Raw genomic sequence first — 447,186 nt, forward strand, 5'->3', positions numbered from 1 at the left:
CAACGCCGACCAGGGGATGCGGCTGGACACCCCGCCGGTGGGCGGGCGCTGGCGCGACAACCACGACGACAGCGACTGGGGATGAGCGGCGGCGGCGGCCGGAGTGCACCGGCCGCCGCCACCGTCGTCAGGACCTGTCAGCCGGCCAGACCGGCCACCGGGTCGGGATCCAGCACGACAGTCGCCGTGCCGGTCTGCGGCGGTACGCCCGGCTCGGTCGGCGCGTCGGTGTACTCCGCGACGAAGACCGCTGTGAGGTTGTCCGCCCCGCCGTGCCCACCGTCGACGAAGGTGGTGATGGTGCCGGCGCACCCGGTCGCCGAGGAGAGCGGATGCCCGTGCTCGTCATGGCCGAGCACGTAGGTGACCTTCACGCGGGAGCAGTCCACCGGCAGGTCGTCGGTGACCTTGACCTGGTACGCGACCGTCTGCCCGAACTGGAAGGGCTGCCCCGCCACCGGGGTGACGAACTCGACGATCGGCGCGCGCGGCCCGACCAGCAGCGGCAGGGTCGCCGCGGCGGAGCGTCCGGTGCGGTCGGTGACCTTCAGCGTGGGGGTGTACGAGCCGTTCTCCTGGAAGGTCCAGGTCGGGTACCGCTCGGTGCTGTCCACCGAGCCGTCCGCGTTGAAGTCCCACGCGTACCGCAGCGCGTCACCGTCCGGGTCGGTGGTGCCGGCGCTGGAGAAGGTCACGGTCAGCGGTGCCTGGCCGGCCGTCGGGTCGGCGCTGATCTTCGGGATCGGCGTCCGGTTGCCCCGGACGAAGTCGATCCGGGACAGCTGGGCGTCCGGGTTCTCGGCGAAGTAGCCGTCGCCGTACTCCAGCACGTAGAGCGCGCCGTCCGGGCCGAACTCCATGTCCATCGGATTGTCCACCACCAGCGACGGCACCACCGGCCGGATGTCCTTCACGTCGCCGTCGGAGTCGAGGCGGAACTCCTTGATGTAGTCCCGGGTCCACTCGTAGAACAGCGGCACCCCGTCGTAGTAGGCCGGCCACCGGGTGCGCGAGGTGCTGGTTCCGTCGTAGTCGTACGCCGGGCCGCCCATCGGCCCGATGCCGCCGGTGCCCAACTGGGGGAACTCCCCGGAGGCGGCGGACGGGTACCAGACCTGCGGCTGCTCGACCGGCGGCAGCCGCCGCTTGCCGGTGTTGTGGGGTGAGTCGTTGACCGGGCGCTTGCAGTTGAACTTCGCGCCGGACTCGCCGGTGGCGAAGTCGTAGTCGCGGTACGCGATGCCCGGTGTCACGCAGTACGGCCAGCCGTAGTTCGCCGGCTTGTCGATGAGCATCCACCGGCCGTGCCCGGCGGGCCCGCGCTCGGGATTGGACGAGGACGCGTCCGGGGAGTAGTCGCCCAGGTAGACGTCATCGGTGCGCCTGTCGACGGCGAACCGGAACGCGTTGCGCAGGCCCATCGCGTAGATCTCCGGGCGGGTCTGCGGCGTACCCGGCTTGAACAGGTTGCCGGCCGGCACCGTGTAGCCGCCGCCCGGTTTCACCTTGATGCGTAGCAGCTTGCCGCGCAGGTCGTTGGTGTTGGCCGAGGTGCGCTGGGCGTCGAACGCCGGGTTCCGGTCGGCCCGCTCGTCGATCGGGATGTAACCGTCGGAGAAGAACGGGTTCGTGTCGTCGCCGGTCGACAGGTACAGGTTGCCCTTGCTGTCGAAGTCGATCTGACCGCCGACGTGACAGCAGATGCCCCGGTCGGTGGCCACGTCGATGATCTGCTGCTCGGTGCCGAGGTTCAGCTTCATCCCGTCCAGCTTGAACCGGGACAGCCGCAGCGCCCCCCGGAACCGCTGCCAGTCCGCCTCGGTGCCGACCAGCGGCGCGTCCCCCTCGTTGACGTCGGGGGTGGCCGGGTCGTCCACCGGCGTGTTCAGCGGCGGCGAGTAGTAGAGGTAGACCCACTTGTTCTGGGCGAAGTTGGGGTCGATGGCGACCCCCTGCAGCCCCTCCTCGTCGTGCTCGTACACCGGGATGTCGGCGGCGAGGGTGTTCAGCCCGGTGCGCGGGTCGTGGATGCGGACCTCGCCGGTGCGGGAGGTGTGCAGCACCCGCAGGTCGGGCAGGACGGCGAGGCTCATCGGCTCGCCCGGGAAGTCGTTCAGTGTCACCTTCTGGAAGCTGCTGTCCGGTGGTGCGGCAGCCGGCGCGGGCGCGGCGGCGGCCGCCGGTGGCGCGGCCAGGCCGGCCGTCACCAGCAGCAGGGCGGACACGAATGCGGTCCTGTTCATCAGGTCGTCCCCCGAGGTGGTCGTCAGTACCGGAGTGAGGCGAGAAAGTCGAAGCCGACCCGGGCGGTGTCCAGGGCGTCGGCGGGAGCACGCGGCGGGGTGCCCGCGTCGTCGCGCTCCACGATGTACTCCTCGATGCCCGCCTCCCGCTCGTGGGCGAAGATCCGCCCGAAGTCGATGACGCCGTCGCCGAGGTCGGCGAAGCCACCCTCGACGTCGAGGTCCTTGACGTGCACCTGGCGGATCCGGCCGCGGTTGGCCCGGATCACGTCGACCGGGTCGTGGGCGCCCCGCCAGGCCCAGTAGAGGTCGAGTTCGAAGTGGACCAGTCGCGGGTCGGTCTGCCTGGTGAGGATGTCGAAGCCGGTCGAGGAGTCGGTCAGCGGCACGAACTCCAGTTGGTGGTTGTGGTAGCCGAAGTCCAGCCCGGCGCGCTCGGCGAGCCGACCGGCCTGGTTCAGGTCCCGGGCGAGGGCGCGGTAGACGGCGGGGTCCCGGATCGGGCGCCCCTGCGCGTCGCGACCGAAGTACGGGTGGACGATCTTCTTGCAGCCCAGCGTGTTCGCGTCGGCCAGGACGCGTTCCCAGGTGGCGGCGTCGAACGGCTGCGGGATGCCGGTGTGCCCGGAGGTGGACCGCAGCCCTGCCTCGTCCAGCGCGGCCCGGAACTGTGCCGCGGTACGCCCGACGAAGCCGGCGTGCTCCACCCGCCGGTAGCCGATCCGCCGCAGTGCGGCCAGGGTGCCGGGCAGGTCGGCGGCGAGCTGGTCGCGCACCGTGTAGAGCTGGATGCTGATCCGGTCCACCGGCACCCGGCGCCGACCGTGGGAATGTCCGGCCGGCGTGGCGGCGGCCGGGCCGGCGAGCAGGCCGGCGGTGCCGAGGGCGGCGGCGGAGACGGTCGCGGCGCGGAGCAGGCCGCGTCGGCTGACCGGCTCGGACGCCGGTGCCAACTCCGGTCCGTTGGTCTGTTGATCCATGGTGGTGGTCCCTTCCTGACGGCTGGCACGCCGTCGGCGGAGGTCGACCGGCTGCCGCCCTGCGGGCGCGCCGAACCGGCCGGATCGGGGATCCGGCGGGACGATGGCGGACGGCGCGCGGGTGCGGCCCGGACCTGTCGGGAGCGGAACACGGCGACCCGGCAGGGTGGCGGCGGCGATCGACGAATGGGCAACCTTCTATCTGAATCGCGACCTTACCCTTGCCTCCGGACGAAGGCAAAGCTTCGTCTCGATCAGCAGAAGTTTCGCTCCAGTCGACAAAAGTCCGTCCTGGTGATGCGCGACCTGCCCGGACCTCCTTTCGCGTGCGCCGACGCCACCCGGGCGCGGTCGAGCGACGTACGGCCCGCTCGTGGGATTCCTCCCCGTCCTACCCGGGACGAAAGCCGCAACGGTGGCAGAAAGTGCAAGCTCGCTGTGGTCGGGCTCGGACGGGACGCCCCGGGTCGGGTGGGGTCGGGCCGGGCGGAGTCGGTCGGTGTCGCTCAGGCTGGGCCGGTCATGCCTTTGTTTCGCCAATTGACTCAGCGCCGGAAAACGCGCCGATAAATGCGCCGCCGATTATTTCCGAATGGGATGGGCACGCCGACCGAGGCGGCGAGAATGTGGCAGAGGGAAGCCGAAAACGGGGGGACTGAAACATGACGTTGAGGCGGCGATTGACGCTGTTGGCGGTAACCATCGCAGCCGCACCACTGGTTGTGGGAGGGTGCACCGCGGACCGGGACGCTGCGTCGGACAAGCGGCACGCCGCTCCGCCGGAACTCACAGTGACGCCGGGGGACAAGGCCCGGGAGGTGCCGGTCAGCGCCGAGGTGGGCACCGTGGTCAAGGGCGGGCGGGTCACCGGTGTGCGGCTCACGGACGACAAGGGCAAGCAGATCGCGGCGGAGCCCCGCGAGGACGGCTCCGGCTGGGTGCCGAGCACGCCGTTGCAACCGAAGCGGACCTACACCGCCGAGGTGACCGCGACCGGCGACTCCGGCGCCACGACGACCCGCACCACCACGTTCACCACGATGGCCAAATCCACCAAACCGCAGATCACCAGCACGCTGTATTTCGTCGGCAACCGGACGTACGGCACGGCGATGCCGGTAACCGTGGCGTTCGACCCGGGAATTCCGAAAGAGGCCAGAGCGGACGTGCAGCGCCGGTTGTTCGTAAAGACCAATCCGCCGCAGCCCGGTGCCTGGTCATGGCTTGAGGACGGCACTCAGGTCTATTACCGGGCGCCCGATTTCTGGCGTCCGGGAACGACGATCAGCGTCCGGGCCGGTTTGGAGGGACTGCCCATCGGCAAGGACCGGGTCGGCGACGCCGAGCGGACCGCGACCTCGAAGATCGGAAAGCAGGTCGCGCTGGAGATCGACAACGACACCAAGCAGATGACCGTGCTGCGCGACGGCAAGCAGGTACGCCGAATCCCGGTCAGCCTGGGCAAGCCGAGCACACCCACCTCGAGCGGCAAGATGGTGATCATGGAGAAGCACGAGCGGACCACCTTCGACACCCGGGGTGAGCCGGACGGCGGCTACGTGGTCGACGTCGACGACGCCCAGCGACTCACCTGGGGTGGCGAGTTCATCCACTCGGCCCCCTGGTCCGAGGGCGACCAGGGCAGCACCAACGTCTCGCACGGGTGCACGAACGTCGCCGCCACCGCCGCGGACTGGTTGATGGGTGTGACCCAGGTCGGTGACCTGGTCACCGTGAAGGGCACCGAGGTGCAGTTGCAGGCCGGCAACGGCTGGACGGCCTGGAACGTGAGCTGGGACGAGTTCGTCCGGGGCAGCGCCCTGCCGGTGCCGTCCGGGCTGCGGCCGGCGCCGGTCGCCCCGGCGCACCCGGGGGCGGTGGCCGGAGGGTCACCCGCACCGGCGCCCTCGGTCAGCGGCCGCTGACACATCGCCTGACGGTCTCCGGGCCGGCCCGCCATTCCGGCGGGCCGGCCCGGACCCGGTGTGCACCCCCGGGGGATGCCCCGCAGGGGGACGATTGCGGCCCGGGCGCTCAGTCCAGCGGTACCCGTGCCACCCCGGACCCGATCAGGCTGCCCAGCCAGAGCTGGTCGCCGTGCTGGCGTACCCCGGTGATCATCCAGTAGTGCCCGGCCGGGCCGTGCAGCGTCCGGCGGACCGTGCCCTCGCCGTCGACCAGCGCGACCAGCCCGTAGCGGCGCGGCTGCGGCTGCATCGCGTCGGGCAGCAGGGCGGCGAGCTGGCGCAACCGCGGGTGCGGCAGCAGCCGCTCGGCGATCGGCACCCGCGGGCTGGGCAGCGCGATCCAGTACGTTCCGTCGCCCACCGCGGAGAGATTGTCCGGATAGGCGGGCAGGTCGGCGAGCACCCGCACACCGCCGCCCAGCTCGACGCGGAGCAACCGGTGGGTGGTGGTCTCGACAAGCATCAGCGCCGACTCGTCGGGGGTCAGCGCGATCCCGTTGGGGAAGTACAGCCCGTCGGCCACCACCTCGGTGCGCCCGCTGGCCGGGTGGTGCGCGAGCACCCGGCCGTTGGGGCGGTGCTCCAGCAGGTCCCGTTTCCAGTGCGAGACCGGGAACCGGTCGGAGGAGTCGGTGAAGAAGATGGTGCCGTCGCGGGCCACCGTCGCGTTGTTGGCCAGGTGCACCGGGGGGGCCGTGCCGGTCAGCTCGCGTACCGCTCCGTCGGGCGTGACCCGCAGCAAGCCCCGGTACGCGTCGCACACGATCAGCGCCGCACCGGACGGATCCAGCTCGATGCCGAGCGGCCGGCCGCCGGTCTCGGCCAGCAGGCGGGGTCGGGTGCCGGCCGGCGCGTCGGCCGGCCACCACCAGAGTCGACCGTCCTCGTCTCCACTGATCACCCGGCCGGTCGGGTCGACAAGCACGTCCTCCGGACCGACTGCGTCGTTGGGCAGTGGCAGCAGGTCGACCTGGTCGAGCCGGCGGTCGGTGGCTGCCCACGCCCCGGTGAGCGGGGGAGGGACGGTGGCCTGCTCGCGGACGGGCCGGATGAGCCGGGGCGGCCGGGGCCGGGGGATCAGCATCGGTCCATTCTCCACCGCCGATGCCGTCCGGGTCGGATCACCGCCGCGGCGCGGCGCGCGGGCGGGCGGACGGCGCCCGGCGGCCGGCGCGTGCCTCGAGCGGGCGGCGTCGGTGCTCTCCGTCGTGCCGGGCGCGGGCCCGGGGGCACCCTGGCCTCCACCGTAAGGGGGATCGGGGTGGCCTCGGGGTCTGACCCTGGACGTACCCGGAATCACTCCGTGGAGGGGCGAAACTGTCGGTGGTGGGGGCTAGATTTCTGGGCATGGGTGAGGGCAGCGACCGGTTCGACGTGCAGGTCAGCGTGGGTGATCAGGTGGTCCTGGTGCGGGTGACCGGCGAGGTCGACATCGCCACGGTGGCCGCGTTCCGCTCCGCGCTGTGGGCCGCACCGGCCCGCCCGGTGCTCCAGCTGGACCTGTCCGAGCTGCGACTGCTCTCCGCCGCCGGGGTGCGCGCGCTGCTCGCCGCGCATCTGCGGGTCCGGGCCCGTGGCGGCCAGCTGGTCCTGGTCGATCCGACCCCGGTGGTGGCCCGGGTGCTGCGCGCCACAGCCCTGCACCGGGTGATGCCGATCCTGGAGCCGGCCCGAGTGGTCGAGGCCGCGCGTCGCCCGGTGGTCGACGCCGCACACCTGATGCTGGCCGCCTGACCATCGCCCCGCGCCCAGCGGCGGGGCCGCCGGCCGAACCGGCGACCCCCGAAGGATCGATCAGCGCACGCCGAGCAGGTCCACGACGAAGACCAGGGTCTCGCCCGGCTTGATGACGCCGGCCGCGCCGCGGTCGCCGTACCCCAGGTGCGGCGGGATGGTGAGGCGGCGCCGGCCGCCGACGCGCATGCCGACAACGCCCTGGTCCCAGCCGGCGATGACCTGGCCGCCGCCGAGCGGGAATTCGAACGCCTCGCCCCGGTTCCAGGACGAGTCGAACTCGCCGCCGGTGGAGTGCGACACGCCGACGTAGTGCACGCTGGCCAGTTGGCCCGGCTGGGCCTGGGGGCCCTCGCCCACGGTGATGTCCTCGATCACGAGGTCGGCCGGCGGCGCACCCTCGATCGGACCCACCTCGGGCTTGCCCGATCGGGCGCCTGCTGCCTGGTTCATGCGGGGAACTCCTGCCATTTGGGTGATGTGTCCGGTCACCGTCGATCCTGCCGGATCGCACCCCACCGATGTGCGGCGGTCCCGCTACCGGCGTGGCGACACCTTGCCGGGTCCACGAGCCACCGGGGTGTTCATGGCGGGGACAGGCCGGACGCACGCCTCGGCGGACGTCACCGGTGGTGACGCCCGCCCGAGGGGTGGTGCGGTGTGGATCAGCGGAGCCAGCGCGTCCGCTGGACGATCGGCAGCCGTGCCCAGGCCCGGCCGAGGCCCCAGGTGTCGCCGGCGTTGACCAGCGCCAGCACCGCCAGCACCGCGGCGTAGATCAGGTGGTCGTCCATGAAGGGGTTGTTCTCCGGAGGCAGGACGGCGGTCCACATCAGCACCAGGAGCAGCCCCCCGGCAACAGCGGCGACCCGCATGCCGATGCCGAGCAGCAGGGCGACGCCGATCCCGGCGAGGCCGGCCATGAACAGCCAGTCCGCCCAGGCGGCCCCGGCGATCCCGGCGTAGACGTCCTTGAAGGGACCGGCGACCCCGAAGGTGAGGAACCCCTTGGTGGGGCTGCCACCGTTGATCCAGGCGTTCTTCGACTCGGTGGCCATCCCGAGGCCGAACAGCTTGTCGATGAACGCCCAGAGGAAGATCCAGCCGAGCGCCAGCCGGATGCCGGCCAGGATGTTCCGGACGGCCCTCTCGCGGGGGGTGCCCGCCGTCGGAGCGGTGGTCTCGGCGCTGATCCGCTCGATCGTCGCGGCCATGGTCTCCACGTCCCTTCTCTGCTTCGCACCGCGCTTCCCCGGTGGCATCTCCATTGGACGTCTGAGACGCCGTCGACGGCAGGGCCGACGGACCCGCAACCGCCCGGGACCTTGGACCCCCAAGGCCCGGCCCGGAGGCCCTGACCCCGACCGGTGTCCGGCCGGAACGTCCGAGATGGACGACGAGAGGGAGGCCATGATGAGGACCTGGCAGGTGGGTGAGGCGCTGGTGGCCGGCGATCTGACCGTGCCGGCGGTCACCACGTGTCCGCAGCCATCGTCGTCGAGGTCCGCAGCGGCGAGGTCACCCTGGCCGGCCGGCTGGACCGCCGCTCCGCCGTCGACCTCGCCGGTCGGCTCGCCGCCCGGGTGAGCGGCGTGGTTCAGGTGACCAACATGATCGGCTACGAGGCGGACGACACCGCCTTCGATCCGGCGCAGGTGACGCCGGTCGCCTGAGCACCACCGCAGGTCCGGCCGGCGCGCGACGACTTCGCCGGAGCGCCGCCGTCGGATCGGCCGCTCGCCTAGGCTCGGGGGCGGCCGTCCGGCGGGGTGGACGGGCGGTGCGCAGTGGTCGATGCGGGGGGCGCCGGGTGGCTGAGGCGACGGTCTCGGTGCCGCTGTGGGCCTGGGCGGCGGTCGGCGCGGTCATCGCCGTGATGCTCGTGGTCGACGTGCTCATGCACCGGGACAGCCACGTCATCGAGCTGCGGGAGGCGCTGGTCTGGAGCGGCGTCTGGATCGCCGCCGGTCTGCTGTTCGGGCTGGTCGTCTGGTTCGGCCTCGGTGGGGATTCGGCGATCGCGTACTACTCCGGCTACCTGCTGGAGAAGGCGCTCTCGGTGGACAACGTCTTCGTCTTCGCCCTGCTCTTCGGCTATTTCCGGGTGCCGCCGGGTTACCAGCACAAGGTGCTGTTCTGGGGTGTCGTGGGCGCGCTCGCGTTCCGGCTGCTGTTCATCTTCGCCGGCGCCGAACTGCTGGACCGGCTCGCCTGGGCCGGGTTCGTGCTGGGTGCCTTCCTGGTCTGGACCGGCTGGCGGCTGGCGGTGCGGGGGGAGCCGGATGTCGACCCGGAGCGAAACGCCGTGGTCCGGCTGTTCCGGCGGGTGGTCCCGACCGACGCCCGGTACCACGGCGACCGGTTCACCGCCCGCGTCGACGGCCGTCGCACGGCGACCGTGCTGCTGGTGACGCTCGTCGCCATCGAGGCCACCGACGTGGTCTTCGCCATCGACTCGGTGGCGGCGATCCTCGCGATCACCACCAACACCTTCCTGGTCTGGACGGCCACCGCGTTCGCCATGCTCGGGCTGCGCAGCCTCTACTTCTGCCTCGCCGGCCTGCTGCGCCATTTCGGTTACCTGCGCTACGGGCTGGCGCTCCTGCTCGCCTTCGCGGGGCTGAAGCTGATCCTGGCCGAGACACCGGTGGGCAAGCTGCCGGTCTGGTTGACCCTCACCGTGGTGGTCCTGACCCTTGCGGTCTCCATCGCGGCCAGCCTCATGGCCGCCCGGCGTGCCCGCGCCAACGGCTGAATCGTCAGCGGCCGACGCCGGCCGGGACAGCCGGTCGGCCAGCGCGGATCACGGTCGTCCGGGCTCGACGCGGGCGGTCACGTCGAGGTGCGCCGGCTGGCAGCCGGCGGTGGTCGCGAACCGGCGGACCGCGGCGTGGACGTGCTCGCGTACACCGGCGGTCGGGCTGTCGGCCGTCAGGTCCACCCGGATCCACACGTCGGGCCGTGGCGGCGCGCCGGTGAGCACCACCCGGGCGCGGCGTACTCCCGGGGCGCCGGTCAGGTCACGTTCCAGCGCGTGGACGAGGACGTCGGCGGCCAGTCGGGTGCGACCCGGGCGACGCCCGGGGTGACTGAGCGTGCCCCGCACCGCTGAGCCGGGTCGGCGCAGCTCCCAGGCCAGCAGCTGGTGACCCGTCAGGGCGAGCAGCGCCCCAGCGACGGCCGCGGCCAGGGTGGTCCACGGCGTGGCCAGCCGCCACCGGCTCAGCAGGCCGGCGCTGAGCAGTGCCGCACCTGGGTCGATGCCGGGCAGCACACCGAAGCTGGCCGCCAGCACCGCCGAGCCGCACACCACCAGCAGCAGCGCGACGATGGTCCACAGCAGTCGGTGTGCGGCGTCGGTCATACCGGCCGTCCGCGGGGGAGCAGCCGGACCTCGATCCGGCCGGCGCGTGGCGCGGCGAGGCGGTGCAGCTCCTGGTGCACCGCGAACTCCACCTCGGCACGGGCCGCCGGATCGCCGGTGGCGCGCACCCGGGGCCGCCACTCGGCGCCGCGCCGGCGGACCCGGACCCGGGCCCGGCGTACACCCGGCACGGTGCCCGCCGCGTCGGCCAGCCGGCGTTCCACACAGCGGCGGTGCAGATGCCAGCCGTCCCGCTCGTCGACGCGCAGCCGGACCGGGGCCCAGCGCCGCAGCTGGGCGGCCAGGACGGCGAGGCCGAGCAGCGCGGCCGCGCCAGCCACGACGCGGACCCCCGGGTCGCGCCAGCGGGTGCTGGTCAGCGTGTCGTACCAGCCGGTCCCCGCGAGCAGCGGCGCCGGGCGATCCACGGCCACCAGTAGTGCCTGCAGGGCCAGCAGCGCGCCGCCGGCCAGCAGCGCGGCGGCCAGCAGCATCGAGGCGACCCGGTTGGCGGTCCGCATGTCAGCCTCCGGCCGCCCGCCCGGTCCAGGGGACATCGACGCCGGGGACGAGCAGGTCGTCCACCGTGACGGTCACCGCCGCCACGGTGAGCCCGGTGTCGACCGCCACCCGGTCGGCGACCGCCACCCGGACCGCCTCGGCGACGGCGGGGACGCTGTGCCCGTACCAGGTGACCAGATGCAGGTCGAGGCTCACGGATCGCTCGTCCACGCGGACCGTGGCGGGGTGGGCGTCGGACACGCCCGGGACCCGGCCGGCGGCGTCGGCGGCGATCCGGGTGACGTCCGCCGGTTCGACGGCTCCCCGTTCGCGCCGGTCCGCGCCGCCACCGGCGAGGACGCCGAACTGCTGTCGCGACATGCTGACCTCCCGGCCGGTCCGCTACCGGCGACTCCGCTGGATACACCCTGCGGTGACCCTGGAACCCGGTTGTGTTGTGATACAGGTCACAGCAGCGGTCCGGGCGCTGGCGCCCTCCGGCGGCCCTTGGGACGCTTCTACAACGTTGTAACGCTCACTTCCGCTCCGAGGAGACCTCATGCGTGTTCCCCCGGCGCCGCCGGCGGCACCCGCCGCCCACCCTGCGCCCAACGGCGACGACGAGGTGCCGATCGAGGCACTCGGCGACCTCTACCGCGACGGCATCACCGCCTGCCGGGGCGCCTTCGACCCGGCCTGGGTCGAGCAGGTCGGCAACGATGTGGCCGTCGCGTTCGAAGAGGCGCGCTCCTGCCCGGACGGGGCGGTCGGTCGCGGCCCACAGCGCTGGTACGTGGAGATCCACCCGGAGCAGCTGCGCGGCTTCGTCGAGTTGGTGACCCACCCGTGGGTGGTGTCGGTCTGCCGGGCGGTGCTCGGCCCGGAGTACGAGATCGTCGAGCTGGGTTTCGACATCCCCTTCCCCGGGGCGGCGATGCAGCCCTGGCACCGGGATTTCCCCATGCCCGAGGACACCCGGCGGCAGCGGCGACTCACCTCGCTGGCGTTCAACCTGACCACCGTGGACACGGTGGAGGAGATGGGCCCGTTCGAGATCGCCCCCGGCACGCAGTGGGACGACGGCGTCGACTTCGACCACGGGATGTTCCCGCACCGTGAGCGCTACCCCCGCTACCAGCGGCGTGCCGTGCGCAAGTACCCGCAGCGCGGGGACATCTCGGCCCGGTCGGCGCTGACCATCCACCGCGGCACCCCGAACGTCTCCGGGTCGGCCCGCCCGGTGCTGGTGCTCGGCGTGGACGCCCCCGGCGCGGGCAACGCCGCACACCACGACATGGCCGTCACCCAGGGCTACTGGGAGCGCCTGCCCGCGTTGGTCCGGGAGCACCTGCCCTGCCCGGTGGTCGACCGGCTGGAGCCGATCCGGCAGAAGCACACCATCGAGGGTCTGGTGATGGGCGCCGCCGAGTAGCCGCCGGTCCGGCCGGCCGAGCGGACCCGGCCGCACCGCCGAGGCGCGCACCATGATCGACCGCCTAGACTCGGCCCGGCTCGACCGACCGGCGGATGGATCAGGCAGATGACGAGCACCGTCAGCGACGACCGTGGTTGGCTGCGGGCGTTGCCCGCCGACGGCGAGCGGGACACGCTGTTCACCCGCGCGGGTCACCGGGTGTACCCGGCGCGTCGGCTCAGCGAGCTGGTCCAGGGGCGTCCGCCCGGTGTCACCGGCAGCCAGTGGAGTTCGGCCAGCCGGGCCGGGTTCGACTTCGTGGTCTGCGCCGCCGACACCGGCCGGCCGGTCGTCGCCGTGGAGATCGGCCCGGTCGCGGCCGCCGGCTCCGCGGAGCAGCGGGCCGAGCGACTCAAGGACGCGGTGAGCGCGGCGGTCGGGCTTCCTGTGCTGCGGATCGGCTCGCCGACCCTGCGAGCGGCGGAGCACGGCCGGCGCCTGGTGGAGTACGTGATCGACGCCCGGAACTACGCGGCGGGTGGCGCCGGGGACGAGCCGCTCCCGGTGGGCTTCCGGGACATTCTCGGCCGGCTGCCGGACGGTCGGACCGGGCCGGTCAACGACCTTGGCGCGCTGGCCCGTGCGGCCGCGGTCGAGGCGTACGTCGCCCGGCGGCTGGCCGACCCGATCGTGCGGGGCCTGCACGTGCGCTGGGCGGACGGCCCGGCGCAGGGGTGGAGTTGGGTGCAGGTGCGCCCCGACGCGTGCCTGGTCGAGCGGGTTTCGGTGACCGAGCAGCGCTTCTCCTGCGGTATCAACGCGGCCCGGTTCGCCGAGGACCTCGCCACGGTCGCCGTGGGGGAACGACTGCGCGTCACCGGATCCGTCGCCCCGGACCTGCTGCCGCGCGCCGAGCTCACCGCGGAGATCGTCGCGCTGAGCCGGCGCCGGCACGAACTGGTGGGCGGTTTCGCGTTCGACCACCTCTGCGTCGACTGATCCGTTACCCGCTGCACCCGATCGACCCTCCCGGCGCGGCTCGCGCCAGATCCCGGCAATTTCCTGTGCGTCGGTTGAACCTTCCCGCTCGCCGTCCCGTACTCCTGCGCGAATGAAGAGGATCTCCCCATCCGCGTCGACGGGGCGCGGGAGACGGTGCGGAAAGGGCATCGTCGGCCATCGACACGTTACCGGGTAGGTCGCGGTGGTCGCCGCCGTGGCGTGCCATCTCACATCCGTCGGTCCGCCGAGGGCAGGAATCCACTACCGGATCGAGAAGGAGAGCAATTCGATGCGCAGGTCCACACGGGCGCGCCGGTCATCCGGCAACGCGCGGAGCAAGCGTCTGCTGGCCGTTGTCGGCACGCTCGTGGTCTTCGGCGGAGTAGTCGCCGTGACCCAGATTTCGTCGGCCCAGGACCGGCGGCCGAACAATCCCCGGCCGGCCTCTGGACAGTGTGTGCAGCCGAGCCCGGGCGCGACCGCGCCGAATGGCGGCGGCTCAACCACCCGGACGTGGCAGAACGGTCGCTGGGTGCGTAACCACTGGGGTGACGGGCAGCAGTCGGTGCCCGAGTGTGAGGACGGCAAGGACGGTACGGTCGGCAGCGGCTCGGCCGTCGCCTGCCCGGATGTGACGGCCAAGCTGCCGCAGGTGCCGGCCCGGGCCCGGGCCGAGGTGGACCGCAACCTCGCCCAGTTGCAGACCCAGATCGCCGAGGCCGACCGCCGCCTTGCCGCCGAGGGCAGCAAGGGCGAAGCCTTCATCCGCGACTCGATCCTGCAGCCGCTGGCCGCCAAGCGGCGCGCCGTGCTGAACCGGATCACGACAGCCATCGACCGGGTCGGGCCACGTCCGCAGGGTCTGGCGCAGCTCGCCGAGTGCCAGGTGCAGCCGACCGGGAACAGCGGTGGCGGCAACAGCGGTGGCGGTGACAACGGCGGTGGCAACACCGGCGGCGGTGACAACGGCGGTGGCAACACCGGTGGCGGCGACAACGGTGGCGGCAACGCTCCCGGCGCCGGTCTCGGCGTGCTGGCCAACAACTGCGACGAGAGTCAGCTCCAGCCGCACGACGGCTTCCAGAACGGCAACCGTTGCGTGAGCACCGAGTTCGGTGAGGTCGGCGCGGCCGCCAACAACCCCTCGCTGCTGATCACCCAGTTCCCCGAGCAGGTCGGTCAGAACCAGGCCTTCACCCTGCGGGTCAGCACCCGCAACCTGATCCGGGACCGCTTCCTGGCCGCAGGCCAGGGTGGGTACTACGTGGAGAGCTCGCTGCTCAACGACCAGGGCATCGTCCGCGGACACTTCCACACCGCCTGCCGGATGCTGGACAGCCTCACCACTCCGCCGGAGCCGCAGGAGGTGCCCGCGTTCTTCGTCGCCACCGAGGACGGGCGCGGTAGTGCCCAGCCGGACGAGGTGACCATCCAGATTCCGGGTCTGCCCGAGTCGGGCACCGCGCAGTGCGCGGTATGGGCCGGTGACGGCTCACACCGTCTGCCGATGATGGAGCGGGCCAACCAGACCCCGGCGTTCGACGCGGTGCGTATCGAGGTCAACTGAGTAGGAACAGATCGAGTGACCAACGGCGGCCGGTCACCGGGGCGGACAGCCCGGGTGACCGGCCGCCGCGTGTCGTCCCGGCGCACTGCCGGGGGCGGTGCCCCTCGAAGTGCGCCCTGGGCGGAGGACGGCCGGCGAAAATCCGACGGGGCCACGCCGTTTCCGGCGAGACCCCGTCCCCGTGTCGTGCGGTCAGCGGTTCTTGTACGCCTCGACGACCTCGACCGGGATCCGGCCCCGCTCGGAAATCTTGTAGCCGTTCTTGACGGCCCATTCCCGGATGGCCCGGTTCTGCTCCCGATCCATTCCGGCGCCGCTGGGTCGCCCCGGCCGCCGAACTGTGCGGGTGTTCTCCACCGGGCCCCGGCCGATCCGGCGGCCCGCATTGATGTACGGATCCAGCGCCTTGCGCAGGACGCCCGCATTCTCGTCCGAGACATCGATCGTGTAGGCCACGCCGTCAAGACTGAACTCGACGGTCCGGTCGGCCTTCCCACCGTCGAGGTCGTCGGTCAGCACCGTGATTACTTTTCTCGCCATTGCCGATTACTCCCTGTGTGTGGCGGGATGTGTCCAAAGTCTGACCTATCACCCCGGGAAACCGCAACAATATGCGTCCCATTCATTTCGGCGCGTCGCGATTTCCCGGTCACAAAACCGCGAACGGAAGCTGAATCGCGGAAGGGTCCGCCTCAATCGCCGAGCAGGCCGGCGTGCCCGGCGACCGCGGCGGCCTCCGCCCGGTTGGATACCCGCAGCTTGCGCAGCAGCGCGGCGGTCATCCGTTTCACCGTCCGCTCGGAGACGTGCAGCTCCTCGGCGATGTCGACGGTGTTGCGCCCGGCGGCGATCGCCCGCAGCAGCCGACGCTCCTCGTCGTCGAGGTCGACAGGTGCGGCGCGTGACGGGCGCAGAACGGCGCGCAGCAGTTCGGCCGGCAGCACCGCCCAGCCGTCGAGGATGGCGACCAGCGGCGGGAGCAGCTCCTCCGGCTCGCTGGTCTTCGGCAGGAATCCTTCGGCGCCGGCCCGCAGCGCCTCCAGCGCGGGCGCCGGGTCGGCGGAACCGGACATGGCGACCACTCGTACGCGTGGGGTCGTCCGCCGGATCGCGGCCACCGCCCGGATGCCGCCGGGTGGCGGCATGTGCAGATCGACCAGGGCCAGGTCGGGGTGGCAGCGGCTGACCAGGGCGGCTGCGGAGGCGGCGTCGCCGGTCGAGCCGACCACCTCGGCGCGGCCGTTGGTGGTCGCCGGGAGCAGCAACTCGAGGCCACGGACGAAGAGGGGGTGGTCGTCCACGACAGCGAGTTTGATGGTGGCGGCGTCCGGCATGTCTGCGCCGTTCCCCAGCGGGTACTGATCATGCCAGTACGCACCAGACGAGGGGAGTCGGGTGGATGCGCGCACGGAGCGGTTTGCACGGCCTGCTGCGAGGATTGCGCCGGACCGAGCCGGTACCCGGTGCGCCACGGCCCCCGGAGGCCGACTCCGAGTTGCTGCTGCGCGTGCTGTGCCACGAGTTCCGTACCCCGGTCAGCACCCTGACCTCGTTGACCCGCGCGCTCGCCGACGAGCGCCGGGAGCTGACCGGCGCCGACCGGCGGGCCATCACCGAGCTGGCCCGCGACCAGGCCGTCCACCTGCAGAGCCTGCTGCGCGGCGCGGCCGCCGGGACCGGGGCGCTGGCGTTGGCTCCCCAGCCGGAGCCGCTCGTGCCGCTGGCCGGGATCCTGCGCGAGGCCGCCGCGCTGGTGCCGGCGGACCGGCGGCGAGCCCGGGCCACCCGGCGCGCCGGCTCCTGTCCGGTGCCGTCCGGCCGGACCCGGCAGGTGCTGGTGAACCTGGTGGAGAACGCCTTGCGGCACGGGCCGGCGGAGGGCCAGGTCGGCATCCACGCCGAGCTGGGCCGCCGCGGGCTGAGCATCCTCGTCACCGACGAGGGTCGGGTGGACGACGCGCTGCTGGACGCGATGCGCCGCCCGGCGCCGGTGGCCGGGATGTCCGGCCTCGGTCTCTGGATCGTGCGGCAGTTGTTGGCGGCCGACGGGGGAGCGCTGCGGGTGCACCGGTTGCGGCCGCGTGGTGTGGCGCTGGAGGTGCTGCTGCCGGTGGTCCGCCCGGTGCGCTGACCCCGCCGGGACACGGGTTGGCCCGGCCGGGTCACCGGGGTGGGAATCTCCTCGCATCAGCTCCCGGCACCGAGGAGGACCCGATGTTCGGCCATGTCAAGGACCTGCAGTTCGAGGCCAAGCCGGACGGCCCGGACGCCGCGTTCGCCCGCCGGTTGCAGGAGATCCTGGGCGGCAAGTGGGGCGAGATGACCGTCGCCAACCAGTACCTCTACCAGGGCTGGAACTGCCGGCTGCCGGGCAAGTACAAGGACCTGCTGCTCGACGTCGGCACCGAGGAGATGGGCCACGTCGAGATGATCGCCACCATGATCACCCGCCTGTTGGAGAACGCGCCACTGTCACTGCAGGAAGCCGCCGACGACAACCCGATGGTCGCCGCGGTCTACGGCGGGTCGAACCCGGCGCACTTCATCCACGGCGGTGGCGGCGCCCTGCCCACCGACAGCAACGGCGTGCCCTGGAACGGCGCGTTCATCACCGCCAGCGGCAACCTGATGGCCGACTTCCAGCTCAACGTCACCGCCGAGGCGCAGGGCCGCCTGCAGGTGGCCCGGCTGTTCAACATGACCGACGACCCCGGGGTCAAACAGATGCTGCGCTTCCTGCTGGCCCGCGACACCATGCACCAGAACATGTGGATGGCCGCCATCGAGCAGCTCAAACAGGACGGCCTGGAGGAGATGCCGGTGCCGGACGCCTTCACCGACTCCAAGCAGTTCACCGACGAGTTCAGCTACACCTACCTGGACTTCTCTCCCGGCCAGGACGCCGCGCAGGGCCGCTGGGCCTCCGGGCCCAGCCCGGACGGCAAGGGCGAGTTCAGATACGACGGCAACCCCCGCGCACACGCCCCCGAGCCGGTGCTCGCACCCGGCGATCCCCGCCTGTACGGCACCAACCCGGATCCGGCGGGCGACCCGCACGAGGTCGCCCGCTGACGCCGACGAGCCCGCCGCCCGCCCGTACGCCGAAGGAGGAACGATGTCGTCAGTCGCCACACCCGACCGCGACGCCGGTGTGGTCCCCGTGGCCCGCACCCGGCTGAAGCTGGTGGTCTCGGCCGGGTCGACCGTGCTCGCCGCTGTCGCCGGGCTGCCCGGCCGGATCGTGGTCGCCCTGGCCGTGATCAGCCTGGCGATTCCGCTCGCGGTCGCGGTGGCCGGTGGCGGGCGGGTGGCGCGTGAGCTGCTGTTTCCGGTCCGTCGTCCGACGCGGGACAGTGGTCTGGGTCACAGCCCGGAACAAGGGGAACGCTTTGTTACTTGAGTGAGACACGCTCAAGTCAACGCGATAGCAGGTGTTCGATGGCAACTCTTCCGGTACTTCCCCTGACCGACACCGTGCTGCTGCCCGGCATGGTCATCCCGGTGACCCTCGACCCGACCACCCAGGCCGCGGTGGACGCGGCCCGCGCGACCGGTGACCGCAAGCTGCTGGCCGTGCCCCGGATCGACGGCGAGTACGGCCCGGTGGGCACCGTCGCCACCATCGAGAAGGTCGGCCGGCTGCCCGACGGCGAACCGGCCGCGGTCGTCCGCGGCCTGTCCCGGGCCCGGATCGGCTCCGGCGTGCCCGGCCCGGGCGCCGCGCTCTGGGTCGAGGCGACCGAACTACCCGAACCCGCCCCCGCCGGTCGGGCGCGTGAGCTCGCCCGCGAGTACCGCGCCCTGATGACGTCGGTGCTCCAGCAGCGTGGCGCGTGGCAGGTCATCGACGCGATCGAGCGGATGACCGACCTGTCCGAGCTGGCCGACTCGGCCGGCTACGTCTCCTGGCTGAGCCTCGAGCAGAAGACCGAGCTGCTCGCCGCGCCGGACGTCACCGCCCGGCTGGAGCTGCTGGTCGGCTGGGTGAAGGAACACCTGGCCGAGCAGGAGGTCACCGAGCAGATCAACACCGACGTCCGCGAGGGGCTGGAGAAGTCCCAGCGGGAGTTCCTGCTCCGCCAGCAGCTCGCCGCGATCCGCAAGGAGCTGGGTGAGGACGAGCCGGACGGCTCGGCCGACTACCGGTCCCGGGTCGAGGGCGCCGACCTGCCGGAGAAGGTCCGCGAGGCGGCCCTGCGCGAGGTCGGCAAGCTGGAGCGGGCCAGTGACGCCTCCCCGGAGGCCGGCTGGATCCGTACCTGGCTGGACACCGTGCTCGAGATGCCGTGGGGGACGCGTACGCAGGACAACACCGACCTGGCCGCGGCGCGGGCGGTGCTCGACGCCGACCACGCCGGCCTGGCCGACGTGAAGGACCGCATCCTGGAGTACCTCGCGGTGCGCAACCGCCGGGCCGAGCGCAACCTCGGCGTGGTCGGCGGTCGCGGCTCCGGTGCGGTGCTGGCCCTCGCCGGCCCTCCCGGGGTCGGCAAGACCAGCCTCGGCGAGTCGGTGGCCCGGGCGCTCGGCCGCAACTTCGTGCGGGTGTCGCTCGGCGGCGTCCGCGACGAGGCGGAGATCCGCGGTCACCGGCGCACCTACGTGGGCGCGCTGCCCGGCCGGATCGTCCGCGCGCTGCGTGAGGCCGGCTCGATGAACCCGGTCGTGCTCCTCGACGAGGTGGACAAGCTGGCCGCCGGCTACGCCGGCGACCCGGCCGCCGCCCTGCTGGAGGTCCTCGACCCGGCACAGAACCACACCTTCCGGGACCACTACCTGGAGGTCGACCTGGACCTGTCCGACGTGCTCTTCCTGGCCACCGCCAACGTGGTGGAGACCATTCCCGGCCCGCTGCTGGACCGGATGGAGCTGGTCACCCTGGACGGGTACACCGAGGACGAGAAGGTCGCCATCGCCCGGGACCACCTGCTGCCCCGGCAGCGGGAGCGGGCCGGGCTGACCGCGGACGAGGTGAGCATCGCCGACGAGGCTCTCGCGTTGATCGCGGGGGAGTACACCCGGGAGGCCGGAGTCCGGCAGCTCGAACGTGCCCTCGCCAAGATCCTGCGCAAGGTGGCCGTGGCGTTGGCGACCGACCCGGCGCCGGTACGCGTGGACACCGGCAACCTCGCCGGCTACCTGGGCCGGCCGAAGTTCACCCCGGAGTCGGCCGAGCGCACCGCGGTGCCGGGCGTGGCCACCGGCCTCGCCGTCACCGGCGCCGGCGGGGACGTGCTCTTCATCGAGGCGACCAGCATGGAAGGCGAGCCCGGTCTGACCCTGACCGGTCAGCTCGGTGACGTGATGAAGGAGTCGGCGCACATCGCCCTCTCCTACCTGCGCTCCAACGGGCGCCGGCTGGGCATCGACCCGAACGCCCTGGCGGGCCGCCGGATCCACCTGCACGTCCCGGCGGGTGCCGTGCCCAAGGACGGCCCCAGCGCCGGCATCACCATGGTGACCGCGTTGGCGTCGCTGGTCACCGGTCGACCGGTCCGCCCGGAGTTCGGGATGACCGGCGAGGTGACGCTCTCCGGTCGGGTGCTGCCGATCGGCGGGGTGAAGCAGAAGCTGCTCGCCGCGCACCGGGCCGGCCTCACCGAAGTGATCATCCCGGCGCGCAACGAGCCGGACCTGGACGACCTGCCGGCCGAGGTGCGTACGGCGCTGACCGTGCACACCCTCGCCGACGTGGCCGACGTGCTCGCCCTGGCGCTGCGCCCGGCCGACGTCAAGGCGCTGGACGGTCCGGCGCTCTTCGCGGCCTGAGGCACCACCACGATGACCCCCGCCGTCTCTCCGACGGCGGGGGTCATTGGTGTACGGGCAGAGGGCTACTGTCTCGCTTGAACCCTCAACTACCTCTCCGCCGTGCGGCGGTACCCCCGGAGGAACCCCCCGTGAACCTGGTGCTCTGGATCATCCAGATCCTGCTCGCCGTCGTCTTCGCCGGCGCCGGCACGGCCAAGCTGACCCAGCCGAAGAACAAGCTGCGCGATCTGATGCGCTGGGTGGACCCCGTCCCGCCGCACCAGGTCAAGGCGCTCGGCGCCGCCGAGTTGCTGGCCGCCATCGGGCTGGTGCTTCCGCCTCTCACCGGCATCGCCACCGTGCTCACCCCGCTCGCCGCGGTCGGCCTGGTCATCGTCATGATCGGCGGCATCCTGGTGCACCTGCGCGACATGAAGAGGCAGGACACCGACGACCAGCGCCGGACGGAGTTGCAGGGCGTCGTGACCTGCACGGTGCTGCTCGTCCTCGCCGCGGTCGTGGCGTGGGGCCGATTCGGCCCGTACTCCTTCTGATCCTCGCGCCGGCGACCGTCGTACCCGACGGTCGCCGGCGGTCCGTTCAGCGGTCGCCGCCGCGGTCCCGACGCACTGTGGCCTTGCGGCCCTTGATGGTGCTGGAGCGCAACCCGGAGATCACCTCGTCGGCCACGCCCTGCGGCACCTCCACCAGCGAGAACCGGTCGGCGATCTCGATGGAGCCGATGTCCCGGCCGCTGATCCCGGTCTCCCCGGTGATCGCGCCGACCAGGTCCTGCGGGCGCACCCCGGCGCGCCGGCCCAGGCCGACGAAGACCTGGACGGTGTTGCCACCCATTCGCGGCCGACCGCCACCGCGCCGATCGCCGCCCCGCCCACCGGCCTCCGGCCGGCCCTCGCGCGGGCCGCGTACCGGCACCTGCGGGATCTCCTCCTCGTCGTCCGAGCCCGGGGAGGTCACCTCATGTGCCAACTTCACCGCGGCTAGGGCCACCTCCATCAGGTCGAACTCGTCCGTCAGCGTCTCCACGATCACCCGGAACGGGTCGAGGTCGTCCTCCAGCAGGCTCTCCCGCAGCGCCGCCTGGGTCAGCTCCAACCGGCGGGTGCGCATGTCCGCCACCGTCGGGATCTTGTCGATGGTGATCCGCTGGCCGGTCACCCGCTCGATGGTCTTCAGCATCCGGTGCTCGCGCGGCTCGGCGAGGGTGATCGCCACGCCCTCCCGCCCGGCCCGGCCAACCCGGCCGATCCGGTGCACGTACGACTCCGGCGCCGACGGCACGTCGTAGTTGACCACGTGGGTCAGCTGCTCGACGTCCAGCCCGCGGGCCGCCACGTCGGTGGCGACCAGCAGGTCGGCGGTGCCGGCCCGCAACCGACCCATCACCCGGTCCCGCTGCTCCTGGCTCATCCCGCCGTGCAGCGCCTCGGAGCGGTAGCCCCGGCCGTTCATCGTCTCGGTCAGCCGGTCCACCTCCTCCCGGCTCCGGCAGAACACGATCGCCGCGGTGGGCGACTCCACGTCCAGCACCCGGCCCAGGGCGGCGGGCTTGTGCGCCCGGGTCACGATGTACGCGCTCTGCCGCACCCGGGGCGCCTCGCCGGCCACCTGCTGCTCCCGGCCGATCTCGATGCGTACCGGCTCACGCAGGTGCTGCCGGGCCATCCCGTCGATCCGGGACGGCATCGTGGCCGAGAAGAGCACGGTCTGGCGCTGCGCCGGCGCGTGCTCCAGGATCGCCTCGATGTCCTCGGCGAAGCCCATGTCGAGCATCTCGTCGGCCTCGTCGAGCACCACCGTGGCCAGCCCGCCCAGCCGCAGCGTGCCCCGGGCGATGTGATCGAGGGCCCGGCCCGGGGTGGCCACCACCACGTCCACCCCGCTGTCCAGGGCCCGCAGCTGCCGCCCGATCGGCTGCCCACCGTAGATCGGCAGCACCCGGGCGCCCAGGTCCTTGCCGTAGCGGTGGAACGCCTCGGACACCTGCACCGCCAGCTCCCGGGTCGGCACCAGCACCAACGCCACCGGGTCCCCGCCGTCGCGGTGAGCCGACATCCGGTGCAGCAGCGGCAGTGCGAACGCCGCCGTCTTGCCGGTGCCGGTGGCCGCCTGGCCCAGCAGGTCCCGACCGTCCAGCAGCGGTGGGATCGCCTCCCGCTGGATCGGGGTGGGCTCCTCGTAGCCGAGGGCGGCCAGCGCGCCCAGCAGTTCGGCGCGCAGCCCCAGCTCCGTGAAGGCGTTCGCCTCGTCGGTGCCGTCGGGGGTGGTGTCGGTCGGTGCGTCGTGCTGTGCAGGTGCGGAACTCATGCGCCAAGCCTTTCATCACGCCGCCGGACCCGCTGCGGCGACCGGCACAACGCGCCGCGGAAGCCGCCCGCCGTCCCGTGCCGGCGGGCGGTCCGCTCAGCCGTTGGTCAGGATCGCCAGGATCACGGCGACTCCCACAACCGCGTCGAGTACGCCGCACCACTCGGCGTAGCCGCGCGGCACCACCCGGCCGCTGCGGTGGTGGACCAGGTCCCAGCCGGCGTGCGCGAGCCAACCGAACGCCACCAGCCACGCGGCGGTCCGTCCGCCGGCCGTGACCGCGATCAGAGTCAGGGCGACCCAGCCGACCAGGCCGAGCAGTTGGGTGGTGAGCACGCCCGGTCCGCGTAGTGTGCCGCGGGCCAGGCCGATCACCAGGTACCCGCCGGGCAGCACCAGCATCGTCCACGGGCTGAGCACCTTCGGGTCGAACACCAGGTCCAGGCCCATCAGCAGCGCCAGCCCGGTCGGCCAGCGGTGGGCGAGCGCCACCACGGCCGGATGCCGGCGTACCGCCACCGGCGTCTCGTGCCGGTGCCGCACCGCGACCAGCACCATCGCCGGCACCATCAGCAGATGGCCGCCGAGCAGCATCGCGTCGGCGTCCAGCAGGCCGGCCCACATCGGCGCGAACAGCAGCAGGAACGGGACGTACATCGCGGCGGCCATCTCGCCGACCGCGAGCCAGCGATGCGCCCGGTAGCGCATCCAGACCGTCATGCCGATGGTCATGTCGGTGGCCATCACCAGGGCGGCCACCTCCGGCCGGCCCAGTGGGCCGGCGAGCCCCAGCGTGACGCCGGCCGCGTCCCACAACGGGCCGAGCAGCAGCATGCCGGCGACCATGGCGAGCGCCATCTCGGCGAGGTGCCGCAGCAGGTGCCGCGTGCCGCCGGCCGGCACGGTGGCGGGTGTCGTGCCCGGCGGCGCCGGCCGGTCGGTCGGCAGCGGACCGGTCGGCGGTACGGCGAGTGTGTCGGTGTGCGTCCATGTCTTCCCCATGCCGTCCAGCCTGGCGAAGTCACCGGCGCGTGGGCAGGCCCGGCCGTCACCGGAAATCCGTGCGGATCGCACGGCTCGACCGTGACATCCCGCAGGGGTGGGCCGGGCGCGCAGCGGTCCTAGTATTCGGTGCGTGGCGAGCGAGGCGGTGACTCCGCGGGCGGACCGCCGGCTGCGCCGGGCCCGCCAGGCGACCCTGCTGTCGCTGGCCACCGGCGTCTGGGCGAGCGTTCTGCTGCCCGCCGTCGGTCTGGCCCGGGACAGCGCCCCGGGCCGCGTCGCGCTCGGCGCGGTCGGCATCCTCGCCTTCGCGGCCGCCCAGACCGCCGTGCTGTACGCGGCGGTGACCCCGTGGCTCGACCAGCGCTGGCGGCGCCGCGCCCAGCTGGGCCTGGCGGGGGTGGCGGTGCTGACCGTTCCGCTGGTGGGGCCGGTGGCGGCGGGTGTCTGGCCGACCTGGGCCTGGTTGGGCGCCTCGCTGATCGGCATGGCGCCGTTGCTGGTGCGCCTGCCGGCCGTACTGGCGGTGATCGCCGGCACGCTCCTGGTGTCGGCGGGCGTGGCGTGGTGGACCGGCGGATCCGTCGGGCGGTACCTGATCGTGACCGGCGGAGTCGGAGTGACCATCGCGGCGGTCAACTGGTTCCAGGTGTGGTTCTGGGATCTGCTCGTGGAGGCCCGCCAGGGCCAGGCCGCCCAGGCCCGCCTGGCGGCTGCCGAGGAGCGGCTGCGCTTCGCCCGGGACGTGCACGACGTGCTGGGGCACAGCCTCACCGTTATCGCGTTGAAGGCCGAGCTCGCCGCCCGGCTCGCCCCGGTCGATCCGGAGCGGGCCGGCCGGGAGGCAACCGAGGTGCAGCGGCTCGCCGCGTCCGCGCTGACCGAGGTCCGCGAGACCGTGCACGGCTACCGCGCGGTCGACCTCGACGAACAATTGGCGGCCGTGGCGGGCGTACTGCGCTCCTGCGGGGTGCGCTGCACTGTGCTTCCGCCAGAGGTCGACCTGCCGCAGCCCGCCGCCACCGAGCTGGCGGCGGTGCTGCGCGAGGCGGGCACCAACGTGCTGCGGCACAGCCGGGCCGCCTGGTGCCGGATCCACATTCATCGGGAGGACGACGTGGTCAGGATGACGGTGGCCAACGACGGCGCCGACGACCGTGGACCGGACGCGCACAGCCACGGCCTGCGCGGGCTGGCCGACCGGCTCGCCGCTGCCGGGGGCGAGTTGCGGGTGCGCCGCGAGGACGCGGTGTTCACCCTGGAAGCCACCGTGCCGGTGACCCCGTGATCCGCGTCCTGCTCGCCGACGACGAGGACCTCATCCGGGTCGCGGTCGCCGCGCTCCTCGGCCTGGAGCCGGACATCGAGGTGGTGGCACAGGCAGCCGACGGGCCGACGGCGGTCACCGCGACACTGGCGCACCGCCCGGACGTGGCCGTCGTGGACCTGGAGATGCCCGGCCTGGACGGCATCGGAGTGGCCGCCGAGCTGGCCCGGGCCCGACCCGAGTGCGCGGTGGTCGTGCTGACCGGGCACGGGCGTCCGGGGCATCTGCGCCAGGCGCTGACCGCTGGCGCCCGAGGGTTCCTGCCCAAGGGCGCGCCGGGCGGCGCGCTGGCCGACGTGATCCGCCGGGTGCACGGCGGCGGCCGGTACGTCGACCCGTCGCTGGCCGCCGACGCGCTGACCCTGCCGCCGTGCCCGCTGACCCCTCGGGAGCTGGAGACGCTGCGGCTGGCCGAGTTCGGGGCCCCGGTCGCGGTGATCGCCCGCCGGGTGCACCTGTCCACCGGCACAGTGCGCAACCACCTCTCCGCCGCCGTGCAGAAGCTCGGCGCGGCCGACCGGGCCGATGCGGTGCGTACCGCCCGGGACAACGGCTGGCTCTGACCGGCCTACCCGCCGATGGTCTGCCGAGAGTGCGGCGTCGCCAGGTGGACCGTTTTGTCGCGAGCCGCCCGGGCCGGTGAGCGGGAGAGCTGCTCGACCGCGGGCGACCCTACTGTGCGTCCCGCTAGCGTGGACGGATGCGTACGGTCGAACTGGTCTGCTCGGCCGGATTGGACGCCGAGGTGCGGGCCGCCTGGGACCGGCTGGCTGCGGCCGGCCTGCCCAGCCTGGCCCGCAACACCCACCCGACCAACCGGCCGCATCTGACCCTCGCCGCCGTCGACGAGTTTCCGCCCGGGGTCGAGCACCGTCTGGCCGAGTTGTTCGACGGCGCACTGCCGGTGCCGGTCACGCTCGACCGCATCGTCGTCCTCGACGGCAGCGCGCCGCTGGTCTGGCTCGTCCGACCAACGCCGGCGCTGACCGCGCTGCACGCCGCCGCCTGGGACGTGCTCACCGACGCCGCCGGGCACCGGCCCTGGCACGCGCCGGGTGTGTGGGTGCCGCACCTGAGCGTGGCACTGCGGTTCCGCAACGCGGACCTGCGGCTGGCTCGGGCGGTCGCCGGCGGTCAGCGGCCGACGGGCGCGTTTGTCGCGGCCCGTAGCTACGACGCCGCGGACCGGTCGGTGACGCCGCTGACCCGTCAGCACATCTGATCGCCCGCGACCGTCCGATTCGCCAGGGGCATCGGGCCGTCATCAACGCAGGTGAGGCCTCAGTTGCTGCTCCCACCACCATCGCCGCCCCCGCCATCGCCGGCGCCATACAACTCGCCGTCGCCGCCACCACCGCCGCCCGCACCACCGCCGTAGCCGTGGCGGCCGTCGTTGAAGGGCAGATCGCCGCGGATGCCGGGTGGCTTGGGCCGTCTGCCCGGCCCTCCGAGGTGTTGCAGGCAGACCCGGTTGGCGACCGGGAAGCACTCGCCACGCCCTCCGCAGTCGGCCAGGTAGCGGTTGCCATCTTGGATGCGGAGCTCCTGGTCCACCCGGAACAGCAGGGGAAGACCGGTTGGGCCGCATTCCTCGTCGCGGCGGCCACAGCTCAGAGTGGCCAGCAGCCGAGGGTTGCGATTGACGGTGCCGGCGCTCGTCGCAGACCTCGGCTGGTGGTGCAGAAGGCGCCCGAACGCGGCGTCGCAGAAGGTGGCGTAGTCCCGCTTATGCAGGGTCAGCTCCTGCCACAGATCGTCCACGATCACCGACGGCATCGAAAGCTTCGCGTCGGAGTGGCGGACGACGAGCCGGAACCATTGGCGGGTCGCGGCTTCGACCAGGCGGATGTCGTCGCCGCTGAGATGGGGATGCTGATTCAGGAGACGCTGACGTCCGCTGGCAGGAAACTGCAGGTCGTCAACGGCGCGAAGCCGGGGAGGGGTGCTGTCGCTTCTGAGCCTCGTCCAGATCATGCGGCTACTTCTATCCGCCCGCGATGCGAGCGCTAGGGGCCGGACTTGCCACAGTGGCGTCGCGGCCCCTTCAGAGTACGTCCGCAGGCAAGCACGGCACTCGACGCCGACATCGCGCCGAGCCCCGGGGCCTCCGTCCACGCGACGGAGGCCCCGGGTATCTGTCCGTCGACCGCCTCAGCGGTAGAAGCGCAGGTAGTCGAACTCGGCGGTGACCGGCGGCTCGGCGCCGCCGTGCGCGACCAGGCCGATCCTCGGAGTGGTGTCGGCCGGGAAGGTCCAGACCGCACCCCACGTCCACCTCCGCCCGTCCCGGCTGGAGCCGGCCCGGAACTCGTGCTCTCCGGTGGTCGGGTCGACGTGGTGCGCCAGCCGCAGCCAGGTGGTGGTGGCCGGGGTGCCGACGATGCTGCCGCCGTACACCGGTTGGCCGGCGAAGGGCAGCTCGTAGCCGTACTCGACCTGCCGGGTGTTCCAGATCGCCACCTGGGCCAGTCGGGCGAACCGGTCGTCGTCCACGTACGCGACCAGCCCGGCCTGCTGGTAGTTGCGAACCGTCTCCTCGCCCAGGTCCAGCGTCACCTTGGTCTCCGCCACGTAGTCGGCGGGCGGCGCGTCACGCAGCAGCACCCCTGCGGTGTTGCCGGTGCCGGTCAGGTCGGCGGCCTGCACCGGCCAGCGCAGCGCGCCGCCGATGACGGTGGCCGCCGGGTCCTCGCGTACCCACCGCCAGTCGCCGTCGAGCCCGTCGCCGAACTCGTCGGAGTACGCCCGCAACGGCGCGCCGATCCGGGGCTCGGGGACGGCCCGCCGTGCCGGCTGGTAGAGCCGGGCCACGCCGACGTTGTCGAACACCGCCGGGCCGCCGCTGGCGGCCAGTCCGGGCCGACCGGCGACCGGACGGTTCAGCCGCAGCGACACCACGGCGAGCTGGTCACCGAGCCGGGCCGGGCTCAGCTCGGCGGTGAGGTGCCGGCCGCGTACCTCGACGGCCAGGTTGTGCCGGTCGGCCAGGTCGAGCCCGGCGGGCAGCGGCGTGGTGGCACGCCGGTCGCCGTCGCGGGCCACCAGCCGGCCGCCGGCCGCGTCCACCCGGACCTCGACCCGGTCGCCGAGGGTGATCCCGGCGGTGGTCGCGCCGGTCAGACGCAGGTCGGCCTCCGCCCGCACGTCGCCGCCGACTGTGGTACGGCTGATCAGCCCGCCACTGCCGGTGAGCTGGCCGTCGGCGACCCGCCACTCGCCGGCGCCACGTCGCCAGCCGGACAGCCCGGCGGCGTCGAACCGGTCGTCGACGCGGCCAGTGGTCACCGGCGCGGGCCGGTTGCCCTCGGACGGGCCGGCGCCGGCGTTCACCGTCGGCCAGCCGTCGATCCAGTCGAGCCGGTCCAGCAGCATCGGACGTTCGTTGATGCCGAACGGCTCGTCCAGGTACGGATCGTCGCGGCCGATGGCGTGGTAGACGATCCAGTCCTGACCGGACAGGTCAGTGAGGAATCCGTTGTGCCCGGTGCCGATCCACCGGTTGCCGTTCTGGGTGAGCACCGGCGTGCCGCCGGCCCGGGACGCGGTCAGCGAGACCCCGTCGCGGTCGGTGAACGGGCCGCGTGGGCTGCGCGCGCGTCCGACCTGGACGGAGTAGCCGGTGGCCGGGCCGGCGCAGCAGTTCGCGGTGGAGGCGAACAGGTAGTACCACCCGTCGTGGCGCAGCACGTAGCTGCCCTCGAACTTGTTGTCGATCGCCACCAGCGTCGGCGAGCCGACCGCGGTCAGCCCGTCCGGGCTCAGCTCGGTGACCGAGATGCCGCCGTAGTAACTGCCGTGGTAGAGGTAGCTGTGGCCGTCGACGTCGGTGAACTGGCTGGGGTCGATGGTCCACAGGTAGCCGCCACCACCGCCGGGACGCGGGGCGACAACCGGCTGGGCCGCGAAGGTCCACGGCCCGGTCGGGGTGGGGGCGGTCGCCGCGCCGATGGCGTAGTCGCTGCCCTCGGTGGAGACGGTGGTGTCGGTGACCGTCACGTACATGACCCACCGGTCGCCGAGGCGGCGCACGTCCGGCGCCCAGAATGCCGCGCCGGGCGCCGCGTACGGCGGGCGCTGGTCGGGGCCGAACGCGTCGCCGACGTACGTCCAGTCGACCAGGTCGGCCGAGCGGGCGGTGGGCACCCGGTGGAACTCGTGCTCGCCCTCGCGGAGCGGGTCGGTGGTGCCGTACGCGTACCAGAAGCCGTCGTCGCCGCGGACGATGACCGGGTCGGCGAAGGTGTCGCCGACGGCGGTCGAGACCGGGTTGCGGTAGCGGGACGGGCCGTCGGAGCCGGCTGCGGGAGTGGGTGCGGTCGCGGTCAGGATCAGACCGAGCGCGGCGGCGAGCGCGCCGCCACGGCGGAGATGTCGCATGTGGACCTGCCTCGGGGGAGGTTGGCGGTGCATCGACAGGGCGGTGTGTGCACCCGTTTCTACAACGATGGATACAACGTTGTAAAGGCCGCTGGCGCCGGACCCTGCCGGCCGGGACGCCCCTGGGCAGGGCGATGATGGGGCGATGAGCACTGTCACCGAGGGCCGGGGGATGACCGAGCTGGCCGCCCTGCTGGCCGACGGCACCCGGGCCGGCATCTGCCTCGCGCTGCTCGACGGCCGGGCCTGGACCGCCGGGGAGCTGGCCCGCCGGGCGGGAGTCGCGCCGTCGACGGCCAGCGACCACCTCACCCGGCTGGTCCGGGGTGGGTTGCTGGTCGAGGAGCGACAGGGCCGGCACCGCTACCTGCGGCTGGCCGGGCCGTCGGTGGCCCAGCTGATCGAGAGCCTGGCCGGGCACGCCCCGAGCCCACCCGCGCCGACGGGGTCGCTGCGGGCGTCCAACGCGAGTGCCGCGATGGCGTACGCCCGCACCTGCTACGACCACCTCGCCGGGCGGCTGGGCGTGCAGATGTACGACGCGCTGCTGGCCGACGGGCGACTGGACCGGGCCAGCGGGCTGACGCTGACGCCCGACGGGTGGGCGTGGGCGGCCGGGCTGGGCGTACCCGTGGACGTGCTGCGCGCCGCTCGGCGCCCGGTGGTGCGCGACTGCCTGGACTGGACCGAGCGCCGGCCGCACCTGGCCGGGGCGCTCGGCGCGGCGCTCTGCCGTCACTTCGCCGAGCTGGGCTGGACGACCCGGGGCGCCGGCCGCGCCGTCCGACTCACCCCGACCGGTCGATCCGCCCTGGCCGCGACCCTGAACATCCCCGAAGACGCCCTCGGCGCCACGCCGCCTGCGCCAACCACCGGCGGCCGCGCCTGACCCCTCACGGCTGAGTCAGCCGCACCATCCCGGCTCTGACGGCCCCCGCGAGCGTCCAGGCGGGCCCGGGAGTCAGGATCGAGCACGATCATGCCCGCGCGGCACGGCGAGGCGCGATTGTTCGGTGGGGGCCGAAGGGTTCGGGTTCTACGGTCGGGCGGTGACTGATGACTGGCCGGTTGTTCCGTCCGCTGCCGGAGTCCCGGCGTGCGGGCCTCCCAGGTTCGAGACCGACAGCGGATGGTGGGTGACCCGGCACGCCGACGTTCTGGCCGCGCTGACCGGGCCCGCCTTCCAGGTACCGCCCGTGGACGGCGGTCCGCCCGGCACCCTCGCCTGGCTGCGCGGCGCGGTCAGCCGGTTCAGCCCGGCCGAGCGGCACGCCGAGCGTCGCGCGATCGGGGTGTCCGCGCTGTCCGCGCTGGACCCGGACGAGCTACGGCAGGAGGCGGCCCGCCGGACCGCCGCCGCCCTGGACGATGCCGGTGACCACCTCGACGTGATGCGCGAACTGGCCAGGTCGGTGCCGCCGCGGGTGCTGGCCGGCCGGCTCGGCCTGACCGATCCGGTCGCCGCCGGTACGGCGGTCGCGGCCGTCGCCGCCGCGTACCACCCGGGGGTTGACCCGGCGCTGGTCCGGCGGGCCGACCGGGCGGTGGCCACACTGCTGGAGCTCTGCCCGCCCGCCCGGCCGGAGGTACGGGCGAACCTGATCGGCCTGCTGGTCCAGGCCTGCGACGCGACCGCCGGCCTGATCGGCGCCGCGGCTCATCACCTGCTCCCCACGCCCGCCCGCCGCGCGTCCGCCGTACCGTCCGGGAGGGCTGACCCGCTGGCCCGCGACGCGACGGCGGACCTGCTCGCGGAGGTCTTGCGGCTCGACCCGCCGGTGCGGGCCACCCGGCGGGTCACCGTCGCCGCGGTACGACTCGGCGGCCAGGACCTACCGCCGAACAGCCCCGTGCTGCTCCGGTTCGACGCCGCCAACCGTGACCCGGAGGCGTTCGCCGAGCCGTCCGCGTTCCGACCCGGCCGGCCCGAAGCCGGGCTGCTCACCTTCGGCGCGGGGGAGCGCGGCTGCCCCGGCGACCGGCACGCGCTGGCGCTCGCCACCGGGGTGCTCGACGTGCTGGGCGAGCGCTGCCTGCGCACCGACGCCGTGCTGTGCCACGAGCCGCACCCGACCCTGCGCGTTCCGACGATCCTGGAGGTGACCGTCCGATGACCGACCGCCGCGCGGCGTTCCACGCCCTGCACCACACCGACCGCCCCCTGCTGCTGCCGAACGCCTGGGACCACGCCTCGGCGGCGGCGCTCGCAGCCCGCGGCCATCCCGCCATGGGCACCACCAGCCTCGGGGTCGCCGCGACCGCCGGCCGCCCCGACGGCGTGGCCGCCACCGGCGGCGAGACCCTGGCCCTGACCCACCGGCTCGCCCGGCTGCCGGTGCTGCTCACCGTCGACGTGGAGGCCGGGTTCAGCGACGATCCGGCGGCGGTTGCCGGGTACGTGGCCGAACTGGCCGGGCTCGGCGCGGTCGGGATCAACCTGGAGGACGGACGCGCCGACGGCACCCTGGCCGACCCGGAGTGCATCGCCGACAAGATCGCGGCGGTGAAGGCTGCGGTGCCGGACCTGTTCGTCAACGCCCGCACCGACACCTGGTGGCTCGGGGTGGCCGACCCGCTGCCGCAGACCCTGGCCCGCGCCCGGGCCTACCGGGCCGCCGGCGCCGACGGGATCTTCGTCCCCGGCACCGTCGACCTGGCGACGCTGCGGATGCTGGCCGAACGGATCGACGCGCCGCTGAACGCGCTCTACCAGCCGGGCGGGCCCGGGCTGGACGAGCTGGGCCGGGCGGGGGTCGCCCGGGTCAGCACCGGCTCCCTGCTGTTCCGGGCCGCGCTGGCCGCCGCCGTCGCCACCGCCGACGCGGTCCGTTCCGGCGGGTTCACGGCGCCGCCGGGGCTGCCGTCGTACGCCGAGGTGCAGGGCCTGGTGCCCGCGGACGGCGACTGATGGTCGCCGCCGGCTTCGGCGGTGGTTCGTCACCCCGCGACACGCCTGCCGCGCCTCGGCCCCGCCGCTCCCTTCAGGGGTAGATAGGAGGATTGTTCGTCCTATTCCGGTCCGGCTGATTACGGTGTGTTCAGGGCGATCCACCCAGAGTCGTGACCGGAGAAGGGACCCCGTCATGCGCGTGCCCAGCCGTAGCCCGGGACAGCAGCCCCGTCCGCCCGTGTCGCCCACCGCCCCGGCTCGCCGCCGGCCCTCCGGCACCACCCCCGCCGCCTCCCCACCACCGCGCCGGACCTCAGCGCCTACCGGGCGGCCGTCGCCGACCTGCTGGTCGAGGTGGGTGCCCTGGCCGACGCGACCAGCACACGTGCCCGTCAGGTGCTCATCGACGAACGGCTGCGCGAGCCGGCGCTCGCCGCGGTGCTCGACGCAACCCCGCAGGGGCTGATCGGCGCGCGCGAGACGTTGTTGCTGGAGATGGCGCGCTACCAGCCGAACGAGCGCACCTCGGCGCGGGACCTCACAGCGCTGGTCCGGATCTACCTGCTCTCCCGCATCGACGTGCTGTGGTGGCAGGACGCCCCCACCTTCGTCACGGACGATCAGGTCAACGGCAGTGCCGACCTGGTCGACCTGGAGTGGCTGCGCCGCCGGGACCTGCTGCGCTTCCGCTACCAGGAGCAGCCCACCACCATGCTGGGCCGGGCCGCGCGGGGGCTGCGTCGCCGGCTGCGGCCGGACGCCACCCCGCGCACCGCCGGGCTCCTCTTCCGGCGCGCCCGGCGGGAGGTGGTCGCGCTGCTCAACGACATCGGGCGGGAGTTCGCGGCGACGGCGCCGCCGGCCACCCCGCCACTCTGGGTGACCAGCCTGGTCCGCAGTGCCGAGCACCAGTACCGGCTGCGCCGACTGGGCTACGCCGCGATGCTGCCCAGCGGGCACTGCCTCGGCTACTCGGTGGACGTCGAGGTGGCCTGGTACGAACGCTTCGGCGCGCGGGACGCGCTCGCGGAGCTGCTGCTGGCCCGCCAGGAGGCCGGCGAGCTCAACGTGATCGACGAGGGACAGGCCTGGCATCTCTGCCTCGCGCCCACCGCCCGGCGTCGCCTGCGCCGGGCGTACGAGACCGAGATGGGAGTCTGAGCCGGTGTGCGGCATCGCGTTGAGCATCGGCCCCGAGGCCGACCCGGCGACCTTCCGGAGGATGCTCGCCGTCCTGGCCTCCCGCGGCGAGGTCACCGAGACCCGCTCCGAGAGCGGGCTGCTCGCCGGCACGCGCCGACTGCGGGTGGTGGACCGGGACCGGGCCGTGCAGCCGTGGACCTCGACCGACGAGCGCTGGCTGCTCTGCTTCAACGGCGAGATCTTCAACCACCGGGAACTGCGCGCGCAGCTGACCCGGCTCGGGCGGGTGTTCCGCACCGAGAGCGACACCGAGGTGCTGCTCGCCGCGTTCGAGCAGTGGGGCGAGGCGGCGGTGACCCGGTTGCGCGGCGAGTACGCCTTCGTGGTCGTCGAACGCGGCACCGGCCGGGCGTACCTGGCCCGCGACCCGCTCGGCGTGAAGCCGCTGTACTGGTCCCGGCAGCCCGGGTGCCTGCACCTCGCCTCCGAGGTCAAGGCGCTGGTCGGGCACGGCGCGCCGATCGCCGAGGTGCCGCCGGGCCACCACGGCTGGGCGGACCCGGACGGCCACGTGCGGCTGCGACCGTACGTCGACCTGCTCACCCTCGGCGACGGGCTGCCGGTCGTCGACGACCCGGACGAGGCCGCCCTGCTCGTCCGTGCCGCGCTTACCGACGCGATCCGGATGCGGGTCGAGACCGACCTCACCGTCGGGGTGGTGCTCTCCGGCGGGTTGGACAGCTCGTTGACCCTGCGGCAGGTGCGGGACGTGCACCCGGACTGCGTGGCGGTGACGGTCGGCGTGCCGGACAGCCCGGACGTGGCGTACGCGCGGCGGTTCGCCGCCGACCTCGGCGTGCCGCACGAGGTGATCGAGCTGCGCCCGCGGGACATCCGGCTGACCGACGTACGCGAGGCCATCCGGATCTCCGAGCTGACCGAGTACGGCGACATCATCAACGCGGTGGTCTCGGTGCCGATCTTCCGGCGTCTGCGCGCCCTGGGCGTCAAGGTGGTGCTGACCGGCGACGGCTCCGACGAGCTGTTCGGTGGGTACCCCATGTACCACCAGGTCGAGGCTGCCGCGTCCCGTCGGCTGTTCCTGCACCGGATCCGCAACCTGTGCCGTACGGAGTTGCAGCGGGTCGACCGGGCGGCAATGGGGCACGGTGTCGAGGCGCGGGTGCCGTTCCTCGACCTGAGCGTCGTGGAGCTGGCGATGCGCCTGCCGCTGGGGCTGAAGCTGCGCGACGGGCAGGAGAAGTGGATCGTCCGGCGGGCGTTCGCCGACGTGCTGCCCGACTACATCCGGCAGCGGCCGAAGAACCCGATGTCCTACTCCACCGGGCTGCACGAACGGGTCCGGCTGTACAAGCCGCTCTTCGCCCGGCTGCACCGCTCGTTCGGCTACGACCTGCTCGAGCCGGTGCGCCGCGACTTCGACAGCGTGCTGAGCCGGTGCGGCAACGACCTGGACCGGGCCATCGCCGACGGGCTGACCCGCCCCGACTACACGGTGCTGGAGCACGCCCGCGACCTCGTCGGCGCGGCGAAGTGGAACGCCGCGCCGATGGTCCGCCGGCTGGTCGGCCCCCGGCCGCCCCGCCGGTCCCCGGTCGGCTGACCGTGTGCCCGGCACGCACACCGCACCGGGCCTGACGGGCCGGCGGGGAGCGCCAGGTCCGATCGCCGCCAGCACCCGCGCCGTCGCCGGGCCAGGCTGGACGCATGACGACCAGCACCGACTTCCGCGTCCGCGCAATGCCGGCCGGAACGCTCGACGTTGTCCGCCGTACCGGCCGGGATGCCGCTGACCGACCCGTCGAGGCGCTCCCGGCGGGCGGCGGGGAACCGCTGCGCTGCTGCCTGCGCGATGCCGAGGCGGGGGAGGAGCTGCTGCTCTTCGGCTATGCGCCGCCGGTCGCCGCGGGCCCGTACCGGGAGGTCGGCCCGGTCTTCGCGCACGCCGTCGCCTGCCCGGCCCCCGAGCCGACGGGCGGCCACCCGCCGGACTGGCGGGGGCGACCCCAGGTCCTGCGGGCGTACGACCGCCAGGGCCGGATCCACGGCGGTCGCCTGCACGACGGCACGGACCCGGAGGCGGTGATCGCCGAGCTGTTCGCCGACCCGGCCGTGCACCAGCTGCACAGCCGCAACGTGGTGTACGGCTGCTTCATGTTCGCGGTGGAGCGGGCGTGACGCGGCCCGCTGGACGAGGGCGGCGTGATCGGGCGCTCAGCTCGCCAACAGCAGCGCGCCGACCGCGGCGAGCGTGCCGGTGACCGCGAGCAGGGCGCTGGTCGGTCCGCGGGCGGCCGGGCAGTCGTCGCGGGATCAGGCGGCGGGCGAACCCGACAGACCGTACCGGCGCGGTGGACAACCGTCGATCGGTCCCATAGCGTCCAACGGATATGCGCAGGACCCTGCCGGCCGTCACGACGGCCCTGCTGCTCGCCCTCACCTCCTGCACGACGCCGAGGTCCGGAGGCCCACTGCTCACCGGGGCGCCGCCGGCGCCCGCGGCCACGCCGACCGCCTCCCGGCAGGACGCGGCCCAGGCCGCGCAGACCCTGGGCAGCCTGCGCCGGGTGGACGACCTGCCGCTGTACGAGATGACCTACGTCGGGGCGTACGACCCGACGGTGGGCACCGACGTCACCCCGCCCAGCCCGTTCGGCTGCTCGCTGTTCGTCGCCGCGGGCGACCCGGCCCGGCCCGTGTTCGCCCGCAACTTCGACTGGGACGCCAACCCGGCGCTCGTGCTGCGGACCGATCCGCCGGACGGCTACGCGGCCGTCTCGCTTGTCGACATCTCCTACCTCGGGGTCGGCCCGGACCCGGCCGGTGACCGGCGGCTGCTCAACGCCCCGCTGCTGCCCTTCGACGGGATGAACGAGCGGGGTCTCGCGGTGGGACTGGCCGCCGACGACGCCGCCACGGCCCGCCGCGACCCGGGCAAGCCCACCGTCGGCTCGGTACGGATCCTGCGGCTGGTGCTGGACCGGGCCGCCACGGTCGACGAGGCGATCGCCGTGTTCACCCGGCACAACCTCGACTTCGACGGCGGGCCGGCACTGCACTACCTGCTGGCCGACGCGACCGGAGCATCGGCGGTGATCGAGTTCGTCGATGGTGAGCTGCGGGTGGAGCGGGGCACGGGCGGCTGGCAGGCGCTGACCAACGTGCCGGTGGCCGGGGTTCCCGAACAGCGCCGCCGCGAGGACCGCCGGTACGGGCAGATCGCCGCCGCCCTGACCGAGGCCGGCGGGGCCCTGGACGCGGCCGCGGCGCACCGGGTGCTCGCCGCCGTCCGCCAGGGGCACACCCGCTGGTCGGTGACGTACGGCCTGCGCAGCGGCGAGATCCGGCTGGTCACCGCGACCGGCGGCGGTGAGCGGCGCTACCGGCTGCCGATGAGCTGAATCCCGTGCCGCGGGAACGTGGCAGGGCCCGGCCCCCGGGAAATCGGGGACCGGGCCCGGGGTCGTGCTCGGTGCCTACCAGCTCCGGTAGCTGGGCTGGGTCTGCACGTTGAGCTCCTTGTACTTGACCAGCTTGGCCGTCCAGGTGCGCCAGTCGTTCAACTCCAGGACGTCCAGGCCCTTAACCATGTCGTTGGAGTAGATGTGTCCGTTGTAGTAGTACGCGGACCAGGTGCCACCGCCGACGAACGTGTCGGCCGAGAGCGGACCGCGCTCCCAGAAGGCGATCTCCTTCGGGTTGGCCGAGTCGGTGAAGTCCCAGACCGAGATGCCACCCTGGTACCACGCCTGGACCATGATGTCCCGCCCGAGCACCGGGATCAGCGAGCCGTTGTGCGCCACGCAGTTCTCGGTGTCCGCGTTGTTGCGGGGGATCTTGTAGTAGCTGCGGAAGTGCATCGTCCGGGCGTCGCCGCGACCGGTGATGTCGTAGATGGCGTCCGCGCCCCGGTTCGGCCCGATGGCCTCGTTGCACGTCGCCGCGCCGCCGCCACCGAGCTCGTCGGTGAAGATCACCTTGGTGCCGGCGTTGTTGAACGTGGCCGAGTGCCAGAACGCGAAGTTGACAGTGTCCCGCACGCGGTTGATGACCCGGGGTACCTCCCGGTTGCGGATGTCGAGCAGGATGCCGTCACCCATGCACGCGCCGGCGGCCAGGTCCCTGGCCGGGTAGACGGTGATGTCGTGGCAGCCGGTCGTCGCCGACCCGGTGCCACTGCCCGGGAAACCACCGTCCGGGAAGAGGTTCGGAGCGGCGATCACCGAGGCGTCGGTCGGCTTCTTCACCGGCACCTTGATGATGGAGATCGAGTCGTGCGGCGGCTGGCAGTCCGGGAACTCGGCCCGCGGGCTGTACGACGAGACGTACAGGTAGACCGTCTTGCTGCTCTTGCCCGGCACCAGGGTGTGGGTGTGCGAGCCGCAGGCGGTCTCCACGGACTTGACGTACCGCGGGTTGGCCTTGTTCTTGATGTCGAAGATCTTGATGCCCTCCCAGGACTCCTTCACGTCCGCCCCCTGCGCTGTGCTGTTGCAGGAGTCGTCGCTGCGGGACGAGTCGGTGGAGAGGAAGAGCAGGTCACCGTGGACGGAGATGTCATTCTGCGACCCCGGGCAGAGCACCCGGGACACGACCTTCGGCGCGCTGGGCCGCGAGATGTCGTAGATGACGAAGCCGTTGTAGTTGCCGGCGAACGCGTACTTGCCCTGGAAGGCGATGTCGCTGTTGGTCGCGTCCAGGGGCGCGACCTTGGGCAGGTTGGCGATCTGGCGCAGGTTGGGGCTGCTCACGATCTCGTCGACGCCGGGAATGTCGTTCGCGGCGGCGGTCGTCGGAGCCGACTGCGACGCGACCTGAGCGTTGCTTGCCGGGGCGACGAGGACGCTGGCGACGAGCAGCCCGGTCGCGGCGAGGCCGACGATCCGGAGTTGTCGTAACCGTGGCATGTGGAGTCTGATCATCGGCGAGGCCCTTCGCAAGGGGGAGACGATGGTCGACACCTTACCGTCGGATGACGAGCATCGATGTGAGCTAGGTCACATCGAATGGTTCTCCTCAATGGATAACATCGCGATGACCTCGACCGCAGGGAGTGGCCCATGACCAGTCGGCGCGTACGGACCCTGGCGGTCGTCACACTGGCGCTCGTGCTGCCGCTGGTGGTTCTCGTTCTGGTCCGCGCGGGCGGAGACCCCGGGACGGGCGACGCGCAGCCGGTCTCCGCGCCCGCCACGTCGACACCGGCGGCCAGTCCCGTTCCGACGGACCTGACCGTCATCGTGCCCGGCCGTCCGGGCGAGTCGGCGAGCACCCGTCCCGCCCACGAGGTCCGCGACGCGGGCCCGGCCCCGCACAACTCGCTGGACGTCATGTTCGTGCGGATGATGATCCCGCACCACGCGCAGGCTCTGGAGATGGCGGAGCTCGCCCCCGACCGGGCAGCCGACCCGGACATCCGCGCCCTCGCCGAGCGGATCCGGGCCAGCCAGGGGCCGGAGATGGGCATGATGCGCGGCTGGCTGCAGACCCGTGGCCTCTCGCCCGAGGCGCCGGGGCACGACCACGGCACCATGCGGGGTATGCAGTCGCCCGAGGCGATGCGGCAGTTGGCCGCAGCTCGCGGCGCCGACTTCGACCGGCTCTTCGTCCGGATGATGACCGAACACCACCAGGGCGCCATCGCGATGGCGACCGATCTGCTCACGGTCGGCTCCGACCTGACGCTCAGCGAGTTCGCCAACTCGGTCGCCACCGAGCAGACCGTCGAGATCGACCGCATGCGCGAGGTCCTCGGCCACTGAGCCGGCCCGCCCGGCAGCTCCAGCCCGGCTCGCACGGCGCCCCGAGACGCGGCAGCTCGACAGGGACGGCGGAGGGCATCGGACACCCGGCACGTACGCTGGGTGACCGTGAGACGCACGATGTTCGGTCGCCCGCTGCGCGGCGTCGCCTTCGACGTGGCCGTCTCCGGCCTGGTGGTGCTCTTCGGCCTGGCCGGGGCGGCGAACCAGCCGGGCGGCTGGGCCGCCACCCTGGTCGGCGTGGGGATGGCGGTGGCCCTGCTGTTCCGCCGCTCGCATCCGGGCGCGGTGACCGTGGCGGTCGCGGTGCTCGCCCTGGTCCAGGTGATCGCCCAGTGGGGTCCGCTCGCCTACGACGTCGCCGTCCTGATCGCGCTCTACAGCGTGGTGAAGTACGGCGAGCGGCTGCGCGGCGGGGTGCTCGCGGGCGCCGTCGCCGCCGTGGGCGTGCTGCTCGCCGCCGCGCAGACCGAGAGCGTCAACTGGTGGGTGACCGCGCTGTGGTACGCGCTGGTCACCGGCGCCGTCTGGCTGGTGGCGCTGAACGTGCGGACCCGCCGCCTCTACGTGCTCAGCCTGGAGGAGCGGGCCACCACCCTGGAACGCGAGCGGGAAGCCGAGTCCCGGGCGGCCGTCGCCGAGGAGCGCACGCGGATCGCCCGCGAGTTGCACGACGTGGTGGCGCACAGCATGGCGGTGATGATCGTCCAGGCCGACGGCGCGCGGTTCATGCTGGACCGCGACCCCGAGCAGGCGCGTACCGCCGTCAAGGTCGTCGCCGACACCGGCCGGCAGGCGCTGGAGGAGATGCGCCGGCTGGTCGGCGTCCTGCGGGACGCCGGCCCGACCGGCGCGGGCGGCCCGGACGCGCCCGTGGCGGCCGTCGACCCGGAACACCGCCGCCTCGCCCTGGCCGAGCTGCCCGACCTGCTGGCCCGGTTCCGCGACGCCGGGCTGCTCATCCGGCACACCGTCGACGGCGAGCCGCCGCCGCTCCCACCCGGGTTGGAGTTGACCATCTACCGCGTGGTGCAGGAGGCGCTGACCAACGCGCTCAAGCACGCCGGGGTCGGCGCCGGTGTCGAGCTGACCCTCGCGTACGGCGCCGATGCCGTCGTGGTCCGGGTGGTCGACGACGGCCGGGGCCGGCCGGTGGTAAGCCCGGCGCCGTCCGGCGGTCACGGTCTGCTCGGCATGCGTGAGCGGTTGACGGTGTACGACGGCAGCCTCACCGCCGGCGCCCGGCTGGCCGGGGGCTGGCAGCTCGAAGTACGGCTGCCGCTACCGTCGGAGCCCGCAACGGAGGTGATCGCGGCATGACGGTCCGGGTGGTGATCGTGGACGACCAGGCGCTGGTGCGCGCCGGGTTCCGGATGGTGCTGGACTCCCAGCCCGACCTGGAGGTGGTGGGGGAGGCGATCGACGGCGCGGACGCCCTGCGGGTGCTCGCCCGCACCGAGGCCGACGTGGTGGTGATGGACATCCGGATGCCGACCATGGACGGGGTGGAGGCGACCCGGCGGCTCTGCGCGGACCGGCCCGCCGGCCCTCCCCGGGTGCTCGTGCTGACCACCTTCGACACCGAGGCGGACGCGTTCGCCGCGTTGCAGGCCGGGGCGAGCGGCTTCCTGCTCAAGAACGTCCCGCCGGAGGAGCTGCTGGCCGCGATCCGGGTGGTCGCCGAGGGCGACTCGGTGGTCGCGCCGTCGATCACGCGGCGGCTGCTGGACCGGTTCGCCGGCCAGCTCGGCGCCGGCCCGACGGGCGACCCTCGGCTGGCGCAGCTCACCGAGCGGGAGCGGGAGGTGCTGCTGCTGGTCGCGCAGGGCCTGTCCAACGCGGAGATCGCCGCCCGGGTGCACGTGGCCGAAGCGACGGTGAAGACCCACGTCGGGCGGATCCTGGCCAAGCTCCAGTTGCGCGACCGGGTCCAGGCGGTGGTGCTGGCGTACGAGAGCGGGCTGGTCACGCCCGGCGGATGACCGGGCGTACGACCCAGGTCGTACGCCGGTGGTGGGCGCACCGCGACCCGGGACGCACACAGGTCGAGCGCTCAGGTGGAGATCGACTGACCCGCTTCGGCCATAGCGTCGGAGGGGTCCGATCCGCACCCTGACCGGGAGCCCAGATGTCCCTCGCACCTCCCACCCACGCCGGCAACGGCGTCGCGGTCACCGCTCGTGGCCTGGAAAAACGGTACGGCAGTGGTCCCGCCGCGGTCGTCGCGCTCGATGGCGTGGACCTCGATGTCGCCGCCGGCCGGTTCACCGCCATCATGGGTCCGTCCGGCTCCGGAAAGTCGACGCTGATGCACTGCCTGGCAGGGCTGGACCGGCCGAGCGCCGGCTCGGTCGGCATCGGTGCGGCCGACCTCGGCCGGCTCGACGACCGGCGACTCACCCTGCTGCGCCGTGACCGGGTCGGCTTCGTCTTCCAGAAGTTCAACCTGCTGCCGGCCCTGACCGCCGAGGAGAACATCGTGCTGCCGCTGGCCATCGCCGGCCGGCGGCCCGACCCGGCCTGGCTGCGCCAGGTGGTGGCGGCCGTGGGGCTGGCCGACCGTCTGCGGCACCGACCCGCGGAACTCTCCGGTGGCCAGCAGCAGCGGGTCGCGGTGGCCCGCGCCCTGATCACCAAGCCGTGGGTGATCTTCGCCGACGAGCCGACCGGGAACCTGGACTCCCGCTCCGGGGCGGAGGTGCTGCGGCTGCTGCGGGAGGCCGTCGACACCCTGGGCCAGACCGTGATCATGGTGACCCACGACCCGGTGGCCGCCGGGCACGCCGACCGGGCGGTCTTCCTGGCCGACGGGCGGCTGGTCGGCGACCTCGCCACGCCCACCGCCGAGCAGGTGCTGGACACCCTCGCCGGTCTCGACCCGGCACGCCCCCGCGCCGGCACGGGGGCGGTGCCGCGATGATCCGTCTGACCCTGCGTTCACTTCGCGCCGAAGCCCTGCGCATGCTGCTCTCCGCGCTGGCCGTCGTGCTCGGTGTCGCGTTCATCGCCGGCACCCTGATTTTGGTCGACGGGATGCGTGCCGGGGCGTACGACCGGGCCGGCGCCTTCGACCGGCACACCGACCTGGGCGTCTACCCGACCGGCGACCGGCCGCTGCCCGCCGGCCTGGTCGACCGGGTCCGGACGGTGGACGGGGTGGCCGCCGCCGCCGGCGAGCTGACCGGCACCGGCGGGGTCATCGGCACCGACGGTCGGCCGGTACTCGGCTACGCCGTGCTCGCCGCCATCCCCACCGAGGACGCCCTGCGCTCGTACGACGTGGTCGCCGGCCGGCTGCCCGACCGTGCCGGTGAGGTGGTGCTCGACGCGCCAACGGTCGCCGAGGAGGGCTTCACCCTCGGCGCCCCGGTCCGGATCGGCGGCACCGGGGGCGCGGCCCGCCCGTACACCCTGGTCGGCACCGTCGACGTGGCCGGCACCGTACGCGACATCGGTGGTCCGTTCATCGGCCTGGTCGGGCCGGACGCGCTCGCGGTCACCGGCGAGCGCGGGTACGGCCGGATCATGGTGGCGGCCCGGCCGGGAGCCTCCGCCACGGCGGTGGCCGATCGGGTACGCACCGTCGTGGGCGACGACACCAGCGTGAAGAGCCGACCACAGATCCTCGACGAGGCCGTCGACGACGCGGTCCGCAGCCTGAACGCGTTCACCATGTTGCTGATGATCTTCGTGGGCGTCGCCGTGGTGGTGGCCGGCTTCGTCATCGCCAACACCTTCGCGATCGTGCTGGCGCAACGCACCCGGCGGACCGCGCTGCTCCGGCTGATCGGCGCCACCCGGGGCCAGGTCTTCAGGTCCACCCTGCTGGAGTCGGCAGTGGTCGGGATGGTGGCCTCCGCGCTCGGGGTACTGCTCGGGTTGGGCCTCGCCGGCGGGATGCGGCTGCTGATGTCCCGGCTGGACGTGCCGGCCACCGGCGGGATCACAGTGACCGGTTCGACCGTGCTGACCAGCCTGCTGCTCGGCACCGTGCTCACCGTCGGCGCCGCGCTGCTGCCCGCCTGGCGGGGCACCCGGGTCGCCCCGGTGGCCGCGCTCACCGACGCCGCGGTGCAGCCCAGCCGGGGCGCCGGTCCGCTCCGGCTGACTCTCGGCGCGGTGGTGCTGGCCACCGGTGTCGCCGCGCTCGCCGGCGCCGCCAGCGCCGGTCAGCTGCTGCTGGTGGCCGTCGGCGGCGTGCTGGCCTTCTTCGGGATCGTGCTCTTCGGGCCGGTGCTCGTTCCGGCGCTGGTCCGAACCTTCGGTTGGCCGGCGCACCGCCTGGCCGGGGCGACCGCCGGGCTGGCGGTGGCCAACGCGGTCCGCAACCCACGCAGGGTCGCCGCGACCGCCACCGCCCTGGTGATCGGGATCGGACTGGTGTCGGCGTTCGTGGTCGGCGCGCACAGCACCAAGGACGGCATCGAGCGCAGCGTCGACGCGCAGATCGGAACCGACTTCGTGGTCACCGGCATCGGCCAGGACCTGCCCGCCCCGCTCGCCGGTGAGCTGGCGGCCCGTCCCGAGTTGGGCGTCGTGCACGAGCAACGCAGCACGGTCACCGCCGGCGTCGAGGTCCGCGCCGCCCACCCGGCGCTGGTCGGCCGCACGTTGACCGGGGTGCTCGCCGGCGACGTCGGTCGGCTCGGACCCGGGCAGGTGCTGGTGCACCGCGAGCTGGCGCAGGCGCGCGGCTGGCAGGTCGGCTCCCCGGTCACCGTGCGCGGGCGACCGTTCCGGGTGGCCGCGGTGGTCACCGACGACACCTCCGCCAGCGGCGCGCCCGCCGGTCACATAATCGACATGGCCGACGCGGACTTCGCCGCGATCTTCCCCGACCAGCGGGCCTTCCTCGCCGAGATCGATCCCGCCGCCGGGGTGGACGTCGAGCGGGCCCGGGACGCGATCGAGGCGGTGCTGGGCCGCTACCCGACGGTGAACCTGTTGGACCAGGGCGCCTACAAGAAGATGCTCACCGGCACGGTGGACATGGTGCTGGCCCTCGTCACCGCGCTGCTCGGCCTGGCCGTGGTGATCGCCCTGGTCGGTGTGGCGAACACGCTGAGTCTCTCGGTGGTGGAGCGCACCCGGGAGAACGCGGTGCTGCGGGCGGTCGGGCTCACCCGGGGCCGGATGCGGGCCATGCTCGCCGTGGAGGCGGTGCTGATGGCGCTGGTCGGCGCGGTGCTCGGAATCGGGTTGGGCACCGGGGTCAGCGCCTCCGCGATGGCCCTGCTGGCCCGCCTGGGCGGGGAGTTCCACGTGGTGCTGCCGATCGGGCAGCTCGGGCTCATCCTCGGCGTCGCGGTGCTGGCCGCCCTGCTCGCCTCGGTGCTGCCGGCCCGCCGGGCGCTGTCCCGGCCGGTCGTCGAGGCGCTCGACGACCAGTGACCGGCGGCGACGCGGACGGACATCCGCCGGCCGGCCCCGCCGTCTTCCCCGGCGGCGGGACCGGCCAGCGGTGCCGGGTCTACAGGCGCTCGACCATCGGGCCGGCGCACCGGTTGCGGGAGTCGAAGACGTAACGGGCGTGCCGGACCACCAGGTCGTAGTCGAAGCAGTCGTGGTCGGTGACCACGACCACGCCGTCCGACGCGCGCACCTCGTGCTCGGTCAGCCCGACCACTGTCACCCCGGCGGGGATATGGTGCGCCTCGGCATACGGCTCGACCGCGTGGACCTCGGCGCCGAGGGCCTGCAGCCGCCGGGCCACGTCGACCGCGGGGGAGTCCCGCATGTCGCCGGTGTTCTTCTTGTACGCCAGCCCGAGCAGCAGCAGCCGGGCGCCGCTGACCGCCCGGCCGCCCCGGTTCAGCCCTGCCATGATCCGCTGGGCGACGTGCTCGGGCATCTCGTGGTTGACGTCGTTGGCCAGCTCGATGAACCGGAACTGCCGACCGAGGCGACGCTTGACCTGCCACGACAGGTAGCACGGGTCGATTGGCAGGCAGTGCCCGCCGACGCCGGGGCCGGGCCGGAACGGCATGAAGCCGAACGGCTTGGTCTCCGCCGCGTCGATCGCCTGCCAGACGTCGATGTCCAGATGGTGCGAGAGCATCGTCAGCTCGTTGATCAGCGCGATGTTGACCTGGCGGAAGGTGTTCTCGATCAGCTTGGTCAGCTCGGCGACCCGGGTGGAGTCCACAGGCACTGTGCGCTCCACGAGGCGTCGGTAGAAGCCGTCCACCCGGTCCAGCGACGTCTGGTCCACCCCGGAGACCACCTTGGGAGTGTTCTCCAGTCGCCACGTCGGGTTGCCCGGGTCGATCCGCTCAGGGCTGTAGCCGAGGTGGAAGTCGCCCGGGCTGTGCAGCCCGCTGGCCGACTCCAGCAGGGGTCGCAGCAGCTCCTCGGTGGTGCCCGGATAGGTGGTGGACTCCAGGATCACGGTGCTGCCCGGCCGCACGTACGGGCCGATGCCGATGCCGGCCTGCTCGACGAAGCTCAGGTCGGGCGTGCCGTCCCGCAGCGGGGTGGGCACGGTGATGACGCAGATGTCGAAGCCTTCGGCGTCGGTGTACTCGGTGCTCGGGTGGTACCGGCCGCTGCCCAGCGCCCGGCCCAGACGGTCGGTCGGGATGTCCTCGACGAACGACTCGCCGGAGGCGAGCCGCTTCACCCGGTCGGCGTCGACGTCGAGGCCGACCACGTCCAGACCCGCCTCGACGGCGCGCATGGCCAACGGCAGTCCGACGTACCCCTGGCCGATCACGACCAACTTCTCAGCGCTCACCCGGGCTCCTGCGGCAGATGGTGGAAATGACCTGCTGAGAGCCTAGAGACGTCTTCGGCGACGTAAGTCCGTTTTGGGGAAATCGGTGCTGGTGGGACAGATGGCGCTGCCCAGCTCAGCCGGCCGGTGGCCCCTCTGGTTCGGTCGGCGGGCTCGTGGTGGTGGACGGCTCGGCCGTGGGTGACGGGTCGTTGGGCGGCGGGGTCGTCGGATCGGTGGGCGGCGCGGTGGTTGCGCTCGGCGTCGGCGTCGGCGTGCTGGCCGTCTCGCTGGGCTGTGCGCTCGGCGTCGCGCTGACCGTCGCCGACGGGGTGGTGTCGGGAACGTTCTGCCGGTTCGGCCGGGTCGGTTTCTCGGTGATCTCCTCATTCACCGCCGGCAGGTCCATCTGGCGAGTCGGCTCCGACGTCGGAGTGGTGATCGGCAGGTTGACCGCCGGGTCCTCGCCGGCGTGCCGCGCCGCGCCCAGGGCGGCGCCCAGGCCGACCAGCGCGACCAGGGCGGCCGCCGCCGCGCCGACCAGCGGACCACGGCGTCGCCGACGGCCGGCCACCGCCGCGCCGAGCTGCACGTCGGTGCGGGTGCCCGGTCCGGCGCCGCGCAGCGGGGTAGCCGCCGTCACCATCGCGGTGGGGGGCTCGCCGCCGGTCACCGCCAACCGGGCCGCCTCGGCCATCGCCGCGCCGCTGCTGAACCGGTCGAGCGGATCCTTGGCCAGTGCCTGGGACACCAGCGCGCGGACCGACTCCGGGATGTCGTGCGGCAGCTCCGGCGGCTCGTCGTCAAGGTGCCGGACGGCGACCTGGAGCGGGTTGTCGCCGGTGAACGGCGGACCGCCGGTCAGGCAGCAGTACGCGACCGCGCCCAGGGCGTAGATGTCGGTGGCCCCGCTGACCGGCCGGCCGGCGGCCTGCTCGGGTGCCATGTAGAGAGCCGTGCCCGGCACCGCGTTGGTGCTGGTGATGCTTGTGACGTTGGTGGAACGGGCCACGCCGAAGTCGACCAGGACGACAGTGCCGTCCTCGTGCACCAGCAGGTTGCTGGGCTTGACGTCGCGGTGCACGATGCCGCCGCGGTGCGCCGCGTTCAGCGCCTGGGCCGCCTGAGCCACGATCGACATCGTCTCGGCCACGTCGAGCCGGCCGGCCGCCTCGATCCGCTTGGACAACGGCTCGCCGTCGACGAACTCCATGACCAGGTAGTCGGCCCGACCGCCGTCGGGCAGGTCGTCCTCGCCGCAGTCGTAGACCTGCACGATGCCCGGGTGCCGCAGCGCCGCCATGATCCGCGCCTCGGCCCGGAACCGGGCGATGAAGTCGGGATCGGAGACCAGCGCCGGCAGCAGGACCTTGACCGCGACCTGCCGACCGAGGACCAGGTCAGAGGCACGCCAAACCTCGCCCATGCCGCCGGTGGCGACACGTTCGTCCAGGCGGTAGCGACCGCTGAGCACGACCTCCGATGACAACACGGCATTACCGTACCCAGAGAGCCGCGGAACGTCGCGCCGCGGCTGGTCGGCCGGGTGGCCGTACCCGCCGGTCCATCCGGTCTGACCTGTGTGGACCTGGACCGGTCTGTGACGCTTCGGCAACACCCTGTGACGAAATCTGACACACGGCGGCGTGCGCTTGCCCGGCGGTGGCGCGGAAGCGCCTACTGGCGCGCGGAGCGTCCGCCGGTCACTGGGCGTTACGACGACTCGCCGTACGGCGGGCTTGATAATTGTCACTCTTCCGTGACGTGGTGCCGACTTGTCACCCTCTTCGGTTCCCTCCTAGCGTTAGCCCGGCTCGGGCCGGCCGGGGGGCAACGCGTCGAGAAGAGACCGCCGTGGCGCTGGTCCAGACCCCCCGCCCCGACCAACGAGGGCGCGGGCGCGATCACGTTCGGCGGAGGGGCGGTGCGGTGCGGGAGCTGGTCGGGCCGACGGCTCACGCCGCCTGGAATGCTCCGGCGTGGTGGATCAGGGCGGGGCGTCCCGGACGATCCGTGGCCCGCGGATGACCGGCGAGCTGTCGGAGGCGGTCACCGCGGCGCAGGACGGGGACGAGGACGCCTTCCGCTTTCTCTACCGCAGCCTCCAACCCGGCCTGCTGCGCTACCTGACCGCCCTGGTCGGCGCGGACGCCGAGGACGTCGCGTCGGAGACCTGGCTGCAGATATCCCGCGACCTGCCCAGCTTCACCGGCGGCGAGTTCCGCGCCTGGACCGTCACCATCGCCCGCAACCGGGCGATGGACCACCTGCGCCGCGTGCGGCGCCGACCGTCGCTGCCGGTCCCGGTGCAGGCGCTCGCCGACCTGGCCGGCGACGCGGACACCGCCGAGCGGGCGGGCGAGACGATCGGGACCGAGGCGGCGCTGGCCCTGATCGCCACCCTGCCGCCGCGCGAGGCCGAGGCGGTCCTGTTGCGCGCCGTGATCGGCTTGGACGCGGAGTCCGCCGGCCGTGTGCTGGGCCGCCGGGCCGGCGCCGTGCGGACCGCCGCCCACCGAGGCCTGCGGCGACTCGCCGCCCTGATGGAACGGCAGGAGCAGGCCACACCACCGGCCGCCGCCGAGGGCGTCGCGCCGTCCCTGGCCGCCGACGGCGTCGCGCCGTCGATGGGCACCGACGGCGCCGCGCCGTCCGTGGGCGCCGAGGTCGTGCCGCCGCCCCGTCCGCGCACCGGCCGGTCCCCGCGGACGTCAAACGCTGAACCGGCGGACGGCTGACGTGAGGGGATTCCGGATGAACCCGAACCGGCCGGACCGGCGGGCCGAGCGGGCTGAGACCGAGCGGCTGCTCGACGCGGCCCGTGCCGGCGCTTCCGCCACTCCCGACGCCGCGCCGGAAGAGGGTCGAGCCTCCAGCCCCGCCGTCCCGGATGCCGCAGCCGCCCAGGTCCGCGCGTCCACCCCCGCCGACCCCGACGTGCACGTGGTGGACCCGTTGGCCCGGCTGCTCGCCGCGGCCGCCGGTCCGGCCCGACCTGGCGAGCTGGCCGGTGAGGAGGCCGCACTGGCCGCGTTCCGGGCCGATCGGGCCAACCAGGCCCCGACCGTCGCCGGCCGGCCGCACCGCCGACGGCTGACCACCAGCGCGGTGGCCTGGATGGGCGCGCTGGCCGCCACCGCCACCGCGGGCGCCGCGTTCGCGGCGGTCACCCTGGACCGGGCGCCGGACCCGGTGCCGGTGACACCCAGCAGCAACCCATCCCCGACCCCCAGCGACGTCGAGACGGCCCCGTCCGGTGACCGCACCGCCTCGCCCGGCCGGTCGACACCCCCCACGCCGTCCGCCACCAGCACGCCGTCCGCGATCGGTACACCCTCGCCCGCCGACCAGCTGCGCGGACTGTGCCGCGCCTGGCAGGCCAAGAAGCCCGAGCAGCGGGACAGGGCGCTGCGGACGCAGGCCTTCCAGGAGCTGGTGACCGCCGCCGGCGGTGCCGGCGAGGTCGAGGCGTACTGCCAGCGGCTGGTGCCCGAGGCGAAGCCGTCCACGTCGGCGAAGGCGAAGTCGTCCACGTCGGCGAAGGCGAAGTCGTCCACGTCGGCGAAGGCGAAGTCGTCCACGTCGGCGAAGGTGAGGTCGTTCACGTCGGCGAAGGCCAAGCCGTCACACCCGGCGATCGGCCGGCCAGCCCCGGAGTGAGCGTCCGACGGCCGTGGGCGTTCGTTCCGCCCTACACCGGGAAATTCGTCTGTTAGACAGAGGTTGGTGGCGCCGTGGACGGCCCCGGACGGTGTCGGTGGGTGGGTTTACGGTGGCACGATGTCCCGGCGCCGACGCAGGGAGAGGGGGCCCGACCGGTGGTGACGTCGCCCGAGCTGGACCGCGGCGCGATCCTGCGCGAGTCCGGTGCCGCAGGCCGGCACCTCGCCCGGATCTGTTTCAAGACCGGTCCACCCACCCGCACCGGCGTCGAACTGGAATGGACCGTGCACGACGCCGCCGACCCCGCCCGTCCCGTCGATCCGGTGCGGCTGCGGGCGGCGCTGGGGCCACACAGCCCCGTCTCACTGGACGCCACCAGCCCGGCCGAGCCGCTGCGACACGGCGGCACGGTGACCGTGGAGCCGGGCGGCCAGCTGGAGATCTCCACCCCGCCGCGCTCCTCGATCGCCGCGTTGATCCAGGCAACTGAGGCCGACATCGCCCAGGTCACCGACCTGCTGGCCACCGCCGGGCTGATCCTCGGCCGCAGCGGCATCGACCCGCACCGCCGGCCTCGCCCGGTGCTCGACACTCCCCGCTACCGCGCCATGCGCGGCGCCTTCGACCGGCGCGGTCCGGCCGGCCGGACGATGATGTACAGCACCGCCGGCCTGCAGGTCTGCCTCGACGCCGGCGAACCGGACCAGGTCGCCGCGCGGTGGTCCACGGCCCACGCGGTCGGCCCGCCGCTGCTCGCGGCGTTCGCCTCAGCGAGCCGGCACGCCGGGCGGCGCACCGGCTGGGCCTCCGCCCGGATGGCCGCGTGGCTGGCCATCGACCCGGCCCGCACCCGGCCGGTCTGGGCAGCGGGCCGCGCCGACGAGGACCCGACCGCCACCTGGATCCGGTACGTGCTCGGCGCGCCGTTGCTCTGCCTGCGCCGGCACGGCCCGGACTGGACCCCGCCACCCGGCGTGACCTTCGCCGACTGGCTCGACGGGGCGCTGCCCCGCCCACCCACCACCGACGACCTCGACTACCACGTCAGCACCCTCTTTCCGCCGGTGCGTCCCCGCGGCTACCTGGAGCTGCGTTACCTGGACGCCCAGCCCGGCCGGGACTGGCGGCTTCCGACGGCGGTGCTGACCGCCCTGTTCGCCGACCCCGGCACCGTGCGCGCGGCGTACGCGATCGGCGCGCCGGTGGCGCACCGCTGGTCGGCCGCCGCCCGGCACGCTCTGGCGGACCGGGCCCTGGCCACCGCCGCGGCGGCGCTTCTCGACCTGGCCCTGACCACGCTGCCCCGGCTCGACCTGCCGGCCGGCACCCACGACGAGATCCAGCGTGACGTACGGCGGCGGCTGGCCGCCGCGGAGAGGGGAGACCGGTGAGCGCGAGGAGTGAGCCGGGGTTGCGAGCCCCGCAGTCGGGAACGGAAGGCGATGCGGTAACCGGGGAGCGGTTGCGTGTCCGGATCGCGGCGGAGCTGGCGCGGGCCCGGTCCCGCACCACGCTGCTGACCGAGGTGGTCGACGACGCCGACCTGATGCGCCAGCACTCGCCGCTGATGTCGCCGCTGGTGTGGGACCTGGCGCACGTCGGCAACCAGGAGGAGCTGTGGCTGGTCCGCGACGTCGGGGGCCGCGAGCCGGTCCGGTGCGACATCGACGAGTTGTACGACGCGTTCAAGCAGCCCCGCCGGGACCGCCCCGCGCTGCCCCTGCTGCCACCCGCCGAGGCGCGCGCCTACCTGGGCACGGTCCGGGACAAGGTGCACGACCTGCTCGACGCGGTGACCTTCACCGAGCGGCCGCTGGTCGCCGACGGGTTCGCCTTCGGCATGATCGTCCAACACGAGCAACAGCACGACGAGACGATGCTCGCCACCCACCAGCTGCGCTCGGGTCCGGCCGTGCTGCACGCTCCGCCTCCGCCGGAGCCGCCCGCCGGGGTCGCCGGGGAGGTGCTGGTCCCGGCCGGCCCGTTCACCATGGGCACCGACACCGACCCGTGGGCCCTGGACAACGAACGCCCCGCCCACCGCGTCGACCTGCCCGCGTACGTCATCGACGCCGCCCCGGTCACCAACGGCCAGTACCAGGCCTTCATCGCCGACGGTGGCTACACCGATCCACGCTGGTGGAGCCCGGCGGGTTGGGCCCACCGGCTCCGGGAGGAGCTCAGCGCGCCGATGCACTGGCGCCCCGACGGCGACAACTGGTCCTACCAGCGGTTCGGCCGGTGGGACCGGGTCCGCGCCGACGAGCCGGTGGTGCACGTCTGCTGGTACGAGGCGCAGGCGTACGCGGCGTGGGCCGGCAAACGGCTGCCGACCGAGGCGGAGTGGGAGAAGGCGGCCCGTTGGGACCCGGTGACCGGGCGGTCCCGCCGCTACCCGTGGGGCGACGACGACCCGACAGACGTCCACGCGAACCTCGGTCAACGCCACCTGCGGCCGGCCCAGGTGGGCGCCTACCCGGCCGGCGCCTCACCACTGGGTGTGCACCAGCTCATCGGTGACGTCTGGGAGTGGACCTCGACCACCTTCCGGGGGCATCCCGGCTTCACCGCGTTCCCGTACCGCGAATATTCGGAGGTCTTCTTCGGCGACGCCTACCGGGTGCTGCGCGGCGGCTCGTTCGGCACCGACCGGTCCGCCTGCCGGGGGACCTTCCGCAACTGGGACTATCCGATCCGGCGGCAGATCTTCAGCGGCTTCCGCTGCGCCCGTGACGCCCGCCCGGACGAGTCGCACCGATGACCCTCCGCGCGACCGGTACGCCGGCCGGCCGGGTGCGCTGATGTGTCGTCACCTGGCCTACCTGGGGTCACCGGTCACCCTGGCCGAGCTGCTGTTCGATCCTCCGTACTCGCTGGTGCGGCAGTCCTGGGCGCCCCGCGACATGCGCGGCGGCGGCACGATCAACGCCGACGGGTTCGGCATCGGCTGGTACCCGGGTGACGGCGACCCGGTGCGCTACCGGCGGGCCCAGCCGATCTGGAGCGACCCGACCATCGCCCAGCTCGCGGCGGTGACCCGCGCCGGTGCGGTGCTCGCCGCCGTCCGCTCGGCCACCGTCGGGATGGCGGTGCTCGACGGCGCCGTCGCGCCGTTCGCCGAGGGGCGGTGGTTGTTCAGCCACAACGGGGTGGTGCGCGGCTGGCCCGACACAGTGGTGCCGCTCGCCGCAGGCCTGCCGGTGCGCGACCTGCTCACTCTGGACGCCGCGACCGACTCGGCGCTGCTCTGGGCGCTGGTCCGGCAGCGGCTGCGCGCCGGTGCCGATCCGGCGGAGGCGGTCGGGCAGACGGTGGCCGAGGTCGCCGCGGCGGCGCCGGGTTCACGGCTCAACCTGCTGCTCACCGACGGCCGCCGTGCGGTGGCCAGCGTGGCCGGGCACGCGCTGTCGGTACGCGCGGGGGCCGGTTCGGTGCTGCTCGCCTCCGAGCCGCACGACGACGACCCCGGCTGGCGCCCGGTGCCGGAGGGGCACCTGGTGACCGTCACCGCGAGCGAGGTGCGGGTGAGCCCACTGCCGACCCGGTGAGACGCGCCGGCGGGGTACGCAACGGTTGACCGAGCAGAGAGAGGCGATGTGATGACGGCGGAACCGCTGGAGATCTACCTCGAGCAGCAGGACCTGGAGCGTGGGCTGCGCCAGGACGTCCGGGCCGGGCTGAGCGCCGAGCAGAAGTGGCTGCCGCCGAAGTGGTTCTACGACGCCCGGGGCAGCGAGCTGTTCGAGGAGATCACCCGCTTGCCCGAGTACTACCCGACGCGGGCCGAGCGGACGGTGCTGGCCGAGCGCGCCCCGGACATCGTGGCGCTGACCGGGGCCAAGACGTTGATCGAGCTCGGCTCCGGCTCGTCCGAGAAGACCCGGCTGCTGTTGGACGCCTTCACCCGTGAGGGCAATCTGGGCACGTTCGTCCCGCTCGACGTGTCGGTCAGCGCGCTGCGCGGGTCCACCGCCGAGATCGCCGCCGACTATCCGGGGCTGCGGGTCCGCGGCATCGTCGGGGACTTCACCCGGCAGTTGGACCGGCTGCCCACCGGCGGCCGGCGGTTGGTGGTGTTCCTCGGCGGCACCATCGGCAACCTCCTGCCGGCCGAGCGGGCGGAGTTCCTGGCCGCGATGCGCGCCGCGTTGGAGGTCGGCGACTGGCTGCTGCTCGGCACCGATCTGGTGAAGGATCCCTCGGTGACCGTGCCCGCGTACGACGACGCGGCCGGGGTGACGGCCGAGTTCAACCGGAACGTGCTGCACGTGATCAATCGGGAACTGGGCGCCGACTTCGATCCGGAGGCGTTCGAGCACGTGGCCCGCTGGGATCCGGACCACGAGTGGATCGAGATGCGGCTGCGCGCGAACCGGCCGATGCGGGTCCGGGTGCTGGACCTGACAGTGGAGTTCGCCGCGGGGGAGGAGCTGCGCACTGAGGTCTCGGCGAAGTTCCGCCCGGAGGGGGTCGCCGCCGAGCTGGCCGCGGCGGGTTTCGTCGCGGCGGAGTTCTGGACCGACCCGGATGGGCTTTTCGGGGTCACCCTGGCCCGGGCGCGGTGAGCTGGTTCACCCGCCCCTGCCGGCCGAACGGTGATCGGTTAGGCTGGTCGCGCGAAGGGGAGTAGCCCCCAATGTCGTGGTCGACATACTGGTGCGTTCCGCATCCGGCCACGCGGCCCCGGTCTCCGGGGCGGGCGAGACCTTCGACTCAGGCTCTTGGAGCCGGGTCGAGGGCGCCCCTGCACCTCCTCCCGGCGTGAACGGGAAGGGTGTCATGGAAGGATTCTTCGCCGCGCTGGTCGTCAGCTTCGGCGTCATCTTCGTCGCCGAGCTGGGGGACAAGTCCCAGTTGATGGCGCTGACCTTCGCCACGCGGTTCCGGCCGGTTCCGGTGCTGATCGGCATCACCGTCGCCACGGCGGTGGTGCACCTGGCGTCGGTCGCCATCGGCTCGGGCCTCGGCGCCGTGCTGCCCACCGAGTGGATCACCCTGGTGGCCGGGCTGGCGTTTCTCGCGTTCGGCGCGTGGACCCTGCGCGGGGACAGCCTGACCGACGAGGAGAAGCGCAAGGCCGAGAAGACCAGCAAGTCCGCGATCATCGCGGTCTCGGTGGCGTTCTTCCTGGCCGAACTGGGCGACAAGACCATGCTCGCGACGATCACGCTGGCCACCAAGTACGGCTGGTTCGGCACCTGGCTCGGCTCCACCATCGGCATGGTGGCCGCGGACGCGCTGGCCATCCTGGTCGGCCGCATGCTCGGCCGCCGCCTGCCGGAGAAGGCCATCAAGTACGGCGCCGCTGTGCTCTTCGCCATCTGCGGCCTCTGGCTGATCCTGGAGGCGGTGAGCCAGCTGACCTGAGTGCCGACTACCCGCCTCGGCGGCGGGTAACGGCCCGGGGTGGAGGCGGGAGAGCTACTGCGCCAGGGCGACGAGGTGCTGGTCGCCGTGGTGGAGGTCGCGGGCGCTCTGGTGATCTTCGTCGGCGCGGTCTGGGCGGCGGTGCGGTTCGTGGTCGAGGGGCTGCGGCACCGCACCGCCGCTGTCTTCACCCCGATCCGGCTCACCCTGGGACGGTTTCTGACTCTCGGCCTGGAGTTCCAGCTGGCGGCCGACGTGCTGCGCACCGCGGTGTCCCCGTCGTTCACCCAGATCGGCCAGCTGGCCGCGATCGCCACGATCCGGACGGCGCTGAACTACTTCCTGGGCCGGGAGATCCGTCAGGAGCAGCGGCAGGTGGCCGAGGGGGAACGCTCCCCGTGATGGGCGCGCTGGTCACCACGGTGACCACGCTGGCTCTGGTCGCCGGTGTGGTCACCTTCCTCACCACCGGGGCCGGCCGGACCGCCGTCCGGGTGCTGCTGGAACTGCTGACCGCTGCCGGTCTGCTCCGGCTGGTCGGCGATCCGAGCTGGGCTTCCCTGGCCGGCTCGGCGGCGATCGTCGCGCTGCGCCTGCTGCTCGGTGCGGCGCTGGGCGCCGCACAGCCGTGGTCGTGCCGACAATCCCGGCCGCCCTGCGCCGCGGACGATCACCACCTACCGTTGGCGGTACGAGGCGACACCGGCGTGAGTGGGAGGACGACCACATGAGCAGGCACGACGAACCGAACGAGTACGGCTTCGCCGGCGGTGCCACCGCTCCCGAGCCACAGCCCGGCGGGAAGCCCGACGAACAGGACCTCGCCGACGAGGTGGCGGTGCCCGGCGACGACCTCACCGAGCCGACGGCCGAGGCGCTGTCCGAGGAGACCGAGGAGCGCCGGCCCGTCGAACGCGGCCGCTGACCGGACGGCGGGACCGGACCGGGGTCGACGGCGACCGGTCGAGCGCAGCGGTCGACCGCCGGGCTGGCGCCCCGGTCAGCCGTCGCCGTCGCGCTGATAGACGTCAGGCACGCCGTCGCCGTCGGCGTCCAGCTGCTCCCGCTGCGCCACCCGGCGGTACGCGGCGTTGCGGCGGACCAGGACGATGGCGGCCAACCCGGCGGAGATCACCGACCCGGTCAGCACGGCCACCTTTACCCGGTCGTCGGCCGTGCTGCCGGCGCCGAACGCCAGGTCGCCGATGAGCAGCGACACGGTGAACCCGACGCCGGCCAGCATCGCGATCCCGAGCAGGTCGGACCAGGTGATGTCCTCATCCAGTTCGGCGCGGGTGAAACGGGCCAGCAGGAAGGTCGACCCGAAGATGCCGATGCTCTTGCCGAACACCAGTCCGGCGACGATGGCGATCACCACCGGATCGGTCAGCAGGGCGCCCAGGTCGGTGCCGCGCAGCGTCACGCCGGCGGCGAACAGGGCGAAGACCGGCACCGCGAAGCCGGCCGAAACCGGTCGCCAGCGGTGTTCCAGGTGCGCGGCGAGCCCGCCGGCGTCCCCGCTCGCGTCGACCGCCGGCCGGTCGGCGGCCGGCGTGCCGCGCGCCCTGCTTCGGCCGGCCAGCACCGGCACGGTGAAGCCGAGCAGGACGCCGGCCACCGTGGCGTGCACCCCGGAGGCGTGCACCAGGGCCCAGGTGGCCACCGCGAGCGGGATCAGTGCCCACCACCAGGTGCGCCCGCGCCGCACCAGCAGGGCGAAGAGCCCGATCGGCGCCAGCGCGGCGAGCAGCGGCACGGGATGGAAGCCGGCGGTGTAGAAGATCGCGATGATGGTGATCGCGAACAGGTCGTCGACCACGGCGAGGGTGAGCAGGAAGGCGCGTAGGCCCTGGGGCAGGTGTGAGCTGACCACGGCGAGCACGGCCAGCGCGAAGGCGATGTCGGTGGCGGTCGGGATCGCCCATCCGCGCAACCCCGCCCCGCCCGCGGTCAGGACGACCGCCACGTAGATCAGCGCGGGCAGCAGCATTCCGCCGAGCGCCGCCACCACCGGCAGCGCGGCGCGCCGCGGGTCGCGCAGTTCGCCGGCGACGAACTCCCGCTTGAGTTCCAGGCCCACCACGAAGAAGAAGATGGCCAGCAGGCCGTCCGCGGCCCAGGTGGCCAGGTCCAGGTCGAGGTGCCAGCGTGTGCCGCCGGGCCAGGGCACCCAGTGGCCGAGCCGCGCGTACGAGTCCGCCCAGGGGGAGTTCGCCCAGAGCAGCGCGACCACGGCACCGAGCAGCAGCAGCGCGCCACCGACGGTCTCGGTGCGCAGCACGTCGGCCAGGTGTCGGGCCTCCGGCCAGGACGATCGCGAGAACAGCCGTGCCGGCCGGGACCGGTCGGACGGTGGGGTGCGGTCGGTCATCGGCGGCGCTCACCTCGGGGATGTCGGGACGGCAGGAATCACTCGCCGACCAGACTTCCCGGCACACCGCTGTCGACCCTATCCGGGCTCGCCCGCGCCGGCGACCGCGGGGTGATCCGGTTGCCGGCCGATCGGCTGTCGACTTTTCCCCGATGTCACCGCTGCCGAATGGACGTTTCTCGGGTTGGTCATGCGGGCGCACTTGTCACCGCTGAAAATGGATAACTCCGGACATAAGCCGTATGAGCGGCTTTAATGGTTTCACGAGTTTACAAACGACCTTGGGGGTTTTCGTGAAGTTCTTTGGCGTAACCGGACCGGCACGGAGGCGCGCCTGATGGACCTGCTCCGCCAACTGCGCCACGTGCGTCGGCACTGGTGGGTCGTGCTGGTCACCGTCATGGTGGCCCTGGGCGTCTCGGCGTTTCTGACCGTACGGGCCCAACCCCGGTACGTCGCCTCGGTGACGTTCTTCGTCACCACCCCCAACCAGGGCGTCACCGACGCCTATCAGGGTGGGCTCTTCCTCCAGCAGCGCGTCAAGTCGTACGCCGACCTGCTCAGCAGCGACCGGCTCGCGCAGAGCGTGGTGGCGGAGAACCCGGTCGGCCTCACCGCGGACGAGGTGCAGCGCCGGGTGAGCACCTCAACCGAGGCCGGCACCGTCCTGCTGCGCGCGTCGATCACCGACACCGACCAGAGCCGGGCACTGCGGGTGACAGAGACCCTCGCCGCGAAGTTCGTCGAGCTCGTGCAGAAGGTCGAGACGCCACCCGAGGGCAAGGCGCCGATCAAGATCGAGGTGGTCAGCGGTCCACGGGTCAGCGCCAGCCCGGTCTCGCCGCAGCCGGTACGGAACATGACCCTCGGCGGGCTGGCCGGTCTGCTGCTCGGCGTCGGACTGGCGATCCTGCGCGGCGTGGCCGACGTGCGGCTGCGCGACGCCGCCGGACTGCAACGTGCCACCGGCAGCCCGCTGCTCGGTGAGATCCCGTTCGAGAGCGGCGCCCGCTCCGCACCGCTGATCGTCGGCGACGCGGCGACCTCGGCGCGCGCCGAGGCGGTCCGCAAGCTGCGCACCAACCTGCGCTTCGTCGACGTGCACGAGCCGGCCCGGGTCATCGCCGTGACCAGTGCTCTGCAGGGCGAGGGCAAGACCACGCTCTCCTGCAACCTGGCCATCGCGTTGGCCGAGGCGGGCTGGCGGGTGCTGCTGGTCGACGCGGACCTGCGCCGTCCCAAGGTCGACGAGTACCTGGGCCTGGACGCCGGGGTCGGGCTCACCGACGTGCTGGTCGGTGACGTCCAGGTCGGTGACGTGGTGCAGCGCTGGGGTGACAAGTCCCTGCTCGTGCTGCCCAGTGGTTCCGCTCCGCCGAACCCGAGCGAACTGCTCGGCTCCAAGGCGATGGCGGACCTGCTGCTGGCACTGCGTGAGTCGGCGGACATCGTGATCATCGACACCGCGCCGCTGCTCGCGGTGACCGACGGTGTGGTGGTGGCCGTGCAGGCCGACGGCGCGCTGCTGGTGACCCAGCAGGGCCGGACCTCCCGGACCCAGGTGGCCGCGGCGGCCCGGTCCCTGCACTCGGTCTCGGTCCGGCTGCTCGGCTGCGTGCTGAACATGGCCAAGGTGGCCAAGGCCGAGGCGTACCAGTACGAGGCCTACCGGGTGGTCGCCTCCACGGCCACGCCGTCGGTGCCGACCGACCGGGCGACGTCCGCCCGGCACAGCGAGAGCACCGGGGTCAACGGCGTCAGCGACCGCACCCAGGAACTCACCCGGCTGCCCCGATGAGCGCGGCGAGGGGTCGTAGCGATCGTTCGATCTCCTCGGCGCAGCGTCGGAAGTCGGCGGCGGTGCCGCCGATCGGGTCCCGTAGGTCGTCCGCGTCCGGGGCGGCGGGTTGCAGCCGCCCCCGGGCGTGGGCGGCGGCGGCGATCGCGGCCCGCAGCGAGTCGTCGGCCGACTCGGCCTGCGGCTCGGCCGCCGCGGCCAACCGGCCGAACTGGCGCAGGGTGAAGGTCCGGTGCAGCGCGGCCGGCGCCAGCGAGGTGCAGATCGACCGCTGGCGCCGGGTCGCGGTCAGCACCAGCGTCGCGTCAGCCAGATGCTCGGGGCGCAGCGTCCGGCTGCGGAACGCCGCCGGGTCCGCGCCGGCCTCGGTCGCGATCTCCATGGCGTACGGGTGCATGGTGAGCCCGTCCATCGCGTCGGTCCCGGCGCTGGCCACGGTGACCGGCCGGTCGGCGAGCAGTCGGCGAGCCAGGTACTCGGCCATCGGCGACCGGCACAGGTTGGCGTGGCAGACGAACAGCACGCGGTCGACCATTGGTGCCCCTTTCATCGGTACGGACGCGGGCGGCCGCACCGCTGGCGCGGTGCGTCGACGCCGGTGGCCGCGCGGGGAGGGGTTGTCGGCATCGTACGCGGACCGGACACCCGCCGGTCGCGGTGCCGCGCCGGCCGAGGCGGATCCATCGTGGACGGCGGTGGTCCGGTGAAGATCGGCATCCTGTCGTACCACTTTCCGCCGGAGCCGGCGTTCATCCCCGGCAGCCTCGCCGAGGAGTTGGCCGCACGGGGGCACGAGGTCCGGGTGCTCACCGGGTTCCCGGACTACCCGGGTGGGCACGTCTACCCGGGCTGGCGCCAGCGCTGGCACCACGAGACGCACAGCGAACGGCTCTCCGTGCGGCGGGTGCCCCGGTACTCCGGTGGCGCCGCGTCCACCGGCGGCAGGATGGCCAGCTATCTCTCCTTCGCCGGCAGCGCGACGCTGGCCGCGCGCCGGTTCCTCGGCGACGTGGACGCGCTCTACGTCTTTCAGCTGCCGGCCACCACATTCGCCGCGGCCGGAGTGCTCCGGCTGCTCGGCCGGGTGCCGGCGGTGCTGCACGTGCAGGACGTCTGGGCGCGCGACGGCGGCGACGAGGCCGGCGACGGGCGCTGGGCGGCACGGATGGGCACCGCGATGGCCCGTGTCTACCGGGCCGCCGCGCGGATCGCCGTGGCCGCGCCGTCGATGCGGGACCTGGTGGTCGCCGCCGGCGCCGACCCGGCCCGGGTCCGGCTGGTGCTGAACTGGACCGACGAGCGGATCTTCCACCCGGCGACGCCCGGGCCGGCGGCCCGCCAGCTGGTCGGTCGCGACGGTCGGTGCGTGGTGATGCACGCCGGCACCATCGGCGCCCGGCAGGGGCTGGAGACCGCGGTACGGGCCGCCGCGGCGCTGGACCGCACGATGGAGCTGGTCCTGGTCGGCTCGGGCACCGACGAGCGGCGGGTGCGGGGGCTCGCCGCTGACCTGGGCGCGGAGAACGTCCGTTTCGTGGAGCGACGCTCCCCGGTGGACATGCCCGAGCTGTACGCCGCTGCCGACTACCAGCTCGTCATGCTGCGTGACCTGCCGGAGCTGCGGGGCATGGTGCCCGGCAAGCTGCAGGCTGCGCTCTCCTGCGCCGCGCCGGTGGTCGCCTCGGCCGGCGGGGACACCGCCGAGCTGGTGGAACGCGCCCGGGCCGGGTTGTCCTGCCCGCCGGAGGATTGGGCGGCGCTGGCCGACCGGTTCTGGCTGGCCGCCACCATCCCCCCGTCGGCGCGCACGGAGATGGGCCGCCGGGGCCGGGAGGCGTACCTGCGGGAGATGTCGTTGCCGGCCGGAGTGGACCGCATCGAGCGGCTGCTGCACGAGGCCGCCGGCCGGGTCACCGAGCGCATCGATCCGCGAGGGAACCTCGCGTAAAGGACAAGAAACGCCAAAACGGTACGAGATCCCTCGACGGATGCTAAGAACGTCAGGGATATCGAACCTTCTGTCCGATTCCACTTAAATGGGAGTGTGGTGTGACGGAGGAGAGCGAACGACCGCGCCGGCGGCGAAGCCGGTCCAGGCGCCGCAGGCGGGCCCGACTGCGACGGGCCCTGCTGGGTGCCCTGGTGGTCGGCTCGTTGCTGCTCGCGACCGGCGGGTGGATCGGCTTCCGCGGCTGGCAGGCGCGGGCCCACCTGCTCAACGCCGCTGGCCTGGCCCGCGAGCTGAGCGCCCAGGTGGTCGGCGGGGACACCGATCGTGCTCTGCGGACCCTCGCAGCCCTCCAGGAGCAGTCCGGAGCGGCCCGGGCCGCGACCGACGACCCTGGCTGGGAGCTCGGCCGGCATACCCCGATCGCCGGCGACGACCTCGACGCGGTCCGGCAGATCGCCGTCGCCATCGACGACCTGGCCCGCCAGGCGTTCCCGACCCTGCTCCGGATGGACCTGACCAGCCTGGTGCCGACCGAGGGTCGGCTGGATCTGGCGCGGCTCAGCGGGGCCTCCGCCGAGTTGTCCCGGGTGGACGGCGCGGTGCAGCAAACCCGCCGGGACCTGGCCGCGGTGCCCGGCGACCGGCTGGTCAGTCAGATCCGGCAGGCGTTGACCGACCTGCGCGGCGAGATCGACCGGCTGGCCGGCCTCACCACGGCCGCCGATCAGGGCGCACGGCTGCTGCCGCCGCTGCTCGGCGCGAACGGCCCACGTCGGTACCTGCTGGTCTCGCAGAACCTGGCCGAGTTGCGCGCCACCGGCGGCATGTTCGGCGCGTACGCGATGATCGAGGCCGAGAACGGCCAGGTCCGGATGGGCCGGCAGGGCAGCAGCGCCTCCCTCGGCCGGTTCAGCCCCGCACTGAAGCTGCCCGCCGAGATCAAGGCGGTCTGGACCGATCTGCCCGGCATCTATCCCGCCGACGTCAATCTGACCCCGCACTTCCCGACAGCCGCAGCGCTGTACCGGGAGATGATCCGCCGCAAGACCGGCACCACGGTCGACGGCGTGCTCGCCGTCGACCCGGTGGTGCTGTCCTACCTGCTCAAGGCGACCGGCCCGGTCCTGGTGCCCGGCGGCGTCCCGCTGGCCAGCGAGAAGGTCGTGCAGACCCTGCTCAGCGACACCTACCAGCGGTTGGACATCAAGGAGCAGGACGCCTTCTTCACGGCATCCGCCGCAGCGGTGTTCGACGCCTTCTTTAAGAAGAATGTCAACCCACGGGTGTTGTTGTCCGCATTCGACCGTGCTATCACCGAACGCCGGATATTGTTCTGGAGTGCCCGACCGGAGGAACAGCGGACGTTCGGCGACAGCCGGATGGCCGGGACGCTTCCGGAACAGGACACCGTGCCGACGGTCGGCGTGTTCCTCAACGACGGCAGCGGCGCGAAGCTCGGCTACTACCTGCGGCCGACGGCGAACCTCACGGTCGGCGAATGCCGGCCCGACGGCCGCCGTGAGCTCCGGCTGCGGGTGACCCTGCGCTCGACGGCGCCGAAGTCCGGACTCAGTGAGTCGGTCCTCGGCCTCGGCATGGCAGGGGACCCGTACACCATCCGCACGCTGGTGTCGATCTTCAGCCCGGCGGGCGGAAGTGTGCTCGACGCGCGCCTTGACGGCACGGAGATCGCAATGGGCAGCGGTACCGAACGACGCCGGCAGGTCGCCACGGCCAACGTCGAGGCGAGCCCCGGCGCCGAACGGGTCTTGGAGGTCACCGTGTTGACCGCGAAGACCGGCGTCGGACAGGCCGAGCTGTGGCTGACCCCCACCGCCAGCCCTTGGACCACCCAAGTTCATTCCGCACCAAGCTGTGACCAGTAGGAGGGAACCAATCATGCGGCTATCCCGCATCATCATGGCGCTCACGGTCGGCCTGGCCGTGGTGGCCGTGCCGACCGCGGCGGGGGCGGCACAGCCGCAGCCGCAGCCGTCGCCGTCGATCACGGACACGCCACAGCCACCGCCGTACGTGCCCGCACCCCCGTTGCTGACCGTCAACCGGCCGACGATCTTCCTCGGCGAGACGGTCGTGCTGACCGGCACCGGCTTCGGTCCGAACGAGATCGTCGACATCGCCGTGTCGGTCACGCCGCTGGCCGCTCCGGCCGCCGGTCAGGCGCCAGCCCGACGCAGCGACGGCAGCACCGTGGCGATGGCCCCGGTGGCGTACCAGGCGAGCGCACCGCTGCACTTCACGGCGCGTACCAACGGCGCCGGCAAGTTCACCCGAAGCTACAAGCCGTCGGTGACGGGTCTGCTGACCTTCACCGCCACCGGTCGGGTGTCCGACCGGAGCGCCAGCACCGAGCTTCGGGTGCTGCACAAGAAGCAGCCGCTGCCCGTCACGGGTAGCAGCCTCGGCACGCCCATGAAGCTCGGCGGCGGCCTGGTCGGCGCCGGCGCGGTCATGCTGCTGCTGACTCTCGCCTGGCGTCGTCGCCAGCGCCTCGGTGGGGCCGCGCACTGATCCGTAGCACCAACCGGGCAGGGCCCGGGAGCACCGCAGGCTGGCGCCCGTCGGAGTGTCCGACGGGCGCCAGCCTGTCTGTGCCATGACGCCGGTTGCGGCTCGGCGGCGTGGCCTGCGGTCGTGGTCGGGGTCCCCATGGTGTGCTGGGTTGGTGCGGTGTGGGGCCCGCCGTGCCCGGCTTCGGGCGGTCAGGCTTGATCCCTACGCCGGGCACGGCGGGCCCCACACCGTCGGGTGGTCGCCGTCCGTTCCGACCTCTGCGCGGTCGGCGCTTCCCTGCACTGGGCCGCATCCCGCTGGCGCTCGCCGCCCCCGCTCGGTCCCAGCCGCCCCCTCGCGGGTGGTCGCTGTGGTGAGCGGTATACCTCTGAGGCATAAATATGCCTGTGAGGTATACCGCTCGGTGACCACCTCGCCGGGCGCGCGCCTCGTTCAGCGTGATCGACTCGATGTCGGCGATGTCGGGGTATCCCGGGCGACCTGATACCCCGATATCGGCGATACCGAGTCGATCTCTCCCCAGCCGGGCGAACCGGCGGCGCGACCGCCGGCGATCTGCGCGTCGAATGTCCGGTATCGGGGTTTCTGGGCTGTGACCGGGCGCATCCGTGGGCCGGAATCGTGGCGGGCCGGGGGTCGTTACACACCCTGACGATCGCAGCACCACCGGCCCGCCCCCCACCCCGCAGGATGGGGATGGCAGCCAGACCAGGGTGCTGAGCCAACCCCGGAATGAGCCCGGCCCGCCGGTCGTTACACACAGACCCGGCGCCACGAACCCCCCGCCCGTAGGCCGCCGAAAGACTTTCCTCCGTGTAGTTGAAAGCGCCCGACGAGGTGCTCGCACCCTGCGCCGTTTCCCCCCGGATCGCCAGCGCGGGTGTCTACCCCCGTGAAGGAGCTGACCCCTCATGAACACGATCATTCGTAAGAGCATGCTGTCCGTTGCTGGTCTCGCGTTCGCCGGTGGTGTGTTCGCCGGTCCGATCGCCGCACACGCCGCCCCCGCCGTGGACGGCAAGCCCGCCGCCGTGGCGGTGGCCAAGGTGCAGGGCGCGCAGTCGCACATCGACCTGAACGACGAGCAGACCGCGAACGTCAAGGCGATCATCGCCGCGACGAAGAAGGCCGGCCTGCCCGAGCGGGCCGCGGTCATCTCCATCGCCACCAGCCTGCAGGAGTCGAAGCTGGAGAACCTGGGCCACCTCGGCGACATGAACGACCATGACTCGCTGGGCCTGTTCCAGCAGCGCCCCTCCAGTGGTTGGGGCACACCGGAGCAGATCACCAACCCCGAGTACTCGACCACCGCGTTCCTCAAGGGTCTCAAGCAGGTCGACGGGTGGCAGGACATGGCGCTGACCGACGCCGCGCAGACCGTGCAGGTCTCCGCCTACCCGGACGCCTACGCCCAGTGGGAGCAGCAGGCCACCGACCTGGTCGCCCAGCACTGGAACAGCTGACCCAACCACACATTGACCGCTGGCCGGCACCCCAACCCGGGGTGCCGGCCAGCGGCGTACCCCTCGGGTTGTCAGTCCTTGGTGTGGTTGCGCGTGCGCAGGATGTCGATCAGCGCGGCGATCAGCGCGAGCGCGATGATCCCGGTGGCCAGCGTGAGTGAGTGTTCGAAGGCCTTGGTCCAGTTGCCGTGGTTGTCGGCCAGCGACGAGAAGAACATCGAGCCGACGGCGGCGATGCCGGCCGCGGCCCCGATCCGCTGACCGGTCTGGAGCATGCCGGCGCCGCTGCCCGCCTGGGGTACCGGCACCTGGGCGAGGGTGAGGGTCTGGTTGGGTGCGATCACCAGGCCGCTGCCGATACCCGCGACCAGCAGCGGAGCGGCGGTGACCCAGGGTGCTGGGGCGTCCGGCGCGAGACGCAGCGCGACCACCGTCGCGGCCAGCCCGATCACCACGCCGAGCAGGCCGATGGCGACGAGCGGTCGGCCGAAGCGGTTGACGATGCGTCCGCCCAGCGCGGAGGCCGCGGCCGAACCGAGGGCGAACGGCGTGATGGCGAGGCCGGCGACGAGCGCGCTGTAGCCCAGGCCGTTCTGCAGGAAGAGGGTGAAGATGAAGAAGATCGCGGTGAAACCACCGAAGTAGACCAGAGCGATGAGCGACCCCAGGGTGTACGACTGGAAGCTGAACAACCGCAGGTCGAACAACGGTTCGCGGTGCCGCGCGTACCACCGCTCCCAGAGCCCGAAGGCGACCAGCACCGCCATGCCGGCCGGGATGAGCGCCCACTTCCACGGGGTCCGCCACTGTTGCTCCTGCACCAGCGGCAGCAGGATCAGCACCACGCCCACGCCGAGCAGCAGGACGCCCACCGGGTCGAGTCGGCGCCGGTCCGGCTGGCCCTCGGGGCGGCCGGGAAGCAGGCGCCAGCCGAGGATCGCCGCGACGATGCCGACCGGCACGTTGACGAAGAAGACCCACCGCCACCCGTGTTCCTCACCGCCGATCGCGATGAGCAGACCGCCGAGCAGCGGCCCGACGGCTGTGGAGATACCGATTGTGGCGCCGAGCACCCCGAACGGGCGGGCCCGTTCCGGCCCCCGGAACAGTTGCTGGATCAGCCCGATCACCTGGGGGTTGACCACGCCGGCGGCGGCGCCTTGGAGCAGGCGGGCGATGACCAGCCACGTCGGGGAGGTGGCCAGACCGGCGAGGGCGCTGGTCACGGTGAACAGCGCGATGCCGAAGACGAACGCGTTGCGCCGGCCACGGGCGTCACCGAAGCGGCCGGCGGGCACGAGCACCAGGCCGAAGGTGAGCGCGTACCCCGAGAGGACCCACTGCAGGTCGCTGGGGGAGGCGTGCAGCGCACGGTCGATGGACGGCACGGCGACGTTGACGATGCTCACGTCGAGCAGCGTCATGAACGCGGCGACCAGCCCGACGCCGACGGCCTGCCAGCGTCGTCGGTTCTCCGCCGGGTCGACCGGCTGCGGCGAGAGCGCCGCTGTCATCGTGCCCCCCGTTGACCGTCGATCATCATCCCTGATCGCTACCCCGGTCAGCGGGGGGCGAATCGTCGAGGGCCGTACCGCGGGTCACGCCATCTGGCGGGCGCAGAACCGGGGCCCGAAGTCGAGGCCCGCCATCGGTGAGTCCTCGCGGTGCAGCAGGCCCTTCTCGGTGAGCAGGTGCAGCGGCGCGTCCAACTGCTCCGGTACCAGCCCGGACTCTTCGGCGATCATGTCCGGGTACGGCACCTCGCCGCGCGCTTCGAGTGCGGTGACCGCCTGGTACACCCGTTGCTCAATCTCCGACAGTTGCACCTGCTGCATGACATCCTCCTTCGGCTCGTCTGCCCCTGCGCAGACGGTTGCGCTGCGGCGCTTACCCCCTGGGTGACCGAAGATGCCCACCCGATCGGGCGGTCGGCGCGGGCCGCGGGATGCGCGGCGGCCGGGCCGGGCGGCCAGTGGTGCCCTAGGCTGCACCCGTGATCGTCTGGGATCTCGTCGTCGTCGGCGCCGGCCCCGCAGGCCTCTCCGCGGCCCATGCCGCCGCCCGCGCCGGCGTCCGTACCCTGGTTGTCGAGCGGGCCGAGCACCCGCGTTACAAGACCTGCGGCGGTGGCCTGATCGGCACCTCACTGGCCGCCGTGCGGGACCGGATCGAGGTGCCCGCGCACGACCGGGTGACCCGGGTGACCTTCACCCGCGACGGCCGCCGTGAGTTCACCCGCCGGCACGGCAGTCCGGTGGTGACCATGGTGCGCCGCGAGGAGTTCGACGACCGGCTGCGCGCGGCGGCGGTCGCCGCCGGCGCGCAGATGCGGGAGCGGGTGGCGGTCCGCGCGATCGAGCAGGACCCCGAGGTGGTACGCCTGCGGCTGGCCGACGGTACGTCGATCACGGCCCGCGCGGTGATCGGCGCGGACGGCTCCTCGGGGGTGACCGCCCGGCACGTGGGGGTCCGTTACCGGCAGGTGGACCTGGGGTTGGAGTTGGAGGTGCCGGTGCCGCCCGCGGAGCAGGAGCGGTGGCGGGGACGGCTGCTGCTGGACTGGGGCGAGATGCCGGGCTCGTACGCGTGGGTCTTTCCCAAGGGCGATCGGCTGACCGTCGGTGTGATCGCGGGCCGGGGTGCGGGGGAGGGGACGCGTGACTACCTGCGGCGGTTCGTCGACCGGTTGGGGCTGAGCGGGCTGCCGGCGGAGCACGACTCAGGTCACCTGACGCGCTGCCGTACCGAGGATTCGCCGTTGCGGCACGGCCGGGTGCTGGTCGTGGGGGACGCGGCCGGGCTGCTGGAGCCGTGGAGCCGGGAGGGCATCAGCTTCGCGCTGCGCTCCGGTGAACTGGCCGGGGCGGCGGTCGCCGACGGCGAGTTGGCCGGGTACGAGCGGGCGGTGGCCGAGCGCCTGGTGCCGTCGATGCGGGCGGGGTACCGCCTGCTGGAGCTTTTCACCCGCCGCCCGGAGGCGTTCCACGCCCTGTTGGCGACCCCGCCGGGGTGGAGGATGTTCGTCCAGTTCTGTCAGGGCCGGGCGAGCTTCGACGAGATGCTGGCACGCCGGTCGATACGTGCGGCGCTCGCGGTGCTCGACCGGCTACCTGTTCCTCGCCGCCGGCCTGCTCCGGCGCCAGTCCATCACCCAGGATCCTAGGATGCCTTACGGATGGTGACGGCCGTACCCGAACGTCAGGGAAATCGCGCCGACCGGACTGCTGGTGCGGGTCGCTCCGACCGTCACACAATGACGGGAGAGCAGGGGGTGCGCCGATGGCCGAGCAGCCGTTCACCGATGATGAGTACGCGTTCCTGCGCCACGTCCGGTTCGGGGAGCTGCCGCCCTCCGTCCGCCCCGAGGAGCGGGTGGAGCTGACCGAGACCGATCCGGGACGTGACCGCCCGGACAAGGCCGAGGACCCCATCCGCTGGAACGTGCAGGGCTGAGAACGCGGAACGGGCCGCAGGTGTCGCCACCCACGGCCCGTTCGCGGTGCGTACCGGTCCGCGACCGGCACCCCCCGGTCAGAAGACCGGCACGCCCTCGCGCACCAGCTGCCAGTTGGGCTGGAAGAAGTCGGCCGGGTCGATGGTCGCCTTGGCCTGCGCCCAGTCGATGAGCAGCTGGCGGATCTCCTGCTGCGCGTTGTAGACCTGGGTCTTCACGATGCCGGGGAAGTTGCCGCCGCCGCTGCGCCGGTAGTTGTTCACCGCCACCACGAACTGCGCGTTGTCCGCCACCGGGGTGTCGGTGCCGGGCAGCACCAGCCGGGTGATCCGCTGGCCGACCGGCTTGGAGATGTCGATGTCGTAGTCGACGCCGGAGAGCGCGTCGTAGTTGTAGTCCGGCACCGCCGGGTCGCTGATCTGCTCGGGGTCGACCGGGGCGCCCGGGGCGAGGGTGCGGAAGTACTTCGCCGAGTACTCCAGGTACGCCCGTACCTCCGCGCCGCTGAGCACGACGGCCTCGAGGGTGTTGTCGAAGACGTACAGCCCCGCCACGTCGCGGATCTTCACGTCCCCGGCCGGGAAGACCGCCGTGCGGCTGAACGGTGAGGCCTGCGACAGCACCGGCAGGTTCGCGTACTGCGTGCCAGCCAGTGCCGTGGTCACCGTCTCGGCCTGGACGTGGTTGATGAAGTCCACGATCGGGGTGTCCTTGTACCGCGACTCGACGGTGGACATCTCGACGGTGGCCTGGGCCACCACCTGGTTGACGTAGGCGATGGTCTTCTGGTGCTGGGCCCGTACGGCGGCGAGGACCTTCGGGTCCTCCACCACCGTGTTGGTGTTCAGCATGCTGGCCCGCTTGGTGGTGATCTTCCAGCGGCCGTGCTGGCGGGCGAGCGTGAAGTCCATCCGGGTGAGCCGCTGGCCCCACTTCGACGGCTCGGAGAGCAGCACCTGCTCGCCGGTCTTCTCGTTCGTGACGAACTTCTCCACGACCTCGTTGTGGGCGTGGCCGAAGAGGATCGCGTCGATCCCCGGCACCTGCTGGGCGATCAGCGCGACCGGGTTCTCGTTCGGCAGCTCCGGGCCGTAGCTGGAGGTGCCGCTGTCGCCGCCGTGCGCGGAGATCAGCACGAGATCGGCGCCACGGGCCCGCATGATCGGCACCCACTTCGCCGCTGTCGCGACCATGTCGTCGAAGCGCAGCTTGCCCTCGACGTTGCCCTTGTCCCAGATCGCCACACCGGGGTTGGTCAGGCCGAGGATGCCGACCCGCAGGGTCGGCGCGGCGAAGCCGAGGGAGACCTTCTTGATGACGTACGGCAGGAAGGCCGGCTTGCCGGTCTTCGCGTTGATCGCGTTCGCGGCGAGCGCCGGGAAGCCGAGCTGGCGGATCCACAGGTCCAGCAGCGGCAGGCCGTAGTTGAACTCGTGGTTGCCCAGCGTCACCGCGTCGTAGTCGATGATGTTCATCGCGCGGGCCATCGGGTGCTTCTCCCCGGTGGCGGTGATCGGCTCCTGCTTGGCGTAGTACGTGGCCAGTGGCGTGCCCTGGATGGTGTCGCCGGCGTCGAGCACCAGCGTCGCCTTGCCGCGCCGCTCGGCCCGGATCTGGTTGATCAGGGTGGCCAACTTCGCGACGCCGATGTCGTTCTGCTTGCTGTCGTCGTACTCGGCGTCCCGGTAGTAGTCCCAGTTGTAGACGTTGCCGTGGGTGTCCGACGTGCCCAGGAGGGTGAGGTCCCAGGTGCGTGACCGGGCCGCGCCGGCCGCCTGCGCGGGGGCGGCGGCGATCAGCGGGGCGGTCGCCGCCGCGGCCGCGGCGGCGAGCACCTGGCGACGCGACGGGCCGGAGGGAGAGGTCATGACGTGCCTTTCCATGGGGTGGACGCGCCTCGTGGGCGCCTCGCGCACCATAACCAGCAAGTGTCACTCATGCCACGCCAGCCCCACCGTTCCCGCCGATTCCCCCGCAACGGCCGGCCCGCTCAACGACCAGGGTCAGCGCGGCCAGGTGGCCAGGCGCTGCCGGACCCGGGCGACGTCCGCGGGGCCCAGGCCGTAGCGGCTGAAGCGTTGGTCGGGCAGCCGGTCCAGGTACCGTCCGGCGGCGCGTACGTCCGCCGGATCCAGCGCGGGGTCGACCTGCCGGGCCAGCTTCAGCAGCTCGGTCACGTCGTAGTGCTCCAAAGCCGCCGCCACGTCGATGAAGTCACGAACCTCCCGCCGGTTGACCAACGCCGCGATCTTGTTGGCGACCAGGTCACGGACGTCCATCACCGGACCGAGGTCCATCACCACCGGGCTCTGCTGCCGGTCGAGGCGGGCCAGGCTGAGCCGGATCTGCCGCCCGTCGCGACTCACCACGAAGTCCTTCATGTCCCGCCCGTACCCGTCGAACAGGTAGGCGAGGTCGCTGTCCGGGTCGGCGTCGGTGACCGTGAACCCTGCCCGCTCCAGCGCGACGCGTACCCCGGCGGAGGCTGCCGCGGCGGCGCCCTCCACGTCGGCGAAGAGGTCCACGTCCTCGGTGGGGCGGGCGACCAGCCCGTGCGCGGCCCAGGCCACCCCGCCGCCCAACACGAACCGGTGCGGGCCGGCCGCGGCGAGCGCCACCCGCGCCACCTCGCGGTAGAACTCGTGCAGGTGTGGTGCGATCACGCCGCGCGCAGGCCCCGGTGCCGGCTCTCCCACGCCTGACGTACGCCCCGGGGCAGGTTCAGCAGCCGCCACACCCGGCGCAACGTCCGCCCGTTGATCAGGACGCGCAGGTCTTCGGCGCGGGTGGTCTCCCGCAGCACGTTCTCGTACATCCAGAGCAGCTGGTCGGGGTCGCCGAGGTCGAAGGTGCGCTCGGCGTTCCACATCAGCCGTACCGGTAGCTCCACCACGCCCCGGGTGGGACCGGCCAGCTCGACGAGCGTCCGCGCCACCACGGCAGGGCGACCCGGGCGGGCCAGGAAGGCCACGCCGGTCGTGGTGGGGGAGACGGCCTGCATGGTGTCAGGGTAACGCTCGCGGGTGCTGGTGTCGCTCACGGCGTTCTCTCCGCTGTTGTCGGCGTGGCTGTTGCGGGTGCGTGGGCTGTCGGGATCGTCGGCAGTTCTCCACCTTTGGGCCGGTGGTGGTCGGGGTCGCCGTGGTGTGCCGGGTTGGTGCGGGGTGGGGCCCGCCGTGCCCGGCTTCGGGCGGTCAGGCTTGATCCCTACGCCGGGCACGGCGGGCCCCACACCGTCGGTGGTCGCCGTGCGTCGTGACCCCTGCGCTGTGTGACGGACCAACCCGTCGGCGAGGTGGCGGGGTCCGATCGGTCCCCGGTGGGTGCCTTCGTTCGCGCTGATCGACTCTGTGTCGGCGATGTCGGGGTGTCCCGGGCGACCTGATAGCCCGATATCGGCGATACCGAGTCGATCACCCCCAGCCAGCCGAACTGGCGGCGCGACCGCCGGCGAACTGCGCGTCGAATGTCCGGTATCGGGGTTTCTGGGCTGTGACCGGGCGCATCCGTGGGCCGGAATCATGGCGAGCCGGGGGTCGTTACACACCCTGACGATCGCAGCACCACCGGCCCGCCCCCCGCAGGATGGGGATGGCAGCCAGACCAGGGTGCTGAGCCAACCCCGGAATGAGCCCGGCCCGGCGGTCGTTACACACAGACCCGGCGCCACGAGCCCCCGCCCGTAGGCCGCCGACCTTGAAGACTTTCCCCCTGTAGTTGTTGAAAGCGCCCGACGAGGTGCTCGCACCCTGCGCCGTTTCCCCCGGATCGCCAGCGCGGGTGTCTACCCCCGTGAAGGAGCTGACCCCCTCATGAACACGATCATTCGTAAGAGCATGCTGTCTGTTGCTGGTCTCGCGTTCGCCGGTGGTGTGTTCGCCGGTCCGATCGCCGCGCACGCCGCCCCCGCAGTGGACGGCAAGCCCGCCGCCGTGGCGGTGGCCAAGGTGCAGGGCGCGCAGTCGCACATCGACCTGAACGACGAGCAGACCGCGAACGTCAAGGCGATCATCGCCGCGACGAAGAAGGCCGGTCTGCCCGAGCGGGCCGCGGTCATCTCGATCGCGACGAGCCTGCAGGAGTCGAAGCTGGAGAACCTGGGCCACCTCGGCGACATGAACGATCATGACTCGCTGGGCCTGTTCCAGCAGCGCCCGTCCAGTGGTTGGGGCACGCCGGAGCAGATCACCGACCCGGAGTACTCGACCACCGCGTTCCTCAAGGGTCTCAAGCAGGTTGACGGGTGGCAGGACATGGCGTTGACCGACGCCGCGCAGACCGTGCAGGTCTCGGCCTACCCGGATGCCTATGCCCAGTGGGAGCAGCAGGCCACCGACCTGGTCGCCCAGCACTGGAACAGCTGACCCCAGCACACACGCTGACCGCTGGCCGGCACCCCACCCCGGGGTGCCGGCCAGCGGCATGTCTGGACCGGCGCGAGCGCCGGCGACGGGCGGGGAATGACACCGGCCGGCGGCGGGTTGTGGACAGTGTCGGTGTGATCCAGTGTCCCCGGGCCTCACCTAATATTGCCGTCGCGGAACACCGTTCGGCTGGAGCCGCGACGCGCCACTCGCCGAGAGGCGACCTGCACACCGACACCAGCGCCGCCCCCGGCCCACCAGCCGGGGGCGGCGCTGTCTGCGTCATCTGCCGGTTCCTCGGTTCGCGAACATGCCTCGGTTGACCTATGTTCATGGGGTCGCTCGCGTGCGAGGGGGTGTCGGGGATGGGTCTGCGGACCTTTATCGAGGGTTGGCCGGTCTACCGGCAGCTCACCGGCACGGACCCGCTGGGTCGGGGTGCCGCGGCGCAGTCTGCCCGTTCAGCGGAGTTGACCGCCCGCACCGAGGACGCCGACAGTGTCGCTCGCTCGGTCTGCCCGTACTGCGCGGTGGGGTGCGGTCAGCGGGTGTTCGTCAAGGACGGTCAGGTCAGCCAGATCGAGGGCGACCCGGACAGCCCGATCTCGCGGGGCCGGCTCTGCCCGAAGGGCGCGGCCAGCAAGAGCCTGGTGACCAGCCCCTTGCGGCAGACGAAGGTTCGCTACCGTCGGCCGTACTCGACGCAGTGGGAGGATCTGGAACTCGACACCGCGGTCGACATGATCGCCGACCGGATGCTCGCCGCCCGCGAGCAGACCTGGGAGGACGTCGACGGCGAGGGCCGGCCGCTCAACCGGACGCTGGGCATCTCCAGTCTGGGTGGGGCGACGCTGGACAACGAGGAGAACTACCTCATCAAGAAGTTGTTCACCGCGATGGGGGCTCTCCAGATCGAGAACCAGGCCCGTATTTGACACTCCGCCACCGTCCCCGGTCTGGGGGCCAGCTTCGGTCGTGGCGGTGCGACGGATTTTCAGCAGGACATCGCCAACGCTGACGTCATCGTCATTCAGGGTTCGAACATGGCCGAGGCGCATCCGGTGGGCTTCCAGTGGGTGATGGAGGCGAAGCGTCGGGGCGCGAAGGTCTTCCACGTCGACCCGCGGTTCACCCGGACCAGCGCGGTGGCCGACAGCTACCTGCCGATCCGGGCGGGCACCGACATCGCCCTGCTGGGCGGGGTGGTGCGCTACATCCTGGACAACGAGTTGGACTTCCGGGAGTACGTGCTGTCGTACACCAACGCGGCGACGATCGTCAGCGAGGAGTTCACCGACACCGAGGACGGCGACGGGTTCTTCTCCGGCTTCGACCCGGCGACCGGCAGCTACGTGCAGGACAGCTGGCAGTACGAGGGGCACGAGGGCTCTTCGGGCAGCGGGCACACCGCCAAGGAGCGGGACAGCGCCGCCGGCCTGGAGCACGAGTCGCACGGCGCGGAGGTGGGCGGGCAGACCCGCCGCGACGAGACGTTGCAACATCCGCGCTGCGTCTACCAGATCCTCAAGCGGCACTTTTCCCGCTACACGCCGGAGATGGTGGAGCGGGTCTGTGGCATCTCGCAGGAGAAGTTCCTGGAGCTGGCCCAGGCGTGGACGCAGAACTCCGGCCGGGAACGCACAGGCATGCTGATCTACTCGGTCGGTTGGACGCAGCACAGCGTCGGGGTGCAGTACATCCGCACGGGCGCGATCATCCAACTGCTGCTGGGCAACATGGGTCGGCCGGGTGGTGGAGTCATGGCGTTGCGCGGGCACGCCAGCATCCAGGGTTCGACGGACATCCCGACGCTGTTCAACCTGCTGCCCGGTTACCTGCCGATGCCACATCACTCCGACCACCCGACGTTCGACGAGTGGGTGGACAGCATCCGGCACCCGGGGCAGAAGGGCTTCTGGGGCAACGCCCGGTCGTTCGCCGCCAGCCTGCTCAAGGCGTACTGGGGGGACGCGGCGACGCCGGAGAACGACTTCTGCTACGGCTACCTGCCCCGGATGACCGGCGATCACGGCACGTACCGGCAGGTGCTGAACATGATCGACGGGAAGATTAAGGGGTACTTCCTGCTCGGGCAGAATCCGGCGGTGGGTTCGGCGCACGGCCGCGCCCAGCGCCTCGGCATGGCGAACCTGGACTGGTTGGTGGTCCGGGACCTGTTCATGATCGAGAGCGCCACGTTCTGGCAGAACGGGCCCGAGGTGGCCACCGGCGAGATCGTGCCGGAAGAGTGCCGTACCGAGGTGTTCTTCCTGCCGGCTGCCTCGCATGTGGAGAAGGAGGGCAGCTTCACCCAGACGCAGCGGTTGCTGCAGTGGCGGGAGAAGGCCGTCGAACCACCGGGCGACGCCCGTTCCGAGCTGTGGTTCTTCTACCACCTCGGCCGCAAGTTGCGGGAGAAGCTGGCCGGGTCGGACCTGCCACGCGACCGGGCGCTGCTCGACCTCACCTGGGACTACCCGACGCACGGCCCGCACGCCGAGCCGAGCGGCGAATCGGTGCTGCGCGAAATCAACGGGTACGACGTGTCGACCGGCCACCCACTGTCCTCGTTCGGCGAGGCCCGCGCCGACGGCTCCACCGCGATCGGCTGCTGGATCTACACCGGTGTGTACGCGGACGGCGTGAACCAGGCGGCCCGGCGCAAGTCGCGGCATGAGCAGGACTGGGTGGCCGCGGAGTGGGGTTGGGCGTGGCCGGCGAACCGGCGCATCCTCTACAACCGGGCGTCGGCCGACCCGGACGGCAATCCGTGGAGCGAGCGCAAGAAGTACGTCTGGTGGGACCCGGACAAGGCCGAATGGACCGGCTACGACGTGCCGGACTTCGAGAAGACCAAACCACCGTCGTACCGGCCGCCACCGGGTGCGTCCGGCACCGAGGGCATCGCGGGCGACGATCCGTTCGTCATGCAGGGCGACGGCAAGGGCTGGCTGTACGCGCCAAGCGGAGTCCTGGACGGGCCGATGCCGACGCACTACGAGCCGGTCGAGTCGCCGGTGCGTAATCCGCTCTACCGGCAGCAGGCCAACCCGACCCGCAAGATGTACGCCCATCCGGTCAACTCGGTGAACCCGAGCCCGCCGCAGGAGCACAGTCAGGTCTTTCCGTACGTGTTCACGGTCAGCCGGCTCACCGAGCACCACACCGCCGGCGGGATGAGCCGGACGGTCCGTCCGCTGGCCGAGCTGCAGCCGGAGATGTTCGTCGAGGTGTCGCCGGAGTTGGCCGTCGAGGTCGGACTGGCGCATCTGGGCTGGGCCCACCTGGTCAGCGGCCGTGCGGTGATCGAGGCCAAGGTGCTGGTGACGGACCGGCTCACGCCGTTGCGGGTGGACGGGCGGATCATCCATCAGGTGTGGTTGCCGTACCACTTCGGCTTCGAGGGCCTGGTGACCGGCGACTCGGCGAACGACCTGTTCGGGATCAGCCTCGATCCGAACGTCCTGATCCAGGAGAGCAAGGTCGGCACCTGCGACGTCCGGCCCGGCCGCCGGCCCACCGGCCCGGACCTGCTCGACCTGGTGGCCGAGTATCAGCGGCGCTCGGGAATCACGCCGGGCCGGAACGCCCCGGCCATCACCACCGACAGCGATGGGGAGGGGCGCGGTGATTCCTGATCCGAACAGCCTGTACGGCCCGCTGGATCCGGCACCGGACGCCGGTTGGTCGACCGCGCCGCCCCGGATGGGGTTCTTCACCGACACGAGCGTCTGCATCGGCTGCAAGGCGTGCGAGGTGGCCTGCAAGGAGTGGAACGGGGTGCCCGGCTCCGGCCTGGACCTGCTGGGCATGTCGTACGACAACACCGGCGCGCTGACCGCGAACTCGTGGCGGCACGTCGCGTTCGTCGAGCAGCCTCGCCCGGCCGGCCACCGGGGCACGACGGCCGCGGATGGGCCGGCCGACGTGCTCGGCACCCCGAGCGCCGCCGGAGGCGGTGGCTCGGGGCCGGAGTTCCTCGGGATGCCGGGTGCGCAGCCGCCGGGTCGGGGTACGGGCGTGGAGGAGCGTACGGATTTTCGTTGGTTGATGATGTCGGACGTGTGTAAGCACTGCACGCATGCGGCGTGTCTGGATGTGTGTCCGACGGGTTCGTTGTTCCGTACGGAGTTCGGCACGGTGGTGGTGCAGGAGGACATCTGTAACGGGTGTGGGTACTGCATTTCGGCGTGCCCGTATGGGGTGATCGATCAGCGTAAGGATGATGGTCGGGCGTGGAAGTGCACGTTGTGTTATGACCGGCTCGGGGTGGGGATGACGCCGGCGTGTGCGCAGGCGTGTCCGACGGAGTCGATCCAGTACGGGGAGTTGGACGAGTTGCGGGAGCGGGCCGCGGCGCGGGTGGCGAAGTTGCACGAGCGGGGGGTGCCCGAGGCGCGGTTGTACGGACACGACCCGAACGACGGGGTCGGTGGTGACGGAGCGTTCTTCCTGCTGCTGGATGAGCCGGAGGTGTACGGCCTGCCGCCGGACCCGATCGTGACCACCCGCGACCTGCCCGCCATGTGGAAACGCGCCGGCCTCGCGGCCCTGGCCATGGCGGCGGCCACCGTCGCCGCGTTCGTCGGAGGTTCCTCGTGAGTGCGCACCACCCGGAGGTGGGCGACGTGTTCCGCCGCTTCCGTGACCGGCTGGCTGCCGAGGGCGGCGAGCGGCTGGACAGCCCGGCACGGTCCGAGGCGAACATCCATGGCGGACCGGCAGGCGCCGACGTCACCCCGCAGCCGCGGCGGAATGCCGAGCACAAGGGCCGGCGCGGTGGTCGCCGCGGTGGTGGCGAGGAGCTGCGGGTGCCGGAGGCCGAGTTCACCTCGTACTACGGCCGGCCGGTCCTGAAGGCGCCGGTCTGGAAGTGGGACATCGCCGCGTACCTGTTCACCGGCGGGCTGGCAGCCGGTTCGTCGCTGCTCGCCGCGGGTGGGCAGCTCACCGGCCGACCGGTGCTGCGCCGGGCCGGCCGGGTCACCGCGCTGGCCGCCGTCAGCGCCAGCGCCGTCTTCCTGGTCCGGGACCTGGGCCGGCCGGCCCGGTTCCACCACATGCTGCGGATCGCCAAGCCGACCTCGCCGATGTCGATGGGCACCTGGATCCTGACGGCCTTCGGGCCGGCGGCCGGGGTCGCCGCGATCGCCGAGGCCGCCGGCTGGCTGCCCCGGCGTGGGCTGCTCGGACTGGCCCGCCGGGCGTTGCCGCCAGTCGGGCACGCCGCCGGGCTGCTCGCCGCCGGCACCGCGCCCGCGCTGGCCACGTACACCGGGGTGCTGCTCGCCGACACGGCCGTGCCGTCGTGGCATGAGGCGTACCCGGAGCTGCCTGTCATCTTCGCGGGCAGCGCCCTGGCCAGCGGCGCCGGCGTGGGTCTGCTCGCCGCGCCGCCGGCCGAGGCCGGGCCGGCCCGCCGGATGGCGGTGGCCGGAGCGGCCCTGGAACTGTACGGCGCGCACCGGGTGGAGACCCGCCTCGGCCTGCTCAGCGAGCCCTACCGGCGGGGCCGGCCGGGTCGTCTGCTGCGCGCCGGTCGGCTGCTGACGGCGGCCGGGGTGGCCGGCGCGCTGCTCGGGCGGCGCAGCCGGGTGGCCGGTGCGTTCTCCGGCGCCGCGCTGCTGGCCGCCTCCGTGGCGACCCGGTTCGGCATCTTCTACGGCGGCGTCGCGTCCGCCCGCGACCCCCGCTACACCGTGGTGCCGCAGCGCGAGCGGCTCGAAGCCCGCCGGACCGAGGGCGGATCTGTCACCTGACCGGGCGGCACGGCCCGTGCTGTGATCGAATGTCCGATGGAGGCGTTCAGGCGGCTGGTGCCCCTCCCGGTCTTCAAAACCGGTGTGGTCCGGGACCCGGGCCAGGCGGGTTCGATTCCCGTCCGCTTCCGCCAAACAGGCGGCAGGAGATGACGCGATGGGTGACGGCCCGGTGGACCCGCGGCGCCGGGTGCCCCGCACCGACACGTTGCTCGCCGACCCGCGGCTGGCCGCGGCCACCGCGACGCTCGGGCGGGACCGGGTGAAGGCGGTCGTCAGCCGGGCGCAGGAGCAGGCGCGCCGCGGCGAGATCGGCCCCGACGAGGTCCGTGATGCGGCCGTCGCCGCGCTACCCGCGCCAGGCCCCCGCGCGGTGCTCAACGCCACAGGTGTCGTGCTGCACACCAACCTGGGTCGGGCGCCGTTGTCGCCCACCGCTGTCGCCGCGGTCGTGGCCGCCGCCGGGCACACCGATGTGGAGCTGGACCTGAGCACCGGGCGGCGGGCCCGCCGCGGCCGCGACGCGCTCGACGCGCTGGCCGCTGCCGTACCGGACGCGGGCGCGGTGCACGTGGTCAACAACGGCGCGGCCGCCCTGGTGCTGGCCGCCACCGCGCTGGCCGCCGGCCGGGAGATCGTGGTCAGCCGGGGCGAGCTGGTCGAGATCGGCGACGGTTTCCGCCTGCCGGACCTGCTGGAGAGCACCGGCGCCCGGCTGCGGGAGGTGGGCACCACCAACCGCACCTCCCTCGCCGACTACGCCGCCGCGCTCGGCCCGCGGACCGGCTTCGTGCTCAAGGTGCACCCGTCGAACTTCCAGGTCACCGGCTTCACCTCGGCCACCCCGGTACGGCAGCTGGCCACCCTGGGCGTGCCGGTGGTCGCCGACATCGGCTCGGGGCTGCTCGCTCCGGATCCACTGCTGCCCGACGAGCCCGACGCGGCCGGCACCCTGCGCGCCGGCGCGACGCTTGTCACCGCCAGCGGTGACAAGCTGCTCGGCGGTCCGCAGGCGGGGCTGCTGCTCGGCGACGCCGAGCTGGTCGACCGGCTGCGCCGCCATCCGCTGGCCCGGGCGCTGCGCGTGGACAAACTCACCCTGGCCGCGCTGGCCGCCACCCTGCAGAGCCCCGACACGCCCACCCGGACCGCGCTGCACGCCGATCCGGGCGTCCTGCGTGAGCGGGTGGAGCGGCTGCGCGACCGTCTCGGCGCGGACGGCCGCAAGGCGGAGGTGGTGCCGGCCGTCGCCGTGGTCGGCGGCGGCGGCGCCCCCGGGGTGGAGCTGGACTCCTGGGCGCTGAGCCTGCCCGAGCGGTACGCCGCGCCGCTGCGCACCGGCGAGCAGCCGGTGCTCGGCCGGGTGGTGCGGGGCCGGCTCCTGCTCGACCTGCGCTGCGTACCCGCCGCGGATGACGAGGCGGTCCGGGCAGCCGTGCTGCGCGTACCCGGAGACGATTGACCGTGTTCGTCGTCGCCACCGCCGGGCACGTCGACCACGGCAAGTCGACCCTGGTCCGCGCGTTGACCGGAATGGAGCCCGACCGGTGGGCCGAGGAACGCCGCCGGGGAATGACCATCGACCTGGGCTTCGCCTGGACGACCCTGCCGTCCGGCGGCACTGTCGCGTTCGTCGACGTACCCGGGCACGAACGGTTCGTGCCGAACATGCTCGCCGGGGTCGGCCCGGTGCCGGCGGCGCTGATCGTGGTCGCCGCCGACGAGGGGTGGATGCCGCAGTCCGCCGAGCACCTGGCGGCGCTGGACGCGCTCGGTGTCGCGTACGGCCTGCTGGCGGTGACCCGCGCGGACCTGGCCGATCCGGGTCCCGCGGCGGCCCGGGCCCGGGCCGAGATCGCGGCGACGAGTCTCGGCACGGTGGAGACGGTGGCGGTCAGCGGGCTGACCGGCGCCGGCCTGCCGGAGCTGCGCGCCGCCCTGGACCGGCTCGCCGCCGGCCTGCCGGCCCCCATCGTGGACGATCCGGTCCGGCTGTGGGTCGATCGCAGCTTCACCGTGCGGGGCAGCGGCACAGTGGTCACCGGCACCCTCGGCGCCGGCCGGTTGCGGGTCGGCGACGAGTTGGAGTTGGCCGGCAGCGACGAACGGGTCCGGGTACGCGGCCTGCACTCGCTCGGTCAGGCCCGGTCCGAGGTGGCGGCGGTGGGCCGGGTGGCTGTCAACCTGCGCGGTACGCCCCGTGACCGGCTCGGCCGCGGCGACGCGTTGCTCGCCCCGGGCCGGTTCCACCGCAGCGACCTCATTGACGTCCGGCTCACCGGCGACCCGGCAGGTGATCTGCCGGCCACCCTCACCCTGCATGTGGGGTCGGCGGCGGTGCCGGTACGGGTCCGCCCGCTCGGCGCGGACACCGTGCGGCTCCGGCTGGCCCGCCCGCTGCCGCTGCTGGTCGGCGACCGGGCGCTGCTGCGCGATCCGGGCCGGCACCACGTGGCCGGTGGGGTGCGGGTGCTGGACGTGGCCCCGCCGCCGTTGGCCCGCCGGGGCGCCGCCGCCGCCCGCGCCAAGGTCCTCGCCGACCTGGACGGCCGACCCGACCTGGCCGGCGAACTGCGCCGCCGCCGTCTGGTCCGGGCCGGCACGCTGGTCCGGATGGGCGTACCGGTGCACGCCGCCCCGGTGGCGGGTGACTGGCTGGCCGATCCCGGGCACTGGCGGCGGCTCGGCGACCAGTTGACCGAGGAGGTCGCCCGGTACGCCCGGGAGCATCCGCTGGAGCCGGGAATGCCGGTGGACGCCCTGCGCCAGCGTCTCGCCCTGCCTGACCGGGTGCTCGTCGAGGCGCTGGTCCGGCCGCCGCTGCGGATCCACGCCGGCCGGGTCGGCGCGGCGAGCGCCGGCGTACTGCCCGAGCCGGTGGCCCGGGCCGTGCAGCGGGTCCGCGCCGAGTACGCCGACCGACCGTTCCGCGCCCCGGAAGCCGATCGCCTCGTGGATCTGGGCCTGGGCGCCCGGGAGATCGGGGCCGCGGTGCGCGCCGGTGCGCTGCTGCGGTTGGCCGACAGCGTGGTGCTGCTCCCCGACGCGCTCGACGACGCGGTGCGGGTGCTGGCCGGGCTGCCTCAGCCGTTCACCCTGTCGGCGGCCCGGCAGGCGTTGGACACCACCCGCCGGGTGGCGGTGCCGCTGCTGGAGCTGCTCGACCGGCGAGGTGCGACGCGCCGGCTGCCCGACGACGCCCGGATCGTCGTCCTCAACGGTGACGGGATGATCGAAGTGTCCGGGCCAATGGGCCTCCCGGGCGGCGGTGCTCACCTACGGTGACGCCATGGACCCTTCGGCGGTCTGGCGGGATCGGCAGCACCGGTGGCGGATCGAGGCGTACCGCGCCCCGGACCTGCGGTTCGCCATCTACGCCACCAACGGCCCCACCGAGTCCGCCCCGCTCTGGCTGTTCGGCATGTCGGCGCTGGCACGGTGGCTGATGACCCACGCCATCTCCCTGGACGACCTGGAGACCGACTGAGCGGAGGGCCGGCCAACCGGAACCGGACCCACGGTCGGCCCGGCTGCGGTTGAGTGGCCTGAGGCGGCGGACGGGGGTACGCGATGGGCGCTCAGCTCGGGCAGTTGGTGCTGGTGGCCGTGCTGGTGCTGGTCAACGCCGCGCTCTCCGGCAGTGAGATGGCGTTGGTGACGCTGCGCGAGGGGCAGCTGCGGCGGCTGGGCCGGCGGACCCGCGCGGGCGACCGGTTGGTGCGGCTCTCCCGCGACCCGAACCGTTATCTGGCCACCATCCAGCTCGGCATCACCCTGGCCGGGTTCCTCGCGTCCGCGGCGGCCGCGGTGTCGCTGGCCGAGCCGCTGGTCGCCCCGCTCGGTTTTCTCGGCGCGGCGGCCCGCCCCACCGCGGTGGTGCTGGTGACGGTGGCGCTGACCTTCGTCACGCTGGTGATCGGCGAGCTGGCCCCCAAGCGGTTGGCCATGCAGCGGGCGGAACGCTGGGCGCTGCTCAGCGCCGGTCCGCTGGACCTGCTCGCCCGACTGTCCCGGCCGGCGGTGTGGCTGCTCAGCCGAACCACCGACGCCGTGGTCCGGCTCGCCGGCGGCAATCCGAAGGCCAGTCGGGAGGAGACCACCGAGGAGGAGCTGCGGGAGATGCTGGTCAGTCAGCGTGGCCTGTCGGCCCAGCAGCGGGAGATCCTCACCGGCGCGTTCGACATCGCCGGGCGGACGCTGCGGGAGATCCTGGTGGCCCGGCGGGAGGTGACCACACTGCCGGCCGGCCTGGCCGCCGGCGAGGGGGTCCGACGGCTCGCCGTCGCCGGACGGTCCCGCGCGCCGGTCACCGGTCCCGGTGGCCTGGACGAGGTGATCGGTGTGGTGCACATCCGTGACCTGGTGCGGGCCGGCGACGGCACGGTGGGGGAGCGGGCCCGCCCGCCGTTGCTGCTGCCGGTCACGCTGCCGGTCGCCGACGCGCTGCGCCAGCTTCGTCTGGAGCACCAGCAGCTGGCTCTGGTGGTCGACGAACACGGCGGCATCGACGGCATGGTCACCCTGGAGGACCTGCTGGCGGAGGTCGTCGGCGAGTTGTACGACGAGACCGACCGGGACGTGCGCGAAGTCGTGCGCGAGCCGGACGGGTCGCTGCTGGTGCCCGGTGACTTCCCGTTGCACGACCTGCCCGACCTGGGGGTGCGGTTGAATTTCCCGCTGTCGCGGGAGTACACGACGGTCGCCGGGTTGGTGCTGGCCCGGCTGCGTCACCTGCCAGGCGAGCCGGGGGAGTGCATTCGGCTGCCCGGGCTGACCCTGGAGGTGGTGGAGGTCGCCGACCGGGCGGTCCGTCGCGTGCGGCTGCGCGGGTTCACCGCCGACACCTGACCGGCCGGCGTTCCGGAATGCCACCCGGACGGGGGACAGGCCCGCCAAATCCGCCCAGGGCGGATGTTTCCCGCATATGGTGCGATACGTGAAGGACCGAGGGTTTCGTACGTTCGTCACGGTGCTGGCCGGCCTCGCGGTGATCTACTTCGGCACCGCCGGCCGCAGCCCCGAGGAGGGCCGGGGTATCTCCGGCGGGCTGGTGGTTCTGGCGCTGCTCGCCGCGCTGCTGGTGTGGCACCTGACCCGGCCGGGCGACAAGACGGTGAAGTGATCGGTTCAACGGGCGGCGCGGGTGACCTCACCGGCGGACTCCTCGCCGAGCGCCACCCGTACCAGCGCCGAGGCGAGCCGCCCGAAGTCCGGCTCGTCGACCAGCCCGGCCAGCCCGTCCGGTGAGCCCGGCAGGCCCAGGCGTTTCGCCCCGGCCAACGCCCGGCGGTCGGCGTACGGGCGCAGGTCGGACCAGACCGTCTGCGCCTCCCGCAGGTAGATGTCCGCACCGGTGGGTCCGATGCCGGGAAACTCGGTGAGCCGGCGGCGCAGTCCGGCCGGGTCACTCCGGGCCTCCCTGTGCAGCCGACGCAGGTCGCCGTGCCAGCGGTCCAGGCACAGCCGGGCGCCGGTGCCGAGCATGGTGGCCGTCCGCTCGTCGTAACGGCGGTAGTGGCCCCGGCCCAGCGCGTCGACCCGCTGTTGCCAGCTGGCGGCCTCCATCGCCTGCGGCGTGCGGTAGCCGGCGGCGAACAGCTCCCGCGCGGCGTCCACCGCCACGCAGGCCCGGATCCGGGTGCTCAACAGCGTGGCGAGCACCAGCAGCTGGTACAGCGGCCCGGGTCGGTCGGAGAGCCGGATGCCGGCCTCCTCCGCGTAGGTGCGGCTGCTCCGTTCCAGCAGCACCTGTGCCACGGTTCGGTCGTTGCCCACGTCCGGTGCGTACCCGCCACCGCGCCGCCTAGCCCTCCCGCCGGTGAGCGGGTCCGGAATGCCGCCGGGTCGGGCGGGTATGCCTGCGGTGGAGGCGGTCACATGCCGCCTGCCGTACCCGGAGGGAGACACCCGTGGTCAACCCGCAGCAGGAGGAGTTCCGCCGTAACGCCAAGGGAGCCACCAGTCAGGACAGCAAGGGGCCCACGCCGACGGGGCACCCGCTCAACCGTGGTTCGTCTCGCGGAGACGAGGGTCGGCCGGTGCCCAAGGGCCAGGTGTCGCCGTACGGGCCGACCGGTGAGCCGGTCGCCGAGGACGACAGCGACAACCGGGTCTAACGATCACGGCGTCGTGGCCGTCGCAACCTGTTCCAGGTGGCGGCGGCCACCAGTCCGTACGCCAGGTGGGGCACGATGTCGGAGATCCAGTCGGCGCGCCGCCAGGTGCGCGGGTCGCTGATCCCCAGCGCGGTGATGGACCCGTCGGTCATCGTCATCACGCCGGCGCCGAGCACGCCGGTGGCCATCGGCAGCGGTTGCCGCCGGCCCCGGGCGTAGAGCGCGAACCCGACCCCGGCGGCGATGCCGAGGCCGTAGCCGACCAGGGCCCCGAGGCCCGAGCGGCGGTTCGCCGCCGGGGCCCCGGACCCCAGGTCCACGTGGGCGATCCGGGCGAGCCGGTCGACGGTCTCCTCCGGGGTGCTGCTCGCCGGCCGGGCCCGCAGGACAATGTCCAGGTAGCTGACCACGTTGAGTGCGGTGCTGCCGACGGCGCCCGCGATGGCGCCGTCGGCCAGGTCGGCCCTCCTCACTTCGGGTCGCCTGGTTCGCGCTCACTCTTGGGGCCGTACGTGCGCTCGCCGCGCACCACACCCCGTTGACCGCGATCCTCCTGCAGGATCCGGTTGGCGACCTGATTGGCCTTGCCGTCGGGGACCCGTCGTCCGGAATCGTCGATCGCGTTGCGCATCCGCGCCCGCTGCTTGTCGTAGGCGTTACTGCCCGGCCGTGGTCCTGGCATCTGCTGCCTCCTTCGTCGCCGTTGGCGTACCGCGGCCGTCTACCCGTCTGGCGGCGGACCAACCCCGGGTTTCAGCGGGGGCCGCGCACCACCGCGACGGGGCACCGGGCGTGGTGCAGCACCGACTGGCTCACCGACCCCAGCAGCAACCCGGTCACCTCGCCGCGCCCCTGCCCGCCGACGACCACCAACTGGGCGGAGCCGGACGCCTCGGCGAGCACAGCGCCGGCCCTGCCGTGCACCGCCCGCCAGGTCAGCCGCAGCCCGGGACAGCGGTCGGTCAGGCCGGCCAGCGACTCGGCGAGCATCTGTTCCTCGGCGCCCTGCAGCCGCGCCTCGTCGTACACCAGGGGTTGCATGTCTCCCGGGCCGGTGCTGGGCGGATGCCGGTAGGCGTACACCGCCAACAGCGGCACGCCGCGCGCCACGGCGGCCTCGGCGGCGAACTCGGCGGCGAGCCGCGACGCCGCCGAACCGTCCATGCCCACCAGCACCGGCTCGCCCGGACGTTCCGCGCCGCGGGCCACCAGCACCGGGCAGTCGGCGTACGCGGCGACCTGCACCGCCACCGAGCCGACCACCAGCGAGGCGAAGCCGCCCAGCCCTCGGTCGCCGAGCACGATGAGCGCGGCGGTGGGGGATTCGCCGACCAGTACCGCGGCGGCCTCGCCGTCGATGATCTCGCCGGAGACCGACAGTCCGGGTGCGGTGGCCTGGGCCTCGGCCACCGCGGCGGCGACGAGTTCCTCGGCCTGGTGGCGCAGCCCACCGCCGGGCGGGGCGTCCGGTGCGGGGGAGACCGGCACGTGCAGCAGTGGCCAGATGAACCCGTGCACCACGCGCAGCGGCCGGTGCCGACGGGCGGCCTCGGTGGCGGCGAGACGGACGGCGCGCAGGGACGGCTCCGAGCCGTCCACGCCGACCACCACCGCCGCGCTGTGCGCCGAGTTCACCGGGTCACCTCCCGCCGGGGCCAGTATCGCGGCCGGCGACGGCCTGGCGGAGCGATACCGCCCAGAGCGTCCGGGTCGGTACGCTGGCGACGACCAGCCGGAGGGAGCGTCGTCGATGGGTGAACCGGACCAGCCGAGCACGGCCCGCATGATCGACTTCTGGCTCGGCGGGGACCACCACTTCCCCGTCGACGTGGCCGCCGCGACCGCGTTCGAGCAGGCCTACGGGCCGTGCGCGCCGGTGTTCCGGGAGCTGCGGGCCTTCCTCGGTCGGGCGGTGCGGGCCATCGCCGGGCAGGGCGTCGACGGGTTCCTGGTCTTCGGCGCGGGAGTGCCCACGATGGACAACGTGCACGAGGTCGCCGCCGAGGCCACCGTGCTCTACACCGACGTCGACCCGGTCACCATCCGGCTGGGTCAGCGCATCCTCGCCGGCAGCGACCGGGCCGGCTACGGCTACGGTGACGCCACCGACATCGGCACCGTCGATCCGGCGCAGCTGCACCGCTTCGTCCCGGGCTGGGGCCGCCGGCCGGTCGGGGTGATCTTCCTCGGGCTGGCCGCGTTCCTCGACGACGACACCCTCGCCCGCACCCTCGACGAGCTGTACGCCGCCGCGGCGCCGGGCAGCATGCTCGCCGTGGACTTCGACACCGAGGAGCTGGCCGATCACCCGGAGGCGCTGGCGATGATGGGGCCGGCCTTCCATATGCGCGCGCCGGCCGCGTTCGCGCCACTGCTGGGTCGGTGGGCGCCGACCGCGGACGGCATCGTCCCGGTCAGCCGGTGGCGGCCGGACGGCACGCCGGCGCCGGTGCCCGACGCGTTCCACGGCGTGCTGGCCACTCGCGGCACCGACTGACCTCCGGCGACCGCGCCGACGGGCGGTCAGTGGGCGTCCGTATGATGCTTGCCCTGCAGCAAGCTTCTGGAGAGGACGACAATGGTGGACGCCCCGGACGTGGTGTCGCGCGCGCTGCGCGAGGCCCCGCCCGACCAGTTGGCCGAGGCCGCGGACCGGGCGATCCGCTCGACGCTGGGGGCGGTGCGCACCGACGTGTTCGTCGCCGACTACCGGATCAGCGGGCTCTGGCCGGTGCTGGATCCGGACCTGCCGGCGGCCGGGTTCCTGGCCTGTCACACAGTGGCGCAGCGCTGTTTCAGCAGCCAGCAACCGGTACGCGACGCCGTCGAGGAGGGCCCGTGCCGGCTCTACCTGCCGCTGACCGTGTGGGGCGAGCGGCTGGGTGTGCTGCTGATCGAGCTGCCGGCCGTACCGGGCCCGGCCGTCACCGGCGTCGCCACCGACATCGCCGGTGCCCTGGCGATGGCGATCCGGGCCGCGGACCGGGAGACCGACAGGTACCGCCGGGCCCGACGCCGCGAGCGGCTGACCATGGCCGCCGAGATGCAGTGGGACCTGTTGCCGGGGCGCAGCGTGGCGCACCCCGCGTTCCATCTGGCCGGCCAGCTCGAACCGGCGTACACCGTCGGTGGGGACCACTTCGACTGGTCGCTGGACAGTGACCGGCTCACCGTGACGGTGCTCAACGGCGAGGGCAGCGGCCTGGCCGCGTCGCTGCTGACAGCGGTCACAGTGAACGCGATGCGCAACGCGCGCCGCTCCGGCGGTGGCCTCGTGGAGCAGGCGGAACTGGCTTCGGACACGGTCTTCTACCAGCACCGGGGGCGCCGACACGTGGCCACCCTGCTGTTGGAGCTGGACACCGGCACCGGGCGGGTACGGGCGGTCGACGCCGGGTCGCCGCAGATGTTCCGGGTGCGGGGCGCGGCGGTCGAGCCGCTGAAACTGGAGCAGCAGCTGCCGCTGGGCATGTTCGCCGAGACTCGCTATGAGCTGCAGGAGTTCCAGCTCGCACCGGGTGACCGTGTCTTCGTGGTCAGCGACGGCGTGTGGGCCGCCGAGCCGGCGGGCCGGGAGCCGTACGGGCAGCGGGTGATGACCCGTTCCCTGCGCGCCACGCGGTTGCAGCCCGCGACCGAGGCGGTTGGTACGGTGATGCGCGAACTGCATGCCTACCACGTGGACTCCGATCTGCGCGACGATGCCGTCGTGGTCTGCCTGGACTGGCACGGTCCGCGCGATCGGGACGGCGGGTGAGAGTCGCCGCCGCAGCACCGGGCGGGCACCAGCGCGACGACGGCAGGGGACATCGGGTGGAGCGACCTGCGGATCTCGCCTCGGCGATCGACACTGCGGCCGAGACGCTGATCGCCGTGCTCGAGTCGGCCGCGTCGCGACACCAGGTGCCGCCCACCCAGTTGCGGGTCCTGACGCTGATCAGCAGCCGGACCGAGACCAACGTCAACCGGCTGGCGGAGCTGCTCGACGTCGTGCCCTCGTCCGCCAGCCGACTCTGTGACCGGCTGGAGGCGACCGGGCTGCTGCGCCGGGTGGCCGATCCACGGGACCGGCGCGAGGTGCGGTTGGTGCCGACCGCCGCCGCGCAGGCCCTGTTGCGGGAGTTGGCCGAACGGCGGCAGCACGCCGTACAGGCCGTTCTGGACCGGATGCCGCCGCGGGTGCAGCACGACCTGCTGCTGGCGTTGCTCGCGTTCGGGCGGGCGGCGACCCAGACGGTGCCGGACCAGCAGACCGACCCCGCGGTGCGCACCGCCTGACGCCGTACCCAACCCGTTCACTAGTATCCTAGGACGCCCTACGCGTGGTGACCCACGCCACAGTGCGGCACAGCCGCACCAAACACCGGGCGGCGGCACCCGGGGCGGGAGCGGGAGCCCGATATAGTGGCAGCGCACTCACCCGGCCCGCGATCGTCGAGATCGCGGGCCGCGTCAGGGAAGAGGTCCCGTCCGGGGCCGCAGGGGAGCCGGCGGTGGCCGGCCCGACAGCGCGTACGACCTCCGCCGCGCCCGACGTCGGCCGGGTGCCGGGGCGTGCCGCGGAGGAGGTTCGGTGTCGCGTCGGCCGGCTCGGGCAGAGCATCCGCGAGACACCGGTGACCAGACTCCCGGTGACCAGGTGCTCACCCTGCCCAACCTGATCAGCTTCGGGCGGTTGCTGGGCGTGCCGCTCTTCCTCTACCTGTTCCTGGTCGCCCGTGCGGACGTGGCGGCGATCGTCGTGCTGGCCATCGGTGGCACCACCGACTGGGTGGACGGCTGGATCGCCCGCCGGCTGCGCCAGGTGAGCCGGCTCGGGGAGCTGCTCGACCCGCTCGCCGACCGGCTCTACATCCTCGCCACGCTGCTCGCCTTCACCGCCCGGGAGGTGGTGCCGTGGCAGTTCACCGCGGCGCTGCTGGCGCGGGAGTTGCTGCTGCTCGGCTCGCTGGCGGTGCTGCGCCGCCACGGATACGGGCCGCCGCCCGTGCACTACGTGGGCAAGAGCGCCACGTTCCTGCTGCTCGCCGCGTTCCCGGTGCTGCTGCTGGCCACCGCGTCGACAGGTGTGGCGACGGCGGCCGCCGCGATCGGCTGGGGGCTCGCCTGGTGGGGGCTGGTGCTCTACTGGGTGGCCGGCGGAATGTACGTCGTGCAGGCGGCCCGGCTGGTGCGGGCGGCACGCGACCCGGGAGCGGCGGCGTGAGCGAGCGCGGCGAGCGGACCATCGAGCCCAGCAGCGCGGCGAAGCGGAGTGCTGGCGTGAGCGCCCCGCGGCCCGGGGGTAACCGGCCGGAGCGGGTGTACGCGCCGGACTTCCTCACCGAGCTGTTCCGCAACCCGCTCGACCCGGGGTACGCCGACGCGGCGGCCGCCAGGCGGTCGCGGTCGCCCGAGGCGCCGCAGGGGTGGCGGGCCTGGCCGGCTCGTTCGGTCAGCCTGGTCGTGGTGGTGGTGCTGGGTTTCCTCTTCGCGGTGGCGTACCGGCAGACGATGGCGGACGAGCCGGGGCGCAGCAAGGCACGCTCCGGGCTGGTGGCGCAGATCAAGGATCGGGTGAGCGAGACCGACCGGCTCTCGGTGCGCGCCGACGAGCTGCGCGAGGAGGTCAGTCGGCAGCGGGACGCGGCGTTGAGCGGTTCGGCCGCGGCGCAGTTGCGCAACCTGGAGGCGAGCACCGGGCTGGGACGGGTGCGCGGGGACGGCGTGGTGGTGCGGCTGGCCGACGCGCCGGGCAACCAGGACGCGGTGACCGGCGCGGGCGCCGGGCCGCCGCGGGTGCTCTACACCGACCTGCAGGGGGTGGCGAACGCGTTGTGGAGCGCGGGCGCGGAGGCGATCGCCATCAATGGGCAGCGGTTGACCTCGACGTCGACGATCCGGTTGGCGGGTGAGACGATCCTGGTGGACTTCCGGCCGGTGACCGGTCCGTACGAGGTGTCGGCGATCGGCCCGGGCTCGTTGGAGCGACGGTTCGAGGCCAGCCGGAGCGCGGCGCTGATGCGGGAGGTTTCGCAGAAGACCGGCATGTCGTTCGGGGTGCGGGAGGCGGAGGACCTCACCCTGCCGGCGGCTCCGGAGCCGCAGCTACGCTACGCCAAGCCGTCGGTCAGTCCGAGCCCTTCCGCGTCGGGTGTCCGTTCCGGCAGTCCCGGGCCGTCCGGCTCGGGGCCGACCTCTAGCCCCTCCGGAGGTGGCCGATGATCGCGGTGCTGGCGTTGCTCGCCGGTGTGGTGCTCGGCGTGTGGCTCGATCCGACCGTGCCGACGGCGTTGCAGCCGTACCTGCCGATCGCGGTGGTGGCCGCGTTGGACGCGGTGTTCGGTGGGGTGCGGGCGAAGCTGGATCGGATCTTCGACGACAAGCAGTTCGTGGTGTCGTTCATCTCGAACGTGCTGGTCGCTGGTCTGATCGTGTATCTCGGTGACCAGTTGGGGGTGGGCGGTCAGTTGTCCACCGGTGTGGTGGTCGTGCTGGGGGTGCGCATCTTCGGCAACGTGGCGGCGATCCGTCGGCACCTGTTCCGGGCGTAGGTTTGTCAGCGATGAGCGACGAGCAGACCGAGACGGGTACGGGGTGGCCGCAGCCGGCGGGTCCGGTGCGCCCGGGTGGGCCGGCCGGTGAGCCGGATCCGCGACCGGACGCGCCGGATCCGGACGAGTTGAGCCCGTTGGCGCCGCAGGGGCCGGCGGAGGGTGCGCCGGAGCCGCCGGATGAGGATTCGGCGGTGGCGTCGGTCGACGAGGGCGCTACGGCGGACCTGAGCGAGATGTCGGGGTCGGCTGAGGAGCCGGTGGCGTCGGCGAGGTCGCTGGCGTCGGGTCGGTTCCGGTGGAGCACGGCCGGGGTGATGATCGTGGCGCTGTTGGCGTTGCTGGGCTTCACGCTGGTGGTGCAGCTCAAGACCACGTCGACGGATCCGACGTTGGGGGCGACGCGGCAGGAGGACCTGGTGCGGATCCTGTCGGACCTGGATGCCCGGGAGAACCGGTTGCAGCAGGACATCCGGGCGTTGGAGGACAGCCAGCGGCAGTTGCGTTCGGGTGAGCAGGGGCGGCAGGCGGCGCTGGACGAGGCGACGCGGCGTGCGGACGAGTTGGGCATCTTGGCGGGGACGTTGCCGGCGACGGGGCCGGGCTTGACCGTGCGGTTCGACGCTGGCGGCGGTGAGCCGATCTCGGCGGACCAGGTGTTGGACGCGGTGCAGGAGCTACGGGGCGCGGGCGCGGAGGCGATGCAGATTTCCGGGAGTGATCGGGCGACGGCGCGGATCATCGCGTCGACCTACTTCCTGGATGGGGAGAACGGGTCGTTGGTGGTGGAGGGGCGTCGGTTGGCGGCGCCGTACACGATCACGGTGATCGGTGATCCGGCGACGATGCGTACGGCGTTGAACATTCCCGGTGGGGTGGTCGCGTCGGTCCAGCGTGACGGCGGTAACGTGACGGTTGAGGAGCGTGGGGTTGTCGAGATTTCGGCGCTGCACGCGCCGATCAAGCTGGAACACGCCCGTCCGGTCTCCTGACCGGCGCGGCCGCGCCGGGCCCGGGTGGTCCGGGGCACCGATGGATGAAGGACGCATCTGGTGATTCCCGAGGATCTGCGATACACCGCCGAGCACGAGTGGGTGGCGGGTGACGGCACCGGTTCGGTTCGGGTCGGCATCACGCACTTCGCGCAGGACGCGTTGGGTGACATCGTGTACGTGCAGCTGCCCGAGGCTGGTGCGGTGGTGGCGGCCGGTGACTCGTTGGGTGAGATCGAGTCGACCAAGAGCGTGTCGGAGATCTACGCCCCGGTGGCCGGTACGGTGGCGGCGCGCAACGAGGCGCTGGGGGACACGCCTGAGCTGATCAACACGGAGCCGTATGGTGCGGGTTGGTTGGTGGAGATCACCCCGAATGATCCGACCGCGGTGGACGGGTTGCTGACGGCGGGCGCGTACCGCAAGATCACCGAAGGCTGAGTGTGCTTGATCCGGTGCGTGGGATGTCTGCGCGCGTCCGGTTGCCCTGCATTTCGGCGCTGGCTAGGCTCGCCCAGTCGACCGAGAACCCAATAGTTGAGCGTTGCGGAATTGCCTTCCCGGGCACGGGGAGCCAGCCGCCGGGTGTTCAAGTGCCCGGCGGCCAGACCCGCCATTACCCGACGCCGACCGAACAGATCCGTGAGGTGGTCCCATGACGCGCCCAGACGACGAGTTCCCCCCGCTCGACGTCACTTCGACGCTCAATCTCGGTTCGCTCGACGAAGTGCTGGAGGGGCCGGACACCGATGTGGTGCCGAGCCGGATGTCCGGTTCGTTGCCGCCGGGTATGGCGCTGCTGGTGGTTCGTCGCGGCCCGAATGCGGGTGCCCGGTTCCTGTTGGACCACGATGTGACGACGAGTGGCCGGCACCCGGACAGTGACATCTTCCTCGACGACGTGACGGTGTCGCGGCGGCACGCGGAGTTCCACCGTGACGGTGGCACGTTCACGGTGCGGGACGTTGGCAGCCTCAACGGCACGTACGTGAATCGTGAGCGGGTCGAGGCGGCCACGTTGAGCAATGGTGACGAGGTTCAGATCGGTAAGTTCCGGGTGGTGTTCATCGCCGGTCCGCGCCCGGAGGAGGAGGCCGGCCGGGGGTGAACGAGCCTGCGGCCTCCACGCCACCCGGGGCGGCCCGGTCCCAGCCGCTGATGAGCATCGGTGAGGTGCTGGGGCAGTTGCGGGTGGATTTCCCGGACACGACGATTTCGAAGCTGCGGTTCCTCGAGGCCGAGGGGCTGGTCGAGCCGCAGCGGACGGCGGCGGGTTACCGGAAGTACAGCTGGGACGATGTGGCGCGGTTGCGGTTCGTGTTGACCGCGCAGCGGGACAAGTACCTGCCGTTGCGGGTGATCCGTGAGCAGTTGGCGGAGTGGGACTCGTCCGGTGAGCAGCCGGGGCGGTCGCGGCCGGCGTTGGTCGCGGTGGGCCCTGATGGTGCGGTGCCGGGTCGGGAGTCGGCGGAGCCGGCCGAGTCGTCGCAGGTGCGGCTCGGCCGGGCTGATCTGGTTGCGCGCAGTGGGATCGACGAGTCGACGTTGGCCGAGCTGGAGCGCCTGGGTGTGCTGGTGTCGGATCCGCCGGGGTGGTATGACGGCGATGCCTTGATCATCGCGTCGGCGGTGGCGGGTTTGGCGGCGTACGGGTTGGAGCCGCGGCATCTGCGGGGTTACCGGACGGCGGCGGACCGTGAGGTCGGGTTGTTCGCGCAGTTGGTGGCGCCGTTGGCGCGGCAGAGTGATCCGGCGGCGCGGGCGCGGGCGGCGGAGACGGCGCGGGAGTTGGTGGCGTTGTCGGAGCAGTTGCACGCCGCGTTGGTGCGGGTGGGATTGCGCTCGACGTTGGGTCGGTGAGGGGCCCGGCGGGTGGCGGCTGAGCGGAAAGATCTCTTCCGGGAAGCGTGCCGTAGGCTTGCCGGGGTAACCCCTTTCTGGCGCGGGCGTGGTGCTGTAGCGCATGGGACGGCCGTGTCGCGGTCCGTGTACCGTGCAGGGAAGGGCGCGGTGCGGCGTAGGTGACAACGACACGGAGGCGGCGGTGCGCGAGCTGAGCGTGGTCGGAGTTCGGGTGGAGCTGCCCAGCAACCAGCCGATCGTCCTGCTCAGGGAGGTCGAGGGCGACCGCTATCTGCCGATCTGGATCGGCGCGGTCGAGGCCACGGCTATCGCTTATGAGCAGCAGGGGGTCAAGCCGGCCCGACCGTTGACGCATGATCTTCTGCGGGACGTGTTGGCGGCGTTGCAGGCGCCTTTGCAGGCGGTGGAGATCACCGAGCTCAAGGAGAACGTCTTCTACGCGGATCTGTTGATCGGCGACGGGGTGCGGGTGTCGGCGCGGCCGAGCGATTCGATCGCGTTGGCGTTGCGGGTCGGTGCGCCGATTCGTTGTGCCGAGCAGGTCCTCAGCGAAGCGGGGATCGTCATCCCCGATGAGCAGGAGGACGAGGTGGAGAAGTTCCGCGAGTTCCTGGAGCAGGTGCGTCCGGAGGACTTCGCGGGCTGAGCCGGTCTGCCCGGTCTTTCGTGCGGCGTCACGGTGGGTGATCCTTGGCGCTCTGGTGATCTTTCTCGGTGGCTGCGCGGCGTGTCGCGTCGGTTCCTCCGTGGTAACCCCTGAGGGTGGCGATAGGGTTGCCGTGTCGAGGGGTGCGCGTCCCGGAAACGACGCGTCGCCACACTGACGGGGAGGTTGTCCGGATGCACGAGCCACGGGATCCTGATCCGGGTACGGAGTTGGACGAGCCGGGTGTGGCGTCGCCGGGTGTGGCGACTGAGGGTGACGGTTCGGTGGGCTACCGGGGTGTGACGGCGTGTCACGCGGTGGGCATCAGTTACCGGCAGTTGGATTACTGGGCGCGGACGGCGCTGGTGGTGCCGAGCGTGCGGGACGCCTCGGGTTCGGGGACGCAGCGGTTGTACTCGTTCCGTGACCTGGTGGTGTTGAAGGTCGTGAAGCGGTTGTTGGACGCGGGGGTGTCCCTGCAGAACATCCGCAAGGCGATCGAGGCGCTGCGGTCGCGTGGGGTGGAGGACCTGGCTGGCATCACGCTGATCTCCGATGGGACGACGGTGTACGAGTGCCGGTCCCCGGAGGAGGTGGTCGACCTGTTGCAGGGCGGCCAGGGCGTGTTCGGGATCGCGATCGGTGGGGCGTTCAAGGAGATCCAGGGTTCGTTGTCGCATCTGCCGGCTGAGCCGGCGACGAGCGGCCCGGTGGAGCCGGTGGTGGCGTCGGGGTCGGATCCGGTGGGCGACGAGTTGGCGGCGCGGCGGGCGCGGCGCCGGGCCGGCTGAGGGCTGGTTGGGCCGCCCGGGCTGTCGACTCGCCCGGTTTTCATGTTTATTTTTTTCGCTGCCGGTCGGTGACTGCGCGTCAGGTCGGTGGTTCCTCGCTGCCCGGTGGGCACCGTAGTGATCCACAGTGAGTGTCGGGGCGGTTGCCGACTGTGGACGGCGCTGTCGGCTGTGATGACGCTCTGTGGCGGATTGTTGTCGGGAATCCGATAGGGGGGCGCTCGCCGGACCGCGTCGACACGCTATGGTCGCCCACGGTCCCCGGTGTGGCGCCGTGGCATGACGATGTCGCTCCGGTGGTCCACTGCCCCTCCGCGCTGACCCCGCGCGACTGTCCATCCCGGAAGGAACGACCGTGACGGTTACCGAAGAAACCGCTCCCGCCTCGCACTACGACCGCATCGGCGGTGCCAGTTCGGTCAAGGCGGCCGTGGAGCTGTTCTACGACAAGGTGCTCGTCGACCCGGCGCTGGCGGGTTACTTCGCCGATGTGAACATGCCGGGTCAGCGGCGGCACCTGACGTTGATGTTGACCGCGGTGCTGGGCGGTCCGAACGAGTACGCCGGCCGCGGGTTGGCCGAGGCGCACCAGCCGCTGAACATTCCGGTGGAGCACTACGTCAAGGTGGGTGAGCACCTGATCGTGACGCTGACCGAGCTGGGTGTGCCGGCGGACATCCTGGCCGACGTGCAGACGGTGCTGGGGCAGGTGCAGGACCAGGTGGTGGCCGCCGGGAACCGTCCGGGCGTCTGACCGTGGACGCGGCTCGACTCAAGCAGAGTTGGTCCCTGGTCGCCGGGCACGGCGACCAGGTGCCGCTCTATTTCTATTCGACGTTGTTCCTGTCTCATCCCGAGACGCGGCAGATGTTCCCGACGAACATGGCCGGGCAGCGGGACCGGCTGGTGACCGCGCTCGGGCACATCGTGTCCAACGTGGACCAGGTGGATCATCTGATGGGTTTCCTGCGGGACCTCGGCGCGGACCACCGCAAGTTCGCGGTCCGCGCGGAGCACTACCCGGCGGTCGGTGAGGCGCTGCTGGCGACGTTGCAGCACTTCCTGGCCGAGCAGTGGACCGAGGAGTTGGCGCAGGACTGGGCGGCCGCGTACGGGCTGGTCGCGCAGGTGATGATGGAGGCCGCGCAGGCCGCGGAGACGGTGAATCCGCCGTGGTGGGTGGCGGAGATCGTCGCGCACGAGCGGCGGGCGTTCGACGTGGCGGTGCTGACGGTGCGCCCGCAGTACCTGCTGCCGTTCACTCCGGGTCAGTCGATCGGGGTGTCGCATCCGTCGGTGCGCTCGTGGCGGTACTACTCGCCGGCGAACGCGCCGCGCACGGACGGCACCCTGGAGTTGCACGTGCGGGCCGCGCCGGGTGGCGCGGTGTCCTCGCGGCTGGTGTACGGCTCGGCGGTGGGTGACGGCATCCACCTGGCGGCGCCGGTGGGGGATCGGCTGTCGTTGTGGGCGGCGGGTTCCAGTGACCTGCTGCTGCTGGCGGCGGGCACCGGCTGGGCGCCGGTGAAGGCGTTGGTGGAGCAGGTCGCCGCGGAGGGTTCCCGCCGGCGGGTGGACCTGTATGTGGGGGCCCGCTCCCGCAGCGAGTTCTACGACAGCGACGCGATCGACAAGTTGGCGTCGTCGTACCCGTGGTTGACGGTGACCTACGTGGTGGGTGCCGACCTGAACCGGTCGGGGGAGTTCGTGCACGCCGTGGACCGGGCGTTGGCCGACGGTGACTGGCGCTCCCGGCACGTGTACGTGTGCGGGTCGGACGAGATGGTTTCGCATGCGGTGCAGACGTTGGTCCGGGCGGGTTACCACTCGGATCAGGTGCACCACGAGGGCCTGGGCAAGCACTGGTACGGCCCGGCCTGGCGTACGGCGGTGGAGCAGTCGACCGCCGGTGACAATTCCGGAGGTGTTCGGTGAGCGCGACCCCGATCAGCCGGTACGACGGTGTGCAGATCGCCGGCGGTGTGCAGGTGCGGATGACCGCGGACCGGGTCCGGCGGTGGGAGTTCGGCACGGCGTCGTTCGGCCGGCGTGGTTATGACAACGCCGACGTGGACCGGTTCCGGGTGCAGGTCGCCGATGAGCTGGACCTGTTGGCGACGCAGGTCGCGCACCTGCGCGCGGAGAACGAGCGGCTCAACGACCGGGTGGAGCTGCACCGGCACGGTGTGATTCCGAGTACCGGCGCGGCGGCGAAAATGCCGGCGGCCAAGGAGGTGAATCTGCTCTCCGCGGCGCAACGGGAGGCGGAGCAGATCATCGCGCAGGCGCACGACTACGCGCGGCGGGTCGCCGAGTACGCCCGGGTGCAGTACGAGAGCTACATGCAGGCGGCCGCGGAGGAGGCGAAGCAGGAGGCCGAGCGGGCGGTGGCGGATTACCGCAGCTCGGCCGGGTCGAGCTTCGACGACACGGTGGCCACCCGGGAGGCGTTGCGGATCTTCGGCGAGATGATGGTGTCGCACATGCAGGCGGCGGCGCGGCATCTCGACGACGGCAGCGAGCAGTTGGCCCGCACCATGGACCGGATCGCGAAGGAGACGCCGGGGGCGCCGTTCGCGGTCGGCGCGGCGGGGCAGACGGCGCTGCCACGGCACCAGCAGCAGAGGTGACGCCCGGGTGGGGTCCGCCGCGCGGCGGACCCCACCCGGGCGGGCGTCGGTCGTGCCGCGGTCAGCTGAGGCGTTCGTCGAGGTGGAACGTTACCTGCGCGCCGGCCTCGTGAAGGCGCCGTCCTTCTCGATCGGCGCGGTGAAACGGTGGTCCAGTGCCTGCGCGGGCAGTGCTCTCCTCGCGTCGGTGCGGCGGTGGGCCCGCCGTCAGGGTGTGCCGGGTCGCGCTCCGGCGGTGATGGCGCGGACGGCGTCGGTGATCGGTGTCGGCCCGTTGACCAGTTCCAGGGTTTCACCGGCGGTGCGTGGTGCGTCGAGCAGCGCGACGAGCACCAGGGCGACGTCGGCGCGGGTGACCGCGCCCCGCCCGGCGTGTGCGGCGAGGGTGACGCGTCCGGTGGGTTCGTCGTCGGTGAGCCGGCCGGGTCGCAGCACCGTCCAGTCCAGGTCGCGGGCGCGCAGGTCGTCTTCGGCGGCCCGCTTGGCGCGCAGGTACGCCGCCCACACGTCGTCGGTGCCGGCGGCCGGTGGGTCGTCCACGCCCATGGAGGAGACCAGCAGGTAGCGGCGGACACCGGCGTGGGTGGCGGCGTCGGCGAGCAGCGCGGCGGCGGCCCGGTCGACGGTGTCCTTGCGGGCGGCGCCGCTGCCGGGGCCGGCGCCCGCGGCGAAGATCACCGCGTCGGCGCCGTCGAGGTGGGCGGCGAGGTCGGTGACGTCGGTGCGTTCCAGGTCGCAGACAATCGGGGTGGCGCCGGCGGCGCGCAGCGCGGCGGCCTGGTCGGGGTTGCGGATCAGGCCGACGGCGGTGTCGCCGCGCGCGGCGAGGGAACGCTCCAGCAGCAGGGCGATCTTGCCGTGACCTCCGGCGATGACAACACGCATGCGCCCAACCTACCGGCGGCGCGCGGCGGCTCGGGTCCCCTTGACCTTGACCTTCGGGCAACCCCCAGCCTGGTCTGTGCCGGTCGCCGTGACCGGCACGAGGAGGATGTCGACGTGGGGCTGCTGACCATCGGGGCGTTCGCCCAGGCGGCGAGACTGACGCCGAAGGCGTTGCGCCTGTATGACCAGGTGGGTGTCCTGCTGCCGGCCGCTGTCGATCCCGAGTCCGGATACCGGCTGTACGACCCGGCTCAGCTGCCGTTGGCCCGGCTGGTCGCGCAGCTCCGTCGCATCGGCATGCCACTGGCGCGGATCCGCGTCGTTTGTGCCCTGGAGCCCGCGGCGGCGGCTGAGGCGATCGCCGCGTACTGGCAGCAGGTGTCCGTGGACACCGCGGCTCGCGCCCGGCTCGCCACCATCCTCGTGGACCACCTGTCCGAAGGGGGTGCCACCATGTTCCAACCCGATCCCACCGTTGCCGTGCGCTACGCCACCGGTTGTGACACCGGGCTCGTGCGGGACAGCAACGAGGACGCCGCGTACGCCAGCGAGCGGTTGCTCGCCGTCGCTGACGGCATGCGAGGACCCGGCGGCGCTGCCGCCAGCGCTGCCGCCATCGACGCCCTCAAACCGTTGGAGCTCACCGACGCGCCGACCGCTGACCTGCTGACGATGCTCGCCGGTGCGGTCACCGACGCCGACCGCACCGTGCGCGCGCTGGCGAGCGGTGACCACCAGCCGGTCACCACGCTGACCGCGCTGCTGCGCAGCGGCTCCCAGCTGGCCCTGGTGCACGTCGGTGACACCCGGGCGTACCTCCTGCGCGACGGTGAGCTGTCCCTGCTGACCCAGGACCACACCTGGGTGCAGGCCCAGGTCGATCAGGGCAGGCTCGACCGCGACCAGGCCGCCGCGCATCCTCAGCGCGCTGTGCTGGTGCGTGCCCTCGGTGCCGGGCCGCAGGTCGAGGCGGATCTCGCGCTCCGCGCCGCCCTGACCGGTGATCGGTACCTGTTGTGCTCCGACGGGTTGTCCGCCGTCGTCGATCGTGCCGACCTGCGGTCGACGTTGAGTGCGGCGACCGATCCCGAGCACACGGTGCGGAGACTGATCGATCTGGCTCAGGCGCACGGGGCGCCGGACAACATCGCCTGCGTCATCGCCGACGTCGTCGCGGTGTAGTCGCCACCACAGGCGTGCGGGGGTTCGGCGGCGGCGGGTGCGTTGAGGCAGCATGGAGGGGTGACGGAGAGCCTGGACGTGTTGACCTCGCTGGTGGCCGGTGGTCAGGTGGTGGTGCTCAGCGGGGCCGGCCTGTCCACCGAGTCAGGTATTCCGGACTACCGGGGGCCCAGCGGGGTGGCCCGCCGCCACACGCCGATGACCTTCCAGGCGTTCACCCGCGATCCTGTCGCGCGGCGGCGCTACTGGGCGCGCAGCCACCTGGGGTGGCGGTTGATCGCCCGGGCGGCGCCGAACGCCGGGCACCGGGCGGTGGCGCGGCTGCAGCACGCCGGCCTGGTCGACGCGGTGATCACTCAGAACGTCGACGGGTTGCACGGCGCGGCGGGCAGCGATCCGGTGGTCGAGTTGCACGGCCGCCTGGACGAGGTGACCTGCCTGGACTGCGGCAACCTGACCTCCCGGGAGGAGGTGGACCGGCGGCTGCGCGAGGCCAACCCGGATTTCGTGGCCCGGGTCGCCGCGGTGAACCCGGACGGTGACGTGGATCTCCCGGATGAGCAGGTGGCCGCGTTCCGGCCGGTGGACTGCGGGATCTGCGGCACCGGGATGTTGAAACCGGACGTGGTGTTCTTCGGTGAGACGGTGCCGCCGCAGCGGGTGGCGCGCTGCTTCGCGCTGGTGGAGCAGGCTCGGGCGGTGCTGGTGCTCGGGTCGTCGTTGACGGTGATGTCGGGCCGCCGGTTCGTGATTCGGGCCGCGAAACGGGGCATTGCGGTGGCGATCGTCAACCAGGGGCCGACCCGGGGTGACGGGTACGCCACGGTGTGCGTCGACGCGCCGTTGGGGGCGCTGCTGCCGGCGCTGGCCGACCGGGTCACCGGCGGCGCGGCGGTGGCCACCGCGGCCGGGGTGTGACGGCCGCCCGGGGGTAGGACATCTGCCGGAAACACCGGCGCTGGTAGCGTTGACCATGCCGGTACCACCCACGTGGGAGAGACCGCCCGACAGCACCCGGGGCGGCGCCGAAGGGGCAAATCCTCCCCGGAACCTCTCAGGCAAAAGGACCTCGTGGGCAGGCACTGTGGAGCGCTGCGCGGCGCGACAGAGGGGGAGGCCGATCCGTCGACCTCGTCCCGGGAGTGCCCGCCATGACCGCAGAGCAGTTCGCCACCCGTCACATCGGTCCCGGCCCGGACGATGAGCGCCGGATGTTGGAGGTCGTCGGGCACGGCTCGATCGACGAGCTGATGGACGCCGCGATCCCCGAGGTGATCCGCTGGCACGGCACCCTGGACCTGCCGGACCCGGCCACGGAGGCCGAGACGATCGCCGAGCTGCGGGCCCTGGCGGCGCGCAACACCGTCGCCGTGTCGATGATCGGGCTGGGCTACCACGGCACGCACACCCCGGCGGTGATCCGCCGCAACGTACTGGAGGACCCGGCCTGGTACACGGCGTACACGCCGTACCAGCCGGAGATCAGCCAGGGCCGCCTCGAGGCGCTGCTGAACTTCCAGACCATGGTGACCGACCTGACCGGCCTGGCGACCGCGAACGCGTCGATGCTCGACGAGGGCACCGCCGCGGCGGAGGCGATGACCCTGGCGCGGCGCGCGTCGAAGAGCAGGAGCGCGGTGTACGTGGTCGACGCCGACGCGCTGCCGCAGACCATCGCGGTGATCACCAGCCGGGCCGAGCCGCTCGGCATCGACGTGCGGGTCCTCGACGTCGAGCGTGACGAGCTGCCGACGGAGTTCTTCGGCCTGCACCTGCAGTACCCGGGGGCGTCCGGCGCGGTCCGTGATCACGGGGCGCTGGTCGAGGCCGCGCACGCCGTCGGCGCCCTGGTCACCGTCGCGGCCGACCTGCTGGCGTTGACGCTGCTGCGCGCTCCGGGGGAGATCGGCGCGGACATCGCCGCCGGCACCACCCAGCGCTTCGGCGTACCCATGGCCTTCGGTGGGCCGCACGCCGGTTACCTGGCGGTGCGCTCGGGCCTGGAGCGGATGCTGCCGGGCCGGCTGGTCGGAGTGTCCCGCGACGCGGACGGCAACCCCGCCTACCGGCTGGCGTTGCAGACCCGCGAGCAGCACATCCGGCGGGAGAAGGCGACCAGCAACATCTGCACCGCGCAGGTGCTGCTCGCGGTGATGGCCGGCATGTACGCGGTCTACCACGGCCCGGACGGGCTGCGGAACATCGCGGAGCGTACCCACGCCATGGCGGCGCGGCTCGCGGCCGGGCTGCGCGCCGGTGGCGTGGACGTCGACGACGTCGCGTTCTTCGACACCGTCACCGCGACAGTGCCCGGGCGGGCCGGCGAGGTGGTGGCGGCCGCCGCCGCCGAGCGGGGCGTGAACCTGCGGCTGGTCGACGCCGACCGGGTGGGTGTGTCCTGCGACGAGACGACCACCGTCGCGCACCTGGCGGCGGTGTGGGCGGCGTTCGGTGTGCCCGCGTTCGACGGCGCCGTGGACGCGGCCCTGCCGGCCGATCTGGCCCGGACGACCGACTTCCTGACCCACCCGGTGTTCCGCAGCCACCACTCGGAGACGGCGATGCTGCGGTACCTGCGGCGGCTGTCGGACTTCGACTACGCCCTGGACCGGGGCATGATCCCGCTCGGGTCGTGCACGATGAAGCTCAACGCGACCACCGAGATGGAGCCGGTCAGCTGGGCGGAGTTCGCGCACATCCACCCGTTCGCCCCGGACGCGCAGACCGCCGGGTACCGGGAGATGATCGGTCAGCTGGAGTCGTGGCTGGCCGAGGTGACCGGCTACGACGCGGTCAGCGTGCAGCCCAACGCCGGCTCCCAGGGTGAGCTGGCCGGGCTGCTGGCCATCCGGGCCTGGCACCGCAGCCGCGGCGAGGCGCACCGCGACGTGTGCCTGATCCCGTCCTCGGCGCACGGCACCAACGCGGCGTCGGCGGTGATGGCCGGCATGCGGGTGGTCGTGGTGGCCTGCGACGACGACGGCAACGTCGACCTGGTCGACCTCGACGCGAAGATCGACAAGCACCGGGACGCGCTCGCCGCGATCATGGTGACGTACCCGTCGACGCACGGCGTGTACGAGACGGGCATCGCGTCGCTGTGCGCGAAGGTCCACGACGCCGGCGGGCAGGTGTACGTCGACGGGGCGAACCTCAACGCCCTGGTCGGGTTCGCCAAGCCGGGCAAGTTCGGCGCGGACGTGTCGCACCTGAACCTGCACAAGACGTTCTGCATCCCGCACGGCGGCGGCGGGCCCGGTGTGGGTCCGGTGGCGGTCCGGGCGCACCTGGCGCCGTTCCTGCCCGGTGACCCGCTGGGCGCGCACGTCGACGCGACGCCGGCGATCTCGGCGGCGAAGTACGGGTCGGCGGGCATCCTGCCGATCCCGTGGGCGTACCTGCGGATGATGGGCGCCGAGGGGCTGACCCGGGCGACCGGGGTCGCCGTGCTGGCGGCGAACTACGTGGCGGCGCGGCTGCGCGGGCACTTCCCGGTGCTGTACGCCGGCAACAAGGGCCTGGTGGCGCACGAGTGCATCCTGGACCTGCGGCCGCTGACGAAGGCGACAGGGGTGAGCGTGGACGACGTGGCGAAGCGGCTGATCGACTACGGGTTCCACGCGCCGACGATGTCGTTCCCGGTGGCCGGGACGCTGATGGTGGAGCCGACCGAGAGCGAGGACCTGGCCGAGCTGGACCGGTTCTGCGACGCGATGATCGCGATCCGCGCGGAGATCGACCAGGTCGGGTCGGGGCAGTGGCCGGCCGGGGACAACCCCCTGGCGAACGCGCCGCACACCGCGGCGATGGTCAGCGGTGACGAGTGGGCGCACCCGTACCCGCGGTCGGTTGGCGCGTACCCGGCCGGGGTGGACCGGGCCGGGAAGTACTGGCCGCCGGTGCGGCGCATCGACGGCGCGTACGGCGACCGGAACCTGGTCTGCTCGTGCCCGTCGCCGGAGGCCTTCGAGGACTGACGGCGGTATGCCGGGGCGGGCGGTGTGGCCGCCCCGGCAGCCGCGCCGACCTGGGCGGGGACGTCCCGTACCGGGGGACTAGCCTGGGTCGACGGCGGCGATTCGGTGACGCTGAGTGGTCGATCAGGCGACGAGGGCGTGTCGGGCGGGGCCGCGGTGCGGGGCGATGCTGCTGCCGTCGGGGAGCAGCTCGCCGGTGTCCTCGAACACGATGACACCGTTGCAGAGCAGGCTCCAGCCCTGCTCAGGGAAGCAGGCGAGGACGCGGGCGGCTTCCCGGTCGATGGCTTCGGCAGAGGGGCAGGTCGGTTGGTGCTGGCACATCGGGTTCTCCGGACTGTGGGGGCACTGTGTCATGGTTCACATGACCAGTGACGCACAGTACCAAGCGAAAGTGTCCAGCATCGAGCAGGTGCCGGTCTGGTTCGCGGGAAATCCACTGAACGGATGAGGAAGGTTGGGCCGTACGGCGTGGAAACGCTCCCACACGTGTACGCCGCAGACCGCGCCCCGGCTGCATCGGTCGATGCACCCGCGACGCCCCCCGGTTGCCGGGGCGCGCTCGTCGAGCGGGCCCGCCTGCAGTGGCGCCGCGCCGACGGCGGCGATCCCGCCGCGCTCGCCGAGGAGTTCCTCGCCGCGCACGGCCTGCCGCTGCACGACCTGACCCGGCCCGCCCCCGCGCACCCCGCCACCGGCGCCTGCGGCGCCGCGCTCTACCTGTCCGCCGCCGCCGGGGCCCAGCTGGCCGGCGCCCCCACCGGAGCGCCCGACCCCGCACCCGCCCTGCCCGACCTCGCCGTGGTCGTCTACGACCACGGCGCCGCCCGGGTCACGCCGCCCGGCCCGCCGGCGCCCTGGTGGCTCGGTGAGTGGACCGAGAGCTGGACCCCACGCCAGCACGCCGACGCCGTCGACGCGGTCCGCGCCGCCATCGGCCGCGGCGACGTCTACCAGACCAACCTCGTCGGCCACGCCGCCGCCCGCTACACCGGCGACCCGCTGCCCGCCCTGAGCCGCCTCGGCGCACTGCCCGGCGCCCGCTACGGCGGCGTGCTCACCGGCGACGGCTGGGCCATCGGCTGCGCCTCACCGGAGACCCTCGTCGAGGTCACCGCCGGGCAGCTGACCACCAGACCCATCAAAGGCACCCGCCCGGCCACCCCCGCCGGCCGCGGCGAACTGCTCGCCAGCGCCAAGGAACGCGCCGAACACATCATGATCGTCGACCTGGAACGCAACGACCTGGCCCGCATCGCCCGCACCGGCAGCGTCCGCGTCGACGACCTGTTCGCCGTACGCCGCTGGTGCGACCTGTGGCAGGCCGAGTCCACCGTCAGCGCCACCGTCGCCGACGGCCTCGGCCTGGCCGACCTGCTGCGCGCCACCTGCCCCGGCGGCTCGGTCACCGGCGCGCCGAAACTCGCCGCCCTGACCCGGATCGACGCCCTCGAACCCGTCGGCCGGGGCGCCAGCATGGGCGCGTTGGGCTGGGTCGCCCCCGGCCGGATCGACCTCGGCCTGACCATCCGCACCGCCGCCGCCGACGGCGAGCGGCTGCACACCTGGGCCGGCGGCGGCATCACCTGGGACAGCGACCCCGGCGCCGAGGTCGCCGAGGCCGCCGCGAAGACCGCCCCGATCCGCGCCACCCTGGCCGGACGCTGAACCCGCCGCGACCGGCGATACGCTGACCGGCATGACCATGCGGCCCATCCGGATCATCGGCGACCCCGTCCTGCGCACCCCGTGCGAACCGGTCACCACCTTCGACGCCGAACTACGCGCCCTGGTCACCGACCTGATGGACACCCTGCTCGGCGCGCCCGGCCGGGCCGGCGTCGCCGCCCCGCAGATCGGGGTCAGCGCCCAGGTGTTCGTCTACGACGCCGACGGGCACCGCGGCCACCTGATCAACCCCACCCTCGAGCTGTCCGAGGAACGCCAGGACGACGAGGAGGGCTGCCTGTCCATCCCCGGCCTGTACTTCCCGACCCAGCGGGCCATGCACGCCACCGCCCACGGCGTCGACCAGCACGGCGAACCGCTGACCATCGCCGGCAGCGGCTTCCTCGCCCGCGCCCTGCAACACGAGGCCGACCACCTGCGCGGCACGCTCTACGTCGACACCCTGCGCGGAGACATCCGCCGCCGCGCCCTGCGCGAGATCCGCGCCGGCCGGTTCGACTCACCGAGTCGCCGCCGCTAACGGGCGGTCAACGTCCACTCGTCGTAGTCGGCGACCCGGCTGAAACCCACCCGCTCGTACAGCCGCACCGCGGCCGCGTTGTCCGCCTTCACGTTCAGCGTCACGTGCGCGACGCTCTCGCGCAGCCGGGCACACAGCGCCGCCACCACCGCCGCACCCAGACCCCGCCCCCGCCACCGCGGATCGGTCGTCACGTTGCCCAACGCCGCCACCCGGTAGGCCGGCGACCACACGTGCACCCCCGCCACCGCCCGCAGCTCACCGCCGTCGCGCACCCCCACGTACTGCCCGGTGTCCAGCATCCGCGGATCGAACCAGTTCTCCGGGTACGCCCGCGCGTACAGCCGGCGCAGCGGCGGCAGGTCCGCCGCGCCGAGCACCACGCCCGCCGGGCGCACCTGCGCGAGACGGGCCGGGTCGGTCAACGCCATCCGGTGGTGCCGGCCACCGGAATCCAGCCGGAACGACCCGGCCAGGGCGTCGGCCAGCCCGGGGGACAGGTGCGCGTACAACCGGGCCGGCAGCACCGGCGCCACCTCGGCCAGCAACGCCGCCAGCGCCGCGGTGTCCGCCGGCGTCGCGAACGCCAGCAGCGTCGGCGGATCCACCCCGTGATACAGCAACACGACCCGCTCACCCCGGCGGAACCACGAGGTGTACGGCCAGAAGAAGTCGTCCAGGTCGCCCAACTGGTAGGCGTGCAGCACCGGATCACGCCCCAGCAGCTCCGCCAGGACGGCCCGGTCGTGCTCCGCGCGTACCGGCATCAGCGCCGGCTCACCGGGCCAGCCACTGGTCGTAGCCGAGCTTGGCGACCAACGCCACGACCACCACCAGCAGCACCACCCGCACGAACCCCGACCCGCGGCGCAACGCCATCCGCGCCCCCAGCACGGCGCCGGCGATGTTGCACACCGCCATCCCCGCGCCCAGCAGCCACCACACGTGCCCGGTCACCCCGAACACCACAAGCGCACCCAGGTTCGTGCCCGCGTTGACGACCTTCGCCATCGCCGAGCCGTGCACGAAATCCGCACCCACCAGCGCGGTGAACGCCAGCACCAGGAACGTGCCGGTGCCCGGACCGATCAACCCGTCGTACAGCGCGATGCCCACCCCGGCCACCGCGATCACCGCCGCCACCCGCACCGGCGTCCGCCGCCGCGGCACCGCCACCACCCCCAGCCGGGGCCGCAGCAGCACGAACACCGCCACCGCCACCAGCACCACCAGCACCACCGGCCGGTACGCCGACGCCGGCACCGCGCCGGCCAGCGCGGCACCCACCCCGGCGCTGAGCACCGCCACGCCCGCCGCCGGCCCCGCCACCCGCCAGTCGACCTTCGTGCGCCGGGCGTACGTCGCCGCCGCCGTGGCCGTGCCGAAGATCGCGGCCAGCTTGTTGGTGCCCAGCGCGGTGGCCACCGGCAGCCCGGGCGCGGCCACCAGCAACGCCGGCAACAGCAGCAGACCACCACCGCCGACCACGGCGTCGACCCAGCCCGCCAGGGCCGCGGCGGCCAGAAGGGTGCTCAGCGATACGGCGTCCACGGGCGGCAATTCTGCCCACCCCGCCCCGCCCCGCCCGTACCGAAGTGGCCAGCCTCACTCGCGCCCCCGCACGTCACCGACCCCGCGCCCGCCGCAACCACACCCCCAACGCGCCCACCGCGACGAACACCAGCACCGAACACAGCAGCAGTTTCACCACCCGGCAACCCTGCCACGGGGACGTAGGGTGCAGGGGTGCGCCTGGCCACCTTCAACGTGCTGCACGGACGATCCCTGACCGACGGGCTCGTCGACCCGGACCGACTCACCGCCGCCGTGCGCGCCCTCGACGCCGACGTGCTGGCCCTGCAGGAGGTCGACCGCGACCAGAGCCGCAGCGGCAACCTCGACCTCACCGCCATCGCCGCCCGCGCCCTGGACGCACCCCACCACCGCTTCGCCGCCGCCGTCGTCGGCACCCCCGGCGAACAGTTCCGCCCCCTGCGCCACGACGACGACGGCCACGGCGAACCCTGCTACGGCATCGGCCTGATCAGCCGCCACCCCGTACGCAGCTGGCAGGTCACCCGACTCAAGCCCGCACCCGTACGCTCCCCGGTGTACGTGCCCGGCCCCGGCGGCGGCCTCGTCCTGCTGCACGACGAACCCCGCGTCGTGCTCGCCGCCGTCCTGGACACCCCGCACGGGCCGCTCACCGTCGCCGCGACCCACCTGTCGTTCGTCCCCGGCTGGAACGCCCGCCAACTCCGCCAGACCATCCGCGCCCTGCGCGCGCTGCCCTCTCCCCGTGTCCTGCTCGGCGATCTCAACCTGCCCGCCGGCGCGGCCCGCCTCATCTCCGGCTGGCGCCCCCTGGGCCGCCGCCCCACCTACCCCGCCGGGCAGCCCCGCGTCCAACTCGACCACATCCTCGCCGACCGGCACGCCCTGGAGCAGCTCCCACCGGTACGCGCGGTCACCACCCCGCTGTCCGCCATCTCCGACCACCGGCCCCTGCTGGTCGACCTCGGCTGAGAGTCGACGCCACCGCCGCGAACGGGACGGCCGGCACCGCTCACGCCTTTCGTGTCGTCGCCCCGCCGCCGGTGACGTAACCGGCGATGACGCGCCCGAGGTGGTCGATCGCGGTGCGGGTGCCGACGGTGACCAGGGTGTCGCCGTACCGCAGGGTCCGCCGCATGTCGGGGTTGAGGATCCGGTGGCCGTCGCGCAGGATCGCGACGACGGCGGCGTCGGTGCCGAGGCTGTCCAGGGGCCGGCCGTCGTAGTCGCTGCCAGCGGGAATCGGCGAACCGGTACCCGAACGAGCCATCACCGGACGCGAGGAGGAGATCCTCAAACTCGTCGCCGAAGGACACTCCTCGAAGGAGATCGCCGAACTGCTGTTCATCAGCGTCAAGACCGTCGAGCGACACCGAAGCAACCTGCTGCAGAAACTGGGCCTACGAGACCGGCTCGACCTCACCCGATACGCCATCCGCGCAGGCCTCATCGAACCCTGACCAGGCCTCCACCACCGAAGCCACGCCCGGCACACACCGCTGTCCCAGCCGGTGAGCGCGGAGCTGGGCTGGCCGAACGGCCAGGGGAGAGGCGACGCCCAGCCGCAAGATTCCCTCAAGATCATTGCATCGACGAACTCCGACAATCATGCTGGTCGAGTCGCGCCACGATCAACTAGTCGGAGGCCACATGAGACGCCAGCGACCCACCGTCATCGCCATATCCACACTCCTCGCCATCACCCTCACCGTCGCACCCACCCCCGCCAACGCCCAGAGCGCGGCAGAACCCAACCAGGTCGCCAACCTCACCATCCGCCAGGCCGACGGGTACGCCACCCTCGCCTGGCAACCCGTCGACGGCGCCACCGACTACCAGATCGAACGCACCGCCGTCGACGCCAACGGCACCCCCACCGGCGCACCCACCATCGTCGGCATCTGGCGCCCCAACCGCCAGATCAACCAACAGGCACCCACCTTCGCCGACGCCGGGTTCAACCCCGGCGACACGTTCCAATGGCGGGTACGCGCCCGCGCCGGCACCACCGAACAGCCCTACTCGGACCCGATCGTCGCCACCACCACCGCACCATGGGGCAACCCCGGCACCCCCGGCGAGCAACTGCGGACCCAGTGGGAAACCGCCCACGCCGCGCAGTACACCAGCGACACCGACGAGTACGCCTACACCGCCGCCATCGACGCCCTCAGCGACCGCGTCCGCGTCGTCGAACTCGGCCGCACCGTCCAGAACCGACCGATCAACATGATGGTCATCGGTTACCCCACCCCGGCGGCCACCCCGGAGACCGTCGCCGCCACCGCACCCGTGGCCATCAACTGCAACGTGCACGGCAACGAACCGGGCGACCGCGAAGCCTGCCTCATCATGGCCCGGCAACTCGCCTTCAGCACCGACCCCCGGATCACGGACCTGCTCAGCCACACCACCGTCCTGATCGTCCCCACCATCAACGGCGACGGCCGGGCCGCCAACACCCGCGGCAACTCCACCGGCCAGGACCTCAACCGTGACTACTCGCTGATCCGCCAGCCGGAGACCGCCGCGTACATCAAGATGGTCCGCGACTACCGACCCGTCGCCGGCTACGACGGCCACGAGTACGGCAACTCCCGCGCCGGCGACCTGCCGATGCTGCCGCCTCGACACCAGAACGTCGCCCAACCCATCTTCGACCAGTCCCAGGACATGATCGAAGGACACATGTACGCCAAGGGCGCCGAAGCCGGCTGGTGGGCCTGCCCCTACGGCTGCGAAGGCGGCGGCAACGTCGGCCTCAGCGAGGAAACCATCCTGCGCAACACCCTCGGCCTCAAGAACGTCGCCAACTCCCTGCTGGAACTGCGCAGCTCCGGCGGGCAGACCCGACCCGACGAGGGCAACACCGCCAACAACCGGCGCCGCAAGACCTACTCGGCCCTGTGGACCTTCCACCAGTTCCTGGACTACCACCGCGCCGACCGCGGCGACATCCTCACCTCCCGCGCCGAGTCCATCGAAATCCAGGCCGCCAACACCGGCCGCCTGGTCTTCCGCGGCTCCCGACCGATCCCCGCCCACCCCGCCCCGCACCCCGGCGACAGCCCGCCGTCGCTGGACGCACCCCGCGCCGACCTCATCCTCGACAACGCACCCTGCGCCTACAAGCTCACCGACGAGCAGTACAACGGCGCACGCACCGACGGACCGGGCGGCGTGGGCACCACCGTGGCGCAGCGCATCGCCGCACACGGCTGGAAGGTCATCAAGACCGACGACGGCTGGTACGTCCCGCTCAACCAGCCCGAACGCGGCCTGATCCCGCTGCTCCTCGACACGAAGGGCGTCGAGAAGCTGACCGACGGCGAACGCGTCTACCCGACCCTCACCGGCCGACGCAACGGACCACTGGTCGTCTCCGGCTTCACCTGCGCCGCCGACGCCACCATCAACGGCCCGATCACCGTCCGGGCCGGCGCGGCACTCGTCGCGACCGGAACCACCATCAGCGGACCGGTCAGCGCCACCCGCGCCGCCGGCGTCCTCCTCGCCGACAGCACGGTCAACGGCCCGCTCCAGATCACCAACACCACCGACGCGATCTCCATCATCGACGTCACGGTCGCCGGCCCGGTCAGCCTGACCGGCAACACCACCGGCACCGACGCACCCCTGCTGGCCGGCAACACCATCCGCGGCCCGCTCAGCTGCACCGCGAACAGCCCCACCCCGATCAACCTCGGCGTCGCCAACACCGTGCACGGTCCGCGCACCACCCAGTGCGCGGCACTGTGACCGTCAGCTAGTCGAGCCGGCGTGCCGGCGGCGCGGGCACCACGCCCGCGCCGCCGGCACACCCCACCCACCGACCCCGACCCGTGGAGCCCGCCGTGTCGAACCCGTCTCGCGCTCTCCGCCTCCTCGTGCCGGCCCTGCTGCTGGCCACCGCCGCCTGCACCGCCACCGCCACAACGGACGCGAGACCACCGAGCAGCACCAGCGCACCCCACGTCACCGGACCACTCTGCGCCGCCCTGCCCACCGGCGCCGACCCCGGAAACCCGACCTTCCTCGCCGGCCAACCCGTCGACCAGGCACTGCGGTGGATCCCCACCCTCACCACGTTCGAGGCGGCCCTGCGCACCAGCGGCGTCCTCGCCGACCTGCCCACCGGCACAGCCGTCACCGTCCTGGCACCCTCCGACGACGCCTTCGCCGCCAAGTTCTCCGAGGACAACTGGGACGACCTGATGGCCCGCCACACCGACCAGCTGCGCACCCTGCTCAAGGCGCACCTGATCGTCGGAACCCACCCCATCGACGAACTGGTCACCGCAGGCACCGCCACCACCCTCGACGGCGCCACCGTCACCCTCGCGCGCACCGGACCCACCGCCCGCCTCAACGACCGGGCCGACGCGGTCTGCGCCGACTACCAGGCCACCAACGCGCGCATCCACATCATCAACGCGGTCCTCGGCCCACTGCCCACCACCGCCGACGACACCGACCAGCGGGCCCACTGACCGCGCTCACCGCGCCCGGTCCACCGCCCCCAGAGCGGCCAACGCCCGGTTGGTGCGGTTGGCCCGCACCGCGTCGCGCTGCTGATCAGCCGTCACCTCGATGTACGTCTGCGACGACGCCAACGACGCATGCCCCAACAACCGCATGATCTCCGCCGCGCTCGCCCCGTCCTCGGCCAACCGGGTCGCGAACGTGTGCCGCAGAGCGTGCAACCGCGCACCCCGCGGCACCCGGTCACCGATGCCCGCCCGCCGGTAGCACGACTCCACCAGATACTGGAGCCCGCCGCGACGCAGCGGCTCACCCCGCCGGTCCACCAGCAACGCCGAGTCCGGGCGTACCGACCGCGACCCGAAGCGCCGCACCCGACTGTCCAGGTAGTCCACCAGCACCCGGTCCAGATCCGCCTCGATCGGCACGACCCGGGGCCGTCCACCCTTGCCGACCACCTCGACCCGCCGTTCACCAGGCCGACCCGCCAGCGATCCGACCCGCAGCGCCAACAGCTCCGACAGCCGCAGCCCGGCGCAGAGCGCCACCGCCAGCACCGCCACGTCCCGCTCCGGCCACGGGTCACGCTGCCGGCCGTCGTCGCGCGCGGCCGAGGCGAGCAGCAGCTCGGGGGTGTCCGCCCCGCGCAGCGGCTTCGGCTGGGGGAGCAGCGCGCGCGGGCGGCCCACCGCCGGCATCGGATTGCCTGCCACCACCCCGTCCGCGACGAGGAACGTGAAAAAGCTGTTCCAGGTGGACCAGGCCCGATGCACCGACGCGGGGGCCCGGGGTGCGGCGAACCGGGCGAACGCGGCCCGCATCACCCGGGGGGAGAGATCGTTGATCGACAGCGAATCACGGGGGAGGGGAGTGGTGACCTCCTCGGCGATCAGGGTGGCCACCGCGTGCAGGTCCCGCCGGTACGCCGCGAGGGTGTGCGGGGAGGGCTTGCGGGTGGCCCGGGCGGTCAGGAACTCCTCGATCAACACTTCGAGCGATTCGTCCCGTTTGTCATGCATAAGGGATATTATGCATGTTTTTCGCGTTGGGCGGCAAGGGGGAGAGGGGAGCATGTCCGAACCCCGGCGGGGTGCGTACCGACCGGGAGCATCGGGATCCAGCCCGTGCGAGAAGCCAGCAGCGTGATCGCCGAGCGGCAGGGCGCCATCAGACCTCCAGCGCCACCGCCAGGGAGCCCGGATATGGAGATCTTGAACAGTTCCCGTTCACCGGTAACGGCAACTGTCCCAAGATTCGCGAGTGCGGGGGGTGAACGCCGGCCGCACGGGGGGAACAAGAGTCCTCGCGGATCGTCTACTTTACATAATGTACATTATCGAATCGGAACTGTTGGGCTGGCACGAACGAGACCCAGCCGGTTGATGTGTACAGGTCCACATGTCGTTTCTCACTTGACCTGGGCCATTCTCAACAACTTGGGCCATCTCTCGAGTCTTCTCATTGAGTTGGGCCACCGAGGCTGCGTCCGGCCCTGCCCCCTGCACCTTCCGTGCCGGCGTGATGATTCGGCTGCACGCGCAGTGCGGGGTGTGCTCCGCACTGTCGTCGACCGGAATCGTGTCTAGCGTGCCGATGCGCGCGGCTCACGCGCGGGATGTGGGTCACCCGTGCCGACGCCTCGGGGTTGTTGATGGTCCCCCACCGCCGGTCGGCCTTGTACATCGTCTCCTGCACGGCATCCTTGGCGTCAGCCTCCGACGCGTAGCCGTTGAGTTCCTTGCGCGCCCAGTCGCAGCGCCCTCGGAACCGGTCTCGACGCCGACGAGAAGGCACTTACGCAGCAGCCCGGCAAGCGGCTCGGATTCGTCGAGCATGCGCTCGCGGAGCGAGCGTCATTGGACGCGGCTCAGACGTCTGCCGCTTCGTCCGCGGTCGGGCCTTGTTCGCCTCTGCTGAGGCGCTCGTAGCAGACCAGGGCGACGAGGAAGGCGGTGAGCAGGCCGAGCGCGGCCAGGGCGGGCAGGATCCGGGCGACGGGTAACAGCAGCACCGGCACGCCGAGGGCGACGAGCTGTGCTGGCGGGGTGGACCTGATGGTGAATCGGAGGAAGAGCACCCGGCCGGTGTGGTAGAGGATCACCCCGCCGTACAGCGCGAGGGTGGAGGTCCAGTCCAGGGGCGTTCCGGCGACGTGCCGGGGCTGGTCGTGGGCCAGGTGCTCGAGGACCTGCTCGATGCCCAGCGCAAGGTAGATAACCCCGGCGATCAGCGCGAAGTGCGCCAGGCTGTACGCGTTGACGGCTACTTGGTTGCGCCGTTCGGTGGGTGCCCTGCCCAATGCTTCGGCGGCAGCCGGCGCGGAACTCTTGAAGTAGCACCACCACAGGCACACCGTCGCGGTGAACGCGAGCAGCGCCGCCACCCGGACCGGCCAATGGGTCACCACCGCCCCGGCACCGGCTCCCACCGAGAACAGGGACTCGCCGAGCGCGATGATCAATACCAGGCCGTGCCGTTCGGTGAAGTGGCTGGGGCTGCGCAGTTGCCACCCGCTGACGGCGGAGGTCAAGAGGCCGCCGCCGAAGTTGATGACGACCGCCGCCGACCACAGCAGGGCCTGCGCGGTGCCGCCGAGCACCGCGCCGAGGATCAGCGGTATCCAGGCCAGAGCCGTCACGCTCCCGTAAAGCCTCAGTGTGGTGCGCAGCCGCCGGTCCCCCATCGCCGCGAAGAAGTAGAGGGTGAGGTGCAGTGCCGTGAGGACGATGTAGGCCAGAGCCAGGGTCAGCGGCGCGTCCACCGTTGCGGCGCCGCGTCGCCAGGCGTCGGGTATGACCAGGGCGGCCACGAAGATCGCGCCCATCGCCACGGTCGTGCCGGCACTGATCAGGCCGAGGTCGGCGCGGGCCTGGTTACCCAGCCAGGTGTAGGACGTCCAGGAGTTCCAGAGCAGCAGCAGCATGATGAGCCCCTGCGCCACGGTGAGTGGTGTCGGCGGATGCCCCATGAAGGCGATGACCCGGGTCAGGGCGAAGATGAACACCAGGTCGAAGAAGATCTCGAACGAGGTCGCCCGGTGCGTCTCTTCGGTCAGCACCGGCCGGGATCGTAAGATAAGCCTCATAGGCACATCTTCTTCGCCCACCACACACAAGGTGCAGGATCGGCGATCCGTTCCGATGGGCTCAACACGAACGATCGCCGCTATCTGCCCTCGCTATCTGATCTCGTTGCCTGGTCTCGCATGACGTCCCGGGTGCCGGCCGACTGCCGATCTGCATGCCTGCATCCGTGCCTACGAACCGTGCCTACGAACCGTGCCTACGAGCGTGCCTAGTGCCGGCGCCGGGTCTGCCTGGCCGCCGGCATGCCTGGTCCTGCAGGCACGCCTTGTCGCGCAGGCGACGAAGCCCACGTGCCTGCTGCCGGCCGGCCGCCGGCCTGTCTAGTCCCACCGGCCGTGTCGGGCTCCACTTGCGTTACGGATCGGTGTCAGTTGTTGGGTTACATGCCTGGCTAGACCCGCCGCGCTCCGTGACCGGTCGGGCGCTAGCCTCAGCCCCCGTAGACGGGGCGCGGATGGGCAGGGTCGGATGACGGACAGGTTCGATGTCGGGGAAGTCATGCTGTCCGGGATCGGCGGCCGGGCGGAGGCCTGGCGCTTCATCCGGGCCTTTGCGGCTGAGTGGACTAGGCCCTTGCGTGAGGGTGACGGGGTTGACCACGAAGAGCTGCGTGATGCGGAACAGGCGCTGGGATTCGAGCTTCCGGCGGCGTTGCGCGAGGCGTACCTGCTGTTCGGCCGGCGCGATGACCTGACAAGGAACCAGGACCGGTTGTTGCCGCCACGCGTCCTTGAGGTCGACGAGAGCGGTGAGGTGCTGGTTTTCCGGGACGAGAACCAAGGCGTGGCCTCGTGGGGCATACCAGTGGCCGACATCGCTGAGCTGGATCCCCCAGTGGTCATGGAGCACGGGGAGGGCTGGCAGCCATTCTTGGACCGTGTTTCGCTGGCCTGCGTGGAGATGGTGCTCACCGAGGTGTTGTTCGGTTCTGAGTACCTGGAGAACGCAGCCGAACTACCGGCCGAGTTGATCAGCGTGGTTGAGGCGAACTACCAGCGGGTGAACTTTCCTGAGTACCCGATGTGGTCTGAACCAGCGGAGCCGGTTCGTTGGTTCTCCGCGCCCGGGCAGTTGCTGCGCCTGGACGGGGCAGGCGAGTGGGCGTGGCTGTTCGTCCGGGGCCGGACGGCCGACGATCTGCGGCGGATCTACGGTCTCATCCCTGGAGATTGGACTCTGGGAAATGCGCTGCTCTAGTGACGGCCTGGGACGGCGACCGCGCCGTCTTGTCGCACAACACTGATACCAGCCGCCAGGCCCTGAGAGACACGGCAGGCGCGGCCCTCAATCCGGCCAGCATCGGCATCGACCGTGCGTTATCGAGACGTCGAGGCACGTGTCGCCCATCAAGTGAAGCCAAGATGTCACGCATCATCCGGAGTATGACATAGTCCCACCGGCCGGTTGGCGCAAACTTTCTGTACCGGATCAAGGCGGGCCCTAACGGGCCGCACGCGCCGCCGCCAGGGCGCGCGCCCGCTCACCCCGCCCCTAAAAACTTGCACCTGGCCCGAGATAATGAGAGCCATGACTCTTCAAGGAATCTCGCTAACTTGGGCCACTGCAGCTCAAGAGCCATCCGCGTGGCCCAGGTCAACTGAGAAATGACAGCACGGGTCCAGATGTAGATCATCATGTGGCGAGGACAGTGAAGGAGAGGGCCATGAGTGACGATGTCACCCAGTACATCAACAAGGCACAGCCGTGGCAGATCGATGTCTGTGAGAAGCTACGCGCGATGGTCGGCCAGACCATTCCAGATGTCGAAGAGCGGCTCCAGTACGGCAAGCCGCACTACCTCAAGAACGGGCACTACGCGGCCGTCATAGCGGTGGCCAAGGACAAGGTCTCGTTCATGGTGTTCAACGCGACGGACATCCCGGAGGTCAAGGGGTTCCTTCGGGCACTGGGCAACGGTGAACGCAAAGCCGTTGACATCAAGGACGGGCAGACCGTCGACTACGGCGCACTTGCCAGCATCCTGGAAAAGACCGCGACCGCCCTGTAGCTGCCAGGGCGTATGCCGTTCGGGTGACATCTCCGCAGTCCACCCGCTCCCCCACGTGCCCTCGTTCGCGGGCACCAGGTTCGGTGTCGCCGGGCCCGCCCGGCGGATGGCCGGAAACGCCAACGGGGCGGCGTACTCCGACGTGGTGTGTCGGGGTACGCCGCCCACGGGCGGGACGAGCTGCGGGACGGGACCCGCGTTGTCCTGGCGGTTACTTCGGGTCGCGGTTGAACGTGGAGGTTGACCAGAAGTAGCCGAGCACCGTCAGGGCCAGGCACCAGATGATGGCGAGCCACCAGTTGTGGCCGATCTCGCTGCTGAGCAGCAGTCCGCGCAGGGTTTCGATGGCGGGTGTGAACGGCTGGTACTCGGCGACCGGCTGGAGCCAGCCGGGCATGGCGTCGACCGGTACGAAGGCGCTGGACAGCAGCGGCAGCAGGATCAGCGGCATGGCGTTGTTGCTGGCGGCCTCTGCGTTCGGGCTGACCAGGCCCATGCCGACGGCGATCCAGGTGAGTGCCGTGGCGAAGAGTACGAGCAGCCCGAAGGCCGCGAGCCATTCCAGGACGCTGGCGTCCGTGGATCGGAAGCCGATGGCCACGGCGACGGCGCCCACGAGCACGACGCTCATGACCGACTGCAGCACGCTGCCGACGACGTGCCCGACGAGCACCGAACCACGGTGGATCGCCATGGTGCGGAAGCGGGCGATGATGCCCTCGGTCATGTCGTTGGAGACGGACACCGCGGTGCCGATCACGGTGCTGCCGATGGTCATCAGCAGGAGGCCCGGGACGATGTACGCGATGTACTCGGAGCGGTCGGCGCCGCCGCCGTTGATGCCTGAGCCCATCGTGTCGCCGAACACGTAGACGAAGAGCAACAGCAGCATGATCGGGGTGAGCAGCAGGTTCAGGGTGAGCGACGGGTAGCGCCGGGCGTGCAGGATGTTGCGGCGCAGCATGGTGGACGAGTCGCGTACGGCGAGGGTGAGGGTGCTCATCGGACGGTCTCCTTGGGCTGGTGAGGGATGGTGGCGCCGCCGGTCAGAGCGAAGAACACGTCGTCGAGGTCGGGGGTGTGCACGGTCAGCTCGTCGGCCTCGATGGTGGCGGAGTCCAGCCGGTCGAGGATGGAGCGGAGTTCACGCTGGCTGCCGTCGCTGGGGATCTGCAGCGCGAGGGAGTCGTCGTCGCGGGTGGCGTCGTGCAGCGCGAAGGCGGCGGACTGGTAGGAGGCCGGGTCGGTGAAGCGGAGCCGGACGTGTCCGCCGGGGATGAGCTGCTTCAGTTCCTTGGCGGTGCCCTCGGCGGCGATCTTTCCGTCGTTGAGCACGGCGATGCGGTCGGCGAGTTCGTCGGCCTCCTCCAGGTACTGGGTGGTGAGGAAGACGGTGACGCCGTCGGAGACGAGTTCGCGGATGATCTGCCACATGTTGTGGCGGCTGCGGGGGTCGAGGCCGGTGGTGGGTTCGTCGAGGAAGATGATCCGTGGGTTGCCGACCAGGGTCATGGCGAGGTCGAGGCGGCGTTTCATGCCGCCGGAGTAGGTGGAGGCGGGCTTCTTCGCGGCGTCGGTGAGGTCGAAGCGCTCCAGCAGGTCCGTGGCGGTGCGGTGGCCTTGGTGTTTGGGCAGGTGGTGCAGGTCGGCCATGAGGAGCATGTTCTCCTCGCCGGTGATGAGGTTGTCGACGGCGGAGAACTGGCCGGTGACGCCGATCGCGGCGCGGACCGCCTGGGGGTTGGTGGTGAGGTCGTGGCCGCCGACACCGATGGCGCCGGAGGCGGGGTCGGGAGAAATGAGGGTGGAGAGGATCTTGACGGCGGTGGTCTTGCCGGCGCCGTTCGGGCCGAGCAGGGAGAAGATCGTTCCTTCGGGGACGGCCAGGTCGACGCCGTCGAGGACGACCTTGTCGCCGTAGGACTTGCGCAGGCCGTTCGCCGCGATGGCCAGGTTGGTCATGATGGGTGCTCCTCAGAGGCTGCGGGCGACGATGTCGCCGTGCGCGGTGGTCGCGTGGATGGTCAGGTCGGGGGTGCCGTCGGTGTTCCTGAGGGTGTTGTTGATGCGGCCGAGGGTGGTGCCGGCGTCGAGGGAGGCGGAAACGCCGTGGGCGGCGCCGACCGACAGGTCGCCGGCCTGGGTGCGCAGCACGATGGCGCCGCGTGCGGCCTCGGTGATCCGGATGTCGCCCTTCATGGTGCTGATCTCCCCCGGCCCGGTGAGGCGGCCGACCGAGACGTCACCGGCGGCGGTGGTGAGGTGGACGCTCTCGGCTTCGTCGATCTTGATTGCGCCGTGTGCGCCGTCGAAGGTGATGTCGCCGAACCGTCCGACGGCCCGGAAGTCCGCGCTGGCCGCCTTCGCCGTGACCCGGGAGCCGGCGGGCAGTTGGACCGTCACCTCGATGGATCCGGAGTTGCCGAGGATCTGGTTCTTCGCCGAGGCCGTGATCCGCAGGACGCCGTCGCGGTATTCGACCTTGGTCTGCTCCGCCACCTTCACGTCGCGGCTCTTGGAGCCGTCGGCGGGCAGGACCTCGACGGTGGTGTCGGCCCGGTCGGCGGCGATGAACTGGACGCGTCCGGCGGGGATGTCGAGGACGGTGGAGATCGGGGTGGGGGTGTCGAACGTCTGCATCGTGCTCTCCTCCTGCGTTTGTTTCTGACACCGGAAACGCTACGTTGCGTTCAAGAATCAAGCAACATGATCGTTGCGCAGAACCAGAATATTCGCAGGTGAAAGCCGCATTTTCATTGCAACCGTTTTGAATCTAACGCAACGTCCGCCGTTCATCGCGTTGCATTGGAGTGAGAGTGAACGCTATGCTGGGGCCTCAGGGAAGCGTGAAGGGAGATCACGATGCCGGGAGGCAGGCTCAGCCAGCACGAACGTCAGCAGATCGCGCTGGGGCTCGCCGACGGGCTCGCGTACGCTGAGATCGCTCGGCGTCTGGACCGCCCCACCTCGACGATCACACGCGAGGTGATGCGCAACGGAGGCCCCACCGCCTACCGCGCCGACCTGGCCCACCGCGCCACCGAACGCCGCGCCCACCGGCGCCGGCAGGCCCCTGCCCGAGGGCCGCAGACAACCACGCAGGCGCACGGACGCGACGCCGAGGCCGTGCGCGAATACGAGGAGACGTTCACGACCCTGCTCATGCAGCAGGGCCTGCCCAAGATGATGTCCCGGGTGCTGACCTGCCTCTACACCGCGGACGCGGGCAGCCTCGGCGCGTCCGAACTCGTCCAGCGCCTCCAGGTCAGCCCGGCGTCGATCTCCAAGGCGATCACGTTCCTGGAGAGCCAGGGCCTCATCCGCCGGGAACGCGATGACCGCCGCCGGGAGCGTTACGTCGTGGACGACGACGTCTTCTACCAGAGCACGATCGCCGGCGCCCGATCCAACGCCCAGCTCGCCGAGGTCGCACGGCAGGGCGTCAGCGTCCTCGGTCCGGACACCCCGGCCGCCGTGCGACTGGAGAGCATCGCCCGTTTCGTCGACTTCATCGCCGAGAGCATCGCGCGCGCCGCGGAGCAGGCCCGGGAGATCCTCTACACGAAACCCCCGGCGGCCTCGGACGACACCGCCGCGCCGCGGTCAGATCGCGGGTAGACAGTCGCGCCGGCCCGGGGTGCTCCCCCGGGCCGGCGCGGATGAGGCAGCTCGGTCAGGCGCCGACGTAGGCCGCGAGGTGCTGGCCGGTGAGGGTGGAGCGGGCGGCGACGAGGTCGGCGGGGGTGCCCTCGAAGACGATCCGGCCGCCGTCGTGGCCGGCGCCGGGGCCGAGGTCGATGATCCAGTCGGCGTGCGCCATGACCGCCTGGTGGTGCTCGACGACGATCACCGACTTGCCGGAGTCGACGAGCCGGTCGAGCAGGCCGAGCAGGTGTTCGACGTCGGCGAGGTGCAGGCCGGTGGTCGGCTCGTCGAGGACGTAGACGCCGCCCTTCTCGGCCATGTGGGTGGCCAGCTTGAGCCGCTGCCGCTCGCCGCCGGACAGCGTGGTGAGCGGCTGGCCGAGGCTGAGGTAGCCGAGGCCCACGTCGGCGAGCCGTTCGAGGATGGCGTGCGCGGCGGGGGTGCGCGCCTCGCCGGAGCCGAAGAACTTCTCGGCTTCGGTCACCGACATGGCGAGCACCTCGCTGATGTCGCGGCCGCCGAGGTGGTATTCCAGCACCGAGGCCTGGAACCGCTTGCCTTCGCACTCTTCGCAGGTGGTGGCGGCGCCCGCCATCATGCCCAGGTCGGTGTAGATGACACCGGCGCCGTTGCAGGTGGGGCAGGCTCCCTCGGAGTTGGCGCTGAACAGCGCGGGCTTGACTCCGTTGGCCTTCGCGAAGGCCTTGCGGATCGGGTCGAGCAGCCCGGTGTACGTTGCCGGGTTGCTCCGCCGCGAGCCGCGGATCGCGCCCTGGTCGACCGAGACGACGCCCTCACCGGCGGGGATCGAGCCGTGCACGAGGGAGCTCTTGCCGGAGCCCGCCACGCCGGTGACGACGCAGAGCACCCCGAGCGGGATGTCGACGTCGACGTTCTGCAGGTTGTGGGCGGTCGCGCCGCGGATCTCCAGCGTGCCGGTGGGCTTTCGTACGGTGTCCTTGAGGGCGACCCGGTCGTCGAGGTGGCGGCCGGTGACGGTGTCGCTGGCGCGCAGCCCGTCGACGGTGCCCTCGAAGCAGACGGTGCCGCCGGCCGTGCCGGCGCCGGGGCCGAGGTCGACGACGTGGTCGGCGATCGCGATCGCCTCCGGCTTGTGTTCCACGACCAGGACGGTGTTGCCCTTGTCGCGCAGCCGCAGCAGCAGGTCGTTCATCCGCTGGATGTCGTGGGGGTGCAGGCCGATGGTGGGCTCGTCGAAGACGTAGGTGACGTCGGTCAGTGACGAGCCGAGGTGGCGGATCATCTTCGTGCGCTGCGCCTCGCCACCGGACAGGGTGCCCGACGGCCGGTCGAGCGAGAGGTAGCCCAACCCGATCTCGACGAACGAGTCGAGGGTGTGGCGCAGCGCGGCGAGCAGCGGCGCGACCGACGGCTCGTTGAGGCTGCTGACCCAGTCGGCGAGGTCGCTGATCTGCATCGCGCAGGCGTCGGCGATGTTGATCCCGTCGATCGTCGAGGAGCGCGCCGCCTCGCTGAGGCGGGTGCCGTCGCACTCGGGGCAGGTGGTGAAGGTGACGGCCCGGTCGACGAACGCCCGGATGTGTGGCTGGAGCGCTTCCTTGTCCTTGGACAGGAACGACTTCTGGATTTTCGGGATCAGTCCTTCGTAGGTGAGGTTGACGCCGTCGACCTTCACCTTGACCGGGTCCTTGTAGAGGAAGTCGTGGAGTTCCTTCTTGGTGTAGTCGCGGATCGGCTTGTTCGGGTCGACGAAGCCCGACTCGGCGTAGACCCGGACGGTCCAGAAGCTGTCCGACTTCCAGCCGGGGATGGTGAAGGCGCCCTCGGAGAGGGACTTGGAGTCGTCGTAGAGCTGGGTGAGGTCGATGTCGGAGACCGAGCCGCGTCCTTCGCAGCGCGGGCACATGCCGCCGGTGATGGTGAAGCTGCGGCGCTCCTTCACTGTCTTTCCGCCGCGTTCGATGCTGACCGCGCCCGCGCCGCTGATCGAGGCGACGTTGAAGGAGAAGGCCTGCGGTGAGCCGATGTGGGGCTTGCCGAGCCGGCTGAACAGGATGCGTAGCATCGCGTTGGCGTCGGTGGCGGTGCCGACGGTGGAGCGGACGTCGCCGCCCATCCGCTGCTGGTCGACGATGATGGCGGTGGTCAGGCCGTCGAGCACGTCGACCTCGGGCCGCGCCAGCGTCGGCATGAAGCCCTGCAGGAAGGCGCTGTAGGTCTCGTTGATCATCCGCTGCGACTCGGCGGCGATCGTGCTGAACACCAGGGAGCTCTTGCCGGAGCCGGAGACGCCGGTGAAGACGGTCAGCCTGCGCTTCGGGATCTCGATGCTGACGTCCTTGAGGTTGTTCACGCGCGCGCCGTGCACCCGGATCAGGTCGTGGCTGTCGGCAATGTGCGGCGCAGGCGGCTGCGTGTCCGTCCTCGTGGCCTTGCTCATCGTGTCTCCATCTGTCGGGCGGCGGCCGCTGTCGCGGTCTTCGTCGGCGTCGCCTGGCGCGATCCTGGTCAGCTTCGCGAGGTGCGGCAACCACGGTATCCAATGGGTCAGACGATCCAGCGGCCGTCGCGCATCAGCTCGCGGCCGGGCATCTCGTTCACCTCGCGCCACGCCTGGATGCGGCGTGGGGAGACACGGAACCAGCGGTACGCGGTGGTCAGCGCACCCGGGTCGAAGCCGGTGTGCGCGGCGAAGAGGTCAGCCCGCTCCCGCGGCAGCGCGTCGATCTCGAGGACCTCGACGTCGCCCTCGATCATCGACACGTCGCGGGTGTCGCCCAGGGCCAGCCGGGCGGTCCGGGTGGCCGCCAGGTTCCGGCCGGTCGGGGTGTCGGCCGCCGTGGCCAGGAGCAGGGTCTCGCCGTCCCAGTGGAAGGACAGCGGCACCAGGTGGGGCGCACCGTCGGTCGAGGCGCTGCCCACCCAGACGTCGACGTCGTGGGTGAGCCGGTGCTCCGTGTCGCGACGACGTTGAGCGGGCGGACGGGGGTCGGCAGCCTGGTCGTGCGGCAGCTCGACGGCGGTGGTGTCGGTGTGGGTCATGGCTGGGGTCACCACGGGTCAGCGCAGCTCCTGGATGCGGATCATGTTGCCCGCGGGGTCGCGGAAGGCGCAGTCGCGGACGCCGTACGGCTGCTCGGTCGGCTCCTGGACGACCTCGGCGCCGCTGCCCGCCAGCTTGGTGAAGGTGCCGTCGAGGTCGGCGGTGGCCAGGTTGACGCCGAAGTAGCTGCCCTTGGCCATCAGTTCGAGGATGGTGCGGCGCTCGTCGTCGGTCAGGCCCGGGGTGGCGGTCGGCGGGTGCAGGACGATGGCCGTGTCGGGCTGCCCGGCGGGGCCGACGGTGATCCAGCGCATGCCCCCCTGTCCGACGTCCAGGCGGATCTCGAAGCCGAGGGCGTCGCGGTAGAAGGCCAGGGAGGCGTCCGGGTCGGTGTGCGGAAGGAAGCTCGAGTGAATGGTGATGTCCATGCCGGTCACGCTAGTTGCGGCTCGATGGCCCGCGCTTCTCGATTCCTGATCGGTCGGGTGACCTGCTTGGCGACACACGCCGGCAGCCCCGCGGTGGCGTGCGTCGCCCGGGCCCGGTAGACGCTGGGCGGTACGCCGACCAGTTCGGTGAAGCGGGTGCTGAACGTGCCCAGCGACGAGCAGCCGACGGTGAAACAGACGTCGGTGACGCTGAGGTCGCCGCGGCGCAGAAGCGCCATGGCGCGTTCGATGCGCCGGGTCATCAGATAGGCGTACGGCGACTCGCCGTACGCGGCCCGGAACTGGCGGCTGAGGTGCCCGGAGGACATGTGCACGCCGCGGGCGAGCGCCTCGACGTCCAGCGGCTGGGCGTACTCCCGGTCGATCCGGTCGCGGACCCGGCGCAGGCGTGCGAGGTCGCGCAGGTGCTGCGCCTCGTCAGGTCTGCTGGTCACGTACGAGATGGTGCCATGTCGTGGCGGCGTCGCCCAGCAGGACGCACGGACGGGGTCCGGGCCACCGCGGCCCGGACCCCGCGTCCTCGGGTCAGAGCCAGGGCACCTGCGGCGACGGGTAGAAGTCGACCCCCTGCAGACGCCACCGGGGTGCCTGCTCCCCCAGCCGCGCCCGGAACGACTCCCAGTCGTGGCTGGCCGCCGTCGACCAGCCCAGTTCGGCGATCGCGGGCAGGCGCGGGAAGGCCATGTACTCGATGTCGTCCAGGCTGCGCAGCGTCTCGGACCACAGCGGCGCCTCGACGCCGAGGACCGCGTCCTCGCCGACGCCGGTCACCCGGGTGGCCGGGTCCCAGCCGTACGCGTCGGACACCTCGATGAGGCCGGCCCACCGCAGCCCCAGGCGGGTGTTCGCGTCGTACTTCATGTCCAGGTAGCACCTGTTCGCCGGTGACATGATCACCTTGTTGCCCCGGGCGGCGGCCTCGGCCAGGTCGGCGTTGGTGGTGCCGGTGCCCCAGAACTGCGCCACGACGTCGGTGGGCGGGTCGACCTGCATGATCTCGTTCCACCCCGAGGCGCGCTTGCCGTACTTCGCTACCAGGGGCAGGACCCGTTGCATGAAGGTGCGGTAGTCCTCGTCCGTGGTCGCGTGCGCCTCGTCACCGCCGATGTGCAGGTACGGACCGGGGGTGATCGCGGCGAGTTCGCGGATGACGTCCTCGACGAACCGGTAGGTCAGGTCGTCGCCGATGCACAGCGAGCTGTAGCCGACGGCCGTGTCGGTGCGCGGGGCCGGTGCGACGCCGTCGCAGTTGAGCTCGGGGTAGGTCGACTGGGCGGCGTTGGTGTGCCCGGGCATGTCGATCTCGGGGATGACGGTGATGTGTCGCGCGGCGGCGTAGGCGACCACGGCCCTGTAGTCGGCCTTGGTGAGGAACCCGGGCCCGACGCCGTCGACTCCGGTGCCCGGGCCGCCGCCGACGGTGGTGAGCCGGGGCCAGGAGTCGATCTGGATCCGCCAGCCCTGGTCGTCGGTCAGGTGCAGGTGCAGGTAGTTGATTTTGTACTGGCTGAGCAGATCCACGTACGCGGTGATCTCGTCGACGGTGTGGAAGTGCCGTGCCAGGTCGAGCATCGCCCCCCGGTACGCGAAGCGTGGGTAGTCCACGATCCGTCCGCCGGGCACGGTCCAGGTGACCCGTTGCCGGTTGGACGCCTCGATCTGGGCGGGTAGCAGTTGGCGCAGGGTCTGCGTGCCGGCGAACAGCCCGGCCGGGGTGTTCGCCCGGATGGTCACGCCGTGGCGGGTGACGTCGAGCTGGTAGCCCTCCTGGCCGACGCGCCCGGGCGCTGCGCCGATGACCAGGGCGATCTCGGGCAGCGGCGTCGAGCGCACCGGCAACACCGGCAGGGGGTAGCCGGTCGCGGGGCGCAGCGTGTCGGCGAGTTGCCGCCCCACCTGCCAGGCGGCGGCCGAGCCGGGCGAGGTGCGGATGACCGTCAGGGGGCTCAGGCGGAATGCGCCCCGGGCGTCGGGGTGGGTCTCGACGGGCGCGGGGACCACGTCGGCCAGGTGGCGGGCCGGGGCGGTCGGCGCGGCGACGGCCGGGGCTCCGGGCAGGATGAACGGCAGTCCGAGTGCGGCTATGACCAGCAGCCGCGTCATGGTGTGTCGGCGACGCACGGGTACCTCCAGGCCTTCGTCGTGATCGGTGGTCATCGATCCGACCCGCACGCTACCCGCGCCGCGCCTGGACTGTAAACCTTCCTTATGGTTCGGGCCGGTCATGCCGTACCCCGAGCAGCCCTGTCGCTGTCCTCACCTGGAGCGGCCGGCGGGGAATTCCGAGGTGGGCCGGTAGGTTCACCGGTTGGAAGATCAGGTTCATTCGATCGGATGGAAGTGCCATGCACGTGCGCTCAGACGCGGTAGTGCTGTTCGGCGTCACGGGAGATCTCGTCTCGAAGAAGCTCTTCCCGGCGCTGTACGAGCTGACCCGCCGCGACCGCCTCGACGTCCCGGTGATCGGCGTGGCCCGATCCCCCTGGGATGATCAGCAGCTCGTCACCACCGCCCGCAAGTCGGTCGCCGAGGCGAACGACGAGATCGACGACGAGACCTTCGACGCGCTGGCGCGCAACCTCTCGATGATCTCCGGCGACTACGCGGACCCGATGACGTACCAGCGGCTGGCCGAGCGACTGCGGGGAGCCGAGCGTCCGATCTTCTACCTGGCGATCCCCCCGGCGGTGTTCGGCTCCGTGGTCGAGGGCCTGGCGGCGGCCGGTCTGGCCGAGCGGGGCCGGGTGATCGTGGAGAAGCCGTTCGGGCGTGACCTGGCGTCCTCCCACGAGTTGGACCGCACGCTGCGCGCGGCGTTCGACCCCGAGCGGGTGTTCCGCATCGACCACTACCTCGGCAAGGAAGCCGTCGAGGGCCTCTACGCCTTCCGGTTCGCCAACCGGCTGTTCGAGCCGCTGTGGAACAGCGAGCACATCGACAACATCCAGGTGACGCTCGCCGAGGGCTTCGGCACCGAGGGCCGTGCCGGCTTCTACGACACGGTCGGCGCCACCCGCGACGTCCTTCAGAACCACATCCTGCAGGTCGTCGCGCTGATCGGCATGGAACCGCCGGTCGCCGACACCACCGACGCGTTCCGCGAGGCGGAGGTCGCCGTGCTGCGGCAGATCGAGCCGCTGTCGCCGGAGTCCACCGTGCGGGGGCAGTACGCCGGCTACCGGGACGAGCCGGGCGTGCGGCCGGACTCGAACACCGAGACGTTCGTGGCGACCCGGTTGACGGTCAACTCCCGCCGCTGGGCGGGAGTGCCCTTCTACCTGCGCACCGGCAAGTCGCTGCCGGGAACGGCGACCGAGGTCGTGGTCGAGTTCAAGCAGCCCCAGCGCTCCCTCGTCCGGGCCGAGGGCGGAGCCGAGGCGGCCGCGAACCTGCTGCGGTTCCGGCTCGGTCGCGGCGACGGCATCACCATGTCGATCCAGGCGAAGAGCCCCGGCGCCGAGGTGGCCAGCCGCCCGGTGGACCTGTCGGTCGACTTCGGCGCGGCCCTCGGGCACCGTCAGGAGGCGTACGAGCGCCTGCTCGACGATGCGATGGACGGGCAGCACCTGCGCTTCGCCCGCGAGGAGACGATCCAGCAGGAGTGGCGCATCGTCGAGCCGATCCTGGATCTGGCGGCGCCGGTGCAGCCGTACGACAGGGGCACCTGGGGCCCGGCGGACGCCGACGCCCTCGCCGGCGGCTGGCACGCCCCGCGGCTGCGCTAGCCGCTCCCCGGTGGCGCCGGGCCCGGTCCGGCCCCGGCCCCGGCGGACGTCGGCAGTGCCCGAACGAGCGCAGCCCGGGACACGCGGGCGTGGGCGTCCGCGCGGGGCTGACTGACCGCTCAGCTCACCAGATCGACCGTCCGGCGCTGGTGAGGTTTGCTCCTGCCCTGCGGTGTGGGGAAGTGATGAGCACGTTTCTCGCCCGCTTCGGAGAGGAAGCAGCTCATGCTTTCCGCGCTCGATCGTCGGCACACCGTCGCGCCACCCGGCTACAGCCGCTGGCTCATACCCCCCGCGGCGCTGGCCATCCACCTGTGCATCGGCCAGGTCTACGCGACAAGCGTCTACAAGAACTCGTTGATCGCCCACTTCGACACCAGCCAGACCGCGATCGGGGTGATCTTCAGCATCGCGATCGTGATGCTGGGCTTGTCCGCCGCGGTCGCGGGGACGTGGGTGGAGGCGAACGGGCCGCGTAAGGCGATGTTCGTCTCCGCCTCTTTCTGGGCCGCGGGCTTCCTGGTGGGCTCACTGGGCATCGCCACGAAGCAGCTGTGGCTGCTGTATCTGGGCTACGGCCTGCTCGGCGGCATCGGTCTGGGGATCGGGTACATCTCCCCCGTCTCCACGCTGATCAAATGGTTCCCGGACCGCCCCGGGTTGGCGACCGGCCTGGCGATCATGGGGTTCGGTGGTGGGGCGATGGTGGCCTCTCCCCTGTCCCGGCAGTTGCTGTCGTTCTACGACCCGGGCTACGACCCGGCCAACGCGGGATCGACGGCGTCGGGCAGCGCCCTGGTATGGCTGTTCGTGACGCTCGGCCTGGGCTACTTCGTGATCATGATGTTCGGGGTGGCGAACGTGCGGGTGCCGGCAGCGGACTGGCGCCCGGCCGGCTTCGACCCGGCGACGGTGGCGTCCAAGCCGCTGGTCACCACGGCGAACGTGTCGGCGGCCAACGCCGTCAAGACCCGGTCGTTCTGGCTGCTGTGGGTGGTGCTGTTCTGCAACGTGACGGCGGGCATCGGCATCCTGGAACAGGCCAGCCCGATGATCCAGGACTTCTTCCGCGACAACGGCACGTCGGCGGTGTCGGTGGCGGCGGCCGGCGGGTTCGTGGGCCTGCTGTCGCTGTTCAACATGGCCGGCCGATTCGCCTGGTCGTCCACCTCGGACGTGATCGGCCGCAAGCCGATCTACATGGTGTACCTCGGTGTCGGGATGGTGCTGTACGCGCTGCTGGCCCTGATCGGGCAGACGGCCACCGCGCTGTTCGTGCTGCTGGCGTGCGTGATCCTGTCGTTCTACGGCGGCGGGTTCTCCACGGTGCCGGCGTACCTGCGGGACCTGTTCGGCACGTTCCAGGTGGGCGCGATCCACGGTCGGCTGCTGACCGCCTGGTCGGCGGCAGGGATCGCGGGCCCGCTGATCGTCAACGGGTTCCTCGACGCGCAGGGCGAGCCGGGCACCCTCACGGCGTCGGCGTACCGGCCGGCGCTGTTCACGATGGTCGGCGTGCTGGCGGTCGGCTTCGTGGCGAATCTGCTGATCCGGCCGGTGCCGCAACGGTTCCACGAGCCGCCCACCGACCAGGACGGCAACCAGGACACGGCGCCGGTGGCGGCGGAGAGGAGTGGCACCCGATGAGCGAGAACGGACGGCCTGGGCAGCAGGCCCGGTTGTGGATCTCCTGGCTGGTGGTGGCGGCGCTGCTCGGCTACGGGGTGGCGCAGACGGTGATCACGGCGGCGAAGCTCTTCACCCACTGATCCGGGTGGGTGCCGCTTCCGAGCGGCACCCACACCCGGTCGGTCACAGACCGCCGGAGACGCGCAGCACCGTTCCGGTCGCGTACGAGGCGTCCGGGCCGAGCAGCCAGGCGATGGCGGCCGCTACCTCGTCGGGCTCGCCGGCGCGGCCCAGCGGGATGCGACCGACGGCGGTGTCGGCGCGGTCGGGTACGCCGGAGTCGGCGTGGATGTCGGTGCGCACGATGCCGGGGGCGACAGCGTTGACCCGGATCCCGCGCGGGGCGAGCTCCTTGGCCAGGCCGATGGTGAGGGTGTCGGTGGCGGCCTTGACGGCGGCGTAGTGCACGTACTCCCCGGGGCTGCCGAGGGTGGCCGCGGCGGACGAGACGTTGACGATGGCGCCGCCGTCGGTCAACCGGCGGGCGGCCTGCTGGGCGCAGAGGACGTAGCCGACGAGGTTGACGTCGACGACCCGGCGCAGGTCGTCGACGCGCAGCTCGGTGAAGGGCCCGATGGGGCTGGTGACGCCGGCGTTGTTGACCAGGCCGGTGAGCGGGCCGAGCTGCGCGGCGGCGTCGAACAGGGCACCGACCTGGTCCGGGTCGGTGGTGTCGGCGCGTACCGCGACGGCCCGCACGCCGGTGGCCCGCAGGTCGGCCAGGACGGCGCCGGCGGCGGCGTCGTCGCGGCGGTAGCACAGGGCGATGTGGTGGCCTGCCGCGGCGAGACGGCGGGCGGTGGCCGCGCCGATGCCGCGACCACCACCGGTGATGACGGTGACAGGTGCCACGGTGCCCCCCGGGTTTCTGACGGCTGCGTGCCGGCCCCGCCGACGCTACCGTGACCGCGCGGACCGGTCGTCGAGAGGAGAGTCACATGGAGCGGGCGTTGGTGCTCGGCGGTGGTGGGGTCACGGGCGTGGCCTGGGAGCTGGGGCTGCTGGCGGGGCTCGCCGAGCGGGGCGTCCCGGTCACCGAGGCGGACCTGGTGGTGGGCACGTCGGCGGGTTCGGTCGTCGGGGCGCAGGTGTGTTCGGGGGTGCCGCTGGAGCAGCTGTACGAGGCGCAGTTGGCGCCGGCGTCGGGCGAGCTGGCGGCGCGGCTGGGCGTGGCGGTGCTGGCGCGGATGGTGTGGGCCGGTGCCCGGACCCGCGACCCCGTGCGGGCACGGGCGCGCATCGGTGCGATGGCGGTGGCGGCGCGTACCCCGTCGGAGGCGTCCCGACGCGCCGTCATCGAGGCCCGACTGCCGACGGCGAAGTGGCCGGCGCGGCGGCTGCTGGTGACCGCGGTGGACGCGTCCTCGGGCGAGTTCGTGGTGTTCGACGGGAGCGACAGCGCGGTGTCCCTGGTGGACGCGGTGGGTGCCAGTTGCGCGGTGCCCGGGGTGTGGCCGCCGGTGACGATCGGCGCGCGTCGCTACGTCGACGGCGGGATGCGCTCGGCGGTGAACGCCGACCTGGCCGCGGACGCCCGACGGGTGCTGGTGATCGCGCCGACGTCGGGGGCGTTCGGGCCGATGCCGCGGCTGTCGGCGCAGCTGGCCGGGTTGCGGGCGGCCGGGTCACGGGTGGCGGTGGTGACGCCGGACGCGGCGGCGCGCAAGGCGATCGGCCGCAACGTGCTGGACCCGGCGCGACGGGCGGGATCGGCGCGGGCCGGCCGGGCGCAGGCCGCGGTGGTGGCGGACGAGGTGGCGGCCCTCTGGGCGTGATCGCTTACGCTCACCGCCTGTCTGGTCCGACAACGGAGGTGCGCGGTGGCGGGTGTGGGTGTCGGCGACGTGGTGGACGACTTCGAGCTGCCCGATGAGACGGGCACGCCCCGGCGGCTGTCGGAGTTCCTGACGGCGGGGCCGGTGGTGCTGTTCTTCTACCCGGCGGCGATGACCCGGGGCTGCACGGCGGAGAGCTGCCACTTCCGGGACCTGGCGGCGGAGTTCGCGGCGGTCGGCGCCACGCGGGTGGGCATCAGCCGCGACAGCGTGGCCAGGCAGGCCGAGTTCTCCACGCTGCACGGCTTCGACTATCCCCTGCTGTCGGATGAGGACGGGACGGTGGCGCACCGGTTCGGGGTGCGCCGGCGGCTGCCGTTGGGGCCGCTGAGCACGAAGCGGATGACGTTCGTGATCGGCGCGGACCGGCGGGTGATCGACGTGATCCACAGCGAGGTCAGCATGAACGACCACGCCGACCGGGCGCTGCGGGCCCTGGGCGGCTGAGCGGGCGCGAGCCCCGTGCGACGGGTGTCGCAGCCGGCTGGTATCAAGACAGCAATCAAACAGGTGTACGGAAGAGGGTTGTGATGGATGCCGGCCAGGGTTTGTCCACTGACGAGGTGCAGAGCCTGCGGGATGCGTTGGCGGCGGGCCGCCGGCCCCGGGTGGTGTTCACCGCATCGGCGGGGCAGATCGTCGGTCAGATCGGCCAGGTGGTCGAGCTGACCGATCCCGAGGTGTCCGACGAGTTCGTGGTCGTGCGCTTCGGCCGCGACGAGTTGCCGTTCTCCCCCGCGGATCTCGCGGTGGCGCCGAAGGGCGCCGGTCGTCGGGTCGCCGAGCCGAAGCCGGAGCCGCCGGCGCAGGAGCAGCCACCCGCGGTGGCGGAGCCGGAGTTCGTGTTGGACACGCCGCGGGTGCCGACGCCGCGGCGGGAGGAGCCAAAGGTGGAGCAGCAGGTGGAGAAGGCGCCGGCGCGGCGGGCGGTCAAGGCCGTGAAGCCGAAGGGCCCCGCGGGCCTGACGGTGACGTTGGCGTACGCCGAGGGTGAGTGGACGGTCGCCGCGCAGCAGGGCAGCAAGGCCCTGGCCAAGCCGTACGTGGTGAAGCCGGCCGAGGCGTTGAAGATGGTGGCGCTTGTCGACGTGCCGGGGGTGCAGGAGGCGGTGGAGCAGATCCTCGGCACCGAGCGGGCCGAGGCGGAGCAGCAGGCGGAGAAGCTGCGCGCCGAGCTGGCCGAGATCGAGGCGCGGCTGGCGGAGTTGCGCGAGGCCCGCTGACGGGTCGGGTCAGTCCCGGCTGCTGTGGTGCTCGAGCAGCCGGGTGAGCAGCCGGGTGAGCTGGTCGCGTTCGGCGGCGGACAGCGGGGCGAGCAGGTCCTGCTGGACCCGCTCGACGGTCTGGGTCATCCGGCGTGCCTCGTCGGCGCCGCTGTCGGTGAGGCTGATGACGTTGCGGCGGCGATCGGCCGGGTCGGGGGCTCGTACGACGAGCCCTCGACCGGCCAGGTCGTTGATGGCCGCCACCACGTCGCTGCGGTCGATGCCGCAGCGTCGACCGAGGTCGGCCTGGCTGGCGGGGCCGCCCTCGGCGAGCGCGGCGAGCAGCCGGTAGTGGTAGCCGCGCAGGTCGTGAGCGGTGAAGCCCTCGCTGATCAGGCGGGCGGCGTGGCTGGCGGTCTGGTTGAGCAGCCAGCTGGGGGTGGTGCGTAGCCCGGCGGGTGACTGCGGGGCGGTGGAATCCATGGGCCGCAGCCTAACAGCAATCGTTGGCGCGACCCACGATCCGTGTTACGTTGGCTGCACCAACGTTGGTCCCGCCAACGTTAAGAAGGAGGCGTCATGTCCACCGCTCCCACCCTCAACGGCCAGGTCATCGGCCAGGCCCACTACGCCACCCGGGCCCTGCTGGAGCGGGCCGTCGCTCCGCTCGGGCTCAGCTTCGGCCAGGTGCTCACCCTCAACGTCCTCGCCGCCGGCACCACCGAACGGACCCGGCTCGTGCACCGGATCACCAGCACCCTCAAGGTGGACGAGCCGACCGTGCACACGCTGATCACCCAACTCGTCGACGCCGGTCTCGCCCAGGCCGGCGACCACACCTCGACGGGCGGCGGGGAGCCGCAGGTGCGGCTCACCGACACCGGCCACACCGTGCGGGGCCGCGTCGCCGACGCCGTCGCGGGCATCACCGCCCGGCTGTACGGGGACATCCCGGCCGACGAGACGAGCGTTGCCGCCCGGGTTCTCGCCCTGGTCACCCAGCGCGCGAACGCCGAACTGGCAGCGATCCCGGGCGGCGCCACGACTGTCGGTCAGAAGTAGTCGAGCAGCTGCGCCGGGCCTCCCGCGCCCAGCAGGTCCAGGGCGTCCGGGACGGCGCCGGCGGCGTGCAGCAGACCAGCCTCGGCGACCGACCGGGCGCGGGCGGCACCGGCGTAGAGCAGCGCGAAGCCGCGCACGTCCAGCCGCAGGTCGGCCTCGCCGCCGATCCGGGTCAACTCGCCGGCGCCGTCGGCGACGCTCAACCGCCAGGCGCCGGCGTTCCAGTCGGCGACCTCGTCGGCGAGGGTGAACTCGACGGCACCCCGGACGTGGGCGGGCCAACCGCGCATGCCGACCGCCCGGGCCACGTCCACCGGCCGGTGCATCCACAGGTCCCGTGCGTGCTCGCGGGCCGACTCCAGTGGCAGGTGGACGCTCACGGCGTCGCCGTCGAGCGGGCACAGTCGCAGGGTCGGTGCGACGCTCGCCCAACTGCCGAGCACGCCGACGAGTTCCCGGGCGGCCTCAGCGCTGGTCGCCAGGGCCTCGTCGACGGTCAGCACCGAGTCGGCGCCGTAGCCGCGGCCCCGTTCCCAGTTGGCGTAACCCACCAGGTCGCCGCCGTCCTCGACGAGGGTGAGCGCGTCTGCGGGCAGGCCGCGCTCGGCGGCGAAGAAGTCGAAGAGCTCACCCCGGCGGGTGAGCGGGCCGTTGCGGTGCCGGGTGACCCGCTCGTACAGGGCCGCGACGGCGGGCAGGTCGGCGGGCGTGCCGGCGCGGACGGTCAACCGGGGATCCGGCCGGTGCCGGTGCAGCACTGCGGTGGCCAGGTCGACGGTGCGCAGCACCCCGGCGGCCTCCCAGCCGCAGGCACGGTAGGGGGCGGCGACGGTCGGGTACAGCGCGCTGATCGCCGCGCCGCGCTCGCGGGCGCCACGCAGCAGGGCGGTGAGCAGGCCGCGGGCCACGCCCCGGCCGCGGGCCTCGGGGGCGACCGCCACGCCACCGATGTCGGCCGCGGGCACGGCCCGTCCGGACCACCACTGGTCGTGGTGCAGGTCGACGGCCTTGCCGACGAGCCGGCCGGTGTCGTCGAACGCGCCGTAGCGGGTCATGCCGGGCACCGTGGCGGTGGCGTGCGGGGGGCGCTGCGGGTCGGACCCGAAGGCGAACCGGCCCAGCTCCCAGGCGTCGGCCAGGTCGTCGGCGGTGAGTTCGCGTACGTGCACGGTGGCGGGCATCGGCACACCCTAACCGCTGTTAGGAAGGGCCCCTTCACCTGCACGAGGCGTTAACAAGGTGCCCTTCCTTCGCGGCGGTCAGTGCTGTGGGATGTTGGCCACGCCGATCCGCTTGCGGAACACCCAGTAGGTCCAGCCCTGGTAGGCCAGCACGACCGGGGTGAAGATCACCGCCACCCAGGTCATGATCTTCAGGGTGTACGGGGTGGACGCGGCGTTGGTGGCGGTCAACGTGCCCGCCGCGTCCAGGGTGGAGGGCAGCACGTTCGGGAACAGCGCCGCGAACAGGGTCGCCACCGCCAGGCCGATCGCCACGGCGGTGCCGGTGAACGCCCAGCCCTCCCGGCGTACCCGGGCGGCGGCGAGGCCACCGAGCAAGGCTAGGGCCGCACCGACGGCGAGCACCACGGCGGCCGCGCTGGAGCGGATGCTCAGCGTCCAGGTCAAGAAGGTCACCGCGAGCACGGCGGCACCCACGCCGAGGCGCACCGCGAGGGCGCTGGCGCGCTCGCGGATGTCGCCGGCGGTCTTCAGCGCGATGAACACCGCGCCGTGGGTGACGAACAGCGCCAGGGTGGTCGCGCCACCGAGCAGGGCGTACGGATGCAGCAGGTCGAACAGGCCACCCACGTACTCGTGGTCGGCGTCCAGCGGCACACCGCGCAGGATGTTGGCGAAGGCGACACCCCACAGGAACGCCGGCAGCAGCGAGCCGATCACGATCGCCGCGTCCCAGCGGCGCTTCCAGGACACCTCGGGGCGCTTGTGCCGGTACTCGAAGGCCACCCCACGGCCGATCAGGGCCAGCAGGATCAGCAGCAGCGGCAGGTAGAAGCCGGAGAAGAGGGTGGCGTACCACTCGGGGAAGGCGGCGAACATCGCGCCGCCAGCGGTGATCAACCACACCTCGTTGCCGTCCCAGACCGGGCCGATCGTGTTGATCAGAACCCGCCGTTCCCGGTCGTCGCGGCCCAGCACGGGCAGCAGCATGCCCACGCCGAAGTCGAAGCCCTCCAGGATGAAGTAGCCGGTGAAGAGCACGGCGATGAGCAGAAACCAGATGGTGGTGAGGTCCACGGCAGGCTCCGGTGATCAGTAGGCGAAGGCGAGCGGACGCTCGGCATCGTCGGTGTCGTCGGACGGGGGCGTCTCGCTGACGTCGGGTACGCCGGCCTTGGCGTAACGCAGCAGCAGCTTGACCTCGATCACCGCGAGGGTGGCGTAGATCAGCGTGAAGGCGGTGAACGAGGTGAGCACCTCGGCCAGCGAGACGCTGCGGGACACGCCGTTGCGGGTGAGCATCTCGCCGAAGACGATCCACGGCTGGCGACCCATCTCGGTGAAGATCCAGCCGAACGAGTTGGCCAGCAGTGGCAGCACCGGCATGGCCAGCCCGGCGCGCAGCAGCCACTTACTGGTGGGTGTGCGGCCCTTGCGCTGGCTCCAGAGCACCAGCAGGGCGATCGCGGCGGCTGCCATCCCGAAGGCGATCATGAAGCGGAAGCTCCAGTAGGTGACCGGGATGATCGGGGTGTAGCTGCCGGCGCCGTACTGGGTGGCGTACTGGGCCTGGAGGTCGTTGATGCCGTGCACTGTGCCGTTGGGGTCGCCGGTGCCGAGGTACGACAGCAGGTACGGGATCTTGATGGCGAACACCTCGCGGCTGCCGTCGAGGCTGCCGACGGTGAGCACGGAGAACGAGGCGGGGCTCTCGGTGGTGTAGAGGCCCTCGGCGGCGGCCATCTTCATCGGCTGCACGTCGGTCATGATCTTGCCTTGGAGGTCGCCGGTGAACAGCACGGCGGCGGAGGCGACCAGGACCACCCAGGAACCGAACTTCGCGGCGAAGCGGTAGGCGCCGGTGTCGGCGGAGTCGCGGTTACGGATCAGGTGCCACAGGCCCACGGCGGCGACCAGCGACCCGGCGACCAGGAACGAGCCGGCCAGGGTGTGCGGGAAGGTGATCAGGGCGACCTTGTTGGTCAGCACGGCCGGGAAGTCGGTCAGCTCCGCGCGGCCGGTGTCCGGGTTGACCTTGTAGCCGACCGGGTTCTGCATGAACGAGTTCGCGGCGAGGATGAAGTACGCGCTGAGGTTCGTGCCGATCGCGGCGGCCCAGATGCTGGCCAGGTGCGCCCGCTTGGGCAGCCGGTCCCAGCCGAAGATCCACAGGCCGATGAAGGTGGATTCGAGGAAGAACGCGACAAGCGCCTCGATGGCCAGGGGTGCGCCGAAGACGTCGCCGACGAAGCGCGAGTAGTCGCTCCAGTTCATGCCGAACTGGAACTCCTGCACGATGCCGGTGACCACACCCATCGCGAAGTTGATCAGGAAGAGCTTGCCGTAGAACTTGGTGAGCTTGAGGTAGCGCTCGTTGCCGGTGCGGTGCCACAGCGTCTGCAGGATCGCCACCAGCACGGACAGGCCGATGGTCAGCGGCACGAAGAGAAAGTGGTAGACGGTGGTGACACCGAACTGCCATCGGGCGACGTCCAACGCGTCCACCTGGAACCCCCAGCCATTTCGTACTACGAGACGTAGTAAATACTACTGCTCGTCGTAGAGGAGCGGACAGGGTTGGGCGGCCCGAACCGGCCCCGGACCAATGACCTTGATCACCCGGGCCGTCGGGTCCGGCGGCAACCGGCCGACCCGCCCTCGCGGCACCCCTCGCGCGTGCGACGATGGCGCGCTGATGGACACCGCGCACTCCCCCTGGCAACCGCCGCTGATCTGGCGTGCCGCCCAACTGCTGGCCCGAGCCCTGGTCGGCCTGCTGGCCCGCCTCGAGGTCACCGGCGACGTCCCCGCGTACCTGCGTCGCGGACCGCTGGTGCTGGCCGCCAACCACATCAGCCCGTTCGACCCCGTGGTGATGGCCGCCGCCTGTCAGACCCGCGGGATCGCCCCCCGGATCATGGCGACCGCCGGGTTGTTCCGCGCACCGGTGTTCGGCGCCGCCATGCGCCGCGCCGGGCACATCCGCGTCGACCGGGGCACCAACGCGGTGCACCGGGCGCTGGACGCCGCTGCCACCGCCGTCGCCGGAGGCTCGGTGATCCTCATCTACCCGGAGGGCCGCATCGGCCTGGACCCCGGCATGTGGCCCGAACGCGGCAAGACCGGCGCCGCCCGGCTCGCCCTGGCCTGCGCCGCCCCGGTCATCCCGGTCGCCCAGTGGGGCGCCCACGAGGTGCTGCCGTACCGGGCGCCCCGCGGGATGCTGCGCGGCGTCGCCCGCGCGCTGTGGCGCCGCCCGGTGATCCGGGTGCACTTCGGCACACCCGTCGACCTGGGCGAGGTGAGCGCCGCGAGCCCCGGCGTCGCCCGCCGGGCCACCGACCGGATCATCGACGCGCTCACCGACACCCTCGTTCCGCTGCGCCCCGCCGAGCCCGACCGACCCCGGCACGTCGACCCGGGCCGCCCGAGCGACCCCAGCCGGGCCCACCGTCGCAGGCGCGAGTGACCTAACGCATTAGACAACTTTCGGAAACCTGTCTAAGCTGTCTATCGTGAGCAGCGTGGAGATGGAGTACGACGACCCGAAGCGCGCCGCTGTCCTCGCGGCGGCGGTCGGCGTGTTCGGGCGCTATGGATTCCAGAAGACGTCGATGGAGGCGGTCGCCAAGGCGGCCGGCATCTCCCGGCCGGGCCTGTACCTGATGTTCCCCAACAAGGAGCAGCTGTACCGGGCCACCATGCAGGGCGTCATGGAGCGCGCCCAGGCAGCGATGAAGGCGCGCTTCGCCGACGCGGCGCTCAGCTTCGACGAGCGGATCGTGGCGGGGCTGGACGCGCTGATGGGCCCGTACATCGACACCCAGGTGGCCCGCGACCTCAACGAGCTGCTCGAGAACAGCGGGCCCCAGCTGGGCTCGATGTTCCACGACTACCAGGAGCGGGCTCGGGCGACGCTGCGCGCCCACATCGACGATCTCGCTCCGCCCGGCCTGCTCGACACGGAGCTGACCGCGAACGACGTGATGGACCTGCTCTTCTCCGCCGCGTTGACCTGGAAGTCGACCTCGGCCACCAGGGACGAGTTCCGCGAACGGATCCGCCGGGCCCTGCGGCTGATCCACCGCACCGCGCGCTGACCCGCCGCCACCGACCGCACCCCTCCCGTAGATTTCCCGCGTCCAAGGAGTTCCGAAATGTCACGAATCATCACCCCTTACTCGGCTGCGTCGACCGCCGCCGAGGTGATTGCCGGCGTCGATATCACCGGCCGCCGGGCCGTGGTCACCGGCGGCGCGTCCGGGATCGGCCTGGAGACCGCCCGGGCGCTGGCCCATGCCGGCGCCGAGGTGACGCTGGCCGTCCGCGACACCGCCGCCGGCGACCGCGCCGCCGCCGACATCACGGCAGGCGGGGCACTCGGCGCGGTCCGGGTCGCCCGGCTCGACCTGGCCGACCGCGCCTCCATCGACACCTTCGTCACTGGCTGGTCCGGCGCGCTGCACATCCTGGTCAACAACGCCGGCGTCATGGCCCTGCCGGAGCTGACCAGGACCGCCGAGCGCTGGGAGAAGCAGTTCGCGGTCAACCACCTCGGTCACGCCGAGCTGACCCTGGGTCTGCACGACGCGCTCGCGGCCGCGCGGGACGCCCGGATCGTCGTCGTGAGCTCCTCGGCCCACCAGCAGTCCCCGGTCGTCTTCGACGACATCCACTTCACCGCCCGGCCCTACGAGGCCTGGTCGGCCTACGGCCAGTCGAAGACCGCGACGATCCTGTTCACCGTCGCCCTGGCCAGAAGGTGGGACACCGACGGCATCACGGCCAACGCCCTGCACCCCGGCGGCATCATGACCAACCTCCAACGACACCTCGACGACGCGCAACTGCGCTACGTCGGCGCGGTGGACGAGCAGGGCAACCGCCTGGAGGTGCCGCCGGGCTGGAAGACCCCGCAGCAGGGCGCGGCCACCACGGTCCTGCTGGCCGCCTCCCCCGAGGTCGACGGCGTGACGGGCCGCTACTTCGAGGACGGTCACGAGGCCCCGGTCATCGCCGAGCCCTCCGACGGAATGAGCGGCGTGCTCCCGTACGCCCTCGACGACAAGGACGCCGACCTCCTCTTCGACGAGACGGTCCGGCTCCTGCTGCGGTGACTCGGCAGCCGGCCGACGAATGTCGCCGGCAGGCCACCCACGCTCCACCGGCGGCAGGCATACTGCGTCGCGTGCTGACCCGATTCGGCTACCTGGACGCGCCCGGGCCGCTGGCGTTCGCCCACCGCGGCGGCGCCGCCGAGGGCGACGAGAACACCAGCGAGGCGTTCGCCCGCGCCATCGGGCTGGGCTACCGGTACGTGGAGACCGACGTGCACGCCACCGCCGACGGGGTGGCGGTGATCTTCCACGACCCGACCCTGCGCCGGATCACCGGCGAACCGGGGCGCATCGCCGACCTGCGCTGGGCCGACCTCGCCTCGGTACGCGTCGGCGGGGCCGCTGTCGTACCCCGGCTCGACGAGGTGCTGGGCGCGTGGCCGCAGGTGCGGTTCAACATCGACGTGAAGGCCGACGGCGGCGTCGAGCCGACGGTGGCCACTGTGACCCGGGCCGGCGCCGCCGACCGGGTGCTGCTCGCCTCGTTCAGTGACGCCCGGCTGACCCGGCTGCGCGGGCTCACCGACGGGCGGGTCGCCACCAGCCTGGGCATGCGCGGGGTGGCCCGGCTGCGGCTGGCCTCGCTGCACGGCCGCCCGCTGCGGCTGCCCCCGTCGGTGGTCGCCGCGCAGGTGCCGCCGAGCTACGGGCGGGTGCCGGTGGTGGACCGCCGGTTCCTCGACTACTGCCACCGACTCGGCCTGCAGGTGCATGTCTGGACGATCGACGAACCCGCCCAGATGCACGACTTACTGGATCGTGGCGTGGATGGCATCATGACCGATCACGTCGGCGTGCTGCGCGACGTCTACCGCAGCCGCGGCCACTGGGCCGCCTGACCATCCAAGGACCCCCGATGGCCGAGACCGTGACCCCCACGGTGGACGACACCCCGCCCCCGGCGAGCACCCGCCGCGAGCGGAGCGGCTGGTACATCTACGACTGGGCCAACTCCGCCTTCCAGACCACAGTCATCACGGTCTTCCTCGGCCCGTTCCTCACCACCGTCGCCGAGTTGGCCGCCGGCTGCGAGCTGGGCGCGGACACTTGCGACGGCTACGTGCACCCGCTCGGCATCCGGGTGGCCGCCGGCTCCTACTACCCGTACCTGATCTCGCTGTCGGTGTTTCTGACCGTGTTCGTGCTGCCGGTGATCGGGGCGATCGCCGACCGGTCGGCGCACAAGAAGCGGCTGCTCGGCGGCGCGGCGTTCACCGGCGCCGGCGCGACCATGGCGATGGCCTTCGTCACCGGCGACCGGTACCTGCTCGGCGGGGCGCTGTTCCTGGTCGCCAACATCTCCTTCGGCGCGGCCATCGTGGTGTACAACTCGTTCCTGCCACAGCTCGGCGGTCCCGACGAGCGCGACGGCATCTCCAGCCGCGGCTGGGCGCTCGGCTATCTCGGCGGTGGCCTGCTGCTGGCGTTCAACCTGGTCGCGGTCACCCTGCTCAGCCAGGACGACAACCCGCAGCGCACCCTGGACCTGGCCCGCTGGTCGATCGTGTCCGCCGGGGTGTGGTGGGCGGCGTTCACCCTGGTGCCGCTGCGCTGGCTACGTGAACGCCCCACCGCGGCGGCGCTGGCCGCCGGCGGCAACGTGCTCACCGACGGGTTCCGGCAGCTCGGCCGCACCCTGCGTGAGGTCAAGGCGTACCCGCTGACGCTGTTCTTTCTGCTCGCGTTCCTGGTCTACAACGACGGCATCCAGACCGTCATCACCCTCGCCAGCCAGTACGGCACCGAGGAGCTGCGGCTCGAACAGAGCACCCTGATCGTCACCATCCTGCTTGTGCAGTTCCTCGCCTTCGGTGGCGCGTTGAGCCTCGGCGCGCTGGCCCGGCGCATCGGCGCCTGGAAGACGGTGCTGCTCAGCCTGGTGCTCTGGACCGGTGTGATCATCGGCGCGTTCCGGCTGCCCGCCGAGGCGCCGGTGCCGTTCATGGTCCTCGGCGCGGCCATCGGCCTGGTCCTGGGCGGCAGCCAGGCGCTGAGCCGGTCGCTGTTCAGCCAGCTCATCCCGGCCGGCAAGGAGGGCGAGTACTACGGCTTCTACGAGATCAGCGACAAGGGCACCAGCTGGCTCGGACCCCTCGCCTTCGGTCTGGTGTTCCAGCTCACCGCCTCCTACCGGGTGGGCCTGGTCTCCCTGCTGATCTTCTTCGTCGTCGGTTTCCTGCTTCTTCTGGCCGTGCCGATCCGCCGGGCCATCGTCGCCGCCGGGAACACCCCACCCCGGGTGCTCTGACGCCGGCCGCACCCGGCTGATCGGCCCTGGTCGATCAGATAGGCTGCCCGACCGTGACCGACGACGCCGCTGCCACCCCGACCTGCCTGGCCCACCCGTTCCCCGGCCAGCCGCACGCTCCGGCCGGGTGCGCCGCGGCACGCGGACTCGACGGGCGTCCGGTGCACGCCGCGGCGTTGAAGTTCTTCTGGGGGCCGATGGACTGCGGCAAGTCCACCATGGCGCTGCAGATGAACTACAACCACGCCCGACAGGGCCGGCGCGGGCTGGTCACCACCCGCATCGACCGGTCGCTGGGCCCACAGGTCACCACCCGCATCGGTCTGGCACACGAGGCGATCGAGGTCACCGACGACCTGGACCTGCGAGCCCTGGTCCGGGGCCGGTGGGCCGAGGGGGAACGCGTCGACTACCTGATCTGCGACGAGGCGTGCTTCTACACCGTCGAGCACGTCGAGCAGATGGCCGAGCTGGTCGACAGTTACGACGTGGACGTGTTCGCGTTCGGCCTGGCCACCGACTTCCGCTCCTGCCTGTTCCCCGCCACCCAGCGGCTGTTCGAGCTGGCCGACGAGGTGGCCCGGATCCAGGTCGAGGTGCTCTGCTGGTGCGGCCGGGAAGGACTGCTCAACGCCCGGGTGGTCGACGGCCGGGTGGTGCGCGAGGGCGCGCAGGTCGTCATCGGCGACACCGTCGACACCGCCGAGGTGCGCTACCAGGTGCTCTGCCGCCGGCACTACCGCAGCGGCGACCTCGGCCCCCGCGACTGACCGGCGGCGAGCCGCCGATCCGCCAAGATCACCGCGACCGTCACCACCACCGCGGCGGCGGCGCACACCGCAAGCGACACCTCCAGCTCCACGCACACCGGCACGAGTGCCACCAGCAGCGCCACCGCCACGATCCGGCTGATCGGCACGCTCCGCCACAGCACCGACCTGTAGCCGGCGTGCCCGGCGAGGAACAGCGCCGGACCGCCAAGGACGAAAAGCGCGGTGACCGTGCTGGCCGCCTCCCCCGGCTCGCGCAGCAGCCGCTCGTCGCCGGCAGCGGTGACGATGATGCCGGCGACCATCACCGGGTGCAGGAAGTTGAACGCCACCCGGCTCAACGCTCCGGTGCGCTCACCCGCGCGGGCGACGACCTCCGCCGCCGCCGGAGCTGACCGGGCGAAGTACACCCACCACAGCGCCACCGAACCGGCGAACGCCAGCACGAACGCGCCGGACATCCTCAGGTCCAGGTGCCGCGCGAGTGTGCTCCCGGTGACCAGGATCGACTCGCCCAGGGCGATGAGGATGAACGCCTGACACCGCTCAGCCAGGTGCCCGCCCTCCACCATCCACCGCTCGGCGGGGCTACGGCCCCGACCGGGCACCGGGAACCCGGTCGACAGACCGATCACCTCGATCACGATCGCCGCCGTCCACAGCGCCTCCTGGAAGGCGCCTCCGAACACACTGCCGAGCAGCACGAGCAACGACGTCCCGGCGAACCACGGCAGCGTCTTCTGGAACCCGTCGACCAGCCACGGCTGGCCCTGCACCGCCCACAACGCGAACACTGTGCGCCCCACCTGCAGGGTCAGGTAGACCAGCGCGAAGAGCAGGCCGCCACCGGCGAACGCATCGGGGATCGCCGCCGAGAGCAGCAGGCTGCCCAGCATCAGCGCGATCAGCAGGGCCCGCACCGGCGCCTGGTCCGGGTGCAGCCAGTTCGTCCCCCAGGCGGTGTAGATCCACACGAACCAGACCAGCGCCAGCAGCAGCGCGGTGCGGGCGGCGCCACGCCAGTCCGGGTGTTCGATCAGGTAGTGCGCCAACTGGGTGATGGTGAAGATGAAGACCAGGTCGAAGAAGAGCTCCGTCGAGGTGGTCGGCTCCACCCCCCCGTCGTTCGCGTAGCAACCAGGGCCGCTTCGGCCGGACCGCCGGCTCAGAACGGGTCACCGCAGACCCGCCAGTCCCCGTCCTCGCGGACCACCGGCAGGCGGCGCTCCTCGCTGCGCCCGCCGTCGCGGGTCAATTTGACTGTCACAGTGCCATGCGGTCGCCCACCACTGGTCGCCACCGACACGTCGGTGATCTCGTAGTCGGTCACCATCGGCGGCGTACGCACCCAACTGGTGAAGCCGATCGCGCTCCACCGGCTGCGCGCGTCCGCGCAGAGCCGCTCGTACGCCCTGTCGCTGTCGCCGAGGGTCACCTCGTTCAGGAAACCGTCGGCGGTCTCCCGGATCGGGCCGGTGGCCTGGCGTACGGTCTGCAGGTTCCAGGCGGCCAGCCCGGCCACCCCGACGCAGCACAGCGCCATGCCGAACCCGGCGAAGGCCAGCCCGGTGCGCATCGGGCGGTGCCGCCGGGCCGGTCTGCTGTACGGCTGGCCGGCACCCACGACTACCGACCGTAGAGAACGCCGTCGCAGTCGAGCACGACAAGTCCGAAACTGGGTGCGACCGATGGGCTGCTGTGCCCTGTTCCCGACGGCCGCCGAGAAACACCGGCGTACCTGACACAGGTTGGCAGGTACGCCGGTGCAGACTGCCCAGCATGACGACAACCGCCGACCTCGCCATGGTCAACCTGGACAGCTCCGACCCGGCCGCGCACGCCGCGTTCTACCACCGGGCCCTGGGCTGGGAGATCACCCACAGCCAAGCCGAGTACGCCATGATCAAGGGCGGTGGCGTTTCCCTCGGCTTCGGGCTGGTCGAGGGTTACCGGCCGCCGTCCTGGCCGGACCCGGCCGGCGGTAAGCGCTACCACCTCGACCTCTACGTCGACGACCTGGCCGCGGCGGAGAAGGAGTTCGTCGGGGCCGGCGCCTCGAAGCCGGAGTTCCAGCCCGGCGGCGACCGGTGGGTGGTGCTCATCGACCCGATCGGTCAGCCGTTCTGCATCTGCCCCCGCCCGCAGAGCTGAACACCTGCGCTGACCGGCCGCGCGGCCGGTCAGCGCAGCGGACCACGGGCGACGGCGGCCCGCATCGTCTCCGCGTCGCCGACCGGAACGTACTCCAACCACCAGGTCGCGCCGGCCGCGGCGAGTTCGCCCAGGTAGGCCCGCTCGGCTCGCTCGTCCGGTCGGCGCCGCCGGCCGCCGATCGCCACGTCGAACGGCTGGCCGTCGGCGCGGGTGGCCGGCAGGGCGCTCACCAGCTCGCGTACCTCATCCGGGGTGAAGTCGGACCAACCGGCGGTGTCGGTGAGCTTGTAGGGCACGATGCCGTCGGCGCGGGCCGCCCGCCGCCGCACCGACCCGGCCTGGGTGCTGCCGCCGACCCAGACCGGCACCCGGGGCGACTGCACCGGCGGCGGCCGCAGCGCCACCCCGTCCGCGCGGTAGTGGGTGCCCTGGTGGCTGACCGGCGCTCCGCTGAGCAGCCCGGTCAGCAGGTCGAGACCCTCGTCGAGCATGGCGGCCCGGACGGCCACCCCGGTCGGCTCGCCGAACGCGGCCAGGCCCCGGTCGCCCGGGTCGCCCAGGCCGACCGCCACCGTGGCGCGCCCCGCGCTGAGGTGGTCGAGGGTGAGCACCTCACGGGCCAGCTTCACCGGGCGGCGCCGGGGCAGCGCGGTGACCGTGGTGCCCAGCCGCACCCGGCTGGTGCTCACGGCGATCGCCGTGAGCACCAGCCACGGGTCGTAGGTGGGCGGGTCGTCGCCGGAGTAGTGGACGAGATAGTCCTCCAGGAACACCCCGTCCCACCCGGCGCGCTCGGCGAGCTCACCCAGCTCGACCAGGGTGGACACCGAAACCGAGCCGCCGCCGCAGGGAAGCTCCAGACCGTGTCTCATCCATCGACAGTAGGGCGGGGGTACGACGCTCAGCCGCGGCGGCGGGACCGGGCCGCCCACACCACGTACGCCGGGTCGCGGTCGAGGTTGTGCCGATCGCGGTCGTAGCGGCGAGTGGTACGGGGGTCGGCATGACCCATCGCGTCCTGCACGTCCTCCAACGGGACGCCCTCGGAGCGGGCGGTGGTGGCGAACGCGTGCCGCAACGAGTGGGGTGAGAGCTTCGCCCAGGCCGGGATGCCGGCGGCCCGGGCCAGCCGGCGGACCATCCGGAACACCGAGTGCCGGTCCAGCCGGCCGCCGCTGGCGGTGACCAGCAGCGGCCCGGTCAGCTGCGGCACCGGCACGCCGGTGGCGGCGGCCCGCTGGGCCAGGTAGGCGTCCACCGCGTACGCGGTGCCCGGGGTGAGGGCCCGCCGGCGCTGCTTGCCGCCCTTGCCGACGAAACGCACGCTGCGGTGCCCGCGCTCGGTGCCCAGGTCGGTGAGGTCCAGCGAGATCAGTTCGCCGACGCGCAGGCCCAGGTCGGCCAGGAGCGCGATCGCGGCCCGGTTGCGGGCGGCTGTCGGGCCGGTGTCCGCGTCGGCGGCGCTGAGCAGCGCGTCCACCTCCTCCGGGGTGAGCCCGACAGTGGCGGAGTGGTCCCGGTCGACGCGCGGTCGGTCCGCGCCGGCGACCGGGTTGGCCGGCACCGCGCCGAGCTTGACGAGGAAGTCGTACCAGCTGGACAGCGCGGAGAGCCGACGCGCCACGGTCGCCGGGGTCAGTGGCCGGTTACTGCGCGCGCCGAGGGTGGACTCCAGGGCACGGGCGTACTCGTTGACGTGCAGGAAGTTGGCCTGCAGCGGATCCAGGTCACGGCCGGCGCACCAGCTGAGCCAGCCGGTGACGTCGCGCCGGTAGGCGTCGCGGGTGTGCTCGGACAACCGGCGGTTGCGCAACCAGGCCTCGGTGACGTCGACCGGCCCGCCGGGCAGGGCCGGTCGGGCCGTCGGGCGGGCGAGCACCGGAGCGTCGGAGGACACCATGTGAAAAACACTCTCAGCTCGGGCTGTGTTCGGCGGGAAGGCGCGCCGGGACCACCGGCCGGTGTCGGGGCGCGGCGGGCCGGTTACCGTCGGACGGTGCGTGCCAGTCGGCTGGTCTCCCTGCTGCTGCTCCTGCAGACCCGGGGGCGGATGACCGCTGCCGAGCTGTCCGAGGCGCTGGAGGTGTCGATCCGGACGGTGTACCGGGACGTGGAGTCCCTGGGCGCCGCCGGGGTGCCGGTGTACGCCGAGCGCGGCCCGGCCGGCGGGTACCGGCTGCTCGACGGCTACCGCACCCGGCTGACCGGGCTGACCGCCGGAGAGGCCGAGGCGCTGTTCCTGGCCGGGGTGCCCGGCCCGGCCTCCGAGTTGGGCCTGGGGTCGGTGCTGACCACCGCCGAGCTGAAGTTGCGGGCCGCGCTGCCGAGCGACCTCGCCGACCGGGGCGGGCGGATCCGGCAACGGTTCCACCTGGACGCGCCGAGCTGGTTCCGCGAACCCGAGCCCACCCCGCACCTCGCCGCCCTGGCCGGCGCGGTGTGGGAGGACCGCCGGATCCGGGTGCGCTATCAGCGGTGGCAGCAACCCCGGGAGGTGACCCGCACGCTCGACCCGCTCGGCGTGGTGCTCAAGGCCGGCCGGTGGTATCTGGTCGCCGCGGCGGACGGACAGGTACGCACCTACCGGGTGGGCGCGATCCTGGACCTGACCGTGCTGGATGAACCCGCCGACCGGCCGCCCGGGTTCGACCTGGCGGACTGCTGGCAGGAGCACACCGAGCGCTACGAGCGCAGCGTCTATCGCGCCGAGGCCCGGGTACGGATGACCGTGGCGGCGCTGGCGCGCACGGTGCACCTCTTCCCGCCGGCGATGAGTCGGGCGGCACGCGAGGCCGCCGGCGCTCCGGACGCGGACGGCTGGTTGGTCACCACCGTGCCGATCGAGTCGGTCCGGCACGGCCACGTCGAGATGCTCAAGCTCGGCGCGCAGGTGGAGGTGCTCGCACCGGCCGAGTTGCGCGAACTCGTCGCGGGCACCGCCCACGCGCTCGCGGCGCTCTATCCGCCGATCCCGGTCGCGGGGGAGCCGGTCGCGGACGCGGGCCCCGCGGCGGACGGTGAGCGGCCGGCGGGTACGGCTGCGCGGACCTCCGATGCCCGGGGCGGACCGGGCGCGGCGGCTGGTCCGCCCCGGGCACCGGTCAGGCGTTGATCTGCCGGCGTCCGTCGCCGTTGGCCTTGATGGTCACCCGGCGTGGCTTGGCGCGCTCGGCGACCGGGATGCGCAGCGTCAGCACCCCGTTGTCGTAGCCCGCCTCGAGCTTGTCGGTGTCCAGGGTGTCGCCCAGGAACAGCCGCCGGGTGAAGGTGCCCATCGGGCGTTCGGCGGCGACCAGTTCGACACCGTCGCCGGTCGGCCGGCGCCGCTCGGCCCGGACGGTGAGCACGTTGCGCTCGACTGTGCAGTCGATGGTGTCCCGGTCGACGCCGGGCAGGTCGAACGCGGCGTAGAAGTAGTCCCCGTCGCGGTAGGCGTCCAGGTGCATCGTCGCGGGACGGGCTGCCGTACCGAAGAACTGCTCGGCGAGCCGGTCCATCTCGCGGAACGGGTCGGTACGCATCAACATTGTCGTGCCTCCTCGGTTCTCCTGGCCGAAGGTGATGAGTTGAGTCGGAGTGACTCAACTTCCTCTTCTTTATTTAGCGCGACCGGACGCGTCCGTCAACCGCTCAGCGGAGCCGCTTCTCGAACCAGTGCTCGGCGTACGGGCCGAGCGAGAACGCCGGAATCTCGACGTAGCCGTGCCGGGCGTACAGGGCGCGGGCCTCGACCAGATCGTTGCGGGTGTCCAGCCGGATCCGGTCCATTCCGGCCTCCCGCGCCCGCTGCTCGACGGCGGCCAGCAGCGCGCCGCCCCCACCGGTGCCGCGATGTGCGGGGCGGATGAAGACCCGGGTCAGCTCGGCCCAGTCCGGCTGCCACCGCAGCCCGGCGCAGCCGGCCAGGTCCCCGCCGCGGTGGGCGAGCAGGAGCAGGCCGGTCGGATCCGTCAGGTCGTCGCTGGGCAGGTCGGCCAGCGCCAGGTCGACCTCGCCGGGCAGCGCGGGACGGCGGTGGTAGCGGACCACCATCTCCGTCATGTACTCGCGAAGCAGCAGTGCCGCGTCGGGCTGATCGGGACGGACGGCGGTGGTCACCCAGGTGGGTCGGAGCGTGCTGGTCACCTGTCGATCATCAGTGCCCGGTCAACGGATTATCCGCCGTCCGGCCCGGACGCTACCGGCGGCGGGCCGGCAGCAGGGCGATCAGGGCGACCGCCACGGCCACGTGCATCGCGCCGAGGGCCACCTTGGCGCCGGCGGTCGCCTCGGTGCCGAACAGTGGGCCGAAGGACAGCAGGGTCACCAGGACGGCCAGTGAGATCCAGATGAGGCGGGCGGTACGCGGGACGAACCGCTCCAGCAGGGCCAACGCCGCCCAGCCCAGCAGGGCCGCGCCGAGGGCGATCCCGAAGATCTCGCCGGGTCCGATGACCAGGGCGGGTTGCCCCGGGCTCTCGATGGTGTAGTCGACCCCGCCAGCCTCGCCGATCCCCCAGATGGCCAGGCAGGCCAGGACGGAGGCGGCAACGCCGAGGGCTCGGCGACGCGGTGACGACGTGGTGGTGGCGGTGGTGACGGATGGTTCGGCGGTCGCACTCATGACGGGCTCCTCGGTCGGGGATACGAACGAGTGCGACCGTATCAGATAGTCTCGTACGAGACTATCTGCGTCGGGACTAGCATCCGGAGCGACCGCCGGGCGCGTACGGGGAGGAGCTGGCCAACGGACCGCTCACCAGCGCGGTGAGCGCGCGCAGGAACGCCTCCCGGTCCTGCTCGGGCAGGGTGGCGAGGAGCGCGTCCTGGATGCGCCGGACAACGTCCTGCGCCCGCTCCAGGACCTGCTCGCCCGCTGGCGTCACCGCGACCAGCCGGGCCCGCCGATCAGCCGGCGCGGGGCGACGCTCGGCGAGGCCGGCCCGCTCCAGCTGGTCGAGCGTGACGACCATTGTGGTCTTGTCCACCCCGCACCGTTCGCCGATCTGCCGCTGGGTCAGGTCCCCGGTGCGGGCCTGTGCCAACACGTAGTGCGCCCGCGGTGAGATGCCCAGCTCGGCCAGGCCGGCGGCATGCTCGGACTGGAGCGCGTGACTTGCCCAGGAGAGGAGGAACAGCAGGTCGGGCGGGCCGTCGGCGGGCGAGCAGGAGGTCATGCAGGGAGGCTAACAAGATGTTCCCCGACGGGACGGTTCGCGGGGCGGACGATCAGGGCCGCTGGTAGATGCCGTGCTCGCGGGTGAGCAGTTGCTCGTCGATGAGGTAGCGGCGCAACGTGGCGTGGTCCGACCCGCCAGCGGCGCACCACGGCTTGAGTGCCTCGTCCACGGCCCGCTCGGGATAGTGCGTCGCCGGCTCGAACGACAGTTCCGCGATGTGCGCCAGCAGCACCCGCCGCCGGCCGCGCTGCGCCGGCAGGCCCACCAGCACACCGGAGCGCAGGAACGTCCGCAGCACCGGGTCGTCGGCCGGCTCGGCGTCGTCGGCCGGCTCGGCGTCGTCGGCCGGACGGCGCTCGCGCGCCGCCGCCCGCAGCGACACCTCGTCGGCCGCGAGAGCGCCGTCGGAGCCCGTCACCAGGCCCGCCTCGGTGAGCCGACGGACACCGGTGAGCACCGTCCGCGCCGGCAGGTCGGTCCGCTCGGCGACCTGGGCCGCGCTGGCCGCACCCAGCACGATGGCCGCGAAGATCCGCCGGCGTCCGTCGTCGGCCAGGGCTCCGGCCAGAGCGTCCGCTGTCATCAGCGTAAGTCGTTTTGGTCAAGCTTCTGGTCGGTGCCTCGGCCGTCGTCTGTCCCTGCATAGCGGTGATGGGGTTGGTCCCCAGCAGCGTGTAATCGGGTTGATGAGACGACGGGCCGGGGCTGCCCATGATGACAGGCGAGATCACAGTGCGTGTCTCAATGCCGCGTAGGGCTCGCCCCGGCCGTCAGCTTGAACGCCGCGACGAAGAATCAGGCGGCTAGAGCCACCTGCCTGCGGTGGTGGCTGCCGTAGGTGGCGATGTCGGCGTTCCACGCTCGTCCGGTGGTGATGACGGCGTGCAACTGGCGCAGGATCGCCGCGGCGATGACGGTCTGGGCTTGGGTCGCCGTGAGCTTGTTGGTCTCCCGGGTGGTCAAATGCTGGTAGCGGGCGGCATAGACGGCATTGCTGCGCTGGGCGCCCCAGACTGCCCGCCAGGCGGCCAGACGCAGCGCGGGTCGGCCCTGGCCGGTGAGTTTGGTGCGGCCGACGAACGTGCCGGACAGTTTCTCCCGCGGTGCGAGGCCGGCGTGCTTGACCAGGGCGCGGGCGGTGGCGAACCGGTTCGGGTCACCGGTCTCGGCGAGGATCGCCGCGGCGCCAACCGCGGATAGGCCGGGGATGGAGGTGGCCAGATCGGTCAGCTTGAGCTCGTCGAGGACGCGGGTCATCCGGGTCTCGGTGTCGGTGAGTTTGTCGGTGGCGGTGTGCCAGTCCTGCAGCAGGAACGCGACCCGCTCCAGTGCACCGGGCCGGTGGGCGATCACCCCGGTGGGGTCGGCCAAGGCGGTGAACAGGTGCCGCAGGATGCGCAGCGAGGGTTTGCACCCGCCTCGGCGGGTGATCTCACGGCGTACGGCCTGCTCGAATCGGGTCGCGCCGAGGCGTCGGGTGCGGGCGAGGTTGCCGCCGTCACGCTGGCAGATCACCGTCATCGCTGCAGCCCAGGTGCGGGACCGAAACGGCTGCTTGGCGGTATCGAGCGCGGCGGGCCAGACACACTCGAGCAGCGCGCGAATCTGCTGGACCTGGCTGACCATCTCGATGATGAGCTGTTCGCGGCGGGCGCCCAGATGCCGCAGCCGGCCCCAGGTCTCATCGATCGGCTCCGGCACGTAGCAGCGCAGCTGCGCGGTCAGCCGAGCGATGAGCACCGCGTCCTTCTCATCGGTTTTGTCCGAGGTCAGGTCCTCGCTGCGCCGCGCCCACGAGGTCAGCATCGGCTGCACGCACACGAACGGCATCGCCCGGTCCGCAGCGAGCTGACCGAGGACCCGCCAGCGGTGCCCGGTCGGCTCGCACGCCACCGTCACCCCCGCCCAGCCTTTCGCCGCGGCCCGCTCGGCGGCCCAGTCCAACGCTGCCCCGAGATTCCAGGCGCGGCAGCGGAATGTCTTACGGGCCAACACTTTCGAGTCGTGATCGGTGACTACGACCATCTGCTTCGCGTCGGCCAAGTCGATCCCCACGATCGCGTTGGTCACCGGCACCAGCGCCCGCAGCCGAGCAAGCCGCGCGTTGCGGTTGCGATCACCCCGGGACACACCGCTACCGTTACCCATGAACGTCCTCCTCCTGCGATGGGACACCAAGCCCGACAAGCGCATCAGGGGGACGTTCCTACGTCCTGCATCGACACGCAGAACGTCTTTCTATGCCGGTCACCCTTTCATCGGCGGTACGCCGACCGCCAGGCGATTTTCCGGTGCGGTCCGGGTCAGTCGGTCGGTTGCTCGGCGACGAGCAGCACCCGGCGCAGCAGGTCGGAGAGCAGCCGCCGTTCCGCCGGGGTGAGCGCGTCGAGCAGCCGGTGCTCCTCAGCGCCCCGGACGTCCATCGCCCCGTGCCACGCGGCCCGGCCGGCGTCGGTGAGCTCCACATCGACCCTGCGCCGGTCGACCGTGGACGGGGTGCGCCGTGCGAAGCCGCGCTCGACGAGGCTGTCGACCCGCGCGGTGATCGAGGCGGGTGCCATCGCCAGATCCGCGGCGAGTTCGGAGGGCGCTGCACGTCCCTGCCGGCCGGCGAGCGCGTGCAGCGTGTCGTACTCGTGTGCCGGCAGGTCGAAATCCACAAGGACCCGCTCCTTCACGGTGCGCAGGTGCCGGGTGAGGACACCCATCCTGGTCACCGCCCCTTCGACGTCGGGGTCGAGGTCGGGCAGGACGGGCAGCCAGCGCTCGACGTGCCGGTCGACGGAGTCGTGGGTGCTCATCGTCAGATCCTACCGCGCAGAAATATTCATTGCCGAAATATTCGACGTCGAAGTATTGTGCGTGGGTGACCAGCCCTCTGCGCACCCGCTCCTTCCGGCTGCTGTTCCTGGGCCGGACCGTCTCCGCGGTCGGCGACGCCGTGGTGCCCGCCGCCCTGGCGCTGGCCGTGCTGCGGGCCACCGGTTCGACCGGCGCGCTCGCCGTCGTCCTCGCCGCGGCGATGGTCCCCCGGCTGCTCCTGCTGCCACTCGGCGGCGTCGTCGCCGACCGGTTCGACGCCCGCCGGGTCGCCCTGGTGGCCGATCTGGTCCGCTGCGCGACCCAGCTCGCGGTCGGCGTGGAGCTGCTCGGTGGCGAGCCGTCGCTGAGCATCGTCGTGGTGGCCTCGGCGCTCGGTGGCACCGCCTCGGCGTTCGCCATGCCGACCGCCTCCCCGCTGGTCGCCGGCACCGTCGCACCGGCCGACCGGCAGCGGGCCAACGCCCTGATGGGGATCACCGCCAACACCAGCCGGCTCGCCGGCCCGGCGCTGGCCGGCGCACTCATCTGGGCCGCCGGACCCGGCTGGGCGTTCGTCATCGACAGCGTGTCGTTCGCGCTCAGCGCCACGCTGCTCGCGCTGGTCCGGGTCCGGCACGTGCCGGTGCCCCGCCGCTCCGTCCTCGCCGACCTGCGGCACGGCTTCGGCGAGGTACGCGCCCGCGACTGGTTCTGGACCAGCCTGATCGGGCACGGTGTCTGGAACGGCGCCGCCGCCGTGCTGATGACCCTCGGGCCGGCCATCGCCATCGACCGCCTCGGCGGTGAGGCCACCTGGGTGCTGCTGTTGCAGGCCGGCGCGATCGGCATGCTCACCGGATCGCTGCTGGCCGGGCGGGTCCGGTTGCACCGGCCGGTCCTGCTGGCCAACCTCGGGCTGGCCAGCTACGCCGCGCCACTGCTGCTGCTCGCCGTCGCCGCGCCCGCCCCGGCGGTGATCGTCGCCTACGGGGTCGCGCTGACCGCCCTCGGCTACCTCAACCCGGTCTGGGAGACCGTCGTGCAGCACCAGTTCCCGCCCGAGGTGCTGGCCCGGGTCACCTCGTACGACTGGCTGGTGTCGCTGGGCGCCGTGCCGCTGGGGTACGCCCTGGCACCCCTGGCCGCGGACGCCTTCGGGGCGCCCGTACCGCTGGCCGTCGCCGGCCTGCTGGTCCTGGCCGCCTGCGCCGGCACCGCGCTGGTGCCCGGCGTACGCCGGCTCACCTGGCCGGCGGCGGAGCTGCCGCGACCGGTCGAACCCGCCGCCGCCGACGCGCCGTGAGCGGTTCGACCGGTCGGCGGGTCACTCCCCGGTCGGTCCACCCGCGAGCTCGGCCACGACGTCGAGGTGGCCGAGGTGGCGGGCGTACTCCTGAAGCAGGTGGAACAGCACCCGCTCCAGCGAGGCGGGGTCGGCGCCGTCCCAGCGCGGGCCCGGTGCGCCGACCTCCGCCAGGTCGTGCGCCGTCACCACCGCGCTGGTGTGCGCACCCTGCGCCCGCAGCGCCGCCACCAACTCCGAGCGGGTCTCCTCCGGCGCGACGTACCAGCGATCCGCGCGGCGGTCACCCCACGGCTCGGGGACATCCCGGCCCTGGAAACCCCACTCGATCCAGCGCAGCTCCACGTACCGCAGGTGCTTGAGCAACTCCAGCGGTGTCCATCCCGACGGCAGGCCGCTGCGCCGCAGCTCCGACTCGGGCAGCGCCGACACCTTGGCCGACACGGACTCCCGGAAGTAGTCCAGGTAGCGCAGGAAGACCTCGGCGCGGTTGCCGGCGGGGCCCGTGGGCTCGGGGAAGGGCGTGGTCATCGGCCCATTGTGCGGCGTGGGTCAGCCGGCGGGCAGATCACGGCCACGCTGCTGGACACCGGCGGCGCCATACGGGTAGTCACCCACCGGTGGGGCGCTCGCCTCGTCCAACAGCCGGGTCTGTGCCGCGTCGAGGACGAGGTCGGCGGCGGTCAAATTGTCGTCGAGCTGCGCCGTCGTCCGCGCCCCGAGGATCACCGAGGTGACCGCCGGGCGGGCCGCCAACCAGGCGAGTGCCACCGCCGACATGGACACGTCCTGTTCGTTGGCCACCTGGCCGACCGCGTCGATCACCCGCCAGGTGCGCTCCTCGGCGTTGCGACCCGCGTACGCCTCGACGCCGCGCTGCGGGTTCTCGCCCAGTCGGGTGGCGCCGGTGGGCGTGCTGTCCCGCTGGTACTTGCCGGTCAGCCAGCCGCCGCCCAGCGGCGACCACGGCAGGATGCCGATGCCCTCGTTCTCGCAGACCGGCACCAGCTCGAACTCGATCTCCCGGGCCAGCAGGTTGTACTGCGGCTGCAGGGTCACGATCGGGGTGAGGTTGAGGTGCTGGGTGAGCAGGGCGGCCTTCTGCAACTGCCAACCGGTGAAGTTGCTGACCCCCGCGTAGCGGATCTTGCCGGCGCGGATCGCGTCGTCGAAGAACCGCAGCGTCTCCGGCAGCGGGGTCAGCGGATCCCAGGCGTGCGCCTGGTAGAGGTCGACGGCCTCGACGCCGAGCCGACGGAGGCTGGCGTCCAGGGCGCGGGTCAGATGCACCCGGGACAGGCCGGCGTCGTTCGCCCCCGGGCCCATCGGGAACCGCCCCTTGGTGGCGATGACCAACCGGTCACGCATACCGGGCCGCGCGGCCAGCCAGCGGCCGACGATCTCCTCGGACACGCCGGCGGAGTAGACGTCGGCGGTGTCGATGAACGTGCCGCCGGCCTCCACGAACCGGTCGAGCTGGGCGAAGCTGCCCACCTCGTCGGTCTCCGCGCCGAAGGTCATCGTGCCCAGGCAGAGGGTCGACACCACAGTGCCGGTGGCGCCCAGAGTGCGATAGCGCATGTCGTCCTTCCGGTCGAGCGACCTGGCCGATCTTGCCACCGCCGCCCTGGGCCCCGACGGCGAGGGCGGCCGCTTGCGGGACCCGGACCCCACGTGGCCGAGGAACATCGGCGTCGTTCATCCTGTTTCGCCACTCAGTAGGCGAATGGGGCGTCTGATGCCTCATGTGCTCGAAATCCTGTTTCGCCACTCAGCGAACGATCGTGCCGTTCGACCGTTCACAGCACGACTTTCGGGATGTGCGAATGGCGAAAAATGCGCCGAAGGCTGAGTCGTGAATCAGGACATACACCGACAAGTTCCCCCATAGCCTCGACCGGTGGCTGTTCACATGTCTTTCGATGGGTTGCCGGATCGCCCTCAGCAGATTCCGCCCACCGTCCTGTCCCGACCCGTCGAACCGGTGTTCGTGGACGCCACTGGCATCCGCCACCGCCGGCTACGACGCGCGGGCGTGCTGGTCGCGGTCGCCTCGCTGAGCTACCTGCCGATGGCCGCGACCGGGTTGCTCGCCGGTCCGCCGGCACCGGCGCAGCCCGGTCCACTGTCCGTCGGCGGCCCGGGCGGCGGGACCGGTGAACACCCTCGGACGGCGCCACCGCCGCTCGGCGATCCGACTCCGGACCTCACCCCGGAGCCCGAGGACACGGTGGATGGTCCGCAACTCGCGGCCGAACCGACACCGGACGATGCGGTGCCGACCACCGTGCCGTCGATCGACCCGCCGGAGCCCGAGCCCAGCCAACCGACCCACGTGCGCCCGACCAGTCGCCCGCCCGCTACGCCTATGCCCCCGACCTCGCCGCCGGCCCCGCCGCCCGAGGGCCCGACACCGCCCGTGGGCCCGACACCGCCCCCCACCCCCTCGCCGACCAGGTCCACTCCGGCCGAGCCCAGCCCCGGACCCGTCACGACCCGGCCGATCACGCCTGACCTCGCGCGATGGGTGACGGGATGACCCTGGTGAACCGTCGCCGCCTCGCCCGCGGCCGCCACGGTGACCGTCGGCCCGGCGGTATCGGCCGGGGGGCCGGGCGGTTCGTCTGCGCCTCCCTGGTGACTGTGGTGATGTGTGTGCTGCTGGTGGAGGCGTACGCCAACTCCAGCTTCAAACCCGATCACGTGCGGGAGTCCGAGGACCAGGGCAGCGTCCCGACCGACGTCCTCAATGGCGGACCCGTGATCGATGCCCGGTACGACCAGCCCCGCTCCTACCGCCTTCCCGCGCGGACCATCGCCCTCACCTTCGACGACGGGCCGGACCCCGTCTGGACCCCCCGGGTGCTCGACGTCCTGCACCGGCATCGAGCCCCGGCCACCTTCTTCGTGATCGGCTCGCAGGTCGCCAGGCACGGGGACCTGGTCCGGCGGGTCAACCAGGAGGGTCACGAGCTCGGCGTGCACACCTTCACCCACCCCGACGTGAGTCTGCTGCCGGGGTGGCGACAACGGATGGAGTACGCGCAGACCCAGATGGCGATCGTGGACGCGGCCGGCGTCCGGACCAGCCTGCTGCGCTTCCCCTATTCCTCCGTGCCCAGCGCCGTCGACGACGCGAACTGGCCGGTGATCCGCGAGGCCGGCCGGCTCGGCTACCTGACTGTGGTGAACGACGTCGACGGGGAGGACTGGTCCCGACCCGGCGTGGACGCGATCGTGCGGCAGATGACGCCAGCCGACGGAGCGGGGGCCGTGGTGCTGCTGCACGACGCCGGCGGAGACCGGTCGCAGACCATCGCGGCGCTGGAGCGCTTCATCCCGATGATGCAGGCGCGCGGCTACACCTTCACGACGATCAGCGACGGGATGAACCGGGCCCGACAGGACGCGGCGCCATTCGTCGGCAACGCCCCCACGTCGACCGTGGACCGCTGGCGGGCCGCCCCCGTGGTGTGGGCGATCCGGCTGGCGGACTCGATCCTGCGCGCGCTCGCCCTGCTCTTCGTGGTCGTCGGGGTCCTCATCCTGGCCCGGACGCTGCTGCTGCTCCTGATCGCCGGACGGCTCGCCCGGCGCCGACGGAAGCACCGCTGGCCCTGGGGATCGTTCGACGCAGCGGTGTCGGTGATCGTGCCCGCGTACAACGAACGGGCCGGAATCGTCGCCACGGTCCGTTCGCTGGTGGCCAACGACCACCGGGACGTCGAGGTGATCGTGGTCGACGACGGCTCGACCGACGGCACGGCAGACCTCGTCGACTCGCTGGGACTGGACGGCGTCCGGGTGATCCGCAAGCCCAACGGCGGCAAGGCCAGCGCCCTCAACACCGGGCTCCTGTACGCCTCGCACGACATCATCGTGACCGTCGACGCGGACACCGTCTTCGAACCGAACGCGATCCGACGGTTGATCGAGCCGTTCAACGACCCGCGGATCGGAGCGGTGGCCGGCAACGTCAAGGTCGCCAACCGGCGGCGGCTGCTCGGCCAGTGGCAGCACATCGAGTACGTCATCGGCTTCAATCTGGACCGCCGGTTCTACGAGAGGCTGGGCTGCATCCCCACCGTCCCGGGAGCGATCGGCGCCTTCCGCCGCCGTGCCCTGCTCGGCGTCGGCGGGATGAGCGGTGACACGCTGGCCGAGGACACCGACATCACCATGGCGATCCTGCGGGCCGGGTGGCGCGTGGTGTACCAGGACCGCGCCCGCGCCTGGACGGAGGCTCCCGCCACGGTTCGCGAGTTGTGGCGGCAGCGCTACCGGTGGAGTTACGGGACCATACAGGCGATGTGGAAGCACCGGCGCGCGGTGTTCGACCGAGGCGCCTCGGGCCGATTCGGCCGGTTCGGCCTGCCGATGCTCGCCCTCTTCGGCGTGGTGCTGCCACTGCTCGGCCCAGTGCTGGACCTGCTCGCCCTCTATGGCCTCTTCTTCCTGGACACGACGAAGACCGCGCTGGCCTGGGTGGCGATGCTGGTCGTCCAGACCGCGACCGCCGCGGTGGCCTTCCGGCTCGACCGGGAACGGATGCGCCCGCTGCTGACCCTGCCGATCCAGCAGTTCGTCTACCGCCAGCTGATGTACGTGGTCCTGGCCCGCTCCGTGGTGACCGCGCTGACCGGCGCCCGGCTGGGCTGGCGCAAGCTCAAGCGGGCCGGTGACGTCGCGGACGACAAACGCCGCGCCGATTCCCCCGCGACGCCTGGCCGCGAGGGGCGCGACCGCTGGTTCGACACGCTGCGGGCGCTGGCGCTGGCTCGAGTCATCACGTACCACATGTTCGGGGCCGCCTGGCTGAGCTTCGCCTTCCCCGCCATGGGCGTGATGTTCGCGCTGGGCGGCTCGCTGATGGCCAGCTCGCTCGATCGCTCGCCGCAGCGGGCCGTCAGCGGTCGACTCCGGCGCCTGCTACCGGCGCTGTGGGCCCTGGGCGTCGTGCTGCTGCCCCTGATGGCCTGGCACGGCTGGTCCGACCGTCCGGCCTGGCCGGCGCTGCTGAACTGGCTGGTCCCGGTGCTGCAGCCGCCGGGCAGCGCGTGGGCGGCGGACGTCACGGGTGTGCTGTGGTACCTCGTCGCGTACCTGTGGTTCGTGCTGCTCTCCCCCGCGGTGTTGACGCTGTACCGACGCTGGCCGGTGTGGTCCGTGCTGACGCCGCTGGCCGGCGTGGTCCTGCTGCAGACCGCGGGGTCGGCACTGGGCGGACGGGTGGATTCGGTTCTGACCGACGTGTCCACGTTCGGCGCCTGCTGGCTCGTGGGCTTCGCACACCGCGACGGTCAGCTGCGACGGCTCCCCCTTCGGTTCCTGCTGACCCTGGCGGCGCTGTGCCTGGGACTCGCCGTCGGTTGGCTCCTCATCCACCCGGGTGCCGGGCTCGACCTCAACGACATCCCGGTGGCGCAGGCGTTCTGGTCGCTCGGAATCGTGCTGCTGCTGATGCGGGTGTCCCCACCGATGACCTGGATCGCCCGGATCCGGCCACTGGATCGGCTGGTCACCGCGTTGAACAGTCGTGCCCTGACCATCTACCTCTGGCACAACGCGGCCATCGCGGTCTGCTTCGCCGTCGGTGACCTGCTCGGGGTCTGGCGACTCGGCAAGCTGGGTTACCTGGTGGTCGCCCTGGTGCTGCTCACCGGACTGGTTCTGGCCCTCGGTTGGATCGAGGACCTCAGCGCCCGGCGGTCGCCTCGCTTGTCGCCCTGGCCCCGGGCGCCGCGAACGGCAGAGCGGGATCGGGCAGGACAACCGGCTTCGGGGGCCGCAGCGTCCGATGGGAAGGACGTTCCAGATGGGCTACACGAACACGCGCGATCAGTACTGACGTGAGCGTTGTTCGGCGCGAAACCACGCCGCGACGGCACGGCCGGAAAACGACACGGCCCGGCTGAGCCGCCGTCGGCGGAGACGGTGATGGGGGTGATCACCGTCGGCCGGCACGGGCCTCGCCTCCTACGGGCCCGTGCCGGCCACCCCAACGAGAAGGCACAGTGCAGCGTCCCCGACGGCGAGGTGCCGCCGAGGCCCGGGCCAGCAGGCTTCTGCCAGCCCGGCAACGAGAGGAGTTGGTGATGTGGCAGCCGCCTACACCGGCAGAGCAGGAACTGTGGAACGCCGTGGTGGCCGGCGTACGAGCGGTCAACCAGATGGATCACGGGCGATTCCGTGCTTCCGTCGTCCGCCTCCTACGGCTGCCGAACGCGTGGACGCACGAGGTCCTCAGGGACACCGCGGAGCTGCTCGTCGACGAGCTCGACCCGGACGGGAAGGTGGACAGGAGGTTGCTGGCCGCACTGCTCCCCGACGGTCACCGACCGCCGGTCGCCGACGTACCCGGCGAACCGGCGCTGACGCGGCACGGACTACTGCTCATCGCCCAGCTGGCGGACGCCGCGCAGGTCAACGTCGGAGCATTCGTCGACGTGGCCCTGGCCATGAACAGGCGGGCTGAGGGAACCGTCGCCGCATCGGTCCCCCACTGCCGCATCGGGCGCTGACGCCCGAAGCCGCCACGTCGCGGGGGTCGACGTCAGGTGGCGGGCCACCATTGTGGCCGGAGATCGGTGATGATGTGCGCGTGAGCGAATCCGCCACCACCGACCGCCCGCACCAGCCAGCCCCAACGTCCCCGCCGCCGGCGCCACCGGCGCCCGGTCCGCGCGCGCTCGGGCCGTGGCTGCTGGCCGGGGCGGTCAGCGTGACGCTGCTGCTGCTCGCCGGCCGCTACGGCTACCACCGGGACGAGCTGTACTTCCTGCTCTGCGGCCGGCACCTCGACTGGGGCTACGTCGACCAGGGCCCGCTGGTCCCGGCGCTGGCCCGGCTGCTCGACACGATCGCCCCGGGCAACCTGGTCGTGCTGCGTACCCCGTCGGCACTGCTGGCCGGTGCCGCGGTCCTGCTGGTCGCCGCCATCGCCCGGGAGTTCGGCGCCGGCCGGGGCGGGCAGAGCTTCGCGGCGCTGCTCGCCGCGCTGTCCGGCATCGTGCTCGCCGGCGGGCACCTGCTCAGCACCACCACCATCGACCTGCTGGCCTGGCTGGCCGCGGCGTGGTGTGCGGTGCGGCTGCTGCGCACCGGCGACAGCCGGTGGGCGCTCGGCATCGGGGTGGCGCTCGGCGTGGGCATGCTCAACAAGTTGCTGCCCGCGCTGCTGGCCGTGGGCCTGATCGCCGGGGTGGGCATCGCCGGGCCGCGTCGGCTGCTGCGCGACCGGTGGGTGCTCGCCGCCGCCGGGATCGCCGCGCTGCTGGCCGCGCCGAACCTGATCTGGCAGGCCACGCACGGCTTTCCGCAGCTGTCGGTGGCCGCCTCGATCTCCGGTGGTGACAGCTCCTACAGCGGCCGCCTCGACGCGCTCACCCTCCAGTTCGTCATCATCAGCCCGTACGCGGTGCCGATCTGGATCGCCGGGCTCGTCGCGTTGCTGCGCCGACCGGCGTGGCGGGCGTACCGCCCGGTGGGCTGGGCGTGGCTGGTCGTGGTCGGCATCGTGCTGATCGCCGGCGGCAAGGGCTACTACGACGCGCCGCTGTTGCTGGTGCTCACCGCCGCCGGTGCGGTGGTGACCGCCGCATGGGCGTCCCGTGGCGCGCCGAGGCTGCGTCGGAGCCTGCTCGCGCTGGGCGCGGTGCCGTTCCTCCTGCCCACCGTCGTGCTGCTGCTGCCGGTGCTGCCGGCCGAACGGTTGCCCGGCTTCGTGGTGGACGTCAACTACGACGCCGGTGAGACCATCGGTTGGCCGGCGTTCACCGACTCGGTGGCCACCGTCCACCGTGGCCTGCCGCCCGCGGAGCGCCCGCGGACGGTCATCCTGACCGGCAACTACGGCGAGGCGGGCGCGTTGGCCCGCTACGGCCCGGCCCGTGGTCTCCCCCACGCGTACTCCGGGCACAACAGCATGGTCGACTTCGGCCGGCCACCAGCCGACGCCGACGTGGTGATCGTCGTCGGCTGGGAACGCTCCGCCCCGCTGAACGCCTGGTTCGACGAGTGCGCGCCCGCCGGGCGGGTGGACCAGCGGGTCGAGGTGGACAACGACGAGAACGGCGGCCCGATCTTCGTGTGCCGAGGGCTGCGGCGCCCGTGGGCGCAGATCTGGGACACCGAGGTACGCCACGCCGGCTGACGGCGGGGTCAGTGGTCGCTGGCGCCGGTCAGCCAGGTGCGTACCGCGGGAAGGGCCTCCGGGCCGGAGTCGGTGCCGACGTCGCGGGCGAGATCGGCGATCGTGACCGCGGCCAGCGCCTCGCGCCACGCTTCCTCGGCGGTCCACATGGCGCGGGCAACCGGGCACGCCCGGGTGCAGGCGTTCGCCGGGGTCGCCAGCGGGCCGCGTTGCCGGATCTCGGTGCAGACGAAGGCGGGTCCGGGGCCGTCGACGGCCCGTACCACGTCGAGCAACGTGATGCTCTCCGGTGCGCGGGTCAGGGCGTAGCCACCGGACTTGCCCTGGACGGAGTGGATGAGGCCGGCGCGGGCGAGCGACTGGAGTTGCTTGGCGAGGTAGCTGCTGGAGACGTCGTGCAGCTCCGCGAGCCTGGCCGCCGGGACGGGCCTGCTGCTGACCGTGAGGACGACGCAGCAGTGCAGCGCCCATTCGACCCCGCCGGACATCTTCATCGCCTCACCCTAGCCACCCCGATACTCGGACCCATGCTGTCCGAGTATAGTTCTCGGACATAGGAAGTCCGAGTATCCGGCCCGGCGAACAGACGGGCTGGAATCACCACAGGGAAGGTGGAACGAACATGAAGATCGCCGTGATGGGTGGGACCGGCCTGATCGGGTCCCAGGTCGTCAAGATCCTGCGGGCGGCCGGGCACGACGCGCTGCCGCACTCGCAGTCGACCGGGGTCGACCTGCTCACCGGGCAGGGTCTGGCCGAGGCGCTCAAGGACGCCGACGTCGTCGTCAACCTGACGAATTCGCCGACCTTCGACGACGCCTCCCCCGCCTTCTTCCAGACGACCATGGACAACCTCCTGACCGCCGCCGAGCGGGCCGGCGTCGGGCACGCCGTGATCCTCTCGATCGTGGGCGTCGACCTGGTCCCCGACCTGGCGTACTACCGCGCCAAGGTCCTCCAGGAGGACATCCTCAAGGCCGGTCCCGTCCCCTACTCGATCGTCCGCGCCACCCAGTTCTTCGAGTTCATCGGCGCGGTCATGTCCTGGACCGCCGACGAGAACACCGTCCGCCTGCCCAGCAGTGCGCTACAGCCGATGGCGGCGGCCGACGTCGCCCAGGCCGTCGCCGACGTCAGCGCGGGCGTTCCCCTGCAGGGCATCCGCAACGTCGCCGGCCCCGACGTCTTCCCGCTCGACGAGCTGGGCCGGATCACCCTCGCCGCCCAGGGCGACCAGCGCACCGTCACCACCGACGACAGCGCCGGGATGTTCGCGGCGACGCCCAGCGGTGTGCTGATCGCCCCCCAGGACGCCGTGATCGCGCCCACCTCCTACCGCGACTGGCTCGCCCGCTGACCCTGGCGAGCAGGGGTGGTGTCCGGCGTCGGGACGATCGGTCGCCCGACGCCGGTCGGCCGTGTGCCTGCTCAGCGCTTCGGGCGGACCGCCCCGGGATGCAGGACGCTCAGGTGTGACCGGGTTGAGTGGCGCGGGCCGGTCCGGCGCCGCGACAGCGTACGGATCAGGTCGGCGTGCACCCGCTGCTCGTCACGGGGGCTGAGCCCGAGCTGGTTGTGCAGCAGGTGGACCAGGTCGAACGTCATCGCGCCGTCGTACCCCGGGGTGCCGCGGCACGCGTCCAACAGACGCGACCAGCACGTCAGCGGATGGCGTTCGGTGGCCAGCGCGGCGGAGATCCGCTGCCAGCGAGCGCCCGGCAGTACGGTCAGGCCCACGGACGTGGTGGGCTCGGCCCCGTTCCGCACTGCGGGACAGCTGCGCACGGCCGCCACCATGGCGAGGTCGACGGCTGCGGCGAGCCGGGCCTGGCGGCCAGGGGTCATTCCGATCAGATCGACCGCCACGCCGACCAGTCGTGGATCGCGGGCCGGCGGAGCGCTCAGGTGCGGGGCGTGCACCGGCCCCTCCGCGCCGACCGCCGCACACAGCCCGGCCAGTCGGGCGGCCAGCAGTCGCGGCGCGCGTCCCAGCAGGTGAAGGTTGACCACGCGGGACGACTGTCGGGTGAATGACCAGCCGGACAGTTCGCCGGTGGCCTGGAGATCACGCAACAGTGGACTGACACCGCGGGTGAGGAACGCGTCGGCCACCGCGGCGCGGGGCGGCAAAAGGCACTGGAATGCGTGCCATTGCTCCGACTCGTTCAGCGCTCCCTCCACATTTACCGGATTGTCCAGATAGGATCGGTATTGAACGGTCATCCGAAGTCCCCCCAAGGCGTCGCACCGCCGGGGTCGACATTAAGCGACGGCGAACGATGCGACAGTAGGGGAAACCCCACATTGTCGTGAACCCAACGCAACGGCCGGTACGCGCTGCGTCAAGAACAAAGCCGACTATTTCGGTTTTTGGGTGTCAACATTTGCTCTCTTCGGCGATAGGACCAACCGGTCGCGTGATCGCCGTTCTTGGCTTGCCACCCTAGAGTTGCATCTGCCGCTCGCCCGAGCGCCGGCAATTGGCACCGCTGGTGTCGGGCACGCCGAGAGGCCCGAACGGGACACATCCTGGGGGTGGCAGTTGAAGCTGGACCGAAGCTCGCCGCATCGTCGCGGACGACCAGGCCGCCCGGCCGTCGTCGCACCGCACGACGCGCGTCCGACCGCGTCCACGCGACGGCTCACCTCGGCGGTCGGCGCCGTGCGAGCGATCGTCGTGGGCCACCGATGAACACCAGTGAGGAGGACCTCGCCCCGGCAGCGTCGGGCGACCCTCTCGAGCCCCTGGTCGGCCGCAACTGCGCGCTCGACCTGTTCGACCGGGCTCTGACGGGTGTCCGCGACGGCCAGCCAACGATGATCGAGTTCGTGGGCGACCCCGGCACCGGCAAGACGCGACTGCTGCGCGAGGTCGCCGCGCGGGCCCGACGGGCCGGCGTACCGGTGCTGGCCGCCGCCGGGCGCGACGGTGGCCAGGTCCAGGGTGCCCTCGCCAGCCTGCTGGACGCGTCGGCGACCCCGCTGCTGTTACTCGTGGACGACCTGCACACCGTCTCGCCCGCGACGGCGGCTCTGCTGGGCCGGCTCGCGCAGGTGCCGCCCCCCGGTCTGCTGTGGGTCACCGCCTACCGGCCGCGACAGATGCCCTCCTGCGCGACGGCCGCGCTCGCCGCCGGGATCTATCTGAGCCGCCGGGCGGTCACCCTGAGCCCGCTCGATCCGGCCAGCGTCGCCGCGCTTCTCGGGCTGCCGGAAGGGCGCGCCGCCCGGCGGGTGCACCTGCTCTCCGGCGGTGTGCCCCGCTACGTGCTGGCCTACCGGCCGGGTGCCCTGGACGGTCCGGTCGCCGCCCTGCGTGGCCTACCCACCGAGCTGCCCGTCGACGTCACCGGCGCGGTCCAGCTCGACCTGGACGGGCTGACCGACGAGCAACGGCAGATGCTGGAGGTCGTCTCGGTGTGCCCGGGCGGGTTCGAGCCGGCACTGGCCGGGGCGCTGGCCGGTCGCGGCCCGGAGGTCACCAGCGATCTGCTCGACGCGCTGGTGGCCGCCGACCTGTTGCGTACCGACCCGGCCGAGGCGTCGACCCTGTCGTTCCGGCACGAGGTGGACCGCACAGTGGTGTACCGCTCGCTCTCCCCCGGCCGGCGACGACGGCTGCACGCCACGGCGGCCAGCGTCCTGCGCGATGCCGGACATCCGGTGGGTCGGTACGCCGAGCACCTGTCGGCCAGCGGACAGTGCGCCGAACCAGCGACCGCCGACGCGCTGATCGAGGCCGCGGAGAGCGCGCTGGCGCCCCGACTCGACGCGATCCGCTGGTTGACCAACGTGCAACGGCTGCTGCCGGCCGCCGAGTTCACCGAGCCGCGCCGCACCCGGCTGGAGTTCGCCATGGCCGATGCGCTTGTCGGTGCCGGCCACCTGCGCCAGGCCCGCACCCTGTTGCAGGAGCTCACCCGCCGCCCGCTCGGCGACTGCGACCAGCGGCTGCGGGCGCTGGCCGCTCGGGCGCGCGTGGAGCGGCTGCTGGGCCGGCCGTTCGACGCGTACGCGCTGGTGCTGCCGCACCGCGACGAGCGGGTCGCGCCGCGCAGCCGCTTCCTGCTGAGCACCGAAGCGGCGATCGCTGGCGTCCTCAGTGGATCGGTGGACGCGGCGGAGCACGCCCGGGGTTTGGATCTGCTGGCCGCGCAGACCGGTGAGCCGGTCTGCGCCACGACGGCGGCGGTGGTGCAGTCGTTCGTGGCGGCGTACAGCGACTGCGGAATTCCGGTGCCGGAAACCCTGGACCGGGCATCGTCCGAGGTGGACGCGCTCGCCGACACCGATCTCGCCCAGCACCCGGACCTGCTGGCCCTGCTCGGCTGGGCCGAGTACTTCCACGAACGGGAACGCTCGGCCCTGCACCACTTCGACCGGGCGCTGGACATCTGTTGCCGCTCCGGTCTGGTGGCGCTGACCCCGTGGCTGCTGGTCGGCCGGTGCGCCGTGACCGCCCGGTTGGGCAACCTGGAGCGCGCCCGGGTCGAGGGCGAGGACGCCGAGGAGGTGGCCGTCGCCATGGGCGTCGACCCTCTGGTGGCGCTGGCGCGCGCGTACCGGGCGATCGCCGTGGCCTGGCGCGGCGGCCCGGCGGCGGCCCGCCAGTTGGCCGACGCCGCCGTGTTGGACGCCGGCACCCGGCGGGGGAACTGGTACGACGGGGCGAGCCAGCGGGTGGCGGCGCGCCTGCGGTTCCTGGCCGGCGACCGGGCCGGTTCGACGTCGGCGTTGCTGCGGGCCTGCGGCGGGGACGGGCTCGACCAGGTCGAGCTGACCAATCGGGCGTGCTGGGCCTCGGCGCTGGCCGAGATGGCCCACAAGGCCGGCCGTCGGGACACGGCGGCGCGCTGGTTGACAGTGGCGGAGCGGTACGCCGAACGGCTGGGGCTACGGGGGCAGAGCGCGCTGACCGGGACCGCCCGGGCCCGGCTGACCCTGGAGGCCGATCCCCGGCGCGCGGCGGAGCTGGCCGCCGCCGCGGCGGACACCTTCGCGACCCTCGGGTGGCGACTGGAGGAGGCGTCGGCGCGGCTGGTGCGGGCACGGGCTCTGTGCGAGGCGCGGGAGTGGGCCGCGGCCGAGGTCGAGCTCGCCGAGACGCGCCGCATCGCGGAGCTGGTCGACTCCCCGCCATTGCGCAGGGCCGTGGCCGGCGAGCAGAGTCGCGCCGCGGGGGCGGCCGGGCGCCTGCCGGATGCGGTCCACGGTGGAGAGCTGACCTTGACGCGCCGGGAGTGGGACATCGCCCGGCTGGTGGCGGCGGGTGCGAGCAACGCCGAAGCCGCGGACCAGGTGTACGTGACGGTCAAGACGGTGGAGGCGCACCTGACACGCATCTTCCGCAAGACGGGGGTGTCGTCGCGTGCCGGGCTGGCGGCGCTGCTGGTCTCCGGCGGGGTCAACCATCGAGGGTCTGGCGAGGATCGCGGGTCCGCACGGAGAACCCCATTTGATCAGTGATGCCCAGTATCAAACGGAGATGAGGGATAGGCGTCCGGTGGTGAGTGTCGGATATCTCGCCTTCTGCCTGCCAGAATCTGATATCTTGTCTCCCACCAACGGCCAAACCCGACAGGGCTGACCGGCGGGCCGGAAGCCGCACTGGCTCTCCCGGAGATGCGCAGGAAAGGCATCGTCGTGAGTCAATACATCATCACCATCGTGCCCGTCGAGGACGACGGTGAGGAGATCACCGGCCCCGTGGCGCAGACCGTCGTCCGTCTGGAGACCGGGAACGGCCACCCGGTCGTGCGGGAGCTCACCGTCCGCGCGCCACAGAGCGCAGGCCTGACCGGCGAGCTGCCGTACGTCGACTTCGACGCCCTGCTGCGCGCCTTCATCCCGCCGCAGGACCGGGACCGGAGCCGCCCGGTCGGCGACATCCCGCCAGCCGCCTCCCGCCCGGCCGTGACGGTCGGGCCGGTCCCCGCGACCACCGCCGCCGCGCCCCGCCCGCAGGCGCCCCGACCCGCCCGCCGGGCCGGTGAAGCCGACCGGCTCAGCCGGCTCAAGGCCGGGCGCGCCTACCGCCGGGCACCCGACCCCGCGGACCTGGAAGCGGTCTACGAGCAGGTCGGCACGATCAGCCGGGTGGCCGAACACTTCGACGTCCCGGTGCACACGGCGCAGGGCTGGATCAGCCGGATGCGCCGCAAGCACGACACCGAGGTCAACGCCGGCTGACCCCGGGCTCGGCCGCCCGGTCGGGCACGTCGGCCAGCGCGTTCGCCACCGCCGGCGCCGCCCGGTCCAGCCAGAGCTTGATGCCGACCTCCGCCGTGTCGAATTCCCGCTCGAGCACGCACAGACCCGAGGTGGGTACGCACGCACCCACCTCGGCCAACAGGGCGCCCAGGTAGGTGTCGACGACGTGCCGGTGACCCGATCGGGCCGCGGTCATCAACGGCACCGCCACCACCCCGGCGAGCGCGCCCCGGGGCAGCACGTCGACGAAGAGCTTCAACAGACCGCTGTACGCCGCCTTGAACGTGGGACTGGCCACCAGCAGCAGCCCCGGTCGACGTACCGCCTCCAGTACCTCGTCGAGGGCTTCCGGTCGGCTGCCCTGACCGACCAGCTCGGCCGTCAACTCGGACAGGTCGATCACGGTCGGCGCTCCGACCGGGGTCGGGCAGGGAGTCAGCCGGGCCCGCAGCGCCGCCGCGGTGGCCAGCGCGACGGTCCGCGTCCGGGAGTGCGGCTTCGGGTTGCCGATCAGCGTGGTCATCGGCAGTTCCGTGACGGATGACGTCATCGGCCCACCGCCAGCTCCGGGGTCCGCGCGGCGCCGGCGTCGAGGAGACCGTCGTGCCGCAGCAGCGGCAGCACCCCCTCACCGAACCAGTACGCCTCCTCCAGGTGCGGCTGCCCGGACAGGATCAGATGCTCGACCCCCGCGGCGTGGTATTCGGCGATCCGCTCCGCGACCTCCTCGTGGCTGCCGACCAGCGCCGCGCCGGCACCGGGTCGGATCAGCGAGTAGCCCGCCCAGACGTTCGGGTACACCTCCATCCGGGCGTTGCCGCCCGCGTGCAGCGCCGCCGCCCGCCGCTGCCCCTCGGAGTCGGTACGGGCGAACCGCCGGCGAGCGGCGGTGATGCGCGCCGAGTCGACGCCGGCGAGCAGCCGGTCCGCCTCGGCCCACGCCTCCCGGGCGGTGTCCCTGGTGATCACGTGCAGTCGACTTCCGGTGTGCAGCGTCCGCCCGGCCTCCGCCGCCAGGTCGCGTGCCCGGCCCAGCAGCTCCCCGAGCTGGGTCGGTGTCTCACCCCAGGCCAGGTAGACGTCCGCGTGCCGGGCCGCCGCCCGCTGTGCCGCCGGTGAGGACCCGCCCAGGAACACGGCCGGCGCGGTGACCGGCGGCCGGGCCAGCAACGCGGCCTTCATCCGGTAGTGCTCGCCGGTGTGGTCGACCGGCTGGCCGCCCCAGAGGCCGCCCAGCACGGTGAGGAACTCCTCCGTTCGGGCGTAGCGGGCGTCGTGGTCGAGCCAGTCGCCGTACCGGCGCTGCTCGTCCGGGTCGCTGCCGGCCACGATGTTGAGCAGCACCCGGCCGGCGGAGACGCGTTGCAGGGTCGCGGCCATCTGGGCGACAAGCGTGGGTGAGGCGAGCCCCGGCCGCAGCGCGATCATGAACTTCAGCCGCTCGGTCTGCGCGGCCAGCGCGGACGCCACCACCCACGGGTCCTCACAGAACAGTCCGGCCGGGGTGAGCACGCTTGTGAACCCCAGCCGGTCGGCGGCGCGGGCCACCTGGGCCAGATAGCCGATGTCCGGTGCCCGGCGGTTCACCCGGGTCGGCCTCGCGCCGCCGCGGGCCGGCTCCGCCAGGTCCCGGCCGTCTCCGTGCGACGGCAGGAACCAGTGCAGGTCCAGTGGCATGGGGTCACTCCCCTTCCGGCGCGGCGTCGAAGCGCGCGGGCATCGCGGTGATGGCGTTCATGAAGTTGGTCCGCATCCGGCGCACCGGCCCGGTCAGTCGAAGCCGGCCCAGATGCGGGCGGATCGCGGTGAGCAGGGCCGCCATCTCCAGCCGGGCCAGGTGCGCGCCCAGGCAGAAGTGCGGTCCGATGCCGAACGCCAGGTGCGGGTTGGGATCGCGGCCGAGGTCCAGCCGGTCCGGGTCCGGGAAGGCGGCGGGGTCCCGGTTGGCCGAGGCGTAGTAGATGACCACCTTGTCCCCGGCGGCGATCCGGGTGCCGTCGAGGACCGTGTCGCGGGTGGCGGTGCGCCGGAACTGCATGATCGGCGTGACCCAGCGCAGCAGCTCCTCCACCGCGGTCCCGGTCAGGTCGGGATCGGCGATCAGCCGGTCCCGCTGCTCGGGGTGCTCCAGCAGCGACTGCACCCCGTTCGAGATCAGGTGCCGGGTGGTCTCGTTGCCGGCGATGACCAGCAGCAGCCAGAGCTGGCACAGTTGCGCGTCGGTCAGCCCCCGGCCGTCGGCCTCGGCGTGCACCAGCAGACTGAGCAGATCGTCGGTCGGCCGGGCGCGCCGCTCGGCGGCCACCTGCCGGACGTACGCGAAGGCCGCTGCGAAGGTTTCCCGGTACCGGTCCACGCTGCCACCGCCGTAGCGCGGATCGTCGAACCCGACCAGGTTGTTGCTCCACTCGAACAGCAGCGTGCGGTCCGCCTGCGGCATGCCGAGCAGGTCGGTGAGGACGAGCAGCGGCAACTCCGCCGCAAGGTCCGCCACCACGTCGATCTCCCGGGCGGCCACCGCCCGCGAGACCACCTCCTCGGCGTGCCGGGTGACCAGCTCACCCAGGCGACCCACCGCGCGCGGGGTGAACGCGCCGGCCACCAGCCGGCGCACCCAGGCGTGCTCCGGAGCGTCCATGTTGATCAGAAGCTGCCGGTTGCGGTGCAGGTCCTGCAGCGTCCTCGGGTCGGCGAGGAACGCGCCGCCGGTGGCGGACGAGAACGCCGCCGGGTCGCGGGACACCTCGGACACGGCGGCGTACCGGGTGACCGCCCAGAAGCCCCGGCCTCGGGAACGCACCGACCGGTCCTGGTCGGTGCGGGTCAGCTCGACCTCGTCGACCCACGCCACCGGCGCCTCCCGCCGGCGGCGGGCGAACTCGTCGTGCGGCACGCCGGTCAGGTAGGTGGCCGGGTCCGCGAGCAGACTCGGTGACACCTGCGCCTGCCGGTAACGGTCCCGCAGCGCCCGCCGGGGCAGCTTGCCGGTGGGCTCACGGGGGATCCGTTCGATCACCTCGTACGAGCGTGGCACCTTGAAACCGGCCAGGCTGGCCCGGCAGTGGGCGTCCAGGACCCGGTCGATGTCCTCGGCCGGCCACGCCGGGTCGAGCTGCACCACCGCCCGGACCTGCTCGCCGAACTCCTGGTCCGGTACGCCGATGACCACCCCGTCCTGCACGGCGGGATGGGTCAGCAGCACCGCCTCCACCTCCGCCGGGTAGACGTTAACCCCGCCGGTGACGATCAGCTCCGCCGAGCGGCCGGTGAGGAACAGGTAGCCGTCCTCGTCCAGGCGGCCGAGGTCGCCGACGGTGAAGGTGTGCGGGGCGACGTGCGCCCGCTCGGTCTGCTCCGGGGCGTTGTGGTAGTGGAATCCCCGGCCCGGCGGCCGCCGGACGGCCACCCGGCCCTCCTGCCCGGCGGGCACCGGCCGGCCCTCGTCGTCGATGACCACCACCTCGGTGGGCGGCGCCGGCCGGCCCACAGTGCCCGGCCGGGCCAGCCAGGTGTGCGAGTCGGCGAGGGTGACGATGCCGGCCTCGGTCGCGGCGTAGTACTCCACGAACACCGGCCCCCACCAGTCGATCATCGCCCGCTTGGTCTCCGGTGGACACGGGCCGCCGCCGTGCCAGATCCGGGTCAGGCTGGCGCCGGAGAACGCCGCCCGGGTGGCGGCGTCGACCCGGAGCAGGCGGATGAACTGGGTCGGCACCAGATGACTGATCGTGATCTTCTCCTCATCGATCAGTCGCAGCACCTCGACCGGGTCGAACCCGCGGCGCATCACGAGCCCGCACCCGCGCAGCAGCGGAAACTGGGCGAAGAACAGCTGCGCCGAGTGGTACCAGGGACCGACCAGCAGGGCCTGGCCCTCGGTCGGGATGCCCAGCCCGCCGCCCAGCATCTCGGTGGTGGCGGCCACCCGGTCGATCGGAGCACCCACCTTGAGCAGCGGATTGACCACCCCCTTGGGGCGTCCGCTGGTGCCCGAGGTGTAGAGCAGCACACCACCGGAGACCGCCGGGACCGCCGGACCCTCCGGCAGGCCGTCCACCTGCGTGAAACCCTCCCCACCGTCGACCGTCACCAACAGCTCGGGCGCCGCCGGGGTGCGGGCCACCGCCTCGCGCACTGTCGCCGCGTACGTCGCCTCGGTCAGCACCGCCCGGGCGCCGCAGTCGGTCAGGATGTGGGCGATCTCCGGTGCGGTGAGGTGCCAGTTGACCGGCACCGCCACCAGTCCCGTGTGCACGCAGGCCAGCAGCGCCTCGAAGGTCTCGTGCCGGTTGCCGAGCACGAACGCCACCCGGTCCCCCACGTCCAGGCCGGCTCCGCGCAGCACGCCGATCCACCGGTCCACCGACAGGTCCAGCTCCGCCCACGTCCGCGTGGTCCGCTCGTCGGTCAGCGCTATGTCGCCGGCCCGGTCCCGGACCATGTTCTTCAGCAGCTCGGCCACTTGTCACTCCTGTCTGCGCGTGGTTCAGTCCGTGAGGTCGGGGCTGAGGGCCAGGACGTGCTCGGCGACCGGCCGGAAGTTCAGTCGGGCGATCTGCGGGGTGCCGATGTCCGCCCGGGCGGCCCGGGCCGCGTCGGCGGGAATCACCACCAGCTCACCGGCCGCCTGGGCGAGCAGCTGCACCTGGCAGCAGCGGTCCATCGCCAGGAACCACCAGGCGGCCTCGGCCACCGAACCGCCGACCGTGAGCAGGCCGTGGTTGCGCAGGACGACCGCCTTGCCGGTGCCAAGCGTCGCCGCGATCCGGTCGCCCTCCGCGCCGTCGAGGACCACCCCGCCGTACTCGTCGTGGACCTCGTGGTCCTCGAAGAAGGCGCAGGCGTCCTGGGTGATCGGGGCGAGCGGGCGGCCCAGCGCGGAGAACGCCCGACCGTGGATCGAGTGGGTGTGTGCGGCGGCCACCACGTCCGGGCGTGCCTTGTGGATGGCCGAGTGGATGGCGTACCCGGCGGGGTTGATCCGGCCCGAGCCGTCGACCACGTCCCCCGTGTGGTCGACCCGCAGCAGGTCGTCGTCCCGGACGTGGCCGAAGTGCCGGCCGAACGGGTTGATCCAGAAGGTGTCCGGCTCGATCGGGTCCCGGGCGGTGACGTGGCCACCGGCGCCCTCGTCGAACCCGGCCAGGGCGAAGGCACGCAACGTCAGAATCAACTGCCGGCGGCGGTGGGCCCGCTCCTGCTCGGGATCTCGTCGCTCAGCCACAGCCGCCTCCGGTGTCGGTGTCGTATCCGCCCACGCCCGCCGGCACCGCCGGTGGCGCGACCGGTGTGCCGGTCCGCTCGGCGTACGCGGTGAGGAAGTCGTCCACCCGGTCCACCCCCCAGAACCGGTGCGGGCCCAGCCGGAGGTAGGGAATGCCGAAGATGTCCTCCTCGTACGCCCGCAGCAGGCAGTCCACCCCGGCGGAGCGGACCGTGGAGTCCTCGACCGCGCCGAGCACCAGCCCCGGGTCCACCCCGGCCCGCTCGGCGACCCGGGAGATCACATGCGGTGTGCACACGTCCTCGCCCCGCTGCCACCGGGCGGCGATGACCTCCCGGTAGAACGCCTCCCCCACTCCCCGCTCCCGCGCGGCCAGCCAGCCCAGGTGCGGCACCTCCCACCAGGGGTCGATGTCGATCGGCCAGCGCATCGGCAGGTCCAGCCGTTGGGCCTGCCGCTTGGCGTCCTGGAGCAGGTACAGGTGCTTCGGCTTGCTCATCTGCACGTAGTGGAAGGCGCCGCCGCGGGCTCTGAGCGCCGCCTCGGTGCGCTCGTCCGGGTCCCAGTAGGGAATGAACTCCAGCACCTCCTGCGGTCGGCCCAGTGTCCGGGTCAGCCGTTCCACCGCCAGCCAGCTGTACGGGCTGCGGAAGGAGAAGTACAGGCGGGGTCGTTTGGCGGCCATCACCGACCTCCGCCGGTGAGGGCCGTGACGGTGTCCGGGTCGAGGGTGGCCAGCCGGCCCGCCTCGGGGCCCCGGCTGACGGCGTATCCGTGCAGGATGCTGGCGGTCGCCACCCGGACCAGGCGTCCCGCGCGCCGGACGTGACAGTCCATGCGCGCGTCGTACGTGACGTCCTTGAGCACGTCGGTGACGGTGAAGGTGATCCACATGGGCTCGTCGAGGTGGGCGTCGCCGAGCACCTCGATCCGTGCCCGGGAGACCACCGGGATCCAGCCCCGCTCGCGCAGCATCCGGCCCACCGACACGCCCCGGTCGGCGAGGTAGCGGTCGACCACCTCCTCGAGCAGCCGGACGTACCCGGAGTGCTGCATGCGCTGCGAGTACTGGCAGTAGAAGTAGGGCACCCGCCACGGCCACACGAATCCCGCACCGGCGGCGCGCAGGGTCGCGGCCGGGTCCGCCCCGGCGGGGGCACCCGGCTCGCCGGCGGTCGGCTCCCCGACCAGGCCGGCCAGTTCCGCCGGCAGGGACGCCGCCCGCGGCACGTCCACCTCCCGGACCAGGGCGACCCGCACCCGGGCCCGGCACACGGTGACGTCGGCGTCGCGGCGGACGTTCATCCGCACCGCGAACCGGCCGCTGGCGCCGGGGGTCGTCAGCACCCTCGCCTCGTCGTCGACGTCGAGTACGGCGGGCAGCAGCAGCGAGCAGTCCCGGATCGACAACCCCACCCCGTGTTCGTGGTAGAGCCGGCCCGGGCCGTGCCCGTGCTCCCGGAACCACTGCAGGACGCCCCGCTCCACCAGGTACGCGAAGTGTTTGAAGCCGATCCAGGTGCGGATGTTCGCGCCCTCGAAACCGGGTCGGGCGGACAGTGTCACGGATGCGTTCTCAACCGCCGTGGTCACGGCGTACCTCCTCGGATCGTGGGGTCGGGGCAGACCTTCTCAACGAAGCCCGCGACGTGTCGGGCCACCTCGGCCGCCCGGTCGAGATGACAGAAGTGGTGGAACTCGGACTCGACGACGACGTGCGCGTCGGGCAGTTGGGCCCGCAGCGCGCCGACGCGCGGGCCGTCGAGGCCGGGGTCCCGGCCGCCGGTGAGCACCATGGTCGGCACGGTCACCGCGTGCAGCGGCAGGTGGGCGGTCGCGGTGAAGTGGTCGAACAGCGTCGTGAAGCCGACCGGCCCGATCCGTTCCACCATGATGTCCCGCATGGCGGCCAGGGTGTCCGCGTCCAGGTCGGCGAGCCGGGCGCCGAGGCGGTGGCGCAGCCCCTCGTCGATGATCTGCACGAAGTTGGCCTGCGCCCGTTCGTGCACCGCCCAGGTGATCGGCAGGTCGGGCGGGCAGTAGAACGGCGCGATGAGCATCGCCCCGCGGGGTGCGACGTCCGGTTCGGTGGCCAGCATCTCCAGCACCGCGTTCGCGCCGAGCGAGTGCCCGATCACGACGTCGGGTGGCGTGGCCATGGCGCGTACGGCGGCGGCCAGCCAGGACCCCGGGGTGCCCCGGCGCCGCCAGCGGTGGTCGGTGCCGGCCTTCCACGGCAGTTCGGCCCCGTGCAGCCGCCAGCCGACCGGCAGCCGCGCCGCCAGGGGCCGCCAGCTGCGCCAGGTGTCGGACATGCCGTGCGCGAGGAGCACGGTCGGCGCCCCGGATTCGGGTCCGGCGAGCCGGTGCACGGCGACCGGGGGCGGCGTGCCGCTCATCGCGGTCCCACCAGGACAGTCAGCTCGCGGACACCGTCGACGGGGTCGCCGCAGCGGACCGTGACGCTCGTCGCCGCGCCGCCGCCGAGCCGCACGGCCAGCGCGGTGTGCACGACGCCCGCGGCACCGTAGTGGTCGCCGGCGAGGAGGGTCGAGTCGACAAGCGGTGCGCCGTCGGCGGGTGCACCGCCCGCCCGGACCGGCCCCAGCAGGGCCAGCGGTCGCTGCGGCGCGTCGACCGGGCCGAGCAGCAGGCAGGCCGCCCCGGCCCGCAGGGGCCGCCCGGCGACGGCACCCTCCCGGGCGGCGTGCAGGGCCTGGGCCTGCGGGTCGTCTGGTTCCGTGCCGACCACCACCACCCGGTCGGCGCGTCCGGTACGCAGCAGCAGCCCGGCCAGCCAGATCGCGTCCAGACCCGCCGTGGCTCCGGAGCAGACGGTGAGGTTGGGCCCACCGAACCGGAACCAGATGGCGACCGCCCCGGCGATGACGTTGCTGGAGGCGTTCGGGGCTTCCAGCGGCCCGACCTCGCGGGGACCGCCCTCGCGCAGCCGGCGGGCGATGTCGCCGACGGTCGCGACGTTGCCCAGGTTGGAACTGACCACCACGGCCGTACCCGGATCCGCCGGCCCGGTCCGGCGGGGCGCCTTCGGCGGCAGGCCCAACGCCCGGTGCACGGCGCAGAGGGCGAGTCGGGTGGCCGGCTCCTTGGCCAGCAGGCCTTTACGGCCGAGCAGGTCGGCGGCCCGCTCGGCGGGACAGGCCGGGTCGTCGTCGGCGACACCGTCGGGCAGGTCGACTCCGGGCAGGTGCAGCGAGGCGGCGAGGACTGCGGCGACCGGCCGATCCGGATCGTGCCCGGCGTACCGGCCGGCGTCGGTGGCGGGCGACCCCTCCGAACGCGTCGGTACGGGGATCGGCGCGAGGTGCGCGGCGTCGGTGCGGCCGGTCATCGCAACGCCTCCAGGAGGGTGACGGCGTTGAGGCCGCCGAAGCCGAACGCGTCCACCTGCGCCACTCGCGGGTCGGCCCGGACGGCCGCGTCGCGGACCAGCCGCAGCCCGGCCGCCTCGGACGCCGGGCGGGTCAGCCCGACCACCGGCGGAACCCGGCCGGTACGCAGGATCTCGATGGCGACGGCGACGCTGAGCAGCGCCGATCCGCCGGACGTGTGGCCGACTGCGCCCTTCACTGCGGTGACCAGGGGGCCGGGTTCACAGTCGGTGAACACCTCGGCGACGACACGTGCCTCGGTCTCGTCGTTCAGCGCGGTGCCTGTGCCGTGTGCCAGCACGAGGTCGACCTGGTCGGGCCGGCGGTCGGCACGGCGGTGAGCGTCGTGGACGGCCCGCAGGATGCCGGCCGGGTCGGGTGCCGTCTCGTGCCCGGCGTCGCAGGACAGCCCGGTGCCGAGCAACCGGGCCAGGCCGGCGCCGGGCCGTTCCGGTTCGACCACCAGGACCGCCGCGCCGTCGCCGAGCAGCACGCCGGCCCGGTCGGCGTCGAAGGGCCGTACCCGGTGCGCCGGCCGGCTGGCCACCCGACCGATCATCGCGAGCATGGAGGCGGTGCTGCCGTCGGTGCCGCCGACCAGCACGGCGTCCGCCTCACCGGTCTCCACCAGGTCCTGCGCCAGGGCGAGGGCGTGCCCACCGGCGCTGCACGCGTTGGCCAGGGTCACCACCCGCCGCACGCCGGGCGCCGCCGTGGTGACCGCGCCGGCGAAGTGCAGCCGCTCGGCGGGAAAGTCGACAGTCCCGCTCAGGGCCGCCCGCTCCACCTCCGCCGACTCGCGCAGCCCGCTGCCGACGAGGCTGACCACCCGCCGCCGACGCGGGTCGAGGCCGGCGGCGGCGAGGGCCTCCGCCACGCAGTCGGTCAGCCAGCGGCTCGGCCCGAACGGCCGGTCGTCGTTGATCGGGTAGCCGTGGCCGACGCCCACCCGAGCGGGGTCCACCCGCCGCAGCGGGGCGGCAAGGCAGTCACCCCGCAGCAGCGCCGCGAAGGTGGCCGGGCCGTCGCCGAAGCAGGTACGGACCGCGCTGGCGGTGATGGTCGCCGGCATGTGCTACCCCCGCACCACGGCCGCGGCGACCGCGCCGTCGCGGGACCGGCCGGTGATCAGCGCGGGTCGTCCGCGGGTGGCGGGGTCCTCGGCGTACCGGGCCAGCAGCACGCCCAGCGCCAGCGCGCCGGTGGCGGCCTGGCAGTCTCCGAACGCCGGGCGCACCGACAGCCGCTGCGCGGTGGCCGGCACCACATCGGACAGGCTGTCCCCGTCGAGGTCACCGCTGGCGACCGCACAGACGTCGCCCGGGCGCACCTTCGCGGCGGCCAGCGCACGGCGGACGCAGCCGGCGAGCCCGTCGCCGGTTCCGTCCGGTTGGAAGCCGGTGGCCACCGCGAGCACCTCCGCGCGCGGTGGCACTGTGACGCCGGGCGTCGGGCGGCGCAGCAGGTAGACCGCCGCGGCCTCGCCGGCCGGGCCGGTGCCGGTGAGCTCCGCCGCCCACGCCGTGTTCGGCGTGTACTCCTCCACCCCGCCGACCAGCAGGGCGTCGGCGTACCCCCGCCGCATGGCGTTGAGCGCGTAACGCAGCGCGTACAGGAAGGCGAGCGGGCCGCCGGCCACTGTGGCGTTGACGCCGCGCAGCCCGTAGCGGATCGCCGCCTGGCCGCTCGCGCAGTTCATCACCGTGTTCGGAAACAGCACCGGGTTGACCAGGTACGGCTTGTCCTGCACGAGCGTTTCCCGGGAGAAGTCCATGGTGGACTTCAGGCTGCCGGTGGTGGTGCCCAGCACCACACCGACGCGGTGCCGGTTGTCGTCGTCCGGGGTGAGCTCCCCGTCGGCCAGCGCCCGCCCGCAGGCCACCATGGCCAGCGCGGTCGCCCGGTCCAGGAAGCTGGTGCCCTTGCGGCCGAGCAGGCGACGTACGTCGAAGTCGGCGATCGCCGGCGCCTCGGTAGTGGGCAGCGGTTCCTCGAAGCGGTCGCGGACGTCGGCGCGGACGACGGCCTCGGCCCGTACGGCGGCGAGCAGCTCGGTGACGGAGTCCCCTGCGGCGGAGAGCACGCCCCAGCCGGTCACCAGGCCGCTCACCGGATCGCCCCGAAGATCGTGATGGCGTTGTTGCCGCCGAAGGCGAACCCGTTGTTCTGCGCCACCCGTACGGTGGCCGACCGGGCCGTGTTCGGCACCGGGTCGATCCAGGACAGCTCCGGGTCGGGGTTGGCCCAGTTGATGGTCGGGGGCAGGAACCCGTGCCGGATGCCAAGCGTGGTGGCGATCGCGCCGAACCCGCTCGCCGCGCCCATGGTGTGACCGAGCATCGACTTGATCGAGCTGACCGGGGGCACCCGGTCGCCGAACACCGCCCGGATCGCCCGCGCCTCGCACAGGTCGTTGGCCGGTGTGCCGGTGCCGTGCGTGCTGATGTAGTCGACGTCCTCCGGTTTGACCCCGGCATTGTCCTGGGCCAGCCGCATGCACGCCGCGACGCTCTCCTCGTTGGGCGCGACCATGTGGTGGGCGTCGCAGTTGACGCCGTAACCGAGCACCTCGGCGTAGATCCGGGCGCCCCGGGCCTGCGCGTGCTCCAGGGTCTCCAGCACCAGGGCCGCGCCGCCCTCACCGGTGAGGATGCCGGAACGGTCCCGGTCGAACGGTCGGCACGCCCGCTCGGTCAACGCCCCGAGCCGGAAGAAGCCGGCGTGCGCCCAGCGGCACACCGAGTCGGCGCCGCCGGCCACCATCACGTCCGCCTCACCGCAGCAGAGCAGGTCGTACGCGTACCCGATGGCGTAGTTGCTGGCCGAGCAGGCGGTGGTGAGGGTGACCGACTCACCGGCCAGCCCCAGCTCCGCGCTCACCGCGTAGGACAACCGCTCGGCCGGCGCCTGCCGCAGCGCCTCGACGGACATCGCCGGGTAGCCGCCCTCGACGAGCTCCGCGGTGAGCTGCTCCACCACAGTGGACTCGCCGCTGGTGGTGCCGACGACCGCGCCGACGCGCCCCGGATCGATGGTGGCCAGCGGCAGACCGGCGTCCGTCACGGCCAGCCGGGCGGCCGCCGCGGCGAACAGCGCCGAGCGGCCCCAGTCGGCGATCCGCAGCCGTCGCAGCAGCGCCTCCGGCCGGAACGCGGGCACCTCGCCGGCCCAGTGGTGCGGAAACCCGGTCGCGTCGAAGCTGGTGATGGGTGCGGCGGCCGACCGGCCGGAGCGCAGCCCGGCGGTGAACTCGTCGACGCCGATGCCGATGCCGGACACCGGGCCGAGCCCGGTGACGACCACGCGGTGCACGGGGTCAGTCCTGCCAGCCGGCGTGTCGCGCCACGACCTCGTGGACGGCCTTGAGGCTACGCATCTCGTTCAGCTCGGCCTGCGGGATCTCCACCCGGTACCTCTTCTCGATCCGGGCCAGGATCTCGATCGCCCGCAACGAGTCCGCCTCGTACTCCTCGACGAAGTCGGCGGTGTCGGCGACCTCCTCCGGTTCCAACTCGAGCACCTCGGCCACGATCTCCCGCAGCTCGGCCATGTGCTGTTCGCGTTCACTCATCGGGGTTCCCTCTTTCTCTCATCGTCGGGCTCCGGTGATGGCGTCGGCCGGTCGGACGACCGCCATCATCGAGCCGAACTCCGCCACCTGGTCGGTCCCGACCCAGCTGGATCCGGAGGCGAACGCGGCCCCGTGCACGACCTGTTCCAGCCGGACCCGGTGCCGGATCACGTCGCCCGGGTACACCGGGCGCAGCAGTACGCAGTCGCGGGCCGCGGTGAACATCGGCAGCCCGGCCGTGCCCGGTCCCGGGGACAGCGGTCCCGTTCCCGGTCCCCGGGACAGCAGCCAGAGCACGGCCGCGCCCTGACCGAACGACTCGATCAGCAACGAGGCGGGGTACGCGTACCGGTCGGGGGTCTGCCCCTCGGCGATGCCCCGGTAGCAGGGCTCGCAGCCGGTGACCGCCTTGACCGCCTCCAGGCTCGCGCCCGGCTCGACGCTGTCGACCCGGTCGAGCAGCAGCATCGGGTACCGGTGCGGCAGCAGGGCACGCAGCTCGCCGTGGTCCAGTCTCATCAGGTGCCCTCCCCGCCCGGGGCCGGCCAGCGGTACACGGCCCGCACCGTCGCCGCGCGGACCCCGTCGCCGCGTACGCACCGGGCGGCGACCTCGAAGGACTGGTCCTCGGCGACCGGGCCGACCGACGCCTCGACGGTGAGCGTGTCCCCGGCGAGCAGCGGGGCGAGGAACCGGGCGGAGCGCATCCGGTGCAGCTGGGGCAGCCGGCCCGCGCAGTAGCCGACGGCGGCGGTCACCGCCTGCCCGATCGTCTCCAGGGTGAACACGCCCGGGTAGACGGTCAGCTCGGGAAAGTGCCCGCCCAGGTAGACGTCGGCCGGGTCGACTGTGGTGCCGGCGCGCAGGCTGATGCCGCCCCGCGGCCCGGCGGACACCTCGACCCAGCCGATCGCCGGCAGCGGCGCCGCCGCGGCCTGGTACGTCTCGGCGGGGCGGGTCCCGACGCGGAACGTGGGTACGGCGGTCACAGCACGATCCCCCCGTCCACCCGGATCACCTGGCCGGTGACGTAGCCGGCCCGCTCGGAGAGCAGGAACTCGACCAGCTCGGCGACGTCGGCGGGTGCGCCGAAACGGCCCAGCGGGATCCGCCCCAGGGCCTGGTCGCGCAGCTTTTCCGGCAGCGCGGCGGTCATGTCGGTCTCGATGAAGCCGGGCGCCACCACGTTGACCCGTACGCCGTACCCGGCGACCTCCCGGGCCAGGGACAGGCTGAGCCCGATGATGCCGGCCTTGCTGGCGGCGTAGTTGGCCTGCCCGGTGTTGCCGCTGACCCCGGCCACCGAGGAGAGGTTGACGATTGCCCCGCGGCGTCGCTTGAGAAATCGGAACGCGACGGTCCGGCAGGTGTTCCAGGTGCCGGTCAGGTTGGTGCCGATCACGTCGTGCCACTCGTCGGGCGCCATCAGCACCAGCGGCCGGTCCCGGGTGATGCCGGCGTTGTTGACCAGCGCGGTGAGCGGGCCGAGGTGCCGCTCGGCGGCCGAGACGAACTCGTCGACCGCGGCCGGGTCGGTCACGTCGCACGGCCCGAACCAGGTCCCGACCCCGTACGCCTCGACCTCCGCCCGGGTCTTCTCCGCGGCCTCGCTCGGCGCGCTGTAGCAGCCCGCCACGGCGTACCCCTCGGCGGCCAGCCGCAGCGCGACCGCCCGGCCGATCCCTCGGGACACCCCGGTCACCAGCGCGCAGCGCGGCGCGTCGCCTGCCGATGTCATGTCACCTCCTGCTCATCCGATCGCCCGTTGCGCGCGCAGCCGTTCCCGGGTGGCCGCGTCGACGCCGAGGTCGTCGAGGACCCGTTCGGTGTCGGCGCCGGGTTCCGGTGCGCCGGAGCGGACCGCGGTCGGCGTCCGGGAGAACTTGACGGCCGGCCCGGTCAGCGGCGCGGTGCTGCCGTTGGACAGCACCGTCTCCTGCACCATCGCCCGGGCGTGGACCTGCGGGTCGGTCGCGGCCTCGGCGAACGTGCGGACCCGTTCGGCGGTGATCCCGTTCGCGTCGAGGGTGGCGACCACCTCGGCGCAGCCCCGCCCGGCGCACCAGTCGGCGAGGACCGCGTTGACGGTGGCGCGGTTGTCGCGGCGTTCCTCGTTTGTCGCGTACCCGGGTGCCCGGGCCAGTTCGGGGCGGCCGACCACCTCGGCCAGTCGACGCCAGGAGCGGTCCAGTGCGACCGCCACGTAGACGTGGCCGTCGGCGCAGCGGAAACAGCCGGCCGGCACCACGAAGTCGGCCTGGTCGCCCCAGCGGCGCAGCGGCACGCCGGTGGCGCCGAGGGTGAGGTAGCCGTTGCTGGAGAAGAGCAGCGAGTCGAGCATGCTCACGTCGACGTGCTGGCCCTCGCCGGTGCGGTCGCGGTGGCGCAGCGCGGCCAGCGCGCCGATCACCGCGTGCAGGCCGGCGAGGTCGTCGGCGAGGAAGGTGGGCGCCTTCAGCGGTGCGCCGTCGGGTTCGCCGTTGAGCGCCATCCAGCCGGCGGCGGCCTGGGTGGTCGGGTCGTAGCCGGGCCGCCCCGCGTCCGGGCCGAACTGTCCGTAGCCGGAGACGGAGACCAGCACGACGTCCGGTCGGACCGCCCGGCAGGCCTGGTAGCCGACGCCCCAGGCGTCCAGCGTCCCGGGCTTGTAGTTCTCCACCACCAGGTCGGCGGTCGCGACGAGCCGCAGGAACACCTCGGCCGCGCCGGGGCGGCGCAGGTCCAGACCGATGCTGCGCTTGTTGCGGTGCACGCTCTGCCGGAACCAGGACAGCCCGGTGCCGGGGATGTCCGGGGGCATCAGGCCCTCCCGGTTGCCGGGCATCTCCACCCGCAGCACGTCGGCGCCGAGGTCGGCCAGGACGCAGCTCGCCACCGGGCCGGACCACACCTTGGTGACGTCCAGGACCCGTACGCCCTGCAACGGCCCGGTCAGGTCGTGCCGGGCGTCGGCGTAGAAGGCCGCGGCGTCGCGGGTCTCAGCGGCGGGCGGCGCGGGCGCGGCGCGCATCTCGGTGTCCATGCCCGCCTACTCCCGCACCAGCAGCGACGCAGTGCCGAGCGAGCCGCCGCAGCACATCGTGACCAGGGCGACCTCGCCGCCGTCGCGTTCCAGCTCGTGCAGGGCGGTCACCAGCAGCCGGCTGCCGCTGCTGCCCAGCGGATGCCCGAGAGAGATGGCCCCGCCGTTGACGTTGACCCGGTCCAGGTCGGCGTCGTGGTGCGCGGCCCAGGAGAGCACGACGGACGCGAACGCCTCGTTGACCTCGACGACGTCGACGTCGTCGAGGGTCATCCCGGCCCGCTTGAGCAGCTTGCGGGTGGCCACGGTGGGGCCGTCGAGCAGGTAGTAGGGGTCGGCGCCGGTGACCACCTGGTGGGCCAGCCGGGCTCGCGGACGCAGGCCGAGGGCGGCGGCGCGTTCCCGCGACATCCACAGCAGGGCGGCCGCGCCGTCGGAGATCTGGGAGGTGGTGCCAGCGGTGTGGATGCCGTCGGGGATCACCGGCCGCAGGGCGGCCAGCCCTTCGGCGGTGGTCTCCCGGATGCCCTCGTCGGCGTCGACCACCGTGCCGTCGGGCAGCGGCACCGGGGTGATCTCCCGATCGAAGCGGCCCTCGGCGCGGGCGTGGGCCGCCCGCCGCTGCGAGCGCAGCCCGTAGGCGTCGGCGTCCGCGCGGGTCAGCCCCTGTCGGGCCGCGATCCGCTCGGCGCCGCCGAACTGCGCCTTCGGCGGGTCGTCGTACGGGTAGTCGGGGGTCTTGTAGTGCCCGGGCCCCTGGTAGAGGTTGCTGCCGACGGGCACCCGACTCATCGACTCCACGCCGCAGGCGATGCCCACGTCGATGGCGCCGGCGGCGATGAGCGCCGCGATGAGGTGGTTGGCCTGCTGGGCGGAGCCGCAGGAGGCGTCCACCGTGCTCGCCGCGACCTCGTGGTCGAGGCCGCTGTTGAGCCAGGCGTTGCGGGTGACGTTCAGGCTCTGCTCGCCGACCTGCGTGACGCAGCCGCCGATGATCTGCTCGACCGCGCCCGGCTCGATCCCGGCCCGGCGGATCACCTCGACCTGGACGTGCCGCAGCAGCTCGACGGCCTTCAGGTGTTTACCAGGTCGGCTCCGATGATCCGGTCCAGACCCGCGCCGGCGCCCCGGGAGGTGCTCATACCGGTGAACAGGCTCAGGTAGAACGCCTGGTCGGCCTCGTGCCCCGGGATGCCGGCGAGCCGTGCGATGAGCTGTGTACGCGGCCAGTCCCCGCCCACCGTCTCCGGCTCGGGCACCACCAGGATGATCGCGCCGGGCTGGTCGATCACGTCGGCGCCCACGCCCGGCACGTCGACCAGCGGTGTGATCCCCGCGGCGCGCAGCTCGTCGGCGGGGCCGATCCCGGAGCGCAGCAGCAGGGCCGGGCTGTACGGCGAGCCGGCGCAGAGGATCACCTCTCCGGCACCGATGGTTTCCCCCGCGACCTGCACGCCCACCGCCCGCCCGTCGGCCAGCAGCACGCGCTCGACCTCGGCGTCACCCCGGACGACCAGATTGGACCGGGACCGGGCCGGGTCCAGGTGGGTGAGGGCGGTCGACATCCGCAGCCGGTCGCGCCGGTTCTGCGGATACATCCCGATGCCGACGGCGTCGGGGGCGTTCATGTCGTCCTGGTAGTCGTGCCCGAGGCTGAGCGTGGCCTGCAGGAAGCCGTCCATCGCCGGTGTCAGCTCGCCGCGCGACCAGCGGGTGATCGGGACGGGACCGTCGGCGCCGTGGTGGTCGCGCTCGCCGAACTGCTGGTCGCTCTCCAGCCGGCGAAACGCCGGCAGGACCGCCGGCCAGTCCCACTCGGGTAGGCCGCGGGCGCCCCACGCCACGAAGTCGGCGGCCGGGGCCCGCATCGCGCCCCTGTCGTTGATCTGCGTGGAACCGCCGACCACCCGGCCACGGCGCAGCGGCGCTTCCCGGCCGGCGACGACGGTGGCCCGCAGGTCCCAGTCGAAGCCGTCCTCGGCCTCCACCGAGCCGGTCCGCAACGCCTCGGGCACGGCCGCTCCGACGAGGTCGGGGCCGGCCTCCAACAGCAGCACGGAACGGGCCGCGTCCTCGCTCAGGCGGGCCGCCAGCACCGCGCCCGCCGCACCCGCGCCGACGATCACGTAGTCGTAGCGAAGCATGGGGTCAGCCTAGCCGAATACACGACATGCCAGGACGCATCACATGTGCTATCCGCGATTCTTCATTAGACTCTCGTGTATGAGTAGAGGCCCGGAAGTCATCCCCACCCTGCGCTACCGCGACGCTCCGGCCGCCATCCGGTGGCTTGTCGACGTCGTCGGTTTCCGCGAGGAACTGGTCGTCCCCGGTCCGGACGGCTCCATCAGTCACGCGCAGCTGACCTGGGGCAGCGGCATGATCATGCTCGGTTCACAGACCGACGGCAGCGACGGCCGGATGGTTCTGGACACCGGGCCCGCCGCGACCTATGTGGTCATCGACGACGTGGCGGCGCACTACGAGCGGGTCGTCGCCGCCGGCGCCGAGGTCGTGCAGAAGCTCCGCGACGAGGACTACGGAGGTCAGGGATACTCCGTCCGCGACGCCGAGGGCAACCTGTGGAGCTTCGGCTCCTACCGACCCGGCTCGTCCTGATCACCGCCGGCTGATCCCGCACGGCCGGCGGGCTCAGCCGTCCAGCAGCAGCCCGGCCAGCTCGCCCCGAAGGTCCGCGACCGTCCCGTCGTAGGTGGCCAGCCACCACGCCCGGCGGTACCAGTGGTGCAGTGGCTGCTCCCAGGTGAAGCCGCTGCCGCCGTAGGTCTGGATGGCCGCCTCGCAGGCGGCCATCGCGGCCTCGCGGGCCGCCACGTTGGCCGTGAGCACCGCCCGGTCGGCGATCGGGCCCGGCTCCGCCTCGACCGACCACGCGGCCCGGTAGGCCAGCGACCGGGCCGTCTCGACCTGCCCGTAGCTCTCGGCCAGCGGATGCGCGACCGCCTGGTTCGCACCGATCGGCTGGCCGAACTGGGTGCGGGTGGCGGCGTACCCGCTGGCCCACGACAGGGCTCTCGCCGCCACGCCGACGGCCTCGGCGGCGAGGAGCGCCAGGCTCCGCCGTCGGGTCACCGCGAGCACGTCGGCGGCGGCGTCCGCGGCAACGAGCGGCACCGAGGGTACGCCGGTCAGCTCCACCGTCGCGACGGGCCGGGTCGGGTCGAGCGCCTGTCCACCGGCGCCGGCCGGCGCCGGCCGCAACGCGGACGCGTCGACCAGTCGCAGCTCGACGCCGCGCGGGCCGCGAGCCGTCACCACCAGGTCCACGGCATCGTCCACGTTCGGCACTCGGATCTTGCGTCCGGTCAGTGTCCCGTCGGCGGCGACGACGCAGCCCACCGCCGGGTCGGCCACCGACCGGCCGATGGCTGCCACGGCGCCGGCGAGGGTTCCGGGGCCGTTCTCCTCGGCCCAGGCCAGCGTCGCGGGGGCCCCGGGAGGGCGACCCGCCGCCCGCAACGCCGGGCCGGCCAGTCCGATCGTGGCCCACCAGGGCGACGGGCTGCGCGCCCAGCCGAGCTGCTCGGCGAGCAGCGCCAGCTCGACCATGCCCAGCTCCGCGTCGAGCCAGCCGAGGTCGGTCATCTCGGTCCAGGCCTGGCCGTCGCTCAAGGACCGGTCGTCGGCGAGGTACTTGGCCGCGGTGTCCCGCAGCGTCTCCTGTTCGCCGGTCAGTGCGAAGTCCATGGGTCTCTCCTCGTCGTGGGCGTCGCCTCGGAGCGCGGGTCAGTACGACCGGGGCAGGCCCAGTACGCGCTCGGCTACCAGGTTGCGCAGCACCTCGGAGGTGCCGCCCTCGATGGTGTTGGCGCGGCTGCGCAGCATCTGGTGCCGCCAGTACCGGTCCCAGCCGTCCGGTTCGGCGCCGGCGCCGAGCAGTTGCACGGCCAGGGTGGTCAGTCGCTGATGCGCCTGCGACCAGCGCAGTTTGATCACCGAGGTCTCCGGGCCCGGCACCCCGGTACGCGCGAGCGCCGCCAGCCCGCGCCGGTTGGTCCAGCGCAGGCCCTCCAGCTCGACGTAGCGGGCGGCGATCTGGTCGCGTACGAGAGGGTCGGTGTCCCGGCCCCGGGCGCGCGCGGTCGCGACCAGGCGCCGGAACGCCACCTCCAGGCGGGCGGTCAGGGTGAACCCGAACGTGCCCCGCTCGTGGGCGAGGGTGGTCATGGCGACTCGCCAGCCGTCACCGATCCCTCCCACCACCGCGTCGAGCGGCACCCGGACCTCGTCGAACTCGATCTCGGCGAACTCCGCCGCACCGGTCATCTGCCGGATCGGGCGGACCGTGACCCCGGGCGAGCGCAGGTCCACCAGCAGGCAGGACAGGCCTCGGTGGCGCCGCTGCTGCGGATCGGTGCGCGCCAGCAGCAGGCAGTGGTCGGCGAGGTGCGCGTACGACGACCACACCTTGCGCCCGGTCACCACCAGCTCGTCGCCCTCGCGTCGCGCGACGGTCCGCACGGCGGACAGGTCGCTGCCGGCCTCCGGCTCGGAGAAGCCCTGGCAGAAGATGATCTCCCCGGTGAGGATCCGCGGCAGGTACCGGGCACGCTGCTCCGTCGACCCGCAGGCGATGATCGTCGGCCCGACCATGCCGAGGCCGATCACTCCGATGTGCTCGGCGGCCTCGGCCCGGGCCGTCTCCTCCAGGTAGATCGCCTGGTACGCCGGGGACAACCCGCGCCCGCCGTACTCGGCCGGCCAGGTCAGGCCGGCGTACCCGGCGGCGTGCAGGGCGGCTGTGAACGACCGCACCGCGGCGGTGTCGTCCCACCGTCCCAGCGGTGGGGCCACGTCCGGCCCGGTGTTCGCCGGCACCGCGCCCGCCAGCCACTCGCGCAGTCCCGCCCGGAACTGCGCCTCCTCGACGCTGTCACGCAGATCCATGCGCCGCATCGTACTCGTATCTGCTTTTGATTTGCAGTATCTTGTTTTCACGCGTACCGACACCGGAAGGGGTCCTCGATGGCCAGTCTCGCGGACGACGCCGCGGTGCGGCAGAGCGCGCCGGGCCGGTACCGCGCCCATCTGGCCGAGGACTGGTCGGTGTGGGGGCCCAACGGCGGCTACCTGGCGGCGATCGCGCTGCGCGCGGCGGGCGAGGAGGCCGGCGCCATGCTGCCGGTGAGCCTGAACTGCCAGTTCCTCGCTCCGCCGCGCTACGGCGAGGTCGACATCGAGGTCAACCGGGTGCACGGCACCCGCCGCGCCGCCGCCCTGCACGTCATCCTGCGGCAACGCGGCCGGACCCTGCTCACCGCACACGTCTGGACCATCGCCGCCGGGCTGCTCGGCCCGGAGCGACGCTGGATGCCGCCACCGGACCTGCCGAAGCCCGACGAACTGCCCACCCTGGTCGAGCTCATGCGCCGCGACGGCCTGCCCGTGCTGCCGATCTGGGAGCGGTGCTACGAGGTACGCCTGGCCGGCTGGCCCGCCGGCGGCTGGACCCCGCAACGCGACGGCGTACCGACGATCCGGGGCTGGCTGCGGTTGCACGAGGAGCTACCCGCCGACGCCGGCCCCTGGCTGGCGGCGGCCCGACTGGTCTTCGCCGTCGACGTGGTGCAGTTCCCGGCAGTCGTGCAGGCGTTCGAGCGGACCACCTTCATGGCCCCGAGCATGGACCTGTACGTGGGTTTCCAGGGCGGCGACGACGGCACCGGTTGGCTGCTGGTGGAGGGCGAAGCCGCCGCCGCCACCGGCGGGGTGCTCGGCGCCCGCGCCCGCGTCTGGTCGGACACCGGGCTGCTGCTCGCCACCGGCGGTCAACAGATGCTCTACCGGATGGCCAGCCCGGTCTGACCGGCCCGACTGGTTTCAGCGGGCCGCGCGCCGGCCGAACCGGCGCAGGGCCACCAGCAGGCAGACCGTGCCCAACCCGAGCACCCAGGCGAGCGTCTGCAGCACCGGCACGAGCACCGGGCCGCCGCTGGACAGGCCGACCAACGCCTCGGTGGCGACCGAGAACGGGTTGGCGCGCACCACCGGCTGCACCACCGAGGGGAACGCCGACACCGGCACGAACCCCGAGGAGAAGATGAACAACAGGGTCGCCGGACCGGTCAGCGACGGCGGCAGCGACTCCTCGTCCCCGGGCCCCGATCCCCGCCACAGCGCGATCGCCGCCCACATCAGGCCGAACAGCGCGATCACCGCGAAGAAGCCGACGACCGCCAGCGGCCCCTCCCGGAACCGGAAACCCAGCAGCACGGCCACGCCCGTGGTCAGCGCTCCGATCAGGACGATGCGCAGCACGTCGCCGGCGAGGCGGCCGGCCAGCAGCGACCCCGGCGCCACCGGCATCGTGCGCAGCCGGTCGACCAGCCCGCCCCGCAGGTCACGCAGGAACCCGACGGCGCTCGACGGCGACCCGAACGCGGCGGTGGACAGCACCACCAGCGGCGCCAGCCGCTCCAGGTAGTGCTGCCGGTCGCCGTCACCGACGATCCGGCCGAAGACCGCGTACTGGGTGAGCAGGAGCAGCACCGGAAACGCGAACGAGTAGGCCAGGGCGGGCGGGGCCCGGAAGAACCGGCGAAGGTTGCGCCCGGCGAACAGCGAGGCCTGCGTGAGCGTACTCATCGGCTCCTCCGAAACGAACGTGCCGCGGCCGCTCCGAACAGCAGCCCCAGGACCAGCAGCCAGACGAGGGCCGGCCACACCCTCTGCTCGGCGCCCTCGGTGGACAGCGCGCGCAACGCGTCGACCTGGGCGGAGAACGGCGACACCTCCACCACCGGTTGCAGCCAGCCCGGGAAGGCGTCGACCGGGACGAAGGCGGTGGAGACCGTGGTGAGCACCAGGTACGGCAGGGTCAGCGCCGAGTACACCTGCTCGGGGTCACGGGCGCCCAGCCCCAGGGCCGCGCAGCCGGCCGCGAGTACCACCGCGAAGCCGACCGCCAGCAGGACGAAAGCCATCGCGCCCGCCGCGCCGGCGGTGAACCGGAATCCGACAAGCACCGCGGCGACGAGGATCACCGCCACCGCGACGGCGGCCCGGGCGGCGTCCACCACGAGCCGAGCCGCCGGCACCACGACCGCGCTCATCGGCAGCGTCCGGTAGCGGGCGATCAGGCCGCTGCGAGCGTCGCCGGCGATCATGTAGCAGGCCGACATGGCGACCAGGGCGGTGGTCTGCACCACGATCGCCGGCGGGAGGAACTGCTCGTAGGCGATCCCGTAGTCGGCCATCAGCCGTCGGAAGACCACAATGAAGCCGGCGAAGAACGCCAGCGGAAAGACGACGGTCAGGCCGACCGACCGGCCGGCGCGGGCCTGCCGCAGGTTACGGGCGGCCAGGACGGCGAACTGCCGCAGCGGGCTGGCCCCGGCGGCGGCCGTGGTGCTCACCGGCCAGCCCCCGCCACGCCCGGCGCCACGGTCGACCGGACCGCGTCCGCGTCCGCGTCCACGGTCCGGGAGAGGAACACCTCGTCCAGCGTCGGCCGCCGCACGGTGACGTCGTCGGCCTCCACGCCGGCCGATTCGAGCCGCCGGACCACCTCGGTCAGCGTGCCGGAACCGGCGGCGAGCCGCAGCACGTCCTCGTCCTCGGTCAGCCCCGGGAAGGCCGCGCGCAGCTGCTCGACCGCGACCGCCCGCGCCCGCGGGTCCTCCACCCGCACCTCGCAGACCGCGCCGCCGAGCTGACGCTTGAGCTCGTCCGGGGTGCCCTCGGCGACGACCCTGCCGTGGTCGATGAGCAGGACCCGCCCGGCCAACTGGTCGGCCTCCTCCAGGTACTGGGTGGTGAGCAGGACCGCGGTGCCGCCGTCGCGCAACTCCCGGACGATCTCCCACAGCGCCCGCCGACTGCGCGGGTCCAGCCCGGTGGTCGGCTCGTCGAGGATCAGCACGGGCCGGTCGACCACCAGGCTCGCCGCCAGGTCGAGACGGCGGCGCAGGCCACCGGAGTAGGTGCGTACCGCCTTGCCCGCCACCTCGCCCAGGTCGAAGCGCCCGACCAGCTCGTCGGCCCGGCTGGTGGCGGCGCGTCGACCCAGCCCGAGCAGCCGGCCGAACAGGACCAGGTTCTCCCGGCCGGTCAGCAGCTCGTCGAGCGCCGCGAACTGCCCGGTGACGGCGATGCTGCGGCGCACCTCGGCGCCCTGGCCGACCACGTCGAAGCCGGCGACGCGGGCGGTGCCGGCATCGGGCCTCAGCAGCGTGGTGAGACAGTGGATCGTGGTGGTCTTTCCCGCGCCGTTGGGTCCGAGCAGACCGACCACCTCACCCGCGGCGACCTCGAAGCTCACCCCGTCGACCGCCGCCGTCGTGCCGAACGACCGACGCAGGTCGCTGACCTGGATCATCTGTTGTGACATCGCACCACCCTCATGCCAGGAATCCCGGAACCATATCAACGCTTGTCTGCGCGAAGCCAGATACAAGAATGGATAGTTCACCCGTCGACGGGGCTGCGTCGACCCCTGAGTCGCTGCCGGGACGACGCCGCGAAGGCCCGGGCGATCCGCCCCACCACACCCGAGCGAAAACACTCCCCGGCGATTCCCACGCTCGCCTCGACGTCGGCCGCCGTGGCCGTCCCGTGGCAGATCACGCACACACCGCGTACCCCGAGCAGCGCCCCGCCCGGCTCGGCCGCGAGTCCGTCACGCACCGCCCGGGTCACCCGTCGTTGCCGGTCCCGGGCCAGCACGCCGATCGGCGAGAACGCCCGCACCGCGTCCAACGCCAGACCGACGGTGGCGTCCAACGTGCGCTCGTACGTCTTCAGCGCCACATCACCTGTGAAACCGTCGGTCACCGCCACGTCGACACGGCCTCCGAGCACGTCGTACGCCTCGATCTGGCCGGTGTAGCCGGGCATCGTGGCCAGCAGGAGGTGCGCGTCCCGGCGTACCGGCCCGCCCTTGACCGCCTCGTGGCCGTTGGACAGCAGGCCGATCCGCGGTCGGGCCAGGCCCAGCCGAGCGCGTGCGTACTCCGCACCCAGCACCGCGAACTCGACAAGCCAATCCGGCACGGCCGCGGCGGTCGCGCCGATGTCCAGCAGCACGGTCGGGCCGGCGCCGGGCACCGGCAGCACCATCGCCAGGGCCGGGTTGCTCACCCCCGGCACCCGACCCATCCGCACGGCCGCCGCGAGCACCGCCGCGCCGGTGTTGCCCGGGGTCACCATGGCATCGGCCCGACCCGCCGCCACCTCCCCCGCGGCGACCAGCAGGGAGGAGCGCCGCTTGGCGTACGTCGCGGCCACCGGATCCTCGGCCATCGCGACCACGTCGGGGGCGTCCACCAGTCGTACGCCGGGCGGCGGAACGCCACCGGGCAGCAGGGGACGCACGAGCGCCCGCGGTCCGACCAGCAGCACGTCCACCGTCTCGGCCGCGGCCAGCGCACCGGCGACGACGGGCTCCGCGCCGAGGTCCGCCCCGGCGGCGTCGACCGCCACCCGTAGCCGCCGGCCCGGCCGGTCGTCGTGACCTGCCACTATCGCATCCCAGCCATCCGGCACCTCACACAAACACGTGACAGCAGATACGAGATGCATGCTAACTCTCCGGGCCGGCCGGATCACCCCCGAAAGCTCTTCTCGGCCCGGTTCCGGCGATCGACAGGCCGGCTCCGAGAAGCAAGAACCGGGGCTACACTCCGCGCATGGCTACGGCGGGACTGCTCCTCGCGGCGGGCGCCGGCCGCCGGTTCGGCATGCCGAAGGCCCTCGTGTCGTACCGGGGGCGGCTCCTGGTGGAGCACGCCGCGGCGATCCTCACGGCCGCCGGCTGCCGGCCGGTCGTCGTGGTGCTCGGAGCGCAGGCCGACCGGGTCCGCGCCCGGACGCGGCTGCCCGCGGTGGTGCTCAACGACGACTGGGAGACGGGCATGGGCTCGTCTCTGCGGGCCGGGCTCTCCGCCCTGACGTCCGGCACGGCCGTGGCAACCGTGGTCACGCTGGTCGACATGCCCGGCCTGACCCCCCAGGCGGTACGCCGAGTGGCCCGCGCCGCCACCGCCGACTCCCTCGCGGTGGCCACCTACCAGGACGGTCGCCGCGGACATCCGGTGCTGCTCGGCCGGCACCACTGGGCCGGCGCCGCGGCCGCGGCGATCGGGGACCGGGGCGCCCGGGACTACCTGCGGGCGCAGGGTGCCGCCGTGCGGCTGGTGCCCTGCGCCGACGTCGCCGACGACACCGACGTCGACCTGCCCGAACAGGCCGCCGCCTACCGGCTGGCGCCTGACCTGCCCGCCCCCCGGATAGAGTGACGTGTGCTCAGCAGGGTAAACGGCTTGTCCCGCCACTTCACTGAGGACAGCCTCCGCCGATACCTCCTGGAGCGTTCGGTCCGGCAGGCCGACGGCTGCCTGATCGTCCGGGGGTACGGCACCCGGCGCGGCGTCTACCAGAAGGTCGCGGGCCGGGCCTGGGCGCACATCGCGGCCTACGCCGCCTTCGTCGGAGGCTACGACCCCGCGCTGGACGTCGACCACCTGTGCGACGCCCGGGACTGTGTGGAGCCCACCCATCTGCGACAGGTCAGTCGCGCGGAGATCTGCCGTACCCGGGAGCAGCCGTCGACCTGCCGCAACGGGCACGACCGCGAGGCCGACGAATCGACGGGGCGATACCGGCGCACGTGCCGCGCCTGCAACCGGGACGGTCAGCGTCGTTGGCGAGAGCGCCAGGCCGTCGAGGTGGCGCTGGCCCGCGCGGCGTACGTCCCGAACCCAGGAGAGTCAGCGCGCACGTAGTGTCCGTGCCCCGACCCTCACCCGGCGGCGGTCATCGCGAAGACGGCCAGCTCGTGAGCCTCGCGCCCGTCCTGCTCGGCCATCCGCAGTGTGGTCTCCCGCTGGTACCCGGCCTTCTCGGCCACCCGTAGGGACGCCATGTTGTCGACCCGACAGTGCAACTGAACCCGCCGCATCCCACCGTCGGCGAGCGCCCACCGTCCCACCGCCCCGGCCGCCTCGGTCGCAAAACCGCGGCCTCGCTGACTGCTGTGTATTCCGTAACCGATCTCGGTACGACCGGCCTCCCAGTCGGTGTCCCGCAACCCGGTGCTACCGACGATCTCGCCGGTGGCCCGCTCCAGGATCACCAGGTGTACGCCCTCACCGCTCAAGCGCCGCTGATGCACCGTGTCCGCCAGCCACCCTTCCACGTCAGCGACCGCCTCAGGGAAGCCGGGCGGCAGTGCCGTGCGATCCCCCGCCGCCACGAATGCCGCCACAGACGCCACGTCCTGCGGCCCGAACTCACGAATCTCCAACCCACCGGAGATGATCTTCACTGGAGGGAACATGGCGTGCAGGGTAAGCCCTCACCCGTGGGCGGTGCAGTGGAATTACGCCCGTCCGACGCCTCCCACATCCCACGGGTCATCTCGTACTCGACCTCACCCAGGTCCGCTCCCGGCAGCGGTTCGTCCCAGGTCGGGAAGTACGTGCGCACGTACCGCATGCCGATCGCCTCCATCACGCCCCGAGAGCCGGCGTTCACAGCCATGGTCTGCGCGATCACCCGGCTCTGCCCGACGGTGTCGAAGGCGTGCCGCAGCAGGGCGCGGGATGCCTCGCTGGCCAGGCCCTTCCGCCAGTGCCGGCGAACAAGTCGGTAACCCAGCTCCGCGACGGTGGGGTCGTCGGGTTGGTCGGGGCCGTGCGCCGGCGGAAGCATCAGAAGGCCGATGAACTCGCCCTCGTCCTCACGTGCCGGCGACGTCGAGTCACGGGCACCGCCACCAGACCCGAACGCCATCCAGTAGCCCAGGCCGACCACGTTGCGCGCCAGGGCCATCCTCTGTGCGTGAGACGCCAGCACCTCGTCCCTGGATCGCGCCCGGCCGAAGAGGTAGCGAAGCACCTCCGGATCGGAGTCGAGCTGGATCTCCAGCTCGAGGTGCCGGTCGGCGAGCGGAACCAGCAGCAGACGGTCGGTGCGCAAGATCGGTTGCGGCATGCGGCAACGATCGCATGATCATGCCAGCGGTGCGATCCGATTTGCCGCAGGTCAAACGCACTCCGTGATGGTGCGCACGGCCCCGGACGGCAGCATGGTCCACCAAGGACACCATTCTGATTCCTTACGCACAAGAACTGTCATTATGATGCATGCACGGTATGCCCCTTATGTGGTGATGGTTTATCGGATTATCGTTACCGACAAACCGATAATGAGCTGCGGGGCTGGTGTGACTCTCGACCGGGTTGAGGGCCGAGCGCCTTCCACCGCTGCACCCTCGCGCCAGCTATATGCCGAACGACCACTGCTCGGGCAACATCAGTTGGCAGGCTTGCCGAACCAGCGGGAGAGGTGATCGTCCAGATCCTGCTGATCGTCGCCGATCCAGGCGACGTGGCCGTCGGGGCGTAGCAGGACGCACGGAAAGTCCAGGACTGCAGTGGGATCCGCGAGGTAGTCGACCCGGTCTGACCAGCCGCCGACGGTCAGGCGTTCGGTGCGGTCCAGCAGCAGGCCGCGGCCGCGATGCAGCAGGCCGTAGAGGTGGCCCTGTTTCACGTCGATGTCGCGCAGGCGGCGGCCGAGCAGGTCGGGGCCTTCGCCGAAGTCGTAGCGGATGCCGATCGCGGTGATCTTCTCGATCAGATGGCGGTTCACCTCGTCGAGGTCCATCAGTTCGGTGAGCAGCCTGCGCACGGCCTGCGGGCCCGGTTCGGTGGACAACAGTTCCATCTGGGCGCGGGTGTTGTCCAGCACGTCCTCGGCGACCGGATGACGTTCGGCGTGGTAGGTGTCCAGCAGCGTTTCCGGCGCCCAGCCGCGGATCTCTGCGGCCAGTTTCCAGCCGAGGTTGAACGCGTCCTGAACGCCCAGGTTGAGGCCCTGCCCGCCGGTGGGCGGGTGGATGTGTGCCGCATCGCCGGCCAGCAGCACCCGCCCGACCCGATACCGTTCGGCCAGCCGGGTGGCATCCCCGAAGCGGGACAACCAACGCGGGGAGTGCACGCCGAAATCGGTTCCGGCGATGGTGCGCAACTGTTGTTTGAAATCCTCAAGGGTGGGCGGTTCCGCGCGGTCGCTGACTCCCGAGGCCGGGACCACCACCTGATAGGCCCCTCGGCCGAAGGGCCGGAGCCAGAATCGCTGATGGGTCGCGCGGATTGCGGTCACCGCTGCGGTGATCTCCTCCTGCGGCACACCCACCTGCATCTCGCCCATCAGCGTCTCGGTCCGCGAGGGCTCGCCGGGGAAGCCGACGCCGAGTAGTTTTCGCACCGTACTGCGCCCGCCGTCACAGCCGACGAGATAGCGCGAACGCAGCTGCTCCCCGCCGGCCAGCTCCACGGTCACACCGTCGTCGTCCTGCTCGAAATCGGCCACCGCACAACCGCGCCGGACCTGCGCGCCCAGCTCGATCGCATGTTCTTCGAGCAGGCGAACGATGACCGGCTGCGGGATGCCCAGCAGATAGGCGTGCGCGGAATCCAGGCCCTCGGGCGCGGGTTTGTCGATGGCAGCGAAGAAACCGCCGGCCGGGCGCCGCCTTCCATGTTCGAGAATCCGCTCCAGCAGTCCGCGCATCGCCATCAGCTCGATACTGCGGATGTGCAGACCGACTATGCGGACGAACGACACGGGCTCGGTTTCCTTCTCCAGGACGAGTACCCGCACATCGTGTAGCCGCAGTTCGGCGGCCAGCATCGCACCGGTCGGCCCGCACCCGGCGATGATCACGTCGAACATGAGGGGCACGCGATCGGTGCCGGAGGCCGGCGATGGGAGTCCGGGGACGTCGCCCAACCTGGAGTCGCGCTGGACCGTATCGGTCGCCGACGGCTCGGCGGTGAACTGCAGAGAGCGCATAGGTGTTGCCTTTCGGGAGTGCCTCGTTGGCGAGGCGCTCCCGGCGACACCTACGTCAATCGCCCGACCGTGACGGGAAGGGGGAGCACCCACATCGATACAGCGTTCATGGGTCTCACCTCCTCGGGCGGTGCACGGTCAGCTGCAAGCTACAAGCCCGAGCATCATCCCGTCCAATCATTTACCAGCCGCGCGCGGTGCGCAGCGTGCAGGCGCGGGTGGCGTATCTGCACGCTGCGCACCGGGGCTGGGATCAACGCTCCAACAGGCGCATGGCGGCTTCGTCGTGGGTCTCGCCGACTGCGGGAGGAAGGTTGTCGAGCTTCTCGATCTGCTCGGCGGTCAGTTCCACGGCGTCGGAGGCACTGTTCTCCTCGACGCGTGCCACGCGCTTGGTGCCGGGGATGGGGGCGATGTCGTCGCCCCGGGTCAGCAGCCAGGCCAGTGCGATCTGCGCGGGGGTGGTACCCGCTTCGGCGGCGATGGCTTGGACCTCGTCCGCGAGACGCAGGTTGCGCTGGAAGTTCTCGCCGGTGAAGCGCGGGTTGTTCTTACGCAGGTCGGTCTCGTCGAAGCCGCTGGTCGAGCGGATCTGTCCGGTGAGGAATCCGCGTCCAAGGGGCGAGTAGGGCACGAAGCCGATGTTCAGCTCGCGCAGCAGGGGCAGCACCTGCGCCTCCGGGTGCCGGGTCCACAGGGAGTACTCCGACTGGATGGCGGCGACGGGATGCACGGCGTGGGCGCGGCGGATCGTCTCCGGTCCGGCCTCGGACAGGCCGATGTGGCGGATCTTGCCCTCGGTGATCAGTTCGGCCAGCGTCCCGATGGTGTCCTCAATGGGCGTGTTCGGGTCGACCCGGTGTTGGTAGTACAGGTCGATGTAGTCGGTGCCCAGCCGCTTGAGCGAGCCTTCGACGGCGGTGCGAATGTTGGCCGGGCTGCTGTCGAGTTGCCCTGCCCCGCCGCGCGCATGCGAGATCATGCCGAACTTCGTCGCCACCACGGCCTGGTCCCGGCGGCCCTTGAGCGCTTTGCCGAGGAGTTCCTCGTTGATGTACGGACCGTAGACCTCGGCGGTGTCCAGGAACGTGACACCCAGTTCCAGGGCCCGGTGGATGGTACGGATCGATTCGGCGTCGTCCGTGCCGGCTCCCGTGTAGGCGTAGGACATCGATACCAAGCCCAGACCGATACGGGAGACGTCCAGGTCCCCCAGCTTGATGTGCTTCATTGCGGTTCTCCGTTTCTCTGGCAATCTGTACGACTTGGTGGGCACTGCGAACGGCTTCGCCGCTCATCGCCGGTGCGCGGCCCGTTCCAGGGGTCGCACCACGGGTGGGACGGGTCAGGCGACGGGGATCCAGGTGAACCGGCCGTCAGGGCGGCGCTCGGCGCGTCCGAACACCACGTCGGCGAAGTGGTTGCCGTAGCCGATGGTGTCGGGACGGCTCAGTTCTTCGACCAGGCGGCGGCGGTACTCGGCGGCTTCGGCGGGGTCGTGGTCGATCCCGCAGCCCCATTCGGGGTGGGTGACCTGGACCGGCGCGTGCATTGCGTCGCCGAACGCGATGAGCCGCCGGTCCCCGCCGGTGATGGTGTACGTGGTGTGGCCGACGGTGTGTCCGAGCGAGAACGACACCCGTACGCCGGGGAAGATCTCTTCGCCGTCCTCGACCGTACGGACGCGGGGCGCGAAGGCGGCCAGACGTTCCTCGGTCGCGCCACCCTCGGCGGCCAGGTCGCGCCGCTCCCACTCGGGTGCCGCGACGAAGTGGGTGGCGTGCGCGAACGGCGGCACATCGGCGCCGGGCTCGGTGCCCCAGGCCCAGCCCAGGTGGTCGAGGTGCAGGTGGGTGATGGCGACGGCCTCGATCTGGCGCGGCTCGCGGCCCAGCCGCCGCAGGCCGTTGAGCAGCTCGCCGCCGTGGATACCGCCCAGCATCGGGTTGGCCGGGTCGTCGGGGTGGGACTCGGGTCCGAACCCGGTGTCGATGAGCAGGGCCCGGTCACCCCGCTCGACCAGCAGCCCGCCGACGGCCGCGGGTAGGAAGCCGTCGTCGTCGAGATGATCGCGGTTGGCCGCCCAGTCCGCAGCGCTGGCGGCGGGCAGCCAGCCGTGCGGCTTGCACAGGGCCAGCCCGTCCGGAACGTAGGTGATCTTCAGTTCACCCAGGCGGAGCGAACGAACACGCGGTGCGCTCGTCAGCCGTTTGCGATCGAAATGGGCCGTTGTGGCCATATGGTCCTACCTCGCGCTCGAAGAGATGCCGCCAGGCGACGGCACCCGGGGAAGGTTACAGCTTGAATAGCTTCAGCTGCAACTATTCGAGTCGCAGTAGACTTCGGGCTGTGGCCACCGAGCGCGAGACCCAAGCCGACCGTCGGGTGTGCGGGCTGGTCAAAGACCTGGCCAGTCAGATCGAAGCTCACCTTCGGGCACGGGCGGCCACCCTCGGTCTCACCGCCACACAGGCCACCGCGCTGCGCGAGCTGACGCACCCCATGACCCTGCGCGAACTCGCCGAACGGATGAGCTGCGAACCCTCCAACATCACCTTCGTCGCCGATCGCCTCGAAGGGCAGGGCTACCTCGAACGCCATCCACACCCCGACGACCGCCGCGCCAAGCAGCTCATACTGACCCCCAAGGGCGCCGAACTTCGCGACCGCCTCGTCGAGTTGCTCTCCGAAGACTCGCCCCTGGCCCCTCTGGCCCCCGAAGAGCAGGACGTCCTGCAGCACCTCCTCACCCGCGCCCTCATTCGCTGACCGCTCTGCCGGGGCTGCACGGAGGCGTTCACACCGGGCGAGTCAGGTGAGCACCCGGATCGGGCTGCCGTCGAGGAAGGCGCCGATGTCGTCCACGGCGTCACCGAAGAACGTCGCGTAGTTCAGCTCGCTGACATAGCCGAGGTGCGGCGTGGCCAGCACGTTCGGCAACGTACGGAACTCATGGCCGGCGGGCAGCGGCTCCTCGTCGAACACGTCCAGCCCGGCCCCCGCGATCCGCCCCTCGCGCAGCGCGGACGCCAGGGCGGACTGGTCGACGATCGCCGCCCGCGAGGTGTTGACCAGGTAGGCGGTGGGCTTCATCTGCGCGAGTTCCCGCCCGCCGACGAGTCCGCGCGTCCGGTCGCCGAGCACGAGGTGAATGGAGACGATGTCGGAGCCGCCGAGCAGGGCGTCCAGGCCGGGGGCCAGGCGCGCGCCGCGCTCCTCGGCGCGCTCGGGCGTCAGGTTCTGGCTCCAGGCCAGCACGTCCATGCCGAACGCCCGCCCGACCGCCGCCACCTGCGACCCGATCCTGCCCAGGCCGAGCAGCCCGAGGGTGCGTCCATGCAGGTCGGTGCCGAGGGTGTGCTGCCAGGGACCGCCGGTGCGCAGCGCGGTCGCCTCGGGAACCAGGTGGCGGGCCAGGCCGAGGATCAGCGCCCACGTCAGCTCGACCGTCGAGGTCCAACCGCCGCCCGTGCCGCACACCGTGACGCCGTGCGCCCGCGCCGCCTCCAGGTCGATGGCGACGTTGCTCATGCCGGTGGTGACGAGCAGCCGCAGGTGGGGCAGCCGCTCGAACACCTCGGCAGAGAACGGCGTGCGCTCCCGCATGGCGACCACGATCTCGCACTCGTGGATCGCCGCCACGAGCTCGTCAATGCCCGTGAAGTGCTCGCGGAAGCTGGTGGCCCGGACCCGGGACCAGTCCGCCAGCCCGAGCGCCACCCCCTGGTAGTCATCCAGCAGGGCGCAGCGGAAATCAGGTGACATGACGAACGACCGTACGCCTCCCGCTCCAGCTCATCGCCACTTTGGCGCCGCGGTCACGCTTGAGAGCAGGACGCAAATCTGTTATTTCTCGTCCGTGTGGGGGTTCGCGCTGATGGACTCCTGATAGACGTCCGCGTAGGTGCGCGAATCCTTGATCAGGTCATCGCAGAAGGCGGCGACGTCGTTGCCGACGAGTTCCAAAACGCCCTTGCCGGCCGCCGCGCCCTCCTCGAAGAAGTCGACGATCCCGGGGAGCAGAGGGCCGTCAGGCAGGTCGACCGGTCCGACCTTGAACAGGTACTTCTGCATCTCCTTGTAGACGATCTGGTAGTCCGGCGGGAGCGCCTTGACCCGAGCCACGTGCGCCCGCCACTGCTTCTTGCCCTCGATGATGTCCTGAATGCCCACGTCAGCCTCCTACCCGGCCCAGTTTTCTCGCGACGTTCCTGTTCAACTGCTCGCGCCACCGGTCGCGGTAGGTGCGGGCTCCCTCGCCGCCGGCCAGCGCCGCGCAGAAGCCGGGGATGTCGTCGCCGAGCACCTCGTGGGCACCCTGCCCGTCCGCCGCCGCCTCTTCGAGCAGCCCCAGGGCCGCGTCGAGAACTGGCGTCAGGTTGCGACCCGTGAAGCCCGCGTAGGGGTGAAGGCAACTCTTGATCTGTTGCCACGCCGCCTTGTGGTCGGCCGGCAGTGCCTCCGCCCGGGCTTCGAACGCCTGCCATTCCCGGGTGAGATCGCTGCCGGTGATGGTGTCCCAGAAGCTCATCGCGCTCCCTCCTTGAGCCTGTCAATGCGTGATGAGACGTACTGCCACTTCGCCCAGAACGTCGCGAGTTCCCGACGCCCTGCGTCGTTGAGCGCGTAGAACTTGCGCGGAGGGCCCACCTCGGACGGCCGTTTCGTCACCTCGACGAGGCCGTTCCGCTCCAGTCGCAACAGGATGGTGTACACCGTCCCCTCGACCACGTCGGCGAAGCCCAGCTCGTTCAGCCGACGCGTGATGGCGTACCCGTAGGTTTCCTCGCCGCGGATGATTTCGAGCACGCAGCCTTCGAGCGTGCCTTTCAGCATCTCCGTCAGGTCGTCCATCGCGCTCCTCGTCGGCCACCTGGTACTTCGTAGTACCGAGTACCGCTATACGGTATCACCGACTAGCGGTTACTTGGTAGTACCGAGTACGAGCCCTTGCGCATGCCTATTGGGAGCCGCCGAGAGCAAAAGCCCTGCGCCGTCAGAGGTCTTGCAGGCGAGTCAGCGATCGGTGGAGCCACTCGGCCATCAGCGCGCGTTCGGCGTCGGTAAGCCCTGGGAGGTCGGGCAGCACCGTCGCGAATGTCACAGCGACCGCGTTCGTGGCCGTGTCGGGTGTCGCCGGAGTTGTCGCCAGGATGCTGTTGAGCGCAGCATCGAGCATGGCCTCGCTCAGACCGGGGTCACGCTGCTCCGGGGGTACTCCCAACAGGGTGAGGATGGTTCCGTTACCCGCAGAGTGGATCATCAAAAGTGCCCGCTGCTCGTCGACCCGCAGGAGGCCGGCTGCGGCGAGTCGCCGAACGCGGCGACGCAGCACGTCGAGGCCCGCGACCGTCGCCGGCGAGGGTGCGCCGCTCCCCCGCGTCGCGATCAGCGCGTACAGCTCGGGGTTCGCCAGTCCGAACTCCACGTGCGTACGCCATCCGGCGCGCAGGTCCGCGATCGGGTCACCCGCCGCGACCGATTTCCCGCTGACGTAGGTGGCCATGACGTGTTCGGCGACGGCGTCGATAAGGCCGTCCTTGTCGCCGAACAAGCGGTAGATGGTCGGGGCCTGCACGCCTGCGGCCTGGGCGACGGCGCGCGTCGTCACCGCGCTCGCGCCCTTCGCGCGTAGCAGTCGGGTGGCTGCCGCGACGATGCCGGAACGGACGTCGTCGCGGGATGCCGTGTCCTGAGTCGTCACCATGAACCGATGCTAACAGCGCCTTGTTATCCTCGAAATATCAGTGTTAACGTTTCCGGCATACCGCCGATAACAAGGGAGCGTTCATCATGTTCGTCGTCACCGGTGCCACTGGTCAGCTCGGGTCCCAGATCGTCGACCAGCTCCTCCACCGCCTGCCACCCCACGCCGTGGGCGTGAGCGTGCGCGACGTCGACAAGGCCGCGGACCTCGCCGAGCGCGGTGTCCGGGTCCGTGCCGGAGACTTCACCGACCCAGCCACGCTGGAGCACGCCTTCGAGGGTGCCGAGAAGGTCCTCATCGTGTCCGCCGCCATCCGCGGTAGCGGCGCGGTCGTCGCGAACCGCGCCGCCATCGACGCCGCCCGGGCCGCGGGAGCCAAACGAATCGTGTACACCAGCCACCAGGCCGCCTCCAGGGACTCGCTGTTTGCTCCCCAGCCCACGCACGCCGCGACCGAGGAGCACCTGGCCGGACTGGGGGTTCCCTTCACCGCACTGCGCAACGGGTTCTACGCGAGCACGCTCAGCTACTCCATCGGTGCGGCGCTGGAGACCGGGCAGATCGTGGCGCCGGCGGACGGGCCGGTGTCCTGGACCGCGCATTCAGACCTGGCCGAGGCCGCAGCCATCGCAGTGGCCGAGGAGGGCCTGCTCGATGGCGTCACGCCTGCGCTGACCGCGGCGGAAGCGCTCGACCTCGAAGCGGTGGCCGGCATCCTCGCCGGGATCACGGGCCGCGCCATCACCCGAGTGGTTGTCGGCGACGCGGAGTGGAAGGCCAATGCCGTCGCGCATGGCATGCCCGCGGCAGCCGCCGACTTCACCCTCGGCATGTACCGCGCAGCGCGACGGGGAGAGTTCGCCGTCACCGATCCGACGCTTGAAACCCTCATCGGTCGTCGTCCGACGTCCGCCCGGTCGGTGCTCGAGGCCATGGTCTCCCAACTGTGATGCGTGATGACCAGACCCTCCACGGTGAGTTGACCCTCGACCGGGTCGAGGCCCGAACATCGGCGACATGGACAACCAGCCGACACCCGACCCGACCATGACCCGCATCGGCGAGGCGGTGCAGGTCGGCCGATCAGGGCAGAAGGCTCTCGCCCGTGACGCCCTCACCGCGCTGTGGGACGAGGTCGGCCCCACCGGCGACGCCTTCCACCGCTGCACCCTCGCCCACTACCTTGCCGATCTCCAGGACACCACCGAAGCGGAGCTGAGCTGGGATGAGCGCGCCCTGGCCGCCGTGTCCGACCTGACCGACGAGCGCGCCCAGCGTTACCTGTCCTCGCTCCAGGTCCAGGCGTTCCTGCCGTCGCTGTACCTGAACCTGGCCGACTGCCACAGGCGTCTGGGCAACCCCGCCCAGGCCCGGGAGCACCTGGCCCGGGCCAGCGAACACCTGGTGCACCTGTCCGACGACCCGTACGGCGAGGCCATCCGCGCCGCCATCCGCGAGTTCGCCGCGGACGACCCGACCGACGCTCGGCGGTAGCGGTCGGCGGGGCCGAAACGCCGGGTTTGGCCGAGCCGGCGCGAGCCCGGCGTCCCGCTGGTCAGCGCAGCATCGCCCGGGTCATTCGACGAGTGGCGACGTACATCGCGACCGAGCCGAACGCGACGAGGTAGACCACCGGGATCAGCAGGTCCCGGACGACGGCCCGCGGCAGGCTGAAGTATCGCCGGTAGATGTGGCGATTTCGGAGCCAGCGTCGGGCGCCCCTCTCTCGCCAGTCCACGTGCCAGCCCGAGACCTTCCGATGTCAGTCGACGGCAATCTGTAGGTTGTCTTCTTGACGGACGGCTGACGTGTAGCTAAGTTTCAGCCACCCGGACTGAGAGGCGTCTATGCAGACCCGACTCGTTACCGCGACCGCCTGGGTGACCACATTGGCGGCCACCCTCGCCCCCGTCCCCGCTCACGCCACCACCCCGGCACACCCGCCCACCGGCGAGCACGGCTGGGTCACGTCGACGCTGCGGCACATGAGCCTGGAGCAGAAGGTCGGCCAACTCTTCTCCACCTACGTCTACGGCGGCGACGCCACCGAACCCACGGCCGCCGACCGGGCCGCGAACCTCGCCGCGTTCGGTGTGGAGACGCCGGCCGAGGTGATCCAGCGGTACCACCTCGGCGGCGTCTGCTACTTCTCCTGGTCGCACAACCTGGACAGTCCCCGGCAGATCGCGACGCTCTCCAATGGACTCCAGCGGGCCGCCCTCGGCGACGGCGCGAAGGGCCGGGTGCCCCTGCTCATCTCCACCGACCAGGAGCAGGGCACCGTACTGCGGATGCCCTCCCCCGCCGCCCAGTTCCCGGGGGCGATGGCGCTGGGGGCCGCGCGGTCGACCCGGGACGCCCGGACGGCGGCGGACATCACCGGGCGAGAGCTGCGCGCCGTCGGCATCCGGCAGCCGTACGCGCCGATCGCCGACGTCAACGTCAACGCGGGCAACCCGGTGATCGGCGTCCGGTCCTTCGGCGCCGACCCCCGCCTGGTGGCCGACCTCACCGCCGCCCAGGTCACCGGCTTCCAGGACGACGCCCGGCTGACCGCTGTGGCGAAGCACTTCCCCGGGCACGGCGACACGGCCACCGACAGTCACACCGGCCTCCCGGTGATCAACCACAGCCGCGCCGAGTGGGACCGCATCGACGCGCCACCGTTCCGGCGGGCGATCAGCGCCGGCGTTGAATCGATCATGACCGCGCACATCGTGGTTCCCGCGCTCGACCCCTCCGGAGACCCCGCGACGTTGTCGCCGACGATCCTCACCGGCGTGCTGCGCGGTGAGCTGGGCTTCCGGGGCGTCATCGTCACCGACGCGCTCAACATGGCCGGCGTGCGGGCGAAGTACGGCGACGAGCGGGTGCCCGTACTGGCGCTCAAGGCCGGCGCCGACCAGCTCCTGATGCCACCGGACCTCGCGCTGGCCCGGGACGCGGTGCTGCGCGCCGTCGCCACCGGCGAGCTCACCGAGCGGCGGATCGACGAGTCGGTCCGGCGCATCCTCGGCATGAAGTACCGCCAGGGACTGGCCCACTCGCCGCTGGTCGACGTCGAGCGGGCGGTACGGACGGTCGGCGCGCCGGAGCACCTCGCCGCCGTCGCCCGGGTCACCGACCCGACGCTCACCGCCGTCCGCAACGACGCCGGCGTGCTGCCGCTGCCCCGCGCCGACCGGTCGGTCCTGGTCACCGGCTGGGACAGCGCCGCCTTCACCCCGGTCGCGACGGTCGCGGCCGGGTTCACCACCCGCGGCGCCCGGGCCACCGCCCGGCCGGCGACGCTGCCCTCCGACGCGGTGATCGCCGCGACGGCCACCCAGGCCGCCGAGCACGACCTCACCGTCGTGCTGGTGAACAAGGCGTGGGACACGACCGTGACCGACCCGCGCGCCACCCAGCAGCGCCTCGTCGCGGCGCTGCTCGCGACCGGGAAGCCCGTGGTCGTCGTGGCGGTCCGCGATCCCTACGACATCGCGTACCTGCCGGGCGTGACCACCTACCTGGCGACCTACTCGTACACCCGGGCGGCGATGGACGCCCTCGTCCGCGCGCTGCACGGCGAGCTGTCCCCGAGCGGACGGCTGCCCGTCACGATCCCCACGGCCGAGGGAACGGGCTCCGTGCTCTACCCCTACGGCCACGGCCTGAGCTGGTAGGAGACAACCAATGCAGCGGAGGAATTTCCTGGTCGGTACGGGCGCACTGGGCGCGGGAGCGCTCGGCGTCGGCGCGGCCGTGACGCCCGCAGTCGCCAGCCCCCGTGGCCGGCGGGTCCGCACCGGTCTGGACGAGCTGGTGTCCTCCGGGTTCGCCGAGCTCGCCGGCCAGCGGGTGGGGGTCGTCTCCAACCCGACCGGCGTCGACGCCGCCTACCGGCACCTCGTCGACCTGATGCACGGCTCCGGTCGGGTGCAGTTGGTCGCGGCGTTCGGCCCCGAGCACGGCTTCCGCGGCTCCGCGCAGGCCGGCGGCAGCGAGGGCACCGGCGTCGACGCGCGTACCGGCATCCCGGTGTACGACGCGTACGGCGCCTCGCTGGCCCGGTGGGAAGCGATGTTCACCGAGGCGGGGGTGGACACGGTGGTCTTCGACATCCAGGACGTCGGGGTCCGCTTCTACACGTACATCTGGACGATGTACACCTCGATGGTCGCCGCGGCCCGGGTCGGCAGACGCTACGTCGTGCTGGACCGACCCAACCCGATCGGCGGGCGGGCCTACGGGCCGCTGATGACCACGCCGTACACCTCGGGGGTGGGTCTGAAGGAGATCATCCAGCAGCACGGGATGACCGTCGGCGAGCTGGCCCGGTTCTTCAACGCCACCTTCCTGCCCGCCGAGGCGGGGCGACCGGTCGACCTGCACGTGGTGCGGTGCCGGCACTGGAAACGCGACGACCTCGCCGCCGACACCGGCGTGCCGTGGGTGATGCCCAGCCCGAACATGCCCACTCCGGACACCGCGCTCGTCTACCCGGGCACCGGCCTGTTCGAGGGCGTCGCGTCGATCACCGAGGGGCGCGGCACGTGTCGCCCGTTCGAGCTGATCGGCGGCCTGGCGACCGACTTCGACCACCACTGGGGCGACCGGCTCAACGCCCGGAACCTGCCCGGAGTCGAGTTCCGCGAGGCGTACTTCTCGCCGACCTCCGCCGGGCAGAAGCCGGCGCTGCTCAACAAGCTCTGCGCCGGCGTGGAGGTCAAGGTCGTCGACCCGGCGGCGTACGACCCGATCCGCACCGGGGTGGCGATGCTGGTGGAGGCGCGCAAGTACCCGGCCTTCGCCTGGCGGCAGGACACGTGGGACACGGTGCGCCCGTACTGGATCGACAAGCTCACCGGCTCGCCCCGGCTGCGGACCCAGATCGACGCCGGCGCCGACGTGGACGACGTGGTCGGCGCCTGGGCCGACGAGCTGGCCACCTTCAACCGGCAGCGCCGGCCCTACCTGCTCTACTGAAGGAGTGCGGTCATGACCAGGTCGACCCGTCGTCCGCTCCGCTCACTCGCGTTCGGCCTGGCCCTGGCGGTCGTGGGTACGGCGCTGCCAGCCAGCCCGGTGGCAGCGTCGCCCCCGGCCGGTCCGCCGACCGTCACCCCCGACGACATCCAGTTCCGGCACGACACGCTGCGCCGCGGCGACGCCCGCCAGGTCGGCCTGCTCCCGGAGCACGTGGACCGCCTCCCCGCCGACCTGGCCGGGTATCTCCAGCCGACGGCGGACCATCCCGGCTACCCGACGTACGCCGGCGCGGTGGTCCTGGCCGCCAAGGACGGCGTGATCGTCCAGCACGCCGCCGTGGGCAAGGCCGTGCGCTACGCCTCGGTCGGGCCACCGCCCGGCCTGGTCGGTGTGGAACTCCCCGCCGACCAGCAGATCGCGACCCGGCCGGACACCATCTACGACCTGGCCTCGGTGTCGAAGCTGTTCACCACGATCGTCGCCATGCAGCAGGTGGAGCGGGGTCGGGTGCAGCTCGACGTGCCGGTCGCCCGGTACGTCCCGGAGTTCGCCGCTGGCGGCAAGGCGACGGTCACGGTTCGGATGCTGCTCACCCACACGTCGGGTCTGCCCGCGTTCGTGCCACTGTGGAGCAGGTATCCGACGCCGGCCGAGCGGTTCGCCGCCGCGCTCGCCACGCCACTGGCGGCCGGCGCCACGCCCGGTTCCCGGTACGTCTACTCCGACCTCGGGCTGATCGCGCTGGGCGTACTGCTGGAACGGGTCACCGGCCGCCCGCTGGCCGACCTGGTCCGCGACGGCGTGACCGGGCCGCTGGGCATGACCGACACCGGCTACAACCCCGGTCCGGAGCGACGGTCACGGATCGCCGCGACCGAATACCAGGCGTACGCCGGGCGCGGCATGGTGTGGGGCGAGGTGCACGACGAGAACGCCTGGTCGCTCGGCGGGGTGGCCGGGCACGCGGGAGTCTTCTCCACCGCTGCCGACCTGGCCGTGCTCTGCCAGTCACTGCTCAACGGCGGCGAGTACCGTGGCCGCCGGATCCTGCTGTCGGACACGGTGCGCGCGATGCTGGTCAACTACAACGCGCCGCTGGAGTCGGCCTACCCGGAGAGCGACCGCGGCCTCGGCTTCGAACTGAACAAGCACTGGTACATGATGGGGCTGTCCTCGCCGGTGGGCTTCGGGCACACCGGCTTCACCGGAACGTCGATCGTCATCGACCCGCTGTCGCACTCGTTCGTCGTCATGCTCAGCAACCGGGTGCACCCCGACCGGGGCTGGGGCAGCAACAACGTGGCCCGGCGGGCGGTGGCACGGGACCTCGCGGAGGCGATGCCGGTGCGGCCGCGCTCGGCCAGCGCCTGGCGGGCCGATCCACGGGACTCCGCGACAAGCACACTCACGGCGCCGCTGCGCCGTCCCGCGCGGGGCGCCACGGCGAGCTTCCTGCTCTGGTACGACACCGAGCCCCGCTACGACAGCGCCCGATTCGAGGTCTCCACCGACGGGGGCCAGACCTGGGCGCCGACGACGATGCGGCTACGCGACGCCGGCCGACGGTGGAGCGCCGACGGCACCGTCACCGGCTACGGAGGCCGGGTCTGGTGGCAGGTCTCCGTGACGTTGCCCGACCAGGCCACCCACCTGCGATGGAGCAGCAGCACCGACGGCTCCGGTCAGGGGCGCGGCGTCTACGTCGACCGGGTCGTCGCGGCCGACCGGTACGGCCTGCTCTTCTCCGGCGAGGGCGCCGACGCCTCCCGGCTCGTCGCCGACGGGTGGTCACCCGCACGAAGCTGAGCCGAATCACGTTGCGGCGGCCGGCGGGCGCTGCGAGGGTCGACGGGTGACAGGGACGAACGGTGCCGACGTGCGGGATGCGGCCGCGGAGATGACCCTCGTGCTCGACCCGCACCGGGAGCGGGACTGGTCGGTGTCGGCCGGCACGCTGACCTGGAGCTGCTGGACCACGGCGGCCCACGTGGCGCACGACCTGCTCGGGTACGCCGGGCAGGTCACCGGCCGGCCCGACGACGGCTACCTGCCGTACGACCTGCGGGTCTCCCCCGACGCGACGCCGGCGCAGGTGCTGACCGTGGTGCGTGCCTGCGCCGGACTGCTCGCCGCCGCGGTCGACACGGCGCCGCCGGAGACCCGGGCCTGGCACTTCGGCCCGTGCGACCCGGCCGGTTTCGCCGCGATGGGAGTGGCCGAGACCCTGCTGCACACCCACGACATCACCCTCGGTCTCGGTGTGCCGTGGCTGCCGCCGCAACGGCTGAGCACCCTGGTGCTGCGGCGGCTCTTCCCGGACGCCCCGGCCGGCGCCGCACCCGAGGTGCTGCTGTGGCTGACCGGCCGTGGTGAACTGCCCGGACGGGCGCGGCGTACCTCATGGACCTGGCGCGCCGCGCTGGACTGACCGAAGCTCAGCGCACCGAGGAAGCGGCCAGCGAGTGCCGGTGGCCGTCGCGGGGGAACGGCGGATACGCCGGCAGCACCTCCTGGAAGACGTAGCCGCTCTTCTCCGCCACCCGGCAGGAGGCCGGGTTGTCCACCTGGTGCAGCAGGTCGAGGCGCTCCAGCTCGGTGAACTGCTCGAACGCCCACCTGCTCAGCGCGGTGACCGCGCGCGGGGCGACGCCCCGACCGCGCGCCCACGCCGCCGTCCAGTAGCCGACCTCGGCCGCCGGCCCTGCCGGCGTGACCCGCTTGAGCACCGCTTGCGCCACAAGCCGTCGACAGTCCACGCCGTCCTCCAGCACGGCGAAGCTGAACCGCCGGCCGTCGTCCCAGTCCCGCCGCGTCCGCTTCAGCCACTGGCCCTTGTCGGCGTCGGTCACCGGGTAGCGGGTCCACCGTTGCAGCACCGGATCCCGGTACGCCTCCACCAGCGCATCCAGGTCGTCGTCACGCCAGGGGCGCAGGACGAGGCCCGGCGCCGAAGGGGTGGTCAACGCGCGCAGCTCGATCGACATCCGCACAGTCTGCCGTCACCGGCCCGGTCGCGACGACCCGCCCGGCGGCTACGACGCCCGCCGCCACGGCAGCCACGCCCACCGGGACCGGCGCGTCGGTGCGACGGCGGGCGCAGGCGGGGCCTCGACGGTGGGTGTCCGGGGGCCGTTCGGGGCGTGCTCGGTACGCCAGCGGCGGACCACCTCGTCGGCGTTCACCGGCCGCACCGCCACCCGGGGGCCCTCGGGGTTACGCAGCCAGGCCACGATCTGGGCGTTCAACTGCCCCACGAAGTCCCGGACGGACTGCTCGGTGGGCAGGTCACGGACCTCGGCGGGGAGCTGCTCGATGCGCCGGCGCAGTTGCAGCGGTGTGGGCAGCAGCAGGTCGCTGGGGAGTGCCTCGCGCTCCAGGAAACTCTTGATCCACCACGACTCGTCGTACGGCATTCCGCGGCCGGGGATCGGCTTGCCCATGCCGGGCAGGTCGTCGAACTCGCCGCGTTGCACGGCCCCCTGGATCTGCGCCTCCACAGCCGCTTCCCACGCTTCGGTCACCCTGCGGCACCTCCCTGGCCACCGTAACGCGCCGCCTCCGACCGGCGGTGCGCACCGAAACGGGTCAGCGCGCCCGGGCCGGCGACCATTCCCGTCGCCGCCCGCGCGGCGTGGTTTCCGCCAGAGCGTCCGGTTCCGGGCGGACGGGCCACCGTCTGCCAGGTGGCCCTGGGCCGGGCTGGCCGCCCGGTCTACGGTCGATGCGGGTGTCATTGCAACGGGGGGTCGTCGTGGTGGGTGCGGGTGCAGTGCTGGGTATCGCGCTGGTGGCGTTGGGGCTGGTGCTCACGCCCGGCCCGAACATGGTCTATCTGGTCTCCCGCTCGGTGGCGCAGGGCCGCCGCGCCGGGATGGTCTCGCTGCTCGGGGTGGCCGCCGGATTCGGCGTCTACCTGGCCGCGGCGGTCGCCGGGCTGGCCGCCGTCTTCGTCCTGGTGCCGGCGCTGTACGCGGTGGTGAAGCTGGCCGGGGCCGGCTACCTGCTCTGGCTGGCCTGGCGGACGCTGCGCCCGGGTGGGCACTCCCCGTTCACGCCCGCGCCGCTGCCGCCGGACCGGGCCCGACGGCTGTTCACCATGGGCCTGGTCACCAACCTGCTCAACCCGAAGATCGCCATCCTCTACGTCTCGCTGCTGCCGCAGTTCGTCGATCCCGCGCGGGGGCACGTGGCGGCGCAGAGCCTGCTGCTGGGCCTGACCCAGATCGCCGTCGCGCTGAGCGTGAACGCGCTGATCGTGCTCAGCGCCGGCGCGTTGGCCGGATTCTTCGCCCGCCGGCCAGCCTGGCTGCGGGTGCAGCAGTGGGTGACCGGCACGGCCCTCGCGGCGCTGGCCGTCCGGATCGCCACCGACCGCTCCCGCGCGGCGATCGCCACGCCCTGAGCCGGGCGCTCAGTCGCCCAGGTCGCGGTGCCGGCGGACCATCCCGGCGGCCAGCGGCGCGGCGTCCAGGTCGCCGGCGGCGAGCCGGGCGGTGAGGGTACGACGCACCAGCCGGTCGGCCAGCGCGGGCGCGTGCCGGCCGACGGCCATCTCCAGGCGCCCGCGCGTGGTGGTCGCCACGTCCCGGGGTGCCCGTCGGGCGGTGGCGGCGCGCAGGATCGCCGCGACGACTCCCTCGACGGGCTCCGGCCGGGACACCCCCCGCAGGGACAGGCCGGCCTCGGCGGTGCTGTCGTGGATCGGTGAGGCCACCATGCTCGGGTAGACGACGCTCACCCCGACGTGGGTGCCCACCTCGTGGCGCAGCGCGTCGGCGTACGCGACCAGGGCCCGTTTGCTGACCCCGTACGCGGCGGCGAGCGGCAGCGGCAGCACCGCCATCCTGCTTGACACGAAGATCACCCGCCCGCGCGCGGCGAGCAGTGCGGGCAGCGTAGCGGCGGTGGTCCGCCAGGCGGCGAGCAGGTTGACCTCGATCTGTCGGCGGACCACCTCGTCGGGCGGCAACTCGGCCGGGGCGGGGCCACCGACTCCGGCGTTGTTGATCAGCAGGTCGAGGCCGCCGAGCCGGTCGACGGCGGCCCGCACCGCCGGCGGCACGGCGGCCGGGTCGGTCAGATCGCAGCCGAGCACGGGCAGGTCGTCGTCGGTGCGCGCGTGCAGGTCGAGCCCGACCACCCGGGCGCCGGCGGCGGTCAGGGCGGCGCCGAGGTGACGGCCGAACGTGCCGCTCGCCCCGGTCACCAGCACCCGGCGGCCGGTCAGCCCGCTCACCGCCCGGCCCCTCACTGCCCCGCTCCGACGGGCGTGGTGGCGCGGGCGCGGCGGGCGCCGGCGGTCAGCTCCCGGGTCAGCTCGGCCAGGTAGGCGTCGAAGTCGACCCGCATCGCCGGGCGGCGCTGGCCCCAGCGGGCGGTCGCGGCCCGCAGCTCGGCCCGGCAGACGGCCCGCTGCCGGTCGGGGCCCGGCAGCAGGTACCGGCCGGCGAGCTGCGCCGCGATCAGCCTGGCCTGCGCCTCCACCAGCGGGAACGCCGAGCCGGTGGACTGCATCAGCCCGACGAAGGTCAGGCCGGGCGCGTCGGGGTGGAACACGTGCCGGTACAGCGCCAGGGTGTCGGCGCCCCCGCTGAGCAGCGCCGGGTCGAGGAACGGGATCTCCACCCGGTACCCGGTGCACCAAATGATCAGATCGACGCTGTCGGCGCGACCGTCGGTGAACTCGACCCGGTCGCCGGCGAGGGCGGCGACGCCGGGCCGGGCCTCGATGTCGCCGTGGGTCAGCCGGGACAGCAACCCGTCGGAGAGCGTCGGGTGGTCCTGTAGGAAGCCGTGCGTCGGCGCGGGCAGCCCGTAGCGGGCGGGACCGCCGACGGTGGTGCTGAGCATCGCCTGGCTGATGCGCTGGCGCAGCCGCCACGGGAGCCGGCGGGCCAGCGCCCCGTTGAGGGTGTCCGAGGGGCGGCCCAGCAGGTACTTCGGCACCACCCAGACGCCTCGGCGCAGCGACAGCAGGGTGCGGGTGGCCGCATACGAGGCGTCCACCGCGATGTCCATCGCGGAGTTGCCGCCCCCGACGACCAGGACCCGCTTGTCCGCCAGTTGTTCCGGGCCCCGGTAGTCGTGGCTGTGCAGCTGCTCAGCGGCGCAGGTGCCGGGGTACGGCGGGTCGGGCAGCCGGGGCGCCCTGTTGTGCCCGTTGGCGACGACCACGGCCTCGACGGTGACCTCGACCGGCCCGTCCGGTCCGCTCGCCCGCACCGTCCAGGTGCCGGCGGAATCCCGGGTGACCTGCTCGACGGTGTGCCGCAGGCGGATGACATCCCGCAGGCCGAAGCGGTCGGCGTAACCGCCGAGGTAGCCGGCGATCCGTCGGTGATCGGGGTAGTCGGGCCAGTCGGCGGGCATCGGGTGGTCGGCGAACTGGGTGCGGCCGCGGCTGGTGTTCAGGTGCAGCGTGCGGTACGCGGGCGAGTCGGGCGCCCCGTACACCCAGAGGCCGCCGACCTCGTCGGTGGCCTCGAAGCAGACCGTCGGCACGCCGGCGTCGAGCAGTGCCTTGACCGCGGCGAGCCCGGCCGCGCCGGCGCCGATCACCGCCGCCCTGGGTCGTACGACCATCGCTGCCCCCACTTAATCCAACGTCTGATGGATAATCGTCGTGAGCGGCCGGCCCGTCAAGGGCCCGACGGTCCGTACAGCCCGTCCAGGAAGCGGTGCACGAAGACGCGGAACTCGCGCCGCTCCCGGGCGCCGGGCGCACCCGCGGCCAGCGCCACCACGTGCCCGTGCGCGGCCCAGACCAGGCTCCGCACGGTGATGTGCGGGGTCGGTTCGACCAGCGCGCCGGCCGCCGCCGCGGCGGTGAGCAGCTCCGCCACCAACCGGTACAGCGGCTCGGCGTAGCGCTGGTCGAGCTCGGCGTGCCGCTGCGGTTCCAGCCAGCGACGCAGCCACAGCGCTGTGGTCTCCGGTCGGTCCTCGAGGAAGTCGACGAAGACGTCGACCAGGTCGTGCAGGGCTCGCCGCGCCGCGTCCGGCCCCGCGTCGAGAGCCGAGCGGGCCTGCGCGGCGGCCTCGGTCAGCACGTCCCGCTCGGCGGCGAAGACCCGGGCGAAGCAGGCGTCGTAGAGCGCGGTCTTCGTACCCGTGTGGTGGGCGACCGTGGCGACGTCGACCCCGGCGGCGGCGGCGACCTCCCGCAGCCCGACGGCGTCGAAGCCGCGCTCGGCGAAGAGCGCGGTGGCCGCGGTGAGCACCACCTCGCGGGTCGGCCGGCTCTCGTCGCGGCGGGGCCGACCCGGACGGCGTCGGGGCATGGTCATGACCGCCATTCTGCCCCTAGAATCCAGCAACCGTTGGATTGCGGAGAGGATGCGGCGATGACCGGGCTCGACCGGCGGCCCGCTGCCGCCACGGAAACCATGCTGCCCCGGGGCCCGCTGGCCGGCTTCGCCGCCGGCTCGCTCGGCATGGGCGTCTGGGTGACAGTGCCCGGCCTGCTGCTGCTCTACTTCCTCACCGACGTGCTGGCCGTCGGGCCGTGGCTGGCCGGCCTCGCGCTGCTGCTGCCGAAGGTCGCCGACGTGCTGCTGCACCCGTGGGTCGGGCACCGCGCCGACGTCGAGCAGACCCGCCGGGGCGATCGTCGGCGGCTGCTGCTGCTCGGCTGCGCCCTGCCGCTCGCGTTCGCCGCGCTCTTCGCGGTGCCCGGCGGGTTGACGGGCACACCGGCCGCCGCGTGGGTGGCGGTGTTCTTCGTCGCCGGCAACCTGCTCTTCGCCGCCTACCAGGTCCCCTACCTGGCCACCCCGGCCGACCTGCGGATCGGCTACCACGAACGCACCCGCCTGATGGCGTTCCGGATGGTCGTGCTGACCCTGGGCATCCTCGTCTCCGGGCTGCTGGCCCCGCTGCTCACCGGCGGCGACGCCGCGACCCGCGCCGGCTACCAGCGGATGGGCGTGGTCCTGGCCGTGGGGATGCTGGTCGCCATGCTCGTCGGTGTCGCCGGCATCGCCCGGCTGCGCGGCTCGGCGGCGACGGCCGGTGCCACGGGGCACGGCGGGTGGCGGGCGTTACGCACCGCGCTGCGCGATGCGCAGTTCCGCTGGCTGGTCGCCGCCTACCTGGCCATGTCCACCACCACCCACCTGGTGCTGGCCGGGGCGCCCTACTACGCCGAGTACGAGCTGCGCGCGCCCGGCCTGACCACGGTGCTGGTGGCCGCGTTCGTCGCGCCGGCGCTGCTGGTCACCCCGGCCTGGCTGGCGCTGGCCCGACGCATCGGCAAGCAGCGGGCGCTGCTCGGCGCGCAGGGCGCGTTCGCGGTCGGCTCGCTCGTGCTGGCGGTCGGCCGACCGGCCGGCCTGCCGGTGCTGATCGGCGCGGTGGCGGTGCTCGGGGTGGCGTTCGCCGGCATGCAGCTGCTGCCGTTCTCGATGCTGCCCGACGTGATCCGCGCGGCCGGCACGACCGGCGCGGGCACCTACACCGGGGTGTGGACGGCCACCGAGGCCACCGGAGCGGCCCTCGGCCCGTACGCGTACGCCCTGTGCCTGACCGTCGGCGGGTTCGTGGCCTCGACGGCCGGTCACACGCCGGTCCAGCCGGACGCGGCGCTCGCGGCGGTCCGCTACGGCTTCGGGCTGCTGCCCGCCGTGGCGATGCTCGCGGCGCTGCTGCTGCAACGCCGCTACACCCTGGACGCGACCGCCCGCGCGGCCAGCTGACGGCGCGGCGACGGCGCCCGGCGTCCGGCACTAGACTTCGCGCTCGATGGACGCCCAGCCCACCTCCGCCGAGATCCGTCCGTGTGCCCACTGTGGACGGCCGGTGCCGCAACGTGTCGGCGTGGGTCGGCCGTTCCGCTACTGCCGGGACAACGACGGCGCCTGCCAGCGCGCCTCGCGCAACAGCCGGATGCGCCACCGCAACGCCCCCGGCCTGCCGGGCCAGGTGGCCCGCACGTGGGAGGCGGTGGACCGGCTCGACCAGATCGTCGAGACGTTGACCGAGGCGCTGCACGCCGAGCTGTCCCCGGTGGGTGTGCAGCGGCAGCTCGCCCAGGCCCGCGCCGAGGCCGCCACCGAGATCGCTGCCGCGCAGACCGAACGCGACGAGGCCCGCGGTGACGCCGAGGACGCTGCGGCCGACGCGGCGCGCGCCCGCGAGCGGGCCCGCGAGGCGACGGCCGACGCCGAGGAGGCCCGCCAGCGCGCCGAGCGGGCCGCGCAGCAGGCCGCCGCGGCCGACGAGCGCGCCCAGCGCGCCGAGACTGCCCGCGACCAGGCCCGGCACGACGCCAGCGCCGCCGAGGCCCTGCGGGCCCAGGCCGAGCGGGACCGCGACCAGGCACGCCACGAACTACGCGACCTGCGCGCCGAGCGCGACACCGAGCGGCAGCGGGTGGCCGACCTGATCGTCGAGCGCGACGCGGTGCGCGCGGACGCCGAACGGGCCACCCGGGCCGCCGCCGAGGCGACCGAGCGGGCCGAGCGATGGCAGGCCGAGGTGCAGGACGTACGGCGCCAGATCGACCAGGCCCGCGCCGACGCCGCCCGCACCCGCACCGAAGCCGCCGACGCGGCCCGCGCCCGGGAGCAGGCCGACCGGGCCCGCGACAGCGCGCAGGCCGCCGCGCGCGAGGCCGACAACGCCCGGCAGGAGGCCGCCGAGCTGGCCGCGCGGCTACGCGCGGAGCTGACCGCCACCGCCGCCCAGCGCGACACGCTCGCCGCCGAGCTGGCCGCCGCCCGGCAGGCCGCGGCCACCGCCGAGGGCAGGCTCGCCGCCCTGACGGTACGGCTGGAGGCCGCCGAGACCGACAGTGACCTGGCCCAGCGGCGGGTGGCGCAGCTCGGCGACCAGGTCAGCGATCTGGCCCTGGCGTTGGCCCGGCTCGGCACACCCACGCCCGACGACGCCACCCGCTGACGCGGCGGTCAGTGGATGCCGGCCATCAGGGCGCGGATGTGCCGGGCGAACATCACCGCGGCCAGGCCGAACGCCACAGACGCCAGGCCGAAGGTGAGGAAGTAGGTCGACTCGGACCAGGCGTCGGCGAGTCGCGCCACCTGCCCGCCGATCGCGTCGCCGACGGCGGTGGCGAGGAACCACAGCCCCAGCATCTGGCTGGCGTACTTCACCGGGGCCAGCTTGGTGGTGGCGGACAGGCCGACCGGGCTCAGCGACAGCTCACCGGCGACCTGGATGGCGAAGACCGCCACCAACCACCACGGGGACACCAGGTCGCCACCGACGGCGGCCTGCGCGGCGGCGGCCATCAGCACGAACGACAGGCCGTTGAGCACCAGGCCGACGGCGAACTTCACAGGCGTGGACACCCGGTTGCCCACCCGCAGCCAGAGCAGCGCGAACAGCGGTGCGCCGATGATGATCAGGATCGGGTTGACGGACTGGAGCCAGGACGCCGGGAAGGTGAAGCCGGCCACGTCCCGGTCGGTGCGCTCGGCGGCGAAGAGGTTCAGCACCGACCCGGCCTGGTCGTAGATCAGCCAGAACGCGGCGGCGAACACGAACAGCCACAGGTACGCCTTCATCCGGCTGCGTTCGGTCGCGCTGAGTTCCCGGTCGGTCATGATCCGGGTGAAGTAGCCGATGGTGACCAGCACGGTGACCGCGGTGAGCGCGTTCACGACAGTGTTGACGGTGAACAGCCCGGCCAGCGCGAGGCCGGCGACGAGCACGAGGAGCACCGCGACCAGCACGCCGGCGCGGGTGAGTGCCCGGCGGCGGTCGGCGCCGAGCAGTGGGTCGGCGGGGCGATCCCCGGCGTCGCCGAGGTTGCGCCGGCCCAGGACGTACTGGATCACACCGAAGGTCATCCCGACGGCGGCGACGGCGAACCCCAGATGCCAGTTGATCTTTTCGCCGAGGAAGCCGGTGATCAGCGGGGCGATGAAGGCGCCCAGGTTGATCCCCATGTAGAAGATCGAGAAACCGGCGTCGCGGCGGGGCGAGTCCCGGTCGTACAAGGCGCCGACCATGGTGGAGATGTTGGGTTTGAGCAGGCCGGTGCCCAGGACGATGAGGGTCATCCCGGCGAAGACGCTCCACCGCGTGGGCACCGCCATCACGTAGTGCCCGACGGCGATCACCACCCCGCCCCACAGCACGCTGCGCCGGGCCCCGATCAGGCGGTCCGCCACCCACCCGCCGGGCAACGCCATCAGGTACACCATGGCGTTGTACGTGCCGTAGACGGCGTTGGCGCTGGACTCGCTCAGGCCCAGCCCGTCGTCGGCGGCCTCGGCCGTGAGGTACAGCACGAGGATCGCCCGCATGCCGTAGAAGCTGAACCGCTCCCACATCTCGGTGAGGAAGAGGGTGGCCAGTGCCCGGGGATGACCGAAGAACGTCCGCCCGGTGCTGGCGGAACGCTCGACCGGGACGTCATGGGCCATCGCAACCTCCGCTGCACTCGGGCGGTTAACATCCCCGGTGGCGGTCGAAACACTCCACCGTTCCGAACCGGCCGGGGATCACCTGGCCGGGTGACAGTCCCGGCCGGCTACCCTTGGTCCCGGCCCACCCGTGGACGCCTCACGCCCTCGGGCGGGAATGGCTCGACGGGAACGCACAGTTACACCCAGAAGACCAGCACCACGAACGAGGGGAAGTCGATCATGGGCGAGCGTATGCTGCGCGGAAGCCGCCTGGGCGCGGTCAGCTATGAATCCGACCGCAACACGGAGCTCGCGCCGCGCCAGACCCGCGAGTACCTCTGCGCCAAGGGCCACCAGTTCGAGGTGCCGTTCGCCGTCGACGCCGAGGTCCCGACGACCTGGGAGTGCAAGTTCGACGGCAGCGTCGCTCGACTCGTCGACGGCAGCGAGCCGGAGCAGAAGAAGGCCAAGCCGCCGCGTACCCACTGGGACATGCTGCTGGAGCGGCGCTCGATCGCCGAGCTCGAGGACATCCTCGCCGAAAGGCTCCAGGAGGTTCGGACCCGCCGCGGCCGCGCCTGAGCCGCAACCCGCACGACACGGCGCCCCCGGGATCTTCCCGGGGGCGCCGTCGTGTCGTGCGGGGTCAGTTGCGGCCAGGCTCGATGATCTCGCCCTCGATGGCCCGGCCGCCGTCGACCACCACCGGCTGCTCCGTCTGCGGACGCGGCGTCGGTTGCGGCGCACCCTGACGCACGCGCACCGTACGCGGCCCGAACAGGTCACCGGCGACCATCGACGACACCCGCCGCTCGGTGGTGCGTTGCACCCCGGAGCGGGCCAGTCGCCGCACCGGCGGCACGAGCAGCAGCAGCCCCACCAGCCCGCTGACCAGACCGGGCACCGCCAGCAGCAGCGCGCCGCCCAACCCGACGAGGCCGTCGGTCACCTGCCGTCCCGGGGGCTGCCCGGCCGCGGCGGCGGAGCGGAAGCCACGCCAGGCGCGCATCCCCTCGCGGCGCAGCAGCGCCAGCCCGAGCAGCGAGGCCGCGAACACCAGCAGCACCGCCGCACCGAATCCGAGTGCCCGCCCCACCAGGACGAACACCGCAAGCTCCAGTACCACCGCCAGCAGCAGGGCCAGCGGTACGAACCTCAGTCCTCGGCGCATCTCACCTCATCGCCATCCCGCGACACCGGAAAACGTGTCCCGCCCATCCAGCATGACACGGCCACGCTCACGGCCACCGCACCTGACCGGTGGGAGTGCCGTGCAGGCCCCGGCGTACCGCCTGCCGGCGGTCCTGCACGCCCCAGGTGGTGATCCGCCACAGCGCCTCGGCGACGATCCGAGGGCTCATCTTGCTGTCCCCGCGTTCGCGTTCGGCGAAGGTGATGGGCACCTCCACGATCCGCACCCCGGCCTGGTGCGCGAGCCGGGACAGCTCCACCTGGAACGAGTAGCCCTGTGAGCACACCGACGCCAGGTCGATGGCGTCCAGCGCGCTGAGCCGGTACACCCGGTAGCCGCCGGTGGCGTCGGAGACCGGCATGCCCAGCGCGAGGCGCGCGTACAGGTTGCCGAAGCGCGACAGCAGCAGCCGCCGCAGCGGCCAGTTCACCACCCGCGCGCCGTTGGTCCACCGCGACCCGATCACCACGTCCGCGTCGCGGGCGGCCCGCAGCAGCGCCGGCAGGTCCTCCGGGGCGTGCGAGCCGTCGGCGTCCATCTCGACCACGGCCTGGTAGCAGCGCTCACGCGCCCAGTCGAACCCGGCCAGGTACGCCGCCCCGAGGCCCTGCTTGCCCTCGCGGTGCATGACCTGCACGTGCGCGTCGGAGTCGGCGAGGGCGTCGGCGAGGGCGCCGGTGCCGTCGGGGCTGTTGTCGTCGGCGATCAGGATCTGCACCGCCGGGGCGGCCCGGCGGACCCGGGCCACGATCGCGGCGATGTTGTCGGCCTCGTTGTAGGTGGGGATCACCACCAGCACCCGGCCCACGCCGGGTACCTCGTCGGGACGTCGGATGGTGTCGGTCGCCTGGATCACTGTGCCTCCGCTCCCGCCGGCGTACCGGCTGTTGCTATCCGGGCAGGATCCGTTGCCGTCGGCGCAGCACCGCCGCGCCGACCAGGGCGGCCGCGGCCAGCCCGGCGAGTGCCAGCTCCGGCCACCAGCCGAGCCGGGTGGCGAGGGTGCGCCCGTCGTCGAGCCGCATCTCCCGCACCACGACCTCCCGGGTGTTGAACCCGGTGGCGTCGCTTACCCGCCCGTCGGGGGCGACGAACCCGGACACCCCGACCGTGGAGGCCATCAACGCCGCACGGCCGTGCTCGACGGCCCGCAGGCGCACCATGGCGAGCTGCTGGCGGGCCTCGGCCACGTCGAAGGTGGCGTTGTTGGTCTGCACCACCAGCAGTTGCGCGCCACCGGTGACGGTGTCGCGGACCACCTCGTCGTAGGCGACCTCGAAGCAGATCACGTCCCCGAGCACCGCCGGGCCGGCGCGTACCACGCCCGGGGTGCTGCCGGGTACGAAGTCGTTGCGGATCAGGTCGACCTGCTTGCTCACCATCCGGGCGACGTCGCGCAGCGGCACGTACTCGGCGAACGGCACCGGGTGCCGCTTGGTGTAGAGCTGACTCAAATCGGCGCCGGTGTCGGGCCGCCACAGGATGCCCGCGTTGCGGACCTCGCCGGGGCCGGGGCCGAGCAGCACCGCGCCGACCAGGATGGGCGCGCGGACCGTGTCGGCGGCCTGGGCGATGCGGGCCCCGGCGGCGGGGTTGCGCAGCGGGTCGATGTCGCTGGAGTTCTCCGGCCACACCACCAGGTCAGGTTGGCGCTGCGTGCCGGCGGCGACCCGCGCGGCCAGCTCCAGGGTGGCGTCGACATGGTTGTTCAGCACCGCCTGCCGCTGGGCGTTGAAGTCCAGCCCCAGGCGCGGCACGTTGCCCTGCACGATCGCCACGGTCACCGGGGCGCCCGACCCGGCGGACGCGACCGGCACCAGCAGACCCGCCGCGCCCAGCGCCACTGCGGCGACGGCCGGTACGACCACCGGCTGCCAGCGCCGCGTGGCCGTGCCGCCCGCGGGTGTCTCCCGGCCGGCGGTGAAGCCCCGCCACGCGGCGGTGACCAGCAGCCCACCGATGAGGGCCACAGCGAAGGTGACAAGTGGCGCGCCGCCCAGCGCGGCCAGGCGCAGCAGCGGCGAGGAGTCCTGGCTGAACGCGAGGCGCCCCCACGGGAACCCCCCGAACGGGGTGCGGTCGCGCAGCGCCTCCTGCCCGACCCAGAGCAGCCCGGTCAGCGCCGGCCACGCCCACCGGCTCCGGTCGGCCAGCGGCGACACCCAGGCGGTGGCGGCGCCGAGCAGCGCCAGGTAGCCGGCCTGCAACAGCGACAGCAGCACCCACGGCAGGTAGCCGGTGTGCAGGTTCGTCCAGGCCAGCAGCGGCGCGAACAGGGCCACCCCGGTGAGGAAGCCCAGGCCGGCGCCGGCGCGCAACCGGCGCCGGTGCGCCGCGGCGGCCAGCAACGCCACCCCGACGGGCGCGAGCGGCCACACCCCGTACGGCGGGAACGCGACCAGCAGGGCCAGCCCGGCGGCCACGGCCATCGGCACGGCGGCCCGCAGCGGCAGCGGGCGGCCGACGACGACCGGCTGGGGCGGCGCCGCCGGGGCGCGCGGGTTGTCCCGGTCCAGTGTCGTCACCGCGGTTCCTCGATCACGGGGCGAAGGCTACCTGGCCGGCGGGCGTGTCGGCCGCATCGGGCCGCCGGGGACGGACCACCCGGCGGACATGAAATCGGGGCGCGGCTCGCGCCGCGCCCCGATGCTCCCAGGCCCTCCCCGGCCGGTGCGGCGGGGACGAGGCACGCCGACCTTCGGACCGACCGGACGCGGACTGGCTGCCCCCGCCGGGCCGTTGTCTACTGGCCGTGCACCTCACCCTGCCCGTACACCGGTAACCGCGACCGGTTCGCGCCGCCCCGCCGACCCCCGCCCGCTGGACCTGGCCGCCGCGACGATGACGCTGAAAACTGTCGCTCGGCCAGCGGACGAAGGGACGAAGCGAACAACAGCCGCTTCCCGTGGTAGGACTCAAAGACGGTACGTGTTGCACCCCGCTCCCTGTCAACCCACCCCGGCCTGTCGTGTGTTGCACCACGGCGTGTCGGGTCGGCGTGTCTCAATGCGTGGTCAGGTGGTGGCGCAGCAGTGCCCCCGCGGCCGCCCGGTGCTCCTCGGCGAGCAGCCCACCGGCGGCCAGCACGTAGTCGGTGTCCACCACCGCCCGGGCGGCGCGCGGCAGCGCCCACCCCCCGGCGTGGTCGCCGAGCACCGCCGCCAGCACCTGCCCCGCCGCGTCGGCCGGCGCGTGCCGCAGCACCCCGCCGGAGCCCACCATCAGCCGCACGTCGCGCAGGTCCCGGCCGGCGCGTTCGCCGGTGGAGGCGCCGCGGGCGTGCCGGCGCAGCGCCACCGTCGCGGCGAGGGTGGCGATCCGGGCGTCCACGGCCCGCTCGGTGTCGTCGGCGGCCAGGAACGCCGGGTCGGCGGCGCGCAGCGCGGCGGCGGCTGCCAGGTCGTCCTGTTCGCCGGGGTCCAGGAGCCGTTCGTCGGCGGCGGCGCGCACCACCCCGGGGGCGCTCCACCGCATGCCCAGGTCCCCCTCCACGGTGCGGGCCCGCCACAGGCTGCCGGCGACCTCCGCGCCCGGCCCGGTGGCCCGCTCATCGGGGGTGAGCACCGAGTACACGTCGGTGGTGGCCCCGCCCACGTCGACCACGGCGAGGTCCCCGCCGATGGTGTCGGCGAGCACCTCCACGCCGGTGAGGACCGCGTCGGGGGTGGCCGCGCGCACCAGTCGGGCGAACCGGGTGCCCCGCGACAGCCGCTTGCCGCCGATGACGTGGCGCAGGAACACCGCGCGGATCGCCGCCCGCGCCGACGCGGGGGCGAGCACCCCGATGCGGGGCAGCACGTTCTGCGCCGCCGTCACGGGCACCCCGGCGGACTCCAGCAGCCCGGTCAGCTCCGCGCGTACGTCGCCGTTGCCGGCGAGCACCACCGGCACCCGCCAGCGGGCCCGGGCCAGCCGGGTCGCGTTGTGGGTGATCGTGTCGGCGTCACCGCCGTCGGTGCCGCCGACCAGCAGCACCACGTCCGGGCGGGCGGCCCGCAGCGCCGTCAGGTCCGCCGCGCCGAGCCGCCCGGCCGCCACGTGCACCACGTGCGCGCCGGCGGACAACCCGACCCGCCGGCCCGCCTGGGCGGTGACCAGCGGCTCGTAGCCGATCACGGCCAGCCGCAGCCCACCGCCGGCGGACGAGCAGACGTACCAGGGCAGGTCGCGCACGGCGAGCCCGGCGGTGGCCGCCGCGACCGCGGCGTCCAGGCCGTGCAGCACGTCGCTGCCCACCGTGGTGGGCGCCGCCGCCGCGCCCACCAGCACTCCGGCGCTCAGGTCCACCACTGCCGCCTTGGTGTACGTGGAGCCGACGTCCGCGCAGACCGCCAGGGTCACGACGCGGCGGGAACGACCACGGTGCCGGTCGCGGTGACGGCCACGATCGGCGGGTCGAGGACCTCGGCGGCGGACTCGGAGCGGTCCGGTCGGCCCCGGCACACCACGGCGCAGCTCAGCTCCAGGGTGCGGCTGCGGGTGCCCACCCGCGACACCTGCGCGGTGACCTCGACGATGTCACCGGCGCGGATGGGCGCGGTGAACCGCACGTCCGAATATCCCGCGAACAGGCCCTCGTCACCGTCGGTGCGGATGCACACCTCCGTGGCGACGTCCCCGAACAGCGCGAGGGCGTACGCGCCGTCGACGAGGTTGCCGGCGTAGTGGGCGTGCGAGTACGGCACGTACCGCCGGTGCGTCACAGTCAAACCGAGCCTCGCGTCGGTCATGCCATCGCCTTCCGCTGGGTGATCAGGGCGTGCACGAGGTAGCTGGCCACCTCGCCGGGGGTGGTGCCCCGACCGAAGATCCGGTCCACGCCCAACTCGTCGGTCATCGTCTCGTCGAACCGGGGGCCGCCGACGATCAGCAGCGGCCGCCGCCCGGCGGGCATCGCCTCGCGGAACGCCGCGGACATCTCCCGGGTGTTGTGCAGGTGCGCGTCGCGTTGGGTGACGACCTGCGACACGAGCACCGCGTCGGCCTTCTCCGCCCGGGCGGCCTCCACCAGCTCCGGCACGCTGACCTGCGCGCCCAGGTTGGTGACCTTCAGCTCCCGGTAGTACTCCAGGCCCTTCTCCCCCGCGATGCCCTTGACGTTGAGGATCGCGTCGATGCCCACGGTGTGCGCGTCGGTGCCGATGCACGCGCCGACCACTGACAGCTTGCGCCGCAGCCGCTGCTTGATCACCGTGTTGACCTCCTTGGCGGACAGCAGCGCGAAGTCCCGCTCCACCACCTGCACGGCGTTGAGGTCGACCAGGTGGTTCACCCGCCCGTAGACGACGAAGAAGGTGAACCCGTCGCCCATCGGCTTGGCGTGCACCACCATCGCCGGGTCGATGCCCATCCGGTTGGCCAGCTGCACCGCCGCGCCCTCGGCCCGCTTGTCGTGCGACACCGGCAGGGTGAACGACACCTGCACCATCCCGTCGCCGGTGGTGTCCCCGTACGGCCGCACGATCGTCCCGCTCACGCTGCCGCCTCCAGGATGTCGGTGGCCGGGTTGCAGTAGTCGGCCTCGTGCGCGGCGACCCCGGCGAGGCCCTTGCCGCGGTCCGCCGGCCGCTTCATGATCCCGAATGTGCCCTCGGCGATAGCGGTCAGCAGCGTCTGCTCCCCGATGCGCTCCAGCAGGTCCAACGCCTCACCGAGGACCTGGTTGGCGCGCCGCCGGATGAACCCGCCCGGCGCCGGCACGAAGTCCTCGTGCAGCCCGCCGGCCGCGCCCAGCACGTACCGCACGTTCTGCAGGGCGATGTCCCGGTCGGACAGCCACGGCGTCACCACGGCCTCGGTCATCATCCCCACCAGCAGGATGCCCTGGCCGGTCAGCGCGCCCGCCAGGTTGAAGAACCCGTCGAGCAGGTTGCCCCGGAACACGTCGCCGGTCATGTGCTTGGTCGGCGGCATCCACTTCAGCGGGGCGTCCGGGAACAGCTCCCGGGCCAGCAGCGCGTGCGCCAGCTCCAACCGGAACGACTCCGGCACCTCCGGGTTGATCTCGAACGCGTGGCCCAGCCCCAACTGCCAGTCCGCAAGCCCCGCCTCGTGCGCGAAGAACTCGTTGAGCAGCTGCGACACGGTCACCGTGTGCGCCTCGTCGACGGCGTCGGCGGTGGTCAGGTAGTTGTCCTCACCGGTGTTGATGATGATGCCGGCGCGGGCGTGGACCTGCCGGGAGAACCGCTGGTCGACGAAGGTGCGGATCGGGTTGATGTCGCGGAACAGGATCCCGTACATCGAGTCGTTCAGCATCATGTCGAGGCGTTCCAACCCGGCGAGGGTCGCCATCTCCGGCATGCACAGCCCGGACGCGTAGTTGGTCAACCGCACGTAGCGGCCCAGCTCCTTCGACGACTCGTCCAGCGCCGCCCGCATCAGCCGGAAGTTCTCCTGCGTGGCGTACGTGCCGGCGAAACCCTCCCGGGTCGCGCCTTCGGGCACATAGTCCAGCAGCGACTGCCCGGTGGAGCGGATCACCGCGATGACGTCCGCGCCCGCGCGGGCCGCGGCCTGCGCCTGCGGGATGTCCTCGTAGATGTCCCCGGTCGCCACGATCAGGTAGATCCACGGCCGCTGCGCCGGGTCCCCGTGCCGCTTGACCAGGCGGTCGCGCTCGGCGCGCCGCCGGTCGATACGCCGGATACCCGCGCCGACCGCCCTGCGCGCCGCCGACCGGGCGGCCGTGGCGGCCCGCCCGGTGGGCACGGTGAAGCGCACCGAACCCGCGGCGGCCTTCTGCGCCAGCAGCGTCACGTCGGCGACGCCCTCGCGCGCGAGGGCGTCGAACACCGGCACGGCCACCCCGTGACCCAGCCCCACGTCGGCGACGACGGCGTCGACGAGCCGGTTCACCCACGGAATGCCGTCCGGGTCGGCGCCGGTCACCCCGGCCAGGCGCAGTACCGCCCGTTCCACCGACACCGTGGTGTGGCTGCGCGCCAGGTCCACCACCGGTTGCCCGGCCCGACGCGCCAACTCCCGCGCCCTGGCCACCAACACCGGATCAAGATCAAGCTTCCCGGTCATGACGACCCTTCCTGATAGATGACCTCACCGCGCAGCACAAGGCTCCGGCACACCGGCAGCGGCGTCGGGTCGTCCGGACCCCGCAGTTCCGGGTCCTCGGCCAGCAGCACCGGCAGGCCCCGTTGTACGCCGGCCGGCGTCGACCACACCGCGAACGTGGCCGGCGCGCCGAGCGCGAGGACCCCCTCGACGTCCAGGTGCACCGCCCGCCACCCGCCGCGGGTGTGCGCGGCGAACGCCGCCCGCACGCTCATCCGCTGCGCCGGGTTGTGGTGCGCCGCGGCCGCCCGCACCGACCCCCACGGGTCCAGCGGCGTCACCGGCGAATCGGACCCGAACGCCAGCGCCACGCCCACGCCGTGCATCGCGCCCATCGGGTTGGACTCCAACGACCGGTCCAGGCCCAGCCGCGACTCGTACATCCGGCCCGCGCCACCCCACAGCCGGTCGAACGCCGGCTGCATGCTCGCCACGACCCCGTACTCCACGAAACCGGCGATCAGCCGCTTGTTCATGACCTCCGCGTGCTCGATGCGGTGCCGGGCGGCGCGCAGCCGCTCCACGCCCACCGTCCGCGCCGCCGCCGCGAAGCCCTCCAGCACAGTGCCGATCGCCGCGTCACCGATCGCGTGGAACCCGCCCTGCATGCCGTGCGCCGCGCAGTCCAGCAGGTGGTCGCGCACCTGCTCGACCGACAGGTACCCGTGCCCGCAGCCGTCGCCGTCGCCGTCGCCGTACGGCTGCGACACGTGCGCCGTGCGCGAACCCAGCGCCCCGTCGGCGAACAGGTCACCGCCGGCGCCCACCGCGCCCAACTCCCGGGCCCGCGCCGCGCCGCCCAGCTCACCCCAGTACCCGTACACCTCCGGCAGCCCCGCGCCGGAGATGCCCAGCAGGCCGGTGAAGTCCTCCTCGTCGGAGATGTCCGGCCCGCCGCACTCGTGCACCGCGGCGATGCCCAGCGACGCCGCGTGCGTGAGCGCCACCCGCTGCGCGGCGACCCGCTGCGCCCGACTCACCGATCCCTGCGCCGCCGCCCGCACCACGTGATGCGCGTCACGACGCAACCACCCCGACGCGTCGTACCCGGCCGCGTCCGCCGCCTGCGGGCACGCCGCCAGCAGCGCCGTGGACACCAGCGCCGAGTGGATGGACGCCTGCGACAGGTAGACCCGCCGGCCGCCGGCCGCCCGGTGCAGCGCCGCCGCGTCCGGCAGCGTCGGGTCCGCCCAGCCGGACTCGTCCCAGCCGTGCCCCAGCACCACCGCGTCCGCCGGCTGGCCGGCCGCGAACGCGGCCACCGCGTCCAGCAGCTGCGCCGCCGAGCGCACCCCGGACAACTCCAGCCCGGACAGCGTCAACCCGGTGTCCGTGGCGTGCACGTGTGCGTCGACGAACGCCGGCGTCACCAGCGCCCCGTCGAGGTCCACCACCCGGTCGGCGGGAGGCGCGTCACTGTCGGTCCCCAGCCAGGCGATCCGCCCACCGGAGACCAGCAGCGCTGTCGCGCTGGGGTCGGCGGGACAGTGCAGCACGCCGCCGCGGTACAAGGTCGAGGGGTTCGTCATGACCTCAGTCTGCCGCGATCCGCGCCGCGAACAGCCGACGGACCCCCGGCTCGGCGCGCAGCAGCCCCAACGCCAGCTCCGCGTGCCCCGGCACGTACCCGTTGCCCACAAGCATCGTCACGTCCGCGGCCAGCCCCTCGGCGCCCAGCGCCGCGGCGGAGAAGCTCGTCGCCATCGAGAAGAAGATCACCGTGCCGCCGTCGGCGGTGGCCAGCACCGCCCCGTGCTCGCAGCCCGGCACGTCCACGCAGACCACTGTGACGTCCGCCGGGCTGCCCAGCGCGGTGGTCACCGCGGTGGACAGCGCCACCGGGTCCCGGGCGTCGGCCATCGCCACCACCGAGGCCAGGCCGGCGGCCGTCAGCGCGTCGCGCTCCGCCGCCACCGGCACCACCCCGACGGTACGCGCGGCGCCCGCCCGCCGCGCCGCGGCCAGCGACAGCGACCCGCTCTTGCCCGCGCCGCCGATCACCGCGACACGCACCGGCGTCGGGTCACCCGCACGGTGCCGGTCCTCGACGTAGCGCGACACCACCCGCGCGGTCAGCGCGGGCGCCCCGCACACGTCCAGCACCGCCAGGGACAGCTGCGGGTCCTCGTCGTCCGGCAGCACCGCGGCGATGGAGCGGGCGAACAGGATCGCCCACCCGTCGCAGGGCACCTGCTCGCTGCGCCCGTCCCAGCGGGCCAGCCCGTCGGTCACCACCAGCGGGGTCAGGGTCAGCGACACCAGGGTGGCGACCCGTTCGCCCGGCTTGAGGCCCAGCGGGGAGCGCCGGCCGGCCTCCTCGACCGTGCCGATCAGCATCCCGCCGGAACCGGTCACCGGGTTCTGCATCTTCCCCCGGGCGGAGATGATCTCCAGGACCTCGGCGCGGACCGCGTCGCCGTCCCCGCCGTGCTTCTCCGACAACTGCCGGAAGCTCGCGGCGTCCAGGTTCAGCCGCTGCACCCGGATCCGCACCTCGTTCGGCCCGATCGCGGCGGACGCGTCAAGCCGCCAGGCCGCCTGCGGCAGCACCCCCGCCGGTTCCACGACGCGGTGCAGTCCCACCGGTGACGTCACGCCGACCTCCCCCTGTCCAGCCGCCCGAAGCCCCGGTCGGGGGATCGCGTAACGGGAAAACTTACGGCAGACTAATTTCTTCACCGGATATTTTCCAGTAGCCTTCGGGTTTCGTTGATCAGCCGCAGCACCGAGGAGGGGCCGTGACCCAGACCCAACCGGTTGAGACCATCCCTCAACCCCGTCACGCCCCGGTCGCCGTACCGACCGCCGGGCAGCCGTACGAATACCGCCGCCAGCCCCTGGTCGAGCCCGACTGGACCCGCTTCCCCGGGTGGCGCCACGTCACCCGGGACCAGTGGGAGTCCGCCCAGTGGCAGCGCGTCAACTGCGTCAAGAACATCAAGCAGCTGCGCGCCGTCTTCGGCGACCTCATCGACGAGAGCTTCTACGCCGACCTCCAGGCCGACCAGCAGGCACTCGCCACCATGTCCATGCTCGTGCCACCGCAGATGATCAACACGATGGTGCCGTTCGCGCCCCTCACCACCGAGGCGCTGCTCGCCGACCCCATCCGCCGCTACATGATCCCGGTCGCCTCCGACCGACGCACCGACTGGCCGTCGCACCCGTACGCCAGCCGCGACTCGCTGCACGAGCACGACATGTGGGTCGCCGAGGGGCTCACCCACCGCTACCCCACAAAGGTCCTCGCCGAGCTGCTCTCCACCTGCCCCCAGTACTGCGGGCACTGCACCCGGATGGACCTCGTCGGCAACAGCACCCCCGCCGTCGACAAGCTCAAACTCACCCTCAAGCCCGTCGAGCGCTACGACGCCCACATCAGCTACCTCAAGGCCCACCCCGGCGTCCGCGACGTCGTCGTGTCCGGTGGCGACGTGGCCAACGTGCCGTGGCGCAACCTCGAGTCGTACCTGATGCGCCTGCTGGACCTGGAGACGGTCCGCGACATCCGGCTCGCCACCAAGGCCCTCATGGGCCTGCCCCAGCACTGGCTGCAGCCCGACGTCGTCGAGGGCCTGGAACGCGTCGCCCGCACCGCCGCCCGCCGCGGCGTGAACCTCGCCATCCACACCCACGTCAACCACGCCCAGTCGCTCACCCCGCTCGTCGCCCGCGCCGCCCAGACCGCCCTCGACGTCGGCGTCCGCGACGTACGCAACCAGGGCGTGCTCATGCGCGGGGTGAACGCCACCGCCCCCGACCTGCTCGACCTCTGCTTCGCCCTGCAGGGCGAAGCGGGCATCCTGCCGTACTACTTCTACATGTGCGACATGATCCCCAACGCCGAACACTGGCGGGTGCCGGTCTGGCACGCCCAGCAGCTCCAGCACGACATCATGGGCTACCTGCCCGGCTACGCCACCCCGCGGATCGTCTGCGACGTCCCCTTCGTCGGCAAGCGCTGGGTGCACATGCTCACCGACTACGACCGCGAGCGCGGCATCTCCTACTGGACCAAGAACTACCGCACCTCCATCGAGTCCGCCGACCTGGAGGCGCTGAACAAGCGCTACGCCTACTACGACCCGATCGACACCCTGCCGGACAGCGGGCAGCAGTGGTGGACCGAACACCGCGACGACTGACCCACCACCCACGACACCCCCGGGGATCCCCTTCCCCGGGGGTGTCGCCCTTTCCGCCGGGGCGTGCACCGCCGCATCGCTGATGGTCGGCCCCGCCGAACCGCCCGGGCGGGCCGTACAGGGCACAGTCTGATCTACAGCTCCCGAAGATCCCTTGACGGCCCGATCAGGGAAGCCGGCTCACCTTCGCCGCGTACATGGAACAATTTCGCAAAGGGTGCCAATCGGACCGAGTGCTGGACGGTCTCGACGACAACGACCTTCGGCGCACGGCACCTTTGCCTGCCTGAGTCCGGTCATGAGCGGATTCGTCCGCCGGTGATCACGCGGCTCAGGACTCTATGTAGAAGGGAGCAGCAGTGATGAGACGTACCCGACTCTGGGCGGTCGCGATGGCGGCCAGCGCAGCAGTGACGGCAAGCGCCATCGGCACCGCCGCCATGGGCGACGGCCGGGACGACTCGGGCGACAAGCGGGAGTCGCACGACTCCCGCGACTCGCGGGACTGGAGCGACTCGCGGGACAGAAAGGAGGTGAACGTCCGGGCCAAGCTCAGCGGCTTCGAGGAAGACCCGAAGACGATCTCGACGCCCGGCTCCGGCCGGTTCGAAGCCACGATCAACGAACGGGACAAAACGATCGAGTTCGAGCTGAGCTACGAGGACCTGAAGGACGTCCAGCAGGCGCACATCCACTTCGGGGGGAAGCACCAGAGCGGCGGCATCGCTGTCTTCCTGTGCTCCAACCTGAAGGACGCGAAGGGTGGCCCGTCGCACGACGTCCAGTCCTGCCCCGAAGCCCCAGCCACCATCAAGGGGACCATCAAGCCCGATGACGTCGTCGGCCCCGCCGACCAGGGCATCGAGCCGGGCGAGTTCGACGAACTCGTCGACGCGATCGAGGCCGGCGTCACCTACGTGAACGTGCACACCAAGAAGTACCCGAACGGCGAGATCCGCGGCCAGATCAAGAGCGACGACGAGAAGGACCAGAACCGGGACGACGAGAACCGGGACTCGTGGTGGAGCGACAACGAGGACCAGGACTCGTGGTGGAGCGACGACAAGGACCAGGACTCGTGGTGGAGCGACCACGAGGACCGGGACCAGGACAAGCGCCACGACGACAAGGGCCACGAGAACCAGAACAACGGCCACGACAACGAGGACGATCGGTCCAACGACGAGAAGTGACCTGTCGCCTCGCGACGGTGCGAACGCCCAACCCCTGACGGGTTGGGCGTTCCGCCATGCGTCGACCCATCCGCTCGGCCCGGACGTGCGGGCCGGTCAGGTGGCGGCCAGCACCTCGGACAGCATCGCCGGGACCAGGCCCCGCTCTCGGAGCCCGGCCAGGATGTACGGCAGCGCCTCGTCGGTCATCGCGGCGTTCGCCTCGGTCACATGCATGATCACGACCGACCCGGGGCGTACGTTGTCCAGCACCGCCCGCACGATCGGCTGCCAGGCGGTGGCGAAGGGATCACCGCTGACCACGTCCCCGTCGACCACCGTCACACCGAGCGGCGCGAGCGCGGCCAGCGCCGCCGCGTCATGGCAGAGCCCCGGGAAACGGAAGTACCGGGTCTGCCGCCCCCCGTACGGCTCGATCGCCCGGAAGGTCCTCGCCACGTCGTCGGTCATCGCGTTCGCCCGCACCCGGGGCAGGTCATAACAGTCGCCGGTGAACGCCGCGTGCCCGTACGTGTGGTTGGCCAACTCGAAGCGCGGATTGTCGGCGAGCCGCCGGGTGAGTTCCGGATACCGCTCGACCCATTTTCCGGTCAGGAAGAAGGTGGCCGGCACCTGCTCCCGCTCCAACAGGTCGACGATGCGCAGGTTGGCGTAGGACTTCACCCGACCGGCGCGCAGGTTCTGCAGCATCCCGTCGGTCATGTCCGCGTCGAACGTCAACGCCACCCGGTTCCCGGTACGCGGCCCGTGATCCACCACCGGCGGCCGGGTCCCCACCCGCGTCGTCCCGGGAACGCTGGCCGCCGGCACGCTCGGCATCGAAGTGGCGGGACCCGACGGCTCCGTGGCACCGGTGGGACCGGCTGGCGCGGCCGGTCCGGCTGTCGCGGCGACCGCCGGCGACACGCGCGGCGCCGGCGTCGAGGAGAGCGCGACGGCGGACGCGGCGACGCCTATCGCGGCCGCCGCGACCAGCACACCGAGCAGCGAACGCGGCCGTGGTCGGATCACGCCGGTGATCATTCCAGACGCGAGGACGGCTCACTGTCCCCTGCCGAGTGGCCGGGACCGGCGGTCCGGCGAGCATCGAGGCTGTCAGCCTGGGTTGACACCGCCGGGGTTGTCAACCCAAACTGACACCCTCCGTGTCAACCCAAGCTGACACGACGAGCAGAGAGGACACCCCCATGACCAGCGGCGTCGTCATCGTCGGCGCCGGCCCCGCCGGCCTGCTCCTGGCCGCCGAACTGCAACTCGCCGGCGTACCCACCACCGTGCTCGACCAGCGCGCCGAACCAGACACCACACCCCGCGCCAACGGCCTCGTCGGACGCATCATCCAGGCCCTGCACCTGCGCGGCCTGCACGAACCACTCGCCGGCCAGCCCGACACACCCCGACCCACACCGTGGTACCAGTTCGGCGGTCTCCCCCTCGACCTGACCACCCTGCCCGACAACCCGCTCTACACCCTGCCCGTGCCACAGCACCGCATCGAACAGGTCCTGCACGACAGGGCCAGCGCACTCGGCGCCGACATCCGCCGCGACCACCGACTGACCGCACTCCACCAGACCCACGACCGGGTCACCCTGCACGTACACACCCCCACCGGCGAACACCAACTGACCACCCGCTGGCTGATCGGCGCCGACGGCGCCCACAGCACCGTCCGCCGCGAAACCGGCATCCCCTTCCCCGGCCACACCGACCACCGCTTCGTCTCCCACATCGGCCACGCCCACCTGCCCGCCGACCGCCTCAACCCCGACGGCACCCTCACCCTCCCCGACGGCGGACGCGCCCACCCCTTCACCCACCACCGACTCCCCGACGGAGTGCTCACCTTCGCCCGGCTACCCGGCGCCGCCACCGACGCCCACCTGATCGCCACCATGGAGTGGACCAGCCACCACAACGACCACCACAACCCACCCACCCAGGACGACCTGCAACACGCCGTCGACCGGGTCCTCGGCGGACACCTCCCGCTGCGCCCACCCGGCACCCCGACCCCGCCGACCCGCCGCCTCACCGGCGTCAACCTCCGCCAGGCCACCACCTACCGCCACGGACGCGTCCTGCTCCTCGGCGACGCCGCCCACGTCTACCCGGCCGTCGGCGGCCCCGGACTCAACCTCGGCCTCAACGACGCGCTCAACCTCGGCTGGAAACTCGCCGCCCAGGTACACGACACCGCCGCACCCGACCTGCTCGACAGCTACCAGGCCGAACGGGCACCCGTCGCCCGGCGCGTCGCCCTGCAGACCCGCGCCCAACTCGCCCTGCTCGCCCCCGGCGACGACGTCACCGCACTCCGCGACCTGCTCACCGACCTGCTCGACAGCGACCGCACCCGCCGCGACGTGGCGGCCCTGCTCGCCGGCGCCGACCACCCGTACGACATGGGCAGCACACACCCCCACCCGCTCACCGGCGCCTGGCTGCCCGACCTGCTCCCCCGCCTCACCGACGGCGCGGACGCCGTCCGCGACGCCCTGCGGCGTGCCCGCGGCGTCCTGATCGACCTGACCAGCGGCGGCGTACCCCTGCCGCCCGCATGGCAGGACCGGCTCGACGTCGTGCCCGCCCGCGGCCACCTCGACGCGCGGGCCCTCCTCGTCCGCCCCGACGGCTACCTGGCCTGGGCCGGCGCCACGACCGGCGACCTCACCGAGGCGCTGCGCCGATGGTTCGGCCCCGAGGAGGCGGCGGCGATCACCCCGTGACCACGTCCCCGTCGACCACCGTCACGCCGTTTCAACGCGGCCCGCTCTCATGAAACTGGCGAGTCCTTGCACGATCCTGCTGCTGACCAGCGGTCGCCGCGGGTCTCGTGCTGCACTCGGGGCATGCTCCTGGACGAGCTCCGCGACCTGTTGGAACGGCACGTGCGCCCCGACCTGGCCACCGCGATCGAGGGCGTGCGGGTCTGCCGGATCGACCACAACGCCTCCCCGGTCTCCTCGATGTCCGGCAAGGTGCTGGCGGTCATCGCCCGGGGCGGCAAGCGTCTCGCCCTCGGCGACCAGGTCTACGAGTACGGCCCCGGTCAGTACCTCGTCGCCTCGATCGACCTCCCGGTGACGGGTCACGTCATCGACGCCGCCCCTGGCCACCCCGCGCTCGGCTTCGGGATGACCCTGGACCCCGCCACCATCGCGGAGCTGCTGCTGGAGGCCGGGCCGGGCGATCTGCCGCGTTTTCCCGGCACCGCGCGGCCCGCAATCGCGGTCAGTGACGCCCCGGCCGAGCTGCTCGACGCCATCGTGCGGCTGCTGCGCCTGCTCGACCATCCACAGGACCGCAGGGCACTGGCCCCTCTGTTCAAGCGCGAGATCCTGTGGCGGTTGATGACCGGCGAACAGGGTGATGCCGTCCGACAGATCGGCCTCGCGGACAGCAGCCTGAGCCACATCGCCCGGGCGGTCCAGTGGATCCGGGAAAACTACACACGGCCCTTCCGCGTCGACGAGGTGGCACAGCTTTCCGCGATGAGCGTCTCCGCGTTCCACCGGAACTTTCAGGCCGTGACGGCGATGAGCCCCATCCAGTTCCAGAAGCACATCCGCCTGCAGACCGCGAGACTGCTGCTGGCGAACAGCCCCAACGACATCACCCGCGTCGCCCATCGCGTCGGATACGACAGCCCGTCCCAATTCAGCCGCGAGTACCGACGACTGTTCGGTGCACCGCCCAGCATCGACGCGCTGCGCATACGTGCCGGAGCCGGCAGCACCGGCGCCGCCCTCCCGTGACTTCGGCGAAGAGGATCGTGCAACCACACGAGACGATTTCGCTAGTTCCGCCTCTCCGGCGCTGCTTTCATGGACTCATCCGAACAAAAAGCAGGAAAGGCCGGTGAAATGGACGACGCCATCGCACGAGCCCTCGCCATCGGACCGGACTCCTCCGCGGCCGCGCGCACCATCGACATCACCACACTGGGCGCACGCACCGGCGTCCCGCGCCGGATCGAGATCTGGTTCCACCGCGTCGACGGTCGCTGGTACCTGACCGGCATGCCCGGACCCCGCAGTTGGTACGCGAACGTTCGCGCCCACCCACGGTTCACGGTCCATCTCAAGCACGGGGTAACGGGCGACCTGCCCGCGACCGCGTTGCCGGTCGACGATCCGACACGACGGCGGGTGATCACCGCGGTCCTCGACCTGCAGAACCGACCCGAGATCGCAGCTCGGGTCAGCCGGCGCCAGACCTTCGACGACTGGTTCGCGGGCAGCCCGCTCGTCGAAATCGTCTTCGACGACGAGGAACTGCGCACCGCTTCCTCGACGCACTCCGAATAGCCCACACGCAGGAACGGTCACGCGTGTCGTCCATCGCCACGGGACCGACCAATCACCACCCCGAAGGACAACAGTGAAATACCGCAACCTGGGCCGGACCGGAATCGAAGTCAGCCCGTACTGCCTGGGCGCCATGATGTTCGGCGCCATGGGAAACCCCGATCACGACGACTCCATCCGCATCATCCACAAAGCACTCGACGCGGGAATCAACTTCGTCGACACCGCCGACGTGTACTCCGCCGGCGAATCCGAGGTGATCCTCGGCAAGGCGCTCAAGGGCCGCCGCGACAACGTCGTACTCGCCAGCAAGCTGCACTATCCGATGGGCGACGACCCGAACCACCGCGGAAACTCACGCCGCTGGATCACCACGGCGGTCGAGAACTCCCTGCGCCGCCTACAGACCGACCACCTCGACCTCTACCAGGTCCACCGCCCCGACCCGTCGGTCGACCTGGAGGAGACGCTGTCCGCCCTGTCCGACCTGATCCACAGCGGCAAGGTACGCGCGGTCGGCGCGTCGTCGTTCCCCGCCTCGGAGATCGTCGAAGCGCAGTGGGTCGCCGAGCGACGCGGCCTCGAACGTTTCCGCACCGAACAACCGCCGTATTCGATCATCAATCGGAGCATCGAACGCGAGGTGCTACCGGTCTGTCAGCGCTACGGGATGGGCACGCTGGTGTGGAGTCCGCTGGGCCAGGGCCTGCTCACCGGTCGATACCGCAAGGGCCAGGAGTTCGACGGCCACCGGTCGGGTCACACCCCGCAGCACTTCGCCGACGAGCGCAAGCTCGACGTCGTGGAGCAGCTCATCCCGCTCGCCGAGCAGGCCGGCCTGCCGATGACCCACCTCGCGATGGCGTTCGCGATCGCGCATCCGGGCGTCACCTCGGCGATCATCGGGCCGCGCACCATGGCACAGCTCGACGACCTGCTGGCCGGGGTCGACGTCACGCTGACCGACGACATCCTCGACCGGATCGACGAGATCGCCCCGCCCGGCACCGACGCCGGCCCCAACGACGTGGCCTACGTACCGCCGGCCATCTCGAGCGTGGGCCTGCGCCGCCGAACGCTCCCGGAGCGTTCCGCCGCCTGAACGCCGACCGCTGACGGCGCTGAGGAGAGTCGCGTCGCGCTAGGCAGAAGCGCCCCGCGGCGCGTACATGATGACGGCGACGCCGAGCAGGCAGAGCGCCGCCCCGGTCAGGTCCCACCGGTCCGGGCGGAAGCCGTCCACGAGCATCGCCCAGGCCAGTGAGCCCGCCACGAACACCCCGCCGTACGCCGCGAGAATCCTGCCGAAGTGCGCGTCCGGCTGGAACGTGGCGACAAAGCCGTAGCAACCCAGCGCGATCACCCCCGCGGCGATCCACCACAGGCCACGCTGCTCGCGCCAGCCCTGCCACACCAACCAGGCGCCGCCGATCTCGGCCAGCGCGGCCAGCGCGAACAACACCAGGGAGCGGAGCACCGTCACCCTGCGACCCTAGCCGCAGGCACACGACGGGTCCCCGGGCGTACCGCCGCCCGGGGACCCGTGGATCACTCAGGTCACTTCGTGAAGGAGTCCTTCACGTTGCGACCGGCTTCCTTCATGTTCTGACCGGCCTGCTTGGCGCGCGCGTCGCTCTGCTGGCTGGCGCCCTCGCCCCGCATCTGCTCGTTGTCGGTCTTGTCGCCGATCCGCTCCTTCGCGGCACCGGCCATCTGCTCGACCTTGTTTCGTGCCTTGTCGGTGAAGCTCATCGTGCCTCCTCCGTCTGGCGTCTCTCCCGGCTCGCTTGCCCGGTCTCCGGGTGCTGAAACCGGTGGTGCCGGTCGGCACACCCGGTAAGGCATCCTAGGAAGATAGGTTGAGTGCGCGGGACTGCCGCATCGGCGCCCGCCGGGTGCCGCCGGGTCCGCGATGGTTAACTGGCCGCATGGGAGAGCTCCTGCTGATCCGGCACGGCGAGACCACCTGGAGCGCCACTCGACGGCACACGTCGTACACCGATCTGGAGCTGACCCCCGACGGCGAGCGGCAGGCCCGCACCCTCGCCGCGTTCCTGGCCGGCCGGCGATTCGTCACCGTGCTGGCCAGCCCCCGCTCCCGGGCACTGCGCACCGCGCAGCTGGCCGGGCTCACCGTCGACGCCGTCGACGAGGACCTCAGCGAGTGGAACTACGGCGAGTACGAGGGACGCACCACCGTCGACATCCACGAAGACCAACCGCACTGGAACATCTGGACCGACGGCTGCCCCGGCGGAGAGTCACCCGCGCAGGTGGGCGCCCGCCTCGACCGGGTGCTGACCCGGGTCACCCCCCTGCTCGACCGGGGCACCGTGGCGCTGGTGGGCCACGCGCACAGCCTGCGGGTGCTCGGCGCCCGCTGGATCGGCCTGCCCCCGTCCGCCGGCGGCCTGCTGCGCCTGGACACCGCCACGGTAAGCGTGCTCGGTCACGAGCACGGGCGGCAGGTCATCCTGCGGTGGAACCAGCCGGCTCCTCCGGCACCCGGGACCGCGGCCGACTCGGTGGCCCGGCACTGATCTTCGGCGGCCGGTTCTCGTACGGGGTGGACAGCACCACAGTGGTCCGGGTGGTCACGTTCGCCGACGTACGGATCTCCTGCAGCACCCGTTCCAGGTCGGTCGGGCTGGCAACCCGCACCAGCAGCATGTAGAAGTCCTCCCCCGCCACCGAGTAGCAGGAGTCGATCTCGGGCAGGTGGGCCAGCCGCTCCGGCGCGTCATCCGGCTGCGACGGGTCGAACGGCCGGATCGCCACGAACGCGGTCAGCGGCAGGTCCAGCGCCTCGAAGGAGACCCGGGCGGCGTATCCCTTGATCACCCCACGCTGCTCGAGCCGGCGCACCCGCTGGTGCACGGCGGACACCGACAGCCCGACCCTGTCGGCCAGGTCGGTGTACGACAGGCGGCCGTCAGCGGTCAACGCTGCGACGATGGCGCGGTCGATCTCCTCCACGGCGAGCAACCTACCGGGAAAAACGCCCGACGGCGACGAGGCTCCCACCGGAGGGTGTCGACGGCGGGCCACGGTGGACCCACCGCAGCCACGCCACCACGCGTCGTCGACCCGGCCTCAGCCCTTGGCCAGAGCCCGCGAGATGACCAGCCGCTGGATCTGGTTGGTGCCCTCCACGATCTGCAGCACCTTGGCCTCGCGCATGTACCGCTCCACCGGGTGGTCGGCCACGTAGCCGGCGCCACCGAGCACCTGCACCGCGTCGGTCGTCACCCGCATCGCCATGTCGGTGGCGAAGAGCTTCGCCTTGGCCGCCTCGATGGAGTACGGACGCCCGGCGTCGCGCAGCCGGGCCGCCGCGAGGGTCAGCGCGCGGGCGGCGGAGATCTGGGTCGCCGCGTCGGCCAGCAGAAAGCCCAGCCCCTGGAAGTCGACGATCGCCCGACCGAACTGCTGCCGCTCCCGGGCGTACCCGATCGCGTAGTCCAGCGCGGCCTGGGCCAGCCCGACCGCACAGGCCGCGATGCCCAGCCGACCCGAGTCCAGCGCGGACATCGCGATGGTGAAGCCCGCACCCTCGCCGCCGATCAGCCGGCCGGCCGGCACCCGCGCCCCGTCGAAGGCGATCTGCGCCACCGGCGAGGAGCGCAGCCCCATGGTCCGCTCGGCCGCCTGGGGGGTGATGCCGGCGGTGCCGGCGTCCGCGAGCAGGCAGGAAATGCCCTTCGGGCCGGGCCCGCCCGTACGGCAGAAGACGTTGTAGAAGTCCGCTGTCCGGGCATGGGTGATCCACGCCTTGGTGCCGGAGACGAGGTACGCGTCGCCGTCGCGGACCGCCCGGGTGCTCAGCGCCGCCGCGTCGGAGCCGCCCTGCGGCTCGGAGAGGCAGTACGCGCCGAGCAGTTCCCCGCCGAGCATGTCCGGCAGCAGCTTGCGCTGCTCGTCGCTGCCGAACGCGGCCACCGGGTAGCAGGACAGGGTGTGCACGCTGACCGCCTCGGCGACAGCGAGCCACCGGCTGGCCAGGATCTCCAGCACCTGCAGGTACACCTCGTACGGCTGTGCGGCGCCGCCGTGCTCCTCCGGGTACGGCAGGCCGAGCAGGCCGGCCCGGCCGAGGGTGCGCAGCACCTCGCGGGGGAACTCGGCGCGCTCCTCGAAGCCGGCGGCCTTCGGCGCGAGCTCGCGATCGGCGAGTTCGGTGGCGAGGTCCAGCAGGTCGTGGGCCTCGTCGGTGGGGAGGATCCGGTCGACAGTCATAGCGCGATGAGCTCCGTGGGGGTGGTGTTGAGCCGCTGCACGCCGTCCGTTGTGCAGACGACGATGTCCTCGATGCGGGCGCCGTGCCGGCCCGCCAGGTAGATGCCCGGTTCGATGGAGAACGCCATTCCGGGCTCCAGCGGCCGGTCGTTGCCCGCCACCAGGTAGGGCTCCTCGTGACCGTCCAGGCCGATGCCGTGGCCGGTGCGGTGCAGGAACGCGGGGCCGTAGCCGGCGGCGGCGATCGGCTCCCGGGCGGCGGCGTCGGCCTCCGCTGCGCTGATCCCGGGCCGTACCGCCGCCACCGCGGCGCGCTGTGCGTCGCGCAGCACCGCGTAGTAGTCCTGGAACTCGGCCGGCGCCGGCCCGCCCGCGACGTACGTGCGGGTGCAGTCCGAGCGGTACCCCGACGCCATTGTGCCGCCGATGTCCACCACCACCGGCTCGCCGGCGCCGATCGGCCGGTCCGAGGTGCCGTGGTGCGGGCTGGCCCCGTTCGGTCCGGCCGCCACGATCACGAAGTCCACGCTGACGTGCCCGGCGGCCCGGATCGCCGTGGCGATGTCGGCGGCCACCTCGGCCTCGGTGCGCCCGGGGCGGAGCCACTCCCCCATTCGCAGGTGCACCTCGTCGATCGCCGCGCCCGCCTCGGCGAGGGCCGCGACCTCCGCCGGGGACTTGCGGATCCGCAGCTCGCGCAGCACCTCGCCGGCCAGCCGCTGCGCCGCTGCGGGCAGGGCGGCGCGCAGTGCGAGGACCTGCTCGGCCCACATCCGGTCGGCCAGTCCGACCCCTGCGGGCGGGCCGTCGAGGGCGGCGACGACCAGGGGGTACGGGTCGGTGCCGTCGGCGTGATCGACGATGCGTACCCCGGTGGCCGGCGCCGGGGACGCCTCGGCGGCCGGTCGCTCCAGCGTCGGCACGATCAGCGTCGGCTCACCCTCGGCCGGTAGCACCAGGCAGGTCAGCCGCTCCCCCGCGCGGGCGTCGTACCCGGTCAGGTAGCGCAGGTCGGAGCCGGGGGTGAGCAGCAGGGCGTCCAGGCCGGCGGCGGCGGTGGCGCCCTGCGCGGCGATCAGCCGGTCGGGCGGGTACAGCTCGTCGATTCCCACCGCGCCAGCTTAACGGTCGTTTGGGGGATTGCCGGGAGCGGGCGTCGCCGCGGCCCCGGAAGTTCCGGAAATCCATCGACGTTGATTGACTCGGACAGTTAACACTCTTTAAGATTTGGCTGCCTCGAGGCCCACCCGCCCCTGCGTCCCGCACCGACCGCCCGCGACCACCCTGCGTGGGCGGCTGTCGTCCCCCGCCCACGGGAAGGCCTCCGATGTCCTCACCACTGCGCCGCGCCCTCGCCGCCGGCCTGCTCGCGCTGGCCACGGCCGGCGCCACCCTCACCCTCGTCCCCACCGCCGCGCAGGCAGTGGTGCTGCCGAACAACTTCAAGAGCGTCGGCTACATGCCCTCCTGGGCCGGCAACGTCAACACCATCCAGTACAACAAGCTCACCCACATCAACTACGCCTTCGTGCTGCCCAACAACGACGGCAGCCTGCGCCCGGTGGAGAACCCGAGCAAGCTCTCCTCACTGGTCTCGCTCGGGCACTCCAACAACGTCAAGGTGTCGATCGCGGTCGGCGGCTGGAACGACGGCAACGACTCCGCCTTCGAGGCCCTCGCGGCCAACGCCGGCAGCCGGACCAACTTCGTCAACAACCTGGTCAACTTCGTCAACCAGTACAACCTCGACGGCGTCGACATGGACTGGGAGTACCCGGACCCGGGCGCCTCGGCGAACAACTACACCCAGCTCATGACGCAGCTCGGCAGCGCCATGCACAGCCGCGGCAAGCTGCTCACCGCCGCCGTGGTCTCCGAGGGCGGCAGCGTCCAGGGCGTGCAGACGGCCGTGTTCGCCCAGGTCGACTGGCTCAACATCATGGCGTACGACGGCGGCAGCCCACACGCCAACTACGACTGGTCGATCGCCAGCGTCAACCTGTGGAAGTCGCGCGGCCTGCCGGCCGGCAAGGCGGTCCTCGGGATCCCCTTCTACAGCCGCCCCGGCTACTACACCTACTCGGCGCTGGTCGGGATGGACCCGGCCAACGCCAACCGGGACTGCACCACCGTCGGCGGCGCCCAGCAGTGCTACAACGGCATCCCGACGGTCAAGCGCAAGACGCAGTGGGCCCTGGCCAACGCCGGCGGGGTGATGAACTGGGAGCTGTCACAGGACACCACCGGCTCGACCTCGCTGGTCAGCGCGATGTACGACACCATCATGGGCGGCACCACCCCGCCGCCGACCGGCCGTACCGGCCCGATCACCGGGATCGGCGGCAAGTGCGTCGACGTGGCCTCGGCGAGCAGCGCCAACGGCACCGCCGTGCAGCTGTGGGGCTGCAACGGCACCGGCGCGCAGAGCTGGACCGTGGCCAGCAACGGCACGCTGCGCGCCCTCGGCAAGTGCGCCGACGTCGCCAGCGGCTCCACCGCCAACGGCGCCAAGGTGCAGCTCTGGGACTGCAACGGCAGCGGCGCCCAGGTCTGGCAGGCCCAGTCCAACGGCACGCTGCGCAACCCGCAGTCGAACAAGTGCCTGGACGCCACCGACAACAGCTCCGCCGACGGCACCCGGCTGCAGATCTGGGACTGCTTCGCCGGCGCCAACCAGCGCTGGACCCTCCCGGCCTGACGTGTAAGGAAGGGCCCCTTGTTAACGCTGAGCGTTAACAAGGGGCCCTTCCTCACCTCCGGATCAGGCCGCGCGGTGCTTGCGGACCACGTCGAGCATCTCGTCGACCGAGCCGGCCGGATCGGTGACCGGGAACTGCACCGCGCGGACCACCGCGGCAGGGTCGATCAGCAGGGTCAGCCGCTTGAACCGGGTGATCCCACCGGCCCGGAAGGTGGGCAGCAGCAGCCCGGCGGCGAGCCGACCGTCCTGGTCGGACAGCAGCGGGAACGGCAGCCGGGCGTACGCGGCGAAGTCGCCGAGCTGGTCCGGTCGCTGCGTGCTGATCCCCCACACCCGTGCGCCGGAGGCCTGGAAGTCCGCGTACCGGTCGGCGTAGGTGGTCGACTCCAGGGTGCAGCCGCGGGCGCCGGGAATGTCGGCCCAGCCCGGCGGGTAGCCCTGCGTCCCCGGCGCGTACGCCCCGGGGAAGAGGTAGAGGACGCTCCACGCGTCGCCGTCGGTCAGCGCAACCGGCTGGCCGTCCGGCCCCGGCAGGACGACGTCGGGCAGTCGCCGGCCGATCAGGTCGTGCACCCGGCGTGCCTCGGCCGAGTCGGGGTCGGCGGTCGCGGTCAGGTCACCGTCGCCCATCAGATGTCTCGTACCCCAGTCCTGCAGTGCGATCAGCACCGGAAGCAGCCCCTCACCCTTGGTGGTCAGCAGGTAGTCGAAGCGCGGCGGGTGCTGGGAGTAGGGCCGGCGCTCCAGCACGCCGTGCTCGACCAGCGCGGCGAGACGTTCGGTCAGCGCTCGCCGACTCACCCCCAGCTCGCGCTGGAGGGCGTCGAAGCGGGTCGTCCCGCCGGCGACGTCGCGCACGATGAGGAAGGTCCACCAGTCCCCCAGGACGCCGAGCGCCTGCGCGATGCCGCAGTCCGCGTCGGCAAGATCTTCCCGCCGCACCCGTCACCCCCTCCGTTTCGCCCTCGACTATAGTCCGTTCCAGATCGGAACGCACTGGCACGGCGAACGGGGGCGGACGACATGCACGTCGACGATCGGGCCGGGGTGTTCTGGCGATGGTGGACCGCCGGCACGACCAGCATGGTCGGGTCGGCGGTCGGCGCGGTGGCCCTGCCGCTGACCGCACTCACCGTGCTCGACGCCACCGCGTTCGAGATGGGCCTGATCGCCGCCGCCAGCTACGTCGCCTGGATCGTGATCGGCCTACCCGCCGGCGTCATCGTGCAGCGGCTGCCGCTACGCGGCGCCCAGGTGGGCGCGGACCTGGCCCGCGCGGTCGCCGTCGCGTCGATCCCGCTGGCCTGGTGGTGGGGCCATCTCACCGTCGCCCATCTCGTCATCACCGCGCTCGTGGTCAGCTTCGCCAACGTGCTCTTCGACGTGGCCAACTCGACGTTCCTGCCCAGCATCGTCGACCGCGAACAGTTGCAGTCCCGCAACAGCCTGACCTCGGCGACCCACGCCGCCACCCAGCTCAGCGGCCCCTCGCTCGGCGGGTTCGCCGTGCAGGCACTGGGCGCGGTGCCCACCCTGCTCGTCGACTCGGCCAGCTACCTCGTGTCGGCGGCGCTGCTGCGCACTCTGCCCGCGCGCCGTGACGACGCTCCGGACCGCTGGCCACCGGTCGGCGAACTGATCCGGGAGGGTTGGCGTTTCGTCGCGTACCACCCGGTGATGGGGCCCGGCATGTGGGCCGCCACCGCCATCAACTTCGTCTGTGGCGCGCAGTACGCGCTCTACCCGCTCTACCTGGTCCGCGAGCTGCACGCACCGGCCGGCCTGGTCGGGGTGCTGCTCGCCGTCGAGGGGGTCGGCGCGCTGGTCGGGGCGGCGCTCACCACACGCATCACCGCCCGGATCGGCACCGCCCGCGCCCTGATCGCCGCCGGGTTCACCACGGTCGCCGGGGCGTTCCTGATCCCCTGGGGCACCGGATGGCCGGCGTACGCCGCCTTCGCCGCCGGCAACGTCGTCTTCGCCCTCGGGACGGTGGTGCTCAGCGTGACCACCCGGACCTACCGGCAGATCGCCAGCCCGCCCGACCTGCTCTCCCGGGTGATGGCGACCGTCCGGTTCGTCTCGTGGGGCGCGATCCCGGTCGGCGGGCTGGTCGCCGGCGCGCTGGCCGGTCCCCTCGGCGCGCGGGCCACCCTGTTCATCTTCGCGGCGGCGGTGGTGTGCGCGCCACTGGCGCTGCTGTTCTCCCCCGTCCGGCGCCTGCGTGACCTCACCGACCACGACCGGGACGACGACCCGCCCCGCTCCGCCGCGTCGGCGCTCACCGTCGGAGGTCGGTGACCACGCCACCCGGCCAGAGGCTGTCGGCCAGCCGGCGGATCCGACCGGCATGGGTGAGCACGTCGACGCTGTGCACGTACTGGTCGACGGCGCCCAGTGGCGGCCGGTCACGCAACACGGGGTCGGTCACGCCGGCGCGCAGCGCGGCGGCGATCCGCTCGGCGTGCAGCACCAGAAACGGGCGGTGGTGAAACGGCCGGACGCGAGCGTGCACCGGCGGGGCCAGCCCGGTCTCGTCGGTCCACCGGGCCACCGCCTCCAGCGCCTGGACCAGCCCGGCCTGGCGCCGGCTCCAGTCGCCGGCGCCGAGCGCGTCGTTCAGCGCCGCGACCACCGGCGCCGCGTCGGGGAGCCCGCCGAAGACCGTGCCGAGCCACTTGTCGTACGGCGGCCAGCGTCGGTGCAGCAGCAGGCCGAGCCGCATCAGGTCCCGGGCCAGGCCGGCGACGACGACCCGGCTGCCCAACTCGTCACCGACCTCGGCGCACCGGCCGGGCAGGTGCTCCGCCTGCGCGATCCGGGTCCACGCCGCGGCGAGCACGTGTCGCCACACGTCCGTCGGATACCAGGCCAGCGCCGTCCGGCGGGCCGTCAGGGCGCCCCCGAGGCCGTCGTGGAAGATCGCGCCACCGGTCACCTCGGCCAGCCGTTGGGTCGGTGTGGCCAGCCAGTCCGCCACGGCGACACCGGCGGCGGGGTCGAAGCCCAGCCGGTCGCGCCACCAACCAGCCAGCTCATCGACGCTGACGCCGTGCCGGCTGCCCCCCGGGTCGGCGACGCCCAGCCGCCCGTCGTCGCCCGCGAAGCGGGTCGGCCAGCCGAGAAACTCGGTCGGCAGGTCGGCGTCCAGCGCGGCACGCAGCCCCGGGATCCGGGCGGCGTCGGTGGCCGCGACGAAGACCTGCACGCGCGGCCCCCAGTCGTGGTCGGTGGACCGCACGGTGTCCAGGCCCAGCAGTTCCGAGCCGCCGTCGAGCAGCCCGGCCGCGTACCGCAGGTCCGGGAAGCGACGGCGCAGGACCGATGCGACCACCTCGTCGTGGTAGCGGCGGGCGAGCGTCAGACCGGGAAGGAACGCCACACCGGCAGTCTGCGCCGGTCGGCCACGGGCCGCACCGCGGTTTGCCGGGTCGGACGTCCCCGTGCGTCATAGCCTGGATCGAGGGGCCCGCACGGGCACCGCGACCGGGAGGACCGACGTGGCGGCGAACGAGGCGGACCGGGCGGCCAGGCGCCGCCGCCGGCAGCTGTGGGCCGGGGTCCTCGCGCTCGCCGGCCTGGTCCTGCTGATCATCGGCCTCACCGTGGCCGACGGCGTCGCGGCCTGGGTCGAGGTGCTCGTCGCGATCCTGCTGCTGGTGGCCAGCTACGCCGTGCAGTACCTGGCCCGGAGGGCCACCGTCTACCGGCACGACGAGCGGCGCTGACGCGGAAGGCGGCCGGGCGTACCCCTGATCGTCGGAGGGCTGTGCCAGGCTGTCGGGCGTGGCACACCGATCCCCGATCCTGCTGATCGACGCACCCAGCCTCTACTTCCGGGCCTACTTCGGCATCCCGGAATCCGCCGCCCGGGCCGAGGACGGCACCCCGGTCAACGCCGTGCGCGGCTTCCTCGACATGCTCGCCACCCTGATCCGTGGGCGCGGCGCAGACCGGATGGTCTGCGCGCTGGACTACGACTGGCGCCCGGCGTGGCGGGTCGACCTGCTGCCGTCGTACAAGGCGCACCGGGTGGCTCCGCAGGGCGGCGAGGTCGTGCCGGACACGCTCTCCCCGCAGGTGCCGAAGATCCTGGAGGTGCTGGCCGCGGTCGGCATCACCGCCGTCGGCGCGACCGGCTACGAGGCCGACGACGTGCTCGGCACACTCTCGGTGACCCAGCCGGGCCCGGTCGAGGTGGTCTCCGGCGACCGGGACCTGTTCCAGCTCGTCGATGACGTCCGGCCGGTCCGGCTGCTCTACGTCGGGCGCGGCGTGGCCAAGCTCGACGACTGCGACGACGCCGCCGTGCGGGCCCGCTACGGCGTGCCGGCCGACCGGTACGCCGACTTCGCCGCGCTGCGCGGCGATCCCAGCGACGGGCTGCCCGGGGTGCCGGGCGTCGGCGAGAAGACCGCCGCCCGGCTCATCGAGCGGTACGGGAGCATCGCCGGCATCCTGGCCGCCCTGGACGACTCTGACTCGTCCTTCGCACCGGGCCTGCGGGCCAAACTGGCCGCCGCCCGCGACTACCTGGCCGTCGCGCCGACGGTGGTCCGGGTCGCGCTGGACGTGCCGCTGCCGGAGCTGCCCACCGCCCTGCCGACCGCCCCGGCCGACCCGGAGCGGCTGCTCGAACTGGCCGGCACGTGGAATCTGGCCGGCTCCGCCCGCCGGCTGGTGGACGCCCTCGCCGCACGCGCCGACGCCTAACGGTCCGGGCTGTCGGCGGGAGCCATGATGCGGAGCGCGTTGGGATCGAGGCCGATCCGGATCGGGGTCTCGCCGTACAGCTCGCCGTCGACCTCCACGGGCGCGGGTCGGTCGGTCTCCAGCCAGAGTTGGTGGACGGCGAGGAACGGCTCCTCGCCGAGCGTGCGGCGATGCCCGGTCGCCGCGTTACGGGCGGTGTGCCGCAGCAGCTCGCGGCGGGGTGCGCCGCCCACCGGATAGGCGACCAGGAGCCGGTCGTCGGCGTCCGCGTCCGCGGTGATCGGCCGGCCGGCGTGGAAGCCGCCGTTCGCCACGTACAGCTGGTGGGTGACGAACTCGTGCTCCCGTCCCTCGGCACGCACAACGGCGCGCAGCGGGCGGTGCCGGGTCAGCAGCGTCAGCGCGGTGACCGGGTACGCGAGCCGGCCGGTGGCCCGCTTGAGGCGCGGCGGCGTTCTGAGCATCACGTCGGCGGACAGGCCGATACCGACGTGGTTGGTGAACCACCGGCTGCCCACGAGCCCGAGGTCGACGTCGATCACCTTGCCGTCGGCGAGGACCGCCACGGCCGCGTCGAGGTGAAGGGGGATGCCCACGGTGCGGGCGAAGTTGTTCGTGGTGCCGAGCGGCAGCAGACCGAGCGCGATGTCGCGGTGCGCGAGCAGACGTGCGGCGGTGCTGATCGTGCCGTCTCCGCCGCCGGCTATCAACAGGTCCGGTCCGAGGTCGGCGGCAGCGGCGAGGCTCTGCTCCAGTTCGGCGGGCACGTCGACCGGGTACGCGGCCAGCAGCTTGAAGCCGGCGGACGTGAGTCGATCTCGCGCCCGTTCGTAGAGCCGGCGCCCGCGACGGGAGTGGGTGTTGACCACGAGCGTCGCGCGCCGCTCCGTTCGGATGGCCTCGCTCAGCTCCGGCTTCGTCCGCATAGGCCCGGAGCCTATCGTCGGATGGCCGGTCGAAATCTGACCTTCACCACCAACCGGAGCAGTCGCTGGCGCACATGTCGACGTCAGCGGTCCTGCCGGCCGGAGCCCCACTGGTCGAGTTCGTCCCGAACGGCGGCGGCACCGGCCGGCACCACCTGACTCGCGGTGGCGGCCATGGCATCCTGCACCTCGTCGGCCAGCCAGGCCGAGCCGCCTCCCGCCGCCCGCAGCTGTTGCAGTCCTGCCCGTCCGAGCACGACGGCGGCGACGACGAGGTAGCCCCCGGTGAGTCCCGCGCTGGCAAGCCGTCGGGGCAGAAAGGTCTCCAGCATGCGCAACGCGGTTGCCGAGGCGGCCCCGGCGCCCAGGACGAGACATCCCCCGGCTGTGGCGAGCAGCGCCAGGCCGACTCCGGTCGGCCGTGCCACCCGCATCACCTGGGTGCGCATCTCCCGGACTTCCGCGCGCACCACCTCGGCCACATCCGCTGCCAACCGTTCGGTCGGGTTGACCGCTGGTCCGGGTCCTCCGGACCGTTGCGCCGCCGGGTCACTCATCGGTCGCCCCCTCCGCCTCGCTGCGGGCGGCCGTTTACCCGCAAACACCACCGCCATACCTGCCGTCTGCTGTTCGGGTCCTGCCGCCTGTCACGCCTCGCGGGCAGGTGGGGCCCGCAGCCCCTGCGCTGATGCGATGTCTGTCATGATTTCTCCTTTTGTCTGGTGGGCGTAGCATTCGCGGCCACTGGCGGATGCCCGTGTTCGGGTGGGTCGCTGAGCGACGTCCGCCGTGCCACGATCGGCGGGTCCCATCCCGGTCACTCCCAGGGGAAGGAATCATGCGGTTCGAAGTCCTGGGGCCACTGCGAGCCGTCGACACATCTGGATCAGTGGTGCCGGCCGGCAGGCGTCAACATCAGGTCGTACTGGCCTGCCTCCTCGCTGCCGGCGGACAGACGGTCGCCGACAGCACGTTGCTGGAAGCCCTGTGGGGTCGCGACCCGAGCGACAGCAAACACGTGGCGCTGCGCGTCCTCGTCCATCATCTGCGCCGCAACCTGGGCATTGAATCGATCATTCGCGCGAGCGGTGGCTACCGGATCAGGCTGGCCGGCCACCAGCTTGACGCCGACGAGTTCTGCGCTCTGGTCGACGCGGCCGCGCGCGACGAGGCGCAGGGCCGGCTCGCCGAGGCGCGTCAGCGCTACCGGGCGGCGCTGCGGCTGTGGAGGGATACGGACGCCTACCATGGCGCCGCCGATACCGATCAGGTGCGGGCGGCAGCCAACCACCTGGGCGAGCAGCGGATGACCGCCTACGAAAGCTGCGTCGACATCGAACTCAGCCTCGGACTGCATCGGGAACTGTGTGCCGAGTTGTCGGCCGTGGCCACGAAGAACCCGCTGCGCGAGCGCCTCCAGGCGCAACTGATGCTGGCGCTCGTTCGCGGTGACCGTCGGGCCGAGGCGCTGACCGTCTACGAACGGACCAGGCGCATCCTCGCCGACGAGCTTGGAGCGGACCCGGGCAGGCGCCTGCGACAGCTCTACACCGCGATCCTGCGCGGCCCCACGCCAGCGGTCGTGCCGTCCGTCGCCTCCGCCGCGGTCCGGCCGGCGCAGCTGCCGGTCCCACCCAGCAGTTTCGTCGGGCGTCACGACGAGCTCGCCGCCCTCGACGCCGTGCACGAGAAATCCCGAAACGGTGAGCGTCCCAGTGGCTCAGTGGTCGTCACGGGGGCCGGTGGCATGGGCAAGACGGCCCTGGTCACGCACTGGGCCGATCAGACCCGGCAGGGTTTTCCGGGCGGACAGCTCTACCTCGATCTCGACAATGACATCCCCGCGGCGGTTGCACTGGCCAGGGCCCTCGTCGATCTCGGCATCGCGCCCGACGACGTGCCACGGCAGGCAGAGACACGCGCCGCGCGACTGCGCTCGCTGCTGTCCAGCCGCACGGTGCTGATGGTCCTGGACAACGTGAGCAGCGCCCAGCAGGCCCGGCCGTTCTTTCCCGGGGCCGGTGACAGCATGCTGGTGATCATCAGTCGGAACCGGCTTGACGGGCTCGTCGCCCGCGAAGGCGCTCACCTCCTGGTGCTCAACCCGTTGGACGTCGAGCCGGCCACCCGTCTGCTCCGGGCGATCGCCGGGATGGCCGACTCCGCGCCCGACGACATCCGTACCCTGGTGGAGCTGTGCCATGGAATGCCGTTGGCCATCCGGATCGTGGGCGCCCACCTGCGGTTGGGAGCCCGGCCGGACGCCCTCGTCGACGCCCTGCGTGATGAGCGCACCCGACTCGCCCGGCTCACCACCACCGATGGCGACGCGAGTGTGCGCGCCGTCATCGCGGTGTCGTACCGACGGCTGGCCGCACCGGCACGTCGGCTGCTACGCCACCTCGGACTGTTGGACGCTCGTGCGATCCCGCTCGGCGCCGCGGCCGCACTGGCCGGTATCTCCTGCGACACCGTCCTGACGGACCTGCTCGACGAACTCGCCGCGGCCAATCTCGTCACAGTCGAAGCGGACGGCCGGGTCAGCCTCCATCAGTTGACGCGCATGTTCGCCCATCAGCGGGGCCAGCTCGACGACACCTGGACCGATCGCGCGGCCGCCGAGCGGCGACTGCTCGGCTGGTATGGGCACGCAACCCGCCAAGCACAGCAACGCATCAGGCCGACCTCGGGTGGAGCCGGCGATAGCACAGTGCCTGACCCGCAGCACCTCTTCCTGCCGGAGCTGACCGACACCGTCGCAGCGCTGAGCTGGGTGGACGCCGAGGCGGAAACGATCATCGGGCTGATCGACCAGCACGTCCGGATCCACCCTGATCTCGTCTGGGCCCTCGCCGTCAACATACGCGGCTGGCTGCAACGCCGGGCACCCCGCGACACCTGGATCGCCGTGATCGAGCAGGGCATCCGATCCGCCGCCCTGGCCGGCAGCAGCACCGGCGAGGCGACCCTGCACGGAAGCCTGGGCGTCGCACACAGCCTCCTGCTGCAACGCACCGAGGCCCGCTCCGCGTACCAGCGCGCCAGCGAACTCTTCGGGCGGAGCGGCGACCATGCCGGCAAGGCCGACGTCGAGGCGAGCCTGGGTGCGATGCTGGCTGACAGCGGTGCGCTCGACGAGGCACTTCCACCACTTCTGCGGGCGCGGCATCTCGCGACCCTGCTGAACGACCCCGATCTCATCTTCAAGGTCGAACTCAACCTTGGCTATCTGCATCGACGGGCCGACCGCCAGCAGGAGGCACTCGACGCCTACACGTCGGCGTTGTCGGCCGCGGAGCGGTCCAGCAACCGCGACTGGTTGTCGGCGAGCGTCCACACGAATCTCGGCCGCCTGCATCTCCTTCAGGGCAACCTTGATCAGGCCGAACACCACTACGACACAGCGGTCCGGCTGGCCCGGAGCACCGGCGATCGCATGCGGGAGGCTTGGGCACTGCACGGATGCTCCGACATCTGCGCGGCCCGACGGGACCTTCCGGCAGCCGTAGCAGCCCTCCAGGAAGCCGTCACGATCCTCGAACCCCTGGGCGATCGCCGCCTCGACGAGATGCGCACCCGGCTGTCCGAGTTGCTCTCGGACGACACCGCCGGCCAGTCACCGCCGAAGGCATAGCCACACCGCGCGTCGACGGTGTTCGGCACCCTCGCCGGGGCGTCCGGCGCCCTTGGCGTCTCCGCGGTCTGGCCAACACCGAGCCAACATTCTGCTGCGAGACTGCGCCATCAGTAGTCAGCCAGAGCCCGCCGGGCGGGAGAACCGCGACATCGGTACGAGCCAGACGGGGGTGCGCGGCTGCGCCCGGGCCCGGCGGGCGACGGCTCACGTCAACCGACTCATCGGTGGAACGGAGACTGGAAATGTCACCTGGGACGAGAAGCAGAGGGCGCACGTTCGCGGCGGCGGCGATGGCAGCGGTGGCGTGCGCCGGCGTGCTGGGGATCGCATCCCCCGCGGCAGCCGCTCCGACGTCGGGAGGATCGACAGTCAGTGCCGTCGCTGATGGCGACATGGTGGCGCAGAGCTGGGCCTTCGTCGCGTCCTACCCGGGCAACTCCATGGGGTTGGCCGCGTGTGCGTTCCACGCGGGCTTCCTGCGCTCGCAGACGGGTAGGAACTACATGTGCACCCGGGCGGGCTCCTACTACCACCTGCTCAAGGAACTCTGACCCGCAGTTCCGTGCCCGGCCGGTCTCTTCAGCGCGTCTCCTCGATCGCCTGCTCGGCGGCGTGGCGTACGTCGTCGAGCAGGATCTGCATGTCGCGCCGGGTGGTGCGGTAGTTGAGCACGCAGCCGCGCAGCGCGAAGCGGCCGTTGATTGTCGCGTTCGACAGGTACGAGCTGCCGGCCTGCTGCAGTAACACCATGATCCGTTCGTTGAGGCGGTCGAGTTGCTCCTCATCGGCCTGCGACCGCGAGCCGGCTCGCGCGCTCGGCGGCAGATAGCGGAAGCAGAAGATGGAGAGTTCGACCGGGGCGAGCAGCTCGAAGTCGACGCTGTCGTCGATCAGCTCAGCCACGTGACGGGCGCAGTCGAGGTTGCTCTCAATCGCATCGCTGACAGTTCGCGACCCGGCGTGCGCCAGCGTCATCCAGACCTTGAGCGCCCGGAACCGCCGGGACAGGTCGGGGCCGTAGTCCCAGAAGGCGAAGGCCTCGGCCGGTTCGGTCTGCATGACCCGGGTGTAGTCGGCGTCCAGGCTGAAGGCGGGCCGTGCCGCCTCCGGGTCGCGGTAGATGAGGCAGCCGCAGTCCGCCGGCAGGTAGAGCCACTTGTGTGGGTCGAGGGAGATGGAGTCGGCCTCCGACAAGCCGTCGAAGAGCGCGCGGGCCGAGGGGGCGAGCCGCGCGAAGCCGCCGTAGCAGGCGTCGACGTGCATCCAGAGCCCGTACTCCCGTGCGACCTCGGCGATCTCGGCGAGCGGGTCGACGGCACCGGTGACGACGGTGCCGGCGTTCGCCACCACGCAGAACGGTTCGGCCCCGGCGGTCCGGTCGTCCTCGATGGCACGGACGAGGGCGTTGACGTCCATCCGGAAACGGGCGTCCACCTGAATCTCGCGGACGTTGGTCCGCCCAATGCCGAGCAGCGCGGCAGCCTTGTGGATCGAGTGGTGGGTCTCGGTGGAGGCGTAGACGCGCAGCGGCGCCGGATGGGCGGCCATACCGTCGCTGGCGATCGTGTCGCCGCAATGGCGGTGTCGGGCGGCGGCGAGCGCGGTGAAGTTGGCCATCGAGCCGCCGCTCATGAACAGCCCTCCGGCGCCCGGATCGCAGCCGATCGCCTCCTTGATCCAGTCGATGGCCAGGTGCTCCAGCTCGGCGGGAGCCGGTGCCGACCGCCACGCGGTGAGGTTCGCGTTCAGCGCCGACGCGAGGAGGTCGGCCACCGCGGCGACGGCGGTACCCGGCGCCGAGACGTACCCGAAGAAGCGGGGATGGCCGTTGTGCCGGCTGCCGGGCACGACCACCTCGCGGAAGACCTGCAGAAGATCGGCGAAGTCACGGCCCTCGACGGGCAGTGGCTCGGCGAGTAGCTCCTTCAGCGCGGCGGCGGAGGTTCGTGGGGCGATCGGCAGGTCCCGGATCGAGTCCTGGTAGGCGGCGATCCACTCGATGGCGCGGCCACCCATGTCCCGGATCTGCTCCGCCGAGGGGTCCAGGGCTGAGTCGACGCCGCGCCCGTCGGATGAGATCGAAGTCATGACCCGGAGGATAGTGTGGATCATGTCCCGGCGCCGGCGAGCACCGGACGAGGTCGACTTCCGTCGTACGCTGCATCTCGCGGATGATGAGCAGGAGGCTGCGGTGGCCGAGACGACGACGACCGGAACCATGGTGGCCGAGGTGATGGCCGAGCTGGCCGAGCTTGAGGACCCGAAGACTCGCGAGGTGAACGAGAGACACGGTGACGATCACGGTGTCAACCTCGGCAAGCTGCGCGCGCTCGCGAAGCGGCTGAAGACGCAGCAGGAACTCGCGCGCCAGCTCTGGGCGACGGGCGACACGGCGGCGAGACTGCTGGCGATTCTGATCTGCCGACCGAGGGCGTTCGAACGTGGCGAGTTGGACGCCATGTTGCGCGAGGCGCGCACACCCAAGGTGCACGACTGGCTCGTGAACTATGTGGTGAAGAAGAACCCGCACTCCGAAGAGCTGCGCCTGGCCTGGTCCGCCGATCCGGATCCCGTGGTGGCGAGCGCCGGCTGGGCGCTGACCACCGAACGCGTGACGAAGAAGCCTGAGGTCCTCGACCTGCCGGGACTGCTCGACGTCATCGAGGCGGAGATGAAGGACGCCCCGGATCGCCTCCAGTGGGCGATGAACCACTGCCTGGCTCAGATCGGAATCGACCACGCCGAGCACCGCGTCCGTGCGATCGGCATCGGTGAGCGCCTGGAGGTGCTCAAGGACTACCCGACGTCCCCGGGCTGCACGTCCCCGTACGCGCCCATTTGGATCAACGAGATGGTGCGCCGCCAGCACGACGGCTAGGAACGGCCCCCGGCCGCCACGGTGACCTCCGGGTCTGGATCAACCCGGTCAGGCTGCCGGTTCGCTGATGGGCGACCGGTGGCCGCCGTGGCACGCGACCAACGCGTCAGCCACGATGTCGGCGTCAGCCTCTGCGACGTCCGCCGGGTACTCCGGCAGCAGATCGTCCCAGACGACCAGCCACGACCCGTACAACTGGCCCTGCCCCTCCGGCCGGGCGAAGAACCAGACGTGCAGATGGGCGCCACCATCTCCGATGCGGTAGACGTGGGCCCGCGAGATGTGCGGCAGCGCCTGCACGTGGCGAACGATGCGAGTGCTCAACAGCCCCAGTTCGGCGGCCAGTTCGTCAGGTAGATCCGCCATGTCGTAGTGATCGCGCGGATACAGCATGAGCACCAGCGGGACGCCCACTCCCGAGATCCGCGCCAGCCGCCAGTGCTCGTTGAACCAGATCCCTTCGTCCCGGTCACGGCAGGGTCAGGTCAGCGGATCTCCACGGCGTGCCGTGAGGGTGACGAGGACGAGCACGGCAACGCCAAGAGTGGTGGCGCCGACCGCCCACCACCAGAAGAACCCGGAAAAGACCGAGGCGATCAGAAGGCCCACGCCGAGGCCGGCCAGCAGACCGAGCCCGAACAAGGCCCGTGGGGGCAGTGCGAGGTACGGCAGGCGCCGCACCACGAGCACTTCCAGCCAGGTGCCACCCACCGCCAGCAGTGCCGCGCCGACCGCGTCCACGGCGGACAGTCCGTGACCTTCGCTGATCGGCACGAGGACCCGGCCCTCGTCACCGGCCGGGACGAAGAGAATGAGCACGCCGGCGACAACGAGCAGAGCCGTGACTGCTACCTGGGTACGCGGCACACCCACACCCTGAGACATCGCTTCAGTCTTGGTCATCCGCCGCGATTCCGACAGGAGCCGAATCGCCGAACATCGAATCGCGAAGATCAGATTGTACGGATGACCATCGACCACCGGCCAGGGTACGGGCGTACGTGACGCCGTGACGCACCCAGCCTCGCAGGTCGTCGTCATCCTGGACGACCTCGGTGTCCACCCGCAGCCAGCCGTTCATCGTGCGGCCGCGCATCTCGAACCGGCGCACGTGCGGCGCACTGATCAACGAGTCGGCCTCGGCCGGGTCGACGCGCAGCAGCAGGCCGCCCTGACTGCTCGCACTCACGGCCATTGTGCCGTGGATCAGGAAGGCGAGCCCCCCGAACATGCGGCGCTCGGTCAGACCGGGCTCGGCCCGCACGACCATCCGGATCCGATCGGCCAGCTCAACGTCGTACGCCATGCGCGGATTCCCTCCCGACGCCTCGTCCGCACGCCACAGGGGCGCGGGCTGGATGGGTGGTTCAGGTTATTGGCGGGCCGCCTGGAAGGGGGCGCGGTCGAACAGGAACCTGCTGTACGTGATCTTCCCGTCCTTGACGGTGACGCACTCGGCGCCCGGCGCGCTCGGCACCGGTGCGGTAGTGGCGTCGTACATCACAAGCGCGGTCTGGTCATCGCCGAAAGCGGCGATCATTCTGGCGTCGCGCAGCATCTGCACGAACGGCGCCAGGAACGCCCGGTAGGCGTCGGCGCCCTCGATGCGGCCGGCCGGCGCGTCGCAGACGATGTCCGCGGCGATGTAGGACATGGCCCGGTCCAGGTCCTTGGTCCGCCAGGCCTCGTGGTAGGCGAGCGCGGTCTGCAGGGCGGGGCTCTTGTCGGTCACGGTGTCTCCTTCTCGTGGGTCCTTCCGGTGGTATAGACACCGCCGATGGCCGGGACGGACCGCCGCCCGGGGAACATGGCAGTATTTTTTCGTGAGCGAGACCACGCTGGATCGCGCCCGGGCCGGGGACGCGCACGCGTTCGGGGACCTTGTCGGGCCGTACCGGGGCGAGCTGCAGTTGCACTGCTACCGCCTCCTCGGCTCGCTCACCGACGCCGAGGACATGCTGCAGGAGACGCTGCTCGCGGCGTGGCGGGGGTTGGACCGTTTCGAGGGGCGCGCGTCGGTGCGCACCTGGCTGTACCGGATCGCGACCAACCGCTGTCTCAACGCGCGGCGCGCCGCCGGCCGGCGCATCCCGACCGAGCCGGTGCCGCCGTTCCAGCCACCGGAGCTGAGCCGGCGCGGGGAGGTCACCTGGCTGCAGCCCTACCCGGACGCGCTGCTGGACCACCTCGCGGAGCCGACGCCGGGTCCACCGGCGCGGTACGAGACCCGCGAGGCGGTCGAACTCGCGTTCGTCGCCGCGCTCCAACGGCTGCCGCCGCGGCAGGCCGCCGCCCTGGTCCTGCGCGACGTGCTCGGCTACCCGAGCGCCACGGTCGCCGGCATGCTCGGCACCACCGAGGCAGCCGTCAAGGGCGCCCTGCAACGAGCCCGCGCCGCGCTCGACACAGGGCGCGTGGCCGGCCGTCCCCCGCCGCCCCGTTCCGCCGCCGAGCGCCGGCTGACCCGCCGCTTCGCCGAGGCGTTCACCGCGGCCGACCTTGGACGGCTCGTCGCCCTGTTGACCGACGACGCCTGGCTGAGCATGCCCCCGGCACCGCACGAGTACCACGGCATCCCGGCGATAACCGACTTCCTCCGGGCGAGCCTGGCGTTCCAGGCCACCCGACGGCTCGCGCTGGTGCCCACGCGCGCCAACACCCAGCCCGCGTTCGGCGCCTACCTCGCCGGGTCCGAGGCGACCACCGCCGGCCCGGCGGGCCTGATCGTGCTCACCCTGACCGGGGACCGGATCGGCGCCATCACCCGCTTCCACCTCAACCATCTGCTGCCCTACTTCGGGCTACCCGACGGGTCTCCTGTGTCAGGACCGTCGCCGTCCATCCACGGGGGGACTTCAAGAACGAGTGTCTGCGAGCCCAGGTCGACGGGCTGAAGAATCGGCCCGAGACCACGAACGGCATCGTGAACTCCGACCTGCTCGAACACTTCTTCCCCGGCTTCCAGCGCGTGACGACTGTGGAGCGCCCGACAGCCACTCCATACCGACGAACCTTCTGGGAAAGGACTCGAGCATGCGAGCGATCACCGTGCGAGACCGTGACGCGGGTATCAGCGGGCTCACCCTGACCGACATGCCCTACCCGCACGCTGCGGAGAACGACGTCATCGTGCGCGTGCACGCCGCAGGCTTCACACCCGGAGAGCTCGAGTGGCCGGGAACGTGGTCCGATCGCGCCGGTCGAGACCGGACGCCCAGCATCCCCGGGCACGAGCTGTCCGGGGTTGTGGTCGAGCTCGGCTACGGAACCACCGGTCTCACCGTGGGCCAGCGGGTGTTCGGACTGACCGACTGGGCCCGGAACGGATCCCTGGCCGAATACACCGCGGTGGAGGCTCGCAACCTCGCCCCCCTCGCGGCCGACATCGATCACACGGTGGCCGCCGCGCTGCCCATCTCCGGACTGACCGCATGGCAGGGTCTGTTCGACCACGCCCACCTCACCACCGGCCAGACCATCCTCATTCACGGCGCTGCGGGCGGCGTGGGCTCGATCGCCGTTCAACTCGCGCGGGAGGTGGGCGCCCGCGTGATCGGCACCGGCCGAGCCGACGACCGTGACGTCGCGCTGGGCCTCGGCGCGCAGACCTTCCTCGACCTGGACGCCGACGATCTGCGGCAGGTCGGCGAGGTGGACCTGGTGTTCGACGTCATCGGCGGCGACATCCTCGTGCGATCGACCGAGCTGGTGCGCCCGGGCGGCACCGTCGTCACCATCGCCACGCCACCTACCGTGCAGCCCAGGGACGGGCGAGCCGTCTTCTTCGTCGTCGAACCTGATCGCGCCCGGTTGGCCGACCTCGCCCAGCGCCTCCGTACCGGACGGCTGAAGCCCATCGTCGGCGCCGTGCGACCACTCGACGAAACGGCGTCCGCGTTCGCCCGGCACCGCCGCATGCCCGGCAAGACGATCATTCAGGTGGCGGACGAGTGAGGAGTCTCGAACAGCCACGGTGATGGTGCCAGGTGAGGAAGCACGCGTCCGCGACCGAGCGACGAACGGTGAGGCGTACCAGGTCGTGGGGCACTGTGAGGGCGGCCAGGGTTGATAGCGTCGCCGGACATGGACGGCGCCGCCTGCACCCCGTAGGCGCCCGGCACGCCTCCGAGTCAGCGCCACGTCGATCCTGGGTTGATGCTCGGCTCGATGCTCTGGACGACGTGTCCAGAGCCCGTCTCCCACCCGGTGCGGCCCGCGCACCGGCAAGCCCCCTCCCGCTCGTCGAACTTGTCCGTGGCGAGATCGATGCCTTCCTGGTCGAGCGCTACCACATCTGGGATCACGCGCCCTGGATTCTTCTCGTCGAGGAAGCGGGCGGCCGTTTCACCGATCCGACCGGAGGACACGCGGGCGATCAGGGCGGTGGCCTGTACTCCAACGCCAACGTGCACAGCCAGTTGCTCACCGCGCTGCAATACCCGCGCCGTGGTCGGTGAACAACCGGCACGTGCCCGATGCTCGATCAGCGTGCCGTGGGAAACGCGGAACGCAGTGCGGAGCCGCGAGTGATGAACGCGACCCGGACGATCGGCAGCATGCAGACGACCTGCGTCACGGCGTACCACGGCGGGCAGATGCCCGGGATCAGATCGACGCCGATGATCGCGATCGGCATGATGAGGGCGAGACCGCTGACGCGCTCGAAGGCCCGTCGAGATCCCTGGGAACCGGAGACGGTCATCCGGTAGATCAGCACGGCGACCACCGGCAGCAGGACTGCCCGGACCCACATGAAGGTGTTCACCGTGTGGCCGCTGACGGACACCACGATGACTCCCAGGAGGGCGACGGCGCTGAGAGCGGCGTACACCCTGATGTTGTTCTTCGCCGCGTCGAAAGCGCCTTGAACGCGAGGGCTCTTGATCATCACTGTCTCTGCGGTGTCGTGCGTGTCGGTTTCCATGCTCACCGACGTTAGGAACCACTGGACCGACCCGGTATGGGCCTGGACGCACGGATGGGTGGGGCTGGGCCCACTCCCGGGCTGACCAGCGCAGTCGCCGGCTCGGCGCGGTGCGACAGTGGAAGCACCCGACGGAAGGCGAAGGAAGGAACATGAGACAGCTGGGTTGGTGGGTGGGGCGTGCCGGCGTGGGGTTCGTGCGTTCGTGCGTCGTGGCGGCCGTCACCATGCTGGTCCCGGCCGTGTGGGCTGCCGCTGTGGCGCTGGGGATCTGGTGGGGGGCGGGAAACCCGTGGTCGTGGGTAGCCCCGTTCGTGCTCGTGTGCGTGGGCACGCTCGCCCTGTCCCGGCCGGTCTGCCGGCTGGTCCGGCTCCTGGTCGCGAGGTGGACCGCCATCGTCATCCCGGACGGATACCGGCAGGCCGGGCCGGTGACACGGATGTCCACCGGGTACTGGTGGAACGGCTTCTCGTACGAGCGCAGCCAGCGGGATGCCCTCATGGACCAGAAGTGGCGGGTCCGCTGGAGCGACCCCGCCAATTGGCGCGACCTGCGGTTCACGGGGATCGCGCCGTTCACCGCGGGCGTGGTCGCGTCCCTCCCGCCGGTCGGGGTGGCCGCGGCGGTCCTCGGGCTCGGCCAGCCGGAGCCCGCCGCGCGCCTCGTCGGGGCACTCGGCGTGGTCGTGGCCGTCGCCTCCGCCCCGTACGCCTGGCGGCCCATCGAGCCGGTAGCCGTCCGCTTCCTGCGCCCGTCGCCCGCGATGGCGCTGGCGGACCGGGTGGATGAGCTGACCGCCCAGCGCGCGGACACGACGGTGGCGCAGGCCGCCGAGATCCGCCGGATCGAGCGAGACCTGCACGACGGAGCGCAGGCACGCCTGGTCGCGCTCGGACTGTCGCTGGCCACCACGGAGAAGCTGATGGAGACGGAACCCGACCGGGCCAAGGCGCTGCTGCGGGAAGCTCGGGCCGGCGCCACCGCGTCGCTGGCCGAACTCCGCGAACTGGTCCGGGGGATCAGCCCGCCGGTGCTGAACGAGCGGGGGCTGATCGATGCCGTCCGCGCTCTCGCCCTGGACAGCCCGCTCGAAACCAGCGTCAATGCTGATCTTCAGCTCCGCCTGGACCCGCCGATCGAGTCCGCCCTGTACTTCGGGATCGCCGAACTGCTGACCAACGCGGTCAAGCACGCCCACGGGTCCCAGGCGCGGATCTCCATCACCCGGGACGACACCCACCTGATCGTCGACGTCGAGGACGACGGCCAGGGCGGAGCCACCGCGCGCCCCGGCGGAGGACTCGCGGGGCTGCGCCGCCGCCTCGCGGTCTTCGACGGCACCGTCGACATCAGCAGCCCGGCCGGCGGCCCGACCCGTGCGAGGATGGCGCTGCCATGCGAATCGTCGTAGCCGAAGACCTCTACCTGCTGCGCGACGGGATGGTCCACCTCATCGAGGCGTACGGGCACCAGGTGGTGGGCACGGCGGCCACCGGGCCCGAGACGCTCGAGGCGCTGCTGAGGTGGCGGCCGGATGTTTCCGTCGTCGACGTCCGCATGCCGCCGACCCAGTCGGACGAGGGCCTACGGGCAGCTCTCGCCGCACGCCGCGAAGTACCCGGACTACCGATCTTCATCCTGTCCCAGCACGTCGAGCAGCTGTACGCCCGCGAACTCCTGGCCGCCGGCGCAGGTGGCATCGGCTACTTCCTCAAGGAGAGCGTGTTCGACGCCGACCAGTTCATCGATGCCCTGCAACGCGTTGCCGACGGCGGGACCGCCATGGACCCGGCCGTCATCACGAAGCTGCTCTCGAGTGGGTCCTCGAACCGACGCCTCGAAAAGCTCACCGACCGCGAGCACTCGGTGCTCAGCCTCATGGCCGAGGGCCTGTCGAACCAGGCGATCGGTCAGCGGCTCTTCCTCAGCGAGAGCGCCATCAGCAAGTACACCACCTCCATGTTCGACAAGCTCGGCATCACCGACGACGACGACACCAACCGCCGGGTCCGCGCCGTCCTCACCTTCCTGAACAAGCCGTAGTCGGACCGCGCCGCGCGGAACGGTCGGTCAGGCGCCGCTTCGCACGAAGGTCTCCTCGCCCCATGACCCGTCGTCAGCCTCCATCCGGATGACCAGCCGGTCACTGACGCAGCGGTAGGTCAGACAGTCACGCTTCGTGGCACGAAGCGTGCTGATCATCGGCACCGCACCGCAGGAGCGTGACCGGCCATCGACCCGTTCCGAGTTGCGCGCCGAGGCCCGTCCGCGAGTCCATCGGGGTTTTCGTCCCGATTCATCGACCTGTCGATGGTGTTGATGAAACGATAGGAGACGTGGGAGCTGCGAAAACTGCGATGCCTGCTATCTCGCCACTGGCTGGCGAGCCGATCAAGCGTGCCGATGCCGAGCGGCTCGCGGGAGTGCTGAAGGCATTCGCCGATCCGGCCCGGCTGCGACTGCTCAGCCTGATCCAGTCCGCGCCGGAGGGTGAGGCGTCCGTGAGTGACCTCACCGCGCCGCTCGGGCTCTCTCAGCCGACCGTGAGCCATCACCTCAGGATCCTCACCGAGGCCGGCCTGCTCGAGCGCGACAAGCGCGGCGTCTGGGCGTACTACCGGCTGGTGCCGTCCGCGATCGCGGCGATCGCCGAACTGTTGACGCCCCCTCGCAAGCGGGCGACGAAGAAGACCCGCTGACGGCGGGGCCGCCACAGTCCTCGGACGGCAGCGGCCCCGGGTCGTACGGCGCCGGCGTCAGCGCCGGTCGGTCGCCTCGTTCCGTGCGGTGTCGACGGACACCTGGTCGAAGGCCGGAGCGCCGTCGACCGCGTCGGCGGCGACGGCCGTCGACGTGGCGCTGTCCGGCAGGTCCAGGCTGGTCCGCAGGGTGACCGGCTTGAGCAGCAGCGCGGCGATGACGCCGACGACCGCGATGGCGGCGGAGATCAGGAAGATGTGTCCGGTGGCGTCGCCGTACGCGGCCCGGACGATGTGCTGGATCCCCTCGGGCAGAGCGGTGATGTTGAGGTTGCTGCTGCCACCGGCGTTGCCGGAGGCGGGGATCCCGGCGGCGGTGAGGTCGCGGGTGATCTGGTCGGTGACCCGGTGGGCGAGGACGGCGCCGAGCACCGAGACGCCGATGGTGCCGCCGAGCGACCGGAAGAACGCGACGCTGGAGCTCGCCGCGCCGATGTCCTTGAGGGAGACCGTGTTCTGGACGGCGAGAACCAGATTCTGCATGGTCATGCCGACGCCGGTGCCGACGATGAACATGGCGGCGCCCACCAGGACGAGAGACGTCTCGTGGTCGATGGTGCCGAGCAGCGCGAACCCGGCGACCAGGATGATCGAACCGGCGACGATGTACGGCTTGATCCTCCCGGTCCTGGTGATCAACCGGCCGGCGATGATCGATGAGCCGAGGACCCCGGCCATCATCGGGATGGTGAGCAGGCCTGCCTCGGTCGGGGTGTACCCGCGGCCGATCTGGAAGTACTGGCCCAGGAAGACGGCGCCGCCGAACATGGCCATGCCGACCGCGAGGCTGCCGAGGATGGCCAGCGCGGTGGTGTGCTGGCGCACGATACCGAGCGGGACGACCGGCTCGGCCGCCCGCGACTCGACCCAGACCGCCAGGGCGAGGAGGATGAGCGCGCCGCCCACCATGGCCGCGGTCTGCCAGGAGAACCAGGCGAACGAACCATCGACGAAGGAGATCCAGATCAGCAGTACGCTGACGCCGGCGGCGATCAGGCTGGCGCCCAGGTAGTCAATCTTGACGTTCTCCCGTCGCAGGGTCGGCAGGTGCAGGGTGGCCTGGAGCAGGATCAGCGCGACGATGGCGACGGGCACGCCGACGAAGAAGCACCAGCGCCAGCCGAGCCAGGACGTGTCGACGATGAGGCCGCCGAGCAGTGGACCGCCGACCGTCGCGACCGCCATGACGCCGCCGAGGTAGCCGTTGTAGCGCCCCCGCTCACGCGGCGGGATCATGGCGGCGATCGCCACCTGGACGAGGGCCTGCAGTCCGCCGACCCCGATGCCCTGGAACGCGCGGGCGGCGATGAGCTGGCCGGCGCTCTGCGAGAAGCCCGCGACGACGGAGCCCAGCAGGAAGACCACGATGGCGACCTGGATGAGGACCTTCTTGCTGAACAGGTCGGCGAGCTTGCCCCAGATGGGGGTGGTCGCGGTCGCGGTGAGCAGGGTGGCGGTGACCACCCAGGTGTACTGGTTCTGCGAGCCGTTCAGCGCCCCGATGATCTTCGGTAGCGCGGTCGAGACGACGGTGCTGCTCAACATCGCGACGAACAGCACCAACAGCAGGCCGCTGAGCGCCTCGAGCGTCCGCCGATGGGTCATCGGCTCAGCGCCGGTCGTGATGGTGGGTGCGCTCATCGCGCGGCCTCCAGCTTGTCGTGGTTTCCGAGGGCGACGTCGATGTCGCGGGTGAACCGGTCGAGCGCGGCGCTCAGCGCCTCGATCTCGCCGGAAGTCCAGCCGGCCAGCGCCCGCTCGAGCAGCTCGCCGTACCAGCTGTGGGTGTCGGCCAGGGCGATCCGGCCGGCGGGGGTGATCGCCAGGAGGCTCGCCCGCTTGTCGGTCGGATCGGGCCGCCGTTCGACCAGGTCGTGCGCGACGAGCGCGGCGACGGAGCGGCTGACCGTCGACGGGTCGAGCCGGGTGCGCTGAGCCAGTTCATGGGCGTGGCAACCGCTGGACAGCTGGTCGATCTGCAGGAGCATGCCGACCAGGCCCAGTGGAACGGCCGGCCGCTCGTCAGCCCGGCGCTGCCTCAGCAACCGGACACTGCGCACCATGTCGTACAGCCGAAGGCCGAGCGCACGAACGGCGTTGTCCACGTCTGCTCCCACCCTCGAGTTGGTTGGTTGCTCCAAGCAAGCATCTACCGATCTTGCGCAGCACGCAAGTTTGCCCATTGAGAAGCGCGTCACCCCACGTACGCTGAGGGCGATGGACGAGACCACCGGGCTACGGGAGCGCAAGAAGGCGGCCACCCGCCTCGCCCTGCACGAGGCGGCCTTGCGCCTCGCCGCCGAACAGGGGCCCGACGCGGTGACCGTCGAGGCGATCGCCGACGCGGCGAACGTCTCCCGGCGGACGTTCTCGAACTACTTCTCGAACAAGGAGGAGGCGCTCTTCCACGGCGACACCACGCGCCTGCGCAGGCTGTTGCAGCTGATCCGCGAGCGGCCCGCCAACGAGCCGCCGTGGACAGCACTGACCCGGGCAGCCGAACGCTTCACCGAGGAGGCGTTCGGCGATCGCGACCACTCCTGGCTGACCCGACGCCGGCAGCTGCGCGGGCACCCCGGCCTGGCCGCACAGCAGGTCGCGGCGTACACCGCGATCGAGCGCGAACTGGCTGGCGATCTCGCACAGCGGCTCACCGGCGCCGACGTGGCGCTGCGCTCCCGCCTCCTGGCCGCGACCTTCCTGGCCATCCTGCGCGTCGCCGTCCAGCACTGGATCGATCACCCGGGCGGCCAACTGCCGCAGACCATCCGGACCGCGCTCGCCGAAGTCACTCCCCCGGCGACCGCCAGGGGTCACCGGTCGACCACCGGCGACTAGGGCGTGTTTCACCCCCGCCGGCGCCAGGGGCTTGCGGGGTGCGCGACGTTTTGAGATCGCCCGACCAGCAGTGCGCGCACGGGGATCAGCCTTGAGCGGGGCGGGTGCAGTACCCAGAATGAAACCGTGATCACCCTGGAGACCGAGCGGTTGACCCTGCGCGGTTGGCGAGACGACGACCTCGACGCCCTGGCGGCCATCAACGCCGACCCGGAGGTGATGCGCTACATCATGGACGGCTCCGTGCGCGATCGCCGGCAGAGCGCCGAAGGCCTGCGAAAGATGATCGCGAGTTGGAGGGAGCGCGGATACGGCCTGTTCGCCGTAGAGGTTCGCGAGACGGGCCTCTTCATCGGTTGGGCCGGGCTCGCGGTGCCCTACTTCCTGCCGGAGGTGATGCCGGCCGTGGAGATCGGGTGGCGGCTCGACCGAAGGTACTGGGGACATGGGTACGCGACGGAGGCGGCCTCGGCGGCTCTGCGGTTCGGCTTCCTCGACCGCGGCCTGAGCCGCGTCATCAGCGTTCGCCACGTCGAAAACGTCAGGTCGGCGCGGGTGATGGAGAAGCTGGGACTCACCCGCGAGTTCGACACTGTCGTACCCGGGCACCATCAACCCGTCGCCGTTCATGCGATCACCCGCGACCAGTACCGAGCCCGCTTCGACGCCTGATCGCAGGGGCCGGGGCGCTGCACGCGCGAGGCCGCACGGCGCTGAACACACTCACGTCGCCCGCCCTTGATGTCGAGGTGGCCAGGGTCACCTCGTCGACCGTCCGCAGAAGCGGACGACTGTCGTCCGCCTGGGATAGCGTGATGGAAGCGGACGGCTGCCGTCCCATTCCGACTGGGCCCGACGGAGAACTGGACCGAGCCGCCACCACCGGCTCGTGGGCCCACCTCTCGAATCGCCCACACCTAGAACAGAGATGAGCCGATCATGTCCATGCGTTTCACCGACAAGGTCATTTTGGTCACCGGTGCCACCTCCGGCATGGGGCGGGCCGTCGTCGAGCGGATCGCCGCCGAGGGCGCGAAGGTCGTCCTGGCGGCGCGCGGCAAGGATGCGGGTGAGGCATTCGTCGCCGAGCTGCGTTCCGCCGGGCGAGACGTGCTCTTCGTGCCGACCGACGTGACGGTCGGAGCCGAGGTGGAGGACCTGGTCGGCCGGGCGGTCGACCACTACGGCCGGCTCGACGGCGCGTTCAACAACGTCGGCGCGGCCACCGCGCACGGTCCGGTCACCGAGATCGACAACGACGCGTGGGGCGCCGAGATGGCACTCAACCTCAACAGCGTCTTCTTCGGCCTGAAGTACCAGATTCCCGCGCTGCAGGCGTCCGGCGGCGGGTCGATCCTGAACAACGCCTCCAACCTCGCGGTCACGGGCGCGGCCGGAATGGCCCCCTACAGCGCCGCCAAGCACGGCGTCATCGGGCTCACCCGGTCGGCGGCACTCGACGTGGCCGGGACGGGTGTGCGGATCAACGCGCTGGTCACCGGCGGCGTCGACACCCCGCTTCTGCGCGGCGCGATGGGCGAGAACCCGGAGGAGGCCCTGCGTGTCGCCGGCGCGATGCACCCGGTGGGACGAATTGGGCGGCCCGAAGAGATCGCCGCCTTCGCGGCCTTCCTGCTCAGTGACGAGACCACGTTCATCACCGGAGCCGCTCTCGCGATCGACGGCGGCATGACCGCCGCGTGACGCGTCCGGTGACCAGGCATTGAGTACGTGCCGTCCCGGCGTACGCCATCGGCACGAGACAGCCCGGCATCGCGGATGCCGCCACCGGGTCAGCTCCCGGCTCTGCTGAGAGCCGGGAGCTGACGCGCATCCCAAGAAGTTCCGCCTGAAGGCCATCTCCGGGCCGCGGTCTTCCGATCAGTGGCATTCTTTCCCGCATGGCCGAAACGAGCGATCTGCCGCTTGCCGATGCCGAACTGGCCGCCTTCATCGAGGCCGGTCGGCGGAACCCTGGCCCTCCTGCCCGTGCTGTGGGGGCGGCGGAGCTACGGCGCGCGCAACAGCTACGTGTCGAAGCCCGCCCCCCGGGCCCGGAGATCGCCTGGGTCGGGGATCTGACTGTCGGTTCGACCGACGTACGGACCCGCCTCTACCGGCCATCGGCGGCGACTCAGCCGCTCGTGGTGTTCCTCCACGGCGGGATGTGGACGATCGGCGATCTCGAGTCGCACGACCGGGCGTGTCGCCGCCTGGCGCTCAAGACCGACACGGCAGTACTGAGCGTGGACTTCCGGCGAGCTCCGGAGCACCCGTGGCCGGCGGCCGTCGATGACTGCGTTGACGTGATCCGATGGGCGGTGACCAGCGGGGGTTCGAACGCTGGCATCGGTGGCCCGACAGTCGTCATGGGCGACAGCTCTGGCGGGAACCTCGCCGCGCTCGCCTGCCTGCGCCTGCGCGATGAAGGCGGACCACTGCCCGCCGCCCAGATCCTGCTGTATCCGAACACCGACCTGACGCTCTCCTATCCCAGTGTGCGGACCAACGCCACGGGGTGGGGCCTGAACGCCGACGACGTCGCGTGGGGGGCCGAGCAATGGGTCCCGGATCCCGCCCGGCGTGCCGACCCCGACGTCAGTCCGGTGTTCGCCGCCAACCTTGGTGGGCTGCCGCCCGCGGTTGTCGTCACCGCGGAGCACGATCCGCTTCGAGATGAGGGCGACGCGTACGCCGCCCGGCTGGCGGCCGCCGACGTTCCGGTCACGCATCGTCGCGAGGCTGGCATGGTGCACGGATTCCTCACCCTCGATACGATCTCGCCCGCCGCGGCGGCGGCCGGAGACCGGGTTTTCGCCGACGTCGCCGACCTGGTCGCCCGCCTCCGGTGACGTCACATCAGGCGGGCCCTGGGACGCTCGACCGCGCTGGCCTGCGTCGCGGCCGGGATACTGGCCGCTGTGACGATCAAGGCGCTGATCCTCGACTTCGACGGCCTGCTGATGGATACGGAGACCACACTGCTGGACAGCTGGCGTTGGGAGTGGCGTCGGCACGGTTTGCGGCTCGACCCGACAGGTTTCTTCGCCGACCATGGCGGCGACGCGAACGAGGCGCGTTACAGCGCGCTCGAAGCGGCCGTCGGACCGGCCTACGACCGCGCGTCCAGCCACGCCCTGCGGATGGCACACCGAGCAGACCTGAACTCGGCGCTGGAGCCGGCGCCCGGCATCGTCGGATGGCTGGACCGGGCCGCGGAGCTGGGGCTGCGGCTCGCCGTGGCAAGCAGTTCCCCGATCACCCACGTGGGCGCCATGCTGGACAGGGCAGGGCTGCTGGCCCGGTTCGAGGTGCTGGCAACCGGCGAGGAAGTGCCTGCGCACAAGCCGGATCCCGCCGTCTATCTGCTGGCGCTGGATCGGCTCGGGCTGGCCGCGGATCAGGCGGTCGCCTTCGAGGACACCGCGCACGGCGTGGCGGCGGCACATGCCGCTGGGCTTCGGTGTGTCGCAGTGCCGAACCCACACGCGGACCACGCCCGCTTCGCGGCCGCGGACCTCCTGCTGAACAGCGCCGCGGACCTGTCCCTGGACGCGCTCCTGGTCAGACTCGGCCGGTGCACGAACCCTCCCAGATGAGCGCGGGGCGGCGCGTGCCAGGGGGAATTCGCAGGTGCCCAGGAGGGCTGCGGCGGCCCCGTCGCTAATCCCGGGCGCGGCGGCAAGCGTTCCCACTTGAACGTATATCGCACCGCGGGGCTTGCCGCAAGACCGGGGTCCTGCCGCAGAATCGTCGGCCGGAGCCGAGAACGGACGAGGAAATGGGGCACGACGTGGGTGTGTCGTTGTCAATGCACGGAACGGCCACCTCGGAGGTGTCGCGATGATCGAGCAGTACGTGTTGGACCTCCGAGAGGTCGACCAGACGCAGGTCGCGATCGCTGGCGGCAAGGGCGCGCACCTGGGTGCGTTGTCGCGGATCGACGGCATCGACGTGCCGGCAGGCTTCTGCGTGACCACTGACGCCTTCCGGCGGATCCTGGCCGAGGCGCCCACGCTCGACGATCGGCTCGATCGGTTGTCGCGCCTGGACGCGGACGACCGGGAGAAGATCCGCGCGCTCAGCGCGGAGATCCGCCGGGCCATCGAAGGGGTCGTCCTCCCCGACGACGTGGCGGGGGCGATCACCCGGGCTCTCACTCAGCACGGTGAGCACGCTGCCTACGCCGTCCGATCCAGCGCGACGGCCGAGGACCTGCCGACGGCCTCCTTCGCCGGCCAGCAGGACACGTACCTGAACGTCATGGGGCTGGCGGCGATCCTTGCGCACGTCAGCCGCTGCTGGGCCTCGCTCTACACCGAGCGGGCCGTGACCTACCGTCAGCGGAACGGCATCGACCACCGCACTGTCCACATGGCGGTTGTCGTGCAGAAGATGGCCTTCCCGCAGGCGGCCGGCGTCCTGTTCACGGCCGACCCCGTCACGTCCAACCGGACTGTCGCCTTCGTGGAGGCCAGCTTCGGCCTCGGCGAGGCTCTGGTCTCCGGACTGGTGAACGCGGACGCCTACAAGGTGCGCCACGGCGAGATCATCGACAGGACGATCGCCACCAAGCGGCTGGCCATCCACGCCGTGCCGACCGGCGGGACGAAGGAGCAGGCGGTCGACCCGCAGCGGCAGGAGCAGCCGGCGCTGACGGACGCACAGGTCGTGCGGCTGGTGCAGCTCGGGCGGCGGATCGAAAACCACTTCGGCCATCCCCAGGACATCGAGTGGTGCCTGGTCGACGATGACTTCCAGATCGTCCAGAGTCGGCCGATCACCACGCTGTTCCCCGTCCCGGCAACCGGCGACGGAGCGAACCACGTCTACCTCTCCGTCGGTCATCAGCAGATGATGACCGACGCCATGAAGCCACTGGGCGTCTCGATGTGGCCGCTGACGGCCATTGCGCCGATGCAGGAGGCTGGCGGGAGGCTGTTCGTCGACGTCACCCGGCGCCTGGCCTCGCCCGCGAGCCGCGCCGGCTTCCTGGAGATGGCGGGGAGGGGCGATCCGCTGACCAGGGACGCGTTGGAGACCGTCCTCGACCGAGGCGACTTCGTCCCGGCGCTCCCGGACGGCGGTCCCGGCGGGCCGCCGATCGGCGGCGCGCCCGCCCCGATCAAGACCGATCCGGCCATCGTCACCGAGCTGATCGAACGCAGCCGGGCCTCCATCGCCGCCCTGCGGCGCGACATCCGGACGAAGACCGGACCGGCCCTGTTCGACTTCCTGCTGGAGGCCTTCGACGAGCACAAGCGGGTCCTCAGTGATCCGTTGAGCATGCAGGCGATCATGGCGGGGATGGAGGCCACCTGGTGGCTCAACGACCGGCTGTGGGAATGGCTGGGCGAGAGGAACGCGGCCGACACCCTGACGCTGTCCGCCCCCGGCAACGTCACGTCGGAGATGGGGCTGGCGCTGCTCGACGTCGCGGACGTGATCCGCCCGCACCCGGAGGTGGTGGCGTTCCTGCGGGGTGTCGAGGACGAAGGCTTCCTGGAGGAACTGCCGAAGATCGCCGGCGGGACCGAGGCGCGCGACGCCATCGAGGCCTACCTCGACCGGTACGGCATGCGCTGCGTCGGCGAGATCGACATCACGAGGCCGCGCTGGCGCGAACGCCCCACCACGCTCGTGCCCGTCCTCCTGGACAACGTCAGGAACTTCGAGCCGGGCGCCGCCAAACGGCGCTTCGAGCAGGGACGCCAGAGGGCGGAGAAGAAGGCGCGGGAGGTGCTCGCACGCCTCCGGGAACTGCCGGACGGGGAGCAGAAGGCCGACGAGGCCAAGCGGATGATCGACCGGGTCCGAACCTTCATCGGCTACCGGGAGTACCCGAAGTACGCCATCATCGGCCGCTACTTCGTCTACAAGCAGGCTCTGCTGGAAGAAGCCGACCGTCTCGTGCGGGCCAACGTGCTTCGCGAGAAGGAGGACATCTTCTACCTCACGTTCCAGGAACTTCACGACGTCGTACGCACGAACCAGGTGGATGACCAGCTCATCCACCGGCGGAAGGACGCGTTCAGGTCGTACCAGGCGCTCACCACGCCGCGGGTGCTGACGTCCGACGGTGAGGGCATCAGCGGTGCGTACCGACGCGACGACGTGCCGACCGGCGCGCTGGTGGGCCTCCCGGTCTCCGGCGGGGTCGTCGAGGGGCGAGCTCGCGTCATCCTGGACCTGGCCGAGGCCGATCTCGAACCAGGCGACATCCTGGTCACCGCCTACACCGACCCGAGCTGGTCACCCCTGTTCGTCGCGATCGAGGGATTGGTGACGGAGGTGGGCGGCCTCATGACCCACGGGGCGGTGATCGCCCGGGAGTACGGCTTGCCCGCGGTCGTCGGTGTGGCCGATGCGACCAGGCTGATCCGGGATGGGCAACGGATTCGGGTGCACGGAACCGACGGGTACGTCGAGATCCTGCCGTGAGTGACATCAGGGCGGGGATGGGCAAGGGGGTGGATCACGAGTACATCAGGTGCAGCGTCATGCCGGCGTCGGCGTGCGCCAGGTTGTGGCAGTGGTTGGCCCACATCCCGGGGTTGTCGGCCCGGAACGCCACCTTCCACACGTCGCCGGGGCGTACGTCGAAGGAGTCCAGCCACAGTGGGCTCCCGGTCGCCGGCCTGCCGTTGCGGGACAGCACCAGGACGTGATGGCCGTGCAGATGCCACGGGTGAACGATCTGAGACCTGTTGACGATAGTGAAGGTGACGATGTCGCCGAGGCGTACGACCTGCGACGGGATGTCGGGGTCGGCCGCGCCGTTGACGGTGTGGGCGTATCGCGGTAGCAGTCCGCGCAGGTCGAGGCCACGGTCGAGAACGAGGGTGAACTCCTTGTCGACCCGGGACCACGGCACCGGGGAACTGACGCCGTAGGTGAGCGGGTCCAGCACCGGCCACGCGCCGGTCGCCGCCGAGACCGGTCCGGTCGAGTAGACCTGCCGTCCGTCGACGAACAGCGCCACCGGTGTGGGTGGCGCGGCGAACGTCAGGTCGTAGCGGCCCCCGGCCGGGATCAGCACGGCGGTGTCCACGAGCGGCGTCGGGCCCCGCAGGTCGGATCCGTCGATCGCGGCGACCCGGAACGGGGTCCCGGCCAGGGCGTAGCGGTGCGTCGTGCTGTCGGTGTTGACCAGCCGCAGCCGTACGGGCGTGCCCGCCTCGGCCGGCTCCGTTCTCGGTGCGGGCAGCGGAAGGCCGGAGAGGGTGTGCACCGGCACGGTGACGTCGACGCCGGTCACCGGGGCCGGGTGGACCACCAGGACGCCGTAGAGGCCCATCCGCACGCCGACGTCGGAGACCGAATGCGTGTGGTACCAGTACGTCCCGACCTGGTCGGCGCGGAACCGGTAGACGAACTCCTGCCCGGGCAGCACCGCCGCCTGCGTCACGCCGGGCACCCCGTCCTGACTGTTCGGCACGTCGTACCCGTGCCAGTGCAGCGTGACGCCGCGTTCGATGTCCCGGTTGCGCAGCGTCACCTCGAGGACGTCGCCGACGGTGGCGGTCAGCTCCGGCCCGGGGACCTGCGCGTTGAACGCCCACGCCTCGACGTCCCGGCCGCTCACGCTCACCGTGGCGGTCCCGGCCGTCAGGGCGAACCGCCGGGTCGGTTCGTCGGCGGTCCGCGCATCCCGATATCGCTGATCATGGGGTACACCGGGTGCCGCGTCCGGGGCGACGGTCAGCCCGGTTCCGGTCACCAGCGCCGTGACCGCCACCGCGATGGCCGCCCGGGACACCGTCCGGGTCGGAGCAGCGCCGAGCGCGCGCCACGAGACCGCGGTCGCCGCGACCACCCCGGCGACGGCGAGCAGTCCCACGCCCGGCGACGCCGGATAGCCGTGCAGGAGCGTCACGAGCAGGGCGCCGCTCTGGGCGTACCCGGCGAAGAGAAGCGGGACCGCGACGGACCGGATGTCGCCCGGGGCTCGCAGCAGCCGCGGCCCGGCGACGACCACCGCCGCGAGCGCCAGTGGGGCGGCGATGAGGACCTTCTCCCCCGCGAACCACCAGCCGGCGCGGGCGAGCGCGGTGATCGTGATCGCGCGGGCGAGCGTGGCGAGCAGCGCGAAGGCGGCCAGTCCCAGCGCGAGCGGGCGGCGCCGGGCGGCCGACGCGGCGCCGCCGCCCAGCCACCCGGCGGCCGCGAGGACCGCGATCACGAGGTCGGCGGCGAGCAGCGAGCCGGTGGTCACGCCGGCGCCCCTTCCCGGGCGGCCACCTGGGTGCCGTCCGCCGGCGTCGGGTCGGCCAGCTTTCGCGCTCCCCGAAGGACGCCGACCACGACGTGCACCGCGACGATTCCGTTGACCGCGTGCAGTCCGGCGATGGTCAGGCCCAACGGGGTGCTGGCGCCCGCGGCGTCGGTGGAACCGTTCGCGAGCCCGGCCATGAGCGCCTGTACGACGACGAGGCCGAGCGGCAGGATCGTCAGTCCGATGAGTCGACCCGGCGCCTTCGCCAGCACGGCGAGCAGGATGGTGAGCAGGGTGAGCACCGGGATGACCGCCATCCCGTTGACGCTGTGCAGCGCGTACGCGCCGTCGCCCGCGGGTTTCGTGAACGCGCCCACGGCGGCGAAGACGAACTGCAGGGCGAACGAGATGAGCAGCAGGGCGCTGGCGATGACGAATGCCTTGCGCATGGTGACCTCCTAGAGGTGAGCTGAGGACAGTGCCCGGGTGACGTGATCGGTGGCCGTGATCGCCCCGTACGCGACCAGCTGCACGAGGTCGGCGTCGGCCGGATGGGAGAGCCGCCAGAGGGCGACGTCGCCCAGGCTGATCGCGCTGGGCGCGAACGCCGCCAGCAGCGCGATGCGTGTCCCGACCCGGTCCGCGCCGGGCACGTCCCGGACCAGATCGACGGCCCAGTCCGCGGGCCGGGCCGGGAACCGCCCGTCCTCCCAGCGCACGGTGGCCGTGACGGTCTGGCGCGCCACGTCGCCCAGGAGGTCTCCGCCCTGGGTGGCGGCGTGCCTCAGCGCCGCGTACGCGACGCCGACCGGGCTGTCGCCCGCCCAGTCCGGTGGCGTCGTCGTCATGCCGGTGTCGAGGAGCGGGAGGCTGCGCCCGGGCTCGTTCGGCCCCCGGGCCGCCTTGGCGTAGAGCCGGCCCCCGACCGACCGCACCAGCGGGGAGCGTTGCAGGCCGCCGGGGAGCAGATCGGGGTCGAGCAGCGCCGAGACGACCCGGTTGATGAAGTGGAAGGCGAGCAGGGTGCCGGTGACCTCGGGGCGGTACGGGCTGGTCCAGCCGGTGGCTTTCGGGCTGCGGCTGGACTCCGCCCAGCGGACCAGCTCGGCGTGCCTCGGCTCGGCTGGCGTCCCGCCCCGGGCGAGGACCTCGGCCAGCTCGTGCTCGCCCAGGGCGTGCAGCAGCATCAGGTGGGCGTCGACGCAGAACCGGCAGCGGTTCGCCCGGGACACCGTCGACGCGACGAGTTCGCGGTCCACCCTGGGCGCGTCCCCGGCGAGCAGGGCCTCGCGCATCAGCGCCCAGGTCGCGGCCTGCAGCTCCGGCACGGCCGAGAGCGCCTGGAAGGTGGGCATCGGCCCGAGGAAGTCGTCCCGCAGCTGCCGGTAGACCTCCGCGGTCAGGCCGGTCGCGGCCTTCGCCGGTTCGGGGGTGAAGAAGCGGTATGTCATGGGCTCGATGCTTGCCTCGACGGGCCGGGAAAGCGTCGTGCCGCCGCAGGCACTTGCCCGGTCGTCGATACCGCGTCCGTGGTACGCCCTTCTACCACGGGCGGCAGATGTTCCCCGATGGCGGTCCGTTCTACAGTTCGACAATGCGCCGAGACCTGCCGTACGCCCTCAGCGGCCTCGCCCTCGGCGGCCTCCTGCTCGGTAACGCCGCGCTCGCACCGGACGCCGCGACGATTCGGGCGGTCGACGTCGCCCTGGTCCTGGCCATGGCGGCGGCCCTGGCGGTGTGCCGGCGGTACCCGGTCGTGGCGTTGGGCGTGGTGACGGCCGCCATGCTGGCCCTGCACGTCCGGGTGCACCCCGGGGTGTCCGCCGCGTTCCCCGTCCTCGGCGCCGTCTACGTCACCGCCTGGCGGGGCCACCGGGCGGCCGCCGCCCTGGGCAGCCTGGTCTTTCTCGGCGGCTTCCTGGCCCGCGACATCTCGGTCGCGCCCGCCGGCCGGCCCGGCCAGCTGATCGCCGAGCGGACCGCCCTGCTGCTGGGCTGGTTCGTGGCGGCCAACGTCGCCGGGCTCGTCGCGCGGCAGCGCCGGGCGTACCTGGAACAGGTGGAGCAGCGGGCGATCGAGGCCGAACGCACCCGCGAGGAGATGGCGTTGCGTCGCGCCGGCGAGGAGCGGCTGCGCATCGCCCGGGACCTGCACGACTCGCTGACCCACAGCATCTCCGTGATCAAGGTGCAGGCCGGCATCGCCGTGCACCTGGCCCGCAAGCACGGCGAGGAACCGTCGGCCACGCTGCTGGCGATCCAGGAGGCCAGCGGCGCCGCGATGCGTGAACTGCGCACGACTCTGGACGTCCTGCGCTCACCCACCGACGGGGACTGCGTCGGGCTGACCCGCGTGGAGGAGCTCGCCGAGCGGACCCGTGCGGCCGGCGTACCGGTGCAGGTGACCGTCACCGGTCAGCCCCGGGACCTGCCCGGCGAGGTCGACCAGGCCGGGTATCGGGTCGTCCAGGAGGCCCTGACCAACGTGGCCCGCCACGCCGGCCCGGCCACCGCGCAGATCCACCTTGAGTACGCCCCGACACAGCTGACCGTCTCGGTGGCCGATGATGGTCAGGCGTCGCCGATCCGGCCGGTGACACCGGGCGTGGGCCTACGCGGCATGCGGGAACGGGTGACCGGACTGGGCGGCACCCTGCGGGCCGCCGCGCGCGACGACGGCGGCTTCGCGGTACGGGCCACGTTCCCGTTGGACGGTCCACGGTGACGCGGGTCCTGCTCGCCGACGATCAGGCTCTGATGCGGGCCGGGTTCCGGGCGTTGCTCGACGCCGAGGACGACCTGGAGGTCGTCGGCGAGGCCGTCGACGGCAGCTCGGCCGTGCATCTGTCGCGGAGCCTGCGGCCCGACGTCGTGCTGATGGACGTGCAGATGCCGGGACTCGACGGCATCGAAGCCACCCGGCGCATCGCCGCCGATCCCGACCTCGCCGCGATCCGCGTTCTCATCCTCACCAACTACGGGCTCGACAGCTACGTCTTCGCCGCACTCCGCGCGGGCGCCAGCGGTTTCCTCCTCAAGGACGCCGACCCCGCCGACCTGCTGCAGGCCATCGCCGTCGTGGCTCGTGGCGACGCGCTGCTCGCCCCGGCCGTCACCCGTACGCTCATCAGCGAGTTCGTGGCCGGCCCACCACCAGCCGAGCCGGCGGCCGGACGCGAGGTGCTGACCGCCCGCGAACAGGAGATCGTCGAACTCGTCGCGCGAGGGCTGAGCAACGACGACATCGCCTCGCGCATGGTGATCAGTCCCTTGACCGCGAAGACACACGTCAACCGGGCCATGACCAAGCTGCACTGCCGCGACCGCGCCCAACTGGTCGTGTGGGCGTACGAGTCGGGACTGGTCACGCCGCGTCGCCGCTGACATGGGTTCGAGCGGTACGCCTTGGGCGTGACGCGGGACCTCGGGCGCGATGCCTTCCTGGCGAGCCCGCCGCGTCGGACGTCACGGGCGCGGTGCTGGACGCCCACGGCGGCTACAACGCCTGACCGGTAAATCGCGGCCGGCGCGCCGGAATCTCAGGCGCCCGGCAGGAGCTGGGCGGTGAGGGTGTGCGCCGTCACCGTGAGTTTGTCGATGTCCAGGCCGGTGCGGCCCATGAACACGAGCCCCTGCTGCGCGACGAGCAGTGCGCGTGCCGTCTCGATCGGGTCGGCATCGCCCGGCATGTCACCTTCGTCCTGGGCCCGCGCGACGCACTCGGCGACCAGGCTGGTGGTCGTCTCGTAGGTGCGCCTCGCCTCGGCCAGAACGTCGGGGTCGGTGGTGGCGAGCTCGTAGGTGCTGTTCGCCATGAGGCAGCCGCGCCGGGCGGCGGCTCCGCCCGGGTCGTTCACCGGTGCGGCCAGGAACGCCCGCAGGGCGTCCAGAGCGCGGGGCGTGGACGAGAGCATGTCCCGTAGATAGCCGCAGCTGGTCTCGTTGTAGCTGCGCAGCGCCCGAAGGAAGAGCTGGCGCTTGTCGCCGAAGGCGCCGTAGAGGCTGCCCTTGCCCAGCCCGCTGACGCGCATGAGGTCCTCGAGCGAGGTCGCCGCGTAGCCGGCGTCCCAGAACTGGTCCCGGACGGCGCGGAGCACCTGCTCCTCGTCGAACTTCCGCGGTCGTGCCATGTGACCAGCATAGCAATTCTTGACCGATCGGTCCATCACTGACGTATGGTGGACCGGTCGGTCAATAACTCGGGTCACCTGGAAGGTGCGCCATGTCAAACATGATCAAAGAGACCACCGAACCGGGCGACACCCGCCGTACGGCCGAGGCCTTTCTCCAGCTTCTCGGCGGGGGCGACCCGGATCGCATCGCGGACGTCTTCGCCGACACCATCGACTGGTACGTGCCGGGCGACGCTGAGCTGCCCTGGACCGGACCGCGCACCCGCGCCTCCGAGGTGCCGGCGTTCTTCACGACGATGGGCTCGGCGTTCCGTCCTGGCCAGAGTGAGTACGCGGTGGACCGGATCGTGGTGGAGGGCACTGACGCGGTCATCGTCGCCACTGCCACACACACCTTCGCCCGCAGCGGCAAGCGCTTCACCACCCCGATGATCATGCATCTGACCGTCGAGGAAGCGAAGATCGTGCGCTTGCACCTGTACGAGGACACCCACCTGGTCTCCCGGTCGTCCTCGATCTGACCGGTGGGCCTCCGGCCGCTGAGGTGGCGGGGACCGGCGTCGCATTCCTGAAACCGCGCAATCACATAGTTGGGAAAAGATCATGAGGGTATTTCTTGCCGGCGCGTCCGGCGTCATCGGGCAGCGGCTCATTCCCCGGCTGGTTCAGGCGGGGCACGTGGTGGGTGGCATGACGCGCTCGTCCAGTAAGATGGAGTTGCTGGCGCAGGTCGGTGCCGAGCCGATCCTGTGTGACGTCTTCGACCGGGCCGCCCTGATCCAGGCGGTTCGTGACTTTGGACCGGACGTCATCCTGAACGAGCTGACCGATCTGCCGGACGAGGTGGAGAAGATCGGCGATCATGCGGAGCTGAACGCCCGGATCCGGACCGAGGGTAACCAGAACCTGATCGAGGCGGCACGGCAGAGCGGATCGCCGAAGATCCTGGCCCAGACCGTCGCCTGGCAGTTGCCGGACGGACCCGACGCCCTGGCTGTCGCCGAGCTGGAGCGTTCCGTTCTCGCCGCAGGCGGCGTCGTGCTCAGCTACGGACAGTTCTACGGGCCCGGCACCTACAACGAGCAGCAGATCCCCGCCGAGCCTCGCGTCCAGATCGACCGTGCCGCCGAGCGCACGGTGGAACTGCTGGATGCGCCGTCGGGCGTCGTCGTCATCACCGACTAACGACCGCGATCCGGCTGTTGAGCCGCGCTGAGTCCCGTTCGGGACAACGAGATTCCGGCTGACGACAACCCGGCTCGGGGGGCGGATCCGCCTCACCACCACCACCCATTCCTTGGCCGCCGCATTCGCGCGCGTGGCCGCTACCTGGAGCAGCTGTGTCCTCATCCCAGGCAACCATCGACGCGCCAACGGCCCGCCGGCGGCGCACTCTCCCGGCCGGACTGGCGCTCACGGGTACGGCGCTCGCGTTCACGAGCGTGTATCTCGCGGCAGGCGTGCTGACGCCCCTGCTGGTGGTCTACCGGCAGCAGTGGGAGTTCGCCCCGTCGCTGCTCACGCTGGCGTTCGCGGTCTACGCGATCGGCTTCCTCGCCGCCGTCCTCACGTTGGGGTCGCTGTCTGACCATATCGGCCGGCGCCCGGTGCTCATCGGCGCTCTGGTCGTCCAGCTCGCGTCGAACGTGCTGTTTCTCGTCGCCCCCAACATCGAGTGGGTGATCGCCGGCCGCATCGTGCAAGGGGTGGCCAGCGGCGCGGCGACGGCCGCCTTCACCGCGGCGCTCGTCGAGCTCGCCCCGCCGAACAGGAAGAGACTGGGCACGATCCTCGGCAGTGTCGGCCTGACCGGCGGGCTGAGTGTCGGCTCCCTGCTGGCGGGCCTCACCATCCAGCTCACGCCCGCGGCGAACACCATCGTCTTCGCCGTCCTCGTCGTCCTCACGATTCTCGGCGCCGTCGTCATCGCCCTGTCTCCGGAAACCACGCCGCGGACCTCGGGTGCGCTGCGCTCGATGGTTCCGCGCGTCGCCATCCCGCCCGCCGCTCGAGCGGAATTCGCCGCCGCGGCACCCGTGGTCGCCGCCGTCTGGATGCTCGCAGGTCTCTCCGGCGGGCTGGCCCCGAGCATGGTTCGCAGCGTCTTCCATCTGGACAGCGGCCTGCTCAACGGCGTGGCCGGATTCATCGCGCCGGCCGTATCGACCGTCGTCGGACTGACCTTCGCCCGCGTCGATCCTCGGCGTGCGATGACCATCGGCATCTACGCGTCCCTCGTCGGGGCCATCGGCATCATCGGCGGCGTGTTCGTCGAAAGCCTGGCCGTCATGATCATCGGGCAGGCACTCGCCGGTGTCGGCTTCGGCGCGTCCTTCACCGCCGCCCTGCGCCTCATCATTCCGCTCGCGGCACACCAGCGCGCCGGAGCCGTCGGCGGAATCTACGTCGTGTCGTACGTCGCCTTCGGGCTACCCATCGTCATCGAGGGGCAGCTCGCCGGCCCGATCGGCGAGGTGCCGGCAGTCGTCTGCTACACCGCGCTGACCGTGCTCCTCGCGCTCGTCAGCCTCGTCGCCCAGACCCGCATCAGACGCGGCGCCGCGGACTCGGGACGCACCGCAGGCAACTGAACAAGGCAGCCCGGGGCGGAGGTGATGATCACCACCTCCGGCGAACTCTCCCGTCACGGAAGAGTAGCGTCGTCGCCGGTCGTCGAGGGTGGGCAACCCCTTCGGCGACCTGTTGCGTCCTGGGCGATGAGGCCCAGGGGCCGGATGCGAGCCGGCCGTCGCTGATCCGTGAGTAGCTGCCGGTGTCCGACCCAGGACACCGGCTGTGCGCGCCCGTCCGGCGTGCCCTGAGTGGAAATGGCCGTATGTCCTCCGTGCTGTCCGCAGTTTCCCGTACGCGCCTGTCCCGCCCGTCCTGGCTGTCGCCGAAGGTGTTCCGCACCGAGGTCCTCGCCGGCCTGGTCGTCGCCCTGGCCCTGATCCCCGAGGCGATCTCCTTCTCGATCCTGGCCGGGGTCGACCCCCGGGTGGGGCTGTTCGCCTCGTTCACGATGGCGGTCACCATCGCGATCTGTGGCGGCCGGCCAGCGATGATCTCGGCAGCCACCGGCGCCATCGCGCTCGTGGTCGCACCCCTGGTCAAGGCGCACGGCCTGGACTACCTGATCGCGGCGGTGATCCTCGGCGGTGCGATCCAGGTCCTGCTCGCGGTGCTCGGCGTGGCGAAGCTGATGCGCTTCATCCCCCGCAGCGTCATGGTCGGGTTCGTCAACGCCCTGGCGATTCTGATCTTCGCTGCCCAGGTGCCGCACCTGCTCGGCGTGCCGTGGCTGGTCTATCCGCTCGTCGCGGTGGCCTTGGCGATCATGGTCGGCCTACCGCGGCTCACCAGGGCCGTGCCGGCGCCGCTGGTCGCGATCGTGGTGCTGACGGTGGTCACGGTGTTCGCCGGGGTGACCGTCCCGACGGTCGGTGACGAGGGTGCCCTGCCGGACAGCCTGCCCACCCTCGGCCTGCCGCAGATTCCGTGGACCCCGCACACCCTCACCGTGATCGCCCCGTACGCCCTGGGAATCGCGCTGGTCGGGCTGATGGAGTCGCTGATGACCGCCAAGCTGGTCGACGACATCACCGACACCCGGTCCAACAAGACGCGGGAGTCCTGGGGCCAGGGCGTGGCCAACATGGTCACCGGATTCTTCGGTGGGATGGGTGGCTGCGCCATGATCGGCCAGACAATGATCAACGTGAAGGCGTCCGGTGCCCGTACCCGGCTCTCGACGTTCCTGGCCGGCGTGTTCCTGCTGGTCCTGGTCGTGGCGCTCGGCGACGTGGTCGCGGTCATCCCGATGGTCGCCCTGGTCGCCGTAATGATCATTGTGGCGGTGTCGACGTTCGACTGGCACTCGGTCGCGCCGAAGACGCTGAAGCGGATGCCGTACGGCGAGACCATCGTCATGGTGGCCACCGTGGCCACCACCCTGGCCACCCGCAACCTCGCCGTCGGCGTCGTCGTGGGTGTGCTCACCGCCACGGTCATCTTCGCTCGCCGGGTCGCCCACCTGGTCGAGGTCACCAGCGTCCTGGACCCGGACGGCACCACCCGGATCTACTCCGTGCGCGGTGAGCTGTTCTTCGCCTCCAGCAATGACCTGGTCGGCCAGTTCGACTACGCGAACGACCCCGAGCACGTGGTCATCGACATGAGCCAGGCCCACGTCTGGGATGCCTCCTCCGTCGCTGCCCTCGACGCGATCACCACCAGGTACGCCACCCGCGGCAAGACCGTCGAACTCGTCGAGCTGAACAAGCCCAGCGCCCGCATCCACGACACCCTCGCCGGCCAGTTCGGCGTTGGCCACTGATGCCCGCCACCGGCCGGGAGGACGGGCCGGAGCCCGCCTCCGACCCGGCTGTCGGTCCTCTGATGCAGATCGGGGAGGCGGCCGAGCGGGTCGGGTTGAGCATCCGCACCATCCGCCACTACGAGGAAGCCGGCCTGATCGTCCCCGCCGCACGCAGCGAGGGTGGCTTCCGCCTCTACACCCGGTCCGATCTCAGCCGACTGGCCGTGGTGAAGCGGATGAAGCCCGTCGGATTCACCCTCGACGAGATGCGCGACCTGCTCACCGTCCTCGACGCCCTCGACAGCGCCACCGGCGCCGACCGCGCCGCCCTGCTCGACCGCCTCGCGATGTTCCAGACCGCGGCGACCGCCCGGGTCACCGCACTACGCGACCAGCTCGCCAGGGCGGAAGTCTTCGCCGGAACGCTCCGCGACAAGCTCGACCACCACAGCGGCCACCGCCCGGGTCCGGTCAACGTGGGGTGATGAGCGGGGCGTAGTCGGCGCGGGTGAGCGGTTGTTCGGACAGCGAGCCGTCGGCGCGCGGCACGCCGAGTGGCTTGCCGTCGCGCAGGAACACCACTGTGGTGATGTCGTCGCGACTGGTCAGAGTGCAGACGATCTGCCCGAGGGCGAGGACTTCGTCGCTGCGGCCGGCGTCGTCTTCCGGTGTGTCGACGGCGACGCGGGCCTGCGTACCGGTCACTGTCGCACCGGCGGCGTTGACCGCTCCCGGCAGGGCGCTGGTCAGGTCGCTACCGCGTTCGGCCGTACCTGGCCCGGCGAGCAGATGCCGCAGGTGGTCCTCGACCGTGGGCGCGTGGTCGACGCGCCGGGCCACCGGAACGATGCGGTTGTCGCGGACGAGGCAGAGTGTCTCGTTCGCACGGCCGGCCGGTGCCGTCGTCTCGACGGGGGCGGCGCTGTGGAACGGACCCCGCGGGGGCCGCACCGTTCGAGGGGCGTCGTCGGTGGGGACGCCGCAGCCGGTCAGCAATGCGGCAAGCGCCAACGGGGCCAGGTGGCGGTGGTTCATTGCAGGCTTTCCGGCAGGGTGACGCGGAAGCGGGCGCCTCCGCCAGGGCGGTCGGTGACTGTGGCGTGCCCACGGTGCGCGGCGGCGTGCTGGGCGACCAGCGCGAGTCCGAGACCGGTACCGTCGCCGGCGCCGCGGGTGTGGGCGGCACGCCCGCGGACGAAGCGGTCAAAAATCGCCCGCCGGTCCTCGACGGGCACGCCCGGGCCATCGTCCTCGACCTCGATGACGCCGGCGTCGCCGTCGCGGCTCAACCGGACGCTCGCGGGACCGCCCCCGTAGGTCACGGCGTTGTCGAGCAGATTGGTCAGGATCTGGGCGATACGCCGCCGTTCGACCCGCCACGTCGCGGGTGCGTCCGACGCGAGGTGGACGAGCGAGGCCGGCAGGTCGAGCGCATGGCAGGCATCGCGGGCCAGCGCCACCACGTCCACTGCTCCCCGGTGGGCGGGCTGGTCGCTACGAGCCAGGTCGATCAGGTCGTTGACGAGCCGTTGGAACCGGTCGATCTCCTCGGCGACGAGCCCGGCGGCGGTGGCGGTTCGCTCGTCCTGGTGCTCCCGGCGACGCGCCAGGACGCTGGCCGCCGCGGCGAGGGTCTGCAGGGGTGAGCGCAGTTCGTGGCTGACGTCGGCGGCGAAGCGGCGGTCCCGCTCGATGCGATTGGCGAGTTGGTCGACCATCTGGTTGAACGAGGAGGACAGCCGCGTCAGGTCGGGGTCGGTGGCCGGGTCGAGGCGGGCGGTGAAGTCGCCGGCGGCGATCTTCTCGGCGGCGTCGGCGACGGCCGTCAGCGGGCGCAGCCCGTGCCGGGTCGCGTACCAGCCGAGGGCCGCGCCGGACCCGGCGACCATGATCGCGACGGTGGTCAGCGCGAGTGCCAGGACCTGGAACGTCTGCTCCAGCTCGCGCAGAGAGTTGACCTCGAAGTACGTCGCCGTCGCGGACAGGGGCACCCCGACCACCAGGGCGGGTTGACCGTCGACGCGTACGCGCTGCACCGCTGGCTCCCCCGAGGCGACCGCCCGTCGCAGGTCGACAGGTATGGCGGTGGTGGTGCCGGGGTCGGCGGTCCGGGCGTACCACTCGCCGTCCAGGTGCAGCACGGGCCGCCGGCCGCCGCCCGTGTCCAGTGACCGAAGCACCTCCACCACGTCGGGGGTGTCGGTGTCCAGCCCGGCACGGACCACTGCGGCGTCGAAGTACGCGGCGCGCAGCGCGGTGCGTTCCCGCTCGTCGATCAGGGAGCGACGGGTCAGCTCGTACGAGACCAGGGCCATCGACGCGGCGAGCAGGAGCGCTCCGACGGCGAACGCGGCGGTGACCCTTGTGCGCAGTCCGAGGCGTCTCATCGCTGCAGCTTGTAGCCCAGGCCCCGCAGCGTGACCAGGTGCCGGGGGGTCGCCGGGTCCGACTCGATCTTCTGCCGCAGCCGGCCGACATGCACGTCGACCAGCCTCTCGTCGCCGCTGTCGTAGCCCCAGACCCGTTGCAGCAACTGCTGGCGGGACAGCACCCGGCCGGCGTGTTCGGCAAGCTCGCACAGAAGCCGGAACTCGGTGCGCGTGACCGGTACGGGTTGGCCGGCGCGGCGTACCTCTCCCCCGTCGGGGCTGATCTCGAGCTCGCCGAATGCGAGCACGGGCACGGGCTCCGGCGCCGGTCCCCCGACGCCGGTACGGGCGCGGCGGCGCAGGGCGCGCAGCCGCGCGGTCAGTTCCTTGATCGCCACCGGCTTGACGACGTAGTCGTCGGCGCCGGCCTCGAGGGCGGCGACGATGTCGTGCGTGTCGTCGCGGGCGCTGACCACCACGACCGGCACGTCATCGTCGCGGCGCAGGTGCCGGATGCACTCGAAGCCGTCGAGGCCGGGCAGCATCAGGTCGACCAACACGTAGTCCGCCGGATCGCGACGCTGCACGCGCAGGCCCTCCTCGGCCGTGGCGGCGCCCACAGCGTCGTAGCCCTCGTCCTCAAGTGCGAGCAGCAGTGCCAGGCGGATGCGGTCGTCGTCCTCGATCACCAGTACGGCCGTCATACCCGGCATCATCCCCAGCCCACCGGCCACGCGGCCAACCGCGCCGGCCGGCTGGCGGATTTGTCACGCAACTGTCATAGATCCGCGCGGTGACCGCCAAGCCGGCACGGCACTGTCGTAGGCGACCGGGTCCGCGAGGGAAAGGGGTACGCCCGTGACGGGACCACTCGCACCGCCGCCATGCGCGCTGCATCTGGTCGAGGTCGGCGTCACCGAACTGGACCTGGCCTGCCTGCCGGCGGCCGGAGCCGTGTTCGACCGGTTGCTGGCCCTGTCCCCCGCGCAGGTCGTGGTGGACCTGTCCGGGTGCCGGCACATCGATGCCGCCGCCATCGGTCTGTTGCTCGACGTGCACCGGCGGCTGGCCCGTGGCGCCGGGGCTCTCACCATTCGCAACCCGAACCCCCGCATCCGGCGCATCCTGCACACCGCTCGCCTGGATCAGGTCCTGCCGATCGTCACCGATCCCCCACCGGACGCCCCGGCGACGGGACAGGAACCCACCTCGGCGCAGCCGGCTCTGGTCGCCCACGGCCGAGCATCCGTGACCACCTCGGAGTGAGGAGTCGACAGGCTTACCGCCCCCGCAGTGCCTGAAACGTCAAGTGCGGGACCCGGCCCACCGGTTCGGTCCCGCCCCGAACGCCGTGACCCGCCCGAACCGGCGGGATCCCGGCCCAGGAAGGACCAGCGGTATGACCGTCGTCCCGGACGATCACCTGATGACACTGATCTGCGACACGTGCGGCGACTCCATCACGTCCACCGCGTGCGTGCTCCCCGACGCCGAGGTTGTCTGGACCCTGGTGCACGAACACGGCTGGAGTGGTTCCCCCTTCGCCACCGGCCCGCATCGCTGCCCGCACTGCAGCCTGCTGCCAGTCTCCGGTGGAGGTCAGGCGTCGTACGACAACCACGGTCCCGGGGGCATCCTCGGCATCGACCAGCTCGACGACGTGACGGTCGGCACCGCCACAGGTGACGTCGACGGCGGCGACACCATGCGCGCCGCCCTGCGCCACGCGACCGAGATGCAGGGACACGTCGTGGTCGACCTGAGCCGCGTACACCACATCGACTCCGTCGGTCTCGGCCTGCTCGTCCGCGCCCACCGCGAAGCCCGCGACCGTGGCGTCACGCTGTGCCTGGCCGCGCCGTCGCGGTTCGTCCGCACCGTCCTGCACACCATGCGCCTGGACCGGGCCTTCCCCGTCTTCGCGAGCCGCGACGAGGCCCTCACCCAGCTGTCCCAGGGTCTGGAGTCCGCCGCCACGACGGCCGCCCGTCCCTGATCGACCGACGTGGCCCCCTGATCCCCCCGTCACCGGCAGCGACACCTGAGGAGAGCCCATGACCATCACCGGTCTCGTCACCGCGCTCCTCGTCGGCGTCACCATCGGCCTGCTCGGCAGGCTCGTCACCCCAGGACGCCGGGAGGCCCCGATCTGGCTGACCGTCGCCGTCGGGGTCGTCGCGGCCCTGGCGGGCAGCATCGTCGCCCGTCTCGCGGGCGTCGACACCGGTGCACTCAGCCTCCTGGCCGTGCTCGTCCAGGTCAGCCTCGCCGGCATCGGGGTGGTGCTGGTCGTCGCCACCGCCAGGTCCGAACGGTCCGACTCCACGTGAATCCAGCACCGGCGCGAGAAGGCCATCCGGCAGCACGGTTCAGGGACTCCGGACCCGGACCGCCCACGATCGAGGAGCTCCCCGTGTACACGCCATGGCCACTACCCGACGAGAACTGGTTCGCCGACGCCTCGAACCAGCCCGAGCAGCACCGCGAGGACGTGCGGATCGAGGCTCTGGTCGCGCAGCGATTGAGCATCGACTGGACGACGCGGCGCCAGCAGATCATTGTCTCCGTGCAGAACCGGGTCGTCATTCTCGCCGGCGTGGTGAGTGACACCGAAACCCGACAGGCCGCCGCGGAACTCGCCTGGGACGTGCCCGGTGTCTTCGACGTCTGCAACACGCTGCGGCTCAGCGGTCAGCGGCGTGGCCACCGGTGACCGCAGGTCGTCGCCTGTCGTGGCGGCTCAGGCGAAGTCAAACAGCGGCGGGAAGGCGAGGACGACCGCCCAGGCCCACCCGGCGTACACGATCACGTAACGGGTCTGCCATCGTTCCAGGCGGGCGAAGGGCATGCGGCCACGTACGAAGCCGAGGTACAGCCATGCCGACCACGCCAGGTTGGTGAGCAGGACGAGGTTCTCGCCCAGCGCCGCGGTCTTGTTGGGACTGAAGCCCCATCCGGTGATCCGGCCCGTGATCGCCGCCAGCACCAGCACGTCGATGATCAGTGCGCTGACGATGAGCGCGAGTTGCAAGCGGTCGAACAGACCGGGTCGGGCCGTGAGGTCACGCGCCGAGATGGCGTACAGCAGCATGCCCAGCACGATGACGAGCAGCAGGTCGAAGAGGATGAGCGCGTCGCGCTCGACGTCGATGCCGTTGGTGGTCCAGACGACGGCGACCAGGAAGGCCAGCAGGGTGGCGGTGAACAGCGGCGTGAAGACCCGGGTCAGCACCGGCGCCATGTTCTCGATGACGCTCTGCTTTGCCTCGACCAGCCACGCCGACACGATGACCGCGGCCATGGCGCCGCACGGCAGCAACCACGACTGGATGAATCCCTGGATGTCCAGCCCGATGGCTGCGAAAGCGTTCACCGTGATGCCGGTGAGGACGCCGCCACCCAGCCCGATGAGGACGAAGTAGATCAGCCACTCCCCGGTGAACCGGATGAAGTCCATCCGCCGCCGGTCCGAACGCCAGTCGCCGCCCGCGTAGGCGACGCCGACAACCAGCCACAGCGCTATCGGCAGGTGGATCGCGGTGAGCACCGTGGTCTGCGAGTCGTCGGCCAGCGGATACGCGTTCGCGGCGACAGCCCCGAGAACGAACAGCAACGCGAGCGCTCCGATGACGCGAAGACCGACGCGGCGGTGCCAGGCGAAGTACGCCGCAAGCGCCGGCAGCGCGAAGAGGCTGACGTTTCGCGCGTAGAAGCCGGCGTCGTCGTCCCCGGACAGGTCGAGCCCGAACCAGGACGGCACCTTGATCGCGAGCGCCGCGACGGCCGCGCAGAGCACCATGACGGGCAGTTCCCGACGGGTACGGGCGGCGGTCGGCGCGTCCGGCTCCCGGGGCAGCACCAGTTGTTTCCATAGGCGCTCGGAGTGCTCGCGGGCGAACTCCCGCGACAGGTCGTCGAGGCTGCCCATGCGTTTGACGGCGATGAGGAACGATTCGTCGGCGCGCAGGCCCGCCTCGGTCAGCTCGGTGATCCGGCTGCGGAGGTGGTCCTCCAGCTCCTCGGCATCGGTGTGGTGCAGCTCCCGGCGGCGGTCGATGTAGGCCCGCCACTCGGCGATCTGGCCCTCCAGATCGTTGTCGACGGTCATAGTCCCGCCCCCCATGCCGGAGTCGTGCTGGGCTTGGCGGACTGTGTCGTGCTCCAGACGCCCCGCAGGGCGTCGACGACGGCGGCCCACTGGCGGCGCTGCTCGGCGAGCTCGGCCCGGCCCTGGTCGGTGATGCGGTAGTACTTCCGGCGTCGTCCCCCCGCCGGGGTTTCCCAGGCGGACTCCAGGTGGCCGAGCCGTTCCAGGCGGTGCAGCAGCGGATAGAGCAGGCCGTCGGTCCACTCCAGTTGCCCGCCGGAGAGATCGTTCACCTGCTTGAGGATCGCGTAGCCATAGCTCTCACCCTCGGCGAGGATCCCCAGCACGAGTGGCGTCGCCGAGGCCGCGACGAGGTCCTTGCTGATATGCATGGAACCCCCTATACCTAGCTCTGGAATGCATAGTAGTTCTAGGTATGACGTCCGCGCAATCAGGACCTGCCATCAACGCTCCCCGGATTCGCGCGAACGCACGGCGAGGCAGCGCAGCGTGGGCGATCGACGAGCGGCGTGGAGGCCACCCGCCACACGTTCCTGGCTGCACATTGCCGGTCTCGCCGAATAGCCTGGGGAAAGCCGGGGCGCGGTTCGCGACAGTGTCCTGGTCAGGCCCCGGCGGTAAAAAAATCCCGTCCGGGGCCGCCCCGGCCCAGCAGAGGGAGCAGCGGCATGGCTGGCAGTGACAACGACGCAGGCCCCGGCCGGTCCGTGACTGACGCGGGAGCCGCTGACTTCGACGATCTCGCGGCGAGGCTGAGTGACCTGGCCCGGACGTTGCAGCACGAGGACAGCGTCGACGCGACCTTGCAGGCGATCGCCGAGGCAGCGGTCGACACGGTGCCGGGTGCGCAGTACGCCGGCTTGTCCGTGGTGGAACACCGCCGGGAGATCCACCCCCGGGCGGGCACCGCCGACCTGGTATTCGCTGTGGATCGGGTGCAGTACGACACCGGTGAAGGCCCGTGCTTGAGCGCCGTGTACGAGCACCAGACCGTGCACCTGCCGGACATGACCAGCGAGCAGCGGTGGCCCAACTTCACCCACCGCGCCGCGGAGATGGGCGTGTTGAGCATGTTGTCATTTCAGTTGTACGTCCAGCAGGACAACCTCGGCGCGCTGAACCTGTACTCGTCCCAGCGGCATGCCTTCGACGACGACTCCGCGCACGTGGGCCTGCTGTTCGCGGCCCACGCCGCCGTGGCGATGTCCGGCGCGCAGCAACTGGAGCAGCTCAACCGTGCGAACTCGGTGCGGGATGTCATCGGGCAGGCGAAGGGCATTCTGATGGAGCGCCACAAGCTGACCGCCGATCAAGCCTTCACCGTCCTGGCGCGGGCCAGTCAGAACACCAACACGAGACTCATCGATCTCGCGAGACACCTGACGGCGACCGGCGAACTGACCGACCGCCCGCCCCGGTGAGTCCTGCCACTGCCGGATCCGTCCGCGCTCGACCTGGCCGTGGTGAGCCGAATGAGGTGGCGGCTCAGCGCTTCGGGTTCGCTTCGACGCGGGCGACCAGCGCCGCGGCGACGTCGCGCAGCCTGCGGTTGGAGTCCTGGGATATTTTCGCGAGCATCGCGAACGCCTCGTCTGCCGTGCAACGCCGCTCGCCCATGATGATGCCCTTGGCCTGTTCGATCACCGCGCGGCTCTGCATCGCGGCCTGCATGTGCTGCGCGAGGGTCGCCTGGGTGTCGTACAGGTGGGCGTTGGCCATCGCGACGGCGGCGTAGTCGGCGAAGCTCTCCGCGAGACTCACCGCCTCGTCGCTGAAGGCGCCGGGCCGGGTGGCATAGATGTTGAGCGCCCCGGTGACGAACTCGTGCATCGGCAGGCCGATCGACAGGGAACTGTGCGCGCCGGCGGTGACGGCTATACCGGCCCAGTTCGGCCAGCGGCTCTCCGCCGCCATGTCGGCCACGTGCACTGTGCTGTTGGCCGCTGCCGCCGTCAGGCAGGGCCCATCGCCCTGCTCGTACTGCGCCTCGTCCAGCGCGAGCGCGAGTCCACCGGTGAATGCCGCGGTGTGCGCGCCGCCAGCCCCGACCAGCGTGACGGAGACCTGGTCAGCGCCAGGAACGGCCCGCGTGGCCAGGCCGGCCACCCGGGTCAGCACGCCACTGAAATCCGTCTCGCTGAACTTGATCCGGCCCAACTCCGCGAACGCGGCGGCCGGAGCCATCGGGTCAATCTCGGTCATGACTGGCGTCCCTTGAAAGGGCACGTCACGAACGCTAGAGACGGCGTCCGGGCATGCGGAACACTGCAGGGCACCCACAGAGAGAGACCCAGGAACCGCGCCGCTTCATGACGCCGGATCGCCGGCACCCACAGGGGGGCATCGACTACAGACGGATGAGCATACCGCCCACACCGTTCCACGGTTCACCGCCGGCCCTCAGCCGTCCGTCGGTGCCGGGCCGACACGTGGACCTACGTCGCCACCGCCGGACCAGGCCGACTGTGCGGCCCGGGCGGCCGTCAGCGGGGCGGCATCTCCCGCCGGGACGGGAACGGGGTGCCGGGCTGGCCGAGCGTGGAACGGGCGCGCAGGCCGACCGGGTCCGGGGCGACGACAGGTGCCGCGGCGGCCGTCTCCGGGGCCCGCCGGGCGTCCAGGTACGCCGCGGCGGCCCGGTCGTCGTCGGTCGGCGCGGCGAGCAGGGCGTAGAGCAGACCGACCACCCCGAAGATCACCGCCAGCACGATCGGCACCAGGAGCGTGCCCATACCGGTGCCGGTCACCTCGCCCCGACCCTCGTGCTGGTGCACCGAGAGGGCGCTCATGCCGGTGAAGTGCATGCCGTTCACGGCGACGCCCATGACCAGTGCCGAAGCGAAGATCGCCAGCGGCCGGCGAACGGTCATCGCGAGCCACAGGGCGACGGTGGCCGCCACGATCGCGATCACCACCGAGAGCGCGACCCGGGTGGTGTCATAGCCGAGGCTGCCGTTCAGGCGCATCGCCGCCATCCCGGAGTAGTGCATGGCGGCCACCCCGACACCGGTGAAGATCCCGCCGCCGACCAGCCGTACCGGGTTCAGTCGGCCGGTGCCCACGATGGCCAGTCCGATGCCGACCGCCACGACGGCGATGGCCGTGCTGGCGGCGGTGAGCGGCACGTCGTACCGGATCCGGGTGCCCTCGACGGCGAAGCCGAGCATGGCCATGAAGTGCATCGCCCAGATGGCGGTGCCGCCGAGGGCCCAGGCGGCCAGCAGCCCCCACCACGCGCGCTGGCCCGCTGTGCCGGCGGTACGGATACGCCCGGCGCAGATCAGACCGAGGACCGAACCGAGCACGGACAGCGCGTAGCTCAGCGCAGGCGTGATCCAGCCGTACTCAAAGTGATTGATCTGCGCCACAGCGGTCTTCTCCCCATTCGTTACCGGCGCGTAAAGGAAGCGCCTGGGCAATGATCAGGGGCGGCCCGAACAGGAGTGACAGCACCCCCCGGGGTATCCGGGGGGTGCTGTCACGGTGACCGTCCGATGCGTCGGTTCACTGACGGCGGTGACTGAAAGTGATGATCAGCCGGAGGTGTGGTACGCCAGCACACCCCGGTTGATGGCCGCGATCGCCTGCCGGGCGGTGGAGCGCAGATCGGGTGACGCGCCGCCGGAGTCGGCCAGCTGGCCCAGCAGGTCGACCACTTGGCGCGCCCAGCGGACGAAGTCGCCGGCCGGCATCTCACCGTCGATCTCGTGACCACTGCCGAGCACCTTGGCCAGCGCGTCGCCACGTGCCCACCGGTAGACGGGCCAGGCGAAGCCGAGGTCGGGCTCCCGGGTCGCGGTCAGCCCGCGCGCGGCCTCGTCGGCCTCGATCTCGCCCCACAGCTTCAGCGTCTCGTCGACCGCGTCGGCCACCGGCCCGCGTGGCAGCGACGCCCGCTCGTCGACGTCGCGGCGCGCCTCGAAGACCACCACGGACACGGCGGCGGCCAGCTCGGCCGGGGACAACCCGTCCCACACCCCCCGGCGCAGGCACTCGGCGACCAGCAGGTCCGCTTCAGTCCAGATCCGGCCGAGCATCCGACCGGCGTCGGTGACCGCGCCGTCGCCGGTGAGGTAGCCGCGGTCGGTCAGCAGCGCGACGATCCGGTCGAACGTCCGCGCGAGGGACCCGGTGCGGCCGGAGACCCGCTCGCGCAACTCCTCGGTGTCCCGCTCCAACCGCCGCCGCCGCTCGGCCCAGCGGGCGTGCTCCTCCCGCTCCGGGCAGGCGTGGCAGGGGTGGTTACGCAGCTCGGTGCGGAGCTGGGTGAGCCGGTGGTCCTCGCCGGCCACCTGCCGGGAGCGGCCGCCCCGCCGTCCGCCGTGCCGGTCCAGGCCGGTGCCGCTGACCTCGGCGGCGAGGTCGCGCCGGGCGGCCGGCGAGCGGTGGTTGAAGTGCTTGGGCACCCGGATCCGGGCCAGCACCTCGGCCGGGGTGGTGAAGTCGCCCGGGCTGACCCGCCCGGCCCAGCGGTCCTGGGTGAGCACCAGCGGCCGGGGCTCGCCGAAGCCGCCCGTCGCCGGATCCAGCACCACGGCCAGCCCGGCCCGCCGGCCCGCCGGCACCCGGATCACGTCGCCGATGCGCAGCCGCTCCAGGGAGGCCACCGCGGCGGCCTTGCGCTGCGTCTGCCCCTGCCGGGCGATGGCCTTCTCCCGGTCGGCGATCGCCACGCGCAGCGCGAAGTACTCGTCGAAGTCGCCGTGGTGGCAGGCGGCCTCCGCGCCGTACGCCTCGATGGTCTCGGTGTTGCGCTGCACCTGCCGGGCCAGGCCGACCACCGACCGGTCCGCCTGGAACTGGGCGAACGAGGACTCCAGCAGGGCCCGGGCCGGCTCCGCACCGACCGTGCCGACGAGGTTCACCGCCATGTTGTACGAGGGCCGGAAGCTGGAACGCAGCGGGTAGGTGCGGGTGGAGGCGAGCCCGGCCACGTGCCGCGGGTCGGTCTCCGGGGACCACACCACCACCGCGTGCCCCTCCACGTCGATGCCGCGCCGGCCGGCCCGCCCGGTGAGCTGCGTGTACTCCCCCGGGGTCAGGTCGACGTGGGCTTCGCCGTTGTACTTGACCAGCCGTTCCAGGACCACGCAGCGGGCCGGCATGTTGATGCCCAGCGCGAGCGTCTCGGTGGCGAAGACCGCCTTGACCAGGCCTCGGACGAACAGCTCCTCGACGATCTCCTTGAACACCGGGAGCATGCCGGCGTGGTGGGCGGCCAGGCCGCGCTCCAAACCGTCGAGCCACTCCCAGTAGCCCAGCACCGTCAGGTCCTCGCCGGGGATGGCGGTGACCCGGGATTCGACCACCCGGCGGATCTCCGCCCGCTCCTCGGGCGAGGTGAGCCGCAGCCCGGCGGCGAGGCACTGCTGCACAGCGGCGGCGCAACCGGCCCGGCTGAAGATGAACAGGATCGCCGGGAGCAGACCCTCCCGGTCCAGCCGGTCGACGATGTCCGGGCGCATCGGGCCGCGCCAGCGCGGACCGCGCCGTCCGGAGCCGGGCCCGGCGCTGCGGCCCTCGCCCAGCTCCAGACGGCGCATGGTGTCGCGGGTGTAGCGCAGCAGTTCCGGGTGCACGTCGTGCTTGCGGGCGGCGTCGGCGTCGTGGAACAGGTCGAACATGCGCTTGCCGACCAGCATGTGCTGCCACAGCGGCACCGGCCGGTGCTCGCTGACCACCACCGCGGTCTCGCCGCGCACGGTGACCAGCCAGTCGGCGAACTCCTCGGCGTTGGAGACGGTCGCCGACAACGAGACCAGGGTGACCGAGGCGGGCAGGTGAATGATCACCTCTTCCCACACCCCGCCGCGGAACCGGTCGGCGAGGTAGTGCACCTCGTCCATCACCACGTACGCCAGCCCCTGCAGCGTGCTGGAGCCCGCGTAGAGCATGTTGCGCAGTACCTCGGTGGTCATCACCACCACCGGCGCGTCGCCGTTGATGGCGTTGTCGCCGGTGAGCAGGCCGACCTGCTCGGCGCCGTAGCGGGCGACCAGGTCGTGGTACTTCTGGTTGGACAGCGCCTTGATCGGTGTGGTGTAGAAGCACTTGCGCCGGGCCGGAGGGGCCTCCGGATCGTCGGCCGCCGCCGGGTCACCGGGCCGCCCGCGCAGCGCCAGGTGTACGGCGAACTCCCCGACCACGGTCTTGCCGGCGCCGGTGGGGGCGCAGACCAGCACACCGCTGCCCCGCTCCAGCGACTGGCACGCCTCCCGCTGGAAGTCGTCGAGATCGAACCCCAGGTCAAGGGCGAACTCGTCCAGCGCCGGGAACTGTGAGGCCTGCGCGGCCCGGCGGCGCGCCGCGACGTACCGCTCGGCGGGGCTCGACATGTCACCAAGATTAGTGCGTGCCGGGACACGACACCCGACAAGGCCGTGCCGAGGGGCCGTCGGCGGCGGTCGGTAGGGTGCACGGCGTGCCGGACCATGCCGAACCGCCCCAGACTCGTCCGACGGGCAGCGCCGACGACGACGCCGCCCCCCGGGCGTCCCGACGGCCCGTGAAGGCGGTGCTCTTCGACTTCCACGGCACCCTGGCCCAGGTGGAGGAGCCACGGCAGTGGGTGCTGGCGGCCGCGGCGACGTGCGGGGTAACCCTGGACCGGGTCCGGGCCACCTCGCTGGCCGACCGGCTGCTGACCGCCGGCCGGGCCGGCGGGCCACTGCCGGCCCGGGTGCCACCCCGGCTGGCCGAGCTGTGGGCCGACCGGGACCTCTACCCGCACGCGCACCGGGGTGCGTACACCGGGCTGGCCGAGACGGTCGACACGGGCATCGAGGGCTTCGCCGACGCCCTCTACGAGCGGCTGCTGATCGCCGAGGGCTGGCTTCCGTACCCGGACACCGCCCCCACGCTGACCGCGCTGCGCGAGGCCGGGGTGCGGGTGGCGGTGGTCAGCAACATCGGCTTCGACCTGCGGCCGCACTTCGACGCCTGGGGGCTGACCGGGCTGGTCGACGCGTTCGTGCTCTCCTACGAGGTGGGGCGGTGCAAGCCCGACCCGGCTATCTTCCTGCGCGCCTGCGGGATGCTCGGCGTCGATCCGGAGCAGACCCTGATGGTCGGTGACACGCCGGCGGACGCGGGCGCCGTGGCGGCCGGCTGCTCGGTGCTTGTGCTGCCGGCCGCAGAGCCGGGCCGGGAGAACGGGCTGGGCGCCGTCCTGGACCTGGCCCTGCCGGCCTGACCTGCGGTTTCGGTGCCGTCAGCCGGGAAAGTGGATCACCGGTAGCTCGCCGTCGCCGTACCGGTCCTCCCCGGTCAGGATCGAGGCGTCGTGTTCGAGGACGGCCAGAACTGTGGTCGCCAGGTCGGCACGACCCGTCACCGTCCGCCAGAAGCTGAGTTCGTGCCAGGAGTGTCCCTCGGTGGAGAGCACTTCGCAGGCGTCGAGGCTCAGGAGTCGGTGAAGGGTCGCCCGTTCCTTCGGGTCGCTGACGGTCGCCATGGCCTCCGCTGCGGTCACGGCGGTGACGCCGAACCTGTTGCGGTCCTGGATGACCTCGTGCAGCGGCTCCCCGACATGCACCGACCCCGCCAGGTAGGCCAGCAGTGCCGACCGGTCCAGCACGAGCCGGACGGGCCGGTCGTCGTCGTGGGTCACGCGGCTGGCTGGTCGACGGTGCCGGCGGCGTCCAACGCGTGTTGGCGTGCCCGGTCGCGAAGCGCGCTGCGGCGCTCCGGCGACCAGTCGGCCTCAACGGCCGCCCGGCGGGCGCGTGCCTCGGCCACGCCCTGCTCGGTGATCTGGATGCCCTGGTGGGCCAGCTCCGCGTCCAGGGCGTCCAGACGCATCCGGTCACGGACGGCCTGGGTGATGTAGGCGCTCGCGTTCGACTCGCGCTCCAGGCGTTCAGCCACGTCGGGTGGCACGGAGATCGACATTTTCCGCATCGCGCTGGTCATACCAGGGACCGTACGCCGGTAGCACCGCGTTGGCGACCATGAACGGCGTGTCGGCCCCGAACGACGAGACATCGCCGCTCGGGGCCGAGCGGCAGAGTTGGCGAACAGGCCGCCGAGGAGCGACCCCAGCGCGGCACCGCCGAGATCCAGCAACGCGTACACGCTGCCGACGCGGCCGCGTAGGTGTGGCGGCACGACCCGCTGCCGGGCCGAGGTGACGGTGATGCCCCACACCATGGCGTGGATGCTGAACACGACCAGGACGATGGCGGCTGTCCAGGCGGCCTTCGCCACGAACCGAATGACAGGGCTCGCATTTCGGCAGGTGGACACCGCCGCGAGGTGGCCGGAGCCGACCGCCTAGCGTCATGGCCGTGACCGACACCCTGCTGCCCGCGCCGAACCCGGCCGACGCGCCACCGGAGCGTCGCGGTGGCGTCGCCGCCGTGGGCATGGTGCTCGGCGGGGCGCTGTCGGTGCAGTTCGGCTCCGCCGTGGCCGCCCTGCTCTTTCCACGTACCGGGGTGGCCGGCGCGGTAACCCTGCGACTGACGATCTCGGCCGTGCTGCTGCTCGTCGTGTGCCGGCCCCGACTGCGCGGGTACGACCGGGGCGCCTGGGTCGCGGCGGGCGCGTTCGGGCTGGCGCTGGCCGGCATGAACTCGCTGTTCTACCAGGCCATCGAGCGAATCCCGCTCGGCCCGGCGGTGACCCTGGAAGTGCTCGGCCCGTTGGCGCTGTCGGTGTTCACCGCCCGCCGGCTGGCCAGCTGGTGCTGGGCCGGGCTGGCCCTGGCCGGGGTGGCGCTGCTCGGGCAGGGCGGCTTCGACCGGCTGAACCCCGCGGGGGTGGCCTTCGCGTTCGGCGCCGGCGCCATGTGGGCCGCGTACATCGTGCTCAGCGCCAGGGTCGGCGGCCGATTCCCGGGCGCGGACGGGCTGGCCCTGGCACTCACCCTCGCCGCGCTGCTCACTCTGCCCCTCGGCGTCATCGACGGCGGCTCCGTGCTGCTCGACCCGGCCGTGCTGGCGCTCGGCACGGCCCTCGCGGTGCTCGCCTCCGGACTGCCCTACACCCTGGAGCTGCTGGCGCTGCGCCGGATGCCCACCGCCACCTTCGCGGTGCTGATGAGCCTCGGTCCGGCGGTCGCCACGCTGGCCGGTTGGCTGGTGCTGCGGCAGGCCCTGACGCTGCTGGAGTGCGCCGCCATCGTGCTGGTCATCGCGGCCAGCATCGGAGCGGTACGGGTCAGCGCAGCAGCCGCAGCGCGCCCGGAACCACGCTGACCGTCACCGGCAGCGCCAGCGAACGCTCACCGTCGGCGTACGTGGTGATCCCCTCGGCGCTCAGCTCCACAGTCCGCGCCCGGTAGCTGCGCACGAGCGGGTGGTCGACGTGGCTGCCCTGGTAGATGCGCGGCTTGATCCGGATCAGGGTGCGCCGGTCGATGCGGCCACCAACCACCACGTCCAGCAGCCCGTCGGTCGGGTCGGCGCCGGGACAGATACGCATTCCGCCCCCGTAGCTCGGGCAGTTGCCCACCGCCACCAGCACCGCGTCCAGCTCGTGCGGCACCCCGTCCAGTCGCAGCGTGTACCGCCGCGGCCGCAACCGGGCCAGCTCGACGAGGATCGCCAGGTCGTACCGGCGGGGACCGCGCGGCCAGCGCATCCGGTTGGCCCGCTCGTTGACGATCGCGTCGAACCCGGCCGCGAGGACCGCCCCGTACCAGCGCTCGGCGCCGTCGGCGTCGGTCATCCGGGCCAGGTCGACCGGGCGGGAGCGGCCGGCACGCAGCGCGTCGGCGATCACCGCCACCGCCGCCAGCGGATCGGCCGGGAAGCCGGTGTCGACGGCGAAGTCGTTGCCGGTGCCCGCCGGCACGGCCCCGAACGGCACGGCGGTGCCGGCGGCGGCCTGCAGCGCCCGGTGCACGGTACCGTCCCCGCCGATCGCGACCAGCGCGCCGGCGCCGTCGGTGACCGCAGCGCGGCACGCCGCCTCCGCCTCGGTGGGACTCGACGCCGACAGCAGCCGGACCGGCCGGCCGGCGGTGGCCAGGCCGTCCAGCAGCCGGGGCAGCAGCGAACGGCGCCGTCCCCGACCGGCGGTCGGGTTGGCGAGCACGGCGACGGGGCCACCGGCGAGCGGGCCGGGCGAGTGATCGTCTGCGGTCACGGGCAGCACCGTAACCGGTGCGACGCCCGCCGTACAGCGGGCGGCGGCCGCCTCCCCAGCGTGATGGCCCGGGGCCCCGATCAGGCCGCGACGGCGGCTGCGGCGCATGCGGCGACGCCGCCCCCGGCGAGCGGGGACGGCGTCGGCGGACCGGACGGCACGGGGCCGTCAGGTCATGTCGTCGTAGCGGCGTTCGATCGGTGCCGGTGGGGCGATCGGCTCGGGTACGCCGACCGGGGCTGTCGCATCCACGCGCTGCCCCGCCTCGACCGGCTCGGGGTCGTGCTCCAGCGGCGACACCTCGTCATCGTCGAGGCCGGCGTAGACCTCCTTGCCGCGCCCACGCCGCTTGTCGTTGATGAACGCGACCCCGACCGCCAGGAAGTACAACAGCGAGAGGGAGAGCGCCAGCAGCGTCATGCCGAACGGACCCGGATCCGGGGTGGCGATGGCGGCGAAGGCGAACGAGATGAAGATGACCGCGCGCCACCAACTCAGCAGCCGTCGGGCACTGGCCACGCCGGTGAAGTTGAGCATCAACAGGATGAGGGGGAACTCGAACGCCACCCCGAACAACAGGATCATGTTCGTGACGAACGAGATGTAGCGGGTGACCTCAAGCTGGGTGGAGAGGCCGGTCACACCCGCCTCCAGCAGGAACGCGAGGCCCTTGTCCACGACGAGGTACGCGAGGACCGCGCCACCGGCGAACAGTGGGGCCGCGATCGCGACGAAGACGTACGCCCACTTGCGTTCGTGGCGGTGCAGACCCGGCGCGATGAACGCCCAGAGCTGGTAAAGCCAGACCGGTGCTCCAGCGATCAGGCCGATCCAGAGCGCCAGCTTCAGCTTCAGGATGAAACCGTCCGCGGGCGACAACTGGAGGAACTGGTGACAGTTGCCCAACGCGTCCCTGGCGTCGGGCAGGCTGCAGTAGGGCTCCTTCAGCAGGTTGAAGGCCGGCTGAGCCAGAAAGAACCCAAGGATCAGGCCGGCGACGATCGCCAGTGAGGCGCGAAACAGCCGATCGCGCAACTCGCGGACGTGCTCGATGAGCGTCATCGAGCCGTCGGAGGCACGCTCGAAGGTGCTCGGGCCGCGTTTACGCAGTGCGAAGGCCACGGTGCTCGGGCCTCTCGGTCAGTTGTCGCGGACGCGGTGCACCGGGTCGGCGACCGGCTGCTGCGGCGGCGCCTGCTGGTACGGCGCCTGCTGCGGCTGCCCGACCTGCGGCGGCAGCGGCTGGTAGCCGGCCTGCGCGTCGGCCTTCTCGGCGAGGTCGCGGTCGTCGTCCTGCAGGCTCTTGGTCTCGGCCTTGATGATCCGCAGCGAACGACCCAGCGAGCGGGCCGCGTCGGGGAGCCGCTTCGCACCGAAGAGCAGGATCAGCACAACCACGAGAACCGCGATGTGCCACGGCTTGAGGGCACCCATGAGAAGCTCCAGTCGCTCTGTGTGTCCGGGGGCGGTACGCAGCCCATCGTACGTGCGGATCGGCCGGTTGCCACCTGCCGGGGGCAGTCGTCGCGGCCCGGCCGGTGAAGTCTTGACCAACCGCGATGATCAGTCAACCATCGTCGAGCCGTCGCCACCGCCGGCGGCCCGCCGCCAGCGGGACGGCGCGACGACGGGGATCGATCAGCCGCGCCTGGCCTTGATCACGGCGAGTCGTTGCTGGGTGGTGTCGAGCTGGCGCTGAACACCCTCGGCGCGCCGCTGCAACGCCTCGGCGGTGTCCCGCAGCGCCTCCGCCTCGCCGGCCCGGCGCTGCAACGCCAGCGCGGCGCGACGCAGTTGGGGCAGCCGGGCCAGCACCGGACGCACGGCCAGCGCGAGCGCCACCAGCGGGAGCAGCACCACCGCGAGCACGATCCATTTCAGCACGGCGGTCAGCCTACTGGGTGCGGCCGGCCACCGCCGGGTCGCCTGACGGCGCGCCGGGCGTCGCCGGGTCGGCCTCGGGCCGCCGGGGCGCGGCGGTGGGCGCGGGCACGGCGTACGCGTCCAGCGCGGCGGCCGCCGTCGCCCGGACCTGCTCGGCCAGCTCGACCGGGGCGACCACTGTGACGTCCGGGCCGAGGCCGAGCACGAACCGGCGGGCCCAACCCAGGTCGGTCACCCGCAGCGACACCAGCCACTGGTCGCCGTCGCCGGCCTCCACCCGCTCGCACGGGTAGTACTCGGTGATCCACCGCTCGCCCCGGCCGACGCGCAGGGTGATCAGCGGCAGGTCGGGTGACGGGCGGAAGACGCCCTCGGTCAGGTCGTGCGGGACGGCCTGCGGCGGGACGGCGGCCCGCTCGTCCAGCTCCGTGATCGCGTCGATCCGGTCGGCGCGGAACAGGCGGACCGCCTCGGCGCGGCGACACCACGCCTCCACGTACGCCTGGCCGCCCACCATCAGCATCCGCAGCGGGTCGATGACGCGGTCGCTGGTCTCGTCCCGGGTGGCCGTGTAGTAGGTGATCCGCAGCGCCCGGCCGCCCTCCACTGCGGCGCGCAGCGCCTCCACCCGCCGGTTGTCCCCGGGCAGTCGCACCGCCACCGGCGCGCCCACCAGATCCCCGGCCGCGTCCTCGATCTTTGCGAGGGCCCGCTCGACGGCCTCCCGGTTGGCCACGCCAGGCGTCTCGGCGAGCATCCGCAGCGCCACCACGAGGGCCAACGCCTCGTCGGGGGTGAGCCGCAGCGGGCGGTCGATGCCGGCGTCGTAGGTGATGGTCACCCGGTCGCCGTCGAAGGCCATGTCGATCAGGTCACCGGGGCCGTAACCGGGCAGCCCGCACACCCAGAGCAGCTCCAGGTCCTCACGCAACTGCCGCTCGGTGACGCCCAGGTCACCGGCCGCCTCGGCGATCTCGATGCCCGGCCGGGCCAACAGGTAGGGCACCAGGTTGAGCAGCCGGGCCAGGCGGTCGGCCGAGGCCCGGGAGCCGCTCCGCGCGGCTGGCCGGGTCATCGGGCATCCCCGGTGGCGACCAGTTCGTCGTGTCGGGCGGCGATCTCCTTGAGTCGCTGGATGACCGCCTCGCGGACCTCCGGCGGGTCGAGCACGCGCACGTCCGGGCCGTATCGGACGAGCTGACCGGCGAGCCCGTCCGGGTCCGCGTACGGCAGGACCAGTCGGTCGCCGTCCGGGCCGGCGGTCACCTCGACCGCCCAGCGGCGCAGGCCGGCGGCCCGGCCCGGCGCGGCCAGCACGGTGGCCCGGCCGGTGCGCTCCACCGGGCCGGACCAGCGGGCCACGTGGCTGATCAGGTCGACGCCGGCCGGTGGCTCATAGGCGCCGGGCGCACCGGTCACCCGGACCGCGCCGACCACCCGGGACAGCCGGAAGCAGCGCGTCGCCTCGCGGTCCAGGTCGTGGCCGACCACGTACCACCGGCCACGCCAGCAGACCACGCCCCACGGTTGCAGCCGCCGACGGCTGGGCGCGTCCCGGTCGGGCACCCGGTAGTCGAACCCGACCTCGCGGCGGTCGCGGGCGGCGGCGGTCAGCGGCGCGAACGCCGGGTCGACGGTGACCATCGGCTCCAGGCCCAGGGTGGCCTGCGGATCCACGTCCACCCCGGCGGCGCGCAGTTTGGCCAGCCCCGACGAGGCGGCGGCGGCGAGACCGGCGTGCTGCCACAGCCGTGCGGCGATGCCCACCGCGGCGGCCTCGTCCGGTTCGAGAGGGATGTCGGGCAACGCGTACTCGCGGTGGGCGATCCGGTAGCCGGGCTCGGCGTCGAAGACGCTGGCAGTCCCGGTCTCCAGCGGCACGCCCAGCTCGCGCAGCTCGGCCTTGTCCCGCTCGAACTTGCGCTGGAACGCCTCGTGGTCACGCGCGTCGTCCGGATCGTGCTCGTAACCGGGCACGGTCGCGGCGATCTGCGCGGCGGTCAGGAACCGTCGCGTGGACAGCAGGCAGATCACCAGGTTGACCAGGCGTTCGGTGCGGGTCCGCGACACGGGTAGACGCTAGCAGCCGACGCGCCCGAGACGTGCACCCGCGCTGGCGTGCCGCACATCTGTTCGGATCGGCGGGTCCGGGTCACTCGCCGAGCGCCGCGCGGCCACCGGTCATAGGGTGCCTTCATGTCGCAAGCGGGGGTCAAGACCGAAAGCGTCGGCACAGTGGTCGTCGCCGGGGCGGCCAACCTCGCCATCGCGGTGGCGAAGCTGATCGCCGGGCTGATCTCCGGCTCGGCCGCGATGCTCTCCGAGGCGGCGCACTCGGTCGCCGACACGACCACCGAGGTGCTGCTCTACCAGGCGTTGCGCCGTGGCGCGCGGCCGGCGGACGCCCGGCACCCCTTCGGGTACGGCAAGGAGAGTTACGTCTGGGCGTTCTTCGCCGCCATGTTCACGTTCGTCGCCGGCGCCGGTTTCGCCGTCACCCACGGCGTCACGACGATCCTGGTGCACGAGCACAGCGGCGACTACCTGATCTCGTACATCGTGTTGGCGGTGTCGTTCCTCATCGAGTCGATCTCGCTGGCCCGAGCCATCCGCCAGGTCCGTCGCGAGTCCCGACGCTGGGAGACGACCCCACAGCGGTTCCTGCGACTGACCGCCGACACCACCGTCAAGGCCGTCTTCCTCGAGGACAGCGCGGCCCTGATCGGTCTGCTGCTGGCCGGTCTCGGAGTCGGCCTGTCGCACGCCACCGGCGACGAGGTGTGGGACGGCGTCGCGTCGATCCTGATCGGTCTGCTGCTGCTGGCCGCCGCCGGGATCCTGGCCAGCAACAACCTGTCGTTGCTGGTCGGCCGGGCGGTCCCGGGCCGGCTGCGTCAGGAGATCGAGCGGGAGCTGACCGGGCTGCCCGAGGTGGAACGCATCGACACCCTGCTGACCATGCAGCTCGGTCCGGACGACATCCTGGTCGCCGCGAAGGTCGACTTCCGGGACGAGGCCACCGGCGCGGAGATCGAGGCGACCGCCGACGAGGCCGAACGGCGGCTCACCGGGCGGTTCCCGGAGATCCGCTACGTCTTCCTCGATCCCACCCGATCGCTGCCCGGCGCCGTCGGCGAGGCCCGCAACACCCAGGCTCGACCGAGCCCGGATTCCGACGGCGAACCAGACCCGAGCTGACCCACGCGCCGGACCACCCGGGCGCGGGGCGCCCGGTCCACGCGGCTAGCGTGCCCGTCATGGTGCGATGGCGGGCGGGGACGGTGGCGGCGCTGCGACGGCAGTGGACCGGGGCGGTGGAACTGGACGTCGACCTGTCCGACGGCACCCGGATGCGGGCGCTGGCCTACCCCGAGCTGGTCGGCACGCCCGAGCCCGGCGACCGGGTGCTGCTCAACGCCGGGGCGCTGCTGATGGGGCTGGGCACCGGCGGGTACGCCCTGGTGGTGGCTCTGCCGGACCGGCTGCCGCCGGACCCGCCGGACTCCGGCGACACCCGCGACGCGGGGCACCTCGTCAAGGCCCGCTACACCCCCCTGCAACCGATCCTGCTCGGTGTCGACGAGGAGGCGTCCCCGCACCGGGACGTGCTGGCCGAGGCCGACGACCTGGGCGGCCTGCCGGTCGTCACCGCCGACCTGCACTCGGCCCTGCCGGCGATCCTGGCCGGCATCCGGGCCGAGGCCCCGGACGCCCGGGTGGCGTACCTGTTCACCGACGGCGGGGCGTTGCCGGCCTGGTTCTCCCGCACCCTCGCCGCGCTGCGCGCCGAGCTGGCCGGCACGATCACCGTCGGGCAGGCGTTCGGCGGCGACCTGGAGGCCACCACCCTGCACGGCGGCCTGCTCGCCGCCCGGTACGTGCTGCGGGCCGACGTGGCCGTGGTCGCGCAGGGCCCCGGCAACCTCGGCACCGGCACCCGGTGGGGCTTCTCCGGGGTGGCCGTCGGCGAGGCGGTCAACGCGATCGCCGCGCTGGGCGGTCGACCCGTCGGGTCGCTGCGGATCTCCGCCGCCGATCCCCGCCCCCGGCACCGGGGCGTGTCACACCACAGCCTCACCGCGTACGGGCGGGTGGCGCTCGCCCCGGCGGAGCTGGTGGTGCCCGACGACCTGGACCCGGCGTTGGCCGCCGAGGTGGACGCGGCGCTGGCGCCCCTCGCGGTCCGGCACCGGATCGTCCGGGTGCCGACCGCCGGGCTCGACGCCGCGCTGCGGGCCAGCGTCGTGGCACTGTCCACGATGGGACGTGGCCTCGACGCCGACCACGCCTACTTCCTCGCGGCGGCGGCGGCCGGGCGGCACGCCACCACCCTGCTCCCCTGACCCGGGTCAGCGGATCACGGGGCGTTTGTCCCGAGGCAGGGCTTCGATCAGCTCCCGGGGCAGGTTGAGGGTGTCCGCGATGACCTGAGGTGGGGTGTTGGCCATCCACTGCGTCAGGGAGATGTCCTCGAACCGGGGCTTGCGGAACATCTCCAGGAAGACCAGCGGCTCGTCACCGAGGTTCTCGATGTAGTGGCCGTAGGCGAACGGCACGTACCCGACGTCCCCGGAGCGCATGTCGAAGGTGCCGGCCACGCCACTGCTGGCGAACACACCCATCCGGCCGTGCCCGGAGAGGTAGTACTGCCACTCGTCGTCGGTGGGATGCCAGTGCAACTCCCGCATCCCACCCGGGTCGACCTCCACCAGCGCGGCGCAGATGGTGGTGGACGCGGCGAACTGGGACACGTCGGCGATGCGCACCTGACCGCCGGCGAACCGCTGCGGCTGCTGGGCGAGCAGCCGATGGCTCAGCGTGCGGGGCACGTCCCCGGTCGGGCTCACCACCCGGTCCCGATCCAGCGGCGGCGGCACCTCTCCGGCGAAGATGTACTTCTCCCGCTCCGGGATCGAGTCGAGCTGCTCCGGCCGCCAGCCGAAGTTCTTCGCCAGCACGTCCTTCGGGGTGTGCGCGAAGAAGTCGCTGATCAGGAACGTGCCGTTCTCCGCGAACGCCCCGTCGTCGAAGACCAGCAGGAACTCGACGCCCTCGTCGAGCGCCTGGATGTGGTGCGGCACCCCTTGCGGGAAGAACCACAGGTCTCCGGCGCGCACATCGTCGAGGAAGTTCCGACCCTCCTGGTCGACCGCGCTGATCCGGGCGCTGCCGCGCGACACGTACGCCCACTCGGACTGCTTGTGCCAGTGCAGCTCCCGGTACGCGCCCGGCTCCAGCGCCATGTCCACGCCGCACAGCTCAGTGGCCACCGGTAGCTCCCGCACTGTGATTTCGCGGGTCCAGCCGCCCCGTTGGATGCGGGTGTGCGCGTCGGAGAAGGAGAACCGCAGGTTGGGCAGCGTGCCCGCGTCCGTGCTCGGTGGCGTCAACAGATCGGGGTTCTGCCGGTCCCGGACCACGTCGCGCGGGCCGGGATCCTGCCAGCCGGCCTGTCCCCTCTGGGGTTGTGGCGTCGCCCTGCCCCCGCCCGTCATCGGTCGCTCCCTCCGTCGGCCTGCCCGATGCCACCGGGGCGCAGCGTGGTGCGGGCGTCCGGCGACCGGCGACGGTTACCCGGCCCGCAGACCCGGGCGGGCCAGCGGTGGCCCGGCCGGGCCAGCCATCGGCGGGCAGGGCCGAGGATCAGGCGAGGAAGATGAGGGCGAGCCAGCCGCCGACGATGAGCACCAGCGCCAGGGCCAGCACCCAGGTCGGCACGGTGTACTCGCCGCGCCGGTTACGGTCGATCTCGGCGCGGATCTTCTCCCGCCGGCGTTCGACCCAGTTCTGCCGCTCGGCGCCGCTCTCGGAGCGGTCGGAAGGTCCAGAAGTCGTCATGGCGCGCCCAGCCTACCGGGCCGGCCGGCCCCGCCGGCGGACACCACCGCCGGAGCCGGCACACCCGTCACATGCTGGCGATCAGCCGCTCCACCCGCTCGTCGTACGCCCGGAACGGGTCCTTGCAGAGCACTGTGCGCTGCGCCTGGTCGTTGAGCTTCAGGTGCACCCAGTCGACGGTGAAATCCCGTCGCTTCTCCTGGGCGTGCCGGATGAATTCGCCGCGCAGCCGTGCCCGGGTGGTCTGCGGTGGGGTCTCCTTGGCCTCGAAGATCTCCGGGTCGGTGGCCACCCGGTCCACCTCGCCGCGGCGCTCCAGCAGCCCGTAGAGGCCTCGGCCGCGGCGCACGTCGTGGTAGGCCAGGTCCATCTGCGCCACCCGGGGGTGGGACAGCGGCAGGTCGTGCTTGCGCTGGTAGCGCTCGATCAGCCGCAGCTTGCTGACCCAGTCGATCTCCCGGGAGACCGGCTCCAGGTCCCCGGTCTCCACCGCGTGCAGCACCCGGCCCCACAGCTCGACGACCCGCTTGGCGGCCTGGTCGCCGCCGCGACGCTCGACGAACTCGGTGGCCTTGGCCAGGTATTCCTGCTGGATGTCCAGCGCGCTGACCTCCTTGCCCGAGGCCAGCCGAACCTTGCGCCGGCCGGTGATGTCGTGCGACACCTCGCGGATGGCCCGGATCGGGTTCTCCAGCGACAGGTCGCGCATCACCACCCCGGCCTCGATCATCCGCAGCACGATGTCGGCCGTGCCGACCTTGAGCAGCGTGGTGACCTCGTTCATGTTGGAGTCACCGACGATCACGTGCAGCCGCCGGTAGCGCTCGGCGTCAGCGTGCGGCTCGTCGCGGGTGTTGATGATCGGACGGCTGCGGGTGGTCGCCGAGGAGACACCCTCCCAGATGTGCTCGGCCCGCTGGGACAGGCAGTAGACCGCGCCACGCGGGGTCTGCAGGACCTTGCCGGCCCCGCAGATCAACTGCCGGGTGACCAGGAAGGGGATGAGCACGTCGGCGAGCCGGCCGAACTCGCCGTGCCGGGAGACCAGGTAGTTCTCGTGGCAGCCGTACGAGTTGCCGGCCGAGTCGGTGTTGTTCTTGAACAGGTAGATCTCACCCGCGATGCCCTCGTCGTGCAGTCGCTTCTCCGCGTCGACGAGCAGGCCCTCCAGGATCCGCTCGCCGGCCCGGTCGTGGGCGACCAGGTCGGTCACCGAGTCGCACTCCGGTGTGGCGTACTCCGGGTGCGACCCGACGTCCAGGTAGAGCCGGGCCCCATTACGCAGGAAGACGTTGCTCGACCGACCCCAGGACACGACGCGACGGAACAGATACCGCGCGACCTCGTCCGGGGACAGCCGCCGCTGCCCGCGATAGGTGCAGGTGACGCCGTACTCGGTCTCGAGGCCGAAGATTCGCCGCTCCATGGTGTGACATTAGCCGCCCGGAGGGCCCGTTCGTCACTGTCAGAGCACAGGTCGTGCGCGAGGGGCGGTCACATACCGGCTGAGTGCGACATTCCGTCCGGCCGCCAGCGCCCCGGCCGCGGCCCCGACCCGGGGTGTGCCGGCAGCGGCGCGACGATCCCCACCGGATGCCGGCTCGCGTAGAGTCCTGAACCCGTGAGGATCCTCGTCACCGGCGGAGCGGGATTTATCGGGTCGGAGTACGTGCGCATGCTGCTGGGCGCGACCGGCGGCGACGCGGAACCACCCGTGCGCGAGCCGGACGTGGTGACCGTGCTGGACAAGTTGACCTACTCGGGCAACCCGGCCAACCTCGACCCGGTGCGCGACGACCCCCGGCTGCGGTTCGTACAGGGTGACATCTGCGACCCGGCCCTGGTCGACGAGGTTGTTCCCGGACACGACGTGATCGTGCACCTCGCCGCCGAATCCCACGTCGACCGGTCCATCGCCGGTGCCGCCCCGTTCGTCACCACCAACGTGCTCGGCACCCAGACGCTGCTGGACGCCGCGCTGCGCCACGGCATTCGGCGGTTCGTGCACGTCTCCACCGACGAGGTCTACGGCTCGATCGACGAAGGCTCCTGGACCGAGACCTGGCCGCTCGCGCCCAACTCGCCGTACTCGGCCTCGAAGGCCGGCTCCGACCTGCTCGCCCTGGCCTACCACCGCACCCACGGCATGGACGTGGTGGTCACCCGCTCCTCCAACAACTACGGGCCGTACCAGTTCCCGGAGAAGGTCATCCCGCTGTTCGTCACCAACCTGCTCGACGGCGGCACCGTCCCGCTCTACGGCGACGGCGGCAACGTCCGCGACTGGCTGCACGTACACGACCACTGCCGGGGCATCGCCCTCGTGCAGCAGAAGGGCCGCCCCGGCGAGGTCTACCACATCGGCGGCGGCACCGAACTGACCAACAGGGAACTCACCGGCCGGCTGCTGGAAGCCTGCGGCGCCGGCTGGGACCGGGTGGACCCGGTCCCAGACCGCAAGGGCCACGACCGCCGCTACTCGCTCGACACCACCAAGATCAGCAAAGAGCTGGGGTACGCCCCGAGCATCGACCTGGAACGCGGCCTGGCCGCGACGGTGCGGTGGTACCGGGACAACCGGGCCTGGTGGGAGCCGTTGCGGTAGGGATCTACTCGTCCGTCTGCGTGCCCGACTTGTCCTCCAGATCGGCCGACCCGGCGGACGACGTGGGCTTGTGCGCCTCCTCGGTCGGCGACGCCGGCGCCTCGGCACGATCCGCGGCCGGCGGCTCGGCGCCCCCGTCCAGCAGCGAGGTCAACGCCGCCCCGGTGATCCGGCGGAAGGTCCGCCCGACCCGCCGGCGGTCCAGCACCGCGACCTCCAGCTGGTTCGCGGCGATCGTCCGGGCGGCACCGCCCTCCCCACCGACGGTGCTCAGCGCCTGCACCGCCACCTTCACCGCCTCCCCGAGCGACATGTCCGCCCGGTGGTTCGACTTCAACACGCCGGTGATCGCCTCGGCCTGCCCGCCCATCGCCATCCGCCCCGGCTCGTCGTTGACCGAACCGTCGTACGTCAGCCGGTACAACTCGTCGTCGTCGGGGGTGGCACCGACCTCCGCCACGCAGATCTCCACCTCGAAAGGCTTCGACTGCTCGGTGAAGATGGCGCCCAACGTCTGCGCGAACGCGTTCGCCAGGGCCCGACCTGTGACATCCCGCCGGTCGTAGCTGAGCCCGTTCAGGTCGGCCATCCGCACGCCGGCCCGGCGCAGGTTCTCGAACTCGTTGTACCGGCCGACGGCGGCGAAGCCGATCCGGTCGTAGATCTCGCTGACCTTGTGCAGGGCGCTGGAGAGGTTCTCCGCGACGAAGAGCACCCCGCCGGCATAGCTGAGGACCACCGCGCTGCGACCCCGGGCGATGCCCTTGCGGGCCAACTCGGAGCGGTCGCGCATGATCTGTTCGGGCGAGGCGTAGAACTGCATGGCCACGGCGGCGGTTCTCCTTACGACGGCACTGTGCTGACGACTGCTGGCTGGTGGGGGTGAACGAGGGTCAACCGCCCGGGTTCTCCATCCGGCCGGAGACCACGCCCTCGGCGATCGCCGCCGTCTCGGCGTCGGTCAACCGGCGGGTGCCGTCGGCGGTCGCGGTCATCACCACCGGGTAGATCCGTCGGGTCAGGTCAGGTCCGCCGGTCGCGGTGTCGTCGTCCGCGGCGTCGTAGAGCGCCTCGACCGCCAGTCGGGTCGCGTCGTCGACGGACAGGCCGGCCCGGAAGCGCTTCTTCAACGCGGACTTGGCAAAGAGCGAGCCGGAGCCGATCGCGTCGTAGCCGGTCTCCTCGTACGGGCCGCCGGTCACGTCGAAGCTGAAGATCCGGCCAGCCCGCGCCGGGTCCGCGCAGGCGAGGTCGAACCCGGCGAAGAGTGGCACCACCGCCAGCCCCTGCATGGCGGCGCCCAGGTTGCCCCGGATCATCGAGGCCAGCCGGTTGGCCTTGCCGTCCAGCGAGAGCATGGCGCCCTCGATCTTCTCGTAGTGCTCCAGCTCCACCTGGAACAGTCGCATCAGCTCGATGCCGATGCCCGCGGTGCCCGCGATGCCGACCAGCGAGTACGCGTCGGCCGGGTGGACCTTCTCGATGTCGCGCTGGGCGATCAGGTTGCCCATGGTGGCCCGTCGGTCGCCGGCCATCACCACACCGTCAGCGGCCGCGATGGCCACGATGGTGGTCGCGTGCGGCGCCAGGTCGGCGGCCATGCCCGGTGGCAGCGGCCGTCGACCGGGCAGCATCTCGGGCGCCGCCCGGCTCAGAAACGTGGTGAAGGAGGACGTCCCCGCGTTGGTGAACACATCTGGTAGACGCCCGGATGGATCAAAGCCCGCTGCCACGTGGTTCCTCTCAGGTACGTGATCGCCCTGGCCAGCCTCATGGGACTGTCACGGAACTGGCCAAGACCACCGTTGCAGTTGAAGCAGAGTATCCCGCGCACCCATCCGGTGCGATGATCGTGGTCCAGATGTTGCGGGTCCGCGCCGCCGCAGATCGCGCAGACCCCGCCCTGCTCGGCCAGGAGCTCGTCAAACTCCTTCTGCCCCACGCCGTAGCGCCGCCGCAGGTGGTATTCACGACTGCCGCCGTGCAGCCGGAGCTTGCTCTCCTTGCCCTTCTCGTTGTGGCAAGGCTTGCAGTATCGGCCGTAACCCCCACGGCCAGAGCGGTTACGCGGAAAGTCGCCGAGAGTCTTGACGACACCGCATTCCGGGCATCGCCGGTGCCCCTCCGGCACTACCGGCAACGGGCGCACATCCCTGCCCTGCTGCTCCTTCACGCGCTTGGCATAGCTGGCCTTCGAACGGACGTTGAAGCAGGGTTTGCAGTAGCTGCCACGACCTTCGGGGCGCCTGCTGCTGGCACAGAATTGGTCGAGAGGCAGCCACTCGCCACAGTCTCGACAGCGGCGGCGGCCGTCCCGATCATCCGAGGGGCGAGGCATGTCCGAATTGTTCGGCTATGCCCTACTCACCCCCTTTTTGTACATAGCCTCTCACGAACTCCTCGGCGTTCTCCTCGAGAACGGAGTCGATCTCGTCGAGCAGGTCGTCGACGTCCTCGGTGATCTCGGCGTGCCGCTCGGCCACCTCAGGGTTGGCCTCGGTGGTGACGTCCTCGATCTCCTCGCCCTGCCGGGACTTGCCGGACTGCGACTGACCGCCGCTGTCACGAGTGGCCATAGCTGCCTCCTCTAGATCGCCTGGCATGAAATCTACCCCGTGGAAGCGACAGAAAGCCCCCGCGTCAGCCGTGTTCGGGTGGCACCGATCGCCGATCCCCCACCGGCGCGGCGCCGCTCACCGGCCGGTCAACGTCTCCAGGAGGTCCTTGGCGCTGGCGCAGCGGTCGAACAACGCCCCGACGTGCGCGCGGGTGCCCCGTTCCGGCTCCATCATCGGCACCCGGACCAGCGACTCCCGGCCCACGTCGAAGATCACCGAATCCCAGCTCGCGGCGACCACCTCGGAGGCGTACTGCGCCAGGCAGCGACCGCGGAAGTAGGCCCGGGTGTCCTCGGGCGGCTCGGTCATCGCGGTACGCGTCTCCTCGTCGGTGAGCAGCGTCTTCATCGCCCCCCGGGAAACCAGCCGGTGGTAGAGGCCCTTCTCCGGCCGGACGTCGGAGTATTGCAGGTCGACGAGCTGGAGCTTGTGCGCGCCCCAGCCGAGCTTCTCCCGCTCCCGGTAGCCCTCCAGCAGCCGCTGCTTCGCCACCCAGTCCAACTCGTCGGCGCAGAGCATCGGATCGCGACCCAGCCGGTCCAGCACGCTCTCCCAGCGGTCCAGCACGTCGGTGGTCTGCTCGTCGACGTCCGTGCCGTAGCGGTCGTCGACAAAGGACCGGACGCGCTCCAGGTAGGCCCACTGCACGTCCAGCGCGGTGAGCCGCCGGCCGTCGCGCAGCCGCATCCGGTGCGACAGGGACGGGTCGTGGCTGACCGCACGCAGCTCACTGACCGGGTCGGCGATGCCGAGGTCGGAGCCGAGCGCCTTCTCCTCGATCATGGTGAGGATCAGCGCCGTGGTGCCGACCTTGAGGTAGGTGGAGATCTCCGAGAGGTTGGCGTCGCCGATGATGACGTGCAGCCGGCGGTACTTGTCGGCGTCGGCGTGCGGCTCGTCCCGGGTGTTGATGATGGGACGCTTGAGCGTGGTCTCCAGACCCACCTCGACCTCGAAGAAGTCGGCACGCTGGGAGATCTGGAAGCCGCTCTGGCCGCCGTCCTGGCCGATGCCGACGCGGCCGGCGCCGCAGACGATCTGCCGGGTGACGAAGAACGGCGTCAGGTACGCCACGATGTCGGCGAACGGGGTCTGCCGGCGCATCAGGTAGTTCTCGTGCGCGCCGTAGCTGGCGCCCTTGTTGTCGGTGTTGTTCTTGTAGAGGTGGATCGGCTGGCTGCCGGGGATGGTGGCGGCCCGGCGGGACGCCTCGGCCATCACCCGCTCGCCGGCCTTGTCCCAGCGCACCACGTCGCGCGGGTTGGTCACCTCGGGGGTGGAGTATTCCGGGTGGGCGTGGTCGACGTAGAGCCGGGCGCCGTTGGTGAGTATCACGTTGGCCAGGCCGAGGTCCTCGTCGGCGAGGGCCTCGGCGGGGTCGTAGGCGGCCCCGGAGTAGGTGAAGCCGCGTGCGTCGCGCAGCGGCGATTCCTCCTCGTAGTCCCACCGGGCCCGTCCACCCCGGTTGAGCTCGGGGCGGGCTCCGTACGCGTTGACCACCTGGGACGAGGTGACCATCGGGTTGGCTCCGGCCTGGCCGGGCACGGAGATGCCGTACTCGATCTCGGTGCCCATGATCCGTCTTACGCTCATCGACCTACCCGCTTCGCTCGCCCGACCCGGTCCCCCGTCACGTCGAGCGTAGTCCGACAGATCGGGGACGGGGGCACGCCGGTGCAGCCGTGTTACCGGTGTCGTCGCCGCCCTGGGTCCACAGGAAACAGCAGGGGCCCGGGACGCGTCGCGTCCCGGGCCCCCGGCCGTTGCTACCTGTGGCTCAGAGGTACTGACCGGTGTTGCTGGCGGTTTCGATGGACCGCCCGGCCTCGGCGCCCTTGCCGCCGGAGACGAGCGTGCGGATGTAGACGATCCGCTCGCCCTTCTTGCCGGAGATCCGGGCCCAGTCGTCGGGGTTGGTGGTGTTGGGCAGGTCCTCGTTCTCCCGGAACTCGTCGACGCAGGCGTCGAGCAGGTGCTGCAGGCGTAGCCCCTTGCGCCCGGAGGTGAGGAACTCCTTGATGGCCATCTTCTTGCTGCGGTCGACGATGTTCTGGATCATCGCGCCGGAGTTGAAGTCCTTGAAGTAGAGGACTTCCTTGTCACCATTGGCGTAGGTGACCTCGAGGAAGCGGTTCTCCTCGGTCTCCGAGTACATCCGCAGCACCACGGCGTCGATCATGGCCGCGACGGTGGCCTGGGGGTCGGTGCCGTGCTCGGCCAGGTCGTCCGGGTGCAGGGGCAGCCCGGAGAGGATGTACTTGGAGAAGATGTCCTTCGCCGCTTCGGCGTCCGGCCGCTCGATCTTGATCTTCACGTCGAGCCGACCGGGGCGCAGGATCGCCGGGTCGATCATGTCTTCCCGGTTGGAGGCGCCGATGACTATGACGTTCTCCAGCCCCTCCACGCCGTCGATCTCACTGAGCAGCTGCGGGACGATCGTGTTCTCCACGTCGGAGGAGACACCGGAGCCACGGGTCCGGAAGATCGAGTCCATCTCGTCGAAGAACACGATCACCGGGGTGCCCTCGCCGGCCTTCTCCCGGGCTCGCTGGAAGATCAGCCGGATGTGCCGCTCGGTCTCGCCGACGTACTTGTTGAGCAGCTCCGGGCCCTTGATGTTGAGGAAGAAGCTGGTGTGCTTCTCCTTGCCCTGCCGCTCGGCGATCTTCTTGGCCAGCGAGTTGGCCACCGCCTTGGCGATCAGCGTCTTGCCGCAGCCGGGCGGCCCGTAGAGCAGGATGCCCTTGGGCGGACGGAGCTGGTGCTCACGGAACAGGTCCGCGTGCAGGAAGGGCAGCTCCACCGCGTCGCGGATCTGCTCGATCTGCGACTGGAGGCCACCGATGTCGGTGTAGTCGACGTCGGGCACCTCCTCCAGGACCAGCTCCTCGACCTCGCTCTTCGGGATCCGCTCGTACGCGTACGCCGAGCGGGGCTCGATCATGAGCGAGTCGCCGGCCCGGATCGCCGAGCCGATGAGCGTCTCCGCGAGGTGCACGATGCGCTCCTCGTCGGAGTGGGAGACCACCAGCGCCCGGTCACCCGGCGCGCCACCCGGCCCCTCCAGGATCTCCTTGAGCATCACCACCTCGCCGACCCGCTCGTAGCCGAACGCGTCGACGATGTTGAGCGCGTCGTTGAGCAGAACCTCCTGGCCACGGCGCAGCTCGTCCACGTCGAGCGAGGGCGAGACGGCGACCCGCAGCTTGCGACCACCGGTGAAGACGTCCACCGTGCCGTCGTCGTGCCTGGCCAGGAAGACGCCGTAGCCACTCGGCGGTTGTGCGAGGCGGTCGATCTCCTCCTTGAGCGTCACGATCTGCGTGCGAGCCTCCTTGAGGGTGCTCACCAGCCGGTCGTTGTTCTCGGTCAGCCGCGCCAACTGTGCCTGGGTGGCCGCCAGCCGCTCTTCGAGCTGCCGGACGTGTCGGGGGCTTTCGGTCAACTTGCGCCGCACCAGGGCGAGTTCCTCTTGAAGAAACGCGACCTGCGTGGAGAGATCGTGGGCTTCCTTCTCCCACCGTGCGGCGCGCGAGTCCGCGTCGTCGCTGCGTGCCACGTCCCACCTCCCCGGGGGGCTTGAACGTTCTGCCCTAACACTAGCCGCTATGAGGCCGATTCGGTCCCACGCAACACCCTCGTCACCGAACCTTGATCGCCAAGGGTGGCCTGGCGGGCCGGTACCGGCGTTCGGGTACCGTCGGACCGTACGACGGGAGAACATGGGGGGTGCACCGGTGGCCGAGGTCGCGACCGACCAGTTGCAGGTCTGGGTGGACCAGGATCTCTGCACGGGCGATGGGCTCTGCGTGCAGTACGCGCCGGAGGTGTTCGAGTTCGACATCGACGGCCTGGCGTACGTCAAGGGCGCCGACGGTGAGCTGCGGATGGCGCCGGGCAGCCGGGTGGACGTGCCCGAGCACCTGCGGCTCGAGGTGATCGACTCCGCGAAGGAGTGCCCGGGCGACTGCATCCACGTCGTGCGGGGCGACGGTGTCGAGGTCGCCGGCCCGGACGCCGAGGACTGAGCGACCCCCGCCGGGTGCCAGCACCCGGCGGGGCCACGGCCCGTGGCGGTACGGCTCAGAGCATCGGGCGGCCGACCACCGAGGCGACCAGCCGGGCGAACTCTTCCAGCCGGGCGATCTGCCCGGCGCCGCCGTCGTCGAGGGTCTTGCCGAAGCGCAGGGCGTCGTGCCGTGGCGTGCCGACGATCTCCTCGCTCGGCGGCGCCTCGTCCAGCGAGGTGAGCAGCAGGTACACGTCGATGCTGTCGACCCGGATCTCGCCGCTGTCGGTGCGGTTGAGCCGGCGACGGCAGCCGACCTCGGTGACGGTGGAGACCGGCACCACTCGCAGCGACGACGTCATCGACCCCGGCGGGCCCTCCGTCGGCGGCACGTCCTCGCCGTGCCAGAGGATCAGCCGGCTGCCGTCGCAGACCACGACCTCCTGCCACACGCCGTTGACCTCGTTGACGAAGCGTTCCAGGGTGAAGCCGAGCACCGACGCCCCGCGCAGCACCCCGCCGAGCGCCTCCAGGGCCACGTCCGGGTCGCGCAGGTAGGCGCGCGCCGCCGACTCCAGGTCCTGGTAGGGCGACCAGTCCGGAAACACCGCGGGCAGATCGCCGCCGCCGTAGCCCGGTCGGCTCATGCCGCCTCCCCCCGCTCGGCGACGCCGGCGCCCGGACGCGGGCCACCCCGGTCGGCCCGCGCACCCCCACCGTCCCGCCCGCTCACACCGGCCGGGACGCACACACCCGCACGCGTGCTCACGCCGGCCCGCCCAGCTCGATGGTCACGGCCTGTCCATCTCCCCCGCCGCGTCGGGCTCCACACCCGCCGCCTGCGCGGCGGCCGCCTGCCGGGCCGCCTCCGCCTCGCGCAGCACCTGCCGGCGCTGCACGTACGCCTCGGTGCCCTTGCTGGGCTTGCGGCGCCGGGGCGGGGCGGTGACCCCGGGGGCCAGCTTGCGCGCGGAGACCAGGAACGCGGTGTGCGCGATCATCCGGTGGTCCGGCCGGACGGCGAGGCCCTCGGCGTGCCAGTCCCGCACCAGCGACTCCCAGGCCCGCGGCTCGGTCCAGCCGCCACGCTCGCGCAGCGCCTCCACCAGCTCGGAGAGCTGGGGCGTGGTGGCCACGTAGCCGATGAAGACGCCGCCGGGCACCAGTGCCCGCTCGACCATGTCGAGCGTCTCCCACGGGGTGAGCATGTCCAGGATGATCCGGTCGAAGCCGGTCTCCTGGCATTGCGCGACGTCGCCGACGTGCAGGTTCCACGAGGGGTGCGGCCCGTTGAAGAACGCCTCGACGTTGCGCTTGGCGATCTGGGCGAAGTCGTCGCGCAACTCGAACGAGTGCAGCTCGCCCTCGGTGCCGACGGCACGCAGCAGGGAGCAGCTCAGCGCGCCGGAGCCGGCGCCGGCCTCGAGGACCTTGGCGCCGGGGAAGATGTCGCCCATGGCGACGATCTGCGCCGAGTCCTTCGGGTAGATGACCTGGGCGCCGCGCGGCATGGACAGCACATAGTCCGACAGCAGCGGCCGCAGGGCCAGGAACGCCGTACCGCCGCCGGTGGTGGTCACCACGCTGCCGTCGGGGAGCCCGATCAGCGCGTCGTGCGCCAGGATGCCGCGGTGGGTGTGGAACTCCTTGCCGGGCTCCAGCGTCACGGTGTGCATCCGCCCCTTCGGGTCGGTCAGCTGCACCCGGTCGCCGGGCCGGAACGGCCCGCGGTGCACGGGTGTCAGCGCCGGGGAGGCGGCGTCGGCCGGGACGGTGGAGGGAGTTGCGGTCACGATGTCATCTTCCGGTCGGGTTCGAGGAGCTGCGCGAGGTCCGCGATGTGCAGAATGCCGACGACATCTTCGCCTGCCGTCACCACGTACTGCGCGCCCGGGTGGCTCTGCACGGCGTCCATCACCCGCTCGCCGTCCAGCCCGACCGGCAGCGCGGGGAGCGCGCCCAGCGACCGGGCGACGGCGTCCACGGCCAGCCACGGGCGGCGATCGGCGGGTACCGCCTCGGCGGCGGCCGGGTCGACCAGCGCGACCGGCCGGCCGGTGGAGTCGGTGACCAGCAGCGCGGCGGTGGGCTGCCCACCCTCGGCGCGCCGGCGCTGGGCCTCGGACAGCGGTGTGCCGGTGGTCACCGGCCAGACCGGCCGGGCCAGGCGGGACAGGTCGATCAGCGGGAACCGGCGGCTGACCCGGGCGGCCCGGATCGACTGTCCGGCGCCACGCCAGAGGGTGACGGCGACCAGCAGCATCAGCGGCAGCGCCAACGGCGCCAGGTAGTCGGTGAGGGTGAGCAGCACGACCAGGGCGACGGTGCCGACGGCGACCGCACGGCCGGCCCAGCCGGCGACCTCGGTGCCGCGGTGCCGGTCGCCGGTCAGGCCCCACACCGCGGCGCGCAGCGCCCGGCCGCCGTCCAGGGGCAGGCCGGGCAGGATGTTGAACAGCGCGACGATGACATTGCTCACCGCGAGCTGGAAGGCGAGCTGGTGGGCCACGGTGCCCCCGGGCAGGGCCAGCGTCGCGGCCACCGCGACGACGGCCAGCACCGCGGAGACCGCGGGGCCGGCCAGCGAAACCAGCAGGTCGACCCGGGGGGACGGGGCGTCCCGGTCCATCTCGGTGTACCCGCCGAGCAGTTCCAGGGTGATCCCGCGCACACCGATGCCGTACCGCCGGGCGGTGAGCGCGTGACCCAGCTCGTGCAGCAGCACCGAGCCGAGCAGCGACACCACGAACCCGAAGCCGATCAGGTAGCCGCTGACCTGCGGCAGGTCCAGCTGCCGGCGGGCGAACTCCGCGTACAGCACGGCGACCAGCGCGGCGAGCAGGAGCATCGAGGCGTTGAGGTGCAGCGGTACTCCGAACAGCCGGCCCACGTTCAGGCCGGTGCGCCGGTCGGGTCGCCGCGGCGGCCGGGATGTCTGCTCCATCGGGACGATGCTACGGACCGGGGGTGCCCGGGGCGGGCGGCGGTCGGTGTCACACCGGTGCCCTAACCTTTGCCGACATGACGGCGGAACCGGTCACCACCCACCACTCCCCCTCCCCGGCGCAGGCGCCGTCGACGGTGCGGGCCTCGCTGTCCCCGTCGCGGGCGGCGGATTTCAAGACCTGCCCGCTGCTCTACCGGTTCCGCAGCATCGACCGGCTGCCCGAGCGGACCACCATCGAGCAGGCCCGGGGCACCCTGGTGCACGCGGTGCTGGAGCGCCTGTTCGACCTGCCCGCCGAGGGCCGCACACCGGCCGCTGCCGGTGACCTGGTGGCCCCTCAGTGGGACCGGATGGTCACCGAGCAGCCGGAGCTGGCCGGGATCTTCGACGGCGCGGAGCCGGCCGGGCCGGTGGAGTTCCTGCGTTCCGCCGCCGGACTGCTGGAGGGCTACTTCGCGGTGGAGGACCCGACCCGGTTGGAGCCGGCCGAGCGGGAGAGCCTGATCTCGGCGGTGGTCGACGAGGAACTGCTGATCCGGGGTTACCTCGACCGGCTCGACGTGGCCCCGGACGGCGCGCTGCGGGTGGTCGACTACAAGACCGGTGGCGCCCCGCGGGAGGCGTTCGAGGCGCGGGCGCTGTTCCAGCTGAAGTTCTACGCGCTGGTGCTGTGGCGCACCCGCGGGGTGGTGCCCAAGGTGCTGCGACTGCTCTACCTGCGCGACGCCGAGGTGTTGGACTACACGCCCGACGCCGAGGAGCTGGTCCGCTTCGAGCGCACGGTGGTGGCGCTGTGGCGGGCGATCGAGCAGGCCACCGACCGGCAGGATTTCCGGCCCCGCCCGAGCAAGCTGTGCGACTGGTGCAGTCACCAGGCGCTGTGCCCCAGTTTCGGCGGCACCCCGCCACCGTTCCCGGTCCGCGTGGCCGGCGCCGATCCCCTGCGCGACGCCCGCTCCGGTCCGGCGGCTCCGGGCGCCGACGACTGACCCGGAGAGCCGCACGCCGGTCACCGCGACTCTCGCCGGTCACCGCGCCCCCGGGGCCCGTACGCGCCGAGCGACCTCGGGCGCTGAGACGACCGGACAGGTGCCGCGCCGGTCGGGACGCGGCGGCTGGCCGACCTCTACCGTGGTCCGCGGCGCACCGGCCGGCGTGCGCGAGGATGACCGGTGCGGCAGCACGGCGTCGGCGCGGGACAGGGAGACGAGATGACCGAACGGGTGGCCTCGGCGCGGCCGGTGCGGATCCTGCTCGCCGACGACCAACCGCTGCTGCGCACCGGATTCCGGATGGTGCTGGGCGCCGAGGGCGACCTCGACGTGGTGGCGGAGGCCGGCGACGGCCTGGAGGCGGTGGAGCTGTCCCGCCGCCTGCTGCCCGACGTCGTGCTGATGGACATCCGGATGCCCCGGATGGACGGGGTGGCCGCGACCCGGGCGATCGTCGACGCCCGGTTGCCGGTACGGGTGCTGGTGCTGACCACGTTCGATCTGGACGAGTACGTCGTGGGCGCGCTGCGCGCCGGCGCCAGCGGGTTCCTCGCCAAGGACGTGCCGGCCGAGGAGTTGATCGCGGCGATCCGCACTGTGGCCGGCGGGGACGCGGTGGTGGCGCCGCGGATTCTGCGGCGGCTGCTGGACCGCTTCGCCGACCTGCTGCCCGACCCGTCGGCGACACCGTCGGCCGTGCTCAGCACGCTCACCGACCGGGAGCGCGAGGTCCTGGTGCAGGTGGCCCGAGGGCTGTCCAACTCCGAGATCGCGGCGGTGCTGTCGGTCAGCGAGACCACCATCAAGACCCACGTCGGTCACGTGCTGACCAAGCTGCGGCTACGCGACCGGGTGCAGGCGGTGGTGCTGGCGTACGAGTCGGGGCTGGTCCGTCCCCGGGCGTAGCCCCCTGACGCCCGCTACCTCACCCGGCGTACGCACAGATCCCTCCGTGGGGGGACGGCCCGGTTGCCGCGCTCACCTACCGTGACCAGAGGTGGCTCGGCGCGGTTGACCTCTCGTGGGGTCAGCTCCTGGCGTCCGGCCCTGGAAGCGTTCCGCCGATCGGGAAACACGTGGATCGGCCGTCGGGTCAGGGGCAACCCTGAACCGGCATGGGGGTGCACCCGCAGCGTTAAATCCGCGCCGAGTCCCCCCGTGGGCGGACGGGATGGGCGCGTGCAGCGCCGATGATTGACGTGCCGGACCAGCGGGGGCGGCGCGTATTGGCAGAGATGGAAGAGGTAGATGACGTGACCGCGACGGTAGGCCAGCAGGCGCAGGCCGCGGCCCGGGCGAACGACGTGTGGAAGGTGTACGGCAGCGGCGAGGCGCAGGTCATCGCGCTACGCGGGGTGAGCGCGGAGTTCGAGCGCGGCCGGTTCACCGCGATCATGGGCCCGTCGGGTTCCGGCAAGTCGACGCTGATGCACTGCCTGGCCGGCCTGGACTCGGTGACCCGGGGGACGGTGGCGATCGGTGAGACGACCGTCACAGGGCTCGGTGACTCCGGGCTGACGAAGCTGCGCCGGGACAAGGTGGGCTTCATCTTCCAGCAGTTCAACCTGCTGCCCACGCTGACCGCGAAGGAGAACATCCTGCTGCCGCTGTCGATCGCCGGGCGCAAACCGGACCCGGCCTGGTACGACACGGTGATCGACACGGTCGGCCTGCGGGATCGGCTGGACCACCGGCCGGCGCAGCTCTCCGGCGGGCAGCAGCAGCGGGTGGCCTGCGCGCGGGCGCTGGTCTCCCGCCCCGAGGTGATCTTCGCGGACGAGCCGACGGGCAACCTGGACTCCCGCTCCGGCGCGGAGGTGCTCAACTTCCTGCGCAACTCGGTGCGTGAGCACGGCCAGACGATCGTCATGGTGACCCACGACCCGACCGCCGCCGCGTACGCCGACCGGGTGGTCTTCCTCGCCGACGGGGAGATCGTCTCGGAGCTGATCGAGCCGACCGCCGACACGGTGCTGGACACCATGAAGAAGCTGGACACTCCGGCCGAGGTGGGCAACTGATGTTCCGGGCGACACTGAAAAGTCTGCTGGCCCGCAAGGTCCGGCTGATCCTGTCCGGGCTGGCGGTGGTGCTCGGAGTGATGTTCGTGTCGGGCGCGTTCGTGCTCACCGACACGCTGGGCCGCTCCTTCGACTCGGTCTTCGCCGACGGGTTCTCCGAGATCGACGTGAACGTCGCGGCGAAGCCGAAGGTGGAGGTCAGCGAGGTCGAGGGCGAGCAGACCGCCAACCCGCTGCCCGCCGCCGTGGTGGAGCGGGTCGAGCAGATCCCGGGGGTGGCCTCGGCGACGGGCGTCGTGAACGCCGACGGCGCCCGGGTGATCGGCAGCAACGGCAAGGTGGTCACCTCCTTCGGTCCGCCGCAGTTGGGCGAGAACTGGACCGGGGAGAGCGAGCTGCTGCAACTGCGCGAGGGGCGCGGGCCGCAGGCCGACGACGAGATCGTGATCAACAAGTCGCTGGCCACGGCGGCGAAGCTGCAGGTCGGCCAGAAGGTCGGCGTGCTGACCGCGTTCGAGTCCAAGAAGCGGGATTTCACCCTGGTGGGCATCCTCGGTTACAGCGGTGACCGGGACTCGATCGGCGGGGTGAACGAGGTCTTCTTCACCACCCCGGTGGCTCAGCGGCTGATGCTCGGCACGCCGGACACGTTCAGCAGCGTCACGGTGCGCGCCGCCGACGGCGTCTCGCACGAGGTGCTGCGCGACGACGTGGCCCGCAGCCTGGGCGCGGAGTTCGAGGTGAAGACCGGCGAGCAGGTGGCGGCGGACGCCGCGGCCGGCCTGAAGGAGGGCCTCTCCTTCTTCAACAAGATCCTGCTCGGCTTCGCCGCGGTGGCGCTGCTGGTGGGCACCTTCCTGATCCTGAACACTTTCTCGATCATCGTTGCCCAGCGCACCCGGGAGCTGGCGCTGATGCGCGCCATCGGGGCCAGCGGCCGGCAGATCATCGGGTCGGTGGTGCTGGAGGCGATCGCGGTCGGGCTGATCGCGTCGGTGCTCGGCCTGGCGGCCGGCATCGGGGTGGGCGCGCTGCTGGCGTTCCTGTTCGGCAAGCTGGCCGGTGGGCTCACCCTGGCGGGCATCGGCGTGCCGGCGGCCGCGGTGATCGGCTCGTTCGCGGTCGGTCTGGTGATCACCGTGGTGGCGGCGTTGCTGCCGGCGCTGCGGGCGTCCCGGATTCCGCCGATCGCCGCCATGCAGGACGTGGCGACTCCGGACCGGCCGCTCACCAAGATCACCATCGCCGGGTCGGTGGTCACCGGCATCGGCGCCGTGCTGCTCTTCCTCGGGCTCAGCGGCAACGCCAGCGGTCAGACGCTGCCCACCATCCTGGGTGGGGTGCTGTTCGCCTTCATCGGCGTGGCGCTGCTGACGCCGCTGATCAGCCGGCCGGTGGTGAGCCTGCTCGGGGCGATCTTCTCCTGGTCGGTGCCGGGCAAGCTGGGCCGGCTGAACTCGGGGCGCAACCCGCGCCGGACCGCGATCACGGCAGCCGCCCTGATGGTCGGCATCGCGTTGGTCACCGGCGTCACGGTGATCCTCGACTCGGCCAAGGGCAGCATCAGCGCTCTCGCCGAGGACACCATCAAGGCCGAGCTGGTGATCTCCGGGGTGCAGGGCGGCCCGCGGCCGCCGAGCTTCGACCCGGGGGTGCTGGACCAGGCCAAGGCCCTGCCCGGCGTGCAGATGGTCGACGGCGAGTACGGCGACATGGCGAAGCTGAACGGCGAGAGCACCTGGGTCGCGGCGAGCAGCGACGTCGCGTCGCTGCGGCAGATCTTCGGTGCCAAGCCCACCGCCGGTGACATCGACCGGCTCAGCCCGACGCAGATGCTGGTCAGCTCGGACACCGCCGACTCCCGCGGCCTGTCGGTGGGCTCGACTGTGAACGTGCAGCTGACCCGGGGCGAGGCGCGGACGTACACGGTCAGCGGCATCTACGAGTCCTCGCAGCTGACCAACCCGGTGCTGCTGCCGGTGACGGCGGCGAAGGACTTCGCCATCCCGCAGCCCATCCAGGGCTTCATCCAGCTGGCCCCCGGCACTCGGGTCGCCGACGTGCAGCCCCGGGTGGAGACGCTGCTCGCGGACAGCCCCGAGGTGTCGGTGGCCGATCGGGAAGCGTTCATCGATCAGCAGACGGGTCAGCTCGACGGCCTGCTCACGATGATCCAGATTCTGCTGGCGCTGGCCATCGTGATCGCCGTGCTGGGCATCATCAACACCCTGGCGCTGTCGGTGCTGGAGCGGACCCGCGAGCTGGGTCTGCTGCGGGCGATCGGCCTGCGCCGCGGGCAGACCATGGGAATGATCACCGTGGAGGCGGTGGTGATCTCCGTGTTCGGCGCGCTGCTCGGCGTGGTGGTCGGCAGCGGCCTCGGCGCGGCCGTGGTCGAGGCGCTCAAGGACGAGGGGATCACCGACCTGATCCTGCCGTGGGGACAGATGGGTGTCTTCCTCGGTCTCGCCGCGATCATCGGGGTGGTGGCCGCGGTGCTCCCGGCGGTCCGGGCGGCAAGGATCAACGTCCTGGGCGCGATCGCCCACGACTGACCGCTCAACCACGAGACCCCGGCGCCACTCGCGGCGTCGGGGTCTCGTGCTGTGCGACCTGGCCGAATGTCCTCCGACCCGGACGTCGAGCTGCCAGGATGACCGTGCGGGCCGGGAGGGGTGACATGACCGACCAGGATGCCTACCAGCGGGCACTGGACAACGCCGAGCGGCTGCTCGGTCAGCCACTCGCGCTGCCCCTGGCTAACGGCGAGCCGCCGGTGGGGCAGGATTTCCGCCGCCTCGCCACCGTGCAGACCTTTGGCGAGGCGTGGCCCCGGGAGGGGTTGGACGTGCGCAGCCGCTGCCTGGTCTCGGTGGCGATCGCCGCAACCCTCGGCACCCACGAGCCGCTGCGCGGCCAGCTGCGCATCGCCCTGCACTCGGGGGTGACCAGGGAGGAGATCGTCGAGTTGTTCATCCACCTGGCCGCCTATGCGGGGGCCGCCCGGGCGTTCGACAGCTACCAGGTGGTCGCGGCGGTCTTCGCCGAGCGCCCCTGACCCGCGCCGGCCCCGGTCAGCCGGTCGCGCCGGCCCGGTTGACCAGCAGCGCGGTGAGCAGATCCAGGTCCGCGCCGGTCAGGCTCTCCACCTGGTGTACGCCGGGCATGTCCGGCAGGGGCGCCTCCGCGGGTACGGCCAGCACCGCCGCACCGGCGGCGAGCGCGCTGGCCACCCCGGTCGGCGAGTCCTCGATCGCCACGCAGCGGCCGACCGGCACATCCAGCAGCCGGGCGGCGGTCAGGTACGGCTCGGGGTGCGGCTTGGTCGCGACGACCTCGTCGCCGCAGACCACCACGTCGAAGCTGTCCCGCCCGAGGGTGTCCAGGGCGATCTCGACCAGTGGCCGGCCGCTGGAGGTGACCAGCGCGGTGGGGATGCCCGCCGCCCGGACCGCGCGCAGCAGGGCGAGCGCCCCAGGACGCCAGCGCAGCCCGCCGCGGAACAGCTCCAGGATCCGGGCGTTGATCCACGCCGCGCTGGCCTCCGGGTCCCGTTCGGGCTGACCCAGGTCGTCGTGCAGGATGCGCATCGACTCGGCCATGCTGGTGCCGACGATCGACCGGCGGGCGGCGATGGAGAGCTCGCCGCCGTACTCCCGCGCGAGTTCCTGCAGTGCGACGTCCCACAGCTTCTCGCTGTCGACCAGCGTGCCGTCCATGTCGAAGAGCACGGCGGCGGGGTGATGGCTGCTCAGCGGATCCTCCAGGGTCGTGGCGACACCGGCGATCCTGCCAGGGCCGGCCGCCGCCGGTGGCGGCGGCGGGCGCCGGGGTGACCGGGGCAACCCGCTCAGCCCAGGTCGCAGGCCTTCAGCGAGCGCTCGTAGCCGCGGAAGAACGACTCGGTGCGCTGCTCGGCGGTGCCGTGCGATCCCTCGGCGAACCACGGCTGGTTCGGGTCGTCGCCGACCGCCGCCACCCCCTCCCGGAACTCCTCCAGGTCACCCTCGGCCAGGCTCAGGTCGCCGGAACGCACCGAGTCACCGAGGTACGCCCCGGCCATGCAGTCGGCCTGCAACTCCTGCTGGATGGTGAAGCTGTAGTTGATGCCGAGCCGCACCTGGATGCCGTGGGCGTATTCGTGACCGAGCAGGTAGAACACGAACGCGTCACCGACCTGGCGGAACGCCCCAACCGACCAGGCGATGTCGTAGGCGATGAAGTCGCCCCGGGAGCAGTAGACCGCGTTGTTGCGCGGCAATGGTTGGCCGCCGCAGGACACCTCACCCGCCCGCTGGTACGGGGTGATCCGCCGGATGGGCTGGAAGCGCTGCCCGGACGCCTTGAACTGGGCCGCCCAGTACCGCTCGGCGACCGCCTGGGCGTCGGCGACGTCCTGCTCGAACTCGGCAACGCTGGTGGTGCTGTCGGCCCGGGTGGTGCTGGGCCCCGGCGAGGCCGCCGACCGGTCCGGTGCGGGGCGCTCACCCTCCGGTTCGGCCAGCCCACCGCCGGCGCACGCGACCGACACCAGCGCGGCGATCAGCAGGCCCGCCAGCGGACCTCGGGCAGCACGTCCTGATCGTGCCCTCACTGTGCCTCCCCTGGCGTCCGTGCTGAGCTAGGCAGTACCCCGACGATACGGCCGCCATGCCCACCACCTCATTCACGTGCGTGGCCGCCGGGTGGTTCACGGCTCAGGCTTGTGCACGGGTCAGGCCTGTGCACGGGTCAGGCGCGGTTCACGGCGTCGGGGTTGAACGGCCACAATGGGCCGGGGCGGATGTCGCCGTCCGGTGAGGAGAGTCGTCGTGCACGTGCTGGGCAGCCGCCGGCGCAGTCAGCCGGCCCCGCCGCACATCGTGTGGCGCTCGCTGCGCGACCCGTACGAGGCCGGCAGCCGGCCCTGGCTGGAACTGCGCGACGACGAGGTGGCGCCCCGGGTGGTGGCGGGCTACGCGCCGGTGCTGCTGATCTGGTCGTCCCTGTGGCCGCACCGGCCCCTCGACCGGATCCGCTTCGACCTGGCTCCCGGGCCGCCCGGGAGTCAGGACTGTGACCTGCGCTGGACACTCACCACCGACGGGGAACTGCCGGGCGAAAGCACCCTCGGGTACCTGCGCCACCGTCTCAACTACCTGATCAACAACCGGCTGCGGCTCTCCTACGGGCAGTAGATAGGTCAGCCCGTGCTGTCGCGGCCCCGCTGCCACAGGTCGCCCTGCTCGCCGTGCCGCTCGGCCTCGTACCGGTGCTGCCTTGCCCGCGCGTCCCGCCCGGCGGCATCGTCGTCCACGGATCGCAACCGCGCCCGATCACGCCACGCGACCACCCCGAACGCCGCACCCCCCACCGCGGCAAAAACCCCAACCACCACCCACACCGTCGTCATCCCGCCACGCTAACCACCCCCCACCACCCCCTCCCCGCGCCCGTCCCCCCGCACCCCAGTCTGTTGATCATGAAGTTATCGCCGGGTGGCACGGCGTGTCGTGACAACAACTTCATGATCGACGCGCGCTGAGGGGGTGGGGTGGGGAGTGTGGGGTCGTAGCTTGTCCGGGTGGGGTGGGTGGCTTCGACGTCTCTGGTAGAGCGGCGCCGGGGTGGCGCCGGAACAGGAGGGACCATCGTGAAGTACATGATCCTGCTCTACGGCTCGCAGCAGGACTACGACGTGCTGACCGGCCGGGCGACCGACCGACCGGCCATGTCGACCGAGCAGATCGCGGCCATGCACAAGCACATGGAGACGTTCCACCAGGCACTCGCCGAGTCCGGGGAACTGGTCGACGCCCGGGGGCTCAGCGAGCCGGTGCACGCCCGCCGCGTGCAGGTGCGCGACGGCGCGCCGGTGGTCACCGACGGCCCGTACCCGGAGACGCAGGAGGTGCTGGCCGGCTACACCATCGTGGAGTGCGCCAGCTTCGACCGGGCCACCGAGATCGCCGCCGGCCTGGTCGACCCGGACTCCCCCGGCGGGTACGTGGACGTGCGGCCGGTGCTGGACGGCGTCGAGGACCTGGCTGGCTGACCGGTGCCGGAGACCGCTCCACCCGTCGAGGACCTGCTGCGTACGCTCGCGCCGCAGGTCCTCGGCGCGCTGGTACGTCGCTACGGGCACTTCGACACCGCCGAGGACGCTGTCCAGGAGGCGCTGATCGCCGCGGCGAGCGGTTGGCCGCGCGATGGCGTACCGGAGAGCCCCCGCGGCTGGCTGATCACCGTGGCGTCCCGCCGGCTGACCGACCTGCTGCGCAGCGAGCAGGCGCGGACGCGGCGGGAGGACGCCGTGGCGCGGTGGGTGCTGCCCGAGCAGTGGCACGCGCCCGCCGCCGACCGACCGCCGGCGGACGCCGACGACACGCTCATCCTGCTGTTCCTGTGCTGCCATCCGGCGCTGTCGCCGGCCTCGCAGATCGCGCTCACGCTGCGCGCGGTGGGCGGGTTGAGCACCGCCGAGGTGGCCCGGTCCTTCCTGGTGCCCGAGGCGACGATGACCCGGCGGATCAGCCGGGGCAAACAAAGGATCCGGGCCAGCGGGCTGCGGTTCGCGCCGCCCACCGCCGCGGAGCGCGCCGACCGGCTCGCCGCCGTGCTGCACGTGCTGTACCTGATCTTCACCGAGGGGTACGCGCGCACCGCCGGCCCCGGCCTTCTGCGCGGCGATTTGACCGCCGAGGCGATCCGGCTGGCCCGGCTGGTGCACCGCCTGCTGCCGGACGATCCCGAGGTGACCGGCCTGCTCGCGTTGATGCTGCTCACCGACGCGCGCGCCCCGGCCCGGATCGGCCCGCACGGCGAGCTGGTGCCGATGGCCGAGCAGGACCGCGGCCGGTGGCGGGCCGACCAGATCGCCGAAGGGGTCGCTCTGATCACCGCGGCGCTGCCGCGCGGGATCGTCGGGCCGTACCAGCTCCAGGCGGCCATCGCGGCCGTGCACGACGAGGCGCCCAGCGCGGAGGACACCGACTGGGCCCAGATCACCGCCCTGTACGAGGTGCTGCTGGGTATCTCCGACAACCCGGTCGTGGCGCTCAACCACGCGGTGGCGGTGGCGATGGGCCGGGGCGCGCCGGCCGGGCTGGCGCTGCTCGCCGAGCTGGCCGACGACAGCCGGCTGGCCGACGATCCCCGCCTGCCGGCCGCCCGCGCCCATCTGTGGGAGCTGACCGGTGAACGGGTCGCGGCGCGGGAGGCGTACCGGATGGCGGCGGCGCGGTCGACGAACCTGGCGCAGCAGCGCTACCTGAACGCCCGCGCGGACCGGCTGGCAGACGACTCGGGCGCCGGTCGGTGAAGGAAGGGACCCTTCTTATCGCCAGGCGGTAAGAAGGGACCCTTCCTTACGGGCGGCGGGTCAGGGGCTGGCGGCCAGGAAGACGAAGGCGGCCAGCAACACCAGGTGCACGCCACCCTGCAACACGTTGGCCCGGCCCGGCACGACGGTCAGCACCGCGGTCACCGCGGTGAGTGCGAGCAGTGCGAGCTGGGTGCCGCCGAGGCCGAGCAGCAGCGGGCCGTCCAGCCAGATCGAGGCGATCGCTATGGCCGGGATGGTCAGGCCGATGCTGGCCATCGCCGAGCCGAGCGCGAGGTTCAGGCTGATCTGCACCCGGTCACGGCGGGCGGCGCGGGCTGCGGCCAGGGTTTCGGGCAGCAGCACCAGCAGCGCGATGATGACACCGACGAACGCGTGGGGCAGGTTCGCCGCCGCGACCCCGGCCTCGATGGTCGGGGAGACGGTCTTGGCGTCGCCGACCACCGCGACCAGCGCCACCAGCAGCAGCCCCAGACTGACCAGCGCCGCGCGCGTCGTCGGCGGCTTCGCGTGCTCCTCGGCGTCGATCACGTTGCCCTGGCTGTCGACCGGCAGGAAGTAGTCGCGGTGCCGGCCGGTCTGCACCAGCACGAACAGCCCGTACAGTGCCAACGACGCGACGGCGGCGAACGTGAGCTGGGCCGGGCTGAACTGCGGGCCGGGTCGGGCCGTGGTGAAGGTCGGGATGACCAGGCTCAGGGTAGCCAGGGTGATCACGGTGGCCAACGCCCCGCCGGTGCCCTCCGGATTGAACACCGCCACCCGCCGGCGCAGCGCCCCGAGCAGCAGGGACAGGCCGAGTATCCCGTTACAGGTGATCATGACGGCGGCGAAGACGGTGTCCCGCGCGAGCGACTGGGTCTTCTCCGGCCCACTGATCATCAGCGTGACGATCAGGGCGACCTCGATCACGGTGACCGCGACGGCGAGCACCAGCGAACCGTACGGCTCGCCCACCCGGTGGGCGACCACCTCGGCGTGGTGCACAGCCGCGAGCACCGCGCCACCCAGCAGCGCCGCCACCACCAGCACGACGGGTGCCGGTAAATCCCGCCCCCACGTCACGAGCAGCACCAGAACGGCGAGCACGGGTACGGCGACGGTCCAGTCGGTCAGTCGGGAACGAAGCAGGGCGGCCATGGCACAAACACTGCCAGGTCAAGTGATCATGTGCCCACCATCGACGCAGCCGTCCCGGGGTGGTGGCACGCTCCACTGCGGTCCATGGCCACGATCGCCGACCGCACCGACGCCATCCGCGCAGAAACCGTAACCTGTCGGTTACACTTTCGAGGTGGACGAGGTGGCCACCGCGATCGCGGACCCGGTACGACGGCGCATCCTGACCATGCTGCGCGACGAGCCGCTGGCCGCGGGCGAGATCGCCCAGCGGTTCGCGATCAGCCGACCCGCGATCAGTCGCCACCTGCGGTTGCTGCGGGAGAGCGGACTGGTCCGCGACGACCTGATCGGCCGGAGGCGGATCTACCGCCTCGATCCCGGCCCGCTCGCCGAACTGGTCGACTGGCTCGCGCAGCTGGTCACCGCCGACCGGTGGGAGCGGCACCTCGACGCGTTGGAGACCGAGGTCTATCGAACCCGCCGGGAACGCCGCAGCGGCGGCCCGGCGGAGCACCGAAGGGAGCACACGGCATGACCCGTACACCCGCCGGACGACTGTTTCGCACCGCCGCCGGCCACGACCTCGTCCTCACCCGGACGTTCCGCGCCCCGGCGTCGGACGTGTGGGCCAGCCTGACCGAACCGGAGCGCACTGCCCGCTGGTTCGGCCCCTGGCAGGGCGACGCCGGGCCCGGACGGACCATCCGGGTGCAGATGGCGTACGAGGAGCAGCAGCCCTGGTGTGACGTCCAGATCGACGCCTGCGAACCCCAGCGGCGACTCGCCGTGTCGATGATCGACAGCTACGGCAGCTGGCTGCTGGAGATGGAGCTGTCCGAGGCGGACGGCACGACCGAGCTGCGGTTCGTCCAGCACCTCACCAGCGTGGAGGGCATCGCCGAGGTCGGCGCCGGCTGGGAGTACTACCTGGACATGCTTGTCGCCTCCCGGGACGGCTCACCCCAGCCAGGATTCGACGAGTACCACCCTGCGATGCGGTCCTACTACCAGGCACTCGCTCAGGAGAACAGCGACTCCGCTCAGCCCGCCTGAGGTCGCCTCGAGCTCGCGGGGAACGGCGGAGAGTGTCCGTCACGGCGGACGATCCAGCGGCAAAGGAGGGCACACCCACTCCCCGCCACTTCTAACGTATAGCGCACCGGGGGGCTTGCGGCAAGACCCGGGTGATGCCGCAGAATCGCCGACCGAGGCCAGGACCTGCGGAAACGCCCAGTAAGGGTTGACCGCGACCTCAGATCGGAGCCGATGAGTGAACCCCGTGACCGCCAGCGTTTTCGACCTTCCCGACCATCTCTCCCCCAAGGCCGACCCGGCGTTGGTCGCCCGCGACGAACGGCACTTCGCGGCCCTCGCGGAGAGCCTCGAGGAGTTGCACGCCGAGCTGTCCGACCGGCTTGACACCGCGCGCAGGGCGCCTGGCGGCAGGGGCCGGCAGGCGGTGGACCGGGACATGGAGGTCCGCCGGCTGACTGCTCGCCTGCGCGCACTGCGCCGCTTCGGTCTGGATCTGTGCATCGGACGCATGGTCAGCGCGGACAATCCCGAGCCGGTGTACGTCGGCCGACGGGGCCTCACCGACAACGCCGGTCGCCGGCTGTTGCTCGACTGGCGCTCCCCCGCGGCTGAACCGTTCTTCGGCGCGACCCACGGCAACCCGATGGGCCTGGCGAGCCGCCGCAGGTATCGCTGGACCCGCGGCCGGATCAGCGACTACTGGGACGAGGTGTTCACCCCGGACGGGCTGGAGGGGCACGCCGCGCTCGACGACCAGTCCGCCTTCATCGCCAGCCTGGGCAGCAGCCGGTCGACCCGGATGCGGGACGTTCTCGGCACCATTCAGGCCGACCAGGACGCCATCATCCGGGCAGGGTCCCGGGGCGCTCTCGTGGTCGACGGCGGTCCGGGTACGGGGAAGACCGTCGTCGCCCTGCACCGCACCGCCTATCTCCTCTACTCCGACCCTCGCCTCGGTCACCGCCGGGGCGGCGTGCTGTTCGTCGGGCCGCACCAGCCCTACCTGGCCTACGTCGGCGACGTCCTGCCCAGCCTCGGCGAGGAGGACGTACAGACCTGCACGCTGCGGGACCTCGTGCCCGAGGGGGCCGCGGCAACCATCGAGACCGACCCGGACGTGGCCCGCCTCAAGTCGTCCGCGGACCTGGTGAAGGCGATCGAGGCGGCCGTCAGGTTCTACGAGGAGCCGCCGGCCAGACCGATGACGATCACGGCCGGCGACGCCGACATCGAGCTGAGCGCCGACGACTGGGCCGAGGCGTTCAGGGCCCCGGGCCCCGGCACGCCGCACAACGAGGCGCGTGACGAGATCTGGGAGGAACTGCTCACGATCCTGCTGGAGAAGTACGACGGCGACGAGCCGGAGGACCTGGTCCGCAGGTCGCTGCTGCAGAACAGGGAACTGCTCACAACCGTCAACCGTGCCTGGCCGCTGCTCGAGGCGACCGACCTCGTCGGTGACCTGTGGTCGGTGCCCGCCTATCTGCGCAGGTGCGCTCCCTGGCTCAGTCCCGACGAGATTCGGAAGCTCCAACGCGGCGAGGCACAGGCCTGGACGGTGTCCGACCTGCCGTACCTGGACGCGGCACGGCAGCGGCTCGGTGATCCGGAGGCGTCCGGGCGCAGGCGCCAGCACGATGCCGCTGTCGCCGTCGAACGCGATCGCCGGGCCACGGTCATCGACGAGCTGATCGCGGCCCATGTCTACGACGACGGTGAAGGTGTGCTGTCGAGCCTGCGCCAACTGGACCTCCAGGACGCCCTGGTCGACGAGACCGCACTGCCCAGCACCGAGCCGGACCAGCTCGCCGGCCCGTTCGCGCACATCGTCGTGGACGAGGCTCAGGAGCTGACCGACGCGGAGTGGCAGATGTTGCTGCTCCGCTGCCCGTCCCGGAGCTTCACAATCGTCGGCGACCGCGCGCAGGCGCGGCACGGGTTCACCGAGTCGTGGCAGGAACGGCTGGAGCGGATCGGGCTCGACCGCGTCGACCTGGCCTCCCTGAGCATCAACTACCGGACGCCGAAGGAGGTCATGGCGGAAGCCGAGCCGGTCATCCGGGCCGCCCTCCCCGACGCGAACGTGCCGACGTCCATCCGCAGCGGCGACGTCCCCGTCGTACACGGATCCGCTTCCGACCTGAGCTCGATCCTCGACACCTGGCTCGCCGCGCACGCCGACGGCATCGCCTGCGTCATCGGTGATCCCACCTTCCCGACCACGTCCCGCGTCCGGTCGCTGACCCCGGAACTGTCGAAGGGGCTCGAGTTCGACCTGGTCGTCCTCGTCGATCCCGAGGCGTTCGGCACCGGCATCGAGGGAGCCGTCGACCGATATGTCGCGATGACCCGGGCGACCCAGCAACTCGTCATCCTCACGAGCTCCACGAACTAGGAGCGCAGCGTCTCCGCGTACAGCGCCGCGAACTCGGCGGTCAACGCTGGCAGCGGGAAGTGCGCGTTCAAACCACTGGGGTTGGGCAGCACCCAGACCCGGGCTGGGCCCAGCCGATCCGGCTGCGGGCCCAGCCCGGCCCGGGGCCGGGAAAAGGCGATCCGGTACGCGGTCACCCCGAGGATCGCCACCCACCGTGGCCGGTGCCACTCGGCCTTCACCGCCAACCCGGTCACCCCGGCCACCAGCTCCGCCGGCGTCAGCTCGTCGGCGCGGGCGGTGGCCCGGTTGCTCAGACTGGTGATCCCGACGCCCTGCCGCAGCAGCTCGTCGCGTTCCCACGGGTACAGCTCCCGGTCCGTGAAACCGGAGCGGTGCAGGGCCGGCCAGAAGCGGCTGCCCCGCCGGGCGAAGTGCTCTCCCACTGCGGCGGAGTAGAGGCCCGGGTTGAAGCCGCAGAACAGCACCCGCAGGCCGGGACCGATCACATCCACCAATCCCCGCCCGGCCGCCGCCGCCACCTCCTGCGGGGTCGGCCGCCGGAAGTGCCCCGGCTCGCCCATGTCCATCCCACCGATCCTGCCGTACGGCCCGCCGGCCGAGCACGGCTTCCGGACTGTGGGGTGGCCCGGGCGCGCACCCTGGATCACGACTTGACACCCTCAACGGATGCAGTCAATCGACCACCTCGCCACCAGCCGCTACGCCCGGATGCGCTGGAACACGCCGCTGTCCGAGGAGCACGCGTCCCTGCTGCTGCAGCGGCTCGACGTCCGCCCCGGCTCGCGCGTGCTGGACCTCGGCTGCGGCTGGGGTGAGCTGCTGCTCAGGGCGGTCGCCGCGGGCGGTGTCGCCGGCCCGGTCGCGACGAGGGGCGTCGGCGTCGACACCGACGATGCCGCTCTGGCCCGCGGGCGGAGGCTGGCCGTGGGCCGGTCACTGAACCGGCACGTCGCGTTCGTGATGGGGGAAGCGGCGGCCTGGCAGGAGCCGGCCGACCGGGTCCTGTGCATCGGCTCCGCGCACGCCTTCGGCGGCACCGGCGCAGCCCTCGACACGCTCGCCACCGTGGTCCGGCCCGGTGGACGGCTGCTGTTCGGCGAGGGGTTCTGGGACCGTCCCCCAAGCAGGGAGGCCGAGGAGATCTTCGGGGCGGAGGTCACCGATCTCGCGGGACTCGTCGAGGCCGCGCGCGAGCGTGGCTGGCGGGTCCTGCACCTGAGCACCGCCGACCAACGGGAGTGGGACGACTTCGAGTCCACCTGGCTCGCCGGCCGGCAGGAGTGGCTGCTGACGTACCCGGAGGATCCCCGCGCGGCGGAGGTCCGCGCGGAACTCGACGACCGGCTGCGCCAGTACCTCACGGTCTATCGCGGAGTCCTCGGCCTCGCGTATCTCGTCCTCGGTCGCTGACGGTACTTGAGCTCGGTGGCTACGGTGAGCGCGGTGAGCGGTCGACCTCGCGATCTCCGGGCAACCCACGACGCACGCCCGGCCCTGCACCGGCGGGTCCTCATCGTTTTCGCTGGCACCGTGCTGGTGTGGCTGTTCGTCTACCACGGTGCCCCGCTCGGCCGGGACGACGGCCGCCCGACCCATGTCGCCAGGGCCATCCTCACGACGCTGCTCGTCGTACCCCTGGTGGTGGCCGCCCGCCGCCTGCTCGACCGACGGCCCTGGACCGGGCTCGGGTTGCCCTCTCCGCGCACCGGCGGGCGGCGCCGCCACCTCCCCCGACCGACTGCTCCTCTTCCGAGCCGATGGCCGACGCCGCCGTCGTTGGCTGCTATCCAGGGTTCCTCGATCGAGGCGGGGACGCCCACCCGGCGCGGGTGATTCAGGAGTCCGCCGGCACCCCGGCTTCGAGTTGGCCGATCATCGGGGCGAGGAGTTCGTTGAGTTCCCGGGCCAGCACCGCAACGGCCCTGCGTGCCGCGGGCACCACCGAATGATCTGGCCCGTCCGGCGCCGGCGGCAGATCATCGAGCGGGACCGGCGCGTCCACCTGGAGCATCGCGCGCAGGTGCGGGCTGCGCGTCTGATCCTGCTCCGACGGATTCGTGTACTGGCCGAACAACTGGGGCCAGTCACGCCAACCACGGTCACGCTGCCACTGCCTGGTCCAACTGAGTTCGGCGGGCCAGCGGGAGACGACGGTCACGGCGCAGACCATGCTCCCATCCCACGGGCTTCGCGCGCAGGTCGCCGAGACGATCCGCCGGTGCCAGCGGACGTAACCGGGCGACAGCTCGCTGGCCAGCCGCCACGCCGTCGCCGCGAACGCCACCGGCGCGATATCGCCCCAGGTATCGGTGAACTCGTCAATCCGACCGAGCACCTCGGCCTCGTAGCGACCGCGGCCGTCAGCGCCGCGCTCACGGTCGAACTGCTCGTCGAGCCAGAAGGCGCGCGGTTCAGGCATGCTCATCCCCGTTCCGAGCCGTGAGGTCCATCCCGTCATCTTCACCCGCGCGGCCGGATGGGGAGACCCCGTTCCTGAATCGGAGGTATGACGAGCGCGAGTCGCGACTTGACAAGCGGTGGGCTCCAGAGTGGACGATTCAGCGTGCGGATTCTTGTGGTCGGTGGAAGTGGTCTGATCGGCGCGCATGTCGTGGACGTGCTGCGCGAGCGAGGTCATGCCGCGACGACGGTGGCCCGTACCGCCCACCCGGGTGTTGATCATTTGGTCGATGTCGGGTCCGCGTCGATCGAGGAGCTGCGGGCACTGCTCGCTGGTCACGACGGCGTGGTGTACGCCACCCGCACGGACGAGCAGCGACCGCTCCGCAAGCCGATCTATCCGACGTTCCGCCGGGACAACGTCGAGCCGGTGGTGAACCTGTTCACGGCCGCCCGCCTGGAGCGTCTCACCCGTGGCGTCGTGATGGGCTCGTATTACACCTACTTCGACCGACTGCGTCCACAGTGGCGGCTCGCGGCCCGCCACACGTACATCCGATGCCGTGTGGAGCAGGCCCGGGAGGGACGGGCGGCCGCCGGCCCGGGCCTACCGGTTGCCGTGCTCGAGTTGCCGTTCGTCTTCGGCCGGGCCGGCGACCGGCTACCGAACTGGTCCGGTCCCCTGGACCGTTGGGCGCGGTCGCGTACACCCCTGGCCGTCCCCGCTGGCGGAACCGCGGCGGCCTCGGCACGCAGTGTGGCCGAGGTCGCGGTGGACGCTCTCGAGCAGGCCCGTGGTGACGACATTCCGGTCGCGGACGAGAACCTCACGTGGAACGACATGATCGCGCGCATCGCCGAGGCGGTCGGGCGGCGTCGCCGGGTCGCTCGCCTGCCGGCCGGCGCGGTCAAGGCCTCCCTACGACTCGGCGGCGCGCTGCAGGCCCTCAGCCGCAAGGAGTCCGGCGTCAACCCGACCCACCTCGCCGACCTGCTGCTCGCCGAGTTGTTCATCGAGCCGACGACCGGCCGGTCGCTGGACCCGGCGCTCCGCGAAACCTTCGCCGACGAAGCGACCGGGTGACGACGAGTCGAGGTGGGTCCGCACTACTCACGGTCCTGCCAGCCGGGACGAGGGGTCTCCCGCCTGGGACTGCCGCGCCGTCGAACTCGCCCCACTCCGGGTCAACGCCGTCTCCGCCGGCGTGATCCGCTCGCCGCTCTGGAACGCGCTGCCGGACGAAACCCGCGAGCAGATGTACGCCCAGCTCAGCGAGTCACTTCCGCTCGGTCGGGTGGGCGAGCCCGAGGAGGTCGCCGAGGCGTTCGTCTACCTGCTGCGGGCGACCTACGCCACCGGCACGGTGGTGACCGTCGACGGTGGCACCCTGATCGCCTGAGCCCGGCCGCCCCGCACGTGCGTCCCGCACGCTGCGCCGTCACGCCTGTCAGCTGAGCTGCTCGGCCAGTCCGACGATGATGCCCTCCGGGCCGCGGACGTAGCAGAGCCGGTAGCTGTCCTCGTACTGCGCCAGCTCGCCGACGAGTTCGGCGCCGTGGGTGCGCAGGCGGGCAAGGACGTCCTCGATGTCGTCGACGGCGAACATGATGCGACGGATGCCCAGCGTGTTCGCCGGTGCGTCCTTCGGCTCGGCGCTGATCGCCTTCGGCGCGTGGAACATCGCCAGCTCGATCCGACCGTGGCCGTCCGGGGTCCGCAGCATGGCGACCTCCTGTCGGACGTCGTCGATCCCGATGACACGTTCCACCCAGCGTCCCTCGATCGGCGCCCTGCCCTCCAGCTCCATGCCAAGTTCGACGAAGAACGAAATCGTGGCGTCAAGGTCGTCGACAACGATGAGAACGTTGTCCATCCGCTGGATCGTCATGTGTCGACATCCTTTGCTCATCATCGTCGGGCTCCTGCCCTCTCGATGATTCAACGGTGGCGACCCGGTCGGGTGGTGCAAGAGGAAGGAATCGACTGTCGGGTCAGCTGAGCGGTGGCTACGGTATCCCGATGACTGACGCCGGCGAACCATCGGCGACCGCTGAGGCGGGATACCAGCCGACGGTCAGGGCAGCGTACGCCAAGCAGGTCCACCGGTGGCACTAGCACGCCTATCAATCCCTGCGGGCGGCGGCCGGGGCGGCGCAGACGTTCGACTACCTGGGGTTGACGCTGGACGTGCCGCCGGAGGTCATGCCGCGTGTGCGAGCGGGTCGACGCACGACAGAGCGATGTGTTCAGCGCCGTCGACGGTGACTTTGATTTGATCATCTTCGACCCGCCGTTCCGGTGGTCCGCCCCGCGTGACCTGCTGCGGGACGTGGTGAAGGACGGGATGCGGGTGGACTACTACACGTACCGAGTGGCCCAAAGCGCCTGAACGTCTTACCGTTCTTCACTCAGCGGGGCTCGCTTGGCCGCCCCAGTCAGACGACCTTGGCGCAGGTGCCGGAATCGGGTCCAGGGCACTGGCAGCCACTGGACCCAGGACCCGAAAGTGCGGCCATCCCCGCGCGTCTCCGCCATGAACGCCACCAAATCTGACTTGTAAGAATGCGTCCGCAGCGAGCCAGCATTGCCCGTAGGAAGGACCCCACTCGTCAAGGAAGTCCCGCTCGTTGATGTAGTCCTTGGTCGCGTACATCGCGGCGACGTCAAACATCGCAAGGGAGCGGTTGATCAAACCGAACTCTTCTGGCTGCTGGTCTCGCAACTCAATGACCGCCTCAACGGTCCGAGCATGGGAAAAGAGAAGTCTCCGCCCTCGCTGCAAATCGGGGTCGAGCAACCGCTCGTGAACCTTGAGGAATAGATCTCGCCGGTCCTGCCGTCGCCTATCCCGGAAGGAGAACCCGGTGAAAGCCAACGCGGCGAGAGAAATCAACAGGGAGGCTGACGAGCTTACGAGCGAAACCCAGCCGGCGCCGTCCATGTGGAATACCCAACCACACGGCCACCACCCTCACGACCGGCCGTTCGGTCGCTGCCAACGATCACCCGTGCGGCCAGGATGGAGCCTCCCGCGACGGCGCACCGACGCGCAACCCGGCGCCGGGCCTGGCATCCTTCGACCATGAAGAGCGTGTACGAGGCTGCCGGCGGCAGCGACGGCCTGCTCCGCCTGGCCGCAGCGTGGCATGCCCGGGTCATGGCCGACGAAATCGTCGGTCACGCGTTCAGCCACGGATTCCATCCCCAGCACACCGAGCGACTCGCCGCGTACTGGGCCGAGGCACTCGGCGGTCCTACCACCTACTCCGATACCCACGGAGACGAGACATCGGTCGTGCGGATGCACAGCGGCAACGGCCCACACGAGGAGATGGACCACCGCGCGATCGCCTGCTTCGACGACGCCCTGCAGGACGTGGGTCTCACAAGTGAGCCACTCCGGACGGTGCTGCACGACTACTTCGCCTGGGCCACCACGACGACCATGTCGCGCTACCACGAGTCCGCGGATGACGTCCCCGAGGGCTTGACCATTCCACGATGGTCATGGGACGGGCCGCAACGCTGAGGCGGCTACAGCCACTAGACCATCGCAGGACGCCCGAACCGTCCGCAAGCAGGTCGCGGCCCTCGACGAGCTGTGGTGACCCGACAGCGGCATCTCGTCGGCCCGGGCGCGAACAGACCTCTCGCTGGTAAGTTCTGGGCGCTGCGTCCGGCGGGGTTGTCCGACCGTGTCTAGGACCTCAGGGTCAAGCGGATGGCCGGCTAGCTGCACGACATACACGCTCAGTAGCTGACGGTAGTCAGGTTGACACTTGGCCCGCTGATCATGCCATCCCTGTCTGCCATCGCCCCTTCCTCTGGGGAGCGGGCCGCCGCCCAGCCCGCCAGGTCAAGCGGACCTTGACGCAACACTCCGTCGGCTACCACTTCGCCGGCAGACGCCGTCACGGTCCGACTCGACCGCAGCCTCTTGCAGATCACCACAAACGGCCTCCCGCTCCGCGGCCTGCCCAACGCCCTGACACAAGCCGAGATCGTCGGCATCCGCGACGCCCGCCCCGCCGGGCCACCGCCCACCCCGGCGTCCGAGCCTCTGTGGGTCCACGACGGCGACCAACTCCTCCTCGAAGTCCCTCGCACCACCACCAAGGCCATCGCCAGGTTCACGCTCCGCAAGCCGGAACCTCCACGGCGTGGAAGCGCCGGCCGGACCACAGGAACCTGATTCGCGGGACACGCCGTGTCAGAGGCCGTGAGTAGCTTCCATGCAACATGGACCACACGCCCGAGGAGGCCGCGGATGGAACTACCGCTCAGGCGAGTCGAGCGCACCGAGACGCCGGTCATGTTCGTGGCCGCCAAAGACGGATCAGACGAGATCGGGCCAGCCTGGGACCACCTGGAGACCCTGCTCGGGTCGCTGCGCAAGCGCAGATTCCTCGGCGTGTTCGACGACTCCGGCATCTACCGCTGCTGCGTGCAGATCCGAGCCGGCGACCACCCTGACCAACTCGGCCTGCAATCAGGCGTCGTTCCCGGAGGCCAATACCTGAGCGCAACCGTGCGTGGTCCCCAACCCGCCGCCTATGCCCTGCTCACCCCGACCTTTGAACAGTTGCGACGCTCGGGAGACCGAGACGACACCCGCCCCAGCATCGAGTACTACCGCCGCCACGACCGGATCGACCTTCTGATGCCCATCCTGGAACTGATCCGTCACGGAGGTCCTGAGACCCGACACCCGCCGGCAGCCGGTGTCCGGTCTCGGGACCTGCGTGATGAATCGGTTCCAGGGGCTGGGTGACCCTCCCTGGCGTGGCTGTAGCCTCGCGCTATGAATCTTGATCAACGCCTCATCGATGCAGCCATTGACCAAATGAACCGCCGATGGCCGGCCGACGAGTACGGCGGGGCAGCTGCCGTGTACCTCGAGGACGGTCAGATCCTGACCAGTGTCTGCCTCGACAACCTCAATGCCGGGGTCACTCTGTGCCACGAAACCGGAGCCATCTGCCAGGCATACACGCTGAACAAGCGGGTGACCGCGTCGGTGTGCGTGGGAAGAGAGGCTGGCAGCACGGACATCTTTGTTCTGGCACCGTGCGGGATCTGCCAGGAGCGCCTCGCCCTATGGGGGCCTGAGGTTCAAGTGGGCGTGAGTGACCCTCTCAGCTCGTCTGGATGGACCGCGCGGACACTTGTTGAGGTTAACCCGTTCTACTGGGGAGCCCGATTTGCCGATGGCGGCCCCTGGCCCTCTCCGGCCGTGCATACATCCTGACCCGCTCGTCGCTGAACAGCCCGCCCACCGCAGTGATCATCCGGCCGAGTGCTGGTGGAGGCGACTGCGGTTTCCTGCTGGAAGCGGAGGAGCAGGATGGATTTCGCCCTTGCGGACAATCGGGTTCTGGGTTGGGCGGTGTACGGCGATCCGGCCGGGGTGCCCGTGGTGTACCTGCATGCACGCCAGGTCTCGGCTCAGCCACCCGGACGACGCGGCGTTGGTGGGCGTTCGCCTGATGACCGTGGACCGGCCTGGATACGGTCGGTCGACACCTGTCCGGCGGCCAACGCTGCTCGGCGTCGCCGATGCGGTCGGTGCGCTGATGGCATCTCTGGGAATCGAGCGTTTCGGAGTGGTCGGGTTCTCCGGTGGCGCACCGTACGCTGTGGCCTGCGGTGCCCGGTTCCCGCAACGCCTTACCGGCGTCGTCGCCGCCGGTTTCACCGGCCCATCCCGGGAGCTGCGGACGGTACGCGGCTGGCAGCGGATTCAAACGTGGACGGTTTGCAACATCCCGGGACTGGGCCGCCCCTACGTGACGCGCGCTGCCGCCTGGTACGCGGAAGACCCCCTCAAACAGCACCGCGAACTGCTCGCTAATGGCCAGGACACCTGGATGCAGCCAAATGAGGAGTCCAACCTCGAAGGCGCCCGCCAAGGCGCCGCCGGCCTGGTCGGCGACTGGCTTGCCACAGACATTCGTCCGTGGGGATTCCACCTTCGAGACGTGCCCTGCCGCGTCCTCATCTGGGCTGGCCGACACGACCCCGGCAGATCTGTTGCCGACGCGCCACTGATCGCCGCACGGATGCCCGACGCCGAGGTCCGCATCGGCGAGAACGCCGCTCACACACCGTCTCCTGCGCACTGGCGGGAAATGCTGACGTGGGTCAAGGGTGGCTAGGACCCGGCAGGCATACCGCATGCGATAGGGCCGCCACCCCGCCAAGCGGTGAACGAACTCGCATCCGCTTACACCGATCCAGGAGCCTCACACCAGCGAGATCGTCTAGCTTGAGCTGTCACGCATCATCTGACACTCCGCCGTGTGTTGGTGGAGATCAGGGTTCGGCGCGCTCTACCGGCTGCCGATGCCGATCCGGTCCCGCAACACCAGCAGGACGATCGATAACACCAGCAGAGCGCCGGACCCACACAGCACAACGACGTACAACAGCGGGCCACCGAACCGACTGTTCGGGCCGCTGACCAGCAGCGCAGCGAAGGTGCATGCGGTCGATACCAGCATCCCCAAGGGCCACCACCGGGTCTGCCGCTGCAACTCATGCAGCACTCGTTCTCGGATCACGGCCACCCCCGCTCGTCGAAAGCCGTCACGGCGCATCCGCCCTCTATTCTGCAACAAGTCAACGCTACCCCCTTGGCGAGACGTGACGTGCTTCGCGCAGAGCGACGGAGCCCAGGCCGATCGCGCGGTCGAACCCGCCGAGGTCGCTGGCAATGTCAGATTTCCGCATTGGCCGGTACGCCATCTCGGTCGGGTCACCGAAGTGATCTCAGCTGGGTTGGACGGCGCTGACACTTCGCGATCTGCTGGTCGTTGGGCTGGTGGAGTCCGGGTGTCGGCCGGACCGGGGAACGCTGCCGATGCCGTCCGGCATGCTGTGGGCATGACTGAGGAACTGAAAGATCGTTCCACCCCGTCCGGCGACACACCGTCAGCTTCGCCACCAGTGATCTCTGTAATGCTGATCGTCCAAGATGCAGACGCCGCGGTTGCCTGGTACAAGACTGCACTGGGCGCGACAGAGCTGTGGAACCTTGGTGGCGTAGCCGGCCTTGAGATCAGTGGTGCCGCCTTCTTCCTCCATGAGAGCAATCCGGCGAACCCCACCGAGACCAGTCCCGGCCAGGCAGGGATCACAAGTACCCGCATCGAGGTGTTTGCCGACGATCCCGACAGTGTCATCGAGCGCGCCGTCGCCGCGGGCGCTATCGCCGGAGCGGGAATCGAGGATCACCACGTGCCCTGGGGGACGCACCGCCAAGGTGGCTTCACGGACCCGTTCGGTCACAAGTGGTCCGTAGGCGACAAGTCACCCCTGGGCCCGTTCCCACGCTGATCGGGCCGGCCCTTCGGTAGCTCGCCGCCTGATTGACCACGCCAAGCATTACGTGCCCGTAGAGGTCACCTTGCCCTGGGGAACCCTGACCCGGGCCACGGGCCTCCCCGACCCAGGCGACCTGAGATGCAGGTCAAGGCACCTGCACCCGTCACTTGGCGTTGTATTGATCAAAGGTGAGGGCATAATCGATCAACACGGACAAGATGCCGTCTGAGCTGCTCGTTCATTGGTCATCGGTGGTCAACGTTCGTTACTCTCGGTTCACCTCTGACGGCCTGGATACGGCCTGATCTTGGGACTCGCCCGGGCGACGTCGGGATGGACTACGACGGCGCGTTGCCCATCATCTAGATACGAGGATGTCGTGACCTGGTGGGGGGCGCTGTAGTGCCTTGCTGCGGCTCGCATGGACTCGATGAGCGTGAAGCCCGGGTAGTAACGCGGGTCGGAGTACAAATGCCGGTAGTAGCAGGCCCAGTAGCTCGCCACTCGCTGACGCGTGACGGCGAGGAAGGCCGGGTTCGCGGCGAGAACCTGTCCATAGACAGCGTGCTGCGGGGTCGTGGGGTCGTCGAGCTCGACGAGTTCACGGCGGATGTCGAGCAGGATCTCTAGGACGTACTCCCCGACCAGCCGGACCACGAATGGGACCACCCACGGCTCGTTCAGCCTCAGAACGTGCTCAAGCCGTCGCTGCCGTACTCGACCGTCGTGGTGACGCGTATAGAGGCAGTTGAGAATCGCGAACTGCGTCGGCGGCAGACTGGCCTCCGCACCGGCTGTGGGTTCGGCTTGGTAGATGCGGTACGGGATGACCAGTGGTTGCTCATCGACGGTTACACCGAATGGCAGGGCCGGCTCCAAGGGTGCCGACGGTAGGAGCTTCAAGACGGTCTGCACGTCCCGCTGAAGGTGGGCCGGGAAGGCAGCCGCCAGTGAGGGCCCGGTAGGGGTCCTCGGCGCTGGGCTTTGCACGGTCGGACGGTACAGCCTTCCAGCCCTCGGGATGAGTTCCCCCCGCTTTGATGGAGCAGTGGTTACCTGCTGCCGGCTGGTGCAGGGGTGGCGATAGTTGGCTCGGCTGGGCCGTGCTGGCGGGTGTGCGAGGCGGTCTCGTACTCGTCAGGGCTGAGGTAGCCCAGTTCGCGTTGGATGCGGCGGGTGTTGTACCAGCCGTCGATGTAGGCGAAGATCGCGTTCTCGGCCTCGTCCCGGGTGCGCCATGAGGTGCGATAGACGAGTTCGATCTTCAGCGTCGACCAGAAGTTCTCCATGAGCGCGTTGTCGAACGAGTCGCCGACGGAGCCCATCGAGGGCAGGATTCCGTTGTCCTGTAGGCGTTCCGCGAAGCGAAAAGACGTGTAGTTCGACCCGCGGTCCGAGTGGTGGATCAGCTGGCCGTCGCGGACGTCGCGCGACCAGATGCCGTATTCGAGGGCGGCGAGGATCAGGTCGGTGTCGCAGCGGCCGGAGGTCTTCCAGCCGACGATCCGGCGCGAGAACGCATCACGGACCGCGGCCAGCCAGAACACACCCTCGCCGCAGGGGATGCGGGTGGCATCGGCGACCCAGAGCCGGTTCGGCCCGTCGGCGGTGAACTGCCGGTTGACCAGATCCGGCGCCGGCGTCGCCCGTGGGTCCTGCCTCGTGGAGCCGCCGCGCCAGCCTCGACGCAGGAACGCGCCCTGCCAACCCTGGGCCGCCATCAGCCGCTCGACCCGCTTGCGGCCCACGCGAATTCCGTCACGGCGCAGCTGCCGGTGCACCCGGTCCGCGCCGCAGGTGCGCCCAGACGTCTCCCAGATCTCGTGGATGTTGGAGATCAGCCCCAGGTCGACCACGTCGCGGTCGCAGGGCTGCTCGACCTGCCGGACCCACGCGTAGTAGGTCGAGGCGCCGATGTTCAGGACCCGTAGCAGGAGCGCGACCGCGAACTGGTCACGGTGTTCATAAATGAACGTCATGACCGTCGCCGGGTCGGGTCGAGCTCCGCCGCGAAATACGCGCTCGCCGCTTTCAGGATCTCGTTCGCCCGCCGCAGCTCCGCCACCTCGCGACGCAGCCGCCGGTTCTCCTCGGCCATCTCGCTGGTGGGCCGATCGGTGCGCTCGCCCGCGTCGGCCTCGGCCTGCCGGATCCAGTTCCGCAACGCCTCGTGATGCACGCCGAGTTGCTCGGCCATGCGCCGGATGACGGGCTTTGGGTCCGACTCGCGGTACAAGCGCACAGCGCGCTGACGCAGCTCGTCGGGGTACTTCTTCGGTGCTGCCACGGACGACTTCCTCCCCATGGCCATCAGACCATGATCAAGAAGCTCCATGAAAACGGGGGTGGCTCAGGACTGGCCCACAGCGGGATGGCCCTTCCCCGGGAGGTAAAGCCGCGACCGGCCGATGTCAGCCGGCCTACCGGGCACCAGCGGGCGCGATGGCGAACGACTCCTTGACCCCCAGGCAACAATCAGCCCGCCGCGACCTGCCCTGATGCCTGCTCCACCCTGCCACGCACGTCCTTCGTTGTCCGTGGGCGTCCGGGCGCGGTCGCCCTGGTCGTCACTCAGTTAGTCACTCAGTCGGCTCATCCTCGTCGTCCATGCCCGGTAGGGCGCTACCACACCAGGGGCAGTATCGGATGGCGATGTACGAACTGCCGCCGTCGTGGATGATGAGGCCGTAACGCTCATCGCTTGGCTCCGGCTGGTGGTAGATCAGGTTGTCGGGGCACTCGAACGGGTTGGGGTGCTGGTCGCACTCGGTCTCAACCTTGTCGCGCATCATCTCGCAGCAGAAGCCCACGCCGGATTCTCTCGTGCAGCTGGCCGCGGCCCTCCCCCAGGTCACCTTGATCCAGGTTGGACGGTCAGACGTTGAAGCGGAACATAGAGCCGCTGTGCCGCCACCAGCGTGAACGGCGGGGCGACGCCTGCTCACGCGGCGCTCAGGCTGCCATCCGTGGGGGCTAGTTGACGACATTTGACAATGTCTTGTGCCCCCTGTGTGCCCACACTGCTAGGAGCGGGCCCTTGGCGTCACGCCCACAGAGACGTCGTACAGCGCGATCTGGTGCGGGGTTGCTCCACATGGTTAGCGTCAACACCGTGCTGTTGGCTGCGCGACCCCTCGCAACGGATTGGCAGGCGTTTGCCGACCAGGCAACCGTTCTTGGTGTCGCGGTGGCTCTAGCGGTTGGCATCGCCACGACGATCGTGATGATCCGTCAAGAGAAGGTCACCAGGGACGGGCAGCGGCTTCAGCGAGAGCAGGCTGAGGCGACCGCAGCTCGCTCAGAGGCGGCAGCAGCGCTGACGGAGGAGTACACCAGGCGGGTTGTGGAAGCCCTCGAAACGATGGCAGGCAATAGCCAGAAGGCTGTCATGACCAGCAAGGCGGGAGCTGTCCGGTGGACCCTCGTGCATCAGCATCGCTCCCGCTACCTGCTCACCAACGTCGGCAACGGAGACGCTAGGAACGTCCAGGTCTCAGCGCACGAGTCACTGCCTCTGTTTGGGTTAGATGAGGCTCCGAAGGAGGTAGGGCCACATGAGACGATCTCATTCCTTGCGGCACGCACCTTCGGCACAAAAGACAGCACGATCACGGTGACCTGGACCGATCCCGAGACGGGCGGGGATAGAACCTGGAAATATCCCCTACCTCCTGAAGTCTAGGCGTCAGTTCGGAGATGCGATGAGTCCAGAAGCCGTTAGCCTGGTCACCGCAGTAATTGGCGGCTTAATGGGTGGCACCTTTGTGATTGCCGGTCAGGCCGTCCAGAGTCGAGCCATGAGGCGGGCCGAGATGCGCGCGAGGTCCGAGGATGCGGCCATGTCGGCACTTAAAATAAGTGTTGAAATCGCTGAGGTGTACAGTCACGAAGGTGCCGAGACGACCGAGGGATATTTAACGCGTTCCGCCACAATGAGAATTGACAACAAGAAGTCGATGCTTGGCGCGCAAGCGCTCCTAATTCAAAATCCGCAACTACGCGGCCGAATCAAGCTTGGTTTGGCTGTGATGTCTTGGCCGGAGGCAATACATCAAGAACTAAGTGGAAACCTCCACCCGTTTTACACCGGGTCGATGACCATCAATTACATCATCGAACAGGTTGCTGCCTACCTACGTAGCGAGCCCCTCCCGCAGGTGCCAACGTACGTCCGCGAGTGGAAAGAAGCTCAAGACAAAAGGTCACGCGAGGGACGCGGCACGTGGATTCGTTATGACGATGCACGGGAGGACCGCGCCGAGGCGTAGCTTGCATGGTACGGGGTGCGCCTGACGTCGTCCTGATCGCTAGCCATCCTCGCACTGCACCACCGATGCCGATGCCATCAACGAGGACGAAGCCCTACCACTGCGTTCATGCCCGGGTGGCGAGCTGTATGAATCTCACCAGTTGCTCAACTGTTTCCTGACGGAGCCGCCATATAGAATCCCGGGCGTCACCGTTCTCCGCGAAGTCGAGCTCGTCGCCGCTCTCGCCTTTCCAGTACACGCTCGTCGAGAGATCATGCGCGTTGCCAGGGTGCCTTGATTCGTGCAGCAGCTTATTAGCAAGTGCGGTTGCCCTAGCCCCGTCAAATTCATCTACGGCTCGCCGGCGGAGTTTCTCGATTTGGGTCTCAATTTCGGATTCGGTAACGAGAGTCGCACCCTTCCGAGCTGGTCTCTTAAGATGCCCCAGTCGCTCAACGATAGTTCTATACCACACGAATACGTCCGCAAGGTCCATCCATAGCGAGATCGCAAGATTGTAGTCGAGCGACTGATGGTAGGGGCCTGACAAGAACGCCAGAATGGCGGGCACTCCATTCCGCCTAAACTCTTCAACCCGCATCGCGTTCGCTTCTAAAACATCATGAGCTCGCTCGAACGCCCCGACTGCCCAGGCTACGTCCGTTAGGATTAACTTGACGCCGTCATCTTGATTCGACGTTCCTATCTCGCTCCACAGCTTCACTAGCCTCTGGTTCGATTCGCGCTCGATTTTCCACTTGTAGACAGAGTACTGCCTAAAGCTTTCCTCAAATGAAGTGACCTGCTCATCCATCGGCGCTCCGAGTTGAGATTCCTGAGTAACAGGTTCGGAAAGCATCTCCCACGGGTCGCCTGACTGCCATCCCGGCTGCCATCGACCCGCCCTCCTGGGGAGCGGGCCTCCGCCCGACCCGCCGCGTCAAGCGGACCTTGACGGCTCGCACGAGCGCTGGCGGGTCGGGCGGTGGTTTGCTCGGCTTGCCCGGGTCGATGGCAGCCGGGATGGCCTACCGCAACCACCCAGGACCGTAACCCGCCGACGGAGCCCCGGCCATCCTGGAGCCGGAGCGCCCCCGCCGGAGGCGCAGTAACCGCAACCGCGTGACCGCCGCCAGGCTGCCGGCGCGACCGGCGTGCGCTCCCCTGCGCCGCGCGGGTTCCTGGCCGCGCGGTCCGGCCGGCTGTCGGCCCACCACCTCACCCGTCTAACGGTCTGTCGTTCTGCGGCGGCCCTCTGGGCTTTCCGCTTTCCGCGCCAGCCGCCGGGCGTGTTGCGTGGCCGGAGTCGGAGCGCCAGCGGAGCGACGGACGCGCGCCCAGGCGGCGGCGCGTGCGGCCCGTTGCGGGCCGCCTTGAAGACGTACAGAAAGTTTGAACCACTTCGCCGGCGGCCGGCTGTCCGGTCTCGGGACCTGCGTGACACATCGGTATCAGGACCTGCGTGACACTCAGTCCAGTGTTGCCCGCATCGGTCGGTGGGGCTCGATGATCGCGGCAAGGACGTTGGCGGAAGCACTCACGAACTCGGCTCGCGCTCCGGACAGTCGGCGTGCAACCAGGTAGCGGCCAAGTCCTGGCTCGTCACGACCAGCGTTCCAGAGAGGCAAACGATTTCGTGTCGGCAACCGTGTTCGTGTGGCAGCACTTCGTCCAGCATCACGTCCCGGAGCTGGGCCACGTCCATCCCTTGGTCAGCGGGCTCAATCGCTAGGCTCTGCACACCGCTGTAGCGGATCGTCAGGTCTTCCTCGTGCTTCCAACAGTTGTGCCGTAGGTGCAGCTCAAGCCAGCGGCTCCCGCCCGTCTCACCCGATGCCAGCCGCGCGGGCTTAAGGTCCTTGACGCACCGTCGACCGAAGAAGTCGTAGTGGCCGGGGTCCGTGGCGAACCTGCGCGCCCCCTCGGGCAACGACTCGGCGAACCGCGGCAACTGCCGCAGGTACGCATCCGGGTCCAGATCCATGCCATCCCTGGTCCGCTCCACGCTGACGTATCTCACTCCCACGATTCCTTCCACTCCGCCACCCGCAGCCCGCCCAGGTGGTGGACATCGTCGCACCTCGGCCGAGGACGAAAGGAGATCGTCTAGCCGGATGTGTCACGCACATCCCGAGACTGATCTGTCACGGAGGTCGTGAGAGCCGACATCGCCGGCAGTCGGCCGCTAGACCGTCTCCGTCACCTCATAGGGGTGCGTGTCGGCCGGGTCGTACGGCCGGTTGGCCAGCTCCACGGCTTGCGAGTGTTCCAGCGCGTAGTAAACGTGCGCGCACCGCGGCTGCACCGTGACCAGGTCTCCGGGCTCAAGCGTCATCCTCGCTCGCTCGCCGGAGTCCAGGTCGTGGTACACCGCCCGGACTCGCCCGCTGATCAGGTACAGCGTCTCTGTCTTGTGCGCGTGGAAGTGGTTGCCGCGAGGCTTCGTGGCGTCTGGCCGGAACTCCAGGTAGGCAAGGAACTGGTAGCTGTCGCCGTTGACAAGCTGGGCCAGTTCTCCGGCCGGGGACTGGACTCGTCCACCGCCGGGAGGGATTGGAGGCGTCGTCACCGGAAGTCGCCGTAGCTGCACCTTGTCCACGGCCCTGATGGTAGGCGCTCTGTCCTCGGTCCCCGGTCAGGCGAGCCTCAACGGCCGATGGAGTCAGGCGATGAGTTCCTTGCCCAACTCGTCCAGGTCGACGTCCTCGGAGCCTGTCCACAGTTGTTCAATTGCTGCGAGGTACTTGCGGATCAGGGGTGTCGGCTCCTCCGGGTCGAACTCGTACTCGTAGACAGGCGAGTCAGCTGCGTCGACCAGCGGCAGGTAGGGGATCAGGCGCAGCCACCCGTCAACCAGCAGGATGTTCATGCTGGGCGGTCCGGGATAGGTCCGGGCCTGCACGTGCTCGACGGCGAACCGATGTTGCGCGGCTCTTGATCGATGCCGGGCGCAGGCGTAGAGGACGTCGTGGATTTCCCCCGATTGCCTGATGCTCGGGCATAGGCGCCGGGTCAGTTCACGCTCCTTCATCAGCGGTCCGCTGGGGTCCGAGACGACAACCCGGAGTGTGGCCCCCTGCATGATCGCATCACGTACCGCTGACTGGTACTGGGAGACCATCGCGTTGTAGCCGGTGTGCGCTGCAAAGAAGATGCTGCCTGCCGTTCTTATCCGCTGTGCAACAGCTCGGTTGTCTTCCTTGGTCAGGTCTAGATGGACACTCAGGCCTTGTACGGCTAAACCCGTGTCACCCGCTGTCTCCGCAGCGGCCGACGTAACAGCGGAGCCATTCACTTCGGGATCCCACGGCTCAAAGAGCTGCTCGGCCGTCCACCCTGGGAACATCGCTTCCAGCACCCGGCAGTGATCCGGGTACGGCATTCTCTTCACGCTGCCGGACAGCCAGCGGTGCAACTGTGCCCTGCTCGGCCACCGCCCGACCAGCGCCCGGTCGATCGTGCCGGCCGCTCGGTCGTACTCCTGGCAGAACGTCCTGTAGGTCTGCCAGTGCCGCTGCTGAAGCAGCACTTTCAACCGCATTTGCTCGCCGGTCGCAGGCTCAGCGCCAGTGACTGTCATGCATGGATGCTAACACAGATGAGACAGAGATGAGACAACGCGAGGATCAGAAGTCTTAGATGTGATACCGATGCCGTATCGATGAAACACCCTCGCCAGTGATGCTGGTTTCAGCCAAGGAGCAGTCGTCCAAAGGGGACGCGCTCATGACCTCGGAGGTATCTCGTGAAGCTGTACGTGGACACCCAGAGCAAGCAGGTCCAGGTGACGAAGGACCCGGAGCCGAAGAACGACCAGAACGGCAATCAGCGGTCGGAGAAGAACACTGGCCGGCTCATGTGGTCGACCCAGGTCTTCGTGCTCGACGAGACTGGCGGCGAGATCATCACCATCACCACGGCGGGTGAGAAGCCGGGCGTGACGGTGGGACAGCTCGTCGCTGTCGAGCAGTTGGAGGCCATTCCGTGGGCGACCAACGGGCGCAACGGCGTCGCGTTCCGTGCGATCTCGCTGAAGCCGAAGGCTGGTAACTCGGCGGCCAAGTAGGTCCCTCGCTCACCGCACTGTGTGAGCCCTGGTGTCTGACGCACGAAGGCGGCCTGATGGTCCGCTGATCTGAGATCCAAGGTCCGGGAGTGGTTCCGACTCCTACATTCCCGGCCCGTCACCACCTGTGGTGGTGGCATCCCCGCAAGAGCTGGCGCGGGGTCGGTCCGACTCCTACATCTGCCGACCCCGTGCCCTCCACTCATCCACCCCTTGTGCAAGGGAGGACTCGTCGTGTCCAAGTCTAGCCCCCGCCGCCCCTTCGGGCGGAACACCGGAACGGTGACGGTCATCGAGGCCAAGGTCCACCGTTCCTCGGCCCGCAACGCCCGGTTGGCGTTCATCCTCACGGCGGTCATCGTCGGCCTGTTGTCGGCCGTGGTGGCCGCTTCCTACATCCACCCGATCCTCGCCGTGTTCGTCGGCGCGCTCATCGGCGTACCGACCGGCGGCCTCGCCTGGGTGCTGGTCCGGATCTGGCCGGTCCTGCGGCTGCTGTGGTGGTGGACCCCCGAAATCGGGCTCATCACGCTCCTCGGCCTCGGCTGGGTGCAGTTGGCCGACCACACCCCGACCTTGGTGACCCTGCTCGTGGTCGCCCTGGTCGTCGGCGTTCCCGCCGCCATCCCCGCCATCCGCCGCCAGGTCCTCGCCTGGACGTGGTGCCTCGTGGTGCGGCATCGGCTGCGCGTGTGCTTCGCGCAGTTCATCATCGCCAACCAGTCCGGTTCGCTTCCGCTGATCCTGTGGGCTCGGCCCACCCCGGTCGGTGAGCGGGTCTGGGTCTACCTGCGACCCGGCCTCTCGATTGCCGACCTGGAAGGTCGCCTGGATCGCATTGCGGTCGCCTGCCACGCCTCGACCGCGCTGGTCGAGCGGGCCTCGGACGGCAACGCCGCCTACCTGCGGTTCGACATCAAACGCCGCGAAGTCCTCACCGCCCAGGTGAACTCTCCGCTGGTCGACGTCATCCACCCCGACACCCCCACCGCCGACCGGCCCACGCCGGTCATCCCCACGGCGCTGGACCTGCCCGACGTCGGCGCACCCACCATCACCCTGCCGGTGCAGAAGAAGCCGGCCACCACCGCCAACGGCAGCAAGCCCGCGGCTTCCTCGGCGACTGACGCCGAGGACGTCTCCGACTGGATCTAACCCACCACCACACCTGGACGCGGGGAGCCAGTGCGGCTCGTTCGTGTGGCTTCCCGCGCCCACCTACTGCCCAAGGAGGGCACCCATGACCACCACGGCACCCGCCCCGACGTCGGGGGTTCCGGTGGGGCCTGGCCTGTCGATGTTCGACCCCATCTTCGTCGGCATCGACGAGTTCGGTCAGCCCGTCTACATCACCCTCGCCTACCGCAACCTCCTCGCCGGCGGCGAACCCGGCGGAGGCAAGAGCGGCCTGCTCAACTGCATCGCCGCGCACGCCGCCCTCGCCGTCGACTCCCGCCTCGTGCTGCTCGACGGCAAGCTCGTCGAGCTGGGGCAGTGGGAAGACTGCGCCGACGCGTTCATCGGCCCCGACATCACCGCCGCCCTGACCGTCCTGCGACGGCTCCAACAGGTGATGAACAACCGCTACGCCTGGCTGCGCGCCCACGGGCGCCGCAAGCTCACCGCCGCCGACGGCCTGTCCGTCATCACCGTCCTGGTCGACGAGATCGCGTTCTTCTCCGCCACCGTCGGCAGCAAGCAGGAACAAGAAGAGTTCGTCGCGCTCCTGCGGGACCTGGTCGCCCGGGGCCGCGCCGCCGGCATCCCCGTCGTCGCCGCCACCCAACGGCCGTCCTTCGACATCATCCCCACCAGCCTGCGGGACCTGTTCGGCTACCGGGCCGCGTTCCGCTGCACCACCCCGAACTCGTCGAACATCGTGCTCGGTCACGGCTGGGCCGAGCAGGGCTACTCGGCCACCGACATCTCGCCCAGCAACCAGGGCGCGGCCTACCTCATCGCCGAAGGCGGCATCCCCCGCCGCATCAAGGTCGCCTACCTCACCGACACCCAGATCGCCGGCATCGCCGACTACGCCGCCTGGACCCGCCGCCCCGGCGGACAGAGCACCCCCACCGGATTGGGGCTGGCGGCATGACCACCCGAGAGCGCACCTACGCCAAGGCCAGCAACCAGCGGGCCGCGCAGTTCACCGAACTGTGGATCACCGGCAGTCCCGAGGACATCGCCGCTCTGGTCCAGGCCGTCGCCCGCAGTGGGCGACTCGTCTACGTCTCCGCACCCACCCGCGCGCCGGGTGACGACAACCGGCACCGCCGCTACCTGCGGCTACGCGCCCGATGACCGGCCGACAGGACCAGGTCACCGCCTGCCAGCAGAGCTGGTCCTGCCGACCACCAACCGACAGCCCCCGAAAGGACGTGGTTGCCATGAAGGCTACCCAAAACCCACCCACCGCAGCACCGGTCACACCCGCTGACCTGCTGCGGATGGCTGCCCTCTACCTGCGCCGGCACGGCTGGCACCAGGGCACCTACTACGCCCCCACCACCGACCCCCTCACCCCGCCGGCCTGCGCCGCCGGGGCCATCGGCATCGCCTGCGCCGGATACACCGTCGAGCACTTCTCGCAGCTCGACCCCGACGCCCTCGCCGACTACCTGTCCGCCCTGGGCGTGTTCGTCGACTACCTCGACGCCACCGCGCCCGTGTTCCACATCGACGAGGACGGCTACCTGCTCGACGAGCACACCTCCCCCTACTCGTGGAACGACGACCCGGCCCGCACCGCCGAGCAGGTCATCACCGCCCTTGAGGCGGCTGCCGACGAGTGGGACTCCCTCCGCACCACCGGAGGTGAGAACGCATGAGCACCGTCAAGAAGTCCTTGACGCCTTTCGGGCAACAACTGAAGCACCGGACTGTCGTGGAGAACGACGAGTTCGCCGGCTTCGCCCGGCGCATCATCCGCGCCCACGGCCGCCGCGTCGCCACCGGCGACGTCGAAGCCCTCCGCGACCTCGTCGCCTTGTCCGCCGTCATTGACGACGCGATCGGGGAAGCCGTAATCGGCCTGCGGGCCTTCGGCTACTCCTGGGCCGAAATCGGCTCCCGCCTCGGCATCACCCGCCAAGCCGCCCAACAGCGCTGGGGCGGTGACATGCCATGACCGACCTTCGCAGCGTCGACCTCGACAACCTGGCCGACCGCACCGGCATCCGGGTCGAGTTCTACGACCCGCTCGGCACCCGCTACGGGTTCCCCACCTTCCCCTACCACTGCGCCCCTACCGGTTTGGCCACCCTGCGGCAGCTCCGCGCCGCCGGTCTTCGCCCCGGAGGACATGACCCGGTCGCCCAGATCCTCTGGCGACACCGCAGCAACCGCCGGGTCGCCTACCTCTACCGCGCCGACCTCGCCAAAGCGAAGCGCACCGCCACGCCCGCCCAGCGGGAGGCCATCGCCAAAGCCCTGCTCGCCCGCCGCACCTGCCGCCACTGCGGCCAGGTGAACCCCCACTACATCCCCCGCCGCTACGGCTGCTGCCTCGACTGCCACGGAGGCCACTGATGCCCACCACCGCGCCGGCCAGCGCCGGCACCCGCTTGGAGGGCCTGGTCCTGGTCCTCATCCTCATCGTCGTCGGCGGCTCCGCGGGTGCCGCGTCCTTCACCCACGTTCACGACTGGACCATGGCCAACAGCCCGGCCAACACCCCGGGATGGTTCGGCTGGGCCAACGCGGTCATCTCCGAACTCGTCCCCATCGCCGCCCTGCTCACGATCCGGCGACGCCGCCGGGTTGGCGCTCCCATCGGCTACCCGATGGTCCTGCTCATCGCCGCCGCCGGCCTCTCCCTCGCCGCACAGTTGGCGGTTGCCAAGCCCGGCCCGTCCGGGTGGCTCCTGTCGGCCGTTCCCGCGCTGGCGTTCATGGCCCTGGTCAAACTCGTCCTCGCCCCCGCACCGGCCCCGCAGCCCTTGCCGCCGATCGCTGAGCCGGTCGAGCCAATCCGCGTCCAAGTGGCCGAGCAGGTCACCACCGAGCCGGCACCACAGGCCGCCATCACCCCGGCCCCGGCTGTCGAGCCGGAACCTGTCACCGCGCCGGCCTCGGAGCCGGTCGACGTCCCCGCCCATCTGCTGCCCACTGCCCGTTTCGCGGCCGTGCAGCACGAACAAGCCACAGGAGCACCCATCACGCCCGCCGAGCTGGCCGACCGGCTCGACGTCACCCCGGCCGTTGCCGGGAAGCTCCTGACCACCATCGGTGGTGGTGTCCGATGAGCATCTACCTGGTCGACATCGAGCAGGTCACCCACACCTGCCCCGCCTACCCCGACGCCCACCCGTTCGACATCCGACGGACCCTCGTCGACGTCATTCCCGGTGGTCCCTGCCGGGCACCGGTCACGATTCGCTGCGGCGACACCACCGCCGTGATCCCGTGCCGTCGGCACGAACCGGCCAAGCGCCAGTGCGGCGCCTGCCGGGTCATCGTCACCGAACGCACCATCACCACCCGCCACCTCACCGAGGCACGCGGCTGATGGCCTCGACGCTGGACCTCACACCCCGCGCTACGGCCCGGGGTGTGGGCTCGAACGCCGACACCATCTCCGTCTACGACTACACCGCCGAAGGCTCCGCCTTCCACCGCGCCACGAAGCCGGACTACTTCGGATGGCTGGAGCACGTCCGCGCCGCCGCCGGTTGCACCCGTCCGATCCGCCTTTCCGGCCAGCTCTTGACCGTCGAGCAGGGCACCGGCCGGGTCCTGGAGCAGCGGCACACCGACGCCATGCCGGATGCGGCGATCTACACCGCTTGCGGCAACCGCCGCGCCATCGTCTGCCCCTCCTGCGCCCACACCTACCAACGCGACGCCTTCCAACTCCTACGAGCCGGCCTCATCGGCGGCAAAGGCGTCCCCGAGACAGTTGCCCAACACCCGGCGGTGTTCGCCACGTTTACCGCACCGTCCTTCGGCACCGTGCACACCCGGGCCATCAAGCGGCACACCTGCGGCAACCGCAAACGCTGCGACTGCCGCGCCGAGCCCTGCCACGCCCGCCGCGACACCGGCCTCTGCCCCCACGGCCGACCGGCCGTCTGCTGGGCGCGACACGAGGCCGGGGACCAGGTGCTCGGGCAGCCGCTGTGCCTGGACTGCTACGACCACACCCACCAAGTCGTGTGGAACCTGTTCTCCGGCGAACTGTGGCACCGCACCAAACAAGCCGCGGAACGATGGCTCGCCAAACTCGCCCGCCGCCGAGGCATCCCCCGCGTCACCGTCGTCACCGCCTCCGGCAACATCCGCAAGGTCCCGCCGGTTCGGCTGTCGCACGGCAAGGTGGCCGAGTTCCAGGCACGCGGGGCGGTGCACTTCCACGCCCTGGTGCGCCTCGACGGCGTCCACCCCACCGACCCCACCGCCGTCATCCCGCCGCCGGCCGGGTTTAACGTGGCCGACCTGGACGAGGCGATCCGGGCCGCCGTCGAGCAGGTCGCCTTCACCAGCCCCACCCACCCCGACCAGCCGGGTGGGTGGCCTATCGCTTGGGGTGACCCGGGCAAGGGCCTGGACATCCGACCCATCAGCCTGACCGGAGGCGGTGAGGTCACCGACAGCATGGTCGCGGGCTACCTTGCCAAGTACGCCACCAAAAGCACCGAGGTAACCGGGCACCGCTCCGTCAGGCTCGACGCCGACACCATCGGCGACTATGCCGACCCCGACGGCGACCACACCGCCCGCCTCATCGACGCCTGCTGGCACACCGGCCGACCCACCAGCACACCCGTCCCGCTGTCGGAGCGGCCCCGGGAACACCGGCCCCGGCCCGGCTTCGTGAAGCGCTGGGAGTGCCCCGACTGCGGCACCCACACCCGCTACGCCGCCTGCCCCGTCTGCGTCGCCCAGCGTCAAGCCGCGCTTGACGCCGAACCGACGAAACCGGCGACGACCAACCCGTACGCCCGGCTGCGGCGGTGGGCGCACATGCTCGGCTTCGGCGGCCACTTCCTCACCAAGGCCCGCCGCTACTCCGTCACCTTCCAACTCCTACGCGACACCCGCGTCACGTACCGACGCCACGAGCACCAGGACCAGGCCGACGAGCAACCCGGCACCCTCCGCGCCGTCGACCACCTCGACGAAGACGACACGACGCTCATCGTCGGCACCCTCACCTTCGCCGGAGTCGGCTGGCACACCACCGGAGACGCACTCCTGGCCAACACCGCCGCCGCCATGGCACGAGAGCGACGAACCACCGGCCGCGAAGAACTCGCCCACGAACTCGGCACCACCCCCGCCGGCACCGCGCCGGCCGCCGCTTGACCCTCGACTACGGGAGACGACATGACCACCACGCAACCCCTCACGCTCTGGACCGTCGAAGACGTATCGACCTACCTCGGCGTCCCGGTCCAGACCCTCTACACCTGGCGCAAGCGCCGGATAGGTCCGCCCGCCGGCCGCGTCGGTCGGCATCTCCGCTACGACCCTGACGTGGTGCGGGCGTGGTTCGCCGACCAGTCCAAGGCGGCCTGAGATGGCCCACATCGTTGACCGCTGGTACAAGACGGTTGCCGGCCCGGACGGGAAGTCACGGCAGGAACCGAAGCCGGAGTGCGGGCAGGGGATGCGCTACCGCGTCCGGTACCTCGCTCCGGACGGCAAAGAGAAGTCACAGTCGTTCCCCGACAAGAAGAAGCGCGAGGCGCAAGCGTTCCTCGCCAACGTCCAGGCCGACATCCTCAAGGGCACCTACGTCGACCCCGACGCCGGTCGCACCACCTTCAAGCAGTACGCCGACGAATGGCTCGCCGCCGCCACGACCGATCTCCTCACCCGCGACCGCATCGAATACGAACTTCGGCTGCACGTGTATCCGGCCATCGGTGACAAGCCGGTCGCGTTAATCCAACCGGCGACGGTCCGAGCGTGGGCGCGCGGGTTGCAGGAGAAGGGACTGTCCGCCGGCTACCGCCGGGTCCTGTTCAGCGACGTGTCGATGATTCTCAACGCCGCTGTAGACGACAAGAAGATCGTCAGCAATCCGTTCTCAGCCAAGAGCATCCAGCGCCCCAGGCACGTCCCCACCAAGGTCCAGCCGTGGTCAGTCGACCGGCTCACCGGGTTCCGCGCGAAGCTGCCCGACCGCTACCGAGTCGCCGTCGACCTAGGCGCGGGCTGTGGACTGCGGCAGGGAGAGATTTTCGGCGTGAGCCCTGACGACCTGGACGCAACCCGGCCAACCCTGCGATTCGTCCGTCAGATCAAGCTCGTGCGCGGCGCTCTCATCTTCGCCCCGCCCAAGGGCAGCAAGACGCGGGAGGTTCCCCTTCCGGCCTCGGTAGCTCGTCGCCTAAGCGAGCACGCCAAGCAGTACGCGCCCGTAGAGGTCACCTTGCCGTGGGGAACCCTGACCGGCGAACCCACGACAGTCACGCTCTACCTGGCCACCGCTGACGGCCTGCCGCTCAGTCGCTCGAAGTTCAACCCCGGAGTCTGGAAGCCTGCGATCCGGGCCAGCGACATCCCCGACGATCGCCACAACGGTATGCACGTCCTGCGGCACACCTACGCCTCGGTCCTCCTGGACGCCGGGGAGAGCATCAAGGCCCTGTCGACCTACCTCGGCCACGCCGACCCAGGGTTCACCCTGCGGACGTACACGCATCTCCTACCGACCAGCGAGGACCGAACGCGCCGGGCCATCGACACAGCGTTCGGTGAGAACCAGGCCGCCATTGACGGCCCGGAAGCCGTTGACGGCCTGGAGACGGCATGATCATGGTTCAGCGGCCTTCCGGGTGACTTGAGGTGCAGGTCAGGGCACCTGCGCCCGTTACTTGGCGTTGAAGTAGCTCGCCTCCGGATGGTGGACCACAATGGCGTCGGTAGCCTGCTCGGGCATCAGCTGGAACTCCTCGGACAGCTCCACGCCGATCCGTTCCGACTCGAGCAGCTGCACGATCTTCGCCCGGTCCTCCAGGTCCGGACAGGCCGGGTAGCCGAACGCGTACCGGCAGCCCCGGTAGTCGTTGCGCAGCAGGCCGGCCAGGTCCGCCGGGTCGTCCTCGCCGATCGTGCGGCCGTCGGGCAGGGTCAGCTCGGCGCGGATACGCCGGTGCCAGTACTCGGCGAGTGCCTCGGTGAGCTGCACCGAGAGGCCGTGCACCTCCAGGTAGTCGCGGTACTCGTTGCGGGCGAACAGCTTCGCCGCGTACTCGCTGACCGGCTGACCCACGGTGACCAGTTGCAGCGCGACCACGTCGAGCTGGTCGCCCTTGGGCCGGAAGAAGTCGGCCAGGCAGAGCCGCCGCTCCTGCCGCTGCCTGGGGAAGGAGAACCGGGCCCGCTCGGCGTGCCCGTTCTCGTCCAGCACCACCAGGTCGTTGCCCTCGGAGTACGCGGGGAAGTAGCCGTACACGACGGCCGCCTCCAGCACCTGGTCGGCGATCAGCCGGTCCAGCCAGTAGCGCAGCCGCGGCCGGCCCTCGGTCTCCACCAGCTCCTCGTAGGACGGTCCGTTGCCGCCCCGTGCGCCGTTCAGCCCCCACTGCCCGCGGAACGTGGCCCGCTCGTCGAGCAGCGCCGCGTAGTCGGCCATCGGCACACCCTTGACCACCCGGGTGCCGAAGAACGGCGGGGTGGGCACCGCCACGTCCGCGGCCACGTCGGAGCGGACCGACGAGTCGTGCAGCTCCGGCAGCGACTCGCTGACCATCGACCGCTGCCGTTCGCGGCGGGCTCGACGGGCCGCCAACGCGGCCTCCCGCTCCGGGTCGACCACCGGCGCGCCGCCGCGCTTGGCGGTCATCACCCGGTCCATCAGGGACAACCCCTCGAACGCGTCCCGCGCGTAGTGCACCTGCCCGGGGAACGTCGACCGCAGGTCGTCCTCGACGTACGCCCGGGTGAGCGCCGCCCCGCCCAGCAGCACCGGCCAGCGCTCCGCGACCCCGCGGGTGGCCATCTCGGCGAGGTTCTCCTTCATGATCACGGTGCTCTTGACCAGCAGCCCGGACATGCCGATCGCGTCGGCCCGGTGCTGCTCGGCGGCGTCCAGAATGGCGCTGATCGGCTGTTTGATGCCGATGTTCACCACCTCGTAGCCGTTGTTCGACAGGATGATGTCGACGAGGTTCTTGCCGATGTCGTGCACGTCCCCGCGCACGGTGGCCAGCACGATGCGGCCCTTGCCGCCGTCCTCGGTGGTCTCCATGTGCGGCTCCAGGTAGGCCACCGCGGTCTTCATCACCTCGGCGGACTGGAGCACGAACGGCAGTTGCATCTGCCCGGAGCCGAACAGCTCACCGACCACCTTCATCCCGTCCAGCAGGATGTCGTTGATGATCGACAGCGGGGACCGGCCGCCGGCCATCGCGGCGTCCAGGTCGGCCTCCAGGCCGTTGCGCTCACCGTCGATGATCCGCCGCTTGAGCCGCTCGTCCAGCGGCAACGCGGCCAACTCCTGCGCCCGGCTGGCCCGCGCGCTGGTCACGTCGACCCCCTCGAAGAGTTCGAGGAAGCGCTGCACCGGGTCGTACCCCTCGCGGCGCCGGTCGTAGACCAGGTCCAGTGCGACCTCGCGCTGCTCCTCGGGGATCTTCGTCATCGGCAGGATCTTGCTGGCGTGCACGATCGCCGAGGTCAACCCGGCCTGCACGCACTCGTGCAGGAACACCGAGTTGAGCACCTGCCGGGCCGCCGGGTTGAGGCCGAAGGAGATGTTCGAGATGCCCAGGGTGAAGTTGACTCCCGGGTAGCGGCGGGCGATCTCCCGGATCGCCTCGATCGTCTCGATGCCGTCGCGGCGGGTCTCCTCCTGCCCGGTGGCGATCGGGAAGGTCAGCGCGTCGATCAGGATGTCGGAACGGTCCATGCCCCACCGGCCGGTCAGGTCGTCGATCAGCCGCGCCGCGACCCGGACCTTCCACTCCCGGGTACGCGCCTGCCCCTCCTCGTCGATGAGCAGCGCCACCACCGCCGCGCCGTGCTCCCGCACGACCGGCATCACCCGCGCGTACCGGGAGTCGGGGCCGTCGCCGTCCTCGAAGTTCACCGAGTTGACCACGCACCGGCCGCCGAGCATCTCCAACCCGGCCTCCACCACGTTCGGCTCGGTGGAGTCCAGCATGATCGGCAGCGTCGACGCGGTGGCGAACCGACCGGCCAGCTCCCGCATGTCCTGGGTGCCGTCGCGGCCGACGTAGTCCACACAGAGGTCGAGCAGGTGCGAGCCGTCCCGCGCCTGGCTGCGGGCGATCTCCACACAGGCCCGCCAGTCGCCGGCCAGCATCGCCTCCCGGAACGCCTTGGAACCGTTGGCGTTGGTCCGCTCCCCCACCATCAGCACCGAAGCGTCCTGGGCGAACGGCACCGGGTGGTACACCGACGAGACGCCGGCTTCGTGCCGCGGCTCACGCGACCCGGCGGTGACGCCGTGCAGCCGCTCGGCCAGCACCCGGATGTGCTCCGGCGTGGTGCCGCAACAGCCGCCGACCAGGCCCACGCCGTACTCGGTGCTGAACCGTTCCAGCGCGTCGGCCAGCTCCACGGGAGTGAGCGGGAAGTACGCACCGTCGGCGGTCAGCACCGGCAGGCCGGCGTTCGGCATCACCGACAGCGGGATGCGGGAGTGCTGCGACAGGTACCGCAGGTGCTCGCTCATCTCCGCCGGGCCGGTGGAGCAGTTCAGCCCGATCAGGTCCACCCCGAGCGGCTCGATCGCGGCGAGGGCCGCGCCGATCTCGCTGCCCACGAGCATAGTGCCGGTGGTCTCCACGGCGACGTGGCAGATGATCGGCACCGGCTGGCCCAGCTCGGCCATCGCCCGCTTCGACCCGACCACCGCCGCCTTGACCTGGAGCAGGTCCTGGCAGGTCTCGATGATCAGCGCGTCCGCCCCGCCGGCGATCAACCCGGCGGCGTTCTCCTGGTACGCGTCGCGCAGGGTGGCGTAGTCGGCGTGCCCGAGGGTGGGGAGCTTGGTGCCCGGCCCGATCGAGCCGAGCACGAACCGGGGCCGCTGCGGGGTGCTTGCCGCGTCGGCGGCCTCCCGGGCGATCCGGGCTCCCGCCTCGGACAGCTCCCGGATGCGGTGCGGGATGTCGTACTCGCCGAGGTTGGCCAGGTTGGCGCCGAACGTGTTGGTCTCCACGCAGTCCGCGCCGGCGGCCAGGTAGGCGTCGTGCACCCCACGCACCACGTCCGGCCGGGTGACGTTGAGGATCTCATTGCACCCTTCGAGGCCGTCGAAGTCGTCGAGCGTGAGGTCCGCGGCCTGCAGCATCGTGCCCATCGCCCCGTCGGCGATGAGGATCCGGTCGGCCAGCACATCCATCAACGAAGTCCGCACCCGTTCAGGTTAGTGCGGTCGCCATCGAACCCCACCGCCGTCCGCGCCCGATCCCATATTGTGTCAGCGGGATCACCCTGTCCGGTTCATGGTCCTATGCCCGGTCGTCGGCCGGGCTGACCGGCGCGGCCGACGGGCCGCACCCCGGCCCGGCACGTAGGCTGACGGACGTGAAGGACAACAGGGACGCCACCGTGCCCCACGGCCCGACGACCGGGCACGGTCCCGGCGCCGGCCGCGACGAGCAGGGTGAGGTGACGGCGTGACCGAGTTCGACGGACTGCCGGTGCTGCGGTCCCCGGTGGCCATCGCCGCGTTCGAGGGCTGGAACGACGCCGCCGACGCGTCCACCGCCGCGGTCGAGCACCTGGAACAGGTGTGGAACGCCCGGCCGGTCACCGAGCTGGATCCGGAGGACTTCTACGACTTCCAGGTCAGCCGGCCGACCATCACGATGGCCGACGGCGAGACCCGGCGGGTGGAGTGGCCGACGACCCGGTTCATGGTGGCCAGCCCGGAGGGCACCGAGCGGGACGTGGTGCTGATCCGGGGCATCGAGCCGAGCATGCGCTGGCGGACGTTCTGCGAGCAGGTGTTGGAGATCTGCCACAGCCTCGAGGTGGAACGGGTGGTGCTGCTCGGCGCGTTGCTCGCCGACGTGCCGTACACCCGGCCGCTGCCGATCAGCGGCAGCGCCTCCGACGCGCAGGCCGCCGAGCGCTACCAGCTCACCCCCACCCGGTACGACGGGCCGACCGGCATCGTCGGCGTGCTGCACGACGCGTGCACCCGCGCCGAGGTGGACGCGGTGTCGTTCTGGGTGCACGTGCCGCACTACGCCAACAACCCGCCCTGCCCGAAGGCCACCCTGGCCCTGCTGCACCGGGTCGAGGAGGTCGTCGACCTGCCGGTGCCGATGGCCGACCTGGCCGAGGAGTCCGCCGAGTGGGAGCAGCGGGTGCGCAACGCCGCCGAGCAGGACGCCGAGCTCGGCGAGTACGTCCGTGAGCTGGAGGAGCGGGTCGGCGACGAGGGGATCACCCCGTTGACCGGTGACGAGATCGCCCAGGAGTTCGAGAAGTACCTGCGGCGTCGCGGCGGTTCGGCGGGCCCCACCGCCGGCTCCTGGTAGCGCCCTCTCCCCCGTTTCCGTGCGGGCCCCGGACCTTCATGGTTCGGGGCCCGTTTTCGCGTGTCCGGGGTAGCGCCATCTCACCCGCTAGGGCATCCTAGGAACCTAGCTGTGATCGAGGAGGCGGGTATGCAGATCAACCCCGGGGCCGCCGAGTTCCCGCACAGGCAGATCGCCGCGCAGCTCAAGGCCCAGGTCCGCCGCGGCGACTGGGCGCCGGGCGAGCGACTGCCGTCCATCCCGGCCATCGCCGAGATGTTCGGCGTCGCCAAGCAGACAGTGCAACGCGCCGTCGACCAGCTGCGGGTCGAGGGCATCCTGATCACCAAACCCGGCTCCGGTACGTACGTCCGGGGCACCCGCCGCCGGCTCAACCGGCTCTCCCGCGGCCGGTACGGCGGCTTCCGGGGCTACCACACCGACCTGGCCGCCCGGTACCGGCAACAGCTCGTCTCGGTCGGCCGCTCCCCCGCCCCCGCCGAGGTCGCCGACGCGTTCGGCGTCCCCGACGGCACCGACCTGCTCTGCCGCCGGCACCTGGTCCGCACCGACGACTCCCCCGTCGAGGTGGGCGCCTCCTGGTTCCTGCCCGCCGACACCGCCGGCACCTCGCTGGAGCGCGCCGAGGCGTTCGGCCGGCCGCTCTACCAGGAGGCCGAGGAAGCCACCGGGCGGCGGTACGTCTCGGCCACCGACACGATAAGCGCTCGCCAGCCCAGCCGGGAGGAGGCCGAGACCCTTCAGATCCGGCCCGACACACCGGTGCTGCACCTGCTGCACGTCGCGTACGACGCCCACCGCAAGCCGATCGAGGTCGCCCAGGCCACCTGGCCCGGCCCGATGACCACCCTCACCGAGGAGTACAAGATCCCCGCCCCAACCCCAGACCCGACCCCCGACCCGGGCCTGGTCCTGGGCTGAACCGCCCGCAGCCCACCCAAAGCCCGCCCGCGCCGCTCACGCCGCTCACCCTGTCGATCATGAAGTTGTTACCGCCTGCCGCGGCGTGTCGGGGCAATAACTCCATGATCAACGGGGGCAGAGAGGGAGGACGCCCCGGGGGTGGGGGTTGTTAGAGGTGGATGCCGAGGAGGGCGTCTACCGTCTTGGCGAACAGGGCCGGGGCTTCCGGGTCGTCCGTCGCGCCGGCGAGGGTTGCGTCGGCCCAGCGGTCGGCGACCGCCAGGGCCCCGGGGGTGTCCAGGTCGTCGGCCAGGCGTTCGCGTACCCCGGCCAGCAGCTCCGCCCCGGACGGTCCGGCGGGCGCGGCGGCGGCCCGGCGCCAGCGCGCCAGCCGGTCCTGGGCGGCGGTCAGCAGTTCGTCGGTCCACGTGCGGTCGCTGCGGTAGTGGCCGGAGATCAGGGCCAGTCGGACCGCCATCGGGTCGATCTTGTCGGCGCGCAGCCGGGAGACGAAGACCAGGTTGCCGCGGGACTTGGACATCTTCTCGCCGTCCAGGCCGATCATGCCGGCGTGCACGTAGTGCTCGGCGAACGGCGACTGACCGGTGAGCCGCTCGGCGTGCGCGGCGGACGCCTCGTGGTGCGGGAACAGCAGGTCGTTGCCGCCGCCCTGCACGTCGATCCGGTCACCGAGCAGGTTCAGCGCGATCACCGCGCACTCGATGTGCCAACCCGGGCGGCCCGGACCCAGCTCGCCACCGGGCCAGGACGGCTCGCCCTCGCGGGCGCCGCGCCACAGTAGCGGGTCCAGCGGGTCGCGTTTGCCGGCCCGGTCCGGGTCACCGCCGCGCTCCGGGAAGATCTCCAGCATCTGCTCCCGGGTCAGGTTCGACTCGTAGCCGTACCGGCCGGTGGCGGAGACGTCGAAGTAGACATCCCCGGTGCCGTCGTCGAGCCGGTACGCGGCCCCGTCCTTGAGCAGCACCTCGACCTTGTCGGCGATGTCCGGGATCGACTCGACCGCGCCCACGTAGTGCTCCGGCGGGATGATCCGCAGCGCCTCCATGTCCTCCCGGAACAGCGCCGTCTCGCGCATCGCCAGGACCACCCAGTCCTCGCCGTCACGGGCGGCCCGCTCCAGCAGTGGGTCGTCGATGTCGGTGACGTTCTGCACGTACCGCACCGGACGGCCGGCGTCGCGCCACATCCGCTGCACCAGGTCAAAGGTGATCATCGTGGCGGCGTGGCCGAGGTGCGTGGCGTCGTACGGGGTGATGCCGCAGACGTACATGCTTCCCGCGTCGGACGGCTCACTCGGGTGGACACCCTGCCGCGCCGAGTCGTACAACGCCAACGGCTCGCCCCTGCCCGGCAGCCGTGGCACCTCGTGTCCCGCCCAAGACTCCATGACCTCAGCCTAGCCAGCGCCAGGACCGCCTCGGGCCGCCCCACGGGTGATCAAGATGACAGCTGATCACATGGGCGGCCAGGGCACCGCCGGCCAGTCCTCGGGCGGCTGCGGGAAACGGCCGGTCTGCCGCAACACGTCGACCCGGGCGGCCAGCTCGGCGATCTCGCTGATCGTCAGGTGGTCGGCCAGCTCCGCGCCGAGTGCCCCGGAGACCTGGCCGGCGAGCCCGTCGAGCATCTCCACGGCGTCCGGTGGCAGCTGCTTCCCGGCCCAGCCCCAGAGGACCGTACGCAGCTTGTCCTCGACGTGGAAGCTCACCCCGTGGTCCACGCCGTAGATCCGGTCGTCGGCGCCGACCAGCACGTGGCCGCCCTTACGGTCGGCGTTGTTGATCACCGCGTCGAGCACCGCGAGCCGGGCCAGCCGCGGGTCGTCGGCGTGGGCGAGGGCGTACGCGGCGCCGTCGTCGTCACGGGCGGCGGCGATCGGGAACCAGCGCGGCGGCAGCTCCTCGGCGGGCACGAACCCGACCAGCGGTTCGGCGTCCTCCGGCTCGTCGATCCAGAGCTGGCAGGAGCCCGGCCCGAACGGGCCGTCGCGGAGCACGGTGGGCGGCACCAGGTCCCATCCGGTGGCCCGGGAGACCAGGTACGCCGAGACCTCCCGGCCGGCGAGGGTGCCGTCGGGGAAGTCCCAGAGTGGGCGCTCGCCACGGACCGGCTTGTAGACACAGCGGGCGGTCAACCCGTCGAGGGTCAGGATGCCGCGCAGCGTGGTGTTCGACGCGTCGACCAGCCGACCCTCCAGGTCGAGCGCGCCGTCACGCAACAGCCGCAGCGCGGCGTCGCCGTCCTGGCGAGGCTGGAGGCCGGACGACGTCACCGGTGGTAACCGTTGTGCCGCGGGCAGAGGTGCCCGGCGGGGTCCAACGGCTGGCCGCACAGCGGGCACGGCGGCCGGCCCGCGTTCACCACTCGCCGGGCCCGCTCGATGAACTGGCGGGTCGCCTGCGGGGTGAGCCGGACCCGGAGCCGGTCCAGGTCCTCGTCCGGCTCGTCGTCCTCGTCGTCGTCCTCGTCGTCGTCCTCGTCGCCCAGCTCGACCTCGGCTTCGACCTCGCCGGCGGCGATCGCTTCGATCACCACGGTCGCGGTGTCCACGTCGAAGGCCAGCCCGAGGGTGCCGACCCGGAACTCCTCGTCGACCGGAGTGTCCAGCGGCTCGTTGTCGCCCACCACCGGCGCCAGCTCGGGCAGGTCCACGCCGAAGCGCCGCTGCGCCTCGGTCAGTAGCTCTTCCAGCTTCTCGGCGAGCAGGGACACCTGGACCTTCTCCAGCGCGACGCTGACCAGCCGGCCGCCGCCGCGAGCCTGCAGGAAGAACGTGCGCTCCCCCGGCGGGCCGACGGTCCCGGCGACGAACCGCTCCGGCGGCTCGAAGGCGTGCACCTGGTGGGTCATACCCACGACCCTATCCGGCCCGCCATGGCATCGCGCACCCCACCGACCCGAATCGCCCCGGCGGCGGCGCGCCCGGCGTAACGGTGGCTGCACCCGGGCGTGGCGGCCCGTCCGCCGCCTGCCGGCACCCGAGACGGACGGCCTGCACCGGTTCGGTAGGTGGGCGGGAGTGTCGCTGCCAAGGTCATCGCGAAGCACCAGCCCCACCGCCGACGGCCGCGTCGGAATCACCCGCACGGGTCGCGCGCCGACGCCGCTTGCGCGGCGGCGGCACCAGCGCGGCGAGGTCGCCCCCGGTGTCGTTGAGCCGGATCAGGAACGGCCGCAGCGGCGTGAACCGGATCGCGGTCACCGACGCCGGGTCGGCCACGATCCGCTGAAAAAGATCCAGGTGTACGCCGAGAGCGTCCGCCACGATGGCCTTGATCACATCACCGTGGCTGCAGGCCAGCCAGACCGCCTCGGGCCCGTGCTCGGCGCTCACCCGGGCGTCCCATGAGCGGACCGCCGCCACCGCACGCGCCGCCATCGCGGCCATCGCCTCCCCTTCCGGAAAGACCACCGCGCTGGGGTGCTGCTGGACCACCGGCCAGAGCGGCTCCTTGGCGAGCTTCTTCAGCGGCTGTCCCTCCCAGCTGCCGTAGTCACACTCGATCAGCCCCTCCTCGACCACCGGAGCGGCCTGCGGAAGCGCCAGCTCCAGCGTCTGCCGGCAGCGGATCAGCGGACTCGTCACCACCGCCGCGAGCGGCACCCCCCGCAGCCGCTCGCCCACCGCGCTCGCCTGGGCCCGGCCCGTCTCGTCCAACTCGACGGGCTGGCGGCCAGCCAGGCCGCCGTCCGCGTTCGCGGTCGTCCGGCCGTGTCGCAGAAGCAGAAGGGTCGCCACGGGACCACCCTATGACCTGCTCCAGGCAGGTGATCGTCGCGGGCTCCCCGGTGGGACTGCCCGAATGTCGGGTTGCGTGATGAACGCTGTCCCTGCTGGCTCGCTGCGATGGTTTGGTTCGGGGATGCCGGAATCCGTCTCGGGCTTGACCGGCGGTGCTGACGATCCCCGGCGGGTTGTTCGGTCCGCCTCTGCGATGGGCGCGGCCCGGCCACCCTCACTCGTGGTCGCTGTGGTGAGCGGTATACCTGTGAGGCATAAATATGCCTCTGAGGTATACCGCTCGGGTGACCACCTCGCCGGGGACGCGCCTCGGTCACGGTGATCGACTCGATGTCGGCGATGTCGGGGTGTCCCGGCCTGCGGATGGCCCGATATCGGCGATACCGAGTCGATCTACCTCAGCCGGTCGAGCTGGCGGCGCGACGACCGGCGATCCCGCGCGTCGAATGTCCGGTATCGGGGTTTCTGGGCTGTGACCGGGCGCATCCGTGGGCCGGAATCGTGGGCCGGCGGGGGTCGTTACACACCCTGACGATCGCAGCACCACCACCGCCCCCCGGTGGTTGAGATGGTGGCCCGGCCCGGGTGGGAATGCCCCCCGGCGGCCGGTCGTTGCAGACCCCCTGAACGACCGCACCAGCACCCGCTCACCCAGGGTGCCGACGGATGGGCCACCCCCGGAATGAGCCCGGCCCGGCGGTCGTTACACAGACCCGGCGCCACGAGCCCCCGCCCGTAGGCCGCCGACCTCAAAGACTTTCCCCCCTGTAGTTGTTGAAAGCGCCCGACGAGGTGCTCGCACCCTGCGCCGTTTCCCCCGGATCGCCGCGCGGGTGTCTACCCCCGTGAAGGAGCTGACCCCTCATGAACACGATCATTCGTAAGAGCATGCTGTCCGTTGCTGGTCTCGCGTTCGCCGGTGGTGTGTTCGCCGGTCCGATCGCCGCGCACGCCGCGACCCCCGTCGTGGACGGCAAGCCCGCCGCCGTGGCGGTGGCCAAGGTGCAGGGCGCGCAGTCGCACATCGACCTGAACGACGAGCAGACCGCGAACGTCAAGGCGATCATCGCCGCGACGAAGAAGGCCGGCCTGCCCGAGCGGGCCGCGGTCATCTCGATCGCCACGAGCCTGCAGGAGTCGAAGCTGGAGAACCTGGGCCACCTCGGCGACATGAACGACCATGACTCGCTGGGCCTGTTCCAGCAGCGCCCCTCCAGTGGTTGGGGCACACCGGAGCAGATCACCAACCCCGAGTACTCGACCACCGCGTTCCTCAAGGGTCTCAAGCAGGTCGACGGGTGGCAGGACATGGCGTTGACCGACGCCGCGCAGACCGTGCAGGTCTCGGCCTACCCGGATGCCTACGCCCAGTGGGAGCAGCAGGCCGCCGACCTGGTCGCCCAGCACTGGAACAGCTGACCCACCGCACACAACGACCGCTGGCCGGCACCCCAACCGGGGTGCCGGCCAGCGGCGTATCCGCGTCGAGGACCGGCGGGGAATGACACCGGCCGGCGGCGGGTTGTGGACAGTGTCGGTGTGATCCAGTGTCCCCGGGCCTCACCTAATATTGCCGTCGCGGAACACCGTTCGGCTGGAGCCGCGACGCGCCACTCGCCGAGAGGCGACCTGCACACCGACACCCAGCGCCGCCCCCAGCCCACCAGCCGGGGGCGGCGCTGTCTGTACCCCGTCCGGAGTACAGACAGCGGGTGGGGGAACGCGGACGGCCCCCGCCCGCGCCCGGAGGGCGGTGGTGGGGGCCGTCGACGGATCGGTCGGTCAGGTGGCGGTGATCGTCCCGGTCAGCAGCAGGGCGAGTACCAGGGTGCCCAGCGCGACCCGGTACAGCACGAAGACGTACAGGGTGTGGTGGGCGACGTAGCGGAGCAGCCAGGCGATGGCCGCGTACCCGATGCCGAAGGCGATCACCGTGGCCACGATCATCTGGGCGACTGTGGGTGCGGACGTGCCCGGGGCGGACGGTTCGAAGACGTCCCCGAGGCTGAACACGCCGGACATGACCACCGCCGGGATGGCCAGCAGGAACGAGTACCGCGCCGCCGCCTCCCGGGTCAGGTTGAGCAGCAGCCCGGCGGTGAGCGTGCCCCCGGAGCGGGACACCCCCGGGATCAGCGCCATGGCCTGGGCGAAGCCCATCACCACGCCGTCCTTCATGCGGAAGTTCTCCAGGGTGCGGGTCTGCCGGCCCCAGTACTCCGCGAACGCCAGCACGAACGCGAAGACGATCAGCGTGGTCGCGACGACCCACAGGTTTCGCCCGGCGGTCTTGATCTGGTCCTTGAACACGAAACCGAACAGCCCGATGGGGATCGAGCCGACGATCACGTACCAGCCCATCCGGTAGTCGAGGCTGGAGCGCACCGAGCGGTCACGCAGCCCGACCAGCCAGGTCCGGGTGATCCGCCAGATGTCCTTGGCGAAGTAGATCAGCACGGCGGCTTCGGTGCCGAGCTGGGTGACCGCGGTGAACGACGCGCCGGCGTCGCGGTCGAAGAAGATCGCCGACGTGATCCGTAGGTGCCCCGACGAGCTGACCGGAAGGAACTCGGTCAATCCCTGGACGATGCCCAGGACGATGGCCTCGACCCAGGTCACTCGCCGACTCCCGAGAGGTCGAGCGCCTCGGCGACGGTACGGAGGGTCTGCACGCCGCTGTCCCGGTCGGCCACGAACAGGGTCACCGACAGCGTGGTGACGCCTGCGGCGGCGTACTCCCGCATCCGCTCGGCGATGCGTTCCTTCGGGCCGAGCAGTGAGGTGCGGTCGATGAACTCCATCGGCACCGCGGCGGCCGCGTCGCGCTGCCGCTTGGCCAGGTACAGGTCCTGCACCTCGCGGGCGGCGTCGCCGTAGCCCATCCGGGTGGCGAGCTGGTTGTAGAAGTTCTGCTGCCGGCTGCCCATCCCGCCGACGTAGAGCGCGGCGTACCAGCGCACCAGCTCGGCGCAGGAGGCCACGTCGTCGCCGACCACCACCGGCACCGAGGGCACCACGTCGAAGCCGGCCAGTTCCTTGCCGACCTTGGCCCGCCCGGCGCTGACCGAGGCGAGCTGCTCATCGGCGAACTCTGGGGCGTAGAAGACGGCCAGCCAACCGTCGGCGATCTCGCCGGCCAGTTCCAGGTTCTTCGGGCCGACCGCGGCCAGGTAGATCGGGATGTGCTCGCGGGGCGGGTGGAAGCCCAGTCGCAGCGCCTTGCCGGGGCCGTCCGGGAGCGGCAGTGTGTAGTGCTCACCGTCGTACGCCACCTCCTTGCGGGCGATGGCGAGCTTGACGATGTCCACGAACTCGCGGGTCCGGGCCAGGGGCTTGGCGAAGCGCACCCCGTGCCAGCCCTCGGAGACCTGCGGGCCGGAGACGCCGAGGCCGAGCCGGAACCGGCCGCCGGAGAGCGCGTCGATGGTGGCGGCGGTCATCGCGGTGGCCGCCGGCGTACGGGCCGGGATCTGCATCACCGCGGCGCCCACGTCGATCCGTTCGGTCTGGCCGGCCATCCAGGCGAGCATGCTGGGCGAGTCGGAGCCGTAGGCCTCCGCGGCCCACACCACCGAGTAGCCGAGCCGGTCCGCTTCCTGGGCCAGCGCCAGGTGGTCTGCTGGCGTGCTCCACGCCGTCTGGTATCCGAGGCTGAGCCCGAGTCGCACTGGTCCTCCCCCATCCGTGGCACAGGTCGCATCAGGTTACGCAATGCCGATTACTGCCTCGATCACCGGCTCGCCACCAATGATCCCCCGTCCGTCGGGGTACCCACGGCCGGCGGAACCGGCAGAACCGGCAGAGATGACGGGAGCGAGGATATCGGTGGCGGCGGGTTCGAAATAAGGTTCACCCATGCAACAGCGACCGCTCGGCCGAAGCGGGCTGGCGGTTTCCCGGCTCGCGCTCGGCACCATGACGTGGGGCCGGGACACCGACGCCGACGATGCGGCCGCCCAGCTGAAGAGTTACCTGGACGCGGGCGGCAACCTGATCGACACCGCCGACGTGTACGGCGACGGGGACGCCGAGTCGGTGATCGGCTCGCTGCTGGGCACCCTCGTTCCCCGTGACGATCTGCTGATCGCCACGAAGGCGGGGTTGCGCCCGGGCAGCGGCCGGCGCCGCGACGGCTCCCGTGGGCACCTGCTGCGCACCCTGGACGCCTCCCTGCGCCGGCTCGGCACCGACCACGTGGACCTGTTCCAGGTGCACGGGTACGACCCGGACACCCCGCTGGAGGAGACCCTGGCCGCGCTGGACAACGCGGTGGCCAGCGGAAAAGTGCGCTATGTCGGGGTGTCGAACTTCTCCGGCTGGCAGACCGCGCGGGCCGCCGCCTGGCAGACCGCCTGGCCGGGCCGGGCGCCGGTGGTCGCCGCTCAGGTGGAGTACTCGCTGTTGGAGCGGGGCGTGGAGCGGGAGGTGCTGCCCGCCTGCGAGGCGCTCGGCCTCGGCGTGCTGCCGTGGTCACCGCTGGGCCGGGGGGTGCTCACGGGCAAGTACCGCCATGGCCGTCCGGCGGACTCCCGGGCCGCCTCGCCGCACTTCGAGCGGTTCGTCGCCACGTACCTGGAGCCGCGGTGCTCCAGCATCGTGGAGGCGGTGGCGACCGCGGCCGGCGGGCTGGGCGTGTCGCCGCTGGAGGTGGCGCTGGCCTGGATCCGGGACCGGCCGGGGGTGACCGCGCCGATCCTCGGCGCCCGCACGGTCGGGCAGCTGCTCGGTGCGCTCCAGGTCGAACGGATCACGCTGCCCGAGGAGATCACCACTGCCCTGGACGACGTCTCCGCCGTGCCGGTGGGCTACCCCGAGCGGGACGGCTAGCGCTTCTCAGGCACGCCCTGGCGGCGGCTGAGGGTCGGCCCGCCTCAGATCGCCGGCCGCTGGCCGGGGATGTCCCGGATGGCGGCGAGGAACCGTGCCTGGTCGTCCCGGGTCGCCGGGTTGACGATCCGGATCCATGAACCGTCGTCGAACCCGATGGTGGACGGGAACTGCATCAGTCGCGCGGCGCTGTGGTCGCCGTCGACGCGGGTCACCCGGTGCCGCTCCACGCTCCACAGCACCCGGGGCTGGCGGCGATCCGGCCGACCCTCGTCCGGGCGGCGACCCATCCGCAGCAGGTGCAGGTGCGTGTCGGTCACCACCAGCGGCGTGCCGGTGTAGCGCTCCAGAAAGAGCAGCAGGCTGCCGGCGAGGCTGGCCAGCTCACCGCTGAAGACGTACCGCCGCCGGTAGGCGATCTCGGCGAGCTGGTCGGCCAGCGGACGGTACTGGCTGAGCCGGAACAACGCCCGGAAGGCCTCCTGCTCGGGTGTCAACGGCAGCGGTTGCCGGGGCTCGGCGCCCTGGCGTTGTGCGGGTGGGCCGGGCTCCGGCTCGGCGGCGTCCGCGACCCCGCCGGCCAGCGCGGCGGCCTTGCCGGGAAGCAGCAGCACACCCGCGGCGATCCGCACAGGTGTCAGCACGGCGTCCACCCAGACCACCGGATTGACGATGTTGAGCAGCCCGAACAGCGCCCGCGGTTCCAGCGACTCGGCCACGGCGTCGGTCATCGTGTCGGCGAACTGGCTGCCCACCCGGTGCGTCTCGTCCGCCCGGACCGGCGCCAGCCCGACGTAGCGGACCTCCTGGTCGGGCAGCAGCGGCGCGACCAGGGCGCGTTCCGGCTCGTCGCTGGTGCGGAACTCGTCGCGCAGCTCGCGGGCCTTGTCCCGGGCCGCCCGCGCACCGCCGAGCACCGCGTCGGTCAACCGACCGAGCCGGCCCCGCTCCCCTGACGTCACGCCTTACCTCCTCGACCGGCCTAACGGCCCGCCGGCTTCTCTGCGGGCGGCTGCCCGAAGACATTCTGGTCGATCCAGTCGGCGCCACCCTGCACCGCCTGGTCGATCTGGTCGCTGACCTGCTCGCTACCGGGCACGGAGAGGCCGGAGGCGAGCGCGACGGACCCCCAGGTGACGCCGTGCACTATCGAGTTCGGCACGTTCCACGGCAGGTTGGTGGCCCAGTCCCGGGCGATCACCCGGGCGCCGTCGGCGACGCCGTGCGCCCGCAGCGCGGCGGCCCGGTCGAGGGCGCCCATGTCGAACGGTGAACCGGACTTGCCCAGCTTGTAGGTGCCCTTCGTGGGGTCGAGGAACTTGTGGTGCCACTTGTCGGCCTTGCCGGCGGCGCGCCGCTTGTCGGCGTACTTCTGGCCGGTGCGCAGCTTCTTCTGCATGTCGACGAGCTTGTCGAGGTGGTTGCGCAGCTTGCGCAGGTACAGCATGACCCGCTGGAGCAGCCGGATGACCTTCTGCAGGTGCGCCGCCAGCGGCCTGATGATCTTCAGCATGCGGGTGAGCACGATCAGGCCCCTGGTCACGGCGACCCCCATGCCTGCCACCCAGGACGCCCCGGCGGTGAACGGCGCCATCAGCAACGCCGTCACCAGCGTCACCAGCAGGAAGTTCACGAACTCGACGCAGAGGTCGACGAGCACGTCGTGCACGGTCTGCAGACCGTCGGCGACGCTGCGCAGATACTCCGCGGTCGCGGCGAACTGCTCGGCGACGTCGAGCAGTTGCTGTTCCACCTCGGCCAGCCGCTGGCCGTACGCCTCGCCGGCGGGCGACCGCCACCCGGGCTGCGCGGCCTCGCGGGCCCCGCGGTGCCCCTGCGCCAGCTCGCGCACCTGCCCGGCCAGCGCGTCCCACTCGGCGGCCTTCGCGCGCAGCACGGCGGGCTCGCCGTCGACCATGTCGACGATCTGGATGAGTGGCCAGGCGAGCGTCCGGCAGACGCTGTCGACCGCGTCCTCCACTCCGGACAGTGCGTTGTCGAGGCCGTTCCACAGCTGGACGGCGCTGCCTGCCGGCCCGCTCATCCGGGCAGCCCCGCCTGGATGGCCTTGAACCCGCCGTCGAGGTCCTGCTCGTTGCGTTCGTACGTGTCGACCGTGTCGGCCAGCGCGCTGGCGACCCGGCCGAACGCGGCGTTGGCGGCGCCGAACAGCTCCACGCCACCGGCGACCTGCTCGGCGTACTTGCCGCGGAGCATGTCGCTGGCGAACGGCAGATGGCCGAAGGCGTCCGACGGCACGTCACCGGCCGAGACGATCTGACTCTCCAGCGCCGCCAGCGAGCTGGCAACCTGCTTGGCGGCTGTTTCCAGTCGACGGATCGCGTGCACGTCGACATCGATGTCCGGCGCCATGCCGTTCCTCCCCCGTGTGTTCAGCGCACCGACGATACGATTCCCCGACCGCCGGGCACCACCCCGGTGCGCGGTCCACGGGGGAGGAATCTCATGACAGACCCGATGTCCGCGTTCGACGCGCTCGCCGGACGGATCGCCGACATCGAACGCCGGTTCACGGGCCTACAGGACGACCTGGCCGAGCTGTCCGGCACCGCGAGCGACGAGAGCGGCCTGGTCTCCGCGACCGTCGACGCCACCGGCGTGCTCACCGGCCTCAACTTCGCGCCCGCCGCGCTGCGCGCCGGCACCGAGGGGTTGGCGGAGCTGGTGCTCGACGCGTACCGGCGGGCCCGCACGGCAGCCACCGAGCGGGTCGAGGAGCGCACCGAGGGGTTGGGCGTCGAGCTCGGCGCGGGCCTGACCGACCTGTTCGGCAGGCCCGGTGACTTCTCGGCGCTGGGTCGCCTGGAGGAGACCATCGGCCGGCTCGGGCGGCTGGACGACCGCCTCCCGGGTTCGCCGGCATGACCTCGCCGAGCTGGCCGGAGATCGTCGCGCGGCTGCGGGACGCGATCGCCCGTTGCGACCGCGACACGGACCTGGAGCTCTCCGCCGGTTCGCGGGGGATCCGGCTGTTGGTGCGCCGCGAGGTGGTTCGGGTGCTCTGCCCGGGCTACGACGAGGCACGCCTGACCGCGCTCGGCTGGCGCCGGCCGACCGGCGACACCAACTGGTGGTACGAGTTGCCGCGTGTTCCGCAGCAGGTGGAGCGGCTGAGCACGTTGGTGGCCCGTACCGCCGCCGAGGTCCTGACCGACCAGCCGGGCGCGCTCTCCTGCCGGGCCGTGGCACCGGCCACCCGTCCCACCCCGGCGGCGCGGCCGGCCGGGCCGGTCGTCCGGGCGGCACCCGGCCAGACGGCGGAGCCGGCGGTGGTGGCGCTGCTCGCCGCGGCCGCCGAGCGGCACGACCTGCCCGGATACCTCGGCGTGCTGGCCGGCGCCATGGTGTGCGTTCCGCTGACCGGGGAGCCGGCGGCGGACGGCGACTTCCCGTGGGCGGTGGTCGGCGATGCGACGGGCGCGCCGCTGCTGCCGGTCTTCACCTCCCCACAGGCCCTTGCCGCGTTCGCCGGGGCCGGCGTGCCGTTCGTCGCGCTGCCCTGCGCCGAGCTGCTGGAGGACTGGCCGGACGAGTCGTGGGGGCTGGCGGTGGACGCGGGCAGCGACCGGGCGGTCAGCCTGGCCCCACCGGCGCTGGCGGCCCTGCTCACGGCGAACGTCCCGGCCGGGTAGCGCCGGGCGCGTGGCATTGATCACGCGCCGGCGCCCAGGGCGGCACGAACCACGCGCGGCAGCGGCGCCGGTCACCCCGCAGGGGTGGCGAACGGCCGCTGGGCTGGGCAGCATGGATGGCATGGACTACGAATACGCGCCGCTACGGTTGCCGCCGAACGTCGACCGGTTGACCGCCGCGGCGCAGCTGGCGATCCAGGCGGAGTTCTCCGGATGGGAGTTGGCCCGGGTGCGGCTGTTCCGGGACGGCACCCGGCAGGTGGTGCTACGTCGGCGACGGGCCAACCAGCCGCAGCCGGGCCTGTCGTACTGACGCCCGGTCGGGCCGGGGGCCACGAGGCCCGGGGTCCGGCCGTGATCGGTCGGGCCCCGGGCGTGTCACGGCCTAGTGCTGGTGCCCGGCGTGGTCGTGGTCGTCGTCGAGCTCCAGGAACGGGTGCTCGTCGAGCCGACCGACCAACCGGTCGTCGACCGCCGGCTGGAACGGGCCGACCGCGTCGTCGTCGTCGAACGACTCCAGGTCGACCGGGGTGCCCACCTCGCTGACCATGACCACCCCGTCGAGCGGCTCCAGTTCGGGGACGTCCAGCGCGCCGAGCGAGCCGTCGCCGCTCTGCAGCAGCTCCAGCACCGCCTCACCGACACCCTCCACCGGCGCCGGCTCGTCGTCCTCCGGGGTGCCCTCGCGGCGGGCCACCTCGGCCACCCGCAGCAGCGCGGAGATGCTCGGCACCCGGTAGTCGCGGCGCTGGCGTACCGAGATCACCCTGGGGTGCGGGTCGCTGGCCTCGCCTCCCTCGGCGCCGCCGAAGCGCTCGTCGGCCTCGTCCGGGTCGATCGAGTCGACGTCCCACGGCGTCACCTCGCCGAAGGCGTCGAGCAGCCGCTCGTCGTAGGCGTAGGACGCGTTGTTCAACGCCACGTACGCCTGCCAGACGTCGTCGTCGTCGACGCGGCCCTGCGCGGCACGTACGGCGGCCAGGTGGTGGCGGGCCGCTTCGATCACCCGCTCGAGAGCGGCGTCCAGCTCACCGTGCTGGTCGGTCATGTGGGGCAGTCCCTTCACGATGGGGAGGGTCCGAGCCGGGTGCGGCTACCGGACACGGCTAGCAGGTGCGGAGGAACCGGTCGAGTACCCGCACGCCGAACTGTAGTCCGTCGACCGGAACCCGCTCGTCGATGCCGTGGAACAACGCGGAGAAGTTCAGGTCGGCGGGCAGCCGCAGCGGCGCGAACCCGAAGCAACGGATGCCGAGCTGCGAGAACGCCTTGGCGTCGGTGCCGCCGGAGAGCATGTACGGCACTGGCCGCGCGCCCGGGTCCTCGGCGCGCAGCGCCGCCGACATGGCCTCGACCAGGTCACCGTCGAAGGTGGTCTCCAACGCCGGCTGGCGCTGGACGTACTCGATCGCGATGTCCGGGCCGACCAGCTCGCGCAACTGCCGCTCCAACAGCTCCGACTGACCGGGCAGGCTGCGACAGTCGATGGTGGCGGTGGCCCGGCCGGGGATGACGTTGTCCTTGTAACCGGCGGCCAGCCGGGTCGGGTTCGCCGTGTTGCGGATGGTCGCGCCGATGATGTTGGCGATCGGGCCGAGCTTCGCGATCGCCGTCTCCGGATCCTCCGGGTCCAACTCGACGCCGAGCAGGTCGGAGACCTCCTCCAGGAACGCCCGTACGGTGTCGGTGACCACCACCGGGAAACGGTGCCGGCCGATGCGGGCCACCGCCTCGGCCAGCGCGGTGACCGCGTTGTCGTCGTGCACCATCGAGCCGTGCCCGGGGCGGCCCTTGGCGTGCAGCCGCAGCCAGTCGATGCCCTTCTCGGCGGTCTCGATCAGGTAGAGCCGCTGACTGTCGTTCACCGAGTACGAGAAACCACCGACCTCACCGATCGCCTCGGTGCAGCCGTCGAAGAGCTCACGGTGGTTGTCCACCAGGAAACGCGCGCCGTAGTCGCTGCCCGCCTCCTCGTCGGCGGTGTACGCCAGCACGATGTCGCGCGGGGGGCGTACGCCGGTGCGCTGCCAGTGCCGCACCACCGCGAGCACCATGGCGTCGAAGTCCTTCATGTCGATCGCGCCCCGACCCCACAGGTAGCCGTCGCGCTGCTCACCGGAGAACGGGTGCACGGACCACTCGTCGGCGTCGGCGGGCACCACGTCCAGGTGGCCGTGCACCAGCAGAGCGCCGCGGCTCGGGTCGGTGCCGGGGATCCGGGCCACCACGTTCGCCCGACCGGGCGCGGACTCGTGCAGGACCGATTCCAGGCCCACCTCGGCGAGCTTCTCCGCCACGTACTCGGCCGCACGGCGCTCACCGACGCTGGTGTCGTTGTCCCCCGTGTTGGTGGTGTCGATACGCAGCAGGTCGCGGCAGAGGTCCACGACCTCCGCGGTGGGTTCCGGTCCGGCGGGGGCGGCATTGCTCGTCATCGCCTCTTCATACCAGCCCGAGCCGGCCGGCGGGCCGGCGCACCGGCCGAGGTGGGCCGGACATTCAGGGCGGCGGATGAGGGAGACGGTTTCGCCGGGTCCGCCTTCGGGTACCGCCGCCCACGACCGCATGTCCCCTGCCGGAGCTTCCGCCCGCCAGTCGAGGAGGGCACCATGTCCGCCGTTTCCCTGCCACCGCTGCCGCCCACCCCCGAGGAGGGCTACCGGCCCGGCGGACGCAGCATCGCCGACATCGTGGACCGGGAGCACAGGCAACTGCTGGCGCTGCTGGACCAGTTGACCGGCGCGGACGTCGCGCCGCAGGACGGCCTCACGGTGCTCACCGCCGCGTTGTCGCGGCACCTCTCCGCTGAGGAGCAGTACCTGCTGCCGGCGGTGCGCGCCGCGCTACCGGACACGGTCGAGCGGGTGGACGCCGAGATCAACGCCGACGCCGCGCTGCTGGGCATCCTCACGGCGCTGAGCGACGAGACGCTGATTGAGGTCGCCGACCGGGTTCGCCGACACGTGGACGGGGTCGGCGCTCTCGTCGCGGAGCTGCGCGCGGTGGCCACCGAGGAGGAGCTGATCCGGCTGGGCAACCGGCTGGAGATCGCCGAGGAGGCGGCGCCGACCCGGCCGCACCCGGGCACCCCGGCCACGCCGCCGTGGAACCGGATCGTCGAGCCGGTGGTGGGGGTGGTGGACAAGGTCCGCGACGCGGTGACCGGCCGGTCGACGTACCTGGCGGACCTGCCGGAGCCACCTCGCGGCTGAGGAGCGCCGACACCCACCGATGCATTCAATCTCACCGATCCGTCCGGGCCCTTCCGCCGACTGCGGCGTGGTCCTACCGTCACCGTATGAACCTGGAGCTGCGACACCTGCGGGTGGTCTGCGCGATCGCGGAGACGGGGAGTGTGACCAAGGCGGCGTCGGCGCTCGGCCTGGCCCAGCCGGCGCTCACCGCCCAGCTCCAGCGGATCGAGCGGACACTGGGCGGGCCGCTGTTCGACCGGGATCGCCGCGGCGCGCGGCCCACCGCGCTCGGTGAGCTGGTGCTGGCCCGGGCCCGGGTGCTGCTGCCGGCGATGAAGGGCCTGCAGGACGAGGCGGCCCGGCTGGCCGGCGCCGGTGAGACGCCGCGCTGGTACCGGTTCGGCGGGGTGAACAGCCCGATCCTGGGGCGGTTGGTGCACCGGCTGGCCGCCGAGCAGCCGCCCGCGCAGATCACCACGTACGCGTCCTGGTCGGTGGACGAGTTGGCGCAGTTGGTGGCCGGCGGCCGGTTGGATTTCGCGCTCACCGGCGTGTGCGGTGACGCCGTCCCCTCGGCCGAGTTCGGGTTGAGCTGGCGGGAGGTCTCGGTCGACCCGGTGCTGGTGCTGCTGCCGGAGACCCATCCCCTCGCGCCACGCGACGAGGTGCGGTTGGTCGACCTGCGTCACGAGCAGTGGGTGGCCGCGCCCGGCGACGGCTGCTTCGGCGACTGCTTCGCCGCCGCCTGCGCCCGCGCCGGCTTCACCCCCCGCAAGGTGTACGAGACCGACGTGCGGGGCTGCGTCGACCTGGTGGACGCCGGCGAGGCGGTGGCCCTGTGCCAGGCGACGTTCCGCCCGGTGGCCGGCCTGGTCACCCGACGGCTGGCCGGGATACCGCTGCGCTGGCGGCTGCTGCTGGGCTGGCACCCGGACTCCCCCGCCGCCCAGGGGGCGGAGCTGGTGCTGGAGACGGCCAAGGCCGCGTACACCGACTCCCTTGCCCCCCATCCCAGCTACCTGGCCTGGCTGCTGCGCAATCCCGGGTTCGGCGTCCGCCAGCCGAGCGGGGTCTGATCCACCGTCGGCGGGGTATCTGGCGGACATGACCGACCTCTACCCGCCCACCGGCGACCGGGAACTGCTCCACCAGGCGGCCGCCGCGCACACCGCCGCCATTCGCGAGACGGAGGCGTTCCTGCGCCGGCTGTCGAACGTGCCCGACCCGGCCGACGTCGCCGAGTACGCCAACCTGCTCAGCCGCGAGGAACGGACCCGCGGCGAGCGGGACGCCGCCGCCGACGCGGTCGGGCTGACCATCGGCAGCCTGGAGCCCGATCAGGCCTGACCCCGCTCGACGCGACGGTGCCGTCCCTGCCCGGGACGGCACCGTCGAGGGTGCACGTCTCAGCGTTCGACCAGGGGGTCGTGGCCCAGGTCGAGCAGTGAGTGCCGCCACTCGTCGTCGGCGTTGCCGCGCGGTGGCTTGGCGTCCATCAGCTCGCGGATCCGGTCGACGGCCTCCCGCATCACCTCGATGTCCTCCGGGGTGAGGTCGACCTTGCGCTTGTTCAGCACCTTGAGGATCTCCCGGCCCGGCTGGGGCAGGTCGAGGGTCGGGTTGGACCCGAACGACTCCTCCCCGGAGCCCCGGGTCAGCAGCCAGGTGCGCAGCTGCTCCGACGGGACGTTGACCTCCGCGTGGAAGTCCTCCCAGAGCACCTCCACCTCGGGATCGATCCGAGTCTCGCGTACCATCAGGTCTCCTCTCCGGGCGGCGACCCGGACGTCTCCGGGTCGTCCTCGTCGGTCTTCGGATGCAGGCCCTCCGGCGGCACCCGGGTCCTCCTGGGGTTCGCGGTGGGCGCCGCCAGGATCGGGTCGGGATGGTGGTCCTCGTCCCGGGATTCCGCGGACTCTCGCGGTTCCTCGGGTTCCGGTCGTCGCGTGGCCCCGCTCATCGCGGGTGCGTGGTCGTGGCAGCGGTGTACCCCCGCTCGCCCGCGGTCACGTCGAAGGTGAGTGAACCCTCGCGGGCGTCCACTGTGACCTTCTGCCCGGGCGAGATCGCCGACTCCAGCAGCATCCGGGACAGGTGGTTGTCGACCTCCCGCTGGATCACCCGGCGCAGCGGGCGGGCGCCGAATTCCGGCTGGTAGCCGTGCTCGGCGAGCCAGTCGACGCCGGCGGCGGTGAAGTCCACCTGGATGTCCTGGGCGTGCATCCGGCGGCGGGTCTCCTCCAGCAGCAGCCCGGTGATCTGACGCAGCTGCTCGGCCTCCAGCCTACGGAAGATGATCACTTCATCGATCCGGTTGAGGAACTCCGGGCGGAAGTTCTCCTGCAGGCGGCGCATCAGCCGCTCGCGCAGCTCGTCGTTCTCCTGCTCGCTGCCCGGCGCGCCGGTGCCGAACCCGACGCTGCGCTGGGTGCCGGTGATCAGCTCGGAGCCGAGGTTGCTCGTCATGATCAGTACGGTGTTCTTGAAGTTCACCGTGCGGCCCTGGCTGTCGGTCAGCCGCCCGTCGTCGAGCACCTGGAGCAGGATGTTGAACACGTCCGGGTGCGCCTTCTCGATCTCGTCGAGCAGCACCACGGCGTACGGGCGGCGACGCACCGCCTCGGTGAGCTGGCCGGCCTCCTCGTAGCCGACGTACCCGGGCGGGGCGCCGACCAGCCGGCTGACCGTGTGCCGTTCCTGGAACTCGCTCATGTCCACCCGGACCATCCGGTCCGCCTCGCCGAACAACGCCTCGGCCAGGGCGCGGGCCAGCTCGGTCTTGCCGACGCCGGTCGGGCCGAGGAACAGGAAGCTGCCCATCGGCCGCTCCGGGTCGGCCAGCCCGGCCCGGGAGCGGCGGACCGCCTCGGCGACGGCGGTGACCGCGTCGTCCTGGCCGACCACCTTCTGGTGCAGGTGACCCTCCAGGCGCAGCAGCCGGTCCCGTTCCTCCTCGGTGAGCTGGCTGACCGGGATGCCGGTGGCTCGGGAGACCACCTCGGCGATCTCCTGCGGGCCCACCTCCGGCACCTGCGAGGAGGAGCCCTCGTCGCCGCTGGCGCGGCGCACCTGCTCCTCCAGCTCGGAGATCCGGTCGCGCAACGTGGAGGCCCGCTCGTACTGCTCGTCGGCGACGGCCTGTTCCTTGTCCCGGCGTACGTCGTCGAGCTGCTGCTCCAGCTCCCGCACGTCGGAGGCGGGCGTGCGGGTGCGCAGCCGGACCCGGGCGCCGGCCTGGTCGATCAGGTCGATGGCCTTGTCCGGCAGGAACCGGTCGGTGACGTACCGGTCGGACAGCTCGGCGGCGGCGACCAGCGCCTCGTCGGTGAACCGCACCTGGTGGTGCGCCTCGTACCGGTCGCGGAGCCCGCGCAGGATGGCGATTGTGTCGTCGACGCTCGGCTCGGGCACCAGCACCGGCTGGAAGCGCCGGGCCAGCGCCGCGTCCTTCTCGATGCTCTTGCGGTATTCGTCAAGCGTCGTGGCGCCGATCACCCGCAGCTCACCGCGGGCGAGCGCCGGCTTGAGCATGTTGGACGCGTCCATGCCACCCTCGCTCCCGGCGCCACCGGCCCCCACCAGGGTGTGGATCTCGTCCATGAAGATGATCAACTCGTCGCGGTGCGCCCGGATCTCGTCGATGACCTTCTTCAGCCGCTCCTCGAAGTCGCCCCGGTAGCGGGTGCCGGCGACCAGGCCGGCCAGGTCGAGTTGGACCACCCGCTTGCCGAGCAGGGTCTGCGGTACGTCCCCGTCGCAGATCCGCTCGGCCAGACCCTCGACGATGGCGGTCTTGCCGACGCCGGCCTCACCGATCAGGACCGGGTTGTTCTTGGTACGCCGGGACAGGATCTCCACGGCCTGCTCGATCTCGTCGGCGCGTCCGATCACCGGGTCGATCTGGTCGGCGCGGGCCAGGTCGGTGAGGTCCTGCCCGTACTGGTCCAGGGTGGGGGTGCCACGGTCCGGTTTCGGCCCCGTCATCGGCCCACGCTCGGCGTTGGCGGCCTGCAACGACTCCGGCTGGATCCGGCCGGCGGCCAGCATCCGCCCGGCCGGCGACTCCGGGTTGAGCGGCAGCGCCATCAGGATGTGTTCCGGGCCGATGTAGTTGGCGCCCATCGCCCGGGACAACTGGTGGGCGTCGAGCAGCGCCCGCTTGGCCGCCGGCGTCAACGACAGGTTGGGTGGCACCTCGCCGCGTGGCGCGCCGTCGCCCCGCCCGCCGAGCGCGTTGAGCAGGGTGTCCGGGTCGGCGCCGGCGCGGCGTACCAGGTCACGCAGGGGTTCGCGTTGCAGCGCCGCCCAGAGCAGGTGGTCGGTGTCCAGGTCGCTGCTCTGCCGTTGCGCGGCCCGCCGGGCCGCGTCGGCCAGCATCTCCCGCGCGTCGGCCGTCATCAGGCGGGTGATGTCGACCCGGTGCGCGGGTCGGCGGCCTCCCTCACCCCGGCCGAAGTACCGGGCCAGGAATTCGTCCCACGGGTCGGAGCCGAGGTCGCCGGGTCCCATCATGTCTCTCCTCCGCAGTTCGGTGCGGCACGGTCGCCAGGGGCTACCCGACGCGCGTGCCGACAAACGCCGCAGTTGGCGGCGCACCGCCGTGGTGGGAGTGGCGCCGGGCGGGCGAGCGCCGGTGGTGGCAGGCTGACGGAATGGATGAGACCCCGCTGCTGATCGTGGACGGCGCCAACGTGGTGGGCTCCCGCCCGAACGGGTGGTGGCGGGACCGGGCCGCGGCTGCCGCCCTGCTGCGTGACTCGCTGGCGCCGGTGGCGTCCTCCGGCCTGCCGGCGCGGCTGGCCGCCCCGGTGGAGGTGGTGCTGGTGGTCGAGGGGGCCGCGCGGGACGTGCCCGGCATCGACGCCGTGCGGGTGGTCTCGGCCGCCGGCTCGGGTGACGACACCGTGGTCGACCTGGTCGAGGCCGCCCCGCTGCGTCGCCGGCTGGTCATCACCGCCGACCGGGAGCTACGCGACCGGGTCGCCGCCCTGGGCGCCGAGGTGTACGGGCCACGCTGGCTACGCGACACGCCCGCGGACACCTGAGAGGCGCTCGCACTGGGACTCCCACAGAACGGACTCCCGGCACTTCCGGTCAACAACGGGACGGCCGGGCAGGAACACCGACAGGGCGGATGTTCTCCCGCGGACGCCGATAGGCTCTAATGGAACTCTCCCCGCCCCCAGGAGGTTCCGCCGTGGCGAGCGTCGCCGAGCTGAAGGCTGCCATCGATGTCGCCCTCCAACAGATCGGGGACGGGCAGACAGCCGTGCAGTCGGCCGGCGAGAAGCTGGCCGAGGCACAGCAGACCCTGGCCGGCGCGCTGGAGGGCAGCGGGCACGAGACGGTGGAGGCGGCTCAGGCGTCGCTGACACAGGCCAGCCAGGAGCTGGAGGAGTGTCTCGCCGCGACACTGGTCGCGGTGGAGCAGGCGCAGCTCTACGTCGCCACGCTGTAGGCCACCATGTCCATCATCGAGGACGTCGGTGGGCAGGTCCGTGCCGCCAGCGAGGAGTTCCCGGTGGCCCTGCTCGGGCAGGCGCTGGAGAAGTTCGGCCTGGCCGCGGAGCGGCTGCGCTGGGTACGGCAGGAGTCGGCCAACCCGATGGGCGTGCCCGAGCTGTCCGCCGCCACCGAGCATGCCGAGACCGCCGGTTACGCGCTGCGGGTGGCGCAGGAGCAGCTGTCGGCGTACCTGGCCGCGATCGGGCTGGCCGCGGACGGCGCACCGCCGCCCCGCCCGCAGCAACACGAACCCCGGCACGACGCGCCGCCGGCGGACGGGCCCGCCACCGTGGCGCCGGAGCAGGCCGAGCAGGTCCGGCTGCGCCGCTGGTGGTCGGTGCGGGTGGCGGAGCTGACCGGCGGACGCGAGGGCGCCGCCGACGAGCCCGACGAACGGCTGGACGACTCCCAGGAGCTGCTGCGCCGGGTGGTACGCGGGGTGCGCGCCGGCGACCGGGACCGGTTGGGCACCGAGCTGCGCCGCGCCCCGGCCGACGTCGGCCTGGGGATGGCGGCGCTGGCGCCGCCGCTGCTGCGCGAGCTGGCCGGCGAGCTGCTGGGCCATCCTCCCCGCGCCGCCGACCTCGGACGGCTGCGCGGGGAGCTGGACGGCCGCGTCCGCGACCTGCTGCCCGGGCTGCCGCCGCCGGTGCTGGAGACGCTGCTGACCCGGATCTGCCGGATGCCGCCGCCGCGCGGTTCCGGCGAGCCGCCGCACGCCGCCGACTCCGCGGTGACGGCCGGCGTGGCGACCGGGCTGCTGCTCGCCCGGCTTGGCCGGGACCTGGCCACCTCCGCCGGCCCGCAGCCCGCGACCGCCGGGCAGCCGGTCGGCGCGGGACAACGCCCCGGTGGTGCGGGCCCACAGCTGCGCGATGCCGGCCGGCGGCACGCCACGGTGCCGCCGCGCGCCGCCGGCCCGTGGCGGGACGCACCGGCGCCGCAGCGACGCCGGAGCTCCGATGGCTGACCGGCGTGGCCAACTGGCCGCCCGGGTCCGGGACACCCTCGCCGAGGCGCTGGGCGCCACCCGTACCCGGCTGTCCGCGGCACAGGCCGAGCTGACCGCCGCGCGCGACCGGCTGACCCGGGTGCGCCGGGCGGCCGCCGCCGTACCGGATCGGGTGGGCGGCCAGCGGGACCGCCGGCTGGCCGAGATCGACGCCCGGCACGCCGCCCGGATCGCCGAGCTGGCCCGCCACGCCGCCGACGCCGCCCGCCGGGAGGCGCCCGGCTGCGCCGGCGCCGACTGGCCGGAATGGACGGCCACGCCCTCCCGCCGGGCCGAGCCGCCCGGCGCGCTGCGTGTCGGCACGGTCCGGATCGACGACGTCGACCCGGTGCCCGCGCTGGTGCCGCTCCTCGACGCGGGGCACGTGCACCTCTCCGGGGACGACCGCGCCGGCTGCGACGCCGTGGTGGCCGCACTGCTGCTGCGGGCCGTCGGCCGCGCCGACCCGGGCGCGGTACGGCTGATCGGGTACGACCCGGAGCACCTCGGCGGCGGCCTGGCCGGGTTCGCCCCGCTGGGCACGGCGGGCCTGCTCACCTTCGTCGGCCCCGGCGGGCTGGGCCCCCTCCTGGACGACCTCGTCGAGCAGATCCGCCGGATCAACGAGACCGTGCTGGCCGGCGAGTACGGCTCGCTGCGGGAGCTGGCCGCGGCGACCGGCCGCCGCCCCGAACCGTGGCGGGTGGCGGTGCTGCTCGGCGGCGACGAGCTGAACCGGCACGAGCGCGGGCAGCTCGACCGGGTGGTACGGGCCGGCACGGCGTGCGGGGTGCACCTGGTGGTCCGTGGCGTGCCGCTGCCGGAGGACCTGACGGTGACCCGGGTGGTCGCCGAGGCGTCCGGCGCCCGGATCGGCGGTCCGTCCGGCCTGCCGGTACGGCTGGACCCGCCCCCACCGGCGGCGCTGGTCACCGAGACCTGCCGGGACGCCGCCGCCCGGGTGAACGCCGGCCCACCGCCGGCCCCGTTCGCCGACCTGCTGCCTCCGCCGGAGCTGATGTGGCGGGAGGACTCCGCCGCCGGGCTGACCGCCCCGATCGGCGAGGGCCCGCACGGCCGGCCGGTGCGTTTGACGCTGGGCGACTATCCGCCGCACGCGCTGATCGGCGGGCCGTCCGGCACCGGCAAGACGAACCTGATCTTCGCCTGGATCGGCGCGTTGGCGGCCCGCTACTCCCCCGCCGAGCTGGAGTTCTACCTGCTGGACTTCAAGGAGGGGGTGTCCTTCGCACGGTTCGCGAAGGGCCGGCGCGACCCGAGCTGGCTGCCGCACATGCGGTTGGTCGGGATCAACGTGAACACCGACCGGGAGTTCGGGCTGGCGCTGCTGCGGTTCCTCACCGAGGAGCTGCGCCGCCGGGCCGACGCGGCCAAGAAGCACGAGGTGACCAAGCTGGCCGAGCTGCGCGCGGTCGACCCGACGGGGCACTGGCCGCGGATCGTCGCGGTGGTCGACGAGTTCCAGATGCTGCTGGCCGGCCGGGACGTGGTCGCCCGGGAGGCGGCGGACCTGCTGGAGGACCTGGCCCGGCGGGGCCGGTCGCAGGGCATCCACCTGGTGCTCGCCTCGCAGGACGTGCGCGGCATCGAGGCGTTGTGGGGTCGCCCGGCGCTGGTCGCCCAGTTCGCCCTGCGCATCGCGCTGCCCAAGGCGTTGCGGATCCTGGCCGAACGCAACGACGCGGCGCAGTCGCTGCCCCGCTGGCACGCGGTGGTCAACGCAGAGTCGGGCATGGTGGAGGGCAACGAGATCGCCCGGATCCCGGCGGCCAGCGACTGGGAGACGTGGAGCGGGCTGCAGAACCGGTTGTGGCGGATGCGCCCGCCGGACGCGGCGCCGGCCCGGCTCTTCGACGGCGACGCCATCCCCCGGCTGGCGGACGCCCCGGATTTCCGGGCGCTCGCCGCTCCCGTGGACGCGACCGCGCCGCGCAGCCCGGTGGCCCTGCTCGGCGAGATCATCGACGTGCAGGCCCGCTCGGCGGCGCTGCGGCTGCCGCGAGCCCCGGGGCGCAATCTCGCGGTGCTGGGCACCCGGGTGGACGAGGCGTGTGCGGTGCTGGACGCGGCGGCCCGGTCGCTGGCCCGCCAGCACCCGCCCGGCACGGCCCGCTTCTCCATCGCGTGCCTGGACCCCGACGCCGACCCGATGGCCCGCGCGCTCTACGACGACCTGGCCGACGACGCCGCCTGGTACGACGAGGAGACCGTCGGTGAGCTGATGGCCGAGACCGCCGACGGGCTGGCCGGCCCCGGCAGCCCGCACTACCTGCTGCTGTTCGCGGTGGACGCGGCGGCCGGGGCGCTGGCCGCGCGGGCGGGCAGCCGGACCGGCCTGGAGCAGCTGCGCCGGGTCCTGCACGACGGGCCGGAACGGCGGACCCACGTGCTGGCCTGGTGGCGGGGGGTGGCCCGGATGCGCGCCGACCTGGGCGGGCCGGCCGCCCGCACCGACCAGATCGGCGCCTGGGTGGCGCTGGACGCCCACGGCGGCGAGCTGGGGGCCTCGCTCTATCCGGGCACCGGCGGCCCGGACTGGTATCCCCGCCCCTGGCGGGGACTCTTCTTCGACCGGGCGGTGCACCGCACCGGACAGGTGATCATCCCCTATGGACCGTCACGATGAACCAACCGGTGGCCAGTGAGGCGTACGCGGCGCAGCTCCGGCGGCTGGCCGACCTGACCGCTCGGGTGCGCGAACAGCGCGCCGAGGCGCACACCTGGTACGACCGGCAGTGCGCGGCGGCCGACCGGGCAGTCGCCGACGCCACCGAGCAGGTACGGCGCGCCGAGGAGGAGCTGGTCGCGGCGCGCGAGGAGCAGGAGCGGGTGGACGCCGAGGTGGCGCACCTGTGGCAACAGCTGCGGGAGCGGCTCGGCGCCGGCCGTCTCGGTGGCCCGCCCGCCCCGGCCAACGGTGGTGCGACCGACCCGGTGCTGCTGCTCAGCCGGGCCCGGAACCTGCTGGAGCGGGCCGGGCAGCCGGGTGAGCTGCCCGGCTCGGTCAACCCGCTGCTGGCGCTCTGCGGGGTGGCCGGCACGGTGGTGGCGTACGCGCTGGGCGCCGGCGCGCGTGCGCTCGGCGTCGGGTACGGCGGCGACCTCGCGGTGGGGATGCCGGTGCTGGCGCTGGTGGTGACCCTGCTGGGGCCGCTGGTCGGCCTGGTGCCGGCGCGGGTGCTGGCGGACCGCCGGCACGCGGTGCTCGGGCCCCGGCCGATCACCGTGGTCCTCGGCGTCGGCCTGCTCACCACCGCGCTGCTGCTGGTGCTCGGCCCCTGACCCCATCGGGCCGACCCCCGACGTGTTGCGCTCAGGCCGGGATCAGGACGGCCTCGCGGAGCAGCCGGCGGGCCAGGGTGACCCGGTCGGCGTCGTCGGGCAGCCCGGGCAGGTCGCCCACCCGGGTGACCGCGCCGCTGAGCAGGGCGCGGACGGCCGGCTCGCAGTCGGCGGGCAGGGTGATGGTGCGGTCGAACAGCCGCAGCGCCACCGCGTCAGTCCCGTGCGGCGCGAGCTGCCAGCGCAGGCCCGGGCGCAGGGTGAGCAGGGAGTCGGCGTCCAACGCGGCAAGCGCGCCGGCCTGGGCGAGCGGCCGGATCGGCGCCGGGCGGGCAGCCGGCCAGGCCCGCTGCCGCAGCCGCGCCGCGACGGCGCCCGGCTCGACGCGCAGCAGCCAGTCCCGCAGCGCCTCCACCGTCTCGGTCAGCTCCGGCTCGATGGCGTCCGGGTCGGCGACCTCGGTGCCGAACGGCAGGCTCGCCCGCAGCCGCTGGTCCTCGGCGGCGAGGGCGAGCAGCTCCTCGACCAGGGCGTAACGGGTCAGCGCGCGGATGCCCACGGTCAGGTGCAGCGAGCTGGCCTCCTGCGCCTGCGCGCTGTGCAGCCAGCCGCGCGGCAGGTAGAGCGCGTCGCCGGGGGCGAGTACCACGTCCAGCGCGGCGGGGCCCTGCGCGGTGGCGCCGACCTCGTCGGCGCGGCCGCCCCAGGGCTGCTTCTCCAGCGGGTCGGGCAGCACCGGCGGGTGGATCCGCCAGTGCTTGCGACCGTCGACCTGGAGCACGAACACGTCGTGGGTGTCGTAGTGGGTGGCGAAGCCCTGACTGCCGGCGGGCGTGAGGTACGCGTTGATCTGCAGTGGTTGGCTCAGCGCGATGCCCAGGTCGCGGGCGAAGTCGATCAGCGGCGGCCAGATCCGGTGCAGACCCTGCAGCACCAGGGTGGCGCCGGCGGCGTACTGCTCCAGGACCCGCTCGTCGAGCACCTGGTCGCCGATCTCCGCGCCGGCGCCGCCGCCGCCGGTCCAGCGCGCCGCCGGAACGAGCTGCCCGTCCCTGGCGACACGCAGGAACGGGGTACGCAGACCGCGCCGGCTGAGCAGCTCGTCGGCGTCGGCGGGGCTGAAGAGGTCGGTGAAGCCGGCCGGGTCGGGCAGCTCGGCGGCGCGGGACAGCAGCGGTGTGTGACCCCAGTGCGCGGCGGCGAACTTGGCCGGTTCGACCGAGACGCAGCGGGCCAGCGCGGCGGCGGCGTGCACGGACGGAACCGCCGGGCGACCGTGGCCGCCCGGCGGGTCGAGATGCGTCATGACGGTGCCGTCACCGCGCGCTGCCGTCGGCGCCACCGTCCTGCTGACCGGGGGTCGCACCGCCGTCGGCCGGACCCTCCGCGCCACCATCCGCGCCACCGTCCTGCTGACCGGGGGTCGCACCGCCGTCGGCGGGACCCTCCGCGCCACCATCGGCGCCACCGTCCTGGCGACCCGGAGTGGCACCGCCGTCGGCCGGACCCTCCGCGCCACCATCCGCGCCACCGTCCTGGCGACCCGGGGTCGCACCGCCGTCGGCCGGGCCCTCCAGGCCGCCGCCGCCAGTGGTCTGCATGTCGTCATCGTTGAGTGCCATCGGTACTCCCTCGGGTGTGCCGCCCCGCCGTACGCCGGGGTTCGTCGTGCTGCGGGTGGTACCCCACGCGCGATCTTCTCTAACCCACACCGTAGACGCCGAACCGGGGCGACACGGGCTGTTCACCGGGGGGCGCGGGTCGGTGCCAGGATGGAGGGGTGATCCTGGTGGGCACGTCCGGCTGGCAGTACCGGGACTGGCGCGGCGGCTTCTATCCGGAGCGGCTGCCGCAGCGGCTCTGGTTGGAGCACTTCGCGGCCGGGTTCGCGACGGTCGAGGTCAACAACGCCTTCTACCGGCTGCCCGAGCGGGACACCTTCGCCGCCTGGCGGGCCCGCACCCCGACGGACTTCTGCGTGGCGGTGAAGATGAGCCGCTATCTGACCCACATCAAGCGACTGCGTGACCCGGCCGAGCCGGTGGCCCGGTTCCTCGGGCGGGCGACCGCGCTCGGTGACCGGCTCGGCCCGGTGCTGCTGCAACTGCCACCGAACCTGCCGGCGAACGTCGAGGCGCTCGACGCGACGCTGCGGCTGTTTCCGGCCGACGTGCGGGTGGCGGTGGAACCGAGGCACCCGTCCTGGTGGACCGACGCCACCCGCGGGGTGCTGGAACGCCGGCGGGCGGCGCTGGTCTGGGCGGACCGGCTGGGTCGCCCGGTCGCGCCGCGCTGGCGCACCACCGACTTCGGCTACCTGCGGTTGCACGAGGGGCGGGCCCGGCCCTGGCCCCGGTACGGTCGCACCGCGCTCGCCTCCTGGGTGCGCCGGCTGGCCGACGCCTTCGGCGCGGATGAGCCGGCGTACGTCTACTTCAACAACGACCCGGGCGGCGCCGCCATCGTGGACGCCGTCGCCTTCGCCGCGCTGGCCCGGCGGGCCGGTCACCCGGTGTCCCGGGTGCCGCCCGCACCGCCCCGGGACGCGGTGGCCGCCACCGACGGCTGAACCCGCCCGACGACGGTCGGGCGGGCTCACAGCGTCAGGGCAGCATCCGCGCCAGGTCCTTGGGCATGGTGTCCTTGACGTCCTGCCACTCACCCTGGGTGACGTGTCGGCGCAGGGTGTCGAGCACCACCTGCGTCACCCGCTCCGGGCCGCCCTCCACGTCGTACGGGAATCCCTGGCGCACCTCGTAGAGAAAGTCGTCCCGGTTGAGCTTGATCGGGACGTCCGAGGGGTTCCAGCCGTCGAAGTAGATCCCCCGGACCAGGATCGGCAGCTGCTGGGCGAACTCCACGCTCTCGTTCACGGGCAGCCGGTCCCGCAGCAGGTGCAGCACCGTGCGCAACGCCGCGTACGACTGGTTGCGTCGGTCCTTCGGCCAGCCGTAGGCGCTCTCGATGTCCTTGAGGATGAGGTTCGTCTTGTCCAGCGAGGACTCGAATGCCGAAATCATCGTGTCAGCCATCGGTCGACCCCCGTTCCGCGTTGTCCCACCGTTGGTAGTCGTTGCGCCGCGGTGGCCCCGCCGGGCCGCGTCGGGCCCGTATCGGGCTGCCCTGCGGCGCGCGCCGGGCGTTGTCGGCCGTACCGACCACGTGCAGGACGGCACCGCGCCGTCTATCCGCCACCAGTCGAACCGTCATCCCCGTCACCTCCGTGTCGTGTCCGGCGGCGGCCGCCATCACGACCGCACGCACCTGCCAGCCTGCCCGCCCGGTGGGTGACCCGGCCCCACCCCGAACGGGTGAGCCGACGGCGCAGATCAGTCTGCGCCGAGCAGCCCGGCGAGGGTCTTCGCGTTCGTCTGCGCGTAGTCGCGGTAGCAGTTGTTCATGAGCACGTGTGTCTGCCCGGCCTCGTCGGCCAGCTCGCGCAGCTTCGGCGCCCAGTCGGCCAGCTCCCGCTTGGAGTAGTGGTAGCCGAACTTCTCGTGGATGTCCTTGCTGGTCCACTTGTCGCTGTGGCCGTGAAAGCGCACCACGGCGAGGTCCGCGGTCGCGGCCAGCACCGGCGGCACCGACGACCGATGGCCCTGCGGCATGTCCACGCAGACGTACGGCAGCCGGTGCTCCCGCAGGAAGGCGAGCGTCTCGTCGGCGTTGGCGCCGTCGAACCAGGAGGCGTGGCGGAACTCGTAGGCCGGCCGCAGCGGCGCGCAGCGCTTCGCCACCTCCAGCAGGTACTGCTTGTTGTCCCGCTTGATGGTGAACCAGGGCGGGAACTGGAACAGCAGCGCTCCCAACCTGCCGGCCTCGACAAGCGGGTCCAACGCGGACAGGAAACGCGACCACACCTCCTCGTACGCCTGCGCGGGCAGGTCGTCGGGGTAGATGTTCTTCTTGTCGGTCTCCGGGCGCAGGTCCTTGTAGAGCGCGCTGACCCGGGTGGGATGACCGGTCAGCAGGCTGAACGCCTTGATGTTGAATGTGAAGCCGGCCGGGGTGCGTTCGGCCCAGAGCCGCGCGGTCGCCTCGGCGGGCGGCGAGTAGTAGGTGGCGTCCACCTCGACCAGCGGAAACTGCCGGGCGTAGTACGCCAGCCGCTTCTCCGGCGTGTCCGCGGTCTGCGGATACCAGCCCGAGTCCAGCAGCGTGCGGTCGGTCCAGGACGCGGTCCCCACGAGGATGTCACCCATGTGAGGAGTCCATCGTGTCGTGGACCGACCGGCAACCGCTGGCGTCGCTCAGGCCGCCCGCCGCTCGCGGGTCTGCTTGCAGGCCACGCAGGTGGTGGCGGACGGGAAGATCTCCAGCCGCTCCACGGGGATCGCCGCCGAGCAGCCTTCACACCAGCCGTAGGTGCCCTCCGCGAGCCGCGCGAGGGCGTGCTCGTACTGGGCGCGGCGGTCGAGGATGGTGCGCAACAGGGACTGCGCGGTGTCGCGCTCGGCCGTCTTGGTGCCGCTGTCGGCCTGGTCGTCACCTGCGGTGTCACCGACCTCCACCAGCCGCAGCACCTGGCTCTGCAGCACGGCCTGCTCGTACTCCGCGGACAGCTCGTCGTAGCGCGCCTGGAGGGAGAGCCGGATCTCATCGATCTCCGCCTGGGAACGGCCCGTACCGACCGTGTCGTGGACGAGCATCGCTGCCTGCCTTTCCTGGGCCTGGTCAAGGTGAACCGGGAAACCGGCGGCACCCGGCCCCGGTCACGGTCGCATCTGGTGCGCGGGCGGTCACCCGCGCTCTGTGAGCCGGGCGAGTACCCGCCCGGGCAGTCGAGCAAACCGGCGAATTCTCCGCGGTTGTCAGGCGCCGGGATCCACGAGCGCCGGGCGGCGGGGGTCGTCGGCCCGCACCACCACGTCGGCGAAGCTGGCCGGGACGACCTCGTCGGCGTACCGGTCGAAGGCCGGCAGGGTCCAGTCCTGGGCCGGTTCGGTACGCCGGCGCAGCGCCGCGGCGGACAGCTCCAGGTGGACGGTGATGTCGAAGGGCAGGCCGCCGCCGAGCAGCAGCGCGCCACTGACCAGGACCACACCGCCGGGAGGCAGGTCGACGTAGCGGGCGCGGCTGGCCCGGTCGGCGACGGCGTCCCAGAGCGAGGGGAGCAGCCGCCCGGTGCCGCCGGGGCCGGCCGGGTCGAGCACCTCCCGGCGCAATCCGGCCTCGTCCACCCAGCCCTCGTAGTAGGCGTCCGGGTTGGTTCGGCCGAGCTCGAAGCGCAGTGACGCGGGGCGGAGGAAGTCGGTGGCGCGTACGTGCAGCACCGGGCGGCCCCGGGCGCGCAACGGTTCGACCAGCGCGGCGGCCAGCTCGTCCGGGCCGGCGGCGGGGGCGCCGTCCACCGCCACGCGCAGGCGCGCGGGCCCGGCGGCGGCGGTCGCGGCGTGGGTCGCGGCGTCGGCCAGCCGGCCGGTCAGCTCGGTGACGAGCAGGTCGGGCGAGATGGGGCGGATGCGCACCGGACCATCCTGCCCCGGGTCGGGCGGGATGGTGGCGCCGGTCAGCCGGTGCGGTCGATGGTGACCCGGGCGTCGTCGGCCAGCCGGTAGCCCACGCCGTAGACGGTGGTGACCAGCGGGACGTCGACGCCGACCTTGCCGCGCAGCCGACGCACGTGCACGTCGACGGTGCGCACGCCGGCGTGCTCGTAGCCCCAGACGGCGTTGAGCAGTTGCAGTCGGGTGAAGACGCGGCGGGGATGCGCGACCAGGTGCAGCAGCAGGTCGAACTCCAGCCGGGTCAGCGGCAGCGGCTCGTCGTCGCGCAGCACCGACCGGGACGAGGCGAGGATGTGCAGGGCGGGGATTGTCGGGCTCAGTGGTCGGGCCGGCGACCGGTTGGCCGGCACCGGGTCGGCGCGGCGTTCGACCGGGACGGAGCTGGTGATCACGGCCTCGCCGCGTTCCAGCATTTCGCGGGCCGCCTCAAGCAGCCGCCGTGCGGGCGGTGTCAGCGACTCCTCGCAGGCCAGCGGGATGGACAGCGTCACGGTGAGCACGGGCGCGGCGGTGTTCGCGGGGCGGCGTTGGCCGCCCGGCGGTCGACCGGGCACCGCGGGTTGGGACGTATGCCATCCGGCGCGCGACGAGGCGGGGCTGACCGACATGGTCCTCCTTGGGCTGGTCCGGGTATCTCCCCACGGCCCGGGACGCCGCTTCATCGATGCTTCCCGGCGCCCGGGCGAGGGTCAAGAGGCGGCTGCGTTGCATGAATGTGACAATTGACGAACACATAGGAGCCGTGTGCTCGCTCTGCGTACGAGGCCAGATGATTAGAGCAGAGCCGCCCGGATGACCCGATACGGGGGTCCCCGCCCGGTTCACCGCCGCCCGTGGATTTGAAAGTCGAGGGATGTTCAGCGGTTGGGGTCCACGGTGATCCGCGCCTCGTCGGCCAGCCGGTAGCCCACTCCGTAGACGGTGGTGACGGACATGGTGCCTCCTGAGATGGCGTGCGGCCGCCACGCCCGGTGCGGCGTGGCGGTCAGCGGCGCGCCCGGAACGCCCCGGCCGAGCCGCCGTGGTCGTGCAGGTCGGTGCCCTGCCCGGGCAGCCAGCTCAACGCCCACACCTCGTGCTCGGCGTCGGCGGCCAGCCGGGGGTACCAGCGCTCGTCGGGGTCGAAACGCAGCGCCACCGGCCAGTCGGACGGGTCGGCCCAGCGGGCTGCGCGGGCGAGCAGGTCGGGCTCCGGGCGGTGGTGGGTCATGACGGTCCTCGCGGGTCGTTCGGCGGGTGCCCCGTACTCTAGCCGGCGAACCCTATAGGTTTAGTAGGTAATTCCATCTGTCGGGACGCCGGCACGAGCGCGGCCGACTCAGCGCAGGACCGGTGGGTCCACCCGGTAGCCGGGCAGCGACGGCCACCGCACGGTCAGCACCACCGAGGCGTACTCGGCGTACCAGGAGTGGTCCACCCCACGGGCCCACACGACGTAGTCCCCCGGCGCGGCCAACCGCACCGTCCGATCCGGAAGCTCGACCCGGAACCGTCCCTCGATCAGCACGAGCAGCGTCGTCCGCCGTTCCCCGGTCGCCCACCGCGACCGGGCCTCCCCGGGCGGGTGCACGCCCCACTTCACCTCGACGTCGGTGCTGTGCCGGATCTCCCCCGGCGGCGCGAAGTGCCCGAGCAGCCACCCCGCGTTGCCGGCGCCGTCGACACCGGCGTTGCCCACGTACACCGTCTCACCCATCGGACCCTCCCCCAACGCGCCGGCCGAGCAACCTATCAGGGCCCACGCCCTATCCTGGACCGGTGACCGAGGACCTCGACGCCGAGACGCTGGCGTTCGCGCACCGGATGTTCGACCTGGCCCGTGCAGGCTCCACCGAGGAGCTGGCCGCGCAGGTCGACGCCGGCCTGCCGGTGAACCTGACCAACGACAAGGGCGACACGTTGCTGATCCTGGCCGCGTACCACGCGCACCCGGAGACGGTCGCGGCCCTGCTGACCCGCGGCGCGGACCACTCCAGGATCAACGACCGGGGCCAGACGGCGCTGGCCGCCGCGGTCTTTCGTAGCAGCGCCGATGCGGTCCGCGCGCTGCTCGCCGCCGGCGCCGACCCCGGGCACGGCAACCCGTCCGCGGCGGAGACCGCGCAGTTCTTCGACCTGCCGGAGATGACGGAGCTGCTGCGGGCTGGCTGACACCGGCCCCGCCGGCCCGGTATACAGGGTCGGTGGAAGATCCCCTGCCGGAGCAGATGCGCGCCGCCGGCAGCGCGCTGCTGGCCGCGCTCGACCCGACGGCCCGCGACCGCGCCGTGCATCCGTTCGATGACGAGACGGCCCGACGCTGGCTGGAGTACCGGCCCCGGCCCCGCCCGGGTGCCTGCCTCGCGGAGCTGGACATCGTCGGGCGCAAGGCCGCGCACCGGTTGCTGGCCACCGCGCTGAGCCCCTCGGCGTACGCGCAGGCCATGGCGATCGTCGCGCTGGAGGAGGTGCTGGACCGGGCCGAGGGCTGGCAGCGGGGGCGGCACAGCGGCGACTACTGGATCGCGGTGTTCGGCGATCCGGTGCGCGACGACCGCTGGGCGTGGCGGCTGGAGGGGCACCACCTGTCGGTGAACATGACCGTGGTGGACGACCAGGTCTCCCCCGCCCCGATCTTCTTCGGCGCCAACCCGGCGGCGGTCCGGTACGCCGGCCGACCGGTCTCGCGGCCGCTCGGCCCCGAGGAGGACCTGGCCCGCGCGCTGCTCGACGCGCTCGGCCCGGCCGAGCGGGACGCCGCGATCATCGCCGACGAGGCCCCGGCGGACATCATCAGCGCCACCCGCGGGCGGGTCGACGGCCGGTTGGAGCCGCTCGGCGTGCCGGCGAGCCGACTGGGGCCCACCGGCCGGGCGTTGCTCGACCAGGTGGTCGCGCTGTACCTGGACCGGCTGTCACCGGAGCTGGCGATCCGGGAGGCACGCCGGCTCGACGGCGGCCAGCTGCACTTCGCCTGGGCCGGCCCGACCCGCCCCGGGCAGCGGCACTACTACCGGGTGCAGGGCGACGACCTGCTGATCGAGTACGACAACACCACCGACGACGGCAACCACGCGCACACCGTGCTCCGCCGCCCGGCGAGCGACTTCGGCGCCGACGTCCTGGCCGCCCACCACCAGACCGATCCCCACTGACCGACTCCGACCGGCTCCGACCCGGCTCTGAACGGCTCCGACCGGCTTTGACCGGTGATCGGTCAGGCGTGGATGGCCTCGATGAGGAAGCGCTGGGCGTGGGCCACGAACGGTCCTTCGGTGGTGATGCGGCCGTGCAGCGCCCGCAGCTGCGGGCGGTAGCGGTCCACAGTGAAGTCGGGCACCGTCCAGATGACCTTGCGCAGGAACCAGACCACCGCGCCGACGTCGTGGAAGACCGCCCGCAGCGTGACCCGGCGCAGGTCGACGACGGTCAGGCCGGCGGCCCGGGCGGCGCCCACCGCCTGCTCGGGGTGCCGCTGGGTCGCCGGCGGCAGCGGGCCCAGCATCGCCTCGCTCACCTCCCGCATGGTGCCCGGCCCGATCTGCTGGGACAGGAACGTGCCGCCGGGGCGCAGCACCCGGGCCGTCTCGGCCCAGTCGGTGTTGACCGGGTGCCGGCTGACCACCAGGTCGAAGGAGGCGTCGCGGAACGGCAGCGGCGCGCCCGGGGTCACCGCCACCACCGTCGCGCCGACCCGGCGCAGGGTACGCCGGGCGACCTCGACGTTGGGCGGCCAGCCCTCGGTGGCCGTCAGCAGCCGTGGTGGCCGGGGGACCTCGGCGAGCACCTCGCCACCGCCGGTGTCCACGTCCAGCGCCGCGTCGGCGTGCGCCATCCGGTCGGCGACCAACCGGGCGTACCCCCAGGGTGGGCGTTCCTCGGTGGCCCGACCGGCGAGCCAGTCGAAGCCCCAGCCGTCGACCGGCGCGGCGGCCGCCTCCGCGATCAGGTCCTCCACGTCGCGCTCAGTTTCCACGCCGGCCAGCCTCGCCGGCCGCCCCCGCCGCTGGCAACGCATTTGCCGCCGCACCCCTCGCCGCCCGGTCTCCCGGCCGGCCCCGTGCCGCGTGGGCCGCGCGAGGCCGACCGTCCGTTGGGCGGTGATCCACTCCGTATCGGCGGCATGGGGGCGTCCCTCGGCCGGGACACCGCGACATCGCCGACACCGAGTCGATCAACCCGACGGGTCGGTCGCGTCAGGGGCGCGGGCGGGCGACCTCGACGGTGGAGCCGGCCACGCCGCCGAGCGCGTCGAACGTGCCCGCCTCGGTGCGGCGGCGACCGTCGAACTGGCGCATCAGCCGAGCGCCCAGGCGCACGCCGACCCCACCGACGGCCAGCGCGACCAGCTCGGTGAACAGGATCGCGGCGGAGGCGCCACGCTGCGGGGAGTGCGCCCGGATCAGGCAGGTGAGCAGGAACATGCCCGCCATCGCCGCGTTCACCAGGTTGAAGGCGACGGCCGTGCGGCGGGTGCGGTCACCCGGTACGTCCCACAGGTCGACCATGCCGGCAATCGCTGTCATCGCGGCGGCGAACAGGGCGGCGACGCCGGTCCAGTAGCCGACCTCGCCCAGGAACGCCGGCCCACCGATGACGTCTGTGAGATCGAAGACGGTGGCGCTGACGAAGAGCCCGAGCGGGAACGTCACCAACATCGGTTGGATGGGGTGCCCCTGCACCCGTAGCCGGCTCTGCATCGGTCCTCCCCCGGGTCGGCGCAGCTCACCAGTAGCAGAGTGCTACCCGAGCCGTACAACGGCGAAACAACGCCGTCGGACTCGCCACCGACCGGGAGAACGGGCACCCGCGGGGGCCGGGTCAGGTGTCGCGTTGCCGGGAGACCGTCCGGACCAGCCGCTCAGCCACCTCACGCAGCGGGATGGCCAACGAGGACGCGGCGGTACGCAGGACCTCCAGCGCCTCGGCCGGCGGGCACCCGCGCTGCGTCATGATCACGCCGACGGCCTGGCCCACCACCCCCTCGTGCAGCAGCGCGGCGTCCCGCTCACCGGCGAGCGCGAGCTGGCGGCCCCGGTCCCGGACGGCGGCCAGCAGCAGGCCGGCGTGCTCGGCGAGCAGCATCGCGGTCAACTGGTGCTGCGGGGTGAGAAGGTTCGGCGCGGCGGCGTACAGGTTGATCGCCCCGATCACCTGGTCGTCGATGTCGACCGGCGCGGAGATCACGCCGCGGACCCCGAGGTCGCGGGCGCGCGCCGTCCAGGCCGGCCACCGTGGCTCCCCGGCCAGGTCGACGGCGAGGATCATCTCCCGGCGCCGGATCGCGCTCATCGCCGGTGAGTCGGGCCCGTGCCGCAGGTCGTCCAGGCCGGCGAGCCGCTCGTCGGAGGCGGCCACCCCGGCGGGCTCGCCCGCGCGCAGGGCGGTGAACCCGCACCAGCGCACGCCGGCGACCGCGTCCCGGGTGACCCGGACCAGCGCCAGCAGCCCCTCATCGAAATCGGTCAGGTTGATCAGGCCGGCAGTCAGCTCGCGCAGCAGCGCGGCGGTCTCCAGCACACCGAGGCTCTGCAGCACCGGTTCCCGCGTATCCAGGTTCACCGGTCCGCAGCCTCCATACGCCTCCGCGCACACCCAGCGGGCATCGTCACCTGTGTCATCGTCTGCTCTCTCCCGACTGGACCGACCAGCCCTACTACCCTCGCAGACTCGGGTCGAAACGGCGTAAATCGGGGTCCCTGTCGCGCGTTCGCGCGACAGGGATCCCGAAAACCGCTGAGCCGGCGCGGGTCAGCGCGGAGCGCCGCTGAGCCGCCGCCCGATCGCCGCGATCAGCCGATCGAGCTCGGAGCCGAACGGGTTGTCGTGCACCAGGTACGTCCAGGTGGCGGTCGGCCGGACCAGGGTGCCGTCGTCCGGGTCCCAGTCCTCGTCAAATTCGGTCTCGGCGAACGTGGCGAGGGTGCGGGCCTCGATCTCCGGGACGAGGTTGTTGAACGCCGGCACCGCGGCCCGGTGGAACTCGTCCAGCGGGTCGAGCCGGCCCAGCGCGCGCAGATGCACGCCCTCACGGACCTCGGACAGCTCGGCCAGGTGCTCGGCCCAGAGCCGGTCCAGGTGATACAGCGCGATCGACCGGGCCGCCCTGGCGAGCAGGTCCTCGTCCATCTCGCCGGCCTTCTCGGGCATCTTGTCCAGCAGCATCAGCGCGGCCACGTCGCTGGTCAGCAGCCGCTCCCGGCGCAGGGCGAGGGCCTTGCGCTGCTGCTCGATCACCACGCTGTAGCGCCACGTGTTGCGGTGGATCTCGTGGTTGACGCCCTCGGCGACCCGCTGGGCGTGCTCCACCGCGTAGTCCACCTGGTCGTCGGTGACCAGGCCGTCCGCGTTCATCCGCGGCGACGCCGGAATAGCGTCGGCGGCGTGCCGGGTGACCAGGTCGTCCTCCAGGCTGACGAAGAAGACCGAGCCGCCCGGGTCGCCCTGCCGGCCGGCCCGGCCGCGCAGTTGGTCGTCCACCCGGCGGCTGTCGTGCCGGCCGCTGCCGATCACGTAGAGACCGCCCAGCTCGGCCACCCGCTCCTGGTCGGCCTGGTCGCTGCCGCCGAGCCGGATGTCCACGCCCCGGCCGGCCATCTGGGTGGAGACCGTCACCGCGCCGTACGCGCCGGCCTCGGCGATGATCGCCGCTTCCTCGTCGTCGTTCTTGGCGTTCAGCACCACGCAGGGCACCCCGGCCGCGTTCAGCCCGGCGGCCAGCCCCTCGGACTCCTTGACGTCCAGCGTGCCGACCAGCACCGGCCGCCCCGCCTCGTGGCAGCGGCGGATCTCGTCGATCAGCGCCTCGTCCTTCTCCGCCCGGGTGGCGTAGATCCGGTCCGGCTCGTCCTCGCGCACGCACGGGGTGTTCGGCGGGATCACCGCCACCTCGAGGCCGAAGAACTCCCGCAGCTGGTCGCCGACCAGCACCGCGGTGGCGGTCATCCCGCAGACCTTCGGGTAGAGCGCGATGTACGCCTGCATCGCGATGGTGCCCAGCACCTCGCCCTCGGCGGTGGCGTCCAGGCCTTCCTTGGCCTCGACCGCCGCCTGGAGCCCGTCCGGCCAGCGGCGGCGCTGGGCCACCCGGCCGCGCATCTCGTCGATCAGCTCGACCGAGCCGTCCCGGACGATGTAGTCCACGTCGCGGTGCAGCAGGGCGTGCGCGTGCAGCGCCACGTTGACCGCGGAGAGCTGCGCGACGTGCTCCTCGTCGTACAGGTCGATGCCGAGCTTGGCCTCGACGGCGGCCAGGCCGGCGGCGGTGAACGCCACGCTGCGCCCGTCCTCGGGGATCGTGTAGTGCTTGCCGCTGCGCAGCCCGCGCACCAGCGCGGCGGCGGCGTGCACCGGGTCCTGCTCGCCCGGCACCGAGCCGGCGAGGACCATCGGCACACGGGCCTCGTCGATCATGATCGAGTCGGCCTCGTCCACGATCGCGGTGGCCAGCGGCGGCTGCACCCGGTCGGCCACGTCGGTGACCAGTTGGTCGCGCAGATAGTCGAAGCCCGCCTCGCTGACCGAGACGTAGGTGACGTCGCAGCCGTACGCGTCGCGCCGCTCCTGGGGGGTGGAGGCCTCGTTGACCCAGCCGACGGTCAGGCCGAGCAGGGTGTAGACCGGCTCCATCCACAGGGCGTCGCGGCGGGCCAGGTAGTCGTTGACGGTGAGCACGTGCACCGGCCCGTTTCCGAGCCGGACGTGCCCGTACGCGGCGATCGTGGCGGTCAGGGTCTTGCCCTCACCGGTGGCCATCTCGGCGACCTTGCCGGACAGCAGCGACATCGCGCCGAGCAGCTGCACGTCGTACGGCCGCTGGTCGAGGCCGCGGCGGGCGGCCTCCCGGCCGACCGCGCAGATCTCCTCGTAGTCGGTCGCCGCGCCGGCGGCCTCGGTCAACTCGGCGTCGTCCAGCGCGGCGAGGTCATCCTCACGCGCCTCGATCGCCGGCAGCAGCTTCTCCAGCGGAGCAAGATCCACCGTCGAGCCCGGGCGCTGGAGGAACCGGCGGAACTTGCTCTTGAACCGTTGCGACACACCCATGAGCGGCAACGGTACGCGATTCGCGCCGGCTTTTGCCGCCCGGCCGCCCGGCCACCGGGCGGCATGTCGGAGCCGACGCCGCCGGGTCAGCCGACCAGCAGCTGATGGGTGGCCAGCTCCCGGTAGAGCGGGTCGGTGGCGGTCAGCTCGGCGTGGGTGCCCACGGCCACGACGCGACCGCCGTCGAGGACGACGATCTGGTCGGCGTCGACCACGGTGGCGAGCCGGTGCGCCACGATCAACAGTGTCCGGCGGACGGCCACCGCGTCGATGGCGCGGCGCAGCGCGACCTCGTTGCGCGCGTCGAGGTTGCTGGTCGGCTCGTCGAGCAGCAGCACCGGCGGGCCGGCCAGCAGCGCCCGGGCGATGGCCAGCCGCTGCCGTTCACCCCCGGAGAGCAGGACGCCACCCTCCCCCACCTGAACCTCGAGGCCCAGCGGGGACCGGTGCGCCAGATGAGCGAGGTTGACCTTGTCGAGGACCTCGTGCAGTCGGTCGTCGGTGGCGTCCGGGGTGGTGATCAGCAGATTCTCCCGCAGCGTTCCCGCCAGCACCGGGGCCTCCTGCTCGACGTAGCCGAGTTGGGCCCGCAGCACGTCGCGGGGCAGCTCCCGTACGTCCGTGCCGTCCAGCCGGACCGCACCGGAGCTCACCTCGTAGAAGCGCTCGACCAGGGCCAGCAGGGTCGACTTGCCGGCGCCGGACGGACCCACCAGGGCGGTGCGGGTGCCGGCCGGCACCGCGAAGCTCACCTCGTGCAGCACCGCTTCGCCGCCCGGGTAGCCGAAGCCCACCCGATCGAACTCGATCATCGGGGCGGGGCGGCGCGGGGTCGTCGTCACGCCGGTTTCCACCGGCCGGTCCGCCCCGCCCTCCGCCGGCACCGTCAGGATCTCCTCGATCCGCTGCAACGCGCCAAGGCCGGTCTGCAACTGGGTGTACGCGCGCAACACCTGGGCCAGCGGCAGGGCCAGGAAGAACAGGTACATGACGAAGGCGACCAGGTCGCCGACGGTGATCGCGCCGGCGGCCACCCGGGCCCCGCCGATGCCGAGCACCAGCAGGAAGGCGCCCTGCACGGTGACCGAGCCGATCGGACCGACCACCGCCTGCACCCGGGCCACCCGCAACCCCGCCTCGTACGCCGCCCGGGCACTGCCGGTGACGATCTCCGCCTCCCGGGCCTCGGCCCGGCTGGCCCGGATGGTCCGGGCCGCCGAGATGGCCCGCTCCACCGCCGACGTCATCTCGCCGATCCGTTCCTGGGCGGCACGGGCCAGCGCCCGGACCCGCCGGGCGAAGGTGGCCGCGAAGCCCAGCCCCAGCCCCACACCGAGCAGGGTGACGCCGAACAGCAGCGGGTCGAGCAGCACCATCGCCGTGCCCGCGCCGACCACCATGACCGCCCCGGTGACCGTCTCGAACAAGCCGGAGGTGACCACCGCGCGCAGCAGGGTGGTGTCCGAACCCACCCGGGAGAGCAGGTCGCCGGTGCGCCGGCGGTCGTACTCGGCGATCGGCAGCCGCAGCAGGTGCCCGGCCAGCCGCCGCCGGGTGCCCAGCACCAGCCCCTCGGCGGTGCGCTGCAGCAGGTAGTCACGCAGCCCGCCGATCGCCGCGCCGAGCACCACCAGCACCACCAGCACCGCCACCAGCTCGGTCACCGCGCCGCCGGCGCCCACCCGGTCGAGCACCGACCGGGTGAGCAGCGGCTGGGCGAGCGAAGCCGCCGCGCCGGCCAGCGACAGGGCGCCCACCACGGCGAGCGTGCCGCGGTGCGCACGCAGGTACGGCAGCAGCGCGGCCAGACCGACGGGCCGGGCGTCAGGGGTGCTCATGGCGGGAACGGTAGCCCGCCCGATCACCCGGAGAGCCCGCTCCGACGCCGGATCAGCCGGTCAGCACCACCTGAAGCTCGTGGCGGCGGCGCTCGGCCAGGTCGGTGAGCAGGGCGGGCGCCTCGTCGAACGGCACCACCGCCGAGATCAGGTGCTTGCGGATCACATCCCCGTACGTCCGGAGCAGGTCGATGGTCTCGGCGGAGAGCCGCTCCCGGTCCCAGGTGGGCGCGAGCCCGCGCGGCACCCGACCGATCTGCGCGCAGCGCAGTGACAGCCCGTTGTGGTGGAACTCCTCGCCGAACCGGACCGCGTCCGCGCCGCCCTGGTAGAAGGCGAGGTCGATCACGGTGCCCTGTGGCCGCAGCAGCCGCAGCGCGAGCTGCAACGCCCACGCCTGCCCCCGGCACTGGAACACCACGTCGGCGCCGCGGTCGCCGGCGGTGTGCGCCCAGCGGGTCTTGAGCACCACCGCCGGGTCGTCCGAGCCCGGGTCGAGGGTTTCCAGGCCGAGCGCCTCGGCGATGTGCCGGCGCTGCGGGGTGGGGTCGAGCACCACCACCGAGGCGGCGCCGTGTCGCCGGGCGAACAGCGCGGTCAGCAGCGCCACCACCCCGGCGCCGACCACCGCGACGCGCCGGCCGCGTACCCCGTCGCCCAGCGAGCGGACGCCCGCGCCGTGCAGGTCGGCGGCGGCGTGCAGCAGACCGTTGGCGCAGATCGGGCCCATGTGCGCGACGTAGACGCCGAGCACCGGATCCAGGTCGTCGGGGAGCGGCACGAACCGCTCGGCGACCGGGTCGGCCAGCCAGCCGGTGCGGTGCCCGTAGGTCATCGCACCCACCGCGCCCACCGCGACCGCCGGGGTGGCGCTCTCCACCACCCGGCCGACCTGCATGTAGCCCAGCCGGGTCACCGGGTACGGGGTGCTCGCGCCGCCCGGTTGGAACAGCCCGAGGTCGGCGTTCCAGGTGACGTGCAGGTACGGGTTGGTGCCCTTGACGTAGCTCAGTTCGGTGCCGGCGGAGACGCCGCTGAACAGCGTCTCGACCCGGAAGGTGCCGGGGCGCGGCGGGGCGGGGTCCTGCTCGACCAGCTCCACCCGGCCGGGGGCGGAGACCACCACGACCCGGTCACGCATCGACTGTCACTCCGGTGGCGAGCACCGCCGGCCCGGCGGGTGTGGTGAGCCGCACGGTCTCGCCGGTGCGGGCCGAGTCGGCCACCGCCAGGGCCAGCCGCTGGGTGCCCAGCGCTTCGGCGTACGGGACGCGCACGTCGTCGCCGATGCCGCGCACCGCGTCGATGAAGGCGCGGTCGACCGCCACCCGGGCGGCCTCCGGGTCGGCCGGCAGGTGTCGCTCACCGTCGGTGTCGCGGATCAGCAGGCCGTCCTCGGTGATCGACAGGACCAGCCCGTCGGCGAGGATCTCCAGCCCGGCGCGGTGCTTCCAGCCCAGCACGCAGGCCGCGCTGAGCGTGCCGACCGCGCCGCCGGCGAAGCGCAGCGCGGCGGTGGTGACCGAGTCGATGTCGGCGCCGTCCACCGGCGGCGGCGTGCCGTTGCCGTACGCGGTGACCTCGGTGACCTCCCCGACCAGCGCGCGGATCAGGTCCAGCACGTGCGCGGCCTGCTCGACGACCGGCCCGCCGGAGGCGTCCCGCCGCGACCACCAGGCCACCGGCGGCACCTTGTCCAGCCAGGAGCCGCTGACCATCCGTACCGGACGGTCGGCGAGCAGCTCGCGGGCCTGGTCGAGCACGCTCAGGTAGCGCCAGTGGTGTCCGACGGCGGTACGCAGCCCACGCCGGGCGATCAGGCCGGCGATCCGCTCGGCGGTGACCAGGTCGACCGCGACGGGCTTCTCCACGAACATCGGCACACCGGCGTCGATCACCGCCTCCTCGGCCGGGCCGTGCGCGAACGGTGGCACGCAGACGTACACTGCGTCCGGACCGGCGGCCAGCAGCTCGGCGACGTCCGCGCAGGCCCGTCCGCCGTGCTGCGCGACCAGCGCCGACGCCGCCTGCGGGGCCACGTCGGTCACGCCGATCAGTTCGACGTCATCGAACCCGGCGAGCACGCGGGCGTGCCGCTGTGCCACTCCGCCGGCGCCCACCAGACCCACCCGGCATCCACGCATTCGACAAGCCCCTTCGAGAAGGTTTCATCTCTCCGATGGGAGCAGTCCCCCGGGGTGAGCGCAATCAAACGTTCATCCCCCGGGAACGCGGCCAGGTCACCCTGTGATCAAGCTGTTTGCTGGAGGCGGTTAGCGCATGGTGGGGAATGGGAACAACCAATCTCGGTTTTCCGCCCACGATTTCGGAGGGGTGCCCGTGCGGGATACGACATCGAGCGTGTCACCGGTGGTGGAGGCGTGGGCCACGTACCGGACGACATCGGCGGCGGCTTGGCCGGCACGCCGGCTGCTGCGTGCCAAGGGGGGCAGCCGGGTCAGCGTCGTGCTGCCGGCGCACAACGAGGAGGCCACGGTCGGCGCGATCGTGGCGACCATCCGGGAGCACCTGATGGATCGGGTCGCCCTGGTCGACGAGCTGATCGTGGTGGACTCACGATCGACCGACCGCACCGCGCAGGTGGCCCGGGCCGCCGGGGCGGAGGTGGTCAGCCAGGACGAGATGACCCGGGGGCTGCCTCGGCTCACCGGCAAGGGCGATGCGCTCTGGGCCGGCCTGGCCGCCGCGGAGGGGGACGTGGTGGCGTTCATCGACGCCGACCTGCGGGAGTTCCGGCCGCACTTCGTCAGCGGGCTGCTCGGCCCACTGCTGACCGACCCGTCCGTGGAATTCGTGAAGGGCTTCTACCACCGTCCTCTGGTGGGTACCGCCAGCGTGGAGCAGGACGGCGGCGGTCGGGTGACCGAGTTGCTGGCGCGACCGCTGCTCAACCTCTTCTGGCCCGAGCTGGCCGGGTTCGTGCAGCCGCTCGCCGGCGAGTACGCCGGCCGGCGGGAGGTGCTGGCCCAGGTGCCGTTCGTCTCCGGGTACGGCGTGGAGACGGCGATGCTGATCGACCTGCTCGACCTGGTTGGCCTGGACGCGTTGGCGCAGGTCGACCTCGGCGAACGCAAGCACCGGCACCAGGACACGGCGGCGCTCGGCCGGATGTCGGCACAGATCATGCTGACCGCCTGGGCCCGGTTGCAACGGCGTGGCTGGGCGTACCCCGGCATGTCACCGGAGGTGCTGCTGACCCAGTTCCGCCGCGGCGGCTCCGACGCGCTGCCGAACCTCGACCGCGAGATCGTGGTCAGCGACGTGTCCATCGAAGAGCGCCCGCCGCTGGCCGAGCTGCGCCACCGGGTGCCCCGCCGACGGGTGGCCGCGGCGTGAGGGCCCGGGCGCTCGCGTCGGGCGCCACCGCACGGGAGGGCCGGGCCCGATGAGCCTCACCGTGCTGATGAACGCCGGCCCGTGGCTGTCCGTGCCGCCGCCGGGCTACGGCGGCATCGAGAACGTGATCGCCACGTTGGTGCCGGAGCTTCGGCGTCTCGGCGTACGGGTGGTGCTCGCCTCGGTGGAGAGCAGCACCCTGCCGGTGGACGAGAAGGTGTCGGTCTTTTCCGAAGGGCAGTTCGCCTCGCTTCAGCGGCCGTACAACCAGGTCTGTGGAATCGCGCAGGCGCACCTGGCCGGGGTGGTGCGCGAGCTGCGCGCCCGCGACGACATCGACCTGGTGCACGACCACGTGGAGGCGGTCGGGCTGGCCACCCTCGCGGCGATGGGACCGACCGGCCCGCCGACCCTGCACACCCTGCACTGGGACCTGGCCAAGCACCCCGCGCTCTACGGCAGCCTGGACGGCGGCGGGCGGGTCCGGGTCAACGGCGTGTCCGCGTCCCAGCTGGACCGGGCCCCTCGGGCGCTACGGGAGCACTCGGTGGGGCACGTGCACCTGTCCACCCCGCTGGCCGTGGACGCCGACCGGCGGTCCCGCCCCGAGAAGGGCGAGCACCTGCTCATCCTCGGCCGGATCAACCCGGGCAAGGGGCAGGACGTGGGCGCCCGGCTCGCCCATCAGGTGGGTTTCCCGTTGGTGCTGGCCGGACCCGTCGGCCCCTATCACCGTCCGGCCGAGCTGGCCGCGGCCGGCGATGAGGCCCGGCAGAACCCGGACGTGCGGTTCTTCCTCGACGAGGTGGCGCCGCACGTCGACGGCGACCTGGTCCGCTGGGTCGGCACCGTGGCCGGTCAGGAGCGTGACGACCTGCTCGCCAGCGCCCGCGCGTCGCTGTTTCCGCTGCGCTGGGAGGAGCCGGGCGGCACGGCGGTGGTCGAGTCGCTCGCCCTGGGCACGCCGGTGGTGGCGACCACCCGGGGGTGCCTGCCGGAGCTCATCGAGCACGGTCGCACCGGGCTGCTCACCGCCAATGAGGAGGAGCTGGGTGAGCTGGTGCTGGCCGCCGAACTGCTCGACGTCGACGAGTGCCGTCGGGTGGCCGCGCAGCGGTTCACCCCTGCGGTGATGGCTCAGCGGTACGTCGAGCTGTATCAGCGGGTTCGCCAGCTGGCCAGCGTGCCGCGCCTGCAACCGGTCTGACCGGCGTCGCCGCCGACGGGTTTGCGGTCGGCGGCGACGGGTAGCCCGCAGCGCTCACGCCCGCCGCGCAGCGAGGAGTCGGTGATGGTCGGACCGATGGCGCACTCCCGGGCCCGGCACAATCCGGCCGACGGCAGGCCGCCGGTACGCCGCGCCGCCGGGACGGTGGCTGTGCTGTTCCTGCTGATCGGCTTGCTCGGCTTCGTCCCGGGGATCACCAGCGGCGCGTCCGATCTCCGGTTCGCCGGTCACGGCTCGGGCGCGTACCTGTTCGGCGTGTTCCAGGTGTCGGTGCTGCACAACCTGGTGCACCTGCTGTTCGGGGTGGCCGGCCTCGCGCTGGCCCGGACGGTCGGCGGCGCCCGGGCGTTCCTCGTCGGCGGGGGCGCCGTCTACCTGGTGTTGTGGCTCTACGGCCTCGCCGTGGACCACGACACCGGGGCGAACGTGCTGCCGGTCAACGACGCCGACGACTGGCTGCACCTCGGCCTCGGTGTCGGCATGATCGCGCTGGGCGTGCTGACCGGCCGCGCCCGTCCCTGACCGGCCCCGCCACCCGTGACGTGCCGCGCCCGGCCCGTAGGTCCGGTTTGACCGGGGTGTGGCTCGGGTAGTTCGCAGGTCCCGACACATCAGCGAGGTGAGGGCACCATGTCCAGCCGGATCACCTGGCAGGTGAGCGACACCGCACCGGTGACGGTCGTCCGGCTCCGCGGTCCGCTGGACCTGGGCACCATGCGCCCGGTCCACCGCGTGCTGGACCGGGCGCTGGCCGCTCAACCGGATGCGCTGGTCGTCGACCTCGAAGAGGTCACCGTGCGGGACCGGCTCGCGCTGTCCGTCTTCGCCGCGACAGCCCGGCGGGCCGCCGAGTGGCCGGCCGTGCCGGTGGTGCTCTGCGCCCCACCGCCGGCCGCCGCCCGTTGGCTGGCCGAGTCGACCACGTGCCGGGTGGTCCCCGTGTCGCGGGACTGCGCGGAGGCGACCCGGGTGGCCGGCGCCGCCGCCGCGCCCCGGCTGCAGGCGCGGCTGGAGCCGGTGGCCGAGGCCTGCCGGCGGGCGAGGGAGCTGGTAGTCGACGCGTGCACGCGGTGGAACCTTCCCGAGGCCGCCGGTCCGGCCGCAGTGGTGCTCAGTGAACTCGTCGGCAACGTGGTCCGGCATGCCGGCACGCCGATGCAGGTGACGCTGACCCTGCGTCGGCCGTACCTGCACCTGGCCGTGGTGGACGGCAGCCGGGCGGCGGCCCGACCGGCCGGAGCGGACCTGCGCGCCGAAGGTGGGCGTGGGCTGCTGCTGGTTCGGGAGTTGGCTCAGCGGTGGGGCAGCGTACCGGCCGGCCAGGGTAAGGCGGTGTGGGCGATGGTGGCGGGAACGTGAGCGTTCCAGGTGGTTCTGCCGCCCTCTGACGAACTGACTGAAATTACCGCTCTGCCCTGGTTTCATGGACAGAGGGTCGGGTAGGCACACCCGTCCTTTTCTGTCACAACGGCGGGGTGAGCAGCCATGCCCAAGCGGGTAACCACGGAACCCAGTCGCGATCGAGGCCCGGCGATCCTGGCACCGGCCCGCTTCGGGGGCTTCCCCGGGCCACTACGGTCGCGGGTCCCCGGCAGCTCTCTGATCAAGTTCCTCGCCACCACGGACCACAAGCAGATCGGCGTGCTCTACCTGCTGACCTCCTTCGGGTTCTTCGTGCTGGCCGGGCTGCAGGCGATGCTGATGCGGGCCGAACTGGCCCGCCCCGGGCTGCAGTTCCTCTCCTCTGAGCAGTACAACCAGCTGTTCACCTCGCACGGCGCGGTGATGCTGTTGATGTTCGCCACCCCGGCAGGCTTCGGGTTCGCCAACTTCATCGTGCCGATCCAGATCGGCGCGCCGGACGTGTCGTTCCCCCGCCTCAACGCCCTCGCCTACTGGCTCTACCTGTTCGGCGGGCTGATGGTCGTCGGCGGGTTCCTGACGCCCGGCGGCTCGGCGGACTTCGGCTGGACCGCGTACAGCCCGTTGAGCAGCGCCGAGCACTCCCCCGGCGTCGGCGCGAACATGTGGGTGCTCGGTCTGGTCGTCTCCGGGCTGGGCACCATCCTCGGCGCGGTCAACCTGATCACCACGATCCTGACCCTGCGCGCGCCCGGGATGACCATGTTCCGGATGCCGATCTTCACGTGGAACATGCTCTTCACCAGCCTGCTGGTGATCCTGGTCTTCCCGCTGCTGGCCGCCGCGCTGCTGGCGCTGGCGGCCGACCGGCTGCTCAACGCGCACGTGTACGACCCCGCAACCGGCGGGCCGATGCTCTGGCAGCACCTGTTCTGGTTCTTCGGCCACCCCGAGGTCTACATCATCGCGTTGCCGTTCTTCGGCATCATCAGCGAGATCATCCCGGTCTTCGCCCGCAAGCCGCTCTTCGGCTACACCGGGATCGTGCTGGCCACCGCCGCGATCACCTTCCTGTCGATGACGGTCTGGGCGCACCACATGTTCGCCACCGGCCAGGTACTGCTGCCGTTCTTCAGCATCCTGAGCTACCTGATCGCGGTGCCGACCGGCGTGAAGTTCTTCAACTGGATCGGCACCATGTGGAAGGGACAGCTCACGTTCGAGACACCGATGCTGTTCTCCATCGGCTTCCTGGTCACCTTCCTGCTCGGCGGACTCACCGGAGTGCTGCTGGCCAGTCCACCGGCGAACTGGCACACCCACGACACCTACTTCGTGGTCGCGCACTTCCACTACGTGGTCTTCGGCACGGTGGTCTTCGCCCTGTTCGCCGGCTACTACTTCTGGTGGCCGAAGATGACCGGACGGCTGCTCGACGACCGGCTCGGCAAAGCGCACTTCTGGACCATGTTCATCGGCTTCCACGGCACCTTCCTGGTGCACCACTGGCTGGGCAGCGAGGGGATGCCTCGCCGGTACGCCGACTACCTGCCGACCGACGGCTTCACCACACTGAACACGATCTCCAGCATCTTCGCCTTCATCCTCGGGCTGTCCACCCTGTTCTTCATCTACAACGCCTGGAAGTCCTGGCGGTACGGCGCGATGGTGACGGTGGACGACCCGTGGGGCTTCGGCAACTCCCTGGAGTGGGCCACCACCTGCCCGCCGCCGCTGCGCAACTTCGACCGGATGCCCCGGATCCGGTCCGAGCGCCCGGCGTTCGACCTGAAGTACGGCCCGCTCGTCGCCGACCTGGGCCGGGACCTGCCACAGCGCACGACCAAGCCACCGCAGCACTTCGCCGAGGAGTTTCATATGGAGCACCACGTGCCGGAGTCGCCCGCCGCCGAGGGCGCGCACGGCGCCCGCGACGCGGCCGAGTTCCAGCCGGCGCCGCAGTCCGGTGCCCGGCCCGTGGACGTGCCGGAGCCCGAGGGCATCCGCCGGCCGAGCTTCGAGGAGAGCGACTCGCCCAAGGACAGCGAGGACGCCCCGAAACCGCACGAGCGCTGGCGGCACCCGCACAGCGACCGGGACCCCGAGGAGCGCTGACCGGGGATACGCGATGACGAGGGCCGACACCCGCGGGTGTCGGCCCTCGTCGCGTACGGTGCCCGGCCGGGCTCAGTCCCGCGCGGGCGCCAGGCCGGCGGCGGTGAGCGAGCGGCGTACCGCGGGTTGGACCCGGGTCAGCCGCAGCGGCACCCCGGTCCGGGCGGCCGCGTCCCGTCCGGCCATCAACGCGGCGATCCCGCCGGCGTCGAAGCCACCCGCGCCGACCAGGTCGACGACCACCTCGCTCGGCTGGCCGGTGACCGCCTCCAGCATCGCCCGGCGCAGCTGGTCCGCGCCGTCCCGGTCGACCTCGCCGCCGACCTCGACGACCACCCGGTCGCCGTTCTGCTTCACCGAGATCCGGGTCTTGCCCGGGTCCGGCTCGGCGGCGCCGTTCTGCCACGGGGGCGGCGCGTCGGCGAGCATCGCCTGCCGCAGCCAGGTCAGTGCCCGCGACAGCAGCCGCGAGACGTGCATCTGCGAGATGCCGAACCGGGCGGCGATCTCCGCCTGGGTCTGGTTGCCGTAGAAGCGCATCGCCAGGATCCGCCGCTCCCGCCAGGGCAGGCGGTGCAGCAGGCCGCTCACGGTCACCCGGTCGTCGACCGATTCCAGCGCGTTGTCCGATTCGCCGACCAGGTCACCGAACTCCGCGGAGCTCTCCCCGCCCACCGGGGCGTTGAGCGAGGCGGGACTGTAACCGGCCGCCGACTCCAGCGCGGCGAGGATCTCCTCCTCCGGGGTCTCCAACCGCTTGGACAGCTCCGCGACGGTGGGCGCCCGGGACAGCTCACTGGTCAGCGCGGCGGTGGCCTGGCCGACCTCCAGGATCAGGTCGCGTAGCCGGCGGGGCACGTGCACGCCCCAGGTGCGGTCCCGGAAGTGCCGCTTGATCTCACCCACGATGGTGATCGCGGCGTACGCGGTGAACGAGCCCCGTTCCGGGTCATACCGGTCGACGGCGTTGACCAGGCCGAGACGGGCCACCTGCTCCAGGTCCTCCAGTGGCTCCCCGCGCCCCCGGTACCGGCGGGCCAGGCGGCCGGCGAACGGCAGCGCGAAGCGGACCAGGTCGTCCCGTGCCTCCTGCCGCCGCTCCGGCGGCAGTCCCTCGATTCGGGCCGCGTACGCCAGCGCCGCCGCATCGAGGTCCTCCAGACCTCGATCCGTCGGTGGTGGTGTGGTCGTGGTCGTGCTCGTCTGTCCGAACATCCGCGCCTCCCTCAGGAAGGTCCCCCGCCCGGATCGGGAAACCGGTCGTGCGCGTGGTCGAGCCACGCACCGGGCCGGAAAAGTGGGTCAGTGACTGGGATGCCAGCGGGCGACAACGCCTTTGCGCAGCGCAATCAGGCCGTCGCAGTCAGCGATGTTCCCGCTCCGTAGGTACTCAATCACGGGACCCCGGGTTCGCGAGGATGTTTCGGCGTGCTCCGTCTCAGGAGATCAGCAGCCCTTGGTGGCCGCCGCTGTCCCGGAGCACGGAAAGCGCCTCGGCGGCCCCCAGCGGGGGTGGCGTGGGCAGGTCGTACGGCTGGGCGCGGAGCACCTCGGTGGCTCGACGGGTGGGTACCGAGGTGACCGGGTAGCCCCGGGCGGCGGTCCGGTCCAGGGCCCGACGGCGCCGGCCGAACCCGGCCACGGCCAGCCACTGCGGCAGCCCGGCCAGGGCGGGCGAGCGCACCCCGGGCGGCTCGGGCAGCACGTCCACCGAGCTGAACGTCTCGCTGCCGGCCAGCCACCACTCGGCCTCGTCCACACTGCGCCGGGTGGCGTTCTCGCACCAGTACGGCACCAGCCCCGCGCGCACCACCTGCCACGGATCGAGCAACCGGCCGCACTCCACCACCAACCGGTCACCGGTCTTGCCGGCGCCGCGCAGCCAGTGCCGGTACAGGTCGGCCACTCCCGCGCTCAGCGCGGCCGGCCGGGGCACCAGCACCCGGTGCAGCGGGTGCTCCCGGCGGGCCGCCCAGTCCCGCGCGGCCAGTTCGAAGCCGGAGTCCACGCCGTGCTCGGCGGCGCCCGAGGGGACGGACATCTCCGGCGGCTCCCACCGCGCGGCGTCCCCGCCGACGGAGCGCAGCACCTGCCGCAGCGCGTGGCTGTCGGGGTGGAAGTCCACCGGGTCCAGCCCGCTGGCCGGGCAGCCGACCTGGAAGCTGTGCCCCGGGCCGCGCTCCAGCACCGGCCAGGTCCGCGCGTCGCGGACCAGCACCACCGGTGCCCCGGGGGTCAGCCGGTCGGCCAGGAACTGCGTGTAGGCCGCCGGCAGCGCCCGCCAACGGGCGGCCAGCGACACGGTCACCCCGGTCAGCGGTCCACGGCTGGCGGGGCAGTGCACCTGGCGGAGATGCACGTCGGGGTTGCCCGCGAGCAGGCGGGCGGCGAGCACCTCGCCGTGCTCCAGCGCCGCGGCCGGGCGGTCCACCGCGCCGCCGGTCCAGTGCACCGACATCTCGAAGCCGGCCGGCAGCCACGGCACGCCCAGTGCCACCGCGAGGTGGGCCGCCGCGCCGTGCGGTGAGCCGATCAGCACCCCCGGGTAGCGCTGGCGGGGGTACTGGTCGACGAACCAGCGGGCGACCCGGGCGGCGTCCACCTCGTCGACCTGGGCCATGGTGAGCGCAACCCGGCCGGCGGCCCGGCTGACCGCGGCGCGGCGGACCGGCTCCGGGGCGCCGGGGAACCGCGACACCGGCCCGGCGTGCCCGAGGTCGGCGCAGTCCACGCCACGCAGTGCCCGGGCCGTGGCGGCGACCAGCACCCGGGCCGGACTGCTCACGGCCACGACCCGGTCGCCGGCCAGACCGGCACCGTCGGCCGTGAGCCCCTTGTGCACCTTGTGCACCGGCTCCACCTTGCCTCGTTCGCTCACCACGCGGCCCGGCTTCCCGTCCCGATGGGGTTCAAACGGGGCATCACCCACCCGGCGGCACAATCCGCTGGTCGGCGGGGGTCCCCGGTCATGACCGGCGTTCCACGACTATCCGCCGCGGGCGGCGGGAGCGGGTCGCCGGGCGCGAACGGGCCGGCACAGCGGGTCGGGTTTCGCCGGGGCCAGGGCGGGCACTTCCGGGCTCATGCGCACCGACGACACGAGCGAGCCCGCCGCCGCGACGATCACGCCGTACCAGGACGGACCGCTGCTGATCCGCGGCGACTTCGCCCTGGTCACCCCGGAGGGCGAGCGGATCGACGCCCGCCGGGGCACTGTGGCGCTGTGTCGGTGCGGCAGGTCGGCGCTCAAGCCGTTCTGCGACGGCACGCACAAGATGGTGAACTTCCGCGCCGGCACCGTCCGGGAGGGGTGACGACCGCGGTCAGACGACGCCGGCGAGCGGTCCGGCGGCAGCGGTCGTGGTCGCCGGGAGCGAGACGGTCAGCGCGGTCGGCGCTCGCAGCGAGCTGCGTCCGGCGGCCCAGCTGTCCAGCAGGTGCGCGGCGAACAGCCGGTCCACCGCGAGGGCGGCCGCCGCGCCGAAGAGCACGTCACCGGCCAGTGCCGGCTCGGCGCGGACCAGACCGCCGCACAGGTCGTGCGCGGCGATCTGCTCGTGCACCGCGTCGGCCTCGACGTGCTCGTCGTAGAAGCGGGTGGCGACCTCGTCCAGGCCGAGCCGGCGCAACCCGTTGCCGTACCGGCGGTTCGGCACCGACGAGGTCATCTCAAAGGCGGCCAGGTGACCGAGCAGCGCGCCACGCAGGCGCCGGTGCAGCCCGAACAGCGACATCAGGTTGTTGGTCGCCAGCGTCACCGCGGGCGCCGCGTCGATGTGGGCGCCGTAGTTGGTGTCCAGGCCCAGCCGGTCGAGCGTGCGCCGGAACAGCTCGGCGTGCATCCGGTCCAGCCGGCCGTTGCCGTACTCGTCGGTCTGGATCTCCACCAGGGCGGCCTTCGCCGGGCCGCCGAGGCGGGGCAGCGCCCAGCTGTGCGGATCCGCCTCGCGCAGGTGGTAGACCGAGCGGTGGGCGACGAACTCGCGGAACTGGGCGAGGTCGGCACGTCGCTGGAGGGTGGCCGCCAGCGCAGGCCCGTCGTCGGCCGCGACCAGCTCGGCCAGGGCCGCCGCCACCCCGGTGGGCGGCAGCGGCGGCGGGGGGGCCAGCCGGCGCAACGCCGCCTCGAAGGGCCGCTCGGCACGGGCCCGCAGGGCCAGCAGCGTCGGCTGCCACTCCCAGTCCTCATCCACCCCGCGCCAGCCCCGGTAGTGCAGCTCGTAGCAGAGGAACAGGGTCAGCTGGAGATCCTCGTCGGCGAGCGGGTCCGCCGGGTCGAGGTCGGCACCGAGGCCCGCCGGCAGGTCGTGCGGCGGACGCCGCAGGGCAGCGGTCACCGCCGCGGAGAGCGGACCGCGCGGCTGCGGTAGGGGCGCGGGACCGTAACGACGGTCGGCGGGCTCCAGCATGTGACCTCCAGCGTCCTCGGGCCGCTACTGATGCCCAGGCGGGCTACCGCTAAACGAGGCCCTCCGCGTTCACGGTGAGCTCCACCTGCTCGCGAACCCGCCGGGCAGCCTCCCCGTCGGCGTACAGGCCTCGCAGGTCGGCGAAGGCCGGCTGCGGCGGCGCCAGTGGCACCGCGGCGTCGACCACCGCCTCCAGCACGCACGGCCGGTTCGCGGCGAGCGCCTCGTCCCAGCCCGCGCCGACCAGCTCCGGGCGGTCCACCCGGACGCCGTGCAGCCCGAGCAGCCGCGCCCAGCCGGCGTACGGCACGTCCGGGCGGCGCTGCGCCGGGTCGGACGACGTCTGCCGCCCGCCGCCCATGCCGGAGTGGTCGCGGTTGTTGAGCACCAGCACCACGAGCCGCGGATCGCGCCACTCCTGCCAGAGGTGCGCGACGGTGATCAGCTCGGCGAGACCGTTGAGTTGCATGGCGCCGTCGCCGACCAGCGCGAGCACCGGTTGGTCGGGGGCGGCGAGCTTGGCGGCCACCGCGTACGGCAGGGCGCAGCCCATCGAGCCGAGGGTGCCGCACAGCTGCGCGTTCACCCCGGGTGGCAGGACGAGATGCCGGGCGTACCAGTAGAGGACCGAGCCGACGTCCACCGCGACCGCGCCGACGGCCGGCAACCGGGTGGACAGCTCCTGGAGCACGAGCTGCGGGTTGACGGGTTCGGCCGGTGTGGCGGCCCGGTCGGCGGCGGCCGACCGCCACCGGTCCACCGAACTCTCCACAGTGGCGCGCCACTGCTGGTTGGGCCGGTGCGGCACCCGCGCCAGCAGCGCCCGAAGCGTCTCGGCGGCGTCACCCACGAGCGGCACGTCGGCCGGGTACCGGGTGCCGATCCGCCGCCCGTCGATGTCGATCTGGACGGTCCGCGCCTGACCGGGCATCGGGAAGTAGTCCGTCCACGGGTCGTTGGTGCCCACCATGAGCAGCGTGTCGCAGCCGCCCATCAGCTCCGCCGCGGACGAGGTGCCGACCTCGCCGAGCACCCCGGCGTGGTAGGGCAGCCGCTCGTCGAGCACCGGCTTGCCCAGCAGCGAGGTGGCCACCCCGGCGCCGAGCCGGTCGGCCAACTCGATGATCTCCCCGGCCGCGTCCCGGCCACCCTGACCCACCAGGATCGCCGTGCGCTGGCCGCTGCCGAGCAGCTGCGCGGCGGCGTCGAGGTCCATGTCGTGCGGCAGCACCCGGGCCAGCGGCACGCCCGGGGTCGCCGAGATCACGCCGACCGACTGCGGCTGCAGGTCGGGCACCACGGCCTCCTGCAACTGCCGGGGCAGCACCACGCAGGTCGGGTTGCGGGTCACCGCCGCCGTGCGGAACGCCTGGTCCAGCAGCGCGGGTATGTCCTCGGGCCGGCGGCCGTACTGCACGAACTGGTTGCACACGTCCCCGAAGAGCCGACTGAGCCCGATCTGCTGGTGCGCGCCGCCGAGCGGCCCGGAGATGTCCTCGCCGATGATCGCCACGACCGGCGTGCTGTCCAGCTTGGCGTCGTAGAGGCCGTTGAGCAGTTGGACCGCGCTGGGCCCCTGGGTCGCCAGGCAGACCCCGATGCCGCCGGTGAACTTGGCGTGCCCGGTGGCCATGAAGGAGGCCGTCTCCTCGTGCCGGGCCGGAACGAAGGCCGGGTCACCGCCCGTGCGGTCCAGCGCCTCGACCAGCGGGGCGATCGCCGCGCCCGGATACCCGAAGGCGCGCGGCACCCGCCAGGCCAGGAGCCGCTCCACCACCAGGTCGGCGACGCTGCGCTCAGCCATTGCCGCGCCCGGGCGTGCCGGCATCGACGTACCGCAGCACCGCGCCGACGCCGTCGGTGAGCTCGGGCGCCTCCTCCGGGCCCAGCACGGTCAGCGCCGCGTCGGTGCCGACAAGTGCCCGGACCAGCGCCGCGTCGGCGCGGACCCGTTGCGGGTCGGTCACCGACATCGCCGCCAGCTGTCCCGGGTCGACGGCGATCTCGGTCGGCTCGGGGCCGATCCACAGCTCGCCGTTGGCCGACGGATCGTCGACGAGCAGCATGGTGTCCACCTGGTTGCGTTGCAGGGCCGAGACGACCGCGTCGAGCCCGGCGCCGACGTCCTCCTGCACGCCGAACCGGTCCAGCGCGGCGGAGATCCGCTGATCGGCGACCTCCGCGATGGTCTGCACGGTGAGGTCGTCCAGCAGTGTCTGGTCGGCGCCGCCGGCCCGCGAGCCCGCGTCGGTACGCACCATCGCGTCCTGCCAACGCTCGGGCATCTGGGCGGCGATCATCCCGGTGGCGCGGACATCGCCGGCGATGACCACCACCTCCGCGCCGACCTTGTCGGCCAGCTGCACGGTCGCCGCGGTGACGTCACCGGCGTTGTGGTGCCAGGCCTCCATGGCGGCCTTCTGGTAGATGTCCTGGGACCAGCCGCCCGGCTGCGGCTTGCGCAGCGGGAAGGTCTCCCGGCCGACGACGTGTGCCCGCCGGGGTACGCCGCCCGCGCTTATCGCGATCGCGTCGGCGCCGGTCCGGTCGGCCAGCACCCGCACCCACGCCACCTGTTCGCCGCGCTGGGCCAGCAGCGGCATCACGTGCGGCAGTGGCGCGTAACTGGCCAGGTCGCGCAGTGGTGGCGCGGAGAGGTACTCGGAGAGCACCACCCGACCGCGGGTGGCGAAGACCGCGAGGCCGTAGTCCCCGACCATCGGGTCGTGGCCACGGATCACCCGGTCCAGCGCGGCGACGGTCGCCTCGTCCGCGCCCTGGTCGGTCAGTTGACGCGCCAGGGCACGCCAGCGTAGCGCCAGCGCCGGGTGGGCGTCCTCCGTGTCGGCGGAGGCGTCCAGGTACACCGAGCACCACGGCCCGGGTCGGTCGTAGAGCGGGCGCAGGAAGGACAGCTGCATGCTCGACCCCTTTCCAGCTCGGCCCCCCGCTTACCCGGGTCGCCCGGGATGTCACCTCGCGGCCGTGAGCCCGTGACCAGGTTTCATTCACGTCGTTCAACCGGGGACGTCGATACGATGCGTGAACGGAAGCGGACTCTCGGTGGTGGAGATGGACAGCGGACTCGATACCCGACGGATCGTGCACCCGACGGAGCGGATCGTCACCGGGCGGTTGGTACGCCTGCTCGACGGCTACACGCGCGAGGTGCGCATCGGCCAGCCGGTGCTGGTCGCGGTGCTCGCCGCGGCCGCGTTCGCCGCGCTCCCCGCCCTGCTGCTGCGCTCGCTCTTCTCCACCGGGGGTGGCGGCACCCGGCGGCGCTGGAAAGAGCTGAAGCAGGGGCCTGAGTACCTGGTCACCCCGGTGCGGCTGCGCAACACCGCCGGCCAGCTCTGCGAGGTGGAGCTGCACGGCCACCTGCCGCAGAGCGCCCTGCACCCCGCCGACCAGGTGCAGCTGACCCTGCGCCCGCAACGCGACCCGGAGCTGCCGCCCCGGATCGAGCGGATCGTCAACCTCACCACCGGGCAGCTGCTCACCCCGCGTACCGCGACGCTCTGGTCGCATCTCGGCCCGCCGCTGCTGTTGCAGGCGGTGCTGGGCGCGCTGCTGCTCGCCGGCGTCACGGCCTGCTCCGCGCTGACCTGACCGCCCGGGTCCGGGTTTCCGGGCCCGCCCGGGTGGGCACCGGCACCTGCATGTTTCCCGGATTCACCCTCGACGAGATCGACGTCGGCCCGGTACGCCTGCGGGTGCGCCACGGCGGGTCCGGCTCGCCGGTGGTGCTGCTGCACGGCCATCCGCGTACCCACGCGACCTGGCACCGGGTGGCGCCGCTGCTCGCCGAGCGGCACACGGTGATCTGCCCCGACCTGCGTGGGTACGGCGGGTCGACGAAGCCGGCGGAGACCGCCGACCACTCCGCGTACGCCAAGCGGGCGATGGCTCGTGACGTGGTCGCGCTGCTCGACGCGCTCGGCCACGAGCGGGCCGCGGTGGTCGGCCACGACCGCGGCGCCTACGCCGCGATGCGCACCGCGCTGGACCATCCGGACCGGGTCAGCCGGCTCGGTGTGCTCGACGGGGTGCCGATCGGTGCCGCACTCGCCGACTGTGACGCCCGTTTTGCCGCCCGCTGGTGGCACTGGTTCTTTCTCGCCCAGACCGACAAGCCGGCGGAACGGGTGATCAACGCGGATCCGGACGCCTGGTACGGCGGCTCGCCCGCCGAGATGGGCGAGGAGGCGTACGCGGACTACTCCCGGGCGATCCACGACCCGGCCACCGTCCACGCGATGTGCGAGGACTACCGGGCCGGCCTCGGCCCGGACCGGGCGGCCGACGACGCGGACCGCGCCGCCGGCCGGAGGATCGGCTGCCCGGTGCTGTTCGTCTGGGCCGAGCGCGACGACATGGTGGAGTTGCACGGCGACCCGGCGGCGATCTGGCGGGAGTGGGCCGACGACGTCCGGGCCATGTCGATCGACTCGGGCCACCACATGGCCGAGGAGGCGCCGGAGCCTCTCGCTGCCGTACTCGCCGACTTCCTGGCCGACTGACCGGTCAGCGCGGCCGGTGGCGGATCAGCGCGACGTGCCGCTCAGCCGACCGGGGCGGGCTCGCGGGCCGGTCGGCGGGCGGACCCGAGCATGCCCCGGCGGCGGGCCCAGCGCTCGAAGGCCAGTGTGGCGAACGGGGGCACCGCGCAGGCCAGCGCCGCGACCGTGACCAGCAGGCTCCACCTGTGCAACCGGGCCACCGCCAGCACCAGCAGGACGTACGCGACGAACAGGCCGCCGTGGATCGGGCCGAAGATCTTGACGCCCAGCTCGTTCTCCGGCGGACCGTACTTGACCACCATGCCGACCAGCAGGGCCAGCCAGGAGCACGCCTCGGCGATCGCCGCCGCGACGAAGAGCCGGGTCACCTTCTCACGCATTCCCACGCCACCACCTCTCGGGCGGCAATGCTATCGGTGCGCGCCGGCCGCACCGGAGTGGACCACGCGGGCGCGACAGGGATCACCGGGCGCACAGCTGGGTAGGAAGGGACCATCGGGTCTTCCCCGCCCGCCCGGCACGTGCGAGGTTAGGGGGACCAGCGGTGACAGGGTGGTGACCATGGGCGAGGATGTCGGCGTACGCACCTTCAGCCGGGAGGATCGGGCCCGCTACCGGGACAAGGTCCGCCGTTGCCTGGATGTCTTCGCCGAGATGCTGCGCGAGTCGCGGTTCGACATCGACCGGCCACTGACCGGGCTGGAGATCGAGCTGAACCTGGTCGACCAGGATTCGATGCCGGCGATGCGCAACGCCGACGTGCTGGCGGAGATCGCCGACCCGAGCTTCCAGACCGAGCTGGGCCAGTTCAACATCGAGATCAACGTGGCGCCCCGCCGGTTGACCGGCACCGGCACCGCCGAGTTCGAGGAGCACGTGCGGGCCAGCCTCAACGCCGCGGAGGAGAAGGCCCGCGCGATCGGCGCCCACATGGTCATGATCGGCATCCTGCCGACGTTGCGCCCCGAACACCTGACCGCCGAGACGCTCTCGCAGAACCCCCGGTACGCGCTGCTCAACGAGCAGATCTTCGCCGCCCGCGGCGAGGACCTGCCGATCGCCATCAGCGGTGTGGAACGGTTGGCGGTCACCGCCGACACGATCACCCCGGAGGCGGCCTGCACCAGCACGCAGTTCCACCTCCAGGTCAGCCCGGGCCAGTTCGCCGACTACTGGAACGCCGCCCAGGCGATCGCCGGAATCCAGGTCGCCCTCGGCGCGAACGCGCCGCTGTTCTTCGGGCGGGAGTTGTGGCGGGAGACCCGCATCCCGCTGTTCCAGCAGGCCACCGACACCCGGTCGGAGGAGATCAAGGCGCAGGGCGTACGACCCCGGGTCTGGTTCGGCGAGCGCTGGATCACCAACGTGTTCGACCTGTTCGAGGAGAACGTCCGCTACTTCCCGGCGCTGCTGCCGGTCTGCGACCCGGAGGACCCGGCGCAGGCGCTGGCCGCCGGTGAGGTGCCCCGGCTCGCCGAGTTGCGGCTGCACAACGGCACGGTCTACCGGTGGAACCGGCCCGTGTACGACGTGTCTCGTGGGCGGCCGCACCTGCGGGTGGAGAACCGGGTGCTGCCCGCCGGGCCGACCGTGCTGGACACCATCGCCAACGGCGCCTTCTACTTCGGGCTGGTGCGGGCCCTGGCCGAGTCGGACCGGCCGCTGTGGTCGCAGATGTCGTTCAGCGCCGCCGAGGAAAACTTCACCAGCTGCGCCCGGTACGGCATCGACGCGCAGGTCTTCTGGCCCGGTTTGGGCTACCTGCCGGTCACCGAGCTGGTGCTGCGCCGGCTGCTGCCGTTGGCGCACCACGGCCTGGACCGCTGGGGGTTGGACCCGGGCGAGCGTGACCGGCTGCTGGGCATCATCGAGCAGCGCTGCCTGACCGGGCGCAACGGCGCGACGTGGCAGGTGGAGACGCTGCACCGGCTGGAGTCCGCGGACCACCTGGACCGGCCGGCGGCGCTGCGCGAGGTGGTCCGGCACTACGTGACGCTGATGCACAGCAACCGGCCGGTGCACGACTGGCCCATCCCCTGAACCGGCCCGACCCCTGAGCGGACGTCACTCCCCCGAACGGTCCCAGGGTGACGGGTCGTCGCGAAGCCTGCTGTAGAGGTACCCGTCACGCCACTGGCCAGCTCGAAACTCGCTGGCCCGCACGACGCCTTCGAGCTGGAAGCCGGCCTTCTCCAGCGACCGCTGCTCGGCGACGTTCTCTGGATGGGTGCCGGCCTGGATGCGCTGCGCCGGGGTGTGCTCGAACAGGTAGTCGCAGAGCAGCGCCTGGGCCCGCCAGCCGATGCCGCGCCCACGCCACGCCGGCAGCAGCGCGATCCCGATCTCCCAGTACGACGCCATGCCGCTGTAGCGCCCCGAGAGGTAGCTGACGAAACCGGCGGCGGCCTGGTCCGGCTCGACCTGGACGATGAGCCGCCCGTCGTCGGCGCCCAGCCAGCCGTCGGCGGCGAACCGCCGCGCGGGTGAACCCGGGTCACGGAAGCCGGACCAGTCCAACCCGATCAGCCCCGGCTCGGTGCAGAACCGCCGGAACATCTCCAGGTCGGCCTCGCCGACCGGCCGCAGCCGGACTGCGAGATCGTCCTTCGCGGGCACCGCTGTGACATCACTCCCCATTGCCGACACGCTAGTGGCCCCGCATCCGCCCCGCGCGATCGCCTCGCGCGCCGACCCCAGGCCATCGATCGACGCCGTGGCGGGGACACTCGCGGTTCACGCCGGAGCCCCGTGCGCGCCAGCTGCCTGGTCCCGGCCCGATGGTCATCGTTTGACTAAGGTAGGCGGCGGTGCCGGGAAGACTGGTCTGCAGTTCCATTACCGACCCCACCGGAGGATCCCGATGGCCCCGCCGCCCACGAACCACAGGCCGCAGCTGCTCAGCCGCGGCAGCTGGCCCGAGGTGCGCCGGATCGGTGACATCCTCCGGACCGAGACGGTCGGTGGTGTGCTGCTGCTGTCTGCCGCCGTGCTCGCCCTCGTATGGGCCAACTCTCCCTGGTCCGGCGCGTACCGGTCGCTCTCCGAGCTGACGATCGGTCCGGCCACGCTGCATCTGGACCTCTCCTTGGCGCAGTGGGCCGGTGACGGCCTGCTGGCGATCTTCTTCTTCGTCGCCGGCCTGGAGCTCAAGCGCGAGTTCGTCGCCGGTGATCTGCGCGAGCCCCGGCGGGCGATACTGCCCGTCGCCGCCGCGCTCGGTGGCATGGCGCTGCCGGCGCTGATCTTCGTGGCGTTCAACCTGCGGACAGGCGACGGGGCCCTGACCGGCTGGGCCATCCCGATCGCCACAGACATCGCGTTCGCCCTCGCCGTGCTCGGAGTGATCAACACAAATCTGCCCGCGGCGATGCGGACCTTCCTGTTGACCCTCGCGGTCGTCGACGACCTGCTCGCGATCATGATCATCGCCGTCTTCTACACCGGCTCGCTGCACTTCGGGCCGCTGTTGCTCGCGTTGGTCCCACTGGCGTTGTTCGGCCTGCTGGTGCAGCGTCGGGTGCGGTCCTGGTGGCTGCTGTTGCCACTGGCCGTCACGACGTGGGCGCTCGTGCACGCCTCCGGGGTACACGCCACGGTCGCCGGGGTCGCGCTGGCCTTCAGCGTGCCGGTGCTGCGCCGCAAGGCGGGTCCGGGCCCGGGGATGGCGGAGCACCTGGAGCACCGTGTCCGGCCGGTGTCCGCCGGGGTGGCGGTGCCGGTGTTCGCGTTCTTCGCCGCCGGGGTGTCGGTCGCCGGTGCGGGCGGCCTCGGTGCGACCCTGACCGACTCGGTCGCCCTGGGCGTGGTCGTCGGGCTGGTGGCGGGTAAGGCCGCTGGCGTTCTCGGTGCGACCTGGCTCGTGCAGCGGTTCACCCGGGCTCGGCTGGCTGAAGGGCTGGCCTGGTGGGACATGGTCGGGTTGTCGCTGCTGGCCGGGATCGGGTTCACCGTGTCGCTACTGATCGGCGAGCTGGCGTTCGGAGCCGGCAGCGAACGCGACGACCACTCCAAGATTGGCGTCCTGCTCGGGTCGTTGCTGTCGGCCCTGCTGGCCACCGTCGTCCTACGCGCCCGCAACCGCCACTACCAGGGCGTCTGCGCGCTGGAGGAGCGCGACAGCGACGCCGACGGGGTGCCGGACGTCTACGAGGGACAGACGAGCCGAGCAATCTGCGACTGATCCGACGACGCCAGGACCCTGGTCGGACCTTACGCCGGGGCATCGACGGCGAGTACGCTTCGCCCAGGTGTGCCGGGAAGCCTGGTCGGCGTGATGTTCGTTGCCGACCAGGGAGTACCAGATGACTGTTCCTGCAATCCGCACCGTCGGTCTGACCAAACGCTACGGCCCCGTGTGTGCGCTGGACGCACTCGACCTGACAGTGCCGGCCGGCGAGGTGTTCGGGTTTCTCGGGCCGAACGGCGCCGGTAAGTCCACCACTGTCCGGTTGCTGCTCGGGTTGGCCCGACCCACCACCGGTCGAGCGTTGATCTTCGGCACCGACGCGGCTGACGTCGCTGTGGCGCACCGATCGGTGGCGTACGTTCCCGCCGACGTGGCGCTCTGGCCTGGCCTGACGGGGGCCGAGGCGTTGGAGTTGCTGGGTCGGATCGGTCCGGGAGTGGACCGTGCCTACCGGGACGAGTTGGTGGAACGGTTCGCGGTGGACCTGTCCAAGCCGGGGCGGGCGTACTCGACCGGAAACCGACAGAAGGTGGCGTTGGTGGCCGCGTTCGCCACCCGGGCGCCGTTGCTCGTCCTCGACGAGCCGAGCAGCGGGCTGGACCCGTTGATGGAGCGGGAGTTCCAGACGGCGGTTGAGCAGGCCCGCGAGCGGGGCCAGACGGTGTTTCTCAGCTCCCATCAGCTGGCCGAGGTCGAGGCGGTGTGCGACCAGGTGGCGATCCTGCGCGCGGGCCGCCTGGTCGAGGTTGCCGGGGTGGCGGAGCTACGCCGGCTGCACCGCAGCCAGGTCGAGGTGAGCTTCACCGGGCCCGCACCCGACCTGACCGGGGTGATTGGCGTCGAGACTGTGCAGCAGATCAGCCCCACCCGGCTCCGGTTCACGCTCACCGGACCGCCTGCGCAGGCGCTGCGCACCCTGTCCCGAGCAGAGGTGACGGCCGTGCGGATCCACGAGCCGACCCTGGAGGAGATCTTCCTCGACTACTACGCACAGCAGTCGCGGTGACGGCCGTCGATGCCAGCCCGGGGTGGGCTCGGACGGGCCGGTCCGTGCGTGCCGCCGGCGGGGCGGTCACCCGGCTGGCCCTACGGCAGGTCCGTCGTGGTGCGCTGATCACCATCGCCCTGCTCGCCGGGATGTCCGCGATGGTCGCTACCACCTATGCCAGCACCGTCGGCGACGCACTCGATGCCGCGGCACTGGCCGCGCTGGCCGAGAACCCGGCAATCCGCACCCTGTTCGGTGAACCGGTCGCCCTGGACGATGCGGGCGGATTCACGGTGTGGCGCACCGGCACCGTCCTGTCCGTGCTCGCCGGTTCGTGGGGATTGCTCGCAGCGACCCGGGTCACCCGGGGCGAAGAGGACGCGCGGCGGTGGGACCTGCTGGCCGCAGGTCGGATCCCGCTCACCTCGATCGTGGCCCGGTACGCCGCCGTCCTGATCGGCGCGGTGGTCGTCGCGGGCCTCGCGGCGGGCGGCGCCCTGGCCGCCGTCGGCACGTCCCCCGAAGGTGCCCTTCTGCACGGCGTCGGCCTCGCCCTGACCGGGGCGTACTTCGTGGCCGCCGGCACGTTGGCCGCGCAGATCTTCCCCACCCGCGCCGGGGCGAGCGGCGCGGCGATGGCGCTGCTCGGTGGTGCCCTGCTGGTCCGGATGATCGGCGACGGCGTCGACGCACTCGGGTGGCTGCGCTGGCTGTCACCCTTCGGGCTGCTCGCGCTGGTCCAGCCGTACGCGGCGAACCGGATCCTGCCGATCGTGGTGTTGGCGGTCACGGCCGCCGGCCTGCTCGCGGCAGCCGTCCTGGCAGCCCGCCGCCGCGACGTGGCCGGTGGTTGGCTGGCCACCTCGGCGGGCCGTCCCCCCCGGCTGCGGCTGCTCGGCTCAGTGGCCGGGTTCGCCGCCCGCCGGGCGCTGCGTCCGCTCCTAGGGTGGGCGATCGGGTTGGCTGCCTACTATCTGCTCATCGGCTTGCTCGCGCTGTCCATGACCGAGTTCCTGGCCGACAACCGCCGCTTCGGCGACCTTGCCGCCCAGGCCGGGTTCGGCGGGCTCGGATCGGTCGACGGGTACGCGGCCGCGCTGTTTGCCCTGCTCGCCATCCCGGCGGGGGTGTTCACCGCAGTCCGGTTGGCCGCCGTCGCCGCCGACGAGGCCGACGGTCGTCTCACGCTGCTCTTCGCGCAGCCGGTCACCCGCCTTCGGCTTCTCCTCGCCGAGCTGGCCGTCACCGCCAGCGGCGCCGCGGCGCTCGTTGCCGTCGCCGGGCTGGCCACGTGGGCGGGCGCCGCCGCCGTCGGTGCGCCACTGGGGTTGGGCGGTTCCCTTGCCGGTGCGATGAACGTGCTGCCGGTGGCGCTGCTGTGCCTGGGAGCGGCAGTGCTCGCGCTGGGCTGGCTACCCCGCGCGGTCGCCCTCGTCGGGGCTCTGCCGGCGACGGGCGGGTTCCTCCTGCGGGTCATCGCCGACAGCACCGGCGCGCCGGACTGGGTGGGTCGACTGTCTCCGTTCGCGCACCTCGCACCGGTCCCCGACCTGTCGCCGAACTGGCCCGCGGCCACCTTCATGGTGGCCGCGGCCGTCGCGCTCACCGCCCTGGGAGCGGTCGGCTATCAGCGACGCGACCTGCGGGGATGAGCGGACAGCCCGCTCGCCTGGAGCTTCGTCATCCTCTTCATCGCCGACTTCGCCAGCACGGTCCGCAAGACCTGACCCACGCGCCGACCTTGGCGCGCGCGGGTCGCGGTGTTCAGCCGCGCGGGGTGGGAACACCGAAGAGATCGGTAATACCGCCGGGGAGCTGGGCGAACAGGTCGTGACGCTGGTCGTCGTCGAGCGCTTCGGCGACGGTACGCAACACCGCCTGGGCATGCTGACGCACCTGGTCCGCGTCCGCGACCTGCTCCCGGTCGCCGACGTGCTTCAGGAACTCACCGATGTCCCACCGGCGGCCCTGTGGGTTACGGGTGACGGACGCGTCCAGCCGATCCGGTAGCTGTGCCGCCAGGTGGTCAGCCTCCTGTCCGGCGAGCCGTTCGCCGAGCACCGACAGGACGGCCTGTACGGACCGTACGGCCTCGTTCTCGCCGAGGCCCGCGCGCTTCCGTACCGTGGCGATCATCTGCTCGTACTCCATGACCCGCTCCTTCCGTCTTCTCGACCGGCCGTCAGGCCTGCCGGCGGACGAATGCGGCGAGTTCCCGGGCTCCCTGGGCGCAAACGAGGTCAGTCGTCGACCCGGACTTCGAGCCCGTCGGCGAGCGGGACCTCACATCTCGCCGCGAACCAGGCGGATCAGCCGGTCGGGGACGCGGCGCTGCGGAAGGTGCGCCGGTAGGCGTCCGGCGGTACGCCGACGGTGCGGTGGAAGTGTCGGCGCAGCGTCGTGGCGGTGCCCATACCCGCCGCCTCGGCGATGGCCTCGATGCTGTCGTCGGTGTTCTCCAGCAGCTCCTGGGCACGGCGGATCCGCTGCGTCGACAGCCAGTGCAGCGGGGTGGTGCCGGTCGCGGACCTGAAGTGGCGGGCCAGGTTGCGCGAGCTCATGTTGGCCTGGCGAGCCAGGTCCTCGACGGTCAGCGCTCGGTTCAGCCGTTCCATCGCCCAGGGGAACAGGTTGGCGAGGGGATGGTCGTCGCGAGCGGGCACCGGGGTGGTGACGTACTGGGCCTGGCCGCCGGCGCGGTGCGGCGGCACGACCAGGCGGCGGGCGACGGCGTTGGCGACCGTCGAGCCGTGGTCGCGGCGGATCAGGTGCAGGCACAGGTCGATCGCGGCGGCCTTGCCGGCGGAGGCGAGCACTGTGCCGTTGTCGACGTAGAGCACGTCCGGGTCGACCGTCACCCGGGGATAGCGGGCGGCAAGCGCCTCGGTGTGGGCCCAGTGCGTGGTCGCGCGTAGCCCGTCGAGCACCCCGGCGGCGGCCAGCACGAACGCACCGGTGCACAGCGAGACCATGCGGGCGCCCGCCTCGTGGGCCGCGCGGACCGCGTCGAGCAGGTCGGGTGGCACGTCGGCGTCGGTGTCCTCCACGGCCGGGATGATCACGGTGTCGGCGTGGGCGAGCCGGTCCAACCCGCCGTCCGGCTCCATCCGGAACCTGCCGATCCGGACCGGACCCGGGCCGCAGACCGCGACGTCGTACCACGGGTCCGCCAGCCCGGAGGGGTCGCGGACGAAGATCTCGCAGGCCATGGCGAGCTCGAAGTGCAGCATCCCGTCGGTGGCGGCGATCGCGATGGTGGCCATGTCCGAAAGTGTACGGGGGATGTCGTTCCCGACACTGGTCAGTGACCGGCCGCCGCGGGAGGCTCTTCTCAGTCGATCTTTGAGAGGACTGGAGAGATGAGTCAGAACGTGGCGGTGTTCGGTGCGTACGGGCACACCGGGCGGTTCGTGGTGGCGGAGTTGCGCGATCGCGGGTTCGTCCCGCTTCTCCTCGGTCGCGACGAGGGCAAGCTCCGGGCACTGGCGGCGTCGGGGCTCGAATACCGGGTGACGTCGGTCGACGACCCGGCCTCGCTCGACCAGGCGTTGAAGGGCTCGGTCGCGGTCGTCAACTGCGCCGGCCCGTTCGCCTCGACGGCCGCCCCGGTGGTCGAGGCCGCCCTGCGCGCCGGGATCCCGTACGTGGACGTGGCAGCCGAGATCGAGGCCAACGTCGACACGTTCACGCACTTCACCGAGCGTGCCCGGGCCGCGGGGGTCGCAGTGGTCCCGGCGATGGCCTTCTTCGGCGGACTCGGCGATCTGCTGGTGACCACGGCGATGGGCGACTGGGCGTCGGCCGACGAGGCGCACGTCGCGTACGGACTGAGCAGCTGGCACCCCACGGCCGGGACCCTCGCCGCCGGCGCCGTCTCCCGGGAGCGGCGCGAGGGCCAGCGTGTCCGCTACACCGGTGGCCGGCTGGACTACTACACCGACGCGTGCGACCTGCCGAAGGTGGAGTGGGACTTCCCCGCCCCGGTGGGCCGCCAGACCGTCCTCGGGGATTTCACGATGGCCGACGTCGTCACCGTCCCCAGCCACCTGTCCATTCCCGAGGTACGCACGTACATGACCACCGACGCGGCCAGGGATCTGACGGCTCCGGGCACACCCGCACCGGCGGCGGTCGACGAGCTCGGCAGGTCCGTGCAGACGTTCGCCGTCGACGTCGTCGTGCGCTCCGGTGACACGCGACGACGCGTCGTCGCCAGCGGCCAGGACATCTACGCCATCAGCGCACCCCTCGCCGTCGAGGCGGTCCACCGCATCCTCGACGGTCGGACCAGGACGGGGGGCGTCGCCTCCGCCGGCGCGATCTTCGACGCGCCCGGCTTCCTGCGCGCGCTGTCCGCGCACATCTCGCTCGACATATTCTGACCGGCCGCCGGAACCTTCTCCCTCGCCCGTTTGTGGAACTGGTGGAAGAAGGGGGGTGGCGGTGTCCGACGGTGATCTGATCTCCGAGCTCTACGCCAGCTGTTTCCGGCGCCTGGTGGTCCAGTTGTACGCGGTGACGGGCGACCTGAACGAGGCACAGGAGGCGGTCCAGGAGGCGTTCACCAAGGCGCTGGCCGCGCCCCGACGTTTCGCCGAGTTGGACAACCCGGAGGCGTGGCTGCGCCGCGTCGCGGTGAACGTGGCCCGCAGCCGATACCGGCGTCGGCGCGTACTCGATGGGCTGCTGCGTCGGATCGGCCCGCCGCCGGCGGTCGCCGACCACTCGCCGGAGCACCTCGCCCTGCTCGCGGCGCTGCGCGGGCTGCCCGAGGGGCAGCGGCAGGCGCTGGCCCTGCACTACCTCGTCGACCTGCCGGTGGACGAGGTCGCCGCGACGCTGGGCGTCTCGGCCGGGACTGTGAAGTCCCGGCTGTCCCGGGGCAGGAACGCCCTGGCGGCACTGCTCACCGACTCCGACGCCACCGACACCACGCAAACCGGGAGGATCGATGCCCGATCGTGAGTTCTCCGGGTTCGACGTGGAGACCATCGCCGAGGCCGTCCGGCAGCCGCCCCTGGACGGGCTGCGCTCCACCGCCCGTTTCCGCCGGCAGCGGTCGGTGGCGCTGGTGGCGACCGCGCTGGTCGCCCTGGCCGGCGTGAGCGTCGTGCCGTTGGTGACAGGGCCGGACCGGGTCGACCCGGTGGGGCCGCAGGAGCCGTCACCCCGCCCGGAGGAGTCCCGCGACTTCACGCTGACCGGTCCGGACTCGGGCGTCGACGTGCGACGGGACGGCTGCGTCCTGCGGTTCGCGCTCACCGACGACCGGGGCCGGAGCTGGTCGGACTGGGACGCGGCCCGGTTCCAGAGCACGAGATGCGCGGCCAGTCCCACGCCGACGACGTGGAACCTCGAGACCTCTGTGCTCAGCGAGCGGTCCTACCTGGTCAATGACGCGGGACTGCTCCGCCTCTCCACCGACTACGGCCGGACGTGGCGGGACGGGAACGAGGCAATCGTGGCCGTTCCCACGTTCCCGTCGACCGCCCGACCGGTCTTCTGCGGGTTCGGCTGTGGAGCCCAGCGGGAGCCGCTGGCCGTGGATCCGTCGAGCGGGACCGTGTACCGGCTGAGAGGCAAGGCGCCGTCATGGCGTCCGCTCCACAGCCTCTACCCCAGCCCCGACGGGACGATCTGGGCGACGTACCAGATGCCGAGCCCCTCGGGAGCGACAGTCGCCCGCAGCTCCGACCGGGGCGCGACCTGGACCACCTGGGAGGTGGGTGAGGACAGCAACGTGATGGCGATCGTGGGGGTCGACGACCGGGAGGGATACGTGCTGACCTCGCCGTCGACGGTGGGCGGCGCGCGGCGGCTGTGGAAGACCACGGACGGTGGGAAGACCTGGACCGACACCGGCACGGACCTGCCGGAGCGGACGCACTGGGACCTCACGGTCGGGTCCGACGGGTCCCTGCTGGTGATCGCGCCGAGCGGTGGCACCGGGGCCGAACGCCGCGCGACGCTGCTGGTCAGCAGGGACGACGGGCGGCACTTCACAGTCGCCCGGGAGTACGGGACGGCCGTCGGATCGCTCAGCGTCGCCCCCGGGTACGCGTGGCTCTTCGGCCGGGACGACGGGTCGACGGGCGAGCCGGACCACCTCCTGCTCACCACGGACGCGACCACCTGGACCCGTTTCCCGCTCGCCTGAGCAGATGTGGACGTGTGGCGGCAAGCGCCGCCACACGTCCGACCCATTGACAGTCTTCTCCCAGAGGCCTACACAGGAGTTCGACGCCCATCGATGACAACGATGTCATACCGGGTGTCGCCACCTCGAAGGAGGGTCCGCCTCATGCCCCGATCAGGCCCGTCCCGTCTGCTCAGCCTGCTGGCGACTGCCATCACCGGCACGTCCGTCCTCGCCGCCGTCGCCGCGCCCGCCGCCGCGGCACCGCTCAACCTCACCTCGTACGTCAACCCGTTCATCGGCACCGACGACAGCAACGCACCGAACCCGGTCGGCGGAGGCGCGGGCGGCAGCACAGTCCCCGGCCCGATCCAGCCGTTCGGGATGGTGCAGCTCAGCCCGGACACCCCGACCGCCTCACCGTCGGGGTACCGGTTCAGTGACACCCAGATCGAGGAGTTCAGCCTCACCCACTTCAACGGGGCCGGCTGCGCCAACAACGAGGACCTCGGCATCCTCCCGATCACCGGCGCCCTCGGCTCCTCGCCGGGCACCGCCTGGACGTCCTACCGCGCCACCCAGAACAAGAGCCAGGAGCAGGCCCGACCCGGCTTCTACCAGGCGGTGCTCAGCAACTACGGCAACACGAAGGTGGAGGCCTCGGCCACCGCCCGCACGGCCGCCCTGCGACTGACCTACCCGTCCACCACCAGCGCCCGAGTGCTGATCAACCCCAGTCGCAGCGCCACCGGCAACCGCGCCGGCGCGCTGACGATCAACGGCTCGACCGTGACCGGCAGCGTCACCGGCGGTGGCTTCTGCGGCAGCTCGAAGACGTACCAGATCTTCTACCGGATGGAGTTCGACCGCGCCCCGAGCGGCACCGGCACCTGGCTCGGTGGCACCGTCACCGCCGGCGGCACAAGCGTCAGCGGCACGAACTCGGGCGGCTATCTCACCTTCGACACGTCCGGCAACGCCGTCGTGCAGGCCAGGATCGGGATCTCCTTCGTCAGCCAGGCGGGTGCCGCCGCCAACCTGGCCGCCGAGCAGGCGGGCTTCGCCTTCGACACCGTCCGCACCAACGCGGACGCCCAGTGGAACACCGTCCTGAACCGGATCCAGGCGACCGGCGGCACACCCGCCGACCTGCAGAAGTTCTACACCGCGCTCTACCGCGTCTTCATCAACCCCAACGTCTCCAACGACGTCAACGGGCAGTACCGCGGGTTCGACAACGCCATCCACAGCGCGAGCCACCCGGTGTACCAGAACTACTCCGGATGGGACATCTACCGCTCGTGGGCGTCGCTGATCGCCTACCTCGCGCCCCAGGAGGCCGCCGACATCGCCAAGTCGATGGTGCTCGACGGCCAGCAGGGCGGCCTGCTGCCGAAGTGGTCGCACAACCACAACGAGGCGTTCGTGATGACCGGGGATCCCGGGCCGATCATCGTGGACAGCCTCTACCAGTTCGGTGCCCGTGACTTCGACACCGCCGCGGCCCTGTCGCTGATGAAGAAGAGCTCGGCCGGCGGCACCACCCAGGGCAGCCCGATCCGGGGCCGGCAGAGCGGCTACGTGCAACGCCAGTACATCGACGGCGACCCGTCAGACTCGTTGGAGTACTCGGCCAGCGACTTCGCGGTCGCCCAGTTCGCCCGCGCGCTGGGCGACACCGCCACCTACAACACGCACATGACGCGCGCCCAGTGGTGGCGCAACACCTTCAACACCGAGTCGAGCTACGTGCACCCGCGCAACGCCGACGGCACCTGGCCCTGGCCGCTCGACCCGGCCAGCCAGTCGAACTTCGTCGAGGGCAACGCGTCGCAGTACACCTGGATGGTCCCGTACAACTTCGCCGGCCTGATCAACCTGATGGGTGGACAGCAGACCGCTATCCAGCGGCTCGACCACCACTTCACCCAGACCAACGGCGGGCAGTCACAGCCGTACTTCTACATCGGCAACGAGCCGGAGCACGGCGTGCCGTGGGCGTACCACTTCGCGGCGGCGCCGGCCGGCACGAGCGCCGCCGTACGCCGGATCATGAACGAGTCGTTCACCACCGGCGCCGGCGGCCTGCCCGGCAACGACGACCTCGGCGCCACCTCGGCGTGGTTCGTCTGGTCGGCGCTCGGCATGTACCCGCCGACCCCGGGTGCGGACACCCTCGCCCTGCACGGCCCGCTCTTCTCCTCGATGCTGGTCGACCGGCCCACCGGTGATCTCCAGATCACCGCGCCCGCCGCCGGCCAGGGCAACCAGTACGTCCAGGGCCTCTCGGTGAACGGCACGTCGACGCAGCGGCCCTGGCTGCGGTACGCGGACATCGCCGGTGGCGGCACCCTCTCGTACGCGATGGGCGGCACGCCGTCGGCCTGGGGCACCAACCCGGCCGACGTTCCGCCGTCGTTCAACGACGGGTTCACCCCGCCGCCGGCCGCTCCGGACCTCGGCACCAACCTGGCCGCCGGCAAGCCCGCCACCGGCTCCGCCGCGTGCAACAGCGCGGAGGGTCCGGAGAAGGCGTTCGACGGGCGGCTCGGCAGCACCAGCAAGTGGTGCTCCCTCGCCGCCGGCACGAAGACCCTCCAGGTCGACCTCGGCGCCAACCAGACGGTGCGTTCCTTCGTCGTCAAGCACGTCGGGCTCGGCGGCGAGACCACCGGCTGGAACACCGGCGCCTTCACCATCCAGACCAGCTCCGACGGCACCACCTGGACGACCCGCGCGACGGTGACCGGCAACCGGTCCAGCCGCACCTACCACCCGATCGGGGCGGTGACCGCCCGCCACGTCCGGCTCGCCATCACCACCCCCACCAACAACGGCAACGGCGCCGCCCGCATCGCCGAGTTCGAGGTGTACGGCGGCGCGGCGGCGACCAACCTCGCGCTGAACCGGCCGGCCGTCGCCGACTCCCAGTGCGCCAGCACCGAGGGGCCGGAGAAGGCCGTCAACGGCAGCACCTCGGGCGGCAACGCCGACAAGTGGTGCTCGACCGGCGCCGGCAAGTTCCTGCGGATCGACCTGGGCGCGACCCGCGCGATCACCTCCATCCGCGTCCTGCACGCCGGGGCGGGAGGCGAGAACCCGGCCTGGAACACCCGGGACTTCGACCTCCAGGTGTCCCCCGACGCCGGCACCTGGACGACGGTGGCGCAGGTTCGGGGCAACACCGCCGACGCCAGCGAGCATCCGCTCTCGGCCAGTGGCCGGTACGTACGGGTGAACGTGCTCACCCCGACCCAGACCACCGACCAGGCGGCACGTCTCTATGAGGTGGAGGTGTACGGGTCCTGATCACCCTGGGGGTGGCCGTCTGATCCGCACGCTTCAACGGCCGACGCCGGCCAGCGTGGCACTTCGCCACGCTGGCCGGCGTCGGGTGAGCGGCGACGGTCAGAAGATCACGCTGACGCCGGCCGCCTTGCACGCGGCGGTGATGTCCGCGCCGGCCTTCAGGAAGGCCGGGTTGTCGGCGGCGGCCGCCGGGTCCGACGCCGCCGCTGCCTTGGTCGCCTCGGCGCCGAACTCCCGCAGGGCGGCGGAGACCTTGCTGTCGCCACCGGTCGCGGCCACGTCGACGACCTTCTGGTTGAGCTCGGTCAGGATCTTCTTGTAGTCCGCGGCCGACGGCTCACCGGCCTTCGCGACGGCGATCAAGACCGCCTTCATGTCGTCCCCGGCCTTCTTCGCCGACTCGCACAGCTTCTTGTCGCTCACGCCGCCGGCGGCGGGCGCGGTCGGCGTGGCGGCGACAGAGGAGGCGGCCGAGGTCGGGGCGGCGGACGTGGGAGCGGGCGACGGGGACCCTGCCGCCGTCGTCGTCTTGTCTGCCTCACCGCAGGCGGCGAGAGCCGTCGTGGCGGCAAGGATCAACAGGGCAGAGGCAACACGAGAACGCTTCACGGACGGGTACGCTAGCCGATGCCCGGACCGTGATCAACTCATTGACGACGCCCGTGTTAACCTTCCGGCGCGCCCCAGATGGGCCTACCCCCCGGAGGTTGTGGCTACTTCAGCCGCCACGCCGAGATCAACACGACGGACGTGTGTCTCGCGCGGAGTCCGGGGCGTCGGCGCCTCCGGGGCTTTGTCATCGGTGCGGTTGGTGGACGCCACGGGCTTCCGGTCGGGTCGTCGGATCGACCGGGAAGACGGTACGCATGGCAGTCACGTTCAACCACACCATCATCGCCACGAAGGACAGGAACGCGTCGGCCGCGTTCTACCGGGAGCTGTTCGAGCTGCCGGAGGCGCCCTCGTGGGGGCCGTTCGCCAACGTCCTGCTCGACGAAGGTGTGCTGCTCCAGTTCGCCGAGCCGCCGGTGGACATCCAGATGCAGCACTACGCGTTCCTCGTCGATGACGAGCTGTTCGCGCGGTGCCTGGCGCGCATCCAGGAGCGCGGCATCACCTACTGGGCCGACCCGCAGATGAAGCGGGAGGGCGAGACCAACACCGAGCACGGCGGGCGCGGGTTCTACTTCTTCGACCCGGCCGGGCACGCCATCGAGATCATCACGCGGCCGTACCTGTAGCCGGTCCGCGAACGGGTCGGGGCCGGCCTCGGTGGGAACGCCTCGCCGGGACCGGCCCTGACGAACCGATTTTCACGATCCGGACGAGTACGCCATGAAACACTCCGAGGTGCCCTCGGTCGTTTCACACCGGCCAGCGGTCCCCCACGTCCGGCTTCGGGCGGCGCATCGGCGCCCAGCGTGCGGAAGGGGCGATGTATGCAGCCAACCTGGCTCCTGGCGCTGTCGTGGACGTCGCTGGCCGTTGGCGTCGTCAGCGTCGCGATCGTCGTTGCCGACACCTATCTTCGCGGGCATCGTCAGCCCGTCAAGATCATGGAGATCGTCTGGCTGGTGACCGTCCTCTACATCGGCCCGGCGGCAGTCCGGCTCTACTGGAACTGGGGTAGGCCTGAGGCATTTTCGCGACCGCGGCACGGGGAGATGCTCCGACGGCCCCGGCGGGGCGTTGTCGCCACCAACGTGTCTCGCTGCGGCGCCCACTGCGCTCTCGGCTTCATCGTTGCCGAGGTTGTCCTGTACGTCATCGGGTCCGACGTGGGTCAGGAGACGCTGTGGGTCAGTTACGCCGGCGACTATGTGGCGGCGGTGGCGATAGCTGTTCTCTTCCGATACTTCGGCGCGGAGGGTCGCACCGTCACGAGGATCTGGCCGGCACTGTCGACCGTCGTCAAGGCCGAACTGTTGACCATCACCGCCTTCGAGCTCGCGCTGTTCGCCTGGCTGGCGCTTGCGCATCACATCGTCTTTCCAGAGCCGACCATGCGGCCCGACAACCCGACATTCTGGTTCGCGGGCCAGATAGGACTGATAGCCGGCTTCGTCGCGGCGTGGCCGATCGCCTCCTGGCAGCTTCGCCGAGGGGTCAGGATCGAACCGCACCGGCTTCCCTACAAATAGGTGAGGCGGTGTTCGGGCTCTCGGGCTCGGTTCAGCCGCGCCGGTCGGTGGCCCTGTCGTCCTCGCCGTACTCGCCCCGGATGGGCGGGCGATGAGCGCTGCCGGTCGGAAAGAGCGGACCCCCGGCGCGAATCATCGAGGCGAAGCAGTATGCGAAGCGCAGCTCGCTACCATAACAACGCGACATAGACAAGTTGACATCAACTGATAGGCTGCTCTCTCCTTACCCCTGGAGGAGAGACAGCGAAGTGAAGAAACTATCAAGCGTCGCGTCCGTGCTCGCACTCTCAATTGGAATCGCTGTTGCCCCGGCAGCGTCCGCCTCCGCTGCCACGAACAGGAGCGGGGCGGAACGGCTGAACATCCCGAACAGCAGTGCGTGCAAGGCGGGTCGCACTGTCATGCAGGGCATGGTGGCAGGGCCAGGCGGCCAGCTCTACATCGTTTTCACAAAGGCAGCCGGCGCGGAGCCCGTCCTGTCCAGGTGGTTGCGCGACGGCTCAACCTGGGACGGCACCAGCTGGGTCTGCGCCGGGACGCCAACCTCCATTCCCACACTCGGCCACGGTAACGACCTCGCCTACAATGCGAACTATCTGGGCCAGGGCCCGGCCTTGATTGCGACCCAAGGGAGCCAATCCGCGTTTCTGAGCGACAAGGTGACAGTCGTGCGCCTGAACGCCGACGGATCTTTTGGCGCACGCGGGGAAGTGCGTCTACCGATAGGCAACATCAGCGGCCTCTGCTACAGCGCGACGGCTGCCGGCGGAGCCGGCAAATATGCTGCCCGACGGTTGGGAAGCCTGTGGACCCATCCTGGCGCCGGTGCGCTTACTAGTGGCTGGACGCAGGTGAAGAGCAACCTGACGAGTCACGATAATCGTTCCGACCAAGGTATTGACTGCTCTGAGAACTATGTTTGGAACACCAAGTCAATCAACACCTCAACGCCCGCTACCGGGTGGAACTGGGTATACCAGTACAACTGGTCGGGAGGCGATGTGGAGAGCGACATCGGAGTTCCGGGGAACAACTTGACCGACGAGATCGAAGACGTTACCCATGTGGGGAGCGAATTCTTCGTCGGCATCAATCGAAACGACGGGCTTGCCGACTCCGTGAAGGTGTTCATCGAATAGGTCAGCCTTGTCGGTTCAACCTGTCTCGCAGACTGATAACGATGGCCTCCTGGCTCGTCCGCGACGGTGCATCGCGTGAGCGCTCGCATTGTCTTTGACGGGGAGGCCATCGTCCTGCTCGGGGCCTTGACGATCACCCCAGCCCATCAGCACAGCCGACGGACCGTCACTGGATCAGGACCGACCCCGGTGATGAGTTGTCGCGGCCGCACCCGTCACACCTACGGAGGGACACGACGAGGCGGAAGGATGACGTGATGAGTGCGGACATGCGGCTGGAGGAGCTGGGCGTGAGCGGCCTGGGCGAGGTCGACGAGCCGGCGTTCTCGGGGCTGGCGCAGCGGCACCGGCGGGAGCTGCACGTGCACTGCTACCGGATGCTCGGGTCGTTCGAGGATGCCGAGGACACAGTGCAGGAGACGTTCCTTCGTGCCTGGCGGCGGCGGGAGACCTTCGAGGGGCGGTCGACGTTCCGCGCCTGGCTGTACCGGATCGCCACCAACGCCTGCCTGGACCTGCTCGCCAAGCGCCGCCCGGCGCCCGCGACCGGCGGCGAGGTGCTGTGGCTGCAGCCCTACCCGGATCGGCTGCTCGACGAGCTGCCCGCGGGCGACGCGGACGAGCCGGAGACGGTAGCCGTCGCGCGGGAGACGATCGAGCTGGCGTACCTGGTCGCGGTCCAGCACCTCGCGCCGCGCCCGCGGGCCGTGCTGATCCTGCGGGACCTGCTCGGCTGGCCGGCGAAGGACGTCGCGGAGCTCCTCGGGGACTCCGTCAACTCGGTGAACAGCGCGCTGCAGCGGGCCCGCGCCGGCATGCGGGAGCACCTGCCCGCCGAGCGGCAGGACTGGACCGGCGGCGAGGAGGACGCCGCGACGCGCGAGCTGGTACGCCGCTTCACCGAGGCCAGCGTGGCCAAGGACATCGACGGCATCGCCGCACTGCTGCGGGACGACGTCCGGTGCTCGATGCCGCCCACGCCGGGCCTGTACGTCGGTCGCGACGCCGTGGTGAACGACTGGATCAAGGACGGCTTCGAGAGCCTGGGGGCCCTGCGCACCGTCGCCACCTCAGTGAACCGGCAGCCCGCCGTCGCCTTCTACCTCTGGCGGGAGCAGGAGCACGCGTACCTCCCGCTGACGATCGACGTTCTGCGCATCACCGGCGGAGCCATCACCGAGATCGTCACCTTCCACGACGACCAGTTCCCGCGGCTCGGGCTGCCGGAGCGCCTGCCGGCGGACGGCACGCGGTAGTGCCGGTGTGGACGCTGACCAGGTCGACATGAACAGCATGAAGGACACCGGGGCCGTCGCACACCGCACCCGAACCGATTGACGATCCCGCAATGGGTACTGGTCGGCGAGTCTGATGATCGAGCGCCGAGTCCCTACCAACCGGACGACGAGAGGGTCCCGCCGGCCACCGCGAAGCTGACCAGAATCGCGGCGGCCAGTGGCACGGCCACCGCGACGGCGAGCGCCCGGCGATGATGCGACCCGCCGGTCCGGACCACGATCAGCAGGCCCAGCGCGAGGTCGATGGCCACGTTCCACCACGCGCCGGCTGTGTAGTTGGGGTCGGTCGCCTTGCCGGCGAACCGGGCCGCCTCCTCGAAGAACACGGCGACCGGGAGCGCGATCCCGACGACCTGCCGCCATCCCGCTCCGCGCGCCCAGGTCCCGCCGGTGCCGAAGACCACTCCGGCGAGCACCCCGAAAAACATCCAGACCAGCGACGACGGTGCCCAGAGCACCGCGAGGTCGTCGCCTTGCAGGAGTGCGGCCGCGAGGTAGTAGCTGGGCACCGCGACGACGAGCAGGACGGCGGCGCCGACTGCCGAGCGCAGCCGCCCGGACCGCACCCGGTAGCCGAAGAAGAAGGCGGCGACCGCCCAGGTCGCGGTGGAGTTGCCGAGTTCGGCGATGGGGAACGGCAGCCACTTGATCCAGCAGAAGTCGAGGAAGCCGAGCAGGAAGCCACCCACCACGGAGGCGAGCGCCACCGTACGGTCACCAGGTCGCATGGCCGCAGAGCATACCGAGTATGCCCTGCTCACCTGGTCGGCCTCTCGTCTGCGCGACCGGTCCGACAGGGGCCGGATCTAGGTGGCGTCGTTGTCGTACTTCGTCTGGTGGCGGCGGATCTCGACGTGGTGGTCGGCGGACCAGGCGGCCAGGGCCAGCACGGTGGAGAGCAGTGACGTGCCGAGGTCGGTGAGGGCGTACTCGACGCGGGGCGGGACCTCGGGGTAGGAGGTCCGGGTGACGAGGCCCGTGCGCTGCAGGTGCCTCAGGGTCAGCGTGAGCATGCGCTGGGAGATGCCGGGGATCGCGTCGCCCAGGTTCGAGTAGCGAATGGGGCCGTCGGCAAGCGTACCGATGATCAGAACGCTCCACTTGTCGCCGACGAGGTCCAGGACCTCGCGGATGAAGTCGGCGTCTTCGTCGTTCCAGTGCGCACAGGGCCCCGGCGCGCTCCGGACGTTCGCCCGGACGTTAGTGCGCCTCCGTCGAAGATCCTCGCCACTCATACCACCACCCCTTCCGTCAGCCGGTCGCCACGCACATGAATGTACCTTTTGTGGCTCTCCGATTCTAATGCATCATGGGGCTACGAACAGGAAGTGAGAAACGAGGAGGAGTGCCATGAAGATCGAGTTCTGGTCGGACATCGTCTGCCCGTACTGCGGGCTGATGGATCACCGGCTCCACCAGGCCCTGGACCGGTTCGAGCACGGCGACGAGGTGCAGGTGATCCACCGGTCGTTCCAGCTACATCCCGACCTGCCCCGTGAGGGTGTCAGCCAACGGGAGCTGATCACGATGGCCGGGGCCCCCGCGACGACCGTGGATCAGGTCCTGCGACCGATCGAACGGGCCGCCAAGGCGGAGGGCCTGACCCCCTACCGCGCGGTCGACCGCACGCTCGGCCCGACCGATTTCGCCCACGAGCTGCTCGCCTACGCGACCGACCAGGGACGCGGCAACGAGGTCTGGACGGCCATGTTCCGGGCGCACTTCGGGCACGCCCGCAAGCTGTGGACGACCGAGGAGGTCCTCGACTTCGCCGCCGAGGTGGGTCTGGACCGCGCCGGGGCCGCCGAGGCCCTGCGCAGCCGCCGCTACCGGGCCCGCGTGGCGGCCGACCAGCGCGAGGCACAGCGCCTCGGCGCCCGAGGTGCACCGTTCCTCGTGTTCGACGGCCGCTTCGCTGTGCCCGGGGCGATCGGCCTCGACGACCTGCTCGCGGTCATGGTCAAGGCGTGGGACGAGAGTCATCCCGCTCCGCAACCGCTGCCGGTTGTCGCCGACGCCGAGGGCATCTGCGCCCCGGACGGGTGCGCGGTGCCTGACCGCACCATCTGAGCCGCACGCCCCAGGCGACGGATTCCCCGCTATCAACCCGGGCAGACCGCTCGGGGCAGCAGACACGGACCCACGAGGGTTCGCCATCCCGAATTGGAGTTAACAGCCATGTCAGATCTACAGGCACAGGACAGTGCTCTGATCCTGATCGACCACCAGGTCATCTCGATGGGGTTCATCAAGACCCAGTCGCCCGACGTCGCCAAGTTGAACAGCATCACCCTGGTGAAGGCAGCAAAGGTCCTCGACATCCCGAACGTCTGGACCAGCAGCACCGAGGATGACAACCAGGACTGGTGGATGCCCGGACTGGAGGAGATCAACCCGGAGGCCTACGCGAACCGGATCAAGCGCACCGGCATCATCGACTCCTGGGACGACCCGGACTTCGTACGGGCCGTCGAGGCCACCGGCCGTCGGACCTTGATCATGGCCGGCACCACCAACGACGGCTGCCTGATCTACACCGCGCTCAGCGCCAAGCGGGCCGGATACGACGTCTACGCGGTCCTCGACGCCGGAGGATCGGTGTTCCAGATCTCCGAGGAGGTGGCGCGACTGCGCATGACGCAGGCCGGCGTCACCCTGACCACCACCGCCGCGGTCCTCGGCGAACTCGCCAAGGACTGGGCCACTCCGCACGGCCAGCAGATTCGTCAGATCCTGGCCGACAACTTCAAGACCGTACTCGGTGGATTCGGGTTGGCGAAGTAGGCGGGGCGCCCCAGCGGGCCCGACCGCAGGCTGCGCGCAGCTTGCGCCGGGCCCGCTTCAGGGCGGCGAATGATCAGCCGCCG

Annotated in this window: 460 protein-coding genes, 1 tRNA gene, 3 pseudogenes and 1 riboswitch (1 of these 465 only partly in view); of the genes and pseudogenes, 239 read left to right on the forward strand and 225 right to left on the reverse strand. The window is 71.9% G+C overall.

Translation table 11 applies throughout. From position 1 onward, the window contains the following. A protein-coding gene (locus GA0070607_RS27670; RefSeq protein WP_089020810.1) for a right-handed parallel beta-helix repeat-containing protein crosses the window boundary here: on the forward strand, positions 1–85 show its 3' portion. Its footprint begins 1,592 nt before the window's first position; only the last 85 of its 1,677 coding nucleotides appear in the window; its start codon lies beyond the left edge, outside the window; it ends in the stop codon at positions 83–85. A gap of 52 nt (positions 86–137) precedes the next feature. On the opposite strand, the gene GA0070607_RS27675 is transcribed toward GA0070607_RS27670, so the two are convergent. Both GA0070607_RS27675 and GA0070607_RS27680 read right to left on the reverse strand, forming a co-directional pair. Further along, positions 138–2,243 carry a PQQ-dependent sugar dehydrogenase gene (locus GA0070607_RS27675; protein ID WP_089020811.1) on the reverse strand — a complete coding sequence of 702 codons (2,106 nt, stop codon included), beginning with the start codon at positions 2,241–2,243 and terminating at the stop codon, positions 138–140. Positions 2,244–2,266: 23 nt separating this feature from the next. Further along, positions 2,267–3,223 (reverse strand): sugar phosphate isomerase/epimerase family protein, encoded by a 957-nt coding sequence (locus tag GA0070607_RS27680; RefSeq protein ID WP_089020812.1) that lies wholly within the window; start codon positions 3,221–3,223, stop codon positions 2,267–2,269. A 662-nt stretch (positions 3,224–3,885) separates the two neighbouring features. Here GA0070607_RS27680 and GA0070607_RS27685 point away from each other — a divergent pair. Then, complete coding sequence (locus GA0070607_RS27685) at positions 3,886–5,148, forward strand: L,D-transpeptidase (protein WP_089020813.1); 1,263 nt, start codon at positions 3,886–3,888, stop codon at positions 5,146–5,148. A gap of 109 nt (positions 5,149–5,257) precedes the next feature. Here GA0070607_RS27685 and GA0070607_RS27690 read toward each other — a convergent pair whose 3' ends face one another. After that, positions 5,258–6,274 (reverse strand): SMP-30/gluconolactonase/LRE family protein, encoded by a 1,017-nt coding sequence (locus GA0070607_RS27690; RefSeq protein ID WP_089020814.1) that lies wholly within the window; start codon positions 6,272–6,274, stop codon positions 5,258–5,260. Between the two features lie 263 nt (positions 6,275–6,537). Between GA0070607_RS27690 and GA0070607_RS27695 the strand changes: the two genes are divergently transcribed. Further along, complete coding sequence (locus tag GA0070607_RS27695) at positions 6,538–6,924, forward strand: STAS domain-containing protein (RefSeq protein ID WP_089020815.1); 387 nt, start codon at positions 6,538–6,540, stop codon at positions 6,922–6,924. A 60-nt stretch (positions 6,925–6,984) separates the two neighbouring features. On the opposite strand, the gene GA0070607_RS27700 is transcribed toward GA0070607_RS27695, so the two are convergent. Both GA0070607_RS27700 and GA0070607_RS27705 read right to left on the reverse strand, forming a co-directional pair. Continuing rightward, positions 6,985–7,377: an FKBP-type peptidyl-prolyl cis-trans isomerase gene (locus GA0070607_RS27700; RefSeq protein ID WP_089020816.1), complete on the reverse strand. Its 393-nt coding sequence runs from the start codon at positions 7,375–7,377 to the stop codon at positions 6,985–6,987. A gap of 212 nt (positions 7,378–7,589) precedes the next feature. Continuing rightward, positions 7,590–8,147, reverse strand: a complete 558-nt coding sequence (locus tag GA0070607_RS27705) for a DoxX family membrane protein (protein ID WP_089020817.1) — start codon at positions 8,145–8,147, stop codon at positions 7,590–7,592. A 255-nt stretch (positions 8,148–8,402) separates the two neighbouring features. Between GA0070607_RS27705 and GA0070607_RS27710 the strand changes: the two genes are divergently transcribed. Next, positions 8,403–8,597 (forward strand): BON domain-containing protein, encoded by a 195-nt coding sequence (locus GA0070607_RS27710; RefSeq protein WP_089020818.1) that lies wholly within the window; start codon positions 8,403–8,405, stop codon positions 8,595–8,597. Between the two features lie 137 nt (positions 8,598–8,734). Continuing rightward, entirely contained in the window at positions 8,735–9,679 is a 945-nt protein-coding gene (locus GA0070607_RS27715) for a TerC/Alx family metal homeostasis membrane protein (protein ID WP_089020819.1), read from the forward strand. Positions 9,680–9,727: 48 nt separating this feature from the next. On the opposite strand, the gene GA0070607_RS27720 is transcribed toward GA0070607_RS27715, so the two are convergent. The 3 genes from GA0070607_RS27720 to GA0070607_RS27730 are packed head-to-tail and all read right to left on the reverse strand — an operon-like array spanning position 9,728 to position 11,170. Beyond that, a complete protein-coding gene (locus GA0070607_RS27720; protein WP_089020820.1) occupies positions 9,728–10,288 on the reverse strand; it encodes a hypothetical protein in 561 nt (186 codons plus the stop codon). Continuing rightward, positions 10,285–10,809, reverse strand: coding sequence for a DUF6286 domain-containing protein (locus GA0070607_RS27725; protein WP_089020821.1), 525 nt, complete (start codon positions 10,807–10,809; stop codon positions 10,285–10,287). The genes GA0070607_RS27720 and GA0070607_RS27725 overlap by 4 nt, the downstream gene beginning before the upstream one ends. 1 nt (position 10,810) lies before the next feature. Next, entirely contained in the window at positions 10,811–11,170 is a 360-nt protein-coding gene (locus GA0070607_RS27730) for an Asp23/Gls24 family envelope stress response protein (RefSeq protein ID WP_089020822.1), read from the reverse strand. A 178-nt stretch (positions 11,171–11,348) separates the two neighbouring features. Here GA0070607_RS27730 and GA0070607_RS27735 point away from each other — a divergent pair, with 178 nt between their 5' ends. From GA0070607_RS27735 to GA0070607_RS33085, 3 genes are all read left to right on the forward strand, one after another. After that, a complete protein-coding gene (locus GA0070607_RS27735) occupies positions 11,349–12,221 on the forward strand; it encodes a phytanoyl-CoA dioxygenase family protein (protein ID WP_172899116.1) in 873 nt (290 codons plus the stop codon). Positions 12,222–12,329: 108 nt separating this feature from the next. Then, on the forward strand, positions 12,330–13,202 hold the full coding sequence (locus GA0070607_RS27740) for a DUF2726 domain-containing protein (protein WP_089020823.1): 873 nt from the start codon (positions 12,330–12,332) through the stop codon (positions 13,200–13,202). Between the two features lie 292 nt (positions 13,203–13,494). Further along, positions 13,495–14,772, forward strand: coding sequence for a hypothetical protein (locus tag GA0070607_RS33085; RefSeq protein ID WP_089020824.1), 1,278 nt, complete (start codon positions 13,495–13,497; stop codon positions 14,770–14,772). 192 nt (positions 14,773–14,964) lie between these two features. Here the strand turns inward: GA0070607_RS33085 and GA0070607_RS27750 are convergent, their stop codons facing one another. After that, positions 14,965–15,312: a histone-like nucleoid-structuring protein Lsr2 gene (locus GA0070607_RS27750; RefSeq protein WP_074310340.1), complete on the reverse strand. Its 348-nt coding sequence runs from the start codon at positions 15,310–15,312 to the stop codon at positions 14,965–14,967. A gap of 152 nt (positions 15,313–15,464) precedes the next feature. Continuing rightward, positions 15,465–16,073 carry a response regulator gene (locus GA0070607_RS27755; protein WP_231930430.1) on the reverse strand — a complete coding sequence of 203 codons (609 nt, stop codon included), beginning with the start codon at positions 16,071–16,073 and terminating at the stop codon, positions 15,465–15,467. Between the two features lie 98 nt (positions 16,074–16,171). Between GA0070607_RS27755 and GA0070607_RS27760 the strand changes: the two genes are divergently transcribed. The 5 genes from GA0070607_RS27760 (at position 16,172) to GA0070607_RS27780 (ending at position 21,077) form a co-directional block, all read left to right on the forward strand. Next, positions 16,172–16,903: a sensor histidine kinase gene (locus tag GA0070607_RS27760; RefSeq protein WP_089020826.1), complete on the forward strand. Its 732-nt coding sequence runs from the start codon at positions 16,172–16,174 to the stop codon at positions 16,901–16,903. 83 nt (positions 16,904–16,986) lie between these two features. Next, positions 16,987–17,844, forward strand: a complete 858-nt coding sequence (locus tag GA0070607_RS27765; protein ID WP_089020827.1) for a manganese catalase family protein — start codon at positions 16,987–16,989, stop codon at positions 17,842–17,844. A 43-nt stretch (positions 17,845–17,887) separates the two neighbouring features. After that, positions 17,888–18,172 carry a hypothetical protein gene (locus GA0070607_RS27770; protein WP_089020828.1) on the forward strand — a complete coding sequence of 95 codons (285 nt, stop codon included), beginning with the start codon at positions 17,888–17,890 and terminating at the stop codon, positions 18,170–18,172. A 38-nt stretch (positions 18,173–18,210) separates the two neighbouring features. Further along, positions 18,211–20,541, forward strand: coding sequence for an endopeptidase La (lon, locus tag GA0070607_RS27775; protein ID WP_089020829.1), 2,331 nt, complete (start codon positions 18,211–18,213; stop codon positions 20,539–20,541). A 131-nt stretch (positions 20,542–20,672) separates the two neighbouring features. Continuing rightward, a complete protein-coding gene (locus GA0070607_RS27780; RefSeq protein WP_089020830.1) occupies positions 20,673–21,077 on the forward strand; it encodes a DoxX family protein in 405 nt (134 codons plus the stop codon). Positions 21,078–21,123: 46 nt separating this feature from the next. Here GA0070607_RS27780 and GA0070607_RS27785 read toward each other — a convergent pair whose 3' ends face one another. Further along, positions 21,124–22,851: a DEAD/DEAH box helicase gene (locus tag GA0070607_RS27785; RefSeq protein WP_089020831.1), complete on the reverse strand. Its 1,728-nt coding sequence runs from the start codon at positions 22,849–22,851 to the stop codon at positions 21,124–21,126. Positions 22,852–22,947: 96 nt separating this feature from the next. Next, on the reverse strand, positions 22,948–23,925 hold the full coding sequence (locus GA0070607_RS27790; protein ID WP_231930432.1) for a hypothetical protein: 978 nt from the start codon (positions 23,923–23,925) through the stop codon (positions 22,948–22,950). A gap of 61 nt (positions 23,926–23,986) precedes the next feature. Between GA0070607_RS27790 and GA0070607_RS27795 the strand changes: the two genes are divergently transcribed. From GA0070607_RS27795 to GA0070607_RS27805, 3 genes are all read left to right on the forward strand, one after another. Further along, a complete protein-coding gene (locus tag GA0070607_RS27795) occupies positions 23,987–25,141 on the forward strand; it encodes a sensor histidine kinase (RefSeq protein ID WP_089020832.1) in 1,155 nt (384 codons plus the stop codon). Next, the gene (locus tag GA0070607_RS27800; protein ID WP_089020833.1) at positions 25,138–25,743 is read left to right on the forward strand and encodes a response regulator transcription factor; all 606 of its coding nucleotides are present in this window, start codon (positions 25,138–25,140) and stop codon (positions 25,741–25,743) included. The genes GA0070607_RS27795 and GA0070607_RS27800 overlap by 4 nt, the downstream gene beginning before the upstream one ends. A gap of 137 nt (positions 25,744–25,880) precedes the next feature. Then, positions 25,881–26,402 carry a 2'-5' RNA ligase family protein gene (locus GA0070607_RS27805; protein ID WP_089020834.1) on the forward strand — a complete coding sequence of 174 codons (522 nt, stop codon included), beginning with the start codon at positions 25,881–25,883 and terminating at the stop codon, positions 26,400–26,402. Between the two features lie 59 nt (positions 26,403–26,461). On the opposite strand, the gene GA0070607_RS32855 is transcribed toward GA0070607_RS27805, so the two are convergent. Together GA0070607_RS32855 and GA0070607_RS27815 are read right to left on the reverse strand one after the other, a co-directional pair. Continuing rightward, complete coding sequence (locus GA0070607_RS32855; RefSeq protein ID WP_172899117.1) at positions 26,462–27,154, reverse strand: glycine-rich domain-containing protein; 693 nt, start codon at positions 27,152–27,154, stop codon at positions 26,462–26,464. A gap of 177 nt (positions 27,155–27,331) precedes the next feature. Beyond that, positions 27,332–29,557 carry a family 43 glycosylhydrolase gene (locus GA0070607_RS27815; protein ID WP_089020836.1) on the reverse strand — a complete coding sequence of 742 codons (2,226 nt, stop codon included), beginning with the start codon at positions 29,555–29,557 and terminating at the stop codon, positions 27,332–27,334. Positions 29,558–29,702: 145 nt separating this feature from the next. On the opposite strand from GA0070607_RS27815, the gene GA0070607_RS27820 reads away from it, so the two are divergent. The 7 genes and pseudogenes from GA0070607_RS27820 to GA0070607_RS27850 all read left to right on the forward strand — a co-directional run bounded on the left by GA0070607_RS27820 (position 29,703) and on the right by GA0070607_RS27850 (position 37,012). After that, the gene (locus tag GA0070607_RS27820; RefSeq protein ID WP_089020837.1) at positions 29,703–30,446 is read left to right on the forward strand and encodes an ArsR/SmtB family transcription factor; all 744 of its coding nucleotides are present in this window, start codon (positions 29,703–29,705) and stop codon (positions 30,444–30,446) included. 247 nt (positions 30,447–30,693) lie between these two features. Beyond that, a complete protein-coding gene (locus GA0070607_RS27825; protein ID WP_231930434.1) occupies positions 30,694–31,671 on the forward strand; it encodes a cytochrome P450 in 978 nt (325 codons plus the stop codon). Continuing rightward, on the forward strand, positions 31,668–32,465 hold the full coding sequence (locus GA0070607_RS27830) for an isocitrate lyase/PEP mutase family protein (protein WP_089020839.1): 798 nt from the start codon (positions 31,668–31,670) through the stop codon (positions 32,463–32,465). Before GA0070607_RS27825 ends, GA0070607_RS27830 begins: the two co-directional genes overlap by 4 nt. Positions 32,466–32,640: 175 nt before the next feature. Continuing rightward, a pseudogene (locus tag GA0070607_RS27835) lies at positions 32,641–33,608 on the forward strand (DUF5715 family protein). Between the two features lie 4 nt (positions 33,609–33,612). After that, a complete protein-coding gene (locus GA0070607_RS27840; protein ID WP_089020840.1) occupies positions 33,613–35,214 on the forward strand; it encodes an asparagine synthetase B family protein in 1,602 nt (533 codons plus the stop codon). Positions 35,215–35,318: 104 nt separating this feature from the next. Further along, the gene (locus tag GA0070607_RS27845) at positions 35,319–35,789 is read left to right on the forward strand and encodes a DUF1203 domain-containing protein (RefSeq protein WP_089020841.1); all 471 of its coding nucleotides are present in this window, start codon (positions 35,319–35,321) and stop codon (positions 35,787–35,789) included. A gap of 212 nt (positions 35,790–36,001) precedes the next feature. Then, on the forward strand, positions 36,002–37,012 hold the full coding sequence (locus GA0070607_RS27850; RefSeq protein ID WP_089020842.1) for a linear amide C-N hydrolase: 1,011 nt from the start codon (positions 36,002–36,004) through the stop codon (positions 37,010–37,012). Positions 37,013–37,087: 75 nt separating this feature from the next. Here GA0070607_RS27850 and GA0070607_RS27855 read toward each other — a convergent pair whose 3' ends face one another. Further along, the gene (locus GA0070607_RS27855; RefSeq protein ID WP_089020843.1) at positions 37,088–38,533 is read right to left on the reverse strand and encodes an LVIVD repeat-containing protein; all 1,446 of its coding nucleotides are present in this window, start codon (positions 38,531–38,533) and stop codon (positions 37,088–37,090) included. A 138-nt stretch (positions 38,534–38,671) separates the two neighbouring features. On the opposite strand from GA0070607_RS27855, the gene GA0070607_RS27860 reads away from it, so the two are divergent. The 5 genes from GA0070607_RS27860 to GA0070607_RS27880 all read left to right on the forward strand — a co-directional run bounded on the left by GA0070607_RS27860 (position 38,672) and on the right by GA0070607_RS27880 (position 44,764). Further along, on the forward strand, positions 38,672–39,373 hold the full coding sequence (locus GA0070607_RS27860) for a DUF305 domain-containing protein (protein ID WP_089020844.1): 702 nt from the start codon (positions 38,672–38,674) through the stop codon (positions 39,371–39,373). Between the two features lie 102 nt (positions 39,374–39,475). Continuing rightward, positions 39,476–40,693 carry a sensor histidine kinase gene (locus GA0070607_RS27865; protein ID WP_089020845.1) on the forward strand — a complete coding sequence of 406 codons (1,218 nt, stop codon included), beginning with the start codon at positions 39,476–39,478 and terminating at the stop codon, positions 40,691–40,693. Further along, on the forward strand, positions 40,690–41,355 hold the full coding sequence (locus GA0070607_RS27870) for a response regulator (RefSeq protein ID WP_089020846.1): 666 nt from the start codon (positions 40,690–40,692) through the stop codon (positions 41,353–41,355). Before GA0070607_RS27865 ends, GA0070607_RS27870 begins: the two co-directional genes overlap by 4 nt. Before the next feature lie 146 nt (positions 41,356–41,501). Then, positions 41,502–42,293 carry an ABC transporter ATP-binding protein gene (locus GA0070607_RS27875; protein ID WP_089020847.1) on the forward strand — a complete coding sequence of 264 codons (792 nt, stop codon included), beginning with the start codon at positions 41,502–41,504 and terminating at the stop codon, positions 42,291–42,293. Beyond that, the gene (locus GA0070607_RS27880; RefSeq protein WP_089020848.1) at positions 42,290–44,764 is read left to right on the forward strand and encodes an ABC transporter permease; all 2,475 of its coding nucleotides are present in this window, start codon (positions 42,290–42,292) and stop codon (positions 44,762–44,764) included. The genes GA0070607_RS27875 and GA0070607_RS27880 overlap by 4 nt, the downstream gene beginning before the upstream one ends. Positions 44,765–44,843: 79 nt before the next feature. On the opposite strand, the gene GA0070607_RS27885 is transcribed toward GA0070607_RS27880, so the two are convergent. Both GA0070607_RS27885 and GA0070607_RS27890 read right to left on the reverse strand, forming a co-directional pair. After that, entirely contained in the window at positions 44,844–46,106 is a 1,263-nt protein-coding gene (locus tag GA0070607_RS27885) for a nucleotide sugar dehydrogenase (RefSeq protein WP_089020849.1), read from the reverse strand. Positions 46,107–46,221: 115 nt separating this feature from the next. Further along, entirely contained in the window at positions 46,222–47,577 is a 1,356-nt protein-coding gene (locus GA0070607_RS27890; RefSeq protein ID WP_231930436.1) for a serine/threonine-protein kinase, read from the reverse strand. 532 nt (positions 47,578–48,109) lie between these two features. On the opposite strand from GA0070607_RS27890, the gene GA0070607_RS27895 reads away from it, so the two are divergent. From GA0070607_RS27895 to GA0070607_RS27940, 10 genes are all read left to right on the forward strand, one after another. Continuing rightward, a complete protein-coding gene (locus GA0070607_RS27895; protein ID WP_197701181.1) occupies positions 48,110–48,823 on the forward strand; it encodes an RNA polymerase sigma factor in 714 nt (237 codons plus the stop codon). A 16-nt stretch (positions 48,824–48,839) separates the two neighbouring features. Beyond that, a complete protein-coding gene (locus GA0070607_RS27900; RefSeq protein ID WP_089020850.1) occupies positions 48,840–49,745 on the forward strand; it encodes a hypothetical protein in 906 nt (301 codons plus the stop codon). 158 nt (positions 49,746–49,903) lie between these two features. Beyond that, entirely contained in the window at positions 49,904–51,139 is a 1,236-nt protein-coding gene (gene egtA, locus GA0070607_RS27905; RefSeq protein ID WP_089020851.1) for an ergothioneine biosynthesis glutamate--cysteine ligase EgtA, read from the forward strand. Between the two features lie 20 nt (positions 51,140–51,159). Then, complete coding sequence (gene egtB / locus GA0070607_RS27910) at positions 51,160–52,509, forward strand: ergothioneine biosynthesis protein EgtB (RefSeq protein WP_089020852.1); 1,350 nt, start codon at positions 51,160–51,162, stop codon at positions 52,507–52,509. A gap of 40 nt (positions 52,510–52,549) precedes the next feature. Beyond that, positions 52,550–53,296 carry an ergothioneine biosynthesis protein EgtC gene (egtC, locus tag GA0070607_RS27915; RefSeq protein ID WP_089022150.1) on the forward strand — a complete coding sequence of 249 codons (747 nt, stop codon included), beginning with the start codon at positions 52,550–52,552 and terminating at the stop codon, positions 53,294–53,296. Between the two features lie 51 nt (positions 53,297–53,347). After that, the gene (egtD, locus tag GA0070607_RS27920) at positions 53,348–54,313 is read left to right on the forward strand and encodes an L-histidine N(alpha)-methyltransferase (RefSeq protein ID WP_089020853.1); all 966 of its coding nucleotides are present in this window, start codon (positions 53,348–53,350) and stop codon (positions 54,311–54,313) included. A gap of 214 nt (positions 54,314–54,527) precedes the next feature. Further along, positions 54,528–55,115 carry a TMEM165/GDT1 family protein gene (locus GA0070607_RS27925; RefSeq protein WP_074312328.1) on the forward strand — a complete coding sequence of 196 codons (588 nt, stop codon included), beginning with the start codon at positions 54,528–54,530 and terminating at the stop codon, positions 55,113–55,115. 39 nt (positions 55,116–55,154) lie between these two features. Continuing rightward, on the forward strand, positions 55,155–55,517 hold the full coding sequence (locus tag GA0070607_RS27930) for a DUF1622 domain-containing protein (RefSeq protein ID WP_089020854.1): 363 nt from the start codon (positions 55,155–55,157) through the stop codon (positions 55,515–55,517). Next, a complete protein-coding gene (locus tag GA0070607_RS27935) occupies positions 55,517–55,846 on the forward strand; it encodes a hypothetical protein (protein ID WP_197701182.1) in 330 nt (109 codons plus the stop codon). Before GA0070607_RS27930 ends, GA0070607_RS27935 begins: the two co-directional genes overlap by 1 nt. Next, positions 55,843–56,040 (forward strand): hypothetical protein, encoded by a 198-nt coding sequence (locus tag GA0070607_RS27940; protein ID WP_089020855.1) that lies wholly within the window; start codon positions 55,843–55,845, stop codon positions 56,038–56,040. The genes GA0070607_RS27935 and GA0070607_RS27940 overlap by 4 nt, the downstream gene beginning before the upstream one ends. Before the next feature lie 75 nt (positions 56,041–56,115). Here the strand turns inward: GA0070607_RS27940 and nhaA (GA0070607_RS27945) are convergent, their stop codons facing one another. Beyond that, entirely contained in the window at positions 56,116–57,486 is a 1,371-nt protein-coding gene (nhaA, locus tag GA0070607_RS27945; RefSeq protein ID WP_089020856.1) for a Na+/H+ antiporter NhaA, read from the reverse strand. Positions 57,487–57,823: 337 nt separating this feature from the next. Between nhaA (GA0070607_RS27945) and GA0070607_RS27950 the strand changes: the two genes are divergently transcribed. Further along, positions 57,824–59,284 carry a polysaccharide biosynthesis tyrosine autokinase gene (locus GA0070607_RS27950; RefSeq protein ID WP_089020857.1) on the forward strand — a complete coding sequence of 487 codons (1,461 nt, stop codon included), beginning with the start codon at positions 57,824–57,826 and terminating at the stop codon, positions 59,282–59,284. Here the strand turns inward: GA0070607_RS27950 and GA0070607_RS27955 are convergent. Then, complete coding sequence (locus GA0070607_RS27955) at positions 59,265–59,819, reverse strand: arsenate reductase/protein-tyrosine-phosphatase family protein (protein ID WP_089020858.1); 555 nt, start codon at positions 59,817–59,819, stop codon at positions 59,265–59,267. The genes GA0070607_RS27950 and GA0070607_RS27955 overlap by 20 nt on opposite strands. Positions 59,820–59,987: 168 nt before the next feature. Between GA0070607_RS27955 and GA0070607_RS27960 the strand changes: the two genes are divergently transcribed. The 4 genes from GA0070607_RS27960 to GA0070607_RS27975 all read left to right on the forward strand — a co-directional run bounded on the left by GA0070607_RS27960 (position 59,988) and on the right by GA0070607_RS27975 (position 65,233). Next, positions 59,988–61,232 carry a glycosyltransferase family 4 protein gene (locus GA0070607_RS27960; protein ID WP_089022151.1) on the forward strand — a complete coding sequence of 415 codons (1,245 nt, stop codon included), beginning with the start codon at positions 59,988–59,990 and terminating at the stop codon, positions 61,230–61,232. Positions 61,233–61,426: 194 nt separating this feature from the next. After that, positions 61,427–63,121: a DUF4012 domain-containing protein gene (locus GA0070607_RS27965; RefSeq protein WP_231930438.1), complete on the forward strand. Its 1,695-nt coding sequence runs from the start codon at positions 61,427–61,429 to the stop codon at positions 63,119–63,121. 13 nt (positions 63,122–63,134) lie between these two features. Beyond that, complete coding sequence (locus GA0070607_RS27970) at positions 63,135–63,767, forward strand: hypothetical protein (RefSeq protein ID WP_089020860.1); 633 nt, start codon at positions 63,135–63,137, stop codon at positions 63,765–63,767. Between the two features lie 914 nt (positions 63,768–64,681). Continuing rightward, positions 64,682–65,233 (forward strand): hypothetical protein, encoded by a 552-nt coding sequence (locus GA0070607_RS27975; RefSeq protein WP_089017244.1) that lies wholly within the window; start codon positions 64,682–64,684, stop codon positions 65,231–65,233. Between the two features lie 71 nt (positions 65,234–65,304). On the opposite strand, the gene GA0070607_RS27980 is transcribed toward GA0070607_RS27975, so the two are convergent. Together GA0070607_RS27980 and GA0070607_RS27985 are read right to left on the reverse strand one after the other, a co-directional pair. Further along, positions 65,305–66,747, reverse strand: coding sequence for an MFS transporter (locus GA0070607_RS27980; protein ID WP_089020861.1), 1,443 nt, complete (start codon positions 66,745–66,747; stop codon positions 65,305–65,307). A gap of 84 nt (positions 66,748–66,831) precedes the next feature. After that, on the reverse strand, positions 66,832–67,068 hold the full coding sequence (locus GA0070607_RS27985) for a hypothetical protein (protein ID WP_089020862.1): 237 nt from the start codon (positions 67,066–67,068) through the stop codon (positions 66,832–66,834). 158 nt (positions 67,069–67,226) lie between these two features. On the opposite strand from GA0070607_RS27985, the gene GA0070607_RS27990 reads away from it, so the two are divergent. Beyond that, positions 67,227–68,396: a geranylgeranyl reductase family protein gene (locus tag GA0070607_RS27990; RefSeq protein WP_089020863.1), complete on the forward strand. Its 1,170-nt coding sequence runs from the start codon at positions 67,227–67,229 to the stop codon at positions 68,394–68,396. Between the two features lie 116 nt (positions 68,397–68,512). Beyond that, positions 68,513–68,686, forward strand: coding sequence for a hypothetical protein (locus tag GA0070607_RS32860; protein WP_172899118.1), 174 nt, complete (start codon positions 68,513–68,515; stop codon positions 68,684–68,686). 78 nt (positions 68,687–68,764) lie between these two features. Here GA0070607_RS32860 and GA0070607_RS27995 read toward each other — a convergent pair whose 3' ends face one another. From GA0070607_RS27995 to GA0070607_RS28005, 3 genes are all read right to left on the reverse strand, one after another. After that, positions 68,765–70,555, reverse strand: a complete 1,791-nt coding sequence (locus GA0070607_RS27995) for a bifunctional metallophosphatase/5'-nucleotidase (RefSeq protein WP_089020864.1) — start codon at positions 70,553–70,555, stop codon at positions 68,765–68,767. Positions 70,556–70,690: 135 nt separating this feature from the next. Further along, complete coding sequence (locus GA0070607_RS28000) at positions 70,691–71,350, reverse strand: nucleotidyl transferase AbiEii/AbiGii toxin family protein (RefSeq protein WP_089020865.1); 660 nt, start codon at positions 71,348–71,350, stop codon at positions 70,691–70,693. Next, entirely contained in the window at positions 71,347–71,688 is a 342-nt protein-coding gene (locus tag GA0070607_RS28005) for a hypothetical protein (RefSeq protein ID WP_089022152.1), read from the reverse strand. The genes GA0070607_RS28000 and GA0070607_RS28005 overlap by 4 nt, the downstream gene beginning before the upstream one ends. Before the next feature lie 811 nt (positions 71,689–72,499). On the opposite strand from GA0070607_RS28005, the gene GA0070607_RS28010 reads away from it, so the two are divergent. From GA0070607_RS28010 to GA0070607_RS28055, 10 genes are all read left to right on the forward strand, one after another. Then, positions 72,500–73,051 (forward strand): hypothetical protein, encoded by a 552-nt coding sequence (locus GA0070607_RS28010; protein WP_089020866.1) that lies wholly within the window; start codon positions 72,500–72,502, stop codon positions 73,049–73,051. A gap of 365 nt (positions 73,052–73,416) precedes the next feature. Continuing rightward, on the forward strand, positions 73,417–76,689 hold the full coding sequence (fdh, locus tag GA0070607_RS28020) for a formate dehydrogenase (RefSeq protein ID WP_269458401.1): 3,273 nt from the start codon (positions 73,417–73,419) through the stop codon (positions 76,687–76,689). Then, positions 76,682–77,653 (forward strand): 4Fe-4S dicluster domain-containing protein, encoded by a 972-nt coding sequence (locus tag GA0070607_RS28025; protein WP_089022153.1) that lies wholly within the window; start codon positions 76,682–76,684, stop codon positions 77,651–77,653. The genes fdh and GA0070607_RS28025 overlap by 8 nt, the downstream gene beginning before the upstream one ends. A gap of 203 nt (positions 77,654–77,856) precedes the next feature. Then, the gene (gene nrfD, locus GA0070607_RS28030) at positions 77,857–78,810 is read left to right on the forward strand and encodes an NrfD/PsrC family molybdoenzyme membrane anchor subunit (RefSeq protein ID WP_408630924.1); all 954 of its coding nucleotides are present in this window, start codon (positions 77,857–77,859) and stop codon (positions 78,808–78,810) included. Between the two features lie 38 nt (positions 78,811–78,848). After that, positions 78,849–78,944: transfer RNA gene (locus GA0070607_RS32580), tRNA-Sec, on the forward strand. A gap of 23 nt (positions 78,945–78,967) precedes the next feature. Then, positions 78,968–80,272, forward strand: coding sequence for an L-seryl-tRNA(Sec) selenium transferase (selA, locus tag GA0070607_RS28035; protein WP_089020869.1), 1,305 nt, complete (start codon positions 78,968–78,970; stop codon positions 80,270–80,272). A 2-nt stretch (positions 80,273–80,274) separates the two neighbouring features. Beyond that, positions 80,275–82,095, forward strand: a complete 1,821-nt coding sequence (gene selB, locus GA0070607_RS28040) for a selenocysteine-specific translation elongation factor (RefSeq protein ID WP_231931214.1) — start codon at positions 80,275–80,277, stop codon at positions 82,093–82,095. Positions 82,096–82,099: 4 nt separating this feature from the next. After that, positions 82,100–82,297: a hypothetical protein gene (locus GA0070607_RS28045; protein ID WP_089022155.1), complete on the forward strand. Its 198-nt coding sequence runs from the start codon at positions 82,100–82,102 to the stop codon at positions 82,295–82,297. A gap of 83 nt (positions 82,298–82,380) precedes the next feature. Next, positions 82,381–83,658: a hemolysin family protein gene (locus GA0070607_RS28050; protein WP_089020870.1), complete on the forward strand. Its 1,278-nt coding sequence runs from the start codon at positions 82,381–82,383 to the stop codon at positions 83,656–83,658. Between the two features lie 76 nt (positions 83,659–83,734). Then, complete coding sequence (locus GA0070607_RS28055) at positions 83,735–83,932, forward strand: hypothetical protein (RefSeq protein WP_172899119.1); 198 nt, start codon at positions 83,735–83,737, stop codon at positions 83,930–83,932. Positions 83,933–83,937: 5 nt separating this feature from the next. Here the strand turns inward: GA0070607_RS28055 and GA0070607_RS28060 are convergent, their stop codons facing one another. After that, positions 83,938–84,585, reverse strand: coding sequence for an HhH-GDP family DNA glycosylase (locus GA0070607_RS28060; protein WP_089020871.1), 648 nt, complete (start codon positions 84,583–84,585; stop codon positions 83,938–83,940). Positions 84,586–84,719: 134 nt separating this feature from the next. On the opposite strand from GA0070607_RS28060, the gene GA0070607_RS28065 reads away from it, so the two are divergent. Continuing rightward, positions 84,720–84,926, forward strand: coding sequence for a hypothetical protein (locus tag GA0070607_RS28065; RefSeq protein WP_089020872.1), 207 nt, complete (start codon positions 84,720–84,722; stop codon positions 84,924–84,926). On the opposite strand, the gene GA0070607_RS28070 is transcribed toward GA0070607_RS28065, so the two are convergent. From GA0070607_RS28070 to GA0070607_RS28080, 3 genes are all read right to left on the reverse strand, one after another. Then, positions 84,923–85,399, reverse strand: coding sequence for a hypothetical protein (locus GA0070607_RS28070; RefSeq protein ID WP_089020873.1), 477 nt, complete (start codon positions 85,397–85,399; stop codon positions 84,923–84,925). The two genes, GA0070607_RS28065 and GA0070607_RS28070, sit on opposite strands and share 4 nt — an antisense overlap. Then, complete coding sequence (locus tag GA0070607_RS28075; protein WP_007460364.1) at positions 85,396–85,608, reverse strand: hypothetical protein; 213 nt, start codon at positions 85,606–85,608, stop codon at positions 85,396–85,398. Before GA0070607_RS28075 ends, GA0070607_RS28070 begins: the two co-directional genes overlap by 4 nt. Before the next feature lie 71 nt (positions 85,609–85,679). Then, complete coding sequence (locus GA0070607_RS28080) at positions 85,680–86,561, reverse strand: universal stress protein (protein WP_089020874.1); 882 nt, start codon at positions 86,559–86,561, stop codon at positions 85,680–85,682. Between the two features lie 115 nt (positions 86,562–86,676). Here GA0070607_RS28080 and GA0070607_RS28085 point away from each other — a divergent pair, with 115 nt between their 5' ends. From GA0070607_RS28085 to GA0070607_RS28155, 15 genes are all read left to right on the forward strand, one after another. Next, entirely contained in the window at positions 86,677–87,423 is a 747-nt protein-coding gene (locus tag GA0070607_RS28085) for an SAM-dependent methyltransferase (protein ID WP_089022157.1), read from the forward strand. An 81-nt stretch (positions 87,424–87,504) separates the two neighbouring features. Next, complete coding sequence (locus GA0070607_RS28090; protein ID WP_089020875.1) at positions 87,505–88,683, forward strand: PP2C family protein-serine/threonine phosphatase; 1,179 nt, start codon at positions 87,505–87,507, stop codon at positions 88,681–88,683. A gap of 56 nt (positions 88,684–88,739) precedes the next feature. Continuing rightward, positions 88,740–89,204, forward strand: coding sequence for a MarR family winged helix-turn-helix transcriptional regulator (locus GA0070607_RS28095; protein WP_089020876.1), 465 nt, complete (start codon positions 88,740–88,742; stop codon positions 89,202–89,204). A 295-nt stretch (positions 89,205–89,499) separates the two neighbouring features. After that, complete coding sequence (locus tag GA0070607_RS28100; protein ID WP_089020877.1) at positions 89,500–90,132, forward strand: CDP-alcohol phosphatidyltransferase family protein; 633 nt, start codon at positions 89,500–89,502, stop codon at positions 90,130–90,132. A gap of 56 nt (positions 90,133–90,188) precedes the next feature. Further along, complete coding sequence (locus tag GA0070607_RS28105) at positions 90,189–91,130, forward strand: DUF881 domain-containing protein (protein WP_089022158.1); 942 nt, start codon at positions 90,189–90,191, stop codon at positions 91,128–91,130. Further along, positions 91,127–91,459 carry a small basic family protein gene (locus GA0070607_RS28110; protein ID WP_089000302.1) on the forward strand — a complete coding sequence of 111 codons (333 nt, stop codon included), beginning with the start codon at positions 91,127–91,129 and terminating at the stop codon, positions 91,457–91,459. Before GA0070607_RS28105 ends, GA0070607_RS28110 begins: the two co-directional genes overlap by 4 nt. Positions 91,460–91,470: 11 nt before the next feature. Beyond that, positions 91,471–92,451, forward strand: coding sequence for a DUF881 domain-containing protein (locus tag GA0070607_RS28115; protein ID WP_089020878.1), 981 nt, complete (start codon positions 91,471–91,473; stop codon positions 92,449–92,451). 60 nt (positions 92,452–92,511) lie between these two features. Next, the gene (gcvH, locus tag GA0070607_RS28120; RefSeq protein WP_089020879.1) at positions 92,512–92,892 is read left to right on the forward strand and encodes a glycine cleavage system protein GcvH; all 381 of its coding nucleotides are present in this window, start codon (positions 92,512–92,514) and stop codon (positions 92,890–92,892) included. Between the two features lie 214 nt (positions 92,893–93,106). Beyond that, on the forward strand, positions 93,107–93,559 hold the full coding sequence (gene odhI, locus GA0070607_RS28125) for an oxoglutarate dehydrogenase inhibitor Odhl (protein WP_007071101.1): 453 nt from the start codon (positions 93,107–93,109) through the stop codon (positions 93,557–93,559). A gap of 50 nt (positions 93,560–93,609) precedes the next feature. Then, positions 93,610–94,311: a transcriptional regulator FtsR gene (gene ftsR, locus GA0070607_RS28130; protein ID WP_172899233.1), complete on the forward strand. Its 702-nt coding sequence runs from the start codon at positions 93,610–93,612 to the stop codon at positions 94,309–94,311. Positions 94,312–94,495: 184 nt separating this feature from the next. Then, a complete protein-coding gene (locus tag GA0070607_RS28135; protein WP_007460347.1) occupies positions 94,496–94,960 on the forward strand; it encodes a bifunctional nuclease family protein in 465 nt (154 codons plus the stop codon). A gap of 194 nt (positions 94,961–95,154) precedes the next feature. After that, positions 95,155–95,751, forward strand: coding sequence for a MerR family transcriptional regulator (locus tag GA0070607_RS28140; RefSeq protein ID WP_089020880.1), 597 nt, complete (start codon positions 95,155–95,157; stop codon positions 95,749–95,751). A 355-nt stretch (positions 95,752–96,106) separates the two neighbouring features. Then, positions 96,107–96,505: a group I truncated hemoglobin gene (locus GA0070607_RS28145; protein WP_089020881.1), complete on the forward strand. Its 399-nt coding sequence runs from the start codon at positions 96,107–96,109 to the stop codon at positions 96,503–96,505. A gap of 2 nt (positions 96,506–96,507) precedes the next feature. Beyond that, positions 96,508–97,686 carry a globin domain-containing protein gene (locus GA0070607_RS28150; protein ID WP_089020882.1) on the forward strand — a complete coding sequence of 393 codons (1,179 nt, stop codon included), beginning with the start codon at positions 96,508–96,510 and terminating at the stop codon, positions 97,684–97,686. Next, positions 97,683–98,381 carry a DivIVA domain-containing protein gene (locus tag GA0070607_RS28155; RefSeq protein WP_089020883.1) on the forward strand — a complete coding sequence of 233 codons (699 nt, stop codon included), beginning with the start codon at positions 97,683–97,685 and terminating at the stop codon, positions 98,379–98,381. The genes GA0070607_RS28150 and GA0070607_RS28155 overlap by 4 nt, the downstream gene beginning before the upstream one ends. Positions 98,382–98,588: 207 nt before the next feature. Here the strand turns inward: GA0070607_RS28155 and GA0070607_RS28160 are convergent, their stop codons facing one another. Beyond that, on the reverse strand, positions 98,589–99,266 hold the full coding sequence (locus tag GA0070607_RS28160; RefSeq protein WP_089020884.1) for an NAD(P)H-binding protein: 678 nt from the start codon (positions 99,264–99,266) through the stop codon (positions 98,589–98,591). Positions 99,267–99,380: 114 nt separating this feature from the next. Between GA0070607_RS28160 and GA0070607_RS28165 the strand changes: the two genes are divergently transcribed. The 3 genes from GA0070607_RS28165 to gcvP all read left to right on the forward strand — a co-directional run bounded on the left by GA0070607_RS28165 (position 99,381) and on the right by gcvP (position 104,425). After that, positions 99,381–100,448 carry a MerR family transcriptional regulator gene (locus GA0070607_RS28165; protein ID WP_089020885.1) on the forward strand — a complete coding sequence of 356 codons (1,068 nt, stop codon included), beginning with the start codon at positions 99,381–99,383 and terminating at the stop codon, positions 100,446–100,448. A gap of 60 nt (positions 100,449–100,508) precedes the next feature. Continuing rightward, complete coding sequence (locus GA0070607_RS28170) at positions 100,509–101,366, forward strand: NAD-dependent protein deacetylase (protein WP_089020886.1); 858 nt, start codon at positions 100,509–100,511, stop codon at positions 101,364–101,366. A gap of 63 nt (positions 101,367–101,429) precedes the next feature. After that, a riboswitch (glycine riboswitch) is annotated at positions 101,430–101,528 on the forward strand. A gap of 71 nt (positions 101,529–101,599) precedes the next feature. After that, a complete protein-coding gene (gene gcvP / locus GA0070607_RS28175) occupies positions 101,600–104,425 on the forward strand; it encodes an aminomethyl-transferring glycine dehydrogenase (RefSeq protein WP_089020887.1) in 2,826 nt (941 codons plus the stop codon). A gap of 123 nt (positions 104,426–104,548) precedes the next feature. Here gcvP and GA0070607_RS28180 read toward each other — a convergent pair whose 3' ends face one another. Continuing rightward, positions 104,549–104,749 (reverse strand): DUF5999 family protein, encoded by a 201-nt coding sequence (locus tag GA0070607_RS28180; protein ID WP_074310192.1) that lies wholly within the window; start codon positions 104,747–104,749, stop codon positions 104,549–104,551. A 123-nt stretch (positions 104,750–104,872) separates the two neighbouring features. Here GA0070607_RS28180 and GA0070607_RS28185 point away from each other — a divergent pair, with 123 nt between their 5' ends. Together GA0070607_RS28185 and def are read left to right on the forward strand one after the other, a co-directional pair. Beyond that, positions 104,873–106,093, forward strand: a complete 1,221-nt coding sequence (locus GA0070607_RS28185; protein ID WP_089020888.1) for a chorismate-binding protein — start codon at positions 104,873–104,875, stop codon at positions 106,091–106,093. A 31-nt stretch (positions 106,094–106,124) separates the two neighbouring features. Beyond that, positions 106,125–106,634 (forward strand): peptide deformylase, encoded by a 510-nt coding sequence (gene def / locus GA0070607_RS28190; RefSeq protein ID WP_089020889.1) that lies wholly within the window; start codon positions 106,125–106,127, stop codon positions 106,632–106,634. On the opposite strand, the gene GA0070607_RS28195 is transcribed toward def, so the two are convergent. Beyond that, positions 106,631–107,401: a GNAT family N-acetyltransferase gene (locus tag GA0070607_RS28195; protein ID WP_089020890.1), complete on the reverse strand. Its 771-nt coding sequence runs from the start codon at positions 107,399–107,401 to the stop codon at positions 106,631–106,633. The genes def and GA0070607_RS28195 overlap by 4 nt on opposite strands. A 10-nt stretch (positions 107,402–107,411) precedes the next feature. Beyond that, complete coding sequence (locus GA0070607_RS28200; RefSeq protein WP_089020891.1) at positions 107,412–108,185, reverse strand: sulfite exporter TauE/SafE family protein; 774 nt, start codon at positions 108,183–108,185, stop codon at positions 107,412–107,414. Positions 108,186–108,380: 195 nt separating this feature from the next. Between GA0070607_RS28200 and GA0070607_RS28205 the strand changes: the two genes are divergently transcribed. After that, on the forward strand, positions 108,381–109,160 hold the full coding sequence (locus GA0070607_RS28205) for an endonuclease/exonuclease/phosphatase family protein (protein WP_089020892.1): 780 nt from the start codon (positions 108,381–108,383) through the stop codon (positions 109,158–109,160). A 40-nt stretch (positions 109,161–109,200) separates the two neighbouring features. Here GA0070607_RS28205 and GA0070607_RS28210 read toward each other — a convergent pair whose 3' ends face one another. After that, positions 109,201–109,458: a cation:proton antiporter regulatory subunit gene (locus tag GA0070607_RS28210; protein WP_157743287.1), complete on the reverse strand. Its 258-nt coding sequence runs from the start codon at positions 109,456–109,458 to the stop codon at positions 109,201–109,203. Between the two features lie 19 nt (positions 109,459–109,477). Between GA0070607_RS28210 and GA0070607_RS28215 the strand changes: the two genes are divergently transcribed. The 3 genes from GA0070607_RS28215 to GA0070607_RS28225 all read left to right on the forward strand — a co-directional run bounded on the left by GA0070607_RS28215 (position 109,478) and on the right by GA0070607_RS28225 (position 112,678). Next, positions 109,478–109,648, forward strand: coding sequence for a response regulator transcription factor (locus GA0070607_RS28215; protein WP_408630925.1), 171 nt, complete (start codon positions 109,478–109,480; stop codon positions 109,646–109,648). A 190-nt stretch (positions 109,649–109,838) separates the two neighbouring features. Next, positions 109,839–111,947, forward strand: a complete 2,109-nt coding sequence (locus tag GA0070607_RS28220) for a M14 family zinc carboxypeptidase (protein WP_089020894.1) — start codon at positions 109,839–109,841, stop codon at positions 111,945–111,947. A 95-nt stretch (positions 111,948–112,042) separates the two neighbouring features. Continuing rightward, positions 112,043–112,678 (forward strand): fasciclin domain-containing protein, encoded by a 636-nt coding sequence (locus tag GA0070607_RS28225; protein ID WP_157743288.1) that lies wholly within the window; start codon positions 112,043–112,045, stop codon positions 112,676–112,678. 6 nt (positions 112,679–112,684) lie between these two features. On the opposite strand, the gene GA0070607_RS28230 is transcribed toward GA0070607_RS28225, so the two are convergent. Together GA0070607_RS28230 and GA0070607_RS28235 are read right to left on the reverse strand one after the other, a co-directional pair. Then, complete coding sequence (locus GA0070607_RS28230) at positions 112,685–113,689, reverse strand: tyrosine-type recombinase/integrase (protein WP_089020896.1); 1,005 nt, start codon at positions 113,687–113,689, stop codon at positions 112,685–112,687. Positions 113,690–114,537: 848 nt separating this feature from the next. Further along, positions 114,538–115,728, reverse strand: a complete 1,191-nt coding sequence (locus tag GA0070607_RS28235; RefSeq protein ID WP_157743289.1) for a low temperature requirement protein A — start codon at positions 115,726–115,728, stop codon at positions 114,538–114,540. A gap of 496 nt (positions 115,729–116,224) precedes the next feature. Here GA0070607_RS28235 and GA0070607_RS28240 point away from each other — a divergent pair, with 496 nt between their 5' ends. Together GA0070607_RS28240 and GA0070607_RS28245 are read left to right on the forward strand one after the other, a co-directional pair. After that, positions 116,225–116,953, forward strand: a complete 729-nt coding sequence (locus GA0070607_RS28240; protein ID WP_089020898.1) for an SMI1/KNR4 family protein — start codon at positions 116,225–116,227, stop codon at positions 116,951–116,953. Between the two features lie 466 nt (positions 116,954–117,419). Then, entirely contained in the window at positions 117,420–117,764 is a 345-nt protein-coding gene (locus GA0070607_RS28245; protein ID WP_089020899.1) for a DUF1801 domain-containing protein, read from the forward strand. Between the two features lie 211 nt (positions 117,765–117,975). Here the strand turns inward: GA0070607_RS28245 and GA0070607_RS28250 are convergent, their stop codons facing one another. Genes GA0070607_RS28250 through GA0070607_RS28260 form a run of 3 tightly spaced genes read right to left on the reverse strand, consistent with a single transcriptional unit; the run spans position 117,976 to position 120,404 of the window. Next, positions 117,976–118,767, reverse strand: coding sequence for an ABC transporter permease (locus tag GA0070607_RS28250; protein WP_089020900.1), 792 nt, complete (start codon positions 118,765–118,767; stop codon positions 117,976–117,978). Then, positions 118,764–119,726 (reverse strand): ATP-binding cassette domain-containing protein, encoded by a 963-nt coding sequence (locus GA0070607_RS28255; RefSeq protein ID WP_089020901.1) that lies wholly within the window; start codon positions 119,724–119,726, stop codon positions 118,764–118,766. Before GA0070607_RS28255 ends, GA0070607_RS28250 begins: the two co-directional genes overlap by 4 nt. Before the next feature lie 12 nt (positions 119,727–119,738). After that, a complete protein-coding gene (locus GA0070607_RS28260; protein ID WP_089020902.1) occupies positions 119,739–120,404 on the reverse strand; it encodes a DUF4097 family beta strand repeat-containing protein in 666 nt (221 codons plus the stop codon). A 222-nt stretch (positions 120,405–120,626) separates the two neighbouring features. On the opposite strand from GA0070607_RS28260, the gene GA0070607_RS28265 reads away from it, so the two are divergent. Beyond that, positions 120,627–121,382: a helix-turn-helix domain-containing protein gene (locus GA0070607_RS28265; protein WP_089020903.1), complete on the forward strand. Its 756-nt coding sequence runs from the start codon at positions 120,627–120,629 to the stop codon at positions 121,380–121,382. Positions 121,383–121,437: 55 nt separating this feature from the next. Here GA0070607_RS28265 and GA0070607_RS28270 read toward each other — a convergent pair whose 3' ends face one another. From GA0070607_RS28270 to GA0070607_RS28290, 5 genes are all read right to left on the reverse strand, one after another. Continuing rightward, positions 121,438–123,831 (reverse strand): ATP-binding cassette domain-containing protein, encoded by a 2,394-nt coding sequence (locus GA0070607_RS28270; RefSeq protein WP_089020904.1) that lies wholly within the window; start codon positions 123,829–123,831, stop codon positions 121,438–121,440. A gap of 107 nt (positions 123,832–123,938) precedes the next feature. Next, entirely contained in the window at positions 123,939–124,433 is a 495-nt protein-coding gene (locus GA0070607_RS28275; RefSeq protein WP_089020905.1) for a pyridoxamine 5'-phosphate oxidase family protein, read from the reverse strand. Between the two features lie 18 nt (positions 124,434–124,451). Beyond that, entirely contained in the window at positions 124,452–124,862 is a 411-nt protein-coding gene (locus GA0070607_RS28280) for a VOC family protein (protein ID WP_089022159.1), read from the reverse strand. Between the two features lie 5 nt (positions 124,863–124,867). After that, the gene (locus tag GA0070607_RS28285) at positions 124,868–125,317 is read right to left on the reverse strand and encodes a helix-turn-helix transcriptional regulator (RefSeq protein ID WP_089020906.1); all 450 of its coding nucleotides are present in this window, start codon (positions 125,315–125,317) and stop codon (positions 124,868–124,870) included. A gap of 91 nt (positions 125,318–125,408) precedes the next feature. After that, positions 125,409–127,040 (reverse strand): beta-N-acetylhexosaminidase, encoded by a 1,632-nt coding sequence (locus GA0070607_RS28290; RefSeq protein WP_231930440.1) that lies wholly within the window; start codon positions 127,038–127,040, stop codon positions 125,409–125,411. 188 nt (positions 127,041–127,228) lie between these two features. On the opposite strand from GA0070607_RS28290, the gene zwf reads away from it, so the two are divergent. The 3 genes from zwf to GA0070607_RS33900 all read left to right on the forward strand — a co-directional run bounded on the left by zwf (position 127,229) and on the right by GA0070607_RS33900 (position 130,377). Continuing rightward, the gene (zwf, locus tag GA0070607_RS28295; protein ID WP_089020907.1) at positions 127,229–128,608 is read left to right on the forward strand and encodes a glucose-6-phosphate dehydrogenase; all 1,380 of its coding nucleotides are present in this window, start codon (positions 127,229–127,231) and stop codon (positions 128,606–128,608) included. A 225-nt stretch (positions 128,609–128,833) separates the two neighbouring features. Beyond that, positions 128,834–130,255, forward strand: coding sequence for an OFA family MFS transporter (locus GA0070607_RS28300; RefSeq protein ID WP_089020908.1), 1,422 nt, complete (start codon positions 128,834–128,836; stop codon positions 130,253–130,255). Beyond that, complete coding sequence (locus tag GA0070607_RS33900; protein WP_269458402.1) at positions 130,252–130,377, forward strand: MFS transporter small subunit; 126 nt, start codon at positions 130,252–130,254, stop codon at positions 130,375–130,377. The genes GA0070607_RS28300 and GA0070607_RS33900 overlap by 4 nt, the downstream gene beginning before the upstream one ends. Positions 130,378–130,420: 43 nt before the next feature. Here the strand turns inward: GA0070607_RS33900 and GA0070607_RS28305 are convergent, their stop codons facing one another. Continuing rightward, positions 130,421–131,149, reverse strand: a complete 729-nt coding sequence (locus tag GA0070607_RS28305) for an SDR family oxidoreductase (RefSeq protein WP_089020909.1) — start codon at positions 131,147–131,149, stop codon at positions 130,421–130,423. Positions 131,150–131,235: 86 nt separating this feature from the next. Between GA0070607_RS28305 and GA0070607_RS28310 the strand changes: the two genes are divergently transcribed. The 3 genes from GA0070607_RS28310 (at position 131,236) to GA0070607_RS28320 (ending at position 133,355) form a co-directional block, all read left to right on the forward strand. Further along, positions 131,236–132,072, forward strand: coding sequence for a patatin-like phospholipase family protein (locus GA0070607_RS28310; RefSeq protein ID WP_089020910.1), 837 nt, complete (start codon positions 131,236–131,238; stop codon positions 132,070–132,072). 45 nt (positions 132,073–132,117) lie between these two features. Further along, positions 132,118–132,579 (forward strand): peroxiredoxin, encoded by a 462-nt coding sequence (locus GA0070607_RS28315; RefSeq protein ID WP_089020911.1) that lies wholly within the window; start codon positions 132,118–132,120, stop codon positions 132,577–132,579. 83 nt (positions 132,580–132,662) lie between these two features. Next, positions 132,663–133,355 (forward strand): hypothetical protein, encoded by a 693-nt coding sequence (locus GA0070607_RS28320; protein ID WP_089020912.1) that lies wholly within the window; start codon positions 132,663–132,665, stop codon positions 133,353–133,355. A gap of 9 nt (positions 133,356–133,364) precedes the next feature. Here the strand turns inward: GA0070607_RS28320 and GA0070607_RS28325 are convergent, their stop codons facing one another. Then, on the reverse strand, positions 133,365–133,820 hold the full coding sequence (locus tag GA0070607_RS28325; RefSeq protein WP_089020913.1) for a MarR family winged helix-turn-helix transcriptional regulator: 456 nt from the start codon (positions 133,818–133,820) through the stop codon (positions 133,365–133,367). A 96-nt stretch (positions 133,821–133,916) separates the two neighbouring features. On the opposite strand from GA0070607_RS28325, the gene GA0070607_RS28330 reads away from it, so the two are divergent. Further along, a complete protein-coding gene (locus GA0070607_RS28330) occupies positions 133,917–134,399 on the forward strand; it encodes a MarR family winged helix-turn-helix transcriptional regulator (protein WP_089020914.1) in 483 nt (160 codons plus the stop codon). On the opposite strand, the gene GA0070607_RS28335 is transcribed toward GA0070607_RS28330, so the two are convergent. From GA0070607_RS28335 to GA0070607_RS28345, 3 genes are all read right to left on the reverse strand, one after another. Further along, entirely contained in the window at positions 134,390–135,580 is a 1,191-nt protein-coding gene (locus GA0070607_RS28335; protein ID WP_172899120.1) for a GNAT family N-acetyltransferase, read from the reverse strand. The genes GA0070607_RS28330 and GA0070607_RS28335 overlap by 10 nt on opposite strands. Before the next feature lie 78 nt (positions 135,581–135,658). Further along, a complete protein-coding gene (cydB, locus tag GA0070607_RS28340; protein WP_089020915.1) occupies positions 135,659–136,657 on the reverse strand; it encodes a cytochrome d ubiquinol oxidase subunit II in 999 nt (332 codons plus the stop codon). A 15-nt stretch (positions 136,658–136,672) separates the two neighbouring features. Continuing rightward, positions 136,673–138,085, reverse strand: coding sequence for a cytochrome ubiquinol oxidase subunit I (locus tag GA0070607_RS28345; protein WP_089020916.1), 1,413 nt, complete (start codon positions 138,083–138,085; stop codon positions 136,673–136,675). A gap of 190 nt (positions 138,086–138,275) precedes the next feature. On the opposite strand from GA0070607_RS28345, the gene GA0070607_RS28350 reads away from it, so the two are divergent. The 6 genes from GA0070607_RS28350 (at position 138,276) to GA0070607_RS28375 (ending at position 143,715) form a co-directional block, all read left to right on the forward strand. Then, on the forward strand, positions 138,276–139,049 hold the full coding sequence (locus tag GA0070607_RS28350) for a lysophospholipid acyltransferase family protein (RefSeq protein ID WP_089022162.1): 774 nt from the start codon (positions 138,276–138,278) through the stop codon (positions 139,047–139,049). Between the two features lie 46 nt (positions 139,050–139,095). Next, complete coding sequence (locus GA0070607_RS28355) at positions 139,096–139,680, forward strand: TetR/AcrR family transcriptional regulator (protein WP_157743290.1); 585 nt, start codon at positions 139,096–139,098, stop codon at positions 139,678–139,680. 57 nt (positions 139,681–139,737) lie between these two features. After that, positions 139,738–140,697 (forward strand): SDR family NAD(P)-dependent oxidoreductase, encoded by a 960-nt coding sequence (locus GA0070607_RS28360; RefSeq protein WP_089020918.1) that lies wholly within the window; start codon positions 139,738–139,740, stop codon positions 140,695–140,697. 71 nt (positions 140,698–140,768) lie between these two features. Beyond that, the gene (locus tag GA0070607_RS28365) at positions 140,769–141,536 is read left to right on the forward strand and encodes a glycerophosphodiester phosphodiesterase (protein WP_089022163.1); all 768 of its coding nucleotides are present in this window, start codon (positions 140,769–140,771) and stop codon (positions 141,534–141,536) included. A 17-nt stretch (positions 141,537–141,553) separates the two neighbouring features. Beyond that, positions 141,554–142,945, forward strand: coding sequence for an MFS transporter (locus tag GA0070607_RS28370; protein ID WP_089020919.1), 1,392 nt, complete (start codon positions 141,554–141,556; stop codon positions 142,943–142,945). Between the two features lie 53 nt (positions 142,946–142,998). Continuing rightward, positions 142,999–143,715, forward strand: a complete 717-nt coding sequence (locus tag GA0070607_RS28375; RefSeq protein ID WP_074310038.1) for a thymidine kinase — start codon at positions 142,999–143,001, stop codon at positions 143,713–143,715. Here the strand turns inward: GA0070607_RS28375 and GA0070607_RS28380 are convergent. Both GA0070607_RS28380 and GA0070607_RS28385 read right to left on the reverse strand, forming a co-directional pair. Then, the gene (locus GA0070607_RS28380; protein WP_157743291.1) at positions 143,682–144,830 is read right to left on the reverse strand and encodes a low temperature requirement protein A; all 1,149 of its coding nucleotides are present in this window, start codon (positions 144,828–144,830) and stop codon (positions 143,682–143,684) included. The genes GA0070607_RS28375 and GA0070607_RS28380 overlap by 34 nt on opposite strands. Positions 144,831–144,880: 50 nt before the next feature. Beyond that, on the reverse strand, positions 144,881–145,339 hold the full coding sequence (locus tag GA0070607_RS28385) for an Rv0361 family membrane protein (RefSeq protein WP_089020921.1): 459 nt from the start codon (positions 145,337–145,339) through the stop codon (positions 144,881–144,883). Between the two features lie 155 nt (positions 145,340–145,494). Here GA0070607_RS28385 and GA0070607_RS28390 point away from each other — a divergent pair, with 155 nt between their 5' ends. Beyond that, positions 145,495–145,866: a VOC family protein gene (locus tag GA0070607_RS28390; RefSeq protein WP_089020922.1), complete on the forward strand. Its 372-nt coding sequence runs from the start codon at positions 145,495–145,497 to the stop codon at positions 145,864–145,866. Positions 145,867–145,895: 29 nt separating this feature from the next. Here GA0070607_RS28390 and GA0070607_RS28395 read toward each other — a convergent pair whose 3' ends face one another. Then, positions 145,896–146,741 (reverse strand): LLM class flavin-dependent oxidoreductase, encoded by an 846-nt coding sequence (locus tag GA0070607_RS28395; RefSeq protein WP_089022164.1) that lies wholly within the window; start codon positions 146,739–146,741, stop codon positions 145,896–145,898. Between the two features lie 29 nt (positions 146,742–146,770). Beyond that, positions 146,771–147,769, reverse strand: a complete 999-nt coding sequence (locus GA0070607_RS28400) for a tyrosine-type recombinase/integrase (RefSeq protein WP_089020923.1) — start codon at positions 147,767–147,769, stop codon at positions 146,771–146,773. 96 nt (positions 147,770–147,865) lie between these two features. Between GA0070607_RS28400 and GA0070607_RS28405 the strand changes: the two genes are divergently transcribed. After that, positions 147,866–148,981, forward strand: coding sequence for a helix-turn-helix transcriptional regulator (locus GA0070607_RS28405; protein WP_089020924.1), 1,116 nt, complete (start codon positions 147,866–147,868; stop codon positions 148,979–148,981). Here GA0070607_RS28405 and GA0070607_RS28410 read toward each other — a convergent pair. From GA0070607_RS28410 to GA0070607_RS28440, 7 genes are all read right to left on the reverse strand, one after another. Beyond that, positions 148,971–149,396 carry an Hsp20/alpha crystallin family protein gene (locus GA0070607_RS28410; protein ID WP_089020925.1) on the reverse strand — a complete coding sequence of 142 codons (426 nt, stop codon included), beginning with the start codon at positions 149,394–149,396 and terminating at the stop codon, positions 148,971–148,973. The two genes, GA0070607_RS28405 and GA0070607_RS28410, sit on opposite strands and share 11 nt — an antisense overlap. Before the next feature lie 103 nt (positions 149,397–149,499). After that, the gene (locus GA0070607_RS28415; RefSeq protein ID WP_231930442.1) at positions 149,500–149,994 is read right to left on the reverse strand and encodes a GNAT family N-acetyltransferase; all 495 of its coding nucleotides are present in this window, start codon (positions 149,992–149,994) and stop codon (positions 149,500–149,502) included. A 52-nt stretch (positions 149,995–150,046) separates the two neighbouring features. After that, entirely contained in the window at positions 150,047–150,472 is a 426-nt protein-coding gene (locus tag GA0070607_RS28420) for a DUF6069 family protein (protein WP_089020926.1), read from the reverse strand. Positions 150,473–150,548: 76 nt separating this feature from the next. Continuing rightward, positions 150,549–151,025 carry a MarR family winged helix-turn-helix transcriptional regulator gene (locus GA0070607_RS28425; protein ID WP_089020927.1) on the reverse strand — a complete coding sequence of 159 codons (477 nt, stop codon included), beginning with the start codon at positions 151,023–151,025 and terminating at the stop codon, positions 150,549–150,551. A 52-nt stretch (positions 151,026–151,077) separates the two neighbouring features. Next, positions 151,078–151,611, reverse strand: a complete 534-nt coding sequence (locus tag GA0070607_RS28430) for a DUF2087 domain-containing protein (protein ID WP_089020928.1) — start codon at positions 151,609–151,611, stop codon at positions 151,078–151,080. 212 nt (positions 151,612–151,823) lie between these two features. Beyond that, positions 151,824–153,176 carry an IS110 family RNA-guided transposase gene (locus GA0070607_RS28435; protein ID WP_157743292.1) on the reverse strand — a complete coding sequence of 451 codons (1,353 nt, stop codon included), beginning with the start codon at positions 153,174–153,176 and terminating at the stop codon, positions 151,824–151,826. A gap of 155 nt (positions 153,177–153,331) precedes the next feature. Beyond that, complete coding sequence (locus GA0070607_RS28440; protein ID WP_089020930.1) at positions 153,332–153,829, reverse strand: MarR family winged helix-turn-helix transcriptional regulator; 498 nt, start codon at positions 153,827–153,829, stop codon at positions 153,332–153,334. A gap of 65 nt (positions 153,830–153,894) precedes the next feature. On the opposite strand from GA0070607_RS28440, the gene GA0070607_RS28445 reads away from it, so the two are divergent. Continuing rightward, complete coding sequence (locus tag GA0070607_RS28445) at positions 153,895–155,133, forward strand: MFS transporter (protein ID WP_089020931.1); 1,239 nt, start codon at positions 153,895–153,897, stop codon at positions 155,131–155,133. Positions 155,134–155,154: 21 nt separating this feature from the next. Here GA0070607_RS28445 and GA0070607_RS28450 read toward each other — a convergent pair whose 3' ends face one another. Together GA0070607_RS28450 and GA0070607_RS28455 are read right to left on the reverse strand one after the other, a co-directional pair. Then, positions 155,155–155,664: a mycothiol transferase gene (locus GA0070607_RS28450; RefSeq protein WP_089020932.1), complete on the reverse strand. Its 510-nt coding sequence runs from the start codon at positions 155,662–155,664 to the stop codon at positions 155,155–155,157. A gap of 21 nt (positions 155,665–155,685) precedes the next feature. Further along, positions 155,686–156,714: an aldo/keto reductase gene (locus GA0070607_RS28455; RefSeq protein WP_089020933.1), complete on the reverse strand. Its 1,029-nt coding sequence runs from the start codon at positions 156,712–156,714 to the stop codon at positions 155,686–155,688. A 954-nt stretch (positions 156,715–157,668) separates the two neighbouring features. Here GA0070607_RS28455 and GA0070607_RS34000 point away from each other — a divergent pair. The 3 genes from GA0070607_RS34000 (at position 157,669) to GA0070607_RS28475 (ending at position 163,285) form a co-directional block, all read left to right on the forward strand. Continuing rightward, positions 157,669–160,986, forward strand: coding sequence for a glycosyltransferase (locus GA0070607_RS34000; RefSeq protein WP_172899121.1), 3,318 nt, complete (start codon positions 157,669–157,671; stop codon positions 160,984–160,986). A 242-nt stretch (positions 160,987–161,228) separates the two neighbouring features. Beyond that, positions 161,229–161,654 (forward strand): hypothetical protein, encoded by a 426-nt coding sequence (locus tag GA0070607_RS28470; protein WP_089020936.1) that lies wholly within the window; start codon positions 161,229–161,231, stop codon positions 161,652–161,654. Between the two features lie 80 nt (positions 161,655–161,734). Next, positions 161,735–163,285 (forward strand): ArnT family glycosyltransferase, encoded by a 1,551-nt coding sequence (locus GA0070607_RS28475; protein ID WP_089020937.1) that lies wholly within the window; start codon positions 161,735–161,737, stop codon positions 163,283–163,285. Positions 163,286–163,293: 8 nt separating this feature from the next. Here the strand turns inward: GA0070607_RS28475 and GA0070607_RS28480 are convergent, their stop codons facing one another. Beyond that, positions 163,294–163,779: an RrF2 family transcriptional regulator gene (locus GA0070607_RS28480; protein ID WP_089020938.1), complete on the reverse strand. Its 486-nt coding sequence runs from the start codon at positions 163,777–163,779 to the stop codon at positions 163,294–163,296. A gap of 128 nt (positions 163,780–163,907) precedes the next feature. Here GA0070607_RS28480 and GA0070607_RS28485 point away from each other — a divergent pair, with 128 nt between their 5' ends. After that, positions 163,908–164,642, forward strand: coding sequence for an SDR family oxidoreductase (locus tag GA0070607_RS28485; protein WP_089020939.1), 735 nt, complete (start codon positions 163,908–163,910; stop codon positions 164,640–164,642). Between the two features lie 71 nt (positions 164,643–164,713). Here the strand turns inward: GA0070607_RS28485 and GA0070607_RS28490 are convergent, their stop codons facing one another. Further along, a complete protein-coding gene (locus tag GA0070607_RS28490) occupies positions 164,714–165,508 on the reverse strand; it encodes a hypothetical protein (protein ID WP_157743293.1) in 795 nt (264 codons plus the stop codon). Between the two features lie 465 nt (positions 165,509–165,973). On the opposite strand from GA0070607_RS28490, the gene GA0070607_RS28495 reads away from it, so the two are divergent. Further along, entirely contained in the window at positions 165,974–168,751 is a 2,778-nt protein-coding gene (locus GA0070607_RS28495) for a helix-turn-helix transcriptional regulator (protein ID WP_089020941.1), read from the forward strand. Positions 168,752–168,928: 177 nt separating this feature from the next. Beyond that, positions 168,929–169,474 carry a hypothetical protein gene (locus tag GA0070607_RS28500; protein WP_089020942.1) on the forward strand — a complete coding sequence of 182 codons (546 nt, stop codon included), beginning with the start codon at positions 168,929–168,931 and terminating at the stop codon, positions 169,472–169,474. Here GA0070607_RS28500 and GA0070607_RS28505 read toward each other — a convergent pair. From GA0070607_RS28505 to GA0070607_RS28590, 18 genes are read right to left on the reverse strand one after another with little or no spacing between them, the layout of a single operon-like run. Then, a complete protein-coding gene (locus tag GA0070607_RS28505) occupies positions 169,461–170,045 on the reverse strand; it encodes an NAD(P)H-dependent oxidoreductase (protein WP_089020943.1) in 585 nt (194 codons plus the stop codon). The genes GA0070607_RS28500 and GA0070607_RS28505 overlap by 14 nt on opposite strands. Beyond that, positions 170,042–171,172, reverse strand: a complete 1,131-nt coding sequence (locus GA0070607_RS28510; RefSeq protein WP_089020944.1) for an LLM class flavin-dependent oxidoreductase — start codon at positions 171,170–171,172, stop codon at positions 170,042–170,044. The genes GA0070607_RS28505 and GA0070607_RS28510 overlap by 4 nt, the downstream gene beginning before the upstream one ends. 4 nt (positions 171,173–171,176) lie before the next feature. Next, complete coding sequence (locus tag GA0070607_RS28515) at positions 171,177–173,957, reverse strand: cytochrome P450 (protein ID WP_089020945.1); 2,781 nt, start codon at positions 173,955–173,957, stop codon at positions 171,177–171,179. 24 nt (positions 173,958–173,981) lie between these two features. Continuing rightward, on the reverse strand, positions 173,982–174,719 hold the full coding sequence (locus tag GA0070607_RS28520) for a class II aldolase/adducin family protein (RefSeq protein WP_089020946.1): 738 nt from the start codon (positions 174,717–174,719) through the stop codon (positions 173,982–173,984). Next, positions 174,712–175,404, reverse strand: coding sequence for a 2-hydroxychromene-2-carboxylate isomerase (locus GA0070607_RS28525; protein ID WP_089020947.1), 693 nt, complete (start codon positions 175,402–175,404; stop codon positions 174,712–174,714). The genes GA0070607_RS28520 and GA0070607_RS28525 overlap by 8 nt, the downstream gene beginning before the upstream one ends. Continuing rightward, on the reverse strand, positions 175,404–176,312 hold the full coding sequence (locus GA0070607_RS28530; RefSeq protein ID WP_089020948.1) for a thioesterase family protein: 909 nt from the start codon (positions 176,310–176,312) through the stop codon (positions 175,404–175,406). Before GA0070607_RS28530 ends, GA0070607_RS28525 begins: the two co-directional genes overlap by 1 nt. Then, positions 176,309–177,118 carry an alpha/beta fold hydrolase gene (locus GA0070607_RS28535; protein WP_089020949.1) on the reverse strand — a complete coding sequence of 270 codons (810 nt, stop codon included), beginning with the start codon at positions 177,116–177,118 and terminating at the stop codon, positions 176,309–176,311. The genes GA0070607_RS28530 and GA0070607_RS28535 overlap by 4 nt, the downstream gene beginning before the upstream one ends. Beyond that, positions 177,115–178,071, reverse strand: a complete 957-nt coding sequence (locus GA0070607_RS28540; protein ID WP_089020950.1) for a beta-ketoacyl synthase N-terminal-like domain-containing protein — start codon at positions 178,069–178,071, stop codon at positions 177,115–177,117. Before GA0070607_RS28540 ends, GA0070607_RS28535 begins: the two co-directional genes overlap by 4 nt. Further along, positions 178,068–179,183, reverse strand: a complete 1,116-nt coding sequence (locus GA0070607_RS28545; RefSeq protein WP_089020951.1) for a beta-ketoacyl synthase N-terminal-like domain-containing protein — start codon at positions 179,181–179,183, stop codon at positions 178,068–178,070. The genes GA0070607_RS28540 and GA0070607_RS28545 overlap by 4 nt, the downstream gene beginning before the upstream one ends. A gap of 3 nt (positions 179,184–179,186) precedes the next feature. Beyond that, entirely contained in the window at positions 179,187–180,221 is a 1,035-nt protein-coding gene (locus GA0070607_RS28550) for a beta-ketoacyl synthase N-terminal-like domain-containing protein (protein WP_089020952.1), read from the reverse strand. Next, entirely contained in the window at positions 180,218–181,423 is a 1,206-nt protein-coding gene (locus GA0070607_RS28555; RefSeq protein WP_089020953.1) for a beta-ketoacyl-[acyl-carrier-protein] synthase family protein, read from the reverse strand. The genes GA0070607_RS28550 and GA0070607_RS28555 overlap by 4 nt, the downstream gene beginning before the upstream one ends. 4 nt (positions 181,424–181,427) lie before the next feature. Beyond that, on the reverse strand, positions 181,428–181,682 hold the full coding sequence (locus GA0070607_RS28560) for an acyl carrier protein (RefSeq protein WP_089020954.1): 255 nt from the start codon (positions 181,680–181,682) through the stop codon (positions 181,428–181,430). A gap of 18 nt (positions 181,683–181,700) precedes the next feature. Continuing rightward, positions 181,701–182,201: a 3-hydroxyacyl-ACP dehydratase FabZ family protein gene (locus GA0070607_RS28565; protein WP_089020955.1), complete on the reverse strand. Its 501-nt coding sequence runs from the start codon at positions 182,199–182,201 to the stop codon at positions 181,701–181,703. After that, entirely contained in the window at positions 182,201–182,671 is a 471-nt protein-coding gene (locus GA0070607_RS28570; protein ID WP_089020956.1) for a hotdog family protein, read from the reverse strand. Before GA0070607_RS28570 ends, GA0070607_RS28565 begins: the two co-directional genes overlap by 1 nt. Beyond that, entirely contained in the window at positions 182,668–183,420 is a 753-nt protein-coding gene (gene fabG / locus GA0070607_RS28575) for a 3-oxoacyl-[acyl-carrier-protein] reductase (RefSeq protein ID WP_089020957.1), read from the reverse strand. Before fabG ends, GA0070607_RS28570 begins: the two co-directional genes overlap by 4 nt. Positions 183,421–183,432: 12 nt before the next feature. Beyond that, a complete protein-coding gene (locus tag GA0070607_RS28580) occupies positions 183,433–184,692 on the reverse strand; it encodes a CaiB/BaiF CoA transferase family protein (protein WP_172899236.1) in 1,260 nt (419 codons plus the stop codon). A gap of 18 nt (positions 184,693–184,710) precedes the next feature. Further along, entirely contained in the window at positions 184,711–185,781 is a 1,071-nt protein-coding gene (locus tag GA0070607_RS28585) for a steroid 3-ketoacyl-CoA thiolase (RefSeq protein ID WP_089020958.1), read from the reverse strand. After that, entirely contained in the window at positions 185,778–186,848 is a 1,071-nt protein-coding gene (locus tag GA0070607_RS28590; protein ID WP_089020959.1) for a GMC family oxidoreductase, read from the reverse strand. The genes GA0070607_RS28585 and GA0070607_RS28590 overlap by 4 nt, the downstream gene beginning before the upstream one ends. A 79-nt stretch (positions 186,849–186,927) precedes the next feature. On the opposite strand from GA0070607_RS28590, the gene GA0070607_RS28595 reads away from it, so the two are divergent. Next, the gene (locus GA0070607_RS28595) at positions 186,928–187,323 is read left to right on the forward strand and encodes a VOC family protein (protein WP_231930448.1); all 396 of its coding nucleotides are present in this window, start codon (positions 186,928–186,930) and stop codon (positions 187,321–187,323) included. Between the two features lie 33 nt (positions 187,324–187,356). On the opposite strand, the gene GA0070607_RS28600 is transcribed toward GA0070607_RS28595, so the two are convergent. Then, entirely contained in the window at positions 187,357–188,412 is a 1,056-nt protein-coding gene (locus GA0070607_RS28600) for an acyl-CoA dehydrogenase family protein (RefSeq protein WP_089020961.1), read from the reverse strand. A gap of 39 nt (positions 188,413–188,451) precedes the next feature. Beyond that, a complete protein-coding gene (locus GA0070607_RS28605; RefSeq protein WP_089020962.1) occupies positions 188,452–189,612 on the reverse strand; it encodes an acyl-CoA dehydrogenase family protein in 1,161 nt (386 codons plus the stop codon). 78 nt (positions 189,613–189,690) lie between these two features. Between GA0070607_RS28605 and GA0070607_RS28610 the strand changes: the two genes are divergently transcribed. Next, positions 189,691–190,530 (forward strand): acyl-CoA thioesterase, encoded by an 840-nt coding sequence (locus GA0070607_RS28610; protein WP_089020963.1) that lies wholly within the window; start codon positions 189,691–189,693, stop codon positions 190,528–190,530. Between the two features lie 15 nt (positions 190,531–190,545). Here GA0070607_RS28610 and GA0070607_RS28615 read toward each other — a convergent pair whose 3' ends face one another. The 4 genes from GA0070607_RS28615 to GA0070607_RS28630 form a co-directional block, all read right to left on the reverse strand. Next, positions 190,546–191,310, reverse strand: coding sequence for an ABC transporter permease (locus tag GA0070607_RS28615; protein ID WP_089020964.1), 765 nt, complete (start codon positions 191,308–191,310; stop codon positions 190,546–190,548). Beyond that, positions 191,307–192,080: an ABC transporter permease gene (locus GA0070607_RS28620; RefSeq protein WP_157743294.1), complete on the reverse strand. Its 774-nt coding sequence runs from the start codon at positions 192,078–192,080 to the stop codon at positions 191,307–191,309. Before GA0070607_RS28620 ends, GA0070607_RS28615 begins: the two co-directional genes overlap by 4 nt. Continuing rightward, positions 192,077–193,054 carry an ATP-binding cassette domain-containing protein gene (locus GA0070607_RS28625; RefSeq protein WP_172899122.1) on the reverse strand — a complete coding sequence of 326 codons (978 nt, stop codon included), beginning with the start codon at positions 193,052–193,054 and terminating at the stop codon, positions 192,077–192,079. The genes GA0070607_RS28620 and GA0070607_RS28625 overlap by 4 nt, the downstream gene beginning before the upstream one ends. A gap of 77 nt (positions 193,055–193,131) precedes the next feature. Continuing rightward, on the reverse strand, positions 193,132–194,184 hold the full coding sequence (locus GA0070607_RS28630) for a phosphate acyltransferase PlsX (protein ID WP_157743295.1): 1,053 nt from the start codon (positions 194,182–194,184) through the stop codon (positions 193,132–193,134). 167 nt (positions 194,185–194,351) lie between these two features. Between GA0070607_RS28630 and GA0070607_RS28635 the strand changes: the two genes are divergently transcribed. Both GA0070607_RS28635 and GA0070607_RS28640 read left to right on the forward strand, forming a co-directional pair. After that, positions 194,352–194,960, forward strand: a complete 609-nt coding sequence (locus GA0070607_RS28635) for a nucleotidyltransferase family protein (protein WP_089020966.1) — start codon at positions 194,352–194,354, stop codon at positions 194,958–194,960. A 24-nt stretch (positions 194,961–194,984) separates the two neighbouring features. After that, on the forward strand, positions 194,985–195,446 hold the full coding sequence (locus GA0070607_RS28640) for an HNH endonuclease (RefSeq protein WP_231930457.1): 462 nt from the start codon (positions 194,985–194,987) through the stop codon (positions 195,444–195,446). A 17-nt stretch (positions 195,447–195,463) separates the two neighbouring features. Here the strand turns inward: GA0070607_RS28640 and GA0070607_RS28645 are convergent, their stop codons facing one another. From GA0070607_RS28645 to GA0070607_RS28665, 5 genes are all read right to left on the reverse strand, one after another. After that, positions 195,464–196,000 carry a GNAT family N-acetyltransferase gene (locus tag GA0070607_RS28645; RefSeq protein WP_089020968.1) on the reverse strand — a complete coding sequence of 179 codons (537 nt, stop codon included), beginning with the start codon at positions 195,998–196,000 and terminating at the stop codon, positions 195,464–195,466. Then, on the reverse strand, positions 195,985–196,656 hold the full coding sequence (locus tag GA0070607_RS28650; RefSeq protein WP_089020969.1) for a GNAT family N-acetyltransferase: 672 nt from the start codon (positions 196,654–196,656) through the stop codon (positions 195,985–195,987). Before GA0070607_RS28650 ends, GA0070607_RS28645 begins: the two co-directional genes overlap by 16 nt. Positions 196,657–196,977: 321 nt before the next feature. Beyond that, entirely contained in the window at positions 196,978–198,402 is a 1,425-nt protein-coding gene (gene rox / locus GA0070607_RS28655; RefSeq protein ID WP_197701184.1) for a rifampin monooxygenase, read from the reverse strand. Positions 198,403–198,775: 373 nt separating this feature from the next. After that, entirely contained in the window at positions 198,776–199,753 is a 978-nt protein-coding gene (locus tag GA0070607_RS28660; RefSeq protein ID WP_089020971.1) for an aldo/keto reductase, read from the reverse strand. A 114-nt stretch (positions 199,754–199,867) separates the two neighbouring features. Beyond that, positions 199,868–200,761: an MBL fold metallo-hydrolase gene (locus GA0070607_RS28665; RefSeq protein WP_089020972.1), complete on the reverse strand. Its 894-nt coding sequence runs from the start codon at positions 200,759–200,761 to the stop codon at positions 199,868–199,870. Between the two features lie 110 nt (positions 200,762–200,871). On the opposite strand from GA0070607_RS28665, the gene GA0070607_RS28670 reads away from it, so the two are divergent. Then, entirely contained in the window at positions 200,872–201,291 is a 420-nt protein-coding gene (locus GA0070607_RS28670; RefSeq protein ID WP_089020973.1) for a MarR family winged helix-turn-helix transcriptional regulator, read from the forward strand. A gap of 42 nt (positions 201,292–201,333) precedes the next feature. Here the strand turns inward: GA0070607_RS28670 and GA0070607_RS28675 are convergent, their stop codons facing one another. The 5 genes from GA0070607_RS28675 to GA0070607_RS28695 form a co-directional block, all read right to left on the reverse strand. Continuing rightward, entirely contained in the window at positions 201,334–202,287 is a 954-nt protein-coding gene (locus tag GA0070607_RS28675; RefSeq protein ID WP_089020974.1) for a D-2-hydroxyacid dehydrogenase family protein, read from the reverse strand. 81 nt (positions 202,288–202,368) lie between these two features. After that, positions 202,369–202,695 carry a DUF1048 domain-containing protein gene (locus tag GA0070607_RS28680; protein WP_089020975.1) on the reverse strand — a complete coding sequence of 109 codons (327 nt, stop codon included), beginning with the start codon at positions 202,693–202,695 and terminating at the stop codon, positions 202,369–202,371. 1 nt (position 202,696) lies between these two features. Continuing rightward, a complete protein-coding gene (locus tag GA0070607_RS28685; protein WP_089020976.1) occupies positions 202,697–203,053 on the reverse strand; it encodes a DUF1048 domain-containing protein in 357 nt (118 codons plus the stop codon). Then, positions 203,050–203,376, reverse strand: a complete 327-nt coding sequence (locus GA0070607_RS28690; protein ID WP_089020977.1) for a PadR family transcriptional regulator — start codon at positions 203,374–203,376, stop codon at positions 203,050–203,052. The genes GA0070607_RS28685 and GA0070607_RS28690 overlap by 4 nt, the downstream gene beginning before the upstream one ends. Positions 203,377–203,518: 142 nt before the next feature. Beyond that, entirely contained in the window at positions 203,519–204,229 is a 711-nt protein-coding gene (locus GA0070607_RS28695; RefSeq protein ID WP_089020978.1) for a TetR/AcrR family transcriptional regulator, read from the reverse strand. A gap of 86 nt (positions 204,230–204,315) precedes the next feature. Here GA0070607_RS28695 and GA0070607_RS28700 point away from each other — a divergent pair, with 86 nt between their 5' ends. Both GA0070607_RS28700 and GA0070607_RS28705 read left to right on the forward strand, forming a co-directional pair. After that, entirely contained in the window at positions 204,316–205,179 is an 864-nt protein-coding gene (locus tag GA0070607_RS28700; protein ID WP_089020979.1) for an NAD(P)H-binding protein, read from the forward strand. A gap of 67 nt (positions 205,180–205,246) precedes the next feature. Continuing rightward, on the forward strand, positions 205,247–205,723 hold the full coding sequence (locus GA0070607_RS28705; RefSeq protein ID WP_089020980.1) for a tetratricopeptide repeat protein: 477 nt from the start codon (positions 205,247–205,249) through the stop codon (positions 205,721–205,723). Between the two features lie 61 nt (positions 205,724–205,784). On the opposite strand, the gene GA0070607_RS28710 is transcribed toward GA0070607_RS28705, so the two are convergent. Next, positions 205,785–205,967, reverse strand: a complete 183-nt coding sequence (locus tag GA0070607_RS28710) for a hypothetical protein (protein WP_089020981.1) — start codon at positions 205,965–205,967, stop codon at positions 205,785–205,787. Between the two features lie 109 nt (positions 205,968–206,076). Here GA0070607_RS28710 and GA0070607_RS28715 point away from each other — a divergent pair, with 109 nt between their 5' ends. Genes GA0070607_RS28715 through GA0070607_RS28730 form a run of 4 tightly spaced genes read left to right on the forward strand, consistent with a single transcriptional unit; the run spans position 206,077 to position 211,628 of the window. Further along, complete coding sequence (locus GA0070607_RS28715) at positions 206,077–207,894, forward strand: glycoside hydrolase family 3 protein (protein WP_089020982.1); 1,818 nt, start codon at positions 206,077–206,079, stop codon at positions 207,892–207,894. A gap of 10 nt (positions 207,895–207,904) precedes the next feature. Further along, positions 207,905–209,197, forward strand: coding sequence for an exo-beta-N-acetylmuramidase NamZ family protein (locus GA0070607_RS28720; protein ID WP_089020983.1), 1,293 nt, complete (start codon positions 207,905–207,907; stop codon positions 209,195–209,197). A gap of 12 nt (positions 209,198–209,209) precedes the next feature. Next, positions 209,210–211,006, forward strand: coding sequence for a serine hydrolase domain-containing protein (locus GA0070607_RS28725; RefSeq protein ID WP_089020984.1), 1,797 nt, complete (start codon positions 209,210–209,212; stop codon positions 211,004–211,006). Positions 211,007–211,052: 46 nt separating this feature from the next. Beyond that, entirely contained in the window at positions 211,053–211,628 is a 576-nt protein-coding gene (locus GA0070607_RS28730; RefSeq protein ID WP_231930459.1) for a maleylpyruvate isomerase N-terminal domain-containing protein, read from the forward strand. Positions 211,629–211,635: 7 nt separating this feature from the next. Here GA0070607_RS28730 and GA0070607_RS28735 read toward each other — a convergent pair whose 3' ends face one another. Beyond that, on the reverse strand, positions 211,636–212,184 hold the full coding sequence (locus GA0070607_RS28735) for a GNAT family N-acetyltransferase (RefSeq protein WP_089020985.1): 549 nt from the start codon (positions 212,182–212,184) through the stop codon (positions 211,636–211,638). 48 nt (positions 212,185–212,232) lie between these two features. Then, positions 212,233–212,721, reverse strand: coding sequence for a DnaJ family domain-containing protein (locus tag GA0070607_RS28740; protein ID WP_089020986.1), 489 nt, complete (start codon positions 212,719–212,721; stop codon positions 212,233–212,235). Positions 212,722–212,951: 230 nt separating this feature from the next. On the opposite strand from GA0070607_RS28740, the gene GA0070607_RS28745 reads away from it, so the two are divergent. After that, positions 212,952–213,602, forward strand: a complete 651-nt coding sequence (locus tag GA0070607_RS28745) for a LysE family translocator (RefSeq protein ID WP_089020987.1) — start codon at positions 212,952–212,954, stop codon at positions 213,600–213,602. Between the two features lie 9 nt (positions 213,603–213,611). Here the strand turns inward: GA0070607_RS28745 and GA0070607_RS28750 are convergent, their stop codons facing one another. Genes GA0070607_RS28750 through GA0070607_RS28760 form a run of 3 tightly spaced genes read right to left on the reverse strand, consistent with a single transcriptional unit; the run spans position 213,612 to position 216,486 of the window. After that, complete coding sequence (locus tag GA0070607_RS28750) at positions 213,612–214,436, reverse strand: SDR family NAD(P)-dependent oxidoreductase (RefSeq protein ID WP_172899123.1); 825 nt, start codon at positions 214,434–214,436, stop codon at positions 213,612–213,614. Positions 214,437–214,447: 11 nt separating this feature from the next. Continuing rightward, positions 214,448–215,782, reverse strand: coding sequence for a flavin-containing monooxygenase (locus tag GA0070607_RS28755; protein ID WP_089020989.1), 1,335 nt, complete (start codon positions 215,780–215,782; stop codon positions 214,448–214,450). A 56-nt stretch (positions 215,783–215,838) separates the two neighbouring features. Beyond that, a complete protein-coding gene (locus tag GA0070607_RS28760; protein ID WP_231930461.1) occupies positions 215,839–216,486 on the reverse strand; it encodes a TetR/AcrR family transcriptional regulator in 648 nt (215 codons plus the stop codon). A gap of 57 nt (positions 216,487–216,543) precedes the next feature. Between GA0070607_RS28760 and GA0070607_RS28765 the strand changes: the two genes are divergently transcribed. Both GA0070607_RS28765 and GA0070607_RS28770 read left to right on the forward strand, forming a co-directional pair. Continuing rightward, positions 216,544–217,893, forward strand: coding sequence for an MFS transporter (locus tag GA0070607_RS28765; protein WP_089020990.1), 1,350 nt, complete (start codon positions 216,544–216,546; stop codon positions 217,891–217,893). Positions 217,894–217,939: 46 nt separating this feature from the next. Continuing rightward, complete coding sequence (locus GA0070607_RS28770; RefSeq protein WP_089020991.1) at positions 217,940–219,097, forward strand: coiled-coil domain-containing protein; 1,158 nt, start codon at positions 217,940–217,942, stop codon at positions 219,095–219,097. An 8-nt stretch (positions 219,098–219,105) separates the two neighbouring features. Here the strand turns inward: GA0070607_RS28770 and GA0070607_RS28775 are convergent, their stop codons facing one another. Beyond that, positions 219,106–220,587 (reverse strand): peptide MFS transporter, encoded by a 1,482-nt coding sequence (locus GA0070607_RS28775; RefSeq protein ID WP_089020992.1) that lies wholly within the window; start codon positions 220,585–220,587, stop codon positions 219,106–219,108. Positions 220,588–220,809: 222 nt separating this feature from the next. On the opposite strand from GA0070607_RS28775, the gene GA0070607_RS28780 reads away from it, so the two are divergent. Beyond that, positions 220,810–221,151 carry an RNA polymerase-binding protein RbpA gene (locus GA0070607_RS28780; RefSeq protein ID WP_046564157.1) on the forward strand — a complete coding sequence of 114 codons (342 nt, stop codon included), beginning with the start codon at positions 220,810–220,812 and terminating at the stop codon, positions 221,149–221,151. 64 nt (positions 221,152–221,215) lie between these two features. On the opposite strand, the gene GA0070607_RS28785 is transcribed toward GA0070607_RS28780, so the two are convergent. The 9 genes from GA0070607_RS28785 to kdd all read right to left on the reverse strand — a co-directional run bounded on the left by GA0070607_RS28785 (position 221,216) and on the right by kdd (position 231,427). Beyond that, the gene (locus tag GA0070607_RS28785; RefSeq protein WP_089020993.1) at positions 221,216–221,740 is read right to left on the reverse strand and encodes an FxsA family protein; all 525 of its coding nucleotides are present in this window, start codon (positions 221,738–221,740) and stop codon (positions 221,216–221,218) included. A gap of 67 nt (positions 221,741–221,807) precedes the next feature. After that, positions 221,808–222,617: a polyprenol monophosphomannose synthase gene (locus GA0070607_RS28790; protein ID WP_089020994.1), complete on the reverse strand. Its 810-nt coding sequence runs from the start codon at positions 222,615–222,617 to the stop codon at positions 221,808–221,810. A gap of 34 nt (positions 222,618–222,651) precedes the next feature. Then, complete coding sequence (lnt, locus tag GA0070607_RS28795) at positions 222,652–224,286, reverse strand: apolipoprotein N-acyltransferase (RefSeq protein WP_408630852.1); 1,635 nt, start codon at positions 224,284–224,286, stop codon at positions 222,652–222,654. A gap of 478 nt (positions 224,287–224,764) precedes the next feature. After that, complete coding sequence (locus tag GA0070607_RS28800; RefSeq protein WP_089020995.1) at positions 224,765–226,102, reverse strand: glutamate mutase L; 1,338 nt, start codon at positions 226,100–226,102, stop codon at positions 224,765–224,767. Continuing rightward, positions 226,099–226,491, reverse strand: coding sequence for a 3-aminobutyryl-CoA ammonia lyase (kal, locus tag GA0070607_RS28805; protein WP_089020996.1), 393 nt, complete (start codon positions 226,489–226,491; stop codon positions 226,099–226,101). The genes GA0070607_RS28800 and kal overlap by 4 nt, the downstream gene beginning before the upstream one ends. Beyond that, entirely contained in the window at positions 226,488–227,237 is a 750-nt protein-coding gene (gene kamE / locus GA0070607_RS28810; protein WP_089020997.1) for a lysine 5,6-aminomutase subunit beta, read from the reverse strand. The genes kal and kamE overlap by 4 nt, the downstream gene beginning before the upstream one ends. Then, entirely contained in the window at positions 227,234–228,793 is a 1,560-nt protein-coding gene (gene kamD, locus GA0070607_RS28815) for a lysine 5,6-aminomutase subunit alpha (protein ID WP_089020998.1), read from the reverse strand. Before kamD ends, kamE begins: the two co-directional genes overlap by 4 nt. Then, positions 228,790–230,361 (reverse strand): amidohydrolase, encoded by a 1,572-nt coding sequence (locus GA0070607_RS28820; protein WP_089020999.1) that lies wholly within the window; start codon positions 230,359–230,361, stop codon positions 228,790–228,792. The genes kamD and GA0070607_RS28820 overlap by 4 nt, the downstream gene beginning before the upstream one ends. A gap of 4 nt (positions 230,362–230,365) precedes the next feature. Then, positions 230,366–231,427: an L-erythro-3,5-diaminohexanoate dehydrogenase gene (kdd, locus tag GA0070607_RS28825; protein ID WP_089021000.1), complete on the reverse strand. Its 1,062-nt coding sequence runs from the start codon at positions 231,425–231,427 to the stop codon at positions 230,366–230,368. A gap of 143 nt (positions 231,428–231,570) precedes the next feature. Between kdd and GA0070607_RS28830 the strand changes: the two genes are divergently transcribed. Continuing rightward, positions 231,571–232,977, forward strand: a complete 1,407-nt coding sequence (locus GA0070607_RS28830; protein WP_089021001.1) for a KamA family radical SAM protein — start codon at positions 231,571–231,573, stop codon at positions 232,975–232,977. A gap of 362 nt (positions 232,978–233,339) precedes the next feature. Next, positions 233,340–234,170: a CHRD domain-containing protein gene (locus GA0070607_RS28835; protein ID WP_089021002.1), complete on the forward strand. Its 831-nt coding sequence runs from the start codon at positions 233,340–233,342 to the stop codon at positions 234,168–234,170. Between the two features lie 96 nt (positions 234,171–234,266). Here GA0070607_RS28835 and GA0070607_RS28840 read toward each other — a convergent pair whose 3' ends face one another. Continuing rightward, positions 234,267–235,181, reverse strand: coding sequence for a polysaccharide deacetylase family protein (locus tag GA0070607_RS28840; RefSeq protein ID WP_231930463.1), 915 nt, complete (start codon positions 235,179–235,181; stop codon positions 234,267–234,269). Between the two features lie 176 nt (positions 235,182–235,357). On the opposite strand from GA0070607_RS28840, the gene GA0070607_RS28845 reads away from it, so the two are divergent. The 4 genes from GA0070607_RS28845 to GA0070607_RS28860 all read left to right on the forward strand — a co-directional run bounded on the left by GA0070607_RS28845 (position 235,358) and on the right by GA0070607_RS28860 (position 239,582). Continuing rightward, positions 235,358–236,899, forward strand: a complete 1,542-nt coding sequence (locus GA0070607_RS28845) for an FAD-dependent monooxygenase (protein ID WP_089021003.1) — start codon at positions 235,358–235,360, stop codon at positions 236,897–236,899. Positions 236,900–237,022: 123 nt separating this feature from the next. Next, entirely contained in the window at positions 237,023–237,928 is a 906-nt protein-coding gene (locus GA0070607_RS28850; protein ID WP_089021004.1) for an AraC family transcriptional regulator, read from the forward strand. Between the two features lie 108 nt (positions 237,929–238,036). Beyond that, positions 238,037–238,480 (forward strand): nitroreductase/quinone reductase family protein, encoded by a 444-nt coding sequence (locus GA0070607_RS28855; RefSeq protein WP_089021005.1) that lies wholly within the window; start codon positions 238,037–238,039, stop codon positions 238,478–238,480. Positions 238,481–238,553: 73 nt separating this feature from the next. Continuing rightward, entirely contained in the window at positions 238,554–239,582 is a 1,029-nt protein-coding gene (locus GA0070607_RS28860; RefSeq protein ID WP_089021006.1) for an aldo/keto reductase, read from the forward strand. Between the two features lie 39 nt (positions 239,583–239,621). On the opposite strand, the gene GA0070607_RS28865 is transcribed toward GA0070607_RS28860, so the two are convergent. Continuing rightward, a complete protein-coding gene (locus GA0070607_RS28865; RefSeq protein ID WP_089021007.1) occupies positions 239,622–239,963 on the reverse strand; it encodes a YnfA family protein in 342 nt (113 codons plus the stop codon). A gap of 74 nt (positions 239,964–240,037) precedes the next feature. After that, positions 240,038–240,232 (reverse strand): CsbD family protein, encoded by a 195-nt coding sequence (locus GA0070607_RS28870; RefSeq protein WP_089021008.1) that lies wholly within the window; start codon positions 240,230–240,232, stop codon positions 240,038–240,040. Between the two features lie 176 nt (positions 240,233–240,408). Between GA0070607_RS28870 and GA0070607_RS28875 the strand changes: the two genes are divergently transcribed. After that, a complete protein-coding gene (locus GA0070607_RS28875; protein WP_089021009.1) occupies positions 240,409–241,020 on the forward strand; it encodes a histidine phosphatase family protein in 612 nt (203 codons plus the stop codon). Here the strand turns inward: GA0070607_RS28875 and GA0070607_RS28880 are convergent. From GA0070607_RS28880 to GA0070607_RS28890, 3 genes are all read right to left on the reverse strand, one after another. After that, positions 240,950–241,456 (reverse strand): Lrp/AsnC family transcriptional regulator, encoded by a 507-nt coding sequence (locus tag GA0070607_RS28880; RefSeq protein ID WP_089021010.1) that lies wholly within the window; start codon positions 241,454–241,456, stop codon positions 240,950–240,952. The two genes, GA0070607_RS28875 and GA0070607_RS28880, sit on opposite strands and share 71 nt — an antisense overlap. 117 nt (positions 241,457–241,573) lie before the next feature. Further along, complete coding sequence (locus tag GA0070607_RS28885) at positions 241,574–242,716, reverse strand: acyl-CoA dehydrogenase family protein (protein WP_089021011.1); 1,143 nt, start codon at positions 242,714–242,716, stop codon at positions 241,574–241,576. After that, positions 242,713–243,828 (reverse strand): M24 family metallopeptidase, encoded by a 1,116-nt coding sequence (locus GA0070607_RS28890; protein ID WP_089021012.1) that lies wholly within the window; start codon positions 243,826–243,828, stop codon positions 242,713–242,715. Before GA0070607_RS28890 ends, GA0070607_RS28885 begins: the two co-directional genes overlap by 4 nt. A gap of 215 nt (positions 243,829–244,043) precedes the next feature. Here GA0070607_RS28890 and GA0070607_RS28895 point away from each other — a divergent pair, with 215 nt between their 5' ends. After that, on the forward strand, positions 244,044–245,414 hold the full coding sequence (locus tag GA0070607_RS28895; protein ID WP_089021013.1) for a glycosyl hydrolase family 18 protein: 1,371 nt from the start codon (positions 244,044–244,046) through the stop codon (positions 245,412–245,414). Between the two features lie 63 nt (positions 245,415–245,477). On the opposite strand, the gene GA0070607_RS28900 is transcribed toward GA0070607_RS28895, so the two are convergent. After that, positions 245,478–246,359, reverse strand: coding sequence for a winged helix-turn-helix transcriptional regulator (locus GA0070607_RS28900; RefSeq protein WP_089021014.1), 882 nt, complete (start codon positions 246,357–246,359; stop codon positions 245,478–245,480). 81 nt (positions 246,360–246,440) lie between these two features. On the opposite strand from GA0070607_RS28900, the gene GA0070607_RS28905 reads away from it, so the two are divergent. After that, positions 246,441–247,718, forward strand: a complete 1,278-nt coding sequence (locus tag GA0070607_RS28905; RefSeq protein ID WP_089021015.1) for an MFS transporter — start codon at positions 246,441–246,443, stop codon at positions 247,716–247,718. Here GA0070607_RS28905 and GA0070607_RS28910 read toward each other — a convergent pair. Next, positions 247,699–248,799 (reverse strand): DUF4037 domain-containing protein, encoded by a 1,101-nt coding sequence (locus tag GA0070607_RS28910; RefSeq protein ID WP_089021016.1) that lies wholly within the window; start codon positions 248,797–248,799, stop codon positions 247,699–247,701. The two genes, GA0070607_RS28905 and GA0070607_RS28910, sit on opposite strands and share 20 nt — an antisense overlap. A 118-nt stretch (positions 248,800–248,917) precedes the next feature. On the opposite strand from GA0070607_RS28910, the gene GA0070607_RS28915 reads away from it, so the two are divergent. Both GA0070607_RS28915 and GA0070607_RS28920 read left to right on the forward strand, forming a co-directional pair. Further along, positions 248,918–249,145 carry a hypothetical protein gene (locus GA0070607_RS28915; protein WP_089021017.1) on the forward strand — a complete coding sequence of 76 codons (228 nt, stop codon included), beginning with the start codon at positions 248,918–248,920 and terminating at the stop codon, positions 249,143–249,145. Between the two features lie 58 nt (positions 249,146–249,203). Then, complete coding sequence (locus tag GA0070607_RS28920; RefSeq protein WP_089021018.1) at positions 249,204–250,130, forward strand: 5'-3' exonuclease; 927 nt, start codon at positions 249,204–249,206, stop codon at positions 250,128–250,130. Here GA0070607_RS28920 and GA0070607_RS28925 read toward each other — a convergent pair. Continuing rightward, positions 250,127–251,056: a diacylglycerol/lipid kinase family protein gene (locus tag GA0070607_RS28925; protein WP_089021019.1), complete on the reverse strand. Its 930-nt coding sequence runs from the start codon at positions 251,054–251,056 to the stop codon at positions 250,127–250,129. The genes GA0070607_RS28920 and GA0070607_RS28925 overlap by 4 nt on opposite strands. A gap of 83 nt (positions 251,057–251,139) precedes the next feature. Further along, positions 251,140–251,613, reverse strand: a complete 474-nt coding sequence (locus GA0070607_RS28930; protein WP_157743296.1) for a phage holin family protein — start codon at positions 251,611–251,613, stop codon at positions 251,140–251,142. Positions 251,614–251,948: 335 nt separating this feature from the next. Between GA0070607_RS28930 and GA0070607_RS28935 the strand changes: the two genes are divergently transcribed. Then, positions 251,949–254,690 carry an AfsR/SARP family transcriptional regulator gene (locus GA0070607_RS28935; RefSeq protein ID WP_172899124.1) on the forward strand — a complete coding sequence of 914 codons (2,742 nt, stop codon included), beginning with the start codon at positions 251,949–251,951 and terminating at the stop codon, positions 254,688–254,690. Between the two features lie 395 nt (positions 254,691–255,085). Further along, positions 255,086–255,244, forward strand: a complete 159-nt coding sequence (locus GA0070607_RS32585; protein ID WP_157743297.1) for a hypothetical protein — start codon at positions 255,086–255,088, stop codon at positions 255,242–255,244. Positions 255,245–255,272: 28 nt separating this feature from the next. On the opposite strand, the gene GA0070607_RS28940 is transcribed toward GA0070607_RS32585, so the two are convergent. Then, positions 255,273–256,781 (reverse strand): pyridoxal phosphate-dependent decarboxylase family protein, encoded by a 1,509-nt coding sequence (locus GA0070607_RS28940; protein ID WP_157743298.1) that lies wholly within the window; start codon positions 256,779–256,781, stop codon positions 255,273–255,275. A 103-nt stretch (positions 256,782–256,884) separates the two neighbouring features. Between GA0070607_RS28940 and GA0070607_RS28945 the strand changes: the two genes are divergently transcribed. Beyond that, positions 256,885–257,571 (forward strand): DNA alkylation repair protein, encoded by a 687-nt coding sequence (locus tag GA0070607_RS28945; RefSeq protein ID WP_089021023.1) that lies wholly within the window; start codon positions 256,885–256,887, stop codon positions 257,569–257,571. 48 nt (positions 257,572–257,619) lie between these two features. On the opposite strand, the gene GA0070607_RS28950 is transcribed toward GA0070607_RS28945, so the two are convergent. The 4 genes from GA0070607_RS28950 to GA0070607_RS28965 all read right to left on the reverse strand — a co-directional run bounded on the left by GA0070607_RS28950 (position 257,620) and on the right by GA0070607_RS28965 (position 259,303). Continuing rightward, positions 257,620–257,985 (reverse strand): hypothetical protein, encoded by a 366-nt coding sequence (locus tag GA0070607_RS28950; RefSeq protein ID WP_231930469.1) that lies wholly within the window; start codon positions 257,983–257,985, stop codon positions 257,620–257,622. A 66-nt stretch (positions 257,986–258,051) separates the two neighbouring features. Beyond that, positions 258,052–258,456 carry a hypothetical protein gene (locus GA0070607_RS28955; protein WP_157743299.1) on the reverse strand — a complete coding sequence of 135 codons (405 nt, stop codon included), beginning with the start codon at positions 258,454–258,456 and terminating at the stop codon, positions 258,052–258,054. Between the two features lie 4 nt (positions 258,457–258,460). After that, positions 258,461–258,841: a TfoX/Sxy family protein gene (locus GA0070607_RS28960; protein WP_231930470.1), complete on the reverse strand. Its 381-nt coding sequence runs from the start codon at positions 258,839–258,841 to the stop codon at positions 258,461–258,463. Positions 258,842–258,943: 102 nt separating this feature from the next. After that, positions 258,944–259,303 carry a nuclear transport factor 2 family protein gene (locus GA0070607_RS28965; RefSeq protein WP_089021026.1) on the reverse strand — a complete coding sequence of 120 codons (360 nt, stop codon included), beginning with the start codon at positions 259,301–259,303 and terminating at the stop codon, positions 258,944–258,946. 91 nt (positions 259,304–259,394) lie between these two features. On the opposite strand from GA0070607_RS28965, the gene GA0070607_RS28970 reads away from it, so the two are divergent. The 3 genes from GA0070607_RS28970 (at position 259,395) to GA0070607_RS32590 (ending at position 262,028) form a co-directional block, all read left to right on the forward strand. Next, the gene (locus GA0070607_RS28970; protein WP_089021027.1) at positions 259,395–260,465 is read left to right on the forward strand and encodes an RNA polymerase subunit sigma-70; all 1,071 of its coding nucleotides are present in this window, start codon (positions 259,395–259,397) and stop codon (positions 260,463–260,465) included. Continuing rightward, a complete protein-coding gene (locus GA0070607_RS28980; protein ID WP_231930472.1) occupies positions 260,437–261,525 on the forward strand; it encodes an NADP-dependent oxidoreductase in 1,089 nt (362 codons plus the stop codon). The genes GA0070607_RS28970 and GA0070607_RS28980 overlap by 29 nt, the downstream gene beginning before the upstream one ends. A gap of 227 nt (positions 261,526–261,752) precedes the next feature. Beyond that, positions 261,753–262,028, forward strand: coding sequence for an inositol monophosphatase family protein (locus GA0070607_RS32590; protein WP_157743300.1), 276 nt, complete (start codon positions 261,753–261,755; stop codon positions 262,026–262,028). Between the two features lie 26 nt (positions 262,029–262,054). On the opposite strand, the gene GA0070607_RS28990 is transcribed toward GA0070607_RS32590, so the two are convergent. Further along, complete coding sequence (locus GA0070607_RS28990) at positions 262,055–262,495, reverse strand: hypothetical protein (RefSeq protein ID WP_197701185.1); 441 nt, start codon at positions 262,493–262,495, stop codon at positions 262,055–262,057. Positions 262,496–262,647: 152 nt separating this feature from the next. Between GA0070607_RS28990 and GA0070607_RS28995 the strand changes: the two genes are divergently transcribed. Next, a complete protein-coding gene (locus tag GA0070607_RS28995; RefSeq protein WP_089021030.1) occupies positions 262,648–263,907 on the forward strand; it encodes a sensor histidine kinase in 1,260 nt (419 codons plus the stop codon). Further along, positions 263,892–264,539, forward strand: a complete 648-nt coding sequence (locus GA0070607_RS29000; protein WP_089021031.1) for a response regulator transcription factor — start codon at positions 263,892–263,894, stop codon at positions 264,537–264,539. The genes GA0070607_RS28995 and GA0070607_RS29000 overlap by 16 nt, the downstream gene beginning before the upstream one ends. A 27-nt stretch (positions 264,540–264,566) precedes the next feature. On the opposite strand, the gene GA0070607_RS33905 is transcribed toward GA0070607_RS29000, so the two are convergent. Further along, positions 264,567–264,698 (reverse strand): hypothetical protein, encoded by a 132-nt coding sequence (locus GA0070607_RS33905; protein WP_269458403.1) that lies wholly within the window; start codon positions 264,696–264,698, stop codon positions 264,567–264,569. A 155-nt stretch (positions 264,699–264,853) separates the two neighbouring features. Here GA0070607_RS33905 and GA0070607_RS29005 point away from each other — a divergent pair, with 155 nt between their 5' ends. Then, positions 264,854–265,195, forward strand: a complete 342-nt coding sequence (locus tag GA0070607_RS29005; RefSeq protein WP_089021032.1) for an ArsR/SmtB family transcription factor — start codon at positions 264,854–264,856, stop codon at positions 265,193–265,195. Positions 265,196–265,252: 57 nt separating this feature from the next. Here the strand turns inward: GA0070607_RS29005 and GA0070607_RS29010 are convergent, their stop codons facing one another. Together GA0070607_RS29010 and GA0070607_RS29015 are read right to left on the reverse strand one after the other, a co-directional pair. Further along, positions 265,253–266,896: an MDR family MFS transporter gene (locus tag GA0070607_RS29010; protein WP_089021033.1), complete on the reverse strand. Its 1,644-nt coding sequence runs from the start codon at positions 266,894–266,896 to the stop codon at positions 265,253–265,255. Then, positions 266,893–267,360, reverse strand: coding sequence for a MarR family winged helix-turn-helix transcriptional regulator (locus GA0070607_RS29015; protein ID WP_231930480.1), 468 nt, complete (start codon positions 267,358–267,360; stop codon positions 266,893–266,895). The genes GA0070607_RS29010 and GA0070607_RS29015 overlap by 4 nt, the downstream gene beginning before the upstream one ends. 112 nt (positions 267,361–267,472) lie before the next feature. On the opposite strand from GA0070607_RS29015, the gene GA0070607_RS29020 reads away from it, so the two are divergent. The 6 genes from GA0070607_RS29020 to rph all read left to right on the forward strand — a co-directional run bounded on the left by GA0070607_RS29020 (position 267,473) and on the right by rph (position 274,534). Then, complete coding sequence (locus GA0070607_RS29020) at positions 267,473–268,093, forward strand: TetR/AcrR family transcriptional regulator (RefSeq protein ID WP_089021034.1); 621 nt, start codon at positions 267,473–267,475, stop codon at positions 268,091–268,093. 126 nt (positions 268,094–268,219) lie between these two features. Next, positions 268,220–268,765, forward strand: coding sequence for a GNAT family N-acetyltransferase (locus GA0070607_RS29025; RefSeq protein WP_089021035.1), 546 nt, complete (start codon positions 268,220–268,222; stop codon positions 268,763–268,765). Positions 268,766–269,032: 267 nt separating this feature from the next. Then, positions 269,033–269,797, forward strand: a complete 765-nt coding sequence (locus tag GA0070607_RS29030) for an SDR family NAD(P)-dependent oxidoreductase (protein WP_089021036.1) — start codon at positions 269,033–269,035, stop codon at positions 269,795–269,797. A gap of 197 nt (positions 269,798–269,994) precedes the next feature. Beyond that, entirely contained in the window at positions 269,995–270,945 is a 951-nt protein-coding gene (locus tag GA0070607_RS29035) for an alpha/beta hydrolase (protein WP_089021037.1), read from the forward strand. 69 nt (positions 270,946–271,014) lie between these two features. Then, a complete protein-coding gene (locus GA0070607_RS29040; protein ID WP_089021038.1) occupies positions 271,015–271,692 on the forward strand; it encodes an HAD family hydrolase in 678 nt (225 codons plus the stop codon). Between the two features lie 244 nt (positions 271,693–271,936). Then, entirely contained in the window at positions 271,937–274,534 is a 2,598-nt protein-coding gene (gene rph, locus GA0070607_RS29045; protein ID WP_089021039.1) for a rifamycin-inactivating phosphotransferase, read from the forward strand. A gap of 34 nt (positions 274,535–274,568) precedes the next feature. Here rph and GA0070607_RS29050 read toward each other — a convergent pair whose 3' ends face one another. The 3 genes from GA0070607_RS29050 to GA0070607_RS29060 are packed head-to-tail and all read right to left on the reverse strand — an operon-like array spanning position 274,569 to position 277,759. Beyond that, positions 274,569–276,308 (reverse strand): multicopper oxidase family protein, encoded by a 1,740-nt coding sequence (locus GA0070607_RS29050; protein ID WP_089021040.1) that lies wholly within the window; start codon positions 276,306–276,308, stop codon positions 274,569–274,571. Next, entirely contained in the window at positions 276,305–276,757 is a 453-nt protein-coding gene (locus GA0070607_RS29055) for a DUF6220 domain-containing protein (protein ID WP_089021041.1), read from the reverse strand. Before GA0070607_RS29055 ends, GA0070607_RS29050 begins: the two co-directional genes overlap by 4 nt. A 9-nt stretch (positions 276,758–276,766) precedes the next feature. Continuing rightward, positions 276,767–277,759, reverse strand: coding sequence for a carboxymuconolactone decarboxylase family protein (locus GA0070607_RS29060; RefSeq protein ID WP_089021042.1), 993 nt, complete (start codon positions 277,757–277,759; stop codon positions 276,767–276,769). Positions 277,760–277,902: 143 nt separating this feature from the next. Between GA0070607_RS29060 and GA0070607_RS29065 the strand changes: the two genes are divergently transcribed. Together GA0070607_RS29065 and GA0070607_RS29070 are read left to right on the forward strand one after the other, a co-directional pair. Further along, on the forward strand, positions 277,903–279,033 hold the full coding sequence (locus GA0070607_RS29065) for a sensor histidine kinase (protein WP_089021043.1): 1,131 nt from the start codon (positions 277,903–277,905) through the stop codon (positions 279,031–279,033). Further along, positions 279,030–279,692 (forward strand): response regulator, encoded by a 663-nt coding sequence (locus GA0070607_RS29070; RefSeq protein ID WP_089021044.1) that lies wholly within the window; start codon positions 279,030–279,032, stop codon positions 279,690–279,692. Before GA0070607_RS29065 ends, GA0070607_RS29070 begins: the two co-directional genes overlap by 4 nt. Before the next feature lie 155 nt (positions 279,693–279,847). Here the strand turns inward: GA0070607_RS29070 and GA0070607_RS29075 are convergent, their stop codons facing one another. Then, positions 279,848–280,438, reverse strand: a complete 591-nt coding sequence (locus GA0070607_RS29075) for a TetR/AcrR family transcriptional regulator (RefSeq protein ID WP_074309796.1) — start codon at positions 280,436–280,438, stop codon at positions 279,848–279,850. A 92-nt stretch (positions 280,439–280,530) separates the two neighbouring features. Between GA0070607_RS29075 and GA0070607_RS29080 the strand changes: the two genes are divergently transcribed. The 5 genes from GA0070607_RS29080 (at position 280,531) to GA0070607_RS29100 (ending at position 285,244) form a co-directional block, all read left to right on the forward strand. After that, positions 280,531–280,962, forward strand: coding sequence for a nuclear transport factor 2 family protein (locus GA0070607_RS29080; protein WP_197701186.1), 432 nt, complete (start codon positions 280,531–280,533; stop codon positions 280,960–280,962). An 82-nt stretch (positions 280,963–281,044) separates the two neighbouring features. Beyond that, positions 281,045–281,626 carry an NAD-dependent epimerase/dehydratase family protein gene (locus tag GA0070607_RS29085; protein ID WP_089021046.1) on the forward strand — a complete coding sequence of 194 codons (582 nt, stop codon included), beginning with the start codon at positions 281,045–281,047 and terminating at the stop codon, positions 281,624–281,626. A 155-nt stretch (positions 281,627–281,781) separates the two neighbouring features. Continuing rightward, complete coding sequence (locus GA0070607_RS29090; RefSeq protein WP_231930482.1) at positions 281,782–283,032, forward strand: MFS transporter; 1,251 nt, start codon at positions 281,782–281,784, stop codon at positions 283,030–283,032. 245 nt (positions 283,033–283,277) lie between these two features. Then, positions 283,278–284,777 carry a SulP family inorganic anion transporter gene (locus tag GA0070607_RS29095; protein WP_089021047.1) on the forward strand — a complete coding sequence of 500 codons (1,500 nt, stop codon included), beginning with the start codon at positions 283,278–283,280 and terminating at the stop codon, positions 284,775–284,777. Next, positions 284,777–285,244, forward strand: coding sequence for a MerR family transcriptional regulator (locus tag GA0070607_RS29100; protein ID WP_089021048.1), 468 nt, complete (start codon positions 284,777–284,779; stop codon positions 285,242–285,244). The genes GA0070607_RS29095 and GA0070607_RS29100 overlap by 1 nt, the downstream gene beginning before the upstream one ends. Here the strand turns inward: GA0070607_RS29100 and GA0070607_RS29105 are convergent. From GA0070607_RS29105 to GA0070607_RS29115, 3 genes are read right to left on the reverse strand one after another with little or no spacing between them, the layout of a single operon-like run. Then, entirely contained in the window at positions 285,231–285,794 is a 564-nt protein-coding gene (locus GA0070607_RS29105) for a GerMN domain-containing protein (RefSeq protein ID WP_089021049.1), read from the reverse strand. The genes GA0070607_RS29100 and GA0070607_RS29105 overlap by 14 nt on opposite strands. After that, positions 285,791–287,146 (reverse strand): sensor histidine kinase, encoded by a 1,356-nt coding sequence (locus GA0070607_RS29110; RefSeq protein ID WP_089021050.1) that lies wholly within the window; start codon positions 287,144–287,146, stop codon positions 285,791–285,793. The genes GA0070607_RS29105 and GA0070607_RS29110 overlap by 4 nt, the downstream gene beginning before the upstream one ends. Continuing rightward, entirely contained in the window at positions 287,143–287,832 is a 690-nt protein-coding gene (locus tag GA0070607_RS29115) for a response regulator transcription factor (RefSeq protein WP_089021051.1), read from the reverse strand. Before GA0070607_RS29115 ends, GA0070607_RS29110 begins: the two co-directional genes overlap by 4 nt. Positions 287,833–287,986: 154 nt before the next feature. On the opposite strand from GA0070607_RS29115, the gene GA0070607_RS29120 reads away from it, so the two are divergent. The 4 genes from GA0070607_RS29120 to GA0070607_RS29135 all read left to right on the forward strand — a co-directional run bounded on the left by GA0070607_RS29120 (position 287,987) and on the right by GA0070607_RS29135 (position 289,841). Then, positions 287,987–288,394 (forward strand): STAS domain-containing protein, encoded by a 408-nt coding sequence (locus GA0070607_RS29120; protein ID WP_089021052.1) that lies wholly within the window; start codon positions 287,987–287,989, stop codon positions 288,392–288,394. Between the two features lie 133 nt (positions 288,395–288,527). Continuing rightward, on the forward strand, positions 288,528–289,124 hold the full coding sequence (locus GA0070607_RS29125) for an STAS domain-containing protein (RefSeq protein WP_089021053.1): 597 nt from the start codon (positions 288,528–288,530) through the stop codon (positions 289,122–289,124). Positions 289,125–289,182: 58 nt separating this feature from the next. After that, complete coding sequence (locus tag GA0070607_RS29130) at positions 289,183–289,458, forward strand: GlsB/YeaQ/YmgE family stress response membrane protein (RefSeq protein ID WP_089021054.1); 276 nt, start codon at positions 289,183–289,185, stop codon at positions 289,456–289,458. Between the two features lie 83 nt (positions 289,459–289,541). Next, positions 289,542–289,841: a BON domain-containing protein gene (locus tag GA0070607_RS29135; RefSeq protein WP_089021055.1), complete on the forward strand. Its 300-nt coding sequence runs from the start codon at positions 289,542–289,544 to the stop codon at positions 289,839–289,841. A gap of 27 nt (positions 289,842–289,868) precedes the next feature. Here the strand turns inward: GA0070607_RS29135 and GA0070607_RS29140 are convergent, their stop codons facing one another. Beyond that, a complete protein-coding gene (locus GA0070607_RS29140; RefSeq protein ID WP_172899125.1) occupies positions 289,869–291,236 on the reverse strand; it encodes a permease prefix domain 1-containing protein in 1,368 nt (455 codons plus the stop codon). Beyond that, positions 291,233–291,607: a PadR family transcriptional regulator gene (locus GA0070607_RS29145; RefSeq protein ID WP_089021057.1), complete on the reverse strand. Its 375-nt coding sequence runs from the start codon at positions 291,605–291,607 to the stop codon at positions 291,233–291,235. The genes GA0070607_RS29140 and GA0070607_RS29145 overlap by 4 nt, the downstream gene beginning before the upstream one ends. Before the next feature lie 297 nt (positions 291,608–291,904). On the opposite strand from GA0070607_RS29145, the gene GA0070607_RS29150 reads away from it, so the two are divergent. After that, a complete protein-coding gene (locus GA0070607_RS29150) occupies positions 291,905–292,657 on the forward strand; it encodes a GAF and ANTAR domain-containing protein (protein WP_089021058.1) in 753 nt (250 codons plus the stop codon). Between the two features lie 64 nt (positions 292,658–292,721). On the opposite strand, the gene GA0070607_RS29155 is transcribed toward GA0070607_RS29150, so the two are convergent. From GA0070607_RS29155 to GA0070607_RS29165, 3 genes are all read right to left on the reverse strand, one after another. Further along, positions 292,722–293,438 carry a GAF and ANTAR domain-containing protein gene (locus GA0070607_RS29155; RefSeq protein WP_089021059.1) on the reverse strand — a complete coding sequence of 239 codons (717 nt, stop codon included), beginning with the start codon at positions 293,436–293,438 and terminating at the stop codon, positions 292,722–292,724. A gap of 281 nt (positions 293,439–293,719) precedes the next feature. After that, the gene (locus GA0070607_RS29160; RefSeq protein WP_089021060.1) at positions 293,720–294,604 is read right to left on the reverse strand and encodes an MHYT domain-containing protein; all 885 of its coding nucleotides are present in this window, start codon (positions 294,602–294,604) and stop codon (positions 293,720–293,722) included. Between the two features lie 165 nt (positions 294,605–294,769). Next, on the reverse strand, positions 294,770–297,571 hold the full coding sequence (locus GA0070607_RS29165) for a DEAD/DEAH box helicase (protein WP_089021061.1): 2,802 nt from the start codon (positions 297,569–297,571) through the stop codon (positions 294,770–294,772). A gap of 86 nt (positions 297,572–297,657) precedes the next feature. Between GA0070607_RS29165 and GA0070607_RS29170 the strand changes: the two genes are divergently transcribed. Then, a complete protein-coding gene (locus GA0070607_RS29170) occupies positions 297,658–298,428 on the forward strand; it encodes an HAD family hydrolase (RefSeq protein ID WP_408630853.1) in 771 nt (256 codons plus the stop codon). 18 nt (positions 298,429–298,446) lie between these two features. Here the strand turns inward: GA0070607_RS29170 and GA0070607_RS29175 are convergent, their stop codons facing one another. From GA0070607_RS29175 to GA0070607_RS34215, 3 genes and pseudogenes are all read right to left on the reverse strand, one after another. Then, entirely contained in the window at positions 298,447–298,845 is a 399-nt protein-coding gene (locus GA0070607_RS29175; RefSeq protein ID WP_089021063.1) for a hypothetical protein, read from the reverse strand. Then, positions 298,842–299,147 carry a hypothetical protein gene (locus GA0070607_RS29180; RefSeq protein WP_089022175.1) on the reverse strand — a complete coding sequence of 102 codons (306 nt, stop codon included), beginning with the start codon at positions 299,145–299,147 and terminating at the stop codon, positions 298,842–298,844. The genes GA0070607_RS29175 and GA0070607_RS29180 overlap by 4 nt, the downstream gene beginning before the upstream one ends. Before the next feature lie 93 nt (positions 299,148–299,240). Beyond that, positions 299,241–299,420 (reverse strand): annotated as a pseudogene (locus GA0070607_RS34215) (MFS transporter); the annotation flags it as partial. 95 nt (positions 299,421–299,515) lie between these two features. On the opposite strand from GA0070607_RS34215, the gene GA0070607_RS29185 reads away from it, so the two are divergent. After that, entirely contained in the window at positions 299,516–300,433 is a 918-nt protein-coding gene (locus GA0070607_RS29185; protein WP_089021064.1) for an EamA family transporter, read from the forward strand. Here the strand turns inward: GA0070607_RS29185 and GA0070607_RS29190 are convergent. From GA0070607_RS29190 to GA0070607_RS29215, 6 genes are all read right to left on the reverse strand, one after another. After that, positions 300,396–301,334 (reverse strand): diacylglycerol kinase family protein, encoded by a 939-nt coding sequence (locus GA0070607_RS29190; RefSeq protein ID WP_408630854.1) that lies wholly within the window; start codon positions 301,332–301,334, stop codon positions 300,396–300,398. The genes GA0070607_RS29185 and GA0070607_RS29190 overlap by 38 nt on opposite strands. A gap of 159 nt (positions 301,335–301,493) precedes the next feature. Next, positions 301,494–302,447, reverse strand: a complete 954-nt coding sequence (gene tatC, locus GA0070607_RS29195; RefSeq protein ID WP_089021066.1) for a twin-arginine translocase subunit TatC — start codon at positions 302,445–302,447, stop codon at positions 301,494–301,496. A gap of 18 nt (positions 302,448–302,465) precedes the next feature. Then, entirely contained in the window at positions 302,466–302,759 is a 294-nt protein-coding gene (gene tatA, locus GA0070607_RS29200) for a Sec-independent protein translocase subunit TatA (RefSeq protein WP_089021067.1), read from the reverse strand. A 204-nt stretch (positions 302,760–302,963) separates the two neighbouring features. After that, a complete protein-coding gene (locus GA0070607_RS29205) occupies positions 302,964–303,209 on the reverse strand; it encodes a hypothetical protein (protein WP_089021068.1) in 246 nt (81 codons plus the stop codon). Between the two features lie 10 nt (positions 303,210–303,219). Beyond that, positions 303,220–304,284, reverse strand: coding sequence for a helix-turn-helix transcriptional regulator (locus tag GA0070607_RS29210; RefSeq protein ID WP_089021069.1), 1,065 nt, complete (start codon positions 304,282–304,284; stop codon positions 303,220–303,222). Continuing rightward, positions 304,281–305,279 (reverse strand): helix-turn-helix transcriptional regulator, encoded by a 999-nt coding sequence (locus tag GA0070607_RS29215; protein ID WP_089021070.1) that lies wholly within the window; start codon positions 305,277–305,279, stop codon positions 304,281–304,283. Before GA0070607_RS29215 ends, GA0070607_RS29210 begins: the two co-directional genes overlap by 4 nt. Before the next feature lie 126 nt (positions 305,280–305,405). Here GA0070607_RS29215 and GA0070607_RS29220 point away from each other — a divergent pair, with 126 nt between their 5' ends. Together GA0070607_RS29220 and GA0070607_RS29225 are read left to right on the forward strand one after the other, a co-directional pair. Beyond that, a complete protein-coding gene (locus GA0070607_RS29220) occupies positions 305,406–306,407 on the forward strand; it encodes a cation diffusion facilitator family transporter (protein WP_089021071.1) in 1,002 nt (333 codons plus the stop codon). Positions 306,408–306,466: 59 nt separating this feature from the next. After that, entirely contained in the window at positions 306,467–307,552 is a 1,086-nt protein-coding gene (locus GA0070607_RS29225; protein WP_089021072.1) for a DUF3866 family protein, read from the forward strand. A 6-nt stretch (positions 307,553–307,558) separates the two neighbouring features. Here GA0070607_RS29225 and GA0070607_RS29230 read toward each other — a convergent pair whose 3' ends face one another. From GA0070607_RS29230 to pafA, 3 genes are all read right to left on the reverse strand, one after another. After that, positions 307,559–308,704 carry an oxalate decarboxylase family bicupin gene (locus GA0070607_RS29230; protein WP_089021073.1) on the reverse strand — a complete coding sequence of 382 codons (1,146 nt, stop codon included), beginning with the start codon at positions 308,702–308,704 and terminating at the stop codon, positions 307,559–307,561. 148 nt (positions 308,705–308,852) lie between these two features. After that, positions 308,853–309,047, reverse strand: coding sequence for a hypothetical protein (locus tag GA0070607_RS29235; RefSeq protein ID WP_089021074.1), 195 nt, complete (start codon positions 309,045–309,047; stop codon positions 308,853–308,855). 67 nt (positions 309,048–309,114) lie between these two features. Beyond that, on the reverse strand, positions 309,115–310,473 hold the full coding sequence (gene pafA, locus GA0070607_RS29240) for a Pup--protein ligase (protein ID WP_089021075.1): 1,359 nt from the start codon (positions 310,471–310,473) through the stop codon (positions 309,115–309,117). A 195-nt stretch (positions 310,474–310,668) separates the two neighbouring features. Here pafA and rfbB point away from each other — a divergent pair, with 195 nt between their 5' ends. After that, positions 310,669–311,652 (forward strand): dTDP-glucose 4,6-dehydratase, encoded by a 984-nt coding sequence (gene rfbB / locus GA0070607_RS29245; RefSeq protein ID WP_089021076.1) that lies wholly within the window; start codon positions 310,669–310,671, stop codon positions 311,650–311,652. 4 nt (positions 311,653–311,656) lie between these two features. Here the strand turns inward: rfbB and prcA are convergent, their stop codons facing one another. The 6 genes from prcA to arc all read right to left on the reverse strand — a co-directional run bounded on the left by prcA (position 311,657) and on the right by arc (position 317,829). Then, positions 311,657–312,481, reverse strand: a complete 825-nt coding sequence (gene prcA / locus GA0070607_RS29250; protein ID WP_089021077.1) for a proteasome subunit alpha — start codon at positions 312,479–312,481, stop codon at positions 311,657–311,659. A gap of 64 nt (positions 312,482–312,545) precedes the next feature. After that, positions 312,546–313,385, reverse strand: coding sequence for a proteasome subunit beta (gene prcB / locus GA0070607_RS29255; protein WP_172899126.1), 840 nt, complete (start codon positions 313,383–313,385; stop codon positions 312,546–312,548). Next, positions 313,304–313,825 carry an endonuclease VII domain-containing protein gene (locus GA0070607_RS29260; protein ID WP_231930492.1) on the reverse strand — a complete coding sequence of 174 codons (522 nt, stop codon included), beginning with the start codon at positions 313,823–313,825 and terminating at the stop codon, positions 313,304–313,306. The genes prcB and GA0070607_RS29260 overlap by 82 nt, the downstream gene beginning before the upstream one ends. 187 nt (positions 313,826–314,012) lie before the next feature. After that, complete coding sequence (locus GA0070607_RS29265) at positions 314,013–314,228, reverse strand: ubiquitin-like protein Pup (protein ID WP_088993750.1); 216 nt, start codon at positions 314,226–314,228, stop codon at positions 314,013–314,015. Positions 314,229–314,345: 117 nt separating this feature from the next. Beyond that, positions 314,346–315,863, reverse strand: a complete 1,518-nt coding sequence (dop, locus tag GA0070607_RS29270) for a depupylase/deamidase Dop (protein WP_089021080.1) — start codon at positions 315,861–315,863, stop codon at positions 314,346–314,348. 184 nt (positions 315,864–316,047) lie between these two features. Beyond that, positions 316,048–317,829 carry a proteasome ATPase gene (gene arc, locus GA0070607_RS29275; RefSeq protein ID WP_089021081.1) on the reverse strand — a complete coding sequence of 594 codons (1,782 nt, stop codon included), beginning with the start codon at positions 317,827–317,829 and terminating at the stop codon, positions 316,048–316,050. 178 nt (positions 317,830–318,007) lie between these two features. Between arc and GA0070607_RS29280 the strand changes: the two genes are divergently transcribed. After that, entirely contained in the window at positions 318,008–318,298 is a 291-nt protein-coding gene (locus GA0070607_RS29280) for a ferredoxin (RefSeq protein ID WP_074309704.1), read from the forward strand. A 55-nt stretch (positions 318,299–318,353) separates the two neighbouring features. Here GA0070607_RS29280 and GA0070607_RS29285 read toward each other — a convergent pair whose 3' ends face one another. The 3 genes from GA0070607_RS29285 to GA0070607_RS29295 all read right to left on the reverse strand — a co-directional run bounded on the left by GA0070607_RS29285 (position 318,354) and on the right by GA0070607_RS29295 (position 321,223). Beyond that, positions 318,354–318,926 (reverse strand): hypothetical protein, encoded by a 573-nt coding sequence (locus tag GA0070607_RS29285; RefSeq protein WP_089021082.1) that lies wholly within the window; start codon positions 318,924–318,926, stop codon positions 318,354–318,356. 144 nt (positions 318,927–319,070) lie between these two features. Beyond that, positions 319,071–320,072, reverse strand: a complete 1,002-nt coding sequence (locus GA0070607_RS29290; protein ID WP_408630855.1) for a tRNA (adenine-N1)-methyltransferase — start codon at positions 320,070–320,072, stop codon at positions 319,071–319,073. Next, positions 320,069–321,223: a site-2 protease family protein gene (locus tag GA0070607_RS29295; RefSeq protein ID WP_089021083.1), complete on the reverse strand. Its 1,155-nt coding sequence runs from the start codon at positions 321,221–321,223 to the stop codon at positions 320,069–320,071. The genes GA0070607_RS29290 and GA0070607_RS29295 overlap by 4 nt, the downstream gene beginning before the upstream one ends. A gap of 77 nt (positions 321,224–321,300) precedes the next feature. On the opposite strand from GA0070607_RS29295, the gene GA0070607_RS29300 reads away from it, so the two are divergent. The 5 genes from GA0070607_RS29300 (at position 321,301) to GA0070607_RS29320 (ending at position 327,297) form a co-directional block, all read left to right on the forward strand. Beyond that, complete coding sequence (locus GA0070607_RS29300; protein WP_089021084.1) at positions 321,301–322,215, forward strand: RecB family exonuclease; 915 nt, start codon at positions 321,301–321,303, stop codon at positions 322,213–322,215. 222 nt (positions 322,216–322,437) lie between these two features. Next, a complete protein-coding gene (locus GA0070607_RS29305; RefSeq protein ID WP_089022177.1) occupies positions 322,438–323,124 on the forward strand; it encodes a response regulator in 687 nt (228 codons plus the stop codon). A 347-nt stretch (positions 323,125–323,471) separates the two neighbouring features. Next, entirely contained in the window at positions 323,472–324,239 is a 768-nt protein-coding gene (locus tag GA0070607_RS29310; RefSeq protein WP_089021085.1) for an ABC transporter ATP-binding protein, read from the forward strand. Next, complete coding sequence (locus GA0070607_RS29315; RefSeq protein WP_089021086.1) at positions 324,239–326,794, forward strand: ABC transporter permease; 2,556 nt, start codon at positions 324,239–324,241, stop codon at positions 326,792–326,794. Before GA0070607_RS29310 ends, GA0070607_RS29315 begins: the two co-directional genes overlap by 1 nt. A 125-nt stretch (positions 326,795–326,919) precedes the next feature. Then, positions 326,920–327,297 (forward strand): carboxymuconolactone decarboxylase family protein, encoded by a 378-nt coding sequence (locus GA0070607_RS29320; RefSeq protein WP_089021087.1) that lies wholly within the window; start codon positions 326,920–326,922, stop codon positions 327,295–327,297. A 16-nt stretch (positions 327,298–327,313) separates the two neighbouring features. Here the strand turns inward: GA0070607_RS29320 and GA0070607_RS29325 are convergent, their stop codons facing one another. Both GA0070607_RS29325 and GA0070607_RS29330 read right to left on the reverse strand, forming a co-directional pair. Then, positions 327,314–327,970: an HAD family hydrolase gene (locus tag GA0070607_RS29325; protein ID WP_089021088.1), complete on the reverse strand. Its 657-nt coding sequence runs from the start codon at positions 327,968–327,970 to the stop codon at positions 327,314–327,316. A gap of 119 nt (positions 327,971–328,089) precedes the next feature. Next, positions 328,090–328,833: a neutral zinc metallopeptidase gene (locus GA0070607_RS29330; protein ID WP_089021089.1), complete on the reverse strand. Its 744-nt coding sequence runs from the start codon at positions 328,831–328,833 to the stop codon at positions 328,090–328,092. A 202-nt stretch (positions 328,834–329,035) separates the two neighbouring features. Between GA0070607_RS29330 and GA0070607_RS29335 the strand changes: the two genes are divergently transcribed. Continuing rightward, a complete protein-coding gene (locus GA0070607_RS29335) occupies positions 329,036–329,416 on the forward strand; it encodes a hypothetical protein (protein WP_231930494.1) in 381 nt (126 codons plus the stop codon). Positions 329,417–329,421: 5 nt separating this feature from the next. On the opposite strand, the gene GA0070607_RS29340 is transcribed toward GA0070607_RS29335, so the two are convergent. After that, positions 329,422–329,631, reverse strand: a complete 210-nt coding sequence (locus GA0070607_RS29340; protein WP_089021091.1) for a hypothetical protein — start codon at positions 329,629–329,631, stop codon at positions 329,422–329,424. Between the two features lie 249 nt (positions 329,632–329,880). Between GA0070607_RS29340 and GA0070607_RS29345 the strand changes: the two genes are divergently transcribed. Next, positions 329,881–330,273 carry a YciI family protein gene (locus GA0070607_RS29345; protein WP_231931218.1) on the forward strand — a complete coding sequence of 131 codons (393 nt, stop codon included), beginning with the start codon at positions 329,881–329,883 and terminating at the stop codon, positions 330,271–330,273. Between the two features lie 3 nt (positions 330,274–330,276). Beyond that, positions 330,277–331,539 carry an RNA polymerase sigma factor gene (locus tag GA0070607_RS29350; RefSeq protein WP_089021093.1) on the forward strand — a complete coding sequence of 421 codons (1,263 nt, stop codon included), beginning with the start codon at positions 330,277–330,279 and terminating at the stop codon, positions 331,537–331,539. Positions 331,540–331,599: 60 nt separating this feature from the next. Here GA0070607_RS29350 and GA0070607_RS29355 read toward each other — a convergent pair whose 3' ends face one another. Continuing rightward, positions 331,600–332,700: a calcium:proton antiporter gene (locus GA0070607_RS29355; protein ID WP_089021094.1), complete on the reverse strand. Its 1,101-nt coding sequence runs from the start codon at positions 332,698–332,700 to the stop codon at positions 331,600–331,602. Positions 332,701–332,854: 154 nt separating this feature from the next. Between GA0070607_RS29355 and GA0070607_RS29360 the strand changes: the two genes are divergently transcribed. The 3 genes from GA0070607_RS29360 (at position 332,855) to helR (ending at position 336,112) form a co-directional block, all read left to right on the forward strand. Continuing rightward, positions 332,855–333,217: a metalloregulator ArsR/SmtB family transcription factor gene (locus GA0070607_RS29360; RefSeq protein ID WP_089021095.1), complete on the forward strand. Its 363-nt coding sequence runs from the start codon at positions 332,855–332,857 to the stop codon at positions 333,215–333,217. Next, complete coding sequence (locus GA0070607_RS29365) at positions 333,214–333,735, forward strand: SRPBCC family protein (RefSeq protein ID WP_089021096.1); 522 nt, start codon at positions 333,214–333,216, stop codon at positions 333,733–333,735. The genes GA0070607_RS29360 and GA0070607_RS29365 overlap by 4 nt, the downstream gene beginning before the upstream one ends. Before the next feature lie 226 nt (positions 333,736–333,961). Further along, complete coding sequence (gene helR, locus GA0070607_RS29370) at positions 333,962–336,112, forward strand: RNA polymerase recycling motor ATPase HelR (RefSeq protein ID WP_197701187.1); 2,151 nt, start codon at positions 333,962–333,964, stop codon at positions 336,110–336,112. On the opposite strand, the gene mug is transcribed toward helR, so the two are convergent. Continuing rightward, positions 336,109–336,681 carry a G/U mismatch-specific DNA glycosylase gene (gene mug / locus GA0070607_RS29375; protein ID WP_089021098.1) on the reverse strand — a complete coding sequence of 191 codons (573 nt, stop codon included), beginning with the start codon at positions 336,679–336,681 and terminating at the stop codon, positions 336,109–336,111. The two genes, helR and mug, sit on opposite strands and share 4 nt — an antisense overlap. 100 nt (positions 336,682–336,781) lie before the next feature. Between mug and GA0070607_RS29380 the strand changes: the two genes are divergently transcribed. Continuing rightward, a complete protein-coding gene (locus GA0070607_RS29380; protein WP_089021099.1) occupies positions 336,782–337,525 on the forward strand; it encodes an SAM-dependent methyltransferase in 744 nt (247 codons plus the stop codon). Between the two features lie 33 nt (positions 337,526–337,558). Beyond that, positions 337,559–337,948, forward strand: coding sequence for a hypothetical protein (locus GA0070607_RS32595; RefSeq protein WP_157743301.1), 390 nt, complete (start codon positions 337,559–337,561; stop codon positions 337,946–337,948). Position 337,949: 1 nt separating this feature from the next. Here GA0070607_RS32595 and GA0070607_RS29385 read toward each other — a convergent pair whose 3' ends face one another. Next, positions 337,950–338,798: a hypothetical protein gene (locus tag GA0070607_RS29385; RefSeq protein WP_231931239.1), complete on the reverse strand. Its 849-nt coding sequence runs from the start codon at positions 338,796–338,798 to the stop codon at positions 337,950–337,952. On the opposite strand from GA0070607_RS29385, the gene GA0070607_RS29390 reads away from it, so the two are divergent. Both GA0070607_RS29390 and GA0070607_RS29395 read left to right on the forward strand, forming a co-directional pair. Continuing rightward, complete coding sequence (locus GA0070607_RS29390; protein ID WP_231931219.1) at positions 338,733–339,599, forward strand: Rossmann-fold NAD(P)-binding domain-containing protein; 867 nt, start codon at positions 338,733–338,735, stop codon at positions 339,597–339,599. The genes GA0070607_RS29385 and GA0070607_RS29390 overlap by 66 nt on opposite strands. Before the next feature lie 88 nt (positions 339,600–339,687). Further along, a pseudogene (locus GA0070607_RS29395) lies at positions 339,688–339,915 on the forward strand (SDR family oxidoreductase); the annotation flags it as partial. A gap of 48 nt (positions 339,916–339,963) precedes the next feature. Here GA0070607_RS29395 and GA0070607_RS29400 read toward each other — a convergent pair. Beyond that, positions 339,964–340,404 (reverse strand): VOC family protein, encoded by a 441-nt coding sequence (locus GA0070607_RS29400; RefSeq protein WP_089021102.1) that lies wholly within the window; start codon positions 340,402–340,404, stop codon positions 339,964–339,966. A 321-nt stretch (positions 340,405–340,725) separates the two neighbouring features. On the opposite strand from GA0070607_RS29400, the gene GA0070607_RS29405 reads away from it, so the two are divergent. From GA0070607_RS29405 to GA0070607_RS29435, 5 genes are all read left to right on the forward strand, one after another. Beyond that, positions 340,726–340,905: an RsmD family RNA methyltransferase gene (locus GA0070607_RS29405; protein WP_089021103.1), complete on the forward strand. Its 180-nt coding sequence runs from the start codon at positions 340,726–340,728 to the stop codon at positions 340,903–340,905. A gap of 693 nt (positions 340,906–341,598) precedes the next feature. After that, positions 341,599–342,045 (forward strand): group II truncated hemoglobin, encoded by a 447-nt coding sequence (locus GA0070607_RS29415; RefSeq protein ID WP_089021105.1) that lies wholly within the window; start codon positions 341,599–341,601, stop codon positions 342,043–342,045. Between the two features lie 738 nt (positions 342,046–342,783). Continuing rightward, complete coding sequence (locus GA0070607_RS29425) at positions 342,784–343,287, forward strand: GyrI-like domain-containing protein (protein ID WP_089021107.1); 504 nt, start codon at positions 342,784–342,786, stop codon at positions 343,285–343,287. A 30-nt stretch (positions 343,288–343,317) separates the two neighbouring features. Then, positions 343,318–343,764, forward strand: a complete 447-nt coding sequence (locus tag GA0070607_RS29430) for a cytidine deaminase (protein ID WP_089021108.1) — start codon at positions 343,318–343,320, stop codon at positions 343,762–343,764. Between the two features lie 178 nt (positions 343,765–343,942). After that, positions 343,943–344,671 carry an alpha/beta fold hydrolase gene (locus GA0070607_RS29435; protein WP_157743302.1) on the forward strand — a complete coding sequence of 243 codons (729 nt, stop codon included), beginning with the start codon at positions 343,943–343,945 and terminating at the stop codon, positions 344,669–344,671. Between the two features lie 174 nt (positions 344,672–344,845). On the opposite strand, the gene GA0070607_RS29440 is transcribed toward GA0070607_RS29435, so the two are convergent. Then, a complete protein-coding gene (locus GA0070607_RS29440) occupies positions 344,846–345,082 on the reverse strand; it encodes a hypothetical protein (RefSeq protein ID WP_089021110.1) in 237 nt (78 codons plus the stop codon). A gap of 316 nt (positions 345,083–345,398) precedes the next feature. Between GA0070607_RS29440 and GA0070607_RS29445 the strand changes: the two genes are divergently transcribed. Next, positions 345,399–345,851, forward strand: a complete 453-nt coding sequence (locus GA0070607_RS29445; protein ID WP_157743303.1) for a VOC family protein — start codon at positions 345,399–345,401, stop codon at positions 345,849–345,851. A gap of 264 nt (positions 345,852–346,115) precedes the next feature. On the opposite strand, the gene GA0070607_RS32600 is transcribed toward GA0070607_RS29445, so the two are convergent. The 4 genes from GA0070607_RS32600 to GA0070607_RS29465 all read right to left on the reverse strand — a co-directional run bounded on the left by GA0070607_RS32600 (position 346,116) and on the right by GA0070607_RS29465 (position 348,694). Continuing rightward, complete coding sequence (locus GA0070607_RS32600; RefSeq protein ID WP_157743304.1) at positions 346,116–346,754, reverse strand: hypothetical protein; 639 nt, start codon at positions 346,752–346,754, stop codon at positions 346,116–346,118. Between the two features lie 137 nt (positions 346,755–346,891). After that, positions 346,892–347,818 carry an IS3 family transposase gene (locus GA0070607_RS29455; protein WP_089021113.1) on the reverse strand — a complete coding sequence of 309 codons (927 nt, stop codon included), beginning with the start codon at positions 347,816–347,818 and terminating at the stop codon, positions 346,892–346,894. Beyond that, the gene (locus GA0070607_RS29460; protein ID WP_157743305.1) at positions 347,815–348,126 is read right to left on the reverse strand and encodes a transposase; all 312 of its coding nucleotides are present in this window, start codon (positions 348,124–348,126) and stop codon (positions 347,815–347,817) included. Before GA0070607_RS29460 ends, GA0070607_RS29455 begins: the two co-directional genes overlap by 4 nt. Positions 348,127–348,418: 292 nt before the next feature. Then, positions 348,419–348,694: a DUF6980 family protein gene (locus GA0070607_RS29465; protein ID WP_231930499.1), complete on the reverse strand. Its 276-nt coding sequence runs from the start codon at positions 348,692–348,694 to the stop codon at positions 348,419–348,421. Positions 348,695–348,933: 239 nt separating this feature from the next. Here GA0070607_RS29465 and GA0070607_RS29470 point away from each other — a divergent pair, with 239 nt between their 5' ends. After that, positions 348,934–349,521: a hypothetical protein gene (locus GA0070607_RS29470; protein WP_089021115.1), complete on the forward strand. Its 588-nt coding sequence runs from the start codon at positions 348,934–348,936 to the stop codon at positions 349,519–349,521. A gap of 19 nt (positions 349,522–349,540) precedes the next feature. Then, a complete protein-coding gene (locus GA0070607_RS32605) occupies positions 349,541–350,107 on the forward strand; it encodes a hypothetical protein (protein WP_157743306.1) in 567 nt (188 codons plus the stop codon). A gap of 106 nt (positions 350,108–350,213) precedes the next feature. Here the strand turns inward: GA0070607_RS32605 and GA0070607_RS32610 are convergent, their stop codons facing one another. From GA0070607_RS32610 to GA0070607_RS29485, 4 genes are all read right to left on the reverse strand, one after another. Next, a complete protein-coding gene (locus GA0070607_RS32610; protein WP_157743307.1) occupies positions 350,214–350,903 on the reverse strand; it encodes a hypothetical protein in 690 nt (229 codons plus the stop codon). A gap of 723 nt (positions 350,904–351,626) precedes the next feature. After that, the gene (locus GA0070607_RS29475) at positions 351,627–352,073 is read right to left on the reverse strand and encodes a hypothetical protein (RefSeq protein WP_089022179.1); all 447 of its coding nucleotides are present in this window, start codon (positions 352,071–352,073) and stop codon (positions 351,627–351,629) included. Between the two features lie 201 nt (positions 352,074–352,274). Beyond that, positions 352,275–352,688: a cupin domain-containing protein gene (locus GA0070607_RS29480; protein ID WP_089021116.1), complete on the reverse strand. Its 414-nt coding sequence runs from the start codon at positions 352,686–352,688 to the stop codon at positions 352,275–352,277. Positions 352,689–352,751: 63 nt separating this feature from the next. Continuing rightward, a complete protein-coding gene (locus tag GA0070607_RS29485; RefSeq protein ID WP_157743308.1) occupies positions 352,752–353,669 on the reverse strand; it encodes a hypothetical protein in 918 nt (305 codons plus the stop codon). A 165-nt stretch (positions 353,670–353,834) separates the two neighbouring features. Here GA0070607_RS29485 and GA0070607_RS29490 point away from each other — a divergent pair, with 165 nt between their 5' ends. From GA0070607_RS29490 to GA0070607_RS29545, 12 genes are all read left to right on the forward strand, one after another. Next, complete coding sequence (locus GA0070607_RS29490) at positions 353,835–354,155, forward strand: hypothetical protein (protein ID WP_089021118.1); 321 nt, start codon at positions 353,835–353,837, stop codon at positions 354,153–354,155. A 234-nt stretch (positions 354,156–354,389) separates the two neighbouring features. Then, a complete protein-coding gene (locus GA0070607_RS29495; RefSeq protein WP_231930502.1) occupies positions 354,390–355,310 on the forward strand; it encodes a hypothetical protein in 921 nt (306 codons plus the stop codon). An 85-nt stretch (positions 355,311–355,395) separates the two neighbouring features. After that, a complete protein-coding gene (locus tag GA0070607_RS29500) occupies positions 355,396–356,253 on the forward strand; it encodes an FtsK/SpoIIIE domain-containing protein (RefSeq protein WP_089021120.1) in 858 nt (285 codons plus the stop codon). Then, positions 356,250–356,459: a hypothetical protein gene (locus GA0070607_RS29505; RefSeq protein WP_089021121.1), complete on the forward strand. Its 210-nt coding sequence runs from the start codon at positions 356,250–356,252 to the stop codon at positions 356,457–356,459. The genes GA0070607_RS29500 and GA0070607_RS29505 overlap by 4 nt, the downstream gene beginning before the upstream one ends. 86 nt (positions 356,460–356,545) lie before the next feature. Continuing rightward, positions 356,546–356,986, forward strand: coding sequence for a DUF6197 family protein (locus GA0070607_RS29510; RefSeq protein ID WP_089021122.1), 441 nt, complete (start codon positions 356,546–356,548; stop codon positions 356,984–356,986). After that, a complete protein-coding gene (locus GA0070607_RS29515) occupies positions 356,983–357,285 on the forward strand; it encodes a hypothetical protein (RefSeq protein ID WP_089021123.1) in 303 nt (100 codons plus the stop codon). Before GA0070607_RS29510 ends, GA0070607_RS29515 begins: the two co-directional genes overlap by 4 nt. After that, positions 357,282–357,686, forward strand: coding sequence for an RRQRL motif-containing zinc-binding protein (locus GA0070607_RS29520; RefSeq protein WP_089021124.1), 405 nt, complete (start codon positions 357,282–357,284; stop codon positions 357,684–357,686). The genes GA0070607_RS29515 and GA0070607_RS29520 overlap by 4 nt, the downstream gene beginning before the upstream one ends. After that, complete coding sequence (locus tag GA0070607_RS29525) at positions 357,686–358,402, forward strand: hypothetical protein (protein ID WP_089021125.1); 717 nt, start codon at positions 357,686–357,688, stop codon at positions 358,400–358,402. Before GA0070607_RS29520 ends, GA0070607_RS29525 begins: the two co-directional genes overlap by 1 nt. Then, positions 358,399–358,665, forward strand: a complete 267-nt coding sequence (locus tag GA0070607_RS29530; protein ID WP_089021126.1) for a hypothetical protein — start codon at positions 358,399–358,401, stop codon at positions 358,663–358,665. The genes GA0070607_RS29525 and GA0070607_RS29530 overlap by 4 nt, the downstream gene beginning before the upstream one ends. Then, a complete protein-coding gene (locus tag GA0070607_RS29535) occupies positions 358,665–360,461 on the forward strand; it encodes a replication initiator (protein ID WP_089021127.1) in 1,797 nt (598 codons plus the stop codon). Before GA0070607_RS29530 ends, GA0070607_RS29535 begins: the two co-directional genes overlap by 1 nt. 21 nt (positions 360,462–360,482) lie before the next feature. Continuing rightward, positions 360,483–360,674, forward strand: a complete 192-nt coding sequence (locus tag GA0070607_RS29540; protein ID WP_089021128.1) for a helix-turn-helix domain-containing protein — start codon at positions 360,483–360,485, stop codon at positions 360,672–360,674. 1 nt (position 360,675) lies between these two features. Further along, positions 360,676–361,917, forward strand: a complete 1,242-nt coding sequence (locus tag GA0070607_RS29545) for a tyrosine-type recombinase/integrase (RefSeq protein WP_089021129.1) — start codon at positions 360,676–360,678, stop codon at positions 361,915–361,917. Positions 361,918–361,974: 57 nt separating this feature from the next. Here GA0070607_RS29545 and metH read toward each other — a convergent pair whose 3' ends face one another. Beyond that, complete coding sequence (gene metH, locus GA0070607_RS29550; RefSeq protein WP_408630926.1) at positions 361,975–365,475, reverse strand: methionine synthase; 3,501 nt, start codon at positions 365,473–365,475, stop codon at positions 361,975–361,977. Between the two features lie 277 nt (positions 365,476–365,752). Here metH and GA0070607_RS29555 point away from each other — a divergent pair, with 277 nt between their 5' ends. Together GA0070607_RS29555 and GA0070607_RS29560 are read left to right on the forward strand one after the other, a co-directional pair. Continuing rightward, positions 365,753–366,622, forward strand: coding sequence for a PAC2 family protein (locus GA0070607_RS29555; RefSeq protein ID WP_089021131.1), 870 nt, complete (start codon positions 365,753–365,755; stop codon positions 366,620–366,622). Between the two features lie 129 nt (positions 366,623–366,751). Next, positions 366,752–367,543: a GntR family transcriptional regulator gene (locus GA0070607_RS29560; protein WP_089021132.1), complete on the forward strand. Its 792-nt coding sequence runs from the start codon at positions 366,752–366,754 to the stop codon at positions 367,541–367,543. A gap of 151 nt (positions 367,544–367,694) precedes the next feature. On the opposite strand, the gene mshC is transcribed toward GA0070607_RS29560, so the two are convergent. The 4 genes from mshC to GA0070607_RS29580 all read right to left on the reverse strand — a co-directional run bounded on the left by mshC (position 367,695) and on the right by GA0070607_RS29580 (position 371,285). Further along, the gene (gene mshC / locus GA0070607_RS29565; RefSeq protein ID WP_089021133.1) at positions 367,695–368,933 is read right to left on the reverse strand and encodes a cysteine--1-D-myo-inosityl 2-amino-2-deoxy-alpha-D-glucopyranoside ligase; all 1,239 of its coding nucleotides are present in this window, start codon (positions 368,931–368,933) and stop codon (positions 367,695–367,697) included. 66 nt (positions 368,934–368,999) lie between these two features. Beyond that, positions 369,000–369,818: an SCO1664 family protein gene (locus tag GA0070607_RS29570; RefSeq protein ID WP_089021134.1), complete on the reverse strand. Its 819-nt coding sequence runs from the start codon at positions 369,816–369,818 to the stop codon at positions 369,000–369,002. Beyond that, the gene (locus GA0070607_RS29575; RefSeq protein ID WP_089021135.1) at positions 369,815–370,396 is read right to left on the reverse strand and encodes a DUF3090 domain-containing protein; all 582 of its coding nucleotides are present in this window, start codon (positions 370,394–370,396) and stop codon (positions 369,815–369,817) included. The genes GA0070607_RS29570 and GA0070607_RS29575 overlap by 4 nt, the downstream gene beginning before the upstream one ends. Positions 370,397–370,580: 184 nt before the next feature. Further along, entirely contained in the window at positions 370,581–371,285 is a 705-nt protein-coding gene (locus GA0070607_RS29580; protein ID WP_089021136.1) for a histidine phosphatase family protein, read from the reverse strand. Positions 371,286–372,152: 867 nt separating this feature from the next. Between GA0070607_RS29580 and GA0070607_RS29585 the strand changes: the two genes are divergently transcribed. Beyond that, positions 372,153–372,707 carry a hypothetical protein gene (locus GA0070607_RS29585; RefSeq protein WP_089021137.1) on the forward strand — a complete coding sequence of 185 codons (555 nt, stop codon included), beginning with the start codon at positions 372,153–372,155 and terminating at the stop codon, positions 372,705–372,707. A 363-nt stretch (positions 372,708–373,070) separates the two neighbouring features. Here the strand turns inward: GA0070607_RS29585 and GA0070607_RS29590 are convergent, their stop codons facing one another. Further along, the gene (locus GA0070607_RS29590; protein ID WP_089021138.1) at positions 373,071–373,907 is read right to left on the reverse strand and encodes an undecaprenyl-diphosphate phosphatase; all 837 of its coding nucleotides are present in this window, start codon (positions 373,905–373,907) and stop codon (positions 373,071–373,073) included. Next, positions 373,904–374,956 carry an LLM class F420-dependent oxidoreductase gene (locus GA0070607_RS29595; RefSeq protein WP_089021139.1) on the reverse strand — a complete coding sequence of 351 codons (1,053 nt, stop codon included), beginning with the start codon at positions 374,954–374,956 and terminating at the stop codon, positions 373,904–373,906. Before GA0070607_RS29595 ends, GA0070607_RS29590 begins: the two co-directional genes overlap by 4 nt. A gap of 187 nt (positions 374,957–375,143) precedes the next feature. Here GA0070607_RS29595 and GA0070607_RS29600 point away from each other — a divergent pair, with 187 nt between their 5' ends. Continuing rightward, the gene (locus GA0070607_RS29600; protein ID WP_089021140.1) at positions 375,144–376,115 is read left to right on the forward strand and encodes an aldo/keto reductase; all 972 of its coding nucleotides are present in this window, start codon (positions 375,144–375,146) and stop codon (positions 376,113–376,115) included. A 44-nt stretch (positions 376,116–376,159) separates the two neighbouring features. Here the strand turns inward: GA0070607_RS29600 and GA0070607_RS29605 are convergent, their stop codons facing one another. Genes GA0070607_RS29605 through GA0070607_RS32615 form a run of 3 tightly spaced genes read right to left on the reverse strand, consistent with a single transcriptional unit; the run spans position 376,160 to position 378,488 of the window. Beyond that, entirely contained in the window at positions 376,160–377,077 is a 918-nt protein-coding gene (locus tag GA0070607_RS29605) for a hypothetical protein (protein WP_089021141.1), read from the reverse strand. 20 nt (positions 377,078–377,097) lie between these two features. Continuing rightward, entirely contained in the window at positions 377,098–378,159 is a 1,062-nt protein-coding gene (locus tag GA0070607_RS29610; protein WP_089021142.1) for a WXG100 family type VII secretion target, read from the reverse strand. Continuing rightward, the gene (locus GA0070607_RS32615; protein WP_157743309.1) at positions 378,156–378,488 is read right to left on the reverse strand and encodes a hypothetical protein; all 333 of its coding nucleotides are present in this window, start codon (positions 378,486–378,488) and stop codon (positions 378,156–378,158) included. The genes GA0070607_RS29610 and GA0070607_RS32615 overlap by 4 nt, the downstream gene beginning before the upstream one ends. A 93-nt stretch (positions 378,489–378,581) precedes the next feature. Between GA0070607_RS32615 and GA0070607_RS32620 the strand changes: the two genes are divergently transcribed. The 3 genes from GA0070607_RS32620 (at position 378,582) to GA0070607_RS29625 (ending at position 380,081) form a co-directional block, all read left to right on the forward strand. Further along, positions 378,582–379,001, forward strand: a complete 420-nt coding sequence (locus GA0070607_RS32620) for a YbaB/EbfC family nucleoid-associated protein (RefSeq protein WP_157743310.1) — start codon at positions 378,582–378,584, stop codon at positions 378,999–379,001. Then, on the forward strand, positions 378,998–379,768 hold the full coding sequence (locus GA0070607_RS29620; RefSeq protein WP_089021144.1) for an SseB family protein: 771 nt from the start codon (positions 378,998–379,000) through the stop codon (positions 379,766–379,768). The genes GA0070607_RS32620 and GA0070607_RS29620 overlap by 4 nt, the downstream gene beginning before the upstream one ends. 121 nt (positions 379,769–379,889) lie before the next feature. Beyond that, positions 379,890–380,081, forward strand: a complete 192-nt coding sequence (locus GA0070607_RS29625) for a DUF5703 family protein (protein WP_089021145.1) — start codon at positions 379,890–379,892, stop codon at positions 380,079–380,081. Positions 380,082–380,153: 72 nt separating this feature from the next. Here the strand turns inward: GA0070607_RS29625 and GA0070607_RS29630 are convergent, their stop codons facing one another. Beyond that, positions 380,154–380,816, reverse strand: a complete 663-nt coding sequence (locus GA0070607_RS29630; protein WP_089021146.1) for a hypothetical protein — start codon at positions 380,814–380,816, stop codon at positions 380,154–380,156. A 58-nt stretch (positions 380,817–380,874) separates the two neighbouring features. Then, on the reverse strand, positions 380,875–382,203 hold the full coding sequence (locus tag GA0070607_RS29635) for a M20/M25/M40 family metallo-hydrolase (protein ID WP_089021147.1): 1,329 nt from the start codon (positions 382,201–382,203) through the stop codon (positions 380,875–380,877). Positions 382,204–382,377: 174 nt separating this feature from the next. Between GA0070607_RS29635 and GA0070607_RS29640 the strand changes: the two genes are divergently transcribed. The 3 genes from GA0070607_RS29640 to GA0070607_RS29650 all read left to right on the forward strand — a co-directional run bounded on the left by GA0070607_RS29640 (position 382,378) and on the right by GA0070607_RS29650 (position 384,309). Continuing rightward, positions 382,378–382,980, forward strand: a complete 603-nt coding sequence (locus GA0070607_RS29640) for a hemerythrin domain-containing protein (RefSeq protein WP_089021148.1) — start codon at positions 382,378–382,380, stop codon at positions 382,978–382,980. Between the two features lie 86 nt (positions 382,981–383,066). Beyond that, the gene (locus tag GA0070607_RS29645) at positions 383,067–384,038 is read left to right on the forward strand and encodes a LysR family transcriptional regulator (protein ID WP_089021149.1); all 972 of its coding nucleotides are present in this window, start codon (positions 383,067–383,069) and stop codon (positions 384,036–384,038) included. A 28-nt stretch (positions 384,039–384,066) separates the two neighbouring features. Further along, on the forward strand, positions 384,067–384,309 hold the full coding sequence (locus GA0070607_RS29650; RefSeq protein ID WP_089021150.1) for a hypothetical protein: 243 nt from the start codon (positions 384,067–384,069) through the stop codon (positions 384,307–384,309). A 59-nt stretch (positions 384,310–384,368) separates the two neighbouring features. Here GA0070607_RS29650 and GA0070607_RS29655 read toward each other — a convergent pair whose 3' ends face one another. From GA0070607_RS29655 to GA0070607_RS29665, 3 genes are read right to left on the reverse strand one after another with little or no spacing between them, the layout of a single operon-like run. Next, a complete protein-coding gene (locus GA0070607_RS29655) occupies positions 384,369–384,719 on the reverse strand; it encodes a DUF3140 domain-containing protein (protein ID WP_089021151.1) in 351 nt (116 codons plus the stop codon). After that, on the reverse strand, positions 384,719–384,922 hold the full coding sequence (locus tag GA0070607_RS29660; protein WP_089021152.1) for a hypothetical protein: 204 nt from the start codon (positions 384,920–384,922) through the stop codon (positions 384,719–384,721). The genes GA0070607_RS29655 and GA0070607_RS29660 overlap by 1 nt, the downstream gene beginning before the upstream one ends. Next, positions 384,919–387,474, reverse strand: coding sequence for an ATP-dependent Clp protease ATP-binding subunit (locus GA0070607_RS29665; RefSeq protein WP_089021153.1), 2,556 nt, complete (start codon positions 387,472–387,474; stop codon positions 384,919–384,921). The genes GA0070607_RS29660 and GA0070607_RS29665 overlap by 4 nt, the downstream gene beginning before the upstream one ends. A 140-nt stretch (positions 387,475–387,614) precedes the next feature. Between GA0070607_RS29665 and GA0070607_RS29670 the strand changes: the two genes are divergently transcribed. The 5 genes from GA0070607_RS29670 to GA0070607_RS29690 all read left to right on the forward strand — a co-directional run bounded on the left by GA0070607_RS29670 (position 387,615) and on the right by GA0070607_RS29690 (position 392,761). Continuing rightward, positions 387,615–388,007 (forward strand): hypothetical protein, encoded by a 393-nt coding sequence (locus GA0070607_RS29670; protein ID WP_089021154.1) that lies wholly within the window; start codon positions 387,615–387,617, stop codon positions 388,005–388,007. 152 nt (positions 388,008–388,159) lie between these two features. Then, positions 388,160–388,420 carry a hypothetical protein gene (locus tag GA0070607_RS29675; RefSeq protein ID WP_089021155.1) on the forward strand — a complete coding sequence of 87 codons (261 nt, stop codon included), beginning with the start codon at positions 388,160–388,162 and terminating at the stop codon, positions 388,418–388,420. A 6-nt stretch (positions 388,421–388,426) separates the two neighbouring features. Next, a complete protein-coding gene (locus GA0070607_RS29680; protein WP_089021156.1) occupies positions 388,427–389,437 on the forward strand; it encodes a hypothetical protein in 1,011 nt (336 codons plus the stop codon). After that, the gene (locus tag GA0070607_RS29685) at positions 389,430–392,105 is read left to right on the forward strand and encodes an FtsK/SpoIIIE domain-containing protein (RefSeq protein ID WP_089022180.1); all 2,676 of its coding nucleotides are present in this window, start codon (positions 389,430–389,432) and stop codon (positions 392,103–392,105) included. Before GA0070607_RS29680 ends, GA0070607_RS29685 begins: the two co-directional genes overlap by 8 nt. Further along, complete coding sequence (locus GA0070607_RS29690) at positions 392,102–392,761, forward strand: hypothetical protein (protein ID WP_089021157.1); 660 nt, start codon at positions 392,102–392,104, stop codon at positions 392,759–392,761. The genes GA0070607_RS29685 and GA0070607_RS29690 overlap by 4 nt, the downstream gene beginning before the upstream one ends. Positions 392,762–392,792: 31 nt before the next feature. Here the strand turns inward: GA0070607_RS29690 and GA0070607_RS29695 are convergent, their stop codons facing one another. After that, positions 392,793–394,067 carry a cupin domain-containing protein gene (locus tag GA0070607_RS29695; RefSeq protein ID WP_089022181.1) on the reverse strand — a complete coding sequence of 425 codons (1,275 nt, stop codon included), beginning with the start codon at positions 394,065–394,067 and terminating at the stop codon, positions 392,793–392,795. Positions 394,068–394,077: 10 nt separating this feature from the next. Continuing rightward, positions 394,078–394,383, reverse strand: a complete 306-nt coding sequence (locus GA0070607_RS29700; RefSeq protein WP_089021158.1) for a hypothetical protein — start codon at positions 394,381–394,383, stop codon at positions 394,078–394,080. Between the two features lie 158 nt (positions 394,384–394,541). Between GA0070607_RS29700 and GA0070607_RS29705 the strand changes: the two genes are divergently transcribed. Next, complete coding sequence (locus GA0070607_RS29705; protein WP_089021159.1) at positions 394,542–395,330, forward strand: DUF72 domain-containing protein; 789 nt, start codon at positions 394,542–394,544, stop codon at positions 395,328–395,330. Between the two features lie 34 nt (positions 395,331–395,364). Here the strand turns inward: GA0070607_RS29705 and GA0070607_RS29710 are convergent, their stop codons facing one another. The 8 genes from GA0070607_RS29710 to GA0070607_RS29745 form a co-directional block, all read right to left on the reverse strand. Continuing rightward, positions 395,365–395,793, reverse strand: a complete 429-nt coding sequence (locus tag GA0070607_RS29710; protein ID WP_089021160.1) for a DUF2267 domain-containing protein — start codon at positions 395,791–395,793, stop codon at positions 395,365–395,367. Continuing rightward, positions 395,786–395,971: a hypothetical protein gene (locus tag GA0070607_RS29715; protein WP_089022182.1), complete on the reverse strand. Its 186-nt coding sequence runs from the start codon at positions 395,969–395,971 to the stop codon at positions 395,786–395,788. The genes GA0070607_RS29710 and GA0070607_RS29715 overlap by 8 nt, the downstream gene beginning before the upstream one ends. Positions 395,972–396,090: 119 nt before the next feature. Continuing rightward, a complete protein-coding gene (locus GA0070607_RS29720) occupies positions 396,091–396,963 on the reverse strand; it encodes a DUF72 domain-containing protein (protein WP_089021161.1) in 873 nt (290 codons plus the stop codon). Positions 396,964–397,011: 48 nt separating this feature from the next. After that, positions 397,012–397,410, reverse strand: coding sequence for a TraR/DksA family transcriptional regulator (locus GA0070607_RS29725; protein ID WP_089021162.1), 399 nt, complete (start codon positions 397,408–397,410; stop codon positions 397,012–397,014). Between the two features lie 162 nt (positions 397,411–397,572). Next, on the reverse strand, positions 397,573–398,229 hold the full coding sequence (locus GA0070607_RS29730; protein WP_089021163.1) for a nucleoside/nucleotide kinase family protein: 657 nt from the start codon (positions 398,227–398,229) through the stop codon (positions 397,573–397,575). Positions 398,230–398,270: 41 nt separating this feature from the next. Further along, on the reverse strand, positions 398,271–398,876 hold the full coding sequence (locus GA0070607_RS29735; RefSeq protein ID WP_089021164.1) for a winged helix-turn-helix domain-containing protein: 606 nt from the start codon (positions 398,874–398,876) through the stop codon (positions 398,271–398,273). Between the two features lie 377 nt (positions 398,877–399,253). Next, positions 399,254–399,478 (reverse strand): cupin domain-containing protein, encoded by a 225-nt coding sequence (locus GA0070607_RS29740; RefSeq protein ID WP_231930505.1) that lies wholly within the window; start codon positions 399,476–399,478, stop codon positions 399,254–399,256. A 108-nt stretch (positions 399,479–399,586) separates the two neighbouring features. After that, entirely contained in the window at positions 399,587–399,964 is a 378-nt protein-coding gene (locus GA0070607_RS29745; RefSeq protein ID WP_089021165.1) for a signal peptidase I, read from the reverse strand. Between the two features lie 107 nt (positions 399,965–400,071). On the opposite strand from GA0070607_RS29745, the gene GA0070607_RS29750 reads away from it, so the two are divergent. Both GA0070607_RS29750 and GA0070607_RS29755 read left to right on the forward strand, forming a co-directional pair. After that, positions 400,072–400,419 carry an ankyrin repeat domain-containing protein gene (locus GA0070607_RS29750; protein WP_408630927.1) on the forward strand — a complete coding sequence of 116 codons (348 nt, stop codon included), beginning with the start codon at positions 400,072–400,074 and terminating at the stop codon, positions 400,417–400,419. A gap of 32 nt (positions 400,420–400,451) precedes the next feature. Beyond that, positions 400,452–401,402 carry a DUF3500 domain-containing protein gene (locus GA0070607_RS29755; protein ID WP_172899128.1) on the forward strand — a complete coding sequence of 317 codons (951 nt, stop codon included), beginning with the start codon at positions 400,452–400,454 and terminating at the stop codon, positions 401,400–401,402. 62 nt (positions 401,403–401,464) lie between these two features. On the opposite strand, the gene GA0070607_RS29760 is transcribed toward GA0070607_RS29755, so the two are convergent. The 7 genes from GA0070607_RS29760 to GA0070607_RS29790 form a co-directional block, all read right to left on the reverse strand. Then, positions 401,465–402,223, reverse strand: coding sequence for a class I SAM-dependent methyltransferase (locus GA0070607_RS29760; protein ID WP_231930508.1), 759 nt, complete (start codon positions 402,221–402,223; stop codon positions 401,465–401,467). A gap of 220 nt (positions 402,224–402,443) precedes the next feature. Further along, positions 402,444–402,947 carry a DUF2231 domain-containing protein gene (locus GA0070607_RS29765; RefSeq protein ID WP_089021169.1) on the reverse strand — a complete coding sequence of 168 codons (504 nt, stop codon included), beginning with the start codon at positions 402,945–402,947 and terminating at the stop codon, positions 402,444–402,446. A gap of 121 nt (positions 402,948–403,068) precedes the next feature. Next, the gene (locus tag GA0070607_RS29770; protein ID WP_089021170.1) at positions 403,069–403,809 is read right to left on the reverse strand and encodes a GAF and ANTAR domain-containing protein; all 741 of its coding nucleotides are present in this window, start codon (positions 403,807–403,809) and stop codon (positions 403,069–403,071) included. A gap of 189 nt (positions 403,810–403,998) precedes the next feature. After that, on the reverse strand, positions 403,999–406,290 hold the full coding sequence (gene secA2 / locus GA0070607_RS29775) for an accessory Sec system translocase SecA2 (RefSeq protein WP_089021171.1): 2,292 nt from the start codon (positions 406,288–406,290) through the stop codon (positions 403,999–404,001). 86 nt (positions 406,291–406,376) lie between these two features. Further along, entirely contained in the window at positions 406,377–408,128 is a 1,752-nt protein-coding gene (locus tag GA0070607_RS29780; protein ID WP_089021172.1) for an ABC transporter ATP-binding protein, read from the reverse strand. Between the two features lie 52 nt (positions 408,129–408,180). Beyond that, positions 408,181–409,269: a zinc-dependent alcohol dehydrogenase gene (locus GA0070607_RS29785; RefSeq protein WP_089021173.1), complete on the reverse strand. Its 1,089-nt coding sequence runs from the start codon at positions 409,267–409,269 to the stop codon at positions 408,181–408,183. Continuing rightward, positions 409,262–410,272 (reverse strand): Gfo/Idh/MocA family protein, encoded by a 1,011-nt coding sequence (locus tag GA0070607_RS29790; protein ID WP_089021174.1) that lies wholly within the window; start codon positions 410,270–410,272, stop codon positions 409,262–409,264. The genes GA0070607_RS29785 and GA0070607_RS29790 overlap by 8 nt, the downstream gene beginning before the upstream one ends. Positions 410,273–410,468: 196 nt before the next feature. On the opposite strand from GA0070607_RS29790, the gene GA0070607_RS29795 reads away from it, so the two are divergent. The 5 genes from GA0070607_RS29795 to ctaD all read left to right on the forward strand — a co-directional run bounded on the left by GA0070607_RS29795 (position 410,469) and on the right by ctaD (position 416,190). Next, complete coding sequence (locus tag GA0070607_RS29795) at positions 410,469–411,485, forward strand: glucosyl-3-phosphoglycerate synthase (RefSeq protein WP_089022183.1); 1,017 nt, start codon at positions 410,469–410,471, stop codon at positions 411,483–411,485. A gap of 49 nt (positions 411,486–411,534) precedes the next feature. Further along, positions 411,535–412,692, forward strand: coding sequence for a glycosyltransferase (locus GA0070607_RS29800; protein ID WP_089021175.1), 1,158 nt, complete (start codon positions 411,535–411,537; stop codon positions 412,690–412,692). Positions 412,693–412,776: 84 nt separating this feature from the next. Continuing rightward, positions 412,777–413,235 (forward strand): DUF4383 domain-containing protein, encoded by a 459-nt coding sequence (locus GA0070607_RS29805; protein WP_089021176.1) that lies wholly within the window; start codon positions 412,777–412,779, stop codon positions 413,233–413,235. 108 nt (positions 413,236–413,343) lie between these two features. Further along, positions 413,344–414,072, forward strand: a complete 729-nt coding sequence (locus tag GA0070607_RS29810) for an ATP-binding protein (RefSeq protein WP_089021177.1) — start codon at positions 413,344–413,346, stop codon at positions 414,070–414,072. Between the two features lie 126 nt (positions 414,073–414,198). Beyond that, on the forward strand, positions 414,199–416,190 hold the full coding sequence (gene ctaD / locus GA0070607_RS29815; protein WP_089021178.1) for an aa3-type cytochrome oxidase subunit I: 1,992 nt from the start codon (positions 414,199–414,201) through the stop codon (positions 416,188–416,190). Between the two features lie 72 nt (positions 416,191–416,262). On the opposite strand, the gene GA0070607_RS29820 is transcribed toward ctaD, so the two are convergent. Beyond that, on the reverse strand, positions 416,263–417,405 hold the full coding sequence (locus GA0070607_RS29820; protein ID WP_089021179.1) for a SigB/SigF/SigG family RNA polymerase sigma factor: 1,143 nt from the start codon (positions 417,403–417,405) through the stop codon (positions 416,263–416,265). A gap of 223 nt (positions 417,406–417,628) precedes the next feature. Further along, entirely contained in the window at positions 417,629–419,032 is a 1,404-nt protein-coding gene (locus GA0070607_RS29825) for a hypothetical protein (protein WP_408630928.1), read from the reverse strand. A 241-nt stretch (positions 419,033–419,273) separates the two neighbouring features. Between GA0070607_RS29825 and GA0070607_RS29830 the strand changes: the two genes are divergently transcribed. Continuing rightward, entirely contained in the window at positions 419,274–419,504 is a 231-nt protein-coding gene (locus GA0070607_RS29830) for a CDGSH iron-sulfur domain-containing protein (protein ID WP_089021180.1), read from the forward strand. Between the two features lie 9 nt (positions 419,505–419,513). On the opposite strand, the gene GA0070607_RS29835 is transcribed toward GA0070607_RS29830, so the two are convergent. From GA0070607_RS29835 to GA0070607_RS29845, 3 genes are read right to left on the reverse strand one after another with little or no spacing between them, the layout of a single operon-like run. Continuing rightward, entirely contained in the window at positions 419,514–420,599 is a 1,086-nt protein-coding gene (locus tag GA0070607_RS29835) for an iron-containing redox enzyme family protein (RefSeq protein ID WP_231930509.1), read from the reverse strand. Positions 420,600–420,648: 49 nt separating this feature from the next. Continuing rightward, entirely contained in the window at positions 420,649–422,403 is a 1,755-nt protein-coding gene (locus GA0070607_RS29840; protein WP_089021181.1) for a thiamine pyrophosphate-binding protein, read from the reverse strand. Then, a complete protein-coding gene (locus GA0070607_RS29845) occupies positions 422,396–423,520 on the reverse strand; it encodes a baeRF2 domain-containing protein (protein WP_089021182.1) in 1,125 nt (374 codons plus the stop codon). Before GA0070607_RS29845 ends, GA0070607_RS29840 begins: the two co-directional genes overlap by 8 nt. 142 nt (positions 423,521–423,662) lie before the next feature. On the opposite strand from GA0070607_RS29845, the gene GA0070607_RS29850 reads away from it, so the two are divergent. Beyond that, positions 423,663–424,211, forward strand: a complete 549-nt coding sequence (locus GA0070607_RS29850) for a hypothetical protein (protein WP_172899241.1) — start codon at positions 423,663–423,665, stop codon at positions 424,209–424,211. A gap of 50 nt (positions 424,212–424,261) precedes the next feature. Then, positions 424,262–425,122: an alpha/beta fold hydrolase gene (locus GA0070607_RS29855; protein WP_089022186.1), complete on the forward strand. Its 861-nt coding sequence runs from the start codon at positions 424,262–424,264 to the stop codon at positions 425,120–425,122. Between the two features lie 41 nt (positions 425,123–425,163). Here GA0070607_RS29855 and GA0070607_RS29860 read toward each other — a convergent pair whose 3' ends face one another. Continuing rightward, a complete protein-coding gene (locus GA0070607_RS29860; protein WP_089021183.1) occupies positions 425,164–425,502 on the reverse strand; it encodes a DUF3817 domain-containing protein in 339 nt (112 codons plus the stop codon). Between the two features lie 181 nt (positions 425,503–425,683). Between GA0070607_RS29860 and GA0070607_RS29865 the strand changes: the two genes are divergently transcribed. After that, positions 425,684–427,162, forward strand: coding sequence for a glutamate--cysteine ligase family protein (locus tag GA0070607_RS29865; protein WP_089022187.1), 1,479 nt, complete (start codon positions 425,684–425,686; stop codon positions 427,160–427,162). Positions 427,163–427,186: 24 nt separating this feature from the next. Here the strand turns inward: GA0070607_RS29865 and GA0070607_RS29870 are convergent, their stop codons facing one another. After that, a complete protein-coding gene (locus tag GA0070607_RS29870; protein WP_089021184.1) occupies positions 427,187–427,759 on the reverse strand; it encodes a GNAT family N-acetyltransferase in 573 nt (190 codons plus the stop codon). A 223-nt stretch (positions 427,760–427,982) separates the two neighbouring features. Here GA0070607_RS29870 and nhaA (GA0070607_RS29875) point away from each other — a divergent pair, with 223 nt between their 5' ends. The 3 genes from nhaA (GA0070607_RS29875) to GA0070607_RS29885 all read left to right on the forward strand — a co-directional run bounded on the left by nhaA (GA0070607_RS29875) (position 427,983) and on the right by GA0070607_RS29885 (position 431,948). Then, positions 427,983–429,302 carry a Na+/H+ antiporter NhaA gene (gene nhaA / locus GA0070607_RS29875; protein WP_089021185.1) on the forward strand — a complete coding sequence of 440 codons (1,320 nt, stop codon included), beginning with the start codon at positions 427,983–427,985 and terminating at the stop codon, positions 429,300–429,302. Between the two features lie 121 nt (positions 429,303–429,423). Further along, entirely contained in the window at positions 429,424–430,314 is an 891-nt protein-coding gene (locus GA0070607_RS29880; protein WP_089021186.1) for an ABC transporter ATP-binding protein, read from the forward strand. Beyond that, positions 430,311–431,948 carry an ABC transporter permease gene (locus tag GA0070607_RS29885; protein ID WP_172899129.1) on the forward strand — a complete coding sequence of 546 codons (1,638 nt, stop codon included), beginning with the start codon at positions 430,311–430,313 and terminating at the stop codon, positions 431,946–431,948. Before GA0070607_RS29880 ends, GA0070607_RS29885 begins: the two co-directional genes overlap by 4 nt. Before the next feature lie 112 nt (positions 431,949–432,060). Here GA0070607_RS29885 and GA0070607_RS29890 read toward each other — a convergent pair whose 3' ends face one another. Then, entirely contained in the window at positions 432,061–432,447 is a 387-nt protein-coding gene (locus tag GA0070607_RS29890; RefSeq protein WP_089021188.1) for a DUF2267 domain-containing protein, read from the reverse strand. A gap of 158 nt (positions 432,448–432,605) precedes the next feature. Beyond that, on the reverse strand, positions 432,606–433,559 hold the full coding sequence (locus GA0070607_RS29895; RefSeq protein WP_089021189.1) for a helix-turn-helix domain-containing protein: 954 nt from the start codon (positions 433,557–433,559) through the stop codon (positions 432,606–432,608). Positions 433,560–433,655: 96 nt separating this feature from the next. On the opposite strand from GA0070607_RS29895, the gene GA0070607_RS29900 reads away from it, so the two are divergent. From GA0070607_RS29900 to GA0070607_RS29915, 4 genes are all read left to right on the forward strand, one after another. Then, positions 433,656–434,678, forward strand: a complete 1,023-nt coding sequence (locus GA0070607_RS29900; RefSeq protein WP_089021190.1) for a saccharopine dehydrogenase family protein — start codon at positions 433,656–433,658, stop codon at positions 434,676–434,678. A 61-nt stretch (positions 434,679–434,739) separates the two neighbouring features. Beyond that, positions 434,740–435,261, forward strand: a complete 522-nt coding sequence (locus tag GA0070607_RS29905) for an RNA polymerase sigma factor (protein WP_231930512.1) — start codon at positions 434,740–434,742, stop codon at positions 435,259–435,261. Continuing rightward, entirely contained in the window at positions 435,248–436,453 is a 1,206-nt protein-coding gene (locus GA0070607_RS29910; RefSeq protein ID WP_089021191.1) for a WD40/YVTN/BNR-like repeat-containing protein, read from the forward strand. Before GA0070607_RS29905 ends, GA0070607_RS29910 begins: the two co-directional genes overlap by 14 nt. 144 nt (positions 436,454–436,597) lie before the next feature. Continuing rightward, positions 436,598–439,741 carry a GH92 family glycosyl hydrolase gene (locus GA0070607_RS29915; protein WP_089021192.1) on the forward strand — a complete coding sequence of 1,048 codons (3,144 nt, stop codon included), beginning with the start codon at positions 436,598–436,600 and terminating at the stop codon, positions 439,739–439,741. Between the two features lie 99 nt (positions 439,742–439,840). Here GA0070607_RS29915 and GA0070607_RS29920 read toward each other — a convergent pair whose 3' ends face one another. Beyond that, positions 439,841–440,350: a hypothetical protein gene (locus GA0070607_RS29920; RefSeq protein WP_089021193.1), complete on the reverse strand. Its 510-nt coding sequence runs from the start codon at positions 440,348–440,350 to the stop codon at positions 439,841–439,843. Between the two features lie 257 nt (positions 440,351–440,607). Between GA0070607_RS29920 and GA0070607_RS29925 the strand changes: the two genes are divergently transcribed. The 4 genes from GA0070607_RS29925 to GA0070607_RS29940 all read left to right on the forward strand — a co-directional run bounded on the left by GA0070607_RS29925 (position 440,608) and on the right by GA0070607_RS29940 (position 444,277). Next, positions 440,608–440,982, forward strand: a complete 375-nt coding sequence (locus GA0070607_RS29925) for a VOC family protein (RefSeq protein WP_089021194.1) — start codon at positions 440,608–440,610, stop codon at positions 440,980–440,982. A gap of 198 nt (positions 440,983–441,180) precedes the next feature. Further along, on the forward strand, positions 441,181–441,882 hold the full coding sequence (locus tag GA0070607_RS29930; protein WP_089021195.1) for a DUF4396 domain-containing protein: 702 nt from the start codon (positions 441,181–441,183) through the stop codon (positions 441,880–441,882). A gap of 401 nt (positions 441,883–442,283) precedes the next feature. Beyond that, positions 442,284–443,021, forward strand: a complete 738-nt coding sequence (locus tag GA0070607_RS32625) for a hypothetical protein (protein ID WP_157743311.1) — start codon at positions 442,284–442,286, stop codon at positions 443,019–443,021. A gap of 254 nt (positions 443,022–443,275) precedes the next feature. Continuing rightward, positions 443,276–444,277: an RNA polymerase subunit sigma-70 gene (locus GA0070607_RS29940; RefSeq protein ID WP_408630856.1), complete on the forward strand. Its 1,002-nt coding sequence runs from the start codon at positions 443,276–443,278 to the stop codon at positions 444,275–444,277. Between the two features lie 134 nt (positions 444,278–444,411). Here the strand turns inward: GA0070607_RS29940 and GA0070607_RS29945 are convergent, their stop codons facing one another. Further along, complete coding sequence (locus GA0070607_RS29945; RefSeq protein ID WP_089021198.1) at positions 444,412–445,047, reverse strand: DUF6518 family protein; 636 nt, start codon at positions 445,045–445,047, stop codon at positions 444,412–444,414. Positions 445,048–445,125: 78 nt separating this feature from the next. Next, positions 445,126–445,554, reverse strand: coding sequence for a winged helix-turn-helix transcriptional regulator (locus GA0070607_RS29950; protein WP_089021199.1), 429 nt, complete (start codon positions 445,552–445,554; stop codon positions 445,126–445,128). A 115-nt stretch (positions 445,555–445,669) separates the two neighbouring features. Here GA0070607_RS29950 and GA0070607_RS29955 point away from each other — a divergent pair, with 115 nt between their 5' ends. Both GA0070607_RS29955 and GA0070607_RS29960 read left to right on the forward strand, forming a co-directional pair. Further along, on the forward strand, positions 445,670–446,389 hold the full coding sequence (locus GA0070607_RS29955; RefSeq protein WP_089021200.1) for a DsbA family oxidoreductase: 720 nt from the start codon (positions 445,670–445,672) through the stop codon (positions 446,387–446,389). 108 nt (positions 446,390–446,497) lie between these two features. Beyond that, the gene (locus tag GA0070607_RS29960; protein ID WP_089021201.1) at positions 446,498–447,103 is read left to right on the forward strand and encodes an isochorismatase family protein; all 606 of its coding nucleotides are present in this window, start codon (positions 446,498–446,500) and stop codon (positions 447,101–447,103) included. Positions 447,104–447,186: the final 83 nt, after the last annotated feature.

Source organism: Micromonospora coriariae, from assembly GCF_900091455.1.
GTDB lineage: Bacteria > Actinomycetota > Actinomycetes > Mycobacteriales > Micromonosporaceae > Micromonospora > Micromonospora coriariae.

Coding starts and splice junctions, on each gene's coding strand:
- GA0070607_RS27675 (WP_089020811.1), bottom strand. CDS start 2,243: ATGAACAGGACCGCATTCGTGTCCGCCCTGCTGCTGGTGACGGCCGGC.
- GA0070607_RS27680 (WP_089020812.1), bottom strand. CDS start 3,223: ATGGATCAACAGACCAACGGACCGGAGTTGGCACCGGCGTCCGAGCCG.
- GA0070607_RS27685 (WP_089020813.1), top strand. CDS start 3,886: ATGACGTTGAGGCGGCGATTGACGCTGTTGGCGGTAACCATCGCAGCC.
- GA0070607_RS27690 (WP_089020814.1), bottom strand. CDS start 6,274: ATGCTGATCCCCCGGCCCCGGCCGCCCCGGCTCATCCGGCCCGTCCGC.
- GA0070607_RS27695 (WP_089020815.1), top strand. CDS start 6,538: ATGGGTGAGGGCAGCGACCGGTTCGACGTGCAGGTCAGCGTGGGTGAT.
- GA0070607_RS27700 (WP_089020816.1), bottom strand. CDS start 7,377: ATGAACCAGGCAGCAGGCGCCCGATCGGGCAAGCCCGAGGTGGGTCCG.
- GA0070607_RS27720 (WP_089020820.1), bottom strand. CDS start 10,288: ATGACCGACGCCGCACACCGACTGCTGTGGACCATCGTCGCGCTGCTG.
- GA0070607_RS27725 (WP_089020821.1), bottom strand. CDS start 10,809: ATGCGGACCGCCAACCGGGTCGCCTCGATGCTGCTGGCCGCCGCGCTG.
- GA0070607_RS27730 (WP_089020822.1), bottom strand. CDS start 11,170: ATGTCGCGACAGCAGTTCGGCGTCCTCGCCGGTGGCGGCGCGGACCGG.
- GA0070607_RS27735 (WP_172899116.1), top strand. CDS start 11,349: ATGCGTGTTCCCCCGGCGCCGCCGGCGGCACCCGCCGCCCACCCTGCG.
- GA0070607_RS27740 (WP_089020823.1), top strand. CDS start 12,330: ATGACGAGCACCGTCAGCGACGACCGTGGTTGGCTGCGGGCGTTGCCC.
- GA0070607_RS33085 (WP_089020824.1), top strand. CDS start 13,495: ATGCGCAGGTCCACACGGGCGCGCCGGTCATCCGGCAACGCGCGGAGC.
- GA0070607_RS27750 (WP_074310340.1), bottom strand. CDS start 15,312: ATGGCGAGAAAAGTAATCACGGTGCTGACCGACGACCTCGACGGTGGG.
- GA0070607_RS27760 (WP_089020826.1), top strand. CDS start 16,172: ATGCGCGCACGGAGCGGTTTGCACGGCCTGCTGCGAGGATTGCGCCGG.
- GA0070607_RS27765 (WP_089020827.1), top strand. CDS start 16,987: ATGTTCGGCCATGTCAAGGACCTGCAGTTCGAGGCCAAGCCGGACGGC.
- GA0070607_RS27770 (WP_089020828.1), top strand. CDS start 17,888: ATGTCGTCAGTCGCCACACCCGACCGCGACGCCGGTGTGGTCCCCGTG.
- lon (WP_089020829.1), top strand. CDS start 18,211: ATGGCAACTCTTCCGGTACTTCCCCTGACCGACACCGTGCTGCTGCCC.
- GA0070607_RS27785 (WP_089020831.1), bottom strand. CDS start 22,851: ATGAGTTCCGCACCTGCACAGCACGACGCACCGACCGACACCACCCCC.
- GA0070607_RS27805 (WP_089020834.1), top strand. CDS start 25,881: ATGCGTACGGTCGAACTGGTCTGCTCGGCCGGATTGGACGCCGAGGTG.
- GA0070607_RS32855 (WP_172899117.1), bottom strand. CDS start 27,154: ATGATCTGGACGAGGCTCAGAAGCGACAGCACCCCTCCCCGGCTTCGC.
- GA0070607_RS27815 (WP_089020836.1), bottom strand. CDS start 29,557: ATGCGACATCTCCGCCGTGGCGGCGCGCTCGCCGCCGCGCTCGGTCTG.
- GA0070607_RS27820 (WP_089020837.1), top strand. CDS start 29,703: ATGAGCACTGTCACCGAGGGCCGGGGGATGACCGAGCTGGCCGCCCTG.
- GA0070607_RS27830 (WP_089020839.1), top strand. CDS start 31,668: ATGACCGACCGCCGCGCGGCGTTCCACGCCCTGCACCACACCGACCGC.
- GA0070607_RS27845 (WP_089020841.1), top strand. CDS start 35,319: ATGACGACCAGCACCGACTTCCGCGTCCGCGCAATGCCGGCCGGAACG.
- GA0070607_RS27850 (WP_089020842.1), top strand. CDS start 36,002: ATGCGCAGGACCCTGCCGGCCGTCACGACGGCCCTGCTGCTCGCCCTC.
- GA0070607_RS27855 (WP_089020843.1), bottom strand. CDS start 38,533: ATGATCAGACTCCACATGCCACGGTTACGACAACTCCGGATCGTCGGC.
- GA0070607_RS27860 (WP_089020844.1), top strand. CDS start 38,672: ATGACCAGTCGGCGCGTACGGACCCTGGCGGTCGTCACACTGGCGCTC.
- GA0070607_RS27870 (WP_089020846.1), top strand. CDS start 40,690: ATGACGGTCCGGGTGGTGATCGTGGACGACCAGGCGCTGGTGCGCGCC.
- GA0070607_RS27875 (WP_089020847.1), top strand. CDS start 41,502: ATGTCCCTCGCACCTCCCACCCACGCCGGCAACGGCGTCGCGGTCACC.
- GA0070607_RS27880 (WP_089020848.1), top strand. CDS start 42,290: ATGATCCGTCTGACCCTGCGTTCACTTCGCGCCGAAGCCCTGCGCATG.
- GA0070607_RS27895 (WP_197701181.1), top strand. CDS start 48,110: ATGACCGGCGAGCTGTCGGAGGCGGTCACCGCGGCGCAGGACGGGGAC.
- GA0070607_RS27900 (WP_089020850.1), top strand. CDS start 48,840: ATGAACCCGAACCGGCCGGACCGGCGGGCCGAGCGGGCTGAGACCGAG.
- egtC (WP_089022150.1), top strand. CDS start 52,550: ATGTGTCGTCACCTGGCCTACCTGGGGTCACCGGTCACCCTGGCCGAG.
- egtD (WP_089020853.1), top strand. CDS start 53,348: ATGACGGCGGAACCGCTGGAGATCTACCTCGAGCAGCAGGACCTGGAG.
- GA0070607_RS27925 (WP_074312328.1), top strand. CDS start 54,528: ATGGAAGGATTCTTCGCCGCGCTGGTCGTCAGCTTCGGCGTCATCTTC.
- GA0070607_RS27935 (WP_197701182.1), top strand. CDS start 55,517: ATGGGCGCGCTGGTCACCACGGTGACCACGCTGGCTCTGGTCGCCGGT.
- GA0070607_RS27940 (WP_089020855.1), top strand. CDS start 55,843: ATGAGCAGGCACGACGAACCGAACGAGTACGGCTTCGCCGGCGGTGCC.
- nhaA (WP_089020856.1), bottom strand. CDS start 57,486: ATGACCGACCGCACCCCACCGTCCGACCGGTCCCGGCCGGCACGGCTG.
- GA0070607_RS27950 (WP_089020857.1), top strand. CDS start 57,824: ATGGACCTGCTCCGCCAACTGCGCCACGTGCGTCGGCACTGGTGGGTC.
- GA0070607_RS27955 (WP_089020858.1), bottom strand. CDS start 59,819: ATGGTCGACCGCGTGCTGTTCGTCTGCCACGCCAACCTGTGCCGGTCG.
- GA0070607_RS27970 (WP_089020860.1), top strand. CDS start 63,135: ATGCGGCTATCCCGCATCATCATGGCGCTCACGGTCGGCCTGGCCGTG.
- GA0070607_RS27975 (WP_089017244.1), top strand. CDS start 64,682: ATGAACACGATCATTCGTAAGAGCATGCTGTCCGTTGCTGGTCTCGCG.
- GA0070607_RS27980 (WP_089020861.1), bottom strand. CDS start 66,747: ATGACAGCGGCGCTCTCGCCGCAGCCGGTCGACCCGGCGGAGAACCGA.
- GA0070607_RS27985 (WP_089020862.1), bottom strand. CDS start 67,068: ATGCAGCAGGTGCAACTGTCGGAGATTGAGCAACGGGTGTACCAGGCG.
- GA0070607_RS32860 (WP_172899118.1), top strand. CDS start 68,513: ATGGCCGAGCAGCCGTTCACCGATGATGAGTACGCGTTCCTGCGCCAC.
- GA0070607_RS27995 (WP_089020864.1), bottom strand. CDS start 70,555: ATGACCTCTCCCTCCGGCCCGTCGCGTCGCCAGGTGCTCGCCGCCGCG.
- GA0070607_RS28005 (WP_089022152.1), bottom strand. CDS start 71,688: ATGCAGGCCGTCTCCCCCACCACGACCGGCGTGGCCTTCCTGGCCCGC.
- GA0070607_RS28010 (WP_089020866.1), top strand. CDS start 72,500: ATGAACACGATCATTCGTAAGAGCATGCTGTCTGTTGCTGGTCTCGCG.
- selA (WP_089020869.1), top strand. CDS start 78,968: ATGGGTGACGGCCCGGTGGACCCGCGGCGCCGGGTGCCCCGCACCGAC.
- GA0070607_RS28045 (WP_089022155.1), top strand. CDS start 82,100: ATGGACCCTTCGGCGGTCTGGCGGGATCGGCAGCACCGGTGGCGGATC.
- GA0070607_RS28050 (WP_089020870.1), top strand. CDS start 82,381: ATGGGCGCTCAGCTCGGGCAGTTGGTGCTGGTGGCCGTGCTGGTGCTG.
- GA0070607_RS28055 (WP_172899119.1), top strand. CDS start 83,735: ATGGTGCGATACGTGAAGGACCGAGGGTTTCGTACGTTCGTCACGGTG.
- GA0070607_RS28075 (WP_007460364.1), bottom strand. CDS start 85,608: ATGCCAGGACCACGGCCGGGCAGTAACGCCTACGACAAGCAGCGGGCG.
- GA0070607_RS28085 (WP_089022157.1), top strand. CDS start 86,677: ATGGGTGAACCGGACCAGCCGAGCACGGCCCGCATGATCGACTTCTGG.
- GA0070607_RS28090 (WP_089020875.1), top strand. CDS start 87,505: ATGGTGGACGCCCCGGACGTGGTGTCGCGCGCGCTGCGCGAGGCCCCG.
- GA0070607_RS28110 (WP_089000302.1), top strand. CDS start 91,127: ATGATCGCGGTGCTGGCGTTGCTCGCCGGTGTGGTGCTCGGCGTGTGG.
- GA0070607_RS28115 (WP_089020878.1), top strand. CDS start 91,471: ATGAGCGACGAGCAGACCGAGACGGGTACGGGGTGGCCGCAGCCGGCG.
- odhI (WP_007071101.1), top strand. CDS start 93,107: ATGACGCGCCCAGACGACGAGTTCCCCCCGCTCGACGTCACTTCGACG.
- ftsR (WP_172899233.1), top strand. CDS start 93,610: ATGAGCATCGGTGAGGTGCTGGGGCAGTTGCGGGTGGATTTCCCGGAC.
- GA0070607_RS28140 (WP_089020880.1), top strand. CDS start 95,155: ATGCACGAGCCACGGGATCCTGATCCGGGTACGGAGTTGGACGAGCCG.
- GA0070607_RS28160 (WP_089020884.1), bottom strand. CDS start 99,266: ATGCGTGTTGTCATCGCCGGAGGTCACGGCAAGATCGCCCTGCTGCTG.
- gcvP (WP_089020887.1), top strand. CDS start 101,600: ATGACCGCAGAGCAGTTCGCCACCCGTCACATCGGTCCCGGCCCGGAC.
- GA0070607_RS28180 (WP_074310192.1), bottom strand. CDS start 104,749: ATGTGCCAGCACCAACCGACCTGCCCCTCTGCCGAAGCCATCGACCGG.
- GA0070607_RS28185 (WP_089020888.1), top strand. CDS start 104,873: ATGAGGAAGGTTGGGCCGTACGGCGTGGAAACGCTCCCACACGTGTAC.
- def (WP_089020889.1), top strand. CDS start 106,125: ATGACCATGCGGCCCATCCGGATCATCGGCGACCCCGTCCTGCGCACC.
- GA0070607_RS28195 (WP_089020890.1), bottom strand. CDS start 107,401: ATGCCGGTACGCGCGGAGCACGACCGGGCCGTCCTGGCGGAGCTGCTG.
- GA0070607_RS28210 (WP_157743287.1), bottom strand. CDS start 109,458: ATGGCTCGTTCGGGTACCGGTTCGCCGATTCCCGCTGGCAGCGACTAC.
- GA0070607_RS28220 (WP_089020894.1), top strand. CDS start 109,839: ATGAGACGCCAGCGACCCACCGTCATCGCCATATCCACACTCCTCGCC.
- GA0070607_RS28230 (WP_089020896.1), bottom strand. CDS start 113,689: ATGCATGACAAACGGGACGAATCGCTCGAAGTGTTGATCGAGGAGTTC.
- GA0070607_RS28240 (WP_089020898.1), top strand. CDS start 116,225: ATGACGGACAGGTTCGATGTCGGGGAAGTCATGCTGTCCGGGATCGGC.
- GA0070607_RS28245 (WP_089020899.1), top strand. CDS start 117,420: ATGAGTGACGATGTCACCCAGTACATCAACAAGGCACAGCCGTGGCAG.
- GA0070607_RS28250 (WP_089020900.1), bottom strand. CDS start 118,767: ATGAGCACCCTCACCCTCGCCGTACGCGACTCGTCCACCATGCTGCGC.
- GA0070607_RS28255 (WP_089020901.1), bottom strand. CDS start 119,726: ATGACCAACCTGGCCATCGCGGCGAACGGCCTGCGCAAGTCCTACGGC.
- GA0070607_RS28260 (WP_089020902.1), bottom strand. CDS start 120,404: ATGCAGACGTTCGACACCCCCACCCCGATCTCCACCGTCCTCGACATC.
- GA0070607_RS28265 (WP_089020903.1), top strand. CDS start 120,627: ATGCCGGGAGGCAGGCTCAGCCAGCACGAACGTCAGCAGATCGCGCTG.
- GA0070607_RS28270 (WP_089020904.1), bottom strand. CDS start 123,831: ATGAGCAAGGCCACGAGGACGGACACGCAGCCGCCTGCGCCGCACATT.
- GA0070607_RS28275 (WP_089020905.1), bottom strand. CDS start 124,433: ATGACCCACACCGACACCACCGCCGTCGAGCTGCCGCACGACCAGGCT.
- GA0070607_RS28280 (WP_089022159.1), bottom strand. CDS start 124,862: ATGGACATCACCATTCACTCGAGCTTCCTTCCGCACACCGACCCGGAC.
- GA0070607_RS28290 (WP_231930440.1), bottom strand. CDS start 127,040: ATGACCACCGATCACGACGAAGGCCTGGAGGTACCCGTGCGTCGCCGA.
- zwf (WP_089020907.1), top strand. CDS start 127,229: ATGCACGTGCGCTCAGACGCGGTAGTGCTGTTCGGCGTCACGGGAGAT.
- GA0070607_RS28300 (WP_089020908.1), top strand. CDS start 128,834: ATGCTTTCCGCGCTCGATCGTCGGCACACCGTCGCGCCACCCGGCTAC.
- GA0070607_RS33900 (WP_269458402.1), top strand. CDS start 130,252: ATGAGCGAGAACGGACGGCCTGGGCAGCAGGCCCGGTTGTGGATCTCC.
- GA0070607_RS28310 (WP_089020910.1), top strand. CDS start 131,236: ATGGAGCGGGCGTTGGTGCTCGGCGGTGGTGGGGTCACGGGCGTGGCC.
- GA0070607_RS28320 (WP_089020912.1), top strand. CDS start 132,663: ATGGATGCCGGCCAGGGTTTGTCCACTGACGAGGTGCAGAGCCTGCGG.
- GA0070607_RS28325 (WP_089020913.1), bottom strand. CDS start 133,820: ATGGATTCCACCGCCCCGCAGTCACCCGCCGGGCTACGCACCACCCCC.
- GA0070607_RS28330 (WP_089020914.1), top strand. CDS start 133,917: ATGTCCACCGCTCCCACCCTCAACGGCCAGGTCATCGGCCAGGCCCAC.
- GA0070607_RS28335 (WP_172899120.1), bottom strand. CDS start 135,580: ATGCCCGCCACCGTGCACGTACGCGAACTCACCGCCGACGACCTGGCC.
- GA0070607_RS28350 (WP_089022162.1), top strand. CDS start 138,276: ATGGACACCGCGCACTCCCCCTGGCAACCGCCGCTGATCTGGCGTGCC.
- GA0070607_RS28360 (WP_089020918.1), top strand. CDS start 139,738: ATGTCACGAATCATCACCCCTTACTCGGCTGCGTCGACCGCCGCCGAG.
- GA0070607_RS28370 (WP_089020919.1), top strand. CDS start 141,554: ATGGCCGAGACCGTGACCCCCACGGTGGACGACACCCCGCCCCCGGCG.
- GA0070607_RS28390 (WP_089020922.1), top strand. CDS start 145,495: ATGACGACAACCGCCGACCTCGCCATGGTCAACCTGGACAGCTCCGAC.
- GA0070607_RS28395 (WP_089022164.1), bottom strand. CDS start 146,741: ATGAGACACGGTCTGGAGCTTCCCTGCGGCGGCGGCTCGGTTTCGGTG.
- GA0070607_RS28400 (WP_089020923.1), bottom strand. CDS start 147,769: ATGGTGTCCTCCGACGCTCCGGTGCTCGCCCGCCCGACGGCCCGACCG.
- GA0070607_RS28410 (WP_089020925.1), bottom strand. CDS start 149,396: ATGTTGATGCGTACCGACCCGTTCCGCGAGATGGACCGGCTCGCCGAG.
- GA0070607_RS28420 (WP_089020926.1), bottom strand. CDS start 150,472: ATGAGTGCGACCGCCGAACCATCCGTCACCACCGCCACCACCACGTCG.
- GA0070607_RS28425 (WP_089020927.1), bottom strand. CDS start 151,025: ATGACCTCCTGCTCGCCCGCCGACGGCCCGCCCGACCTGCTGTTCCTC.
- GA0070607_RS28430 (WP_089020928.1), bottom strand. CDS start 151,611: ATGACAGCGGACGCTCTGGCCGGAGCCCTGGCCGACGACGGACGCCGG.
- GA0070607_RS28435 (WP_157743292.1), bottom strand. CDS start 153,176: ATGGGTAACGGTAGCGGTGTGTCCCGGGGTGATCGCAACCGCAACGCG.
- GA0070607_RS28440 (WP_089020930.1), bottom strand. CDS start 153,829: ATGAGCACCCACGACTCCGTCGACCGGCACGTCGAGCGCTGGCTGCCC.
- GA0070607_RS28450 (WP_089020932.1), bottom strand. CDS start 155,664: ATGACCACGCCCTTCCCCGAGCCCACGGGCCCCGCCGGCAACCGCGCC.
- GA0070607_RS28455 (WP_089020933.1), bottom strand. CDS start 156,714: ATGCGCTATCGCACTCTGGGCGCCACCGGCACTGTGGTGTCGACCCTC.
- GA0070607_RS34000 (WP_172899121.1), top strand. CDS start 157,669: ATGACCCTGGTGAACCGTCGCCGCCTCGCCCGCGGCCGCCACGGTGAC.
- GA0070607_RS28470 (WP_089020936.1), top strand. CDS start 161,229: ATGTGGCAGCCGCCTACACCGGCAGAGCAGGAACTGTGGAACGCCGTG.
- GA0070607_RS28480 (WP_089020938.1), bottom strand. CDS start 163,779: ATGAAGATGTCCGGCGGGGTCGAATGGGCGCTGCACTGCTGCGTCGTC.
- GA0070607_RS28485 (WP_089020939.1), top strand. CDS start 163,908: ATGAAGATCGCCGTGATGGGTGGGACCGGCCTGATCGGGTCCCAGGTC.
- GA0070607_RS28490 (WP_157743293.1), bottom strand. CDS start 165,508: ATGACCGTTCAATACCGATCCTATCTGGACAATCCGGTAAATGTGGAG.
- GA0070607_RS28495 (WP_089020941.1), top strand. CDS start 165,974: ATGAACACCAGTGAGGAGGACCTCGCCCCGGCAGCGTCGGGCGACCCT.
- GA0070607_RS28505 (WP_089020943.1), bottom strand. CDS start 170,045: ATGACGTCATCCGTCACGGAACTGCCGATGACCACGCTGATCGGCAAC.
- GA0070607_RS28510 (WP_089020944.1), bottom strand. CDS start 171,172: ATGCCACTGGACCTGCACTGGTTCCTGCCGTCGCACGGAGACGGCCGG.
- GA0070607_RS28525 (WP_089020947.1), bottom strand. CDS start 175,404: ATGGCCGCCAAACGACCCCGCCTGTACTTCTCCTTCCGCAGCCCGTAC.
- GA0070607_RS28535 (WP_089020949.1), bottom strand. CDS start 177,118: ATGAGCGGCACGCCGCCCCCGGTCGCCGTGCACCGGCTCGCCGGACCC.
- GA0070607_RS28540 (WP_089020950.1), bottom strand. CDS start 178,071: ATGACCGGCCGCACCGACGCCGCGCACCTCGCGCCGATCCCCGTACCG.
- GA0070607_RS28545 (WP_089020951.1), bottom strand. CDS start 179,183: ATGCCGGCGACCATCACCGCCAGCGCGGTCCGTACCTGCTTCGGCGAC.
- GA0070607_RS28560 (WP_089020954.1), bottom strand. CDS start 181,682: ATGAGTGAACGCGAACAGCACATGGCCGAGCTGCGGGAGATCGTGGCC.
- GA0070607_RS28565 (WP_089020955.1), bottom strand. CDS start 182,201: ATGAGACTGGACCACGGCGAGCTGCGTGCCCTGCTGCCGCACCGGTAC.
- fabG (WP_089020957.1), bottom strand. CDS start 183,420: ATGACATCGGCAGGCGACGCGCCGCGCTGCGCGCTGGTGACCGGGGTG.
- GA0070607_RS28580 (WP_172899236.1), bottom strand. CDS start 184,692: ATGCGCGCCGCGCCCGCGCCGCCCGCCGCTGAGACCCGCGACGCCGCG.
- GA0070607_RS28590 (WP_089020959.1), bottom strand. CDS start 186,848: ATGCTTCGCTACGACTACGTGATCGTCGGCGCGGGTGCGGCGGGCGCG.
- GA0070607_RS28595 (WP_231930448.1), top strand. CDS start 186,928: ATGAGTAGAGGCCCGGAAGTCATCCCCACCCTGCGCTACCGCGACGCT.
- GA0070607_RS28600 (WP_089020961.1), bottom strand. CDS start 188,412: ATGGACTTCGCACTGACCGGCGAACAGGAGACGCTGCGGGACACCGCG.
- GA0070607_RS28605 (WP_089020962.1), bottom strand. CDS start 189,612: ATGGATCTGCGTGACAGCGTCGAGGAGGCGCAGTTCCGGGCGGGACTG.
- GA0070607_RS28610 (WP_089020963.1), top strand. CDS start 189,691: ATGGCCAGTCTCGCGGACGACGCCGCGGTGCGGCAGAGCGCGCCGGGC.
- GA0070607_RS28615 (WP_089020964.1), bottom strand. CDS start 191,310: ATGAGTACGCTCACGCAGGCCTCGCTGTTCGCCGGGCGCAACCTTCGC.
- GA0070607_RS28625 (WP_172899122.1), bottom strand. CDS start 193,054: ATGTCACAACAGATGATCCAGGTCAGCGACCTGCGTCGGTCGTTCGGC.
- GA0070607_RS28635 (WP_089020966.1), top strand. CDS start 194,352: ATGGCTACGGCGGGACTGCTCCTCGCGGCGGGCGCCGGCCGCCGGTTC.
- GA0070607_RS28645 (WP_089020968.1), bottom strand. CDS start 196,000: ATGTTCCCTCCAGTGAAGATCATCTCCGGTGGGTTGGAGATTCGTGAG.
- GA0070607_RS28650 (WP_089020969.1), bottom strand. CDS start 196,656: ATGCCGCAACCGATCTTGCGCACCGACCGTCTGCTGCTGGTTCCGCTC.
- rox (WP_197701184.1), bottom strand. CDS start 198,402: ATGTTCGACGTGATCATCGCCGGGTGCGGGCCGACCGGTGCGATGCTG.
- GA0070607_RS28660 (WP_089020971.1), bottom strand. CDS start 199,753: ATGAAGCACATCAAGCTGGGGGACCTGGACGTCTCCCGTATCGGTCTG.
- GA0070607_RS28665 (WP_089020972.1), bottom strand. CDS start 200,761: ATGGCCACAACGGCCCATTTCGATCGCAAACGGCTGACGAGCGCACCG.
- GA0070607_RS28675 (WP_089020974.1), bottom strand. CDS start 202,287: ATGTCACCTGATTTCCGCTGCGCCCTGCTGGATGACTACCAGGGGGTG.
- GA0070607_RS28685 (WP_089020976.1), bottom strand. CDS start 203,053: ATGAGCTTCTGGGACACCATCACCGGCAGCGATCTCACCCGGGAATGG.
- GA0070607_RS28690 (WP_089020977.1), bottom strand. CDS start 203,376: ATGGACGACCTGACGGAGATGCTGAAAGGCACGCTCGAAGGCTGCGTG.
- GA0070607_RS28695 (WP_089020978.1), bottom strand. CDS start 204,229: ATGGTGACGACTCAGGACACGGCATCCCGCGACGACGTCCGTTCCGGC.
- GA0070607_RS28700 (WP_089020979.1), top strand. CDS start 204,316: ATGTTCGTCGTCACCGGTGCCACTGGTCAGCTCGGGTCCCAGATCGTC.
- GA0070607_RS28705 (WP_089020980.1), top strand. CDS start 205,247: ATGGACAACCAGCCGACACCCGACCCGACCATGACCCGCATCGGCGAG.
- GA0070607_RS28715 (WP_089020982.1), top strand. CDS start 206,077: ATGCAGACCCGACTCGTTACCGCGACCGCCTGGGTGACCACATTGGCG.
- GA0070607_RS28720 (WP_089020983.1), top strand. CDS start 207,905: ATGCAGCGGAGGAATTTCCTGGTCGGTACGGGCGCACTGGGCGCGGGA.
- GA0070607_RS28725 (WP_089020984.1), top strand. CDS start 209,210: ATGACCAGGTCGACCCGTCGTCCGCTCCGCTCACTCGCGTTCGGCCTG.
- GA0070607_RS28735 (WP_089020985.1), bottom strand. CDS start 212,184: ATGTCGATCGAGCTGCGCGCGTTGACCACCCCTTCGGCGCCGGGCCTC.
- GA0070607_RS28755 (WP_089020989.1), bottom strand. CDS start 215,782: ATGGTCGTACGACCCAGGGCGGCGGTGATCGGCGCCGGCGCGGCCGGG.
- GA0070607_RS28760 (WP_231930461.1), bottom strand. CDS start 216,486: ATGACCATGCCCCGACGCCGTCCGGGTCGGCCCCGCCGCGACGAGAGC.
- GA0070607_RS28765 (WP_089020990.1), top strand. CDS start 216,544: ATGACCGGGCTCGACCGGCGGCCCGCTGCCGCCACGGAAACCATGCTG.
- GA0070607_RS28770 (WP_089020991.1), top strand. CDS start 217,940: ATGGACGCCCAGCCCACCTCCGCCGAGATCCGTCCGTGTGCCCACTGT.
- GA0070607_RS28775 (WP_089020992.1), bottom strand. CDS start 220,587: ATGGCCCATGACGTCCCGGTCGAGCGTTCCGCCAGCACCGGGCGGACG.
- GA0070607_RS28780 (WP_046564157.1), top strand. CDS start 220,810: ATGGGCGAGCGTATGCTGCGCGGAAGCCGCCTGGGCGCGGTCAGCTAT.
- GA0070607_RS28785 (WP_089020993.1), bottom strand. CDS start 221,740: ATGCGCCGAGGACTGAGGTTCGTACCGCTGGCCCTGCTGCTGGCGGTG.
- kal (WP_089020996.1), bottom strand. CDS start 226,491: ATGACCGACGCGAGGCTCGGTTTGACTGTGACGCACCGGCGGTACGTG.
- kamD (WP_089020998.1), bottom strand. CDS start 228,793: ATGACCGGGAAGCTTGATCTTGATCCGGTGTTGGTGGCCAGGGCGCGG.
- GA0070607_RS28820 (WP_089020999.1), bottom strand. CDS start 230,361: ATGACGAACCCCTCGACCTTGTACCGCGGCGGCGTGCTGCACTGTCCC.
- GA0070607_RS28835 (WP_089021002.1), top strand. CDS start 233,340: ATGAGACGTACCCGACTCTGGGCGGTCGCGATGGCGGCCAGCGCAGCA.
- GA0070607_RS28845 (WP_089021003.1), top strand. CDS start 235,358: ATGACCAGCGGCGTCGTCATCGTCGGCGCCGGCCCCGCCGGCCTGCTC.
- GA0070607_RS28850 (WP_089021004.1), top strand. CDS start 237,023: ATGCTCCTGGACGAGCTCCGCGACCTGTTGGAACGGCACGTGCGCCCC.
- GA0070607_RS28855 (WP_089021005.1), top strand. CDS start 238,037: ATGGACGACGCCATCGCACGAGCCCTCGCCATCGGACCGGACTCCTCC.
- GA0070607_RS28870 (WP_089021008.1), bottom strand. CDS start 240,232: ATGAGCTTCACCGACAAGGCACGAAACAAGGTCGAGCAGATGGCCGGT.
- GA0070607_RS28875 (WP_089021009.1), top strand. CDS start 240,409: ATGGGAGAGCTCCTGCTGATCCGGCACGGCGAGACCACCTGGAGCGCC.
- GA0070607_RS28885 (WP_089021011.1), bottom strand. CDS start 242,716: ATGACTGTCGACCGGATCCTCCCCACCGACGAGGCCCACGACCTGCTG.
- GA0070607_RS28895 (WP_089021013.1), top strand. CDS start 244,044: ATGTCCTCACCACTGCGCCGCGCCCTCGCCGCCGGCCTGCTCGCGCTG.
- GA0070607_RS28905 (WP_089021015.1), top strand. CDS start 246,441: ATGCACGTCGACGATCGGGCCGGGGTGTTCTGGCGATGGTGGACCGCC.
- GA0070607_RS28925 (WP_089021019.1), bottom strand. CDS start 251,056: ATGCGGACGAAGCCGGAGCTGAGCGAGGCCATCCGAACGGAGCGGCGC.
- GA0070607_RS28930 (WP_157743296.1), bottom strand. CDS start 251,613: ATGAGTGACCCGGCGGCGCAACGGTCCGGAGGACCCGGACCAGCGGTC.
- GA0070607_RS32585 (WP_157743297.1), top strand. CDS start 255,086: ATGGTGGCGCAGAGCTGGGCCTTCGTCGCGTCCTACCCGGGCAACTCC.
- GA0070607_RS28940 (WP_157743298.1), bottom strand. CDS start 256,781: ATGACTTCGATCTCATCCGACGGGCGCGGCGTCGACTCAGCCCTGGAC.
- GA0070607_RS28955 (WP_157743299.1), bottom strand. CDS start 258,456: ATGTCTCAGGGTGTGGGTGTGCCGCGTACCCAGGTAGCAGTCACGGCT.
- GA0070607_RS28960 (WP_231930470.1), bottom strand. CDS start 258,841: ATGGTCGTGCGGGCCGAGCCCGGTCTGACCGAGCGCCGCATGTTCGGG.
- GA0070607_RS28990 (WP_197701185.1), bottom strand. CDS start 262,495: ATGGAAACCGACACGCACGACACCGCAGAGACAGTGATGATCAAGAGC.
- GA0070607_RS28995 (WP_089021030.1), top strand. CDS start 262,648: ATGAGACAGCTGGGTTGGTGGGTGGGGCGTGCCGGCGTGGGGTTCGTG.
- GA0070607_RS29000 (WP_089021031.1), top strand. CDS start 263,892: ATGCGAATCGTCGTAGCCGAAGACCTCTACCTGCTGCGCGACGGGATG.
- GA0070607_RS33905 (WP_269458403.1), bottom strand. CDS start 264,698: ATGATCAGCACGCTTCGTGCCACGAAGCGTGACTGTCTGACCTACCGC.
- GA0070607_RS29005 (WP_089021032.1), top strand. CDS start 264,854: ATGCCTGCTATCTCGCCACTGGCTGGCGAGCCGATCAAGCGTGCCGAT.
- GA0070607_RS29010 (WP_089021033.1), bottom strand. CDS start 266,896: ATGAGCGCACCCACCATCACGACCGGCGCTGAGCCGATGACCCATCGG.
- GA0070607_RS29020 (WP_089021034.1), top strand. CDS start 267,473: ATGGACGAGACCACCGGGCTACGGGAGCGCAAGAAGGCGGCCACCCGC.
- GA0070607_RS29030 (WP_089021036.1), top strand. CDS start 269,033: ATGTCCATGCGTTTCACCGACAAGGTCATTTTGGTCACCGGTGCCACC.
- GA0070607_RS29035 (WP_089021037.1), top strand. CDS start 269,995: ATGGCCGAAACGAGCGATCTGCCGCTTGCCGATGCCGAACTGGCCGCC.
- rph (WP_089021039.1), top strand. CDS start 271,937: ATGATCGAGCAGTACGTGTTGGACCTCCGAGAGGTCGACCAGACGCAG.
- GA0070607_RS29055 (WP_089021041.1), bottom strand. CDS start 276,757: ATGCGCAAGGCATTCGTCATCGCCAGCGCCCTGCTGCTCATCTCGTTC.
- GA0070607_RS29060 (WP_089021042.1), bottom strand. CDS start 277,759: ATGACATACCGCTTCTTCACCCCCGAACCGGCGAAGGCCGCGACCGGC.
- GA0070607_RS29065 (WP_089021043.1), top strand. CDS start 277,903: ATGCGCCGAGACCTGCCGTACGCCCTCAGCGGCCTCGCCCTCGGCGGC.
- GA0070607_RS29075 (WP_074309796.1), bottom strand. CDS start 280,438: ATGGCACGACCGCGGAAGTTCGACGAGGAGCAGGTGCTCCGCGCCGTC.
- GA0070607_RS29080 (WP_197701186.1), top strand. CDS start 280,531: ATGTCAAACATGATCAAAGAGACCACCGAACCGGGCGACACCCGCCGT.
- GA0070607_RS29085 (WP_089021046.1), top strand. CDS start 281,045: ATGAGGGTATTTCTTGCCGGCGCGTCCGGCGTCATCGGGCAGCGGCTC.
- GA0070607_RS29095 (WP_089021047.1), top strand. CDS start 283,278: ATGTCCTCCGTGCTGTCCGCAGTTTCCCGTACGCGCCTGTCCCGCCCG.
- GA0070607_RS29100 (WP_089021048.1), top strand. CDS start 284,777: ATGCCCGCCACCGGCCGGGAGGACGGGCCGGAGCCCGCCTCCGACCCG.
- GA0070607_RS29105 (WP_089021049.1), bottom strand. CDS start 285,794: ATGAACCACCGCCACCTGGCCCCGTTGGCGCTTGCCGCATTGCTGACC.
- GA0070607_RS29110 (WP_089021050.1), bottom strand. CDS start 287,146: ATGAGACGCCTCGGACTGCGCACAAGGGTCACCGCCGCGTTCGCCGTC.
- GA0070607_RS29115 (WP_089021051.1), bottom strand. CDS start 287,832: ATGACGGCCGTACTGGTGATCGAGGACGACGACCGCATCCGCCTGGCA.
- GA0070607_RS29125 (WP_089021053.1), top strand. CDS start 288,528: ATGACCGTCGTCCCGGACGATCACCTGATGACACTGATCTGCGACACG.
- GA0070607_RS29130 (WP_089021054.1), top strand. CDS start 289,183: ATGACCATCACCGGTCTCGTCACCGCGCTCCTCGTCGGCGTCACCATC.
- GA0070607_RS29140 (WP_172899125.1), bottom strand. CDS start 291,236: ATGACCGTCGACAACGATCTGGAGGGCCAGATCGCCGAGTGGCGGGCC.
- GA0070607_RS29145 (WP_089021057.1), bottom strand. CDS start 291,607: ATGCATATCAGCAAGGACCTCGTCGCGGCCTCGGCGACGCCACTCGTG.
- GA0070607_RS29150 (WP_089021058.1), top strand. CDS start 291,905: ATGGCTGGCAGTGACAACGACGCAGGCCCCGGCCGGTCCGTGACTGAC.
- GA0070607_RS29155 (WP_089021059.1), bottom strand. CDS start 293,438: ATGACCGAGATTGACCCGATGGCTCCGGCCGCCGCGTTCGCGGAGTTG.
- GA0070607_RS29165 (WP_089021061.1), bottom strand. CDS start 297,571: ATGTCGAGCCCCGCCGAGCGGTACGTCGCGGCGCGCCGCCGGGCCGCG.
- GA0070607_RS29180 (WP_089022175.1), bottom strand. CDS start 299,147: ATGACCAGCGCGATGCGGAAAATGTCGATCTCCGTGCCACCCGACGTG.
- GA0070607_RS29185 (WP_089021064.1), top strand. CDS start 299,516: ATGGCCGTGACCGACACCCTGCTGCCCGCGCCGAACCCGGCCGACGCG.
- tatA (WP_089021067.1), bottom strand. CDS start 302,759: ATGGGTGCCCTCAAGCCGTGGCACATCGCGGTTCTCGTGGTTGTGCTG.
- GA0070607_RS29210 (WP_089021069.1), bottom strand. CDS start 304,284: ATGACCCGGCCAGCCGCGCGGAGCGGCTCCCGGGCCTCGGCCGACCGC.
- GA0070607_RS29220 (WP_089021071.1), top strand. CDS start 305,406: ATGTCGCAAGCGGGGGTCAAGACCGAAAGCGTCGGCACAGTGGTCGTC.
- GA0070607_RS29225 (WP_089021072.1), top strand. CDS start 306,467: ATGGTGCGATGGCGGGCGGGGACGGTGGCGGCGCTGCGACGGCAGTGG.
- GA0070607_RS29230 (WP_089021073.1), bottom strand. CDS start 308,704: ATGACGGGCGGGGGCAGGGCGACGCCACAACCCCAGAGGGGACAGGCC.
- GA0070607_RS29235 (WP_089021074.1), bottom strand. CDS start 309,047: ATGACGACTTCTGGACCTTCCGACCGCTCCGAGAGCGGCGCCGAGCGG.
- pafA (WP_089021075.1), bottom strand. CDS start 310,473: ATGGAGCGGCGAATCTTCGGCCTCGAGACCGAGTACGGCGTCACCTGC.
- GA0070607_RS29265 (WP_088993750.1), bottom strand. CDS start 314,228: ATGGCCACTCGTGACAGCGGCGGTCAGTCGCAGTCCGGCAAGTCCCGG.
- dop (WP_089021080.1), bottom strand. CDS start 315,863: ATGAGCGTAAGACGGATCATGGGCACCGAGATCGAGTACGGCATCTCC.
- GA0070607_RS29285 (WP_089021082.1), bottom strand. CDS start 318,926: ATGAGCCGACCGGGCTACGGCGGCGGCGATCTGCCCGCGGTGTTTCCG.
- GA0070607_RS29295 (WP_089021083.1), bottom strand. CDS start 321,223: ATGGAGCAGACATCCCGGCCGCCGCGGCGACCCGACCGGCGCACCGGC.
- GA0070607_RS29300 (WP_089021084.1), top strand. CDS start 321,301: ATGACGGCGGAACCGGTCACCACCCACCACTCCCCCTCCCCGGCGCAG.
- GA0070607_RS29305 (WP_089022177.1), top strand. CDS start 322,438: ATGACCGAACGGGTGGCCTCGGCGCGGCCGGTGCGGATCCTGCTCGCC.
- GA0070607_RS29315 (WP_089021086.1), top strand. CDS start 324,239: ATGTTCCGGGCGACACTGAAAAGTCTGCTGGCCCGCAAGGTCCGGCTG.
- GA0070607_RS29320 (WP_089021087.1), top strand. CDS start 326,920: ATGACCGACCAGGATGCCTACCAGCGGGCACTGGACAACGCCGAGCGG.
- GA0070607_RS29340 (WP_089021091.1), bottom strand. CDS start 329,631: ATGACGACGGTGTGGGTGGTGGTTGGGGTTTTTGCCGCGGTGGGGGGT.
- GA0070607_RS29345 (WP_231931218.1), top strand. CDS start 329,881: ATGATCCTGCTCTACGGCTCGCAGCAGGACTACGACGTGCTGACCGGC.
- GA0070607_RS29355 (WP_089021094.1), bottom strand. CDS start 332,700: ATGGCCGCCCTGCTTCGTTCCCGACTGACCGACTGGACCGTCGCCGTA.
- GA0070607_RS29365 (WP_089021096.1), top strand. CDS start 333,214: ATGACCCGTACACCCGCCGGACGACTGTTTCGCACCGCCGCCGGCCAC.
- mug (WP_089021098.1), bottom strand. CDS start 336,681: ATGGACATGGGCGAGCCGGGGCACTTCCGGCGGCCGACCCCGCAGGAG.
- GA0070607_RS29380 (WP_089021099.1), top strand. CDS start 336,782: ATGCAGTCAATCGACCACCTCGCCACCAGCCGCTACGCCCGGATGCGC.
- GA0070607_RS29385 (WP_231931239.1), bottom strand. CDS start 338,798: ATGATCAACACCCGGGTGGGCGGTACGGGCCACCGTCGTCGCGGCATG.
- GA0070607_RS29400 (WP_089021102.1), bottom strand. CDS start 340,404: ATGACGATCCAGCGGATGGACAACGTTCTCATCGTTGTCGACGACCTT.
- GA0070607_RS29415 (WP_089021105.1), top strand. CDS start 341,599: ATGAAGAGCGTGTACGAGGCTGCCGGCGGCAGCGACGGCCTGCTCCGC.
- GA0070607_RS29425 (WP_089021107.1), top strand. CDS start 342,784: ATGGAACTACCGCTCAGGCGAGTCGAGCGCACCGAGACGCCGGTCATG.
- GA0070607_RS29430 (WP_089021108.1), top strand. CDS start 343,318: ATGAATCTTGATCAACGCCTCATCGATGCAGCCATTGACCAAATGAAC.
- GA0070607_RS29435 (WP_157743302.1), top strand. CDS start 343,943: ATGCACGCCAGGTCTCGGCTCAGCCACCCGGACGACGCGGCGTTGGTG.
- GA0070607_RS29445 (WP_157743303.1), top strand. CDS start 345,399: ATGACTGAGGAACTGAAAGATCGTTCCACCCCGTCCGGCGACACACCG.
- GA0070607_RS29455 (WP_089021113.1), bottom strand. CDS start 347,818: ATGACGTTCATTTATGAACACCGTGACCAGTTCGCGGTCGCGCTCCTG.
- GA0070607_RS29470 (WP_089021115.1), top strand. CDS start 348,934: ATGGTTAGCGTCAACACCGTGCTGTTGGCTGCGCGACCCCTCGCAACG.
- GA0070607_RS32605 (WP_157743306.1), top strand. CDS start 349,541: ATGAGTCCAGAAGCCGTTAGCCTGGTCACCGCAGTAATTGGCGGCTTA.
- GA0070607_RS32610 (WP_157743307.1), bottom strand. CDS start 350,903: ATGGATGAGCAGGTCACTTCATTTGAGGAAAGCTTTAGGCAGTACTCT.
- GA0070607_RS29475 (WP_089022179.1), bottom strand. CDS start 352,073: ATGGATCTGGACCCGGATGCGTACCTGCGGCAGTTGCCGCGGTTCGCC.
- GA0070607_RS29485 (WP_157743308.1), bottom strand. CDS start 353,669: ATGACAGTCACTGGCGCTGAGCCTGCGACCGGCGAGCAAATGCGGTTG.
- GA0070607_RS29500 (WP_089021120.1), top strand. CDS start 355,396: ATGACCACCACGGCACCCGCCCCGACGTCGGGGGTTCCGGTGGGGCCT.
- GA0070607_RS29505 (WP_089021121.1), top strand. CDS start 356,250: ATGACCACCCGAGAGCGCACCTACGCCAAGGCCAGCAACCAGCGGGCC.
- GA0070607_RS29510 (WP_089021122.1), top strand. CDS start 356,546: ATGAAGGCTACCCAAAACCCACCCACCGCAGCACCGGTCACACCCGCT.
- GA0070607_RS29515 (WP_089021123.1), top strand. CDS start 356,983: ATGAGCACCGTCAAGAAGTCCTTGACGCCTTTCGGGCAACAACTGAAG.
- GA0070607_RS29520 (WP_089021124.1), top strand. CDS start 357,282: ATGACCGACCTTCGCAGCGTCGACCTCGACAACCTGGCCGACCGCACC.
- GA0070607_RS29525 (WP_089021125.1), top strand. CDS start 357,686: ATGCCCACCACCGCGCCGGCCAGCGCCGGCACCCGCTTGGAGGGCCTG.
- GA0070607_RS29530 (WP_089021126.1), top strand. CDS start 358,399: ATGAGCATCTACCTGGTCGACATCGAGCAGGTCACCCACACCTGCCCC.
- GA0070607_RS29535 (WP_089021127.1), top strand. CDS start 358,665: ATGGCCTCGACGCTGGACCTCACACCCCGCGCTACGGCCCGGGGTGTG.
- GA0070607_RS29540 (WP_089021128.1), top strand. CDS start 360,483: ATGACCACCACGCAACCCCTCACGCTCTGGACCGTCGAAGACGTATCG.
- GA0070607_RS29545 (WP_089021129.1), top strand. CDS start 360,676: ATGGCCCACATCGTTGACCGCTGGTACAAGACGGTTGCCGGCCCGGAC.
- metH (WP_408630926.1), bottom strand. CDS start 365,475: ATGGATGTGCTGGCCGACCGGATCCTCATCGCCGACGGGGCGATGGGC.
- GA0070607_RS29560 (WP_089021132.1), top strand. CDS start 366,752: ATGCAGATCAACCCCGGGGCCGCCGAGTTCCCGCACAGGCAGATCGCC.
- mshC (WP_089021133.1), bottom strand. CDS start 368,933: ATGGAGTCTTGGGCGGGACACGAGGTGCCACGGCTGCCGGGCAGGGGC.
- GA0070607_RS29575 (WP_089021135.1), bottom strand. CDS start 370,396: ATGACCCACCAGGTGCACGCCTTCGAGCCGCCGGAGCGGTTCGTCGCC.
- GA0070607_RS29585 (WP_089021137.1), top strand. CDS start 372,153: ATGAACACGATCATTCGTAAGAGCATGCTGTCCGTTGCTGGTCTCGCG.
- GA0070607_RS29600 (WP_089021140.1), top strand. CDS start 375,144: ATGCAACAGCGACCGCTCGGCCGAAGCGGGCTGGCGGTTTCCCGGCTC.
- GA0070607_RS29610 (WP_089021142.1), bottom strand. CDS start 378,159: ATGAGCGGGCCGGCAGGCAGCGCCGTCCAGCTGTGGAACGGCCTCGAC.
- GA0070607_RS32615 (WP_157743309.1), bottom strand. CDS start 378,488: ATGGCGCCGGACATCGATGTCGACGTGCACGCGATCCGTCGACTGGAA.
- GA0070607_RS32620 (WP_157743310.1), top strand. CDS start 378,582: ATGACAGACCCGATGTCCGCGTTCGACGCGCTCGCCGGACGGATCGCC.
- GA0070607_RS29620 (WP_089021144.1), top strand. CDS start 378,998: ATGACCTCGCCGAGCTGGCCGGAGATCGTCGCGCGGCTGCGGGACGCG.
- GA0070607_RS29625 (WP_089021145.1), top strand. CDS start 379,890: ATGGACTACGAATACGCGCCGCTACGGTTGCCGCCGAACGTCGACCGG.
- GA0070607_RS29630 (WP_089021146.1), bottom strand. CDS start 380,816: ATGACCGACCAGCACGGTGAGCTGGACGCCGCTCTCGAGCGGGTGATC.
- GA0070607_RS29635 (WP_089021147.1), bottom strand. CDS start 382,203: ATGACGAGCAATGCCGCCCCCGCCGGACCGGAACCCACCGCGGAGGTC.
- GA0070607_RS29640 (WP_089021148.1), top strand. CDS start 382,378: ATGTCCGCCGTTTCCCTGCCACCGCTGCCGCCCACCCCCGAGGAGGGC.
- GA0070607_RS29645 (WP_089021149.1), top strand. CDS start 383,067: ATGAACCTGGAGCTGCGACACCTGCGGGTGGTCTGCGCGATCGCGGAG.
- GA0070607_RS29650 (WP_089021150.1), top strand. CDS start 384,067: ATGACCGACCTCTACCCGCCCACCGGCGACCGGGAACTGCTCCACCAG.
- GA0070607_RS29655 (WP_089021151.1), bottom strand. CDS start 384,719: ATGGTACGCGAGACTCGGATCGATCCCGAGGTGGAGGTGCTCTGGGAG.
- GA0070607_RS29660 (WP_089021152.1), bottom strand. CDS start 384,922: ATGAGCGGGGCCACGCGACGACCGGAACCCGAGGAACCGCGAGAGTCC.
- GA0070607_RS29665 (WP_089021153.1), bottom strand. CDS start 387,474: ATGATGGGACCCGGCGACCTCGGCTCCGACCCGTGGGACGAATTCCTG.
- GA0070607_RS29670 (WP_089021154.1), top strand. CDS start 387,615: ATGGATGAGACCCCGCTGCTGATCGTGGACGGCGCCAACGTGGTGGGC.
- GA0070607_RS29680 (WP_089021156.1), top strand. CDS start 388,427: ATGTCCATCATCGAGGACGTCGGTGGGCAGGTCCGTGCCGCCAGCGAG.
- GA0070607_RS29685 (WP_089022180.1), top strand. CDS start 389,430: ATGGCTGACCGGCGTGGCCAACTGGCCGCCCGGGTCCGGGACACCCTC.
- GA0070607_RS29690 (WP_089021157.1), top strand. CDS start 392,102: ATGAACCAACCGGTGGCCAGTGAGGCGTACGCGGCGCAGCTCCGGCGG.
- GA0070607_RS29695 (WP_089022181.1), bottom strand. CDS start 394,067: ATGACGCATCTCGACCCGCCGGGCGGCCACGGTCGCCCGGCGGTTCCG.
- GA0070607_RS29700 (WP_089021158.1), bottom strand. CDS start 394,383: ATGGCACTCAACGATGACGACATGCAGACCACTGGCGGCGGCGGCCTG.
- GA0070607_RS29710 (WP_089021160.1), bottom strand. CDS start 395,793: ATGGCTGACACGATGATTTCGGCATTCGAGTCCTCGCTGGACAAGACG.
- GA0070607_RS29715 (WP_089022182.1), bottom strand. CDS start 395,971: ATGACGGTTCGACTGGTGGCGGATAGACGGCGCGGTGCCGTCCTGCAC.
- GA0070607_RS29720 (WP_089021161.1), bottom strand. CDS start 396,963: ATGGGTGACATCCTCGTGGGGACCGCGTCCTGGACCGACCGCACGCTG.
- GA0070607_RS29725 (WP_089021162.1), bottom strand. CDS start 397,410: ATGCTCGTCCACGACACGGTCGGTACGGGCCGTTCCCAGGCGGAGATC.
- GA0070607_RS29735 (WP_089021164.1), bottom strand. CDS start 398,876: ATGTCGGTCAGCCCCGCCTCGTCGCGCGCCGGATGGCATACGTCCCAA.
- GA0070607_RS29740 (WP_231930505.1), bottom strand. CDS start 399,478: ATGACCCACCACCGCCCGGAGCCCGACCTGCTCGCCCGCGCAGCCCGC.
- GA0070607_RS29745 (WP_089021165.1), bottom strand. CDS start 399,964: ATGGGTGAGACGGTGTACGTGGGCAACGCCGGTGTCGACGGCGCCGGC.
- GA0070607_RS29750 (WP_408630927.1), top strand. CDS start 400,072: ATGTTCGACCTGGCCCGTGCAGGCTCCACCGAGGAGCTGGCCGCGCAG.
- GA0070607_RS29765 (WP_089021169.1), bottom strand. CDS start 402,947: ATGCAGAGCCGGCTACGGGTGCAGGGGCACCCCATCCAACCGATGTTG.
- secA2 (WP_089021171.1), bottom strand. CDS start 406,290: ATGGGTGTGTCGCAACGGTTCAAGAGCAAGTTCCGCCGGTTCCTCCAG.
- GA0070607_RS29780 (WP_089021172.1), bottom strand. CDS start 408,128: ATGAGCACCCCTGACGCCCGGCCCGTCGGTCTGGCCGCGCTGCTGCCG.
- GA0070607_RS29785 (WP_089021173.1), bottom strand. CDS start 409,269: ATGCGTGACCGGGTCGTGGTGGTCTCCGCCCCCGGCCGGGTGGAGCTG.
- GA0070607_RS29790 (WP_089021174.1), bottom strand. CDS start 410,272: ATGCGTGGATGCCGGGTGGGTCTGGTGGGCGCCGGCGGAGTGGCACAG.
- GA0070607_RS29800 (WP_089021175.1), top strand. CDS start 411,535: ATGAGCCTCACCGTGCTGATGAACGCCGGCCCGTGGCTGTCCGTGCCG.
- GA0070607_RS29805 (WP_089021176.1), top strand. CDS start 412,777: ATGGTCGGACCGATGGCGCACTCCCGGGCCCGGCACAATCCGGCCGAC.
- GA0070607_RS29810 (WP_089021177.1), top strand. CDS start 413,344: ATGTCCAGCCGGATCACCTGGCAGGTGAGCGACACCGCACCGGTGACG.
- ctaD (WP_089021178.1), top strand. CDS start 414,199: ATGCCCAAGCGGGTAACCACGGAACCCAGTCGCGATCGAGGCCCGGCG.
- GA0070607_RS29820 (WP_089021179.1), bottom strand. CDS start 417,405: ATGTTCGGACAGACGAGCACGACCACGACCACACCACCACCGACGGAT.
- GA0070607_RS29830 (WP_089021180.1), top strand. CDS start 419,274: ATGCGCACCGACGACACGAGCGAGCCCGCCGCCGCGACGATCACGCCG.
- GA0070607_RS29835 (WP_231930509.1), bottom strand. CDS start 420,599: ATGCTGGAGCCCGCCGACCGTCGTTACGGTCCCGCGCCCCTACCGCAG.
- GA0070607_RS29840 (WP_089021181.1), bottom strand. CDS start 422,403: ATGGCTGAGCGCAGCGTCGCCGACCTGGTGGTGGAGCGGCTCCTGGCC.
- GA0070607_RS29845 (WP_089021182.1), bottom strand. CDS start 423,520: ATGCAGCTGTCCTTCCTGCGCCCGCTCTACGACCGACCCGGGCCGTGG.
- GA0070607_RS29855 (WP_089022186.1), top strand. CDS start 424,262: ATGTTTCCCGGATTCACCCTCGACGAGATCGACGTCGGCCCGGTACGC.
- GA0070607_RS29860 (WP_089021183.1), bottom strand. CDS start 425,502: ATGCGTGAGAAGGTGACCCGGCTCTTCGTCGCGGCGGCGATCGCCGAG.
- GA0070607_RS29865 (WP_089022187.1), top strand. CDS start 425,684: ATGGGCGAGGATGTCGGCGTACGCACCTTCAGCCGGGAGGATCGGGCC.
- GA0070607_RS29870 (WP_089021184.1), bottom strand. CDS start 427,759: ATGGGGAGTGATGTCACAGCGGTGCCCGCGAAGGACGATCTCGCAGTC.
- nhaA (WP_089021185.1), top strand. CDS start 427,983: ATGGCCCCGCCGCCCACGAACCACAGGCCGCAGCTGCTCAGCCGCGGC.
- GA0070607_RS29880 (WP_089021186.1), top strand. CDS start 429,424: ATGACTGTTCCTGCAATCCGCACCGTCGGTCTGACCAAACGCTACGGC.
- GA0070607_RS29890 (WP_089021188.1), bottom strand. CDS start 432,447: ATGGAGTACGAGCAGATGATCGCCACGGTACGGAAGCGCGCGGGCCTC.
- GA0070607_RS29895 (WP_089021189.1), bottom strand. CDS start 433,559: ATGGCCACCATCGCGATCGCCGCCACCGACGGGATGCTGCACTTCGAG.
- GA0070607_RS29900 (WP_089021190.1), top strand. CDS start 433,656: ATGAGTCAGAACGTGGCGGTGTTCGGTGCGTACGGGCACACCGGGCGG.
- GA0070607_RS29910 (WP_089021191.1), top strand. CDS start 435,248: ATGCCCGATCGTGAGTTCTCCGGGTTCGACGTGGAGACCATCGCCGAG.
- GA0070607_RS29915 (WP_089021192.1), top strand. CDS start 436,598: ATGCCCCGATCAGGCCCGTCCCGTCTGCTCAGCCTGCTGGCGACTGCC.
- GA0070607_RS29925 (WP_089021194.1), top strand. CDS start 440,608: ATGGCAGTCACGTTCAACCACACCATCATCGCCACGAAGGACAGGAAC.
- GA0070607_RS29930 (WP_089021195.1), top strand. CDS start 441,181: ATGCAGCCAACCTGGCTCCTGGCGCTGTCGTGGACGTCGCTGGCCGTT.
- GA0070607_RS32625 (WP_157743311.1), top strand. CDS start 442,284: ATGCAGGGCATGGTGGCAGGGCCAGGCGGCCAGCTCTACATCGTTTTC.
- GA0070607_RS29945 (WP_089021198.1), bottom strand. CDS start 445,047: ATGCGACCTGGTGACCGTACGGTGGCGCTCGCCTCCGTGGTGGGTGGC.
- GA0070607_RS29950 (WP_089021199.1), bottom strand. CDS start 445,554: ATGAGTGGCGAGGATCTTCGACGGAGGCGCACTAACGTCCGGGCGAAC.
- GA0070607_RS29955 (WP_089021200.1), top strand. CDS start 445,670: ATGAAGATCGAGTTCTGGTCGGACATCGTCTGCCCGTACTGCGGGCTG.
- GA0070607_RS29960 (WP_089021201.1), top strand. CDS start 446,498: ATGTCAGATCTACAGGCACAGGACAGTGCTCTGATCCTGATCGACCAC.